The organism is Stappia sediminis, assembly GCF_009826895.1.
GTDB lineage: Bacteria > Pseudomonadota > Alphaproteobacteria > Rhizobiales > Stappiaceae > Hongsoonwoonella > Hongsoonwoonella sediminis.
In genome coordinates this window covers 169,398-496,369 of sequence record NZ_WUMV01000007.1, presented here as the reverse complement: position 1 = coordinate 496,369, position 326,972 = coordinate 169,398, and the positions used below count along the sequence as shown (strand labels likewise).

Below are 326,972 nucleotides of genomic sequence, written 5' to 3'. Positions count from 1 at the left end.
AAGACCTTCTCCGGTCTCGCGCTGGATGATGCCTTGGCCGCGCGCAAGGTGGAACCGCGCTGCGCGATCTACGTGGTGGACCTGAAGACGGGCGATGTGGCGCATTGGGCGCGCCTTCATGGCGTCGTCACCGAGCTTTACGACGTGGTGGCGCTTCCCGGCGTTAAGAAGCCGATGATGATCGGTTTCAAGTCGGACGAGGTGCGCCGGGTGGTCTCCGTCGCCGACATGGCGCCCCTGCCCAAGCCCGCGACAGTGCAGTAGCAAGAAGGAGCGGCAGGCGGCATGGATGAGGCCCCTCCCGTCTGTCCGGCTGCAGAAGGGTTCCTGCACGGCGCTGATTATCATAGAAAGCTGCAGCAGACAGGCAGGGATCGTCGAATACGACACCGCCTGTTGCGGCACGATCCTCGCCCGTTGGCATGCCGTCACTGGCAAGCAGGCCGTGCCGGAGGCAACGGGAACCGATTTCGACGAAGTTGCCGAAGAAAGGCGGGTTGGCATTTTCATGCGTGAAGGGATGCTTTGCCTCTCCGGATCAGGCCCACCGCGCGATGATGTTTGTTCTGCTCCCCGTCGGGACTTCCGTGGTTTCGCGTCTTACCTCAGGCCTTTGTGACCGGTTCTGTATTTCGTGCTGTTGACGCGCCTCATGCGTGAGGTTGAGGCTTCATGCGGGGTGAAGCGCATCGTCCCTTCCTACCTCGTCAAACCGCTGCTCGACCAGGTCGCGCATGCTTTCCGCGAGGAGTGAGAGGACTGTTTACGTATCCCACAGGTTCCGAGGCGAAGACGCGGCGCGCGACAATGGGGCAAGCACGCGGCTTATTACTTGCCGGGAACGCTTGAGCTTGTCGCCGGTGTTCCGGGCGCTGTCTGATTGATTCCAGATATCGGGCAAAAGATCCGAGACGCTGCGAGAAAGGTCTGGACTTCATCGCGGCGCCAAGCATGCATGCTGTTGTGACAGCTGAAATTGCCCTCGGACCGCCCCGACCGGCCGGATGTTCGGGGCTTCGGGCAGTGGGAGGGCCGCGATTGCAGTGGCTCCGATACGCCCGGAGGCAATCATGTCCAGACTTACCGATACCCAACTTGTCATTTTGTCGGCGGCCACTCAGCGGGAGGAAGGAACCCTGCTGCCTCTGCCGGCATCGCTGTCCTTGAACAAAGGTGCGGCCCGGGTCGTCTTTGAAAGTCTCTTGAAACGCGGCTTTGTGGTCGAACGTCCGGCGCAGCGCGGGGAGGAGGCATGGCGCGAGGTGGTGGGCGTCCGTCAGGCGCTCGTCATCACGGATGCCGGTCTGGAGGCGATCGGTGTAGAAGCGGGCAACGCCGATACCGCCACCGAGGAGTTAGAGTGCGCAGCCAATGCCTCTGCGATGCCAGAAGCAGGAAACGCGGCCGCCCGTGATCCCCGAGGCGAGCTTGCAGCGGCGGACAATGTGGAATCCAACATCACGCCCACCGTGCGCCCTGGAACGAAGCTCGCTCGCCTGATCGATCTGCTGGAGCGCGAAGAGGGGATAACGATCGCCGAGGCCGTGGAGGCGATCGGCTGGCAGGCCCACTCGGTGCGCGGCGCGATCAGCGGCAGTCTCAAGAAGAAGCTGGGCCTTACTGTCACGTCCAGGCTGGTCGAGGGACGCGGGCGTGTCTACCGGAGCGCCGGGAAGGCTTGAACCATGCGCCGGCGCAAATCCATCAGCAAACAGCAGGTGCGCGAGGAATTGGCGCACCTGCCAGAATTTCCGCCCGAAGATCTCAAAACCCGCTGGCAGGAGCTTTACGGGGCACCGCCGCCCAAGCGACTGGGGCGGCTCATCATGATCCGTGCCATCGCCCATCGTCTGCAAGAGATGGCCTTCGGCGGAGTGTCCCCTGCCACCCGTCGGCGGCTTAAGCGCCTCGGCGCGGATCTTGCCGCCGGGCGGGTGCCCAAACCTGCATCCATCAAGATAAAGCCCGGAACCCGGCTGTTGCGGGAATGGCAGGGCGAGATGCACGAGGCGATCGTTCTGGAACGCGAAGTCGTCTATCGCGGACAATCGTTCCGTTCCTTGTCGGCGGTCGCCCGCGAGATCACCGGCACGCCCTGGTCGGGCCCGGTGTTCTTCGGCTTGAAGGAGCGCGTCCGTGGCAGCCGGTAAGACGGGAGCTCGGCGCTGCGCTATCTACACCCGCAAGTCATCGGAGGAGGGGCTCGACCAGGCCTTCAACTCGCTGCATGCCCAGCGGGAAGCTTGCGAAGCCTTTGTGGCAAGCCAGGCCGGCGAAGGCTGGCGGGTCCTGCCGGAAGTCTACGACGACGGCGGCTTCTCAGGCGGCTCGATGAACCGACCGGCGTTGACACGGCTGCTGGCCGACATCGAAGCGGGGCGCATCGATATTATCGTCGTCTACAAGGTCGACCGCCTGACGCGCTCGCTTCCCGACTTCGCCAGGATCGTCGACATCTTCGATACCAATGGCGTGTCGTTCGTCTCGGTTACCCAGCAGTTCAATACCACCACGTCGATGGGGCGGCTGACGCTCAACATGCTTTTGAGCTTTGCCCAGTTCGAGCGCGAGGTAACGGGCGAACGCATCCGCGACAAGATCGCCGCCTCCAAGCGAAAAGGCATGTGGATGGGCGGGCCGACGCCGCTTGGCTACGAGGTCGATGGCCGCACGCTAACCATCAACGAAGCCGAGGCCGCGACGATCCGGACGATCTATCGTCTTTATCTGGAATTCGGCTCCGTGCCACGGGTCAAGGAAGAGGCCGATCGCCGCGGCCTTGTCTCGAAGGTCTTCACCAGCGCCAGGGGGCGAACGAGTGGCGGGCGTTCCCTGAGCCGCGGGCATATCTACCGTATCCTGAGCAATCCGCTTTACATCGGCTGCATCACGCACAAAGGCGAGGTGTTCGAGGGTCGGCATCCGGCGATCGTCGACCCGGAAACCTGGCAGGCGGTGCAGGCGCAGCTGAAGGAGAACGGCAGCGCGCGCCTGAAAGTCCCGCGCAAAACGGCGCCAAGTCCGCTGGCTGGCAGGCTCTTCGACGAGGCGGGCGAGCCGCTGACGCCTTCACACGCCGTGAAGTCGGGCCGCCGCTACCGTTACTATGTCTCCCGACATTTGATCTCCGGTTCGGTACGCGGCAACGGCCCGTCGAACCGGGAAGACTGGCGCTTGCCGGCGCGCGAGCTTGAACGCATCGTCGAGGGTGCTGTTCGGAACCTGTTGGATGATCCCTCCGGTCCTACTGGTGCGGCTCGGTGCGCGGGCGTGTCTCTCGAAGCTCTTCCAAGGCTGATGGAGGCGGCAGGCCAATGGCGCGATAATGTCCTGCGACTGGTCGAGCACGTGACGCTTTTGTCAAACGGCATCACGCTCGCCTTGACCTTGGCGCCGCTCACCGGAGAGGAAACGGCAACCATCGAGCACTTCGTCCCGCTGCGTCTAAAACGCCGCGGCGTCGAGAAACGCCTTGTAATCCAAGCACCGGGCATCAACGCGCCCCAACAAGCCGATCCGGCGCTCGTGAAGGCACTCGCCCGCGCGCACAAATGGTTCGACGATCTCGTAACTGGCCGGGCCGCTTCGCTTGCCCAGATCGCAAAGGCGGAGGGTGTGACCGACCGCTACATCAGCCATCTTCTCCCGCTCGCCTTCCTCGCCCCCGACATCGTCGAGGCGATTCTTGCCGGCACGCACCCGCCCGACCTCACCGTCGACGGCCTCGTCAAGCGCATCGATATGCCACTCGATTGGCAAGAGCAGCGGGAAGCGGTGGGGATCGACGCCTAAATCTGGGGCTTCGATCGTGGCCTGGAGCGCTCTGGTAACCTCGGTAACGGCAAATGTATCGCTGCGACAATAGCGGAGAGGGACGCCCCGTTGCCCATTCTGCCGGGGCCTATTGACAAGTAGCCCAAATCGGGACGGAAACCTAATCCAGCCCGAAGAAGTTCACTTGGAGCGAATTGCTTATTGACGTGCACCGCCCCGAAGCGCCCTCCCTTGGTGGTAAGTCTGCTGTTGGAGGGAGGAAACTGACATGAAGCCCTTCGCGTTTTTCCGATGAGCAGATCATCGGCGCTCGGTCGCGAGATTATCCGGGATTTGGGATTCCATTGTCTGAGATCGAAAATCCCGCTTGGCTCACAATAGATGAGACCGGTTCCAGTGGTGCAGGACTGAAGAAGCGTATCGTCACTTTCTACCCTAAGCCGATGTTGGCTAGCCCTTCAATCAACTTCTGCTTCGCGCCCGCATTTCAGTCGTTTGAGGGGTCAGGGAAGGGCCCCAAAAGCGGACAGTCCCCATGTAAGCCAATGGAACTTGAAAACGATGTAGGATTAGCTTAACTCGGCGTCCACGAAACCGACAGCAGGCCAAACCTTGCGTTCTACATCGACTACGAACGGCTTAGTCGCGACGTGGTGCTAGGTGGCGACATCACCGAACTTGAGCACGATTTAATCCTGATTGGAGGGTGACACGTTGCGTGTCACATTCCAATGATGCTGGCTGGACCGTCCATTGTTCAGCTCAAGGATTGGGGCTCGTTCCAAGTTTTTGTATACCGGGAAGGTCGAAGCGCATTGGCCCACATTCAGAAACGGAAGTAGAACGAGATGTCCGGGTTTGCTCTTCAGTCATCTGTTTGCCTTCAAGATAGCGCCCCACCATGTCGGGAAAGCCGTCCAGCTCCAAGACGTACTCCTCAATGCTGAAATCAATTCCTTGAAACATAGGCGCTTCAACCAAGCTCCCCATCAAATAGTACATTGCATCAAGACAGGCACTGATATCGGCATCGTCGACAATCTTTGCCCGTGCGATTGCTCCTTCTGCCTGGACAAGCGCAATGCGAATCTCCGGCGCGATGTCATCCCCCGGTTTGACAAGAAACCGACCTTCGGAATCGCGATTTCCGCTGTAGTGTTCGTTCACTTGGGCAAGAAAATTGTAAACGTCTTCATGAGCTTGAAGTGCGAGCCCTGATATCAGCGTGCGCTTTGTCAATGCAGCGCCTGAGCAGAAGAACATGGCGCTCAACAACAGCGAGAAAATCGCGGCAGCGCCTCCGACAATCGTCCAGGTCTTTGCCGACAACCAAAGCGGTCCATATTTTTTGAAGAGCTGTTTCATAGTCATCAGACTTCAGGTGAAAGAGTGAACAGCGGGATGCTAATGCGGCATCTCCACGACGGAAACACCCGGAATGCTCTTGCGAGCAAGCTCCACCAGGTGCGCATGGTGCGTGAAAATGATTGCCTGACCGCTCCGTCCGATCTCGGCACAGAGATTCAATGCGGCAGATGCGCGGGTATCGTCGAAGGTTTCCATAATATCGTCGAGAACCATGGGGAGGGGGCCCGGATCGCGCGCGAAGCTGCGGTAACCGGCCAGACGCAGGGCAAAATACAATTGGCCCATGGTTCCGGTGGACATATTTTCCACCTTCACGGGGTCGCCGCCGGGTTTGATGCCGACCAGCTTCTCGCCCTCGGTCTCACTCCATACCACGACTTTTTCCCATTCCTTGGATGTCATGGTGACAAAGGCTTCTTCCACGTCTTTCAGCATTGCGCTGCTTCGTTCAGCAGCCAGGCGCTTCAAGGCACCCCTCGCTGCCAGGATCCCGAGCCTTGCGACAGCCGCCTGCCGTGCACCGTTTCGCAACTCTTCGAGGATTGTGGCCTGATCCGTGATCAGATCGCTGTTGTCAGCGGCGTTGTAGGCTTCCTCATAGAGGCGTTCTTTTTCATTACATACCTTCAAAGCGGCATCTCGTGCCGTTTGCGCATCATCAAGTTCTTGCTGCAGTTCCGCTTCTCGCGTTACATCGGGTAATCGCGTCAGCTCTTCATCAAAGAGCGTACGATCCACGCCGTCGCGCGCCTGATTGCGGCTGTTGTCCGCATTGGCCCGGTCTTTGCGCAACTCGTCGCGTTCAGCCAGAAGCGCCACGCGCTCCGTCGGTGAAAGATCTTCACCGCCTTGTCCTTCAAACAGCTCGTCCAACCGGGTTTGCGCTTTGTCGCGGGCAGTTAGCGCACGCTTTCGGCCTGTGACCTCTTCGTCGAGAAGCTCCTCTTCTCGTTTTCTCACCCGATCCGCTTCAGCGGCTTTGGTTACTCGCGCACGAGCGCGATTGATGATGGGGAGGGGATCGTCTTTCAGATTGAAAGGCTCCCCGAGGATCTCTGCCAATCGTGCGGCGCTCTTTGCCAGGGTTGAAACGGCGCGTTCGAGGGCTTCAACACGTCCAGCCAGGCTTTTGTGATTGCTTTGAAGCTGTTGCAGCGTGCGCAGCTGCGGCAGCGCTGTCTTTACGCCGGCGGCCGAGCGATCAGGAAGAGGCAACGCCGAGGTCAGCGTTTCCAGTCGGTTCAGGGCCGCCTTATGATCAGTCTCGGCTTGAGTTTCGGCTTTTTCGTAGTCGGCAATGTTACGTTCCCCGCGACGCCAGTTCTCCCATGTCTGACGGACATTTTCCTGAAGTGTGAGAGCCTTGCCAACCCGCTCAGGAAGGTCACTTTCTTCACCCTCGATGTCGACAAGGCGGGCTGCGGCGAACAGATCGTCAAAGGCTGCCTTGCGGCGCTTGGTTCGGTCTTCCAGGGCATTCTCCGCAATCGTGACCTCAGTTGCGATCTCAGCCGATGCCGTCAGGTCTGTAAGTCTTGCGGCAAACGCAGCCGGTTCCGTATCGTCGGGAAAGCCAAGGGCCCTCGCAAGTGAGACCACACGCTTCGCCAAGGCGTCGCGTTTCCCGATCAGTACTTCGAGCTTGTCTTTTGCTGTGTCACGTGCGGCTTTTGCGGCGCTTTCCTGTGTGCGCGAGTTCGCAAGCTGTTTTCGCGCCTCCGTGCCCATCAGATAATTCGTTCGGGCGCCATCATCAGCATACATGGCCTCCTCAAAACGCTCCGCGGTTTCGTCGGAGAGACTGCTACGATGTGACTGCCAGGCTGTGTCACGCTGACGACGCGTTTCTTCCGTTGCTGCCGCGTCAATCGAATCCGGTGCGCTTTCGTCGGCTTCGCGTTTCGCGCGCGCAGCTTTGTAGTCCGTTTCGCGTCCTTCCAGGTCTTCTGTGGCAGAAGCGATGTTGGCAGTCAGGGTGTTCCATTCCCTGAGGACCTCATCGAGACTTTCACGGGCAGGAAGACCGTTCTCGATAAGTGTCTGCCAGGAGGCAGGCAGTCCGGACACCGCTTTTGCAAGCCGGGCGCGTTCCGATCCGAGGTTATGTTCAAGGCCTGACACGTCTGACACTTTCTGACATGCGTCATACGCCATCTGCAGGTGAGACAGGTCCTTCGGTTCGGTTGGAGCATCGCCCAACTGATCGCGTGCGGTCTTCAACACGTTTGATGCCGCTCGCAGCTCTCCTTCAGTGGTCTGACACGCCTGTACCGCCTCTGCGAGTGTCTCCAGTTCTTCGGTCGTCAGGACCAAGGCCTCTGCAGGTTCGTCAGGTACCGCCAACACCGTCAGAATCTGTTTTATCTGGCGTGCCGCGTCATCGCGTTCACCGGTGCGCTTTTCCAGATCCGATCTGGCTGTATCCGCCCGCGAGGTGAGGGAAGCCCCGTCGATCCTGATTTGATCTAGCTCTGCGAGTTCCGCAACGAGATGACCGGCGGCCGGGTCCGCCTCGTTTTCTGAAATGACCGTTTCATGGCGCGCAATTCTGTCATCGGCGCTTGCGATACTCTCTGCCTTCTCCGACAGGGTTGTCACGAGTGTGGCGACCTGTCCATCTGTGCCCTTCTTCAAACTCGAACCTTCCGGAAAACCGGCAAGAGACTCGTTGATTTTCCGATTTTCTTCCGATTTGTCGTACCAGGTCTGCGCCGCCGCTCCCGCTGCCTGTCGTTTTCTGGCCCGCGTAAGATCGGCGTCCGCCTGTTCGAACGCCTTTTGAGCTGTCTCCTTGTCTTTCCGAAGGGCGCGCTCCCTATCCGGTGTGAAACGTTCCGTTCGCAGTGTCTGATGGATCTCTTTCAGGCGGTCTTTACCGGTCTTGAGCGCTGTACCTCGGCCGCTCTTTTTATGGAACTTATCGGCGCGGGTCTTCATGTCCTCCAATGTCGCCGCCATGCTGGTCAGGCCCGACACACCTGCATGCAGAAGCTGGCCCAGGTCGCCTTTTGCCTCAGCAATCCGATCACCGCCTTTGCGGAGTCCTTCATCGTTGAGTGAGAACCTTTCGACATAACCCTCCATGGAAAGGCCATGGAGCGCACTCGAGAGGATGGCTTGGTCGACCGGGCGGTCCTGATGATCAAGCAGGGACTGGGTACGTTTGCCGTTGCGGCGCAGAACCGTTACACCGCGCCCGGGAATGTTTAGTTCGGCCCCGACCAGAAGGTCATTGCGGTCGAACTTGAACGCATAAGGGTGATTGACTGACTTCAAACCGAAGAGAAGTTCCAGAAACCCATTAAAGGCCGTGGATTTTCCCGATTCATTCGGTCCGTAGATTATGGTGACGTCCGGGGTGCCGTCGGCAGGACGGGGGAGCACTATTTCGGCACCGTCAAAGCGGCCATAGCGAATGAAATCAAGCCGGTTCAGTCTCATTCCGCGGCTCCGGAGTGCAAAGACAGCATGACTTCAGCGATGGCCTCTTCCAAAAGGTCATCCAAGGCGTCTTCCGCCAAATCGTCGGCGATTTCGCGGGGCAATGCGTTTCTGAGCTCTTCGAGGATCTCTTTGGTGGCCAGCTGGAAGCCCGGTTCGGAGAGCTCGGCCCGCATCAGCCGCACCAGGTCATCCGCCTTCGCGTCGACCTGCTGTTTAGGGGCGGCCACTTTGATTTTGTCGATAAATACGCGCTCGATGTTTTCGAGCAATTCGCTCGCAAGGGCTGTCAGCGTCTCAGCGGTATGATGGCCTGTGGTCACCTGCAGGCGGACTGCTGTGTGGTGTTCGGGATGCTGCGCCCCTTGGAGTGCAGACCGAAGCGCGCTCAACACCTCCTGAACATCTGAAGATTGACTGAGATCCAGAGCGCATACGGTGAATCTCAGATGTCCAACGTGATGCCGTTCGATATTCGGAGTGTCGTCATCAAGCTCGACAATCGCGACGGTGCCGCCGGTAAGTTCCCCGAAGTGGCGTGGTTGCGGAATGCCCGGCATGACAGCGAGAACTGGGCCTGATGTGCGCTCAAAGGGGGCATGGATGTGGCCGAGGCACCAAAGGTCATAGCCATGCGCCAGCAGATCCTGCTCGGAGCAGGGAGCATAGGGATCGTGACCTGGCGAGCCATCGAGCGACGTATGCATCAGTCCGACGTTTTTCCGGCCAGTCACCGGCGCCGGGTAGTCGGGCAGGAAGCTTTTTGAGACATGCGCCGTATCGAAAGACAGTCCGTGGAACCACACGCCACCGATTTCCACGCTGGGCTCGTTCTTGTGCAGCAGATGAATATTCGGGCCCAGGTTACCGTGGGCTCGGTGATCGAGAAGGGCATCGTGGTTGCCACGGATCAGTACTGTGGGAACACCCGCGTCAGCGGCGCGTGCCAATTGCGAGATCAGAAATGCCCGGGACTTCAGGTCTGGTTGGTCATTATCAAAGATGTCGCCAGCGAGAACCAGTGCATCGACACTTTCCGAGATTGCCAGGTCAACAATGCGAATGAACGTGTCCCGACTTGCCTGTTTCAGATGGTCACCCAGATCCGGATTGCGCATCGCGGCCGAGCGGATCGGCGACCCGAGATGAATGTCGGCTGAAATGAGGACACGCATAGATTTCAAATCTTCCTGAAAATGATCGATGTGAAAAAGTGAATCTGCATAAGGATCTGTCCGGTACCTACAAAATTGAAACCTGGCCGTCCTGGAACAGACCGCGCTCGACCAGTTCTTTTTTGGCCGCTTCCGCGTCTCTCGAAAACATCAAGATCCTAAGGTTCACTTCCGCCCGTGAAAAACAGACATAAGCCAGTTTTTGAGTGAGTTCTCGCTGCCGGTCGGTTGGATCGCCCGCGACACCAGGGGTCAAAACTTTCGAAAAGCTGTAGGTATTCCAGGCTGCCTCGATATCGTCGATCATGACCAGCACGTTCTCATACTCTTCGCCTTTCGAGCCGTGCTGCGTACTGAAAGGAGAATTTTCATCCAAAAAATCGATGTATTTTTCGAGTTCGTCAGCCTTCAGCTTGAGGAATTCATCAGCCAGCCAATCGCCTTTTTCCCTTTGGTGATCCTCATTGCCGGAGTCATAAGGTTCGCGGGGAGCGCGAGCCAACTGACCTGCAAGGCGGTCCGAAATTGGATAAAGCGCGTTCGCGCTACAGTATTCCAGAATGTCTTTGACCGTATTACCTTCCCATTTTTCCGCCAAAGCAGCGGCGTGTTTTGAGGCTTCTTCGAGCATCTGTTTGAGGGTTTTGCTCTTGTTCGCTCCAGTGTCTTCAAAAGCAGGGCTTATTCTTCGGAGTGTTTCAATCAGCTTCTTAGGATCGTTGTTGCGGGATGTATCGACCAATGGAAAAATGCCGTCCAAAAAAGGTTTGAGAAGATAGTGCGCACCGTCTTCATAATCAGACTGGGATCTGGACGATGAATAAGTGCCTGTAAACAACTTGTGTATTGTGACAAACCCGAGCCTGCGCGCAATCATTTGCCGAGCCAGAAATAAATTCTTCACAGTTGCATTATCTGTCCATCCCCACTTCTTTACAGTTTCTTCGAATTTTGCCGTCACTTCATCGAGTTGTTCGACGGTGTAGGTATTTCTCGGACCAGCAGGTTCAGGGGCCTGCGCGACCGTGATCAAAACGCTTCCTTCAACGTCGACGTTCTTCCCACCCGGAACTTGCTTCAGATCGGTTCTGAAGTTGTTGAGAAGACTGATCACGGAGGTCGAGCTTCGAAAATTCTCTTCCTTCGGAATCGTCTCAGAACCTTCAGGACCGGCAAAATCTCCGGCGCGCTTATCGTAAATCTGCTGCATCGGATCGCCCCAATACCCGACGATGGGTAACCCTTCACCCGCGCACATGGCATTGAGGGCCTCTACGACCTGCGGAAAGGTGTCTTGAGCTTCATCGACAAAAATGTAGGGGTATTTGAAACCGAGGCCTTTGCGTAGGAGCGGTTTGTTCGTGATCAGATAGGCCGCGACGTCAATAACATCATCGTGGTTCAGGACACATATCGAATAGTCGCTGATAACGGTTTCTTCGTAAGAGACCGATGGTTTCTGATCGTTTAGCGCAGCAAGTTCGGCGGATAGGCGTTCCAGATCTTTCCTGGCTTTTTGCGCTGCCTGCGACATACCTCCATTATCTTTCTGGCGGGCCTTTTCCATATGCCGCGGAATGATCGCATCACGAAGGGCCTCCCGAATAGCGTCTTGAAAGCGCGCGATTTCTGCCCAAAGAAACCCGTGCAGAGTGGAAACGTAAAAAAGGTCATCGAAACCTAGTCGCGACGAAATCACTCCGACGGCACGGTTTGTGTATGTGATACACACGACGCGCTGACCGTTTTTCCGAAGCCCGTTTCCACGGGACTTCTGAATTCCTTTCAGAGCTTCAACGAGCGATGTGGTCTTGCCTGATCCGGCGCCTGCGATAACCGAAAAAGAAACGTTCTTCGCGATGCACTCAGCAATTTTCGTATCGGCTTCAGTTGACTTGAGCGTCGCTGTCATTCGCCGGCTCCCTGGTTTTGAGAGAGACGTGTCTCCAGCCATTTTAGGCCTTCGTCGATGTAGTGGGGGACATTCCAGTCCCTGTTCTGTCCCGCATTAGCTTCTTCGTCCTCGCCTGCCGGTATTTCGAAGGCAAGGACATCCATGGCAAATTCGGTTTTTTTGAAAGTATCGCTTTTAATGCGCCGCCAGACGGCCTCCTGCAATTCGGCTCGACCATCCGGCAAGTCAATGCCGATACTGAGTCCATCGGCATGGAAGTGGTCGAGGTTTTCGAAGACAAAGGCTTCTTCAAGGGTTCGTCCGTGGTAGGTTTGAGCATTGCCCTGACGGTTAACTTCTAACGGCTTTTGAAAGGCGACAAAACGCATCCCTTCAGCTTGCAGACAATTGTTGAAGGTTTTGGCGGAGAGTGCGGCTACTCCATTCTCTCCAAAGAAATATCCCAGAGTCGCATTCGACGAAACGGCTCCCGGATGGGTAGCGACGCAACTCGCCCGGTTTCTCGCGGGATCGACAGAGTCGATGTCGGTGATGACCAAATAGGGAATTTCGAGGAATTCCAACAATCCGGCGAAGCGCATCCCATAAGCTCCACCTACCTCAAGAATTGTCAAATACTTCTTGTTCAGTTCCTGCGCCGATATGTCGATCATGCGCGGCAAAAGCAGTTTTTCAGCAGACCCCTCAACGAGTATGGCAGCATCGGAGAAGAACAGGTCGCAATGCGTAAGTCTCAGATATTTTTTGAGAAAAGAAAGTGCTTCCTCTGGCTCGATCACATCGCCGCCCAATGCGAGTGGCTCCGGTTGAAATTGCCGAAGGCTGTGCACGGTTGTTCCCTGATAGGTCACTCCCTCCTCTTCACCGCGGATCTGGCACCGGCGGAAGTAGCGGATTTTTGAGAAATCGACTGTGTCTAGGATGTGCGACGAATGGGTCGTGATTGTGAGCTGGGGCTTGCTTTCACCTTTGGGCGCGTCGGCTGTGAGAACGTCCCACATCTGGCGAATGAATGTTTGTTGAACCTGAGCGTGCAAATGCACTTCCGGTTCTTCGATAAAGATCATCTGGCAAATCGGGCGGTTGTCCTCAGTCGCGAGCCATTGCCGATAAAAATGATCGACCTGAATGGCCATGAACACTAGGTTCTTGAAGCCCAATCCGTTATAGGCTTCAGGAAGCTCATGTTTGGTGCTGGCATCGACGTAGAAGAGTTCGGTGTTACCGCGTAGTGCAACCTCCGAACTGAGTGTCGAAACGACCTTCATCGCGCGGTCGTTGTCGGAGGGAAGGCCAAGACCTCCGATCATCGTCATCAGTTGTTTGAAGCGTTCGTCATAATGCTTGGTCAGATTCTCGTTGTTTTGTTCGATGACCGTGACGGCGTCTTCCGCGTATTTCGCTTGCTCCAGGTTTCTCCGGTAATATGTCGCAAAGGCGTCTGACAGCCTATTGCTTCTAGCGGCATTCTCGTCGTCAATATTCCGCTGGGCATCAACGAAATCGACGCGCAGCAGAGAATTGAGAATCTTCTTGCCTTCTTGCGCGGAAAGTGGCGTTGCCACGAGTTCCTGTTCGAGCTTCTCCAGCGAAGACACCTTGATGCCGAAATACTTTTTCAAGTTGCCTTCCATTCCAAGGAAGAAGCTCAAGGGACGCTTGCGGGTGCCATCTACCTTTGGCGGGAAAGCTGCATCGTAATGCTTCCAGAGTTCTGCTGCGTCATCCACGGCGAACGCGCTGCGCATCCCGATTTCCGAGAAATCAGCGGAAAGGCTCGTTGCCAGGGCAAAGACCCGACCGAACGCAATTGAGTCCGGATCGATGTGAAACCAGAGATCAAGTTCTATTTGGGGTAGGTTGGTTTCGTTCCCGGGAACGTAGGCGTCGATAGAGGCAATTGCGAGAATGGAGAAGTCATGGATTTTGAATTCCCGATTCCCGAGAAAGCTGCGAATGGCAGCCGTCGCAGAGGTCTTGCCACTGTTGTTCGGGCCAACAAAAACAGTTTCCTTGCTTTCGAAATCAACGGACACATCATTCAGACGCCGAAAGTTTCGAATGGATATACTACCTAGACGCATCCAATCCCCTATAAGTTGCCAACACAATAGCCATCATTAGTTGTGTTCGGGATGGTGAATTCGTCGCAGGTAGATACAAAACTGATGCTCGCAAAGGCGTGAATGTCACCAAGCTGACAAAAGCAAGACAACGGCGTCACCCATCCAAACCCACCTCATGAGGCGGGGCTTGGCTACCGGGAAAGGGGCAGTCCAATGCACCGCTCCCTAGGTGTAGAATTTCGGGAGGACCGAACCATGGCAAAGAGGGATGTCTCCTTATTTGCATTCATCGCCATGAAGCTGCCGGTCCGCAGTCGGCCCCATTCCGGCCATTCGTTCGGCTCGCAGCTAATGACCGCTTCACGGCCAGATTCGATTTCCAAAATCATGCAAGGAGTAGCAGCAGTTTGGCCCAACGCCGACCTGTAGATGAGGCTGATATTCTGGGATCGATTTGAATCTCGCAATAGTTCAACCTGATCCTGGAAGCCTCGAGAATTAAGCTTGCTCGATCAAGTGCGTCGTATTCAACGAAATCTGGAGCACCCATGGCGCCAAGGCTACTATCCGTTTCGAGCGCTGACGGAAACCGAACCGCCGTTTGAGCCTGCAGAGAAATCTAGCCGATAATCGGAGATGACCCGCCCTGGCTTGCGCTCTCTGGTTCGGTTTTCGCGCGACGTGAACGCGAAACTCCCCGAAATGTCGGAGGAATTCGGAAGGCTGGTCCGAGAAGGGATTAAGTCTCTGGAATTAAAGACTTAATGGCGGTGGGTGTAGTCCACCGCGAACCCGTCTTTGGGTTTGGCCGCTGAAGTCTCCGAAATATCAGGGAATCGGGTGATTCTGTCGCGGGTTTGTCGCGCAGAGGTCGGTGTTCGTTCGTGTTTTCAATGGGTTGCAGAGACGTTATGCGTCACGGGAGAGGCGTCACGATGCCGTCTTTTTCGCAATCCGCCTCGATATTAGGGAATTTTTGCCGCGGGCTAGTGTCGTTTTCCGGGATGCCGTTGCCGTTAAGCGGGATTGCATTGCCGCAAAGCGGGATACGAATTCCTTCTGACGGAGGCAGCAGGCTGCAATGCGGGAAGGCAATGCCATTCACGCGGGAATGCAGTGTCGTTTGCCGGTTGGGACATCACGAATTCCGGGATTGCATTGCCCGATGATGCAGGCGAGACGATTTTTACTTGGATACCGCAGTGTCGGAAAGGCGGATGCGGTAAGATACGCACATCGGCTGATGAAACTGCGGCCTGGATCGGTTTCAGCTTCCCGCATCGATCGGCTCTTTGATGCCGAATCGTTCTTCGGCATCACCATCACGACTACCGCCATGCGCTCGAAGTTCAGCGGCTGCCAGCCTTCAACGTATTGTTGCTCACGGTGTATCACGCGTTTGTGATTGTCTGGATTCTGCTGCTGTTTTCGAAGACAGATCCTTCAAACGGGCTTCGAACACCCTTCCAACGCCTTTTAAATTTTGAGAAGGCTTCGAAAGTTCCATAACTCTGGAATCGTTCGCTTTTTGTCGTGATGCGCGAATCTTCGCCCACTTGATCCGCTCGCCTTTGTCCGCCCAACGTTTGTCGCACCCGCTCGGATGACGGACTGCGAAAGGAGCATGGCGATGACGGCGATTGCGTCCCGAATAGAGATGATGACCCTGTCGGCGCTGCGGCCATACCCCGGCAATGCGCGACGGCATTCGAAGAAGCAGATCCGCCAGATCGCGGACAGCATTGCCCGTTTCGGCTTCACCAATCCCGTGCTTGTGAGCGACGATGAGGAAATTATCGCCGGCCACGGCCGGGTGATGGCCGCCAAAGAATTGGGATTGGATGAGGTGCCGACGCTGAAGCTGTCGCATCTGAGTGCGGCTGAGCGGCGGGCCTATGTTCTGGCCGACAACAAGCTTGCGCTCAATGCCGGCTGGGACACAGAAGTGCTTGCGATCGAATTGCAGGCGCTGATCGATCTCGACTTCGACGTGGCGTTGACGGGATTTTCGCTCGCCGAGATCGATCTGACGCTCGACCACGCTCAAGAGGCCTCGACGACGGCTCCGGACATACCCGCCGATCGGATTCCCGAACCTCCGGAGGTGGCGGTATCGAAACGCGGAGACCTCTGGTGCCTCGGCCGTCATCGGTTGCTCTGTGGCGATGCCAGGTCGACCGACGACATCGCAGTGTTGATGGGCGAAGACCGTGCCGATCTCATCTTCACGGACCCGCCTTACAACGTTCCCATCGACGGGCATGTCGGAGGCCTGGGCAGGGTCAAGCATCGGGAGTTCGCCTTCGCTGCCGGCGAGATGAGCCGTGAGGACTTCACGGAGTTTCTGACGACGACGCTGAAGAATACCGCATCAATGGCGAGTGACGGCGCGATTGCTTTCGTCTGCATGGATTGGCGGCACATGCGAGAATTGCTCGATGCCGGAGAGGCGGCGTTCTCGGAGTTGAAGAACCTGTGCGTCTGGAACAAGACGAACGGCGGCATGGGTACGTTCTACCGGTCGAAACACGAACTCGTTTTTGTCTTCAAGGTGGGCGACGGCCCGCATGTGAACAGCTTCGGCCTTGGAGACACCGGGCGCTATCGAACGAACGTCTGGGACTATGCCGGTATCAGCAGCGTCGGAGCGAAACGCATGGAGGAGCTTGCCATGCATCCGACCGTCAAACCGGTCGCTCTCGTCGCCGATGCGATCCGCGACTGCTCGCTGCGTGGCGATATCGTGCTTGATGTCTTCGGTGGTTCCGGCACGACGTTGATCGCCGCTGAAAGCTGCGGCAGGCAGGCGCGGATCGTCGAATACGACCCGGCCTACTGCGACACGATCCTTGCCCGTTGGCAGGCCTATACCGGCAAACAAGCCTTGCTGGAGGCAACGGGAACCGTTTTCGAGGAGGTTGCGGAAGAAAGGCGTGCGCCGCTGGCCGTACCGGTAACGCGGGCCCGGAGAGTGAGAACCGGTAAATGAGCGCCTCTTCGAAGGACGAACCGTCGGATCGAGATGCGAAGCAGTCGACCGGGCTTCCCCGAGAGGCGGTGAGGCAAGCGAAAGATACGATCCTGTCCGGCACCGGCTACAAGCATCCGCCTGTTCACTCACAGTTCAAGAAAGGGCAATCCGGCAATCCAAAGGGCCGGCCGAAGTCTCAAGGTCTCGCCGACGGTCGAAGCCTGTCGACGGACGAACTGGTTTTGAAGCTTGCCGAACGCAAGGTGACGGTCCGCGAAGGCGGAGAGACGCAGGAAATCCCGGCGATCGAGGCCGTACTTCGTGCACAATACGTCTCGGCCACGAAGGGCAACTCACATGCGCAAAGGCATGTGATCGAGCGCTATGACCAAGCCAAACGACGGGAGCGGCAGGAAATCGCAGACAGCAACGACTTCTGGCGGGGTTATGTCGCGGCCGCGCACAAGGAGATCGCGGAAGCCGAAGCGCTCGGCGAAACTCCTCCGGAGCCGTTGCCGCATCCAGACGACGTCGTCATAGACGTGGTCAAAGGCGTGCGATTTACAGGACCGTTTGATGAGGAGGGTGCAGCGAAACTCCGGGAAACCTGCAAGTTGCGGGATATCCTGTTCCTGCAGGATGCGCTGGATCGCAGATTGATGGGAGAACCGGACGGTGGCGATCCGCTCGACGGGCCGGGAACGGCGCTTGCCTTCGCGCAGATGCTAAACGACAGCTTGCCCGAGCGACATCGGCTGTCGGACAACGAGATCGTTTTGCGCAGCATGCGCCATGACACCTTGCCGAAGCGCCAGTTGCTCAAGGAAGTCTACCAGGCGTGGCGGAGGTTCGGCCGGGCGCAGCCGCGCGGCAAGACTTTCCCGCCCCTGCGCTATGCAATGCAATTAGCCGACAACCTTGCTGAGGCGCTGGATCTGCTGCGTGAAGGCGAAGTGTGACCCGTCCATTGGTGTCGGCAGTTTCCCTCACTCGGCAGCTGATGTTTTTGCCTGCGATTTGTTTGGATGGCGAATATTCAATCGCATTCCCAACCGCTTCGCGTTGACTATATTGGGCTAACGGGGTCGGATAGCCGAAAGGAAATGGTGAGCTAGCCGTGGCGGGTGGCCAAGACCTTCCGTCAGAAGCGCATGCTCGTAGTATGAGAATGATCCTTGGGCACTCAATGGGTTGGTGACGCTGGCCATCAATACCGTTTGAGAACCCTGACCGGTCGGAATTGACCGTTACGGTGGATAGGAGCATTTGGTCGATTATTTTTTTGGTCCGATCAGATTGCATAACCTCATAAGTTCGTGCAAGGGTAGAGAGGAGTGTTTCTTCGATTTAGCTAAATCGTAAATATTTAGCCCAATCAGCGAGTCGATTTCATGAGCGATAATGAGTCCGAAAATCAGGACGAGAAGACTGCTAAAAAGTCTCGGTCTAGCACCACGGCTACCGGCGTAAACGATGGCGGACAAACGCCGCCCGGACGTGAGGGTCAACCGAACGAAAAGGCCGCGCTGGAAGCTGCCAGACAAAACGCGGTCAGAATGACTGCGGTCGGACATGCGGTCTGGTTGATGAGCCGGTCTCCCATACACAAGCACATGATGATGACTGACTTGGAGTGGCTCGTTCTCCCGCCGATTCTCTTAGGCCAGTTCCGGCTTTGGCAGAAATCCGGCATGCCGATCGGCTTTGCTTCATGGGCCTATCTCGGTGAGGAGCCGGCGGAACGCATCGTGAGTAAGGGTATTCGCCGCCTCATGCCGACCGACTGGAAATCCGGGAACGACCTCTGGTTGATCGATTTCCTTGCGCCGATGGGTGGGCAGGAAGAGATGATCAAGGAACTGAAGGAGAAGGTCTTTAAAGGAAGGCCTGTGAAGTCTCTGCAACCGAATTCCGGAGGTGGTGTTAGTGTGCGCGAATGGTAGGAATATTGGACGATAAAATCACAATTATGAGCATGGTGAGGTTTAAGTGTATATCAGATATATTTCGCTTATTGCTTTCTTGATAACAAATTCTGCCCATGCCGCAGAGCAAAACTGCTTGCCATATTACAAAGAAAATTATCATATAACTGATCAAAATAATCTAATTTTCTCGAAAAAAGATGGAATAATGAGAGTTTCGAAGCACGACGAGAAACAATCATATAAAAATAAACAAGGTGCAATTATAGAAACGAACTTTACATTAGCTAATCTAACAGATTTTCAGGTTCCTTGGGATTTAAATACAATTATTGCGCAAGTGCAATTTTCAAGGAATTTGCCTCTCACCAGAGAAAAAAAATATTCCTTAGTCGAAGGGTTGGATTACAGAAGAGCTGTTGATGAAAATGATATATTATTAGTATATAGTAGTATGCTTGCTGAATTCGAGAAGGAATTAAAATATATTTCAGATGGCAAGCAATTAATCTCTTTCGGTCGGGAAGACACGTGTAAAATTCTTAGAACGGAATTTAACCATGAAATTCAAAAAGGAATCATAGCAATTCCCAATGGCAGCAAGATTTCTAAGTATAAAAAGTGTCTTTATACAGGTTTATTAGTCTATTATGGTCTCGGGAATTTCAATGAATTGTACTCCGAAAAATATCACAAAATTGAGTCAGATAGTTATTCATTCCGGTGGCCCTTAGTCACAGAGCTTAGGGTTTTATATGACGAAAAAATTTACAAGGGAATGAGTTTAAGCCAAGTAGAGGCGCTAATAAAACAACTTCCGTGTAAGCAATAATCAGTGTGAAATTTATCTTTAAATGCAAGAAGGTGTGGGGCAATGAGCGAAGCGAAGTGGGATCAACTTCAATCAGAAATAGAAAATCTTTTCCTGCAGAGCCCTGAAATTGTTGCAAACCCATCCCTTTTTTATTCAAGGATTTCAATAATCGCTCAAAATAATGATTTGGTTTTGAGTACTTCAGCATTTGGTGGGGTAGGGCTCGGTTCAAGTTATGCTAGCGGTCGGTTCATTTGGGATACCGCTGAAGGTGCTGGCGTAAAGATTGATTTTCGAATTCCCGATACTTATGCTGGAGGGACTTTCATTATAGACTTTGATGGTCTTGAATATTTCACCCAAGCGAACATTGTGGGCGATTTTGGCCCTATTGGATTATCTGCGGGTTATTCGGATGATCAATTTGCGGTTTCTGCCTCGCTTTCAACCCTGTATGCCGAAGTTGGTATTAATTTTGCTTTTACGGATGTAAATAGTTTTCTTGCGGGCCAGTTTGCTGATGATCTTACAACTGGATTATCGGGTAGAGGTATACCAGTCGATGGGGAAATAATTTCGCGCGCGCAAGAGGGATATAAGCTCGCCCTTGCGTCAAACCGGGATTACGATGTTTTTAACTATTTGGCCATTGAGGAATTTCTAAGCGAAGGTTCAGATCAAAATTTATATATACATGCTAACGCAACGTTTGATAAAGTGCAGGTGGCACAGTTAAATAATAATGAATTTCTTATTACTAAAACGATCACTACAGGTGCCGGCGAAGTTAGAACCTCTTACGAGCGGGTAACGCGGGACGGTGTAATTCAGGAAGTGGCTGGATTTAGAGGGATAATAGACCAAAATGGCACTTTTATTGTACAAGAAACTTATGGCAATGTGCCTGGGGCTGGACAAGCTCAAGGAGGAGTGGAATCCGCTGAGCTAATTGATAAAATATATAAAGATGTAATTCAGGAAGATAGAGATTACTGTTTCTCACCTGATACTGATATTCTCTTGCAGGATGGGAGCACCAAGCGTATCGACATGATCGTTGTCGGCGATCGTGTGGCAGCATATTCATCTGGCAACAATGAAGAAAATTGGGGCGTTTACGGCGACATCGAGCTTGCGGACCACCTACGTTTGGAAGCACGCCAAGTAATTGATATTATTCGAAACGAGGCTCAGAAACTCATCGAAGTGAATGGTGTCAAGGTAACGCCAGGTCACAAATTTTATCAACCGGATGGTACATTTGTAGAGATTGGGTCACTCCAAATCGGCGATTATCTGGTGGCGGCAGATGGTTCACCGACTAAAATTACATCGATTAAAGATGTACCGGGTTTGCATGATACCTACAATCTGACGGTGGAAGGGCTCCATACATACATCGCCGGCGGATATCGCGTACACAACGACAGCCTGTTCTATCCTCAATCGGATGAAGCTATCCTGGTCGACAGTATTATCGATCAGGTCTCGGCGATCGTTTTTCAGGACAATCCCTTTGCGGATATTGTTGTTGGTTCTGCTCTAAGATCGCTTGGCAGTGTTGTAGCTGACAGCATATTCGCGAATGAGCCGCTTTATGGCGAAATATTCCTCGGCCGTTTTGCGATCAACGTGGTTGGCGGGATTGGCGGCTATGCTGGCCGACTTCTGGTCGAGGAGCTGGGTGATGAACTTGGGCTACCTGCCGAGGCGACCGGTGCGCTTGCCATATTCGCCAATATTGCGGGATCCGAATTGGCCGAATATGCGGCGCTGAATTTCATTTCCGAAACGGCGCCTACAGGAAGCACACTGCAGACCGAAGCAAGTGAAGCACTCGCCGGTTCCGATCCGCAGATATTCTTGAGTGGAGCTGCTTTTGCGGCGATCGGCTCTTATGCTGCGCAGCAACTCGCGGAACTTTTGGGAGTCGAAGGCGAATACGGTGCATTCTTGACGGCGCCAACCAGAGCCACGATTACTCAGATTAGCCAGAATATTATATATAATAATAATCATCCAGATAACATAATTCCGTGGCATACGAATGTCAGTGCTGCAGCACTGAATTCGCTTGGCAGCGTGACCGGCGCATTCCTGGCCAATGAGATCGGTCAATTCGACACCTACACCGAACAACTTGGCTCTGCGATCGGGTCTTCGATCGGCAGTGCGATTGGAAGTTTTTTGCCCATACCGATTCCTTTCATCGGGTCATTTCTCGGTTCGTTGGTTGGCGGCCTCATCGGCGGAGCGATCGGTGGACTGTTCGGTAACGACCCGGTCGGCTATGCGGATCTGTCCTTTGACACGGAGACGGACGAATTCTTTATTTCGGCGGTTTACGGCGAAGACAAAAACGCCGAGAAGATCGCGAAGGAAATTGCGAATAGCGCAGAAGATGCGCTGACCTCGGTGCTCGCCACAATTAACGGCGATGTTCTGAACGAGGAAGTTTCGGATGCGATCTACGGCTTTGAGGATGGGGACTTCACTTTCCAGCGTTACGGAGAAAAAACCAATTATGGTTCCAACGCCGAAAAGCTGATCAACACAAGCGTTGCCGAACTTCTGGCTGAACTGGAAATCGCGGGTGGTGACGTTTACGCGAAGCGTGCATTGTCGCTTTCGCTGGAGAGGATCGATCGCGGTGGAACGCCGGACGAGAATCCGGCAACGGTCAAATCGTTTTACGAGTCGATCGATACGGTCCTTCCGTCTTCGGTTCTGACCGAACTGGGCCCGGGTGACATCATCAGCATCGACGATGCTTTGGACTTCTTGCTCAATAGTCTTATCGTTGCGAAGGAGTACGAAAAATACCTCCTTAACAAAGATGCCATCAACGCTCAGATTGCGGCCGATCCGGAAAGCGAGTTCGCTATCGGTTGGCAGATCACCTTGGCGCAAGCGTTCAGCCTCGGGCTTCAACGGCGACATGAGGCCGATTGGAACGGCGGCTGGTCATGGTGGCTGGAAGATAAAGGCGTGGATGCGTCGGACGTCGCATTTGGCTACCTGGAAGGCGAAAGGCTTATCGTCACCGGCAGCGGTGAGGATGCCGAGTTTTATGGCGATACGATTGCCATTGGTGAAAAGGACACACTCTCGGGTACGGACGGGGGCGATATAATCGTCGTGGACCACGACCGATATGGTTTGTCGTCGATATCGGGCCAGGATGGCGAGTTTGTTTCTTTTGACGGGATTGTGCCTGATACAGAAATACTTATTGGATATTCCGCTCGTCTGTTGGGAGGGGCAGGGCACGACCTGATTAGTGGCGGTAATCTGGGCACTGAATTGTTCGGCGGTGCGGGCAATGACAAGCTTGTCGGCGGTGCGCTCGATGACTGGCTCTTCGGTGGTGCCGGTGACGACATACTGCTGTCGGGCGGTGGGAACGGAAACCTGCTGGACGGTGGCGATGACAATGATTTCATCCTCGGCGGAACGGGCGCCGATTGGCTGATCGGCGGAGCCGGTGACGATCTGCTGAAGGGGTCAGCGGGCGACGACATTCTCGAAGGTGGAGTGGGTCGAGACCGCATTCTCGGCGGTGAGGGTAACGACACGTATATCTATCGGCTAGGTGGCGGATACGACCAACTTTCGGATGCCGGTGATGATAGCGCGGATACGCTGAGCTTTGGTGAAGGTATCGATGCCGCCGATGTTTTGGTGACCGCTTCGGACAACGGAAATGATGTCATCGTCTCGTTTGCCGGGAGTACGACTGACCGGATCCTGCTTAAAGGGGTTCTCTCAAACGGAAACAACGGGATAGACAGATTTACCTTCGATGACGGGACGGTATGGAACCGCTCGGAAATTCTGTCCCACGTCGACTATTCACCTGTCGGCGGACAAACGTACTCCGGGACATCGGGAGATGAAGAACTCATCGGTACAGTGGGTGCCGATATTCTGACTGGCGCTGGCGGCACCGATACCCTGGACGGTGGTTCCGGCTCCGATACTTATCAGTTCAATCGTGGCGACGGCGCCGACCAAATCATCGACCGGGGCGGTTTGTCCGATATAGATCGTGTGGAATTCGGGCCGGATATTGCGCTGACTGATCTGAATTTTACGCGAGATCAAGCTGATCCGAGCATTTTGGTCATTTCAATTGCCGGGACGAGCGATGCGCTTACCGTGGCTACGCGCTCCAACGGATGGGGCGACGGTATCGAGATATTCGCATTTGCGGATGGCTCGACGATATCATTGACGGACATAAACCAGATCTACTTGGGCCGTAACTCTTCCGCTGCGGACGATACAATAATCGGTTTTGACACGTCCGAGGAAATTTCCTCAGGCGATGGCAATGACACATTGCTTGGCGGAAAAGGGAACGATCTTCTCGATGGTGGGAGTGGCAATGACAACTACATATTTAATCTCGGAGATGGGAAGGATGTAATTGTTGAAGATGCCGGGATTGATATCCTCAATTTCGGCGAAGGAATTACGCCTTCCGATGTCCATGTATCCATCGCGCCGCATAATAGTAATACGTTCGTTCTCAGCATACCGGGTACTGGTGACAGGGTAGAAATACGAAATCAGTTTATTGGCGGTGCGTTGTTTGCGATCGACGAAGTACGATTTGCGGATGGAACCGTCTGGTCTGCCGATGACCTGAGGGTGCGGCTTCTTAACAACGCTGCGACGCTTGGTAAAGATAACGTAGCTGCGACGGGAGGAAATGACGAAATCTCCTCCGAGGCCGGCGATGACCGCCTGACTGGTTACGGCGGGGATGATACGTTAAACGGCGGAGCCGGTGACGACGTTCTGATCGGTGGCGACGGAAACGATACTTACCTTTACAGCTTGGGTGACGGGCGTGATGTCCTGTTCGATGACTATTACTCGTCGAATTCCTATGACGACAGGCTCGTCTTTGGCGCGGGAATTACGGCTCAGAATATCGCGGTTTCCCGTTCGACCCGGGATTTCGACCTTCGGATCGGCTTCTCGGATGGCAACTGGTTGACGATATCGGACGGTGCTTCCGCATATTTCAGCGAAGGCATTGAAACCTTCGTTTTCGACGACGGAACCGAACTCAGCCAGGAAGAGCTGTTCGATCTCTTACGGGCCGACTGGACAAGCGAGGCGAAGGACGATGTACTCGGTTTCGGCACGGTCGATGTCATTTCCGCAGGAGGCGGCGATGACCGCCTGACTGGTTATGGTGGAGACGATACGCTAAACGGCGGTTCCGGCGACGACGTTTTGATCGGTGGCGACGGAAGCGATACTTATCACTACGGCTTGGGTGATGGGCGTGATGTCCTGTTCGACAGCTATTTGTCGTCGAATTCCTATGACGACAGGCTCGTCTTTGGCGCGGGAATTACGGCTCAGAATATCGCGGTTTCCCGTTCGACCCGGGATTTCGACCTTCGGATCGGCTTCTCGGATGGCAACTGGTTGACGATATCGGACGGTGCTTCCGCATATTTCAGCGAAGGCATTGAAACCTTCGTTTTCGACGACGGAACCGAACTCAGCCAGGAAGAGCTGTTCGATCTCTTACGGGCCGACTGGACAAGCGAGGCGAAGGACGATGTACTCGGTTTCGGCACGGTCGATGTCATTTCCGCAGGAGGCGGCGATGACCGCCTGACTGGTTATGGTGGAGACGATACGCTAAACGGCGGTTCCGGCGACGACGTTTTGATCGGTGGCGACGGAAGCGATACTTATCACTACGGCTTGGGTGATGGGCGTGATGTCCTGATCGACAGCTATTTGTCGTCGAATTCCTATGACGACAGGCTCGTCTTTGGCGCGGGAATTACGGCCCAGAATATCGCAGTTTCCCGTTCGACCCGGGATTTCGATCTCAGGATCGGCTTCTCGGATGGCAACTGGTTGACGATATCAGACGGTGCTTCCGCATATTTCAGCGAAGGCATTGAAACCTTCGTTTTCGACGACGGAACCGAACTCAGTCAGGAAGCGCTGTTCGATTTCCTTCGTTCTTCTTGGACGAGCGAGGCGAAGGACGATGTACTCGGCTTCGGCACGGCCGATGTCATTTCCGCAGGAGGCGGCGATGACCGCCTTTCCGGTTTCGGGGGAAGCGATACATTAACTGGTGGTGCAGGCGACGATGTTTTGATTGGTGGGGAAGGAGCAGATACTTACCTGTATTCTCTCGGAGATGGTAACGACACCATACTAGACTACTATTACCAGTCAGGCAGCGATGTATTGATTATTCAGCCGGGCATTCAACCCGCCGATGTTACGATTACCCGTCACCCGTTGGATCAAAATAGTGTATATCTGACTTTTGCTACCGGGGCGTGGATTCTTTTGAAAGATCAACTGCGGTTGAATGGCGGTGTGGAGCGAATTGAGTTTGATGACGGCACTATATGGCTGCCTAATGACATATTAGCGCTGGCTGACGGTGGCCAGCCATCGTCTGCTTCGAACCAGTACTTTGAAGGCGACGCCAGCGACAACACGCATACATTCGGGCTAAGTCACGGGCATGATGCGTTCTACGGTTCCAGTGGGACAGATACCCTTAAAATCAGCAATATCGACCCTTCAGATATTGAAGTGGGGGTGGATGAGGCAGACCCGAACTTCGTAGTACTTCGCGTTGCCGGCACCGCTGATCAGATTAGCATAAGGGATGTTGAGTATGTGATGTTTGATGACGGTACAGTTTGGACCGCCGCCGAAGTTCATCAACGTTATATCAATCAGAACGTATCGGGTGGCGACGACTACATCGACAGCTACGCTTCAAGCGAAACCATAGATACCGGCGCTGGCGATGATCGTATCTATGCCGACAACGGCGACGATATCATTCGTGGCGGCGTTGGCGATGACTATGCCGAGGGCGGTGAAGGCTCGGATACTTACATTTTCCACCTCGGCGATGGGATCGACACCTTTGATGGTGGAATTAATGACGCTGATACCGTCGCATTTGGGCCGGGAATAGATCCGTCGGACATCGAAGTGAGGCTTGACGAGACGAACACGAGCTTTGTCGTGCTCAGGATCGCCGGCACCACCGATCAGGTCAGCATTCGCGATGTTGAATATGTATCCTTCGACAATGGCACTGTTTGGACGATCGCGGAAGTTCACCAACGCTACGTGGATCAGGCTTCAACGAGTGGTGACGACTACATCGACAGCTACGCTTCAAGCGAAACCATAGATGCCGGCGCTGGCGATGATCGTATCTATGCTGACAACGGTGACGATATCATTCGTGGTGGCGTTGGTGATGACTATGCCGAGGGCGGTGGAGGCTCGGATACCTATATCTTCCATCTTGGCGACGGGAACGATGCCTTTGATGGCGGGATTAATGGCGCTGATACCCTCGCATTCGGGCCGGGAATAGATCCGTCGGTCATCGAAGTGAGGCTTGACGAGACGAACACGAGCTTTGTCGTGCTCAGGATCGCCGGCACCACCGATCAGGTCAGCATTCGCGATGTTGAATATGTATCCTTCGACAATGGCACTGTTTGGACGATCGCGGAAGTTCACCAACGCTACGTGGATCAGGCTTCAACGAGTGGTGACGACTACATCGACAGCTACGCTTCAAGCGAAACCATAGATGCCGGCGCTGGCGATGACCGTATCTATGCTGACAACGGTGACGATATCATTCGTGGTGGCGTTGGCGATGACTATGCCGAGGGCGGTGGAGGCTCGGATACCTACATTTTCCATCTTGGCGACGGGAACGACGCCTTTGATGGCGGGATTGTCGGAGCCGATACCCTCGCATTCGGGCCGGGAATAGATCCGTCGGACATCGAAGTGAGGCTTGACGAGACGAACACGAACTTTGTCGTGCTCAGGATCGCCGGCACCACCGATCAGGTCAGCATTCGCGATGTTGAATATGTGTCCTTCGACAATGGCACTGTTTGGACGATCGCGGAAGTTCATCAGCGTTATGTGGATCAGGCCTCAACGAGTGGTGACGACTACATCGACAGCTACGCTTCAAGCGAAACCATAGATGCCGGCGCTGGCGATGACCGTATCTATGCCGACAACGGTGACGATATCATTCGTGGTGGCGTTGGCGATGACTATGCTGAGGGCGGTAGGGGCTCGGATATCTATATCTTCCATCTTGGCGACGGGAACGATTACTTTGATGGTGGGATCGTCGAGGCGGATACCCTCGCATTCGGGCCGGGAATAGATCCGTCGGACATAATAGTTCGGCAAGATCAGGCGAATTCTTCTTACTTGGTTCTGGAAATTGCCGGTACCGGAGATAGGGTGAGCATCAGAGACGTAGAGTGGGTTCAATTTTCCGATGGCACGCTCGTATCGGTGTCGGATTTAGTCGAATCCGAATTGTTGAGTGCGGATGGACAATCAACAATCTTTGGAAACGCAGACGACAATCAGTTGGTCGGCACTATTGGAGACGATCATCTCAATGGGCGTGGAGGCAGCGACACGTTAGTCGGTGGAGAAGGTGCCGACATATACGAATATGACCAAGACTCCGGTAACGATATAATTGTTGATCGAGGGAGTTCTTCGGATTTCGACGCGCTAAAGTTTGGAGCCGGGATTTTAAGCACAGACATTCGGGTTGTATTGTCTGAGGTTGACGCATCGGACCTAAGGCTGGTTATCGCAAGCACTGGTGAAACCATCACATTGGTGGGGCAACTGGATCAAACCGGAGCGGGCATCGAGCAAGTCACTTTCGAAGACGGCACGATATGGGGCCGGAACGATTTGGTTCCCCAAGATATCGCATCTCAAACAACTTCGGGTGATGACTTGATCATCGGGTCGGTATTCAGCGATGTCTTCGCTGGTTCCGCAGGCGACGATATCCTGCGAGGGGGAGCAGGGGCGGATAGCTACCTCCTCAACATAGGCGATGGACATGACCTCATTGAGGATACTGGTGGTCTCCTGTCGATCGACAAAATAATATTTGGACAAGGGATAACCACTGGCAGCGTCAGCTTTATCCGACCCGTAGGTAACTCGTCTGATTTGCTCATAAAATACTCTGATGAGGATGAGGTTCTGGTCAAAGGGCAGTTCCTATCAGACCAGCCAGCCATCGGTCAGATTGAGTTCGAAGACGGAACTGTATTGAGTGCGTCGGATGTGCGTGCGCTGGTCCTGTCGGTTGCCAGCACGAACGGTGATGATGAAATCATCGGATTTGACACCGATGACAATCTTGCGGGGGGAGCAGGCGATGACAGCCTTGATGGTGGGACCGGTAGCGACACGTATTCGTTTGACGAGCTGAGTGGGCACGACGTCATCTCAGACAATGGGTCGAGTAGCGATCTCGACACGCTTGCCTTTGGCGGCGGGATAACGCCTGACTCCGTGATCGTAGACCGTTCCCTGAACGGTTCGTTTACGCTCAAATCTTCCGATGGGCAGTGGTCGATTTTACTCGCCGTCGTGCCTGGAGCGAATGCGGGTGGGTTGGAGCAGATTTCCTTCGCCGACGGTACGATTTGGACGTTCGCTGACGTTGAGCAACGGTACTATGAGAATGCATCTACCGAAAATAACGGATTAATCTATGGAAGTGACGCGAATAATAACATTCAAGGTAGTTTGAATGATGACACGATCTTCGGAGAGGCCGGTGATGACAACCTTTTAGGTCGAGACGGCAACGATATCTTGGTCGGAGGGGACGGAGATGACGTTCTTGACGGCGGAGCCGGAGATGATGTTCTGGAAGGCGGTTTAGGCCTTGACACATATGATGGTGGAGCGGGCGTAGACACGATCACCTTTGCCTATTCGATTGCAGCTTGGATAGTTAGTCTTGAATCCGGTACTGCTTCAACGATCGGGCATCCGGAAAATTCTGAAACAATATTCAACGTAGAAAACATTCAAGGTAGCATAGGGAATGATGTTTTAACCGGAAATGACGTAAGTAATATTTTGTCGGGAGGAGCAGGCGATGACATTTTGTATGGCTTGTTCGGAGATGACACGCTCGTTGGAAGCGAAGGTGCGGATACGCTCGATGGCGGGGGCGGCTCGGATTGGGTGGACTATCAACAATCCGATGCGGCGGTTCTAATAAATCTCGCAATGGGTTTAGCCTCAGGCGGGCATGCGGATGGTGATACATTTGTAGGAATAGAAAACGTCAAGGGCAGTATCTTCGACGACCAATTGACTGGAGACGCCTTTGATAATGAAATTATTGGAAATGCAGGTGCGGACACGCTTGTAGGCGGCTTGGGTGACGATGTTCTCGAAGGTGGCGCGGGCGCAGACAACTTGAATGGCGGTGACGGCCAAGATTGGTTGGCATATGGGTCATCGAGTGCCGCTGTAAATATCAACCTAGAAACAGCGTATGCATCCGGTGGAGACGCCCAAGGTGACAGTTATTCGAACATCGAAAATGTTGAGGGCAGCCAATTCGCCGACGCGCTGACTGGAAATAGCGGCAACAATTGGATCAGGGGAGAAGGTGGCAATGATACTCTCCAAGGCGGGGCTGGTGATGACCAATTGGAAGGCGGCGTTGGCGACGATCTTTACATTTTCGATTTGGGCGATGGGCAGGACCTGATCAACGACGGCGGTGAAGATACATCTGCTGAAATTGATACCCTAGAACTTGGTCCGGGGATCGTCCCAGGGGATGTGGTTCTTACGGCAACCGGTCCGGATGGAGACGTAATTCTCACAATTACGAATACAAACGACCAAATCACTTTGAAAAACCAATTGACCGGCTTTGCGGGCGGCGTCGATCGGATCGAGTTTGCAGATGGAACGGTTTGGGACCGAAGTGCGATCGATATACTTGCGAATGGTGGAAGTCTAAACAACGTGCCTTTGGCCGTCGACGATGGTGTTTTGACGGCAGTTCAGGATACGGCACTAATTATCTCGCCGTCGACGCTTTCTGCGAATGACTCAGATCCAGACGGCGATGTATTGACAGTATATTCAGTCCAAAATGCCGTAAATGGGGCCGTTTCAATCAATCAGGACGGAAATGTTATATTTACGCCAGCGGCAGGTTACACTGGTGGTGCATCCTTCGAATATACGATTACCGATGGTGAAGCGTTCGCCAGTGCAACGGTCAATATATCAGTGACGTCCCTCCAAGAAATAGCTGATTATGTTGGAACTGCCGGCAACGACACCTATAACGGTACCTCCGCCGATGAGATCATCATCGGCCTTTCCGGAGACGACAGCCTCAACGGGAAAGGCGGATCGGATACTTATATTTACGATTTCGGCGACGGTGATGACACGATTACGGAGGATTATAACAGCGGATCGGCCGACCGCCTGGAACTGGGCGCGGGCATTCTGATCGGTGAGGTCACTTTCGTCCGTGGCACGAGCGATTTCGACGATTTAACCCTCCAGTTCATCGATGGCGGTTCGGTGACACTGAACGAGCAATTCTACTACAATATCGACTACGGGATTGAAGAGATCGCTTTCGCGGATGGAACCATCTGGGACGACGCGATGATCCGCTCCGTGACTCTTGCCCAGTCGATCACGGCCGGCGATGACACCGTTACCGGCTATGAAGATACCGACGATACGCTGGAAGCCGGGCTGGGTGATGACACCTTGAATGGCCTCGACGGTTCCGATACCTACATCTACAACCTCGGTGACGGCAATGACACGATCACCGATGGCTATAGAGACGGTATTGCAGATCGTCTTGAACTTGGTGCCGGCATTTTGACCAGCGAAGTCACTGTCGTGCGCAGTACGAGCGACCTTGACGATGTTACGCTGCAATTCATCGATGGCGGATCGGTCAGGCTCGACGAACAGTTCTACGGTGATCTGGAACGTGGCGTTGAGGAGGTCGCATTCGCGGATGGAACCGTCTGGGATGTAACCGTGCTTCGCTCCCTGGCGCTTGCCCAGTCGATCACGTCCGGCGATGACGCCATCTATGGCTACGAAACGACCGCTGATACGCTTGAAGGCGGGACCGGAAACGATGTCCTGAATGGCCTCGACGGTTCCGATACCTACATCTACAACATTGGTGACGGCAATGACACGATCACCGATGGCTATAGAGACGGTATTGCAGATCGTCTTGAAGTTGGTGCCGGCATTTTGACCAGCGAAGTCACTGTCGTGCGTAGTACGAGCGACCTTGACGATGTTACGCTGCAATTCATCGATGGCGGATCGGTCAGGCTCGACGAACAGTTCTACGGTGATCTGGAACGTGGCGTTGAGGAGGTCGCATTCGCGGATGGAACCGTCTGGGATGTAACCGTGCTTCGCTCCCTGGCGCTTGCCCAGTCGATCACGTCCGGCGATGACGCCATCTATGGCTACGAAACGACCGCTGATACGCTTGAAGGCGGGACCGGAAACGATGTCCTGAATGGCCTCGACGGTTCCGATACCTACGTCTACAGCTTTGGTGACGGCAACGATACGATCATTGACACCTACTATGATGGCGCGGCTGATCGTGTATCTCTCGGAAGCAACATCCTCCTTGAAGAGGTGACCCTGTCGCAGATCACGAGCGATGATGATGATGTTGTGCTGCACTTCGCAGATGGCGGCTCGATCACGCTCGACGAGCAATTCGGCGGTTATTTGGAGCAAGGCGTCGAAGAGATCGAATTCGCGGATGGAACCATCTGGGATATTGCAACCCTCTCGTCCCTGGCTCAGCAATCCGCAACGACATCCGGAGACGATGTAGTGGATGCCGGTGCCGGCAACGACTGGATCCTTGGTGGCGCGGGCGACGACACTTTCATCTTCAAGAGCGGCGACGGCAACGACACGATTGCCGACTTCACGGCCGGTGCTGCATCGGATGATGTGATCGAGTTCCAGGGTTTGGCCGGTTTCTCCGACTACAATGACGTTCTGGCCGCGGCCACGCAGGACGTCGATGATGTGGTGATCACAATCGATCCCACGAATTCGGTGACGTTGAAGGATATACAACTGTCCGCACTGCACGCGGATGATTTCCGCTTCGTCGCGTAAGACCTCGACATGGAGCGGAATGAAGACGCCGAAAGGCGGTCCCGGGAGGTCGGGACCGCGAGCAAGCCGGATGCGCTGACGACAGGCCGTGAGGCTGGCAGCGCCGCAAACGAACAGCGAGCTCAGAACAAGGCTGCAGAGCGTTCTTCTCACCAGCCTCCGGCTGCTAACCCGCCCCCGCCGCCAAAACCCTCTCGCCCATCCGCACAAGGGCCGGTCGCGGATGCTCTTTCCACCTGCCGGTCGGCGTTCGGGGTGGTTGGGGTGTTCAGCCTCGTCATCAACCTTTTGATGCTGACGGGGCCCTTGTTCATGCTGCAGGTCTACGACCGGGTGCTGACGAGCGGCAGCGTGCCGACGCTGGTGGTGCTCGGGCTTCTGGTCGCGGCACTATACCTGTTCCAGGGGATGCTGGACGGGGTGCGCTCGCGCATGCTCACAAGGGTCGGACAGCGGCTCGACGCGGACCTTTCCGGCATCAGTTTCGAGGCGGCGGTGGGGCGTTCGCTTGCGGCAAAGCCGGCGCTCCAAAAGGCCGAGCCGGTGCGCGATCTGGAGCTTTTGCGACAGTTCCTTTCAAGCCCCGGTCCGGTCGCGATCTTCGACCTGCCGTGGATGCCGATCTATCTGGGGCTGGTGTTCCTGCTGCACCCGTATCTGGGTCTTCTGGCCGTGGCGGGCGCTATCGTCATCAGCGCTTTCGTGGGCTTGAGCGAATGGACCTCGCGCAAGCCGACGGCGGAGCTGAGCGTGGCCTCGGCCAGACGCGGGGCGCAGGTGCAGGCCGGGCGCTCCAGCATCGAGGCGATCGCTGCCATGGGCATGCTGAAGGCCTTGCGCGACCGCTTCGAGGCGGATGGCGCGGAGTGGCTTGCGCTCCAGCGCAGGGCGGCGGACCGGGCGGCGACCTACGGTACGATCATCAAGACGCTGCGTTTTATTCTGCAGTCGACGGTGCTGGGTTTGGGCGCCTGGCTGGTGCTTCAGAACGAGGCGTCTTCCGGCGTGATGATCGCGGCCTCCATCATCACCTCGCGGGCGCTTTCGCCGGTGGAACAGGCGGTCGCCCACTGGCGCCCCTTCCTTGCCGCGCGCCAGGCGCTGGCGCGGCTGAAGGTGACGCTTTCCGGCCACGGTGCACGGGTGCCCGAGACGGAGCTTCCAGTGCCCGTCGCCAGTTTGGACGTGGCACAGGCCGCCGTGCGCCCGCCGTCAGCCCAGATGCCGACGGCGCAGGGGATCGCCTTCTCATTATCGGCAGGCGAAGGGCTCGGCATCATCGGCCCGTCAGGATCCGGCAAGTCGAGCCTCGTTCGCGCGCTTGTCGGTGTGTGGCCGCTTGCGGGCGGCAAGATCCGCCTCGACGGATCGGAGATGCACCACTGGGACCGCACGGTGCTCGGCCGTTCCATCGGCTATCTGCCGCAGGACGTGGAGCTGCTTGAGGGAACGATCGCCGAAAACATCGCCCGCTTCGATCCGGACCGGTCGTCGGAGGCGGTGCTTGCCGCAGCCAGGCTTGCCGACGTGCATGAGCTGATCGCGCGTTTTCCGCAAGGCTACGACACGCCGGTCGGCGAGAACGGGGCGCGGCTTTCCGCTGGTCAGCGCCAGCGGGTCGCACTGGCCCGCGCGCTCTACGGCAACCCGTTCCTGATCGTGCTCGATGAGCCGAACTCCAATCTGGATGCCGAGGGCGATGCGGCGCTCACTCAGGCGATTAGGTCAGCGCGCGAAGCGGGCAGCATCGTCATCATCGTCGCGCACCGCCCGAGTGCCGTTGCCGCCGTCGACAAGCTCCTCTTCATGAAGGATGGACGCCAGGGCGCCTTCGGGCCGAAGGAGGAGGTGCTGGCGGAAGTGACGGCGCAGGCCACCGCCGCGCGGCAGGCAGGCGCGGGTAGCGCGGGCGGCGTGCCGTTGAAGGTGGTGTGAGATGGGAGAGGCGAAGGACCAGGGCCGGGTTATCACGGGAAGCCTGCGCCGCCATGCGCTGGCGGGGGCTATCATGATCGCGGTTCTCTTCGGCGGGCTCGGCGGCTGGGCGGCGATCGCGAAGATCGGCGGCGCGGTGATCGCCAGCGGCACCATCGTGGTGGAGACCAACACCAAGCGGGTGCAGCATCAGGAAGGCGGCATCGTCGGGGAGATCGCCGTGCGCGAGGGCGATGCGGTCGATGCCGGCGATCTTCTGGTGCGGCTCGACGATACGGTGGTGGAAGCCAATCTTGTCGTGGTGCGCAAGCAGCTCACCGAGCTTCGCGCGCAGGATGCCCGGCTTGCCGGCGAGCGGGACGGACAGGAGGCCATCGCCTTTCCGAATGACCTCGTGTCGCGTGAGGCCGAACCTGATGTCGCCCTCGTGCTTTCCGGCCAAAGGGCGCTGGCGGAAGCCCGCAAGGCCTCGCTCGATGGCCGTATCGACCAGCTTGAAGACCAGATCGCCCAGTTCGACAAGCAGATCGATGGGCTGGATGCGCAGCGCCTCGCCAAGCAGGAAGAAATCGCGCTGATCGACGAGGAACTCAAGGGCCTGATGCAATTGCGGGAAAAAGGCCTTGTGCCGGAAACGCGGGTGACGGCGCTACGCCGCGACCGGGCGCGGCTTGAGGGCGAGCGCGGCGGGCTGATCGCGGAAATCGCGCGCGCGGGCGAGGCGATCGGCGAGCGGCGGCTGCAGATCATCGGCCTTGGCGACACCTTCCGCCAGTCGGTGCTGGAGGAGCTGCAGGAGGTGCGTTCGGAACTCGCACGGCTCGAGGAGCAGAAGATCGCCGCCGAAGACCGCATGCGCCGGGTCGACATCCGCGCACCGCGTTCCGGCTATGTGCACCAGCTCGCCGTGCATACCGTCGGCGGCGTCGTCGGGCCGGGCGAAGTGCTGATGCAGATCGTGCCGAAGGAGGATCTTCTCGTCATCGAGGCGCAGGTCGCACCAACGGATATCGATCTTCTCTACCCCGGACAGGCGGCGAGCGTGCGCCTGCCGAGCTTCGACCAGCGCACGACGCCGGAGCTGACGGCGAGGATCGTCACGCTTTCCGCCGACCACGCGGTCGACGAGGCGACAAGGCTTTCCTTCTACACCGCGCGGCTTGCAATCGATCCTGCAGAACTCGCCAAGCTCGGCGACAACAGGCTCGTGCCCGGCATGCCGGTCGAAACCTTCATCGCCACGAAGGAACGCACCGTGCTTTCCTATCTTGTCAAGCCGCTGCTTGACCAGGTCGCACATGCGTTCAGGGAAGAGTGAGGGGACTGTTTACGTATCCCACTGGTTCCGAGGCCAAGACGCGGCGCGAGACAATGAGGCAAGCACGCGGCTTATTACTTGCCGGGAACGCTTGAGCTTGTCGCCGGTGTTCCGGGCGCTGTCTGATTGATTCCAGATATCGGGCAAAAGATCCGAGACGCTGCGAGAAAGGTCTGGACTTCATCGCGGCGCCAAGCATGCATGCTGCTGAGGCGCTGAAGTTGCCTCCAAGCCTGCCCTGACCGGTCGGATGTTCGGGGCTTCGGGCAGTGGGAGGGTCGCGATCGCCGCGGCTCCGACACGCCCGGAGGCAATCATGTCCAGACTTACCGATACCCAACTCGTAATTTTGTCGGCGGCCGCGCAGCGGGAGGAGGGAACCCTGCTGCCCCTGCCGGCATCATTGTCCTTGAACAAAGGTGCGGCCCGGGTCGTCTTTGAAAGTCTCTTGAAACGCGGCTTTGTGGTCGAACGGCCGACGCATTACGGGGAGGAGGCCTGGCGCGAGGTGGAGAGCGTCCGCCAGACGCTCGTCATCACGGATGCCGGACTGGAGGCGATCGGTGTTGAAGCGGGCAACGCCGATACCGCCACCGAGGAGTTAGAGTGCGCAGCCAATGCCTCTGCGATGCCAGAAGCAGGAAACGCGGTCGCCCGTGATCCCCGAGGCGAGCTTGCAGCGGCGGACAATGTGGAAACCAACATCACGCCCACCGTGCGCCCTGGAACGAAGCTCGCTTGCCTGATCGATCTGATGGAGCGCGAAGAGGGGGTAACGATCGCCGAGGCCGTGGAAGCGATCGGCTGGCAGGCCCACTCGGTGCGCGGCGCGATCAGTGGCAATCTCAAGAAGAAACTTGGCTTCGCGATTACCTCCGAAACGGTTGAAGGCCGCGGCCGCGTTTACCGGATCGCCGGGAAGGCTTGACCAATGCGCCGGCGTAAATCCATCAGCAAACAGCAGGTGCGCGAGGAATTGGCGTACTTGCCAGAACTCCCGCTCGACGGCTTGAAAGCCCGCTGGCAGGAGCTTTATGGGTCTCCCCCTCCCAGGCGACTGGGGCGGCTCATCATGAGCCGCGCCATTGCCCATCGCCTGCAAGAAGAGGCCTTCGGCGGAGTGTCCGCTGCCACACGTCGGCGGCTTAAGCGCCTCGGTGCGGATCTTGCCGCCGGGCGGGCGCCCAAATCTGCATCCATCAAGATAAAGCCGGGAACCCGGCTGTTGCGGGAGTGGCAGGGCGAGATGCACGAGGTCATCGTTCTGGAACGCGAAGTCGTCTATCGCGGACAATCGTTCCGCTCCTTGTCGGCGGTCGCCCGCGAGATCACCGGTACGCCCTGGTCGGGCCCGGTGTTCTTCGGCTTGAAGGAGCGCGTCCGTGGCAGCCGGTAAGACGGGAGCTCGGCGCTGCGCGATCTACACCCGCAAGTCCTCAGAGGAGGGGCTCGACCAGGCCTTCAACTCGCTGCATGCACAGCGGGAGGCGTGCGAAGCCTATATCAGGAGCCAAGCCGGCGAGGGCTGGCGCATCCTGCCCGAGGTTTACGACGACGGCGGTTTCTCAGGCGGCTCGATGAACCGACCGGCGTTGACACGGCTGCTGGCCGACATAGAAGCGGGGCGCATCGATATCATCGTGGTCTACAAGGTCGACCGCCTGACGCGCTCGCTTCCCGACTTCGCCAGGATCGTCGATATCTTCGATACCAATGGGGTGTCGTTCGTCTCGGTTACCCAGCAGTTCAACACCACCACGTCGATGGGGCGGCTGACGCTCAACATGCTTTTGAGCTTTGCCCAGTTCGAGCGCGAGGTGACGGGCGAGCGCATCCGCGACAAGATTGCCGCCTCCAAGCGAAAAGGCATGTGGATGGGTGGCCCGACGCCGCTCGGCTACGAGGTCGATGGCCGCACGCTGAAGATCGACGAGGCGGAGGCCGAGACGGTCCGGACGATCTATCGTCTTTATCTGGAATTCGGCTCCGTGCCGCGGGTCAAGGAAGAGAGCGATCGCCACGGCCTCGTCTCGAAGGCCTTCACCAGCGCCAGGGGGCGAAGGAGCGGCGGGCGTTCCCTGAGCCGCGGGCATATCTACCGTATCCTGTGCAATCCGCTTTATATCGGCTGCATCACGCACAAGGGCGAGGTGTTCGAGGGTCGGCATCCGGCGATCGTCGACCAGGAAACCTGGCAGGCGGTGCAGGCGCAGCTCGAGGAAAACGGCAGCACGCGTCTGAAAGCTCCGCGCAAGACGGCGCCCAGTCCCTTGGCCGGCAGGCTCTTCGACGAAGCTGGCGAGCCGCTGACGCCTTCCCAAGCAGTGAAGTCGGGCCGCCGCTACCGTTACTATGTCTCCCGACATTTGATCTCCGGTTCGGCACGCGGCAATGGCCCGTCGAACCGGGAAGGTTGGCGCTTGCCGGCGCGCGAGCTTGAACGCATCGTCGAGAGCGCGGTCCGGAACCTGTTGGACGATCCCTCCGGCCTTACTGGTGCGGCTCGGTGCGCGGGCATGTCTCTCGAGATTCTCCCAAGGCTGATGGAGGCAGCCGGACAATGGTGTGAAGATGTCCTTCAGCTGGTCGAGCATGTGACACTTCAGCCGGGCGGTATCACGCTCGCCTTGACCTTGGCGCCGCTCACCGGGGAAGAAACGGCAACCATCGAGCACTTCGTCCCGCTGCGTCTAAAACGCCGCGGCGTCGAGAAACGCCTTGTAATCCAAGCACCGGGCATCAACGCGCCCCATCAAGCCGATCCGGCGCTCGTGAAGGCACTCGCCCGCGCGCACAAATGGTTCGGCGATCTCGTAACTGGCAGGGCCGCTTCGCTTGCTGAGATCGCCAAGGCGGAGGGTGTGACCGACCGCTACATCAGCCATCTTCTGCCGCTCGCCTTCCTCGCCCCCGACATCGTCGAGGCGATCCTTGCCGGAACGCAACCGCCCGATCTGACCGTCGACGCCCTCGTCAAACGCATTGACTTGCCGCTCGATTGGCAAGAGCAGAGGGAAGCGGTGGGGATGGATGCTGAATGACTGGTGCTGCGACGGCTGGCACGAGACAGTAGGTGCGAACGCGCGCGTCGTGCTTCTTTCCAGCGACATATGGCGGCACGTCGCGGGGAAGCGGTAAAAAAGCCGGTCCGCAGCCTTCGTCACCTCCTACAGTTTCACTGACGAGGAGGAATTCGACAGGGTCTTGCACCGGTCGAAGGTCAGGGTGCTTGTCGATCGGCAAAGGCGTTGAGGGGAGAAATGCGCGGTGGGGCCTCCCGTCCCGCCGTGCCGCCGATGGCGACCGGGGGCAACCCCACATGACGATCCGCTCGAACGAGCGTCCTACGGCCGGGAGATTTTCACCGTGTCACGCGCGGTTGATATTATCCGAGACGTGCGGGGCAAGCGCAAGAGAAGTGAACACGGTTGCCAAAGCCCGACGCCTGGCCATTCTGGAGGGCGCGGAGAACGGCGACTACGAAAAGCCCAGCGGTGGAGAACTGGAGAAGGTTTGCAAGCGCCTTCCCATCAGATCGCTTGACGGGAGTGCTTTGCCGCCCGATTCTCCGATACGGAAGAGGTTCCGGTGAACGTTTCAGTTTCTGCCAGTTAATTTTTCACGAGGATAATATTTCTATGAATTTTCAAAACAAAAAGCAGGATTTCGAGGGAATTAATCTCAAAGAACTTGCTGATTATCCCGCCCTATTGCAGCTGTCGGAGTCACTCTGGAATTTAGGAAAGGTTCGCGGTGCTGCTATCATGGTCGGCGCGGGGTTCAGCAGGAATGCCGTACGGCCAAGCCCTCTGTCGCCAGAACCCCCTTTATGGAGCGATTTTGAATCAAGGCTGAAACAAAAGCTTTATCCGAACCGGAAGGCGACGCCGAATGCTCTCCAGCTTGCCGAAGAGTTCAAGGCGGAGTTCGGGACAATCGAACTGGAAAGTCTCATTCGCGGCATGATCCGCGACGATCTTTGGACGCCAGGTCCGCTGCATTCGCAGCTTGTGTCGCTTCCGTGGAACGACATCCTGACCACCAACTGGGATACTTTGCTTGAACGCGCCGCCACACAGGATCACAGGCGGCGATACGAGACGGTCTACACCATCAACGATATCGCCAGCACAAGGCCGCCACGGATCGTCAAACTCCATGGAAGCCTGCCCTCCTATACCCCTTTCATCTTCTCCGAAGAAGACTACCGAACCTATCCGCGCCGATACGCGCCCTTCGTCAATCTCGTTCGTCAAGTGCTTCTCGAGAATGACCTCTGCCTCGTGGGGTTCTCGGCTACCGATCCCAATTTCGCGGAGTGGATCGGCTGGATTCGTGATGAACTTGGCGACCATGCCCGGCGTGTCTTTCTGGTCGGCGCACTTGACCTGACGGCCAGCCGGCGGCGCTATCTGGAATCGCTTAACGTGACGCCCGTCGACTTCTCGCCGCTCGTTGGAGAGGTGGAGGGAGCTGATCCCCATGCCGAGGCGGTCAGGCATTTTCTGTCGTTTCTTCATGCGACGAAGCCGAAACCGGCCCACCGTTGGCCATGGGATGAGGATCTTTCGGAACTGAAAGCCCATAGTCGCAAAAGCGGGAAAGAAGACGGCACAGAGGAGAAAAACACCGATCTCCAGCACGCTCTCAAGAAAACAATTGAAAAGCTTCAGCGCTTGCACAGGCAATATCCCGGTTGGCTAGTTTGCCCCATCGGTAAGCGCGAGCAGGTTAGATGGTGGGCAGACGAAATTTTCGGGGAGGTCCAAAAAGCTTCGAAAGTCCTGTCCGGTGAAGATTTCGCCGTGCTCATTTGTGAGGTTGCTTGGCTCCTGGACATCTCATTGTCGCCGGTGCTCCAGCCCTTTCCCGAACTCGCGGCCCGTTGCGTGGAGGGTGACTTGTCCGCCTTTCTCCCTCTGGAGGAGCGGAGCCGTATTGCTCTCATCCTGCTTCGTGCCGCGCGCGAGGCGGATGACGATGAGCGATTTGAGCATTGGTACGAATGGCTGAACGTGCATGCGTCGAACCTTCCGGAGGATAAGACGCGCGCGACATATCAGAGGGCATTGCGGGCGAGAGATCGGCTGGAGTTCGCGGAGCTGGAAGTGCTGATCCCGCAAATCTCGGGAGACGATCCGGCCTGGAAGTTGCGGTGCGCCGCTTTGCATACCGAATTTGATGAGACGGATAAGGCCGCTGACCTGATCGCGGATGTGACCGGAGAGCTGGAAGAGCGCTTCGCGCGGGACCGGACCTCCATCTGGATCATGTCACGTCTTGCTGTGGCGGGCTGGTTATGGTCTGCAATGGATCACCATCCCGTCAGACGTGATCAAACGGCAATCCATTCCGGTTTCAATTGGAGCGATGATTGGCCGACGATCTTCCACACGCACAAATGCGATCCATGGGATGAACTGCATGATCTGGATCGGGACATCGCCAAGACCCGGTTTAAGGCCGCGACAGCGACCGACATTCGCCCGAAGTTCGACACAGGCCGCTACACTGACAGTTCCAACTCCACACGCTGGACCAGTTGGACCCAGGTGCCGGCAGCCGACCTGCTGTATCGCTATGCCGATGAGGCCGGAATTCCCGCCAAGCTGGATTTCATGATCCTGTTAAGCGAGCGTATGGAACAGTCCATTGAGGATATTTCCCGCGACGGGCTATGGAAGCATCTGATCCGAATGCGCGTACACCTCCATGCGACGAACAAGACGCTTGATACGATTTACGACCGGCCTTCCGTTGCTTCTCTGGCGGAGGACATTTGCGGCGAACTGACGGGCAGGCTGAGAACCGCTGTATCTTATGGTGTTGACCGGCTTGAGCCCCCAAACGCAGGCAGAAGATCACTTCGCTGGGTTCAGCGAACGCGTAATTTGATGGAATTTCTGTCCCGCATCGTGATTCGTGCTCCATCGGATATCGGTGCGCAATTCTTCGATGAAGCGCTGCCGCTGGTTCAGGATCGGCGTTTCCACGACCCAATGTTGATTGGCGGTCTCAAGAACTTCTTGGCTCGCGCCTTCGAAGCCATGCCACCGGCGGACCGGGGCAGCAGAGTTCTAGATCTCCTGAATGTGCCGCTCCCCGGCGAAGTGGGGTGGTCGCCTCCGTTCAATGACTGGCCGGAATTGATCGGCGACCTGGCGCTGGAGGGTGTTCGCCGTCCGAAGAGCAATCAGGAATGGAAATCTCGCATCGGTAAATTACTCACGATCGCCCGGACGGACAAAGAGAAGTCAAGGCCTCTGGCCATATGGCGACTCTGTTGGCTTCACGATAAGGGGCATTTGCATGCGCGGGAGATCAGGGAATTCGGGGAAGCGCTTTGGTCGCAGTGCGAGGGCGATGAAGTGCTTCCGGAAAATACCGGCCTGTACGACTGTGCGCTTCTGTCATTGCCGGAACCCGTCGCCGGGCGTGCCGAACATCTCTTCCGAAGGAAATATTTCGCCCCTCCTGGCGAGCAACTGAAGCTCAGTGAGTATGTGATCGAGGAAATTCGTGGCAGCGGTCGGGGGCGTAACGCCACCACGGGCTGCTTTCCAACCAAAGAGGAAGCTGAGCGCCTGCTGGACACCCTGATCGCGTGGCGACCGCGTGAGGCTTCTACACCTTCAATCTTCTCTGATCACGGCGATGATCGGGTGGCTCGAAGGCTTGGCGTAGCCGTTCGCCACACCCTGCTGCCTGTGTTCGATCGAACGAACTGGCCGGCTGAGAAAACAGCCGCCGTGACGTCCTGGCTGGATGAAACGGAAAAGGTCCCGTCGGCGATCGCTATTCTCCCGGAATTGGTACGCTTGCGTATTCTTCCGGTCGACCAAGCGGAAGAGAAATTGCGCAGAGGTCTGCAAAGCCGGGACCGCCAGATGGGTATCATCGCCAGTCATGTCGTATCTGATTGGATGCACAACAAATCTAGCAGTCTACCGCCTTTACCAACCAGTGTCGTGAGGGCCGTCTGCGCAGCCACTGCGAACAGGAGATATCCGAATCTCCATCTCATGGTTCATTTATCCTCGGAGTTTGTTCAACGGGGCCTCCTGAATGACTCTGAAACTCAAATGCTTGTCGAAGCACTCGATGATTTGCGGTTGGAAACAGACTACGGGGAAAACCCGACCGACAAGATCACGCTGCCCTTCGTCAGGAGGAATTGCATAGATCTGGCCAGGAACCTGCATGCGAAGGGAAGAAACGGGCCGGTGATCGACCACTGGCTAATGGTCGCCTCCACCGATCCTCTGCCGGAAGTCCGGCATTAATTCGGCTGGTTTCGGCGGCACATAGCCGACTGATGTCCGGCACAACCCTGCCACAGGATTAAAAGGTCTATTCAGAAAATGGAGCACACCCGTAGACGCGATATCGACGGATTTCGCCATTGGGCGTATCGCGCTATTGCGGCCTCCCCGTGCGAATGTCGGCATACCCAATTTTTGGCCCAACGCCGACCTTGAGATGAGGCTGATCTTCCGGGATCGGTTTTAATCTCGCAATCGATCAACCTGATCCTGGAAGCCTCAGGAATAAGGCTTGCTCGATCAAGCGCGTCGTAATCAACGAAATCCGAAGCACCCATGGTGTCAAGGCCACTATCCGTTTCGAGCGCTGGCGGAAACCGAACCGCCGTTTGAGCCTGCAGAGAAATCTGGCCGACACAATCGGGGATGACCCGCCCCGGTTTGAGCTCTCTGGTTCGGTTTGCGCGTAGCGTGAACGCGTAACTCCGCAGAATGCCGGGGGAATTCGGGTGGCTGGTCCGAGAAGAGATTAAGTCTCTGCGGTTAAAGACTTAATGGCGGAGAGAGAGGGATTCGAACCCTCGATACGGTTTCCCGTATACACGCGTTCCAGGCGTGCGCCTTAAACCACTCGGCCACCTCTCCGCAGAGCGGATCAATGGTCCGCTCATGAGAAGCGCAATATACCCACCAAACCCCGGACTTCAAGGCGTGATTGTCGTTTTCACGAAGCTTTTCAACATGGCGAGAAGGATTGCCATGGCTGGTGGCGACCGCTACTTAAGAAACGGAAATTCAACGGCTCTTTCGCCCGCCGCTTAATGGCGGCGCCAGGTGCCGGAGCGACAGGCAGTCGGGTATGCTGAAGTTTATCGCAAGAATTCTCGGCCTGTGGCTGATAGCGGTGGCGCTTGTCGCGATCGTGCTCGACGGGACACGCACGATCGCCGCCGCGCAATGGACGATCAAGCCGCTCGGCCAATATTGGTACGAATGGTCGCCGGCGACGCTCAACCTTTCGCAGGCCGCCGTGCAGCGCTATGTCGATCCGAGCCTCTGGGATCCGGTCATCCTCTGGATCCTGCAGCAGCCGGTCTGGATCAGCTTCGGCGCACTCGGCTTTCTGCTGGTCTGGCTGGGCGATCGCCGCCGGCGCAGGGGCGAACTTGCTTGAGCATCGACAGGCGCGGCATCAAGTTGTCGCGAACGTGAAGGCAGGACCCGCTTTCCAGCAACTTGCAGTCTGATAAAATAGCCCCAATTCGACGACATGACACACCGCTCTTTAGCCGGCCCTGTGCGCCAGGCGAAAGAGAGTGTGGCATGGCCGTCCGTTTTCGTATTTCGCGCAGAACCTGAGGAAAACATCATGTCATTCATGTCCATGTTGACGAAAAAGGTGAGCATGCCGAGCGTGTCGGAAGCGCTGCCGGGCCGCGACCAGCCGATCATGACGCCGGGGCTGCACACGGTGAACCGCCGGCCGATCGATGCTGCCGTACCGGAGGGGCATGAAGAGGTGCAGTTCGGCCTCGGCTGCTTCTGGGGTGCGGAACGGCTGTTCTGGCAGACGCCGGGCGTCTATGTGACGGCGGTCGGTTATTCCGGCGGTTACACCAAAAACCCGACTTACGGGGAAGTGTGCAGCGGACGCACCGGCCACACGGAGACGGTGCGCGTCGTCTTCGACCTCTCGCAGATTTCGCGCGAGGAGATCCTGCAGCGCTTCTGGGAAGGGCATGACCCAACGCAAGGGATGCGTCAGGGCAATGATATCGGCACGCAGTACCGCTCCGCGATCTACTACGCCAGCGACGAAATGCGCGAAGCCGCGCAGAAGACGAAGGCTTCCTACCAGCAGGCGCTGAAAGATGCCGGCGTCAACCGCGAGATCACGACGGAAATCAAGGAGTGGCAGCCGTTCTACTTCGCCGAAGTGGACCATCAGCAGTATCTCCACAAGCATCCGGGCGGCTATTGCGGGCTCGGCGGCACGGGCGTCTCCTGCCCGGTAGGGCTTGGTGTGAGCCCGCAGGCTTGATATGAAGCCGGCGGTTCCGTCGGCGGCCAAACCGCGCATGCCCGGCGGTATCGGGAGAACTTGATGACGCCGGGTTCGCCACGAGTGATCGAAGAAACTTCGGATGCGCGAGAACCGGGCCGGTGCATCGGCGCCGGCCTGCGGCAAATACTGGTTATGCGGCTGTTCACCGCCAGGCAGTGCATGGCCGATGAAAGTCTGCCCCTGCCGCTTCGGGCGATGAAGGCGCGCGCCGACGTGCAGCGCGCCTCGGCACTTCTCAAGTTGTGGAAAAAGAAGCTTGGCCCCGCCCATGCGGCCGCGGTGGCGCGCTTCAAGGCGGCGTCCAGGCATCTGGCGCTTCTGGAAGCTCCCGAAAAGGCGTTTCGCCGCAGCACCACTTCGGATTTCTCGCCGGAAATCGAAGACGAACTGGCGGAAATCGCCTCGCTTTTGCGCCGTTGCGAGGTCGATGGCGTGGTGCTGGTCGCATCGCTCGTGGAGCCTGAAGATCTCGAAAAGGCGTTGAAAAAGGCAAGGCAGAAAGCCAAGAAGCGCTTTGCGGATGTCGAAGATCATCCGGACCACGCAAATCTTGAACGCCTTCGCCGCACCGTCCGTGCCGAGAGCGCCCTTGTCGAAGCGGCCGAAACCCATTTCAACGGCATCGACACTCAAGAAAGAAAGAGACTGGAGACGCTGGAACTTCTGCTCGACCGCAGCCTCGGGACAGGCCCGGCGGGGACGAATTCCTCACCATCTTCGCGAAAGGCTGCCGTGCGCGACGTGCTGGAACTTGGGTGCCGGATCTACGGCCTCAAGAAAGCTGCCGCAAAGCGCCCCTCCGCCGGCGGCGGCTGAACGGGCGCCGAAGATTTGTGATGTTTTCAACGGCCTTGCCGATTGGGTGATGCCGGACACGTGCCTATATTCGATAGTCATGAACACGGTGACGCGCCTGAACCCGGAAGTACATGCGGAATACCGCTGGCGGAACCGCCTGCACACCGCGGTGCTTGCGGGGGGCAGCCTGTGCCTGCTCGCGCTTTGCGCGTTCACCATTGCCGGACCGGAAGGGGTTTTGTGGGCGGCGATCGGGGGCGGCATTTCTCTTTATGCCGCCGTGCGCCTGTCGCCCAGAATGGTGCTGGGGCTTTACAACGCCCGTCCGCTGACTGTCGGCGTTTTTCCGGATGGTCACCGCATCCTTGAAGCGCTCAGCGCGCGCGCCGGCCTCGGCAGGCCGCCCAAGCTTTACATCGTCCACAGCCGGATGATGAACGCCTTCTCGATCGGCCGGCGTGACGATTCGGTCGTTTGCGTGACGGACGGTCTCATCCGCGGACTTTCCATGCGCGAGTTCACTGGGGTCGTCGCTCACGAGATGGCTCATATCGTGCATGAGGATATCCGCGTCATGGCGCTCAGCGATGTCGTCAGCCGCATGACGAGCGTCATGTCCTTCTTCGGGCTGTTTCTGGCGTTGTTCAACCTGCCGCAGCTTGCGCAAGGCGGGCATGGGGTTCCGTGGATCGGGATCATGGTGCTGATCCTGGCCCCCACGCTCGGCACGCTCCTGCAGCTTGCCCTGTCGCGCACGCGCGAATTCGATGCGGATCTTACCGCCGTGGAGCTGACCGGCGATCCGGAAGGCCTGTCGCTTGCGCTGGTGAAGCTGGAAAAGGCACAAGGGCGCATGTGGGAGGCGATGATGCCGGGGGCGCGCATTCCAGATCCGTCCATCCTGCGCTCCCACCCGAAGACGGATGAGCGGGTGAAACGGATCATGTCCTTGAAGAAAAAGCCGGAACCCTGGATCGATGTCGATGGATGGCCGCATATCGCCGGCAAATCTCTGGTGCCGGCGACAGGCAAACCCAGGCGCCGGCTCGGCGGCATGGGGGTCTGGTACTGATCCTTTCCATCGGTCGCGGAGTCTGCCGATGTCGCCTTGCTTGTCTTGCCATGTCGCCCGCAAGGCGTTAGCCCGAGCGTCATGAAGGCTGGCGAAACGACTTCGGCAAATCCATGTGTGCTGCTGCTGGATGCAATGCGCGGCGGCGGGGGTGCGCTGCTGTTCGAAAATCCTTGCGCCATCATCGAGACGGCGTCGCTTGACGGGGTAGGCGACTGCCTGCGCCGCGTTGAAGCGGCAAGGGCCGAAGGGGCCTATTGCGCGGGCTATCTTGCCTATGAAGCGGGCTATGCCTTCGAGCCGAAGCTTGCCGGCGCGGATGTCTCCGCCTTTTCCGTGCCGCTTCTCTGGTTCGGCGTCTTCGAGACGGCGAGCATGCTTTCGCCTGCCGAGGCGCTGCGGCGGCTTGGTGCGCGAGGCGGATCGTCAGAACCACCGGAAATCCGCGATCTTGCCTTCGACATGGGGCGGAAAGCATATGACGAGGCCTTCGCAAGGGTTCAGGAGCATCTGGCCAGGGGCGACATCTATCAGGCGAACCTCACGATGCGCGCCCGCTTTCGTCTCGACGGCGATCCGGCGGCGCTGTTTGCCGACCTTCTCCGCCGTCAACCGGTCGGCCACGCGGCCTATGTCGATACAGGCAAGAGCCGTATTCTTTCGCTGTCGCCGGAGCTTTTTCTCGAGCGGAAGGGGAGCACGCTGCGCACGCGTCCGATGAAAGGCACGGCAAGGCGCGGGCGGACGATGCGCGAGGACAGGCGGATTGCGCGTGAACTTGCGGCGGATGCGAAGTCGCGGGCTGAAAACGTCATGATCGTCGACCTGATGCGCAACGACATCTCGCGCGTCACGGAAGCCGGCAGCGTGAAGGTGCCGGAGCTGTTTTCCGTCGAAACCTATCGCACGCTCTTCCAGATGACATCGACGGTGGAAGGGCGCATCCGGACCGGCGTCAACTTTCCCGAAATTGCCGAAAACCTCTTTCCCTGCGGTTCGATCACGGGTGCGCCGAAGCTGAGCGCCATGTCGATCCTGCGCGACCTGGAAACGAGCCCGCGCGGTATCTACACCGGCTCCATCGGCTATCTGTCGCCGGACGGAGATTTCCGCTTCAATGTGGCGATCCGCACGCTGGTGATCGACAAGGGCGGTGCGGGCGAGGTCGGGACCGGTTCCGGCGTCGTCTTCGATTCCGGTGCAGCACCCGAATATGACGAATGCATCCTGAAGCTCAGGTTCATGACGGAAAAGCAGGAACCCTTCGGCCTGATCGAGACCCTTCGCTGGACGCCGCAGGACGGCTATTTTCTGCTTTCGCGCCACCTGGACCGCTTGGGCGAGAGTGCGGCCTATTTCGGTTTTGCCTGCGATCTCGGGACGGTCGAGAAGGTGCTGGAGGAGCGCGCGCGAGCATTTGCCGGCGAGCGCAGAGTGCGCCTCGAAATGGCGGCGGACGGGACCTTCGACCTGACGGATACGGCACTCGCCGCCTCGGCAATGACGCCATGGCGCGTCGCAATTTGCGATACGTCGGTTTCAGCGGAGGACGCCTTCCTCTATCACAAGACGACGCGGCGGGTGTTTTTCGATGAAACCCGCAAGGCGCTTGCCGGGGAATTGGGGATCGACGAAGTCCTTTTCGTCAATGAAGACGGCTTCCTGACCGAGGGCAGCTACACCTCGCTCTTCATCGAGCGGGACGGGCGGCTGCTGACGCCGGCGCTCCGCCATGGGCTTTTGCCCGGCACGTTCCGCGCGGCGTTGCTTGAGACCGGGCGGGCGATAGAGGCGGACCTGACGCCGGCCGATCTTGCGAACGGCGCTGTGTTCCTGGGGAATTCCGTACGCGGGCTCATAAAGGCGGAGGTGCTGCGCCGGCCGTTAGCCGCGGAGGCGGCGGAGTAAAGTCGACTATCTTCCCGCTTTCACAACGTCTCCATCACTTCCACTTCCGGCCAAAGCCGTTTTGCTGCGTCCGCCTTTTCGCGAAACGATGTCGGGTTGGAATGCAGCGGATTGGGCGTAATCCGCATGGCGAAGAGGTCTGCAAGCCCGAAGGGGGCCGCGATGTCGATCCGCCCGTCGGCTTCGAGCCGGACGCCGACTGCCTGTGCCTTGGCGAGATACTTCGTCAGCCCCTCGTCCGTGCAGGAAAGGGGCGAATAGTCGATGCCATGCTTTTGTGGATACCAGAGGTGAATGCGCGCCTGATTGCGGCACTCCACGGGGAAGGGAAAGCGGCTAAAGGCAAGTTCGGCCTTGCGGATTACCCGGTCTTCGGCCTCGAAGGACAAGTCACTCCCGTCGAAATAGACCAGATCGAAATCCTTGATGCCGTGATCTTGGCAGCGGCCCGTCAGCGCGTTCCAGACGGTCTGATAGATCGCGCCGGACACAAGCCGCCAGTCGGGCAGGTCAAGATTGCGCGCATGCTCCAGAAACGACATGAGATTGCCGTTTGAGCGCAGGAAATAATCCAGTGCCTTTCTTCGGGCTTGCTCGTTCGTGACCGCAGGATTGCCCAGTTCGTCACGTGCAAGCGGCAAAGGAAAATCGTTGGTCATCAAACCGGTGTCTCCTGAAGCAATGGAGAATCGAAAAGGGCGGTCAGGATAACACCTCACCGCCCTTGCCAATTCCAGGAGACTGGTTTTAACCGCGCAAGCTACCGCCGGTCGCCTTTTCAACCGAGGCGACGATCTTCGCGGCGACCGCGTCGATTTCCTCGTCCGTCAGAGTTTTCTGCCTGGGCTGCAGGGTCACGTCGATGGCAAGCGATTTCTTGCCGTCCGGCACGCCCTTGCCCTGATAGACATCGAACAGCGAAACGTCGGCAATAAGCTGCTTCTCCGCGCCGCGCGCGGCCTTGATGAGCTTTTCGGCGGCAAGATCCTCATCGACGATGAAGGCGAAGTCGCGCCGGACAGGCATCAACTCGGAAATCGTGAGTGCGCCCTTGGAGCGGGTTCCCTTGGATTTCGGCTCCGGAATCCGGTCGATGAAGACCTCGAAGGCCGCAATCGGCCCATCGATGTCGAGTTTCGCCAGAAGGCCAGGGTGCAGCTCGCCGAAGCGCGCAAGGACGGTCTTCGGCCCGAGCCTCAGTTCGCCGGAGCGGCCGGGGTGGAAGTAGGAGGGGGCATCGGCGAAGACCATCAGCTTGTCGACCGGCGCGCCGGCCGCTGCAAGTGCCGCCTCGGCATCCGCACGCGCATCGAAGACCGAAACCTGCGGCGCATTGCCGGACCAGTGCCGGTCAGCCCCCGTCATCACCGCCGTGTTGCGGCGAACGCCGGTTGCGACCATGGCCTGGTGCTCCGGCTGATCGCCGGCGAATATCTGGCCCACCTCGAAAAGTGCGACATCCGTATAACCGCGGTCGGCATTGCGCTGGGCCGCCGCGGCAAGCCCCGGAATGAGGCTCGGGCGCATGTCCGACATGTCGCTTGAAATCGGATTGGCGAGCTTGAGATCCTCCGCGCCGCCGCCGAATGCGTCTGCCTGTTCCCTGGAGATGAACGACCAGGTAACGGCTTCCTTCATGCCGCGCACGGCCAGCGCACGGCGCGCCTGGTTGCGGCGGACCTGGCCTGTCGTCAGCACCTTTTGCGAAACCGTGCCCTGGCGCGGTAGCGGCGTCGACTTCACCTGGTCGATGCCGGCGATCCTGACGACCTCTTCCACGAGATCGGCCTTGCCTTCCACATCCGGACGCCAGCTCGGCACGGCGACTTTCACCGTTTCGCCGTTGCCCGTCACCCAGAAGCCGAGGCGCGTGAGAATGCCCTTGATTTCGGCGGCCGTGAGCCTGATGCCCGAAAGCCGCTCCACCTCGGCGAGCGGGAAGTCGAGTACACGCTCCTCGTTCGGGATCTTGCCGACGAAAATGTGTTCGCTCGGTGTGCCGCCGCATAGATCGACGATCATCTGCGTGCCCTGATCGAGGCCCGGAAGGCAGTAGTTCGGGTCCACGCCGCGCTCGAAGCGGTAGCGCGCGTCCGACGTCACGCCAAGCTTCCGGCCCGTCTGGGCAATGTTGTAGGCATCCCAAAGGGCCGACTCCACAAGCACATCCGTCGTCGTTTCGTCGCAGCCCGAATGCTCGCCGCCCATGATGCCGCCGATGGATTCCACGCCGTTATCGTCCGAGATGACGCACATGGTATCGTCGAAGGAATAGGTCTTGCCGTTGAGCGCAAGCAGTTCCTCGCCCTCGCGCCCGCGCCGGACCACGAGATCGCCCTTCACCTTCGCGGCGTCGAAGACGTGCAGCGGGCGGCCCCGGTCGAAGGTGATGTAGTTCGTGATGTCCACCAGCGCGTTGATGGGACGCAGGCCAATGGCGATCAGGCGCTTTTGCAGCCACTTAGGCGAAGGCCCGTTCTTCACGCCCTTCACGAGACGAAGCGAAAACGCCGGGCAGAGCGAGGGCGTGTCGCCGAAGTCAAGGCGCACGTCGACCGGGCAGGGACCGTCGCCCCTGATCTGCGGCGGACGGTTTTCCTTCAGCTTTCCAAGGCCGGCGGCGGCAAGATCGCGGGCGATACCATGCACGCCCGCACAGTCCGGCCGGTTGGGCGTCAGGCCGATCTCGATGACGGGATCGTCGAGGCCCGCCCAGTCCACGTAATTCACGCCGACCGGAGCATCTTCAGGCAGGTCGATGATGCCGGTGTGCTCGTCGGAAAGCTCAAGCTCGCGTTCCGAACACATCATGCCGAAGCTTTCGACATCGCGGATCTTGCCGACCGAAAGCGTCACATCGATGCCGGGCACATAGTCGCCGGGGCGGGCGAGAACGCCGACGAGGCCGGCGCGTGCATTCGGCGCTCCGCAGACGATTTGCAGTTCCTCGCCTTTGCCGGTGTCGACGGTCAGCACCTTCAGCCGGTCTGCATTGGGGTGCTGGCGGGCATCGACCACCCTGGCGATGGTGAAGGGCTTCAGCGCCTCGGCCGGATTGTGGACCTCCTCCACCTCGAGCCCGATCAGCGTCAGCTTCTCGACGATCTCGTCGAGGTTCGCGTCCGTTTCGAGATGGTCCTTGAGCCAGGAAAGCGTGAATTTCATCGTCTCGTTCTCTTCGTCAGATCGGTTCGTCTGGCGTTTCTCGACCGCGACTTACGCAGCGGGAGAAGCGTTCGGTGTGTCATTCGTTGGTAAATCGCCGGAAACGAGGAAACGCCGCGGTACCGCTGTAGCTTTGCGCGAAGCGTTCGCCGATGGCGTTCAGCCGTCCTGTCCACTTGTTGACCTCGGCCATGGTGACCGTCTCTCCATTGGCGATCCGCTGGGAGGTTTCCACCTCGATCTGGTCGCGCAACAGGCCAAGCTCCACCTGTGCCGCATGCTCGGCGCGATAGGTGCCAAGCCAACCCGCCGCCCATGCTCCCACCATCACCAGCAAGGCAGCGGACGCGGTGCCGATCGCCCATCGCGATATGCCCTCGATCCTGCGCTCCGACAGGACGAGCACGATCGTCGCGATGGAGAGAAAGGCAGTGATGTAGATCGCCGTCAAAAAGCTCGCGTAGCTCTCCGTCGCCTTCGCCTCGTGCTGGGCGCGCAAAACGGTGATCCGGTCCCGAAGGTAAAGCACAGGGTCCGCCGAAGTGCCGAGCGCATGCGTGAAGTAATCGTCGCAAAAGCGCAGCCGCCCGCGCTCCTCGGATTTATCCGCGCAGACTTCGGTGAAGGATTGCGGCGCGGCCTCCTTCTTCGGCGTGATCGCCTGCGCGAATGCCGTTGGCGCCAGAAGCACGGCGATCAGGCAGGCGAGAATGAGCGAACGCATGCGAGCCATGGAAACCCCGGAAAGGTTGGCGGCGATCAGCGGGTGAGCCCCCCGAAGAGGGTCGGCAGATCCAGCGGACGGAAGCCGTAATGGTCGATCCAGCGCACATCCGCGTCGAAGAAGGCGCGCAGGTCCGGCATGCCGTATTTCAGCATGGCGATACGGTCGATGCCGAGGCCCCAGGCAAAGCCCTGGTAGACGTCCGGATCGAGCCCGCAATTGCGGATCACATTCGGATGCACCATGCCGCAGCCGAGTATTTCCAGCCAGTCGTTGCCCTCGCCGATGCGGATCTCGTCGCCCGAACGGTCGCAACCGATGTCGACCTCCATCGACGGTTCCGTGAAGGGGAAGAACGACGGGCGGAAGCGCATCTTCACGTCGTCCACCTCGAAGAAGGCCTTGCAGAACTCCTCGAGGATCCACTTCAGATGGCCGATGTGGCTTTCCTTGTCGATCACGAGGCCTTCCACCTGATGGAACATCGGCGTGTGCGTCTGGTCGCTGTCGCAGCGATAGGTTCGGCCGGGAATGATCACGCGGATCGGCGGTTCGCCGTCGATCATCGTGCGGATCTGCACGGGCGAGGTGTGCGTGCGCAGCAGCATGCGTTCACCGTCTTCCTTCGGATCGAAGAAGAAGGTGTCGTGCATGTCGCGCGCCGGATGGCCTTCGGGAAAGTTGAGCGCGGTGAAGTTGAAATAGTCAGTCTCGATGTCCGGACCTTCGGCGATGGAAAAGCCCATGTCGGCGAAGATCGCCGTCAGCTCGTCGATCACCTGGCTGACGGGGTGGATGCGGCCTTCCTCGGCAGGCGCGGCGCGCAGAGGCAGCGTGACATCCACGCGCTCGGCAAGCAGGCGGGCTTCGAGCGCCTTTGCGCCAAGCTCTTCCTTGCGTTCTGCGATCTTGTCGCCGACGCGCGTCTTCAGCCCGTTGATCGCCGGGCCCATGACCTGGCGTTCTTCCGGCGTCATCTTGCCGAGCGTCTTCAGTTTTTCCGAAACGCTGCCCTTCTTGCCGAGCGCAGAAACGCGCACGTCTTCCAGTTGGGCTTCCGTCTCGGCCGCGGCGATCGCCGCCATGATTTCGGATTCGAGGCTTTCCAGTTCGGACATGACCACTCGTTCGGATAGCGGCCCGGATGATGCGCGCGGGCCAAAGGAGAAATCGACGGGTCTTTTAGCAGAATTGGCCGCAAGTGCCAGCCTTTGCCGGCATCGGGGTCTCGCCCGTCGCGGATGCTGGGAAAGGGATTGCAATCAGCAGCTAAATCGGCCGCATGCCGGCCCGCAGTGCGTGAGCGTGCGAGGTGCGCAAGCGCAGCCATGCCCGCGGAGACAGGCTTTCATCGTATCGCTCGCGTGGACCGTCGTCATGTCGCGCCTGGCCGGTTCGTTGAAGGCAGCGGAATCTTGCAGATCAACGGCGGAATGGCAAGTCAGCTCATCCAGCGAAGCGTGCGTTCCTTGACCGGATTGCGGAACTCGCGCGCCTCCGAGCCCGAGCGGTTCCACTCCTCCTTGAGCTGCATCCACCAGCGGCCTTGCGTGTCGGCATCGTTGATCAGCATGAGCTTGGGGTTGTATTCAAGCCCCTCGCGCTGCTGGATGACGACGCGGCGGTCCTGATCGAGGAAGACCTTCATCAGGTGCCTCAAAAGCGGCTTGAACGGGCCGACCCAGCCCATGGAGGCCCAGAACATCTGGCGCACTTCCGTCTTGTCCTCATCAATCGGCGTGATCGTCGTCAACCCCACGACGGAGTGCTTGTCGCCCTGGATATGCTCGATGCGCAAGCCCGGAAGCCGGTAGCGGATTTCCGTCGTTACCTCATCGCCCAGCAGCTTGTAGGCGATATTCTGCGGCGGCAGCTTGTGGCGCACCATCGCCCAGCCGAGGTCGGACGGCGCAAAGTGCTTTTCCTTCGGGCGAAGCTTCGTCGCGTTCTTCTTGAACCACCAGGAGGTGTGCACGAAGGCGGCGTGCGTCGGGTCCATCAGGCCAAGGGCGGCGTGATCGACCGAGCAGACGAAGGGCAGCATGATGGCAAGCTTCGGCTCATCCTCATCCGCAAAATCGGGTAGTCGCGGCGGCTCCGGCTGGCGGCCGTCCTCAGGCGCTTCGCCGGATTCGGAGAAATAGACCCAGATCAGCCCCTGACGCTCGATCACCGGATAGGCGCCGCAGGAAATCTTCGAATAGTCGATCGTCTGGTATTCGTGGGTGGAGGGAATATCGACACAGGTGCCTGAAGTGTCGAACCGCCAGCCGTGATAGCAGCATTGCACCGTCTCGCCGTCGAACTGCCCATAGCGCAGCGGAATGCCGCGATGCGGGCAGATATCCTTGATGGCAAAGGCCTTGCCCTTGCTGTCGCGGCCCAGAAGCACCGGCTCGTTCATCAGCGTCTTGGCCAGCGTCTTGCCGGGCTTCACCTCGGCGCTCGGGCAGGCGACGTACCAGAGACCGCGCAGGAGTTCGGCTTTCAGGTTGTTCATCGCACGGGTATCTCCGGGAGGGCGGAACGGTTCCTTCTTCGGCCCCGGATGTAAAGCCTCATCGGGAAATGCTCAAGATAGGTAGACTGCCGAAGGTGGATGCTCTTCGCGTGAAAACCACCGCCGTTATATGTCGAGGTGCGTGTTCGAGGCATTCGAAAAGGTTCGCTGACAGGAGATGGAGCCCATATACAAAATTTTATCAAAAGGACGATAGAAGGATTCGGCGGAATATTTATATTCGTCAGCTTATGAAAAATAAAATTCATTTTAGATTGAGTGATCTAAAGTGCTTCTCCGAAGAGTGAAATAATGTTTTTGGTTGCCGGTCTATTATTTTTTAGCAATATTATTGTGGCTTTTATATTGTTTTTCTGGTTCGTGAATTCTGTCGGACCCAAGGTTGCAGGTACGGGTATCGGCATTGGAATCCTGATGATTACTGTTCCGTTCCTGATGAAGCGTCTTGGAGTCCCTGGGGCGGGATATGTTTTCGTGCTTTTGCCAGCTCTTAACGTGGGTATGGCGCTGCTCGCGATCCGCCGGAATCAGGGCCGCTTGATGCGGCAGATCATTCCGGCAATATCCATCCTGATCTATCTGATCGTCGGCACTGTTTTCGTTCTGCCGGAAATCAAGAACACGGATCTTGGTTATATTGGCGTGGCACTTGGCGGGGTTCTGTTTATTGGCGGCAATTCCCTCCTGGCATTCATCCTCTACTGCCATTGCCATGAACCCCTGAAGGTGTGGGGAGGGCGGGAAGGGCAAAGCCAATGATTGTGCCGGAAAGAGAGCCTACTCCGGCAGGCCGGCTTCGCGCAGACCTCCGCAATAATGCTCCAGATCCTCAGGCCTCCTGTAGGCGAAGGCGCGTGCGACCCTGGCGATGGAAAACGCCGGATCGAGCTTCAGGATAATCTGCTTCTCGCGCTCCGCTTCCGCCTCGAGTCCTAGACGCGCATATGCAGCCGCGAGGTGGCGATGCGGCGCGACGAAATCGGGATAAGCCTGCACCGCTTTCTTCGCTGACAGGATTGCCAGTTCGTAATCGTGGTTCATGTAGTGAGCGAGGCTGACGAGCCAGAAATACCAGGTCGGATGGAACGGGTTGTACCGTGTTGCGCGTTCGATTTTTCTCAGTCCGTCGGTCGGTTTGCCGTCATAAATCAGGTAAAGGCCCTCATAGGTCATCGTATCGGGGTCGTTCGGATTCAGGAGAGCTGCGCGCTGGATGTGGGCGTCCGCCTTTTCATGCTCGCCCCGGAACAGGTAGTAGACGCCGAGCCGGCGCTGGGCTTCGCTGTCCTGATCGTCGAGGGCCGCCGCCCGCCTGCAAAGCTCGATCGCCTTGTCCAGGCTGTCGGCAAAGTTATCCGACCAGCCGCTTGTCCATTCGAATGAATAGGTTGCGGAAAGGCCTGCGAAGGCATGGGCGCAAGTCGGGTCCAGCTCTATGGCTTTCTCGTAGAGTGCCCGGGATTTCAGCATGTTTTCGCGGCTGTCGTGGATAATGGCACGTGCCTTGAGCACATAATCGTAGGCGGCGAGGCTCTGTGCCGGCTTGTGATCCGTATCCCTGGCGCTTGCGGTTCTCAACCGGCCCACGAGCGTTTGAACGATGGCCTCGGTAATCTCGTCCTGCAGGGCGAAAAGGTCACCTAACTCGCGGTCATAGCGTTCGGCCCAGATATGACCGCCCGATCGGGTGTCCACGAGTTGCACGGTCACGCGCAGGCGCTGTCCCGCCCGCCGCAAACTTCCAATCAGCAGATATTGCACGCCGAGGGCGGTAGCGATCTGGTGAAAGGTGTCCTCTGTTTTCTTGTAACGGAACGATGAACTCTGACCGATGACGACGAGTTCCCTGAATTTGGACAGGTTCGTGATTATGTCCTCGGTGACGCCATCGGCGAAATAGTCCTGCTCGGGATCGCTCGACAGGTTGTCCAGCGGCAGCACTGCGATGGAAGGCCGGTCGAACTTTTGCCTTTGCGACGGCGCTGCCGGCTGCTCGCCATGTTTTGGATGAAGCGCATAGATCTGGAGGGGGTCGACGATGTTCTTGACCGTGTGTTCGCCGAGATCGTCGAATGTGGCGTCGATCTTTCCCCTGATCTGGCGATAGACATCGCCCGAAAGGCAGATTCCGCCCGGCTCAGCAAGTTTCTCCATGCGTGCGGCGATATTCACGCCGTCGCCATATATATCGCCGTCCTCGAACACGATATCGCCGAGATTTATGCCGATCCGGAAAGCGAGATCATTTGGATCGCCCCGCTCGACTCCAAAGCTTTCCACAGCCTCGTGCCATTCGATGGCGCATTGAACGGCCTCGACGGCGCTCGGGAATTCGAGCAGGAAGCCGTCGCCCATCAATTTGACGATCCGCCCGCCGTGCCGGGCGATCAGAGGCTCCAGAAAGTCTTGCCTAAGCTTCTTGAGGCGGCGAAGCGTACCTTCCTCGTCCTTTGCCATCAGGCGACTGTATCCGACAAGGTCGGCACTCAGGATCGCTGCGAGGCGACGCTCCATCCGGCCAATCCTTCCCTTGAGGACCGTGCGTAACAGGTGACAGGATAAACTGGAATTCGCCTTCGCCCAATCGAGCTTGTGGCAATAACGAAAAAGGCGCGCCCGGTGGCCGGACGCGCCTTTTGGAATTTTCGGTGATGGGCTGACGCTTAAGCGCTCAGCGCGCCGCTCGCCTTGTCGACCAGCGCCTTGAAGGCTTCCGGCTGATTGATGGCGATGTCGGAAAGAACCTTGCGATCCACCTCGACGCCGGCCTTGTTCAGGCCGTCGATGAAGCGGCCGTAGGTCAGGCCGTGCTCGCGGACCGCGGCGTTGATGCGCTGGATCCAGAGCGAGCGGAAATTACGCTTGCGGGCCTTGCGGTCGCGATAGGCGTATTGACCCGCCTTCTCGACGGCCTGCTTGGCAACGCGGATTGTGTTCTTGCGCCGGCCATAGTAGCCCTTGGCGGCCTTCAGAACCTTCTTGTGGCGGGCGTGAGCGGTCACACCCCTTTTGACACGCGACATATCGAATTCTCCTTGAGGTCTTCAGCTGCCGTAATCAGGCGTAGGGCATGAACTTCCTGACGATGCGAGCGTCCTGTTCGCTCAGAACCGTCGTGCCGCGCGCGTCGCGAATGAACTTCGTCGTGCGCTTGATCATGCCGTGGCGCTTGCCCGCCTGGGCAACCTTGACCTTGCCGGTCGCGGTCATCTTGAAGCGCTTCTTGGCTCCGGATTTCGTCTTCAGCTTGGGCATTTTGCATCCTTTCTTGTCGGCCGGGATATCGGCCGTTTGTCTTGGAGCGTCTCGTGAGTCGCCTCGGCATGCCCGTTTTCGCGAACGCGGTTTGCCAAAGCAAAGCACGCCCGCACAGCCGGACGACTCGGGACCGGGGGCTTATACTGAGCGAGCGAGGCGAATGCAAGCGCCAAAGGCGGACGATCGGACGGCACGAAGCCCGAAATCGAAAAGGGCGCCCCTACCGGAGCGCCCTTGGTTCTTTTGGAAGAGGCTTGTGGCTCAGCGACCGAGCGGCGCGAGCACCATGATCATCTGCCGGCCTTCCAGCTTCGGATAGGATTCGACCTTTGCGATTTCCGCCGTTTCCTCGCGCACCTTGTTCAGAAGTGCCATGCCAAGATCCTGGTGAGCCATCTCGCGGCCGCGGAACCGCAAGGTCACCTTCACCTTGTCGCCGTCGTCGAAGAAACGCTTCATGTTCCGCATCTTCACCTCATAATCATGGGTGTCGATGTTCGGACGCATCTTGATTTCCTTGATCTCGACGGTCTTCTGCTTCTTGCGCGCTTCCGCAGCCTTCTTCTGGGCCTGATACTTGTATCGGCCGTAATCCAGAATCTTGCAGACAGGCGGAACGGAATTGGGTGCGATTTCGACGAGGTCCAGGCCGGCCTCAGAGGCCATGCCGAGGGCTTCTTCCGTTGGCACGATGCCTCGGTTTTCGCCTTCATGGTCGATCAACTGGACTTCGCGAACGCGGATCTCTTCGTTGGTGCGCGGGCCTTCCTTGGTCGGAGGCGGAGCACGAAATGGACGGCGAATGGTCGCTATCTCCTCTAACGTTGAATTTTCATAGTCCGGTTGCCGGCATCCCGCCCGTTCCACTTTCCGTGGCAACGCACGGTTGGACGCGGTTCGAGCCAGGTAACCGGACCAAAATGCGGGGCTAACACAAATAGCGCCCCGCATGGTCCGGACGCCGACCTCCTGAAAATCCAGTGATTGCGCCGTAAAGTCAACCTGATTCGCCAGGAAGCGCGCTTTAAAATGTTCAAAGCGCCTTTTCCAGAAGCCGGTCGTAAAGCGCCAATGTTGTCCGGCACATCGCCTGCATTGAAAAATTCGCCGCCGCATGATCCGCCGCACGCCGGACAAGCGCCTCCCGTTCCCCGGCGCCGAGGGAAAGCACCTTCCGAAGCGCATTGGCGAGCGCAGCGGCATCGCCCGGCGGCACTCGGTATCCGGTCCGCTCTTCTTCCGCGACTTGCGGAGGTGCAAGAACGGTCTCGGGCGCCGCGCCAAGATCCGTCGCGATCACCGGCACGCCGGATGCCTGCGCTTCCACCGCTGCCCGCCCGAAGGCTTCCGGCTCTATGGACGCGATCACCGCGATATCGGCAGCCGCGTGGGCGGCGGGAATATCGGCGCAATGCCCGACGAGCTTCACTCGCTTTTCCAGTCCGGCGCTGAGGATCCGCTCCTCGAGTTCGCGGCGATAATCCTCGCGCCCCTGGTCGCTGCCGGCGAGAACGGCCACCCAATCCGCCTTCCCGTCGCGGGCGAGATCCGCAAGTGCGTCGATCAGAACGCGCTGCCCTTTCCACCAGGTCAGCCGGGCGACGTTCAGGATTACCCGGGAATTCTCATCCACCCCCCAGGCGGCGAGAAGCTTCTTCCCTCGCGCTTCGTTTTCCGCGCTGCCGGCGAACGCCTCAAGGTCGGAACCGCGGTGGACAACCTCGATCCGCCCGGCAGCGAAGGCGTGCCGTTTCGCGATGATATCCGCGGTATAGTGCGAATTGGCGATGACGACGTCGCCACGCGCCATGACCGAGTTGTAAAGGCCCTTGAGGCGGGATTTCTGGCCGTAGAGCCCGTGGTACGTGGTCACGAACGGTATGCCCGTCATCCTCGCCGCCATCAGTGCGGACCAGGCCGGTGCGCGCGAACGGGCGTGGATAAGTTCAATATTTTCGCGCCTGATCATCGACGCCAGACGAAAGGCATTGTTGACCAGCGCGAGCGGGTTCTTCGTCTTCGCCGGAAAAGCGATATGTTCGCCGCCCGCCGCTTCGAGCTCCTCGACAAGGCCTCCTCCTTGCGAGAGAACGATCGCCCGGTCGCCGCGCGCGGCCAAGGCGACGGCGATATCGACAGCCGTGCGTTCCGCGCCGCCTGTCTCGAGCTCCGGGATAATCTGCGCGATGGTGCGTTTCGCCAAGGCAACGTCCTTTTGAAGGTGACTGCGTGTTTGGCCTTCTCATCGCCCGTTTGCTATGCCACATCAAGGCAATAACGAGACGGGAGCGAAACGATGGACGCGCAGGAACCGCAATACATCACCGTTGGCGAGGGGAAGGGTGAGCGCGAGATCGCGGTTCTGCGCGACGACGGCAAGGGAAATATGCCCGGCATCTTCTGGCTGTCCGGCTTCAAGTCCGACATGGCTGGCACGAAGGCCGAGCGCCTCGACGAATGGGCGAAATCGCAGGGAAGGCCCTCCACCCGCTTCGATTATTCCGGCCACGGGATATCGAAAGGCGCGTTCACGGACGGCACGATCTCGCGCTGGACGGAAGAAGCGCTCGCCGTATTCGAGCGCTACTGCAAGGAGCCGACGATCGTCATCGGCTCGTCCATGGGCGGCTGGATCGCGCTGCTTCTCGCGATCGCGCACTTGAAGGCCGTCGGCAGGGAGAATAGCCGTATCGCCGGCATGGTGCTGATCGCGCCCGCGCCCGACTTCACCGAAGAGCTTATGTGGAAGCACGAGTTCAGCGAGGACGTGAAGCGCAAGATCATGGAGGAGGGGCGGTTCGAACGCCCGTCCGACTATTCCGACGATCCCTATATCATCACGCGCGACCTGATCGAGGACGGGCGTAACAACCTGATCCTGAACACGGATATCGAGACGGGATGTCCGGTCACCATCCTGCAGGGCCAGCGGGACGAAGACGTGCCGTGGCGCCATGCCCTTCGCCTCGCTGAAGCGCTGGCGCGCGACGATGTGGTTCTTACCCTCGTCAAGGACGGCGACCACAGGCTTTCCCGCGAAGAGGACATTCTTCGCCTCATCCGGGCAGTGGAAAACCTGACCGCTACGGAAGGTTGATTGCGTTTCCTGCGCGAAATTGGCAATGCTTGATTGAGTGGCGTCGCGTCCGTTCGCATTGAACTCATTGACGAAACGACAAAAACGGTAGCCTCATGTCCGCAAGAAAGCGTTTTATTTTGACGATTGACGGGGGCGGGATCAGGGGGCTCATCCCCTTGCGTATCCTGGAAAGCCTCGAAAGCCGGCTTGCCGCGCGCGGCAAATCGGCACCTCTTCACCGCTATTTCGACCTGGTCGCGGCGACCTCCACCGGAGGCATCATCGCGGCCGGATTGACGGCGCCCAAGCCGGATGATCTTTCCGGCGCGCCGGCGGCGACGATCGCCGAGTTGCGACGGTTCTATGAGGTCGAGGCGCGCGAAGTCTTCAAGCCGCGGGGGATCCTTGAAAAGCTGCTCGCCAACCCCTGGGGGCTTTTCGACGAGAAATACGACGAACGGCCGCTGGAGCGCGTGTTGAAGGAGCGGCTCGGCTGGACGTCGCTTGCTTCCGCGCTAACCCACATTGTGCTGACCGCATACGACATTTCCGCCCGCGAAGCCGTGTTCATGACGAACGGGCGCACGCGCCGGGGCGAGACGGATGACGATTATTATTTCTGGCAAGCGGTGCGCGCGACGACCGCCGCGCCAACCTATTTCGAGCCGGCAAGGGTGGAAAACCTCACCACGAACGAAGAACAGGTGATGGTCGACGGCGGCGTTTTCATGAACAATCCCGTAATCGCCGCCTATATAGAGGCGCGCAAGCTCGGCTGGGCGGCGGAAGATATCGTCATCCTGTCGCTGGGGACGGGCCGCAAGATCGAGCGCAGCTATTCCTTCCGCGAGGCGTCGGGCTGGGGCGCGCTCGGCTGGCTGTCGCCGAAGAACGACCTGCCGCTGCTTTCCATCCTCACCCACGGCCAGGCGACGACCGCCGATTATCAGGCCAACTGGCTTTTCTCCGAGATGGAGGCGGCGGAATATATGCGCCTCGACGGCGTGGTGCCGAAGGAAGCGGGGGGCATGGACAATGCCCGGCCCGGCAACATCATCGAATTGAACGGCGTCGCTGACCGCGTCATTCGCGACAACACGCTGTTGCTCGACGAGATCGCAGACCGCCTGCAGGAGCGCGAGGACTGAGGGCTGGCGCATTGCGTCCTTGACGCTTCGTAAATGAGAAGCGCGGTACGATTTTCAGGGATATCCGCGAGCAAGATCAGGAGGCGGGCCATGCTAAGGATTGTCGGAAGAGGATCGATGCTTCTGGCTCTTTGCCTTGCCCCTCTTTTCGCCGCTGCCGCTCCCTTGCCGGAAGCCAAGCCGCGCGTTGACGTCTCACCCGACGCCGCAGCCGTCACGCCCGCGGCCGTTCCAAGGCCGGCTCCCGAACCGCCGAAGGGCTGGAGCGCGAAAAAGGCATCCGTTCCGCTGAAGGTCAGCCGGAACGCCGTCGCCAGGGACCTTTTCGGCAAGATGGATGCGCCCGCGCCAATGCGGCCTTTGCCCATCGGGTCCTATGCCAAGGGGTGTCTTGCCGGCGGCAAGGCGCTTGCTCCCGACGGGCCGGGCTGGCAAGTGATCCGCCTTTCGCGCAATCGCAATTGGGGACATCCCGAACTTATCGACTACCTGGAGGATCTGGCCGCCGATGCGCCGAAGCTCGGCTGGAACGGCCTGATGGTGGGCGACATGGCGCAGCCGCGCGGCGGGCCCATGACGTCTGGCCACTCAAGCCACCAGATCGGGCTCGATGCCGATATCTGGCTGAAGGAGATGCCGCGCCGGCGCCTCACGGTCGAGGAGCGGGAAAACGTCAGCGCGGTCTCCATGCTGAAGATGAATTCGGAGCTTAAGGGAGCGGATCGCGGCGTCGACTACGGCAAGTGGACGGACGATCACGCCCGCCTGATCCGCCGTGCCGCGCAGGATAAGCGCGTTGCCCGCATCTTCGTTCACCCCGGCATCAAGCAGGCGCTTTGCAAGTTCGAGAAGGGTAACCGTGCGTGGCTGCGCAAGATCAGGCCGTGGTGGGGGCACCACTACCACTTCCACGTCCGCCTTTCCTGCCCGCCGGGAAGTGCAGGCTGCAAGAACCAGAATGCCCCTCCGCCGGGCGACGGCTGCGGTTCTGCCCTTGCCTGGTGGCTTTCCGACGAGCCGTGGGTGCCGAAAAAGGACGCCCCGCCACCGAAGAAGAAACCGCCGATGCGAATGGCCTCGCTGCCGAACGCCTGCACGCAGGTGCTCTTGGCGAATTAGGGCTCAGCCCGCCGCCAATTCGTAATGATGCAGGGACCGGTCGCGCACCAAGGCGGCCTCATCTGGGTGGATGTGGGGTTCGCGCCAGTCCTCGCCGGCGAAGGCCTTCAACGAATCGACATCTTCCCAGACCATGACCATGCAGAATTCGTTGGGCGATTCCGCGCGCGGGACTCCTGCAGTCACGGAGACGATGCCGGGCTGGCTTTTGACGAGCGGAATGGCGGTATTGCGGAAAAAGTCCTCGAATTCGGCGCGTTTTCCCTCATGCACGGTGACGCGGAATATCCTCACTATCATCGCTCGATCCTCCGCTTCGCAAGATTGCCGGTCATCAGAATAAGCCGGATTGCCGCGCCTGCCCAAACCGTGCGCCGTTAACATCCGTGGGACCTGGGTGAAGCAATTGCGCGATCTGCCGGAATCCCGGTCTCATCTTTCCGCGGCAAGACGCGCGATACCTCTTTGCGTCCCGCGCCGCCGATGGTAAACGGGCGCCCATGACCACCGAGACGATTTCCAACATCCGCAATTTCTCCATCGTGGCGCACATCGACCACGGCAAGTCGACGCTCGCCGACCGGCTGATCCAGAACACCGGTACGCTGACCGAGCGCGAAATGAAGGAGCAGGTGCTCGATTCCATGGATATCGAGCGCGAACGCGGCATCACCATCAAGGCGCAGACCGTGCGCCTGATCTACAACGCGCGCGACGGCAAGCAATACAAGCTGAACCTGATCGACACGCCGGGCCACGTCGACTTCGCCTATGAAGTCTCGCGTTCGCTCGCGGCATGCGAAGGCTCGCTTCTCGTCGTCGACGCCTCGCAAGGGGTGGAGGCGCAGACGCTCGCCAACGTCTACCAGGCGATCGAAAACGACCACGAGATCGTGCCCGTCCTCAACAAGATCGACCTGCCGGCAGCCGAGCCTGAGCGCATCAAGGAGCAGATCGAGGACGTGATCGGGCTCGACGCTTCCGACGCGGTGATGATTTCGGCCAAGACCGGGCTCGGCATCGAGGATGTGCTGGAAGCCATCGTCCATCGCCTGCCCGCGCCCAAGGGCGATACGCAGGCGCCGCTGAAGGCGCTTCTGGTCGACAGCTGGTACGACCCCTATCTCGGCGTCATGGTGCTCATCCGCGTGATCGACGGGCACCTGAAGAAGGGCCAGAAGATCAAGATGCTCGGCACGGGTGCCGCCTACGAGATCGACCGGGTCGGCGTCATGACGCCGAAGTTCCTGGCGGTCGACGACCTCGGCCCCGGCGAGATCGGCGTCTTCACCGCGTCGATCAAGGAAGTGGCCGATACCCGCGTTGGCGATACGATCACCGACGACAAGAAGCCTTGCACGCAAGCCCTTCCAGGCTTCAAGCCCGCGCAACCGGTCGTCTTCTGCGGTCTCTTCCCCGTCGATGCCGCCGACTTCGAGGATCTTCGCTCGGCCATGGGCAAGCTCAGGCTGAACGATGCCTCCTTCTCCTTCGAAATGGAGACATCCGCAGCACTCGGCTTTGGCTTTCGCTGCGGCTTCCTGGGTCTGCTGCATCTGGAAATCATCCAGGAGCGGCTTGAACGCGAATTCGACCTGGACCTCATCGCTACGGCACCTTCGGTCGTCTACCGGATGAACATGACGGACGGGACGACGAAGGAGCTGCACAATCCCGCCGACATGCCGGATGTGGTGAAGATCGCCTCCATCGAGGAGCCGTGGATCCGCGCAACGATCCTGACGCCGGACGAATATCTCGGTGCGATCCTGACGCTCTGTCAGGAGCGGCGCGGCATTCAGGCCGACCTGAACTACGTCGGCTCGCGCGCCATGGTCACCTATGACCTTCCGCTCAACGAGGTTGTCTTCGATTTCTACGACCGGCTGAAATCGATCTCCAAGGGCTATGCCTCCTTCGATTATCATCTGTCCGACTATCGCGAGGGCGATCTCGTTAAGATGTCGATCCTCGTCAACGGCGAGCCGGTGGACGCGCTTTCCGTTCTCGTTCACCGCACGCAGGCGGATCGGCGCGGGCGGGCGATGTGCGAGAAGCTGAAGGACCTTATCCCGCGGCACATGTTCAAGATCCCGATCCAGGCGGCGATCGGCGCGAAGGTGATTGCGCGTGAGACGATCGCGGCGCTGAGGAAGGACGTGACGGCCAAGTGCTACGGCGGCGACGCGACGCGCAAGCGCAAGCTTCTGGAAAAGCAGAAGGAAGGCAAGAAGCGCATGCGCCAGTTCGGCAAGGTGGAGATCCCGCAGGAAGCCTTCATCAAGGCCCTGAAGATGGATGAGTGAGCACCGGTCGCGCGAAGCGCGATCGCTCGATCCAGTGAATCGAGCGAAGGTGCGAACGCCCGCGAGCGTAAGGCGCTTTAGCGCCGTCGAGCGGGCAGAGGCGGCTCCTCCTAGCTTTGGCTTACCGCAAGCCGGACGCATCGATCCAGCGAATCGATGCGAGGGGCGAACGCCCGCGAGCGTAAGGCGCTTTAGCGCCGTCGAGCGGGCAGAGGAGGTTCCTCACGGATTTGTTGGCTTGCCGCGAAGCGCGATCGCTCGATCCAGTGAAACGAGCGAAGGTGCGAACGCCCCTAGGGCAGCCTGCGTTCCGAAGAACGCAGATAAGCTGCTCGGCACTTTAAAAGCGATCAACTTTTCTGCATTCAGGCGATTTCTCCTGAATGCAGGTTGATCTGGCGTAAGGCGCTTGCGCGGTCGAGCGGGCATAGGTATCGCCCCCGGCGAAGAACTGACCGTCAGGGGGACGGATCGATCCAGCGAATTGATCCCTGCAAGTCGTGAAAAAAGGGCGGCACGAAGCCGCCCTCGAAGATTTGCGTATACGTCGCCTACTTCGGCTGCGGTACGATCCTGAGGTAGGGCTTCAGCGTTTTCCATCCGTCGGGGAACATCTTTTCCGCTTCATCATTCGAGACCGCCGGTACAATGATCACGTCGTTACCCTGCTGCCAGTTGACCGGGGTCGCGACCTTATGTTTCGCGGTCAACTGCATGGAATCGATTACACGCAGCACCTCGTCGAAGTTGCGGCCCGTCGACATCGGATAGATCAGCATCAGCTTGATCGTCTTGTCAGGCGCGATCACAAAGACGGTGCGCACCGTCTGATTGTCGGCGGCCGTGCGGCCTTCGGAGGTGTCGCCGGCACCAGCCGGCAGCATGCCGTAGAGCTTGGCGACTTTCAGCTCCGGATCGCCGATCATCGGATAGTTCGGCGCAGTGCCTTGCGTCTCCTCGATGTCCTTCGCCCATCCGGCATGGCTGTCTACCGGATCGACGGAAAGGCCGATGATCTTGGTGTTACGCTTGTCGAACTCGTTCTTGATGCTTGCCATATAGCCGAGTTCGGTCGTGCAGACGGGCGTATAGTCTTTCGGATGCGAGAACAATACGCCCCAGGAATCTCCGAGCCAATCGTGGAAGCGGATATTGCCTTCCGTCGTCCTGGCCTCGAAGTCGGGTGCGATATCTCCAATTCTAAGAGATGTCATGGCAGGTCTCCCTCGTCTTTTGTGGTTGACGTACCCGCGCCGGAGGTTTCGCTTGCTTTCTGCGCGGCAAAATCGGGGAAATCGGAAAAACTGCGCACACGCGGCACCCGCCTCTTTGAGCAGGCACCCTGCTAAATATAATAGCGCAAGTATCGGACCGCGAATAACGTTACGAAAAGACGTTTCATTTTCTTTTCGTCGCGGATGTCGGAAAATATGTCTGCGGGCGATCTGCGACCCGCAAACTATTCCCTCAAGCCCGCTCAGGCACTTTTAGTGCGCCGCACGGCGTCGTGCCAGCCTTCGATCAGCCTGCCTCGCGCCGTCGCGTCAAGCTTGGGTTCGAAACGCCGGTCGAGGCGCCATTCCCTCGCGAATTCGTCCATATCCGGCCAGACACCGGCCTTTCTGGCGGCAAGCCAGGCGGCGCCGAGCGCCGTCGTCTCAAGCACCTGGGGCCTGTCGACGGGCGAGCCCAGGATGTCGGCCAGGAATTGCATGGTCCAGTTCGACGCGGTCATCCCGCCGTCCACACGAAGCACGGTTTCGCTTGCCTTGTCGCCTTGCCAGTCCGCGCGCATGGCATCCACCAGGTCGTGCGTCTGATAGCCCACGCTTTCAAGTGCCGCCCTTGCGAAATCCGCCGGGCCGCTTGCGCGCGTCAGCCCGAAGATCGCGCCGCGCGCATCCGGGTCCCAATGCGGCGCGCCGAGGCCGACGAAGGCCGGTACGAGGTAGAGCCTGCCTTCTTCGGAGGATGTTTCGGCAAGCGCCTGGGATTGGGACGCCTGCGATATGATGCCGAGGCCGTCGCGCAGCCACTGAACCGCGCTGCCGGCAACGAAAATGGAGCCTTCAAGGGCATATGTCGTCTTTCCGTCCAGCCGATAGGCGATCGTCGAAAGCAGTCGGTTCCTGGAGGCGACGGGGGCATCGCCCGTATTGATAAGCGCAAAGCAGCCCGTGCCGTAGGTCGATTTCACCATGCCGGGCTTGAAGCACGCCTGGCCCACGGTCGCTGCCTGCTGGTCGCCTGCGACGCCGAGGATCGGAAGCGGACGGCCGAAAATATCCGCCTCAGTGATGCCGAAATCGTCCGAGCTGTCGCGCACTTCGGGCAGCATGGACTTGGGCACGCCCAGGAGGTTGCAGAGATCCTCGTCCCAGCGGTTTTCCGCGATGTTGTAGAGAAGCGTGCGGGCGGCATTCGTCGCATCGGTTACGTGAACCTTGCCGCCGGTAAGCCGCCAGATGATCCAGCTGTCTACCGTGCCGAAGACGAGGTCGCCGGCTTGCGCCTTTGCCTGCGCGCCCTCCACGTTATTCAGGATCCAGGAAAGCTTGGTGCCGGAGAAATAAGGATCGAGCAGGAGGCCGGTTTTCGCCGTCACCATCGCCTCGTGGCCTTCCGCCTTCAGGCGGGCGCAAGTGTCGGCGGTGCGCCGGTCCTGCCAAACGATGGCGTTATAGACGGGCTTGCCCGTCTTGCGGTCCCAGACGAGCGTCGTCTCGCGCTGGTTGGTGATGCCGATCGCGGCGACGTCGGAAAGGGGGAGGCCGGATTTTTCCAGCGCTTCGCGGCAGACGGACAAAGTTGACGTCCAGAGGTCTTCCGGATCGTGCTCCACCCAGCCCGATCGCGGGAAATGTTGCGGAAACTCGGCCTGCGCGATCGCGCCGGGACGAAACGTCCCGTCAAAAAGGATCGCGCGGCTGGAAGTCGTGCCCTGGTCGATTGCGAGAATGTTTCCGCTCATGTCGATCGTTCGGCGGGCGGGCGGGGCGGTCGTACGCCACCTGCAGCCAACGCCGAAATCCTCCCTGCTTTCGTAATTTTTGCGTTTCAGGTCACGGCGACTTTCATATGAAGAAAATTGAGCGTCAACCGAAAAGAACCTGCTCAGGCGGCCCCGCTGTCGGCAGGCGAGGTTTCGACCAGATGGACATCGTTTTCAACGGCGATCCGGCGGATCGTTTCGCTCAGGCACCGGTCGGTCACAAATGTGTCGACCTGCGAAATATGGGCGATCCTTACGGGCGCCTTGCGGTCGAATTTCGTTGAATCGGCCACGAGGATGACATTGCGGGCGTTCTCGATGATCGCCTGCGCCACCTTCACTTCGCGAAAGTCGAAGTCGAGCAGGGCGCCGTCGTCATCGATCGCCGACGTTCCAATCACCGCGAAGTCGACGCGGAACTGCTTGATGAAATCGACCGCCGCCTCGCCGACGATGCCACCGTCCGCCGGGCGCACGAGGCCGCCGGCGATCACGACCTCGATCGTGTGGCACGGGCGCAATGTATTGGCGACGTTGATGTTGTTGGTCACAACCATGAGGTTGGAATGATGCACCAGTGCTTGCGCCACAGCTTCCGTCGTTGTGCCGATGTTGATGAAGAGCGACGAGGCGTTGGGGATGAGGAGCGCCGCCGCCTGGCCGATCGCCGATTTTTCATCGCGGGCGATCGCGCGGCGCGCCTCGTAGCCGACGTTCTTGACGGCGGTTGAAAGCACAGCGCCGCCGTGCACGCGCGACAGGAGGTTCCTGTCGCAAAGCTCGTTGAGATCCTTGCGGATCGTCTGCGGGGTTACGTCGAGGCGCGCGGAAAGATCGTCAACCATGACGCGCCCTGTGTGGCGGGCGATGTCGAGGATTATGCTCTGACGGGCTGAAGCCATTCTCGGCGCTGGGCTGTATAGGTCTTCGAGACTTCAGGATAGCGCCGCGAATTGCGAAGAACAGCAGAAAATACTATCGATTGCAGGTTTCGAAACACGAAAGGGCGGGAAACCCGCCCTTCTGGTCGTTCGATTCGCCGAACTGAGGGATTACAGAACGCGAAGGTTGTCCGCCACCTGGCGGCCGCTGGCATAGGCAAGGTCGTATGCCACGAGCTGGCCTTCCTTCAGCGTGCTGCGCCCGGCCTTGCGGACGGCGTCCATCGCGACGAAGACATCGGCGCCTTCATCGGGTTCGATAAGTCCGATGCCCTTAAGGGCGTCGAACCACTTAACGTTACCATGCTGCATTTTTTTCTTCTTTCGAGTTTCTTGTATCAAATGCCGATTGAATACGGAGTCCGAAACAATTTCATGACAGCGGGTCACGAACCTGCTGCATGAGATTTCCGGCTGCTGTTTGAAAGTGATTTGAACACTTCAGGGAGACTGCGCCGCGCTTTCGGGCGGAAAGGCCGATGTGGCCCGTCCCTTTCAGCAACCTACGATATGGGGTGTGAAGTTCGATCTTCAACCCCTTGTTAATCTTATGGTCTCGCAAGCACGTGCGGATGCCGTATCAGGTGGCCCATTCGTAGAGCCAGCCTGCGGCCATCGACCCGCAAGCCGCGATACTTGAGCAAAGTATGGACGATTATGGTTTACGAATTGATAACATTATTTGCGGCGCCTTACCGCCAGCCGCCGCGATAAAGCGCATCGAGGGCCACCCGGTAGTTCGGGAAGCGGAAACGATAACCGAGTTCCCGTTTGATGCGTTCGTTCGAAACGCGCTTGTTTTCGCCGTAGAAGGATCGCGCCATCGGCGAAATATCCGCCGTCTCGAAGTCGATCTCCGGCGGCGGCTCAATGCCCATCAGCTTCGCGGCGTATTCGACGACATCCTGCGGCGGGCAGGGCTCGTCGTCGCTCACGTTGTAAATGCGCGTATCGGGCTCGGCGAGCGAGGCGGCAAGCGCACCGGCGATGTCCGCGACATGGATACGGTTGAAGACCTGCCCCGGCTTGATCAGGCGTTTGGCCTTGCCCTTCTCCAGGTTGACGAAGGCGTTCCGCCCCGGACCGTAGATGCCGGACAGGCGGAAGATCTGAAGGTTGAGGGTTTCGCTCGCCGCGAAATCGAGCCAGTCCGTTTCCGCCGCGACCCGCAATACGGACCTGCGCGAAACGGGTTTGCAATGCGTTTCCTCATCCACCCAGTCGCCTCCGTGGTCGCCATAGACGCCGACGGTGGAGAGATAGCCGATCCATTCCGGCCTGGCTTTTGCGATATCGTGTCCGTGAAGCTTGAGCGCCGGATCGCCTTCATCTCCCGGCGCGATGGAAAGGAGGACATGGCTCGCGTTCGCGAGCGCATTCGCAATCTCCGGCGAGGCGGAAAAGCCGTCGAACAGGAACGGCTCGACGCCTGCAGCCCGCAGCGCTTCCGCCTTTTCGGCGGAGCGGGTCGTGCCGCCGATCCAGTCGAACCGCTCGCGCACTTCCTCCACGAAGGCGCGGGACGAATAGCCGAGGCCGAAAACGAACAGACGCATCAGGGGGCCTCCTTCAAAGTTTCAGCCTCGGGCGCTGGATCTCGAACAGCATCACGGCCGTGGCGACGGCAAGGTTCAGGCTGTCGGCCTGGCCCAGTTGCGGGATACGCAAAAGCTCGTTGCAGGTTTCGGCCATATCGTCGGGAAGGCCGGCCTGTTCGTTGCCCATGAGAAGCAGCGTCGGCGACAGGTATTCGACTTCGCGGTAGTCCTCTTCGCCCTTCAGGTGCGTGCCGGCGACGGTGCCCGGCCATTTGCCGGCAAAGGATTTGAAGTCTTCGCGGCTCATCTTCACGAGGGGCACGTGAAACAGCGAACCCATTGTCGCACGTACCGCTTCAACGGCGAAGGGATCGGTCGTCTCGCCCACGAGGATTACGCCGCTTGCGCCGACCGCATCGGCGGTGCGGATGATCGTGCCGAGGTTGCCCGGGTCACGCACATGGTCGAGCGCGATCCACACATGCGTTCCTTCCGGGCGGATGTCCTGCGGCGCCAGCAGCTTTTGCTCATAGACGCCGACGACCATCTGCGGGTTGTCGCGCCGGGTAATGGCGGAGAGGATCTGCGTCGGCATTTCAAGGATGAGCGCGCCTTTGGCGCGTGCCCTTGCCGCCGCCTGCTGGGCGCGGTCGTTGTCGCGAACGTCGGGTCCGAGCGCGAGATAGCGCACGCTCCAGCCGGCATCGAGCGCATCCGTCGCGAGCTTCAGCCCTTCGGCGACGAAAAGGCCGGATTGCGTGCGGTGCTTGCGCATGCCCACCAGCCCCTTGATCTCCTTGACCAGCGGGTTCGAGTGCGAAGTGATCTGCTTGACCGCGCCCGCGCGCGGGCGGTCCGGATTTTGGCCCGTCATGGTGCGCTCCAGCGGCTGAAGAGGGAGGTCGAAAGGGCGCGCGCCGGCTTACCTTCGCGCCCGCGTTCCTCGCGAATGACGAGTTCGCCGGATTCGATCAGCCCGCCGCGGCGGTGGAGCGCCTCGTTCATCAGCTCGTGGATGGCGACGAAGCTCGAGCGGATCGCGTAGGCCGTCAGGATCATGAAGCGCGCTTCCGGCGAAAGCAGCTTTTCAAGGTCGTAGAGCATGCCGGGAAGGCTGGTGAAGAGATCCCAGACCTCGCCCTTGGGTCCGCGCCCGTATTTCGGGGGATCGAGAATGATGCCGTCATAGGTGTTGCCGCGCCGGATCTCGCGGGAAACGAACTTGGATGCATCCTCGCAGATCCAGCGGATCGGAAGATTATCGAGACCCGACAGCGCCTGGTTTTCGCGCGCCCAGCCGATCGCCTTCTTCGATGCGTCGATGTGGGTGACTTCCGCGCCGGCGGCGGCCGGCAAAAGAGAGGCAAGCCCGGTATAGCCGAAGAGGTTCAGCACCTTGAGCGGGCGCTTCGCCGCCTTCACCTGATCGACGATCCACTCCCAGTGGGCCGCCTGCTCGGGAAAGACGCCGACATGACGAAACGACATGAAGCGGCCATGGAAACGGGCAGGGCCGAACGCCATCTCCCAGGTTTCGGGCAGGTCGCGGTTGAAGCGCCAGCGGCCCGGGCCTTCTTCATCCACGTCACCGGTAAATACCGCGTCGGCGCCCTCCCACGCGGCTTCCTTCAGGCGCGGAATGCCCATCGCCTGCGGTTCGGGCCGCACGACCGTCACCGGGCCATAACGTTCCATCTTGCGCCCGTGCCCCATGTCGATGAGCGCGTAATCCTCCCAGCCGCGCGTTTCCAGAACGACTGGCCAGTGCTCGGCGGGCGTTTTCCCGCGCGGTGCGGGTTCCGGCATGGCGGAAGATCGGGAAAGGGCAGACAAGTCGGGCTCGCTTAATGTTGGAATGGACGATCCGCAACGCATTAGGACCGGGCGAGGCATTGGTCAACAAGTCAGGTGGCGTTCGTGGCCTTCGCGAGGGGCGCCTTGCATCATCATGCAGGCGCTTTCCCGAAATATTTTGACAATTCCCGCCGGGTTTGGTCGTTTTTGAAAACAAAAGCTTCAAGGCACGCATTTATCGGGAGGAATGGATGGTGCTTTCTGCCCTCATCGGCATTGCGGGCAGCGTCGCCGCGGCGACGGATCGCGGGCCATTGGGTATTTCTTTTCTCACACGCTTGTCATGCGACGAGCGCTCCTCCAATGTATTGTAATGTAACGAGAGAATTGCGAGAGCGGCAGCCGGAACCGGCGGACGGCAAGCGTCCCGAACGGCGCTCTATAAAAAACGGGAGGTCGACAACCCCATGGATATGACGGGTGAGTATCGGATCGCCGCGCCGCGCGACCGCGTGTGGGAAGCGCTCAACGATCCGGAGGTGCTCAAGGCTTCCATTCCCGGCTGCGAGTCCCTGGAAAAACAATCCGATACGGAAATGAACGCGCTGGTCACCGCCAAGGTCGGGCCGGTGAAGGCGAAGTTCAAGGGCGACGTCACGCTTGAGGATATCAAGCCGCCCGAGAGCTATCGCATCGTCGGCGAGGGCAAGGGCGGCGTCGCCGGTTTCGCCAAGGGCTCCGCCGATGTGAGCCTCGCCGAAGACGGTGGGGAAACGCTGCTCTCCTACGTCGTGAAGGCGCAAGTCGGCGGAAAGCTTGCCCAGCTCGGCTCCCGGCTTATCGATTCGACGGCGCGCAAGATGGCGGATGAATTTTTCGCCAACTTCCGTTCGCAGGTCGAAGGTGGCGGAACGGCGTCCGAGGAGCCGGACCCCGGCGTCATCGAGGAGGCACGGTCGATCGCCGATGAGCATATGGCCGAGGAGGTCAGCGGGCTCGCCAGCAAGGTCGAGCACAGCGTCGAGGACGCGGTGCACCGCGCGGAAGAAACGGTCGAGACGGCGGCGGCCAAGAACGCCTATGGCGGACCGATGGTCTGGGGCCTGATCGCGCTCGGCGCGATCATCGTCGTACTTGCTCTCATGAGCTGAATTTTCGGGATCGCCCGACAAAGGTTCGGGCGCCTCTTTCTCCAGTTTGTCCAAAATGCCGGATTCCGGGCCGATTGACGCCCGGTACAAATCGAAAGGGAGGACTACCATGGCGACAGTCACCATTACGGTGAACGGCAAGAAACGCTCGGCGACGGTCGAGGACCGCACGCTGCTCGTGAGTTTCCTGCGTGAAAACGCCGGGCTTACGGGCACGCATGTGGGTTGCGACACCTCGCAGTGCGGTGCCTGCGTCGTGCATGTCGACGGCAAGGCCGTGAAGGCGTGCACCATGCTCGCCGCCCAGGCGGACGGTTCCGAAGTGGTCACGATCGAAGGCCTCGCCCAAAGCGGCGAACTGCACCCGGTGCAGGCGGCGTTCCACGAGCATCACGGCCTGCAGTGCGGTTTCTGCACGCCGGGCATGATCATGGCCGCCACCGACATGATCAACCGTTACGGCGCCAAGCTTGACGAAGCGACGATCCGCAGGGAACTCGACGGCAACATCTGCCGCTGCACCGGCTACCACAACATCGTCAAGGCGATCAAAGCCGCCGCCGATGCCATGGCCGGCACCGCGCAAGCCGCCGAATAACCGCGAATAAACAAGAAGACCCTGATCCAGACGAGGAACAATCCCGCTTAAGGGCGGACCCAAGGAGAGAATACCATGGGAGTTGACGGTATCGGTGCGCGTGTGAAGCGCAAGGAAGACCGCCGGTTCATCACCGGCAAGGGCAAATACACCGACGATATGACCGTACCCGGAATGGGCTATGCGGCATTCGTGCGTTCGCCGCACGCCCACGCGAAGGTGAAGTCGATCGACGCTTCGGCAGCGCTCGACATGCCGGGCGTGGAAGCGGTCCTCACCGGCGATCAGCTCGTCGGCGACGGTGTGGGTAACCTCATCTGCGGCTGGATGATCCACTCCAAGGACGGCACGCCGATGAAGATGGGCGCGTGGCGCGCGCTCGAACCGGAAATCGTGAGGTTCGTCGGCCAGGCGGTCGCGGTCGTCGTTGCGGATACGCTCGCCCAGGCGCGCGACGCGGCGGAGGCCGTCGTCGTCGATTACGAGGAACTGCCGGCAGTTGTCGACGCGGTCGCGGCAATGGAGCCGGGTGCTCCGCAGCTTCACCCGGAAGCCGAAAACAACCTGATCTACGATTGGGAAATCGGCGACGAGGCGGCGGTGAACGCGGCCTTCGACAGCGCCAGGCATGTCACCAGCATGGAGATTTCCAACAATCGCCTTGTGCCGAACGCGATGGAGCCGCGCGCGGCCCTGGCGGATTACGACGAGGCGGAAGAGCACTACACGCTGTGGACGACCTCGCAGAACCCGCATGTGGCGCGTCTCGTGCTTTCCGCGTTCTACAACATCGCGCCGGAGCACAAACTGCGGGTGATTGCGCCCGACGTCGGTGGCGGCTTCGGTTCAAAGATCTACATCTATCCGGAAGAGATGGTGTGTCTTTGGGCCTCCAAGCGCACCGGGCGCCCGGTCAAATGGGTCGCCGACCGTACGGAGGCGTTCCTGACGGATGCCCATGGCCGCGATCATAAATCTCACGCGGAAATCGCGCTGGATGAAAACAACAAGATCACGGCCCTTCGGGTGAAGACGGTCGCCAATCTCGGCGCCTATATGTCGCTCTTCTCGTCGTCTGTACCGACGTATCTTTACGCCACGCTCCTGTCGGGCCAGTACGACATCCCGGCCATCCACTGCAACGTGAAGACGGTCTACACCAACACCACGCCGGTGGATGCCTATCGCGGAGCGGGCCGTCCGGAAGCGACCTTCCTCGTCGAGCGTATCATGGAGACGACGGCGCGCGAGATCGGCATGGATCCGGCGGAATTCCGGCGCAAGAACTTCATCACGGAGTTCCCGCACCAGACGCCGGTCATCATGTGTTACGATTCCGGCGACTATAACGCCTCGCTCGATGCGGCGATGAAGGCCGCCGATTATGCGAACTTCGGCGCGCGCAAGGCGGAAGCGGCCTCGCGCGGCAAGCTGCGCGGCATCGGCATGTCCTGCTATATCGAGGCTTGCGGTATTGCTCCGTCTCAAGCCGTAGGCTCGCTCGGCGCGGGCGTCGGCTTGTGGGAATCGGCGGAAGTTCGCGTAAACCCGGTCGGCACGATCGAGGTTCTCACCGGCTCGCACAGCCATGGCCAAGGCCATGAGACGACCTTCGCCCAGCTTGTCGCGGACCGCTTCGGCGTCGGCACGGACACGGTGCAGATCGTCCACGGCGATACCGACAAGGTGCAGTTCGGCATGGGCACCTACGGCTCTCGTTCGGGCGCCGTCGGCATGTCGGCGATCGTCAAGGCGCTCGACAAGGTCGAGGCGAAGGCGAAGAAGCTCGCCGCCCACCTGATGGAGGCCTCCGAAGGGGACATCGTCGTCGAGGGCGGCGAGTTCAAGGTCGCCGGCACGGACAAGTCGACGCCGTTCTTCCAGCTCGCGCTCGCCGCCTATACGGCGCACAACATGCCGGAAGGCATGGAGCCGGGCCTGAAGGAAGGCGCCTTCTACGATCCGACGAACTTCACGTTCCCGGCCGGCACCTACATCTGCGAAGTGGAGATCGATCCGGACACGGGCAAGACGGAGGTCGTGAACTTCGTCGCCGCCGACGACTTCGGCAAGATCATCAACCCGATGATCGTCGAGGGGCAGGTGCACGGCGGGCTGACGCAGGGCATCGGGCAGGCGCTTCTCGAAAACGCCGCCTATGACGAAAGCGGCCAGCTCGTCACGGCGTCCTATATGGACTATTGCATGCCGCGCGCGGACGATGTGCCCTCCTTCAACCTGATGACCACCGAGACGCTCTGCCCGGGCAATCCGCTCGGCATGAAGGGTTGCGGCGAGGCGGGCGCCATAGGTTCGCCGCCAGCGGTCATCAACGCCATCACGGATGCGATCGGCAACAACGACCTGGAAATGCCGGCAACGCCCGAAAGGGTGTGGCGCGCGCTCGCCGCCGCCCGGCCGGCACAGGCCGCCGAATAAGAGATGAGAGGCGCCGGCTTCAGGGCCGGCGCCGCCTTTCAACTTCAACGGATGGAATTTGTCCATGTACGAGACCAACTACCATCGACCCAAAACGGTCGCCGATGCCGCGGCCCTTCTTGCCAAGTCGGACGAGGCCAAGCTTCTCGCCGGCGGCCAGACGCTGATCCCGACCATGAAGCAGCGTCTCGCAGCACCCTCGGATGTGATCGACCTTCGCCATATCGACGATCTCAAGGGCATCACGGAGACGGGCGGCGGCGGCGTGCGCATAGGTGCTGCCGTCACCCATGCCGAAGTCGCGGGTTCCGAGACCGTCCGCCGGTTAATCCCCGCGCTCGCATCGCTCGCTGGTGAGATCGGTGACCCGCACGTGCGCCATATGGGAACGATCGGCGGCTCGATCGCCAACAACGATCCTGCGGCGGATTATCCCGGCGCGCTCGTCGGGCTGAATGCAACGGTGACGACGAACAAGCGCGAATTGAGCGCCGACGATTTCTTCACCGGCCTTTTCGAGACCGCACTGGAGCCGGATGAGATCGTTACCGCCGTTACCTTCCCGGCACCCGAAAAAGCGGCCTACGCGAAATACCCCAACCCCGCCTCGCGCTACTCCATGACGGGAGTTTTCGCCGCGAAGCTGGCCGACGGTTCGGTTCGCGTCGCGGTGACGGGCGCCGGCGAGGACGGCGTCTTCCGGGTCGCGGAAATGGAGCAGGCGCTATCGTCGAACTGGTCGCCAGATGCCGTTGCGGGCGTGAAGGTGTCCTCTGGCGATATGCTTTCCGACATTCACGGCTCGGCGGATTATCGTGCGAACCTCGTGACGGTCATGGCCAAGCGCGCGGTTGCCGCAGCGGGCTGAAACCCGGCGCCCGATGAATGCAACAACGGGCGGTGCCGATGCACCGCCCGTTTTTTATTGTCCGCTTTTTGCTGATCGTCAGGCGGCTGCGACCTCGCGCAGGAAACGCTCGATCTCTTCGCTCAGGATCTGCGTCTTCTCGCCAACGGTCGTGGAGGCGGCGAGCACCTGGTCGGCGGATTCGTTGGTATGCGCGACGGCGCGCGTCAGTTCCGCCATGTTGCCGCTGACCGAGGTCGTTCCCTGCGCCGCCTTCTGGACGTTGCCGGAAATCTCGTTGGTCGCCGCACCTTGCTGCTCCACGGCAGAGGCGATGGCGGAGGTATAGGTGTCCACCTCCGACATAGTGCCGGTGATCGCGGCGATGGCGTCCACCGCTTCCTGGGTGGACTCCTGGATCGCGGAGATCTGCGCGGAGATTTCTTCCGTCGCCTTTGACGTCTGGTTGGCGAGTTCCTTGACCTCGGCCGCCACCACGGCGAAGCCCTTGCCGGCGTCGCCGGCGCGCGCGGCCTCGATGGTGGCGTTGAGCGCCAGCAGGTTGGTCTGTTCGGCGATCGCCTGGATCAGCGTTACGACCTCGCCGATCTTGCCGGCGGCGGCGGCCAGTCCTTCCACCTTCTGGTTCGTCGCCCGGGTGCCTTCGCTCGCCTGGTTGACGACTTCGGTAGTCTGGCCCACCTGGCGTGCGATTTCAGAGATTGAGGCCGCAAGTTCTTCGGCGGCGCTCGCGACGCTTTCCACGTTGGAGGTGGCCTCGTCGCTGGCGTTCGCCGTTTCCGTTGCACGGTCGGAGCTTTCGCTCGCAATTCCCGTCAGCGCGCGTGCGGTCGCCTCAAGGCCTTCGGCCGTTTCGCCGACGGAGGAGGTGAGTTCGCCCACCGTGCCGCGGAAATCGGAGATCAGCGTCTCGATGCGGCTCTGGCGCGCGTTCTGGGCTTCCTGCTCACGCGCCTGCTCGCCGCGAAGGCGCTCGCGCTCGATGGCGTTGTCGCGGAAGACCTGGACGGCGCGGCTCATGTCGCCGATCTCGTCGCGTCGCTCGCTGTCGGCAAGGTCGACGCTCGTGTCGCCCTCGGCCAGACGCCCCATCACGTCCGTCAGCCGGCGCGTGGGCTTGCTGATTGCGATCGACAGGAAGAAAGCGAGCGCGATGCCGATGGCCATTGCGGCGGCGAGAGTAATTCCGATCGTCGTCAGAGCGAAGGTGCCGCTCGTCATTGCCGCCACAGACTGGGCTTCGGCCAGCGCGCCGATGCGGCTGCGCACGTCCATCGACAGTTCGTCGAGAAGCGACTGCTTCTGCGAAAGCGCCTGCCGTCCGGAAATCACGGCGTTGAACGCCTTTTCATAGGCTGCGATCTGCTCCTCGATATTGGCCACGGTGTCGGCGATCGAGGCGAAGGCCGTGGCGTCGGCTTTCAGCAGCTGCGCGGCCTGCTGAAGTTCTGCAAGGCGCGTCTGCACATTGAACGCCGAAGTGCGGCCGACGCCCGCAAGCAGTTCCATGGTGGTCGCGCGGACGTTGAGCGCGGCCTGGCTGAGTTTCACCGTATTGGCCGATACCATGTCGACGGCGGCAAGCTCGGTGTTTGCCTTGCCGTCGATGTATTGCGCCTTGTCGATCGCCGTATAGGCGGCCTGGCGGAGGATCGTCATCGCGTTGTTGATGTTTTCGATGGTGGCCTTGATCTGCTGGCGCAGCGCATAGACCTTCGTGAAGTCGGTCGTGCCGAGCAGTTCATCGAACTCCGCGTTGAGCTTCATCGACTGATTGGCCAGTTCCTTCAGGGCGGCCTGGTCGATGCCGGAAACCTTCTGATCGGCGACTTCCACAAGCGTCTCGCTCATTTCGATCGCGCGTCCCGCGGCGGTATCGAAGCTGTCCGCTGCCGTCGAGGTCGTCGCCTGAAGGAAGAGATACTGGATCGTCAGCGCGTTTTCCTGGGCATCGGCGATCGACCGGCCGAGCGCGTCCGCCTGCTCCCTTGTCCTGGAGGCATTGAGCGCATCGCGGCTTGCCGCGCGGCGAATATTCTGAACCTGGCTGTCGATGGTCGTGGCGAAAGCGCCAAGGCGGCTTACGGCGACCGAAAGGTCCTTGAGAAGCGCGTCCTGCTCGCCAAGCACTTCCGTAACTTCGCCGAAGGTTGCGCCCATGCCGTTGACCGCGTCGACCGCCCCGTCAAGCTCGCCCGATCCTTCCGGTCTGGACGCAAGGTCGTTCCTGAGAACGTTGAGCTTGCCGAGCAGAGTATCCACCGATTGCTGATGGGCCGAGGCATCCTCTTCCTTGCGCGAGGCAAGATAGGTCTCGCGCGTGGCCGAAACTTCCTGCAGCTGGGAAATAACCTGGCTGGCGTGGTCGGATGTTTCCATCTGCGTCGTCAGGCCGCGAATGGCGAATGTCCCGACCGCGCCGACGACGGCCGTCAGCAAAAGGACGGCAGCGAAGCCGCCGCCGATCTTCGCTGAAAAGCGCAGGTTGTTGATGATATTGAGGACACGCAACGTACTTCTCCCCCAGAAACAGTGATCTTATTCTTCGAAAGGCTAATACGCGGGGAATGAAGGAGAGGTAAATCCAACGTCGGGTAAGTTTAATTTACGCAGGGAAAACAAATAGATAGAAAGTCTAACGTGGTAAACGGAATAATAATGGCCCAGACGCAAGAAACGGGGCCGAGGCCCCGTTTCCATGACAGGCGGTTGCTTTGCAAGCCTGGTTCAGGCCGCCGAAACTTCGTTCAGGAAGCGTTCGATTTCGCTGTTGAGGGCAGTGGTTTTCGACGCCATGTCGCTTGAGGCGCGAAGCACCTCGTCGGCGGCGGCCGACGTCTGGTCGACGGTGGTCGAAAGACCGGTCATGTTCTGTGTGACCGAAGACGTTCCGCGCGCGGCCTGCAGCACGCTTTGCGAAATGTCGTTGGTCGCCGCTCCCTGCTGTTCGACTGCAGTGGCGATGGATGACGTGTAGCCGTTGACCTCGTCCATGGTTTCGGTGATCTCGCCGATCGCCGTCACCGCCTCGCGGGTGGAAGCCTGGATGGCGGAGATCTGGCCGGAGATTTCTTCCGTCGCCTTGGAGGTCTGGGTCGCAAGCTCCTTCACCTCGGCCGCCACGACGGCGAAGCCCTTGCCCGCCTCGCCGGCGCGCGCAGCTTCGATGGTGGCGTTCAGCGCAAGCAGGTTCGTCTGTTCGGCAATCGCCTGGATAAGGGTAACGACCTCGCCGATCTTGCCGGCGGCGGACGCAAGGCTCGCGACTTTCTCATTGGTCGATTTCGCCCCTTCCGTCGCCTGGTTGACCACCTTCATGGTCTGTCCGATCTGGCGCGAGATTTCCGAAATCGAGGCGGTCAGTTCCTCGGAAGCCGAGGCGACCGTCTCCACGTTCTGGCTGGCTTCGTCGCTTGAGGTTGCCGTCTCGCTTGCCTTGGCAGCGCTTTCGCGGGCGAGGCCGGTCAGCGTACGCGAGGTCTCTTCAAGGCCGGTGACAGTATCGCCGACCGAAGAGGTGAGGGATTGAACCTGCGAGCGGAAGCCGGAGATCATCTGCTCGATGCGCTTCTGGCGCTCGCGGCGGGATTCCTCGTCGGTTTCCTGCGAGGCGGCGAGGTCGCGGCGTTCCTCCGCTCGCGTCTTCAAGGTCGCTATGGCGGTGGCGAGCTGGCCGATCTCGTTCTTTCGGTCGGCGAACGGCACATCGACGTCGAGATCGTCCTCGGCAAGGCGGTGCGTGACATTCGCCAGCATCGGGATCGGGCGCAGCAGGGTGCGCACCAGGAACGTCATGCTGGCGCCAGCGACCAGCAGGATCGCCGCGAATGCGATCATGAGCTTGCTGGTGATGTTGTTCATCAGCGCGTTGATCACCGACTTGCGGACGCCGGCATAAAGGATGCCGATGATGTCGCCGCGCTTGGAGTAGATCGGCTCGTAGATGGTGTAGTAGGGAGTTCCGAGGATGATGGCCTCGCCACGGAAGGTGTCGCCCTTCGTCACCACCGGATAGACGGCCCCGTTCTGTCCAAGCTGGGTGCCGACGGCGCGGTTGCCGTCCGGCTTCACGATGTTGGTCGTCTTGCGCCAGAAGTCGCGCGTCTTGTCGTCCCACTTGAAGACCGTCGCCGTTTCATGCGTCATGCGCCCGACGGTGTCGATCATCTCGTGGCTGGCGAATTCTTCCGGTATTTCTTCCATCACGACGCGTTCGACATTGCCGTCCTTGCCCCAGGCGATTTCGGTGCCGGGCAGGTCGCGTTCCACGATTTCGGCCGCGACGCGCAGACTTGCGTTCTGTCGCGCGATGGCGTCCTGCGTGATCTGGTCGGAGATCAGGAAGTAGATCACGGCGCTTACAGTCCCGAGTGCCAGGACGATCATTACGACCGAGGCCGCGGCCATGATGGTTTGAAGGTTCAGTTTCGCCAGAAATCGCATTTGTAACTCCGCGTCGTGTCACGGGTGTTCCGCAAGGTCGGGAGGCGAAGTTAGCGGAGCAATCTCTAAAATTTTCGTTTAAGTCATTTTGTTTACGTTACGAAATTAGAAGCATTTACGAAGTTAATATTGCATATGCGAAATGATTTTGCTGTGACGCAAAAAAATAATGATAACAAGGTGCTGCAGGTGCAGCAAAGCATGCGATTCATGTTTTCGCCAATCGCGAAAAAAAATTTATACGTGCTGGCCGCCGTTGATATGGATCTCCGATCCGGTGACATACGAGGATGGGCTGGAGCACAGGAAGAATATCGTCTCGGCGACTTCGTCCGGGCGCCCGAGACGGCGTAGCGGAAGCCCGTCCACCAGTTTTTCCGTACCGGGAGAAAGGATCGACGTTTCTATCTCTCCCGGTGCGATGGCGTTGACGCGAATGCCGTGCGGGCCGAAATCGGCGGCCATTTCGCGGGTCAGCGCTGCAAGGGCCGCCTTTGACGTGGCATAGGCCGTGCCGGCGAAGGGGTGGACGCGCATTCCTGCGATCGAAGTAACGTTGACGACGGAGCCGCCGGCGGCGTTCAGCTCGTTGAAGAGGCCGCGCGCGAGCATGATGGGAGCGAAGAAATTCACCTGGAAGACGTGCCGCCAGGCGTGCATCGGCGTTGTCAGCGAGTTGAAACGCTCTCCATTTTCGCCCTTGGGGCTGATGCCCGCATTGTTGACCAGGGCGTGAAGCCTGGAACCTTCCGTTTCCAGGCGCTTTCGCATCTCCGCCACGGCGACCCCCAGGTTTTCCGGATCGGAAAGGTCGACCTGGATATGGTCCTCCGGGCCGGACGGCCACGGACACTTGTCGGAAAACGCGTGTCGCGAGCAGGTGATCACCCGCCACCCGGCGGCGGAAAAGCGCTTTACCGTCGCATGTCCAATTCCGCGGCTCGCGCCGGTCAGGACGATCGTCTTGCGGCCATTGTCCGGCGTCTCGCCTGTGGCTGTCATCAAGGTTCCTCGTGTCGGGGCGATCATTTATCCCAGTGACTGTCTATCCCATCCATCCCGTCATATCTATGGTGCTGATCGTTGCCCGACGAGTGCGGTGGACGCTTGCCGGTCCTGCCGCTCCCTGTAATTCGGCCTTGAAACCGGCTGCTGGAAGGTTCAACTGTCGCAGGGAACGGTTTTTCAGCGTCATTGACGTTGCTGTACGTTGAGCGCCGGGCATGCAATCTTGGAGAAGACGGTGATCGTCTGTTCCTGCAATGTGTTGAGCGACAAGGAGTTGCGGGAGGCGGCGGCGCGTCTCAGGCAAGCGCCGGACGGCGGGGTGGTGACGCCTGGGGCCGTGTTTCGCGCGCTCGGGCACCGGCCGCGCTGCGGCGGCTGCTTCAAGGCGGTGATCCCGATCATTCACGAGGCGGAGCCTCGACAAGGCGATAGTTCCGAAAAAGCGAAAGAAAAGGAGACTGCGAAATGAAGGGTGACGACAAGGTACTCGACTATCTCAATCGCGCGCTTCGCCACGAAATGACGGCGGTCAACCAGTATTGGCTGCACTATCGCCTGCTCGAGGACTGGGGTTACACGAAACTCGCGCAAAAGGAGCGCGAGGAGTCCATCGAGGAGATGCAGCACGCGGACAAGCTCGTCGAGCGCATCATCTTCCTCGAGGGTCACCCGAACATGCAAAGCCTCGACCCGCTCAGGATCGGCGAATCGCTGAAAGAGTGCGTGGAAGCCGATCTCGCCGGCGAATATTCCGCGCGCGCGCTCTACAAGGAAGCGCGCGACGTCTGCAATAAGGCTGGCGACTACGTCACCATGAAGCTGTTCGAGGAACTCATGGCCGACGAGGAAGGCCATATCGATTATCTGGAAACGCAGCTTGAGCTTATCGAGCAGATCGGGATCGAGCGTTACGGCCAGCTTCAGGCCGCACCCGCCAACGAGGCCGAAGACTGAGTCAAGCGTCTCAGGCAGGATCGCCGATTTTGACAAGGACGCCGCCTGCGCTTTCAGCGTCGGCGGCGTCATGCGTTACGAGAAGTGTCGGCAGCCCGCGTTCGCGCGCCTTGCCGAAGACGAGGCGGCGCACCTGGGCGCGCAAGTCCGGGTCAAGCCTGGAAAACGGCTCGTCAAGCAAAAGCGCGCGCGGTTCGGCCAATAGCACGCGCATGAGCGCCACGCGCGCTTTCTGCCCGCCGGACAGCGTTGCCGGATCGCGCGGGCCGAAGCCATCAAGCTCCACCTCCGCCAGCGCGGCCGCGACGCGTTCGCGGCGGGCCTTTCGCCCGCGCACATGTTGCGGCACGGCGAAAAGCAGGTTTCCCTCCACCGAAATATGCGGGAAGAGCAGCGGATCCTGAAACAGAAGGCCCAAGTGGCGTTCATGCGCGGGAAGGCGGGTTATCTCCTCGCCGCCGATCGTCACCCTTCCCTTGGCTGAAAATGCGGGCGGCAGGAAGCCGGCGGCGAAATTGAGCAAGGTGGACTTCCCGGAGCCGGAAGGGCCCATGACGGTCAGCACATCGCCGGGCTCGATACGGGCGTCGAGCGCGATCAGCGGCTTGCCGCCTCGAGTTATGACGACGTTCTCGAAGCATAGCGCGCCATTTTCTTCCGGCATCGTTTTCCTTTTCATGAGGCGGTTCTCAACGCATGCCTGTTCCTGAAGGCGAAGCCGGTAATCGCGCCCGCCAGCAGGAAGCCTGCGAAGGGCAGTAGCATCTGCAGGCAGGCGTAGATCGCGATCAGGCGGCGGTCCCCGCCGGATGCGAGCGCGACGGCCTCGGTGGTTACCGTTTCCACCCGTCCCGCGCCTATCAGCACCGTTGGCAGATATTGCGCCACGGATACCGCGAAGCCGAGGGCGCCCGCGGTCGCGACCGCCCTCAGCGCCAGGGGAAAGCGCACGCGCCAGAAGACGCGGGCCGGCCGCGCGCCGATCGCGGTCGCAATTCGCCCGTAGCGTGGGTCGAGCGCCCGCCAGGGGTCGCTCAACGCCAGGAACACATAAGGCAGCACGAAGACGAGATGCGCGCCCGCGACGCCGTAGACCGACGCGTCGAGGCCGACCAGCAGGAACAGGATCTGCAGACCGAACAGGAAGGCGATCTGGGGAACGAGGAGCGGCAGATAGAGCAGGGCGAGCCTGCGGTGCTCGATTGCGAGATTTCGCCGGGTTTCGTTTTCAAGGCAGGCCAGCGCAAGCGCAACCGCAACGAAAGCTGCCGCAAGCCCGAGCCCGGCCGTGATGGCGATGGTGTCTGCCGCGCGCGGCAGGTTTGCCGTCCAGTTCGCGGCGGAAAGCGTTTGCGGCAACGCGTCGGGAAACGGCCAGAAGCCGGCGAAGGACCACAGGCCGATCGCCACTCCGCCAAGTATCATTCCCGTCACGATCAGCGCCATGGCGCTTGCCCCGATCGTCGCAATCAGCCCGTCGCCGATGCTTCGCGTGCCTGCCTCGATCCATCTGCGGCCCAAAAGTGCGGCGAAGCGCTCGCCCGCGATCCACAAGGCGATTGCGGCGACGGCGAGGCCAAGCTGCAGGAGCGCGCCCGCGGACGCCTGGAACCGGAGCGTAAGGTCGGGGTCGCTCATCCATTGGGTCAGGCGTACGGCAAGCGGAGCCGGCGTCGTCGGGCCGAGGATCATCGCGACGTCGACCACCGAGATGGAATAGGCGATCACCGCGAAAACCGGCAGGCGGATTTGCGGGTAGACCCTTGGAAGGACCGTGAGCAGCCACCCTGTCGCCCGGCGGTAGCCGAGCGTTGTGGCAAGCTGCCGGCTTTCGCGGCTTTGCGATTGCGGCAGGGCGGCTAGCATCATGAGAAACAGAAAGGGCGCTTCCTTGGCGATCAGCCCCGCCGTCATGGCGATCCCGCCCGGATCGTTCAGGATCAGGACGTCCGGCGGGCGGTCCAGCCCCGTCGCCCAGGGCGAGAGGAGCCGCAGGACAAAGCCGCTTGGAGCGATCAGGAAGGCAAGGCCGAAGGCGGCCGCCGCGTGGGGCACGGAAAGAAGCGGCGACAACAGCCGGTGTATCTGGGTGAACGTCCGCGTTCCCTCGAAGGCGGCCGTAAAGGCTATGACGATCAGGAAGGCGCCGGCGGCCGCGCCAAGGCCGTTGACGATACTGAGCCTGATCGAAGTTGCGATGCCGGGCGTCGAGAACAACGCATGGAAAGGTTCCAGCCCGAAGTCGTCTCCGCCGAGCGCCGGCAGATAGCCGAAGGCCGGCAGCAGTGTGCCGATGATGCCGGCGGCCACCGGCCCGATCAGGATGGCGATGGTGAGCGCGGGCGCGAATCTGAGCATGCGCTCACCTTACAGGACCGGAAGGAGAATTCATTGCGCGGCGTAGCGCGCGATCCATTCCTCTTCGATCCGCGTCATCCAGGAGGCATGCGGTTCGGGAATGACGGGGCCTAGGTCTTCCGGCGGCAAGGTTGCGACGCCGAGATCTATTTCATCGAAAATCGCGCGCTCGTCATCCGAAAGCTTATTCACGTCGAGCACCGTCGGGTCGCCCCAGTTGTGCGGATCCTGCTTTTTCGCCTGGGCTTCCGGCGACAGCAGGAAGTTCGCGGCAACGAGCGCGCCCGCCTTGGCGTTGGCGTTATAGGGAATGGCGAGGAAATGCGCGTTGCCGATGGTGCCGCCATCGAGCACGAAGGTGCGCACGGTGTCGGGCAGTTCGCCGGCTTCTATCGCCGCGGACGTTCCGCTGGGGTTGAAGGTGAAGGAGATGTCGATTTCGCCGTCGGCGAGCAGGCGCCTCAGGTCCGCTGCACTTTGCGGAAAGGCCCGGCCTTCGCGCCAGAGTTTCGGGTGCAGTTTGTCGAGATAGGCGAAAAGCGGTGCCACATCCTGCCCGAAGGTCGCCTCGTCGACCGGGCGCTGAAGTTTCGCGGGATCGACGATGACGCTTGCCAGAACCTGCTTCAGAAAGGTCGAGCCGTGGAAGTTGGGTGGCTGGGGATAGGCGAAGCGGCCCGGATGCTCCAGAAGATAATCGTAAAGTCCATCGAGTGTTTTCGGCGGGTGTGCAAGCCTCGCGCTGTCGTGAACGAAGACGAGCTTCGCCATGCCCCACGGGCTTTCAAGGCCCTCCGTCGGCACCGTGAAATCGGTCACGACGGCGGGCTTGCCCTCGACGTCGACATATTTCCAGTTCGGCAGCTTTTCCGCCCAACCGGGCGAATAGAGCAGGTCCGCGTTCTTCAGAGCCGCGAAATTCTCGCCGTTTATCCAGACGAGATCGACCCTGCCGCCATGGTCCTTGCCGGCGGCCTTTTCCGCGACGATGCGGCTTACCGCGTGGGCAGTATCGTCCAGCTTCACGTGCTCCAGACGCACGCCGTATTTCGCCGCGATCATGTCGCTCGCCCATTCGATATAGGCGTTGATGCGCGGCTCCCCGCCCCAGGCGTGGAAATAGACCGTCTCGCCCTTCGCGTCCTCGAGCACGGCCCGCCAATCGGCAGCGTCCGGGCCTTCCGCCCTCGCGGGCAGAACCAGGAGAGCGATGGCGGCCAGTGCGACAGCGATTTTTTTGTGCATTCCCGACAAGACTCCACTCTTGTTCTTTCTACTTACGTGCCGAAGCGTAAGCCATTTGGCAACACAAGAGCTTTTGACAATTTCGTGTGCGCGGCCGCGGTTATTTACCGTGCGATCGGCAGCACGTGGGTGTCCTTGATGTCTTCCATCACCGCGTATGTGTGGGTTTCGCGCACGCCGGGCAGCGCAAGCACTGTGTCGGACAGGAAGGCACGATAGGCCGCCATGTCGCGAACCCGCGCCTTGATCAGGTAGTCGAAACCACCGGCCACCATATGGCATTCAAGGACTTCGCTCGCCCGTGCAACGGCTCGGCCGAAAGCGTCGAAGATATCGGGCGTCGTGCGATCGAGCTTCACCTCGACGAAGACGAGGAGGCCGAGACCGAGCTTGCCGGGATGCAGCTCGGCGGAAAAGCGCAGGATGTAGCCCTCCCGCATCAGGCGCTTGAAACGCTCGGCGGTGGCAGTCGGCGAAAGGTTCACGCGCGCGGCAAGATCGGTGTTGGTGATCCGCCCGTCTTCTTGCAGAACCGCAAGGATTTTGCGGTCGATGCGATCTATGGCTGTGGATTCCACGGTATCGACTGTCATTTTTGCATATTTCCCTAATGGGCGGCTATTCTTTGGAGAAAAGTACACTCGAATTGCGATTATACTAGCGAAAAGCTCAGGAGCAAGCGTTCCGCTTGTCCGGGATCGGTTGGTTTGCGCCCGCAAGGTGGGCCCGCAAGATGGGATGGCGTCAGGAGGGTGGAATGAGCGTGGCACTTGAGGCGGTCGAGCCGGGTATCAAGGGGATAGCCCCGTTTCGCGCGAAGTTCGCGCCGTCGGACGAGGAGGCGGTGCGCGCCCTCATCCCGCAAGCGAGTTTCGATGCCGAGAGCGAAAAGCTCATAGATCAGCACGCAAGCGACTATATCCACGCGATCCGTTCCTCGCAGGGCGGTCTCGGCGGGGTTGAGGATTTCCTGCGCGAATACGGGCTTTCGACTCGTGAGGGCCTTGCCCTCATGGTGTTGGCGGAAGCGCTCCTGCGCGTGCCGGATGCGGCGACCGCCGACAAGCTGATCGAGGACAAGCTTGCCGCCGCGCGTTTTGGCGATGGCGACGGCACACAGCCCGATACATGGCTTGTTTCCGCATCTTCCTGGGCGCTTGGCATCACCTCTCGGCTCATCCATCCGGGCGAAGCGCCGGATACGATCCTCTCGTCGCTGGTTAAGCGCATGGGCATGCCGGCGGTACGCACCGCGACGCGGCAGGCCATGCGCATCCTCGGCCATCAGTTCGTTCTCGGCGAGACGATCAAGGCGGCGCTCAACCGCGCGAAGACGCAGGAAGCCAAGGGCTACCGCTATTCCTACGATATGCTGGGCGAAGGCGCACGCACCGCGGAGGATGCGGAGCGCTACACGAAGTCCTACGCCGACGCGATTGAAGCGATCGGCAAGGCGGCGGGCAAGAAGCCGCTGCCCGACCGGCCGGGCATTTCGGTGAAGCTCTCCGCGCTTCATCCTCGATATGAGGCGGTCAACGGCGAGCGCGTACGCGACGAGCTGGTGCCGCGCCTGTTGAAGCTTGCCCAGGCCGCGAAGGCGCACGACCTTAACTTCACCGTGGATGCCGAAGAGGCGGACCGGCTCGAAATCTCGCTCGATGTGATCGCGGCAGTTGCCGCCGATCCGTCGCTTGCCGGATGGGACGGCTTCGGCCTCGCAGTTCAGGCTTACCAGAAGCGCGGCGTTGCCGTTGTCGAGTGGATGATCGGCCTTGCCCGCGCGCTCGATCGCAAGTTCATGATCCGCCTCGTGAAGGGTGCTTACTGGGATACGGAGGTCAAGCGTGCGCAGGAACATGGCGCGCAGGACTATCCGGTCTTCACGCGCAAGGCGGCAACGGACCTTTCCTATCTTGCCTGTGCGCGCAAGCTCATGGCTGCGCGCGACTGCATCTACCCGCAGTTCGCCACGCATAACGCGCTGACTGTCGCGCAGATCCTCGCACTTGCGGGCGGAGAAGGCGGCTTCGAATTCCAGCGCCTGCATGGCATGGGCGAAAGCCTGTTCCGCGCGGTGGCGGAGCGCGACGGCAATCCCTGCCGCATTTACGCGCCCGTTGGCGGTCACCGTGACCTGCTGGCCTATCTCGTCCGCCGGCTTCTTGAAAACGGCGCCAATTCCTCCTTCGTCTCGGCGGTGGGCGATACCAGCGTCCCCATCGGCGAACTGATCACGCGTCCGCAGGACGTGCTTGCCGGCGGCACAAAGGCGCGCAACCTCAAGATCCCTCTTCCCGCCGATCTTTACGGCGAGGCCCGAAAGAACTCCGAAGGCATGGAATTCGGCTATTCGGCCGAGCGTCTGGCGCTTGTCGATGGCATGGCGAAAACCGAATTTCCGGCCGTCAGGGCCCGCCCGCTCGGCAAGGGGCTTCAGGCGAAAGGGGCTGAGCGTCCGGTCCTTTCTCCCGCCGATGGCAAGAGCATCGCCGGCTCCGTTCAGGAAGCGACCGTGGATCAGGTCGGCGCCATTTTCGATACGGCGTCCAAAGGGTTTGAGCGCTGGTCGCGCACCCCGGTGGAGGATCGTGCGGCGGCGATCGCGAAGCTTGGAGACCTTCTGGAGGAAAATCGCGACCGGCTTATGGCGATCCTGGCGAAGGAAGGCGGCAAATGCCTCGTCGATGGCATCGCCGAAATCCGCGAGGCGGTCGATTTCTGCCGTTACTACGCCGCCCAGGCGCGCGTCCTCTTCGGCGAGGGAACGTTGATGCCGGGCCCCACGGGGGAGGAGGATCGCTATCGTCATCGCGGGCGCGGGGTCTTCGTCTGCATTTCGCCCTGGAACTTCCCGCTCGCGATTTTCCTCGGCCAGGTCACGGCGGCGCTCGTCAGCGGCAACGCAGTGATCGCCAAGCCCGCCGAGCAGACGCCGCTCATCGCCTATGAGGCGTTCAGGCTGCTTCACAAGGCGGGAGTGCCGGAGGATGCCGCGCTCTTCGTGCCGGGCGACGGCGCGGTTGGGGCTGCCCTCGTCAAGGAGCCGCGCATAGCGGGCGTCGCTTTCACCGGCTCGACGGAAACCGCATGGGCGATCAACCGGACTTTGGCCGAAAAGCGCGGTCCGATCGTGCCGCTCATCGCGGAAACCGGCGGCATCAACGCCATGCTGGTAGATGCCACCGCCTTGCCGGAGCAGGTGACGGACGATGTCATCATGTCGGCCTTCCGCTCCGCCGGTCAGCGCTGTTCCGCGCTCAGGATCCTCTATCTGCAGGACGATGTCGCCGACAAGCTCGTCGCCATGGTGAAGGGCGCGGCGGCGGAGCTTAAGCTCGGCGATCCCGCCGATCCGGCCACCGACATCGGCCCGGTCATCGATATGGAAGCGCGTGACAATCTCATGGCCCATGTCGAGGAGATGAAGAAGAGCCAGAAAATCGCCTATGCCGGGCAGGTGCCGGACGGCGCTTACGTGGATGGTTCGTGGGTTGCGCCGCATATCATCGAGCTCGACAAGCCGGAGGCGCTCACGCGCGAGGTCTTCGGCCCGATCCTGCATGTCGTGCGCTACAAGGCCGCCGACCTGCCGAAGGTCCTCGACCGGATTGACGCCACCGGCTACGGCCTGACGCTCGGTGTCCACAGCCGCATCGACGCAACGGTGAAAACGGTGGTCGACAGGCTTTCGGTCGGCAATGTCTATGTGAACCGGAACATAATCGGCGCGGTCGTCGGCACGCAGCCCTTCGGCGGTTCCGGCCTTTCCGGCACGGGGCCGAAGGCGGGCGGCCCGGCCTACCTCACGCGTTTTGCGCTTGAGCAGGTCGTCTCCATCAACACGGCGGCGGCGGGCGGCAACGCCAGTCTCATGTCCATGTCGGATGCGTGATCACTTCCGAGGCTTCGCCCGGCTGGTGGCCCGCTCGCTCAGCGGGTCGTCCGGCCACGAATGTTTGGGGTAGCGCCCGCGCATGTCGGCTTTCACGTCGGCCCATGATCCGCGCCAGAAACCGGGCAGGTCGCGCGTGATCTGGATCGGGCGGTGGGCGGGCGAAAGCAACTCAAGGATCAGCGGCACCTTTCCATCGGCGATGGCAGGGTGCCGGTCGAGGCCGAAAAGCTCCTGCACCCTGATGCGCAATGTCGGTCCTTCCGCCGCATCGTAGTCGATGGGAATGCTGGAGCCTGACGGCGCTTCGAAGTGGCTCGGCAAGAGCTGGTCCACTTCGGCCATTCTCGCCCATGGAAGAAGACCCGACAGCGCATTGCCAAGGCACTCCGCATCGATCTGATCGAGCTTCGTCTTGCCTGCCACTTGCGGTTTCAGCCAATCTTCCAGCGTGGCATCGAGGGCCTTGTCGGAAAGGTCCGGCCATTCCGGGCCTAGTGTGTTGTGCAGATAAGTAATGCGCGCTCGCGTCGCCTTCTGCGCCTTCGTCCAGGGCAGGCGGGCAATGCCTTTCTTGCCGACGAGCGACAAAAGTGCGTCGGCGATAGCCTCCGGGTCGGGATCCGGCTCGTTGCGTTCGTCAAGCACCACCGAGCCATAGCGGCGCAGACGCTTTGCGCGGATCGCACCGTTCGCGTCGATGACAACTTCTGTCTTTTCCTCGATATGCGAGGGGAAGAGCCGCTCGATAGCCTCCTTGTCGATGGGTGCCGTAAGCGCGATCCGCCCTCTTGCGGCGGTTCCTTGAATGTCTGCGACGACGAGGAATGCCTCCCCGGCAAGCGGGTCGGACTGCTCGAGCAGCGCGCCGCGCCCGTTCGCAAGCCGGAAACCGCCCTTGCCGTCGCGCCTCTGCGCAACCCGTTCGGGGTAGGCGAGCGCCAGCACTTCGCCCGCCGATTCCGGGTCCGCATCCCCTTCGCCAATCCCGGCAAGCTTTCGCCAGCGCCGGGCAAGCGCCTTCGCCTCGTCGATGCGCCGTCCCTTGCCGCGCCTGAGAACCAACAGGCGTTCGCGAAGATCCGTGGAACGCCCTGCGACCCCCTGTTCGGTCAGGATCACGGCGATTTCAGAGGCAAGCCCGCCGGCATCTTGCGCGCCCGCTTCCACCAGCATATGGGCAAGACGCGGCGGCAGCGGCAAGGCGGCGAGGCGTCTGCCGGCCGCCGTCATCCGCCCTTCGTCGTCCAGCGCGTCGAGCGCTTTCAACAGCTCCACGGACTCGGTCCACGCACCCTTCGGCGGTGGGTCGAGGAAGGAAAGCTTTCCCGAATCGCTTTCGCCCCAAAGCGCCAGATCGAGGACAAGGCGCGTCAGGTCCGCTTCCAGGATTGCCGGCCGGTCCTGAACGGGCAGCGCCGCCGTTTGCGGTTCGTCCCAGAGGCGGTAGCACACGCCTTCCTGCGTGCGGCCTGCGCGCCCGCGCCGCTGGTCCGCGCTCGCCCTGGAAACGCGCACCGTCTCAAGGCGCGTCAATCCGGTGGAAGGTTCGAACTTCGGTACGCGCGACAGGCCGCTGTCTATGACGACGCGTATGCCCTCGATCGTCAACGATGTCTGCGCGATGTCGGTTGAAAGCACCACCTTTCGCCGGCCATTCGCGGCGGGCCGGATAGCGGCGTCCTGCGCCTTGCCGTCGAGCGCGCCATATAGCGGCGCGACGTCTACATTTGCCGGCACACGGTCTTCAAGCAGCGAGGCGGTTTTGAGAATTTCCTTCTGGCCCGGCAGGAAGGCGAGGATGGAGCCTTGCTCTTCGCCAAGCGCCTTCTTGACGGCGGCTGCCATCTGGTCCTCGATCCCGCGCACGCCGGCCTTGCCGACGTAGTGCGTCTCGACGGGAAAGGACCGGCCCTCGGAAACCACCACCGGACAGCCGCCCATGAGGCTCGCGACAGCCTTCGCATCGATTGTCGCGGACATGGGCAGGAGGCGCAGGTCCTCTCGCAGCGCGCCCTGCACGTCGAGCGCGAGCGCCAGCCCCAGATCCCCGTCGAGCGAGCGCTCGTGGAATTCGTCGAAGAGAACGGCCGAGACGCCGGAAAGCTCCGGATCGTCGAGGATCATGCGCGTGAAGACGCCCTCGGTCACGACCTCGATGCGCGTTCTGGCGCTCACCCGCGTTTCCAGCCGCACACGGTAGCCGACCGTTTCGCTCACCGCTTCGCCAAGCGTTTGCGCCATGCGCCGGGCGGCGGCGCGTGCGGCGAGGCGGCGCGGTTCCAGCACGATGATGCGCCCGTCACCGCGCCACGGCGCGTCGAGCAGGGCGAGCGGCACGCGCGTCGTCTTGCCCGCGCCCGGATCGGCGACGAGCACGGCGTTCGGCCCTGCTTCAAGTGCCGCCAGCAGATCCGGCAGCACCGCGTCGATAGGCAGTGGCGAAGAGAAATCCGGCCGGGCCATTCGGTTGGTCTTCGGGGGGTTACCCCGCCGCGCGGTCCTGCGCTGGCCTTTCCCATTTGCGGCCCGAAAGCTCGACGGCGAAAAGCGACGGGGTGCGCGCGAAAGAAGCGAGCCCTTCGAGCGCGGGGTTTTCGTGGCGCACGAGGTAGGTCGGGATGGTCTTCATTAGCGCGCTGTGCGGCGCCTTCGCCTCGAAGGCCTCGCGGAAGGGGCCGTCCTTGAGGTGGCGGTCGATCTTCGGCGGGATGCCGCCGGCAAGGAAGACGCCGCCACGGGCAAGGAAGGTGAGCGCGAAGTCGCCGGACACCCGGCCCAGAGCACGCGCGAACACATCCATCGTGTGGCGCGCGACTTCGTCGCCGCCGTCGGCCGCCTTGGTCACATCCTCGGGCGAGGAGAAGTCGCGCTCCGCGCCGTCGGCCTTTGCGACGGCGCGCGCCAGGCGCAAAAGCCCCGCGCCGCAAATGATGCGCTCCGCGCCGATCCGCCCTTCCTGGCGTTCGATGAAAGGCCAAATCTTCGCATCGTCCTCGCTGACGGGGCCAAGCTCCACATGGCCCCCTTCGCCGGGGATCGGCACCCATGTGTCCTGCGCGTGCACCATTGCGGCCGCGCCGAGACCGGTTCCCGGGCCGACGACCACCTTCGCGCCGAAATCGAGCGCTGTGCCGCCGCCGATCGCCTCGAGGTCGTCGCCCTCAAGACCCGGCAGCGCCAGCGCCTGGGCCTCGAAATCGTTGAGCACGATCACCGTTTCAAGTCCCAGTTCTTCAAGCAGGCGATTCGGCTCAATCACCCAGTCGGCGTTGGTCAGCGGGATCTTGTCGCCGGTCACGGGGCCGGCGACGGCGAGCACCGCGGTGCGCGGCAGGAGCGACGTCTTGTCGAGCGCCATCTGGTTCGCGGCCTCGGTAAAACCCGCAAAGGCGCTTGTGTCGGTTCGTCCGAACACCTGCGTGGCGGCGTGGGCGTCGCTGACGAGGGCGAAGCGCGCGTTGGTGCCGCCGATATCGGCGATAAGCACGGGAAAGCGCAGGGCGCGAATCGATGTCGATTGGAAACTCATTGGCGAAACTTGGTGATCTCGGGTGTCTGGGAGGTGGTCGCAAGGCCCTGGAGCCTTGCGGAGCGAAGCAGGATCTCCGCGGTGGCCTGATTAAGGGCCATCGGAATATCGTAGACAAGGGCAAGGCGCATCAACGCTTTGACATCGACGTCGTGCGGCATGGGCGAAAGGGGGTCGGCGAAGAAGATGAGGCCGTGAAGCCTGCCTTCCGCGATCATCGCCCCGATCTGCTGGTCGCCGCCGAGCGGCCCGCTCTTCAGCGGCGTAACATCGAGGTCGGGGCAGGCTTCGAGAATGCGCCCGCCCGTGGTTCCCGTCGCCACGAGCCGATAGTCCGAAAGCTTGGAGCGGTTCCGCCGCGCGAATTCCACCATGTCGCCTTTCTTGGCGTCATGGGCGACAAGCGCCAGGGCGGCCCTTTCGGTACTGGGTGCGTTCATTCGGGTTTCCACGTTGTCGATGTCCGGCCCGGCCGGCCCGCGGGAGGTGCGTGGCGGCTGAGCGGTCGATCACAGGGTTATCGCCGATACGCGGGCAAATGGCCAGCCCCGCCGCCAAAACGCAGTTCCGTAGCGTAATTCAATCTGCGGTCGCCGCCATGCCTATTGGCGGTTTTACCGGTCGCCGTCGAGCATCCGGCGCCGCCACAGCGTTTCGCCGATGGTGCAAAGCGGCTCGAACTTGTTCTGAACGCTGATCGCCTCTTGCGGATCCCGGGCGGCGTTTACCTCGCCGATCCAGCCTTCGTCGCCCGGCGGGTGCCGGGTATGGGCGATCTCGAGAACGAGCTTGCGCCGGATGGCTTCGGGAAAGGCTTCGACGTCGCGCACGGGGATGGTGAAGGCCGCCGGCCCGCCGATGACGCATTTTTCGTAGTAGACGTCGAGGTTGTCGATATCGAACCAGCCGTAGATCGGACGCTTCAGCATCAGCGGAAGGCCATTGATGGTAATGCCTTTTTCCACCGTGGAATCGCGCGCGGCGGGGGCAAGCCTTCCCTGGTTGTTGGGCCCGTCGCCGGAAATGTCGATCACCCGGCGCAGCGCGGAATGCGGAGCTTCCTCGATCACGGATGCGGCGTGATAAAGCGCCTCGCCGATCGATGTCCGGTAGGCGCGGGATATCGGCGCTTCGGCAAGGGCGGCGGCGAAACGTTCGGCGTCGTCGCGCCCGGCGATGACATGCCAGTCGACGAGGATGTGCTGGGATGCCGTGCCGGCCCATTCGGTATAGGCAACCGCGATCTTGCCGATCAGCCCGTTCCTGATCGCATTGACGACCGGATCCGAGGTGATCGCCTCTATGTAGCCTCGCCGTTGCAGGCGTTGTTCGTCGTCGTCCATGGAATAGGAAATGTCGACGGCAAGCACGAGCAGCAGGTCCACCTCTTCCGCTTTTGCCGTCTTGTTCGCCAGCCCGCAAATGGCGATGACGAAACAGGCCGCCAAAAGGAGATTGCGGATCCTTGCTTTCAAGGCGCACGCGGGTGGAGAGGTCATGTTACGCATGGCACGGCTCCGTCCTTCCAGAACGTCGGCCCGCCGGTGGTTCGCCATTCGGCTCAATGGCCTGTTTCCAGAGCGCTTTCCACGAAAGCGGGATCGCTTTCGTGACAAGAAATCGCTCCAGAATCAATGTCTTGAACATATCCTGCGAAATCCGATCCGGATTTCGCAGGATATGCTCGAGGCGCAGGCGGGCGCCTTCACGGGTAAAGCGCGCCGATGTCCTCATCGTTTTCCTAAAATCGGACCTTTTCGTGCGGCCTGCCCGCGAAAGACAAAGTTTCGCACACGCTCGCGTGTGATGGCCAGTAAAATGGGCAATGCATGCATTCGTTGCGGGCGGTCATGGCGGTTCCGTCGTTGCCGCCTCGCTCCTGTCATTCCGGGCGCGGCGCAGCGTAATGTGGTGCTGCGCGGAACAGGCGCTCTCTCTGTCTTCATCGCCGGGCTTGACCCGGGCAACCATTCTGGATCCGGGAAAAGCGAATGGTTGCCCGGGTCAAGCCCGGGCATGAAGAAGGAAAGGTCAGCCCAGCGAAGGCAGGTTTTGCTCCTCAGTCGTAGAGCGAGCAGGTCACCTTCTTGCGCGCGGCGGCCTTCTGCACGAGGGCGTTTGCGTTCGGCGAAATCCCGGCGATTTCCAGCACCAGCTTCATGCGGATAGCGTCGGCGAAGGCTTCGGTCGAGCGCACGGGGATTGCAAAAGCGCCCGGCCCGCCGATGACGCAGTCCTCGTAGTAGTGGTCGAGGTTCATCATCGCCTGCCAGGTGTTCTTTTCCGCCTTCATCATCAGCGGCAGGCCGTTGATGACGACGCCGCTCGTCAGCGCCTGGTCGCGGGCATCCGTCACCCGGCCGCCCTGGTTGTTCGGGCCGTCGCCTGAAATGTCGATCACCTTGCGCATTCCGTTGAAGCGGTTGATCTGTATCAGGTTCACCGCCTGTTTCAGGGCAGACGCGATGGAGGTTCGCTGCTTGTGGCGGATCGGGGCTTCGGCGAGCTTGGCGGCGAAGGCGCGGGCGGTGACGGCATCGTTGATCATGGCCCATTCGGCGACCACGAACTGCTCTTCGGCCCCGCCCCATTCCATGTATGTGACGGCGATGCGCCCCGTCGGGCCGATGCGGATCGCCTCCAGCACCTCTTCGGAGGTAAGCGCGGAAACATAACCCGCACGCTGGATTTCCTGCTCGTCCCGGTCCATCGACTGGGATATGTCGACGGCAAGCACGAGTTCGACGTCGACCTCGGAATCCGGGTCGTAATTCAGGCTGAGAGGGGCCGCCGCTGCGGGGAGAGCGTACGGGGCAAGCATCGCCGCGCTCAGCGCGGCGATTGCGGCATATTTCGTCGCGGAGTAGCCGCCTTGACGACGAGTATATGCTTCAACATATTGATCTTGTTGCGACTTCCTGTCACGAAAGCGCTTAAGGGTATTCCGGCAAGTGGTCCACAAGGAACGCATAGGCTGATCCTCCTTCCTGGAAGCGAAGGCCCCTCCTGATGTCGTCTCCCCGTATCCTTTTCTCTCTCCCCGAAAAAATTACCCTCTTGTCCGGCGCGCAGTTTTCTCTGCCCGTCGAAGTAATGCGGCGGTTTGTTGTAAGCTTGGCAATTCGCGTGCCATTTGCCCTTTTCCGGCATCCTTGCCGGAATCGGCTGCACGTTCCGAACATTGTATGACGCTCTGTCGGTCGCGTGCAGTGGTTATCGACACGTTAATGTGGAAGATTAGAGCTTATTTGGTTAACTGGTGATTAATATTTAATCACGTTGCGCTGATGTGACAGTGATCGCCTCAGGGAATACGGCGAAAAATACGCGCTTCACGCTTGACCTTGCCGTTCACGCACGGCACTCTGCTTGAAAGAATTCGCAGGCTGTGAAGATATTTTCGCCCACCCCGCGCGGGCGGCGAATGTGCGGCCGCCTGAAAGCGGACATGAAAAGCCGATATGACAAGGCGAGGGGAGGCGGCGTGGCCATTCGCAAGAGCGAGAGCGACTGGACGACGGACATGGCGATCCGTGCGGCGTGGATGTCGTTCGTCGGTGGCGCCACGCAAGGCGAGATCGCCGACCGTCTCGGCGTTTCCTCCGCCAAGGTTCACCGTCTCATCGCCCATGCCCAGCGGGAGGGGCTGGTTCGCTTCCGGGTCGAGGGGCGGCCGACGGATTGCCTGGAGCTTGAGGACGAAATCTCCGCTGCCTTCGGCCTTTCCTCCTGCCTGATCGCGCCGGCTCTCGGTCCTTGCGACGAGCAGTCGGCGATCGGCGCCGTCGCCGAAGTGGCAAGCCAGCATCTGGCGAACTTGCTGTCCAATGCCTCCGTTACCCGCATTGGCGTGGGCATGGGCCGCACGCTGAAGGCGACGGTGGAGGCCATGCCCAGGATCCAGCGTCCGGACCTGAGCGTGATTTCCATCTCCGGTTCGCTGACGCGCAAGCTTTCGGCCAATCCGTTCGATGTCGTCCAGCAGATGGTCGAGCGCACGGGCGGCGAGGGGTATTACCTTCCCGTGCCCTATCTTGCCGAGAGCATCGCCGAAAAGGATATGTTCCTGAAGCAGAAGAGCGTTCAGTCGATGCTGGAGCTTGCCCGCAAGTCGGACGTCTTCGTCATCGGCATCGGCTCGATCGAGGATGAAGGCCATCTCGTGCGCCGCGGCCTCATTTCGGCGGAGGAGCAGGACAAGCTTCGCCGCGACCGCGCCTGTGGAGACCTCATGGGCCGCTTCGTGGATATCGGCGGAAATCTCGTGCCCAATGCCCTTGGCGAACAGGCGGTCGGGCTTCATTTCGACGAAGTGCGCGGCCGGCGCGTCATTGCGCTTGTCGGCGGTGACGGCAAGCGCAACGCGACGCTTGCCGCCCTTCGCACCGGCGTCATCACCGATCTCGTCCTCGACGAGCAACTTGCCCGCGGCCTTTCGGGGGAGCTTTCCGGGCGAAAACTCAAGACGGCCTGAAGGGCCTCGATACTCAGGTGGAGGTAATAAAGTGAAACTGATCAGGACACTCGGCGCGCTTGCGCTCGGCGCGGCCATGACCGTGGCCGCACATGCCGAAGACATCAAGCCGGCGGTCGTCTACGACCTTGGCGGCAAGTTCGACAAGTCGTTCAACGAGGCGGCCTACACCGGCGCGGAGAAGTTCAAGGCGGATACCGGCGTCGAATACCGCGACTTCGAGATCCAGAACGATTCCCAGCGTGAGCAGGCGCTGCGCAATTTCGCGCGCCGCGGTCTCTCGCCCATCGTCGCCATCGGTTTCTCGCACGCCAATGCGGTCGAAAAGGTCGCCAAGGAATTCCCGGACACGAAATTCGCCATCGTCGACAGCGTCGTCGATCTGCCGAACGTGCGCTCCATCGTCTTCAAGGAGCATGAGGGCTCCTATCTCGTGGGTGTGCTGGCGTCCATGGCTTCCGAAACCGGCAAGGTCGGCTTCGTCGGCGGCATGGATATCGCGCTCATCCGCAAGTTCGCCTGCGGCTTCAAGCAGGGCGCGCTCGCCCAGAACCCGGATGCCGAGGTCTATCAGAACATGACGGGCACCACCGGTGCCGCGTGGAACGACCCGGTCAAGGGCGGCGAGCTTGCCAAGTCTCAGTTCGACCGTGGCGCGGACGTCGTCTATCACGCGGCCGGCGGCACGGGTCTCGGCGTTCTCCAGGCGGCGGCTGACGCCGGCAAGCTCGGCATCGGCGTCGACAGCAACCAGAACGGCCTGCATCCGGGCTCGGTGCTCACCTCCATGCTGAAGCGCGTCGACGTCGCTGTCGACACCACCTTCACGGACGCGATGAACGGCAACTGGTCTTCGGGCGTGGAAGTTCTCGGCCTCAAGGAGGGCGGTGTCGACTGGGCGCTCGACGACAACAACGCCAGCCTCGTCACGGACGAGATGAAGGCCGCCGTCGACCAGGCCAAGCAGGACATCATCTCCGGCAAGGTCCAGGTGCACGACTACATGTCCGACCAGGATTGCCCGGTCTGATTTCAGGAATGGCTGCCGCCCGCCGGGATCATCGTTCCGGCGGGCGCTTTGCGTTGCGGTGAGGCGGCCTGCCCGCTGCGCGCCTGCGGAGGGCTTTTTGATGGTGCCCGCCATCGAACTCAGGAAAATCGATAAGAGCTTCGGCCCGGTCCACGCCAACAAGGCGATCGACCTTGCCGTGGCCAAGGGCTCGATCCACGGTATCGTCGGTGAAAACGGTGCCGGCAAATCGACCTTGATGTCGATCCTTTACGGTTTCTACCGGGCCGACGGCGGCGACATCATCGTCGACGGCAACAAGGTGGAGATAGAAGATTCCAAGACCGCCATTTCCCATGGCATCGGCATGGTCCATCAGCATTTCATGCTGGTCGACAACTTCACGGTGCTTGAAAACGTCATTCTGGGCGCCGAAGGCGGCAGCCTGCTTGGCGAGGGCGTGGCGAAGGCGCGTGCGGAACTGAAGCGCCTGGAAGAGGAATACGAGCTGAAGGTCGATCCGGACGCCGTCGTGGGTGAGCTTCCGGTCGGCCTGCAGCAGCGCGTGGAAATCCTCAAGGCGCTCTTTCGCGGGGCGGACATTCTCATTCTGGATGAACCGACGGGCGTGCTCACGCCTGCCGAGGCCGACCATCTGTTCCGCATCCTCCGCGTGCTGCGCGACGAGGGCAAGACCGTGCTTCTCATCACGCACAAGCTGCGCGAGATCATGGCGGTGACCGACACCGTTTCCGTCATGCGCCAGGGCGCGATGGTCGCGACCCGCAAGACGGACGAGACGTCCATGCCGGAGTTGGCCGAGCTCATGGTCGGCCGCCGGGTTCTCCTCAGGGTCGACAAGAAACCGGCGACACCGGGGCGCACGGCGCTTTCGGTGCGAGGTCTCACCGTGCGCGACAGCCGTGGCATCGATGTCGTCAAGAACGTCGGCTTCGACCTTCGCGAGGGCGAGATCGTCGGTATCGCCGGCGTTTCCGGCAACGGTCAGTCGCAGCTTCTGGAAACGCTTGCCGGCATCCGCCGCGCGGTTTCCGGCACCATCGAGATCGACGGCCACAAGGTCGATCCGACGACAGGCACCGTCGATCCGGCCGAAATGCGCCGCCTCGGCATGGGCCATGTGCCAGAGGACAGGCACCGCATGGGCCTCGTCACGAAGTTTTACGAATATGAGAACGCCATTCTCGGTTATCACCGCGACCCCGCCTACGGGAAGGGCGCCATGCTCGACCTTGGCGCGATCCGCGAGACCGCGAACGGCGAGATCGGCAAATACGATATCCGCCCGCCGAACTGCCAGCTTCGCACGGCGAATTTCTCCGGCGGCAACCAGCAGAAGATCGTGCTGGCCCGCGAGATCGAGCGCGACCCGAAGGTGCTTCTCGTTGGTCAGCCGACGCGGGGCGTCGATATCGGCGCGATCGAGTTCATCCACCGCCGCATCGTGGAAATGCGCGATGCCGGCAAGGCGATCCTGCTCGTCTCCGTCGAGCTTGACGAGATCCGCGGCCTTGCAGACCGGGTGCTCGTCATGTTCGACGGCGCGCTTGTGGGCGAACGTCCGCCGGAAACGGATGAAAGCGAGCTTGGCCTGATGATGGCGGGCGTCAACCGGGAGGCGGCGGAATGAGTGCCGGACAATTGCCGCGCTGGGTCGATTACGGCCTGATGCCGCTGCTGAACCTCGCCGCCGCCTTTCTGGTGTCCGGTCTCGTGGTGCTCCTGATCGGCGAGAACCCGCTGGAGGCGGTCGAAATTCTCATCTGGGGCTCGCTCGGCTGGAACGAGGGCATCGGCTTCACGCTCTTCTACGCCACGAATTTCATCTTCACCGGCCTTGCGGTCGCGGTCGCTTTCCACGCCAGCCTCTTCAACATCGGCGGCGAGGGGCAGGCCTATGTCGGCGGGCTTGGCGTGGCCATCGCCTGCCTTGCGCTCGATCGTTTCGTGCCCTGGTGGGTGACGCTGCCTTTCGCCGTCCTCGGCGCTGCCGCCGCAGGGGCCGCATGGGCGTTCGTTCCGGCGGTTCTTCAGGCCAAACGCGGCAGCCATGTCGTTATTACCACCATCATGTTCAACTTCATCGCCGCCTCGCTGATGGTCTATCTGCTGGTCAACGTGATGGGCAAGGAAGGCTCCATGCAGCCCGAAACCCGCACGTTCGAGGCGGGTGGGCGCCTGCCGCTCCTGCAGGATGTCATCCCCGGTCTCGATTTCGGCACGGCGCCCTTGAACCTCTCGCTGATCATCGCGCTTCTCGCCTCGCTTGCCGTGTGGGTGCTGATCTGGCGCACGAAGCTCGGCTATGAGATCAGGACCTTCGGGGCGAGCCCGACAGCCGCCGTCTACGCCGGTATCTCGCCGGTCAGGATTACCATCATCACCATGATGATCTCCGGCGGCCTTGCCGGCATGATGGCGATCAACGAGATCATGGGTTCGCAGCACCGGCTGCTGATCGAATTCGTCTCCGGTTACGGTTTCGTCGGCATCGCGGTCGCCCTCATGGGCCGGGCGCATCCGGTCGGCATCCTCTTCGCCTCCATCCTCTTCGGCATGCTCTATCAGGGCGGGGCGGAGCTTGCCTTCGAGAAGCCGTCGATCACGCGCGACATGATCGTCGTCATCCAGGGGCTGGTGATCCTCTTCGCCGGCGCGCTTGAGCATATGTTCAGGCCGGCGCTCATTCGGATTTTCAGCTTCGCGCGGACACCCGCCACGGAAGCGGCGTGAGGAGCGGCCAATGTTCGAGATGATCATCCTCATTCTGGATTCCACGGTCAGGCTTTCGACGCCGCTGCTGCTTGCCTGCCTTGCCGGGCTTTATTCGGAGCGTGCCGGCATTTTCGACATCGGCCTTGAGGGCAAGATGCTGGGTGCGGCCTTTGCCGCCGGCGCGGGTGCGGCGGTCACAGGCTCCGCCTGGCTCGGGCTTCTTTGCGGCATCGCGGTATCCATCGCTCTGGCGCTTGTTCACGGCTTCGCCTCCATCACCAACCGGGGCAACCAGATCGTCTCGGGCGTTGCGATCAACTTCCTCGCCATGGGGCTGACGGCGCTTCTCGGGCAGGACTGGTTCCGCCAGGGCGGCCAGACGCCGCCCTTGCCGACGGAGGCGCGCTTTACCTCGCTCAACTGGCCGTTCGCCGAAACGCTTCGCGACGTACCCATTATCGGCGGGCTCTATTCGGAGCTTCTGTCGGGCCACAACCTGCTCGTTTACGTGGCCTTCCTCATGGTGCCCTTCACGTGGTGGGTGCTTTTCCGCACGCGTTTTGGCCTGCGCTTGCGCGCGGTGGGTGAAAACCCCGCCGCCGTCGACACCGCCGGCATTTCAGTCACCTGGCTCAGGTATCGCGCGGTCATCTGCACCGGTATTTTGTGCGGCGTGGCGGGGGCCTATCTTTCCACCGCCCAGTCGGCAAGCTTCATCAAGGACATGACGGCGGGACGCGGCTTCATCGCCCTTGCCGCCCTTATCTTCGCCAAGTGGCGTCCGGTTCCGGCCATGTTCGCCTGTTTGCTCTTCGGCTTTCTCGATGCGGTGGCGATCCGCCTTCAGGGGCAGGAGCTTCCGGGCATCGGCGAGGTGCCGGTTCAGTTCTTCCAGGCGCTGCCCTACATCCTGACGGTGGTGCTGCTTGCCGGCTTCATCGGCCGCGCCATCCCGCCCAAGGCCGGCGGCACGGCTTACGTGAAGGAGCGCACATGAGCCGCTTTGACGATCTGTTTAGGGCCGCGAAGACGGCGCGAGAAAACGCGCATGCGCCATATTCGCGCTTCAAGGTGGGCGCTGCCGTGCTGACGGACGATGGCCGCGTCTATTCCGGCTGCAACGTCGAAAACGCCAGTTTTCCGGAAGGCTGGTGCGCGGAAACGACGGCGCTTGGCGCCATGGTCGCGGGCGGCGCGAAAAAGATCGCCGAGGTGGTGGTCACGGCGGACGCCGCCCTTTGCACGCCCTGCGGCGGCTGCCGGCAAAGGCTTGCGGAATTCGGCGACGGCGAGACGCTCGTGCACATCTGCGACCTTTCCGGCGTGAAACAGACGTTCCGTCTGGCAGACCTTCTGCCGGCGGGTTTCATCTTGAAGGAAGAGGACAGAAAATCGTGACGGACGGATACGGCCGGGAATGCGCGAACATTGTGCGCGCGGCGCGCTCGGGCAGTTACCGCGTTGGCATGATCCTTGGCTCCGGCCTCGGCGCGCTGGGCGAGGAGGTGGAGGATGCCACGCGCATCGCCTATTCGCATCTTTCGGGCTTTCCGGTCTCCAGCGTTTCCTCCCACGGCAGCGAGCTGATCGCCGGCATGCTCGAGGGCGTCCCGGTCGTCGTCCTGTCGGGCCGCGCGCATTATTATGAAAGCGGCCAGGCAGATGTCATGCGCACGCCGATAGAGACGCTGAAGGAGCTTGGCTGCGACACGCTTCTTCTCACCAATGCCGCCGGTTCGCTCAGAGAAGAGCTCAAGCCCGGCTCGCCCATGCTGATCACCGATCACATCAACTGGTCGGGGCGCAACCCTTTGATCGGCGAGGAGGACGAGCGCCGCTTTCTCGACATGAGCAAGGCTTATGACGAAGGCTTGCGCGAGCGTATCCTGAAGGTGGCGGAAGACCGGCAGCTTGAAATCGGACAAGGCGTCTACATGTGGTTTTCCGGGCCGTCTTTCGAAACGCCGGCCGAGATCAGAATGGCGCGGACGCTCGGTGCCGATGCCGTCGGCATGTCCACCGTGCCGGAAGTGATCCTCGCCCGTTATCTCGGGCTGAAGGTTGCGGCCATTTCGACGATCACCAATTACGGCGCGGGCCTTCAGGCCCATGCGCTGTCGCATGACGAAACCAAATCGACGGCGCTGACGGCGGTGGACCGCCTCAAAAAGCTTATCCGTGGATTCGTGAAAGACCTTGGCAATGACTGAATTCGACGCGAAAGCGGTGGCGGAACGCGCCCTCCCGCTTGTGGACCTGACCAATCTCAACGACGACTGCACGGCGGAGGATGTCACCGCGCTTTGCAAACGCACCGTCACCGACCATGGATCGGTCGCCGCCGTCTGCATCTGGCCGCGCTTCGTTTCCCATGCGAAGCCGCTTCTCGATGGCTCGGGCGTTCAGATCGCGACCGTCGTCAATTTCCCTGGCGGCGGGGAGGATACGGTCGCCGTCGTACAGGAAACCCGGCAGGCGGTTGCCGATGGTGCCGGCGAGATCGACCTCGTCATGCCTTATCGTACGTTCCTTTCGGGGCGCCCCGGATTCGCCGAAACCCAGATCGCGCGGGTGAAGGATGCCTGCGGCGATGCGAAGCTGAAGGTCATTCTGGAATCGGGCGAGATCGAGGATCCGCTTTTGATTCACGCCGCCTCGAAGCTCGCGATCGATGCGGGTGCGGATTTCATCAAGACCTCGACCGGCAAGGTGAAGATCAACGCCACGTTGAAGGCGGCCGAGATCATGCTGACGGTCATCGAGGAGCATTGGCGCGAATGCCATGAGGAGGTCGGCTTCAAGGCGGCGGGCGGTATCCGCACCGTGGGTGAGGCGGCTGCCTATCTGAATTTTGCGGACCGCATCATGGGGCCGCAGTGGGCCTGCGCGAACACGTTCCGCTTCGGCGCGAGCGGGCTTCTCGATGCCCTTCTCGCCGCGATCGACGGCGGCGAGGCGGCAACGGGCGAAGGCTACTGACATGCTCGCCCAGGAACTCATCCGGAAAAAACGTGACGGCGGCACTTTGACGGGCGAGGAGATCGCCTTCTTCGTCAAGGGCCTTTCGGACGGTTCGGTCAGCGAAGGGCAGGTTTCAGCCCTTGCCATGGCCGTCTTCTTCAAGGGGCTTTCGCTGGACGAGCGCGTGGCGCTGACACTTGCCATGCGCGATTCCGGTTCGGTGCTCGACTGGTCGGACCTCGGCAAGCCCGTCGTCGACAAGCATTCGACGGGCGGTGTCGGCGACAATGTCTCGCTCATGCTCGCACCTGCCCTTGCCGCCTGCGGCGTCGCCGTGCCGATGATCTCGGGCCGTGGCCTCGGCCATACGGGCGGCACGCTCGACAAGTTCGATTCCATCCCCGGCTACAAGACCCAGCCGGACAACGCGCTTTTTCGTGACGTGGTGAAGGATGTCGGCTGCGCCATCATTGGGCAGACGAGCGACCTTGCCCCCGCCGACAAGCGGTTTTACGCGATCCGCGATGTCACCGGCACCGTCGAAAGCCTCGACCTCATCACGGCTTCGATCCTGTCGAAAAAGCTTGCCGCCGGTCTTCAGGCGCTCGTGCTTGATGTGAAATGGGGCACGGGCGCCTTCATGGGCACCTTCGAGGAAGCGAAAGGCCTTGCCGAAAGCCTCGTGACGGTCGCCAATGGCGCCGGTTGCCCGACGACGGCACTCCTTACCGACATGAACGAGCCGCTTGCGTCCGCCGCCGGCAATGCGGTCGAGGTCAAGAACGCTGTCGATTTTCTGACCGGCAAGGAGATCGACAACCGCCTTTTCGATGTCACGGTCGCGCTCGGTGGAGAGGTGCTGGCAACCTGCGGTCTTGCCGCTTCTGCGGACGAAGGCAATGCGTTGATGCGTTCTGCCTTCGAAAGCGGGCGTGCGGCGGAAGTTTTCGCGAAAATGGTCGCCGGTCTGGGTGGCCCTTCGGATTTCATGGAGAAGCCGGCTCACTATCTTCCCAGGTCTGTGGTGGAGCGCGCCGTCTATCCGAAAGAGCCGGGCACGGTGACGGCGGTCGATACGCGCGCCGTCGGCGTGGCGGTGATCGAGCTTGGCGGCGGGCGCAGGCGCGCGGAAGATGTCATAGATCCGTCGGTCGGCTTCACGCATCTGGCCGGCGTCGGTCATTTCGTCGACAGCGACTCGCCGCTCGCCATCGTTCATGCGGCGGATGAAGGCGCTGCCATGCGCGCGGGTGAAGCGCTTCTTGCCGCCTATGAGGTAGGTGAAGCGCGCGACGTGCCGGACAGGCCGGTAATTGCGGGACGGATCGCGCCTTGAACAAGGCGTCTAAGAGAGCGCTGCCGACGATAAAGACGAATTGAGAGGAACGATTAGCATGCCTCGTGCCATACTTTGCGTGCTGGACAGTTTCGGGATCGGCGGTGCCGAGGATGCCGCGCGTTTCGGCGATGCCGGGGCCGATACGCTCGGGCATATCGCGCGCGCTTGCGCCGCCGGCGAGGCGGACCGCGAAGGTCTTCGTTCCGGCCCGTTGCGGCTTCCCGTCCTGGATAGGCTCGGCCTTGGCCGCGCGGCGGAACTCTCCACCGGCACGCGGCCTGAAGGGCTGGATTTCGAAGAAGAGCCCGGCGGCCTATGGGGCTACGGCATCGAGACCTCGCGCGGCAAGGATACGCCGTCGGGACACTGGGAAATCGCGGGCGTTCCGGTCGATTTCGACTGGGGCTATTTCCCGAACGAAGTGCCCAGCTTCCCGGAAGACCTTACCAGGGCGATCATCGAGCGCGGCGACCTGCCCGGCATTCTCGGCAATAAACATGCCTCGGGCACGGTCATCATCCAGGAACTGGGCGAGGAGCACATCAAGACAGGCAAGCCCATCTGCTATACCTCGGCTGACAGCGTGTTCCAGATCGCCGCCCATGAGGAGCATTTCGGGCTGGAACGGCTCTACAAGCTTTGCGAGATCGTGCGCGAACTGGTCGATCCGCTCAACATCGGTCGGGTCATCGCGCGCCCCTTCGTCGGCGAAACGGCGGAGGATTTCGAGCGCACGGCCAACCGGCGCGACTATTCGGTCCTGCCGCCGGAGCCGACGGTTCTCGACAGGCTCGCCGCAGACGGGCGGCGCGTCTTCGGCATCGGCAAGATCTCGGATATCTTCGCCCATCAGGGTGTCACCGACGTTTTGAAGGGGGCGGGCAACGACGAACTGTTCGACCGCACGCTGGAGGCTATCGAAAAGGCGGAGGATGGCAATCTCGTCTTCGCCAATTTCATCGACTTCGATTCCCTGTACGGTCATAGGCGGGATGTCGCAGGTTACGCCGCCGCGCTCGAAGCCTTCGACGCGCGATTGCCGGAGATGATGGAACGGTTGCGCGAGGGCGACCTTCTCATCCTCACCGCCGATCACGGCTGCGATCCCACATGGCCGGGCACGGATCATACGCGCGAGCATGTGCCGATCCTGTGCTGGGGCCCCGAAGTCGCGCCTCGGCCCATCGGCGGGCGGCCGACATTCGCCGATATTGGCGAGACGATCGCCATACACCTCGGTATCGCGCCGGGGCCGAACGGTGCATCCTTCAGGTAGGACGTCTGATGTCCGTAAACCAGATCGAAGTCGTCGACATGCACACGGGCGGAGAGCCCTTGCGCATCATCAAGAGCGGTTATCCGCCGGTCGAAGGCGATACGATCCTGGAAAAGCGACGCTTTGTTCGCGACCGTCTGGACCATCTTCGCCAGTTCCTCATGTTCGAGCCGCGCGGGCATACGGATATGTACGGCGCTCTTCTGGTCGAGCCGTCGGACCCGCAAGCCGATCTCGCCGTGCTTTTCATGCACAACGAGGGCTATTCCACGATGTGCGGCCATGCCGTCATCGCGCTCGGGCGCTATGCGGTCGAAACGGGCCTCGTCCCCGCGGTCGAGGGGGAGACGATCGTCAGGATCGAATGTCCCTGCGGCCTCGTCACCGCACATGTTTCGGTCGAAAAGGGCCGTGCCGGCGATGTCTGGTTCTCCTCCGTTCCCGCTTTCCTGATCGAGCGGGACATCCTAGTCGACGTTCCAGGGTGCGGGGATATCTTGTGCGACATCGCCTATGGAGGTGCGGTCTACGCTCTCGTTCCGGCTGACGCAGCGGGACTTGAAATTGGAAAATCTCCCGTAGCGGAATTCATTTCGACGGCAAACCGGCTGGTCGAGCGTGTGAACGCCACGACGGATTTCTCAGGAACCTTGGGTGGCGACCTTGGATTTCTTTACGGCGCGATTTTCACCGACCTCATCGCCCCCTCGAAAGATGCCTTGACGCGCAATATTTGCGTCTTCGCCGAGGGCCAGGTCGACCGCTCTCCGACCGGCTCCGGCGTGACCGCGCGCCTTGCCGCCGCTCATGCGCGGGGTCTTGTTGCCATCGGCGAGCGTTGCACCTTCGAGAGTGTCACAGGCTCGCGCTTCTGGGGAGAAGTCGAAGGCGAAACCGCCTTCAATGGCCGCAGTGCGGTCACCGTGCGCGTCGGCGGGCGGGCATATTTCTCAGGCGAATCGCGCTTTTGGCTTGAACCGGAGGATGATCTCGGGCGAGGTTTCCTCGTTCGCTGAAAGGTTCGCAACCCGAAAACGCGAAGGCGCCCAGCATGCAGGCAAGATCGTTCGAAGCGACTGTGGATGGCCGGCTTACCGGCGAGATGAAACAGGCCTATGCCGAGGATGGTTTTTTGGTCCTGAAGGGCTACAAATCTCCGCGAGACTGCGATCGTCTCCGCCAGCGCATGGTGGAACTCATTGACGGTTTTGATGTTTCCGACCATGCGTCGATCTTCGAGACGGGCAGCCAGAGCCACGCGAAGGACGATTATTTCCGCGAAAGCGGGGACAAGATCCGCTTCTTCTTCGAGGAAGGCGCGTTCGATTCGCAGGGCAACCTGGTCAGGGAAAAGCATCAGTCGCTCAACAAGGTCGGTCACGCTCTTCACGATCTCGATCCTGTATTCGAAGCGTTCTCGCGCGACGAGAAACTTGAAAATACCGCCAGGGACCTCGGTCTTTCCAATCCCGTACTCGCCCAGTCGATGTATATCTTCAAGCCGCCGCATATTGGCGGCGAGGTCAACTGCCATCAGGATTCGACGTTTCTTCATACCGAGCCCATAACGTGCATCGGCTTCTGGTTTGCACTTGAGGATGCGGACGAGACGAACGGCGGTCTCTACGGCATTGCGGGCGGTCATCTCGGCCCGCTGCGCCAGCGTTTCCGCGATGCCGGCGGTTCGCTCACCATGCAAACCCTTGATGAAACTGCGTTTTCCGGCGAAGATGCGGCACTTGTCGCGCCGAAGGGCACGCTCGTCGTCCTGCATGGCCTCGTTCCGCACAAGTCCGCGCCCAATCGCTCGGCCCGCTCGCGTCACGCCTATGCGCTTCATATTGTCGACGCTGCGGCAAAATGGTCCGAAGACAACTGGCTGAAGCGCGCGCCGGACATGCCCATGCGCGGATTTTCCAGGCCAGTGCGATGACCCGGCACGTCGTTCCCAAGGCCGAGCTTCACGTCCACATTGAAGGGGCTGCGCCGCCCGACCTCGTGCGCAGGCTCGCCACCCGGCATGATATTGATCTGTCTGGTGTTTTCGACCGAACGGGGCACTATTCCTGGGACGATTTCTCGTCTTTTCTGAATGCCTACGACCGTGCGTCGCAGGTGTTTCGCACGCCGGAAGATTACGCGGCGCTTTCGGAAAGTTACTACCGCATGCTCGCGGCGGAGGGTGTGATCTACGCGGAAATCACCATCTCGCCGGATCATGCCGCCGCCAACGGTCTTTCCTACGCCGATTATGTTTCGGGCCTGGCCGAAGGAATGGAGCGGGCGAAGGCCGAAACCGGCATCGAGGGACGGATGATCGCCGTTGGCGTGCGCCATTTCGGGGCGCGGGCGGTCGAGCAGGTCGTAACCCAGGTGCTCGCTCATTCTCATCCTCTGGTGACCGGCTTCGGCCTTGCAGGCGATGAGCGTGAGGGCCATCCGGCCAATTTCGCAAGCGCCTTTCGCCAGGCAGCGGAAGGCGGTCTCGGCCTGACCGCGCATGCCGGCGAAATCGGCGGGCCGGAGAGCGTTACGGCTGCGCTCGACTTTCTGCGTGTCAAACGGATCGGCCATGGTGTGAAGGCTATCGAAGATAAGGCGCTTGTCGAGCGGATTGCGGAAGAAGGCGTTGTTCTGGAGGTGTGCCCGGGATCGAATATCGCGCTTGGGCTATATTCGAACCTGCGTTTTCATCCGGTCAATCTCCTTCGCCGCGCGGGCTGCCGGATCACGCTGAATTCCGACGATCCGCCGTTCTTCAGGACGACCGTCGGCCACGAATATCGCTCTTGCGCCCAGACGTTCGGCTGGAGCGAGGCCGATCAGCTTGCGATCACGAAAACCGCGATCGAGGCCGCCTTCTGCGACAAGGCCACGAAGGAGCGTCTCTTGAAGCGGCTTGCCGATCCTGGAGCCGTGGATTACTCGCTCTGACGGTTTGGCCGTTCCTTAGGTGGAAATCGCCAGGTTTGAGCAGTCGCGCGCTTGACGAAGCCGGCGTTTCGGGGCTGTTGATGTCCTGAACAATCGACAGCGGCAAAAACACCACGCGAGGCAGACCATGGCAGGCGCAACCGTCATCAATCATCCGCTCGTGCAGCACAAGCTCACCCACATGCGGATGAAGGAAACCTCGACGCAAGGTTTCCGCAGGCTTCTGCGGGAAATCTCCGTTCTTCTGACCTATGAGGTGACGCGCGACCTGCCGATAACCTCGATCGGGATCGAAACCCCGCTGCAGCCGATGGATGCGCCGATCATCGAGGGCAAGAAGCTGGTTTTCGCCTCCGTCCTTCGCGCCGGCAACGGTCTGCTTGAGGGCATGCTGGAGCTTGTGCCGGCCGCTCGTGTCGCCCACATCGGCCTTTACCGCGATCCGGAAACGCTGAAACCGGTCGAATATTACTTCAAGGCGCCGGAAGATCTTTCGGAGCGGCTTGTCGTCGTGGTGGACCCGATGCTGGCAACCGCCAATTCGGCGATTGCCGCCGTCCAGCGCCTGAAGGACAGGGGCGCGACGAACCTGCGCTTCCTGTGCCTTCTTGCCGCGCCCGAGGGCGTTGCGAAATTCGAGTCCGCCCATCCGGACGTGCCGATCTTCACGGCGGCGATCGACGAAAAGCTCAACGATCACGGTTACATCATGCCGGGTCTCGGCGATGCGGGCGATCGCATGTACGGCACGAAATAAACTCCGTTCCCGGGATCTGGCGAATGAGCGGCGTTGCCAGGGTCTTGGCGGCGCCGCTTTTATGATATAATTCGGTATCGAAAATAAATACGCCGGAGATTGGGGAACGCCATGGCAGCAGGAGCAATCTATCCGAGTCTGAAAGGCCGCGCGGTGCTTGTCACGGGCGGGGGAAGCGGCATTGGCGCCTCGATCGTTCGCCATTTCGCGGAGCAGGGCTCGAAGGTCGGCTTCATCGACATCGCCGAAGAACCTTCGAATGCGCTCGCCGCGGAACTGCGCGAAGCAGGGCACGGCGTTCATTTCGAAAAGGCCGACCTCACCGACATTTCGGCGACGGAAGCAGCGGTTTCCCGGCTCAGGAAGGATATCGGCCCCATCACGGTCCTCGTCAACAACGCCGCCCATGACGAGCGCCACACGCTTGAGGAAGTAACGCCCGAATATTGGGACGAGCGCGTCAACATCAACCTCAAGCACCAGTTCTTCGTGTCGAAGGCCGTGGTGCCGGACATGAAGGCTGAAGGGCATGGCTCGATCATCAACATGGGATCGATCTCCTGGATGATCGGCCAGGGCGGTATGGCGGGCTACACGGCCTCGAAATCGGCCGTCGTGGGGCTCACGCGTTCGCTTGCCCGCGACCTCGGCCCCTTCAACATCCGCGTCAATTCCATTGCTCCGGGCTGGATCATGACGGAGCGCCAGAAGGAGCTCTGGCTCGATGAAAAAGGCGAGCAGGAGATCATGGCGCGCCAATGCCTGAAGAGAAAGCTGGAACCAGCGGATATCGCGCGTGTCGTCCTGTTCTTCTCGTCCGACGAAGCCTCCGCCTGCACCAACCAGACATATATCGTCGACGGCGGCTGGATTTGAACGTTTAACGACAATTTTCCTTGCCGTTCGCCGGTGTGTGAAACACCTTCTCCTTCAAGGGAAACGGGAAGGGGAAGGCAAGTGATCGTCGTATTCGGTTCGATCAATCTCGATCTGGTGGTTTCGGTTCCACGTCTGCCTCGGGCCGGCGAGACGGTGGTCGGCCCGGATCATCAGGTGTTTCCGGGCGGAAAAGGGGCAAACCAGGCGCTGGCGGCCCGCCTTGCGGGCGGCGAGGTCCGGATGATCGGGGCGGTCGGTACGGATGATTTCGCCAAGGCCGCCCTTTCGAATCTCGAGAAAGCGGGCGTCGAACTTGAGCATGTTCGAAGGCTCACCGGCTCCACCGGTCTTGCGATGATCGGTGTGGATGAAGGCGGCGAGAACCTCATCATGTGCGCAAGCGGGGTGAATTCCCGCGTGGCTGCAGAATGGCTGGACGGCGTGCTTGAAAAGGACGACCTGCTCGTCCTGCAGCGCGAGCTTGCCGTGGAACCGATAGCCCGGGCGGTCGAAAAGGCGCGTGCCGTCGGCGCGCTTGTGCTTTTGAATGCGGCTCCCTCCGGCGGCGAGGGGCTGTCGCGGCTGATCGACCGGGTGGACGTTCTCGTCGCCAACGAGGCGGAAGCGGGTGAAATCGCCGCAGATCTCGGCGTTGCCGACACGGAATCGCCGCACGCCGCCTTGATGGCGCTTTCCGCGCCGGAGAGGCTGACGGTCATCACGCTTGGATCGCGCGGGCTTATCGCCCGCCATCAGAATACGATCTGGCGGGTTTCGGCGCCGATGATTTCCGTCGTCGATACGACAGGTGCGGGAGATGCCTTCGTCGGCGGGCTTGCCGCAGCTCTCGCTCGCGGAACGGATATTGCGCGCGCGCTCAAGGAAGGCGCGGCGGCCGGTGCCCTTGCCTGTACCGCCACGGGCGCCCAGTCGAGCTCGCCGGAAGAAAGCATGATCCAGGCACTGGCCAGCCGGCTGTCCGCGGTCGGTGAAAAGATCTGACGCTGCCAGTAGCGGATCCTTAACGATAGATTGAATTACGCGCGCGCCCTTCACGACTTTGAAGGGCCGACTGCCTAATATTGTCGCTGCGTTACTTTCAGGTCGTCATCAGGTCGTAGGGCGGAAGGCAGTTTATGTGGCGGTATCTCGTCGTTCTTGTGGGGGTGCTGGGCTTCGCGGTTGTGGGGCCGGACATCGCGCGCAAGATCATCGCTTCGCCGCAGGTTTCCGATGCCGTGTCCGCTCGTCAGGAACGGGCGGAAAGTCCGCGAAAGCCGGCCGGGGGAATACGCACGCTTGTACTCGATGCAAGCTCCAACGGGCATTACTTCACGACTGTCTGGATCAACGGACGCGCGGTCGACGCCGTTATCGACACGGGCGCGACCACGATCGCCATCCCTGAAAAGATCGCCGCTGCATCGGGCGTGATCCCGCGCGCGTCGGACTATACGGCGCGCACGCGAACGGCGAATGGCATCGTGCGGGCCGCACCTGTCGATCTTCGGGAAGTGCGCCTGGGCAGCATCCGGCTGAGGAACGTCAGGGCGATGGTGCTGCCGGATGGCGCCCTGGGTATCACGCTGATCGGCATGACGGCCCTGTCCAAGCTTTCGACGATCGATATCCGCGATGGCAGGATGCGCCTTGTGCAATAAGCCTTCGTATTGGCCTGGTTTGCCAAGTTCGCCTTGACCTTGACTGGATAGCGGGGCACGTCTTCACGAACCGTGAAAGCCCGACGTCAAAAGACAAGCCGATGAAAACCGTATTTTCGCCCGTCCAGCTCGCCCACGACCCCAAGCATGAAATCTCCGACGGCATGCTCAAGCCCGCGGTCGAGATCCCCTCGCGTGCGGAAATCGTGCGTGCGCGCATCCTGGAGACCGGCTTCGGCGACGTCCTGCCGCCGGACGAATTCGGCCTGGAGCCGATCGCGCGCGTACATGCGGGAGATTACATCGCATTCCTGGAAGGTTTCTGGACGCGCTGGACCAACGCCGGGCGCTCCGGAGAGGCTTTCCCTTTCGTGTGGCCTGTGCGCGAGCTTCGCACAAAACCCGTGCCGGATCATATCGACGGGCTTCTGGGCCGCTATTCCTTCGATGCCGGCACGCCACTTGGCGAGGAAACGTGGGTCGCGGCGCGTGCCAGCGCAGACACGGCCTTGACGGCGGCGCGCCTCGTCGCCGGAGGGGACAGGGCGGCATTCGCGCTGTGCCGCCCGCCCGGACACCACGCGCATGCGGATTTCTACGGCGGCTATTGTTTTTTGAACAACGCCGCGATCGCCGCCCAATACCTGCGTGATGCGGGTGCGGACCGCGTGGCGGTGCTGGACGTCGACTATCACCATGGCAACGGCACCCAGGCGATTTTCTATGATCGCGCGGATGTGCTGTTCCTTTCCCTCCATGCCGACCCGATAGAGGAGTTTCCCTATTTCCTCGGTCATGCGGACGAGACGGGCGAAGGCGCGGGTGAAGGGTTCAACGCGAATTTCCCCCTGGCGCTCGGCACCGATTGGCCGGCCTTCTCGCGTGCGCTCGATGCGGCGCTCGAGCGGGTCGCGGAATTTTCGCCGGACACGCTCGTCGTCTCGCTTGGCCTCGATACATACGAGCGCGATCCGATCTCGAAATTCCGTTTGAAGAGCGAGGAATTTCTGGCGCTCGGCGCAAGGCTTGAAAAAGCGGGATTGCCGACCGTCTTCGTGATGGAAGGCGGCTACGCGGTGGATGCGCTTGGCGTCAATTGCGTCAACGTGCTTTCCGGCTTCGAGGGCGCTTGAGGAATTCTCACTTCGCGGCAACCGGGAAGCCGAGCGAGACAAGGTCACGGCGCAGCGTATCCGCGTCGCGGAAGTGGTGCGCGTGCATTCCCGCTGCCCGTGCCCCTTCCACGTTTTTCAGGCTGTCGTCGATGAAGATCGTCCGGGCGGGGTCGAGCGAATTGCGCTCGAACAGGATTTCGAAGATCCGCGGCTCCGGCTTCAGGCAGCCTTCGTGGGCCGATACCACGGTGTCGATGAAGGAAGTATCGAGGAAGGGGAATCGCTTGCGCGCCTCGATGAATTTCTCCCTAGAGAAATTGGTGATCGCGTAAAGCGGGACGCCGGCTTCCTTCAGCTCGCCGAGCAGGGCGGGCGTTCCGTGCACTTCGCCGGGCACCATGTCGTGCCAGCCGGTGTCATAGGCGCGGATTTCCGCTTCGAATTCGGGAAAGAGCGCCACACGCTCCGCTATCGCCTCGGCGAAGCTGCGCCCGCGGTCCTGCTCCAGGTTCCATGCGTCGGTACAGACTTCGGAGAGGAAGTTTTCCATCGCCGCCTCATTGTCGAAGACCTTCCTGTACAGATTGCGCGGGTCCCATTCGATCAGAACGTTGCCGACGTCAAAGACGACGATATCCGGCATGATTTCGGGGCTTTTTCCGTGCGATACTGTCATGGACGGTCTCCGAATTGATTCGATGCGATCTTTATGCTGCGAATAGCACGATTGTTGAGACATTTATCGTGGCATCACGGCGTGGTGGCCGTATTCGGGTCACTTTGCCTTACGCTCTGTTTCAGCTTGGCTTTTATCTCCGCGGCCGCGGCCCAGGCAAGCGACGACGAACTGCCATTGCGGCCGGACGAATTCGATGCCGAAACCGGGCCGGAATTTTATGAAGAAGATTATCCGCAAGAGTATTTCGTTCCGCTGCCCGATGACTATGACGCCCCATGGCCCGACGCCTCGCAGGGAGCGCTTGACGGGCGGTTCGATGGCGAAATGCTCAAGCTCCTGCCGTCATTGCGCTACGGCATCGTCATAAGGAACGCGAACGATCCCGACCGCGCGGCCTTTCGCCTGCTTGAGCCTTACCGCGCAAGCCTTGAAACGGCTCTCGGCATTCCCGTCAATCTCGTCGCCTACGCCGATTTGTCGTCCCTTCAGGACGCGCTCGTGACAGGCAAAGTGGATTATGCGGAACTTTCCGCTTCCGCCTTCGCGCAGGCCTGGAAGCGCTGCGGCTGCGTGGAACCTCTGGCGGTGCCGGCCGCTCGTGGAGGAGAGAGCGCTTACCGGGCGGCGCTGATCGTTGCCAACGGAAGCGCGTATGTAACGCTTGAAGATCTCAAGGGCGCGAAACTCGGCATCGGCGCGGAAGGGTCGACCACCACCCGGCGCCTGCCGTTCTTCGCCTTTCGCCAGATCGGCATGGACCCGCAAAAGCATTTCGGCGAACTGGTCGAGGTCGACGGCCCGCTCGACGGGGCGAAGCGCGTCATGATCGGCATACTCGACGCGACGCTCGGCTGGACCGGAGAGGGCGATGAGGTAAGCGATGGCGGTCGCGGCACGGTCGCGGAGATGGAGGCGGGACGGCTCATGGAGCCCGGCTCCTTGCGTATCATCTGGCGTTCGGAACCGATACCGAATGCGCCGCACGTGGTCAGGCGTTCGCTCGCCGACAAGATCAAGCACAGGCTGAAGGTGCATCTTCTGGCGCTCGACGTCGAGGATCCTTCCGCGTTTTTCGCGATCGCCCCAAGGCAGAGCCCAGGCTTCGTTCCCATCGGCGTGGAGGCGTTCGAACCGCTTGCGAACACATTCGACAACCGGTTCTCCGCGCTCGGCGGCAAGGCGGGAAACATGAAGCCTCTGTCCGGTGCGGAAAAGTGAAGTTCGGTTCGCCTCTCACGCAGTTAATAGCTTCGCCGTATGCCCTGCGATCATCCGCTCTTCATCGGTCGGCACGGCAAGCACCTTGACCCTGGAGCCTTGGGCGGAAATCCGCATGCGGTTTTCGCCGTTCGCCTGATTGTCCAACTCGACGCCGAGCCAGCCCATATCCCGGCAGACAAGCTCACGGATACGGACGGAATTCTCGCCGATACCGCCGGTAAAGACGAGACCGTCCAGCCCTGCGAGCACCGCGGCCATCGCGCCGATCTCGCGGCGGATACGGAAGACGAAATAGTCGATCGCCTCGGCTGCATGCGGATCCGGGGAGCTTTCAAGCTCACGCATGTCGCTTGAGACGCCGGAGAGGCCCTTCAGCCCCGATTGTTTGTAGAGAAGATCGGAGATTTCCCCGGCCGTCATCTTCCGTGCCTGCATGAGATAAAGCACGACGCCGGGATCGAGCTGGCCGCAGCGGGTGCCCATCGGCAGGCCGTCGAGCGCGGAAAAGCCCATCGTCGAGCCCACGCTTTTGCCCGCCTCGATCGCGCAGAGCGATGCACCGTTGCCCAGATGAGCGACGACGATACGCTTGTCGGCAATATCGGGCGCCACTTCGCAGAGCTTCTTGACGATGAATTCATAGGAAAGCCCGTGAAACCCGTAGCGGCGCACGCCCTCCTCGAAATAGCTGCGGGGAAGGGCGAAGGTGTCGTTCACCCAGGGGTGCTTGCGGTGGAAGGCGGTATCGAAGCAGGCGACCTGGGGAACATCCGGCAAGGCGAATTCCGCCGCGCGAATTCCCGCCAGGTTATGGGGCTGGTGCAGAGGTGCGAGCGGGCACAGACGCTCCAGTTCGCCAAGCACGCCATCGTCGATCAGGACGGGTTCGCTATAGGCCGTGCCGCCGTGGACGACCCGGTGGCCGACACCGTCTACCCGAATGTCCGGATATCGCCCGAAAAGATAGGAGAACGCCGCATCCAGTGCCGTGCCGTGGTCGGCGTCGTCGGCAAGCTTGCGCTCTACCCTGCCGTCCCCGCTCAAGGCTTCGGCGATCATGCGCGGTGAGGTGCCGATGCCTTCGATCAGGCCCGAAAGAAACGGTTCGTCTGCGCGAAAAATCTTGAACTTGATGGAGGACGATCCCGAATTCAGGACCAGGATCGTCCGGCCGGCCGCGCTCACGGCTTGTCCTCCTCATTCTGGTGGACCAGCGGTTCGCCGGTCTTCTGCCAGTGGTCGTAAAGAAGCGCCAGAACGCAGGAGCAGAGCCTTGCGCGGTCGTTGTCGGCCCTGCTTGTAAGCATTACCGGTACTTTCGCGCCGGCGACAAGGCCCGCCGCCTCCGCGTGGGCTATGAACGTCAGCTCCTTGGCGAGCATGTTGCCGGCTTCCAGGTTCGGCACGACGAGCGCATCCGCGTGGCCCGCGACGAGGGACGTGATGCCCTTGCTTTTCGCCGCTTGCACGTCGATCGCGTTGTCCATGGCGAGCGGCCCGTCGACGATGCCGCCCTTGATCTGGCCGCGCTCGGCCATCTTCGAAAGCACCGCGGCATCGAGGGTGGAAGGAATGGCGGGGTTGACGGTCTCGATCGCCGACAGGATGCCGACCTTGGGCGTGGCGATGCCCAGCGAGCGCGCGACATCGATGGCGTTCTGGACGATATCGACCTTGGCTTGAAGATCCGGCGAAATGTTGATGGCCGCATCCGAAATGATGACGGGGGAGGCACGGCCTGGAACATCCATGACGAAGCAATGGCTGAGCCGTCGTTTCGTCCTCAAGCCTCCGTCCCGCTTGACGATGTGGCGCAGGAGGTCGTCGGTGTGGAGGTGACCCTTCATGACCGCGCGCACGCGCCCCTCATGCACGAGGGCGACCGCGCGCGCGGCGGCGGCGTCTTCCGGGTCGACGTCGATCAGCTCGAAGGGCGAAAGATCGAGGCCGATCCGGGCGGCGGTGGCCTCTATACGCGAGCGCGAGCCGACGAGCACGGGTTCTATGAGCCCGTCACGGGCCGCCAGCGCCGTTCCGCCGAGCGAATTGGGGTCATCGGGCGCGACGACCGCTGTCGGCAGGGGCGGAAGCGTTTCGGCCGCTTCCAGAAGCCGGTCGAAATGCTGATGGCTCTCGATCAGTATTCCTGGAAGGCTGCTCGCATCGAAAGTGATCGTGCGCTCCGGCGCGGTAACGACCGCATCTCCCTCGGCGATGACGGTGTCGTCTTCGCGTTTGACCCGCGTCGTCAATTCGACGATGCCGTCGCTTTTCTTTGCGGTAACCTTGGCGGAGACCTCAAGCCGGTCGCCGATCCGCGCACGGTCGCGAAAGCTCAATGTCTGCGAGCGGTAAACAGTTCCAGGGCCGGGAAGGACATTGCCGAGGACGGCGGAAATGAGCGCTCCCGCCCACATTGAAGGCGCAATCGGTTCGTCGACCTTGCCGTCGCCCGTCCAGTCCACGTTCGGCAGATGCATCGGATTGACGTTGCCGGAGGCATGGGCGAACACGAAAAGATCGTTGGCTGTAAGCGTGCGGGTAAGCGTCGCGCTGTCGCCTACGGAAATTTCGTCATAAGTCTTGTTTCTGGCCATATTCTTCTCCGGCAGCCGTAAATGGAGCATTCAGATGTTCCATCCGGCATTGCGATAGTGAAGAACGGATACACCATTGTGAAGATTATCCGGTTTTTGACACGAGGAAAGGGATCGGCCCTTGATCTGCATCAGCCGCATGCATGCGAAATATCCTGAGGTGTTCCGGGAAACTCAGGGTCTGTGGAGATCCAGGTTCCGGGCATGGTGCGGGCCGGTAGATTTCCGAACCGATGTATAAAAGAAGAAACCCCCGCCTTAATCCCAAGGCGGGGGTTTCGACTTGTCGATTGCGAACCGGATTCTCAGTTGCAGCAGCGAACTTCGGCGCTCAGGCGGGGCCTGAGGTAGTAGGAATCTTCCAGCGCAATTTCGTTGGTGCCGAAAATGTCCTTGAACAGGTTCGTGAACACCGGCTGATATGTATATGTGCCGTGCGTTACGACAAGAAAGGCGCCTTTTGTCTTTATAAGTTCTGCGGGAAGCTCGATCGGGGGCGGCGCGCCCGTGGCCCAGGAAGAGATGTTCAAGCCTTCGCTCCATGTGACTTCAGGCTGGTTTTCCTCTTCCATGCGCACGCCGGCGACGACGAGCTGAACGCCCTGCTCGGGGTAAGGGTCGAGAATGGCTTCCGCGATATCCATGATCGCCAGCAATTCGGTCCGCGTTACTTCATCTTCCTGGGCTACCAGGTCGGCAACCGAGCTAGAAGTCTGGCTAAGCTTGCGATCGAGCGTCATGGCCGAGTAAAGCTCCGTCATGCCGACCAGAAGCAACAGCATGATGGGCAGTACAAGTGCGAATTCGACCGCAGCCATCCCGCGCCGGTCGGCAGCCAGTTTGCTGCGCAACGCCCTCGCGGCGGAGGCTGGTAGTGAAAACAAAGCACGCATCGTCCCGCCTCCTACTTGCTTGTCCATGGGAAGGGCTCGTTACGGAATATAGACGTCGATACGAGCAGGCGATCTCCGTTGTTCAGGTCGGAGTAGTCCAGTCGCATGAACGCGGTGATGAGGGGCCAGCGGTAGATCACCCGCACGATGATGATGTCGCCCGCCTCTCCGTGGTCGTAGGTGAAATTGTCCTGCAGCTCACCGTTTTGGACCAGGGGGTCGCCGCGGAACTGCGTGAAATCGTCGAGCCTTTCGACATCGACCGACAAACGTTCGGCGGAGAAAGGAATGCCGTAGAGGCGGTCGAGAACCTGCTGCTTGAAGGCGCCGGCGTCGAAGCCGCTTTGCTGTGCCTGTCCGGTGCGTATGAGACGAGAAGCATCGATCGTCGCGTTTTCGAGAAGCTGTCCTGCGAAAAGGGACATGCCCATTTCGAGGATAAAAAGCAGAAGTGTGAAAAAAGGCAGGGCAATGAGGCCGAACTCGACCATCGTGACGCCCCGCCTGTCCGAAGAAATCCGTCCCGCCGCGCGGGCGGCCTTGCGCCAGCGCGATCTAGAGAACCCGTTCCGGATGGATTTCAACATTTCTCCAACCCCCAGCTCCCCGGCGCGGATCAGTTGCCTGCGCCGGCTAGTGCTTCAGCCATTTCATTACGTTTGGACGCCTGTTGCTCCGTCAGGTCGAAAGTATCCTTGTTGTCGCCGACCCTCAGGGTCGGTTCGCAAATCGGGCTGCACGACATGCTGAAGCGCGCGCCATTGCGATGCACGGTGACGAGATCGGTCTCGTTCGGCATGACGGTAATCACCTCGTCGATGATCGGTTCGGCGTCCTTGTCCAGAATGACGAGATTCGTCGTTCCGAAAAGCTTTCCGGTCACCACGACGGTGAAGCGATCGTGCATCGTGACGTCTGCAATCGACGGGTTGCCGACGATGACCGTATCGGCGGGCTTGTCGATCCGGAAAACCTTTGCCCGGTCGGTCATGACCGAAACTCCGCCTTCTTTCGCGATGGCGGGGGTTCCGGTGATGGCGAGCATGGCCACCAGGGCAACAAACGTTGCGGCAGGTCGCGTGACGTTCAGGTTCAAGAACATTTCAGCCTCCAGGCTATGCGAACTGACCGATCTTGCGCAGAACTTGGTGAACGAACCGCTAACGAATGGGTTTGCTTCAATCATTCTGCCGCTCGCCGTGTATATCTCCCGTAAAGAGAGTTGCCGCACTTTTGTTAGTGTTTAATAATCGCCCTCTCGTCACTTATAGAATATATAACAAAAAAATTTCAGCACTACTTCTTATATGCAATCGTAAATGAATAATTTACATGTAAAATTTGAATCATCGAATTATGATACTGTTAACTCTGTTTGAAAAACTGGCAAAACAACTGAAGTTCGACGGTTGAATTAACTTTTTAGCAATTGGCGGTGCGTAACGTTGTCAAAGCTTCGATCGGTCAAAAGAAAACAAGGCCGGCGAGCTAGTGCTGTCAAAACACGTGGAGCTAGGAGCAAACCCATGAAGAATCTTTTCGCACGTTTCGCCAAGGACGAGTCCGGTGCTACCGCCATTGAATATGGCCTGATCGCCGCTCTGATCTCGGTTGCCATCGTCGGTATCCTTGCCACCGTCGGTACGAACCTGACCACCACCTTCACGACGGTGTCCGACGGTCTGCAGTAATAATCGGATGTTTCGCGGTCCGGTTCCTGCTGCGACCGCGGAAATACACGATTTGCGACGGACGGCATCTGCCGTCCGTCTGCATGTCCGGGGGAAGGATACGCTACAGGGGTAAAATCATGATTGAAGCATCGCTCTTGATAGTCTTTCCCTGTCTGGTCGCCTATGCGGCCACTTCCGACCTCTTCACCATGACGATTCCCAATCGGGTCTCGCTGTTGTTGGTTGCCGGTTTCGCGGCTTTGGCGCCCTTCGTTCCTCTCTCGCTGCCGGATGCGGGCTATCACCTGCTTGCCGGGGTGTGCGTTTTCGCGGTCGGGTTCACCCTGTTCGCCTGTGGCTGGATGGGTGGAGGTGACGTAAAGGTCGCTGCGGCCATTGCTTTATGGTTCGGCTTTTCGGAGCCTTTATTCGGCTTTCTGTTTCTTTCGGCGGTCTACGGTGCCGTTTTGACACTGGCCCTGCTTTTATTCCGCAACAAGATTCCGGTGCTTCCGGGCATCGCAAGCGGGCAGTCCTGGCTGGTGCGGCTTCACGACCGCAACACCGGAATACCTTACGGCATAGCCCTTTCTCTGGCGGCTTTGCAGGTTTATCCGGAAACGGTCTGGTTCCAGGCTCTGGTCGCGGCCAGCTGAGCCTGCGTTTTTCTCGGATCGGCCCGTGCCGTCAGGATTCGCGCCCGTTGGCCGGCGGCTTCAGGGCGAACGAAGCACCTCCTGCAAATGCTCTCAGTTGACGTAATAAAGGCGTTGAATTCGGGCGATTATGACCCATTGGTTGTGAGATAAAATGCTTACACCTCTAATCGAGCAATTAATCTTGCATTAATTTTGCTGTTTAGTTTCGGCATTTTGCGCATGAATTAATGGTCATTAAGTATATTCGATCACCGCTTGTTAACCATGTCTTGACCATTTTCCACTCACTGTAATGTCAACAGGTGACCATAGGTGAGCCACATTCGGCTTTCCGGTCCCCGGAACGAGTGGATGAGAGACATGAAGATTGCTCGATTTGCCATCCTCGGTGTTGCGTTGGGTGCTGGCCTTCTGGCGGCGCGGCTCGTGATCAGCAACTCAAGCGCTCCACCCGAAGCGGTGGTCGCCGAAGCGCCGGTGACGGGCGTGGAGCAGGTTCTCGTCGCTTCCCGGGACGTGAAGCTCGGCAGCCAGCTGGCGGCATCCGATCTCACCTGGGCGGAATGGCCGAAGGGCTCGACGCCGGCCGGTTCGATCCTGCGCTCCCAGCAGCCGGACGCCGCGGTCAGCCTTTCCGGGAGGATCGCCCGCGCGCCGCTTTATTCCGGCGAGCCGCTGCGCGAGGAGCGCCTCATTTCCACCGATCGCGGTTTCATGGCGGCAATCCTTCCCAAGGGGCGGCGCGCGATCGCGGTTCCGGTGGAGGCGGTGACGACGGCGGGCGGTTTCATTCTTCCCGGCGACAAGGTCGACCTCATCCTGACACGTGCCCGGAACGGACGCAGCGGCGATGGCTTCACGAGCGAAACCATTCTGGCGAACGTCCGCGTGCTTGCGATCGACACGACCACGGCCGGAGAGCAGGACGAAAAGGCATTGCCGCCGGGACGCACCGCCACTTTGGAACTGTCGCCGGAACAGACGGAAGTCGTCGCCCAGGCGCAGCAGGTCGGCACGATCTCGCTTTCCTTGCGCAGTGCGGCGGATTCCGCGGACGACGCGGATGACAATTTCGTCGGCGGCGGCGTCAACTTCGTCAAGTACGGCCTGACAAGCCAGGCATCGACCCTGAAGTGAATTGAGGCAGGGCGACAGATCACGCCCGGTCAAGGAGACGGACGATGAATTGCAAGCGATGGATTGGCGTCGGATTGATGGCTTTCAGCCTCGCTCTGTCGTTTGCCGGCACCGGACCGGCCGCCGCCGACAGCTCTTATCCCAAGACGGTGAACATTGCCGCGGGCGACCGCATAGCCGAGCGCATATTGCGCGTAGGGGTGGGCCGGTCGGTGGTGATCAACCTTGGCGAAGAGGTTCGTGACGTTCTCGTCTCCGATCCGGAAATCGCCGATGCGGTGGTCAGAACGTCGCGTCGCGTCTTCGTACTCGGCAACAAGGCAGGCCAGGCCAGTCTCTTCCTCTTCGGCGACGGCGGCGTGCAGCTTGCAAACTTCGACCTCTACGTCGACCAGGACACCACCGAACTCAACGCGCTCATACGCCGCGCGATTCCGACGGCGAACATCAGGGCGGATGCGGTCAACGGCAACATCGTTCTTTCGGGCACGGCGAAAAGCACGGGCGACGCGCAGCGCGCGACGGATCTCGCCAGACGCTACGCCAAGCCGGATGAAGGAGGTCAGTCGTCCGTTCTCAACACGGTTTCGGTCGAGGGCAAGGACCAGGTTCACCTGAAGGTCACGGTCGCGGAGGTCGAACGCTCGATCATCAAGCAGTTGGGCGTCAATCTCGCCGGCAGCATCGGCATTGGAAACTATACCGTCGGCTTCAACAACCAGCCCGGCTACACGGTCAACTCGAATGTCGTCAATCGCGGCTCGCTCGGAACGGACTTCCTTGCCGGCGACACGCGGATCGTCGCTGAAATCGAGGCATTGCAGCGTGACGGCGTGATCCGCACTCTCGCGGAGCCGACGCTGACCGCCATATCCGGCGAAAACGCCAGCTTCCTCGCGGGTGGCGAATTCCCGATCCCCGTCTCGCAGGATCAAAGGGAAGTCACGGTTGAATTCAAGAAATTCGGTGTCGGCCTGGATTTCACGCCCGTCGTCCTGAACGAAGGCAACATCAGCCTGCGCGTCAAGACGGAAGTCAGCGAGATCACCCAGGAAGGGGCGGTCAACCTCGGCCTCATCACGATCCCGGCGCTTAAGGTCCGGCGCGCGGAATCGACGGTCGAGCTGCCCTCCGGCGGCACGCTCGTCATGGCGGGCCTTCTGAAGGAAACCTACAAGCAGGACCTGAACGGAGTGCCCGGCCTCATGCAGGTTCCGGTCCTCGGGGCGCTGTTCAAGAGCCGCGACTTCCTGCGCAAGCAGACCGAGCTCGTGGTCTTCGTCACTCCCTATCTGGCAAAGCCGGTCAACCGCAGCAAGCTCGCCCGTCCCGACAAGAATTTCGCTCCGGCCACCGACGCGGCGACGATCTTCCTGAACCGCCTCAACCGCATCTACAGCGTGTCGGGTGCGCCGGCGCCTGAGGGCACCTATCACGGCCAGGTCGGCTACATCTACAAATATTGAGGAATGCGACGATGCCTTCGAACGCGAGATACATTCGCTCAGGTCGCCTCGCCGGCCTCGGTCTCATCCTCCTGGCGGGCTCGTTCCTGGCAGGGTGCCAGCAGACCACTCCGTATACGACCGAGGCTCTGGCGGCCAACGACTACCAGCTGCGCCATCCGATCATCGTGGACGAGGGCACGGAAACCCTCGACCTGCCGGTCGGCGCGGGCATGCGCAGGCTGCCCCCGCAGATGGCCGCCGCGGTTGCCAGTTTCGCCGCCGACGGACGGCGCAGGGGCGCAAGCGTGATGGAAATCATCGTTCCGTCCGGCTCCGCCAATGAATCCGCAGTCCATGCGATCACGCCGGGGCTCAGGTCCGCCATCAAGCGCGGCGGCATTTCCGGCAAGAGGATCGTGACCCGTTCCTATCCGGTGGCCGATCCAAGTATTTCCGCCCCGGTTCGCCTCGCCTATCCGACCATCAAGGCGGAGGTGGGCCCGTGCGGTACCTGGCCCGACGACGTGACCGGGGACTTCGCCAACACCGACTACTACGATTTCGGCTGCGCCACTCAGAAGAATCTCGCCGCGTTAGTCGATGATCCGGCGGATTTCATCTACCCGCGCGCTCAAGGTCCGGCGGACCAGCAGCGTCGCTCCACGGTCTTCGAAAAGTATCGCAGGGGTGAAAGAACCGGGTCGGATTACAAGGAAGGCGACGGCGCCAAGATATCCGATGCGGCTAACTGATCCGAGAGAGGTTGCGACATGAGCAGTCTGGCGTATGACCCGAATCCGGCCGCGGAGGCCGGAGAGTCCCGAAAGGCGGAGGAGCCAGCGCGCGACGAGGTGCCGGCTGGAGGTGCACCGGCGGACCTAAGGCCCGTGCCGCGCATCTCCGTTCAGGCTTTTTGCGAGACGCCCGAAACGGCGAAGATGATGGAATCGGCCAGCATCGACCGGAGAATGTCGAAGGCCCACGTGAAGGTTCACATGGGCGGCATCGCGGCCGCGGTCGATTTTTACGGGTCGGCGCCGACGCCGAACCTCATCGTGATCGAGTGCAGTTTGCCGGCTAACGAACTGATCGAACACCTCGACGGTCTTGCCGAGGTTTGCGATCCGGGCTCCAAGGTGGTGATTATCGGCCACGTGAATGACGTGACCCTTTATCGCGACCTTATCCATCGCGGTGTCAGCGAATATCTGGTCGCCCCTGTCAGCCTGTTTCAGCTTGTCGCCACCATAGGCGATCTCTACACGGATCCGACGGCCGAGCCTTTGGGGCGCACGATCGCATTCGTTGGAGCGAAAGGCGGGTGCGGGGCCTCCACGGTCGCCCACAACGTGGCCTGGTCCATCGCCAGGTTGTTCGAAAACGACGTCGTGCTCGCGGACCTCGACCTCGCTTTCGGGACTGCCGGGCTCGATTTCAATCAGGACCCTCTGCAGGGCATCATGGAGGCGATCTCCGCGCCTGAGCGCCTGGATGAGACGTTCCTCGATCGCCTCTTGTCGAAATGCACGGACCAGCTCAGCCTGCTGGCGGCGCCGGCCTCGCTCGAAAAGACCTATGACCATGACGAGAAGACCTTCGACAGTCTGATCGAGGTCATGCGCAAGACGACGCCTTCGGTGGTCATGGATATGCCCCACTCGTGGACGAACTGGACACGGCATCTGATCGGCACGGCGGACGAAATCGTCATCGTGGCCGAACCGGACCTCGCCAATCTGCGCAATGCCAAGAACCTGCTCGACACGCTCAGGCAGATGCGCCCGAACGACAGCCGTCCGCACCTCGTGCTCAACAGGGTGAATGTTCCCAAACGTCCCGAAATCAAGCCGGAAGAGTTCACGGCCGCCCTCGATCTGGAGCCGGCGGCTGCGATCCCCTTCGACCCTCAGCTTTTCGGAACGGCGGCGAACAACGGCCAGATGATCGGCGAGCTTGATCCGAAGCATCAGTCGAAGGCGCAGTTCGATCTGGTGTCGCAGATCGTCACGGGGCGCAGCGAAGTAAGGAAACCTAAGGGAGCGGGCCTCAATATGCTGATGGCGCGTTTCCTGAAGAAGCGCAAGGGTGCGGCGAAAGGGGCATAGCGTCCCGCTTCGCCGCGAAGTGTCAGGCGCAGGGCCGCTCCGGCGGCCAGCGGTCAGGATCAACGGAAGCTGGTGATCATGTTCGGCAGACGAGGAAATCCCGGTTCGGTTCCAGTGAAGCCGCCAGTCGCAAAGCCGGCGGAAGAAAAAGTCACTGCGCCGCCGCCCGAAACCAAAGCGGCATCCCAACCGCAGGCGGAACCCGCGCCCGCGCCCAAGCCCGAGCAGAAAGCGGCCGCACCTGCCACGCAGCCGCCTCTGGAGCCGGAGCCGCAGCCCGCGCGCTCCTCGAAGCGTTCGAAGGATTATTACGAGACCAAGGCCTCGATCTTCAACGCGTTGGTCGAGGCGATCGACCTTTCGCAGCTTTCCCGCCTCGGGCCGGAGGATGCGCGCGAGGAAATCCGCGATGTCGTGAACGACATCATCGCGCTCAAGAATGTCGTCATGTCGATCTCGGAGCAGGAAGACCTGCTTGAAGACATCTGTAACGACGTTCTGGGTTACGGGCCGCTCGAACCCTTGCTGATGCGAGACGACATCGCCGATATCATGGTGAACGGTGCCGATACGGTCTACATCGAGACCGAGGGCAAGGTTCATCAGACCGGCGTTCAGTTCCGTGACAACAAGCAGCTTATGAACATCTGCCAGCGGATCGTGAGCCAGGTCGGCCGCCGCGTCGACGAATCGAGCCCGATCTGCGACGCGCGCCTTCCCGACGGTTCGCGCGTCAACGTCATCGCGCCGCCGCTTTCCATCGACGGTCCCGCACTCACCATTCGTAAGTTCAAGAAGGACAAGCTCACTCTCGACCAGCTGGTCCAGTTCGGCTCGGTGTCGCCGGAAGGTGCGACCATCCTCCAGATCATCGGGCGCGTGCGCTGTAACGTGCTGATTTCCGGCGGTACGGGTTCCGGCAAGACGACGCTGCTGAACTGCCTTACCCGTTACATCGACCACGACGAACGCATCATCACTTGCGAGGATGCGGCGGAACTGCAATTGCAGCAGCCGCATGTGGTGCGCCTGGAAACCCGTCCTCCCAACCTGGAGGGCGAAGGCGAAATCACCATGCGCGATCTCGTCAAGAACTGCCTGCGTATGCGTCCTGAACGCATAATCGTGGGCGAAGTGCGCGGACCCGAGGCCTTCGACCTTCTTCAGGCGATGAACACCGGCCACGACGGGTCGATGGGCACGCTGCACGCCAACAGCCCGCGCGAGGCCCTGTCCCGCCTTGAATCGATGATCACGATGGGTGGTTTCACCCTGCCGTCGCGAACCCTTAGGGAAATGATCGTTTCCTCGATCGACGTCATCGTGCAGGCGCAGCGCCTTCGTGACGGTTCACGCCGCATTACCCACGTTACCGAAGTGGTCGGCATGGAAGGGGATGTGATCATCACGCAGGATGTCTACGTCTACGATATCCTGGGCGAGGACGCGCATGGACGCCTGCTCGGGCGCCACCGCTCCACCGGCATCGGCCGGCCCGTTTTCTGGGAGCGCGCGCGCTACTTCAACGAGGAGAACAGGCTTGCCCATGCCCTCGATGCCGCGGAGGTGAACGAAAGTGTCAATGGCTGACCTGCAGGCTTACCTCACGCCCGAAATCACGGTGGTGGCGATTGCGCTTCTGGTCGCCTTTTCGATCGGCGGCGTTCTTTACGCCCTTTTTCAGCCTCGGCTGAATGGCGAGCTGAATCGCGAAAAGCGCATCCATGAAATTTCCGCGCGCCACGAGATCCACGCCGATCGTCTCAAGGCCCGTGACGCCGACCGGCGGCGCAAGAACGTGCAGGATCAGCTCAAGGAATTCGAGGAGCGGCAGCGGTCCAGGCAGAAAAAGGAAAGCCTGGATCTGGAATTGCGCATCAAACAGGCCGGCCTGTCATGGTCGAAGCGCATGTTCTGGCTCGTCTCGTTGTTGATAGGGCTGGCGGCTGCTTTTGCCGGTTTTCTCGTCAAGCCCTCGCCGTGGGTTGTCGGCGCGTTCGGCTTCGTCGGATTCCTGGGTCTTCCCCGCTGGTTCGTGGCCTGGCGGCGCAAGAAGCGTTTCAATGCCTTTCTCGACGAGTTGCCGAATGCCGTGGACGTGATCGTGCGTGGCGCGAAGGCGGGCCTGCCGGTCAACGAGTGCATCCAGATTGTCGCGGCCGAGGCGCGGGAGCCTGTCGCCAGCGAGTTTCGCCGCATCGTCGAAACGCAGACAATGGGCGTGTCGCTGGCGGAAGCCGTTGCACGCATGCCGAAAAGGGTCCCCGTGGCGGAAGCGAATTTTTTTGCCATCGTCATCGCGATCCAGCAGCAGGCCGGCGGTTCGCTGTCGGAAGCGCTCGGCAATCTTTCGAAGGTTCTGCGCGGACGCAAGACCCTGCAGGGCAAGATCAAGGCGATGAGTTCCGAGGCGAAGGCCTCGGCCGGCATCATCGGTTCCCTTCCGTTCATCGTCATAGCGCTGCTTTCGCTCACCAGCCCTGACTATATCGGCATCCTTTTCGAGGATCCGACGGGCAATCTGATCCTGGCCGGCGGTCTTTGCTGGATGACGATGGGAATTCTGGTGATGCGTAAAATGATCAACTTCGATCACTGATCAATTGGCGAAGCCGGTTTCGCTGAAGGTGAAGAACGGGTTTCGCAGGGGGTTTGAATGAATATCGACGTTGCAAGCCTGGCCAGCCGGGAAACCCTGATCGCGGTGCTTACGACTGTCGCCGTGGCGGGCACGATCCTGACCCTGGCCTTGCCGATATTGGAAGGTGACAGGCTGAAAAGCCGGATGAAATCCGTAGCGCTCGAACGCGAGAAGATGCGCGCGCGCGAGCGGGCGCGCATGGCGACGGAAAAGGGCGAAGCGCGGGCTTCGCTGCGCAATCAGCCGAAACACCAGATCAAGCAGTTCGTCGACAGGTTCAATCTCGCGAGCGGCCTTGCAAACGAGGAGACGCGCCAGCAACTGCGTCAGGCAGGGTATCGCGGCACGGCGCCGCTCTACACGTATCTGATTGCCCGGATCGTCGCGCCGATCGTGCTTTTCCTGGCGGCGATCGTATATACGTTTTCCGTCCTCCCCGACGATCAGCCGGCGATCCTCAAGCTCGGCATCTCGTTCGGCGTGGGCGTGGTCGGCTTCTACGGGCCGAATATCTACCTGAAGAACAGGATTCAAAACCGGCAGGTTTCCATCAACAGGGCGTGGCCCGACGCACTCGACCTCATGTTGATCTGCGTGGAATCCGGCATGTCCATCGAAGCCGCATTTCGCAAGGTCGCCGATGAAATCGGCATTCAGTCCATCGCGCTGGCGGAGGAACTGACGCTTACGAATGCGGAACTTTCCTATCTTGGCGAGCGCCGCAAGGCTTACGAGAACCTGGCAAGTCGTACCGGCGTGGATGGCGTGAAGAACGTCGTGACGGCGCTGATCCAGGCTGAGCGCTACGGTACGCCGATCGGCCAGGCGATCCGCGTCATGGCGGAGGAAAACCGCGAGCAGCGCACCCAGGCGGCGGAAAAGAAAGCTGCCTCACTGCCGCCGAAGCTGACGGTGCCCATGATCCTGTTCTTCCTGCCGGTGCTCTTCGCCGTCATCATCGGCCCGGCGATCATCCAGGTCCTGGAGAACTTCTGATCGCGCCGAATTCGCCGGAGCCATTTTCTCATCGGATGGAATAGTCCGATCAATAAGAAAGCGATCCGGATTCTATCCCTTGAGCATAATCTTGTCGTTCGCATCGTTTCGTCGCGAACGGAGTGTGCTCTGGCATCTTTTTTGCCGTTTGTAGCGCCGCTCCATGCTTGTTTACGGGGCCATGACCTGCGTCTCGATTTGATTGTCGGCGGAAGACCCGTTTTCAAGAGAACGGCACGCGCTCCCGAATTGCGTTCCGAGATTTCCGGATGCAAGAAAAACCGCCCGGTCCGTAACGGCCCGGGCGGATTTTCGATTGTTGTTGTAAGGCGCTTGGAAGGCTTCGCCTCAGCCGTCCTTGTTGTCGTCGACCGATTTGATCTCCGCCCAGCTGTTTCGCTGTGCGAGCATTCCCTTCAGATAGGCGATGTTGGCATTCGCCTGGGCCGGGTCGATCTCGGCGCTCGCGACCTGTTCGGCCTCCTCGAATTTGCCCTGAAGGCCAAGGGCAAGGGCAAGGTTCTGGCGAATGCGGCTGTCGGCATTCGGGTTTGCGGCGGCCTTGCGCAAGGATTCCTCGGCTTGCGGAAGTTCGCCTGCGAGAAGGTAGGAAAGACCGAGATTGTTCAGGAGCGTCGGTTCTCCCGGCGCGATCTTGAGCGCCTGGCGATAAAGATCGCGCGCCTCGTTCTGGTCTCCCATCTGGTCGAGGATCGCCGCTTCGGCCGAGAGCAGGCGCCAGTCCGGATTGGTCGGCGTCTGGGCATTGCGCACCACGTTGAGCGCTTCGGAAAGCTTGCCGGCTTCGGCCAGAACCTTGCCGTAGGCAGCCGAAAGGTCGCGGTCCTTGTGATCGGCGATCACGGCCTTGCGCAGCACGGCCTCCGCCTGTTCAATCTGGCCGTTGCGGCGCAGAGATGCGGCGTAGTTCAGGATATTGTCGCGATCCTTGGCGTCTTTTTCGTAAGCGCTCGCCCAGTAATTCACGGACTGGCGCGCCGCGTCGGAGCCGGGCGCCACGTAACTCTGTGTGGAGGGGGCATGGGAGCCCACGGCCCTTTTCGACGACGCGCAGCCGGAAAGGGCTACGGCGGCCGTGACGGCCAGCACGATCGGAAGTCCGCGAGCGTTACGCTTCGCTTTCGGCTTTTCCACGAAACGCGGGCGGATCTGCGGATGGACGGTCATTTGAGGCCCCCGGAGGAAAGATGCAAATTGCATGACCTAGCAATAGCTCGTTAACCCTAACGGATCGTTAAGATGTACTCCGGCGGCATTGCGGAATGGCGATTGAACGCAAGCGATCGCCTTTTTACTCTATGGGCGAAACCCAATTCGTCTTCTCGCAGAAAAAGGAACGCGCGTGCGCAACGTTCTTATCCCCCACGACCCGTCGAAAGAGACCATTCCCGTTTACGGGGTGACGCCCGAAACCCTGGAAGAGCGGCTCCTGCAACTGCCGAAACATGCGCGCGCATGGGCGCAGGCGGCGGGCTACAAGGCGGGGGCTGCCAAGGTCCTGACCCTGCCGGGAGAGGACGGGCGCATCGCCTTCGCGCTTCTGGGGCTCGATCGGGAGGGATCGCATCCCGATTTCGCGGCCGGTGCCCTTGCCGGAAGCCTGCCTGCGGGCGATTACCGGATTGCGGAAGGTTTCGCCGATACCGATACCGCGGCTCTCGCCTTCGCCCTTTCGGCCTATCGTTTCGGGCGGTACCGCCGCACCTCGTCTGCCGAACTGCCCCGGCTGATGGTGCCTTCGGGCACGGATGTCGGCGCGCTCGGCATCATCCTCGATGGGGTCGGGCTTGCCCGCGACCTCATCAATACGCCGGCTAACGACCTTGGACCTGCCGAACTTGCCGACGAGGCGGCCCGCCTGTTCGCCGCACACGGCGGGACCACTGAAGTGGTGGTTGGCGATGATCTTCTGGACAAGGGTTTTCCCATGGTCCACGCGGTGGGGGCGGGCAGCGACCGCGCACCCAGGCTGGTGGACTGCACGTGGGGGCCGCAAGACGCGCCCAAGGTCACGCTCGTCGGCAAGGGTGTCGTGTTCGACACCGGCGGGCTCGATATCAAGCCGTCGAACGCCATGCTCCTGATGAAGAAGGACATGGGCGGCGCAGCGAACGTGCTCGGCCTTGCCTCCATGATCATGGCGGCGAAGCTTCCCGTCAGGTTGCGCGTCATCATCCCCGCGGTGGAAAATGCCATCAGCGGGCGCGCCTTTCGTCCGGGCGATATCCTGCAAAGCCGCAAGGGCATCACCGTGGAGATCGGCAATACGGATGCCGAAGGCCGTCTCATTCTGGGCGATGCGCTTGCCCTTGCCGATGAGGAGGCGCCCGAAATCCTGATCGACATGGCGACGCTGACGGGGGCGGCGCGCGTCGCGCTTGGGCCGGATCTTCCGCCTTTCTATACCGATGACGACACCCTCGCGGATCGGCTGGCGGCTGCCGCCCATGCGGTCAACGACCCGCTCTGGCGCATGCCTTTGTGGAAGCCGTATGCGAAATATCTCGAGTCGCGCGTGGCCGACACCAACCACATAAATACGACCGGCGGCGGCTTCGCCGGCTCGGTCACGGCGGCGCTCTTCCTCGCGAAATTCGTCGAAAAGGCGGAAAGCTGGGTGCATTTCGACATTTACGGCTGGTCGCCGTCCGAGCGTCCGGGCCGGCCGAAGGGAGGCGAGGCGCAGGCGATCCGCGCGCTCTTTTCCCTTTTTCGGGAGCGGTTCCCGGTTGATGCTTGATAACGGAACCGAAACGATTAAGGGTTTAACACTGGAAAGGTGAATTAACGCAATGTGAGCTTGATCGACACGCGGCGGACGGATGGCAATCGACTTGCGCCCCTCGCAGGCGCTTCGCCTGTGGCATGATGTGACGCTTGCGCTGGTGCGCGACGGCGAGCAGGACCTGACGGCCCGCCAGGTGGCGATCCTCCTGACGGTCTATCTCGAGCAGCCGCCGCATACCGTGCGCGGCCTCGCCGCCAAGCTCGGCGTCACCAAGCCGGCGATTACCCGCGCGCTCGACACTTTGGGCAACAAGAAGCTTCTGTCGCGCCGGCGTGACGAAGCGGACCGAAGAAACGTTATCGTGACCCGCACCGTCGACGGCGCGCTTTATGTCGAGCGTATCGGCGATATGGTGGTGGAAATGGCGAAAGTCCTACCGCGTTAAATTCATTTCGATCCGGACAGGCTGGAATGTCGGAAACTCTCGATAAAAGACTGCACCCCGTGCGGCCCGATCTCGCCGCGCGAAGCTATCAGGGCCGCGTGGACGCCGCCCGTTTCGTCGATGGCACGAAAAAGCGCGTTACGCGTTCCATCGCGCCGATCCGGCCGGAACCGCGCACCGACCGGTCGATCGACACGCAAGCGCTCTTCGGCGAGACCTTCACCGTCTACGAGGAAACGGCGGAAGGCTGGGCCTGGGGTCAGCTGGAAACCGACGGCTATGTCGGCTTTATGCCGAGCGACGCGCTTGTCGCCGATTCACCCGCGCCGACCCATCGCGTAGCTGCCCTCAGGAGCTACCGCTATCCATACGCGGAGTTGAAGAGCCCGCCGCTCGACCTCCTGTCCATGGGGTCGCTGGTCGCGGTTGCGGGTTACGAGACGACGCGCGGTCTTGATTACGCGCTGCTGGCCGACGGCTCGGCCATTGTCGCCAAGCATCTCGTGCCGCTCGATCACAGGGTCGGGGATTGGGTAAGTGTCGCGGAAAGCTTCGCCGGCACGCCATATTTATGGGGCGGGCGCTCCTCGCTCGGGCTCGACTGTTCGGCGATCCTCCAGCTTGCCGCGCAGGCCGGGGGCGTAAAGATCATGCGCGACAGCTACATGCAGGAGGAAACGGCGGGGGAAGCGCTTGATATTTCAGCCGGCCTGCCGGATCTGAAGCGCGGCGATCTCGTCTTCTGGAAGGGCCACATCGGCATCATGCGCGATGCCGAAACGCTGCTTCACGCCAACGGCTTCACCATGATGGTGTCGAGCGAGCCGCTCGCAGGTGCGATCGCCCGCATCCGGGAAAAGGACGGCACGCCCGTCACCGCAGTGCGGCGTATCCGGCACTCCTGATTTTCAGTATCCCGCTTTCAGGTCGACGAGGTTTTCAAGCGGCTTTCCCGCCTCGAACGCCCTGATCTGCCCCGCCACATAGGTGGAAAGCGCTGCCGGATCGCTGTCGGCGGCGATATGCGGCGTGATGATCGCGTTCGGCAGGTTCCAGAGCGGGCTGTCGGAGGCAAGCGGTTCGGTTTCGAATACGTCGAGGCTTGCGGCCTTCAGCGTACCGTCGGTGAGCGCGCGCACGATGTCGCCCTCAACCTGCGTCGCGCCACGGCCCGCGTTGATGAAGATGGGGCCGCCGTGCACGCCGTCTCGTGCGAGTTTGGAAAGGAACGCGTGGTCGATCAGATGCGTCGTATCCGGCGTCAGCGGAAGCAGGTTCACCAGAATGTCCGTGCGGGCAAGAAACGCGTCCAGCTCGGCTGCGCCCGCGAAACACTCCACACCTTCGATTGCCTTTTTCGACCTTGCCCACCCGGCGACATTGAAGCCGAAGCGGACGAGCATTTCCGCCGCATCCTTGCCCAACACGCCGAGACCGAGAATGCCGACGCGCACTTCCGCAGTGCCCGGCTGCGTATGTTCCTTCCAGAGGCGTTTCGTTTGCTGCTCGGCATAGGTCGGCAGCTTGCGGTGGTGGAGGAGCACCTGCAGCGTGATCCATTCGGTCATGCGCGCGGTCAGATCCGGATCGACGACACGCACGACCGGAACGTCCGGCAGGCTCTGGCCCTTGAGGATATGGTCGACGCCCGCCCCAAGCGAGAAGATCACCTTGAGGCCGGGAAGCGAATTCAAAAGCTCGCCCGGCGCCTTCCACGTCAGCACATATTCAATGTCTCGCGGATCGCCCATCGCATCCGGCCACGTCCTGATCTCGTGTTCCGGCAGGCGCTCTTTCATGCGCTCCGCCCAAGGGGCGGGGTCCCAGCCTTTGACGGCGATCAGAAGGGCCATTGAGGTCTCCTCGGCGGTATACGGAAGGTATGACGGTTTGCGGATGTTAGTTCGCGCGGAGTCTTATCACCCGTGGCGGTTATTGCGAACCACCTGACGACACCTGAAATACGGTGGGGTCACTCGCCCGCAGGCACGCTCTTCAACGCGGGGTTCAGGAGCGTCGGCTGGTTGTTGCCGCGTTCGCTGGAGGGAAGCTCCTCCAGAGAGCCGAGGTCCAGTTCCTCGATGTTGCGTCCGCGCTTGGTGATCTTGTCGGTGGAAATCAGGATCTGGTCGATGTCCTTGGACGTCTGGCCGAAGTGCGTCTGAAGCTTGCGCACGCGCTCGTCCAGCCGGTTGACGTCGTCCATCAGCTTGCCGACCTCCGCCTGGATCAGATGCGCCTGCTCGCGCATGCGCGCGTCCTTCAGGAGCGACTGTACAACCTGTATCGAAAGCAGCAGCAGGGATGGCGAGACGAAGACGACGCGCGCGCGATGCGCCTTCTGGATAATGTCTTCGAAGTTCTCGTGGATTTCGGCAAAGACGCTTTCCGAAGGCACGAACAGGAAGGCGGTGTCCTGCGTCTCGCCGGGGATCAGGTATCGCTCGCGGATGTCCTGCACGTGCTTGCCGACATCCCGGCGGAACTGCGCCTGCGCCTGTTTCGCTTCTTCCGGGCGTTCGGCGTTACGGATCAGGTTGTAGCCTTCGAGCGGAAACTTCGCGTCGATGACGAGCGGCGGCGCGCCGTTCGGCAGGTGCACCACGCAGTCGGGCCTCACCCCGGTCGAAAGTGTTTGCTGGAAAGAGAAGGCGGTCGCGGGAAGCGCGTCCTGGATGATCGCCTCCATCCGGCCCTGGCCGAAGGCGCCGCGCGTCTGCTTGTTGGCGAGGATCGTCTGAAGCTCCACGACCTGGCCGGAAAGGTCGGTGATCGTGCGCTGGGCACGGTCGATCACGGCAAGGCGTTCATGAAGCTGGCGCAACCCGTCGTTCGTGTGCTTGGTGGTGTCGGTCATCGTCTGGCCGAGCTTCTGGCCCATGCCGTCGAGCCGTTCGTTGACGGCGCGCATCATGTCCGACTGCCGGCTGCCGAAAACCTCGGCCATCGTCTGCATGCGCCCGGTCATTTCCGATTGGGTGCGCAGCAGTTCCGAAATCCGCTCCTCAAGCTCGTGGGTATGTTCGCTCGCGCGGATTTCAGCGTCCGCGCGGCTGCGGGACTGGCGCAAGACCACGATCAGAAGCACGCTGATCGCAACAACGACGAAGAGCCCGAGCGCAAGCCCGGCCTCAAGCACGGTGACGGGAAAATTGCCGAATCGAAAGAGAATCACATCCATGGAAACAAATATAGAACAAATGAGCGACGGCAGAAAAGGAGCGCGCTCAGCGATCCCCGAGAATCTGCCGCATTGACCTTCCCCCTTCGATTTTCTATCTGAAGCGCATGACGAAGCGCGACATCATCATTCTGCCCGACCCGAAGCTCAGGCTCGTGAGCGAACCCGTGGCGACGATAGACGACGGGATCCGCCAGCTTGCCGACGACATGCTGGAGACCATGTACGAGGCGCCGGGCATCGGCCTTGCGGCGATCCAGATCGGTATCGCGAAGCGCATGCTCGTGCTCGATGTCGCCAAGGAAGACGAGCCGAAGAGCCCGATGGTCGTCATCAATCCGGAAATCGTCTTCGAATCCGAGGAACGCAGCATCTACCAGGAAGGCTGCCTGTCGATCCCGGAGTATTACGAAGATGTCGAGCGTCCGGTGCGCATCGGCGTGAAATTCCAGGACCGTGAGGGCAACAGTCACGAGATCGAAGCCGACGGGCTGCTTGCCACCTGCCTGCAGCATGAGATCGATCACCTTAACGGCGTGCTCTTCATCGATTACCTTTCGAAGCTGAAGCGCGACCGGATCGAGAAGAAGTTCATCAAGCAGGCGCGCCAATCGAAGAGCGGCGCGGCCTGATCGGGCTTTCGAACCGGCGATGTTGAAGAAGGAGCCTGGAACTCATGGAATTCAGCTTCTTCCTCAAGGTCTTTGCGGCCCTTTTCGCCATCATGAACCCTTTCGCGAACCTGCCCGTCTTTCTCTCGCTGACGGACGACAGGGATGAAGCGGGCAAGCGTGCCGTCGCCGTCACCACCTTCATCGGCATTGCCGTCGGCTCCGTCATCGTTTTTTTCGCGGGCGAAGCGGTGCTCAAGGTCTTCGGCATCGGGTTGGATGACTTTCGCCTTGCAGGCGGCTTTCTCATCCTGCTGATCGCCATTTCCATGCTGCATGGGTCGCAAAGCTCGAGCCATGCGGGCACGGCGAAGGAGCAGGACCACCAGGCCGCGCAGGACAATCCGGCGATCTATCCGCTCACCGTCCCGATCCTGCTTGGCCCCGGCACGATTTCGACGATCATCATCTTCCGCCATCAGGCGCACAGCCCCGCCATGGACATCGCGGTCGCGGCCGCGCTTGCGGCGATTGTGGTGCTACTCGGCGTTTTCTTTCTGGCCGGCCCCGCGCTCGGGCGGCTTCTGGGGCAAACGGCGACAAGCGTCATGAGCCGGCTGATGGGCATGATCCTCGCAGCGATCGCCATGGAAATGATGGTCTCAAGCCTGAAGACCCTCTGGCCCGGGCTTGCCTGAGCGCACCGGAAGCCGGCCTTGCCCGGCGGCGCGTAATTCGTTAGCTACGCCTCGAGCCGAATTTTTTCCTTCATCTGATCGGAGCCGCTTTTTATGACCCTGCGCGTCGTCTTCATGGGAACGCCGGAATTTTCCGTGCCGACCCTCATGGAAATCGTGGGCCAGGGCTATGACGTCGTCGCCTGTTATTCGCAACCGCCAAGAAAGGCCGGGCGAGGCATGGAACTCACGCATTCTCCGGTTCATCAGGCGGCGGAAACACTCGGTATTCCGGTCTTCACCCCGGCCTCGCTGAAGTCGGAGGAAGAGCAGGAGAAGTTCCGCGCTCTTGAGGCCGATGTCGCCGTCGTCGTCGCCTACGGGCTGATCCTGCCGAAGGCTATCCTGGAGGCGCCGGAGCACGGCTGCCTCAATCTCCATGCCTCGCTCCTGCCGCGCTGGCGGGGTGCCGCGCCCATCAACCGGGCGATCATGGCGGGAGATGAAGAGACAGGCATAGAGGTCATGCGCATGGAGGAGGGCCTAGACACCGGCCCCGTCTGCATGGCCGAAAGGGTCGGGATCGGGCAGGACATGACGGCGGGCGAATTGCACGACCGCCTGTCGGCGCTCGGCGGAGATCTGATGGTGCGCGCGCTTGCCGCCCTTTCGCGCGGCGCGCTTGGCGGCGTGCCTCAGGCGGAGGAAGGCGTTACCTATGCCGCCAAGCTCGACAAGCGCGAAACGCGGATCGACTGGGCGAAGCCCGCGCGGGAGGTTCATAATCACATTCGCGGCCTGTCTCCCTTTCCTGGCGCCTGGTGCGAGGTCGAGGTCGGCGGCAAGGCGGAACGGGTAAAGATTCTGCGCTCCACGCTTGTGGAGGGTAACGGAGAGCCGAGTACAATCCTGGACGGCAATCTCGCCGTTGCCTGCGGGGAGGGGGCGGTTCGCCTTCTCCAGCTTCAGCGCGCGGGCAGGAAGCCCATGGGCGCGGAAGAGTTCCTGCGCGGGCTTGCGCTGAAGACGGGTGATTGTTTCCTTTGATCGTATCGCCCGTGCGGTGTTCAATAGGGCGCGTTGAAAAAGTTCAGGAAAGATCGACCCGTGGCGAATGGCGTTGAGGCTCCCCAATACCGCGTAAGACCGGCTGAAAGTGCGGACGCGCACGGCATACATTCCGTCGTCAATGCCGCCTTCGGTCAGTCGGCGGAGGCCGATCTGGTGGATGAGCTGCGTGGCTGCGGCGCGCTCGTCGTGGAACTCGTCGCGGAGGACGACCAGAAGAACATCGTCGGCCATGTCGCGATCAGCCGCGTGACGGCGGGCAGCGGGCCGGGTCATCGCCTCGCCATTACCTGTCTCGCGCCGCTTTCCGTTCTTCCCGTTTGCCAGAAGCGCGGCATAGGCACCGCACTTACCCATGCTGCTGTCGAGCGGCTGAAGGAGATGGGCGAAGACCTCATCCTCGTGGTGGGCGATCCTGCCTATTACACGCGCCTCGGGTTCGATCCGGGCCTTGCGCGTGAAGTCAAGGGGCCTTATGCAGGCGACGCTTTCATGGCGCTTGCGCTGAGCAGCGCCGGTGGCCGCGATCTTCCGGTGGAGGTCGGCTTCGCCACTCCGTTCGAGGCTTTCGAGTAGTTTATCGCCCATGCCCCGCTACAAGCTGACGGTGGAATATGATGGCCGGCCTTTCGTCGGCTGGCAGCGGCAGGCCAACGGGCCGTCCGTGCAGGGCGTGATCGAGCGCGCGATCCTTGCCTTCTCCGGCGAAACGGTGACGATCGGCGGCGCGGGGCGCACCGATTCCGGCGTTCATGCGCTGGGCCAGGTGGCGCACGCCGATCTTGAGCAGGACTGGCCGGCGGAAACGGTCATGAACGCGCTCAATTTCCATTGCCAGCCGGACCCGGTGGCCATTCTCGCCTGCGAGAAGATGCATGAGGGATTCGACGCGCGTTTTTCCGCGATCCGCCGCCATTACCGCTACCGCATCGTCAATCGCTTCCCCCCGCTCACGCACGAAAAAGGCCTTGCCTGGCATGTGAAGAAGGAACGCCTCAATGCCGCGGCGATGCACGAGGCGGCGCAGGTCTTCGTCGGCCATATCGACTTCACGACCTTTCGCCATTCCCGATGTCAGGCGAAAAGCCCCTGGAAGACGCTGGAGCGTTTCGAGGTCTGGCGCGAGGGCGACGTCATCCTTGCGGAATGCTCGGCCCGTTCCTTCCTGCACAATCAGGTGCGTTCCATGGTCGGCACGCTGAAGCTCGTGGGTGAGGGGCGCTGGACTTCATCGGACGTGCAAAAGGCGCTCGACGCGCTCGATCGAAAGGCGTGCGGACCGGTCGCTCCTGCTGATGGTCTTTACCTGACGCAGGTCGACTACCGTTCGGCGGAGGCCGACCGCAAGTCGCTTGAAGGCTATCTCGCTTCGCTAGAATCGAGTCAGGCAGCGGTTTCGGAGGAAGAGGACGAAGCTTCCGGCTGATCCTCCGCTTCCGGCACGACCTTCCGGTAAAGATGCCAAGTCGTGTGACCCAGTATCGGCAGCGTCAGGACGAGCCCCAGGAACAGCGGCAGCATCGAAAGAAGCAGCGTCACGGTCACGATCAGCGCCCAGCCGACCATCGGCACGGGGCTGGTGACGACCGAGCGCACGCTCGTGATCATCGCGGTGATGAAGTCGACATCCCGGTCAAGCAGCATCGGAAAGGAGACGACGGTCAGCGAGAACAGGATGATCGAGATGCCCGCGCCGACGATATTGCCGATGAGCAGGAACATCAGCCCCTCGGGCGTCGTCACCACCACCTCCAGGAATTCGGTGAAGCTCGCGAATGACTGGAAGCCGAGGAAGAGCGCCAGCAGCAGCCTGACCTGGTACATCCACATGATCTGGACGAAGAGCACGACGAACGCCATCCAGGTGATTTCCCTGCGCCGCTGCTCCCAGATAACGCCGAGCACGCCCGGCCAGCTGAGCGGCGTTCCCGCCTCCAGCCTGCGGCTCACCTCGTAAAGGCCGACGGCGATGAACGGCCCGATCATCCAGAAGGCGACGGCGAGCGGATAGGAGAGATAGCTCATGCCGAGCCACGCCGCCGTGCCGACCACGAGGATGCCGCCGGCGGCATAGACCGCGCCGAAGAAGAGGCCATAAAGGGGGGCGGCGCGGAAATCGCGCATGCCGGATGCCAACGCATCCACGATCTCGTTGAAGGTGATCGGGTTGACCCGCGTCGGGTCCGGCCTTCGGGCGATCGTGTCGCCCGCAGGCTTTACCGGCGCGCCGCTTTCGGTGCTCGACATGGAGTTCCTCCGGAGTCTGTATTCCTTGATTATTCGCAGCGTTAAGAATGCAGGGGAGGGAGTGAGGATCAAGTCGTAATCAAACGTATGGAGAAGGAGAAAGTGAAATCCGCGCACGGGAAGCGAAACAGTGTCACTCCCGTCAGTATTCCGGGCGGGTATCCGCGACGGAAAACCCGAAATCTGATACGCTTTAGCTGATTGCTGACCAACGATCCTTTGGCGATGGCAATATTGGGTGTTCCCATGATCGAAGTTCGCGGGATGACCGGTGGAATGGCTCGATTGGAGCCAGGCAGTCTGGATGCGCTTCGAGGCCGGTTTCAGGGGCAGGTTCTACTGCCGGCGGACGATGGATACGATGAAGCGCGCACCGTCTGGAACGCGGCGGTCGACAAGCGGCCCGCACTGATCCTGCGTTGCGCCGATGCGGATGATGTCGCGGAGGCGGTGAAGTTTGCCCGTTCTCGCGGCCTTCTGGTTTCCGTGCGATGCGGCGGGCACAACGCCGCGGGCAAGGCGGTCGCCGACAAGGGCATCATGATCGACCTGACCTTGATGAACCGCGTCGAGGTCGATCCCGCGATCAAAATCGCCGTCGTGGGCGGAGGCGCGCGCCTTGGAGATTTCGACCGCGCGGCGCAGGAGCATGGTCTTGCGACGACGGCAGGCGTCGTCACGCATACGGGCGTCGGCGGTTTGACGCTCGGCGGCGGCGTGGGAATTCTCGCGCGTAAATACGGGCTTGCCTGCGACAATCTCCTGTCGATCGACCTCGTCACCGCCGAGGGTGAGCGGCTTGTGGCGAGCGAGGATGAGAACCCGGACCTCTTCTGGGCGCTGCGCGGGGGCGGGGGCAATTTCGGCATCGCGACCGCCTTCAGGTTCCGTCTGCATGAGATCGGGAGGAAGGCCTGGTTCGCCGCCGCGACGCACCCGCTGGAGAAATCCTTCGGAGTCCTGAAATTTCTGATGGACTATGCTCCATCCGCGCCGCGTGAAGTGGCGTCGAAGGCGGTGTTCGCCACGGCGGAAGACGGCGCGCGCGTGGTCACGATAGGCGCCACGCATGTAGCACCTGTGGAAAATGTGCCCACGGTCCTGCGGCCTGTGGTCGAGCATGGTTCGCCGCTTGTGACCAGGCTGGAGGAGCGACCCTATCTGGACATCCAGTCGGACGCTGACCTGCGTTTTCCCTACGGCCAGCACTACTATTGGAAGACGCATCTGATCAGGGCCTTGCCGGATGAGGTGCTGGATGTGCTGATCGGCTGTTTCGCGCGGGTGCCCAACCATCGCTCGATGATCATCCTCCAGCAGTTCGGCGGCGCGGTGGCCGATGTCGCGACCGATGCGACGGCCTTCGCCAACCGTGACGCGGAGTTCGACTTCATCCCCACCGCCGTCTGGCACGAGGGAGAGGATTCAGGGCCGCTGATCGAATGGGTCCGGCAGACGTGGGCGGCCATGAAGCCCTTCGCGACAGGCGGGGTCTATCTCAACAGCCTCGGCAGCGACGAGGAAGACGAACGCCGGGTGGGCGAGGCTACCGGCGCCAACATGGCAAGGCTGCGGGATATCAAGGCCAGATACGATCCGGACAATTTCTTCCGGCTGAACGCCAACATCGAGCCCTCGGCGCGCTGAACCAACAGCGCATGTCTTTGCGTAAGATAAGCTTCGAAGCGTCGAAAAAATCCTATAATCTGTCGAAATACGCGGGGCCTATGCGAGGGGCGCTGGTTGAAGACGTTCATATTCATCATCGCTCTCATGCTCATGGCAGGGGCAGCGTTCGTCCCCGCTCCCGCGCGCGCGGATGTGTGCGAATTGCCCGACGACTACCGCACGGAAGTCCTGCCCGGCCCCGAAGATGGCCCGACAGTCGTCGAGATGGGCATTCTTGTCGCCGACATCACCGGGATCGACGATGTCGGACAGTCGATCGAAGGCGATTTCATCATCCGCAAGCAGTGGCAGGATCCCCGCCTCGAAGGGGTTGCCGGTTGCAGGCTGCATCGCTCGCAAGTCTGGTTTCCGGTCACCGATGTTCTGAACTCCAACCTTTTGCGCCGGTCCCGGGGAGAATTCGCGGCAGATCAGGTGCGCATCGGCGAGGGCGGCGTCGTCGTCTATCTGCAGCGCTTTTTCGGCACGGTCGCCACGTATCACCAGCTCCAGCAGTTCCCGTTCGACATGCACGACATGACGCTGCGCCTTGCTGCATTCGGCTATCCGAAGGACAAGGTGCAGCTCACGCTGGACATGCGCTTCACCTCGCTCGCGAAGCTGCTCAACATCCCGGACTGGGAGATAACGGGCATCGATGCGGAGGTGGTGGAAGAGCCCATTCCCGAGCTTCTGGCCGAATATTCCATGGTGAAGCTCTATATTCATGCAAAGCGCAACACCAGCTACTACATCTGGAAGGTGCTGTTTCCGCTGGCGTTGATCGTCATCATGTCCTTCCTGGTCTTCTGGATAAATCCCGAAAGGTTCGGGCCGCAGATCGGGCTTTCGGCCACGTCGATGCTGACGCTCATCGCCTTCCAGTTCGCGCTGACGACGACGCTGCCCAAGGTCGGCTACCTCACCTTGATGGACAAGCTCATCCTCGGTTCCACGGTGCTCGTCTTCGGTTCGCTCATCATGGCGACGATCACGGCCGCGCTGGTCGTAAAGGGCCAGTCGGAAAAGGCGCTGAAGATCGATCAGGCCTGCCGCTGGCTTTTTCCGCTTGCCCTCGTCGGCATCTGGGCGGCCGTCCTCAGCCGGCTTTGAGCCCGCTCACCGGAAGGCGACGGCCTCGCGGATAAGCGCCGTCAGCTCGCCGACCTGCGGGTCGGCCTTGCCTCCCGCCCCGTGCATCGCAAGTTCAATCCTGCCAAGTTCCGGCAGCCCCGCTTCGCGCGCATCGATGACGGAGAGCTGCGGCGGCTTTCCCTCCAGCGTCCTTACTGTCACCCCGAGCCCGGCCGAGACCGCCGCCCACAGGCCGGAAAGGCTGGGGCTTGCGAAGACGTGCCGCCAGGCGATCTTTTCGCGCTCGAGTGCCGCGATCGCCGCCCGCCGGAACATGCATGGCTCGTCGAAGGCGACCAGCGGAAAGGGTTCGGCCTTGTCGTAAGCATAGCTTTCCGGCCCGATCCAGACGACCTGCCGTTCCTGCAGCACTTCTGCCCGCTCGTTGCCGAGCCTGCCCCACGTCAGCGCAAGGTCGAGCGTGCCGGCATGGACGGCTTCCACGAGATGCGCCCCCCGGTCCACCCTTGCCTCCACGCGGGTTTTCGGGTGCGCGCGCTGAAACCTCGCCAGAAGGTCGGGCAGCCATGTCTCGGCGAAATCCTGCGGAATGCCGATCCTCACCCATCCTTCCAGCGCCGATAGCCCGCGCAGCGCGGTGCGCGCCTCGTCGTTCAGGTCGAGGATCCGCCTCGCATAGCCGATCAGGATTTCGCCTGCCTCGGTCAGCGCAAGGCCGCGGCCTTTCTTCGTGAACAGCGTCTGCCCCACCTGGTCCTCAAGCTTGCGAAGCTGCAGGCTGACGGCGGAGGGCGAACGGCCGACCCGCTCCGCCGCCCTGGCGAAGCTGCCAAGCTCGACCCCGGAGACGAAGGTCCGCAGCACATCCATGTCGAGATTCACGGGCGGCCCAACCATTCGGTTTTTCCAAACTATTGATTTTAAATTACGCGATTTTCAAAACGATCATGCGAAAGCAATATGCCTCTCGTCAAGCGACAAATCTCAAGCAGCAAACCGGGAGATCGCCCCATGCCCTTCGTTCACATCCGCGTCGCCGGCCCCAGGCTCGCGCCCGAGCAGGTCGAAAAGCTCCAGCGGGAAGCGACCGCGCTTATGGCCGGCATCATGCGCAAGAAGGAGGAGCTGACCTCCGTTCTGGTCGAGCAGGCGGAAATCTCCGGCTGGGCCATAGGCGGTGCCGCCGTCCCCGTCGCCGCGCATCTGGACGTGAAGGTCACGGAAGGCACGAACACGGAGGAAGAGATGGCCCGCTTTGTCAGGGCGGCGAACGACCTTCTGAAAAGCGTGCTCGGCTCACAGCTTCCCGTCGCGACCTATGTGGTCGTCCACGAAATCCCCTCCACCGCATGGGGGTATGATGGTCTTACACAAGAAGCGCGGAAGGTAGCGGCCGCCGGAGGTTAGGCGAAAAAGAGACCAATCTGGGGGTTATTGACTCACATCAGCGCCGCTACTGATTTCTCCCTGCGCGCCATTTCCTAGCCTATCGACGCCAGTAGGGATGCTATTGATCCGAAACAGCGTACTTAAATGCGGAGACTTCTTTGCTTTGGGGAAATGGCCATTGAATAGACGGTCGACTGTTCCATCTTGGAACATACTGTAAAGCGCAATAGTAAAACGTTCGGGAAAATCAGGTTTAGATTTTGAGGAGAGGACGAAGGCATAGGGCTCATAGGTGCCTTCAGCCGTGGGTGTAAGGTCGACTTTGCAGTCTACATCAATTCGCTCGTCTTGCGTGGCAATGGCGGCTTTGACGATTTCCACATCGCCAAAGTAGCGTGCGAATTCGCCATCACAAAATCTCTTAGCCGCTTCCTCATGGGTTTTTGAGGCCTTTGTGCAAATTTTCGTATCTTCTTGTGCTTTTGTACTCGCGAACGCGGTGATTGCTTCTCCAATGGTTGTTCCGTCGACATAACCCCAAATCTGAAAGTGTTTGACTTTCCTTCGCGTTTCTTTTGTTGGGCGTCGGAGCACGAATGCGAAGCGGTCTTCAAGCCATTCGAGAAGGCTTCGCTGTTCGTTGTCAGTTTCCTTCGGTGAGAGGGTCTTATTGTTTTGCGTTGCCTCGGACGGCAATTTCCATTCTTTCAGGTCAGTATCGTTTTTCGCAGCCTTTAACCAATTAAAAATACTATCACAATCTGGTGGATCGGGAGCATCTTCAGGAAGATCGCCCGATGCCTTCGAGAATTTGGCGCTGCGATCGTGTTGGACGTAGGAACCGTTTGCGACGAAGACAATCGGTGAGAACTCAAAATATGGCGCATTGCCTCCTTTGGAGAAGTTTTTCATACGTTGGAGGGTAATTGTCGTTGGGTCGCAGAATAAGTCGAATCCTTCTGTTCCATTGTTAAGTAAGTTCGAGCGGTTTTCGGTTTTTACTTCTTGTATACGAAACTGAAAATCAGCGCGCTGCACCGCCTCGGTACAGATGTCCCAGAAAAATCCGAGAAATTCGCCGGTTTCGCCGTCTTTCCAAATGAAAGGCTTCGCATCGACGCGTGCTGCTACTTTGACCTCGGCAGCGTGCGCAGTACTGGAGTATGCGAATGAATGCATTAACGCTGTAATGAACACAGATATGTGTAGTAGCTTGTGCATAAATTAAGTCCTAGCAATCGAATTGCTTTCCACTCCCTTCGCGGAGCGCTGGTTAAACAACACCTCGGCGATGCAAAAAATGACAATGAAACCGATGATGCCTGAGTAGAGTGCGGCGTAGATGATTAAACCGCGGTCAATTTCGTCAAGGCTCTGGCGGGGGGTCAGAGCGTTTAGCGCTGAAGACCAAGCTGTTACGTATCTGGTGATTGCACCGCAGAGCGCTAAAGTCGCTGCTGCGCTGACTGCCCAGGCCAGGCTTCTGAGATAGGTCGGCCGGGCCGATCGGTTTCGTGGAAGGGCTGACTGGGTATCGAGCAATATTACTACAATTAGAGCAAGAATTGCGCCCCGGAGTGAGGACGGAGCATTATATTCGAATACTGGTCGCAGAGCTGACCAAATGCTTTGTTGTTTATCTACCCATCTCGCCTTGTCAACTACCTCTGGCCAGAATGCCAGTCCGACGATGAACAGGGTGGCAATGGCCCAAGAGATGAAGACGACAAACAAGGCCTGTGGCAGGCGAACCGTCCAATGTGCTGCCCACATATTGCGCCAATGGTGTGACTGTATGCCGCCGTCGCGTATAGCGAGCGCCACGATCATCGGTACGCAATACGCGTTGAACGCCGTAAAAACGTAGCGCAGCGCCCGAGAGTAAGGATCTCCCGGGTTATTACGCTGTAGTGCGGTTTCAAATTGCCCAGGAAACACGCTCCAAAGCAGTGTGACAAGGAGGATCACACCGAGTGCCCAAAACCAAGTGATCATTGCGCGGGGCCGTAGATGCGTGTGGTCCGTAGGGCTGTCGAGAAGGTTTTCCAAGAATTTTTCCAATATCTCTTTTGCTCGAGCTTGTTGACGTACCGAGCTATCGCGCAGGTCCTTGGGTGTCTTCACCGAGTGTTGGTCCGTTGTCTCATTTTTTGTGATTATCTCGTGATCAACGTAGATTGCTAGGAGTATACAAAGGTCATCTGTAAGATTTTCTACATCGTTTGCGAGGCGATCCCAATTTGCGTTCTTAAATTCATTTGATTTAGATTTACCTGAGATTTGTGATTGATTTGAATTTTTCTTTTTTCTTGTGCGCGTTAGGTCTATATGAAAGCCTGATAGTTCGTCCAATTCTAATATCAGCACGTCCTTACGCCTGCGTAACTCGGCTTCAAGTCTCTCAAATTGCTCGCGTTCGCGCTCATGCAGGTCGCCAAGTTTAAGTTTGCGATCCAGAATCCAGGTTGAGACTGCGAAGATCAACTCCAAGTCGTCGCGAAATTCGTCCGATGCAGCAACTTGGTCTTTTGCAGATGACAAATAGTGTGCCATCCGCTCCCAATCGCCGCGTGGTATCAGAAGAGTGTCTTCGGGAATGGGATTCTCCGCAGCGGCGGTAATTGAAAGAGTATTGAGACGTAGATCCTCTCCCGCGCGGATTACCCAAGTTGGAATTCCTGCCAGACGGTGCGCTGCACTTCGCATCCAGTCTTCAAATCGTTGCAGGATTGGGAAGGTTGGTGCCAATCCAACCATAATCAGAGCAATGGTGAGCGAAACGGATGCGTCGATGCCAATATCAATGATATTGTTAGTGTTTGCCTGCTCCACGGTGTTCGAAAGCGGTTGCATCCATGGCATGGCGCTACCATTCCTGCTTGGTACGAACCCAGTGGTGGCGTTCGCTGGGGGGGCGGTCGGGACGGCTGGAAGCTGATCTGCTCCAAGTGTATCCGATGTAAGATTTGGCCCGCCAAGCAACGGAAGGAGTTCTGCATAGACGCAGAGAAATGAATAGATAAGCAAGAGCGCTATTGCATAAAATCCATAAGCATTCAGGACGACCCGCCGGGCACGTAATTGGTCGGGAGATAGCAGATCGACCAGCCGCCGAAGTTGCCGGCCTCCCTCGTAGGTGGCTCGATTGAAGCGTTCATATGAGAAAAACACGATTATGACTGCTCCGAAGAGCAGGGCGACAAGGTCGTGCATTATTATTGGTTAAATCGTTGGACGGTGCCTTATCGGCAATCCGTGCTCGCTGGATTGCAGGCCGTCTGTCCCGGAGCTGTCGCCGGAATTGCGCTCAGGATGGCCAATGCAAGAAGTAACGTTTTCATAGTAGCACCTCGCCACTTTAAACAATCTGAAATTGTTACAATAAAATTGGATGAAATGCAACCCATGACGGTTTATTGAAAATAGTACTCGTGATTGTCGTCAAAGAAAAAGCAATGATTTCAACAAAAACGAACTTTAGGGCATAATAGGGCGCGATAATTCGCATCAGCCCCTCAAAACCCCGTCAATCTCGTTATCGCCGTTCCGATCACCAAGCTGATCAGGAAATCCAGCATGACGATACCGATGGCGAGGCCGACTGTCGCATCAAGCGCGATGCGCGCCACCATGTAGCGGTAGCGGATGACGATGAGCATGGCGACGAAGCTCAAAAGCAGCATCGCGGACGCCGAGATGATGCCTACCGCATATAAAAGGGCCGGAACCGTATAGGGGATGACGGCGATCAGCGTCGTCCAGTTGCGCGCGACGATGAAGGGCACATAGGCCTGCCCCAGGTTCAGCGGCCTTGCCAGAAAGGCCAGCAGCACGGGCAGGATCACCCAGTCGAGGCCGAAGCCGATGGATTGCGAGACGAGGTAGATCGCGTCGTTGAACTCGGCATGCGGAAATTCCGGATTGGCGAGGATCAGCTTGCGCTCCGCGACAATGGCGATGAGAAACGGCGGCACCAGCAGCACGATGACAAGGAACGAGCGCCAGAAGCCCGACAGGCTGAGGTCGAAGCCCTGCATGCTTTCCGCCCGGCCCATGAACAGGCCCCAGGAAGCGGAAAGCGACCGCCTTATTTCATCGCCCTGCAGCATCCGCGCGTCGCTTCCCTTTCCCTTGTATCGGTCTCACTTCACCGGAAAATAGCTGTCGAGGAACCTTCGGTAGATTTTCGCAAGCCGGTCGAGATCTGCAACCGCAACCCGCTCGTCCACCTGGTGCATGGTCTTGCCCACAAGGCCGAATTCCACCACCGGACAGTAGGTCTTGATGAAACGCGCGTCCGACGTTCCGCCGCCGGTCGAAAGTTCCGGCTTCCTGCCGGTTTCCTCATGGATTGCCGATGAAAGCGTCGAAATCAACGCGTCGTCGCGGGTCAGGAAGCTGTCGCTGCCGTCGCGCGTGAAAGCGATCTTCCAGTCGAGCCCGTCGGGTGCCGCGTCCCGCAAGGCCTCATCCACCCGCGCTTTCAGCGTTTCGAGCGACCATTGGTCGTTGAAGCGGATGTTGAAGCGCGCGAATGCGCTTGCAGGGATTACGTTGCTCGCCGGATTGCCCACATCGACGGTGGTGACCTCAAGGTTCGAGGGCTGGAACCGCTCGTTCCCGTCATCCAGATGCAGCGCGTTGAGCGCGGAAAGCAGCGTAACGAGGCCCGGTATCGGATTTTTCGCAAGATGCGGATAGGCAACGTGGCCTTGCGTGCCCGTGACCGTGATTTCGCCGGTCAGCGAGCCGCGCCGGCCGACCTTGATCGCGTCTCCGAGCTTGTCCGGGTTCGTCGGCTCGCCGACGATACAGGCATCGAACGTGTGCCCCTCAGCCTTCGCCCATTCCAGCAGCTTCACGGTGCCGTTCACCGCCGGGCCTTCCTCGTCGCCGCTGATGAGAAACGAGATCGTGCCGCCGAAGTCCGCCCCTCTTTGGCTCACGAACTCCAGCGCCGCTGCCGCGAAAGCCGCGACGCCGCCCTTCATGTCCGCAGCCCCCCGGCCGATCATCTCGCCATCCCGGATTTCGCCGGAAAATGGCGGGGCGGACCATTTCGCCTCGTCTCCCGGCGGCACGACATCCGTATGGCCTGCGAAAACGAAATGGGGGCTGCCTGAACCGATGGTCGCGAAAAGGTTTTCGACGTCCGGCGTGCCTTCATCCGAAAAGACGGGACGGGAGACGGAAAAGCCCGCCGCTCCCAGCGTCTTTTCCAGGAAATCCAGCGCGCCGCCTTCCGCCGGCGTTACGGAAGGGCAACGGATCAACTCGCGGCAAAGCCGTGCGGCGTTGGAAAGCGTTTCGGACATCGGCGGGTGAAAGCCTCGGCTTGCTGCGGGTCGGTTACGTCTTGCCGGGCCTTTGCCAGCGCGAATTCGGGTAGGGGCCGTAGCGGTTCGGCCCATCCTGGCTGGGCATGAGCCCGAGCGCGATTACGAACAGCAGTTCGATGACAGGGATAAAGATGAGGATTGCGAGCAATCCGGTCAGGCCGCGATCCTGCAGTCGCTTGATGACGAGCGCCAGCATCACCCATTGCGCCACGAAAAGCAGAATGGGAATCAGAGGGTTGGAGTCCATGAAGTCGGCGAGCCGGATTTCTTCGAGCCCGCCCGAAAAGTCGATCGAGCGCATCCAGATGCTTAATGGAATGCCCATCAGCGTCCAGATCAGGGCGAGGCCCAGCCAGTAGGGCTCGCGCGAGACGCGGCCGATCGGATTGAACAAAAGCCAGAGCACGCTCAGGCGGCCGGTATACGGTTGTGGTTGCGACATGGCCGGTCTTTATCACTCGCAGCGGTCGGGGGTAAAGCGCTCTCAGCCGAAGTAGGTGCGCCGCGAACGCCGATCAAGCGCCTTTGCGGGCGGGCTTTTCGGATGCGGCCAGTTTTCGCGGGATAACGCGGGCGAGCCAGTCCAGCACGATTCTCACCGTCGCGCGGGCCTTCAGGTCTTCATGCACGACAAGCCAGAGCGGGCGCGTCGCCGAAACCGCCCGGTCGGCCGCGGCAAGTTCGGGGTGGGCGTCGAGCGCCGCCAGGGGCAGCATGGCCGCGCCCAGTCCCGCGCTTGCGGCCTCCGCTATGCCGCCCAGCGAACTTATCCTCGCGATGGGCTCGCCGGTATAGACTTCTCGGATTTTCCGGATTTCGGGAAGGTCGTCGAGATCCCGCTCATAGGCGATGAAGTGTTCGGGTCTCGTCCCGCGCCGGCTCGCGAGCGTGAATTCGATCTCGCCGATTTGGCGCGCGGTGAGTTTTCCCCTTTCGGGGCGGGCGAGGCGGATCGCGATGTCCGCTTCCCTCAAGGCAAGGCTCGCCGTCTCGTTGGAGGGGACAAGCTCCAGCGTGATGTCCGGATGACGGGCCGCGAACTCCGGCAGGAGAGGGGCGATCAGCGTGTCGATCACGAAAGAGACGCTGCCGACGCGCACCAATCCACGAAGGCTTCCTGTCTCACCTTTTCCGCCCATCAGGGAATTTTCCATCGCCGTCGCGGAATTGACCACGACGCTCCCTTGCGGGGTGGGTATCAGGCGGCGGTTGCGGCGCGTGAACAGCGTCGCGCTGGCGCGCTCCTCCGCTGCCGCGAGGCGCCGCGAAACGGTGGTTTCATTGACGTTCAGCGCCTTTGCGGCTCCGGAAAGGGTGCCTTTCCGCGCGATCAGCAGCACCAGATTATAGTCGTCCCAAGTCAACATGCCTGCATAATTGCAGGGTTGTTCCGCAATATCGAGAGTTCCATTGGCAATTTCGCAGGTTTAATATCGGGACAGGATCTGGAAATTCGCAGAATCGGAAGGTTAACATCATGATATCAAATGAGAATTTGCAGCCGCACACTCTTCTTGAAATGGCGGGCAAGGGTACCTGGCTTCGCCCTGATACCGGCGTGGCGGTTCTCATCATCGATGCGCAGGGTGAATATCTCGACGGTGGGCTTCCGCTCCCCGGCATCGAGAATTCACTAAAGGAAATCAAATCGTTACGGGATTTCGCAGCTTCTCAAAACTGGCCGGTGATCCACATTCGTCATATCGGCCAGCCGGGCGGTCTCTTCGATGTCGCGGGCAGGGGCGGCGCCTTTCTGGACGTTGCGAAACCTCGCGAGGGCGAGGCGGTGATAGACAAGCGCCTGCCGAATTCCTTCGCCGGCACGGAACTGGATAAGGTATTGAAAGAAAAGGAGATTACAACGTTGATCGTCGCCGGCTTCATGACGCATATGTGCGTTTCGGCGACCGCCCGCTCCGCTCTCGATCACGGATATTCCTCAGCCGTAATCGCCAGTGCCTGCGCGACACGGCCGCTGCCGGTTCATGACGGCGGCGCCATTTCGGCAGAAGATCTTCACCGTGCTGCACTTGCTGGCCTGGGAGACCGCTTCGCCCACATCCTCCCGAGTGTCTCAAGTCTCTGATTTAAAACAAAAAAGGCCGCACCGATTGGCGCGGCCCTTGAATTCGAAATCGGGATATCAATCCCGCAGCAGGTCGTTGATCGATGTCTTGCTGCGGGTCTTTTCGTCCACCCGCTTGACTATCACGGCGCAATAGAGGTTCGGCCCCGGCGTGCCGTCCGGCAGCGGCTTGCCCGGCAGCGAGCCTGACACGACGACGGAATAGGGCGGTACTTCGCCCATGAAGACCTCGCCCGTCGTCCGGTCGACGATCTTCGTCGAGGCGCCGATGAAAACGCCCATGGATATGACCGAACCTTCGCCGACCTTCACGCCTTCCACGATTTCCGAACGCGCGCCGATGAAGCAATTGTCCTCGATGATAACCGGGCCCGCCTGAAGCGGCTCCAGAACGCCGCCGATGCCGACGCCGCCGGAAAGATGCACGTTCTTGCCGATTTGCGCGCAGGAACCGACCGTCACCCATGTGTCGACCATCGTTCCCTCATCGACATAGGCGCCGAGGTTCACGAAGGAGGGCATCAGGATGGCGTTCTTGCCGATGAAGGCCGAGCGGCGGACGATGCTGCCCGGAACGGCGCGAAAGCCCGCGTTCTCGAATTCCGAAGCGCTCCAGCTGTCGAACTTCGAGGGCACCTTGTCCCACCAGACCGCTTGCCCCGGTCCGCCCTTGATGACTTCCATCGCATTCAGCCGGAAGGACAGCAGAACGGCCTTCTTGGCCCATTGGTTCACGACCCATTCGCCGTCCTTCTTTTCCGCCACGCGCACGCGACCGCGGTCGAGAAGATCGAGCGTCGTCTCGACGGACTTGCGGATATCGCCGGTCGTCTTCGTGTTGACGGCATCACGGTTCTCGAAAGCGTCGTCGATTACGGCCTCGAGCTTGGCAAGGTCGACTTGGTTGGTCATGAGCAGGCGTTCCCGTCAATGTGGCGGTTGAAATTGTGCGGACCTAAGCCGGACCGGCGAAATGTGTCAACCGGACAATACGGGATTGCGCGGCGGCGGGCATAAATTCATGGCAATTGGCCAAAAACCGCTCTCCGGTAGTTGCAGAAGCGTGGACGGAGCGGCTATCGAGAAGTTCTTTCCCGCCGCCTCGAACAACTCATTTCCAAAGCAGGCCCGCCACATGGATCTCTGGATCCCGATAACGATCGCCGCAGCCTTCTGCCAGAATCTCAGGTCCGCGCTGCAAAAGCACCTCAAGGGCAAGCTCGGCACCACCGGGGCGACCTTCATCCGCTTCGGTTACGGCTTTCCCTTCGCGCTGATCTACCTGGCTGGCCTCAATCTTGTCGCTGGATATGGGCTTCCCTCGCCGAATGTTGAGTTTTTCGTTGCCGGCGCGGTCGGAGGCATTTGCCAGATCATTGCGACGTTTCTTCTCGTTTATCTCTTTTCCTTTCGCAATTTCGCGGTGGGAACGGCTTATTCGAAGACCGAGCCGGTGCAGGCGGCGATCTTCGGGCTGTTGATCCTGGGTGAAACCGTAACGCCCGCCGGCGTGCTGGCGATCCTCATCGGGGTTGCGGGCGTTATCCTGATTTCCGTTGCGCAATCGCCATTGACCGCAAGAAACGTGATTTCATCGATGGCGGGAAAGCCGGCGCTCATCGGCCTGGCTTCGGCGGCATTCTTTGGTATTTCCGCAGTAAGCTACAGGGGTGCGTCGCTCTCGCTCGGCGGGCCGAATTTCCTGATGCAGGCCGCCTTTACGCTTGCCTACGTCACGGTTTTCCAGACGATCGTCATGGCGGCCTGGATGCGCTGGCGCGAGCCGGAGCAACTGGTGGCAAGCGGCGTGAACTGGCGGGCTGCCGTGTTCGTCGGGCTCGTCGGCGTGCTCGGTTCCGCCGGCTGGGTCACGGCGATGACCTTGCAGAAAGTTGCTTACGTGCGTTCGCTCGGCCAGATCGAGCTTGTCTTCACCTTCCTGTCGTCCTGGCTCGTTTTCCGCGAGCGGATCGTTTTTCAGGAAATTGTCGGCTGCGTGCTGATCGTGCTCGCAATCCTGATCATCATGCTTGTGGCCTGAACGGCTTGGAGGCTAGCCGCGCTTGCCGGGTGTGGGTGCTATTGCGCCCAGTATCGCCTGCAGAAAGCCCGTCAAGTGGTCGGTGACGAAATCGACATGCGGGGCGTCGTCACCTTCCATCTCCCATGCCTCGCGGAAAACCTCGCGCGTGCCCTGCGGCACGACAAGCACGGTACGCATACCCAGCCGGTGCGGCACCGCCAGATTGCGCGAAAGGTCTTCGAACATGGCGGAGCGTGCCGCTGAAACGCCGGTCTTCTTCAGGAAAAGGTCGTAGGTTTCCTTGTTCGGCTTGGGCAGCAGGCCGGCCGCGACGATGTCGAAAATGTCTTCGAAGTGCTCGGTGACACCGAGGCTCGCCGCAGTGCGCTCCGCATGCGGGCGGTCGCCGTTCGTGAATATGAACTTCCGCCCAGGCAGTGCGGCAATCGCCCTGCCGAGGTCCGGATTCGGGATGACCGGAGAATAGTCGATATCGTGGACGTAGTTCAGGAACTCGTCCGCGTCGATGTCGTGCTCCTCCATCAGGCCGCGCAGCGTCGTGCCGTAGTCCCGGTAAAGCTCTTTTTGCTTGTTGCGTGCGTCTTCCTTGGCGATGCCGAGCAGCCTGGAGACATATGTCGAAATGCGCTCGTCGATCTGTGAAAAAAGGTCGACATGCGCCGGATAAAGCGTGTTGTCCAGGTCGAAGATCCAGGCTTCGACGCCCATGAACGTGCGCAGATCGGAAAGATGCGCGTGCCGGCCTTCGGCGGCGATGGGGGCGGTGTCGTCGTTCACGGGCGGATCAGCGTTCCCGCGCCATGTTCGGTGAAAAGTTCGAGAAGCACCGCATGGGCAACCTTGCCGTTCAGGATCACGACGCCTTCCACGCCGAGCGACAGCGCCTCGATACAGGTTTCCACCTTGGGGATCATTCCGCCGGAGATCGTGCCGTCCTCGATAAGGGCTTCGGCCTGCGAAATCGTCAGTTCCTTGATCAGCTTGCCGTTCTTGTCCAGCACACCCGGCACATCGGTCAGGAAGAGCAGGCGCTTGGCGTTGAGCGCGCCGGCGATGGCGCCGGCAAAGGTATCGGCGTTGATATTGTAGGTCTCGCCATCCCGCCCCGGCGCCACGGGCGCGACGACCGGGATAAGCTCCTCTTTCATGACAAGCTTCAGCACCGTCGGATTGATCTCCGCCGGTTCGCCCACGAAGCCGAGGTCGAGGATCTGCTCGATCGCGGAGTTGGGATCGCGTACGCGCCGGTGCAGCTTTTCTGCGGTCACCAGGTTGCCGTCCTTGCCGCAAAGGCCGACGGCACGTCCGCCTTCGGTATTGATCAGATTGACGATTTCCTTGTTGATAGAGCCTGCGAGGACCATCTCGACGACTTCGACGGTGGCCTTGTCGGTCACGCGCAAACCGCCTTTGAACTCGCTCTCGATGCCGAGGCGCTTGAGCATGGAGCCGATCTGCGGGCCGCCGCCGTGCACGACGACGGGCATGACGCCCGACTGGCGCAGCAGCGTGATGTCGCGCGCGAAAGCCTGGCCCAGTTCCGGGTCGCCCATGGCGTGCCCGCCGTATTTCACGACGACGACCTGATCGTCATAACGCAGCATGTAGGGCAGCGCCTGCGAAATCACGTGAGCGGAATTGTGCGGATCGTTCGTGGGCATGGCTACTCTGGTTACAGGCCCGTGGCCGAAATTGAGAATAACAGGATCAGATGCTTTGCCGGAAGACGCAAGCGTGGGAGACACCAGACTTTCGCTCTATAGCCGGTTTGGGCGGCGCGCTCAATCAGCCGCCGAGAATCGCGACGAGGCGGGAGACCTCCGCCTTGAGTTCGGCAATGCCCCAGCCTTTTTCCGACGAGGTTGCCAGAATGACCGGATGGGCCGCGGGCCTGCGGGCGATTTTCTTCGCGGTTTCTTCCTTGAGCTTCGCAACCGCGGGCGGCTTGATCTTGTCTGCCTTGGTCAGCACGATCTGGTAGTTCACCGCCGCCTTGTCGAGCGTGGTCATCGCTTCCTCGTCATTCTTCTTGATGCCGTGGCGGGCATCGATGAGAAGAAATACGCGGGCCAGGCTTGGCCGCCCCTTGAGGTAGGCGAAGACGAGATCCGTCCACGCATCGACCATGCCTTTCGGCGCTTCGGCATAGCCGTAGCCCGGCATATCGGTAATGGCGATCGTGGCTTCCGGCGGGGCGAAGAAGTTGAGCATCTGCGTGCGCCCGGGCGTGTTGGACGTGCGCGCAAGCCCCTTTCGCCCGGTGAGAGCGTTGATCAGGCTCGATTTGCCGACGTTCGAGCGCCCCGCGAAGGCAATCTCGATCGGCCCGGTCGGCGGCAATTGGCCGATCTCGGCGGTGCTGGTGACGAAGTCCCATGGCTTGGCGAAGAGCAGCCGGCCCGCTTCGATATCGGCATCTGAGTATTCTAGTTCGTCGTCCATGGTTCGCCTTTTATCGGCCTATGGCGTATGCGTCGAGCGCCATCCGGTGTTTGCCTTCACTCATGTGCCGCGTGCTTAAGCCTATCGAGATCGGCACCGCGAATGGCGTCGAGATGTTTCGTGATTCTTTCGGCCGGCCAGTTCCACCAGGCGATTTCGACCAGCTTTTCGGTAATCTCAGGCGGATAACGGAAACGGACGACGCGCGCCGGATTTCCCGCGACCACGGCATAGGCCGGCACATCGCCCGCGACGACGCTGCAGGCGCCGACGATCGCGCCATCGCCAATCGAAACACCCGGCAGGATCGTTGCGTCGCGACCGATCCAGACGTCGTTGCCCACATGCGTGTCGCCGCGATAACCATCCGCATATGTCGCCGGATCGAAACCTTCGGCCCAATCTTCGCTGAAGATGTTGAACGGATAGGTCGAAAAACCGGAAGTCACGTGATTGGCGCCATTCATGATGAACCGGCAGCCTGTCGCGAGCGCGCAGAAACGTCCGATGACGAGGCGGTCTCCGACGAAGTCGAAATGGTAGAGGACGTTGCGGTTCTCGAAATCCGCCGCATGGTCCGGGTCGTGATAGTAGGTGTAGTCGCCGACAACGATCGTCGGCTTCGTTATGACGGTTTTCAGAAAGACGGTATGGGATTCGCCTTTGAGCGGGTGGCGATTATCCGGATCGGGACCGGGCATGGGACCTCACGCGAGCCTTTGATTGTGAAACGCTGGTTGCGGCGCTTAAATCCAGCTGCTGTTCACGAGGGAATTGTCCCTCAGGCTCAGTGGATCATCGTCCCGTTTCTCCCGTTTTGTTATCCGGAGGCGACCGCATGAGCCGCCTCCGGATTATTCGATGCGGTCAGCTCTTGTCTTCCACCGGAGCCTTCTTCTTGAAGGTCGATCTCAGATTGTCCCAAAGCTCCACCTTCACGCCCTGCCTGCGCATGATCACGTACTGCTGGGCGATAGAGAGCGAGTTGTTCCACGCCCAGTAGATCACGAGCCCCGCCGGGAAGGACGCCAGCATGAAGGTGAAGATCACCGGCATCCAGGTGAAGATCATCTGCTGGGTGGGGTCGGTCGGCGCCGGGTTCATCTTCATCTGGACGAACATCGTGACGCCCATGATGAGCGGCCAGACGCCGAGCATAAGGAACTGCGGCGGATCCCAGGGGATTGCGCCAAAAAGGTTGAACACGGTTGTCGGATCGGGTGCCGACAGATCCTGAATCCAGCCGAAGAACGGTGCATGGCGCATTTCGATCGTGACGAAGAGCACCTTGTAGAGCGAGAAGAAGACCGGGATCTGGATCACGATCGGCAGGCAGCCGGCCAGCGGGTTGATCTTCTCTTTCTTGTAAAGCTCCATCAGCGCTTGCTGCTGTTTCTGCTTGTCGTCCTTGAACTTGTCCCGGATCTCGTTCATCTGCGGCTGCACGAGCTTCATCTTGCTCATGGAGACGTAGGACTTGTTGGCAAGCGGGAAGAAGATGAGCTTCACCAGAACCGTGACGAGCAGGATGGCGACGCCGAAGTTCCCGACCAGCTTGAAGAGCCAGTCGATGACGAAGAACATCGGCTTCGTCAGGAAATAGAACCAGCCCCAGTCGATCAGCAGGTTGAACTGCTTGACGCCGACGCTTTCCTCATAGGCGTCGAGGAGGGTCTTCTCCTTGGCGCCGGCAAACAGGCTCGACGATGTTTCACCGCTGGTACCGGGAGCGATTTCGACCGCGTCGCCCAGGTAGTCCGTCTGGAAGTTGTCCGCTCCCTGGACATAGGAAAAGCGCGGCTGGAACGATGAACCCGGTGTCGGGATGAGCGTCACCGCCCAATATTTGTCGGTGATGCCGAGCCAGCCCTGATCGACCCTGTCGGGGCGGATGTCGCCATCTTCCTGCAGGTCCTTGTAATCGACCTCGCGCAGGCCTTCCTCGCCAAAAACGCCGATGAGGCCTTCGTGAAGGATATAAAATCCGGTGGTGTGCGGGGTGCCATGACGGGAGATAAGGCCGTAAGGGTAAAGCGTTACCGGGTTCTGCGTGCCGTTTTCGACCGACTGGGCGACGGAAAACATATAGTTCTCGTCAATCGCGATCGTGCGCTTGAAGACGAGGCCTTCACCGTTGTCCCAGGTAAGCGTGACTGGCGAAGAGGGCGAAAGCTCCGCACCGTCAGGCGCGCTCCAGACCGTGTCGGGCCCGGGCAGCGTTACTTCCGTGCCCTGATCGGCGACCCAGCCGTAGTCGGCGTAATAGGGACGGGGCGACCCTTTGGGCGAAAAGAGAACGATCGTCGGGCTCTCCGGATCCACCGTCTCGTGATAATCCTTGAGGCGGAGATCGTCGATTCGCCCGCCCGTCAAGTTGATGGAGCCGGAAACGCGCGGGGTATCGATGGTCACGCGGGAATTCGCCGCAAGCGCGGTGTCGCGATTGGCGGCCGGTACGGCTTCACCGCCCGCGCTGGGCGCCGTGGCCTGGCCGTCGCTCGTGGCGGGAGCCGGGGCCTGGGCGCCGGCCGGGGTCTGCGCGGCCTGCTCTTCCGTCTGCTGCTGGGCGACCTGACGCTCGCGCTCGATGCGCGGCTGAGCGACGAAATATTGCCATCCCAAAAGGACGATCAACGACAACACGATTGCGAGGATGGTGTTCCGGTTTTCAGCCATCGGTCTCGTTCATCCTTTCGAACGGCGCTGAATCTAATGAATGGAATTTTGCTTGCCGGCGGACTTCGGCCTTCTGCGGCCTCCGGAGCGTTGCGGGTCGGCGCGTGTGCGCGGATTTTTCAGGGCCGCGGACAGCTCCTCGACGATACTCCTGAAATCCGCATCGAGAGCGCCGTGACGCCCGATAAGCACATAGTCGATACCCGGGCGCGCGCAATGGGCCGCTTCGCGAACGGCTGCCCTGAGGCGCCGCTTGACCCGGTTGCGCACCACCGCGTTGCCCACCTTTTTCGTAACGGTGTAGCCAACGCGCGCGACCCCGGCCTCCAGGCCCTGTGGGGCATCCCGCTCGATCGCCTGTAGCACAAAAGCGCGCCGAGCAAGCCTGCCGCCCTTGGCAACGGCAAGAAACTCGGAGCGCTTTTTCAAGACCGGCAGCGCGGCGTTCGCGGGTTCGCCGTTCACGAGCTACCCCTCCGCGCGATGTAGTTGAACGCGACCGCGTCAGGCCGAGAGCTTCTTGCGGCCCTTGGCGCGGCGGCGTGCCAGCACCTGACGGCCATTCTTGGTCGCCATGCGCGCGCGAAAACCGTGGCGGCGCTTCCGCACGAGACGGCTCGGCTGATATGTACGCTTCATTGTTCTTACCTCACGCCCAAGGCGCGGCCCTTATTGCGAAATTGTTCTGCTTGGAAAGCGTCCGTGCACCGGTGGCGCCTGGCTCCGATTGAAAGCCCGCCGGACGGCATGTCCCGATCGTGCGCGCTTATACGGGTGGCGGAACGCGAAGTCAATGCGCTGCGGGCGGAGGAAGGCTCTCAAGGAATTTTCACGGACACTTGAGCGCTGCGCAATCCTCAATCAATTCAGGGTGAAGCGCCGGATTTTCGTTCCGTCATTTCCTAAATTGCCCGCATATCAAGGCCTCTTTTCCAAAGGGGCCAGACCCTAGGCATCCGGAGCCGAAACATGAACGGACCGCCCGCAAGCTACAAGTTTCGCGCGGAAAAGGTGGAACTATCGCGGCGCGGCTTCGTCGCGGGCGTTGCGGCGGCAGGACTTGCCTTCGCGGCGCCCGCACGCGTCCTTGCGGATAGCGGGGATCGCGTTTGGACCTCGCTTTTGCGGCAATATGTCGTCTCTTCGCGCGACGGGATCAACCGCGTGCGCTACGCCGCCTTCAAACGCGAGAGCTACGGCGAACTGGCCGCATACCTGATGGAGTTGCAGCGGGTAAAGGTTTCCTCGCTCGGACGCGCGGATCAATTCGCCTTCTGGGTCAATCTCTACAATGCGGAAACCGTGCGTGTGGTGCTCGAGCATTATCCGGTCCGCACGATCCGCGACATAGATCTCGGTGGCGGATTGTTCGCCAACGGACCGTGGAAAAAGAAACTCCTTACCGTTGAAGGGCGGGAACTTTCGCTCGACGACATCGAGCATGAAATCCTGCGCAAGGACTTCGGCGACAAGCGTGTGCACTATGCGGTGAATTGCGCATCGCTCGGCTGTCCCAACCTGCAGCTCGAAGCGTTCACCGGCGCAAGGCTCGATGCGATGCTGGATGCCGGCGCCGCCGACTATATCAATCACCCACGCGGCGTAAACGTGGTGGACGGGCGGGTCACGGCCTCAAAGATCTACAATTGGTTTTCGGAGGATTTTGGCGGCAATTCCGACCTGATCGGCCATTGGCGCGACTATGCCCGCCCCGAATTGGCCGGCAAGCTCGATGAGGCGCGGCGTATTTCCGACTATGTTTACGATTGGGGCCTTAATGATGCAGCTTGAACGCGGCCGCGCATCCGGGCCCCGTGCGGAGGACCAAATGAACGATCCGTCCGGCCCGTCATCGCGGGAGGGCATCTGGCCGAAGTTCAGGCGATGGGCGCCGATCTGCGTGATCGCCCTGCTGATGGCCGTGGGTTTCCAACAAGGTTGGCACGAGCATCTGACACTTTCCAGCCTCATACGCGAACGCGCACGGCTGCTTGGAATGGTGGAAGGCAACCTGGTGGCCGCGATGCTCACATATATTGCCGTCTATATCGCCTCGGTCGCGCTATCTTTTCCCGGTGCGTCGTTCCTGACGATCCTTGGCGGCTTCCTGTTCGGGTGGCTTGCCGCCGGCACGCTTACGGCGATCGCGGCAACCGTCGGCGCGTGCCTCATCTTCGTCGCGGCGCGCAGTTCGCTGGGGCATGCGCTCAAGGACAAGGCGGGCCCTTTCGTCAACCGCCTTGCCGACGGATTTCGCGAGGATGCATTCCATTATCTCCTGTTCCTGCGCCTTACGCCGATATTTCCATTCTGGCTCGTGAATATCGCGCCGGCGCTTTTTCGCGTCCCATTGTCGACCTATATCGTCGCGACGTTCTTCGGCATCCTGCCGGGTACATATGCCTATTCCTTCGTGGGCGCCGGGCTCGATAGCGTGATCGAAGCGCAGGAAGCCGCAAATCCAGGATGTGCCGAAGCGGGAACCTGCCGGATCGATTTGTCCGCGCTCGTTACGAAGGAACTCGTATTGGCGTTTGCCGCGCTGGGCGTCGTCTCGCTCATCCCGGTTATCCTCAAGAAATGGCGAGCCGCCAAACGGGCCCACAAAGATTAGAACCAGGAGGTTCGACGCCCCGGGCGGCGTGCGATTCCTGGCGAGTTCATACCGAAGGGAGACTGAATGGCACGGGTTCTGACACCCGATATCTGCGTGATCGGAGCAGGATCGGGCGGGCTGACCGTTGCAGCCGCGGCCGCGGCCTTCGGCGTGGATGTCGTTCTCATCGAAAAGGGAAAGATGGGAGGCGACTGCCTGAACTACGGCTGCGTTCCCTCAAAGGCTTTGATTTCTGCCGCTCGGCGGGCACAGATCGCCCGAACGGGCTCGGAACTCGGGATAAATGCGGATGGCGTGAACGTTGATTTCGCCCAGGTCCACGATCACGTCCAATCCGTTATTGCGGCGATCGCTCCGCATGATTCTGTCGAACGGTTCGAGGGGCTGGGCGTTACCGTCATCCAGGAAGCCGGAAAGTTCGTTTCAAAAGACGAAGTGCAAGCCGGAGAGACGACCATCAGGGCTCGCCGCTTCGTGATCGCGGCAGGATCCCGCCCCGCCATCCCGCCGATATCCGGGCTTGACGAAGTTCCCTATCTCACGAACGAAACGATCTTTGATCTGACGGTTTGCCCGGAACATCTGATCGTGATCGGCGCGGGCCCGATCGGCCTGGAACTTGCGCAAGCGCATCGCCGCCTTGGTGCGAAAGTCACCGTGGTGGAGGCGGAACGCGCGCTTCCTCGCGAAGATCCCGAGGCCACGGCCCTGGTTATCGAAAGCCTGCGCGGTGAGGGCGTTGAGCTTCTTGAGAAAACCGCCGTCAGACAGCTTTCGGGAACGGACGGCGAAGTCCGCGTCGTTGTCGAGGCAGGTGACGGCGAGCGTGAAATAGCAGGCTCGCATGTGCTGGTGGCTACCGGCCGCAAGCCGAACACCGATACGCTCGACCTTGAAAAAGCAGGCATCGCTTACGAGCATAGCGGAATCACGGTCGACAAAGGGCTGCGGACCACGAATCGCAAGGTGTTCGCGATTGGCGACATCGCAGGTGGCCTTCAGTTCACCCATGTTGCCGGATACCAGGCCGGCCTCGTCATTCGCTCGATCCTGTTTCGTCTGCCCGTCACCTATGATCGTGACATCATTCCATGGGTTACCTATACCGATCCCGAGATCGCGCATATCGGCCTCGGGGAAGCGGAAGCGCGCAGCCGTTTCGGCAACAAGGTGAAGGTGCTCGAGGCGAAATACGCCCAGAACGACCGTGCACAGGCCGCCGGCGCGACGGAAGGATTCGTGAAACTGGTTGTCGGAGCGCGAGGCAGGCTTCTGGGCGCGGATGTCGTCGGCGCCTCGGCCGGAGAGATCATGAACCTCATGTCGCTTGCCGTGGGGCGCAAGCTGAGCGTCGGCCAGCTCGCGGGCATGATTTCGCCTTACCCGTCACTCAGCGAGGTCGTGAAGCGGGCCGCGATATCCTATTATTCGCAAGCGCCTAGCAACCCCTGGATTCGGCGCGTCATAGGCTTTCTTGCCAAGTTCGGTTAGACTGGCCCTGCCTGGGACGGGCATTTGAACACCTTGGAGACGGCAGAACGTGAACGAAGGCGAGGCCAACGCTAGGTCGACAAAAAACGGGGCTCAACCGGCAAAGGACACTCCCGAAGACACGATGCGCCCGGCGCCGGAAGAAACGCGCCGGAACTGGGCAGGGCTTTCGGGAAAGCTCCTCATCCTGACGATCGTGTTCGTGATGCTGAGCGAGGTCATGATCTATGTCCCGTCCATTGCCAATTTCCGCAATAACTGGCTCAACGAACGCCTGACGACGGCAGGCGTCGCCGCTTCCGTTCTGACCGAGACGAACACGCTTGCCCCCCGCCTGCAGGAAGAACTCCTGCGGGCGACGGGCGCGGTTGCAATTTCGCTCGACGAGGGCGATCGCCGACGCCTGATCGCGCGAAGCGATGCCCCGCTGGAGATCGGCAGCACGGCGGATATGAGCGCGATGTCGCCGCCGCGCGCAATCCGGGAGAGCTTTGAAATCCTGCTTGGAGACGGCGGCGGGCTTATGCGCGTTATCGGCCGAAGCCAGATGGGCTCCGGTGCGCGAGTGGACATGGTTTTGCCGGAAAAACTGCTTCGCGACGACATGCTTGCGTTTTCCGTGCGAATTCTGGGGCTCTCGCTGTTCATTTCCGCGATTACGGCGACGCTCGTCTATCTTTCGCTTCGGTGGCTTTTCCTGAGGCCGATGCAGCGCCTCACAAGTTCGATGGCCCGCTTTGCCGAGGCGCCGGACGACGCTTCGCGGATTATAGTGCCCTCCGGCCGAAAGGACGAACTGGGCGATGCCGAAACCCGCCTGGAGGCGATGCAGCGCGCGCTAAAGGATACGCTCAACCAGCAGCAACATCTCGCGGACCTTGGCCTTGCGGTTTCCAAAATCAATCATGACCTGAGAAACCTGCTCGCGTCGGCGCAACTCTTTTCCGAAAGGCTCGAGGCAAGCCCTGACCCGACCGCGAAGCGAATCGCTCCGAAGATCATCGCGGCGCTCGACCGGGCAATCGGCTACACGCAGTCGGTCCTTGCCTATGGCAGTACGCGCGAAGCGCCGCCACAACGCAGGCTGGTGCGCTTGAGGCGCGTGGTGGACGATGTCGGAGACGTTCTGGGCCTGACAACGCACGAAACCATTCGCTTCGAAAATCTGGTCGGCGACGAAGTCGAGATCGATGCCGATCCGGATCAGATGTTCAGGGTTTTGATGAACCTGTCGCGCAACGCAATGCAGGCTTTGGAAGCGAAGAGCGATCCGGCGCTTGTCTGCCGCATCGCAATCGAGGCGGAGCGCGAGGGAGGCGTTGTCTCCATCAACGTCAGCGACACCGGGCCGGGCATACCGGAGAGGGTCAAGGCATCTCTTTTCCGTCCGTTCCAGGCTTCGACGAAACGCGGCGGGACGGGCCTTGGATTGGCGATCGCGGCGGAACTCGTGCGCTCTCATGGCGGCGCTATCCGGCTGGTGGATGCGAATGGGCCGGGCACGGCATTCGAGATCGTCGTGCCCGATCGTGCCGTGGACCTGGAGCAATGGCGCGCGAGAGCGAAGCGGCAGCGAGCTTCGTGATCGTTTCCGCCTCTCGCGCAAACCGCTCAGGGCGCTTTTTCAACAGGCTTGCTTGTCAGCGAAAAATTCCGGACGACGCCCTTGCATTCGCTGAAATAGCAGAGTAGAGGTAGCGCCCTGTTCGGGAGCGTTTCAAACGCGAAACGCGGCACGAATAAGCTTATGATTTCAAAATAGGCTTATCGCTGCAAGCCCGATCCATATAAGCACCGGTAGCTCAGCTGGATAGAGCACCAGACTACGAATCTGGGGGTCGGGAGTTCGAATCTTCCCCGGTGCGCCATACCTCCCTGAATTTTAAAAGATTTACGAAGAGCCTCAAAACGGGGCTTGGCACTTTGTCTCAAGGTTTGACACTCGACGTTCTGGAGACGTTCGGCGGCGCACCGATGCCTTCGCGCGCAAGTTTCTCCTGATCGGCGCCGCGTGTGTAGTGTTCCACCACCGCAAGCCGCCGGTGGCCGGTGGTCGCGGCGATGACCTTCGAGCCCTTGCCGGCTTCGGCGACGAGCGTTGCGTGTATCGTGCGCAGGCCGTGCAGTGTGCAGCCCTTGAGCTTCATCCGCGCACAAGCCGTTTCCTTTTTCTTCGAGATCGTCGATCGGGCGTAAGGCGCCACGAGGCTTTGTGTGTCCTGGCGATTCATTTTGATGCCGAAGAGGAAGAGCAGCCAATTTCAGGAAGGCAAGTCGTCAAACCGGTGATGGCCGGAGTGACCGCGTCGTTTCTCGCCAAATATCATCCGGATGTTCTCATATCGGATGACAGTTCCTTCGGTTGGCAGGTTCGTAAGGCTCCTCCCTGAAACAGCAATAATTCGATTGTAGACAATATGTATATTTTAAGACTACAAATCATGGACAGGCATTTCCCCGAAGCTGGAAACTTCGAGCTATTCTCTGGCGCCCATTTTTTCGGCGGGGCCGTCAGCCAGGAGGGCGCAGGTGAGCGACGACACCAGGAGCAAAAAGGCGATCTGCCTGGAGGATCTGCGGAAGCGGATCCTCACGCAGGAGTTGGAGCCTGGCAGCTATCTCGACGAGACCCGGCTTGCGGAAGCCTATCGGATCTCCCGCCCGCCGCTGCGCGAGGTGCTGCGGCAACTCGCGGGCGACGGCTTTGTCGTGCTCTACGAAAATCGCGGCGCGCAGGTCGCGCCGATGACGCACAAGACGCTCAGGAATTTTTTCGTCGCGGCGCCGATGATCTATGCCGCGGTGACGCGGTTGGCCGCCGAACACGCGAAACCGAGCCAGATCATGCGGCTAAAGGATACGCAGCTGCTGTTTCGCGCCGCGATCCGCGATGGCGATACGGCCGAACGCGCGCTGATGAACGAGCGTTTTCACGCGATCATCGGAGAGATGGCGGACAACGAGTATCTGGCGCCGAGCCTGCGCCGGCTGCTGATCGACCACACCCGGATCGGCATGACGTTCTATAGCCCGCGAAACCGGGCGCTTGCCGAACAGCGCGCTGTCGCCGCCGACCAGCACGATCGGCTCATCGAACTGATTGAGGCGGGCGACGCGGATACCGCTGCAGAGCTGGCCGTCGCGCATTGGGAACTTTCGCGCGCAGAGATCGAAAGCTTCGTCACCCCTGCAGGCTTACGCATTCCGCTAGGCAGCGTGCCGGGTATCCAGGACAAGAGGGAAGCGCAATGAAATTCGAAGGCATATACACGCCCGTCATCACGCCGCATCGTGAGGACGGCGCCATCGACCGCGACGCATTCGCCGCGATGATCGAGTTTCTGATCGCCTCGGGCGTTAACGGCATCATCAACGGTGGTTCGACCGGAGAATATTACGCCCAGTCCATGGAAGAGCGAGTCGAAATGGCGGCGCTCTCCAAAGAGATAATCGGGGGCAGGGTGCCGTTGATCATCGGCACCATTGCAATCCGGTTGCCGGATTCGATCAAGATGGCCGAGACGGCGGCCAAAATCGGCGCAGATGCCATCCTTGTCGGGTCTCCGCCCTATTCCGTGCCGACGGAGCGCGAAAATGCGCTGAATGCGCTCGCCATCGACCAGGCCGCGGACCTGCCGATCATGCTCTACAACTATCCGGGTCGGATGGGCGTCAACATGGGCGAAGAGTTTCTCGACCGCGTCGGCCCCAGCCGCAACTTCCGCGCCATCAAGGAAAGTTCGGGCGACATCAACCGCGTGCATCTTCTGGCGTGCGACTATCCGCATATCCAGATGTCCTGCGGCATGGACGATCAGGCGCTGGAGTTCTTTGCCTGGGGTGCCCGCAGTTGGGTGTGCGGTGGATCGAACTTCCTGCCGGCCGAGCATATGGCCCTATGGAGGGCTTGTGCCGTTGAAGGCAATTTCGACAAGGGACGCCGGATCATGTCTGCGATGATGCCGCTGATGCGGGTCCTCGAACAGGGCGGAAAGTTCATCCAATGCATCAAGCATGGCTGCGAGCTGAACGGCCATCGCGCCGGCCCGCCGCGCCCGCCGCTCAAGCCCCTCGACGAGGACGAAAAGCGTTCGCTTGAACAGGTCGTGCGCGTTCTACAGCAAACCGTTGCCGCCATCGATGCCGAATCCACGTCCGACACGAGGGCTGCCGAATGACCGATCTACCGGCTGCGGGAGAGCGCAAGCGGGCACCGACCCGCCTGGCCAAACCGATGAAGCGTGAGTGCCGCGAGCTTGCGGCCATGGAAAGCCTCGGCAGCGGCAAGACGATCTGGCTCGATCTCAGCGACGGTAGTGACGAGGCCGTGGATTGAGCCGCTATTGCGCCCGACGCCTGCCGGTCCAGCAAGGGCCGGCAGCCTGGAACGCGATACTTGCGCCGCAAGCGCAGGCGCGGCAGCTTGAAAGTGACCGGACCGCCGATTTCGTGATTGTCGGCGGCGGCTTTGCCGGGCTTTCCGCGGCACGCAGGCTGACACAGTTGCAGCCCGGCGCGCGCATAACGGTACTCGAGGCCGGACGCCTGGCCGAAGGGGCGGCCGGGCGAAATTCCGGCTTTATGATCGACCTGCCGCATAATCTGAACTCGCACGATTATGCCGGCGCGGGCGAAGACCGGACGATGATCGATCTCAACCGTCAGGCGATCGGTTTCGCCCGTGAGGCTGTCGAGGAATACGGAATCGATACCCGCTATTTCGATCCGGCCGGAAAGGTGAACGGTGCCGCGAGCGCGATGGCGCAGGCCCATAACGAAAGCTATGCCCGCCATCTCGCCTCACTAGGAGAGGCCAGCGAAATGCTGGATCCCGGGCAGATGTATGAGCTGACGGGATCGCGTCACTATATCTCGGGCCTGTTCACGCCGGGAACGGTGATGCTGCAGCCGGCAGGCTATATTCGGGGAGTGGGGACCGGGCTTGCGGCGCGCGGGGTCGAAATCTTCGAGAACAGCCCCGTCGTCGGCTTTGAACGGCAGGGCGGCGCATGGCGGGTTGCAACCCGAAAAGGGAGCATCAGCACCTCGCGGGTGATCCTGACGGTGAACGGACATCTGGAGAGCTTCGGCATCGAGCGGGGGCGACTGGTGCAACTCTTCCTCTATGCGGTGATGACGGCCGAACTGGACGATGCTGCGCTGGCAAGGATCGGCGGGAAGCCGCGCTGGGGGATCACCCCTTCGGATCCGATGGGAACGACCGTGCGCAAGATCGACAAGGGGCAGGGCGGCAGCCGCATCTTGACGCGCACTTGCGCCACCGTGCGGCCGAACGCCCTGCCGTCGAAGGCGGAGATGGCGCGAGCCGCCAAAGTCATGCAACGCAAGTTCGACCGGCGCTTTCCGCAGCTGGCGGGAATGCGCATGGAATATGCCTGGGCGGGGCACCTTTGCCTAAGCCTTAACGGCGTAGCGGTCATGCGCAAGATTGAAGAGGGCGTATATTCCGGCTGTGTTCAAAACGGCCTCGGCACCACCCGTGGTACGTTGACCGGCATCGGCGCGGCAGAGCTTGCCTGCGGGCAAACCAGCGCCATCACCGAGCACTTCACGAATGAGGCGGGTCCCAGGCGCCTGCCGCCACAGCCGTTTCAGCAGATCGGCGCCAATGCGCTACTGCGCTGGAAAGAGTGGCGCGCCGGGGAAGAGTGACACGGCGAAATCTGGCGTCAAAAAATGGAGAGAATGCGCCTGATCTCATTTTGGAATGCTTCGGGGCGGGTATTGCTGGCGCTTCGTCATAACTCCAATGCGGCCTTCCTTCCCTTGAAGAAGGCGTAGGGCACCTGGCGCGGGGCGACGCAATACCCCACGCATCGTTCGGTCGGAATGCCGCCTTCGGCCATATTGGCTGTGTGTGCGCCGAAGACGATCCTGTTCCTGAGTTTTCGCCGGCCCGGATCAAGAGGCGGAAAGAGCTTCGACGTCGGAACTTCCCTGAAAACGCGGCGGGTGAGGGGAGTGCACGCCAGTCCTCAAGATATCGCGCGAGTTGGCATCCCGCCGCCGCTACGCGGAATAGCCGTGGCGCGCGAAGAAGCGGTCGAGTTCTCTTTGCTCCGGCGCTTGACCGGTGAAAATTTCCACGTATTCAGGGATGCGTTTCATGCGCACGGAAATGTCTTCCTCCGTTTGCATCGAGATGTATCCGATCTGAACAAGGTAGATCGTGCGTGCACGGACATCGGCGCGGCTTTCGTCTTGCCCGAATTTCACGAACATTTGGGTGAGGGCGTCCAAGCGTTTCCGATCGGCCTTTTGAACCTCGGCCAGTAATTCGGAGGATTGGAGAGCCCAGCTCCTGACCGCGAATTCGAATCTTGAATCGAACAGCTCGCCGTCCAGCCAGCAATCGAAGACGTTCAGCATCGCCTCCGCGATCGTTTCGGCGTAGGCGCCGGCCCGGTTGACCAGGTTGCCCGTGTTTTTTTCTCGCCACCGCGCGAGCAGGGCTTCAAGCAGTTCCTCCCTGTCCTTGAAGAACCAGTAGAAGCTTGTGCGGGACAGGCCGAGCTTTTTCGCCAGTGGCAGGATCTTGACGGCATCGACACCGCCGAGCAACAGCGCCTCGTATGCCGCGCTCAGCCAGACATCCGCAGATCCACGCCAGCCGCTATCGTTCGAAGACTGCTCCATGACATTGTTTCATATTTTAAATGTACACATACGTCAATTAGAAGTGCCATTATGATCATTAAATTGACATAAGTGTACATTTTCCCTTATTCTTCGCTCACTCATCCGGATTGGAGCGCGATGGATGTCGAAAGATCCTCTTCTTCAGCCTTTTCAGCTCAAGCACCTTACGCTGCGCAATCGCATCATCGTGACGGCGCATGAGCCTGCGTACCCGGAAGACGGGATGCCGAAGGAGCGGTACCGCGCCTATCATGCCGAGCGGGCAAGGGGGGGCGTGGCCATGACGATGACCGCCGGCTCCGCAGCTGTTTCGAAGGACAGTCCGCCGGTCTTCAACAACCTTCTCGTCTACAAGGACGAGGTGGTGCCGTGGATAAAGGAATTGACGGACGCGGTGCACGAAGAGGGCGCTGCGATCATGATCCAGCTTACCCATCTCGGCCGCCGCACGCGCTGGGACAAGGGGTTCTGGCTGCCGGTCTTATCCCCCTCCCATCACCGGGAAGCGGCTCACCGCGCATTTCCCAAGAAGATGGAAGACTGGGACATCGAGCGGATCATCAAGGATTACGCAGATGCCGCCGAACGCATGAAGGCCGGCGGCATGGACGGTATCGAACTGCAGGCCTACGGCCACCTCATGGACCAGTTCTGGTCTCCCCTGACGAACGAACTCGAAGGTCCTTACGGCGGCTCGCTCGACAACAGGCTGCGCTTCGCCTTCGACGTGCTGAAGGAAATCCGCAAGCGTGTCGGTCCCGATTTCATCGTCGGCATCCGCTACACGGGCGACGAAATGCTCGAAGGCGGCCTGACCCGGGAGGACGGGCTGGAAATCTCCAGGCGCCTCAAGGACAGCGGCATGGTGGATTTCCTGAACGTCGTCAGGGGGCATATCGATACCGACGCCGGCCTCACCGACGTGATCCCGATTCAGGGCATGGCCAACTCCCCGCATCTGGATTTCGCGGGCGAAGTTCGCGCAGCCACAAACTTCCCGACCTTTCATGCCGCGAAGATCCCGGACGTGGCGACCGCGCGCCATGCGATCGCAAGCGGAAAGCTCGATATGGTCGGCATGACCCGCGCGCACATGACGGACCCGCATATCGTTCGCAAGATCATGGAGAGGCGGGAGGACGAGATCCGCCCTTGCGTCGGAGCGAACTACTGTCTGGACCGCATCTACCAGGGTGGCGCCGCCTACTGTATCCACAACGCGGCGACCGGGCGCGAGCTTTCCATGCCGCACACCGTTTCTAGGGCGGAAAAGCGCAAGAAGGTCGTCATCGTCGGTGCGGGACCGGCCGGAATGGAGGCGGCACGGGTTGCAGGGGAGCGCGGACACGACGTCGTCGTCTTCGAAGCCGCAGGCGATCCCGGCGGGCAAATCCGCCTGACCGCGCAAAGTCCGCGCCGCAAGGAGATGATCAGCATCATCGACTGGCGCATGGCGCAGTGTGAGAAGCACGGGGTGGCCTTCCGCTTCAGCACCTGGGCCGAGGCCGGCGCCGTCAGGGAGGAAAAGCCCGACGTCGTCATCATCGCCACGGGCGGAATGCCGCATACCGAGGTGCTGTCAAAGGGCAATGAACTCGTCGTTTCATCCTGGGATATCATCTCCGCAGACGTGAAGCCGGGGACCGACGTTCTCGTCTACGACGACGCCGGCGATCATGCGGGGCTGCAGGCCGCTGAAATCCTTGCGAACGCCGGAGCCAGGGTCGAGATCATGACGCCCGACCGCGCGTTCGCGCCCGAGGTCATGGCCATGAATCTTGTGCCGTACATGCGCTCGCTTCAAAAACTGGATGTCACCTTCACGGTTACTTACCGCCTTGATGGGGTAGAGAAGGACGGCAATCACCTGATTGCCCATGTCGGCAGCGACTATGGCGGTATTGCCAGGAAAAGAACGTTCGACCAGGTGGTTATCAACCACGGGACCATCCCGCTGGATGAACTCTACTTCGAACTCAAGCCGGCCTCCTCGAACCTCGGTGAGATATCGCATGAAGACCTGATCGCCGGTATGCCGCAGTCGGTCGTCCGTAACCCGGACGGTGAATTCCAGCTTTTCCGGATCGGAGACGCCGTCTCCGCGCGCAACACGCATGCGGCGATCTACGATGCGCTGCGCCTTCTCAAGGATATTTAATCTTCAGGCGAGTTGCGCCCTTATCATGAGTGGAAGTCGGTTCTTGGAGTTTCCGTCGATGAGAATGTGCCCTGCCGCCGTAAACGTCATATCCGGAGAAGTATCATTCCCCTTTATGCTTATCGAAATGTCTGTTTTGATGTATCGCCTTTATTGCTGACAAAATTTCGGTAACGTTCTTCGACGTCGACAAGTATTTTCCGTCCAAAGAGCAAATCAGTTCTTTGTTGAAGGCGGTAGGTTTTCCATCTTCCGTAATTTCGATAAGGGAAGGCTTTTCAGGCAGGCGAAATATTGCGGCTGCCAAGTAGGGCGAAGTAGGGCCAATTACGCAGGTGGCGTTTGCCACGGATTCGACGATATCGCCAAGCTTCGCTTGATCGGGGTCGATAAATCGAACCTCGTGCGCGTCGAAGAGTTTCTCCTTCCGAAGTTCTTCGACGAATTCGGATTCTGGAAATGACTCATGTCTGGAAAGCATGAAAACAACTGAATTTTCAGTGGCGGCACTAATATCGAACGTATTTCTCATCCGCTGGGAAGTTTTCAGGATTACCGCCTTGGACGGTATCTGAAAATCCAGCTCATATATCTTGTCTGCTTTCACAAACTCCCGCTGCCAAGTCATCAAAGTTGCTCCCGGCAAGAAATAACCGGCTTCGAGCGCATCCTGCATATGGGGCAATGCGCCGATCTTCAGGCTTACGAAAAGTGGTGTTCCTTCCGGTATTCCGGAAAGTTCAAACAAGGTTCTATTAGCAAAAACGACCAGGCACAATGTCCGGAAATCGGCGGGCAACGCATGATTGACTGCTACGATGGAGTCAAAAGCGCGCCCTTTCTTTTTAAGTATTGCCGGGATGCTCGGAATTTGAGGTCGGAAAAACTCTTTCCTCATTCGCGGTCGGTTTTTCAGGATTCTAAACTTTTGTAGTATTTCTCCGGAATTGCATTCCACTCCAAGCTCCCCTTCATAGGTATATAAAATAAATTCCGAAATATACTCTAGGTTTCCGGCGTTGGCGGATAATTCGAATTTCCGCTTATTCTTTCGAATATCGCCTTCCAGTGCGTTTGAAAATAGTCCATTGGCAAAACGGAATATTTTATCCATTAGATCAGACATATATATTCGCCAGGCCGTTTGAATTTCTATCGGATTACAGAAAGCGCCATTCCAGCTTTATTTATAAGTCCATGACCTGGCGCGCGGCAGATGGGCGGAGCTGATAATCGGTACGTTACGGAAACAACGTAAAGCCGCCAAGACGTTTTCGGCAAGTCGGCGCTTATTGTCGAACGCGATAATGAAGTGCAGGCATCCGTGACCTTACCCTCGCGGAGGGACGCGGCGAGGACAATTCCGCAAACGGCATTTTCGACGCGATCGAGGTCGAAAAAGGTTCTTCAGAATTCTCCTAAGCCGATATTCCGGGGCGGTGCGAGCAGGCGGGCGACGGAGTGGCGATCACTCCCGATGAGGGCACTCGATAACGCCGCGTGACGTCGATCCGGCGCACTGACCGCCGACGGCTTCCGCTTCCAAGCCTGACCGGTCGATCATGGAAGGGACGCGGGAGACGGAACGGCGCTCCAGCACGGGCTGGCCTGCCGATCATACGCCAATGCGGGCGGGCGGGGATAAGCTGCCAGCGTCGCTTTTTCCCGCGACTGTTTTTCAAACGAGCCGCCGGGAGCTCTGGGTCACTTCCCGCCGGCCGCCTCCGAGCGGCATTCGAAATCGGGAAACGGATGCAGGCAACGCGCCTTGCGCCGGGCGCCGGAAACCGATGCAAGATCCGGCGCTCTCGTGGCGCAATCCTCGTGGGCCCAGGGGCAGCGCGGGTGAAACTCGCACCCCTTGGGCCGGGCGAGCAACGACGGCACTTCCCCCTTCAAGGCGATGCGGGTGAGCCTCGCGTCCGGATCGGGTTCCGGATTGGCGGCGAGCAGCGCGCGCGTATAGGGGTGGGCGGGGTTTGCGAACACTTCCTCCACGGGACCAGTCTCGATCAGCCGGCCGAGATACATCACGCCGATCCGGTCCGCCACGTGACGGATAATATTGAGATTATGGGTGATGATGAGGATGGCGAGCCCAAGTTCGCCGCGTAGCTTGTTCAAAAGCGTCAGTATTTCGCCCTGAACGGAAACATCGAGGCCCGCGGTCGGCTCGTCCGCGAGAAGGAGCGCGGGGTCAAGGGCGAGCGCCCGGGCGACACCGACGCGCCGGGCCTGTCCGCCCGAAAGCTGGTGCGGATAGCGGTCGAGAAACTCCTGCGACAGCCCGGCGGCGGCGAGCAGTTTCCGCGCCTTTCGTTCCGGCTCTCCAATGGCGATCCCGTGGATGCGGAAAGGCTCGAGGATGAGGTTGCGCACCGTCATTCGCGGACTGAGCGAGCCGACCGGATCCTGAAACATCATCGCCGTTTGCCTGCGCACGGCAGTCCAGTCCGGCTTGTCATGCAAAGGTTCGCCGGAAATCCATGCCTTGCCTTCGGCGATCGGCGTCAGGCCGTTGATCGCGCGCGCAAGCGTCGTCTTGCCGGAACCGCTTTCGCCAACGATGGCGAGGCACTCTCCCGGTTCGATCTCCAGCGACACGCCCGCCACCGCGTCGAAGGTCTGTTTCTCGCGACCGGCGAGGAGGCTCCTGATCCCCCTTGCAGCGGAGAAACGGACATGGAGGCCTTCGAGCTTCAGCAGCGGTCCGCTCATCGCATGGCCTCCGCGAAGTGGCACGTTGCCCAATGCCCGGGCGCGGTATCGATGCGAGGCGGCTGCGTCGCGCCGCATCCGGCATCGGCTTTCGTACATCGATCGGCGAATATGCAGCCCGGCGGCGGCGCGGTCAGATCCGGCAGGCTGCCCGGTATGGAGGGAAGCGTTTGCCTGCGTTCCCTGATCCGGCCCGGATCGCAGTCGAGCAGGGCCTTCGTGTATGGGTGGGCGGGTGCGTGGAAGATGTCGCGAACCCCGCCTTCCTCGACAGCGCTGCCGGCATACATGACGACGACGCGCTGACACAGTTCGGCGATCACGCCAAGGTGGTGGGAGATGAAAAGGATCGCGCAGCCGATCTCGCCTTGAAGCTCCTGCAGAAGCTCGATGATCTGCACCTCGAGCGTCGCATCCAGCGCCGTCGTCGGTTCATCGGCGATCAAAAGCTTCGGATTCATCATCAGCGCCATGGCGATCGCCACGCGCTGGCGCATCCCGCCGGACAACTCGTGCGGGTAGGAATCCATGCGGCTTGCCGGATCGGGGATGCGCACGCGCGCGAGCATGTCGACCGCCCGCTCGCGCCTGGCCGCGCGCGACAGCGCTTCGCGATGCTGAATATCGATCATCTGCCGGCCGATGGTGAGTACCGGATTGAGCCCCGTCATCGGATCCTGGAAGACGACCGAAACGTCACGACCGCGGCGCAGGCGCATTTCCGCATCGCTCAAGGAAAGCAGGTCCGTTCCGTCCAGAACGATCTCGCCCCCGGGCACTTCCGCGTTTTCGGCGAGCAGCCGCAACACGGCCGAGATCAACGTCGACTTTCCGCAGCCGGATTCGCCGACGAGCCCGACGACCTCGCCGTCGGGCACGAGAAGATCGACATTGCGAAGCGCATGAAGCCTGCCGGCACGGGTATGATAGTCGACCGACAGGTCACGGATATCGAGAGCTGCCTTCACCGCTCTTTCCTCAGCTTCGGATCGAGAACGTCACGCAGGGATTCGCCCAGAAACGTAAAGCCGAGCGTGACCAGAACGAGAGGGATGCCACCGGAAACGATGAGCCAGGGCGTGTTGCGGATGTAGTCGAAACCGTCCTTCAGCGTCGCTCCCCAACTCGGCGTACCCGGCGCCACGCCGACGCCGAGAAAGCTCATGCCGGCCTCTATCGTGATGACGACGGGCAGGTTGATCGCGGCGAGAATGAAGAAGGGGCCGAGCACGTTCGGCAGGATGTGCATGAAAAGGATCCGCGCCGGCGAAGCGCCCATGGCGCGTTCGGCGTCGATGAACTCCTGCGCACTGAGAGCCTGTGTCTGCGTTCGCGCGACGCGGCCGTATTCGCTGAATGTGGTGAGGACGACCACGAGGATCACCGTGCCGAGACCCGGCGGCAGCAACGCGCCGAGCGCGAGTGCCAGAATGATGGTCGGATAGGCGCGCAGCGTGTCGAAAAGAAAGAGGATCGCGTTGTCCAGCCAGCGCGGCCCGAAGCCTGCGACCATGCCGAGCATCAGCCCGATCAACGCGGCGAGACCGACGGAGGTGAGCCCGACGAAGAGCGCGATGCGCGCGCCGAAGAGAAGGCGGGAGAACGTATCGCGGCCGAGATTGTCGGTGCCCAACAGGTGAACGAACGAGGGCGGTGCGAACCGTTCGCGTACGTTGAGCGCCTTGTAGTCATAAGGGGCGATGGCATCGGCGAAGACAGCGCACAGCACGAGCAGCGCGATGATCGTGACGGCGGCCACGGCGAGGGGATCGGACATGAGCCGGCCGACAGCCGTGTATTTGAAGGAGCTGCGTTCTGCGATGCTCATGATTTCTTCGACGTCCTGAGGCGTGGATCGAGCATGGCGTTCACCAGATCGGCCGCCAGCGTGCACATCACGAAAAAGGCGATCGCGACCAGCATGGAGCCCATGACGACCGGATAATTGCGGCTGATGACGGATTCGTAGATCAGCCGGCCGATGCCGGGCCGCGCGAAGACGATCTCGGCGAAAACGGCGCTCGACAGCAGGCCGCCGACACCCACGCCCAGCACGGAAACCGCCGGCAGGACGGCAATGCGCAGGGCGTATCGGTAGATGATCTTGTGGGGGGGAAGCCCGAAGGCGCGCGCCGTGCGGATATGGTTTTCGCCCATAACCTCAAGCATGGAAGCGCGCACGATGCGCGCGATATAGCCGACCCATGCCAGGCCGATGGCGAATGACGGCAGGACGAGATGGTGGATCCGGTCCGCGAGATCGCCGTGCTCGCCCGCCCCGATCGCCGGAAACCAGTTCAGGACGACCGCGAAGATCAGGAGGCTCCAGAGCGCGACGACGAAGGAGGGAGCGGCAAGCATTGCGACCGACAAAACGCCGGTCACGCGGTCGACCAGCGAGTTGCGGCAGGCGGCGGAAAAAGCGCCGAGCAGGATGCCGAGTGCCGCCGACCAGCCGATGGAGGCGAGCACCAGTATCAAGGTGTTGGGAAGCGCGGCGAAAACCGGCGTCGCGACCGGACGGTTGCGCAAGACGTCCTCGCCGAGGTCCCCACTGAAGATGCGGCCCCAGAACTGGAGGATCTGGACGGGAACGGGGTTGTTCAGGCCCAGGCGTTCGGAAAATACGGCGCGCATTTCATCCGTAGCGCGCGGACCCAGAAAGACCGTCGTCGGGTCTCCGGGCAAGGTGATCATCAACGCGTAAAGAACGGAGATGGCAACCAGGAGGATCGCGAGCCCAAGCGCCACGCGTTGAATAATGTATCGACCCATCGCCGCTTTCCGCTTGAACCTTTCGTCCGGTTGAACAGCCCGGGCGGCATGAACCGTCCGGGCTGCCTCATCATGCCTTGGCGAAGAACTGGATCAGCGGCTGCGAATCCGGGCGCAGCGCCGGCTTGATGGCCGTGCTGTAGAGATTGGGCGCCGCTTCGTGGGTGATGAAGCGATAGGCCCCGGACTCTTCCATGATGTCCTGCATGCGCTTGTACATGCGGTCCCGTTCGGCAACGTCGGTTTCCGCCTTAGCTTCCTCGTGCAGGCGGTCGAACTCCTCGTTGGAGAAGCGCTCCCAGTTCCACTTTCCGATCTGCTCCGTGGTGAACCATGCGGTCGCGTAATAGGGATCGGGCGTCATCGAGAAACGGTTGAGCACAAGTTCCAGCGATTTCCAGCGGTCGCCGTCACCTTCGTTGCCAAGGGTCCAGAAGGAGCCGGATTCATGCACGCCGATCGACAGGTTGATGCCGACCTCCGCAAGCGTGGCCTGGATCACCTGGGCTGCCGTCGTCCATGTGGACTTGTTCAGCACGTCGAGCTTCAGGTCGAGCGTATCGACGCCGGCTTCGTCCAGAAGCGCCCGGGCCTTGGCGAAATCGGCGCTCGGGGCGACGAGGCTTTCCTCCCGGTGGCCGATGAGGCCCGGCGCGATGATGCCGGTGGAGGCATCCGCGACGTCGAAATAGGCCGCTTCCAGGATCGACGGAACGTCGATGGCATGCTGGATCGCCTGGCGCACGCGAATGTCCTTCAGCTTGGGGCTCTCCATGTTCATGCCCACCCAAACGTAATAGAGGGAGGGGTGTTCGGAGAGCTTCGCGTTTTCAGGTGGATTTTCGCGCAGCCTTTCAATCGAGCCGAGGCCGACGCGCGTGAAATCCAGGTCTCCCGCCTCGAAAGCGATTTCGGCGGTCGCCTCGTCGTCGATCAGGAAGATCTGAACCTTCTCGAAATCGGGCTTCGGCCCCGAAAACTCGGGATTGCGTTCCAGGACCCAGCGGTCTCCCGGACGATGTTCGGCGACGCGGTACGGCCCGGCGACCGTCGGCGGCACGGCATCGGTGATGCGCTTGCCATGGCCGATGGCCTTCTTGCAGACGATGGTGCCGGCGAGATACGGCAGGGCGATCGACCAGATCGGAGCGAACGGAGTGCCGAGCCTGATCACGCCGGAATGGGTGCCGGTCACATCGACCCCGGTCAGCGAACCGAGGTCCGGCTTGATGGCGGACTCCATTTCAGGGTCGATGATCCGCTCAAGCGAGAATTTTACGTCTTCGGCGGTGATTTCGCCGAAGCCGTCCGACCACATCTGGCCTTTCTTGAGCACGAAGGCGATTTCGGTCGGGGAGGTTTGCTCGATGGATTCGACCAGGTCCGGCTGCCAGCCCCATTCGTTGCCCGGCGTGTACTGGATCAGCTTGCGGTAGATCGCACCGTAGAGCATTTCCTCGCCGAAACCGGAAGCATCGACAGGATCGAAATTATCGGCCTCGGTATAGGTGCGGATGTTGAGCGTATTGCCCGCTGCCCAGACCTTGATCGGCATGGCCGCCAGAGCGCCAAGGCCCGCGGCGCCCGCAAGGAAACGGCGCCGCGTCGTGCTTGCGGCGGTGAAGGGATCGAATTTCGCCGTCATTGATATTGTCTCCCGGGAATCTGCAAAGTGCCGGCGAACGCTTGTCGGTTCGCCTGAGCGGCATTTTCGAGTGAAGGCGTGAGGGGAAGTATCAGGAAGCGCATTGCCGCCGACAATGGCGCGGCGGGCGGGTCCGTTTCGCGGTTTGGCGCGACATTGGCGTCAGTATGCGTCAGGGAAGCAGCTCATATGCCTTCAGGATGTCGGAGTGTTCCAGCTCACGCGCGGAAATGACACGCCGGACATAAGGAGGCAGGCCGGGGTCGTCGGCGGTGAACACGCCGGTCTGCTCAAGCATCTCGCGCCGCTTCGGCGCCTCGCCGAGATATTCCAGAAAAAGGCGTGCGGTAAAGGGCGCGCGTGCCGAACGCCCCTGCACGCCGAGGGTCAGCCCGGAAAGAAACTTCAGTTCCCGCCCCTGCGCCGGATAAAGCAGGGTTTGCGACAGCGAGGTCTGATTGCTGGCGTTATAATCGACGATCGTGATGCGGTCGCCCAGAAACAGGGCGATGCCGAGATAGTGCGAATAATGCGAGCGCCCCATGGGGCTTGCCTCGGACTGGATTCTCTCGGTCAGGCGCGAGTACCAGATGCCGTTGCGTTCGTGCAGGCGAAGCAGCGAGCGGCGGATGCAGCCCGGCCGCGATGGCGTGTAATAATAGTAGAAATAGTAGCCGCGATAACGCTCCAGCGCGCGTTCGGAGGATTCGATCATCGCATTGAGGGCGGGCGCCGCGGGACCGAGCGCGCGAACCATGTTCTGCGTTTTCGGCGTGACGGCGACGATCGACGCGAACTGGCCGTGCGGCATCATGATCTCGTCGATCGCGACGCCGAAATAGTCGCAAATCCTTCTCAGGTTGCGGTCGGACGGGCGGGCCGAGGCGTTCAGGTATTTCGTGAACTGCTGCCGGTTGATGCCAAGATCGCGACAGACCTGGGAGATGGACGGCGTATAGCTGCAAAGAAGGCGCAGGTTGCGCGCAAGATCGGTTGCCATGGCCGCATACTACCTTGCGCGCACCGATGCTCAAGCCACCATTGCGTGCAACGGCACTCAAACGCCGTCGCGCGGTATCGCGATATCCCAGGTCTTGTCGAAAATGAGCTTTTCTCCCTCGAAAGCCTCAAGGCTGGCGCGAATGTAGAAGTTGTCGACGTCGCAGGTCATGACCGTCGACGTTTCGGTGCGCGTGTGCCAGTCGCCACGGCCGACTTCGTAGCTCCAACTCGCCTCCATGCGGGCTGACAGGGGATCGTCGGGGTGCAGGCTCCAGACCTCGCGGGTGGTGCGCCCGGACTCGATGCCGCTTGCCGCAAGGCGCTGCTTGCCGCCGTCGGTTACGAGCGTCAGCACTTCGGTGCCGTCTTCCAGAGTTTCCTCGCGCCGTGCGGAGCTTTCGGGCCTCAGCTCGACGTCGTCGAGCGGCGGTGCGGCCTCCGGCCGGCCGAATTCGGTCGGTGCAGGACCCTCGCCATGACGGACGGGAATATCGAGCTCCGACCCGGCCGGATCGATCTCCAGCGAAAGGGGCTCTGCCGACGGCCAGACCATGGGCCAGTAGCTTGTCGACAGCGCGAGGCGGAGGCGATGGCCCGCCGGCAGGCGGTAGGCGATGTCGTTGAAGACAAGTGTCCTCTCAACCGGCTGGCCGGGTTCAAGCGGCGCGACCTCGGCATGATCGGGCGAATGGGTCAGATTGAGCGTGCCCGCCGTGATGAAGGCGACGGACCCGTCCGGCCTGACGTCGCAAAGGCGCGCCGCCAGGAAGCCCGTGGCGGCATCCGGCACGGCGCGGACCTTCAGCTTCGCGGCCCCGACGATGTCGAGCGGCCGTTCCAGGACATCCGCGTCGAGGACGAGCGATCCCGCATCGTCCGGCCGCTGATCCGCCGCCAGTTCATTGCGGTCGCGCATGCCGGGGCAGAAGCGCTGGGCGGCAGCGCCGACGCGCTGGTTCGCCTTCAGGTGCAACACATGATTGCCGATGGTGTCGCCAAGTCCGCTGTCGCTCAAAGACATGCGCTCGCGCCGGACCAGCGGAGACGGCCATGCGGCTTCCGCCGCCCACGTGCCGGGGCGCGCGTCGATCCGCCGGCTCGGAGCGATGCCGTCCATGATGTAATAGTCGAGGATCGGTTCGTCATCGACGCCGTTCTCCTCGCCCTTGAGCCAGCGGTCCCACCAGCGCTTGCATTCCTGCAGGAAGCCGATCGCCGGTTCCGGATAGGCCTGATGCGGATATTTGTGCACCCATGGGCCGATGAGCCCCTTCCTCGGCCCTTTCAGGTTTTCCAGAAGACGGGGGATCGTATTGGTATAGGCGTCCGCCCAGCCGCCGACCGCATAGACGGCGGCGGTTATCGCGCCGTAATCCTCGCAAACGGATGCCCGCTTCCAATAAGCGTCCCGGCGCTGGTGCTTCAGCCATGGCTCAAGCAAGAGGGGCTGGCGCTCCAGCCGCTCAAGCCACATCTCGCGCCAGCGTTCGCCAACGACCTGCGGATCGGGCGCGCGAGACGAGTAAGCCAGCATCTGCGAGGACCAGCCGAGATTTTCCGTCAGCAGGCAGCCGCCCATGTAGTGGATGTCGTCTGCGTAACGGTCGTCGCTTGAGCAAATCGTGACGATGGCCTTCAGCGCCTTGGGGCGCATGGCTGCGATCTGCAGGCCGTTGAAGCCGCCCCAGGAAATGCCGATCATGCCGACATTGCCGTCGCACCACGGTTGGCGGGCAAGCCAGTTTATGACCTCGACACCGTCCTCAAGCTCCTCCTCGGTGTATTCGTCGTCCATGAAGCCGTCGGAATCGCCATTGCCGCGGATGTCCACCCGGATGCAGGCGTAACCGTTCGCCGCGAACCACGGATGATTGGCGTCGTCGCGTTGAGCCGTGCCGTCGCGGCGGCGATACGGCAGATATTCCAGGATTGCGGGAACAGGATTTTCCCTTGCGCCCTTGGGAAGCCAGGCCCGCGCGGCCAGCCGGACACCATCCGGCATCGGGATCCAGAGCGGATCCAATATCTCTACGTCGCTCAAGGCTGGCGCTTGCGGCATTTGCGGCTCCTGACGTTAAATCCTCTCAAGCTTATGCGCCGGATTCGCGGCGTCTCAATTGCGCAGAGACGGCGAACAAGACGCGAATTGACGCTCGTTCGTTACTCAAGGAAATCATGGCCGGGCGACCGGGCGGGAAAAGCATCCGGCACATCGCGTTCGGCTTGCGGCCCCTTTCGTGTCCGAAAAGGTTCAAGCGCGATGCAATGCCGGCTGCGCAGCTTGACACGAGTGCCCGGCCCGATATTCTGCCTGAAATATTCTTTTCGGCATCCGGGCCTCGCGGAGAGAAAACCTCTTTCTCCACGGGGCTTTTTGCGTTTTGGGGGCTGGCGTTTCCATGGACGAAGTGTCCTTTCCGGTCGGCGTACTGTTTTCCGTCAGCGGCGCCTATGAGCAACCCGCCCGCCAGGGTTATTTCGGCGCGATGGCGGCGATCGACGACGTCAACGCTTCAAGCAAATACCCCTTCACGCTGGAGGCAATGCACGCCGATCCCGCCGGGGAGACGGACCGCTACGCCGAGCTTTGCCGGCATTTGATCCGGAAGGGGAAAACGCGCCACGTGGTCGGCTGTACCACGTCGTGGAGCCGCAAGGAGGTTATCCCCGTCGTCGAAAAACTGGACGCGCTGCTGTGGTATCCGTGCGTCTACGAGGGCTTCGAGGTCAGCGAAAATCTCGTTTACGTGGCCGCATGCGCCAATCAGCACCTTGTGCCGCTGCTCGACTACATCGTCCCGAAATTCGGCAGCCGCGTGATGCTTGTCGGCTCGAACTACATCTGGGGCTGGGAAACGAACCGGATCGCGCGCGACATCCTGCATTGCTCCGGGGGCGAAATCCTGGGCGAGAGATATGTGGCGATCGGCGACGAGGATATCGCGCATCTTGTCAGCGAAATCCGGGAAAAGCGGCCGGATTTCATCCTCAACAATCTAATCGGCCAGTCGTCCTACGCCTTCCTGAGGGCATATGGCGCGCTGGGCGCGGAGGATGACGCCTTCAACCCCGCATGCCGCCCGGTGGTGAGCTGCAATCTCTGCGAAAACGAAGTTACGCTTCTGGGCGACGTGGCCGCCGGAAACTACACGGTTTCAAGCTATTTTCGAGCGCTCGCGAGCATGAACGACGGCCCTGCGGCCGGACTTGCGCGAAACGGCGGGCCGGCGCGTATCGCCGATGCCTTCTTCGTTCAGGCCTATGCGGCGGTCGTCATGATCGCGGAAGCGATCCGCCGTTGCGGAAGCGACCGGGCCGATGCCGTGCTGCATGCCGTGCGATCCCATTTCACGCAGACGCCGCTCGGGCCGATCCGCGTCGACCCGGCAACCAACCATGTCAGCCTCAACGCCCATATCGGCCGGGCGCGCGCGGACGGCGACTTCGACGTGGTGCATGAAAGCCGGGGCGCCATCGCACCCGATCCGTTCCTGACGTCGACGCCGCTCAAGCGCCCTTACGCGCGAACGGTCGAAACGAAGAGAACCTTGAGGGTGGTTCAATGAGCCCGGCGCGCCACACTCCCAATTTCGTCGGTTGGCGGGCGCTCATCCTGCACAGGCCCCACGACAATGTGGAAGCGCTCCTGGCGCAATGCGCGCGGATCGGCATTGCCGGCGAGGCGGCCTGGCCCGCCATCGAACGCGAAGCCGGGATGCGGGACTACGACGTGCTGCTGATCGATGCCGACAGGGGCCACGACGAGCAATTTCCATGGCCGGCGGGCAGCGCCCCGATGCCCATCATCGCGCTCATCGGCTCGGAGGCGCCGGGCCGCATCGCCTGGAGCATGGGCCAGGGCGCCGACGCGCAACTCCTCAAGCCGATCGGCAGCGCCGGCCTCTACAGCGCTCTCGTCGCGGCCAGGGAAAGCTTTACGCGCCGGCGAAGCCAGGAGCAGGAAATCGCTTCTTTGAAAGAACGCCTGCTGAAGCGCCAGGCGCTGGCGGAGGCCACCGCAATGCTGATGCACAAGCACGACTGCGATGCCGGCTACGCCTTCAACCTGTTGCGAAAGAAGGCCATGGCCGAAAGACAATCGATCGAGGATACGGCGGAGCGGATCGTTGCCGGCGCCGAAACGGACGGCAGGAAGAATGTCACGAACGGTCGCTGAAACGCGTGCATCGGCGGCGAACCCGTCCGTCATCGCGCGGCTGCTGCGCCGGCCGCTGGCGCTGGCGGGCCTGATCGTCATTTGCGTGACGGTCCTGGCGGCGGTCTTCGCGCCATGGCTGGTGCCATTCGACCCATATGAGCAGTTCTTCGAGGGACTGACGATCGAGGGTGCGCCGCTGCCGCCCAACGCGCAATTCTGGTTCGGCACCGACCTCGTCGGCCGCGATCTGTTCAGCCGTCTCGTCTACGGCGCGCGGACTTCCCTCGTAATCGGTGTGGTCGCCAACGGCATTGCCGTGATCATCGGTTCGCTGATCGGTATCACCGCCGGTTATTTCCGCGGATGGACAGACACGGTCCTGATGCGCTTCACCGACCTGATGATGGCCTTCCCGGCGCTGCTTCTCGCAATCGTGCTGGCCGCCATCTTCACGCCAAGCCTGTGGATCGTGGCGATGGTGATCGCGATGGTGAACTGGGTGCAGATCGCGCGGGTGGTCTACACCGAGGCGCGGTCCCTTTCCGAACGCGATTTCGTCATGGCCGAACGCGCCATGGGCGCGGGCGCGGGCCGCATCCTGTTCCGCCACATCCTGCCGCACCTGCTGTCGACCATCATCGTCTGGGCGACGCTCGGCATCGCGACCACGGTGCTGCTCGAGGCGACGCTCTCCTTCCTCGGCATCGGCGTGCAGCCGCCGACACCTTCCTGGGGCAACATCATCTTCGAGAACCAGACGTATTTCACGTCGGCGCCATGGCTGGTCTTCATTCCAGGCGCGGCGATCCTGGCGCTGGCCCTGGCGTTCAACCTCGTGGGCGATGCATTGCGCGACATTCTCGACCCGACCCAGCAGGGGAGGCACTGAATGGCGGCCTACATCATCCGGCGGTTGATCCAGACGGCGCTCATCCTGCTCGGAATCAGCTTCGTCACCTTCATCCTGCTGTACCTCGTGCCGGCCGATCCGGCGCGGCAGATCGCCGGCCGCAGCGCCACCGCCGAAACGGTGGAGAACATCCGCGAGCAACTGGGCCTCAACCTTCCCTTCTACGAACAGTACCTGCGGTACCTGGCTAGCCTGCTTCAGGGCGACTTCGGCCGCTCCTACCTGCAGAAGACCGAGGTTTCGACGCTGATTGCGGCGCGGCTTCCGGCAAGCCTTCTGCTGATGGCCGGGGCGATCGCCTGCGAGCTCGCCTTCGGCCTCGCCATGGGCATCGTCGCCGCCCTGCGGCGCGGCTCGCATACCGACAATGCGCTGATGATCACGTCCTTCATCGGCGTATCGGCGCCGCAGTTCGTGATCGGCATCCTGCTCCTCTACGTGTTCGCGGTGAAGCTCGGCTGGTTCCCCATCGGCGGCTACGGCACGTTCGTCCATCTGGTGCTGCCGTCGGTCACGCTCGGCTTTCTCGGCGCCGGCTGGTATTCGCGGATGATGCGCTCGTCGCTCATCGACGTGCTGAGGCAGGACTATGTACGCACCGCGCGCGCCACCGGCCTCAGCCGCGCCAAGGTGCTGTTTCGCCATGCCATGCCCAACGCCATTCTGCCGATCGTCGCCATGATCGGCATCGACATCGGCCTGTTCATGTCCGGCATCGTCGTGGTGGAGAGCGTCTTCGGCTGGCCGGGCATCGGTCAGCTTGCCTGGCAGGCGATTCAGCGCGTCGACATCCCCATCATCATGGGCGTCACCCTCGTTTCCGCATGCGCCATCGTGCTCGGCAATCTTCTGGCCGATCTCGTAACGCCCCTGATCGACCCGCGCATCAAGCTGCGCTGATGTGCGCTGGAGAACCAATGCCAAGAAAGCGCAGAAACCAGAGAAAGGAACAGCCAAGATGAGAAACCTGCTGCTGGCTGGCGTTGCCGCCGCCGCCTTGACCGTCTTTTCCGGCCTGTCGCCAAGTTCGGCGGAGGAAATCAAGCAGGGCGGTTCGATGACCGTCACCTACAAGGACGACGTATCGACGCTCGATCCGGCGATCGGCTACGACTGGCAGAACTGGTCGATGATCAAGTCGTTGTTCGACGGGCTGATGGACTATCAGCCCGGCACCACGGAGTTGCGCCCCGAAATCGCCGAATCCTATGAAATCTCCGAGGACGGTACGGTCTTCACCTTCAAGCTGCGCGACGGCGTGAAGTTCCACAACGGCCGCGCGCTGACGGCCGAGGACGTCAAATATTCCATCGAACGGACGGTCAACCCCGAAACGCAAAGTCCGGGCGCCGGTTTCTTCGGTTCGATCAAGGGTTTCGAAGAGGCTTCATCCGGCGATGCCGACGGGCTCTCGGGCATTACCGTCGTCGATCCGCACACGATCAGGTTCGAGCTGTCGAGGCCCGACGCCACGTTCCTTCATGTGCTGGCGTTGAACTTCGCGCATGTGGTCCCCAAGGAGGAAGTCGAGAAATACGGTGCCGACTTCGGCAAGCACCCGGTCGGCTCCGGCGCCTTCAAGCTGTCGGAATGGACACTCGGACAGCGGCTCGTGTTCGAGCGTTTCGAGGATTATTGGAACGCGGGCGTGCCGAAGCTCGACCAGATCGTCTTCGAAGTCGGGCAGGAGCCGGTGGTGGCGCTGCTGCGCCTGCAGAACGGCGAAGTCGACGTGCCCGGCGACGGCATTCCCCCGGCCAAGTTCATCGAGGTCAAGAACGATCCCGAGTTCAAGGACCTGATCATTCAGGGCGGCCAGTTGCATACGGGCTATGTGACGATGAATGTGACGATCGCGCCGTTCGACAAGGTCGAGGTGCGCCAGGCCGTCAACATGGCGATCAACAAGGACCGGATCCTGCGTATCATCAACGGCCGGGCGGTTGCCGCCAATCAGCCGCTGCCGCCGTCGATGCCGGGCTATGCGGCGGACTACAAAGGCTATGGCCATGACCCGGAAGCGGCCAGAAAGCTGCTTGCGGACGCTGGCCTCGCGGACGGGTTCGACACCGAACTCTATGTCGCGAACACCGATCCGCAGCCGCGCATCGCCCAGGCGATCCAGCAGGACCTGAAGGCCATCGGCATCAATGCCGCGATCAAGTCTCTCGCCCAGGCCAATGTCATCGCCGCCGGCGGCGAGAAAGACCAGGCGCCGATGATCTGGTCCGGCGGCATGGCATGGATAGCCGATTTCCCCGACCCCTCCAATTTCTACGGCCCGATCCTTGGGTGCGCCGGAGCGGTTCCCGGTGGCTGGAACTGGGCCTGGTACTGCAATGCGGACCTCGACGCGAAGGCGGCGGAAGCCGATTCCATGGTCGATCCGGACAAGGCGGGCGAGCGTGAAGCCATGTGGCGCGACATCTATCTCAAGGTGATGGAAGATGCACCCTGGGCGCCGGTCTTCAACGAGGAGCGGTTCACCATCCGCTCCGGGCGTATCGGCGGCGACGACAGGCTGTTCGTCGATCCGGTGCACATTCCCGTCCACTATGACGAGGTCTATGCCAAAGATGTGCAGTAAGTGCGATTACACGATCCACGGACGCCACAGTCACTTCGGGTGGGATCGTTCGATCCCGCCCGTCGAGACGGTGTCGCCCGGCACGAGCCTTGAATTCGAGTGTCTCGATTCCGGATCCGGCCATTTCACGCCGGACAGCACCGCCGAGGACATCGCCACGCTCGACTTTTCCAAGGTCAATCCGGTAACCGGCCCCATCTTTGTGGATGGGGCGAAACCGGGAGACGCACTGAAGGTAGAGATCCTCTCCTTCAAGCCTTCCGGTTTCGGCTGGACGGCCAATATTCCCGGCTTCGGGCTATTGGCCGACCAGTTCAAGGATCCTGCGCTGAACCTGTGGAGCTATGACGCAGACGGCCTTGCTCCGGCTGCTTTCGGCAGCCATGGGCGGGTGCCGCTGAAACCCTTCGCGGGGACCATAGGTCTCGCTCCGGCCGAGCCGGGCTTGCATTCCGTTGTTCCGCCGCGGCGCGTGGGCGGCAATCTCGACATCCGCGATCTTTCCGCCGGCAGCACGCTCTATCTGCCTGTCGAAGTCGAAGGAGGGCTTTTTTCCATCGGCGACACTCATGCCGCCCAGGGCGACGGGGAAGTGTGCGGAACCGCCATTGAAAGCCCGATGAATGTCGCGCTCAAACTGGATCTGGTGAAGGATGCCAACCTCGCCATGCCGCGCTTCACCACGCCCGGTCCCGTGACCCGTCACCTCGACGGCGAGGGCTACGAGGTGACGACAGGCATCGGGTCCGACCTGATGGAAGGCGCGAGGGCGGCTGTTTCGGGGATGATCGATTTTCTATGCGCCACGCGTGGCCTCACGCCGGAGGATGCCTACATGCTGTGCTCGGTGTGCGGGGATCTGCGCATCAGCGAGATCGTCGACCAGCCGAACTGGGTCGTGTCCTTCTATTTTCCGCGGATCGTATTTTCCTGACGATGAATCAATCCCATCAAAAGGAACCGTGGAAGCGGGAAACGAACGGCGGTGCGGACGCGACGGCGACGACTTCGCTTGCCGTCAACGACTTGAGCGTACAGGTCGCGACACCGGATGGGCCGAAGCTCGTCGTCGACCGGCTGTCCTTCGACCTGCCGGAGGGACGCACGCTTTGCATCGCCGGCGAAAGCGGCTCCGGCAAGTCGATGACGGCGCTTGCCCTGATGCAACTCCTGCCAAGGCCCATGGCGCGAATCGCCGGCGGGAGCGCGATGCTCGACGGCGAGGATCTGTTGACCCTGCCGGAAAGCCGGATGAGGCAGGTGCGCGGCCGCAAGATCGGCATGATCTTCCAGGAGCCGATGACCTCGCTCAATCCGGTGCTCTCCATCGGCACGCAGCTCAAGGGGGCGATCACGGCGCACGGCGAGCTTGCCGGGCGTGCCGCCGGCGCGCGTGCGCTCGAGCTTCTCGATCAGGTGCAGATCCCCGAGCCGCGACGGCGGCTGGAGCAGTATCCGCACGAACTTTCCGGCGGCATGCGACAGCGCATCGTCATCGCCATGGCGCTCGCGCAGCATTCGAAGATCCTGATCGCCGATGAGCCGACCACCGCGCTCGACGTGACGGTTCAGGCGCAGATCCTGGCGCTGATCCGCAAGCTGCAGGTGGATCACGGCATCGCCGTGATGATGATCACCCACGACATGGGTGTGGTGGCCGAAATGGCCGATCAGGTTCTGGTGATGAAACATGGCAGGCGCGTGGAGCACGGCAGCTCGGCCGAGGTTTTCGATAATCCGCGAGAGGATTACACGCGCAAGCTTCTCGCCGCGGTTCCAAGGCTCGGCGAGATGACCGGGACCGACGCGCCCAAACGCGCCAAGGGGGCGGAAGCCGCGCAAGCGAAGGCCGCCGATGAGGCGCCGATGGTGGAAGTGCGGGACCTTACCGTGCGCTTCGACATCAGGGGCGGCATACTGCAAAGGCCCGTCAGCCGCGTGCATGCGGTGGAGGGGATTTCCTTCACCGTCGGCAGAGGCGAGACGCTGTCTCTGGTGGGCGAATCCGGGTGCGGCAAGTCCACCACCGGCAAGGCGCTCCTGAACCTCATTCCCTGGCAGGGGGATGTGAAGGTCAACGGCCGCTCGACGCGGGGCCTCGGTGCGAAGGCGATGCGCCCGGTGCTGCGCGACGTGCAGATGATCTTTCAAGACCCCTATGCATCGCTCGACGCGCGCATGCGGGTGGGCGATATCGTCGCCGAGCCGCTGGTCATTCATGGCCTCGCGCAAGGCAGCGAACTGAACGAGCGCGTCGCCTACCTGCTGGAGCGCGTCGGCCTGTCGCCGGACCAGATGCGGCGCTATCCGCACGAGTTTTCGGGCGGCCAGCGCCAGCGCATCTGCATTGCCCGGGCGCTGTCGCTCTCGCCGAAGCTGATCGTCGCCGACGAATCCGTCGCCGCCCTCGATGTCTCCATCCAGGCGCAGGTGCTTGATCTTCTGCAGGACATCCAGGACGAGACCGGTATTTCCTATCTGTTCATCTCTCACGACATGGCGGTGGTCGAGCAGATCAGCCACCGGGTCGCGGTGATGTACATGGGGCGTTTCGTCGAGATGGGCTCGCGGCGCCATATCTTCGAGAATCCGCAGCATTCCTATACGAAAAAGCTGATCGAGGCCGTTCCCGTGGCCGACCCGCACAGGCCGCGCCGCGACTTCGTTGCCAAGGCGGAAGATCTGCCGAGCCCCGTGCATCCGCTCGACTACGTGCCGCCGCAAACGAGGGTCCGCGATCTGGGCGGCCGTCACCTTGTCTGGGAGGTCGAAGGCTAGATCGAAGCACCAGGCGAGAGAACCAGATCCGGCCGGCATGTTGGTTTCAAGCAGGATTGAATTGCGGTTGAAGAGCGATACCGGTCAGTCCGCGTGAAGCGTGGCTTCAGATTTTGCGCGAGCGATGCTTTCACACGGATGCAAGGACGACCACATCGTGTCAAAAGGCTATACGCTGTCACTGCTGACGGCAGTGTTTGCGATCAATCAGCTCGATCGGCAAATCCTCGGTATCACGCTCGAAGCGATCGGACAGGAGTTCGACCTGTCGGACACGAAACTCGGCATCCTGTCGGGCCTCGCGTTCGCCGTCGTCTTCGGGGCGTTCGGCCTGCCCATAGCCAGACTTGCGGCACGGGGGAACCGGCGAAACATAATTTCGCTTTCTCTCATTGCGTGGAGCGGCCTGACGGCCGCCACAGCCGGCGCACAGAATTTCACTCATCTGGCGCTTGCGCGGATCGGCGTCGGGATCGGCGAGGCGGGTGGCGTTGCCCCGGCTCATTCCATGATCACGGATCTCTATCCGCCGGAGAAGAGGACGTCGGCGATGGCGACTTTCGTTTCCGGCGGCAATATCGGCATTCTGCTGGCATTCCTGATCGGGGGTATAGTCGGCCAGGAATTCGGCTGGCGTTGGGCCTTTGTCGTCGCCGGCGTACCGGGCATCCTGCTGGCGTTCTTGCTGCGGTTCACCGTGCGGGAACCGGAAAGGGACATATCCGTCAAGGCGGGCGAGCAGAACCGATCGCTATTCATCGCGACGTCCAGGGCGATCTTCGACGATCCCGGCCTTCGATGCGCGTTATTCGCCATTTCGCTGACCGGCGTGGTGACCTTCGGCGCGCTTGCATGGACGCCGACATTCGCCATCCGCGCTCTTGGCCTGAGCCAGGCTCAGGCCGGAATTTTCCTGGCGCTTTCGGTCGGCATCGGCGGGGGACTCGGCACGTGGTTCAGCGGGCGGGTGGCGGACCGGCTGGGAACATCCGACCCGCGATGGCGGCTCGGCATCGCCGTGGCGGGCTTGCTGGCGGCCAAACCGTTTATCCTCGGCTTTCTCCTTCTGGAAAGCCGGCCGCCGGCGCTTGGCTGCCTCGTCGTTGCGACGCTGTTCGCCGGCATTTTCTGGGCGCCGACCTTCGTCTTCCTGCATTCGCGCATCCCGTCGCACATGCGGCCGATGGCGACGGCGATCTTCATTTTCGCGTTCAACCTTGTCGGTGTGGGTATGGGACCGACGGTGGTCGGCCTTGCCAGCGACACGATATTTTCAGGTTTCGGCAGCCGTTCGCTCGGCGTGTCGCTGGCCGTCATCCAGGCCGTGGGAGTGGCGGGAGCATGGTTTTACTGGAAGGCGATGCGGACGATCAGCTGACAAGGCTTTCATAAGCTTCGGCGACGGCCGTGCCTGCTAGTTCGCGCAGCCAGACGTGACCCTTGTCGGTGTCGAACCGCTTGTGCCAGATCATATGATATTGCTGGTTGCTGCCCTGTATCGGCAGCGGGATAACCTGCAGCCCGTAGGCTTGCGCGACCTGCGCGGCATAGATGCGCGGGACCACGCCGATCAGGTCGGTTTCCGCCACGAGCTGCGCGATCGAACTGATCTTGTAGACTTCGCAGACCTTGTGCTTCCAGGCATGGCGCCAGTCGGTCACCTTCTCGGAATTCGACACCTTGCCCGGCGTCAGGTTCATGGCGATGCGCCGCTCGTCCATGAAAACCTCTCGCGTGATCGAACCGTCGATTCTGGGATGGCCGTTACGCGCCAGAACGACAAGATCGACCGGACAGAGCGGCTGGTCATGAAGCTCGGAATAGTGGCCTGGCATCAGGAACACGGCCATGTCGGCCTTGCCGCCAAGAAGGGCCTCTTCCACGTTCATGCAGGGCACGGGAAGCAATTCAAAGGTGATTTGGGCTTGCGGGCCCACGGACCACAGGAGCCGCGACATCACGATACGCTCCAGCGGGTCGGCCACGATGAGACGGAAGTGGCGCCTGGAGGCCTGCGGATCGAATGCCGCATCCGCGCCGATTCCCTCTCGGATCGTGGCAAGGGCCTTGCGGATCGGCTGGATGATCTCTTCCCCGCGCGAGGTCGGGATGACGCCGTTTCCGCTTCTGACGAACAATTGATCGTCGAGCTGCTTTCGCAGCCGCGCCAGAGCGTTGGACATCGCAGGCTGGCTCAGGTCCAGCTGTTCCGCCGCCCGCGAGATGTTGCCGGTGGAATAGATCGCCTCGAAGACGAGCAGCAGGTTCAGGTCCAGCCCGCGTATATTCATAATCTAAATGACCCCGATTTGCGTCATTGGCTATCCGCTATGACATAGCTTTCCTAACGTCCCGGCGAAATTCACATAAACGCAATCGGGGCGTTGGATGTTCGCAAAGTTTTGGAGGGGAATCGCGGGTCGGCGGGGGCTGGGCGCGATTGTTTTGGCCGTGTTGCTCTCGCCGGCGCTTTTGCCGGCTTCCGCTTACGCATTGCCAATTACCGTAACAGGCAACGGTTTTGGGATCGTCACTGGCGCATCCCCTCTACTTTTCAATGGCACCAACTACGGGATCGTCATTGTTGGCGACACTGCCGGGCAGTTTTTTGATATTACCAATACCGGCAGTTCCGATCTCACTATTAACGACATCAGTATTTCATTGGGTAATGGTACGAACCCGGGCGAATTCACGGTCGAAGCGTTTACAGGTCCCATTGCCCAAAATGCCACAAGGTCTTTTCGTGTTCTATTTAGCCCCCAGGTTGATGGGATCAGGACTGCTCAAGTAATGATTTCCGCCAGCCGGCCGGGCTCCAGCACCACGTTCATCTTACCGGTCATGGGTACGGGCGAGATCGCGGGCGGGCCTGAGATCTCGGTGAGTGGCAACGGGCAGCATATCCTGTCTGCCGGTTTGAGCGCGAATGCGAGCGACGGTACCTTTTTCGGCACGGTCGATGTAGCGACTGGCCAGGTAAGCCGTACCTTCACGATCCGGAACCCTGGAACTGCCGATCTGGTATTCGGGCCCAATGCGGTTTCGGCTGTAGACAGTAACGGCGTTTCGCCGGATTTCACGATTACAACTCAGCCGGCGCAGACGGTGATTCCAGGCGAATCGACGAGCCTAACCGTGGCGTTCGATCCATCAAATGACGGGTTGAAGGAAGCGCAGATTCGCATCAACAGCAATGCCGGCTCCTTCGCCTTTCAGATCGCGGGTGCTGGCGTTGTTTCCGGGCCGGTGCTCAGGTTAACCGGCAGCGGGTTAGTTATTAATAATAACGATGCAGTGCCGGACACGGCCGATGGCACGGATTTCGGACAAGCCATTTTCGATGACTCCGGCAACGGCGAACAGGTTACCCGTACGTTTACCGTCCACAACGACGGAACCGCCGCCTTCACCGTTTTGCAGGTGAGGATCACCATGATCGGTGGCGTTACTGGAGAATTCACCGTAAGCCCGGCAACGTCTTTTACTGTCCCGGCTAATCAAAGTAGAGATTTTGATATTGTTTTTTCCCCGCAGCGAGAAGGGTTTCGATTTGCCCAAATCTTTGTGAGTTCGGACGCAGCAGGCTCGGTTCTTTTTGATATAAAGGGCGAAGGAATTGCAGCGCCGATCACGGTGACCGGCAACGGGCAGACGATTTCTCTGGGCGATACAACGCCGGATGTCAATGACGGTACCGATTTCGGGCTGGTCAACATCGCGAACGGTACCGCAAGCCGGACCTTTACGATTTCGAACCCGGGAACCGGCGTTCTGAATTTGGGCCCCAATGCCGCTTCGCTCGTCGGCTTCTATGCCGCGGATTTCAGGATTACCGCTCAGCCGGCGGAAACGGTAACTCCAGGAGGCTCCACGACCGTGACCGTGGAATTCGATCCGGATTTTCCCCAAGTACCCGGCGCTGTTCCCGACCGCAGGGCGCAACTCCGCATCGCCAACAACGTGACCAATTTCTTCTCGTTCGACATCGAGGGCCATGCAGGCGATCTGGATGCTCCGACCGTGGCGATCTCCGGCATACCGACGATAGCGAACGGGCCCTTCACCGCGATCTTCACCTTCTCCGAAGGAGTGCTGGGTTTCGATATCGGCGATATCGCGGTGGGAAATGGTGCGGCGAGCAACTTTGCGGCGGTCAACGCCGCTGTCTATACCGCGCTGATCACGCCGGCTGCGGCGGGTGTGGTGACGATCGACGTCGCCGCAGGAGTGGCGCAGGATTTCTCGAACAACGACAATGTGGCGGCGGCCCAGGCGTCGGCCACCTATGACGACTCGGCACCGAGCGTCTTCATCCTCGGAGCGCCGGCGTCCATCGCCAATCTCAATCCCTTTCCGATCACCATCCGGTTTTCGGAGCCGGTGACCGGCTTTACGGCGGGCGACATCTCGGTCGGCAACGGCTCCGCAAGCGGGCTGACCGGCAGCGGCGATACATACCAGGCGAATATCTCGCCGTCCGGCAGGGGAGATCTCACGCTCGACATCGCGGCCGGTGTCGTGCGGGACGCGGACCTCAACGGTAATGTCGCCGCGGCGCAGGTCGTCGTGGGCCTTGATCTCGTCGGTGAAACTCGCGCGCGCATCGCCGAGTTCCTGCTGAACCGGGGCAACCACATCCTGCAGAACCAGCCGAACCTGATCGGCTTCGTGAACGGGACGCACGGCGGCGGCGGCGGGCCGTGGGGCAGCCTGAAGTCGAGCTTCAACGAGGAACGGGTGAGCCTTGCCTTCGCAACGAGCCTGAGCAAGCTGCTTGGCGGGAACGGAGGGAGCACGTCAGTTGCGACCGGCGACGTGGGGTCGGATAAACCGGACGCCCGGCCCGGCAGCCGGTTCGACGGCGTATCGCCGCGCAAGTTCGACGTCTGGACCGAGCTTTACGGATCGGCCAGCAGTTCGGGCGATGCCGACAGCAGTTTCTGGGTCGGATACCTGGGCGCGCATTACTTCCTCTCCCCCGACCTGCTGATCGGCGGCCTCGTCCAGGCGGACTGGGCGGAGGAAGACAACGATACCGCAGGCAGCGACGCTTCCGGTTTCGGCTGGCTGGCGGGGCCCTATGTGGCGGGGCGCGTGCCGGGGGAAAACCTTTACTACGAGGCCCGCGCGGCCTGGGGACGGTCCTACAACGACATCGATCCGTTCGGCGCCTACAGCGACGATTTTCAGACGAGCCGCTGGCTTGTCCGCGCGAAGGTCGCCGGCGTGTTCGAGGTCGAGCGCTGGAGCATCATTCCCGAGGCGAGCTTCGCCTGGTTCCAGGAAACCCAGGAAGCCTATACCGACAGCCTCGGCAATAGGATCGAGGATCAGACGGTGTCGCTTGGCGAGGTCAAGTTCGGGCCGAAGGTCGGCTATGATTTCGCGCTCGACAACGGCGGCACCGTCAGCCCGACCGCAGGTCTGTCCGGCGTGTGGAATTTCGGCATCCGCGAAAATGCGGCATCCTCCGGGTTCCCCCTAAGCGATCACGATCTGCGCGCCAGGCTCGACGCCGGGCTCGACGTCCGCCTGCCGAACGGCTGGATGCTGGCGAGCGAGGGTTACATCGACGGCCTTGGCGCCAATGACTACGAAGCCTATGGCGGCAAGGTGAGGATGACCATCCCGATCCAGTAATCGTAAAGCGCCGCGGGGACGACCCCGTGGCCGTTCTCCCGCGCGCCGCAGGTATCCGGCGGTTCATGCTCAAGCATCGACCCCCTGAAAGGAATTGGACGCGGATTAGCGCCGGTGCGGCGTGAACGGACGGTTCGATAGCGGTTTCCTGTTTGCCTGGAAGATGATTGGCGTTATTCCGCGCGAGGCCAACAAGACAGAAGCGAGTCCGTCATGAAACTGATCGGCCGATCATCATCGATCAATGTCCGCAAGGTATTGTGGACCTGCGCCGAACTGGCTCTTGCTCCTCTGCGCGAGGAAGGGAGCGAAACATCGCCCTCGGGGCCCACCCCGGATTTTCTCGCGCTCAATGCGAAGGGGCTCGTTCCGGTGCTGATCGACGGTAATCTCGTGTTGAGCGAGTCCAACACGATCTGCCGGTATCTGGCAGCCCGGGAAAAACGGTTCGACCTTCTGCCTGAACCGCCCGCCGCCCGCGCCCTTGTTGAAAGCTGGATGGACTGGCAGGCGAGCGACCTGAACGCTGCCTGGCGTGGGATCTTCATGGGACGCGTGCGAAAGCATCCGGATTTCGCCGATCCTGCGTTGCAGGAAAGAAGCATAGGCGACTGGACGGTTCAAATGCGTGTTCTCGATGCGCAGCTGGCGTCCACCGGCGCCTATGTCGCCGGTGCAAGTTTCACGTTGGCCGATATCGTCCTCGCTCTTTCCACCAACCGATGGGAGCAGACGCCGATGGAGCGTCCGGAGCTTCCCGCCGTTGCGGCGTGGATGAACCGCCTGTCTTTCCGCCCCGGTTTTGCGGAATATTGCCGCAACGGGATCGCGTGAGGATTGTATGACAGTCCGTCGCAGGCCCGGCTTTTCCGGATCTGCCCGGCATGCCGAAGGTGGGTAGATCGGACGCTTTTTGAAGCAATGCGAAATGCTCAGGCCGTGAGGCCGGCCTCGCTTTCGGCCTGTTTCTGCAACTGCAGCCATTGCACCTTGCCGCTGGGCGAGCGGGGAAGGGTTTCGACGAACCTGACGCGGCTTGGACACTTGTAGGCGGCCATTTGCTCGCGGCACCAGCCGATCAGCGCATCTTCACCGATGGGGCCGCGCGGCACCACATAGGCCATCACGCCTTCGCCCCGGCGCGGATCCGGATAGCCGACGATGCAGACCTCGGCGATATCGGGATGGTCGTGGATCATCGCCTCGACCTCGGTCGGCCAGACCTTGAAGCCCGAGACATTCACCATCCGCTTCACGCGATCGACGATGTAGAAATAGCCGTCCTCGTCATAGCGCCCGATATCGCCGGTGCGGATGAAGCGCTTGCCGTCGATCTCGATCATGGCCGCGCGCGTGGCGTCCGGGTCGTTCCAGTAACCCAGAAAGACCTGGGGACCGTGGATCACGATTTCGCCGGGCTCGTTCGGGGCGAGCTCTTCAAGCGTCACGGGATCGACGACGCGGGAATCGACGCCGAAGACCGGAACGCCGAGACATTGGCGATGCGGCCGATGGACCGGGTTGATATGCGTCGCAGCCATGGTTTCCGACATCCCATAGCCTTCGACATAATCGAGCCCGGTGATCTCCCTGAGCCGCCGCGCCACAGGTTCCGGCATCGACGAACCGCCACCGCCGATCGCCTTCAGGCTCGACAGATCGTAGCTGTCGAGATCGGGATCGTTCACGAGGTCGATCGCCATGGTGGAGATCGACCGCCAGCGGGCGATGCGGTAACGGCGAATGAGCTCCGCCGCGACGGCGCGATCCCAGCGCGTCATGATGACGATGGTTTCGCCGCAGTAGACCGGAATGTTCATGGAGTTGGTCATGCCGGTGACGTGGAACATCGGCAGCACCGTCAGCGAAACATCGCCCAGGCCGACGGGGTTCCATTCCGCCCCGCCCACGCAAGTGACCATGACGGTGAAATGCGTGTGCATGCACCCTTTCTGGTTGCCTGTCGTGCCGGACGTATAGGGGATTACCGCCAGATCGTCCGGACCGGCCAGTATCGGCCCCGGTTCATACCCGGCGGCCAGAGCATCGGCAAAGCGCGTGACGCCGGCAATGCCGTAGCTTTCGGGCGCGGGATCGCGCAGACCTTGAGGCAGCGGAATGTCGAAATCCGGATCTGACATATCGGCGTAGGCCGCCACGACAATTCGGCCGAGCCGCCCGTCCGCCAGGGCGGGGGCGATATGGTCAAGCAGTTCCTGCCCGGCAAAGGCAACGCGCGCGCCGGTGTCCGCGATCAGATGGGACAGCTCCTTGACGCGGTTCATGGGATTTACCGGCACGACCACAGCGTTGGCGCGCAGGATCGCGTAATAGGCGATCACATATTGCGGGCTGTTTTGCATATAAAGGAGAACCCGGTCGCCCTTGCGCACGCCGTTGTTCTGCAACCAGCCCGCCATTGCGGCGACCTTCGCGAAGAGCTCCGCGAAGGTGATCCTTGCGCCGTGATAGACGACCGCCGTCTTTTCCGGCACGCGCTCGGCGGTCAGCCGCAGGTTCTCCGACAGATTGCGCCGGGGAAAGTCGATTTCATGCGGCACGCCCTTTGGCCAGACCTTGAAATGGCGGTCAAACATCCGCGTCCCCCGTCTGCCGGCGTGCACGCAGATCCCGCTTGAGTACCTTGCCGATGGCGTTGCGCGGAAGCGCATCAAGGATCGCGACCGCGCTCAGGCGCTGCGTGCGCCCCAGCCGCTCGTTCGCCCATTCCCGGATGTCATTCGCGTCAGCGGCGCTTTTGAGCGTGACGTAGCCGACCGGCGTTTCACCCCAACGCGGATCGTCCACGCCGACGACCGCCGCTTCATGCACGGCGGGGTGAGAGCAAAGCACCGCCTCGAGATCGGAAGCGTAAATGTTGAACCCGCCGGAGATGATCACGTCCTTCTTGCGGTCCATCAGGACGACGAAACCGTCCGCGTCCAGCCGGCCCATGTCGCCCGAACGGATGAAGGCCCAGCCTTCGGGGCTGATCCAGGTCGTGGCGCGGGTCGCCTCGGGTGCCGCGCGGTAGCCGCGCATGATGGTCGCCGAACGGCCGACGATCTCGCCCACTTCTCCCGGCGGAAGGGCCTGTCCGTCCTCGCCGATGACGCGGATTTCAGCCCCCCGCACCGGGTGGCCGACGGTGTGCAGCTTGTCTGGATGGGCGCCGCAATCGAGGAGGGTGCTCACCCCGCCCTCGGTCATGCCGTAGATATTGATCATCCTGCCCGGCCAGCGTTCCAGCACTTCGCGCAGGAGTGCGGGCGGCAGGGGGGCGGATGTCGAAAGCTTGACCTTGAAGGCCGATAGGTCGAAACGGCCGAACGCGGGATGCTCGATCAGCCGGCGGATCTGAACCGGAACCAGCATCGCATGCGTGACGCGGTGTCGTTCGGCCAGTTCCAGAAAGGCGAGTTCGTCGAATTTTCGCTGCAGGACGATGCGGGCTCCCTGGCCGAGTGCGGGCAGGAGGGCGGCAAGCGTGGTGTTGGAATAAATCGGCGTGGAGACGAGGCAAACGGCCTCAGGCCCGAAGCCGAGCCCGCCCAGCCGGGCGATCTGACGATCCCGAAATCGGGTGTCATGTTCGATGCCCTTGGGATGGCCCGTCGTCCCGGAACTGTAGATGATGTCGAACAACCCATCCGGCGACAGCGCATGGGGTGCCCGCGGGGACGAGCTTCGGGCTTCCGCGACCAGCCCGGACAGGGATGCGGCCTCCGGGATATGCGGCGCCCGCTCGTCAACTAGCGTCAGGACGGCGGCGCTGTTGTCGAGCATCCTCCGCAGCGCATCGGTGTGGGCCGAAACCGGCAGGGGCGCGACCGCAGCACCCAGCGCGACGGTGCCGAGATAGGCCAGGAGATGGTCCGCGGTGACACCGGCAAGCGTCGCGACCACATCGCCCGGACCGACGCCGCGTACCGAGAGGGCGGAAGCGGTGCGGTCCATCATGTCGGCCAGTTCGGCAGCGCTCAGGCGCGTCTTGTCATCGATAAGCGCCACGGCGTGCGGCCGCTTGCGCGCGTGATCGCGGATGCGGGCCGGCAAATCGCGGTATTCCTCTCCAGGGAGAGGCGCAGGTTCCAGCGGAAGCGCGACCTCTTCTGCGATTGCGCCTGTTGTCATCCCTTGCGAACTCCAGCCGATTGCGCGCGGCGCGTCCGCTCGTGCAGCGCCGAGATGGTGGTATAGGCGGAAATCGCCTCCGCGCTGGAAGCGACGGAGAGCAGGGCAGGACCTTCGTGGCCGAGGAATTCGCCGACAATGCCGGCAATGTCACCACCCTTGGAAAGATGCCAGCTCTTCACGCCGAATGCGGCCGCCCAGGCGGCAAAATCCGGGTTCACAAGGTCGGTGCCGGAGACGCGGTCCGGATAATCCCGTTCCTGATGGAGGCGGATCGTGCCATAGGTGCGGTTGTCGGAGACGATGATTTTGGGCCTTGCGCCCTTCGACATGGCGGTGGCCAGCTCGTTGCCCGTCATCAGTGCGCCGCCGTCGCCCACGAAACCGAGCACGGTCTTTTCGGGATGGCGAAGCGAAGCCGCCACCGCGCCCGGTACGCCCAGGCCCATGGCGCCACCGACGGCACCGATGGCCTTTTGCGTACCGTCCCAGGGCCAGGCCAGATGCACCCAGCCTGAGAAATTTCCCGAATCCGTCACAACGATGCTGTCTCGCGGGGCCTGCCGCGCCAGTTCCTGAACGACCGCACCGAAATCGAGCCCGTCGGCAAAGTCCTGCGGCGTGTAATCGGCGATTTGGCGCATCGCGCCATGCGCCCGCGCGCGCCATTCGGCCCGTGCGGCGGGAACGGCGGGCCCCGCCCCGGCCAATGCCCTGCAAAAGGCCGCCGGATCGCAAGGCAACCCGAGGTCGGTGCGGAACACCTTGCCGATCATGGCAGGATCCGGCCAGACATGGATCAGCGGCTGGTCCGGCCCGGGTGCTCGGGGAAGGCGGTATCCTTGCGTCGGCACATCGCCGAGCCTCGTGCCGAGCGCCAGAATCAGGTCGGCCTCGGAAAGCGTCTTGACCAGCGAGCCGGGGATCTTGAAGCCCAGATGCCCGGCATAGAGCGATGAACCGTTGTCGAAGATTTCCTGATGCTTGAAAGTAAGCGCCACAGGGATGCCCTGGGCTTCAGCCAGCGCCTTCAATGCCGCGCGCCCCTCCGCGCCCTCAAGCCCTCCGCCCGCGATGATCAGGGGGCGTTCGGCCGATGCCAGCATTTCGGCAGCGCTTTCGATTTCCCGCGCACCCGGTCCGCATAGCGGAATGGCGGGTGGCAGGACGGGGTCCGCTTGAACGGGATCGCCCAGCATATCCTCAGGCAGCGCGATCACCACGGGACCGGGCGTTCCGGACAATGCCAGTTTCCATGCCCGGCTCAGCGTTTCGGTCATCTGGGCAGCGTGCTGCACCTCCCACACGCCTTTCGTCATCTCGCGGAAAGCTTGCGAATAGTCAACTTCCTGGAAGGCGCCGCGACCGCGCTCATGACGCGCGACCTGACCCACAAGCACCATCAGCGGCACGGCATCCTGCTGAGCGAGGTGGATCGCGATGGAGGCATTTGTCGCCCCTGGCCCCCGGCTGACCGCGAGCAGACCGGGCCTGCCGGTCAGCTTCGCGTCCGCCACGGCCATCATGCCGGCGCCGCCTTCGTGCCGGCAGACGACCAGATCGATCCGTTTGCGCCCGTAAAGCGCATCCAGCAGCGCAAGATAGGATTCGCCCGGTACGCAGAACATGCGGTCGGCCCCAAGAGCCGCCAGACAATCGGCCAGATGATCGGCCGCGCGACGCATGTTTTCCGCCAAAAGCTCCTCCCTTGACTTTTGATTGTAGTCTTAGATTATCGCTATGCGAAACACAATTCCGCAAATGGGAGGTGCGGGCCGCAGGCTCCGCGCATTGCGACATCAGGGAGGATTACCATGAGACCGTTCTTCCAAATAGTGACGGCTGCCGGCCTGGCGCTTTGCGCGGGAAACGCGCTCGCGCAGGAAACGACAGCAGAACTGCCGCGCCAACTCAGCTGGACAGCCTATGATACCGGTTCTGCAGGCTACAACCAGTCCGTCGCGATCGGCGCGGCGCTGCAGGATGCATTGGGCGTGAACCTGCGCGTGCTGCCGGGCAAGAACGATGTCTCGCGGACCGAGCCGCTGCGCCAGGGGCGCGTTCAATTTTCCGCGACAGGTGTCGGCGGCAGCTTCATGGCGCAGGAAGGCGTTTTCGACTTCGGCGCGGAAAACTGGGGGCCGCAGCCGGTCCGTGTCCTGATGGCCAACAACGGCGGGGCGATCAATCTCGCCGTCGGCGTGGCGGGCGACCTCGGCATCAAGGAATTCTCCGACCTCAAGGGCAAGCGCGTCGCCTATATCGTGGGCGCGCCGGCGCTCAACGTGAACACCGAGGCCTATCTCGCCTATGGCGGCCTGAGCTGGGACGATGTGGAGCGCGTCGACTTCGGCGGGTTCGGCGCCTCCTGGAAGGGGCTTATGGAGGGGCAGGTGGATGCGGCATTCGCCTCCACCAACTCCGGCATGGCCTATGAGGCGGCCTCAAGCCCGCGCGGTCTCTTCTGGCCGCCGATCGACCCCGCGAATGAAGAGGGGCTGGCGCGCATGCAGGCGATCGCGCCCTTCTTCTCGCCCAACAAGGCGCGCGTCGGCGCAACCATCGACGATACCGACGGCTATCAGGGTGCGGGCTACGCCTACCCGGTGCTGATCGGCACCAGCGAAACGGATGCCGATCTCGCCTACAACATGACCAAGGCGATGGTGGAACTTTACGACGTCTATAACGGCAAGGCGCCGGGCATCGGCGGCTGGGCGCTCGAAAAGCAGGACATGACCTGGGTCGCGCCGTATCACGAGGGCGCCATCCGCTTCTATAAGGAGGCGGGCGTTTGGACGGACGAGGCGCAGGCGCATAACGACAATCTCATCGCCCGGCAGGAAGCGCTTGCCGCCGCATGGAAGGAACTGAAGGCGGAAAACCCGGAAAACTGGGAAGAAGCCTGGGCGGCGAAGCGCCGGGCAGCGCTTGAGGCCGGCGGATTCCGGCTGGTCTTCTGATCAAGGCACCGCTATGGGCCCCGTGCGGCAGGCGCGGGGCCTGATCCTTCCGCAGGAATAGGCTCCCACGTGGCACAGTCACCTTCTTCCGCTCCGCCCGTTCCCGAAGCGGCGGAGCATGGTTCCGGCCCGGGCCGGGCGGCCTTCATTGCCGTGATCCTCGGCACGATCGCCGGCATCCTTCTGGTGATACACCAGCTCTTCAATCTGCGGATCGGCGGGGTCGTGCTGATCCAGGGGCGGTATCTGTATCTGCTTGGCGGCATATTCCTGGCAATCGCCTTCCTGGTCTTTCGCGCAAGCGGCGGAAAAGGAAAAAAGGCAGGGATACTCGACTGGCTGCTCGCCGCAGGCGCGCTTGCCACATCCGGCTATCTTGCATTCACGGCGCAGCTCAACCTGAGCCAGGGCTGGGAGTACGCCGCCCCGACCACGGCGCAATATGTAGCGATGCTCTTCTTCGCTCTTGTGCTGGATGCGACACGCAGGGCAGGCGGCCTCGTACTTTTCTTCATCGTGCTTTTCTTCGCCTTCTATCCGACCTTCGCGGGCCATGTGCCCGATCCGTTTTCGGGCTTCCAGAGCACATTCAGCGAAGCCGTCAGCTACCACGTCTATTCCGCCGAAAGCTCCTTCGGCATTCCCATGAAGGCATTCGGCGGCGTGGTCATCGGCTTTATCCTGTTCGGCGCGGTGCTGCAGCACACCGGGGGCGGACGTTTCTTCAACGATCTCGCGCTCGCGCTGGTCGGCCGCTATCGCGGGGGAGCGGCGAAAGTTTCGATCTTCGCAAGCGGCTTCATGGGCTCCATGTCCGGCAGCGTGATCTCCAACGTGCTGACGACGGGCGCGGTATCGATCCCGGCGATGAAGCGCACCGGTTTTTCGGCGCGAACCGCGGCGGCAACGGAGGCCTGCGCCTCCACCGGCGGCGTGCTGATGCCGCCGATCATGGGAGCGACCGCCTTTGTCATGGCGTCCTTCCTGTCGCGTCCCTATGTCGAGATCGCGATTGCCGCGATCATTCCCTCGTTGCTGTTCTACTTCGGCCTCTTCGCACAGGTCGACGGATATGCCGCGCGGCGCGGCCTGAGAGGGATGACCAAGGCTGAGCTGCCCAGCCTCAAAAGGACGGTGCGGGAGGGCTGGCTCTATGTCGGCGTCTTCGCGGTCCTGATCTTCATGCTGGTGGCGATGCGCCGGGAGACGTCGGCCCCATTTTTCGCGACAGCACTGCTGATCGCGGTCAATCAGGCGCTGCCTGCTCACCGGCTTTCCTGGAAACAGGCCGCCCACACGATCTATTCGGTTGGAGAGGGGCTGGCGGAACTGACGGCCATCCTGCTCGGCGTCGGGCTGATCGTCGGGTCTTTCTCCGCGACCGGGCTTGCCGGTACGCTGGTCAACGAGCTGGTGTTCCTTGCCGGTGATAACACCTTCGTCCTTCTATTGATGGGTGCGCTGACGGCGTTCATCTTCGGCATGGGGATGACGGTGACGGCCTGCTATATCTTCCTTGCAGTGGTGCTGGCGCCCGCGCTGGAGCAGGGCGGGCTCAACCAGCTCGCCGTCCATCTCTTCATCCTCTACTGGGGCATGGTCAGCTACATCACGCCTCCGGTCGCGCTGGGCGCCTTCGCCGCGGCGACCATGGCAGGCGACAACGCGATCAAGACGGGCTTCGAGGCGATGCGGCTCGGCGGGGTGATCTATTTCGCTCCCTTCTTCTTCGTGCTCAACCCGGCGCTGATCGGGCAGGCGCCGGCCGGCGAGGTCGCGGTTGCGCTGGTCTCGGCTCTCATCGGTGTCGCTTTCGTCAGCATGGCATTGCAGGGCTACATCAGCCTGATCGGCCGGATCCGGGGCGGTATCGCCGGGCTTGGTCTGCGTGTGCTGCTTTTTGCCGGAGGCATTTTCTTCGCGTTGCCTGCAACAGAGGCGCTCGGGCTCGGTTACGGGAAAAGTGCGCTGATCGGGTTGGCGCTGGCCGCGCTTCCACTGGTGCTGGCAACGCTCGACGAGCGGCGCGGGCGCAACGAACATCCGACGACGGAGACGGCATGATGAATATCCGGAGTGCTCCCGCAGTCCGTTACGAAATGGTGGATGGCACCGCTCTGATCGCGATCGATAACCCGCCGGTCAATGCCTCCTCGCATGACGTGCGAACGGCACTGTTGGAGGCCGTGCGGCAAGCGGAAGCCGATGAAGCGGTGGATGCGATCGCGATCTTCGGCGCGGGCAGGACTTTCATCGCCGGCGCGGATATTCGCGAATTCGGCAAGCCGCCCAAAGACCCGATCTTGCCGGACGTGAACAATGCAATCGAAGCATGCGCGAAGCCGGTGATAGCCATCCTTCACGGAACCGCGCTCGGCGGCGGCTTCGAGGTGGCGCTGGCCGCGCATGCGCGCATCGCGCTACCGGGCACGCAGGTCGGCCTGCCGGAAGTGACCCTTGGCGTTCTGCCCGGAGCGGGCGGCACGCAGCGGGCGCCCCGGCTGATCGGAATCGCCAAGGCGCTTGAGATCATCACCGAAGGCCGCCGCATCGGCGCGGAAGAAGCGCTGGAGATGGGGCTGATCGACCGTATCGCGGAAGGCGAGCCCCGCGACGTCGCCTTGGAGATGGCCGAGGAAGTGCGGCAGGGCAACCTGGGCACCCGGCGGACCGGGGAATTGCAGGTTTCGCCCGACGATGCGGCGATTGCCGACGTGTCCGAGCGGCTGAAGGCGAAGCAGGCGCATTTGTTTTCGCCGCACAAGGCGGTGGAGGCGGTTGCCGGTTGTACCGGCCCTTTGGCGGAGGGACTTGCGCAGGAACGCGCGCTTTTCCGCCAGTGCATCGAAAGCCCGCAACGTGCCGGGTTGATCCATGCCTTCTTCGCCGAGCGCGCGGTGGCGAAAATTCCGGAAGCGGGAGCAACGCCTCGTCCCGTTGCCGGTGCCGGCGTGATCGGCGGCGGCACGATGGGATCCGGCATCGCCACGGCGATGCTTCTTGCCGGCCTGAATGTGACGCTGGTGGAGCGCGACGAAGAAGCACTCGCCCGTGGCAGGGCAAGCGTTGAGGGAAATCTCGCCCAGGCCGTAAAACGGGGAAAGCTGGACGAAGCCAAACGTGCCGCGATCCTGGCCGAACGCCTGAAGGCGACCACCGATCTCGGCGCTCTGGCCGAAGCCGACCTGATCGTCGAGGCGGTGTTCGAGGATCTGGAGGTCAAGACGGAGCTGTTCGCCCGCCTCGATGCCATCGCAAGGGAAGGGGCGGTGCTGGCCACCAACACGTCCTACCTCGATGTCGACCGTATCGCCGCCGCCACATCCAGACCGCAGGATGTGGTGGGCCTGCACTTCTTCTCGCCCGCCCATGTGATGAAGCTGATCGAGGTCGTGGTCGGCGACAAAACGGCGGCCGAGGTGGTCGCAACCGGCTTTGCACTGGCAAAACGCCTGCGCAAGATCGCGGTGCGCGCCGGCGTCTGCGACGGCTTCATCGGCAATCGGATTCTCGCTCATTACCGAAAGAGCGTGGATTACCTGATGATGGACGGCGCAACGCCACAGCAGATCGACCCCGCTCTCACCGGGTTCGGCTTCGCCATGGGGCCGTTCGCCGTGTCGGACCTTGCCGGGCTCGACATCGGCTGGGCGACACGCAAGCGCCACGCGGCAATGCGGCCTGCGGAGGAACGCTACATCCCGATCGCGGACCGGATTTGCGAGGAGGGCTGGTTCGGGCGCAAGACAGGGAAAGGCTTTTACGTCTATCCGCAAGGCGGCAAGCCGGAGCCGAACCCGGAGGTCGCGCGGATTATCGATGAGGAACGTGCCAAGGCCGGGATATTGCCCCGCAACTTCGAGGATGATGAGATCGTCGACCGATACATGACGGCGATGATCGCCGAAGCCGCACGAGTGCTGGAAGACGGGATCGCGCAAAGGCCGATCGATATCGACGCGGTTTTCCTGTTCGGCTACGGCTTCCCTCGGTTTCGGGGCGGCCCACTGCACTATGCCGATACGTTGGGCGCGAAGGAACTGGTCGCGCGCATCGAGCGCTACGCGGAAGAGGACGCCCACTACTGGCAGGTGCCCCCTCTTCTCGCCCGTATGGCGCGTGAGGGCACGCGCTTTGCGGATATGAACGAGGGGTGATGGCATGGACCTGAACTTCACGCCCGAGGAAGCAACCTTCCGCGATGAGGTGCGCGCCTTTCTGAAGGCGGAACTTCCCGGAGAACTTTCGGACAAGGTTTTGTCGGGTCACACACTTTCAAAAGAGGATATGGAGCGCTGGCACGCGATCCTGAACGGGCGCGGCTGGCTTGCCTCGACCTGGCCGACGGAATTCGGCGGGACGGGATGGAGCCCCGTCGAGAAGCACATTTTCGAGGAGGAATGCTGCCTTGCAGGGGCGCCGCGCATCGTGCCCTTCGGCCTGCACATGCTGGGGCCGGTGCTGATCCGCTTCGGCTCAAAAGCGCAGAAGGCGCATTACCTGCCCCGCATTCTCGACGGCAGTGACTGGTGGTGCCAGGGATATTCCGAGCCCGGCGCCGGGTCCGACCTCGCGAGCCTGAGGACCTCCGCCGTGCGCGATGGGGATCACTATGTGATAAACGGCCAGAAGACCTGGACGACGCTCGGCCAGCACGCGAACAGGATTTTCTGCCTTGTCCGCACCTCGAAGGAGGGCAAGCCGCAGGAAGGGATAAGTTTCCTGCTCGTCGATTTGGACACGCCCGGCATCGAAATGCGCCCGATCCGTCTGCTCGAAGGCGGTTACGAGGTGAACGAGGTCTTCTTCACCGATGTCCGCGTTCCGGTTGAAAACCTCGTCGGGGAGGAGAATCTGGGCTGGACCATCGCCAAGTTCCTCCTGACCCATGAGCGCACGAATATCGCGGGCGTAGGCTTTTCCGTACAGGCGTTCGAGCAGTTGAAGGCGCTGGCCACGCAGCAGCGCCGCAATGGAAAAAGGCTGATCGACAACCCGCTGTTCGCAGCAAGGCTCAGCGAAGTCGAGATCGATCTCGAAGCGATGAAGATCACCAACTTGCGCATGCTGGCCGATGCGCAGAAGAACGGGCGGCCCGGGCCGGAAAGCTCCATGCTGAAGATCAAGGGTACGACGATCCGCCAGGCGCTGAACGACCTCGCCCGTCGCGCGCTGGGTCCGGCGGCGGCACCTTTTCCCTCCGAAGCGCTGGAGGGCAATCTCGCCATCGCGCCCGCCGGCCATACGCGCAACGCGGCGCGTTACTTCAACAATCGGAAGCTGTCGATCTTCGGCGGATCGAACGAGATCCAGCGCAACATCCTGAGCAAGACCATGCTGGAGCTTTGAGATGCAGTTCGAGATGAGCGAGGAGCGGCGGCTTCTGGCCGACACGCTGAACCGTTATCTTTCGGAAAATTACGGCTGGGAGACGCGAGCGGCAACCGCATACGACCCGCCTTATCACAGCCCCAAAAAATGGGCGGATCTGGCGGAACTCGGTATCTTTCACGCGCTCGCGCCCGAGGCGGAAGGCGGATTTGGCGGTGCGGGGTTCGACGTCACCACGGTGTTCGAAGCGCTTGGCCGCGCGCTCTGCCCCGAGCCGATGCTGCCAGCCTTGATGGCGGCGCGGCTGCTTCTTGCGGCGGACGCTTCGATTGACGGGCTCTTGTCGGGAGAAATGCGCTACGCAGTGGCGGTGGGCGAGGCCGATGCGCCCTACGGAATTGAAGGCCTTGCCACCGAGGCGCGGCAGGAGGGCGGGACCTGGCTGCTGCGCGGGCGTAAAAGCGTCGTCTACGGGGCCCAGGCGGCGGAACGTATTCTGGTTGCCGCACAGGCCGGCGCGGGGCTTGGTGTTTTCGAGGTCAAGGCTGTGGATGTCGAGGTCGCCGGTTACGGACTAATCGACGGTGGGGGCGCCGGCGAGGTCCTGCTCGACGATACGCCCGCCACGCTTTTGATCGGCGATGCCGATGCCGCCTTGCAGGATGCGCTTGATTTCGGGGCGCTTGCGCTATGCGCCGAAGCGGTGGGCGTGCTGGACCATATGTTCGAAACCACACTCGACTATCTGAAGACGCGCAAACAGTTCGGCCGGTCCATCGGCAGTTTCCAGGCGCTTCAGCACCGCATGGTGGATTTGAAGACCGAGATAGAGCAGGCACGCTCGATCACCATTCTCGCCGCAAGCCGCATGGGAACGGATCAGCAGTCGCGTAGCGTTTCCATGGCCAAGAACCTGATCGGGCGCACCGTGAAACTGACCGCCGAAGAGGCGGTCCAGATGCATGGCGGCATCGCCATGACCTGGGAATATCCGCTTTCGCATTACGCCAAGCGGGCCGTGATGATCGACCATCAGCTTGGCGACACCGACTATCACCTCGAACAGGTGATGGCGGCTTATCGCGCCGCCTGAGGAGCCGCTTCGCGGGTCAGAACGCCTTGCGATAGCGGAAAACGCCGGTTGCGGTGGTCAAGAGCGTGCCGGTTTCATCATGGATCGTGCCTTCGGCGAAGAAGGAGGAGCGCCCGCCTCCGGTGCGCCGTCCTTCGCCGATCAGGAGCTTGCCGTCGGGGCGCGAAAGGAAATTCGTCGTCATCGACAAAGTCATGGCCAGCACCTTGCGCTCGGGATCGCCCGTGTAGCAGCCGGAAAACCCCATGACCGTATCGAGGAGTGCCGCGTAAATACCGCCATGTGGAATTCCGTAGCGGTTCATCAGATCGCCGGTCAGCGGCATCTCGAAGCGGGCATAATCGGTGCTCCAGCCGGTCATCTCGAAACCGAGAAGCTTCTGGAACGGGTAATGCGTCTCCTTCAGCGCAGGGTCCAGATCTCCCATCACACGATCCCCGGCCGCGCCTGCTGGCTCAAGGCCCGCCCGGCCTCGACCAGCCTGGAGCCATATTCCTTCTGCAGCATCTCAGGCGAACACAGAAACGATGGTCCGCCGATGTTCATGGCGTAAAGGCGATCGCCATTGAGGGACCAGATCGGCACGGCGATACCGTTCACCTCCGAGCGCCAGTCGCCGAAGGACGTGGCATAGCCGAAACGCTTGTAATCCTCGACCGCGCGCTCCACGCTCTTGCGGATGCGCACCTCTTCCTCCGGCTTTTCCATGATGGCGAGATGGACCATATGCGAACGCTCCTCGTGCGACATGCCGGCAAGGGCGGCGCGACCCATCGATGAATGAAACAGCGGAAGCCTGGCGCCGACGTTCATGGTCAGCGAAACGGCCTGGTTCGACCGCCTTACCGCCATGTAGACCATCTGCAGGCGATGGCGCTCGCCAAGTGCCGCCGTCACGTGAGGGTTCGGCCCCTCGCAAAGCTTGCGCATCTCTTCCTTGGCGAGTTCGCCGATCTCCATGCCGGCCAGCACGCCATAGCCCAACGCCAGAACGCCGGCGCCCAGCCGGTAAGTTCCCGTGCGCTCGGAGTGAATGAGGTAGCCGAGCTTACGCAGCGTATAGGTCAGCCGGCTTATCGTTGCCTTTGGCAGGCCGGTGCGCGCGGCGATTTCCTGGTTGGTGAGTGTCGTCTCGTCCGGCCGGAAGCAGCGCAGCACGTCAAGTCCGCGTGCTAGCGCGGTGACGAAATTGCGATCGTCTTCCAAATCGAACTGTTCGTCGCCGTTGTCCATTCAATCCGTCCCGATCCCGCCCGGTCCATCACGCCCGGAAATTTTCCCGGTCTTCTCACCAAATCTCGTCGGCGGCCGCAAGCCCCTGTTCGGCGAAACCGGGGATATGCCCGCCAATCTCAAGTGCCCGTTCGGGGTTGGAGGCATTGCCGTCAAGCGCCCGTTTCTTCACCCCTTGGAGGATGGCCGCCATCCGGAAGAATGCGAAGGCGAGGCTAAAGCCGAGGTTTTCGACGCCCGGCAGGCCCATGCGAGCGCAATAAAGATCGATGAAGGCGCGGTCCTCCGGCAACCCCAGTGCCTTGCGGTCCACGCCTGCCAAACCCCGACCGAGGGGCCCCTGGGGCCGGCGCCAGCGCATGAGAACCGATGCCAGATCCGAGAAGGGATGGCCCAGGGTCGACAATTCCCAGTCCAGCACCGCGGCGCAGGCCGGACCATCGGGCGCAAAGAGCAGGTTGTCGATACGAAAATCGCCATGGACAAGGGTGCGGAGCCCATCGTCTACGGGCGTGTTTTCGTCAAGCCAGGCGATCAGGTCGTCCATCGCCGGGATCGTTTCCGTCTCGCTTGCCCGATACTGCGCGGTCCAGCGGTCGATCTGACGGCGGTAGTAGTTGCCCTCCGGTCCAAAGTCGCAAAGCATTGCCGCCTCAAGATCCAGCTTGTGAATCGCGACGAGAACCCGGTTCATCTCGTCCATGAGCGCTCGCCTTTCGTCCGGCGAAAGTCCCGGCAGGCGCGGGTCGTCGAAATGGCGGCCGTTGACGAAATCCATCACATAGAAGGACGAGCCGATGACGCCGTCATCCTCGCAAAGCATATGCATGTGCGCCACCGGGACCCCCGTGCCGGAGAGCGCGCGCTGCACGTGGAACTCACGTCCCACCGCGTGGGCGGATTTCAAAAGGCGCCCTGACGGTTTGCGCCGCAGGACATAATCCCCCGAGGCCGCATGCAGGCGGTAGGTCGGGTTCGACTGTCCGGTGGCGAATTTCTCAAGCCTCACCGGCCCCCGAAACCCCGGAACATTGTCCGTACACCATGATGCGACGGCTTCGGTATCGGGGAGGTTCGGGTCGCTCGCCATGGCTCGCCTTCACACCGCCTCGTTACGGTATTTGCGCAGTTCCGCCCGCGCCACCTGCCGGCGATGCACCGCGTCCGGGCCGTCGGCGAAACGGAGCGTGCGCAGCTTCGTCCACATATGCCAGAGCGGCGTGTCCTGGCTGATGCCTTCGCCGCCGTGCAGCTGCATCGCCTCGTCCACGACCCTGGCGGCCATCATCGGCGCTATCGCCTTGATCTTGGATATCCAGGGCTGTGCGGCGCGGGTGCCTTGCGTATCCATCATCCAGGCGGCCTTGAGGCAGAGAAGGCGTGCCTGCTCGATCTCGATGCGCATATTGGCGATGATGTCGTAATTCGACCCCAACTCGGCTATTTTCTTGCCGAAAGCCTCACGCGCGAGCCCGCGGCGGCACATCATCTCAAGCGCCTTTTCCGCCATGCCGATGGCGCGCATGCAATGGTGGATGCGTCCCGGGCCGAGCCGCCCCTGCGCGACTTCGAATCCGCGCCCCTCGCCAAGGATCACGTTCTTCGCCGGAACCCGAACATCTGTGAAGCGCAGATGCATGTGCCCGTGCGGGGCGTGATCCTGACCGAAGACCTGCATGGGGCGGAGCTTTTCGATGCCCGGCAAATCGCTGTCGAGCGCGAACATGGTGTGCCGGGCGTGCTTCGGCGCATCCGGATCTGTGCAGCCAAGCAGGATGTACAACTTGCAGCGTGGGTTGCCAGCACCGCTGATCCACCATTTCTCTCCGTTGAGAATGTAATGTTCCCCTTCGTGCCGCGCCGAGAACCCAAGCTGCGCGGCATCGGAGGAAGCCCTGTCCGGCTCCGTCATCACATAGGCCGAGCGGATTTCTCCCTCCAGAAGCGGCTTCAGCCACCGGTCCTTCATCCAGTCCGCGCCGTAGCGTTCCAGCACCTCCATGTTGCCGGTGTCGGGCGCGCTGCAATTGAACACCTCTGCGGCGAGGGAGACCTTGCCCATCTCTTCCGCGAGATAGGCATATTCAACGGTGGAAAGGCCGTACCCTTGCGCGCTGTCCGTCAGCCAGAAGTTCCAAAGCCCGCGTGCGCGCGCTGTTGCCTTCAGCCCGTCGAGGATCTCGATCTGCCGGTCCGTCAGCGCGAAACGGTCGCCCGACGGATGCCGACCGACCTCGTCGTGATACTCCGCATCCAGCGGCGCGATCTCCTCCTCGATCATGCGCCGAACCTGCTCGACCAGCGGCTTCACCCGCTCCGACATGCCAAGATCCATCAAACGCCTCCCTGTGCCAGGCTCGCCAGTGCCGCGCGATACTCCCCGGCGATCCGGTCGATCAACTCCGCTGCGGGAACCACCGCCTTCACCGCGCCGATGCCTTGCCCCGACCCCCAGATGTCCTTCCAGGTTTTGGGCTTCGACGAGCCGTCACGGAAATCCATTTCCGTGCGTTCCGCCGGAAGGGTGTCAGGATCCAGTCCCGCGCGCGCGATCGAGGGTTTCAGATAGTTGCCCGACACGCCGGTGAAGAGGGCGGAGGTCACGATATCCTCCGCACCGCCTTCAACGATCATCCGCTTGTATTCGGGCTGCGCCTGAGCTTCCCGTGTTGCGATAAACGGTGAGCCGACATAGCCGAGATCCGCGCCCATGACCCGCGCTGCGAGCAGCGCCCGGCCCGTCGCGATGGCGCCCGAAAGCGCGAGCGGACCGTCGAACCACTCCCTGATTTCCTGGACCAGCGCGAAAGGCGATTGGGCCCCCGCATGCCCGCCGGCACCCGCGGCAACGGCGATCAGCCCGTCGGCGCCCTTGTCGATCGCCTTGCGGGCGAAGGTGTTGTTGATCACGTCGTGCAGGACGATGCCGCCCGCATCATGGGCGGCCGCGTTTACTTCGGGCCGCGCGCCGAGCGAGGTGATCCATATCGGAACATTCCAGCGCGCGCAGATATCGACGTCGCGCATCAGCCGCGCGTTCGAACGATGGACGATCTGGTTCACCGCGAAGGGGGCCGCGGGCGTGTCGGGGTGCGCCTGGTTGTGACGGTCGAGTTCTTCGGTAATCCGTTGCAGCCAGATCTCAAGCATCGGGTGATCGCCTTCCGCTTCGCGGGCGTTCAGCGCCGGAAAGCTGCCGACGATACCGGCCTTGCACTGGGCGATCACCAGATCGGGACCGGACACCAGGAACAAAGGTGCGCCCACCATGGGCAGGCGCAGGCCTTGAAGGATCGCGGGCAGTGCCATCAAAGCACCTCGAACAGGCCGGCCGCGCCCATGCCGCCACCGACGCACATGGTAACCACCACCCAGCGCACGCCGCGCCGCTTGCCTTCGATCAGCGCATGGCCGGCCATGCGCGCGCCGGACATGCCATAAGGATGGCCGATGGAGATCGAGCCGCCGTTGACGTTGAGCCGCTCGTCGGGAATGCCGAGTTCGTCGCGGCAATGGATCACCTGCACGGCAAAGGCTTCGTTCAGCTCCCACAAGCCGACGTCGTCCACGGCGAGGCCATGCTGCTTCAGCAGCTTCGGCACGGCGAAAACCGGCCCGATGCCCATCTCGTCCGGTGAGCAACCGGTAACGGCCATCCCGGCATAGCGGCCGAGCGGGCGAAGGCCCCTGCGAGCCGCTTCGCCTGCTTCCATCAGGACCGATGCCGAAGCACCGTCGGAAAGCTGGCTGGCATTCCCTGCCGTGACGAAGCGCCCTTCGGCGATCCTGATGCCGTCCTTCTGTACCGGCTTGAGCTTTTCCAGATCCTCGGCACTTGTGCCGGGCCGGTTGCCTTCGTCCCGCGAGAGCGTGATTTCGCGGGGCGATACCTCTCCGGTTTCGCGGTCCGTCACCTGCATGACCGTCGTGAGCGGCACGATCTCGTCATCGAAGGCGCCTGCCTGCTGGGCTGCCGCCGTGCGGGCCTGGGAGCGGACGGCATATTCGTCCTGCGCCTCACGTGAGATGCCGTATCTATCGGCAACCACCTCCGCCGTCTCCAGCATGGACATGTAGATGGCCGGAACCGTTTCCACGAGCCCTGGATCCTTCGCGCGGTAGGTGTTGCGATGGGAGTTCTGGACGAGCGAGATCGACTCCACGCCGCCGCCCACCGCCACCTGCATGCCGTCATGCACGATCTGTTTCGCCGCCGTCGCGAGTGCCATCAGGCCGGAAGCGCATTGCCGGTCGAGGGACATGCCGGCCACCGTCACGGGCAGCCCTGCCGCCAAGGCGGCCTGCCGGGCGATGTTTCCGCCCTGCGCGCCTTGCTGAACCGCCGAGCCCAGCACCACGTCTTCCACTTCTTCGGGGGCAACGCCCGCGCGTTCCACGGCGTTGGCGATGGCATGGCCGGCCAGTCGCTGCGGCTGCGTGTCGTTGAACGCGCCGCGATAGGCCTTGCCGATCGGTGTGCGCGCGGTTGAGACGATGACCGCCTCTCTCATTCCGTTTCTCCACTTTCCAGATAGCGCCGTCCAAGCCACGTCGCGACCAGCGCAGGACGCTCCTGTCCCTCGATCTCGACGGTAACTTCCACGTCGAATTGCAGATCTCCCGGCGCTTTCCATTTCGCGTGGCGCAGCAGGAAGTGCCCGCGAACGCGCCGCCCAACAGGAACAGGCGCCACGAAACGGATCCGGTCAAAGCCGTAGTTCACGGCGAAGCGCAGACCTTCGATCCGGGGCAGGGCAGTGGCCGCCATGGCCGGCAGGAGCGAGAGCGTCAGGAACCCATGCGCAACCGGCCCGCCGTAGGGTCCTTCGCGCGCGGCACGCTCCGGGTCCACGTGGATGAATTGCCGGTCGTCGGTCACTTCGGCGAAGCGGTCGACCATCGCCTGATCCACGACGATCCACTCCGACACGCCGATCTCTTCTCCTTGCCGTGCCAGCAGCGCTTGCACTGTCGTGCTCTTCATTCGTATCGTCTCCTGCTGCTCGCGAGTTTTGCATAGCAGAACGAAATTCCGCAAGCGGCCATCGGCTCGTTTATTCCGCATTGCAGAACGCTGTTTCGAATTTTATAAATTACCGGTCGCAAGCTTAGAGGTTCGCCATGCCCTCCGCCCTGTTCGATCTTTCCGGCAAAGTCGCCCTCGTCACCGGCTCGACGCGGGGTATCGGCCGTGCGATCGCCGAGGAGATGGCGGCAGCCGGCGCGCATGTCGTTATTTCCAGCCGGACGGTACAAGCCTGCGAGGACGTCGCGGCGTCAATCCGTGCAAGTGGCGGCAAGGCGCTGCCGGTCGCCGCGAATATCTCGCGCGATGGCGATATAGAACGGTTGGTGAGCGAGACGGAAAAGGAATGGAGCGCGCCGGACATCCTCGTCTGCAACGCCGCCGTCAACCCCTATTACGGCCCCTTCCTGGAGACGCCCGACGACGTCTTCGACAAGACGATCGCTGTGAATATCCGTGCCAATATGAAGCTTGCCGCCCGCACGTTCCCCGGCATGGCGGCCAAGGGCGGGGGGGCGGCGGTCGTGATCTCGTCGATTGCAGCATTCAAGGGGTCGAACATGCTGGGTCTTTACGCGCTCACGAAGGCCGCCGATGCGCAACTTGTCCGCAATCTCGCCGTGGCATACGGACGGGACAACATCCGCGTCAACGGGATCGCACCGGCGGTGGTGCGTACCGATTTCGCCCGCACACTGTGGGAAGATCCCGAACGCGAAGCGCGGCTCGTCAAAAGCTATCCGCTGGGCCGCATCGGAGAGCCGGAGGACGTTGCGGGTGCGGCGGTGTTCCTGGCATCCCGCGCAGGGGGATGGATGACCGGGCAGACGCTGATCATCGACGGAGGCTGGCAGATAGCGGACGGTTCCACCTGATATTTCGCGCAAGGATGCGATATCCGAAAGAGCCGTCGGCGCTTTGCTTGCGTGAAGCTCCGGCCTTTCCGGAAGTGCGGGGCTTCAATGCGACAGGGCTGCCATGATGCCGCGCAGTTCGGCCAGACCCTTGAGGCGGCCGATCGAAGGATAGCCCGGCTGGGCCTTGCGGTTCAGATCATCGAGAATGTCCTGGCCGTGGTCCGGCCGCATCGGGATCAGCCAGTCGGCGCGGCCGTTCGCCTTGCGCTTTTTCTCCTCGGCAAGAGCGGCCGCGACCACAGCCACCATATCGGTGTCGCCGCCCAGATGCTCGGCCTCGTAAAACGAACCGCTGATATCGGAGCTTTCGCGTTTCACATTTCTCAGGTGCAGGAAATGCACACGGTCGCCAAGTCGCTCAATCATTCCCGGCAGATCGTTGTCCGGCCTTGCGCCGAGCGAACCCGTGCACAGCGTAATGCCGTTGGCGGGGCTGTCGACGGCATCCATGATCGCCTTGTAGTCGGATTCCGTCGACATGATGCGCGGCAGTCCGAGCAGGTTGAACGGCGGGTCGTCTGGATGGCAGCACATCCGGATACCCAGCTCTTCGGCGACCGGCACGACTTCGGTCAGGAAATCGATGAAATTGGCGCGCAGCCGCTCGGCGGAGATCGCCTTGTATTCGGAGAGGTGCCGGCGCACATCATCGAGCGAAAAGCTCTCGGCCGCACCTGGAAGGCCAAAGACGACATTTCGCGCCAGCGCCTCGCGCCCTGCATCCTCCATTGCCGAGTGACGCGCCTTCGCCTCCTCGGCGACCGTCTTCGGATAGTCCTCCTCGGCGCCGGGGCGCGCCAGGATAAAAATGTCGAAGGCGGCGAAATCCGCATAGTCGAACCGCATGCAGGTTGCCCCGGTCGAAACCCGCCAATTGAGATCGGTTCGCGTCCAGTCGAGCACCGGCATGAAATTGTAGCAAATCACTTCGAGGCCGGCATCGGCGAGGTTGCGCATGCTGACCTTGTAGTTGGCGATATGCTCGCGCCATTCGCCATTCTGCTTCTTGATATCCTCGGAGACCGGCAGGCTTTCGACGACCTCCCAATTCAGGCCGGATGGCGCGCCGTCCTTCATGGCCGAAAGCTCGGCCTTCCGCTTTTCGATTTCCCGTGCGGACCAGACCGCGCCGGTCGGCACATGATGCAGGGCCGTGACCACGCCTTCGACGCCAGCCTGGAGCATGTCGTCAACCGTGACCAGATCCCGCGGTCCGAACCACCGCCATGTTTGTCTCATGATCGCCTCCCGATGCGCGCAATCCCGTATCAACGGCTGCGCGGACAGACAAGCTTTCATAGCAGCAATTTTGGTTGTTGACTAGAATGGAAGTATGGTTTAGCCAAACGCGAAGGGAGGATGCGTGTGCCATGACGCTTCAATGCAGATCGCAGGCGATACCGGACGTGGGCGGGGCTTCCGCTCCCCGGATCCATCGCTTGCTTAGCGCACGTGCTGTCGCCAATGAACTTCGGCCGGGCGCGCGTATTTCCGGATCCGAAATCGCGGCCGGATGTGGCGCCAGCCGCCGGCCAGTGCGCGAAGCCTGCATCAAGCTTGCCGAAGAAGGCCTTCTGGAAGCTCGCCCGCAGCGCGGCACCTTCGTGCGAGAGATCGCCGTTTCCGTTGTCAAGGACGCGCGGTTTTTGGAACTCGATGATCGTTTGCACGCGTTTCTTGACCGCCTGTCCATGCTACGGTCTTCAATAATTAAACCGGTGGAACGGCATGCCCCCAACGCCGATTGCAGGCCGGAACTATTTGAAAACGCAGGCAGTTAAACCACAAGCCTGCAAACGGAAGGAGGAGACGATGCATACACTTTCGAAAATAGGAAATACCGTCATTGCGACGCTCGCCGCGGGCCTGATTACCACTTCGGCGCTCGCCGCCGACATGACGCTGAAGCTTGGCCATCTCGCCAATGAACAGAATCCGTGGCACCTGGCTTCGGTGAAATTCGGCGAGGAGTTGAGCCGCCTGACCGATGGCCGGATCGAGGTTGAAGTCTATCCCAACGAGTCGCTGGGCAAGGAGATCGATCTCATCAACGGCATGCAGCTCGGTACGGTCGACATGACGATCACCGGTGAGAGCCTGCAGAACTGGGCGCCGATGGCCGCGCTTCTGGCCGTGCCCTATGCCTACAAGTCCATCGAGCATATGGACGAGGTCGCCACCGGTGAAATCGGCGACAAGATCAAGCAGCAAATCATCGAGAAGGTACAAATCCGGCCGATTGCGTATTTTGCCCGCGGGCCGCGAGACCTGACCTCCAACAGGCCGATCGCATCGCCCGACGATCTGAAAGGGCTGAAGATGCGCGTCCCGAACGTGCCGCTGTTTGTCGATGTCTGGAAGGCGCTCGGCGCCAATCCCGGACCGATGGCGTTCTCGGAGGTGTTCACCTCTCTCCAGAACGGGACGATCGAGGCTCAGGAAAACCCGCTCGCGCTTATCCGCTCGGCCAATTTCAACGAGGTGCAGAGCCACGTGAACATGACCGAACACGTTCGCTCCTGGATCTATCTGACGATTGCCGAGTCCACCTGGAACAAATTGTCCGAGGATGACCAGGCGGCCGTGATGGAAGCCGCGGCGACCGCGCAGGCCTATGAGCGCGAACTTTTCAACGCCTCGCTCGAGGACGACCGCAAATACCTGGAGGAACACGGCATGACCTTCGTCGAGGTCGATGGCCCGGCCTTCCAGGCAAAAGCCAAGGACGCCGTGCTTGCCAATGTGAACGACGAGATCAAGCCGATCGTCGAAGAGCTTTTCTCCAACTGATCGCGATTGCTGAGCAGGGCGCCGGTCGAACCGGCGCCCTGATGAACCAGGGCCGCTCACAATCATGAACCATTTGCTCGAAATCATCGTCCGGATTAGCCGCGCCGCCATCGGTCTGGCGTTTTGCGTGCTGATCGGCGCGGTTCTGATCCAGGTTCTCGGACGGTCCGTCTTTTCGAATTCGCCGGTGTGGACCGAGGAACTGACGCGGTTTGCGCTTCTTTTTCTGGCCGCCTTCGGGGCGGGCCTTTCGTTTCGCAGCGGCGATCTTGTCAATGTCGATATCGTCAGCGAATCCGCTCCTGGCCGATGGCCATGGCGCATGCGCCTCATCGGTGCGGTCGTGACCGCGGCGATGTGCGCGCTGTTGATCGGTCCCGCCTGGAAATACACGTCGATTGGTGCCTTGCAGACATCGCCTGCACTGGGCTGGCGCATGGATTACATCCATGTCAGCGTTCTTGTGCTGATCCTGTCGCTGATGATTTTCTCTGCGGCGCGTGCCGTTTTGATGATGCTTGGCCAGTCCGACGGGCTTCCCGAAAATCGTTTGGATGAGCCGCCACTATGAATCTTGCCATCCTGATCGCCGTCTTCGTCGGCGGCTTGACGCTCGGTATCCCGGTCGCGGTGACGCTCGGACTGGCTTCGATGGCCTATCTCTTTGCCGCCGACATTCCGTTCGTCGTCCTTCCGCAGAAAATGTATGCCGGCATGGACGTATTCGTGCTGCTTTGCATTCCGGGCTTCATTCTCGCCGGCAACCTGATGAACAACGGCGGAATTACCGAGCGCATCATACGGTTCGCGAATGCAATGGTCGGCTGGGCGCGCGGCGGACTCGGCTTGACGAATGTGGCCGGTTCGATGTTGTTCGGCGGCATTTCCGGCACGGCGGTCGCCGATGCCGCATCAATCGGCGGCATGATGATCCCGGGCATGAGGCGGGCGGGATACCCGGCCGATTTCTCGGCGGCGGTCACCGCGGCGTCCTCGACGGTCGGGCCGATCATCCCGCCATCGGTACCGATGATCATTGTCGGTGCGCTGTCCGGAATTTCCGTGGGCAAGATGTTTTTGGCGGGTGCGGCACCCGGCATTTTGATGGGCCTGGCGATGATGGTCACCACCTACATCATTGCCGTGCGCAAGGGCTTTCCGCGACAGGCCTGGCAGGGTCTGGGCGAGTTGGCCCGCTCCTTCCTTGGCGCATTCTGGGCGATCGCCATGACCGCGCTCATCATCGGCGGCCTGCTGAGCGGTCTTGCCACGCCGACCGAAACCGCCGTGGTCGCCAGCGTTTACGCCTTTGTCGTCGGCAGTTTCGTTTATCGGGAGCTGCCGCTCAGGGCCGTGCCGAAGATCGTCATCGACAGCGCGATCTCATCCGCGGCGATCCTGGCGCTCGTCGGCTTCGCGAACGTGTTCGGCTGGATCCTCGTCTCCGAGCGAATTCCGCAGGCGATCGCGGCGGGCGTGCTGTCCGTTACCGAAAACAAGTATGTCGTCATCCTGCTGATCAACGTCCTGCTTCTGTTCATCGGCATGTTCATGGAGACGATCGCCGCCTTGATCATCCTTTTCGTGCCCCTTCTGACGCTGGCGCAAGGGGTCGGGGTGGATCCGCTGCATTTTGCGACCTTCGCGGTGTTGAACCTCATGATCGGGCTGACCACGCCGCCGGTCGGCGTCTGCCTGTTCGTCTGCGCGAATATCGCCAAATTGCCGCTTACGCCGGTCGTCAGGGCAATCGCACCGTTCCTTTTGACCAATATCCTCGTCTTGCTGCTGGTATCCTACGTGCCGGCAATCGCAACCTGGCTCCCCTCGGTGCTCCTCGATTAGGAACAAGGTCATGCAGACACGGGTATGCCGCCTCTACGGCGAACACGACATCCGCATAGAGACCGATACTGTCGGTACGCCGGGAGAAGGCGAGGTACTGGTCGCCATCGGGGCAGGCGGAATTTGCGGGTCCGATCTGCACTATTATCACGAGGGCGGCTTCGGGCCGATCAGGGTGAAGGAACCTATCATCCTTGGCCACGAGATCGCCGGCACGGTCGAAGCCGTTGGGCCCGGCGTGACGGCCGTCAAGGCCGGCGACCGGGTGGCGCTCAACCCGAGCCGACCATGCGGGCATTGCAAATATTGTCGGGAGGGCATGTTCAACCATTGCCTGGAGATGAGGTTTTACGGATCAGCGCTTCGTTTCCCGCACGAGCAGGGAGCGTTTCGCGACCGCATTGTGGCGCAGGCGTTCCAGTGCGAGCCGATAGGCGAGGGAACGTCGATCGCCGAGGCTGCCTGTTCGGAGCCGCTTAGCGTCTGTGTCCATGCGGCGAACCGCGCAGGCGAATTGCAGGGCAAGCGCGTTCTGGTGACCGGTGCAGGGCCGATCGGGGCTCTTTGCGCTGCGGTCGCACGCCAGCGCGGTGCCACGGAAATCGTCGTCACCGATTTGCAGGGCGCGGCATTGGCGGTCGCTACCGAAATGGGCGCGACGCGGACCGTCAACGTATCGACCAGCGCGGATGTCATGGAAGCCTATGCCGCCGACAAGGGCTATTTCGATGTGGTGTTCGAATGTTCGGCAGCACCTGCGGCGCTGCGCACGGCCATCGCTTCTGTGCGCCCGCAAGGGATCATCGTCCAGGTCGGCGTGACCGGCGACCTCCCGGTTCCGATCAACGTTCTGGTCGGCAAGGAGATCGAATTCAAGGGCACGCACCGCTTCCACTCCGAATTTGGCGAAGCGGTGCAGCTGATCGATACCGGGGCTATCGACGTCAAGCCGATCATCACCGCAACTTATCCGCTTGAACGAGCGCTCGAAGCCTTTGACGCAGCGGGCGACCGCACGCGATCCGTCAAGGTTCATCTGGCCTTTGCCTGACGTTGCGTCAACGTCCGCCGCACTTTGAAGGAATTGTATTTTCAGTCAGTAACGGATGCGCGAAAGGCGCCGGAGTTCTTCGGGCGTCGTCGAGGGCAGGCCGAAGAATTCGAGATAGGCAGGTATCTGCTCAAAGAGCATATCCGTTCCCACCTGCGTCTTGCAGCCCTTCGCGCGGGCGGCGGCGAGAAACGGGGTTTCTTCCTGTTTCATCACCACTTCGCCGACGAAGGCTTCAGGCGCGATCCGGCCGACATCCATCGGCAGCGGATCGGCCGGGTTCATGCCGATCGGCGTTGCGTTGACCACGATATCGAAGCCCGCGGGATCGTCGCTTCCGGTTTCGATCTCGATCGCCGGATAGTGCGCCTTGAGGCTGGCCGCCAGTTTTTCCGCTGAATCAGGGCGGGTATCGAACAGCGCGAGCCGCGCAGCACCCGCATTCGCGAGCGAGGCGGCTATCGCGGAACCGACTCCACCGGAGCCGAAGACGATCGCCGATGCGCCATCGATTATGCGTCCCTTGCGCTGGAGGCCGCGCACGAAACCCTCACCGTCGAACATGTCGCCGATCAACCGGCCTTCTTCGTCCCGCCTGACCGCATTGCACGCGCCACAGACCTTGACCGCGGTGCTTGCTTCATCGAGCAGTGCCACGGTCGATACCTTGTGAGGCATGGTGACGAGGGCGCCCGCTACGTTGCGCAAACGGAAGAGGAGGCGCAGAAATTGCGGAAAGTCTTCCGCTTCGCAGCCCATTGGCATCACGACGACGTCGATGCCCTTTTCCTCGAAATAGGGGTTGTAGATCATCGGGGCCTTGAAGCTCTCGGTCGGAACGCCGAGATGGGCGATGAGCCTGGTGTGCCCGGAAATCGATTGCGTCATTCGAAGCTTGCCCCGATCGAGTTCAATGCGCTTTGGCGCGGTTCGCGAAGACCGCTTTCCATAAAAACAGAGTTGTTTTCATGATCGCAAATCGCTTCAGAATCAATATGGCCCAACAAGGCTTCCCGATCATGCCATCAGATGGCGGTCGGTGAAGCGTAGTGGTTTCGATGTGAACTTGCCGCTTTATGATAACCTTACGGAAAGATGCTATCTGATCGGGAGTGAGTTTATGAGCCGGATATCGATTTTCCTTCTGTCGACGGCAGTTTTCGGACTCTTTTCCAGCTTCGGTGGGCTGGTCGCAAACGCGCAGACGAGCGATGTGGAAGACGTGAAGAACCTGCTTGCGGCTCAGGTTCGCGACCAGGGGCACACCTGCGACGAACCTCAAAGCGCCACGAAGGAGGAAAATCTTTCAAAGCCCGATGAAGAGGTTTGGGATCTGGAGTGCGAGGATGCAACGTATCGGGTCAAGCTTGTTCCTGATATGGCGGCTGAAATCGAAAAGATTGAATGAGCCCTCAGTTCCTGTCTTCTGCGAAAATGTGGGCGGCGCGGGCTATTTGGTGGTGAATTCGACCACGCCGTTCCAGTCCGGCGGCGGTGGATTGGCGATGAAGGCCCGGCAGCGCGAGATATATGCCTCCACCAGAGCAGGTGTCGAGGCCTGGCCAAGATGGGCTTCGAACGCCGCGAGCGCCTCCTGCCATCTACGCTCCAGATAAAGCGTGTGACAGGCCTTCCATTCCGCCAACTCCCGATACTGGTCCTCGCTCACGGGAAATGCGGTTCCTCCACGGCCTTCGCCGATCAACTCGAAGACCTTGATCGGATGCGTCGTTCCGGCCGGCGACACAGTATCGACTTCGCGGAAAACGAAGACTTCGCCGACGCGCTCGACCACCGGTTGGGTTACCAGTGCGTCGGTTCCGTAGCGCTTGTTCAACCCTTCGATCCTCGAGGCAAGGTTCACCGTCGCGCCAAGCGCGGTATATTGCATGCGGCTGAGCGAACCGACGTTTCCAATGACGACAGGGCCTGAATGCAGCCCGAACCGGGTTCGAACCGGCACCAGATGAGAGTGGGCCCCGTCGCCGTTGAGTTTTCGTTCGGCGGCCTTGCAGGCAAGCATTGCGCGGCATCCGTTGACCGCATGTTCAGGGTCTTCGTGCGGAGCGTTCCAGAGCGCCATGATGGCGTCGCCCATGTATTTGTCGACCGTGCCGTGATGCGCGGAAATCTCCTTTTCCATCATTGCGAAATAGGCGGAAAGCTCGCCCATCAGGATTTCCGGGTCGAGGCTTTCGGTCTTTGCCGTGAACCCCTCTATGTCCGAAAAGAGTAGCGTCAGGTCCCGGGCGGTACCGCCGACCGACACGCCCTTGCCGCTTGAGACGATCGCGCGAACGAGGTCGGTCGGCACATAGGCGCCGAAACCGCGCAGGCCCGTCTTCATGTTTGTGACCGCCGTACTCAGCTCGTTGACTTCCTGAATGTGCGATTTGAGGGTGAAGTCGTCCTCCAGCTCGAAATTGCTGATGCGGCCGGCTTCCTCGGCAACGCGCCGCAGTTGCTTGCTCAGGAGCCGGGCGACGAAAACCGTGAGCGCTATCGCGATTACCAGAATGAGCGCGCTCATCTGCAGCACCCTTTGCGTTGATTGCTTGATCGCACCAACGAATTCGTCTTCCGGAACGACGAGCCCGAGCGTTGGATAAACGCCGAAGACTTTCGGGATCGGCCCCGCCGATCCGATAAAGACGCGCCCGTCTTCGCCATGGGAGAAGTCGAAGAACTCCCTCCGGTTTTCAAGCCAGTCGGAGATCGCTTCGGCTACGAGCGGGTCTTCGACCGCGATTTCCTGCCGGGTTTCGATGCCGGCGAACTTCAGCCCTTCGCCTTCCCGGCGTGTTCCGGTGTGGGCAATCAGGCGGTCGTCGCGATCAAGCAGGAACACCTGCCCTTCCTCGCCGATGCGCATGTCGTTTAAGATTCGCACCAGGCCGTTCAGCGTCAGGTCGGCACCCACGACCCCTATCAGCCTGCCGTCCTTGCCAAGGATGCGATGGGCGAAAGTAACGCCGGGACGGCCCGTACTTTCGAAGAGATAGAAATTCGTGGCGTGGATGCCGTCACGCTTCTGTGCTGCCTTGTACCATGGCCGCGTCCGCGGGTCGTAGGCGGCTTTGCCCTGCACGGTGCCGGTTATCCGGCCCCATTCGGACTGGAAGATGTAGTTTTCAACCATCTCCCCCGCCGGTCCGTCGATGCGGCGAAGGACGATACGGCTTCCCTCCGGTATGGGGAAATCGTCCGGGCCAAATGTTTTTGCTTCGGGAGGCAGTTTGACGACCTGATAGAACGCTCCGTTTTCTTCAAAGCCGATGTGCAGGCCGTAAAAGTGTTCGATATTTCTGATCTCGCTATAGAGGATGCCCATACCGTCCAAGGTGCGGACCCCTTCCGGGAATGTCGCTACCAGCTTCGCGGTTGTGGCAACCGTCTCGCCCGTGGGGACGATGATGCTCATGAGATCTGCAATGGCGCCCGATCGTGCGGCGACCATGTCCTCGCGGGCGGTCTCCAGCGCGAGATTGCGATGATTGAAATAAAGATAGGCGACCGTCGCACCGATCATGATGACGGTAAGAAGCGTAAATGCCGCCGCTACCCCTATGTGAAGGCGTATCCTCAAGGTTTCATCCCGCACATTCCGGCCGGCCCGGATTATTGCTGAAACGTTTGGGAAGCGCCACTTTCCGTGCGTGCGTGCCTATTGCGACGCGCCTGTCATGTGGTGCGGTCGCCGTCAGTCCGTGGCGCCCGTCGGCCGCGATGCAATATCATTCGCGAAATGGCGCATTCGTATTTCCAGAAAAGGAAAGAATGGGTTCCAGTGCAGCCGGGTCATTGCTGAATTAGGCAATGCGAGTGTGCGGTTTTCGCCGCGAAGAACAAGGCTGCCCAGGCTGAAGCGGCGCTTGTTGGAACTCTGCCCGTTTCCATACGCTGGATCGTCGGCGGAAAAGGGCAAAGCAATATGGGAGAGCGAATAAACGGCTTCTGGCCATTCAAGCGCAAGATCCGTTTGGCTCGTGTCCGTTTCGCCGGGAAGGAGGGTCTTCAGCACGACTTCGCGGCTCTCGGCGTTACGGTTGGTGACGAGCGAGACCGCATATCCGGGGCGGCTGTTCCGGTCGAACAGGAATGCCGTATCGAAAGGCTCGCGAAGCAAGCTCGCGGTCTCGAAAACGCGATTTACGTCGAATGCGACTAGCTCATGATTGCCGTCGGGTATCCGGTCGAAGAAGTTCGTGACGAGGGCGGGAGCCGAGATCGTCGCGTCCGCGACCGATTGAAAAGCCAGCGTGGGGGGAAATGAGGCAAATCCTCCGCTTGCCTGAAGATCGTCGATCTGTGCCTGGATCGCCGCCGTCAGGCGATAGGCTTGGTCGCCTGCATTGACGGCGAATGAGCCGTATTTGAAAGGATCGTATTCCAGTTCCACGGAGTTCCAGGCGAGCTTGTCCAGGCCCATCCAATGGCCTATGCGCGCCTGCCATTTCGCATAGGCCGCGATCGGAGACAGGCCGATTTCCGGAGACAGAAGCACAAGGCCCGAGGGCTGGGGCAGCGCCTCGTTCGCAAGCGATTCCAGCGTGTAATGCACCGCAAGCGCGCCGCCGTTGGAATACCCCGCAATGATGATCGGCAGACCGGGGTTCGCGTCATGGAGATGGCGCACGGCAAGACGGACGGCGGCCGCCATATCTTCATAGGTGGTTTCGACAAGGCCGCTCGGCGCGGTTCCGTGCCCGGGAATGCGCAGGCCGAGGACATGCCCGCCTTCTTCGTGCAGCATCGTGCCCAGGCTGCGCAGGCTGTAGGGGCTGTCCGACAGCCCGTGCAGCAAGAGCACGCTGAACCGTGGATTTCCCGCCTCAAGCTCGAATGTCCTGTTCCAGTTCCGCGGCCATTGGCGCGGGTTGGCGGGATCGGACATGCTTCCCGCGTTGAAGCGGTTTACCGGCGTTCGGTCCGCTTCGTCGATCCGGTTGTAGATGCGATCGCGAAGTTCGGCGAAGAGGCGCTCCTCCAGCGCAAGGTATGCTTCAAGATCCGAAATGCCGGAACCGGCCTTGAATTCATCCGCAAGGATTTGCGTATGCCAGACCTTCAGGTCCGGCTTGTTGTTCAAAACGATAACCGCGACGGCTGCCAGTGCGGCAATGCCGCCGAGCATTGCGAAAGCAAGGGCGAGTGCGAGGAACCGCAATCGGCGCCAGCGGGCGCGGGGGGGATTTGTCGGCATAAAAACTCCGATTGCTCGTCACCCGCCAACAAGCTGGTGCAAATGAAGACGCGGTATCGTTTCACTTCGGAAGGCGGGGTTTCAATGCCGCATTCGTCCGGACGCGAACCGAAGGTAATTCTGGCGAATAAATAGGCATATTTCTCTATTGCTTTCTATTTGTGCAGGTTGTTCGAGTTTTGCCTTAATGCATTGCACTAGGGTGACAAAGATGTCGATCTTATTTCCTTTTCGAGAAGATCGCAGATTTTACTAATTGTTTGTTACCAATCAGCTTTTCTTAAATCGGATGAGGCAATATCCGCTCTGGCCCGCTCCTTGCTCTGTCTTGTGACGCAAACAATTCAGCCGGAGGGTCAAATGACTGGTCATCATAGAAAAACAAGCGTCGCGGCGCTGTCGGCAGCGCTTGCGATGTCGTTCGCGGTCGGTACGGCGAAAGCCGAGGATACCATCAAGGTCGGCATTCTTCATTCGCTGTCCGGAACCATGGCGATCTCCGAGACGACGCTCAAGGATGCCATGCTGATGCTCATCGAAGAGCAGAACAAGAAGGGCGGCGTTCTCGGCAAGAAGCTGGAGGCCGTCGTGGTCGACCCTGCTTCCGACTGGCCCCTTTTTGCCGAAAAGGCGCGCGAGCTTATCGAAAAGGACAAGGTTGCCGCGGTTTTCGGCTGCTGGACGTCCGTTTCGCGCAAGTCCGTGCTCCCGGTCTTCGAGGAATTGAACGGCCTTCTGTTCTATCCCGTCCAGTATGAGGGCGAGGAAAGCCAGCGAAACGTCTTCTACACGGGTGCCGCGCCAAACCAGCAGGCGGTCCCGGCGGTCGACTACCTGATGGATGTCGAGGGCGTGGAGCGCTGGGTGCTTGCCGGCACCGACTATGTCTATCCGCGCACGACGAACAAGATCCTCGAGGCTTATCTCCAGTCCAAGGGTGTCGCGCCCGAGGACATCATGATCAACTACACGCCATTCGGGCATTCCGACTGGCAGACGATCGTAGCCGACATCAAGACCTTCGGCTCGGCGGGCAAGAAGACCGCCGTGGTGTCCACCATCAACGGCGACGCCAACGTTCCCTTCTACAAGGAACTGGCCAACCAGGGCATCAAGGCCGAGGATATTCCGGTCGTCGCGTTTTCCGTCGGCGAGGAAGAGCTTGCCGGCCTCGACACGGCGCCGCTCGTCGGTCACCTCGCCGCCTGGAATTATTTCCAGTCCGTCGACACGGACGCGAACGCCGAATTTATCGACGCCTGGCATGCTTTCATTGGTGACGAGAGCCGCGTGACGAACGATCCGATGGAGGCCCACTTCATCGGCTTCAACATGTGGGTGGAGGCGGTTGAGAAGGCTGGCACGACCGATCCCGACGCTGTGATCGACAGCATCGTCGGCGTTTCCGTGCCGAACCTCACCGGCGGCTATTCGGCGATGATGCCGAACCATCACATCACCAAGCCGGTGTTGATCGGCGAGATCCAGGAAGACGGTCAGTTCGAGGTGGTTTGGGAAACCTCCGGCCTCGTCGTCGGCGACGAATGGTCCGACTACCTGCCGGATTCAAGGCCGCTTATCGCCGATTGGCGCGCGCCGATGTCCTGCGGCAACTTCAATACCGAAACGGGCAAATGCGGGGGCAAGGGCGTCGATTGACGCTTACGCCTTTTCGGTAGCGGTGCGGACGGGCGCTTGATGCGCCCGTCCGCAAGCCAGTCATCCTAGAAAAACTGCGATCAGATCATGCGCCTTGCGGGACCGCTCACATTCGCCGTTGCCATTATCCTGTCGCTTGCCGGTGTGGCTCATTCCCAGGAAAAGCCGCTTCGGGAAATCGTCAACTCGTTCGCCGAAGCGCGGAATTTCAACCAGACCGAGGAAATAGTCGCAGAACTCGGTGCGACGGGCGATCCTGCCGTGGTGCCCGTGCTGCGCGCGCTTTCGGAAGGCGATCTTCACGTCAGGAAATCCGACAATCAGGTCTTCATCGTCTCGGGACGCGGCAAAACGCTGACGATCATCGATCCCCTCACGGGGGAAATGGTCGGCGAGGAGGGAAAGCGCGCTCTTTCGAAAATCCGCGTGAATAACGGCCTGCGCAGGCTGATCCGCGATACGATCGGCGGTCTTGCGCTTGGCTCTCCCGATCCAGCGGCAAGGCTGAGGGCAGCGCGCACGCTCATTTCAAATCCCGATGCGTCGTCCTTGCCGGCGATCGAGGCCGCGCTCGAGAAGGAAACCGATCCCGAAGTCGCCGCCGGCATGATGCGCGCGCGTGCCGCCGCGATCCTTGTTTCCGAGCGGCCGGATGCGGAAAAATCGGAAGCGATTACCGCCGTTGCCGCGATCAGCACTCAGGATGCCCTCAGCCTGCTGTTGGGCTTCAGGGGACAGGCGACAGGCGAACTCAGGGAACAGGTCGACCGGGCGATCGCCCGGGTGGAGCGTGTGCAATCCTATTGGGCGATGGCGCAAAACGTCTGGTACGGCCTTTCGCTCGGCTCCGTCCTTCTTCTTGCAGCCATCGGACTTGCGATCACCTTCGGCGTGATGGGCGTCATCAACATGGCGCATGGCGAGATGGTGATGATCGGCGCCTATGTCACCTTCGTCGTGCAGGAGATTATCCGCACAAGCGCGCCCTGGCTTTTCGACTGGTCGCTGGCGATAGCGCTGCCGCTTGCTTTTCTGACCGCAGGCGCGATCGGCTATGCGCTAGAACGCGGCATCATCCGCTTTCTCTACGGGCGTCCGCTCGAAACGCTTCTCGCCACATGGGGAGTGTCGCTGATCCTTCAGCAGGCGGTGCGCACGATTTTCGGGCCGACCAACAGGGAGGTCGGGTCGCCGTCCTGGATGTCGGGCGCGTTCGAGATCGGACAACTCACGATCACCTGGAACAGGCTCTATATCGTTCTCTTCGCGCTTGCCGTTTTCGCGGTGCTGCTGTTCGTGCTCAACCGCACGTCCTTCGGCCTGCAGATGCGCGCCGTTACCCAAAACCGGCGCATGGCGGCGGCCATGGGCATCCGCACGCCGCGCGTTGACGCGATGACATTCGCGCTCGGCTCCGGCGTTGCCGGGCTTGCCGGCGTCGCGCTCAGCCAGATCGACAACGTCTCGCCGAACCTGGGACAAGGCTACATCATCGATTCCTTCATGGTCGTCGTCTTCGGCGGGGTAGGCAATCTCTGGGGTACCTTCGTCGGCGCGCTGACGCTCGGCATCGCCAACAAGTTCCTCGAACCCTACGCGGGCGCGGTGCTCGGCAAGATCCTCGTTCTCGTCTTCATCATCCTCTTCATCCAGAAGCGGCCGCGCGGGCTCTTCGCACTCAAGGGAAGGGCGGTGGAAGCATGATTTCAGGATATCTGGCCCGAAACGGCCTGGAAGGCCGGATCATCGCGACGATCGTTCTCATTCTCGCCGCCGGGGTCGCCGTGCCGGTGTCCAACCTTGTGCTCGATCCCTCGCATCCGCTGCATGTGCCGACCTATATCGTGGCGCTTCTCGGCAAATACCTGACCTATGCGCTTCTGGCGCTGGCGCTCGATCTCGTCTGGGGGTTCTGCGGCATTCTCTCGCTCGGCCACGGAGCCTTTTTCGCGCTCGGCGGATATGCGATGGGCATGTACCTCATGCGCCAGATCGGCACGCGCGGTGTCTACGGCAATCCGGTCATGCCCGATTTCATGGTGTTCCTGAACTGGAAGGAACTGCCCTGGTACTGGCATGGCTTCGACCAGTTCTGGTTCGCAATGGTCATGGTCGCGCTCGTGCCGGGCATGCTTGCTTTCGTTTTCGGCTGGTTCGCCTTCAGAAGCCGCGTAACGGGCGTGTATCTCTCCATCATCACGCAGGCGATGACCTATGCGCTCATGCTCGCCTTCTTCCGCAACGATATGGGCTTCGGCGGCAACAACGGTCTGACCGACTTCAAGGATATTCTTGGCTTCGACGTGCAGGCGGACACGACGCGCGCGGCCCTTTTCGCGGCAAGTGCCGTTGCGCTCGCAATCGGCGTTATCATAACCGCGCGGATCACCGGTTCGCACTTCGGCAAGCTGATGATCGCCTCGCGCGATGCCGAAAGCCGCACCCGCTTCCTCGGCTACAGGCCTGAGATGGTGAAGCTTTTCGCGTTCACGGTGTCCGCCGTCATGGCCGGCGTGGCGGGTGCGCTCTACGTGCCGCAGGTCGGCATCATCAATCCTGGCGAATTCGCGCCGGCCAATTCCATCGAGGTGGTCGTCTGGACGGCGGTCGGGGGGCGAGGAACCATAATCGGGCCGATCATCGGCGCGCTTCTCGTCAATGGCGGCAAGAGCTGGTTCACCGGTGTCCTGCCTGAATTCTGGCTGTTCGCCCTAGGCGGCCTTTTCGTCTTCGTAACGCTTTTCCTTCCCAAGGGCATTGTGGGGACGCTTCAGGACCACATCGGCAGGCGCCGCGAGAAGCGGCAGGCGGAAAAGGCTGAAGAGGCCGAGGCTGCTTCTGCTGCGGAACCCACCCCGGTGGGAGCGGAGTAGCATCATGGTGGAGAGAGCCGGCACCATTCTTTACCTCGACGGCGTCAGCGTCGCATTCGACGGGTTCAAGGCGATCCAGAACCTTTCCTTCGTCCTCAAGCGCGGGGAGATGCGGGCGATCATCGGCCCGAACGGAGCCGGAAAGACGACGATGATGGACATCGTTACCGGCAAGACGAGGCCGGACGAGGGCGATGTCTACTTCAACGGGACGATCGACCTTACCAGGCACGACGAGGCGGATATCGCGACACTCGGCATCGGGCGGAAATTCCAGAAGCCCACTGTGTTCGAAAGCCTTACGGTGGCGGATAACCTGAGCCTTGCGCTGGCGGCACCGCGCGACGTTTTCAGCGTGCTGTTTGCCAGGGAAAGTTCCGGGCGTGCCAGGCGGATCGACGAGATCCTGGAGATTGTCCGCCTTGGCCATCGCAGGGAGCATGTGGCCGCAAATCTCAGCCACGGCCAGAAGCAGTGGCTGGAGATCGGGATGCTGCTCGCGCAGGACCCGAAGCTTCTGCTCGTCGACGAACCGGTCGCGGGCATGACGGACGCGGAAACGGAAGAAACCGCACGGCTCCTTCGCGAGATTGCGGCAACGCACTCCGTCGTCGTCGTCGAACACGACATGCATTTCGTCCGCGAGCTGGACGTGAAGGTGACCTGCCTGCACGAAGGTTCCGTCCTTTCGGAAGGAAGCCTCGACCACGTCTCGTCCGACAAGCGGGTGATCGAAGTCTATCTGGGGCGTTAGAAAATGCTGGCCGTTGAAAATGCCACCCTTCAGTACGGAGCGGCGAAAGCGCTGCGCGGCGTATCGCTCGAAGCGGACGATGGCAGGATCACCTGTGTGCTCGGTCGCAATGGCGTGGGCAAGACGAGCCTGCTTCGCGCGATTGTCGGCCATCATCCGCTATCCGGCGGGTACATCACGTTCGAGGGTGCGGAACTCGGCCCGAAACGCAGCTACGACAGGGCGCGGCTCGGTATCGGCTTCGTGCCGCAGGGGCGCGAAATATTCCCGCTTCTGACAGTCGAAGAGAATCTGATGACAGGTTATGCGGGCCTCCCGTCTCGCGCTCGCAGCGTACCGCCTTACGTCTTCGAGCTCTTCCCCGTCTTGAAGGATATGCTGCGCCGGCGAGGGGGAGACCTTTCCGGCGGCCAGCAGCAGCAGCTGGCCATCGGCCGCGCGCTGGTTTCACGCCCAAAGCTGCTTGTTCTGGATGAGCCGACGGAAGGAATCCAGCCGTCGATTATCAAGGATATCGGACGGGCCATACGGTTTCTTCGCGACGAGCAGGGCATGTCGATCCTGCTCGTCGAGCAGTATCTCGAGTTCTGTCGGGAACTGGCCGATGAAGTCTACATCATGGACCGGGGGCTAATCGTACATTCGGGTGAAGCCGACACGCTGGACGATCCCGAGATCAGGGCGCATCTCACCGTCTGAAACATCGGGTTCGGACCATCGCCCCATCCATGAGTGCGGTTATCATGTCGTTGACGGACCCGTTCACGGCCTTCATCAATTCCGCAAATCCGCTTTCGTCGGCATGATCCGCTGGCAGACGCATGTTGTCTGGCGTGCTACCTCGTAAATTTCCGCGATGGATGGCCCATTCAGCTGTCACGTTCAAGAAGTGGCGGGCCGGAATAATGTTGACTAGTATACAAGTATGTTGCTAAACATATTGTCGGGAGGAATGAGAGAATGGCATCAATCGCCGCCGCCCGGACGATCGTGCAGAGCGCACCCGTCGGACCGCAAATCTACGCGATCCTGCGCGAGCGGATCATTCACAACGAATTGCCACCGGGAACGCGCGTCTCGGAGTCCGAAATAGCCGCGAACTATTCGGTCAGCCGGCAACCCGTGCGCGAGGCTTTCATCAAACTTTCCGAAGAAGGATTGATGGATGTGCGCCCTCAGCGGGGTTCCTACATCCGCAAGATCTCGACATCGGCGGTTATGGACGCGCGTTTCGTGCGCGAGGCGATCGAGGCGGATATTGTCAGGCTCGTCACGGAAAAGCATGACGAATCTCTCGATGCGAAACTCAAGGGGCAGCTTGCCCTGCAGCGCGAGGCGGCATCGAAAGATGCCAACCGTTTCATTCAACTTGACGAGCTGTTCCACCGCACACTCGCGGAAGCCGCGAACAAATCCGGCGTCTGGGCGATGGTGGAGGGGCTGAAGGCGCAGATGGACCGCGTGCGCTATCTCAGTCTTTTCAAGTTTCCAATGCATCAGCTGCTTGAACAGCACGAGGCGATCGCGAAGGCGATCGCCCGGCGCGATCCGGTTGCGGCGGAAACCGCAATGCGGATGCACCTCCGGGAGATCCTCAAGGATCTGCCGGCTATCGCAGAGGAAAAGCCGGAGCTTTTCGACACTTCGGGCGTGTGAGCGCGCCCGTCTGCGAACACCTGGGAGGAAATGTGATGTCGATTGCAAAGTTCAGCAATGCGCTGCTGGCGGGCTTGGCCGCCAGTTTCATCGCCACCGGGGCATGGGCCGCCGATTATACGCTGAGTGTCAACACGGCGCTTGCCACCACGGACCCGCTGTACAAGGGCCTTGAAGCGTTCCAGGCCAATGTGGCCGATGCCTCGGGCGGGCGGATGGAAATCAAGATATTCCCCAATTCCCAGCTCGGTCCCGACGAGGACGTTCTCGAGCAGGCGCGCGCCGGCGCGCCGGTCGCGGTCGTGGTCGACGGCGGCCGCCTCGCGGTTTTCCAGAAGGAATTCGGCGTCCTCGGCGCCCCGTTCCTCGCGTCCGGTTATGATGGCATCCGCAAGGTCGTCACCTCCGACATGTTCGAGGAATGGGTGCAGGCGCTGCATGACGGCTCCAGCCTGCAGGTCCTGAGTTTCAACTGGTGGCAGGGCGAGCGGCATCTGCTCACCAACAAGGAGATCAACGTCCCGGCCGATCTGAATGGCATCCGCATGCGCACGCCGGGAGCGCCCGTCTGGACCGGAACGATCGGCGCGATGGGCGCAACGCCGACACCCATGCCCTGGGGCGAGGTATATTCCGCCCTTTCCTCAAACGTCATCGACGGGGCGGAAGCCCAGTTCCCGGCAATCGTCGGCGCGAAGCTCGACGAGGTGATCACGCATATCACCAAGACCGGGCATATCAACCTGATCACGGGTATCGTCACGTCCGGCGCCTGGTTCGACAGCCTGCCGGAGGATCTGCAGAAGATCTTGCGCGACGAAGCCCTGAAAGCTGGCGACATTGCCTCCTATGGCACCAGGGACTCGCTTGCCGGCATCGAAAGCGCGCTCGTCGAAAAGGGTATTTCGGTTCGCGAGGTCGATGTGACGCCCTTCAAGGAGGCGACGGCCACTGTCTACGACGACCTGGGATATGGCGATCTTCGAGACAAGCTTCGGGCGCTCGCCGCTGAATGAATCGCGCTGGCGCAATGCCGGGGCGGATAATAGCCGCTCCGGCCATTTCGGATATTTCGGAGAGGGACAGATGCCAGGCGTTCTGGGGAAGGTCGAATTCGTCGTCGGCGGCATATTGCTTGCGGTCATCACCGGGCTCGTCTTCATCGCGGCCGTGATGCGCTTTTTCGGCAACCCGCTGATCTGGTCGGTGGACCTCGCCCAGCTCCTGTTCATCTGGCTCTGTTTCATCGGCGCGACCCGGGCCATGCGCCAGCGCGCGCACCTCGGCGTGGATTATCTCGTCCGTCTGCTTGGCCACCGTCACCGTCTGCTTCTGGAGACGGCGCTGGCGGTGGTTTTCGTGGCGTTCCTTTCCGTTCTGGCGGTTGAAGGCTACAAGCTCACCATACTGAACTGGGAGCGGCAGTTCGGCGACAGCGGCCTGTCCTATGCCTGGGTCACGATCGCGGTGCCGGCCGGCAGCATCATGCTTTCGGCCTCGATCATCTCCAACGTGGTTTCCTCCTGGCGTCAGGCACGTCTCGACGGGCAGTTGGTCTTCACCCGCACCAGCGCCGAAACCGACGAAGCCCCGGCGGAGATCTGAGCCATGGGACTGATCGCGCTCGTTTTCTTCGTTCTGATGGTCCTGGGAGCGCCGGTCGCCTTCGCCATCGGTATCGCGGGCTTTGTCTTTTTCCTCACCTCCGACATCATGCCGCTTTCGATCGGCGTGCAGAAGATCGCGACCGTATCCCAGAGCTTTCCCCTTCTTGCCGTTCCGTTCTTCGTCCTTGCCGGGCACCTGATGAACGAAAGCGACATTACCGACCGTCTGTTCCGGTTTTCGCGGGTTTCCGTCGGCTGGCTCACCGGCGGGCTGGCGCAGGTTTCCATCATCCTTTCCACGCTGATGGGCGGGGTATCCGGATCGGCCGTGGCGGATGCCGCCATGCAGGCGCGTGTCCTCGGCCCGCAGATGATCAATCACAAGTATTCCAAGGGCTACACGTCGGCGGTGATCGCGCTGAGTTCGCTGATTACCGCAACGATCCCGCCCAGTATCGGCCTGATCCTTTATGGCTATGTCGGTCAGGTTTCCATCGGGCGGCTTTTTCTGGCGGGCATCGTGCCGGGCCTGTTGATGATGCTGTTCCTGATGGTCGCAGCCTATTTGGTCGCCAAAAAGCGCAACTACGTGATCGAGGACAGCGAGAAGCCGACGCTGGGGGCGCTGGGCAAGGTCGCATGGAACGCGAAATGGGCGCTGCTCTTTCCCGTGCTCCTTATCGCCTCGATCCGGGGAGGGCTGTTCACTCCATCGGAGGTGGGGGCTTTTGCCGTCGTCTACGCCATCTGTGTCGGCCGGTTCGCCCACAAGGTCTTGACGTTCGAGGCGATCAAGCGTGCGTTCGGCCACGCTCTTTCGGATATCGGACTGATCATGCTGATCATCCTGATGTCGGGCATGATCGGCTTTGCCATCATCTTCCTGCAGGTTCCGCAGGAGGTTGCAGGCTACATGCTCTCCAACCTCACCAATCCGCATGTCATCGTAGCGGTCATTCTCATCTCGCTCTTCGTGGCGGGCCTGTTTTTCGAGAGCACGATACTGGTTCTCTTGCTGACGCCGATCTTCGTGCCGGTCATCCAGAAGGCCGGTGTCGATCCGGTTCACTTCGGTATACTGATGATGACCATCGTCACCCTCGGGTCGATGACGCCGCCGGTCGGCGTTGCCATGTACACGGTCTGCAGCCTGCTCGACACGCCGCTTGAGCAATACATCAAGGAAAGCGCGCCCTTCCTCGTTGCGATCCTTGCGCTTGTCGCTCTCCTGCTCTTCGTGCCCGGGCTCGTGCTCTTCCTGCCCAATTGGGCGTTCGGCTAAAATGGGCGGCGCTTATTCGGCGGCGATTGGAAGCTGCGCCTGCAGAATGCTTCGTATTTCGGCCCGGCAGGAGCCGCAATTCGTACCTGCTTTCAATGACTTGCCGATTGTCTCGACGTTGTGGCAGCCGGAACCGGCAGCACGCACGATCTGGCTGGCGCCGACGCCGAAGCAGGAGCAGACGATCGGGCCTTTGTCCGGCTGGTCCGCGCCCGCTCTTCCGGCGATGACGGCGAAACGTTGGCGCGTGTCTTCGTGGGGTGTTTCAAGCTGTTCGACCGCCCAGCTCCTTGAAACCGCGACGGGATTTCGGGCCACGAAAATCGCGCCGAGAAGCTTTGCTCCGGCAAAGAGCGCGAAACGTTCCTCACCCGAATGGCTGTCGCGGTAGGAGAGCATCTCGGCATCCGGGTTCTTGCACCAATCTTGCAGCAGGGATGACCAGTCCGGAGCATCGCCTGACGTTGCGATTTCGACCCTGAAACCGCCATTGCAGCGGGCAAGGGCCCAATAATCCGCCGGGATCGTGTTTGGTTTTTCTGCAAGGATTGCAAAGGCATAGGCACTTGCGGCAAAACGTTCGGCGCGAACGCGCGCGTTCTTCGAGGCTGGCTGGCCGGAATACGGATCGGTGCGGGCTTTCACCAAAGCGTCGATGCGGCCTTTGGAGGCGAACTGGTCGGTCCAGTGCATAGGAACGAAGATCGATCCGGGTTGCTGGCGGTCGGTGACAAGTGCACGGACAATGACCTCGCCCCTCGAACTTATCAGACGGACAAGTTCCGCCGGCGCAATGCCGAGAACGGAGGCATCGTCAGGGTGAAGCTCGGCGAACGGTTCCGCCATATGCGAGGACAGGCGCGCGGCTTTCCCCGTCCGCGTCATCGTGTGCCAGTGGTCGCGAACGCGGCCCGTGTTGAGCGTGAAGGGATAGTCCGGGTCGTGGCGGTCCGGAACCTTGCCCGATACCGGAACGAAGCGGGCGCGCCCGTCGGCGGTGTAGAAGGCCCCATCGGCAAAAAAGCGTTTCGTTTCAGAGACTTCTCCAGCGCGTTGAGGCCACTGGAACGGTTGCAGGCCATCATAGGCTTGCCGGTCGATTTCGGCGTAAGCGCCTATGTCGAAGTCGCGATCGCCGTTGTTACGATAGGCGGAAAGCCTTGAATGTTCTGCGAAAATTTCCGCCGGGCCGTCGTAATCGAAGGCGGAGGCGAAGCCCATGCGCCGGGCGACTTCCGTAACGATCCACCAATCAGGGTGGGCGCTGCCGGGAAGGGGGAGGAAGGGGCGCTGGCGGGAAATCCGGCGCTCGGAATTGGTGACCGTACCGTCTTTCTCGCCCCAGGCAGCGGCAGGCAGCTTGACGTGGGCTAACTCTAAAGTGTCAGTTTTTTCAAGGACATCAGAGACGACGACGAAGGGGCATGCGACGATGGCTGCCTTGACGTCATCAGCTTCCGGCATGCTGTCGACCGGGTTGGTCGCCATGATCCAGAGCGCCTTGATTTTTCCGGACTTCACCGCCTTGAAAAGGTCTACCGCCTTGAGGCCGGGCGTTGAGGAAATCGTTGGCGAGTTCCAGAAACCTTGAACGATTTCAAGATGTTCAGGGTTCTCGATTGCCATATGAGCAGCTAACATATTGGCAAGGCCGCCGACCTCGCGGCCGCCCATGGCGTTTGGTTGTCCCGTGACGGAAAACGGCCCCATGCCGGGTTTGCCGATGCGGCCCGTCGCGAGATGGCAGTTGATGATGGAATTGACCTTGTCCGTGCCGATTTCCGACTGATTGACGCCCTGGCTGTAGACCGTGACCGTCTTTTCGTTCTTCAGGAAAAGGCTGTAGAAATCAGATAGTTCTCGAACGTTCAGGCCTGTCGCATGAGCGATCTCGTCAAGGTCCGGACAGCCCGCCGCCGCTAGCGCCTCCTCAAACCCGCAAGTGTGATTTTCGATGAAATCGCGGTCGAGATGAGGAGAATTCCCAACGGGCGAATTTGGATGCTCTTCGAGGCAATCAGGGTGATTCAGGATGCCCAGAAGGCCGTTGAAGAGTGCCGCGTCGGAATCCGGCCTGATCGCCAGGTGAAGGTCGGCGAGGTCGGCAGTCATCGTCCGGCGCGGATCGACCAGGACGATTTTCATCTCCGGTCGAGCTTCCTTTGCGGCAGCCAAACGCTGCGCCAGAACAGGATGACACCATACCAGATTCGAGCCGACGAGGATAACTACGTCGGCCAGCTCCAGATCCTCATAGGTGCCCGGAACGGTATCGGAGCCGAAGGCGCGGCGATGTCCCGCAACGGAAGAGGCCATGCACAGCCGCGAGTTGGTGTCGATGTTGGCGGAGCCGATGAAGCCCTTCATCAGCTTGTTGGCGACATAGTAATCCTCGGTCAGCAGCTGTCCGCTAAGATAGAAGGCGACAGAGTCCGGCCCGTGCCCGGCAATCGTTTCGGAGAACCGCCTTGCGACCAGATCCAATGCCCGATCCCAACCGACCTTCTTGCCGTTCACTTCCGGCTCGAGCAGACGCCCGTCGAGATCGATGGTCTCGGCCAATGCCGAGCCCTTGGAGCAGAGCCTGCCGAAATTGGCCGGATGATCGGGATCGCCGCGAACGCTGACCGCGCCGTCATCGGCAACGCTTGCGATCACGCCGCAGCCGACACCGCAATAGGGGCAGGTGGTCTTGACCTCTTTCGCCACGATGCTCCTCCTCAGGCACCAAGCGCGCGCAGCGCGTCGACATGAAGGAGCAGGCGCTCGCCCTCTATCCTCACGGGGTAGGTGCGCACTTGCCCCTCGTCGGCACCCTCCGCCTCTCCGGTCTTCAACGAAAAGACCATGTTGTGCAGCGGGCAGGTGACGGAGGAACCGTGGACGATACCCTGACTCAAGGGGCCGCCGCGATGCGGGCAGCGGTCCTCGAGCGCGTAGACCTCGTCATCGGCGGTGCGGAAGACGGCGATGCGGCCTTCCGGCGTCCTGACGCACCGCGCGCCAAGGCGGGGAATGTCGGCAAGCAGGCCGATCTCAATGAAGGATTGTACGGCCATATTCATTCCGCCGCCTCCAAGGTGAGAGTGGCAAGGGGGTTGAACTCGTGCTTGTCCTTGCCGGAAACGCGCTCCGACCAGGGGTCGACCTGTGCGAACTTCTGGGAGAAGACGAAGCGGTCGAACCAGGCCTTGCGGCGCTCGGGATCGTTCAGGATCTGCTCCCTGATCTCATCGATGCCGACGCGCTTCGCCCACTTGTAGATGCGCTCAAGGTAGTGGCCCTGCTCGCGGTACATCTGGACGAGCGCCACGATATGCTCGAGCGCCGCGTCCTCCGTCTTCACGAGGCCGAGGACTTCCGTGCCCTTGATATCGAGACCGGCGGCACCCGCGAAATGGATCTCGAACCCGGAATCGACGCAGATGATGCCGACGTCCTTGCAGGTCGCTTCCGCGCAGTTTCGCGGGCAGCCGGAAACGGCCATCTTGACCTTCGCAGGCGTCCAGGAACCCCACATGAACTTCTCTATGCGGATGCCCAGCCCCGTTGAATCCTGCGTTCCGAAGCGGCACCACTCGGAGCCGACGCAGGTCTTCACCGTGCGCAAGCCCTTGGCGTAGGCATGGCCGGAAACGAAACCGGCCTTGCCAAGATCGGCCCAGACGGCGGGAAGGTCTTCCTTCCTGACGCCGAGCATGTCGATGCGCTGGCCGCCGGTGACCTTGACCGTCGGGATGTCGAACTTGTCGACCACATCGGCGATGGCGCGCAGTTCCGTGGCCGAAGTGACGCCGCCCCACATGCGCGGAACGACGGAATAGGTGCCGTCCTTCTGGATGTTGGCATGCACACGCTCGTTGATGAAGCGCGACTGGTAATCGTCGGCATAGTCCTGTGGCCAGTCGGCGACGAGGTAGTAGTTGAGCGCCGGGCGGCACTTGGCGCAGCCGTGCGAGGATTTCCACTCCAGTTCCTGCATGACGGCAGGAATGGACTTCAACTCCTTCGCCTTGATGAGACGACGTACATCGCCATGGCCGAGGTCGGTGCAGCCGCACATGGGCTTGACCGCCTGCGGGTTGTAGGCGTCCCCCAGCGTGACCGACAGAAGCTGCTCGACAAGGCCGGAGCATGTGCCGCAGGAGGCGGATGCCTTCGTGTGGGCGCGGACGTCGTCGAGCGAGGTCAGGCCCTTCTCGCCGATCGCGCCGACGATCTTTCCCTTGCAAACGCCGTTGCAGCCGCAGATTTCCGCATCATCCGGCAAGGCTGCAACGGCCGCCGTAGGGTCCAGTGGGGCCCCTCCCTGATAGGCCTGGCCGAAGATCAGCGTTTCGCGCATATCCGAGATGTCGGTGCGGTTTCGGATATGGTCGAAGAACCACGGTCCATCGGCGGCCTCGCCGTAGAGCACGGCGCCGATAATCCGGTTTTCCTTGAGAACGAGGCGCTTGTAGACGCCGGCGGAAGCATCGCGGAGCACGATCTCTTCGCGGTCCTCTCCTTCAGCGAAATCGCCGGCGGAATAAAGATCGACGCCGGTGACCTTGAGCCGCGTCGCCGTCGACTGGTCGGCGAAGACCGGACCGATATCGCCGGCAAGGTGGCGGGCGGCGACATTGGCCATCTGGTAAAGGGGTGCGACCAGACCATAGGTCGCGCCGCCCACCTCCGCACATTCGCCAAGCGCCAGAATGTCGGGATCGGACGTTTGCATGCGGGCGTCGACGACGATGCCGCGATTGACCTCAAGGCCGGCTTCCCCGGCAAGCTGCGCGTTGGGACGGATGCCGACCGCCATGACGACGAGATCGGCGGGTATCACTGTTCCGTCTTCCAGTTCCACGGATTGCACGCGGGTTTCGCCATGGATCGCCCTGGTGCTTGCCTTGGTGAGAACGCTGATACCCCGGCTTTCAAGCTCGCGCTGAAGGAGATAGCCGGCGGCGGGGTCGAGCTGACGCTCCATGAGCGTCGGCATCAGGTGGATGACGGTAACATCCATTCCTTGCGCCTGAAGGCCGGCGGCGGCTTCAAGGCCGAGCAGGCCGCCGCCGATGACGACCGCCCGCCCGCGCGATTTCGCCGCCAGCATCATGGCCTCGACGTCATCCAGATCGCGGTAGGTGAGGACGCCGGCAAGGTCCTTGCCGGGAACCGGAATGATGAAGGGCGCGGAACCGGTGGCGATCACCAGCTTGTCGTAGGAAGCGACTTCGCCGTGTTCCGAACGCACGGTCTTCGCCGCCCGGTCGATCTCGACGATCTTGTGACCCTTGTAGAGGGTGATGTCGTGGTCGATGTACCAGCCATCGCCGTGAATGACGATTTCCTCGAAGCTCTTTTCGCCGGAAAGGACGGGCGAGAGCAGGATGCGATCGTAATTGACGCGCGGTTCGGCGTTGAAGATGGTGACCCGATAGGCATCCGGCGCGCATTCGAAAAGATGCTCAAGCATCCGCCCGGGCGCCATGCCGTTGCCGATGATGACGAGTTTCTCGGTCATGGTTTCACTCCGCTGCGGCAAGACGCGTTTCGTTCTGGCGGGCGATCCGCGCCGCCCGCTTCTTGCCGATCGATTCAAGCTGTTCGGCGCTCGGGTTCGCGCCGCCCTCATAGGCCTCCAGGAAATCGAGGAGTTCCTCGCGGTAGGCGTAATAGTCCGGGTGGGAGAGCAGCTCTTTTCGCGAGCGCGGGCGCGGCAGGCTGACATCCATGACGTTGCCGATCTTCGCGTTCGGGCCGTTCGACATCATCACCACCCGGTCGGCGAGGAGGATCGCCTCGTCGACGTCATGGGTGACGCAGATCGCCGTGACGTTGGTTCGTGCCCAGACATCCATGAGGACGTCCTGCAGCTCCCAGCGGGTGAGGCTGTCGAGCATTCCGAAGGGTTCGTCCAGAAGCAGGAGCTTCGGCGAAAGCGCGAAGGCGCGGGCGATGCCGACACGCTGCTTCATGCCGTTCGACAGATCGGACGCCATCCGGTCCATGGCGTCGCCCAGTCCGACGCGCTGGAGATAATATTCGACAACGTCCTTGCGCTCGGCGGGTTGCGCATTCGGGTAGACGCGGTCGACGCCAAGGGCGACATTCTCCTTCGCCGTCAGCCACGGCATGAGGGAAGGTGACTGAAAGACGACGGCGCGATCCGGCCCGGCCTTTGCAACCTCGCGCCCGTCAAGAATGACGGCGCCCGAGGTGATATCGTTCAGCCCCGCCACCATGGAAAGGACGGTCGACTTTCCGCAGCCCGAATGTCCGATCAGCGTGACGAATTCGCCCTTCTTCATCTTCAGGTCGAAACCGTCGACGACGGTCAGCGGCCCCTTCGGCGTCGGGTAGACCTTCCTGACCTGGCTGAATTCGACGAAACGCTCCTCGATGGGTGAGGTTGCCGCCTTCTCATAAGCGGCGGGCAGTCTTTCCCGGGAGCCCTTCAGGGTGATCGGAACGACGTTCGGCAGGACGATCTCCCGCTCGTTCGCCGTCTCGCGCTCGGCACCGGCGGAGATGAGGTAGTTCGTCACCTCGCTCCTCAGCCGGATGAACTCCGGATCGGAATTCATGGCCGAACGGTCGCGCGGGCGGGGAAGCGTGACCTTGAAGGACGGACCGAGGGTCGCCTTCGGGCCGGGATCGAGCGGCAGGATACGGTCGGCCAGGATGATCGCCTCGTCCACATCGTTGGTGATGAGGATGATGGTCTTCTTCTCCTGCTCCGAGATCGCGGCGAACTCGTCCTGAAGCTTGGAGCGGGTGAGGGCGTCGAGTGCCGAAAGCGGCTCGTCGAGCAGAAGCACCTCAGGCTGCATGGCGAGGGCACGGGCGACCGCGACGCGCTGGCGCATGCCGCCCGAAAGCTCCGAAGGCTTGCGGTCAACGGCGTGGGAGAGGCCTACCATGTCGATATAACGGCGGCAGATTTTCTCCCGCTCAGCTCTCGGCTTCTCCGAAAACACACTGTCGACGGCGAGCGCCACGTTGCCCTGTACCGTGAGCCACGGCATCAGCGAGTAGGACTGGAAGACGACGCCGCGTTCCGGACCCGGACCGCCGATTTCCTTTCCGTGCATGATGACGCCGCCTTCATCCGGCGTAACGAGGCCTGCAAGCGCGGAGATCAGCGTCGTCTTGCCGGAGCCGGAAAAGCCGACGATGGCGATGAATTCGCCTTCCTCGACCTTCAGGTTGATGTTGGAAAGCACTTGCGTGCGGGCCGCCCCTTCGCCGTAGCTTTTCGACAGCCCCGAGATTTCAAGAAAGCTCATGGGGAGACCTCAGCGGTTGGCGGAGAAGGTGAAGGCGGACTGGAGCGCATACATGATCCGGTCCAGCAGGAAGCCGATGATGCCGATGGTGAGCACCGCGACCATGATCCTGGCGAGCGACTGGGAAGAGCCGTTCTGGAATTCGTCCCAGACGAACTTTCCAAGGCCCGGGTTCTGAGCGAGCATTTCGGCCGCGATCAGCACCATCCAGCCCACGCCAAGCGATAGGCGAAGGCCGGTGAAGATGAGCGGCAGAGCCGACGGCAGCACCAGCTTGCGGATCGTCGTGGGCGTGGATAGCTGAAGCACGCGCCCGACATTGACGAGATCCTTGTCGATGGAGGCGACGCCAAGGGCTGTGTTGATGAGCGTCGGCCAGAGCGAGCAGAGCGTGACCGTGACGGCGGAAATCACCAGCGACTTCGGCAGCGCCTCGCTCGTGTCGACGTAAAGGGCGGAGACGATCATCGTGACGATCGGCAGCCAGGCGAGCGGCGAGACCGGCTTGAAGATCTGGATGAGCGGGTTCACCGCGCCGTTGACCGTCTGCGACAGGCCGCAGGCGATGCCGAGCGGGACGGCGACGAGGGTTGCGATCAGGAAGCCGAGGCCGACGGTGAGAAGCGAGGTCGCGATCTGGTCTATGAAGGTGGGCTTGCCGGTGTAGTCGCGCCACTTCACGCGCTCCGGGTGGCCTTCGGTCGTAAACTTCGCGTTGCGCTTTTCCTGGCGCTCGTAGAAATCCGCCGCCTTGGCGCGTTCGTCCTTGTGATCCTTCCAGAGATTGACCGCCTGGTCCCAGACCTGAGCGGGCCCCGGAATGGCGCCGAGCGAGGTTTGCACCTGCGGGGCGAGAATGCCCCATGCGGCGAGAAACAGGCCGATGCCGACGAGCGGGATGACGAGGACGCGCTTCAACTCGCCAAGCTGTTCCTTGGGATTGTCGCCGGCGGCGATCTTCAGGATCGGCGTGATCCAGGCAAGGCCGAGGGCATCGAGCCAGCGGGCGGCCTTGTTGATACGGGCGAAGAGGCGTTCCTTGCGCGCAAGCCGCGCGGCATCCGCTTCGCCGGTCATGAGGTCGGTGGCGTTGGTCATGGGCGTATGTCCGTAAACTCTTGGGGATGTGCGCGTCCGGGAGAGGCCCGCACGCGCCGTGATCGCTGCGGGTTCAGCCGCCGACGACCTCGTTGCCGTCGACCGTCTGACCGGACTTCAGGCCGATGGGGAGCGCATCGATGTATTCGTTCGGCTTGCGGCCATCGAAGGGCACGCCGTCGATGAACGCGTCCGTCGGCTCGCGGTAGCCGTCCGTCTCGAAGGGGAAGTCTTCTTCCGCAACGTGGCCTTCCTCGACCAGCATCTTCGCCGCTTCCAGGTAGATGTCAGGCCGGTAGACGGATCTGGCGACTTCGTCGTACCAGGCATCGTCCTTGTGATCTGCGATCTGGCCCCAGCGGCGCATCTGCGTCAGGTACCAGACGGCGTCGGAGTAGTAGGGATAGGTGGCGAAGTAGCGGTAGAAGACGTTGAAATCCGGCACGTCGCGCTTGTCGCCCTTTTCGTATTCGAAGGTGCCGGTCATCGAGTTGGCGATGACCTCCGCATCCGCGCCGACGTATTCGGGCCGCGAGAGGATCTCCACCGCTTCGGCGCGGTTGGCGTTGTCGTTCTCGTCAAGCCATTTGGCGGCGCGGATCAACGCCTTGGTGATGGCGAGCGTCGTCTTCGGGTTTTCCTCCGTGAACTTCTTGGTCAGGCCGAAGACCTTTTCCGGATTGTTCTTCCAGATCTCGTAGTCGGTGATAACGGGCACGCCGATGCCCTTGAAGACCGCCTGCTGGTTCCACGGCTCGCCGACGCAGTAGCCATGGATGGTGCCGGCCTCCAGCGTCGCAGGCATCTGCGGCGGAGGCGTTACCGACAGAAGCGCCTCCGCCTGGATCTGGCCGGAAATGTCCGACTTAGAATAAAAGCCCGGATGGATGCCGCCCGACGCCAGCCAGTAGCGAAGCTCGTAGTTATGCGTGGAGACGGGGAAGACCATGCCCATGTTGAAGGGCTTGCCTTCGGATTTGAACTTGTTGACGACGGGCTTCAGCGCATCCGCCTTGATCGGGTGAACGGGCTTGCCGTCATCGCCTGTGGGGATATGCGGCTTCATCATTTCCCAGACCTCGTTGGAGACGGTGATGCCGTTGCCGTTCAGGTCCATGGAGAAGGGCGTGACGATATGCGCTTGCGTCCCGAAGCCGATCGTCGCGGCAAGGGGCTGGCCGGCGAGCATATGCGCGCCGTCAAGCTCGCCGGTGATGACACGGTCGAGCAGCACCTTCCAGTTGGCCTGCGCCTCCAGCGTGACGTAAAGGCCCTCGTCCTCGAAGAAGCCCTTCTCGTAGGCGATCGCGAGCGGGGCCATGTCGGTAAGCTTGATGAAGCCGAAGGTCAGTTCGTCCTTCTCGACATCGAGCCATTCCGCATGCGTCGCTCCGGGAGCGAATGCGCCGATGGCGATGGCGCTCACAGCCGCGAGCACGGCGCGCCGGGTGAAGGATGCCTTCCTGAACGTGTTCATTTTCCCCTCCTGATGTGTCGGCGGTGGGAGGCCGCCGGGGAAACCTGCCAAACAAAAAAGCCGCCAGACGTGGATCAACCGGCGCGGATTTCGCGCGGTGTCCGTCTGGCGGCTTCGCCTGAACGCCCCTCGTTGGACGTAATCTCGTGACCTGTCGAAGGTCCGCAAAACTTAATGCAGCAAGCGTGCCAAATTTGGTTCAGGGAGATTTTTTCAATGATTTCAAAGGCGCGTGGAATTCGAGGAACAGTCGTTGATTGCCGCAGCGTTATTTTTTGATGCCGACGCGGGCAGGGGTGCGGAAATTTTGTGCAATGCAGCAGAATTGGTCACGGGCGGGCGAGATAATCCTCGATGGCGCCCGGATCGAAGGTCTCGCCGTCGAAGAAGCCGTCGGCCAGGACTTGCAGTTTGCCGGCGTCGGTCTCGATGGCACCGGCATGGATGCGCGCGCCTTCGACCTTGCTGTCGGCTGCCGGAATGGCCGCGCCGATGGGGCCAAGCGCTGCCCGGTAGATGTCCGGCCGGAAGCTCGATTCCACAGTTTCGAGATGGTCTTTCGAAAAGGAACATTGGCCCCAGCGCACCATCTGGCTGTAGAACCAGAGCGCGTGGCTTTTCCAGGGGAAGGTCGCGGCGGAGGCAAACGGCACGAAGAAATCGCGCACCTCCGCAATTTCGCCGCCGCCCAGACCGAGCTGGCCACCGAGCGCCGGCATGATAGCTTGCGGAGAAACGCCCAGATAATCCTCGCGCGCCAGGATTTCCGCCAGTTCCTGATGGTTCCAGCTTGCGCCGCACCACGCGGCGGCACGGTAGAGCGCGCGCAGAAGCGCGTGCGTTGCGGCCTCGTTTTCCCCCATCCAGTCGGCGTGGAGGGCAAGCACCTTTTCAGGGCTTGAGCGCCAGATCCTGGCCTTTACCGTTGCGATGCGGCCGGAGCCCGCACGCACGGCGACGGTGTTCCACGGCTCGCCCACGCAAAAGCCGTCGATCCGCCCGTTCGACATGGCGTCGGGCAGAAGAGGGGGCGGGGCAATGAGGATCTCGACGTCCTCATCCGGATCGATGCCGCATGCAGCAAGCCAGTAGCGAAGCTCGTAATTATGCCCGGAATGGGGGTGGACGACGGCGAAGCGAAGCCGCGCTTCGCCGGTCGACGCACGCTCGGCGATGATGGATTTCAACGCCTTGCCGGTGGAGGCGGGATCGAGATCGGGCGTCGCACCGGCTTCCGCCATGCGCGCCCAGAGCGCGTTGGAAACGGTGATCGCGTTGCCTCCAAGCCCAAGCACCATGGGAGCCGCAAGCGGAACGGCAAGCGGGGTGAGGCCGAGGTTGGAGGCAATCGGCATGGGCGCCAGCATCTGGGCCGCGTGAAAATGCCCGACCGCCATGCGGTCGCGGATATTGGCCCACGAGGTCTCGCGCACAAGAGAAAGGTCGACGCCTTCACCTTCCGCGAAACCTTTCTCGCGGGCGGCGACCAATATCGCGCTGTCCAGAAGCGGCAGGAAGCCTGCAATGATCTGGTGATCGGGCATTATGAGGCATCTCCCAGAAGATCGGCCGCGGTGACGAGGCTTCGGGCGATTTCGCCGATCTTCTTGTTCTGGTTCATCGCGGTCTTGCGCAGGAGGGCATAGGCCTCATCCTCGCCGAGCCCACGCGTCTTCATGAGAATTCCCTTGGCACGCTCGACGACCTTTCGCTCCTGCAACTCGTTGCGGGCGTCCTGAAGGTCCCGCTCCAGACGCGAAAAGGCGTTGAAGCGCATCACCGCCATGTCGAGGATCGGCTTCACGCGCTCCTGCTTCAGCCCGTCGATGACGTAAGCCGAAACTCCGGCGTCTATCGCCGCTTCTATGGCCGACTTGTCCGACTGGTCGACGAACATGGCAATCGGCCGCCGCACGCTGCGCGAAAGCTGGAACATATCCTCCAGCATGTCGCGGCCCGGATTTTCGAGATCGATGACGATGACGTCCGGCGCAATCTCGGAAATTCTGCGCGCGATGCCCTGCAACTCGCTCAAGACGAAAACCTGATCGTGTCCGGCCTCCCGAAGGCCCGTCTCGATGATCGAGGCGCGGATGCGGTTTTCGTCGATGACGAGGATCTTGAGGGAGGCGTCAACCATGCGCCTATTCCTTGCTTATGCCTCAAAGATTGGCAAAGCTAAATTTTAGGCAGAAAAATTTCTGGACGATCAATCTTCGAGGCGAGGCCCGACGGTGGCAGCTTGATTTCTATATTTTGATTTTAAGGGATTGCCACCGGATTTACGAGGTCAGGGTGCGGTGAGAAGCCGTGAGGGGCGGGTGAAAGCGCACTGCCATCCGGTTCAGGCGGTGCCATGGGGCGTGCAGAGCGCCGAACCATTCTCCGTCGTCGTGCCCGCCTTGAGCGGGCGTTCAATCTCGGTTCAACATGCAAGGGCAATAGTGATTTGAGTGGGGCAATGCTGCGAACTGACTGATATTTCGTAATGTTTGGCGAAGAGATTAGATCCCGGCTCTTCGAAGAGCCACTTCGTGATGCATCGAGTCCGGGATGATTTGGTTTTACCCCTCACAGATATAACCAATCGTCCTGATCCGTCCTTCAGCCAGATTGCGAACCTGGTTCCGCACCATTTCCGGATAATCATTCCCAAGGAACATATTGAAAGAGACCGGGGGTGGTCCTGATTCAGAGAGTTGCCTCATTCTTTCTTCGAACCATGTCAGGCTTTTTTCACTCGAGTCATGGATATCGAGGATTCGAAACCCGGCTCCAGTGAGCAGCGATTGCATCTGTTTGTCAGTGGCCAGATGGCTGATCGAGGGCTGACGCGCCCAGGGCACCGGAAAATGGACATCTCCGCCATCGCCCTGGATTACGTCATATGCCGCGAAGCGCCCACCGGGTTTCAGTGTCCTGCGGGCTTCTGAATAGAGCTTGTCCTTGTCCGGGATATTCATTGCGACATGGATGGTCATCGTGGCGTCGAATTCATCCTCGGGAAACGGGAGGTCGGTCGCATCGCCTTGCTGACAATGCACCTTGCCCGCCAATCCCAGCCATGACGAGATGATGTTCGCCGCGTTGCAAAACTCCTCGGTAAGGTCGATTCCCTTGACGTAGCAGCTATAGGTTTCCGCCAGTGTTCGGGCCGGACCGCCGAGGCCGCTGCCGAGGTCGAGAAGCCTCGCCCCGGCACCGAGGTTCAACTGCTCCCCGAGTTCGAGCGTCGCCTTGCGCCCGCGGATGTGAAACTCGTCAATGGCGGCGAGGTCGGTCGTCCTCAGATTATCGAGACGTCTTCCCGCTTTCTCGAGACCTGCGGCAATCTTGTCGGCCAGGTTGCCCTCGCCCTTGTAGTGTACCTCGACCTTCGGGTTCATTTGTCTCCCCCGTTTCGCGCACTCTCGTGCAGCTTGCCACCAGCCGGTCTTGTCCGGGTGCGAAAGTCCTGGAGTTCCGAGCTGGTGGAGCGGAACGTTTCCTCGATAAAGTCAGGGTAGTCACGGGCGCGTGAATCACCAAATCACGCCTGAAAATCCGCTCCGCTTTGGGCTCGTCGCGGTGCTCCACGGCATCAAAGATCAATTGCCGGTGAGGGCCGACTTTCGCTGCGCCATGCCTGAACGTCGACAATGCGCAGGTTTCAGATCTCCGCCGCGGCCGCGGCAAGGGTAGCTTTTTGGCTAGCCGGCTACAGACTGTGCCCGAGCAAGGCCAATGCTGAAACGGTCGCCAGTCCAAGGGCCCATGGCCGAATTGCACCACGCTCAAAACGAACGGCCAATGGGCGCGAGCTTCTTAGGGCAACTGGCACCAATGGCGCGAGCGAGGCCGCAAACGCGAGCTGTGAAAGCGTGAGAACACCGGCGATCGAAAGCGCTATGATCGCAACCAGGGTGCCAAAACCATAGAACGCGTTTTGTGTCGCAGCCGACCTTCGCGGCTCGACACTGGAATAGAGTATGGCCATTGGCGGCGCACCGACGCCTGTCAGCGTTCCCATGACGCCGCTAACGCCACCGGCAACAAAAAGAGATCTGCTGGAAATCGGGAATGAGAGCCCGAGTACCGTCAATCCAACTGCAAACAGCACAATAAGACCCACGATGATTGCCAATGCGCTGGTGCCGACGACGGCCGTCGCGATGTAGGCGGCAATGCTGGCACCCAGAATGCGACCGGCAAAGCCGGGCAGCAGGTCTCTACTGTGGACGGACTCTCGTGCACTCAGAAAAGCGCCTGACCCGATAATGAACCCGACGAGAAGAACCGTTCCGGGTAGCCATTCCGGCGCGACAAGCGCCATCACGGGCGCCGCGAACATCCCGAAGCCCGCTCCCGACAACCGTTGAACAAGGGTGCCGATGAAAACCGTGACGGCACAGATTGCCCAAGGCCCCAAATCGGGTAACAAGGTAGCTGACATTCATTTAGACCTGTTTCGATTTCAGTTGTTTTTGGCTTCGGCCGATCACGCGACGAAAAATGCGACCGTCATCGCACCTCCAATGACGACGATGACGAGCCGGAGAATGTCGATCCTTTCAATGCGCCGCACGAACCTCGACGTGATGTATGCACCGCAAATATTGGCCAAAGCCATGGGGATAGCGGATTCCCACGCGATCAGATCGGCAGTCATGAACGTGACGACAGACAGTGTGGAAAGAATGGAGGCAAGCAGGCTCTTTAGCCCGTTCATTCCATGAAGGTTTCGATATCCTTGAAGTGAGAGGGCGGCGAGCATGATGATGCCCAGCCCGCCGTTGAAATAACCTCCATAAGTCGCCACCAGCAGAAGGACGATTGCCGCCACCCCCGCTGAACGAATGCCAATTCCGCTGGCCTCGGAGAGCCGTTGCAACCGGGGTGCAGAGGCGAAAAGAAGTGTTGCCGTCAGCAGGAGCCACGGAACGAGCGCCAGAAACGCATCCGGCGATGTAACAACAAGAAGCGCGGCACCCAGAACGCCACCTATAGCCGCGACAACGAAAATCGATCCGAGAGGCAGCGTACCTTCAGCCCGAATGTCGTGGCGATAGGCCCAGACGCTGGCAAAATAGCCCGGCACCGCCATGGTTGTTGCGGTCGCATTTGCAACGACCGGCGGTATGCCGAGCCACACCAGGACCGGCAAGGTAACGAACGTCCCTCCGCCGGCGATTGCGTTTAAAGCTCCACAGAGGAGCCCCGCACAAACGATCATGGATACCTCGAACACACCAAATCCTCCAGAAGACCTGGCGCACAACTAGCGGCATGTTATATTGGTCTACAAATTGGTCTGATTTGGTTATGCGAAACACGAAGACATCAACCGTTCTCACATTGCTTCGGGAGCTTTTGCATTCCGGCGGGATGGCTGTAGGCGACAGGTTGCCGCCTGAGCGGGAATTGGCGCGGCAGTTTTCTTGCAGCCGCGAAACCCTGCGGCGTGCTCTGCTTGTGCTTGAAGAAGAGAACGAGGTTTGGCGTCACGTCGGCCAAGGGACGTTTTGCGGTCCAAGGCCCGGCGCGGCCCTGCGCAGGGAAAGCCTTTTGGTTCAGGCGACGTCCGTTCAGGAACTGGTGCAGGCTAGATACCTGATCGAGCCAGCCGTGGCGGCAGAAGCGGCACGCAAAGCGACGGCGGCGGATATTGCCAAGCTGAATGAATGTGTCGCGGTCGGGCGTGCCGGTCATGACAGGTTCGAATGTCAGCAGGCGGATGACATCTTTCACCGAACGATCGCAGAGGTGGCGAAAAACCCGATCCTGTATTCGATCCTGACCTTCCTCTCGGAAGCAAGGCGTCGGTCTACCTGGCAAACGCAATGGGATCGAACGTATCGACACATTGGCATCAGAGAGTTCAAGGGGCAGCACAGCGACCAGCATCAGCGCATCGTGGTTGCGATCAAAAACAGGGACACCAAGGCGGCGGAAGGTGAAATGCGCGCACATTTGGAAGCAATAATCGAAGCTCTCCAGCTTGCGCCGGGATCGCCGAGGTTCTCAGATCTTGATTAGTCAAATGCGGTCGTTCGCCGACTATGTTGCGGCGGTGCCGCCCAGTCTGAAGACCTCCAGCGGCTCCCTGATACCCTTGAGGCTTATCTCACCCCGGGATTCAAGCCGATAGGCATCCTCCACCGCGATGCCGGCGCGCGGGCTTAGGAGAATTTCGCCGTCTTCGGCTTCGTCGCAAAGGCGGGCGGCAAGGTTGATCGCCGTTCCTGACGCCGTGTAGTCGAACCTGCCTTCGAAGCCGACCATTCCGACCGTGGCATATCCCAGCGAGATACCGACGCCGAATCCAAGCCGGTAACCCAGGCGTTTCCATTGCGCGCTCAACTCGGCCATCCGCTCGCGCATGGCGATTGCCAGTCGAACAGCGTCGCTTGCCGGGTCGTCACAGGGCAGCGGATCGTTGAAGAGCACCATGATGCCATCGCCCATGCGGTGATCGACCCCTGCGCCGTACGCATTGATAAGTTTGCCCATCTCCTCGTGATAGGTCTGGAGAACTTCTATGGTCTCCTCCGGTTCCGCAGTTTCACAAAACGCCGTAAACCCGCGGATGTCGCAGAACAAAACCCCAAGCAGCGCCCGGTGGCTGGACAGCACCTTGTCCGAGCCCTGGCTGACGATGGTATCGGCAACCGCGGCAGGCAGGAAACGCTTCAACCGGCTCATGCGTTCGATCTGGCTGACCTGTTGCTCGACCCGGTCGCTCAGCTCTTCGTTGAGGCGTTCAAGCGCCTTGAATTGCCGCACGTTTTCTATCGCGATCACGGCTTGCGCGGCGAAAGACTGGAGAAGGGTGATTTCATTTTGCGTGAAAGATCGCTTCTTTCGCCGCTGCAAGACAAAAGAGCCGATGGCCCGCTCGCCGCTCATGAGCGGGATCACCAATTGGGAGCGCATGCCCTCTTTCTCGACAAGCGCAACCCGCGTCGGATTGCCCTGGCGATAAACGTCATCGTCGCGCAGATCCTCGGTCACTATGTTTCGGCGCTCGCGAACCGCACGGGCAACAGTCAGGTTGCTGTCGACCGGCCACCTGTCTTCTCCTGGCTTCAATGCCACGAACTGCGCCCCCGCGCTCGCCGTCAGCTCGAGGTGCGTGCCCTCCTCGTTGAGCATCGCCAGGACCGACATATCGACCTCGCATAAACGCAGAGCGCTTCGCAGGATCGTGTCGAAGACGGGTTTTTCATCGTCGCGGGAGCGGCTGATAACCTCAAGTATTTCGCGGGTCGCGTCTTCGCGCTCCCGAAAGTTTTTCAGCGCCCGGCCGTCGCCGGCATATGGATCTGTACTTGCGACCACCGATCGGATCTCGCGAATACCCCACAAACGTCAAGTCTAGCCGACCCAACAGCTATTTCCTAGCGAACTTGGGAAATGCGGACATGCGGCGGCACGGACCGGCCGGCCCTGTCTCCACCGCGAGATGGCCTGAAAGTTTCGAACGGGGGCAGAGCGGTCGTTTGCGGCGCGGCGAGGAATGCGGCGAGTTGTCCGGCCCGGATCGCTCCGGGCCGGCGGAGTTTTATCTGCCGTCTACTGTCTCGGGCTGTTGATGAATTGCTCGACGACATTCGACATGTCGAAGGAGGCACCGCCCTGCACCGGCGGGTAATCCGCCAGCGTCTGGAGATGCTGCTGCATGAGCACGCCCATGGGCTGCATCAGCCATGACACCTTCTGCATGAGATGACCGTAGGCGTCGGTCGTGTCGTAGCTTTCGTAAGGGTCCATGCGGATGTTGAACACCAGCGGCGCCGTGCGGGCCTCGATCGTGTCGTAATAGTCTTCCTTGGTCGAGAAATGCATTTTCCACGGCCCCATCCTGACGGCCATGAGCTTGCTCTCGTAGTAGTGGAAGATGTGATCGCGGTTGGAATTGCCCTGTTCGCCCTTCCAGTAGGCCAGGTTGTTTACACCGTCGATATACTGGTTCTTGCTTGCCAGCACATCGGCGTTGACGTCCTCGATACCGGCTGCGGCGGCGAGCGTCGTAAACATGTCCTGATGCGCCTGGATGCCGTTGAGCACCCTGCCGGCTTCCAGTTCGCCGGGCCAGCGGACCATCGAAGGAACGCGGACACCGCCCTCATAGGTCGTCATCTTCTCGCCGCGGAACGGGGTCGTGCCGCCATGCGGCCAGGAATTGTGCTCAGGCCCGTTGTCGGTGGAGTACCAGACGATGGTGTTTTCCGTCAGGCCGTTTTCATCCAGCCAGTCGAGCACCAGCCCGATATCATGGTCGTGCTGCAAAAGGCCCGAGCCGTACAGATCGGACTCGGAGGTGAATTCCTCCGCGGCATAGCGCCACTCGTCGTTGAGCCTGGTGTAGAGATGCATGCGGCTTGGATTGAGCCAAACGAAGAAAGGCTCGCCCGCCGCATTTGCCGAACCCATGAAATCGAGCGCCTTGGGTATCACCTCGCCGGCGTCGAAATTCTTCATGCGTTCCTGGGTCAGCGGGCCGGTGTCGGTGATGGTCTGCTTGCCGACGCGCCCGAAGCGCGGATCCTCGGTCGGGTCGTCCTCTTCCGTCGCGAAGCTGTGCAGCACCCCGCGCGTGCCGAAGCGGCTTTCGTATTCCTCCAGACTGCCGGAGAAAGCCGCTCCGAAGCGCTGATAGTCGCGCTGTTCGGCTTCTTCCTGCGTGTTGAGGTGATAGAGGTTCCCGAAGAACTCATCGAAGCCGTGGACGGTCGGCAGGTGCTCGTTGCGGTCGCCAAGATGGTTCTTGCCGAACTGGGCGGTGCGATAACCGATCTTCTTAAGTTCTTCCGCGAGAGAAGGCGAAGCCGCCTGCAGCCCGAGCGCCGAACCGGGCTGGCCCACCGTCGTCATGCCGGAGCGGATCGGATATTGCCCCGTGATGAAAGCCGCGCGGCCCGCGGTGCACGAGGGCTGGGCGTAATGATCGACGAACTTGATCCCTTCAGTGGCGATCCTGTCGATGTTGGGCGTCCTGTAGCCCATGACGGTATTGCCATAGGAGGACAAATTGGACCAGCCGACATCGTCACCCCAGATGACCAGAATATTCGGCCGTTGCCGGTCCTGAGCGAAGGCGGAGCCGGCACAGATCACCATGGCCAAAGCACTGACAAGCGCGAAAATACGCATGGCATATCCTTTCTGCGTCTTGGTAACGGTCAGAGCGTTTGTCGCCGAACGAATTACATACGGACTGGTTGACACTCCCGGCGATACATAAATTGCTCTCGGTCACGGACACAGTGCCCGGACACATACGCCAAGAGCGTCCAGTATTCGCGCCCGATAAGTTCCGTTACGTAAGTATGATGATATCGGATCACGAAAAAAGCTCGAATTGGCCTGTTCGAACGCGGCATCTTCCTTGCTCTCGCGGTGTCGACGAGGCATCCAGTGTCGGGTAGCGGGCATGCCCGATCACGCCGTTGAAGAGGCTGTTTCCTGCGTGCGAACCGCAGGCTGCGCGCGGGTGACGAGCCAGATGCCGATGCCGATGGGAATGACGCCGGCGAGGTCTTGCGCAAGCACGGGCTCGCCAAGCAGCGCCCAGCCGAACAGGAGGCCGAGCGGCGGCATGAGGAAATGCAGGGCGCTGGCGGAGACGGCACTGCCGAGGCGAAGCAGAAGGAACCAGAGCAGGAAGGCGCCTATTGAGACCACGAAAACGTTATAGGCGAGCGCGACCCACAGATTGGGGCCGACGACGATCTGCGACGGGTTTTCGATGATCAGGCCTGTCGCGAGCAACGCGGCACCGGCCGCAAGCGACTGCCCGCCGACGAGGGCCGGCAGGCTGACGCGGGGCGTCCACCGTTTGAAGAGGACCGTGCCCGAAACGAGGGAGACGAGCCCGAGCGTGACGAGAATAATGCCGCCGACGTCTTCTCCTTCCCCGCTCATGCGTCCGCGAACCACGATGACCACGCCGATGAGACCCAGCAGCAGGCCTGCGAAACGGCGTAGCGTCAGCGCCTCGCCCAGCACGAGGGATGCGGCGAAGGCAATCAGGATCGGGTTCATGCTTATGATGATCGTCGCAAGGCCGGAAGACACCTCGCCCATGCCGAGCCACGTCATGCCGTTGTATCCGGCCTGATTGAGGAGCCCGAGGACAAACAACCACCCCCAGCAGCCGCGACCAAGGCCCGCGAGGTCCCCTCGCCACCACGCCCAGGCAAGCAACAGAACGGCGGCCAGCAGAAACCGCAGCCCTAGAAACAGGACCGGCGGCGAGACCGCGAGCGAGAATTTGACAATCGGGAAAGCGGAACTCCAGGTCAGGCAGAACAGCAGGACCAGCCCGAGATAGGCGGAGCTTCCAGGCGATATGCGGGGCACGGACGACACCTTCGATCATTGGCAGCGGGGCGCCATTTAGGCATTGCGTCGAGAAATTGAGAAATTAAATTAATACGTCACATCTATTGGAAATATGGATTAATCGCATGGAACTCGACCTGTTGCGCGCCTTTGTCGCTGTGGCGGAAGCCAGCAGCTTCACGCATGCCGCTGCACGCATCCACAAGACGCAGTCGACCATCAGCCAGCAGGTGGGCCGGCTGGAACGCTATCTGGAGACGGTGCTCTTCGACAGGGATACGCGCCGGGTGAGGCTGACCGAGGAAGGCGAACGTTATCTCCTCTATGCAAGGCGCATGCTTGCAATCGACGAGGAGGGACGGGCAGCCCTTCGCGACAAGGACAGGGAGTTTCTTCATGTCGGGATCCCGGAAGATTTCGCCGTCCAAAGGCTGCCGGAGGTGCTTGCGCGCTTTGCCGCGAAGCACCGCGCCGTGCGGTTGAACGTGGTCGCGGCGCCCAGTGTCGAGTTGCAACGGCGTCTTGAAGACGGGCATCTCGATATCGCGGTCGTCAAGGAAACGGCTCCACCTCGCGATGCTTTGGCGTGCTGGCTTGAACCTTTGTCGTGGGTCGCCGGAAAGGAGGCGGGCGGGATTGACGAGCGTCCCGTGCCGCTGATCGCGTTTCCAGATGGGTGTTCCTACCGCGCGCGGGCAACGCAAGCCCTTGAGGCAGCGGGCGTGGGCTGGCGCATTGCCTATGAAAGCCCCAATTGGTCAGGGGTGCGGGCCGCGGTGAAAAGCGGGCTCGGCGTGGCGCTGCTGGCGGAAACCGACCGGATATCCGGTATTCGCAAGCTCAGCGAACATGACGGCTTTCCTGCGGTGGAGCCCACGTTCCTTACCGTCAAGGCCCGCCGGCGCGAACTGTCGCAGGCGGCAAAAGATCTGGTCGATACGTTTTCCGGGTTGGTGACGCAGGAGCGGAAAGAGGCGGATCAATATCCATTCGCCGTGGCCATCGGGTGTTCATAAGGAGAAACGATCCGGATATCCTCGGACCATCTTATCCGGGAGGTTTGCGCGATGGTGCCGTGCGTTCGGCAATCTGGGTGCCTGTTGATCGCCTGCATGGCGCTTCTGATTCCGTTCGCCGAAGTGGCCATGGCGCAGGAGACAAAGCCGCCCGCGCAGTTCGTTCCCGCTCTCAACGCCCTGTGCGGCAGCGGCCGTGAGCTAGCTGCCGGCTGCGACGAGGTGAAGGCACGCGCAATCGTCGATGCCGGCGTCTACCCCTGGAGCGCGATCGGGCGGCTCAACTTTTCCGCATACCGCGTCAGGCGGTACTGCACGGCGACGCTTATCGGCGAACGGTTTGTTCTGACGTCCGCGCACTGCCTTTACGTCGGTCCTTATATCGGCTGGGTCGACCCTGAAGACCTGCACTTTCTTGCCGGCTATCAGCGCGGCGGCTATTCCGCCCATTCGACCGGAGCAAAGATCTACCTACCCGATGAGGACGGGGAAACGAGGCCGTTTGACTACGACCCCGGCGACGACTGGGCGATCGTCGAGCTGAGCGACGCCATCGGCGCCGAAGTCGGCTATCTGGGCTTGTCCGCGCTCGATGAGAGCGAACTCGAAAATGCGCTTGCCCGGGGTGGGCGCATCGTAGTGGCCGGATATCCGCACGTCCGCGAACATGTGCTTTCGGTCGACGAGGATTGCGGCATGACGGGCTTTCTCAACGACAACCGGTTGTTTGCCCATGAATGCGCCGTCATGGCGGGAGATTCCGGCGCGCCCGTCCTATTGATGGAGGGTGGCAAAGTCTCCATCATCGCGGTTCACAGCGGCGCGGGCGTGGGCGAGGATGGTTTCATTCGGCTGGCGACGCCCGTCGGCGAAATGCTGGATGCCGCACGCCGGCTTCGGGCAGGAGATCAACAGAGCGCGGATGAAAGTGGCAGGGCCGGCTTGCCGGGCCGCGCGCCCGAAAAAGCAAAGTGAGCGGATGAGGCCATGACGGAAGAAGCGACGATCGCCCGCGAAATCCTCGCGGCTCTCGACGAGAAGCGGCAGATCCCCTGCATTACCGGGCGGCACAGCGGTTTCGACCACAAGGCGGCCTATCGGGTCTCGGGGGAAATCACCCGCTTGCGGCAGGAACGCGGCGAGATACCTGTCGGGCGAAAAATCGGCTTCACCAACCGCACGATCTGGGACGAATACAAGGTCTATGCGCCGATCTGGGGTCCCGTTTATTCCACAACCGTGAAACCCGGCGCTGAGAGCCTTTCGCTCGACGCGCTGGTGGAGCCGAGGATCGAACCGGAAATCCTCCTGAAGCTCGGGAAAGCGCCTTCGCCAGCCATGAGCGAGGCCGAATTGATGGGCTGCATCTCTCATGTGGCGCACAGCTTCGAGATCGTACAGTCGCTCTTCGCCGGCTGGCGCTTCCAGGCCGCCGACACGGTGGCTGCCTTCGCGCTGCATGGCGCGCTGGTTCACGGCCCTTTTTCCGAAATCACCCCGGAGATCCGTGACGACTGGCGCAGGCGGCTGGCGAATTTCCGAATAACGCTCTTCTGCAATGGCGAGGCCGTTGACGAAGGCGTTTCGTCAAACGTTCTCGATGGCGGCCCGCTTGCTGCCCTTCGTCATTTGGCAGCGGTTCTGGCCGACGACCCGGCCGCACCGCCACTTCTGCCCGGCGAGATCATCTCCACGGGCACACTGACGCGCGCAATGCCCGTCGTGCCTGGCGAAACATGGTCGACACAATTCGACGGGCTGCCACTTGAGGGACTTACGCTGCGCTTCGAGTGAGCCGTATAGCCTTACCGCACCGAGATGCAGGTGACGGGCGACATGTGCGACAGCTTGTGCGACACGCTGCCGACCATCATCGACTTCACGTTCGAAAGCCCGCGCGTGCCGGTAACCAGCAGATCGGCCCCTTCCGAGTTGACCGCATCGAGAATACGGTCGACGGGCTTGCCGTCCTCGATGCGTCTTGAGACTTTCGTCGCGCCGTGTTCCTTCGCGATCCTTTCCGCCTGGTCGAGCACCTGCTCGCCGACGGCCTCAAGGACCCGGTAGGGAACGTTCGGGTTTTCCGGGGTGAAGGTGATATCGGCGGGAAAGCGCCCGACAGGAACGGAAGCAAAAGCCTCCGACAGGGGCTTGCCGCCTTCGCCCATCAGTTGCTCCACCTCCGCCATGTGCATCAGGTCTTCCGACACCTCGCCGCGCAAGAGGACATGAACGAGCACGACGTCGGCACCGTACTTCGAGGCGATGTCCGATCCGAATGCGACTGCCTTCTTGGCATGGTCGGATCCATCCGTTGCAATGAGAACCTTCTTGATCACGGCAGACCTCCCTTTGAATATTCTCCTAAGGTAAGGTTTTGGAGTTCAAACGCGCATTGACGAATCTCAATTCCTATTCCTGAGCGATGGGCCACTTTCGAAAGAAGCGTTTGCCGCTCCCGCAATCGTGTTCCGTTGGTGTAAATTCCCACTTGCGCGGGTGCCATGCGCTTACTATCTCGGTCCAATACATTCAAATATTCGCATCTAAGCCAAAATGCGGATATACAACGCGACAAAGGGCGCCGATTATCCGGCCGCGCCGCGCGTCCGGGCGAATTGCAGGAGGTATTACGATGAGTGCATATCCCGTCGATCTTTCGGTCAAGCCGGAGGTCAAGGCATTCTTCGATCCGACCACCAATACGATCAGCTATGTCGTGAAGGACCCGAAGTCGAAGTCTTGCGCGGTGGTCGATTCCGTCATGGACATCGACTATGCGGCAGGCCGGATCTCCTTCCAGCATGCCGACGAGATCATCTCCTACATCAAGGACCACGGCCTGAAGCTGGAATGGCTGATCGAGACGCACGTCCATGCCGACCACCTTTCGGCGGCCCCCTACATCCAGAAGGAACTGGGCGGCAAGATCGGCATCGGCAAGAACATCACCATCGTCCAGGACACTTTCGGCAAGGTCTTCAACGAAGGCACCGAATTCCAGCGGGACGGAAGCCAGTTCGACCGGTTGTTCGACGATGGCGACACCTATGAAATCGGCACGATGAAGGCCTTCGCCATGCATACGCCCGGCCATACGCCGGCCTGCATGACGCATGTGGTGGGCGATGCCGCGTTTGTCGGCGATACGCTGTTCATGCCCGACGGCGGCAGCGCGCGGGCCGACTTTCCAGGCGGCGATGCGGGCGAGCTTTACGATTCCATCCAGAAGGTGCTCGCCCTTCCAGGCGAGACGCGCCTCTTCATGTGCCACGACTACGGGCCGAACGGCCGCGACATCCAGTGGGAGACCACGGTTGCCGAAGAAAAGGCGCACAACATCCACGTCGGCGGCGGCAAGACCCGCGAGGAATTCGTGGCCATGCGAGAGGCGCGCGACGCCACCCTCGACATGCCGAAGCTCATCATCCCCTCGCTGCAGGTGAACATGCGCGCAGGCAAGCTGCCGCCCGCCGACGAGCAGGGGCAAAGCTTCCTGAAAGTGCCCGTCAACAAGCTCTGAGACAGCGGAGCAAATCGGGGTCCGGAGACCGGACCCTGCTACGGAGGAAATGGTCATGGAGATCAAGCGCGTCACGGGCACCTTGTCGGTCAGCCCGCAGATCTCGGTCGCGGACGTTACCGAAATCGCTGCGGCGGGGTTCCGATCGATCGTCTGCAACCGGCCGGACGGCGAGGGCGCCGACCAGCCGACCTTCGATGAAATCCAGGGGAAGGCGAGGAGCCTCGGCCTCGAGGCGCGCTATCTGCCCGTCGTGTCCGGAAAGGTGCGCGACGAGGACGCCGCCGAATTCAACGTGGCGATGGCCGAACTGCCGAAACCGGTGTTCGCCTACTGCCGCACGGGGACGCGCTCCGTCACGCTCTGGGCGCTTTCGCAAGGCGCAACGACGCCGGTGCCGGACATCCTGGCGGCGGCGAAAGAGGCCGGGTACGACATGGGCGGCGTCGCGCGGAGGATAGCGAACGGCGGCAAGACGCCGGTCGACGTCGCGGACGCCGAGCATGACATCGTCATCATCGGCGGCGGGGCCGCCGGCATCTCCGTCGCCTCCAGCCTGATCGCGCGCGATGGCGAACTGGATATCGCCATCATCGACCCGGCCGACACGCACTATTACCAGCCGGGCTGGACGATGGTCGGCAGCGGGATCTTCGACGCCCATACCACGGCGCGGACCATGGGTTCGCTCATTCCGCGCGGCGTTCACTGGATCAAGTCGGCGGTGGCGGCTTTCGAACCGGACAACGACGCCGTGATCCTCGACGGATGCCGGGTCGTCAAATACAAGCGCCTGATCGTTTGCCCCGGCCTCAAGCTCGACTGGCACAAGGTCGAGGGCCTGGACGAGACGCTGGGCAAGAACGGCGTGACATCGAACTACCGCTACGATCTCGCCCCCTACACATGGCGGCTCGTGCAGGGCACGAAGAGCGGACGGGCGATCTTCACCCAGCCACCCATGCCGATCAAATGCGCGGGCGCGCCGCAAAAGGCGATGTATCTTTCCGCCGATCACTGGTACCGCAACGGCCGCCTGGACGACATCGATGTCCAGTTCTACAACGCAGGCGGCGTTCTGTTCGGGGTGCAGGACTATGTTCCTGCACTCATGAGCTACGTCGAGCGCTATCACGCGGGGCTGAATTTCCACCACAACCTCACCGCCGTCGACGGCTATGCGAGGAAAGCCTGGTTCTCCGTGACGAAACCCGGAGAAGAGCCAGAAACCATCGAGACCGAATTCGAGATGATCCATGTGGTGCCGCCGCAAACGGCGCCCGACTTTATCCGCGTTTCGCCCCTTGCGGATGCCGCGGGGTGGGTCGACGTCGACCAGGCGACGCTGCGCCACAAGCGCTACCAGAACATCTGGAGCCTCGGCGACGTGATGAATGCGCCGAACGCCAAGACGGCGGCGGCCGCACGCAAGCAGGCGCCGGTGGTGGCCGAAAACGTCGTCGCCGACATCAAGGGCACAGGCTCGCAAGCGCAATATGACGGCTACGGCTCCTGCCCGCTTACCGTGGAGCGCGGCAAGATCGTGCTCGCGGAATTCGGCTACGGCGGAAAACTGCTGCCGAGCTTCCCCACATGGCTGATCGACGGCAAAAAGCCGAGCCGGCTTGCGTGGCTTTTGAAGGAGCGGGTGCTGCCGCCGATCTACTGGAAGGCCATGCTGCGCGGCAAGGAATGGATGGCGGTGCCGGAAAAGGTCACCGTTTCCGGCAAGACCGCCGCCTGAGCCTCAAGGCTTATTCCGAATTGCGACCGGCAGCCGGTTCAGGCTGCCGGACATTGCGACGAAAACCAAGGATGCGGGGATGGACAAACCCCTGAAAGACGGCCGGGACGGACCGGCCAAGGCGAACGGCGCCCGATTTCCTGCCCGCTATCTGCCGATCCTCGACTGGGGAAGGAGCTACGGGCGGGAAACGCTGACGAACGACCTGACGGCTGCCGTGATCGTGACGATCATGCTGATCCCGCAGTCGCTCGCCTATGCGCTGCTTGCGGGCCTTCCCCCGGAAGCCGGCCTTTACGCCTCCATCGCCCCGCTTGTCGCCTATGCCGTCTTCGGCACGAGCCGGGCATTGGCCGTGGGGCCGGTCGCCGTCGTATCGCTGATGACGGCTGCAGCCGTCGGCGGGCTCGACCTCGCAAGTCCCGTGGAATACGCCGCCGCAGCCGCCGTGCTCGCGCTCCTGAGCGGGCTCTTCCTGATCGCGATGGGCGCTCTCAGGCTCGGCTTCGTCGCCAATTTCCTGAGCCATCCGGTAATTTCCGGTTTCATCACGGCTTCCGGCCTGATCATCGCGGCAAGCCAGCTGAAGCATATCCTCGGCATTCCGGCGTCCGGTCACAATCTCTATGAAATCCTGATATCGCTTTTCGAGAACATCGGCGCGGTCAACTGGATCACGCTGGCGATCGGCGCCTCGGCGACGGCCTTCCTGTTCTGGGTCCGGCGCGGGCTGAAACCCGCTCTTTCGAAGTTCGGCGTGAAGCCGCGCATGGCCGATTTCCTTGCCAAGGCCGGCCCCGTTGCGGCTGTCGCCATCACCACGTTGATCGCCTGGGGCTTCGACCTGCCGAGCGCGGGCGTTGCCGTCGTCGGGGAAGTGCCGCAGGGCCTGCCGCCGCTCGCCTTTCCCGCTTTCGACATCGGCCTTTGGAGCGAACTGGCGGGCGCTGCAGTGCTGATCTCCATCATCGGTTTCGTGGAATCCGTCTCCGTCGCGCAGACGCTTGCCGCAAAGCGCCGCCAGCGGATCGTTCCCGATCAGGAACTGATCGGCCTGGGGGCGGCGAATGTCGCCTCATCCGTGACCGGCGGCTATCCGGTGACGGGCGGGTTCGCCCGCTCGGTCGTCAACTTCGACGCGGGCGCGGAAACCCCGGCGGCAGGCGCCTATACCGCGGTCGGCATCGCGGTTGCGACCTTTGCGCTGACGCCGCTTCTCTTCTTCCTGCCGAAGGCGACGCTTGCGGCGACGATCATCGTCGCGGTGCTCTCGCTCGTCGATTTTTCGGTGCTGAAACGCAGCTACGGCTATTCCAAGGCGGATTTCGCCGCCGTTGCCGCAACGGTTCTGATCACGCTCGGCTTCGGCGTCGAAATCGGCGTTTCAAGCGGCGTGGCGCTGTCGATCGCGCTCTTCCTGCTCAAGACCTCGCGGCCCCATATCGCCGAGGTCGGCCTCGTGCCGGGCACGGAGCATTTCCGCAACATCCGCCGCCATGAAGTGGAAACAAATCCCAGGATCGTGACGCTTCGCGTCGACGAAAGCCTCTATTTCGCCAATGCCCGCTTTCTCGAAGACTACATCTACGACCGGGTGGCAAGGGACAAGGGCGTGGAACATGTGATCCTGATGTGCTCGGCGGTCAACGAGATCGACGGCAGCGCGCTTGAATCCCTGGAGGCCATCAACGAACGGCTGAACCGCATGGGCGTGACCTTGCACCTGTCGGAAGTGAAAGGCCCCGTCATGGACCGGCTGAAACGCTCGCACTTCCTGGACGACCTGACTGGAAGCGTTTTCCTGTCGCAATACAGGGCGGTGAAGACACTGAGTGAAGTGAGCGCCGACAGGATCGCCTGACGGCTCGCTCACGTGCCGCAGAAGGTCCGGTGGACGACCTCCTCCGGTTTCGGCGGGCTGGCGTATTCCGCGTTTTCCGGCTGATCCGAGTATGGGTCGGAGAGAACCGCCAGAAGACGCTCGAAGGGGCCGTAGTCATCGGACATCGCGGCGGCGATCGCCTCTTCCACGCGGTGATTGCGGGGAATGAAAGCCGGATTGACGGAACGCATCAGCGCTTTGCGCTCATCTTCGCCCGCGCTTTCGTGCCCAAGCCTTGCGCGCCAGCGGGCGATCCACTCATCCAGCGCGCTTTTCTGACCAGGCAGATCACGAAGGGCATCGTCGGCGGTGCCATCCCCGGCACCCAGCGAGGAGAGCGCGCGGAAGGTGAGCGTGAAATCCGTTTCGGCGTTCGCCATCGCCTCGAAAAGGTCATAGGCGAGCTGGCGGTCTTCCTCGCGCGCCGTCGAAAGGCCGAGCTTGGCGCGCATGCCCTCAAGCCATGCCGTCTCGTAAATGTCCGGAAAGGCGTCTATGGCTTCCTGCGCTGTCGCGACAGCCTCTTCCTCGTTCTTGCCCAGGATCGGAAGCATCGCCTGTGCAAGCCGCGAAAGGTTCCAATAGGCGATGCGCGGCTGATTGGCATAGGCATAGCGGCCCATCTGGTCGATGGAACTGAAGACCTTGCCGGGATGATAGGTATCCATGAAGGCGCAGGGGCCGTAGTCGATCGTTTCGCCGGAGATCGACGTATTGTCGGTGTTCATCACTCCGTGGATGAAGCCGACATGCATCCAGCGCGCGACAAGGCGGGCCTGGGCTTCGACCACCGCGTCCAGAAACGCGCGATAGGGGTTGGCGGCGTCTTTCGCGTGGGGGTAATGGCGCGCGATGGCGTAATCGGCAAGCGCCCTGAGCGCCTCCTCGTCGCGCCTCGCCGCGAAATATTCGAACGTGCCGACGCGGATATGGCTTTTTGCGACACGAGTGAGAATCGCGCCCGGCAAAAGCGTCTCGCGCATGATCCGGTCGCCGGTCTTTACGGCACTGAGCGCCCGCGTCGTAGGCAGGCCAAGCGCATGCATGGCTTCCGACACGATATATTCGCGCAGGACCGGGCCGATCCAGGCCCGTCCGTCACCGCCCCTGGAAAAGGGGGTGCGACCCGAACCCTTGAGCTGAATGTCGTAGCGCGCACCATCGGCAGCGACGATCTCGCCAAGCAGGATCGCCCGCCCGTCGCCCAACTGCGGGACGAAGGTTCCGAACTGATGGCCCGCATAAGCCATGGCGATCGGCGTGGACCCCTCGGCCACACGATTACCGGCAAGCATCTCAACCCCTGCAGGGGATTTGAGCACGGCGGGATCGAGCCCCAGTTCGCGCGCAAGCGAATCATTCAGCCGGATCAATTGCGGTTCCGTGACCGCCGTAGGGGACAACCGGGCATAAAAGCGCTCGGGCAGGCCCGCATAGCTGTGGTCGAATGGAAATATGGTTTCCGCCTGTGGATGCGGTGCGTTCATCTGAAAGATTTCAATCCCTTCGCTAGCGTTATCTACAGCTTCTACCGATGAAGAATTAGGACGTTTTTCCACCTGCACAAGCGCTAAGCACTATTACCGCTAGGTCGTTTCCTGTGCCGCTGGTATCCTTCGGATGATTCTAATGTCTGAATGACGCAGTCGAAAGAAAGCCTCATTCTAACGACAGGAATCACAAGGCGCGGCACGTTCACGCGGACCTCCGCCGGACATCAGAGCAAGGAATGTCCGGATGCTCGACCGCAGGAAACGCCGGCGCGAGTGACAGTTTATCGGCGGTTGCCGGATCGGCGCAACGCGGTCGGTGGAGATGGCTTTCGTTAAAGCGCTCCGCCCGGGCGACTGGCTTAATCACAAAATGTACGGGCAATGCGTGCATCGGCGCGGATATTTGGTTCCAGCGCACGATTTACGTTAGGGACGGAGTAACGGCTCGCGTATTTTTGAGCCTGCCGGCATGATGACGGCGGAGACCGGCGTGATGTGGCCAAATTAAAGTAAGTATTTGATCTTTCTAATATTTTTAATAATTTTACGAAGCATTTTGGTTTGATTTCGAGTATACTGAGTCGAGATGAACTTTTGTTAATGCGGGCGTGACTTGCCTATGCACAAAGCCGCGCCAACTAGAAAACAAGGCCCCTTGGACTGTCCACCTCCATAACGTCCAGGGGACCCAGAGGTCCAAGGAAGGTCGCTCAGTTCGGATCACGCAACGCAGAGGGGTCAAACAATGGACGTGTACAGCCGGTTCGCGGAAGTCTACGAAAGGTCGAAGATCGACGAAATGTCGGTGCAGGACTACCTGCTCGCATGCCGCGACGACCCGACGATGCGCGCAACCGCCGCTGAACGCATGATGCGGGCTATCGGCGAACCGGAGTTCGTCGACACAAGCCAGGATCAGCGGCTCGGCCGCATTTTCCTCAACAGGACGATCAAGCGCTACGAGGCCTTCAAGGATCTCTTCGGAATGGAAGAGACCGTGGAGAGGATCGTCGGATTCTTCCGCCATGCCAGCCAGGGTCTGGAAGAACGCAAGCAGATACTCTACCTGCTCGGCCCAGTGGGTGGCGGCAAGTCGACGATCGCGGAAATCCTGAAGCAACTCATGGAAAAGGAGCCGATCTACGTCCTCAAGGCGGGAGAGGAGATCAGCCCCGTTTTTGAATCCCCACTCGGCCTCTTCGACCGCGATCGTATCGGCGACCTTCTGGAAGACAAGTACAACATTCCAAAGCGCCTGTTGCATGGGCTGATTTCGCCCTGGGCGGTGAAACGCCTCGACGAATTCGACGGTGACATCTCGAAATTCTCCATCGTCAAGCTGCATCCGTCGAAATTGCGCCAGATCGGCGTCACGAAGACGGAGCCCGGCGACGAAAACAACCAGGACGTGTCGTCGCTGGTGGGCAAGCTCGACATCCGCAAGCTGGAGCACCTGAGCCAGAACGATCCGGACGCCTACAGCTACTCCGGCGCGCTCAACCGGACGACCCAGGGGCTGATGGAATTCGTGGAGATGTTCAAGGCGCCGATCAAGGTGCTGCATCCCCTGCTGACCGCGACCCAGGAAGGATCCTACGTCGGAACGGAAAATATCGGGTCGTTCCCCTACCAGGGGATCATCGTCGCCCACTCCAACGAGGCGGAATGGCAGCAGTTCAAGACCAACAAGAACAACGAGGCGTTCCTGGATCGCATCTCCGTGGTCAAGGTGCCCTACTGCCTGAGGGTGACGGAAGAGACGCAGATCTACGAGAAGCTCTTGAAGGAAAGCACGCTTTCGGAAGCCTCCTGCGCACCCGAAACGCTGCCGATCCTGTCTCGCTTCAGCGTGCTGACACGGCTCAAGGAGCATGAAAACTCCACGCCCTATTCCAAGCTTCGCGTCTATGACGGCGAAACGCTGAAGGACACCGACCCCAAGGCGAAGTCCATCCAGGAATACCGCGATGCGGCAGGCGTCGACGAGGGCATGAACGGCATTTCGACGCGATTTGCATTCAAGGTGCTGTCGGAAACCTTCAACCACGACACCGAAGAGGTGGCAGCCGATCCCGTGCACCTGATGTATGTGCTCGAACAGGCGGTGAAGCGCGAGCAGTACGACGAGGAGACGCAGGCGAGATACCTCGATTTCCTGAAGACCGAGCTTGCCCCGCGTTATGCCGAGTTCATCGGCAACGAGATCCAGAAGGCCTATCTGGAATCATACGCCGACTATGGGCAGAACCTTTTCGACCGGTATATCGCCTATGCCGATGCCTGGATCGAGGACCAGGACTTCAAGGACCCGGATACGGGCCAGATGTTCGATCGCGAGATCCTGGAATCTGAGCTTGAGAAGATCGAAAAGCCGGCGGGAATCGCCAATCCGAAGGACTTCCGCAACGAGGTCGTCAAGTTCGTGCTGCGCGCGCGAGCCGAGCACGGCGGCAAGAACCCGGACTGGCGGCAATACGAGAAACTGAAGAGGGTGATCGAAAAGCGGATGTTCGGCCAGGTGGAAGACCTCTTGCCCGTCATCAGCTTCGGAGCGAAGCGCGACAAGGAAACCGACGCCAAGCACAACGAGTTCGTCGATCGCATGGTCGCCAGAGGCTATACGCGCCGCCAGGTGCGGCGTCTGGTAGAATGGTACATGCGGGTGAACAAGGCGGGGTGAACGGAAAAAGGCGCAAATCGATATGGCCCACTTCGTCGATCGCCGTCTCAACCCGAAGGACAAGAGCCTCGGTAACCGGCGCCGATTTCTCAAGCGGGTACGCGCTCAGGTGAAAAAGGCCGTCAACGAGACGGTCAACAAGCGCCGCGTCGCCGACGTGGATCGTGGAGAAAGCGTTTCGATCCCCACCGACGGGATTTCGGAACCCAATTTCCACTATGCACGCGAAGGCGGGCGGCGCGAGCGCGTGTTTACCGGCAACAAGGACTATCGCGCCGGCGACAGGATCGACAAGCCGCGTTCGGGCGGCGGCGGGCGCGGCAGGCAAGGGGCCGCGGAAGGCGAGGGCGAGGACGACTTCCTGTTCGCGCTTTCGCGCGACGAATTCCTCGACATCTTCTTCGAGGACCTGGAGCTGCCGGATCTCGTCAAGCGCAGCCTGAAGGAAATCAAAACAACCAAGGCGCATCGCGCAGGCTTCACGGTGTCGGGTTCGCCCGCGAACATCAGCGTGAAGCGGACGATGAGCAACGCGCTCGGGCGGCGGCTTGCGCTAAACCGGCCGAGCGAACGGGAGGTCAAGGACCTGCGCGAGCAGATTTTCGCGCTGGAGAAGATCTCAAGGCCGACGAAGAAGCAGCGCGAGGAGCTGAAGCGGCTGCACGACGAGCTGGAAACCATGATCCGCCGGCAGAAGGTGATCGGCTACATCGACCCGCTCGACGTGCGCTACAACTACTTCGTCCAGAAGCCGGAACCCAACGCCAAGGCGGTGATGTTCTGCCTGATGGACGTTTCCGCCTCCATGGGCGAGCGGGAAAAGGAGCTGGCGAAGCGTTTCTTCGTGCTCCTGCATCTCTTCCTCAGCCGCCGGTACGACAAGATCGAGCTTGTCTTCGTTCGCCATACGCACGATGCGAGCGAGGTGGACGAAGATACATTCTTCTATTCCCGCGAAACGGGCGGGACGGTGGTCAGCACCGCGCTGGTGGAAATGAAGAAGATCATCGACCAGCGCTATCCGGCGTCGGAATGGAACATCTACGCGGCCCAGGCCTCCGACGGCGAGAACTTCAGCGGCGATTCCGCCCGTTGCGCGGAAATGCTTCTCACCCAGATCATGCCGCTATGCCAATACTTCGCCTATATCGAAATCGTCGACGAGGAAGAGGCGAGGCTCATCAACAGCGAGGCCAACGGCATGGAACTGTGGCGGGCCTACAGGGGCGTGGCGGCGGAACTCGGCAATTTCGCCATGAAGCGCATCGCGCGACCAGCGGATATCTATCCCGTTTTCCGCGAATTGTTCGCGCGCAGGAGCGAGGGGGCCGAGAATGGCTAAGCGGTCGCGCAAACCCGACCTCCTGTTCGAAGGGTCCGACTGGGACTTCGACAAGCTGCAGCGCACGACCGAGGCAATAGAGGAGGTGGCCCTTCAGGACCTCGGGCTGAGCGTCTATACCAACCAGATAGAGATCATCTCCTCGGAGCAGATGCTCGACGCCTATTCCTCCATCGGCATGCCGCTGATGTACCGGCACTGGTCGTTCGGCAAGCACTTCCTGCATCACGAGCGGCTCTACCGGAAGGGGATGCGGGGCCTCGCCTACGAGATCGTCATCAACTCCAACCCGTGCATCAGCTACTGCATGGAAGAAAACACCATGGCGCTTCAGGCGCTCGTGATCGCCCATGCCGCCTTCGGGCACAATCATTTCTTCAAGAACAACCACCTCTTCCTGCAGTGGACGGACGCCGACGGCGTTCTGGATTACCTGAGCTACGCACGGGGCTTCATTTCGCAATGCGAGGAAAGGCACGGCGTGGACGAAGTGGAGGCGGTGCTCGATTCCGCCCATGCGCTGATGCCGAACGGCGTATTCCGCCGCCGCCGTCCGCCGCGCCTTTCCCTTCGCGAGGAGGAGGAACGGCGGCTCGGGCGGCTTCGGGCGGAGGAAGAGGCCGTCCACTACCTGTGGGACACGCTGCCCAGGCGCGGCGCCGGTAGTGCCGCGGCCGACCGGGAGCGCATGGAACGCAAGCGCGAAATGCACCTTCCGGAGGAAAACATCCTCTACTTCCTGGAGCACTACAGCCCGACATTGCGGCCATGGCAGCGCGAGATCATTCGCATCGTGCGCAATATCGGCCAGTATTTCTATCCGCAGAAGCAAACGAAGCTCATGAACGAAGGCTGCGCCTGCTTCGTGCACTATTACATCATGAACGAGTTGCACCGTGCCGGGCGCATCAACGATGGCGCGATGCTGGAAGTCCTGCACAATCACAGCAACGTCCTGACGCAGCCCGATTTCGACGATCCGCGCTATAGCGGGATCAACCCCTATGCGCTCGGCTTCGCGATGATGCAGGACATCCGCCGCATCTGCGAGGAGCCGAACGACGAGGACCGGGAATGGTTCCCCGATATCGCCGGCTGCGGCGATTGGCGCAGGGTGCTGAAGGACGCCTGGGCGAACTATCGCGACGAAAGCTTCATCCAGCAGTTCCTGAGCCCCACCGTCATGCGCCACTTCAAGATGTTCGCGCTCGTCGACGATGCCTCGAAGCCCTATTACGCCGTCTCGCACATCCACAACGAGCGAGGTTTCCTCGAACTCAGGGATTCGCTTGCGCGCGAGTACGACGTCGCGGTGGCCGATACCGACATTCAGGTGGTGGATGTCGACCTTCTGGGCGATCGCTGGCTGAAGCTGCGCTCCGTCAAACGCAACGGCGTGCCGCTGGAGCCGGCCGACAGGGACGCGACCTTGATCCACCTGCGCCGGCTTTGGGGCTACAAGGTGGAGATCGAGGAAGTCAGCGAAGGCGCGAGCATGGCCTCGTAGATCACATTTATCGCGATGTGACTTCCTGTCACGAAAGCGCTTTCGAGAGCGGAATGGAAAGCAGTCTGCCGTTGCGGAAATATTTGCCGTCGACATTCGGCGAATTTAGCGTGGCGCAAAATCGCAATCATCGATTGTCGCTGCGTAACTCGATTACTCTCCGTTAAACGATCCTGGCCTATCCTCGTGCCAATTCCGGATTGGTCAGCGCGATGCACATTGTCCTCGTCGAGCCGAGTTCGATCGGCCGCAGAATAATCACACGTATGCTCGAAGGCCGCGGGCACCGCGTCGAAGCCTTCGAAAACGGTGCGCGTGCGCTTCGCTTCATCCAGGATACGCCTTCGGTCGACGTCGTTCTCACCAGTTTCGAAACCGACGGAATTTCCGGTACGGAGCTTTGCTGGGAATGCAGGCTGATCGCCCAGGAAGGGCGGCTTCTTTATATCATCGCCATGTCGTCGGGCATCGAAGCCTCCAAGGTGATAGAGGCGCTCGACTGCGGCGCGGACGACTTCATCATAAAGCCGCCCGTGCCGGAGGAACTGTTCGCGCGGCTAAGGGCCGCGGAACGGCTTTCCAACATGCACAGGGAACTGGTCAGGCTTGCCACATGCGACGAGCTGACAGGGCTTTTGAACCGGCGAGCCTTCTTCGATGCGGCCGAACGGTCGATCGGCGATGCGCTGACTGAAACGCCGGTGAGCGCCATCATGCTGGACATCGACCACTTCAAGCGCATCAACGATACCTACGGCCATATGGCGGGTGACGCCGTGATCAAGGCGGTGGGCGAGTATATTTCCAGGAAGTCGCAAATCGTTGGGCGGCTGGGCGGCGAGGAATTCGCCATACTTCTTCCCGGATACCGGGAGGCCGACGCGCTCAGGATCGCCGAATGCCTGCGTTTCGAGATCTCGGGCGCGACGGTCTCGGTTGACGGCGATACGATCCGCTTCACCGCAAGCCTCGGGGTGGCGGAAATTTCCGCAAGCTCCGAGGCTTCGCTCACCGACCTCCTGAAACGAGCGGATGCGGCCCTTTACCAGGCGAAGAAAGCCGGCCGCAACCGCGTCTACCGCCCGGAAGCCGATGTCGTCTTCGCCGTCGGTTGATTGCGCGGGTGGTATTCCTGCGTCGAGATGATATGACGCGTTGCCCTGATCCCGGCTGTTGAGCGACAATCCGTCAACCGCAACGCCGGAGCGCCTTGAGCCGATATGTCCGACACAAAAACCGCCGAAGACGACGATATCCGCCCGGGAGAAATCACCACCGAGCTGCCCGCGGATTTCGATGCCGGGATCTATTTCATTGGCCGTATAAGCACGCCCTGGGCGAGCAGGAAAGACTGTCCGCATCGGGGTGAAATCGACGGTCCGCTCTGCACCATAGAAGTCGACCCGCGCTGGCAGGAGGCGCTTGAAGGCGTCGAAGGCCGCGAGCGCCTGCTGGTGCTCTACTGGATGGGCCTTGCGCGCCGCGATCTCGTGCTCCAGCGCCCGCGCCGCAAGGACAGGTTCGTGGGCACGTTCGGATTGCGCTCACCGGTGCGGCCGAACCCGATCGCCGCCGCGATCGTCAAGCTTGAGGCCGTCGAGGGGCGCTTCCTGAAGGTGCGCGGTCTCGACTGCGTCGACGGAACAGCGCTTGTCGACATCAAGCCGGAGTTTTCGCCGGCCGAGAAAAAGTGTCACGAAGCGGACGGCTCATAAGGCGGCCTCAGGCGGCCAGGGAGGAGAGCACTCCCGGCAGCGCGAAACCATCCCCTGTATCGAGCGTATCGACCGTTTCAAGAAGCGTCGCGGTCGCCGGGCGCCCGATCAGGGCCTGCGCCTTCTCCACCAGCCGCGCACGCGTGACCGCAGCATCGATCGGCTCGGCCAGATCGCAGTGATGCTCGATCCGGCTGCCATCCGGCATCTCGACAATGGCGACGGCCTCAATGCTGCCAAGCCGGTCATCCGTTTCGACCTTCACCCGCTCGCGCAGGCCCGCAAGTTCGGGATCCGTGCAGATGGCGTCGGAAAATGTGTCCAGCGCCGCCGTGTCGCGGCCGGCAAGCGCCATGGCGCCCGTCAGGCGGAAACTGAATTTCGCCTCAAGGCCTGTGGCGGGAGAGAGGATGTTGCAGACCCTGAGCCATTGCGGATGAACGCGCAGGGTGACGGAACGCGCATTTGAGACGTGCGGACCGATCTCCGCGCGCAAGGCTTTTAACGCATCGATCGGCGCGTGGGTGCCATGGCAGCAGGCATGATGCTTGAACTGCACGCGATCGAAACGGAATGCCTCGCCCAGCCCTTCGAACGCTGCCTGCGCGTCGCCTTCGCCGGCGTGGGTTTCGGCAAAGCCCTGCAGGCATTCCAACCCTTGCGGATTGGAGGCGAAGCCGAGCGCGGCGAGCTTTGCCGCCTCGACGCCGTTCGACGCGGCAAGGCCGGCGTGAAAGGGCTTTCCCATGGTGCCGAACTGCGATTTCAGGCCCGACGCACGGGTCGAGACAAGTCCGATCGCATGACAGCAGCGCTCGTCATCGAGGCGAAGCAGGCGCGCGCTGGCCGCCGCCGCGCCGAAGGCGCCGGCGGTCGCCGTCTGGTGAAAGCCAGTGCGATAATGCGCATTGCCCAGATACCTGCCGACCCGGCAAGCGACCTCCAGCCCGATCACGAAGGCGTCGAGCACGGCCTTCCCGTCGCATCCAAGCGCCTCGCCGAGGGCCAGCGCTGCGGGAAAGACGCCCACAGTCGAATGGCCGATGTGATCGAAATGGGTATCGTCATAGTCGAGCGCATGGGAGGTCGTGCCGTTGGAGAGCGCGGCGGCGCGGGCAGGCAGCCGGCCTGCAAGGCCGATGACCGTGGCCTCGGCGGTGCCGCCTTCCGAAGACGTCATTTCACGCAAAATCCGGCTGACCGGCTCGTCACGCCCGGCAAGCGCGACCGCGCTCCAGTCGAGAATGCAGGATTTGGCCGTCACGATCTGGTCCGGCGAAAGCCGTCCGCCATCGAAGGAGCAAATGAAGGCCGCCAGTTGCGCGGTGATGCCGTCCGCCATGCAATTCATCCGAGACCCTTTTGGATTCATAAAGTTCATTGGCAGGTGTCGCGGAAGTTGGCAAGCGCCGCCAGGCCCCGACCGAAGATCGAAGGGACGAACGGACGCGGACGGGGATGGTCCGGCATGCGTAATTTATTCAAAAATCTCGGAAATTGAATCAAATCGGAAAATTCATGCCGACATTCCGCCGTCGGCTGCGCTTTGCGGGCAATTGCCGCGAAGATGCATGCTTAAAGCTGCAAGCCGATGGCGGTTATATTCCGTAGGGTTTTGCCATTGCCAGTCTTTTCGAAAATCTCATTTCGTTGCGTAACTTGCGTCTTGGCCCTAAGCTGAAGCCTGTTTGCAACGATAAAAGGGAGGTCGGTGATGAACACACTGACGCGTATTCTTGCCGGAGCCGTGGTCGCCCTTGGCACACAGTCGGCCATGGCACAGGAAACTTTCATCACGATCGGCACTGGCGGCCAGACGGGCGTCTACTACGTCGTCGGCCAGTCGATCTGCAAGCTCGTGAACCGCGGCTCGGCGGAGCACAACATCAAGTGCACCGCGCCTTCGACCGGGGGCTCGATCGACAACATCAACGCAATCAAGAATGGCGACCGCCAGATGGGCGTCGCCCAGTCCGACTGGCAATATCACGCCTATAACGGCACTTCGAAATTCGAAGGCGACAAGTTCGACAAGCTGCGCGCGGTGTTTTCCGTTCATGGCGAGCCGTTCACCGTCGTCGCGCGCGCCGATTCCGGCATCGAGACCTTCGACGACCTGAAGGGCAAGCGGGTCAACATCGGCAACCCGGGTTCCGGCCAGCGCGGCACCATGGAAGTGCTGATGAACGCAAAAGGCTGGACTCTCGACGACTTCGCCCTCGCTTCGGAGCTGAAGGCCGCCGAACAGGCAAGCGCCCTTGCCGACAACAAGATCGACGCGATGATCTACACCGTCGGCCATCCGGCGGGCTCGATCCAGGAAGCCACAACGACGACGGATGCCAAACTTATCCCGGTGACGGGTCCGGAAGTCGACAAGCTCGTCTCGGAGAACCCCTATTACGCCAAGGCGACAATTCCGGGCGGCATGTACAAGGGTACGGACGAGGATGTCGAAACCTTCGGCGTGAAGGCGACCTTCGTCTCCTCCGAAGATGTCCCCGAAGAGGTGATCTACCAGGTCGTGAAGGCGGTTTTCGACAATTTCGACCGCTTCAAGAAGCTGCATCCGGCCTTCGAGAACCTGACAGAGGAAGAGATGATTACGGGCGGGCTTCCCCCCCCGCTTCACCCGGGGGGGGAGCGCTACAAAAAGGAAGGCGGCTGGCCCTCACCTTCCCCTCCACCCCCGCCCCGGCCATCGTGGCCGGGGCGTCGTGAACCCTTGAATTCTCTTAAAGATTGCCAGGCCCGGCCAAACGGGCGACGCAGGAGGGGGCAGGTCGATGAGCGAAAGGGAACAAGCGCAAGACCGGATTTCACCTGACCGGGATACAAGCGGCTTGAGCCAGGCCGAAATCGACGAGATGGTCGCGGCCAGCGACACCGGTTCTCGTTCCGCCGGCGGGTTCGTCGGCAGGCTTATCGCCGGCATCGCCCTTTTATGGTCGCTGTTCCAGCTCTGGTTCGCTTCGCCAATTCCGTTCACGGTCGGCTTCGGCATTTTCAACGACACCGAGGCGCGCTCCATCCATCTCGCTTTCGCCGTGGTGCTCGCCTTCCTGGCGTTTCCGGCCGCACGTACGAAATTCCAGCTCGGCCTCGGCGTGTTCGTGCCGGTGTTCATCGGCATTCTCTTTGCGATCTCGGCTGACGAAATCGCCTTTCCAACCTGGGTAATCTTGCTGATCGCGGGGCTGATCGCCATTGCCGTGCTGTTGCCCGCGCAAAACGACAAGGTTTCGATCCAGGAATGGCTGCTGGCCGTCGCCGGAGGCTATTGTTCGGCCTATCTCTTCATCTACTACACGGAGCTTGCCGACCGTGTCGGGCAGCCGATCTTCCAGGATTACGTCGCGGGTATCGCGGGCCTTCTCCTGCTTCTGGAGGCGACGCGCCGCACGCTCGGCCCCGCGCTCGTGCTGGTCGCAGGCTTCTTCCTAGTCTACACGGTGCTCGGCCCCTACATGCCGGAAATTATCGCGCACAAGGGCAACAACCTGCGCGAGATCATCAACCACCATTGGCTGACGACCGAAGGCGTCTTCGGCATCGCGCTCGGCGTGTCCACGTCCTTCGTCTTCCTGTTCGTGCTTTTCGGGGCGCTGCTCGACAAGGCGGGGGCAGGCAACTATTTCATCCAGGTTGCCTTCTCGCTGATGGGGCACCTGCGCGGCGGACCGGCGAAAGCGGCTGTCGTATCCTCGGCCATGACGGGCCTGATCTCCGGCTCTTCGATCGCCAACGTGGTGACGACGGGCACCTTCACCATTCCGCTCATGAAGAAAGTAGGCTTCAGCGCCGAAAAGGCGGGTGCGGTGGAAGTCGCGTCATCGGTCAACGGCCAAATCATGCCGCCGGTGATGGGCGCCGCCGCCTTCCTCATGGTCGAATACGTGGGCATTCCCTATTTCGACGTGGTGAAACACGCCTTCCTGCCGGCGGTGATCTCCTACATCGCGCTCGTCTATATCGTCCATCTGGAAGCCTGCAAGGCGGGCATGGAGGGGCTGCCGCGCTCCTACGAGCCCGGCCCTTGGATGCGCCGCATCGTAGGCTTCGTCTTCGGCGTTCTCGTCGTTTGCGTGCTTTCCATGATCGTCTATTACGGGATGGGCTGGATCCGGCCCGCTTTCGGCGGTTCCGCACCCTATATCGTATTCGCCCTGCTGACGGCGGTTTACGTAGGGCTCGTGGCCTTCGGCTCGCGCTATCCCGAACCGAAGATGGACGATCCGAACGAGCCGGTGACGCATCTTCCCCTGCCCGGACCGACCATCAAATCCGGCCTGCACTTCATCCTGCCGGTGATCGTGCTGATCTGGGCGCTGATGGTCGACCGACTGTCGCCGGGGCTTTCTGCCTTCTGGGCGACGGCTTTCATGATGTTCATTCTCGTCACGCAGCGCCCGCTTTTCGCGATCTTCCGCAAAGAGGGCGAAATGGGCGCCGAATTCACGCGCGGGATCCGCGAACTTATCGACGGCTTGATCGCAGGTGCGCGCAACATGATCGGCATCGGCATCGCGACGGCGACCGCCGGCATCATCGTCGGCGCGGTTTCCCAGACGGGTGTCGGTTCGGCGCTTGCCGATGTCGTCGAGGTGCTTTCGGGCGGCAATCTGCTGGCGATCCTGTTCCTGACCGCGATCCTGTCGCTCATCCTCGGCATGGGCCTGCCGACGACGGCGAACTACATCGTCGTCTCGGCGCTGCTTGCTCCGGTGATCGTGACGCTTGGCCAGGAGAACGGATTGATCGTGCCGCTGATCGCAGTGCATCTCTTCGTCTTCTACTTCGGCATCATGGCGGATGTGACGCCTCCGGTCGGGCTTGCATCCTTCGCTGCGGCCGCCGTTTCGGGAGGAGATCCGATCCGCACCGGCGTCGTGGCCTTCTTCTATTCGCTGAGGACGGCCGCGCTGCCGTTCCTGTTCATCTTCAACACCGACCTTCTCCTGATGGACGTCGATTGGATCCACGGCATTTTCATCTTCATCGTGGCGACGGTGGCGATGCTGCTCTTCTCGGCGGCGACGCAAGGCTGGTTCCTGACGAAAAACAGGATCTGGGAATCGCTGGTGCTCCTCATCCTCGCCTTCACGTTCTTCAGGCCGGGCTTCTGGATGGACATGGTCTATCCGCCCTATGCCGAAACGCCGCCGGCCCAGATCGCCGACGCGGCAGGGAGCGTGCCTGCCGGCGAGCCGCTCAGGCTTCGCATTTCCGGCACCGATGCCGTGGGCGAAAAGCGCGAATGGGTGGTTCTCCTCGATCTTCCGGAAGCGGCGACGGGCGCCGAACGCCTGGAGGCAGCGGGACTGACGCTTGTCGATCGCGACGGCAAGACGATCATCGACGACGTTGCATTCGATTCTCCTGCCGCCGAGGTCGGCCTCGACTGGGATCAGGAGATCATCCGCGTTCTTTCGCCGGTCGAAACGCCGTCGAAATACTGGATGTACCTGCCGGCGCTCCTGCTGCTCGGCGCGGTCGCCTGGCTGCAGAGGCGGCGGGCGGAAGATGGTACCGAGCCCGCAAAGTCCGAACAACAGGCCGCATGAGGGGGAAGGCGAAATGTACAAGGCCGTACTCTTGCCGGTCGATCTCGACCACGAAAGTTCCTGGAAGAAGGCTCTGCCGGTTGCATTGAAGATCACGGAAACATTCGGAGCCGAATTGCACGTCATTACCGTGGTTCAGGACATACGATCGTCGATGGTTTCCCAGTACTTCCCGAGCGATTTCGAGGAAAAGGCCGTGCGCAAGGCGGCCGACACGCTGAACGATTTCGTCAAGGACAAGATCTCCGGCATCACGGTGCATGAGCATGTCGCCGTGGGGCGGGTTTTCCGGGCGATCATGGAATGCGCGGACGAAAACGGTTGCGATCTCATCGTCATGGCATCGCACAGGCCGGAGATGACCGATTATCTGATAGGTCCGACTGCCGAACATGTGACGCGCCATACCGATAAATCCGTGCTTATAGTGCGTGACTGAAAAGGGCATTCGCACCTGGGCCAAGGGGAAGAATACGTGAACCTGTCGTCCATGCTTGCCGCGCGGGCCGAGGCGGACAGGCCGATATGCGTCGTGCTGATCGGCGCTGGCAAATTCGGTTCCATGTACCTTGCCCGGGCGCGGCTGACGAAGGGCGTCCAGATCGCCGCCGTCGTGGACCTCGATGTTTCAAAGGCGCGAGCGTCCCTGGAGGCTACGGGCTGGCCGCAGGCGCAATATGGCGCGGTCTCGCTCGAAGAGGCGGTAAAGAACGGCACCACGCTCGTTACCGACGACGCGCAAATGGCGATTTCCGCCGGTCCGGTCGATGTGGTGATCGAAGCGACGGGGCACCCTACCGTCGGCATCCGCCATTGCCTTGCGGCAATCGAGGCGGGCAAGCATATCGTCATGGTCAACGTGGAGGCGGACGTGCTTGCCGGCCCGCTTTTGAAGCGCAGGGCCGACAGGGCGGGCGTCGTCTATTCGCTGGCCTGGGGCGACCAGCCGGCGCTTATCTGCGAGCATGTCGACTGGGCGCGGGCCTGCGGCTTCAAGGTGGTTTGCGCAGGCAAAGGCACGCGCTACCTGCCTCAGTTTCATGGCCTCACGCCGGACACCGTGTGGGACGAGCTTTGCAAGTATCTGACCTTCAAGGACAAGTCCGGCCTCAACCTGCAGATGTTCAACTCGTTTCTGGACGGTACCAAATCCGGCATCGAGATGAGCGCGGTCTGCAATGCGACGGGGCTGAAGCCGCAGCCTGACGGCCTTGCGTTCCCGCCTGCGAGCCGGTTCGAACTTTCGACCGTATGCAAGCCGAAGGAGAACGGTGGAACGCTTGCCTTTTCAGGCACGACCGAAGTGGTCTCCTCGCTCACCCGAGATGGCGGGGACGTACCGCATCACCTGGCCATGGGCACCTATGTGGTGATCGAGGGCGAGACGGAATACACCCGCCGCTGCTTTACCGAATATCACATGCTGGAGGACGACAGCGGGCGGTTCGCCGCACTTTATCGCCCGACGCATATGATCGGTCTGGAACTCGGTATTTCGGTGGCCTCCGCAGCCCTGCGCGGCGAGCCGACGGGAGCGCCCAAAGGCTTCGTTTCCGATGTCGTTGCCACCGCCAAGCGGCCCCTCAAGGCGGGCGAAGTGCTCGACGGCGAGGGCGGCTTCTGCGTGTGGGGCAAGCAGCAGCCGGCGGAAACCTCGCTTGCCATGGCGGCCCTTCCCCTGGGACTTGCGAGCGGTGTAAGGCTCAAAGCGGATATCGCGGAAGGTGAGATCTTGAAATGGTCGGACGTCGAGTTCGACGGCGACGATCATGCGGTAAAGGTCCGCCGCGAGATGGAAGCCGAATTCTCCGGCTGAAGCAGCTAATCCCGGTCGAATTCTCAGGAAACCGAAGGTCTCAGGTCGCGCGAACAACTATCGTTCCGGCTGGCGTTTCAACACTCCACAACATTGACGGCAAGGCCGCCTTGCGAGGTTTCCTTGTATTTATCCGTCATGTCGATGCCGGTCTGGCGCATGGTCTCGATGCAGCTGTCGAGCGGCACGAAATGGGTGCCGTCGCCCCTCAGAGCAAGGGAGGCGGCGGTTACGGCCTTCACGGCGCCAAGCGCGTTTCGCTCGATACAGGGCACCTGGACGAGGCCGCCGACGGGATCGCAGGTCATGCCGAGATGGTGTTCAAGAGCGATCTCGGCGGCGTTTTCCACCTGCTCATTTGTGCCGCCAAGGGCCGCGCAAAGCCCGGCCGCGGCCATGGCGGACGCCGAGCCGACCTCACCCTGGCAACCGACTTCGGCGCCGGAGATCGAGGCATTCGTCTTGATGAGGCCGCCGATCGCGGCGGCGACGAGAAGGAAGGTGCGGATGCCCGCCCGGCTGCAATCCGGGCAATGGTCGATATAGTAACGAACGACCGAGGGGATGACGCCCGCCGCCCCGTTCGTGGGGGCCGTGACGATCCGCCCGCCGGCGGCGTTCTCCTCGTTGACGGCCATGGCGTAGACGGCGAGCCAGTCCATCACCTTATGATCGAACGGACGGTTCTTGCCTTGCTCGGAGATAAGCTTCTCGTGAATCTGGCGCGCCCGGCGCTTAACCTTCAGCCCGCCCGGCAACTGGCCTTCCTGCGACAGCCCGCGCTGGATGCAGGAATTCATGGCATTCCAGATCCCGTCGACCGCCTCGTCAAGGTCGATATCGGGATGACGCAGAAGCTCGTTTTCCCGCTTCATCTGCGCAACTGTCAGGCCGTGTTCCTTTCCCATCGAAAGCATCTGCTTCGCCGTCTTGAAGGGGTAGGGAACGGGTATCTCCTCGCGTACCGGCTCGCCTTCGGCAAGCGCGGCAAGCTCTCCGGCGGTCAGGACGAAGCCGCCGCCGACGGAGAAATAGGTTTCTTCGAGGATCGGCCGGTTCTCTCCGTCATAGGCGCGGCAGACCATTCCGTTGGAATGGCCCTCCAGCGGAGGGCCGTAATCGAACTGAAGATCGGATTCCGGATCAAAGGAAAGCGTTGCAAGGCCCGGGATCGCGAGACGCTTCGTCTCCTTCAGCGTCTCATAGTCGCGTTCGGCCCGGTCAGGATCGATGGTGGCGGGCTCGTGCCCAAGAAGCCCGAGGAGAACGGCGCGATCCGTCGCATGACCCTTGCCGGTGAATGCGAGCGAGCCGTGCAGAGAGACGGTGATCCGCTCCGGCTCGGCATGCATCTCCTTCAGGCTGGCCAGGAAACGTGCGGCAGCCACCATCGGCCCCATTGTGTGGGACGACGACGGCCCGATGCCGATCTTGAAAATGTCGAACACGCTTATGAACAAGGCGTCCTCCCGGCCTCCCGAATTCAAGGCCTCCGCCAGAAACCTGGCATCATGATGCGGTGACATATCACCGGACGCGCGGACTATGCCTTGAGTTTACGCCTTCGTCATCCGTTCGTCCCGCCGATGACGGAAATCTGAAAATCCATGTCGCGTTCGCTCGCCGAAAGGCCTCAATCCGTATGATCAATCGCGTCGTTTTCCGGCCAGAGCGTCTCGTAGACGGCAAGCGAGAAACCGATGTGCTCCTTCAACAGCGCAAGTGACAGCCGAACGTTGCGAGAGAGCACGGCCTCCATCAGCATCGTGTGGTGGTCAAGCCCCAGCGTTTTCTGAAGCACTTCCTCGAAGGCATTCCGGTCGACGGTATCGAGGATGCCGCGCGAATTGGGGCCGTGCACCATGAAGCGATGATGACGGTGAAGCTGATCCGCAGTCTGGCGCTGGAAGCGCATCAGCCAGTCCGAGCCGCCGGCACCGAGAAGCGCATCGTGAAAGGCGTCATGCCGTTCTTCCCAGTGTCTCACACCTTCCTCCTTCATGCCCGGAGCGGGCGAGGGCGCCTTGGCGAGAAGATGATGGGCGGCGACGATCCTGCCCTCCCAGTCGCCGTCCCCCTTTTCGATGGAGGATTGAAGAAGCGCGCTTTCCACCGCAAGGCGCGCGGCCTGGAGATCGCGCAGCGACTTCGCGGATACGGGCGCAACGCGATAGCCCCTGTTTTGCTGGAAGACGACGAGATTTTCCGCCTCCAGACGCGGAAGCGCTTCGCGCAACGGCGTCCAGCCATATCCGTAACGTTCTCTCAGGCTTGCGATGACAAGCGGTTCGTCCGGCGGAAGGACCGCGTCGAGGATATCGCTTCGCAAGGCGGTAAAGGCATCTTCCGATTTGGACATGGCGGCTCACGTTGGAATATATATGACAAGATAGATTATATATAATTCTTGTCCAGCCCTTCGATCGCTGTTAGGTTCACGTCGCGTTGAGCGTGAGCGGGAGGATATTTGCGATGGCGCGACTGACGCGGACGGAGATCGAGCGGCTCGACCGCAACGATCCGCTGGCGCATAAGCGCGACGAGTTCGACATCCCCGGTGGCGTGATCTATCTCGACGGCAATTCGCTGGGCGTGCTTCCGCGCGCCGTTCCCGCCCGCATGGCGGACGTGGTCTCGCGCGAATGGGGCGAAAGCCTGATCCGTGGCTGGAACGACCACGACTGGATCGATCTGCCGGCGCGCGTCGGCGACAAGATCGCCCGGCTGATCGGCGCGGCCCCAGGTACGGTGGTGGCAACCGATTCCACCTGCATCAACCTCTTCAAGGTGCTGGCGAGCGCGCTTAAACTAAGGCCGGGCCGAAAGGTCATCCTCTCCGACAGCGGAAACTTCCCGACCGACCTTTACATGGCGCAGGGGCTCTCGGCTTTGCTGGAAGCCGGCCATAAACTGAAGATCGTGGCGCCGGAAGACGTCGAAGGCGCGATAGACGAAACCATCGCGGTGACCATGATCACCCAGGTGGACTACAAGACCGGCCGCCGGCATGACATGCGGGCGATCACCAAGCGCGCGCATGAGGCAGGGGCGCTCGCCCTCTGGGATCTCGCGCATTCGGCGGGCGCGTTTTCCGTCGACCTCGCGGGCGCGAATGCGGATTTCGCGGTCGGTTGCGGCTACAAATACCTGAACGGCGGTCCGGGCGCGCCGGCGTTCCTCTACGTGGCGCCGAAACACCAGGAAACGATTACACCTCCACTAACCGGTTGGATGGGGCACGAGGCACCTTTCGCCTTCGATCTCGACTACCGCCCGGCGAAGGGCGTCGACCGCATGAGGGTCGGCACGCCGCCGGTGCTTTCGCTTTCCGCCCTCGATACGGCGCTTGATGTCTTTGCGGACGTCAATATGAACACGCTTCGGGAAAAGTCCGTCAGCCTTTGCGAACTATTCATCGCCGAGGTCGAGGCGCGCTGCCCCGATCTTGTGCTTGCATCCCCGCGGGATGCGCAAGCGCGTGGGTCGCAAGTCTCGTTCCGCTGCGACTACGGCTACCCGCTGATGCAGGCGCTGATCGCCCGTGGCGTGATCGGCGATTTCCGCGCGCCCGATATCGTGCGCTTCGGGTTCACGCCGCTCTATCTATCCCATATGGACGTCCTCAAGGCGGCGGAAACCCTCGAGGAAATCGTGGCAACGCGCGCCTGGGACCGGGAGGAGTTCAAGAAGAAGGCGAAAGTGACATGACGATGCCCGGCACGCCTTACGATCCGGCGGACGACGGCGCCCAGATGGAATTCGACGGGCGGATGTCCTATGGCGACTACCTTGCCCTCGACAAGGTGTTGAGCGCCCAGTCGCCGATCTCGTCCGCCCATGACGAAATGCTGTTCATCATCCAGCATCAGACGTCGGAGCTCTGGATGAAGCTTGCCATCCACGAGCTTGTCGCGGCCAAGGGCAAGATTGCGGCAGGTGATCTTTCGCCCGCCTTCAAGATGCTGACGCGCGTTGCGCGAATCTTCGAGCAGCTCAATTCCGCATGGCAGGTGCTGCGCACCATGACGCCCTCGGAATACGAAGAGTTTCGCGACCAGCTTGGCCAGTCCTCCGGCTTCCAGTCCTACCAGTATCGCGCGATCGAATATCTGGCTGGCAACAAGAACGCCGCCATGCTGCGCCCGCATGCGCATATCCCCGAAGTGCATGCGTGGCTCGACGGGCTGCTGCATGAGACCAGCCTCTATGACGAGGCGATCCGGCTGCTCGCGCGCGAGGGATTTGCCATCGACAAGGCCATGCTTGAGCGCGGCCCGTCGACTCCGCACGAGGAGAACGAAAGCGTTCGCGAAGCGTGGCTCGAGGTCTATCGAGACCCGCGCAAACACTGGCCGCTTTACGAGCTTGCCGAAAAGCTTGTCGATTTCGAGGATTACTTCCGCCGCTGGCGGTTCAACCACGTAACCACCGTCGAGCGGGTGATCGGCTTCAAACGCGGCACGGGCGGGACGTCGGGAGTGGCCTATCTGCGGCGGATGCTGGAGGTCGTGCTTTTTCCCGAACTCTGGTCGATCCGCGCCGATCTTTGAGGAGACCGCCGCCTTGGCACGCATCATCGATATTACGCCGTCCGTTCGGGCCGGCATGGCCATTTTCCCGGGCGATGCGGAATACCGCACGAAGAATACCTTCGGAATAGGGCCCGAATGTCCGGTCAATGTCGCAGAATTTTCCATGTCCGCACATTGCGGCGCACATGCGGACGCCCCGCTGCATTACGATGCCGGAGGCGCTTCGATCGATGCGCTTGCGCTTGAGGATTTCATCGGCCCGGCCCGTGTCATCGATGCGCGGGGCCAAGGCCCGCTCTGCCGGCCGGAAGACGTCGAAAAATTCCTTGCGGATGTTCCGCAACGCGTCCTGCTTCGGCTTGAGACGCAAGTCGACTACATGGAGTGGCGCGACGATTTTCGTGCGCTCGCACCTGAAACGGTTGATCTTCTTCATGGAAAAGGTGTGAAGCTCGTCGGTGTCGATGTACCTTCCGTCGATCCGGCGACTTCGAAAGACCTTCCGGCGCATATGGCATTTTTGCGCCACGACATGCGTATTCTGGAAAATCTCAGGCTAAACCTTACGGAAACAGGGGATTTTGAGTTGATCGCGCTGCCTTTGAAGTTACAAGGGCTGGACGCGGCACCGGTCAGGGCCGTGCTGCGAAGATTTGACTGACCCTGAGACACATATTTCAAGAACAAGAGCGGCAAGAATGCCGTTTGAGGCGAGGGGCTGGAGGCGAACGTCCATATGCTGGAAGTTGAAAATCTCGTCATGGAGTACGGTGGCTTTCGCGCCGTCGACCGGTGTACGCTGACCGCGGAAGAAGGACACATCACCGGCCTGATAGGTCCGAATGGCGCCGGCAAGACGACACTCTTCAACCTGATCGCCGGCGCGATCGAGCCCACGTCCGGGCGCATTCGCTATATGGGCGAGGACATCACCCATCTCTCCGCCGACAAGCGCTTTCACAAGGGGCTGGTGCGCACCTTCCAGATCCCGCACGAATTTCACCGCCTGACGGTGCTTGAAAACCTGATGATGGTGCCAGGCCATCAGGCGGGCGAGAGCCTGTTCGCCAACTGGTTCGCCTGGGGCAAGGTCGCGGGCGACGAACGCGAAACGGAAAGGCGCGCCTGGGAAACGCTGGAGTTCCTGGAACTTACCCATGTCGCCGACGAGAGGGCGGGCAACCTTTCCGGCGGTCAGAAGAAGCTGCTGGAACTGGGCCGCACCATGATGACGGACGCCAGGCTCGTGCTTCTGGACGAGCCGGCGGCGGGCGTGAACCGCACGCTCCTGCGCAAACTTGAGGAGAAGATCGCGATCCTCAACAAGGAGCGCGGCTATACCTTCATCCTCATCGAACACGACATGGAAATGATCGAGAAGCTCTGCCACCCCGTGATCTGCATGGCGGAAGGTACGGTACTCATCGAAGGCGATTTCCAGACCGTGCGCTCCGACCCGCGCGTTCTCGAGGCCTACCTCGGCGAAACCGTCGGAGACGCCGCATGAGCCCGCTTCTCGATATGCGCGAAGTGCGCGGCGGCTATGGCGATGCCGATATTCTCCAGGGCGTGTCGCTCAACGTCGCGCCTGGCGAAATCGTCGCCATCGTCGGACCGAACGGCGCGGGCAAGTCGACGGCGATGAAGGCGATCTTCGGCCTCCTGCATGTTCGCGGCGGCAAGATCACCATCGACGGTAAGGACATCACCGGGCTGAAGCCGAACCTGATCGTGCAGGCAGGCGTGTGCTACGTGCCGCAGGTCGACAACATCTTCCGCGAGATGACGGTTCACGAGAACCTGGAGATGGGCGCGTTCCTTCGCTCCGGCGACCAGACCAGGGCTTATGACCGGGTCTACGGCCTGTTTCCGGATCTGAAGGAGCGGCGAAAGACGCTTGCGGGAAACCTTTCCGGCGGCCAGCGGCAGATGGTGGCTATGGGCCGGGCGCTGATGCTCGATCCCAAGGTGCTGCTGCTCGACGAGCCGACGGCAGGCCTTTCGCCCCGCTACATGGAGCAGATTTTCCAGATCTGCCGTGATGTGCGCGATGACGGGGTGGCGCTTCTTCTGGTCGAACAGCACGCCAAGCAGGCGCTTGCCTTTTCCGACCGCGGCTATGTGCTGGCCTCGGGCGCCAACCGCCACGAGGGAACGGGGGCGGAACTGCTGGCCGACCGCGAGGTCGCTGAAATGTTCCTTGGCGGATAAGGGCTAGGGTCAATGGAATTTCTGGAACTCCTGAATTTCTACATTATTCCGGGCCTCGTGCTCGGCTCGATCTATGCGCTCGGCGCTGTCGGCATCACGCTGGTCTTCGCGATCCTGCGCTATGCGCATCTTGCCCACGGCGATATTGCGACGCTTGGCGCATTCGTCGCCTTCGCCGCCGTGACGCTCCTCGGTCTGCCGGTCTATGCGGCCCTTCCGGTCGCCATGGTGGTGACGGCCTTTGCAGCCGTCGGGATAGACAAGCTTTTCTACGATTATCTGCGTGAGCGCCCGCGCATCGTTACGGTGATGGCCTCTCTGGGTGTGGCGCTGATGGTGCGTTCCCTTGTGCAGGTGATCTGGGGTGTCGATGCCGAATCCTATATTCGCGGTATCGCACGGCCTGAAAACTGGTGGGGCATCCGCCTGAAGGACCGCGAGATCGTGACGATCCTCACCATGATCGGGCTTGTGCTCGCGCTGCAGCTCTTCCTCATGAAGACGAAATGGGGCAAGGCGATGCGCGCCATGTCAGACAACCCGAACCTTGCGCTTCTTTCCGGTGTCGACAACGGCAAGGTCGTGTTCCTGACATGGCTGATCGTCGGTGGACTTTGCGCCGCTTCGGGCTTCTTCCTCGGCCTCAACACCGAGCTGAAATCCATGATGGGCTGGCAGATGCTTCTGCCGATGTTCGCCGCAGCCATTCTCGGCGGTGTCGGGCGGATCGAGGGGGCGGTGCTTGGCGGGCTGATAGTCGGCGTCGCGGAAGAGGTCTCCGTCATATTCATTCCAAGCGAATACAAGGCCGCGATGGCATTCGTCATTCTATTGCTCATGCTGCTTCTGCGCCCGACAGGGCTGCTGCGCGGCAAGGTACTATAAGGGGGCGGTGATGGAGTGGATCGGACTTCTCAACTACGCCGTCTTCATGGCGATCTTCATCTGCATCTACGGATTGCTTGCGCTTGGCCTCAACATCCAGTGGGGCTTCACCGGCCTTTTCAATGCAGGCATCGCGGGTTTCTTCGCCGTCGGCGCCTATGCCTCGGCGATCCTGACGACGCCCGAGGCGGCGGGGCGCATCGGCGGGTTCGACCTGCCGGTGCCGGTTGGTTGGGCCGGCGCCATGGTGCTTGCGGCCGCAATTGCATGGCCGATCGGCAAGATCTGTCTCAGGTTCCGCTCCGACTATCTTGCGATCGCCACCATCGGCGTGGCGGAGATCATCCGCCTTGTCGTGAAATCCGAGGACTGGCTGACGAACTCCGCACGTGGCGTTACCAACATCCCGCGCCCGTTCGGCGACCTTCCATACGTGCAGTCGCAGCTTGCCTATCTCGCGCTCGTGGGCGGCATTCTTCTCGTCGTCTACCTGCTGGTGGAACGCCAGATTGCCGCGCCCTGGGGGCGAATGATGCGCGCGATCCGCGACAATGAGCTTGCCGCGCGCGCCATGGGCAAGGACGTTCCCTTCCGCCGGCTGGAGGCCTTCATCTTCGGTGCCGCGCTCATGGGGTTGGGCGGCGCGCTTTTCGCGCATCTCAACCGCGCGATCACGCCGGAAGCGATCGACCCGATGGTGGCGACGTTCCTGGTCTGGATCATGCTGATCCTCGGCGGCTCGGGGAATAACCGCGGCGCGATCCTTGGGGTCGCGGTCGTCTGGGTGATCTGGTCCTTCTCCGAGATCCTGACCGACCAGTTTCCGCCGGAAATCGCGATCAAGGCGAAGTATATCCGCATCTTTCTCATTGGCCTGATGCTGCAGCTCGTGCTGCGGTTCCGGCCGGAAGGCATTTTGCCGGAACCGCAGCGCGGCGTTTCCGGAAAAAAGGATTTATGAGTGCAGGCCACGGACTCATAAATAAGGTTGAAATGGTATGCGCGGATTTGTTCGGATACGCGGCGCAAGCCTGCAGGAAACCGTCCGGTTTTCAAAGGCTTGCAACAATGTTGCCGGGCAAATCCGCCATATCCTGAAAGGACGCGTAAACGGCTTTGACCTGCTTTGTCGAAGCGCTTGACCGGGTGGCCGACCCGCCCGGCGCGCTTCTCCTCGCATCTCTTTGCCGTTTTGAGCGCCATTCCAGCCTTATTTATGAGACCGTGACCTTAAGTAAGGGGTTGAGAAACCGGCGTTTCCGGTAAAGACTGCGCGTCACGAAGAGCCATGATCCGCTTTCAGGGGGAAGGTGGACGAAACGCTCTGTCACGGCCGGAGCATCCGGCTGGAGAAAAGACGGCGGAAAACTGCCGTTACGAATGGTGGAGGTTACCTATGAAAAATATTCGTCTTGCGCTCGCCGGCGCCCTGCTTGGAGCAACCGCAATGGCCGCTCCGGCCCATGCCGATGTGAAGATCGGCCTGCTCGGCGGCGTGTCCGGTCCGATCGCGGCTATGGCGCCAGCGATGATCGACGCCGCACAGCTTGCCGTGCAGCAGGTGAACGACCAGGGCGGCATCCTGAAGGGTGAAAAGCTGATTCCGGTCGTCGGCGACAGCGCCTGCAACCCGCAAAACGCGACCGACGCGGCCACGAAGGCGGTGAACATCGAAGGCGTTGTAGCGATCGTGGGCCCGCATTGCTCGGGTGCCGTGCTTGCAGCGGCCAATTCGGTCGCCGTTCCTGCTGGCGTCGTGATCATCACGCCGTCCGGGACCTCGCCCGAAATCAGCAAGCTCGACGACAAGGACCTCGTCTTCCGCACCGTGCCGTCGGACGATTTTCAGGGTCGCGCGCTCGCCCGCACGCTGCTTGAGCGTGGAACCAACAAGGTCGCCGTCGCCTACCTCAACAACGACTACGGCAAGGGCCTCGCCGAAGCCTTCAAGGCCGAATTCGAGGACAAGGGCGGCGATATCGCAGGCTTCGCCGCACATGAGGAAGGCAAGGCCTCCTATCGCTCCGACCTTGCCGAACTCGCCAACGGCGGTGCCGACACGCTCGTCATCTTCGATTATGGCGACGGCGCCGGCCTCACCATGCTGCGCCAGGCGCTCGAGAACGGTTTCTTTGAAAACTTCGTGGGCGGCGACGGCATGAAGTCCGATGCCCCGATCGCCGAACTTGGCGCGGAAAACCTGACCACGTTCACCGCTTCCTCGCCGGTCGGTGCGAAGTCCGATGCGCTTGACGTCTTCAACGAGGCCTTCAAGGAGGTGGGTGGCGATCCGGACGCGATCTTCGTGACCACGTCTTATGACGCCGCATTCCTGGCCGCGCTCGCCATCGAAAAGGCCGGTGGCGACAAGGCGAAGGTGGCCGAAGCGCTGCGTTCCGTCTCCGACGGCAAGGGCGAAGTGATCCTGCCCGGCGAATGGAAGAAAGCGAAGGAGCTGATCGCGGCCGGCACCGACATCGACTACAAGGGTGCCGCCGGCGACCATGACTTCGACGAATTGGGCGATGTTCCGGGCGTATATGCGCTCTTCAAGGTGCAGGACGGGGCTTTCGTCGTCGATACCGAGATGAAGTAAGCAATCATGGAAGGGCGGGAGTTATGCTTCCGCTCCATACCGAACGTAGAACGGCGGTCCTTATGGCCGCCGTTTTTCTTTTTAACCCGTTTTGCTTGCGCTATTTTGCAAACGAAAATGCACTTTATGCGAGAGAGTTTTTAATCTTCCCGTAAAATGGATATTAAACTTTAGATTGTATATCCATCCCTTACGTTAGGAGGTGGTGAAAATGATTGCGCGCACTCGAGTTTACATGTTCGGCTTTTTCGCGTTGCTGCTGGCGGGTTTCTACGTCTACGACCGCTTCGACAAGGCAACGAACTATCTTCCCGTCGAAGCGCGGGTCGTCTCGGTGGAGACGCTTTGCCATGGAACGCGGACCAAGAGAGGGATATTGACCAAAACCAAGGAGACGACGCGAGAAGGAGACTGCGACGTCCTGCGGGCCCTTGTTGCGACACATCCTGAATTCAAGGGATTTCATGTGGTCGAAACCGCCTACATCTCCTTCAGCTATAAATCTCCGGTGGATGGGCAAACTCACAGCGGCCAGCACAAGAAAACGGTGAGGCCGAATTCCATTCTCGCGCGGAAGGGCGAGATGATCGAAATCCTCGCATCGAAGCAGGATCCGGAAAAAACCGCCAAACTGTAATTTATCGCTCTCGATGTAAAGCGGAGCCCATACGCTCGTATCACCCGCGTGTGGGTCTTGCCAGTCGCTGAAAACAATTGAGGTTATGCGGTAGCGGCGACCTGATCGTCCATTTTCAGCAGAACGCGGATGTTGGACTGGTCGGCGGCAAGCTCGGCGATCGTATGGCTGTCGAGCACCATCATGAAGGCTTCGAGCGCCTCGTGCAGCAGGCCGTTGAAGCCGCAAGAGGGGATCAACGGACAGTCCCTGCGCCCCGAATTGAAGCATTCTGCAAGCTGGAAATTCTCTTCCGCCGCGCGCACCACTTCGCCGACGGTGATGCGCTCCGCGGGCTTCGAAAGCACGATACCGCCGTTGCGCCCGCGAATTGTGGTCACGAGATCCGCATCGACCAGCACTTTCATGATCTTGAACAGATGCGTTTCGGACATGCCGAAACTGGCGGCGATTTCGGGAACCTTGCTCGGTTTTCCCGGGTTCGCCGCGCAGTACATGAGCGTTCGCACCGCGTAATTGGTCTGCTGGGTAAGTCGCATGGGATAGATATGCGGCGCATGGCGCGCTACGTCAACGCGGATGAGATCCAAATCATTGAGGAAATTGCGGCCCGGCCTTTCGAGAAAGCGGGATCACCCCGAAAATCCGAACGGCAGGTTTTCTCGGATATAGATTTCGATGCGAATGCGTTCCTGTCCCTTGACGAGCGGTGCATTGTCGACAAGCGCCTTCAAAACGCGCGCAGCACTGCGGATCTCGTGGCCTGGGTCCTGACAGATGAGAGCATCCAGCGTACCGGCCTCCAGCGCCTGGGCCGAATGAGGGGTCAACTCGTGGGCAATCGTGACGGGTTTGCCTGGTGCGGCGTTGGCCTCAAGGCTCGCGATGAGGCCGCGCGTGCCCGATCCGACGTTATAGAGACCGACCAGTTCCGGTTCGTTCTTCAGGAGGTCCGTCGCCGTTTCGCGAGTCAGAATGTCATCGTCCCGGCCTTCGCGAACCGGCAGCACCTCCAGATGCGGGTAGTCCGCCTCCAGCACGGCGCGGCAACCTTCGACGCGCTGGGCATGGTCGCTCAGCGCCAGCGTGCCGCATATCAGCGCGATCTTGCCCGGTGCTTGCGGCAGGAAACGGCCTATCAGCCTGCCAGCGACCCGGCCGGCGGCGACATTGTCGACGCCCACGAAGTGGTCGCGCCCGGCGGCGGCTACATCCGAAATGAGCGTGACGACGTGAACGCCACGTTCGCGCAAGGTGTCTATCGCCCGGCGGATAACCGGCGCATCCTGCGCGACGACGGCCACACCTTCGTATTCGCCCGGGTCTATCTGCGACAGCGCGGAGGCGAGAGCCGCCTTGTCGAAGGTATCGACATGGCGCACGGACAGCGTCACCCGGTCCATCAACACCCGTTCGGCGGTTGCGAGCGCCTCGCGCGCAAGTTGCTGCATGAACGGGTTTCGGCCTTCGGGCAAAAGGAACAGGAACCGGTCGCTGCGCTTCTTGGCAAGGTTCGCCGCGTAGGGGTCGGGCCGGTAGTTCAGCTCCTGTGCCGCAGCCTCCACCTTGGCGATCGTCTGGGGGCGAACGCCGGGGCGCCGGTTCAGCACACGATCTACCGTGGCAAGGCTTACGCCGGCCCGGGCGGCGACGTCATGTATCGTTGTTTTCGTCATGGATCGCCCGTGACCGATCCTTTCGCGCCAACTGAAGATTGATGTCCACGGCTTCTTCGGCTTCTCATCCGCAAAAACCGGAACGAGATCCGATCATAGCCGCCTTGGGTGAAGATATCACCACCACTTTGGCATCAATCGATACCGGAAATGACTTTCGCATTAATCACATAACAAAACGCCGCCGGAAGCCGGCGGCGTTCTTCAACGTTTGTCGATCAGGCAATGCCCGATGTCAGGCGAGCTCGATCTGCGCTGCCTGAAGGCCACGGCCGCGGCGATCTTCCTCGGCGATGTAGGAAAGCGATGCGCCTTCCGCCGGAACGGCTACGCCGGAACGCTCGAAAGCGGTGATGTGAACGAAAATGTCCTTGCCGCCGTCAGCCGGCGTGATGAAGCCGAAGCCGCGATCATGGTTGAAGAACTTGAGGGTGCCAGTCTGGCGCATGGGGAAACTCCTGTCCCGCGGTAGTTTAAGTCGTCGCCCGAAAGCGAAAGTGGAGACGGTCAGTTCATTCAGTTGCGGGAAAGGCAGCTCAATCCGGCGGGTCAGCCTCCACGGCCTTGCGCCCAACGTCACAGTCTTAACCGGGGAATGAATTCTCAAACCCGTCGTAATCCGGCTCGCGCCGAACGCGCGCACTTTAAACCTGTCCCGGCCAGCCCGCAACAGCGCAATGACGCTACGCCCCTTTTACAGACGCGATTCGTTTCCATTCCGAAATCCGCAAGGGCGTGATGGCTGTCACATCACGATTTTGCTTCCGCGCCTACCTTCCTTCAATCGAGGGACGGATCAATCGCATCCCGATCGACAACGAATACGGAACAGACCGCAGGGAAATCCAGACAGAGGGTAAACGCCATGATGAAGAAATTCGCAGCAACCGGCCTCGCAGTAGCCATCACCACTGTCGCCGCCCTTTCCACGGGCGCAAGCGAAGCGCAGGCCAAGAAATGGTACTGGAGCCCGGGCGCGGCGGCCGCCGGCGGCTTTGTCGCCGGTGCCGTCATCGGTTCGGCTCTCGCCGCACCGCGCTATGCGCCGCCTCCAGCCTATGTCGAGCCTGGCCCCGTCTACTACGGCCCGCCCGAACCGTGGACGCCGGCCTGGTACGAGTATTGTTCGTCGAAGTACCGCACGTTCAACCCGGAAACCGGATATTACTTCTACAGGCCGGGCAGGGCGCGCTTCTGCCAGTAACGGGCGATCTCAATCGCATCGAAAAACCTCCAGCGGCGTCCGCTGGGGGTTTTCGTCATTTCTCGGCAAGCCAGCGCTCGATGCCACGGGCGGCGGCGATGCCGGTGGCGAATGTCGCCTGCAGCAAATAACCGCCGGTCGGCGCTTCCCAGTCGAGCATTTCTCCCGCGGCAAAGACACCCGGCAGGGATTTCAGCATAAGGTTCTCGTCCAGCGCGTCGAGCGAAATCCCGCCGGCACTGGAGATCGCCCGGTCGATGGGCTCCGTTCCTTGGAATGTCAGGGGAAGGGCCTTGATCAGGCGCGCAAGCTCCTGCGGATCGGAAGGCAGCGGGCCCGCCTCGCGCAAAAGCGCGATGACGACGGCAGGCAGCCTTGCGGTTTTTTTCAAGAACGTGCTTGCCGACTGCTTGCCGCGTGGTCGGGAAAGCCGCACAGCCAGCGCGTCATCCGTCATGTCGGGCCGAAGATCAAGGGCCACCTTCGCCGGACCGCCGGAGTTGATCGCTTCCCGCAATTCGGCTGAAAGCGCATAGACCGCGCCGCCCTCGATGCCGCTTGCGGTGATCGTCGCTTCGCCCATCACCGCTTTTTCGCCGATTGTGATGCGGATGCGCTTGAGCGGCGAACCGGCAAAACGCTCCGCGAAATGCGGGCTCCAGGCGATCCTGAAGCCGCAGTTCGAGGGCTGAAACGGTTTGACGGACACACCCATGCCGCCAAGCGTGCCCGTCCAGCCGCCGGTGGAGCCCAGGCGCGACCAGCTCGCGCCGCCGAGCGCAAGCAGCACCGCATCGGCCGGCTGCACGCTTGTTCCACCGTCGCGTTCCTTGATCAGAAGGTTGCCCGCCGGGTCGAATCCTTTCCACTCGCAGCGGGTTCTGATTTCCACGCCTTGTGCGACAAGTCTTCGTGCAAGTGCGCGTACAAGGGGCGAAGCCTTGAGCGAGGCGGGAAAGACGCGCCCGCTCGATCCGACGAAAGTGCTCTGGCCAAGCCCTTCGCACCAGTCTCGCAATGCATGAGGGTCAAAGTCGCCGATCAGCGGTGCCAGGAAGCCGCGGGCCTCACGATATTTCGACAAGAAGCCCGGCAGATCCTCGCTGTGGGTGAGGTTGAGCCCGCCGCGCCCGGCCATCAGGAACTTGCGCGCGATAGAGGGCATGCGCTCATATACCGTCACGGGATGGCCGCCGGACGACAGGTGGTCCGCCGCTATCATCCCTGCGGGCCCCGCGCCGACTATTGCTATTTTCCTTTGGCTTCTTGCCATACGGGTGGTCCGATGCTGCCAGGTACATGTCTTGGGCGCGCTATAGCCGCGCCGTCCCGGTTTGTCATCCTTGCGGATCGGCGTCCCGTCTTAACAGAGCGCTAATCATGGCGGGACTATTCTTGCACCGTTAAGCCCCTTTAAGCCGGCATACGACTACTGGTTGCGGTGGATAACCAGGTGCTGCCGAAGGGCCAAGCGGGGAAGGACGAGGTCGCCATGCGCCCGACAATCATGTTCATAGATGACGAGATACGCATTCTGAACGCGCTTCAGCGGCAATTGTCGTCGGCCGGAAAACGCTGGAGCCTGTGTTTCGAGACGGATCCGCAAGATGCCGTCGATACCGCGGTCGAACTCGAGCCCGACGTCGTCGTTTGCGACATGCGCATGCCGGGAATGGACGGGATCCAGCTTCTGAGCGCGCTGCGCGCGCGCGGGCTCGATGCCTCCGCCATCATGCTGACAGGCAGCAGCGATCTTGAGGTCGCGACCGCGGCGATCAACGTGGCGGGTGTGTTCCGCTTTTTCACCAAGCCCTGTACGCCGGAAGAGCTGATGGGCGGCATCGAAGCCGCCCTTGCCGACCGGGAAAGGCGGCGCAGGGCAATGGACACCTTTGCGGAGTTCAAGGCATTCGACCTCGTTTCCGCAGCCATGTTCGTGTTTGCGGATAGCGATGAGCCGCTTTACACGAATGCGACGGCGCAACGTATGCTGCAATCGGGGCAGAACTTCCGTACCGCACCCAACGGCAGCCTGAAGCTTCTCGACGACGGCCGTCCGCTCGACCTCGATCTTCTGGTGGAAAAGGTGCGTACGACCGGCGAGGCAGTGCAAATGGGCCTGGCGCGGAAGGAGGCCATGTTTCCTCTTTCGGCCACGTTGCGGCGGCAGGAAGAAAGCGGCTACGTCGTTCTCATCGCGACAGATCCGGACGAAGTGGACCCGCCTTGCGCGACGGTCATCGGCGACGTCCTGAAGCTTACGCGCAGCGAAGCCTCGCTCGTCTACAATCTGGCCCTGGGTCTCAGCGTCGCGGAAGCGGCCGAAGCATGCGAATTGTCGGTGCAATCCGCGCGCACCTATCTAAAACGCATCTACCAGAAAACGCGCACGAATAGGCAGTCGGATCTCATGCGCCTTGTTTACAGCGTCTTTCCAAACCATCTGTTGAGGGATCGCCGGGCAGTCGCCGACGCCTGATTTTCGCCTAACGCGCGAAACCAGGAAGACTCCCGGCTCAACGCCCAGACGAACAAGGCGCGCTGCCGGTTTGCAACGCGCCTTCTCGTCAGTTGTGCTGTCAGGCGCGGCCGGAGCAAGGCCGGGCCCGGAGAAGGAAGAGGCGGTGTCGAGGCTGGCTGGGAGCTACAGTCGCCTTTGTTGTCCCCGTTTCCTTTAAACGATAGATGCCACTTGCGAGACGTTGTCCAAATCCCCGTTTTGGGACATGGATCATGTTTCCGCACAAAAGCCCAGGTTAAACTTAACGAATTGCATCCGCGCCTTGTTCGATTTTCGGAAAACATCGTCCTTTCAACCGTCAATGCCGATAATGCGGCTTTTCCTGCGATAGTTCGACTTTTAGCGAATGGGCAAACGCTTACGAAAAAGCCTTTGCTTAGGGTTCCGGTGAAGCAGCAGTTCGAGGGGCCGGGGCGTGGCGCGAAGATCATCAAAAGGCGTTATCGAATTCCGCCCCGCCAGCGCGTTGAACGATGGCAGCATCCGGCCCTTGTGGACGTCGGGGCGGGACACCTCCAGAACTCTTGCGAATCTCCTTCGCCTTTTCACCGAAGAGACCGATGCCGAAGCCTTCGCTCAAGGGGCGGCGCGCGAGTTCGCGGCGGCGTTTGCGCCGGCTTCCGTTCTTTTCATTCGCCGGAAGACGCCCGGATATCAGGTCGAGGCGGCACGTCTTGCCAGCGAAAACGTCCTCAAGGAGGACTTGTCCGGGCTCGTGTCAGCGGCCGGATCAAAGGAATTCAACCGGATCGACGACCTTACCGAGCGTGCGTTCTGGAATGCCGCCGGCCAAGAAGTCCGCGAACTCGGGCGTTCGGCACTCGTCTCGACGAAAATGCTCGATGACGGCGCGAGCCTGGTTATGTGCCTCAAGAGTGCGCCTCGCGCATTCGACCGTGGCGATGAAGAATTGTTCGAAACCATCGCGCATGCAGGCCACGAGGCGGTTCGACGCCAGGCGGCGGCGCGCGCCGCACGTCAGCAAGCCGTTAGAACACGGCAGAACCAGAAGCTCGAGGCGCTTGGCACGCTCGCAAGCGGCATTGCGCATGAAATCAACACCCCCGTGCAGTTCGTCGGAGACAACCTTCGTTTCCTTGAAAGCAGCCTGCCCGGGCTTTTGGACAGCGAGACAGCCGGCGGGGTTGGCGATCCGGATTATCTGCGCAAGGAAATTCCGGCCGCGATATCCGAGGCGATCGGAGGAATCGAGCAGATCGGCAGGATCGTAGCGTCCATGCGCGGACTGAGCCACCCGGGAAGCGGCGTCGCCGCCCCCTGCAACGTCAACGAGGCGGTAGAGGGCACTACGATAATTTGTCGAAACGACATCAAGCATGTCGCCGATGTCATCCTGGATCTCGACCCGGCGTTGCCGGAAATCGAAGCCTATTCAAACGAATTGGGCCAGGTCTGGCTAAACCTCGTCGTGAACGCCGTTCAGGCGTTGAAGGTCTCCAGGCAGGTGCGCGATGGTGGGCGCGGGTTCCTTGCAATCCGCACACGCCACGAACAACCGCATGAGATCATGATAGAAATCGAGGACAGCGGCGTCGGGATCACGGCCGAAAATCTCGAGCGCATCTTCGATCCCTTCTTCACCACCAAGGATGTGGGGGAAGGTACCGGACAAGGCCTGGCGATCGTGCATGATATCGTGGTCAACAAGCACGGCGGGCGCATCGACGTGATCTCACGCCCCGGCGAAGGTACCTGCTTCACGATCTTCCTGCCGACGAAGGCGGGAACCGGAGAAAACGGACTTCAGCGGCTTTCGCCGATCTCCAATTCATAGCCTTTGGCCACGCGCAGGAAACGCGAATAGGCGTAGTTCATCGAGATGATGACGCCCCACCAGCCGTAAAGCGCATAGCGCCTGCCGAAATAGGCCTTGAGGAACGAGATGGGGAATTCCGTCAGAATTCTCCACCGCGGCAGCTTGCGCCCGCGTTCGGCAAGGTCTGCCACCTGCATGGCGGAGTATCGGTTCATCTTGTCGACCTGAAACCCGATCGAGCGGAGGGAGCGGTGCTCCATCACTTGCCTGAGGCGGCCGAGCCGTGCGCCGGCAACGGGACGGACGGTGTCATGCACGGGAGATTCGGAAAAACGACCCTTCTCGCGATCGTAGAGCCTGATCTGGATGTAACCATAAGCCCAGGGCGCGGGGCCGGTTTCATGGGCGTACACATCGTCTATCGAAACCTGCCAGCAATCGGCATCGGCAATGCGTCCGGTCTCGAAAAGTGCATGAATCTCCTTCGCAAGGACAGGCGTTACAGCCTCGTCGGCATCGAGGTTGAAGAGCCAGCGGTTGCGGCACTGGTCTTCGGCGAAACGTTTCTGCGGTCCATATCCCTGCCAATCGTTGTATATGACACGCGCGCCGTGCGCTTCGGCCACCGCGGGCGTGCCGTCGCTCGACCCGCTGTCGACGACGATGACCTCGTCGAACAGGCCGATGACACTGTCGATCGCCCGCCCGATCCGGTCGGCTTCGTCCCTGGCGATGATGAAGGCCGATACTGGAAGGGCATCTGACATGGAATTTTCCTGTACGGGTAGTCGTTCAGAAATAACCACCCGTTGCACCTTGGTTCAAGAATCCTGCTGGGTTACCCTGAGAATCCACATATTTGGGGAGGGGTGGCGTGATCCAGCTTGCGGCCAATATTGCATTTCTTTTCTCCAATCGCCCGTTTCTTGAGCGTTTCGAGGCGGCAAAGGCAGTCGGATTCGATTGCGTGGAATGCCACTGGCCATACGACCATTCGATCGAGGAAATCGCCGGTGCGCTGGAACGCAGCATGGTCAGGCTTACCGGGATCAACACGCCGCCCGGAGATATGGGCGCCGGGGAATTGGGTCTTGCCGCCGTTCCGGGACGAGAGGAAGATTTCGAACGCGGCTTCGATCTGGCTCTTTCCTATGCCAAGGCGCTCGGTGTGCGAATGATCCACGTCATGGCCGGAAACGTGCCGGACGATGCGCGCACCGCCGCTTTCGAGACTTTCGTTTCCAACCTCAAGAAGGCGGTCGAAAAGGTGGGGTCGTCGGGGATCACACTTCTGATCGAGCCACTCAATACGATCGACAGGCCGGGTTATTTCCTGACAAGTGTCGAACAGGCGGTCGAGGTGCTCGATGCCGTAGGCTCCGATCGGGTGAAGATCCTCTTCGATGTCTATCATGTGCAACTCCAGCAAGGGAACATCATCAATCGGCTGGAGTGGAACTGGGCTCGCATTGGCCACATCCAGATCGCGGCGGTGCCGGATCGCGGCGAACCGGATACCGGCGAAATCAACTACCCCTTTGTGATCCAGCATCTGGTCATGAAGGGTTACTCAGGGCTGATCGGTGCGGAATATCAACCGCGCGAAACCACGGAAACAGGCATGGCATGGGCATGGCAATATGGCCTTGGGCGAACGGGAAATCCGGAGTAACAAATTGATATATATAAAATAATACTCTTGTATTGACGTGCCCGTAAATAAAATTCTTGCCTTGCCGGACCGAAGGTGAAACGATCCGGCCCGAATTCGTATATAGTCCTGTCCTTTCACGGGAGAACGACCAATGACCGCCGCCATCGTAGGTTGGGCGCATACGCCATTCGGGAAGCATTCCGAGGAAACCGTCGAAAGCCTGATCGTGCGGGTCGCGCGCGACGCGATCGCCGATGCGGGCCTTGAGCCGAAGGATATCGACGAGATCGTTCTCGGCCATTTCAATGCAGGCTTTTCGGCGCAGGATTTCACTGCTTCGCTCGTCCTGCAGGCCGACCCGGCCCTTCGCTTCAAGAGGGCGACGCGGGTGGAAAACGCCTGCGCGACCGGGTCCGCGGCCGTGCATCAAGGCGTACGTGCGATCAGGTCGGGCGACGCCCGCCGCGTGCTCGTCGTCGGCGTCGAGCAGATGACGACGACCCCGGGGCCGGAAATCGGCAGGAACCTTTTGAAGGCTTCCTATCTGCCCGAAGACGGCGATACGCCCGCGGGCTTTGCGGGCGTATTCGGAAAGATCGCCCAGGGTTATTTCCAGAAATACGGCGACAAGTCTGACGCGCTTGCGAAGATCGCCGCAAAGAACCACAGGAACGGCGTCAACAATCCTTACGCCCAGATGCGCAAGGACCTGGGCTTCGATTTCTGCCGTGCCGAAAGCGAGAAGAACCCGTATGTCGCAGGCCCGCTGAAGCGGACGGACTGTTCGCTTGTGTCCGATGGTGCGGCAGCGCTTGTGCTGACCGATATTTCCTCCGCACTTTCACACGACAAGGCGGTCGCCTTTCGCTCGCAGGCGCATGTGCAGGATTTCCTGCCGATGTCGAAGCGCGACATCCTGAGGTTCGAGGGTTGCGGCGAGGCATGGCGCAAGGCGCTCGATCGCGCGGGCATCACGCTCGATGATCTCTCCTTCGTGGAGACGCACGACTGTTTCACCATTGCCGAGCTTATCGAATACGAGGCGATGGGTCTGGCACCGGAGGGCGAAGGTGAGCGCGCCATTCTGGAAGGCTGGACGGAGATGGATGGCAAGCTGCCGGTCAATCCTTCGGGCGGGCTCAAGGCGAAGGGTCACCCGATCGGCGCGACGGGCGTTTCCATGCATGTGCTGACGTCCATGCAGCTTACGGGGAATGCCGGCGGCATTCAGGTCAAGGGAGCGGAACTCGGCGGTGTCTTCAATATGGGCGGCGCCGCTGTCGCCAACTACGTATCGATCCTCCAGCCGATCCGCTGAACGCTCGAAATTCCGTTCGAAAAAACAAGGCCGCCGAAGCACCCGGCGGCCTTTTCATATTGTTGTTCTGCTGGCGCCGGTCAGGCGATTTCCACTAATTCCACGTCGAACACGAGATCCTTGCCGGCAAGCGGGTGGTTCGCGTCCAGCGTAACGTTCGCATCGTCAGTTGCGGTAACCGTGAAGACGAGCAGGTTTCCGTCACCGGTGGTTGCCTGCAGGCGCGCGCCGACCGTCGGGTCGATTTCCGGCGGGATCATGTCACGCGGCACCTGTTGCACGCGGTCGGCGTGATGCGGGCCATAGGCGTCATCCGACGGAATGGTAACGCTCTTCTTCTCGCCGACTTCCATGCCGTCGACCTCGCGATCCAGACCATTGATGATCTCGCCGGCGCCGACGGTAAATTCCAGGGGATCGCGACCTTCGGAAGAATCGAATTCCGTCCCGTCGGTCAGCTTTCCGGTGTAGTGGATGCGAACCTTGTCGCCCTGTTTCGCCGTCGTCATGAGCTGTTCCTTCGTTGCTGCGCATTGAGGCAAGACTGGCTCCAACAGGTCGCCGGCAGAATTGCGCACAATCGGTCTTTTCGATCGTGAGGCATAGCATGCCTGTCTGCGCCTTGTCCAAAACGGGCAGGCCTCAGCTTGGCACGTTAAGTGGCGTTATTGGAAAATCGTACTCAGGAAGTAGGAACATTGATGGGTTTAAATCGTTCTTGTTGTTCATTTGTGGAGATTTTTGGAAATTCCTTTTAATCGGTCCTTTCGTATTCGGATTCAACCGGTTGTCTTGCCGGTAACTCCGCAACTGGAATTCTTTTCTCCTTTCGGTTCGAGCATTGAAATTCCATGCCCGGCAATCCGCAGGCGGGATCGCTATCTCTTGTGGCGTCTTTGGATAAACCGCCCGGAGTGCGCCATGAGGCCCGATACGGTGAGCGACAGCAAGCTTTCGGTGTTCCCGACCTTCCAGAAGGTCGCGGGCCGGCGCGTCGTTGTCGTGGGCGGCGGAGAAGAGGCTGCCGCCAAGGTCAGGCTTCTGTCCGAAACCCAGGCGAAGATCGAGATTGTGTCCAGGGCGCCCGCACCAGTACTTGAACGTGCCGCAGAAAAGGCCGGCGCCTTTATCATTCGTGAGCGCTTCCGCGCGGAGCATGTGGAGCGTGCCGCTCTAGTTTTCGCCGCGAGCGGCGAGGAGGAACAGGACCGAGCCGTCGTTGAGGCCGGGCGTGCCGCCGGCATTCCGTCGAACGCCGTCGATCGGCCCGAGCTTTGCGATTTTTACGTCGGGGCGCTCGTCAATCGTGCGCCTGTTGCTGTCGCCATTACGTCGACCGGCGTCGGCCCGGTGCTGGCGCGCCATATCCGCGCGCGGATCGAGGCGATGCTGCCGCGCGAGACGGGTGAGCTCGCCCGCCTTGCCGAAAGCTTTCGCGAGACCGTGTCGCGCGTCCTGAAGGATGGTGTCGCCCGCCGCCGGTTCTGGGCGAAATTCTTTTCCGGCCCCGTGTCCGACAATGTCCAGTCCGGCCGTGTAGATGTCGCGCGTGCGGAAGCGCAGCGCCTGTTGAATGGCGAGCAGGACGAGCGCGGATTCGTCTGGCTCGTCGGTGCCGGCCCCGGCGCGGAGGACCTTCTGACGCTGCGGGCGCAGCGCGTCCTGCAGGAAGCCGACGTCATCGTCCATGACGCTCTCGTGCCCGAAGCTGTCGTCTCGATGGGCCGGCGCGATGCCGAGCGTATATCGGTCGGCAAGCGCAAGGGCGCTCATTCCGCCTCGCAAGATAAAATCAACGCGCTTCTCGTTCGCGAGGCTTCGCTCGGGCGCCGTGTGGTGCGTCTGAAGGCCGGCGATCCGCTGGTGTTCGGCCGGTCGGGCGAGGAGCTTGCCGCACTTCGCGAGGCCGGCATCGGCTGCGATGTCGTGCCGGGCGTGAGCGCCGCCTTCGCGGCGGCCGCTTCCGCGCAAGTCCCGCTTACGCTACGCGGCGTCTCTTCCCAGCTTGTTTTCGCGACCGGGCACGACCGAGACGGGGAAACGCTGCCCGCATGGATCGACCTTGCGCTGAAGGGATCGACGGTGGCCGTTTATATGGGCCGCAGCGTCGCTGCGCGTGTCTCGGCACGTCTGATCGATGCCGGGCTTGCCGCCACCACTCCGGTCGCCGTTGTTGAAAACGCCAGCCGGACGGATGAGACGATTTTCGCCGGCACGCTTGCCGAGCTTTGTCACCTTGAAACCCATGAGGATGTCGACGGCCCGGTGCTGATCCTGGTTGGTGATGCCGTCGGCCACGGTGCGCTCCAGGGCGCGCTGACGCTTTCGCCCCGCACATCCTCCAATTCCGCATACGCCGCATGAGGACAGACATGATGAAAGTCGTTACCGCCAACCGCCTTTTCGATGGCGAAGTCGTCTGGCTTGGAGCCGGTGGACGGTGGGTTGAGGATCTTGGCGAAGCCCATGTCCTGGAAACGAAGGAAGCGGAAGCCGAGGCGCTGGAAGAAGGTGCCGCCTCAGCCGACCGCCAGGAAGTGGTCGACGTCTATTCCATCGATGTGACGGTTGAGGAAGGCGTGCTGATCCCCGTGCGCTTCCGTGAACAGATCCGTGCGGCGGGGCCTACCATGCGACTCGATCTCGGCAAGCAGGCCCGTCGCCGCGTGAATGCCGCGTAACGCGGCCGAAGGAGTTCAGTAATGTATCGCTACGATGAGTTCGACCGCGAATTCGTTCTGGCACGTGTCGCGCAGTTCAGCGACCAGGTCCGCCGCCGTCTTTCCGGTGATCTGACGGAAGAGCAGTTCAAGCCGCTGCGGCTGATGAACGGTCTCTACCTGCAGCTTCACGCCTATATGCTGCGTGTTGCCGTGCCCTACGGAACGATGAATTCGGTTCAGATGCGCAGGCTTGCGCATATCGCGCGCAAGTACGATCACGGCTACGGCCATTTCACGACGCGCCAGAACATCCAGTTCAACTGGCCGCGCCTCGACGAGACGCCGGAAATCCTGTCCGAACTTGCCGAAGTGGAAATGCACGCCATTCAGACGTCGGGCAACTGCATCCGCAACGTGACGGCGGATCATTTCGCCGGTGCGGCCGCCGATGAGATAGCGGACCCGCGCGTCTACGCGGAAATTCTGCGCCAGTGGTCGTCGCTCCACCCGGAGTTCTCTTTCCTGCCGCGTAAATTCAAGATCGCGATTACCGGGGCGCCGAATGACCGGGCCGCCGTTCAGGTGCACGACATCGGCTTGCAGCTTGCGCGCAACGAAGAGGGTGAGACCGGCTTCACCGTTTATGTCGGCGGTGGTCTTGGCCGCACGCCGATGATCGGGCGCAAGGTGCGCGACTTCCTGCCCGAGGCTGATCTTCTCGCCTATACGGAGGCGATCCTGCGCGTCTACAACCTCTACGGACGGCGCGACAACAAGTACAAGGCCCGTATCAAGATACTCGTTCACGAGACCGGTCTGGAGGAACTGAAGGCCGATATCGAGCGCGAATTCGAGGCGATCCGTGGCGGTATCCTCACCCTGCCGAAGGACGAGGTCGACCGGATCGAGGCATATTTCGCCCCGCCCGTTTTCAAGGCGCCGGGCGATGAGAGCCATTTTGCCGCCGCTATCGAGACGATGCCGGGCTTTGCCGATTTCGCGCAGAGGAATCTGAACGAGCATCATCAGCCGGGTTACACATCCGTCACGATCTCGCTGAAGCCGATCGGCGGAGCGCCGGGCGACGCGAGCGCGGAACAGATGGACGTCGTCGCGGATCTTGCCGAGAAATACGGCCATGACGAAATTCGCGTCAGCCACGAGCAGAACCTCGTCCTGCCGCACGTGCTGAAGGCCGATGTCCCGGCGATCTACCAAGTGCTGAAGGAACACGGGCTGGCGGAAGCCAATGCCGGCCTCGTGACGGACATCATCGCATGTCCGGGCATGGACTATTGCGCGCTTGCCACCGCTCGCTCCATCCCGGTCGCGCAGCGGCTTTCGGAGCGTTTCGGCACGCCAGAGCGCCAGAAGGAGATCGGCGATCTGAAGATCAAGATCTCCGGCTGCATCAATGCCTGCGGCCATCACCACGTCGGCCATATCGGAATTCTCGGCGTGGAGAAGAAGGGCAAGGAGTTCTATCAGATCACGCTCGGCGGTTCCGCCGACGAGAAGAGCTCGATCGGCGAGATCGTCGGTCGCGGGTTCTCCTACGAAGAGGTTGTGGACGCGGTCGAAACCGTTGTCGACACCTACCTCAACATCCGGAGCGGGGAGGAGGAAGACTTCCTCCAGGCCTATCGCCGTGTCGGCGAGACCCCGTTCAAGGAGGCGCTTTATGGGACGCAATGAAGCCAGCCTGCTGGCCCTCGACCCTGCGGAGGCGGTTGCCGCCGAAGCGCGGGCGCTTGAGGCGCAGCATGGCAATGCGTCGACGGAAGAGATCTTGCGCGTCGCGCTCGATCTTTACGGAGATCGCATCGGCCTTGTCTCCTCCTTCGGGGCGGATTCCGCCGTGCTCTTGCATATCGTCGCGAAGATCGATCCGCATGTTCCGGTGATCTTCGTCGATACGCGCAAGCATTTCGCGGAGACGCTGAGTTATCGCGATGAGCTTGCCGGGCGGCTGGGGCTGACCGACGTTCGCTCGGTAACGCCCGAGCCGGAAGACATTGCCGCCGCGGATGCTGATGGCGCGCTATGGCTGCGCGACAATGACCGTTGCTGCCATATCCGCAAGGTGATGCCGCTTGCGCGTGCGCTCAAAGGCTTTGATGCCTGGATTTCCGGGCGCAAGCGCTTCCAGAGTGCGGGGCGTTCCATCTTGCCGGCTTTCGAGCCGGAGGAAGGGCGCATCAAGATCAATCCGCTCGCCGCGTGGTCGGCTGCGGACATCATCGCGCATATGAAGGAGCACGACCTGCCGCGCCATCCGTTGGTCGCAAAAGGATACCCGTCGATCGGCTGCATGCCCTGCACCGACAAGGTGGCCGAGGGCGAAGACCCGCGCGCCGGCCGCTGGCGGGGGCAGGACAAGACCGAGTGCGGGATACACTTCGCCCTTCCCGGCGAGAACGAGGATGGAGCTGGGATCTGACGATGAGCAATACGATCTACAAGAACGGTATTTTCGGTCCCAACGAATGGGCCGTGCTCGAAGATGAGGCCGATCTGCCGGAAAGCGGCAAGGTGCTGGTTTCGCCGGACCGGTTTCTCGCCCTTGAAGGGTCAGCACCGGAAGGCGTCGAACTCGGTGTGGTGATCCGTGCGGGTGAAAAGGCGGAGCGGCTCGTTGCCCATCTCGCCAAATTGCCGATGGTCGCCATTGATTTTCCGAAGTTCTCCGATGGGCGGGGTTACTCGTCCGCCCGCCTCCTGCGCGAGAAATTCGGCTACAAGGGCGAACTCAGGGCGATCGGTGATGTGCTGATCGACCAGATCCCCTTCATGATCCGCTGCGGGATCGGCAGTTTCGAGATCAGCCACGCGCCCACGCGCCGGGCACTGGAAGAAGATCGCCTCAACGAGGTGCCGATCTACCTGCAGCCGGTGGGACGCGACGGCGAAGTGCCGCTCGGAACGCGCCCATGGGCGCGTCGACGTGTCGCCTAGTGGAGCGAATTTGACATTTGAGTCTCGGCTGCGGCCAGGCTCATGCTCAAATGTCAAATTTAAAAGCACCACTAGAATCATAAAGTTGCTAGTGATCCTTATGATTTCGGCAATTGCTCGGGCGAATGCTGCAATGGGAGGCAAATGTCGAAATCGGATCACTTGCGGTTGTCCGAAGAGACCCGTAATTGAAGAATTGATGGCGAAACATTATTCTTGCCGCTTCCGACGGGCAGGAAGAAACGTGTTTCGCCCGAACATGGGATGTGCCTCATGAATGTTCTGAGCAAGCCGGATCAGCTGGTCGCCGTTGCGCCTGCCGGCACATTCGTCGAGACGGTCAAGTCGGTCCAGCATTATACGGACCGCCTTTTCAAGTTTCGCGTGACGCGGCCGGCGAGCTTCAGGTTCCGCTCCGGCGAGTTCGTGATGATCGGCCTGATGGTCGATGGAAAACCGATCTTTCGTGCCTATTCGATCGCCAGCCCCTCGTGGGACGAGGAACTGGAGTTCTTTTCCATCAAGGTGCCGGACGGGCCTTTGACTTCGCATCTGCAGAAGATTCAGCCGGGCGATGCGATCCTGATGAAGAAGAAGCCGACCGGCACGCTCGTCAACGATGCACTGATTCCGGGCAAGCGGCTTTACATGTTCTCGACCGGCACCGGAGTCGCGCCCTTCGCGAGCATCATTCGCGACCCCGAGACATATGAGAAATTCGAGGAAGTCATCCTCACGCAAACCTGCCGCGAGGTTGCGGAGCTGAAATACGCGCAGGACCTTGTAGAGGCAACGCAAAACGACCCGCTGATCGGCGAGCTTGCACAGGACAAGCTCAAACTTTTCACCTCGACCACGCGCGAAGACTACCCGGTAATGGGCCGCATCACCAAGCTGATCGAAAATGGCGAACTGTTTTCGCGCCTTGGCGTGCCGCCGCTCGACCCTGCCACCGACCGTGGCATGATCTGCGGCTCCATGGAGATGCTGAAGGACACCAAGGCGCTTCTCGAGGAACGCGGCTTTACGGAAGGCGCCAACAACAAGCCGGCGGGGCGCGGGGGGGAGGGACCATTCGCGGGCGGACGGGTAATTTTTTCCCCTTTCCAGAAGCCCCGCGCCGCAGGGGCGGTGGCTTTTTTGTGGGTGCGAACAAGGAAAATCTCGTGATTTTAGTCCAGCTCTCATATCAGGAGAGCCCAAATTGTGCCGTTCCTTATCCCATGAAGATTCAGTCCACTTGATCTCTTTGGCCGTTCGCGAAATCTTTCGTAACGTCATGTCATTTGGGAGAAGGCTTATGGCGCGATTGTTGGCCGTATTGTTCGCCGGGCTGTTGCTGACATCCGGCCCGGCATCCGGTCAAAGCGGTTATGAAGCTGCATTCAGGCAATTCCTTCGGTCTGAGATCGTACCCGAGGCCCGCCGGGCCGGAGTTTCCGAGAAAGCTCTTTCTCGAGAGCTTTCGGGGCTGACACTCGACACGTCCCTGCCGGGCCTTGCAAAGCCGGGGCAAGGCAACGTGCCGCCGCAGATCAATTATCAGTCCGAGTTTCGCGCGCCGTCCCGTTATTTCAGCGACAAGCAGTTCAATTCGCTTGTTTCTTCCGGGCGTACGCTCGCGCAGAAATACGCAAGCCAGATCGCGGCGATCGAAAAGCGGTATGGCGTCCCGGGCCGCATCATCCTTGCCATATGGGCGCGGGAGTCGGGCTATGGGCGGGCAAAGATCCCGCATGACGCGCTCAGGGTGATGGCAACGCGCGCATTCATGGGCCAGCGGCAGGACTTCTATCGCGGCGAGTTGATCGCGGCGCTCAAGATCCTCGATAATGGCGATATCTCGCGATCCGGCTTCCGCTCGTCCTGGGGCGGCGCGCTTGGCCAACCGCAGTTCCTGCCGTCGAGCTTCCTGAAATATGCTGTCGACTTCGATGGCGATGGACATCGCGACATATGGCGCTCCGATGTCGACACCATGGCCTCTATCGGCCATTACCTCCAGGAACACGGTTGGGTAACGGGGCGCGACTGGGGCTATGAGGTTGAGGTGCCTGCTTCGGTTTCCTGCACACGCGAGGGGCCGGACCGGGGTCAGCCTATCTCCGAGTGGATGCGCGAGGGGGTGAAACGCGTTGCGGGCCGGGAATTCCCGGGCGCGGAGCAGCGGCGCAAGGGCTATCTGCTGATGCCCGCCGGCCGTTATGGTCCGGGATTTCTCGCCACCGAAAACTTCTACGTCTTGAAGGAATACAACGAGTCGGATGTCTATGCGCTTTTTGTCGGCCATCTTGCCGACCGATACGGGCGGAATGCCGGCTTCGTGCAGTCCTGGTCGCGCATACCCACGGCGACGCGCGGCGCGGTACGCAAGCTTCAATTGCAGCTCGAAGCGCAGGGCCATGATGTTGGAGGCGCCGACGGCTTGATCGGCTTCAAGACGCGCCGCTCACTTGGTGCCTGGCAGGAAGCGAGCGGAAGAGCACCGCGCTGCTGGATCGATTGATCGGGCCACCGGCCCTTACCCGTGTTCGGCTGGCCAGAAGCCGGTTGCAGGGTCGCGGACAAGGGCCTGAAGCTCGACTTCGCCCGAGCCGCAGCGATGGCATTTGAGCCTCGCGGCAATCTCTTCCAGGACTTCGTCGTCTGAAAAGCTGTTGCGGATATAGCGCCGCCTTCCGCACGCATGGCATAGCATTGCTAGCCGCGCTCCTTGCGCTTTCACGCCGGCTATTGTCTCAAGAGGCAAGAAGTTGATCCCCGGACGTTATTCGTTGATTTGTATGACGTAACCGATAGTGCCCATTGCCGTGGCATGCGCCATCAACTACCGTTTTGGAAAACAAGGGTCAGGATCTATTAAATTGACGGAAATGGCACCTGAAACGGCAAAGAGATGCCAGGAGAAGGGCGCGGAGCGGGTTGACTACCCGGCCAAGCGCTTCGACAAGGCAGGTCGAAGCCGTTTCGGTGTCTGAACAGATATGGCCGATCTGGCTGGCTACTTTGTCGAACAACCTTGAAAACCGGACGGTTTCCTGCGGTTTTTCTCCTCGTATCCAACAAAATTGGCTCATACCATTCCCCTCAATTTATTAGGTCCTGACCCTAGCAACACAGGCCATCGGCGAGGACAGGATGGACCATTTGAGCGGTACGGAAAATGGTCGCGTCGATTTTGGAGCGGTCATCGAAGGAATTTCATGCCCCTCAGCCACCGGTGCCACGATCGAAATGCTGGCCCCGTCGGATGGAACGTCGTTCGCGCGCATACCGCGTTGTGACGCCGCGGACGTCGGACGTGCAGTGGTTTGCGCGCGAAACGCGCTTGAAGAAGCACCGTGGGCCGCCATGCCGGCGGTCGAGCGCGGGCGCATCCTGTCGCGGTTGTCCGCACTCATCCTTGAAAACTTTGAAGAACTGGCAGCGCTTGAATCCCGCGACACGGGCAAGCCGCTGCGCCAGGGACGGGCGGATATCACTGCCGCCGCGCGCTATTTCGAGTTTTATGGCGGTGCGGCGGATAAGGTTCATGGCGACACGATCCCAGTTCAGGAAGGCTTCCTCGCACTTACCCTCAGAGAGCCGCATGGCGTCGTCGGCTCCATCGTGCCGTGGAACTATCCCGCTCAGATCATGGCGCGCGTGGCCGGCGCCTCGCTCGCCATGGGCAACACGCTCGTCATGAAACCTGCCGAGCAGGCCTGCCTTTCCGTCATTCGCATTGCCGAACTTGCGCTCGACGCGGGCCTTCCTCCAGGTGTGTGGAATATTGTGACCGGTTTCGGCGAAGAGGCGGGCGCGGCACTTGCCAACCATCCCGGCCTCGATTTTTTGACCTTCACCGGTTCGCCCGAGGTTGGAACGTTGGTCCAGGAGGCGGCGGCGCGCAATCGCATCGGCTGCACGCTGGAGCTCGGCGGAAAGTCCCCGCAGATCCTCTTTGCGGATGCGGATCTCAAGGCCGCCCTTCCCGTCATCGTCAACGCGATCATCCAGAACTGCGGCCAGACATGCTCTGCGGGCAGCCGGCTCCTCGTCGAGGAGGCGATATTCACAAAAGTCAGGGATTGTTTGCGAGACCGGTTCCGTGCGCTTGTCGCTGGGCCGCACGACCGTGACCTCGACCTTGGCGCGCTTGTCTCTGCCGAACAGGCGGCGCGCGTCGAGAAATACGTGAGAGAAGCCCGGGAAGCCGGGATTGCGCTGATCGGCGAGGGATCGGTCGCGCCGGATACGCCTGAAGGTGGTTTCTACTCGAAGGCGAGGGTTTTCGGTCCCGTGCCCGCGGATGCCCCGCTTGCGCAAGAGGAAGTCTTCGGCCCGGTGCTGGCGCTCATCCCCTTCGTCGACGAAGCGGAAGCCATCCGCATTGCCAATGAAACGGATTACGGCCTCGTTGCCGGCGTTTGGACCACCGACGGGCAAAAGGCTATGCGCGTTGCAAGGCATGTGCGCTCCGGCCAGGTTTTCGTAAACGCCTATGGGGCGGGCGGCGGCGTGGAACTTCCATTCGGCGGCATGAAGAAATCCGGCCACGGACGCGAGAAAGGCTTCGAGGCGCTCAACGAGTTTTCCACGCTCAAGACGGTGGTCTTCAATCACGGTTGAGCGTTCGGCATGACGGAAAAGTATGGTAGGGAGACGAGGATGAGCGGGCGTCTTGCGGGTAAGGTCGCGGTCGTGACGGGCGCGGGTTCGGGCTTCGGCGAGGGGATTGCGAAGCGGTTCGCCGAGGAAGGAGCAAAGGTCGTCGTTGTGGATCTGAACGGCGTGGAAGCCTCGCGTGTCGCTTCGCAGATCGGAGGCGCTGCCGCCGCAGTGAGGGCGGATGTCACGGTCGCAGCCGATGTCGAAGCGATGGTCGCGGCCGCCACCAGCGGTTTCGGCCGGCTCGATATCCTCGTCAACAATGCCGGTTATACCCATCGAAACGGGTCGATGCTCGATGTCGACGAGGAAACATTCGGCCGCATCCTGGACGTGAACGCAAAGGCGATCTATCTCGCCGCGCTCAAGGCCGTGCCGATCATGGAAGCGGCGGGGGGCGGCGTGATCCTCAATACGGCCTCAACGGCAGGCCTTCGCCCGCGCCCGGGTCTGACCTGGTACAACGCATCGAAGGGCTGGGCGATCACGGCGACGAAATCCATGGCCGTGGAGCTTGCGCCAATGGGCATTCGCGTCAACGCGCTCTGCCCGGTGGCTGGCGAAACCGGCATGCTGCATCTTTTCATGGGTGAGGATACGCCGGAAAAGCGGGCTCAGTTCCGTGCGACGATCCCGCTCGGCCGCCTGTCAACGCCGCAGGATATTGCCAGTGCCGCGCTCTGGCTTGCCTCGGACGAGGCCGAGTTCATCACCGGCGTCGCACTGGAAGTGGATGGCGGGCGCTGTATCTGAGTTGAGTTCGTCCATCAAAGCCTGTCGCGCAGGGCGAACCAGCTCATCGCCAGGACCAGGATCGGCCAGCGCAGCAGGCGGCCGCCGGGAAACCTGGGTGTCTTGAGCTCCGACATCACGTCAAAACGTTCGCTGTCGCCGAGCATGGCCTGCGCCACTACATGGCCGGAAAAGCCGGCAATGGACACCCCTTGCCCGGAAAAACCGGCAGCAGCATAAAGGCCCGGCTTCAGCCTGCGCACACGCGGCAGCCGCGTCTGCGTCACCGCCAGCGTGCCGCCCCAGGCATGGTCGATTTTCGTTTTTTCAAGTTGCGGATAAATCTTGAGCATGTGCTCGCGCACGAAACCCGCAATGTCCTTGGGAAAGGAGGGCGTGTAGTTTTCGCCTCCGCCGAAGAGCATTCGTCGGTCCTTCGTCAGCCTCCAGTAGTGAACGACAAAGCGGGTGTCGGCAATGGCCTCGCGTCCCGGAATCAGTTTGTTGGCCTCGGCTTCCGATAACGGCGCTGTCGTCAGGATGAAGTTGTTGATCGGCATGACGCGGGCATCGAGATCGCTGTCGAGGCCCGCCATATAGCCGTTTCCGGCGAGAAGCACATCGGCCGCCTCGACCGCGCCATGCGGCGTTTCCACGGCAAAGCCTATCGAGCGCTGGGTAAGCTTGATCGCCGGCGTCGCCTCATGGATCGTAACGCCTGCCGATTCACATGCTTTCGCAAGCCCAAGCGCTAAATTTAGCGGATGGAGATGCCCGGCGCCCTTGTCGCGAATGCCGCCGAAATATGCGTCCGTGCCGATCGTGTCGGCAAGCTCCTGCCTGTCGAGCGTCTCGATCTCGTCGTAGCCATAGTCGCGGGAGAGCTTCTCGGCGTAAGCTGCTTCCTCTGCCACGAACTGCGGCTTGTGAGCCGCGTGGATGAGGCCGGGTTGCCAGTCACAATCGATAGCATGTCGCTTGATCCGGCCGAGCACCAGGGCCTTGGCTTCCTCGGAAAAATTCCAAAGGCGTCTGGCGGTCTCCTTGCCGTAAGCCGTTTCGAGATAGCCCTGATCGCGCCGCTGGCCGGAATGGAGCTGGCCGCCGTTCCGCCCCGAGGCGCCCCAGCCAACCATGTTCTGCTCCAGAAGCACCACCCGGCGCCCCGCCTCCGCCAGGGTGAGCGCTGCATTGAGGCCCGTATAGCCACCGCCGATCACGCATACCTCGGCGCTTGCTTTGCCGTTCAGCGGCGGACGTTCGGGTGCGCTGTGCGCAGTCGCCGCATAGTACGAATGCGGATGAGCGCTCACGATCTCGGTCATCGCTTTACCTTATGCCGCAAGCCGCCCGTCGCGCTTGAGCCGGTCGAACGTCTGGTCGAGCGTTTTGGTCGCGCGCTCCACCAGCATGTCCGCTTCCTCATGTGAAATCACCAGAGGTGGAGAAATGATCATGCTGTCGCGCACGGCGCGCATGACGAGGCCGTTGTTGAAGGAGATATCGCGGCACAGCGTGCCGACGTCGCCAACAGGCGTGAATGCCTTGCTCCTGTCGCCCTTCACAGGTACCAGCTCCAGCGCCCCGACGAGACCGACCATGCGCGCTTCGCCGACGAGCGGATGATCGCCAAGTTCCTTCCAGCTTTTTTGGAGATAGGGGCCGATATCCTCCGCCACCCGTTCGACCAGTTTTTCCTCTTCCATGATCTTCAGGTTGGCGAGTGCCGCCGCGCAGCATGCGGGGTGACCGGAATAGGTGTAGCCGTGGAAAAACTCTCCGCCTTTTTCGATGAAGGCATTGGCCACCTTGTCGGCCACCATCACGCCGCCGATCGGCAGATAGCCTGAGGAAAGCCCCTTGGCGATAGGCATGAGATCGGGCTCGATGCCGTAATAATCCGAGCCGAACCAGGTGCCGAGCCGTCCGAACCCGCAGATCACCTCGTCCACGACGAGCAAGATGCCGAATTTTTTCACGATCCGCGAGATTTCCGGCCAATAGGTCTCGGGCGGAATGATAACGCCGCCCGCACCCTGTATCGGCTCCGCGATGAAGGCCGCGACGTTTTCCGGGCCGATTTCCTCGATCGCGCGTTCCAGTTCACGCGCGGTAAGGAGGCCGAATTCCTCCTGGCTCATATCGCCGCCCTCGCCGAACCAATAGGGCTGGGCAATGTGGTGGACGCCGGGGATGGGAAGGTCCCCTTGAGCGTGCATGGCGGTCATGCCGCCAAGGCTCGTTCCGGCAAGCGTGGAGCCGTGATAGCCGTTCCAGCGGCCGATGATGTGCTTGCGCTTCGGCTCGCCCATCAAATCCCAGTAGGTGCGCACCATTCTGAAGACGGTGTCGTTCGCCTCCGATCCTGAGCCGGTGTAAAACACGCGGTTGAACTGCGGCGGGGTCAGTTGGGCGAGCTTGTCGGCAAGCTCCACCGCCGGCGGATGGGATGTCTTGAAGAAGGTATTGTAATAGTCGAGCTGGCGCATCTGATCGTAGACGGCATCCGCGATCTCCTTGCGGCCGTGGCCGACCTGCGTGCACCAAAGGCCCGCCATTCCGTCCAGATAGCGGTTGCCGTCGGAATCCGTCAGCCAAACGCCTTCGGCACCCGTAATGATCCGCGAACCTTCCCGGTTGAGCGCGCCCGTGTCGGTGAAGGGGTGAATATGGTGGGCGGCGTCGCGCTCCTGCAATTGTTTCGTCGGGTAAATGTTAGATGTGGCGGGCATGACGACCTCCATCTGGATCATGCATTTATGGAGGGCCGAATATCGGTCCAGGTTCGGGAAGCGGCCTGAAATCGCCACTTCAGACATTCAGGAGCAGGTATTCGCGCTCCCAGGGGCTGATCACGCTCATGAAGGTTTCGAACTCCTCATGTTTGACCGCCCGGTAGGTGTTGACGAATTTTTCGCCGAAGACTTCGCCGAGTTCCTCGCATTCGCTGAAAAGGTCCAGCGCTTCCAAAAGGCCGCGAGGCAGCGCGTCCATCACGTGGCTGGAATATCCCGTCTTCGGCTCGTCCGGGTGCAGCTTCTGCGTCAGGCCCAGGTAGCCACAGGCAAGCGAGGCTGCGATCGCGAGGTAGGGATTGCAGTCGGAGGACGGTACGCGGTTCTCGAGCCGGCGCCCGGCGGGCTTGGAGTTCGGCACGCGCAGGCCGACGGTGCGGTTGTCGTGCCCCCAGAACAGATTCACGGGCGCCGTCGTGTTGCGCGTGAAGCGTCTGTAGGAGTTGACGTAGGGCGCCATGATGCAGGCGACCGCCGGCAGGTATTTCTGGTGTCCGCCGATGAAGTTCAGGAAGGCGGGCGAAGCTTCCCCGTCCTTCGTGGAGAAAATGTTCTGGCCCGTCTCCCGGTCGAGGACCGACTGGTGGATGTGCATGGAGGAGCCGGGCTGGTTCGACATCGGCTTGGCCATGAAGGTGGCGTACATGCTGTGCCTGAGCGCGGCTTCGCGGATCGTGCGCTTGAACATGAACACCTGGTCGGCAAGCTCCAGCGGCTGGCCGTGGCGCAGGTTGATCTCCATCTGCGCCGCGCCGTCCTCATGGATCAGCGTGTCGATTTCAAGGCCTTGCGCCTCCGACAGGTCGTAGATGTCGTCGATCAGGTCGTCGAACTCGTTCAGAGCCGTAATCGAATAGGACTGACGCCCGGCTTCCGGACGTCCCGAACGTCCGGTCGGCGGCTCCAGCGGGTAATCCGGATCGGTGTTCGGCTTGACGAGGTAGAACTCGATCTCCGGGGCGATCACCGCCTCCCAGCCTTGATCCTCATAAAGCTGCAATACACGCTTGAGAACATTTCGAGGCGCCGTCTCCACCGGAATGCCGTCTTTCGTGTAGGCGTCGTGGATGAGCTGCGCGGTCGGGTCGCTTTCCCACGGCACGACGGTCAAAGTCGAATAGTCGGCGCGGAAGAAGATATCGCCGTCGGTCGGATTGTGCTGGAACTTGTCGTCGTCCGGCGGATAGTCACCCGAAATCGTCTGCGCGAAGATCGACGACGGCATCGTCATGATCGGGCCGGAGAAGAATTTCTCTGTTGGCATCATCTTGCCGCGCACGACACCGGCCATGTCCGGGGCAATGCATTCGATATCCTCAATGCCTCTTTCGGCAAGCCACGTGTGGGCCTCTTCCAGCGAGGTCACGCCACGGCGGCTTGCGATCGATGGTTCCTGGGATTTCTTCTTCTTGCTCATGCGGACCTTTGCGGGGTCGAGGGTTCGTTCGGGCCGGACACCTTGAGCATATTGGCAAATTCAGGGTCCGGAATTGTGGCGTCTATTTGTGATCACAAAACTTCATGTGTCAATCTTTGGTCGAATATGTATCGGGAATTGCTTCATAGCCGGCATCCTGAAGCAGCTTCATGCCGCCAAGTATGTCCGCCGCGATGGCCGCCCGCAGCGCTTCTGCGTTACCTTCGGCCACAGCGGCGATCGCCTCCTTGTGGTGATCTTCCAGCACCGCCGTGCCGACGCGCCCGTAGACGATGCGCATGAAGGGAGCGAACTGCAGCCAGAGGCTTTCCACGAGCGGCAGCAGCACTTCGGACCTTGCCGCGCGATAAACGTGGAAATGGAAGGCGTGATTGAGCCGCATATAGGTTTCCGCGTCGCCGCCATCGATGCTCAGGTCGATTGCGTCGTCGAGCTCTTTCAGCGCCCTGGCGTCCGCCAATTCAAGGCTGCCTGCGGCCCTTGTGGCCAGCTCGGGCTCCAGCATGAGCCGCGCCTTCAGGATCTCGGCAAGCCGCTCCGGCGTCATCGTCGGCACCTGCACGCGCCCGTTCGGCTTGATGTCGAGCGCCTTTTCGGCGGCGAGCGAACGAAGCGCCTCGCGCACGGGCATGGGGCTCACGCCAAGGTCCTGTGCCAGCCCGCGCAACGTCACCGGGCGGCCGGGCACGAAACGCCCCGTCAGGAGCGCATAGCGCAGGCTGCGTTCCACACGTTCGCGCGTGGAACCCCGTCCGGACGGCACGGTTTCACGTTTGTCGCCGTGCGCTGCTTCTGCAATTGGCATATTCATGGATCTTGGTTTGCCGTCGGGCTTCGCTTGACAGTTTCTACGCTACGTGATCACATTTTTCAGCGCCGGGCAATATGGGCGCCGTTTTCGCGGCATCTGCTCTCGGCGATCTGGAGGATCTTATGTTGCAAGCTGCGCGCTCCGGCATGGAGCGCCCCTCGGGAAGCGAGGGCTGGCGGGAGGCGGTTCACGCCTTTCTTGCGGAAAATACCGATCTCGATACTTTGGAGGTCATACTGCCGGATACGAATGGCGTGCTGCGCGGCAAGTGGCTGCCGGCAAGCGCGCTCAAAAAGGTTTTCGAGGATGGCGTCGCGCTTCCCTTTTCCCTGTTCGGCCTTGATGTGTGGGGCCGCGAGGTGGAGGAGACGGGCCTTCACATCGAGACCGGCGACAAGGACGGCGTCTGCTGGCCGAACGCGGACACGCTGAAACTCGTGCCCTGGGCGGAGCGTTCGACGGCGCAGGTCCTGCTTTCCATGTACCACCGCGACGGCACGCCTTTCATGATAGACCCGCGCCATGTGCTTTCGCGCATCGTCGATCGGCTTGCCGAGAAGGGCCTTTCGGCGACCTGCGCCTTCGAACTCGAGTTCTATCTTTTCGAGGATCAGGACGACAGCGACTGGTCGGGTCCGCCGAAGCCGTTGTTTGCGACCCATCTGGGGCCCGCCCGGCAGAACATGTATGCGCTGTCGGATCTTGAAATGCTGATGCCGTTGGTGGACGAGATCCGCCGCAGTGCCGAGGCGCAGGGCATTCCCGCCGATGCGGCGGTTTCGGAAGCCGCGCCCGGTCAGTTCGAGCTCAATCTCCATCACCGCAACAACCCGGTCGCCGCTGCTGATGATGCGGTGATGTTGCGCCGTCTCGTCGCCGGGGTCGCGCGAAAGCATGACCTGAAGGCTTCCTTCATGGCCAAGCCCTTCGTGGAGTGGCCCGGCAACGGCATGCACGTTCACGTGAGCATGGAGGACGATGGGGGTAACATTTTCGCCGTAGAAGATGAGGGCGCGATGCGCCAGGGACATGCGATCAAGGGACTTCTCGACACGATGACGGAGGCGCATCTTCTCTTCGTGTCGACCTTCAACGGCTTTCGCCGCATGCAGCCCGGCTCCTACGCCCCGACATCGATCTGCTGGGGTTTCGACAATCGTTCGGTTGCCCTTCGTGTTCCCGCCGCAAAGCCGGAAGCCGCGCGTATCGAACACCGCATCGCCGGCGCGGACGCCAATCCCTATCTCGTGTTGGCGGGCGTGCTTGCCGGCATGATGGAAGGGCTTGAGCAGAAGATCGATCCGCCGCCGCCGGTGGAAGGCAATGCCTATGAGAAGCGCGCGCCCCGTCTTACGCCCTGGATGGACGAGGCGATCGACGCTTTCGAAGCGTCGGAGCGCATGAAGCAGGCGGTGGGGCCCGAGCTTCACAAGGTGCTGGTGGACATCAAGCGGGAGGAACTCAACGCTTTCGGCCGAGAGATTTCGCCACTTGAGCGGCAGACTTATCTTTGAGAAATTCCAGCTTATGGAGGGGCATCAAAAAAGGGGGATAAGCCTCTGAAATCAAGCGTGTCACTCGCTTGCGGAAAATCCGTAGAAAATGACGTCCGGGGCTTTCGAGCGGCTTGAGAGTGAGGCGGATCGCTTTTACGCTGAAGTTGGATAAGGGCTGGGCAGCCGCCGGACGCGGCATCCGTAACAAAGACAAGGCAGGCGACCGCCTCGAAGAACGGTCGCGACACAAGGGGAAGAGCGGAAGGTACGCATCATGAAGAAACTGCTGTTTGCAAGCGTTGCCCTTCTGGGGCTTGCGGCCGCGGGCGCGGCCGGGGCGCAGGAGCGCGTCGTCAATGTCTATAACTGGTCGGATTATATCGACGAATCGATTCTTGAGGACTTTACCAAGGAGACCGGCATCAAGGTCGTCTACGACGTCTTCGATAGCAACGAGATCCTGGAGACCAAGCTTCTTTCCGGCGGCACGGGCTATGATGTCGTCGTTCCGACCGGCACTTTCCTCGGCCGCCAGATTCAGGCGGGCGTCTTCCAGAAGCTCGACAAATCGAAGCTGACGAACTGGGACAACCTCTGGCCGCAGATCATGACCCGTATCGAAAAGTTCGATCCGGGCAACGAGCACGCGATCAACTACATGTGGGGCACGACCGGCATCGGCTACAATGTCGAAAAGGTCAAGGAAGTGCTCGGCGAAGATGCCCCGGTCGACAGCTGGTCGCTTATCTTCGATCCGGCGAACGCCGAGAAGCTTTCGTCCTGCGGCATTCACGTGCTCGATACGGCGGATGAACTGTTCCCGGCGGCGCTCAACTACCTCGGCCTCGATCCGGACAGTTCGGACCCGGCGGATTTCGAGAAGGCGGCCGAGCTTTGGATGAAGGTTCGTCCTTACATCCAGAAGTTCCATTCCTCCGAATACATCAATGCGCTTGCCAACGGCGATATCTGCGTTGCCGTCGGTTGGTCGGGCGATGTGCTTCAGGCGCGCGACCGGGCGGCGGAAGCCGATGCGGGTGTGACGGTCGAATATTCGATCCCGCAGGAAGGTGCGCTGATGTGGTTCGACAATATGGCGATCCCGGCGGACGCGCCGCATGTGGAAGAGGCTCATGAGTTCATCAACTACATCCTGCGCCCGGATGTGATCGCCAAGGCGACCGACTATGTCTTTTACGCCAACGGCAACAAGGCGAGCCAGAAGCTGATCGACGAGGAGGTCCTGAGCGATCCGGCGATCTACCCGCCTCAGGAGACGATAGACAAGCTCTACACGACGACTACCAAGTCGCCGAAAGCGCTTAGAGCCCGCACCCGCCTCTTCACCAAAATCAAGAGCGGTCAGTAATCGCTTCGAGGCCCGGGCGGCAGTCGCCCGGGCCTTTCATTTTCTGGAGGGGGCCTTGGCGAAGAAACCCATCGGTCCGGTCCGGCGTGATTTCACGCCGTGGGAGAGCGGCAACGCGAAGCCGTTCATCGAGTTTCGCAACGTAACGAAGCGCTTCGGCGATTTCACCGCCGTCGACAACCTGTCGCTGACGATCTACGAGCGCGAGTTTTTCGCGCTTCTGGGCGGGTCCGGTTGCGGCAAGACGACGATGATGCGCATGCTCGGCGGCTTCGAGGAGCCGAGCGCCGGCGAAATCTTCCTCGACGGGCAGAACCTTGCGGGCGTGCCGCCCTATCGCCGACCCGCCAACATGATGTTTCAGTCCTACGCGCTTTTTCCGCATATGAGCGTGGAAAGGAACATTGCCTTCGGCCTCCAGCAGGACAAATTGCCGAAAGGCGAGATCGAAGCGCGGGTTCAGCAGATGTTGAAACTCGTGAAGCTTGAGGATTTCGCCAAGCGAAAACCGCATCAGCTTTCCGGCGGACAAAGGCAGCGCGTGGCGCTGGCGCGCTCCATTGCCAAGAAACCGAAAGTGCTGCTGCTTGACGAGCCGCTTGGCGCGCTCGACCGCAAGCTTCGCGAGGAAACCCAGTTCGAGCTGATGGACCTTCAGACCGAACTTGGCATGACCTTCCTGATCGTCACGCACGACCAGGAAGAGGCGATGACCGTGGCGGACAGGATCGCGGTCATGGACAGGGGCCGCATCATCCAGGTTGCTACGCCCGCCGAAATTTACGAAACGCCCAACTCCCGTTTCGTCGCCGATTTTATCGGCTCCATCAACCTGATCGAGGCCAGGGTCGCTTCCAGGAACGGGACCGTGACACGACTCAAGGCGCCGAATCTCGAACGCGAAATCGCCGTCTCCCAGCCAACGGATGCGAACGTGGGGGACACTGTCTGGTTCGCGATTCGGCCGGAAAAGATACGCCTGGGGTTCGATGCGCCGCAAAATGGTACAGCCAATGCGGCTGAAGCCGAAATCTGGGACATAGGGTATCTGGGCGATGTCTCGATTTTCCATGCGAAGGCGGCTGAGGATCTCATCCTGAAATCGACCGTCGCCAACATCACGCGCACGGTCGAGCGTCCAATCTCGTGGGAAGACAACGTCTGGCTTTCCTGGGACGAGGATGCCGGCGTCATCCTGACGCGATGAGCGGGT

Annotated in this window: 268 protein-coding genes, 2 tRNA genes and 2 pseudogenes; 156 read left to right on the top strand and 116 right to left on the bottom strand. The window is 61.0% G+C overall.

Translation table 11 applies throughout. The features are described from left to right. The 4 genes from GR183_RS16475 to GR183_RS16460 form a co-directional block, all read left to right on the top strand. Window positions 1-264: DUF4915 domain-containing protein (locus GR183_RS16475; RefSeq protein WP_160776728.1), on the top strand; the 264-nt coding region annotated here is incomplete at its 5' end. An 806-nt stretch (window positions 265-1,070) separates the two neighbouring features. Further along, window positions 1,071-1,682, top strand: coding sequence for a DUF3489 domain-containing protein (locus GR183_RS22005; RefSeq protein ID WP_160776727.1), 612 nt, complete (start codon window positions 1,071-1,073; stop codon window positions 1,680-1,682). 3 nt (window positions 1,683-1,685) lie between these two features. Further along, window positions 1,686-2,150, top strand: a complete 465-nt coding sequence (locus GR183_RS16465) for a DUF2924 domain-containing protein (protein ID WP_160776726.1) — start codon at window positions 1,686-1,688, stop codon at window positions 2,148-2,150. Further along, window positions 2,137-3,792 carry a recombinase family protein gene (locus GR183_RS16460; protein WP_160776725.1) on the top strand — a complete coding sequence of 552 codons (1,656 nt, stop codon included), beginning with the start codon at window positions 2,137-2,139 and terminating at the stop codon, window positions 3,790-3,792. The genes GR183_RS16465 and GR183_RS16460 overlap by 14 nt, the downstream gene beginning before the upstream one ends. A gap of 744 nt (window positions 3,793-4,536) precedes the next feature. Here the strand turns inward: GR183_RS16460 and GR183_RS16455 are convergent. From GR183_RS16455 to GR183_RS16435, 5 genes are all read right to left on the bottom strand, one after another. Beyond that, window positions 4,537-5,139, bottom strand: a complete 603-nt coding sequence (locus GR183_RS16455; RefSeq protein WP_208999884.1) for a hypothetical protein — start codon at window positions 5,137-5,139, stop codon at window positions 4,537-4,539. A 39-nt stretch (window positions 5,140-5,178) separates the two neighbouring features. Next, the gene (locus GR183_RS16450) at window positions 5,179-8,583 is read right to left on the bottom strand and encodes an AAA family ATPase (protein WP_160776723.1); all 3,405 of its coding nucleotides are present in this window, start codon (window positions 8,581-8,583) and stop codon (window positions 5,179-5,181) included. Then, a complete protein-coding gene (locus GR183_RS16445; protein WP_160776722.1) occupies window positions 8,580-9,758 on the bottom strand; it encodes a metallophosphoesterase family protein in 1,179 nt (392 codons plus the stop codon). The genes GR183_RS16450 and GR183_RS16445 overlap by 4 nt, the downstream gene beginning before the upstream one ends. A gap of 67 nt (window positions 9,759-9,825) precedes the next feature. Next, window positions 9,826-11,670 carry a UvrD-helicase domain-containing protein gene (locus GR183_RS16440; RefSeq protein ID WP_160776721.1) on the bottom strand — a complete coding sequence of 615 codons (1,845 nt, stop codon included), beginning with the start codon at window positions 11,668-11,670 and terminating at the stop codon, window positions 9,826-9,828. Beyond that, complete coding sequence (locus tag GR183_RS16435) at window positions 11,667-13,757, bottom strand: ATP-dependent nuclease (protein WP_160776720.1); 2,091 nt, start codon at window positions 13,755-13,757, stop codon at window positions 11,667-11,669. Before GR183_RS16435 ends, GR183_RS16440 begins: the two co-directional genes overlap by 4 nt. 1,612 nt (window positions 13,758-15,369) lie before the next feature. On the opposite strand from GR183_RS16435, the gene GR183_RS16430 reads away from it, so the two are divergent. The 11 genes from GR183_RS16430 (at window position 15,370) to GR183_RS16380 (ending at window position 43,023) form a co-directional block, all read left to right on the top strand. Continuing rightward, window positions 15,370-16,728 carry a site-specific DNA-methyltransferase gene (locus GR183_RS16430; RefSeq protein ID WP_208999883.1) on the top strand — a complete coding sequence of 453 codons (1,359 nt, stop codon included), beginning with the start codon at window positions 15,370-15,372 and terminating at the stop codon, window positions 16,726-16,728. Further along, window positions 16,725-17,669, top strand: coding sequence for a DUF5681 domain-containing protein (locus tag GR183_RS16425; protein ID WP_160776718.1), 945 nt, complete (start codon window positions 16,725-16,727; stop codon window positions 17,667-17,669). The genes GR183_RS16430 and GR183_RS16425 overlap by 4 nt, the downstream gene beginning before the upstream one ends. A 432-nt stretch (window positions 17,670-18,101) precedes the next feature. After that, on the top strand, window positions 18,102-18,653 hold the full coding sequence (locus GR183_RS16420) for a toxin-activating lysine-acyltransferase (RefSeq protein WP_160776717.1): 552 nt from the start codon (window positions 18,102-18,104) through the stop codon (window positions 18,651-18,653). A 46-nt stretch (window positions 18,654-18,699) separates the two neighbouring features. After that, the gene (locus GR183_RS16415; RefSeq protein ID WP_160776716.1) at window positions 18,700-19,467 is read left to right on the top strand and encodes a hypothetical protein; all 768 of its coding nucleotides are present in this window, start codon (window positions 18,700-18,702) and stop codon (window positions 19,465-19,467) included. Between the two features lie 42 nt (window positions 19,468-19,509). Further along, window positions 19,510-32,487 carry a calcium-binding protein gene (locus GR183_RS16410; protein ID WP_160776715.1) on the top strand — a complete coding sequence of 4,326 codons (12,978 nt, stop codon included), beginning with the start codon at window positions 19,510-19,512 and terminating at the stop codon, window positions 32,485-32,487. Window positions 32,488-32,751: 264 nt separating this feature from the next. Continuing rightward, window positions 32,752-34,422 carry a type I secretion system permease/ATPase gene (locus GR183_RS16405; RefSeq protein WP_376765778.1) on the top strand — a complete coding sequence of 557 codons (1,671 nt, stop codon included), beginning with the start codon at window positions 32,752-32,754 and terminating at the stop codon, window positions 34,420-34,422. A gap of 1 nt (window position 34,423) precedes the next feature. Continuing rightward, window positions 34,424-35,740, top strand: coding sequence for an HlyD family type I secretion periplasmic adaptor subunit (locus tag GR183_RS16400; protein ID WP_160776713.1), 1,317 nt, complete (start codon window positions 34,424-34,426; stop codon window positions 35,738-35,740). A gap of 316 nt (window positions 35,741-36,056) precedes the next feature. Next, window positions 36,057-36,668 (top strand): DUF3489 domain-containing protein, encoded by a 612-nt coding sequence (locus GR183_RS16395; protein WP_160776712.1) that lies wholly within the window; start codon window positions 36,057-36,059, stop codon window positions 36,666-36,668. A gap of 3 nt (window positions 36,669-36,671) precedes the next feature. Continuing rightward, the gene (locus GR183_RS16390) at window positions 36,672-37,136 is read left to right on the top strand and encodes a DUF2924 domain-containing protein (protein WP_160776711.1); all 465 of its coding nucleotides are present in this window, start codon (window positions 36,672-36,674) and stop codon (window positions 37,134-37,136) included. Then, the gene (locus GR183_RS16385; RefSeq protein ID WP_160776710.1) at window positions 37,123-38,781 is read left to right on the top strand and encodes a recombinase family protein; all 1,659 of its coding nucleotides are present in this window, start codon (window positions 37,123-37,125) and stop codon (window positions 38,779-38,781) included. The genes GR183_RS16390 and GR183_RS16385 overlap by 14 nt, the downstream gene beginning before the upstream one ends. A 453-nt stretch (window positions 38,782-39,234) precedes the next feature. Beyond that, a complete protein-coding gene (locus GR183_RS16380; RefSeq protein WP_160776709.1) occupies window positions 39,235-43,023 on the top strand; it encodes an SIR2 family NAD-dependent protein deacylase in 3,789 nt (1,262 codons plus the stop codon). A 534-nt stretch (window positions 43,024-43,557) separates the two neighbouring features. On the opposite strand, the gene GR183_RS16375 is transcribed toward GR183_RS16380, so the two are convergent. Beyond that, window positions 43,558-43,647 (bottom strand) — tRNA-Ser (locus tag GR183_RS16375). 214 nt (window positions 43,648-43,861) lie between these two features. Between GR183_RS16375 and GR183_RS16370 the strand changes: the two genes are divergently transcribed. The 5 genes from GR183_RS16370 to GR183_RS16350 all read left to right on the top strand — a co-directional run bounded on the left by GR183_RS16370 (window position 43,862) and on the right by GR183_RS16350 (window position 48,845). After that, complete coding sequence (locus GR183_RS16370; protein WP_202396138.1) at window positions 43,862-44,176, top strand: hypothetical protein; 315 nt, start codon at window positions 43,862-43,864, stop codon at window positions 44,174-44,176. 204 nt (window positions 44,177-44,380) lie between these two features. Next, window positions 44,381-45,043 carry a peptide-methionine (S)-S-oxide reductase MsrA gene (msrA, locus tag GR183_RS16365; RefSeq protein WP_160776772.1) on the top strand — a complete coding sequence of 221 codons (663 nt, stop codon included), beginning with the start codon at window positions 44,381-44,383 and terminating at the stop codon, window positions 45,041-45,043. 63 nt (window positions 45,044-45,106) lie between these two features. After that, window positions 45,107-45,883: a hypothetical protein gene (locus GR183_RS16360; protein ID WP_160776708.1), complete on the top strand. Its 777-nt coding sequence runs from the start codon at window positions 45,107-45,109 to the stop codon at window positions 45,881-45,883. A 49-nt stretch (window positions 45,884-45,932) separates the two neighbouring features. After that, window positions 45,933-46,937: a zinc metalloprotease HtpX gene (locus GR183_RS16355; RefSeq protein WP_244313767.1), complete on the top strand. Its 1,005-nt coding sequence runs from the start codon at window positions 45,933-45,935 to the stop codon at window positions 46,935-46,937. 81 nt (window positions 46,938-47,018) lie between these two features. Then, window positions 47,019-48,845 carry an aminodeoxychorismate synthase component I gene (locus GR183_RS16350; RefSeq protein WP_160776707.1) on the top strand — a complete coding sequence of 609 codons (1,827 nt, stop codon included), beginning with the start codon at window positions 47,019-47,021 and terminating at the stop codon, window positions 48,843-48,845. Window positions 48,846-48,865: 20 nt separating this feature from the next. On the opposite strand, the gene GR183_RS16345 is transcribed toward GR183_RS16350, so the two are convergent. The 5 genes from GR183_RS16345 to GR183_RS16325 form a co-directional block, all read right to left on the bottom strand. Further along, window positions 48,866-49,504 carry a nucleotidyltransferase family protein gene (locus tag GR183_RS16345; RefSeq protein WP_160776706.1) on the bottom strand — a complete coding sequence of 213 codons (639 nt, stop codon included), beginning with the start codon at window positions 49,502-49,504 and terminating at the stop codon, window positions 48,866-48,868. Between the two features lie 88 nt (window positions 49,505-49,592). Next, a complete protein-coding gene (gene pheT / locus GR183_RS16340; RefSeq protein ID WP_160776705.1) occupies window positions 49,593-52,010 on the bottom strand; it encodes a phenylalanine--tRNA ligase subunit beta in 2,418 nt (805 codons plus the stop codon). Window positions 52,011-52,089: 79 nt separating this feature from the next. Beyond that, window positions 52,090-52,743, bottom strand: a complete 654-nt coding sequence (locus tag GR183_RS16335) for a phenylalanyl-tRNA synthetase subunit alpha (protein WP_160776704.1) — start codon at window positions 52,741-52,743, stop codon at window positions 52,090-52,092. Between the two features lie 26 nt (window positions 52,744-52,769). After that, the gene (pheS, locus tag GR183_RS16330; RefSeq protein WP_160776703.1) at window positions 52,770-53,852 is read right to left on the bottom strand and encodes a phenylalanine--tRNA ligase subunit alpha; all 1,083 of its coding nucleotides are present in this window, start codon (window positions 53,850-53,852) and stop codon (window positions 52,770-52,772) included. Between the two features lie 323 nt (window positions 53,853-54,175). Continuing rightward, window positions 54,176-55,234, bottom strand: coding sequence for a Rieske 2Fe-2S domain-containing protein (locus tag GR183_RS16325; protein WP_160776702.1), 1,059 nt, complete (start codon window positions 55,232-55,234; stop codon window positions 54,176-54,178). Between the two features lie 312 nt (window positions 55,235-55,546). Here GR183_RS16325 and GR183_RS16320 point away from each other — a divergent pair, with 312 nt between their 5' ends. Next, window positions 55,547-56,014 (top strand): hypothetical protein, encoded by a 468-nt coding sequence (locus GR183_RS16320; protein WP_160776701.1) that lies wholly within the window; start codon window positions 55,547-55,549, stop codon window positions 56,012-56,014. 18 nt (window positions 56,015-56,032) lie between these two features. Here GR183_RS16320 and GR183_RS16315 read toward each other — a convergent pair whose 3' ends face one another. The 5 genes from GR183_RS16315 to GR183_RS16295 form a co-directional block, all read right to left on the bottom strand. Then, the gene (locus GR183_RS16315) at window positions 56,033-57,769 is read right to left on the bottom strand and encodes an adenylate/guanylate cyclase domain-containing protein (RefSeq protein WP_160776700.1); all 1,737 of its coding nucleotides are present in this window, start codon (window positions 57,767-57,769) and stop codon (window positions 56,033-56,035) included. Between the two features lie 149 nt (window positions 57,770-57,918). Then, the gene (rplT, locus tag GR183_RS16310; RefSeq protein WP_160776699.1) at window positions 57,919-58,278 is read right to left on the bottom strand and encodes a 50S ribosomal protein L20; all 360 of its coding nucleotides are present in this window, start codon (window positions 58,276-58,278) and stop codon (window positions 57,919-57,921) included. A gap of 34 nt (window positions 58,279-58,312) precedes the next feature. Beyond that, a complete protein-coding gene (rpmI, locus tag GR183_RS16305) occupies window positions 58,313-58,510 on the bottom strand; it encodes a 50S ribosomal protein L35 (RefSeq protein WP_160776698.1) in 198 nt (65 codons plus the stop codon). Between the two features lie 264 nt (window positions 58,511-58,774). Next, window positions 58,775-59,317 carry a translation initiation factor IF-3 gene (gene infC, locus GR183_RS16300; RefSeq protein ID WP_312846845.1) on the bottom strand — a complete coding sequence of 181 codons (543 nt, stop codon included), beginning with the start codon at window positions 59,315-59,317 and terminating at the stop codon, window positions 58,775-58,777. 229 nt (window positions 59,318-59,546) lie between these two features. Further along, a complete protein-coding gene (locus GR183_RS16295) occupies window positions 59,547-60,716 on the bottom strand; it encodes a glycosyltransferase family 4 protein (RefSeq protein WP_202396137.1) in 1,170 nt (389 codons plus the stop codon). A gap of 93 nt (window positions 60,717-60,809) precedes the next feature. Here GR183_RS16295 and GR183_RS16290 point away from each other — a divergent pair, with 93 nt between their 5' ends. The 3 genes from GR183_RS16290 to mepA all read left to right on the top strand — a co-directional run bounded on the left by GR183_RS16290 (window position 60,810) and on the right by mepA (window position 63,859). Further along, entirely contained in the window at window positions 60,810-61,610 is an 801-nt protein-coding gene (locus tag GR183_RS16290; protein WP_160776697.1) for an alpha/beta hydrolase, read from the top strand. Window positions 61,611-61,729: 119 nt separating this feature from the next. Beyond that, on the top strand, window positions 61,730-62,740 hold the full coding sequence (locus GR183_RS16285; protein ID WP_208999882.1) for a patatin-like phospholipase family protein: 1,011 nt from the start codon (window positions 61,730-61,732) through the stop codon (window positions 62,738-62,740). Window positions 62,741-62,857: 117 nt separating this feature from the next. Then, window positions 62,858-63,859 (top strand): penicillin-insensitive murein endopeptidase, encoded by a 1,002-nt coding sequence (gene mepA / locus GR183_RS16280; RefSeq protein ID WP_208999881.1) that lies wholly within the window; start codon window positions 62,858-62,860, stop codon window positions 63,857-63,859. A gap of 3 nt (window positions 63,860-63,862) precedes the next feature. Here the strand turns inward: mepA and GR183_RS16275 are convergent, their stop codons facing one another. Continuing rightward, a complete protein-coding gene (locus tag GR183_RS16275) occupies window positions 63,863-64,159 on the bottom strand; it encodes an antibiotic biosynthesis monooxygenase family protein (protein ID WP_160776694.1) in 297 nt (98 codons plus the stop codon). A gap of 200 nt (window positions 64,160-64,359) precedes the next feature. Here GR183_RS16275 and lepA point away from each other — a divergent pair, with 200 nt between their 5' ends. After that, window positions 64,360-66,165, top strand: a complete 1,806-nt coding sequence (gene lepA / locus GR183_RS16270; protein WP_160776693.1) for a translation elongation factor 4 — start codon at window positions 64,360-64,362, stop codon at window positions 66,163-66,165. 551 nt (window positions 66,166-66,716) lie between these two features. Here lepA and GR183_RS16265 read toward each other — a convergent pair. The 7 genes from GR183_RS16265 to GR183_RS16235 all read right to left on the bottom strand — a co-directional run bounded on the left by GR183_RS16265 (window position 66,717) and on the right by GR183_RS16235 (window position 73,442). Next, window positions 66,717-67,379: a peroxiredoxin gene (locus tag GR183_RS16265; protein ID WP_160776692.1), complete on the bottom strand. Its 663-nt coding sequence runs from the start codon at window positions 67,377-67,379 to the stop codon at window positions 66,717-66,719. A 263-nt stretch (window positions 67,380-67,642) separates the two neighbouring features. Beyond that, window positions 67,643-69,136, bottom strand: a complete 1,494-nt coding sequence (glpK, locus tag GR183_RS16260; RefSeq protein ID WP_160776691.1) for a glycerol kinase GlpK — start codon at window positions 69,134-69,136, stop codon at window positions 67,643-67,645. A 143-nt stretch (window positions 69,137-69,279) separates the two neighbouring features. Next, window positions 69,280-70,059, bottom strand: a complete 780-nt coding sequence (locus tag GR183_RS16255; RefSeq protein ID WP_160776690.1) for a DeoR/GlpR family DNA-binding transcription regulator — start codon at window positions 70,057-70,059, stop codon at window positions 69,280-69,282. Between the two features lie 150 nt (window positions 70,060-70,209). Beyond that, window positions 70,210-70,410, bottom strand: coding sequence for a cold-shock protein (locus tag GR183_RS16250; RefSeq protein WP_160776689.1), 201 nt, complete (start codon window positions 70,408-70,410; stop codon window positions 70,210-70,212). A gap of 380 nt (window positions 70,411-70,790) precedes the next feature. Next, on the bottom strand, window positions 70,791-71,654 hold the full coding sequence (locus GR183_RS16245; RefSeq protein WP_160776688.1) for an SDR family oxidoreductase: 864 nt from the start codon (window positions 71,652-71,654) through the stop codon (window positions 70,791-70,793). Window positions 71,655-71,667: 13 nt separating this feature from the next. Beyond that, entirely contained in the window at window positions 71,668-72,510 is an 843-nt protein-coding gene (locus GR183_RS16240; protein WP_160776687.1) for a TrmH family RNA methyltransferase, read from the bottom strand. Continuing rightward, a complete protein-coding gene (locus GR183_RS16235) occupies window positions 72,507-73,442 on the bottom strand; it encodes a class I SAM-dependent methyltransferase (RefSeq protein WP_202396136.1) in 936 nt (311 codons plus the stop codon). Before GR183_RS16235 ends, GR183_RS16240 begins: the two co-directional genes overlap by 4 nt. A gap of 455 nt (window positions 73,443-73,897) precedes the next feature. Here GR183_RS16235 and GR183_RS16230 point away from each other — a divergent pair, with 455 nt between their 5' ends. The 4 genes from GR183_RS16230 to GR183_RS16215 all read left to right on the top strand — a co-directional run bounded on the left by GR183_RS16230 (window position 73,898) and on the right by GR183_RS16215 (window position 78,486). Further along, on the top strand, window positions 73,898-74,581 hold the full coding sequence (locus tag GR183_RS16230) for an SRPBCC family protein (RefSeq protein ID WP_160776685.1): 684 nt from the start codon (window positions 73,898-73,900) through the stop codon (window positions 74,579-74,581). A gap of 109 nt (window positions 74,582-74,690) precedes the next feature. After that, a complete protein-coding gene (locus GR183_RS16225; protein WP_160776684.1) occupies window positions 74,691-75,179 on the top strand; it encodes a (2Fe-2S)-binding protein in 489 nt (162 codons plus the stop codon). Between the two features lie 75 nt (window positions 75,180-75,254). Then, entirely contained in the window at window positions 75,255-77,618 is a 2,364-nt protein-coding gene (locus GR183_RS16220) for a xanthine dehydrogenase family protein molybdopterin-binding subunit (RefSeq protein WP_160776683.1), read from the top strand. Window positions 77,619-77,682: 64 nt separating this feature from the next. Continuing rightward, window positions 77,683-78,486: an FAD binding domain-containing protein gene (locus GR183_RS16215; protein ID WP_160776682.1), complete on the top strand. Its 804-nt coding sequence runs from the start codon at window positions 77,683-77,685 to the stop codon at window positions 78,484-78,486. A 78-nt stretch (window positions 78,487-78,564) separates the two neighbouring features. On the opposite strand, the gene GR183_RS16210 is transcribed toward GR183_RS16215, so the two are convergent. The 3 genes from GR183_RS16210 to GR183_RS16200 all read right to left on the bottom strand — a co-directional run bounded on the left by GR183_RS16210 (window position 78,565) and on the right by GR183_RS16200 (window position 83,931). Next, complete coding sequence (locus GR183_RS16210; RefSeq protein ID WP_208999880.1) at window positions 78,565-80,997, bottom strand: methyl-accepting chemotaxis protein; 2,433 nt, start codon at window positions 80,995-80,997, stop codon at window positions 78,565-78,567. A 216-nt stretch (window positions 80,998-81,213) separates the two neighbouring features. Beyond that, window positions 81,214-82,929 carry a methyl-accepting chemotaxis protein gene (locus GR183_RS16205; RefSeq protein ID WP_160776681.1) on the bottom strand — a complete coding sequence of 572 codons (1,716 nt, stop codon included), beginning with the start codon at window positions 82,927-82,929 and terminating at the stop codon, window positions 81,214-81,216. A 237-nt stretch (window positions 82,930-83,166) separates the two neighbouring features. Then, complete coding sequence (locus tag GR183_RS16200) at window positions 83,167-83,931, bottom strand: SDR family NAD(P)-dependent oxidoreductase (protein WP_160776680.1); 765 nt, start codon at window positions 83,929-83,931, stop codon at window positions 83,167-83,169. A gap of 241 nt (window positions 83,932-84,172) precedes the next feature. Here GR183_RS16200 and GR183_RS16195 point away from each other — a divergent pair, with 241 nt between their 5' ends. Together GR183_RS16195 and bfr are read left to right on the top strand one after the other, a co-directional pair. Then, window positions 84,173-84,406, top strand: coding sequence for a (2Fe-2S)-binding protein (locus tag GR183_RS16195; RefSeq protein WP_160776679.1), 234 nt, complete (start codon window positions 84,173-84,175; stop codon window positions 84,404-84,406). Then, window positions 84,403-84,891, top strand: coding sequence for a bacterioferritin (gene bfr / locus GR183_RS16190; RefSeq protein ID WP_160776678.1), 489 nt, complete (start codon window positions 84,403-84,405; stop codon window positions 84,889-84,891). The genes GR183_RS16195 and bfr overlap by 4 nt, the downstream gene beginning before the upstream one ends. Window positions 84,892-84,901: 10 nt before the next feature. Here bfr and GR183_RS16185 read toward each other — a convergent pair whose 3' ends face one another. The 4 genes from GR183_RS16185 to GR183_RS16170 form a co-directional block, all read right to left on the bottom strand. After that, window positions 84,902-85,570: an ATP-binding cassette domain-containing protein gene (locus GR183_RS16185; RefSeq protein WP_160776677.1), complete on the bottom strand. Its 669-nt coding sequence runs from the start codon at window positions 85,568-85,570 to the stop codon at window positions 84,902-84,904. After that, the gene (locus tag GR183_RS16180) at window positions 85,567-87,249 is read right to left on the bottom strand and encodes an ABC transporter permease (RefSeq protein ID WP_160776676.1); all 1,683 of its coding nucleotides are present in this window, start codon (window positions 87,247-87,249) and stop codon (window positions 85,567-85,569) included. Before GR183_RS16180 ends, GR183_RS16185 begins: the two co-directional genes overlap by 4 nt. 30 nt (window positions 87,250-87,279) lie before the next feature. Next, on the bottom strand, window positions 87,280-88,494 hold the full coding sequence (locus GR183_RS16175) for an ABC transporter substrate-binding protein (RefSeq protein ID WP_160776675.1): 1,215 nt from the start codon (window positions 88,492-88,494) through the stop codon (window positions 87,280-87,282). A gap of 104 nt (window positions 88,495-88,598) precedes the next feature. Continuing rightward, a complete protein-coding gene (locus tag GR183_RS16170; RefSeq protein WP_160776674.1) occupies window positions 88,599-89,087 on the bottom strand; it encodes an Lrp/AsnC ligand binding domain-containing protein in 489 nt (162 codons plus the stop codon). A gap of 164 nt (window positions 89,088-89,251) precedes the next feature. Here GR183_RS16170 and putA point away from each other — a divergent pair, with 164 nt between their 5' ends. Next, window positions 89,252-92,386, top strand: a complete 3,135-nt coding sequence (putA, locus tag GR183_RS16165) for a bifunctional proline dehydrogenase/L-glutamate gamma-semialdehyde dehydrogenase PutA (protein ID WP_160776673.1) — start codon at window positions 89,252-89,254, stop codon at window positions 92,384-92,386. Here the strand turns inward: putA and hrpB are convergent, their stop codons facing one another. The 5 genes from hrpB to GR183_RS16140 form a co-directional block, all read right to left on the bottom strand. Further along, a complete protein-coding gene (hrpB, locus tag GR183_RS16160) occupies window positions 92,387-94,852 on the bottom strand; it encodes an ATP-dependent helicase HrpB (protein WP_160776672.1) in 2,466 nt (821 codons plus the stop codon). A gap of 19 nt (window positions 94,853-94,871) precedes the next feature. Continuing rightward, the gene (gene glk, locus GR183_RS16155) at window positions 94,872-95,918 is read right to left on the bottom strand and encodes a glucokinase (RefSeq protein WP_160776671.1); all 1,047 of its coding nucleotides are present in this window, start codon (window positions 95,916-95,918) and stop codon (window positions 94,872-94,874) included. After that, entirely contained in the window at window positions 95,915-96,358 is a 444-nt protein-coding gene (locus GR183_RS16150; protein ID WP_160776670.1) for a methylglyoxal synthase, read from the bottom strand. The genes glk and GR183_RS16150 overlap by 4 nt, the downstream gene beginning before the upstream one ends. A 174-nt stretch (window positions 96,359-96,532) precedes the next feature. Continuing rightward, complete coding sequence (locus GR183_RS16145; RefSeq protein ID WP_244313766.1) at window positions 96,533-97,426, bottom strand: DUF1194 domain-containing protein; 894 nt, start codon at window positions 97,424-97,426, stop codon at window positions 96,533-96,535. A 551-nt stretch (window positions 97,427-97,977) separates the two neighbouring features. After that, window positions 97,978-98,739: a DUF1194 domain-containing protein gene (locus tag GR183_RS16140; RefSeq protein WP_160776669.1), complete on the bottom strand. Its 762-nt coding sequence runs from the start codon at window positions 98,737-98,739 to the stop codon at window positions 97,978-97,980. Window positions 98,740-99,366: 627 nt separating this feature from the next. Between GR183_RS16140 and GR183_RS16135 the strand changes: the two genes are divergently transcribed. The 18 genes from GR183_RS16135 (at window position 99,367) to GR183_RS16050 (ending at window position 117,077) form a co-directional block, all read left to right on the top strand. Then, a complete protein-coding gene (locus GR183_RS16135) occupies window positions 99,367-100,392 on the top strand; it encodes a sugar-binding transcriptional regulator (protein WP_208999878.1) in 1,026 nt (341 codons plus the stop codon). 76 nt (window positions 100,393-100,468) lie between these two features. Then, complete coding sequence (locus GR183_RS16130) at window positions 100,469-101,422, top strand: BMP family lipoprotein (protein WP_160776765.1); 954 nt, start codon at window positions 100,469-100,471, stop codon at window positions 101,420-101,422. Window positions 101,423-101,522: 100 nt separating this feature from the next. After that, window positions 101,523-103,052 carry an ABC transporter ATP-binding protein gene (locus GR183_RS16125; RefSeq protein ID WP_160776668.1) on the top strand — a complete coding sequence of 510 codons (1,530 nt, stop codon included), beginning with the start codon at window positions 101,523-101,525 and terminating at the stop codon, window positions 103,050-103,052. Then, the gene (locus tag GR183_RS16120) at window positions 103,049-104,155 is read left to right on the top strand and encodes an ABC transporter permease (RefSeq protein WP_160776667.1); all 1,107 of its coding nucleotides are present in this window, start codon (window positions 103,049-103,051) and stop codon (window positions 104,153-104,155) included. Before GR183_RS16125 ends, GR183_RS16120 begins: the two co-directional genes overlap by 4 nt. A gap of 10 nt (window positions 104,156-104,165) precedes the next feature. Then, a complete protein-coding gene (locus GR183_RS16115) occupies window positions 104,166-105,134 on the top strand; it encodes an ABC transporter permease (protein WP_160776666.1) in 969 nt (322 codons plus the stop codon). Next, window positions 105,131-105,535, top strand: a complete 405-nt coding sequence (locus tag GR183_RS16110; RefSeq protein ID WP_160776665.1) for a cytidine deaminase — start codon at window positions 105,131-105,133, stop codon at window positions 105,533-105,535. The genes GR183_RS16115 and GR183_RS16110 overlap by 4 nt, the downstream gene beginning before the upstream one ends. A 68-nt stretch (window positions 105,536-105,603) precedes the next feature. Then, a complete protein-coding gene (locus GR183_RS16105; protein ID WP_244313784.1) occupies window positions 105,604-106,347 on the top strand; it encodes a purine-nucleoside phosphorylase in 744 nt (247 codons plus the stop codon). After that, window positions 106,340-107,116 (top strand): deoxyribose-phosphate aldolase, encoded by a 777-nt coding sequence (gene deoC, locus GR183_RS16100; protein ID WP_160776663.1) that lies wholly within the window; start codon window positions 106,340-106,342, stop codon window positions 107,114-107,116. Before GR183_RS16105 ends, deoC begins: the two co-directional genes overlap by 8 nt. A 1-nt stretch (window position 107,117) precedes the next feature. Further along, on the top strand, window positions 107,118-108,434 hold the full coding sequence (gene deoA / locus GR183_RS16095; RefSeq protein ID WP_160776662.1) for a thymidine phosphorylase: 1,317 nt from the start codon (window positions 107,118-107,120) through the stop codon (window positions 108,432-108,434). A gap of 58 nt (window positions 108,435-108,492) precedes the next feature. Beyond that, on the top strand, window positions 108,493-109,713 hold the full coding sequence (locus tag GR183_RS16090; RefSeq protein WP_160776661.1) for a phosphopentomutase: 1,221 nt from the start codon (window positions 108,493-108,495) through the stop codon (window positions 109,711-109,713). Window positions 109,714-109,721: 8 nt separating this feature from the next. Beyond that, window positions 109,722-110,729, top strand: coding sequence for a proline racemase family protein (locus GR183_RS16085; protein WP_208999877.1), 1,008 nt, complete (start codon window positions 109,722-109,724; stop codon window positions 110,727-110,729). 35 nt (window positions 110,730-110,764) lie between these two features. Beyond that, a complete protein-coding gene (locus GR183_RS16080; protein WP_160776660.1) occupies window positions 110,765-111,646 on the top strand; it encodes a phytanoyl-CoA dioxygenase family protein in 882 nt (293 codons plus the stop codon). Further along, complete coding sequence (locus GR183_RS16075) at window positions 111,643-112,647, top strand: adenosine deaminase (protein WP_160776659.1); 1,005 nt, start codon at window positions 111,643-111,645, stop codon at window positions 112,645-112,647. The genes GR183_RS16080 and GR183_RS16075 overlap by 4 nt, the downstream gene beginning before the upstream one ends. Window positions 112,648-112,774: 127 nt before the next feature. Beyond that, window positions 112,775-113,404: a uracil phosphoribosyltransferase gene (gene upp / locus GR183_RS16070; RefSeq protein WP_160776658.1), complete on the top strand. Its 630-nt coding sequence runs from the start codon at window positions 112,775-112,777 to the stop codon at window positions 113,402-113,404. A gap of 111 nt (window positions 113,405-113,515) precedes the next feature. Beyond that, complete coding sequence (locus tag GR183_RS16065) at window positions 113,516-114,280, top strand: SDR family NAD(P)-dependent oxidoreductase (protein WP_160776657.1); 765 nt, start codon at window positions 113,516-113,518, stop codon at window positions 114,278-114,280. An 81-nt stretch (window positions 114,281-114,361) separates the two neighbouring features. Beyond that, window positions 114,362-115,285 carry a ribokinase gene (locus tag GR183_RS16060; RefSeq protein WP_160776656.1) on the top strand — a complete coding sequence of 308 codons (924 nt, stop codon included), beginning with the start codon at window positions 114,362-114,364 and terminating at the stop codon, window positions 115,283-115,285. A 134-nt stretch (window positions 115,286-115,419) separates the two neighbouring features. Continuing rightward, window positions 115,420-115,944, top strand: coding sequence for a retropepsin-like aspartic protease family protein (locus GR183_RS16055; protein ID WP_160776655.1), 525 nt, complete (start codon window positions 115,420-115,422; stop codon window positions 115,942-115,944). 101 nt (window positions 115,945-116,045) lie between these two features. Further along, the gene (locus tag GR183_RS16050; protein WP_160776654.1) at window positions 116,046-117,077 is read left to right on the top strand and encodes a histone deacetylase family protein; all 1,032 of its coding nucleotides are present in this window, start codon (window positions 116,046-116,048) and stop codon (window positions 117,075-117,077) included. 7 nt (window positions 117,078-117,084) lie between these two features. Here GR183_RS16050 and GR183_RS16045 read toward each other — a convergent pair whose 3' ends face one another. Next, a complete protein-coding gene (locus GR183_RS16045; protein WP_160776653.1) occupies window positions 117,085-117,735 on the bottom strand; it encodes an HAD family hydrolase in 651 nt (216 codons plus the stop codon). A gap of 126 nt (window positions 117,736-117,861) precedes the next feature. Here GR183_RS16045 and GR183_RS16040 point away from each other — a divergent pair, with 126 nt between their 5' ends. Further along, window positions 117,862-118,956, top strand: coding sequence for a phosphate/phosphite/phosphonate ABC transporter substrate-binding protein (locus GR183_RS16040; protein WP_160776652.1), 1,095 nt, complete (start codon window positions 117,862-117,864; stop codon window positions 118,954-118,956). A 15-nt stretch (window positions 118,957-118,971) separates the two neighbouring features. On the opposite strand, the gene GR183_RS16035 is transcribed toward GR183_RS16040, so the two are convergent. The 5 genes from GR183_RS16035 to GR183_RS16015 form a co-directional block, all read right to left on the bottom strand. Then, entirely contained in the window at window positions 118,972-120,144 is a 1,173-nt protein-coding gene (locus tag GR183_RS16035) for an acetate/propionate family kinase (protein ID WP_160776651.1), read from the bottom strand. Further along, the gene (locus GR183_RS16030) at window positions 120,141-121,556 is read right to left on the bottom strand and encodes a bifunctional enoyl-CoA hydratase/phosphate acetyltransferase (RefSeq protein WP_160776650.1); all 1,416 of its coding nucleotides are present in this window, start codon (window positions 121,554-121,556) and stop codon (window positions 120,141-120,143) included. Before GR183_RS16030 ends, GR183_RS16035 begins: the two co-directional genes overlap by 4 nt. Window positions 121,557-121,861: 305 nt before the next feature. Continuing rightward, window positions 121,862-122,449: a TadE/TadG family type IV pilus assembly protein gene (locus GR183_RS16025; RefSeq protein WP_160776649.1), complete on the bottom strand. Its 588-nt coding sequence runs from the start codon at window positions 122,447-122,449 to the stop codon at window positions 121,862-121,864. An 11-nt stretch (window positions 122,450-122,460) separates the two neighbouring features. Next, on the bottom strand, window positions 122,461-123,036 hold the full coding sequence (locus tag GR183_RS16020) for a TadE/TadG family type IV pilus assembly protein (protein ID WP_160776648.1): 576 nt from the start codon (window positions 123,034-123,036) through the stop codon (window positions 122,461-122,463). 29 nt (window positions 123,037-123,065) lie between these two features. Then, window positions 123,066-123,551 carry a pilus assembly protein N-terminal domain-containing protein gene (locus GR183_RS16015; protein ID WP_202396134.1) on the bottom strand — a complete coding sequence of 162 codons (486 nt, stop codon included), beginning with the start codon at window positions 123,549-123,551 and terminating at the stop codon, window positions 123,066-123,068. Window positions 123,552-123,975: 424 nt separating this feature from the next. On the opposite strand from GR183_RS16015, the gene GR183_RS16010 reads away from it, so the two are divergent. From GR183_RS16010 to GR183_RS15970, 9 genes are all read left to right on the top strand, one after another. Continuing rightward, complete coding sequence (locus tag GR183_RS16010) at window positions 123,976-124,140, top strand: Flp family type IVb pilin (protein WP_160776647.1); 165 nt, start codon at window positions 123,976-123,978, stop codon at window positions 124,138-124,140. A 116-nt stretch (window positions 124,141-124,256) separates the two neighbouring features. Further along, a complete protein-coding gene (locus tag GR183_RS16005; protein WP_160776762.1) occupies window positions 124,257-124,778 on the top strand; it encodes an A24 family peptidase in 522 nt (173 codons plus the stop codon). Window positions 124,779-125,141: 363 nt separating this feature from the next. Beyond that, a complete protein-coding gene (cpaB, locus tag GR183_RS16000) occupies window positions 125,142-125,918 on the top strand; it encodes a Flp pilus assembly protein CpaB (RefSeq protein ID WP_160776646.1) in 777 nt (258 codons plus the stop codon). Between the two features lie 77 nt (window positions 125,919-125,995). Beyond that, complete coding sequence (locus GR183_RS15995) at window positions 125,996-127,384, top strand: type II and III secretion system protein family protein (protein ID WP_202396132.1); 1,389 nt, start codon at window positions 125,996-125,998, stop codon at window positions 127,382-127,384. A gap of 11 nt (window positions 127,385-127,395) precedes the next feature. After that, window positions 127,396-128,118, top strand: a complete 723-nt coding sequence (locus tag GR183_RS15990; RefSeq protein ID WP_160776644.1) for a CpaD family pilus assembly protein — start codon at window positions 127,396-127,398, stop codon at window positions 128,116-128,118. 18 nt (window positions 128,119-128,136) lie between these two features. Further along, a complete protein-coding gene (locus GR183_RS15985; RefSeq protein ID WP_160776643.1) occupies window positions 128,137-129,471 on the top strand; it encodes a CpaE/TadZ family protein in 1,335 nt (444 codons plus the stop codon). A 78-nt stretch (window positions 129,472-129,549) separates the two neighbouring features. Then, a complete protein-coding gene (locus GR183_RS15980; RefSeq protein ID WP_208999875.1) occupies window positions 129,550-131,061 on the top strand; it encodes an ATPase, T2SS/T4P/T4SS family in 1,512 nt (503 codons plus the stop codon). Next, window positions 131,054-132,070, top strand: a complete 1,017-nt coding sequence (locus tag GR183_RS15975; protein WP_160776642.1) for a type II secretion system F family protein — start codon at window positions 131,054-131,056, stop codon at window positions 132,068-132,070. The genes GR183_RS15980 and GR183_RS15975 overlap by 8 nt, the downstream gene beginning before the upstream one ends. A gap of 57 nt (window positions 132,071-132,127) precedes the next feature. Continuing rightward, entirely contained in the window at window positions 132,128-133,108 is a 981-nt protein-coding gene (locus GR183_RS15970) for a type II secretion system F family protein (RefSeq protein ID WP_160776641.1), read from the top strand. A 348-nt stretch (window positions 133,109-133,456) separates the two neighbouring features. On the opposite strand, the gene GR183_RS15965 is transcribed toward GR183_RS15970, so the two are convergent. Beyond that, complete coding sequence (locus GR183_RS15965; RefSeq protein WP_160776640.1) at window positions 133,457-134,296, bottom strand: tetratricopeptide repeat protein; 840 nt, start codon at window positions 134,294-134,296, stop codon at window positions 133,457-133,459. A 217-nt stretch (window positions 134,297-134,513) separates the two neighbouring features. Between GR183_RS15965 and GR183_RS15960 the strand changes: the two genes are divergently transcribed. The 3 genes from GR183_RS15960 to GR183_RS15950 all read left to right on the top strand — a co-directional run bounded on the left by GR183_RS15960 (window position 134,514) and on the right by GR183_RS15950 (window position 137,207). Further along, the gene (locus GR183_RS15960; RefSeq protein WP_312846844.1) at window positions 134,514-135,869 is read left to right on the top strand and encodes a leucyl aminopeptidase family protein; all 1,356 of its coding nucleotides are present in this window, start codon (window positions 134,514-134,516) and stop codon (window positions 135,867-135,869) included. Window positions 135,870-135,951: 82 nt separating this feature from the next. After that, entirely contained in the window at window positions 135,952-136,302 is a 351-nt protein-coding gene (locus GR183_RS15955; protein WP_160776639.1) for a MarR family transcriptional regulator, read from the top strand. Between the two features lie 26 nt (window positions 136,303-136,328). Beyond that, a complete protein-coding gene (locus GR183_RS15950; RefSeq protein ID WP_160776638.1) occupies window positions 136,329-137,207 on the top strand; it encodes a C40 family peptidase in 879 nt (292 codons plus the stop codon). Window positions 137,208-137,210: 3 nt separating this feature from the next. Here GR183_RS15950 and GR183_RS15945 read toward each other — a convergent pair whose 3' ends face one another. Continuing rightward, window positions 137,211-138,155 carry a 2-hydroxyacid dehydrogenase gene (locus GR183_RS15945; RefSeq protein WP_160776637.1) on the bottom strand — a complete coding sequence of 315 codons (945 nt, stop codon included), beginning with the start codon at window positions 138,153-138,155 and terminating at the stop codon, window positions 137,211-137,213. A gap of 119 nt (window positions 138,156-138,274) precedes the next feature. Beyond that, on the bottom strand, window positions 138,275-139,483 hold the full coding sequence (locus GR183_RS15940) for a DNA recombination protein RmuC (RefSeq protein ID WP_160776636.1): 1,209 nt from the start codon (window positions 139,481-139,483) through the stop codon (window positions 138,275-138,277). 107 nt (window positions 139,484-139,590) lie between these two features. On the opposite strand from GR183_RS15940, the gene def reads away from it, so the two are divergent. The 5 genes from def to truA all read left to right on the top strand — a co-directional run bounded on the left by def (window position 139,591) and on the right by truA (window position 143,265). After that, window positions 139,591-140,115: a peptide deformylase gene (gene def / locus GR183_RS15935; RefSeq protein WP_160776635.1), complete on the top strand. Its 525-nt coding sequence runs from the start codon at window positions 139,591-139,593 to the stop codon at window positions 140,113-140,115. 44 nt (window positions 140,116-140,159) lie between these two features. Continuing rightward, complete coding sequence (locus GR183_RS15930) at window positions 140,160-140,792, top strand: MarC family protein (RefSeq protein ID WP_160776634.1); 633 nt, start codon at window positions 140,160-140,162, stop codon at window positions 140,790-140,792. Window positions 140,793-140,891: 99 nt separating this feature from the next. Further along, window positions 140,892-141,818, top strand: coding sequence for a methionyl-tRNA formyltransferase (fmt, locus tag GR183_RS15925; protein WP_160776759.1), 927 nt, complete (start codon window positions 140,892-140,894; stop codon window positions 141,816-141,818). A gap of 60 nt (window positions 141,819-141,878) precedes the next feature. Then, on the top strand, window positions 141,879-142,415 hold the full coding sequence (locus tag GR183_RS15920; RefSeq protein ID WP_160776633.1) for a GNAT family N-acetyltransferase: 537 nt from the start codon (window positions 141,879-141,881) through the stop codon (window positions 142,413-142,415). 10 nt (window positions 142,416-142,425) lie between these two features. After that, a complete protein-coding gene (truA, locus tag GR183_RS15915; protein ID WP_160776632.1) occupies window positions 142,426-143,265 on the top strand; it encodes a tRNA pseudouridine(38-40) synthase TruA in 840 nt (279 codons plus the stop codon). On the opposite strand, the gene GR183_RS15910 is transcribed toward truA, so the two are convergent. Next, complete coding sequence (locus tag GR183_RS15910; protein ID WP_160776631.1) at window positions 143,223-144,086, bottom strand: DUF2189 domain-containing protein; 864 nt, start codon at window positions 144,084-144,086, stop codon at window positions 143,223-143,225. The genes truA and GR183_RS15910 overlap by 43 nt on opposite strands. 276 nt (window positions 144,087-144,362) lie before the next feature. On the opposite strand from GR183_RS15910, the gene GR183_RS15905 reads away from it, so the two are divergent. Continuing rightward, entirely contained in the window at window positions 144,363-145,733 is a 1,371-nt protein-coding gene (locus tag GR183_RS15905; protein ID WP_202396129.1) for an FAD-binding oxidoreductase, read from the top strand. A gap of 96 nt (window positions 145,734-145,829) precedes the next feature. Next, the gene (locus GR183_RS15900) at window positions 145,830-146,867 is read left to right on the top strand and encodes a ligand-gated ion channel (protein WP_160776629.1); all 1,038 of its coding nucleotides are present in this window, start codon (window positions 145,830-145,832) and stop codon (window positions 146,865-146,867) included. Between the two features lie 6 nt (window positions 146,868-146,873). On the opposite strand, the gene GR183_RS15895 is transcribed toward GR183_RS15900, so the two are convergent. Continuing rightward, window positions 146,874-147,746, bottom strand: coding sequence for a LysR substrate-binding domain-containing protein (locus GR183_RS15895; RefSeq protein WP_202396128.1), 873 nt, complete (start codon window positions 147,744-147,746; stop codon window positions 146,874-146,876). Window positions 147,747-147,860: 114 nt separating this feature from the next. Between GR183_RS15895 and GR183_RS15890 the strand changes: the two genes are divergently transcribed. Further along, window positions 147,861-148,256: a tautomerase family protein gene (locus GR183_RS15890; protein WP_160776628.1), complete on the top strand. Its 396-nt coding sequence runs from the start codon at window positions 147,861-147,863 to the stop codon at window positions 148,254-148,256. Between the two features lie 24 nt (window positions 148,257-148,280). Here GR183_RS15890 and GR183_RS15885 read toward each other — a convergent pair whose 3' ends face one another. The 6 genes from GR183_RS15885 to GR183_RS15865 form a co-directional block, all read right to left on the bottom strand. Then, window positions 148,281-149,459: a substrate-binding periplasmic protein gene (locus GR183_RS15885; RefSeq protein WP_160776627.1), complete on the bottom strand. Its 1,179-nt coding sequence runs from the start codon at window positions 149,457-149,459 to the stop codon at window positions 148,281-148,283. A 3-nt stretch (window positions 149,460-149,462) separates the two neighbouring features. Continuing rightward, the gene (locus tag GR183_RS21695; RefSeq protein WP_202396127.1) at window positions 149,463-151,451 is read right to left on the bottom strand and encodes a hypothetical protein; all 1,989 of its coding nucleotides are present in this window, start codon (window positions 151,449-151,451) and stop codon (window positions 149,463-149,465) included. Between the two features lie 302 nt (window positions 151,452-151,753). Beyond that, the gene (locus GR183_RS15880) at window positions 151,754-152,347 is read right to left on the bottom strand and encodes a hypothetical protein (RefSeq protein WP_208999874.1); all 594 of its coding nucleotides are present in this window, start codon (window positions 152,345-152,347) and stop codon (window positions 151,754-151,756) included. A 33-nt stretch (window positions 152,348-152,380) separates the two neighbouring features. Then, window positions 152,381-153,553: a succinyl-diaminopimelate desuccinylase gene (gene dapE, locus GR183_RS15875; protein WP_160776626.1), complete on the bottom strand. Its 1,173-nt coding sequence runs from the start codon at window positions 153,551-153,553 to the stop codon at window positions 152,381-152,383. Window positions 153,554-153,587: 34 nt separating this feature from the next. Beyond that, window positions 153,588-154,019: a DUF805 domain-containing protein gene (locus GR183_RS15870; protein ID WP_160776625.1), complete on the bottom strand. Its 432-nt coding sequence runs from the start codon at window positions 154,017-154,019 to the stop codon at window positions 153,588-153,590. A gap of 73 nt (window positions 154,020-154,092) precedes the next feature. Further along, window positions 154,093-154,944: a LysR family transcriptional regulator gene (locus GR183_RS15865; RefSeq protein WP_160776624.1), complete on the bottom strand. Its 852-nt coding sequence runs from the start codon at window positions 154,942-154,944 to the stop codon at window positions 154,093-154,095. Between the two features lie 110 nt (window positions 154,945-155,054). Here GR183_RS15865 and GR183_RS15860 point away from each other — a divergent pair, with 110 nt between their 5' ends. After that, complete coding sequence (locus GR183_RS15860) at window positions 155,055-155,663, top strand: cysteine hydrolase family protein (RefSeq protein WP_160776623.1); 609 nt, start codon at window positions 155,055-155,057, stop codon at window positions 155,661-155,663. 57 nt (window positions 155,664-155,720) lie between these two features. Here GR183_RS15860 and dapD read toward each other — a convergent pair whose 3' ends face one another. Next, window positions 155,721-156,575, bottom strand: a complete 855-nt coding sequence (gene dapD / locus GR183_RS15855) for a 2,3,4,5-tetrahydropyridine-2,6-dicarboxylate N-succinyltransferase (protein ID WP_160776622.1) — start codon at window positions 156,573-156,575, stop codon at window positions 155,721-155,723. Window positions 156,576-156,798: 223 nt separating this feature from the next. On the opposite strand from dapD, the gene GR183_RS15850 reads away from it, so the two are divergent. Next, a complete protein-coding gene (locus GR183_RS15850; protein ID WP_160776621.1) occupies window positions 156,799-157,704 on the top strand; it encodes a DMT family transporter in 906 nt (301 codons plus the stop codon). A gap of 12 nt (window positions 157,705-157,716) precedes the next feature. Here the strand turns inward: GR183_RS15850 and GR183_RS15845 are convergent, their stop codons facing one another. The 7 genes from GR183_RS15845 to rpmH form a co-directional block, all read right to left on the bottom strand. Next, window positions 157,717-158,415: a pyrimidine 5'-nucleotidase gene (locus tag GR183_RS15845; RefSeq protein ID WP_160776756.1), complete on the bottom strand. Its 699-nt coding sequence runs from the start codon at window positions 158,413-158,415 to the stop codon at window positions 157,717-157,719. 65 nt (window positions 158,416-158,480) lie between these two features. After that, a complete protein-coding gene (argB, locus tag GR183_RS15840; protein WP_208999873.1) occupies window positions 158,481-159,368 on the bottom strand; it encodes an acetylglutamate kinase in 888 nt (295 codons plus the stop codon). Between the two features lie 124 nt (window positions 159,369-159,492). Further along, a complete protein-coding gene (gene yihA / locus GR183_RS15835) occupies window positions 159,493-160,149 on the bottom strand; it encodes a ribosome biogenesis GTP-binding protein YihA/YsxC (RefSeq protein ID WP_160776620.1) in 657 nt (218 codons plus the stop codon). Between the two features lie 56 nt (window positions 160,150-160,205). Continuing rightward, entirely contained in the window at window positions 160,206-160,850 is a 645-nt protein-coding gene (locus GR183_RS15830) for a CatB-related O-acetyltransferase (protein ID WP_160776619.1), read from the bottom strand. A 166-nt stretch (window positions 160,851-161,016) separates the two neighbouring features. Further along, entirely contained in the window at window positions 161,017-162,825 is a 1,809-nt protein-coding gene (gene yidC, locus GR183_RS15825) for a membrane protein insertase YidC (protein WP_160776618.1), read from the bottom strand. Window positions 162,826-162,858: 33 nt separating this feature from the next. After that, complete coding sequence (gene rnpA, locus GR183_RS15820; protein WP_312846841.1) at window positions 162,859-163,290, bottom strand: ribonuclease P protein component; 432 nt, start codon at window positions 163,288-163,290, stop codon at window positions 162,859-162,861. Between the two features lie 39 nt (window positions 163,291-163,329). Next, a complete protein-coding gene (rpmH, locus tag GR183_RS15815) occupies window positions 163,330-163,464 on the bottom strand; it encodes a 50S ribosomal protein L34 (protein ID WP_160776617.1) in 135 nt (44 codons plus the stop codon). A gap of 330 nt (window positions 163,465-163,794) precedes the next feature. Between rpmH and GR183_RS15810 the strand changes: the two genes are divergently transcribed. From GR183_RS15810 to GR183_RS15790, 5 genes are all read left to right on the top strand, one after another. Beyond that, the gene (locus GR183_RS15810; RefSeq protein WP_160776616.1) at window positions 163,795-164,616 is read left to right on the top strand and encodes a DUF547 domain-containing protein; all 822 of its coding nucleotides are present in this window, start codon (window positions 163,795-163,797) and stop codon (window positions 164,614-164,616) included. A 37-nt stretch (window positions 164,617-164,653) separates the two neighbouring features. Next, window positions 164,654-165,439 carry a TVP38/TMEM64 family protein gene (locus tag GR183_RS15805; RefSeq protein ID WP_160776615.1) on the top strand — a complete coding sequence of 262 codons (786 nt, stop codon included), beginning with the start codon at window positions 164,654-164,656 and terminating at the stop codon, window positions 165,437-165,439. A gap of 66 nt (window positions 165,440-165,505) precedes the next feature. Then, complete coding sequence (locus GR183_RS15800; protein WP_160776614.1) at window positions 165,506-166,933, top strand: dihydrolipoyl dehydrogenase family protein; 1,428 nt, start codon at window positions 165,506-165,508, stop codon at window positions 166,931-166,933. A 49-nt stretch (window positions 166,934-166,982) separates the two neighbouring features. Next, entirely contained in the window at window positions 166,983-168,518 is a 1,536-nt protein-coding gene (locus GR183_RS15795) for a sensor histidine kinase (RefSeq protein ID WP_312846840.1), read from the top strand. Window positions 168,519-168,724: 206 nt separating this feature from the next. After that, window positions 168,725-168,801: transfer RNA gene (locus GR183_RS15790), tRNA-Arg, on the top strand. 60 nt (window positions 168,802-168,861) lie between these two features. Here GR183_RS15790 and GR183_RS15785 read toward each other — a convergent pair. Further along, complete coding sequence (locus GR183_RS15785; protein ID WP_160776613.1) at window positions 168,862-169,164, bottom strand: tyrosine-type recombinase/integrase; 303 nt, start codon at window positions 169,162-169,164, stop codon at window positions 168,862-168,864. 298 nt (window positions 169,165-169,462) lie between these two features. Here GR183_RS15785 and GR183_RS15780 point away from each other — a divergent pair, with 298 nt between their 5' ends. From GR183_RS15780 to GR183_RS15765, 4 genes are read left to right on the top strand one after another with little or no spacing between them, the layout of a single operon-like run. Then, a complete protein-coding gene (locus tag GR183_RS15780) occupies window positions 169,463-170,185 on the top strand; it encodes a GntR family transcriptional regulator (RefSeq protein ID WP_160776612.1) in 723 nt (240 codons plus the stop codon). Continuing rightward, on the top strand, window positions 170,182-171,111 hold the full coding sequence (locus GR183_RS15775) for a dihydrodipicolinate synthase family protein (RefSeq protein WP_160776611.1): 930 nt from the start codon (window positions 170,182-170,184) through the stop codon (window positions 171,109-171,111). The genes GR183_RS15780 and GR183_RS15775 overlap by 4 nt, the downstream gene beginning before the upstream one ends. Continuing rightward, the gene (locus tag GR183_RS15770) at window positions 171,108-171,269 is read left to right on the top strand and encodes a hypothetical protein (RefSeq protein WP_160776610.1); all 162 of its coding nucleotides are present in this window, start codon (window positions 171,108-171,110) and stop codon (window positions 171,267-171,269) included. Before GR183_RS15775 ends, GR183_RS15770 begins: the two co-directional genes overlap by 4 nt. Then, complete coding sequence (locus GR183_RS15765; RefSeq protein ID WP_160776609.1) at window positions 171,266-172,606, top strand: NAD(P)/FAD-dependent oxidoreductase; 1,341 nt, start codon at window positions 171,266-171,268, stop codon at window positions 172,604-172,606. The genes GR183_RS15770 and GR183_RS15765 overlap by 4 nt, the downstream gene beginning before the upstream one ends. A gap of 357 nt (window positions 172,607-172,963) precedes the next feature. Here GR183_RS15765 and GR183_RS15760 read toward each other — a convergent pair whose 3' ends face one another. Beyond that, window positions 172,964-173,590, bottom strand: coding sequence for a TetR/AcrR family transcriptional regulator (locus tag GR183_RS15760; RefSeq protein ID WP_160776608.1), 627 nt, complete (start codon window positions 173,588-173,590; stop codon window positions 172,964-172,966). Window positions 173,591-173,714: 124 nt separating this feature from the next. Between GR183_RS15760 and GR183_RS15755 the strand changes: the two genes are divergently transcribed. Next, window positions 173,715-175,751 (top strand): NADH:flavin oxidoreductase, encoded by a 2,037-nt coding sequence (locus tag GR183_RS15755; RefSeq protein WP_160776607.1) that lies wholly within the window; start codon window positions 173,715-173,717, stop codon window positions 175,749-175,751. A gap of 103 nt (window positions 175,752-175,854) precedes the next feature. On the opposite strand, the gene GR183_RS15750 is transcribed toward GR183_RS15755, so the two are convergent. The 8 genes from GR183_RS15750 to GR183_RS15715 form a co-directional block, all read right to left on the bottom strand. After that, window positions 175,855-176,877, bottom strand: a complete 1,023-nt coding sequence (locus tag GR183_RS15750; RefSeq protein ID WP_160776606.1) for a glycosyltransferase 61 family protein — start codon at window positions 176,875-176,877, stop codon at window positions 175,855-175,857. Between the two features lie 578 nt (window positions 176,878-177,455). After that, a complete protein-coding gene (locus GR183_RS15745) occupies window positions 177,456-178,469 on the bottom strand; it encodes an oligopeptide/dipeptide ABC transporter ATP-binding protein (protein WP_160776605.1) in 1,014 nt (337 codons plus the stop codon). Next, window positions 178,466-179,437, bottom strand: coding sequence for an ABC transporter ATP-binding protein (locus tag GR183_RS15740; protein ID WP_160776604.1), 972 nt, complete (start codon window positions 179,435-179,437; stop codon window positions 178,466-178,468). Before GR183_RS15740 ends, GR183_RS15745 begins: the two co-directional genes overlap by 4 nt. Then, entirely contained in the window at window positions 179,434-180,297 is an 864-nt protein-coding gene (locus GR183_RS15735) for an ABC transporter permease (RefSeq protein ID WP_202396126.1), read from the bottom strand. Before GR183_RS15735 ends, GR183_RS15740 begins: the two co-directional genes overlap by 4 nt. Next, window positions 180,294-181,244 (bottom strand): ABC transporter permease, encoded by a 951-nt coding sequence (locus tag GR183_RS15730; protein ID WP_160776603.1) that lies wholly within the window; start codon window positions 181,242-181,244, stop codon window positions 180,294-180,296. Before GR183_RS15730 ends, GR183_RS15735 begins: the two co-directional genes overlap by 4 nt. 70 nt (window positions 181,245-181,314) lie before the next feature. Then, window positions 181,315-182,889, bottom strand: a complete 1,575-nt coding sequence (locus GR183_RS15725) for an ABC transporter substrate-binding protein (protein WP_160776602.1) — start codon at window positions 182,887-182,889, stop codon at window positions 181,315-181,317. Window positions 182,890-183,061: 172 nt separating this feature from the next. Continuing rightward, window positions 183,062-183,889: a helix-turn-helix domain-containing protein gene (locus tag GR183_RS15720; RefSeq protein ID WP_160776601.1), complete on the bottom strand. Its 828-nt coding sequence runs from the start codon at window positions 183,887-183,889 to the stop codon at window positions 183,062-183,064. 57 nt (window positions 183,890-183,946) lie between these two features. Next, the gene (locus tag GR183_RS15715; protein ID WP_160776600.1) at window positions 183,947-185,950 is read right to left on the bottom strand and encodes a CocE/NonD family hydrolase; all 2,004 of its coding nucleotides are present in this window, start codon (window positions 185,948-185,950) and stop codon (window positions 183,947-183,949) included. Between the two features lie 340 nt (window positions 185,951-186,290). Here GR183_RS15715 and GR183_RS15710 point away from each other — a divergent pair, with 340 nt between their 5' ends. The 8 genes from GR183_RS15710 to GR183_RS15675 all read left to right on the top strand — a co-directional run bounded on the left by GR183_RS15710 (window position 186,291) and on the right by GR183_RS15675 (window position 195,703). After that, the gene (locus GR183_RS15710; RefSeq protein ID WP_160776599.1) at window positions 186,291-187,457 is read left to right on the top strand and encodes a transporter substrate-binding domain-containing protein; all 1,167 of its coding nucleotides are present in this window, start codon (window positions 186,291-186,293) and stop codon (window positions 187,455-187,457) included. After that, window positions 187,454-188,068 carry an ANTAR domain-containing response regulator gene (locus tag GR183_RS15705; protein WP_160776598.1) on the top strand — a complete coding sequence of 205 codons (615 nt, stop codon included), beginning with the start codon at window positions 187,454-187,456 and terminating at the stop codon, window positions 188,066-188,068. Before GR183_RS15710 ends, GR183_RS15705 begins: the two co-directional genes overlap by 4 nt. Next, window positions 188,049-188,939, top strand: a complete 891-nt coding sequence (locus GR183_RS15700; RefSeq protein ID WP_160776597.1) for an ABC transporter permease — start codon at window positions 188,049-188,051, stop codon at window positions 188,937-188,939. Before GR183_RS15705 ends, GR183_RS15700 begins: the two co-directional genes overlap by 20 nt. Next, on the top strand, window positions 188,940-189,860 hold the full coding sequence (locus GR183_RS15695; RefSeq protein WP_160776596.1) for an ABC transporter permease: 921 nt from the start codon (window positions 188,940-188,942) through the stop codon (window positions 189,858-189,860). 58 nt (window positions 189,861-189,918) lie between these two features. Then, complete coding sequence (locus GR183_RS15690) at window positions 189,919-191,547, top strand: ABC transporter substrate-binding protein (protein WP_160776595.1); 1,629 nt, start codon at window positions 189,919-189,921, stop codon at window positions 191,545-191,547. Next, window positions 191,537-192,481, top strand: a complete 945-nt coding sequence (locus GR183_RS15685; protein ID WP_160776594.1) for an acetamidase/formamidase family protein — start codon at window positions 191,537-191,539, stop codon at window positions 192,479-192,481. Before GR183_RS15690 ends, GR183_RS15685 begins: the two co-directional genes overlap by 11 nt. A 2-nt stretch (window positions 192,482-192,483) precedes the next feature. Next, entirely contained in the window at window positions 192,484-194,325 is a 1,842-nt protein-coding gene (locus GR183_RS15680; RefSeq protein WP_160776593.1) for an ABC transporter ATP-binding protein, read from the top strand. A gap of 157 nt (window positions 194,326-194,482) precedes the next feature. After that, on the top strand, window positions 194,483-195,703 hold the full coding sequence (locus GR183_RS15675) for a spinster family MFS transporter (protein ID WP_202396125.1): 1,221 nt from the start codon (window positions 194,483-194,485) through the stop codon (window positions 195,701-195,703). Here GR183_RS15675 and GR183_RS15670 read toward each other — a convergent pair. Further along, on the bottom strand, window positions 195,696-196,616 hold the full coding sequence (locus GR183_RS15670; RefSeq protein WP_160776591.1) for a LysR family transcriptional regulator: 921 nt from the start codon (window positions 196,614-196,616) through the stop codon (window positions 195,696-195,698). The two genes, GR183_RS15675 and GR183_RS15670, sit on opposite strands and share 8 nt — an antisense overlap. Window positions 196,617-196,713: 97 nt before the next feature. Here GR183_RS15670 and GR183_RS15665 point away from each other — a divergent pair, with 97 nt between their 5' ends. Next, complete coding sequence (locus GR183_RS15665) at window positions 196,714-199,968, top strand: choice-of-anchor D domain-containing protein (protein WP_260513836.1); 3,255 nt, start codon at window positions 196,714-196,716, stop codon at window positions 199,966-199,968. Between the two features lie 213 nt (window positions 199,969-200,181). Further along, window positions 200,182-200,802 carry a glutathione S-transferase family protein gene (locus GR183_RS15660; RefSeq protein ID WP_160776589.1) on the top strand — a complete coding sequence of 207 codons (621 nt, stop codon included), beginning with the start codon at window positions 200,182-200,184 and terminating at the stop codon, window positions 200,800-200,802. Between the two features lie 98 nt (window positions 200,803-200,900). Here GR183_RS15660 and GR183_RS15655 read toward each other — a convergent pair whose 3' ends face one another. Genes GR183_RS15655 through GR183_RS15645 form a run of 3 tightly spaced genes read right to left on the bottom strand, consistent with a single transcriptional unit; the run spans window position 200,901 to window position 205,787 of the window. Beyond that, the gene (locus tag GR183_RS15655; protein WP_160776588.1) at window positions 200,901-202,565 is read right to left on the bottom strand and encodes a long-chain-fatty-acid--CoA ligase; all 1,665 of its coding nucleotides are present in this window, start codon (window positions 202,563-202,565) and stop codon (window positions 200,901-200,903) included. Continuing rightward, window positions 202,558-204,102 (bottom strand): class I adenylate-forming enzyme family protein, encoded by a 1,545-nt coding sequence (locus tag GR183_RS15650; protein WP_160776587.1) that lies wholly within the window; start codon window positions 204,100-204,102, stop codon window positions 202,558-202,560. The genes GR183_RS15655 and GR183_RS15650 overlap by 8 nt, the downstream gene beginning before the upstream one ends. Next, a complete protein-coding gene (locus tag GR183_RS15645) occupies window positions 204,099-205,787 on the bottom strand; it encodes a thiamine pyrophosphate-binding protein (RefSeq protein ID WP_160776586.1) in 1,689 nt (562 codons plus the stop codon). Before GR183_RS15645 ends, GR183_RS15650 begins: the two co-directional genes overlap by 4 nt. A gap of 129 nt (window positions 205,788-205,916) precedes the next feature. On the opposite strand from GR183_RS15645, the gene GR183_RS15640 reads away from it, so the two are divergent. From GR183_RS15640 to GR183_RS15620, 5 genes are all read left to right on the top strand, one after another. Next, window positions 205,917-207,065: a TAXI family TRAP transporter solute-binding subunit gene (locus GR183_RS15640; protein WP_160776585.1), complete on the top strand. Its 1,149-nt coding sequence runs from the start codon at window positions 205,917-205,919 to the stop codon at window positions 207,063-207,065. A gap of 69 nt (window positions 207,066-207,134) precedes the next feature. Then, window positions 207,135-209,129: a TRAP transporter permease gene (locus GR183_RS15635; protein ID WP_312846839.1), complete on the top strand. Its 1,995-nt coding sequence runs from the start codon at window positions 207,135-207,137 to the stop codon at window positions 209,127-209,129. Then, entirely contained in the window at window positions 209,129-211,222 is a 2,094-nt protein-coding gene (locus GR183_RS15630; RefSeq protein ID WP_208999872.1) for a 3-hydroxyacyl-CoA dehydrogenase NAD-binding domain-containing protein, read from the top strand. The genes GR183_RS15635 and GR183_RS15630 overlap by 1 nt, the downstream gene beginning before the upstream one ends. 4 nt (window positions 211,223-211,226) lie before the next feature. Next, on the top strand, window positions 211,227-212,414 hold the full coding sequence (locus GR183_RS15625; RefSeq protein ID WP_160776583.1) for an acyl-CoA dehydrogenase family protein: 1,188 nt from the start codon (window positions 211,227-211,229) through the stop codon (window positions 212,412-212,414). Window position 212,415: 1 nt separating this feature from the next. Beyond that, window positions 212,416-213,489 carry an acyl-CoA dehydrogenase family protein gene (locus tag GR183_RS15620; RefSeq protein ID WP_160776582.1) on the top strand — a complete coding sequence of 358 codons (1,074 nt, stop codon included), beginning with the start codon at window positions 212,416-212,418 and terminating at the stop codon, window positions 213,487-213,489. 16 nt (window positions 213,490-213,505) lie between these two features. Here GR183_RS15620 and GR183_RS15615 read toward each other — a convergent pair whose 3' ends face one another. From GR183_RS15615 to GR183_RS15585, 7 genes are read right to left on the bottom strand one after another with little or no spacing between them, the layout of a single operon-like run. After that, window positions 213,506-213,916 (bottom strand): PaaI family thioesterase, encoded by a 411-nt coding sequence (locus GR183_RS15615; RefSeq protein ID WP_160776581.1) that lies wholly within the window; start codon window positions 213,914-213,916, stop codon window positions 213,506-213,508. Continuing rightward, window positions 213,916-214,722 (bottom strand): IclR family transcriptional regulator, encoded by an 807-nt coding sequence (locus GR183_RS15610; RefSeq protein WP_160776580.1) that lies wholly within the window; start codon window positions 214,720-214,722, stop codon window positions 213,916-213,918. The genes GR183_RS15615 and GR183_RS15610 overlap by 1 nt, the downstream gene beginning before the upstream one ends. Window positions 214,723-214,777: 55 nt before the next feature. Continuing rightward, window positions 214,778-215,812 carry a phosphotransferase family protein gene (locus GR183_RS15605; RefSeq protein ID WP_160776579.1) on the bottom strand — a complete coding sequence of 345 codons (1,035 nt, stop codon included), beginning with the start codon at window positions 215,810-215,812 and terminating at the stop codon, window positions 214,778-214,780. Window positions 215,813-215,821: 9 nt separating this feature from the next. Further along, window positions 215,822-217,057, bottom strand: a complete 1,236-nt coding sequence (locus GR183_RS15600) for an acyl-CoA dehydrogenase family protein (protein ID WP_160776578.1) — start codon at window positions 217,055-217,057, stop codon at window positions 215,822-215,824. Continuing rightward, window positions 217,057-218,031, bottom strand: a complete 975-nt coding sequence (locus GR183_RS15595; RefSeq protein ID WP_160776577.1) for an NAD(P)H-dependent flavin oxidoreductase — start codon at window positions 218,029-218,031, stop codon at window positions 217,057-217,059. The genes GR183_RS15600 and GR183_RS15595 overlap by 1 nt, the downstream gene beginning before the upstream one ends. After that, a complete protein-coding gene (locus tag GR183_RS15590) occupies window positions 218,031-219,233 on the bottom strand; it encodes an acetyl-CoA C-acyltransferase (RefSeq protein ID WP_160776576.1) in 1,203 nt (400 codons plus the stop codon). Before GR183_RS15590 ends, GR183_RS15595 begins: the two co-directional genes overlap by 1 nt. Further along, complete coding sequence (locus GR183_RS15585; RefSeq protein WP_160776575.1) at window positions 219,230-219,706, bottom strand: MaoC family dehydratase; 477 nt, start codon at window positions 219,704-219,706, stop codon at window positions 219,230-219,232. The genes GR183_RS15590 and GR183_RS15585 overlap by 4 nt, the downstream gene beginning before the upstream one ends. 137 nt (window positions 219,707-219,843) lie before the next feature. Between GR183_RS15585 and GR183_RS15580 the strand changes: the two genes are divergently transcribed. After that, on the top strand, window positions 219,844-220,623 hold the full coding sequence (locus GR183_RS15580; RefSeq protein ID WP_160776574.1) for an SDR family NAD(P)-dependent oxidoreductase: 780 nt from the start codon (window positions 219,844-219,846) through the stop codon (window positions 220,621-220,623). A gap of 84 nt (window positions 220,624-220,707) precedes the next feature. Here GR183_RS15580 and uxuA read toward each other — a convergent pair whose 3' ends face one another. After that, window positions 220,708-221,904, bottom strand: a complete 1,197-nt coding sequence (uxuA, locus tag GR183_RS15575) for a mannonate dehydratase (protein WP_160776573.1) — start codon at window positions 221,902-221,904, stop codon at window positions 220,708-220,710. A 167-nt stretch (window positions 221,905-222,071) separates the two neighbouring features. On the opposite strand from uxuA, the gene GR183_RS15570 reads away from it, so the two are divergent. The 5 genes from GR183_RS15570 (at window position 222,072) to GR183_RS15550 (ending at window position 226,351) form a co-directional block, all read left to right on the top strand. Continuing rightward, a complete protein-coding gene (locus GR183_RS15570; protein ID WP_312846838.1) occupies window positions 222,072-222,446 on the top strand; it encodes a GntR family transcriptional regulator in 375 nt (124 codons plus the stop codon). Between the two features lie 31 nt (window positions 222,447-222,477). Beyond that, the gene (locus GR183_RS15565; protein WP_160776571.1) at window positions 222,478-223,455 is read left to right on the top strand and encodes a TRAP transporter substrate-binding protein; all 978 of its coding nucleotides are present in this window, start codon (window positions 222,478-222,480) and stop codon (window positions 223,453-223,455) included. A 64-nt stretch (window positions 223,456-223,519) separates the two neighbouring features. Continuing rightward, a complete protein-coding gene (locus tag GR183_RS15560) occupies window positions 223,520-224,026 on the top strand; it encodes a TRAP transporter small permease (protein WP_160776570.1) in 507 nt (168 codons plus the stop codon). Next, window positions 224,023-225,300, top strand: a complete 1,278-nt coding sequence (locus GR183_RS15555) for a TRAP transporter large permease (protein WP_160776569.1) — start codon at window positions 224,023-224,025, stop codon at window positions 225,298-225,300. The genes GR183_RS15560 and GR183_RS15555 overlap by 4 nt, the downstream gene beginning before the upstream one ends. 10 nt (window positions 225,301-225,310) lie before the next feature. Next, window positions 225,311-226,351: an L-idonate 5-dehydrogenase gene (locus GR183_RS15550; RefSeq protein WP_160776568.1), complete on the top strand. Its 1,041-nt coding sequence runs from the start codon at window positions 225,311-225,313 to the stop codon at window positions 226,349-226,351. Between the two features lie 45 nt (window positions 226,352-226,396). Here the strand turns inward: GR183_RS15550 and GR183_RS15545 are convergent, their stop codons facing one another. Continuing rightward, window positions 226,397-227,239, bottom strand: coding sequence for a shikimate dehydrogenase family protein (locus tag GR183_RS15545; protein WP_160776567.1), 843 nt, complete (start codon window positions 227,237-227,239; stop codon window positions 226,397-226,399). A gap of 232 nt (window positions 227,240-227,471) precedes the next feature. Between GR183_RS15545 and GR183_RS15540 the strand changes: the two genes are divergently transcribed. Further along, window positions 227,472-227,759: a hypothetical protein gene (locus GR183_RS15540; protein WP_202396124.1), complete on the top strand. Its 288-nt coding sequence runs from the start codon at window positions 227,472-227,474 to the stop codon at window positions 227,757-227,759. A 42-nt stretch (window positions 227,760-227,801) separates the two neighbouring features. Here the strand turns inward: GR183_RS15540 and GR183_RS15535 are convergent, their stop codons facing one another. Both GR183_RS15535 and GR183_RS15530 read right to left on the bottom strand, forming a co-directional pair. Beyond that, window positions 227,802-229,937: an adenylate/guanylate cyclase domain-containing protein gene (locus tag GR183_RS15535; RefSeq protein WP_160776566.1), complete on the bottom strand. Its 2,136-nt coding sequence runs from the start codon at window positions 229,935-229,937 to the stop codon at window positions 227,802-227,804. A 114-nt stretch (window positions 229,938-230,051) separates the two neighbouring features. Then, window positions 230,052-231,554: an alpha/beta hydrolase gene (locus GR183_RS15530; RefSeq protein ID WP_160776565.1), complete on the bottom strand. Its 1,503-nt coding sequence runs from the start codon at window positions 231,552-231,554 to the stop codon at window positions 230,052-230,054. A 360-nt stretch (window positions 231,555-231,914) separates the two neighbouring features. On the opposite strand from GR183_RS15530, the gene urtA reads away from it, so the two are divergent. From urtA to GR183_RS15485, 9 genes are all read left to right on the top strand, one after another. After that, a complete protein-coding gene (urtA, locus tag GR183_RS15525; RefSeq protein ID WP_376765776.1) occupies window positions 231,915-233,213 on the top strand; it encodes an urea ABC transporter substrate-binding protein in 1,299 nt (432 codons plus the stop codon). Window positions 233,214-233,300: 87 nt separating this feature from the next. Continuing rightward, entirely contained in the window at window positions 233,301-234,917 is a 1,617-nt protein-coding gene (gene urtB / locus GR183_RS15520; protein ID WP_160776564.1) for an urea ABC transporter permease subunit UrtB, read from the top strand. After that, a complete protein-coding gene (gene urtC / locus GR183_RS15515) occupies window positions 234,914-236,086 on the top strand; it encodes an urea ABC transporter permease subunit UrtC (protein ID WP_160776563.1) in 1,173 nt (390 codons plus the stop codon). The genes urtB and urtC overlap by 4 nt, the downstream gene beginning before the upstream one ends. 4 nt (window positions 236,087-236,090) lie before the next feature. Further along, window positions 236,091-236,840, top strand: a complete 750-nt coding sequence (gene urtD, locus GR183_RS15510) for an urea ABC transporter ATP-binding protein UrtD (RefSeq protein ID WP_160776562.1) — start codon at window positions 236,091-236,093, stop codon at window positions 236,838-236,840. Window positions 236,841-236,843: 3 nt separating this feature from the next. Continuing rightward, complete coding sequence (gene urtE / locus GR183_RS15505; RefSeq protein WP_160776561.1) at window positions 236,844-237,539, top strand: urea ABC transporter ATP-binding subunit UrtE; 696 nt, start codon at window positions 236,844-236,846, stop codon at window positions 237,537-237,539. A gap of 261 nt (window positions 237,540-237,800) precedes the next feature. Next, the gene (locus GR183_RS15500) at window positions 237,801-238,496 is read left to right on the top strand and encodes a GntR family transcriptional regulator (RefSeq protein ID WP_160776560.1); all 696 of its coding nucleotides are present in this window, start codon (window positions 237,801-237,803) and stop codon (window positions 238,494-238,496) included. Window positions 238,497-238,531: 35 nt separating this feature from the next. Beyond that, window positions 238,532-239,512 (top strand): C4-dicarboxylate TRAP transporter substrate-binding protein, encoded by a 981-nt coding sequence (locus GR183_RS15495; protein ID WP_160776559.1) that lies wholly within the window; start codon window positions 238,532-238,534, stop codon window positions 239,510-239,512. Continuing rightward, window positions 239,469-240,101, top strand: a complete 633-nt coding sequence (locus GR183_RS15490; RefSeq protein ID WP_202396123.1) for a TRAP transporter small permease — start codon at window positions 239,469-239,471, stop codon at window positions 240,099-240,101. Before GR183_RS15495 ends, GR183_RS15490 begins: the two co-directional genes overlap by 44 nt. Window positions 240,102-240,104: 3 nt before the next feature. After that, complete coding sequence (locus tag GR183_RS15485; protein WP_160776558.1) at window positions 240,105-241,385, top strand: TRAP transporter large permease; 1,281 nt, start codon at window positions 240,105-240,107, stop codon at window positions 241,383-241,385. Window positions 241,386-241,397: 12 nt separating this feature from the next. Here GR183_RS15485 and GR183_RS15480 read toward each other — a convergent pair whose 3' ends face one another. The 11 genes from GR183_RS15480 to GR183_RS15430 all read right to left on the bottom strand — a co-directional run bounded on the left by GR183_RS15480 (window position 241,398) and on the right by GR183_RS15430 (window position 256,446). Beyond that, window positions 241,398-244,094 carry a nitrate reductase gene (locus GR183_RS15480; protein ID WP_160776557.1) on the bottom strand — a complete coding sequence of 899 codons (2,697 nt, stop codon included), beginning with the start codon at window positions 244,092-244,094 and terminating at the stop codon, window positions 241,398-241,400. Between the two features lie 11 nt (window positions 244,095-244,105). Then, window positions 244,106-244,450, bottom strand: a complete 345-nt coding sequence (gene nirD, locus GR183_RS15475) for a nitrite reductase small subunit NirD (protein WP_160776556.1) — start codon at window positions 244,448-244,450, stop codon at window positions 244,106-244,108. Further along, entirely contained in the window at window positions 244,447-246,894 is a 2,448-nt protein-coding gene (nirB, locus tag GR183_RS15470) for a nitrite reductase large subunit NirB (protein WP_160776555.1), read from the bottom strand. Before nirB ends, nirD begins: the two co-directional genes overlap by 4 nt. A 4-nt stretch (window positions 246,895-246,898) precedes the next feature. Beyond that, window positions 246,899-248,659 carry an ABC transporter ATP-binding protein gene (locus tag GR183_RS15465; protein WP_160776554.1) on the bottom strand — a complete coding sequence of 587 codons (1,761 nt, stop codon included), beginning with the start codon at window positions 248,657-248,659 and terminating at the stop codon, window positions 246,899-246,901. Window positions 248,660-248,668: 9 nt separating this feature from the next. Next, window positions 248,669-249,757 carry an ABC transporter permease gene (locus GR183_RS15460; protein WP_208999871.1) on the bottom strand — a complete coding sequence of 363 codons (1,089 nt, stop codon included), beginning with the start codon at window positions 249,755-249,757 and terminating at the stop codon, window positions 248,669-248,671. Window positions 249,758-249,830: 73 nt separating this feature from the next. Next, entirely contained in the window at window positions 249,831-251,234 is a 1,404-nt protein-coding gene (locus tag GR183_RS15455) for a CmpA/NrtA family ABC transporter substrate-binding protein (RefSeq protein ID WP_160776553.1), read from the bottom strand. Window positions 251,235-251,563: 329 nt separating this feature from the next. Next, on the bottom strand, window positions 251,564-252,778 hold the full coding sequence (locus GR183_RS15450) for a CmpA/NrtA family ABC transporter substrate-binding protein (protein WP_202396122.1): 1,215 nt from the start codon (window positions 252,776-252,778) through the stop codon (window positions 251,564-251,566). Next, window positions 252,778-253,374 (bottom strand): ANTAR domain-containing response regulator, encoded by a 597-nt coding sequence (locus GR183_RS15445; RefSeq protein ID WP_160776552.1) that lies wholly within the window; start codon window positions 253,372-253,374, stop codon window positions 252,778-252,780. Before GR183_RS15445 ends, GR183_RS15450 begins: the two co-directional genes overlap by 1 nt. A 424-nt stretch (window positions 253,375-253,798) precedes the next feature. Further along, window positions 253,799-254,620, bottom strand: coding sequence for a class I SAM-dependent methyltransferase (locus GR183_RS15440; RefSeq protein WP_160776551.1), 822 nt, complete (start codon window positions 254,618-254,620; stop codon window positions 253,799-253,801). 311 nt (window positions 254,621-254,931) lie between these two features. Then, the gene (locus tag GR183_RS15435; protein WP_160776550.1) at window positions 254,932-255,666 is read right to left on the bottom strand and encodes a TSUP family transporter; all 735 of its coding nucleotides are present in this window, start codon (window positions 255,664-255,666) and stop codon (window positions 254,932-254,934) included. Window positions 255,667-255,711: 45 nt separating this feature from the next. Beyond that, window positions 255,712-256,446 carry a sulfite exporter TauE/SafE family protein gene (locus GR183_RS15430; RefSeq protein WP_160776745.1) on the bottom strand — a complete coding sequence of 245 codons (735 nt, stop codon included), beginning with the start codon at window positions 256,444-256,446 and terminating at the stop codon, window positions 255,712-255,714. Between the two features lie 53 nt (window positions 256,447-256,499). On the opposite strand from GR183_RS15430, the gene GR183_RS15425 reads away from it, so the two are divergent. Then, window positions 256,500-257,249 carry a FadR/GntR family transcriptional regulator gene (locus tag GR183_RS15425; protein ID WP_208999869.1) on the top strand — a complete coding sequence of 250 codons (750 nt, stop codon included), beginning with the start codon at window positions 256,500-256,502 and terminating at the stop codon, window positions 257,247-257,249. 21 nt (window positions 257,250-257,270) lie between these two features. On the opposite strand, the gene GR183_RS15420 is transcribed toward GR183_RS15425, so the two are convergent. The 3 genes from GR183_RS15420 to GR183_RS15410 form a co-directional block, all read right to left on the bottom strand. Then, window positions 257,271-258,551: an adenylate/guanylate cyclase domain-containing protein gene (locus GR183_RS15420; protein WP_160776549.1), complete on the bottom strand. Its 1,281-nt coding sequence runs from the start codon at window positions 258,549-258,551 to the stop codon at window positions 257,271-257,273. A 234-nt stretch (window positions 258,552-258,785) separates the two neighbouring features. Further along, window positions 258,786-260,366: an arylsulfatase gene (locus tag GR183_RS15415; RefSeq protein WP_160776548.1), complete on the bottom strand. Its 1,581-nt coding sequence runs from the start codon at window positions 260,364-260,366 to the stop codon at window positions 258,786-258,788. Window positions 260,367-260,654: 288 nt separating this feature from the next. Then, window positions 260,655-261,575, bottom strand: coding sequence for a DMT family transporter (locus GR183_RS15410; protein ID WP_160776547.1), 921 nt, complete (start codon window positions 261,573-261,575; stop codon window positions 260,655-260,657). Between the two features lie 107 nt (window positions 261,576-261,682). Between GR183_RS15410 and GR183_RS15405 the strand changes: the two genes are divergently transcribed. From GR183_RS15405 to GR183_RS15395, 3 genes are all read left to right on the top strand, one after another. Beyond that, window positions 261,683-262,573, top strand: a complete 891-nt coding sequence (locus tag GR183_RS15405) for a LysR substrate-binding domain-containing protein (RefSeq protein WP_160776546.1) — start codon at window positions 261,683-261,685, stop codon at window positions 262,571-262,573. A 96-nt stretch (window positions 262,574-262,669) separates the two neighbouring features. After that, the gene (locus GR183_RS15400) at window positions 262,670-263,548 is read left to right on the top strand and encodes a trypsin-like serine peptidase (RefSeq protein WP_160776545.1); all 879 of its coding nucleotides are present in this window, start codon (window positions 262,670-262,672) and stop codon (window positions 263,546-263,548) included. Between the two features lie 12 nt (window positions 263,549-263,560). Continuing rightward, entirely contained in the window at window positions 263,561-264,367 is an 807-nt protein-coding gene (locus GR183_RS15395) for a 2-keto-4-pentenoate hydratase (RefSeq protein ID WP_160776544.1), read from the top strand. An 11-nt stretch (window positions 264,368-264,378) separates the two neighbouring features. Here GR183_RS15395 and GR183_RS15390 read toward each other — a convergent pair whose 3' ends face one another. After that, window positions 264,379-264,912 (bottom strand): universal stress protein, encoded by a 534-nt coding sequence (locus GR183_RS15390; RefSeq protein WP_160776543.1) that lies wholly within the window; start codon window positions 264,910-264,912, stop codon window positions 264,379-264,381. A 296-nt stretch (window positions 264,913-265,208) separates the two neighbouring features. Here GR183_RS15390 and GR183_RS15385 point away from each other — a divergent pair, with 296 nt between their 5' ends. The 3 genes from GR183_RS15385 to GR183_RS15375 all read left to right on the top strand — a co-directional run bounded on the left by GR183_RS15385 (window position 265,209) and on the right by GR183_RS15375 (window position 269,701). Further along, window positions 265,209-266,096, top strand: coding sequence for an MBL fold metallo-hydrolase (locus GR183_RS15385; protein ID WP_160776542.1), 888 nt, complete (start codon window positions 265,209-265,211; stop codon window positions 266,094-266,096). A 55-nt stretch (window positions 266,097-266,151) separates the two neighbouring features. Then, window positions 266,152-267,840 carry a bifunctional protein tyrosine phosphatase family protein/NAD(P)/FAD-dependent oxidoreductase gene (locus GR183_RS15380; RefSeq protein WP_160776541.1) on the top strand — a complete coding sequence of 563 codons (1,689 nt, stop codon included), beginning with the start codon at window positions 266,152-266,154 and terminating at the stop codon, window positions 267,838-267,840. A 79-nt stretch (window positions 267,841-267,919) separates the two neighbouring features. Then, entirely contained in the window at window positions 267,920-269,701 is a 1,782-nt protein-coding gene (locus GR183_RS15375; RefSeq protein ID WP_160776540.1) for a SulP family inorganic anion transporter, read from the top strand. Window positions 269,702-269,709: 8 nt separating this feature from the next. On the opposite strand, the gene GR183_RS15370 is transcribed toward GR183_RS15375, so the two are convergent. Then, window positions 269,710-271,209: a protein adenylyltransferase SelO gene (locus tag GR183_RS15370; protein ID WP_160776539.1), complete on the bottom strand. Its 1,500-nt coding sequence runs from the start codon at window positions 271,207-271,209 to the stop codon at window positions 269,710-269,712. A gap of 751 nt (window positions 271,210-271,960) precedes the next feature. Between GR183_RS15370 and GR183_RS15365 the strand changes: the two genes are divergently transcribed. The 5 genes from GR183_RS15365 (at window position 271,961) to GR183_RS15345 (ending at window position 278,459) form a co-directional block, all read left to right on the top strand. Beyond that, entirely contained in the window at window positions 271,961-273,895 is a 1,935-nt protein-coding gene (locus GR183_RS15365) for a PrkA family serine protein kinase (protein ID WP_160776538.1), read from the top strand. 22 nt (window positions 273,896-273,917) lie between these two features. Then, a complete protein-coding gene (locus tag GR183_RS15360; RefSeq protein ID WP_160776537.1) occupies window positions 273,918-275,237 on the top strand; it encodes a YeaH/YhbH family protein in 1,320 nt (439 codons plus the stop codon). Further along, the gene (locus GR183_RS15355; RefSeq protein ID WP_160776536.1) at window positions 275,230-276,744 is read left to right on the top strand and encodes a SpoVR family protein; all 1,515 of its coding nucleotides are present in this window, start codon (window positions 275,230-275,232) and stop codon (window positions 276,742-276,744) included. Before GR183_RS15360 ends, GR183_RS15355 begins: the two co-directional genes overlap by 8 nt. Before the next feature lie 212 nt (window positions 276,745-276,956). After that, window positions 276,957-277,859, top strand: coding sequence for a GGDEF domain-containing response regulator (locus GR183_RS15350; RefSeq protein ID WP_160776535.1), 903 nt, complete (start codon window positions 276,957-276,959; stop codon window positions 277,857-277,859). Window positions 277,860-277,964: 105 nt separating this feature from the next. Further along, window positions 277,965-278,459 (top strand): SAM-dependent methyltransferase, encoded by a 495-nt coding sequence (locus GR183_RS15345; RefSeq protein WP_202396121.1) that lies wholly within the window; start codon window positions 277,965-277,967, stop codon window positions 278,457-278,459. Between the two features lie 7 nt (window positions 278,460-278,466). On the opposite strand, the gene GR183_RS15340 is transcribed toward GR183_RS15345, so the two are convergent. Beyond that, a complete protein-coding gene (locus tag GR183_RS15340; RefSeq protein WP_160776534.1) occupies window positions 278,467-279,801 on the bottom strand; it encodes an MmgE/PrpD family protein in 1,335 nt (444 codons plus the stop codon). 372 nt (window positions 279,802-280,173) lie between these two features. Between GR183_RS15340 and GR183_RS15335 the strand changes: the two are divergent. The 4 genes and pseudogenes from GR183_RS15335 to GR183_RS15320 form a co-directional block, all read left to right on the top strand. Further along, a pseudogene (locus GR183_RS15335) lies at window positions 280,174-281,127 on the top strand (TAXI family TRAP transporter solute-binding subunit); the annotation flags it as partial. Between the two features lie 118 nt (window positions 281,128-281,245). Next, complete coding sequence (locus GR183_RS15330) at window positions 281,246-284,023, top strand: TRAP transporter permease (RefSeq protein ID WP_160776532.1); 2,778 nt, start codon at window positions 281,246-281,248, stop codon at window positions 284,021-284,023. Between the two features lie 13 nt (window positions 284,024-284,036). Beyond that, window positions 284,037-284,462 carry a universal stress protein gene (locus GR183_RS15325; protein WP_160776531.1) on the top strand — a complete coding sequence of 142 codons (426 nt, stop codon included), beginning with the start codon at window positions 284,037-284,039 and terminating at the stop codon, window positions 284,460-284,462. A gap of 36 nt (window positions 284,463-284,498) precedes the next feature. After that, a complete protein-coding gene (locus GR183_RS15320) occupies window positions 284,499-285,839 on the top strand; it encodes an NAD(P)H-dependent oxidoreductase (RefSeq protein WP_160776530.1) in 1,341 nt (446 codons plus the stop codon). A gap of 77 nt (window positions 285,840-285,916) precedes the next feature. Here GR183_RS15320 and GR183_RS15315 read toward each other — a convergent pair whose 3' ends face one another. Then, on the bottom strand, window positions 285,917-287,299 hold the full coding sequence (locus GR183_RS15315; protein WP_160776529.1) for an L-serine ammonia-lyase: 1,383 nt from the start codon (window positions 287,297-287,299) through the stop codon (window positions 285,917-285,919). 173 nt (window positions 287,300-287,472) lie between these two features. Beyond that, window positions 287,473-288,198, bottom strand: a complete 726-nt coding sequence (locus tag GR183_RS15310) for a GntR family transcriptional regulator (RefSeq protein ID WP_160776528.1) — start codon at window positions 288,196-288,198, stop codon at window positions 287,473-287,475. A 113-nt stretch (window positions 288,199-288,311) separates the two neighbouring features. Between GR183_RS15310 and kynU the strand changes: the two genes are divergently transcribed. The 9 genes from kynU to GR183_RS15265 all read left to right on the top strand — a co-directional run bounded on the left by kynU (window position 288,312) and on the right by GR183_RS15265 (window position 296,700). Continuing rightward, a complete protein-coding gene (kynU, locus tag GR183_RS15305) occupies window positions 288,312-289,547 on the top strand; it encodes a kynureninase (protein ID WP_160776527.1) in 1,236 nt (411 codons plus the stop codon). A 2-nt stretch (window positions 289,548-289,549) separates the two neighbouring features. After that, a complete protein-coding gene (gene kynA, locus GR183_RS15300; RefSeq protein ID WP_160776743.1) occupies window positions 289,550-290,389 on the top strand; it encodes a tryptophan 2,3-dioxygenase in 840 nt (279 codons plus the stop codon). 13 nt (window positions 290,390-290,402) lie between these two features. Continuing rightward, on the top strand, window positions 290,403-291,032 hold the full coding sequence (kynB, locus tag GR183_RS15295) for an arylformamidase (protein ID WP_160776526.1): 630 nt from the start codon (window positions 290,403-290,405) through the stop codon (window positions 291,030-291,032). A 75-nt stretch (window positions 291,033-291,107) separates the two neighbouring features. Continuing rightward, window positions 291,108-291,878 carry an ABC transporter ATP-binding protein gene (locus tag GR183_RS15290; protein WP_160776525.1) on the top strand — a complete coding sequence of 257 codons (771 nt, stop codon included), beginning with the start codon at window positions 291,108-291,110 and terminating at the stop codon, window positions 291,876-291,878. Beyond that, window positions 291,875-292,582, top strand: a complete 708-nt coding sequence (locus tag GR183_RS15285; RefSeq protein ID WP_160776524.1) for an ABC transporter ATP-binding protein — start codon at window positions 291,875-291,877, stop codon at window positions 292,580-292,582. The genes GR183_RS15290 and GR183_RS15285 overlap by 4 nt, the downstream gene beginning before the upstream one ends. Window positions 292,583-292,594: 12 nt before the next feature. Then, entirely contained in the window at window positions 292,595-293,467 is an 873-nt protein-coding gene (locus GR183_RS15280; RefSeq protein WP_160776523.1) for a branched-chain amino acid ABC transporter permease, read from the top strand. Between the two features lie 10 nt (window positions 293,468-293,477). After that, complete coding sequence (locus GR183_RS15275) at window positions 293,478-294,428, top strand: branched-chain amino acid ABC transporter permease (RefSeq protein WP_160776522.1); 951 nt, start codon at window positions 293,478-293,480, stop codon at window positions 294,426-294,428. A gap of 435 nt (window positions 294,429-294,863) precedes the next feature. Then, window positions 294,864-296,063 carry an ABC transporter substrate-binding protein gene (locus tag GR183_RS15270; protein ID WP_160776521.1) on the top strand — a complete coding sequence of 400 codons (1,200 nt, stop codon included), beginning with the start codon at window positions 294,864-294,866 and terminating at the stop codon, window positions 296,061-296,063. A 211-nt stretch (window positions 296,064-296,274) separates the two neighbouring features. Next, window positions 296,275-296,700, top strand: coding sequence for a hypothetical protein (locus tag GR183_RS15265; RefSeq protein WP_160776520.1), 426 nt, complete (start codon window positions 296,275-296,277; stop codon window positions 296,698-296,700). 83 nt (window positions 296,701-296,783) lie between these two features. On the opposite strand, the gene GR183_RS15260 is transcribed toward GR183_RS15265, so the two are convergent. From GR183_RS15260 to GR183_RS15250, 3 genes are all read right to left on the bottom strand, one after another. Further along, the gene (locus GR183_RS15260) at window positions 296,784-297,239 is read right to left on the bottom strand and encodes an Rrf2 family transcriptional regulator (RefSeq protein WP_160776519.1); all 456 of its coding nucleotides are present in this window, start codon (window positions 297,237-297,239) and stop codon (window positions 296,784-296,786) included. A 93-nt stretch (window positions 297,240-297,332) separates the two neighbouring features. Further along, window positions 297,333-298,376, bottom strand: a complete 1,044-nt coding sequence (locus tag GR183_RS15255) for a LacI family DNA-binding transcriptional regulator (RefSeq protein WP_160776518.1) — start codon at window positions 298,374-298,376, stop codon at window positions 297,333-297,335. A gap of 235 nt (window positions 298,377-298,611) precedes the next feature. Continuing rightward, window positions 298,612-298,824 carry a cold-shock protein gene (locus GR183_RS15250; protein ID WP_160776517.1) on the bottom strand — a complete coding sequence of 71 codons (213 nt, stop codon included), beginning with the start codon at window positions 298,822-298,824 and terminating at the stop codon, window positions 298,612-298,614. 420 nt (window positions 298,825-299,244) lie between these two features. Here GR183_RS15250 and GR183_RS15245 point away from each other — a divergent pair, with 420 nt between their 5' ends. Next, window positions 299,245-299,580, top strand: a complete 336-nt coding sequence (locus GR183_RS15245) for a BA14K family protein (protein WP_208999868.1) — start codon at window positions 299,245-299,247, stop codon at window positions 299,578-299,580. A gap of 55 nt (window positions 299,581-299,635) precedes the next feature. On the opposite strand, the gene GR183_RS15240 is transcribed toward GR183_RS15245, so the two are convergent. Next, window positions 299,636-300,853: a TIGR03862 family flavoprotein gene (locus GR183_RS15240; protein WP_160776515.1), complete on the bottom strand. Its 1,218-nt coding sequence runs from the start codon at window positions 300,851-300,853 to the stop codon at window positions 299,636-299,638. A 180-nt stretch (window positions 300,854-301,033) separates the two neighbouring features. Here GR183_RS15240 and GR183_RS15235 point away from each other — a divergent pair, with 180 nt between their 5' ends. After that, complete coding sequence (locus GR183_RS15235; protein ID WP_160776514.1) at window positions 301,034-302,059, top strand: DNA-binding response regulator; 1,026 nt, start codon at window positions 301,034-301,036, stop codon at window positions 302,057-302,059. Window positions 302,060-302,516: 457 nt separating this feature from the next. Beyond that, the gene (locus GR183_RS22280) at window positions 302,517-303,896 is read left to right on the top strand and encodes a sensor histidine kinase (RefSeq protein WP_160776513.1); all 1,380 of its coding nucleotides are present in this window, start codon (window positions 302,517-302,519) and stop codon (window positions 303,894-303,896) included. Here GR183_RS22280 and GR183_RS15225 read toward each other — a convergent pair. Next, on the bottom strand, window positions 303,866-304,645 hold the full coding sequence (locus GR183_RS15225; protein ID WP_160776512.1) for a glycosyltransferase family 2 protein: 780 nt from the start codon (window positions 304,643-304,645) through the stop codon (window positions 303,866-303,868). The two genes, GR183_RS22280 and GR183_RS15225, sit on opposite strands and share 31 nt — an antisense overlap. Window positions 304,646-304,752: 107 nt before the next feature. Between GR183_RS15225 and GR183_RS15220 the strand changes: the two genes are divergently transcribed. Together GR183_RS15220 and GR183_RS15215 are read left to right on the top strand one after the other, a co-directional pair. Beyond that, window positions 304,753-305,550 (top strand): hydroxypyruvate isomerase family protein, encoded by a 798-nt coding sequence (locus GR183_RS15220; protein ID WP_160776511.1) that lies wholly within the window; start codon window positions 304,753-304,755, stop codon window positions 305,548-305,550. 133 nt (window positions 305,551-305,683) lie between these two features. Further along, window positions 305,684-306,850 (top strand): acetyl-CoA acetyltransferase, encoded by a 1,167-nt coding sequence (locus GR183_RS15215; protein WP_160776510.1) that lies wholly within the window; start codon window positions 305,684-305,686, stop codon window positions 306,848-306,850. 80 nt (window positions 306,851-306,930) lie between these two features. Here the strand turns inward: GR183_RS15215 and GR183_RS15210 are convergent, their stop codons facing one another. Beyond that, on the bottom strand, window positions 306,931-307,359 hold the full coding sequence (locus tag GR183_RS15210) for an FKBP-type peptidyl-prolyl cis-trans isomerase (RefSeq protein ID WP_160776509.1): 429 nt from the start codon (window positions 307,357-307,359) through the stop codon (window positions 306,931-306,933). A 412-nt stretch (window positions 307,360-307,771) separates the two neighbouring features. Here GR183_RS15210 and cysG point away from each other — a divergent pair, with 412 nt between their 5' ends. From cysG to GR183_RS15175, 7 genes and pseudogenes are all read left to right on the top strand, one after another. Continuing rightward, window positions 307,772-309,214 (top strand): siroheme synthase CysG, encoded by a 1,443-nt coding sequence (cysG, locus tag GR183_RS15205; protein ID WP_160776508.1) that lies wholly within the window; start codon window positions 307,772-307,774, stop codon window positions 309,212-309,214. An 11-nt stretch (window positions 309,215-309,225) separates the two neighbouring features. Beyond that, window positions 309,226-309,531: a DUF2849 domain-containing protein gene (locus tag GR183_RS15200; RefSeq protein ID WP_160776507.1), complete on the top strand. Its 306-nt coding sequence runs from the start codon at window positions 309,226-309,228 to the stop codon at window positions 309,529-309,531. Window positions 309,532-309,552: 21 nt separating this feature from the next. Further along, on the top strand, window positions 309,553-311,208 hold the full coding sequence (locus tag GR183_RS15195) for a nitrite/sulfite reductase (protein ID WP_160776506.1): 1,656 nt from the start codon (window positions 309,553-309,555) through the stop codon (window positions 311,206-311,208). Further along, the gene (locus GR183_RS15190) at window positions 311,195-311,953 is read left to right on the top strand and encodes a phosphoadenylyl-sulfate reductase (RefSeq protein ID WP_160776505.1); all 759 of its coding nucleotides are present in this window, start codon (window positions 311,195-311,197) and stop codon (window positions 311,951-311,953) included. The genes GR183_RS15195 and GR183_RS15190 overlap by 14 nt, the downstream gene beginning before the upstream one ends. Window positions 311,954-311,955: 2 nt before the next feature. Continuing rightward, entirely contained in the window at window positions 311,956-312,468 is a 513-nt protein-coding gene (locus GR183_RS15185) for a DUF934 domain-containing protein (RefSeq protein WP_160776504.1), read from the top strand. Window positions 312,469-312,741: 273 nt separating this feature from the next. Continuing rightward, window positions 312,742-313,551, top strand: a pseudogene (locus tag GR183_RS15180) (ferredoxin--NADP reductase); the annotation flags it as partial. Window positions 313,552-313,768: 217 nt separating this feature from the next. Beyond that, complete coding sequence (locus GR183_RS15175) at window positions 313,769-314,974, top strand: lytic murein transglycosylase (protein ID WP_160776502.1); 1,206 nt, start codon at window positions 313,769-313,771, stop codon at window positions 314,972-314,974. A 15-nt stretch (window positions 314,975-314,989) separates the two neighbouring features. On the opposite strand, the gene GR183_RS15170 is transcribed toward GR183_RS15175, so the two are convergent. Continuing rightward, window positions 314,990-315,217: a hypothetical protein gene (locus tag GR183_RS15170; protein WP_160776501.1), complete on the bottom strand. Its 228-nt coding sequence runs from the start codon at window positions 315,215-315,217 to the stop codon at window positions 314,990-314,992. A gap of 389 nt (window positions 315,218-315,606) precedes the next feature. On the opposite strand from GR183_RS15170, the gene GR183_RS15165 reads away from it, so the two are divergent. Further along, on the top strand, window positions 315,607-317,079 hold the full coding sequence (locus GR183_RS15165) for an aldehyde dehydrogenase family protein (RefSeq protein WP_160776500.1): 1,473 nt from the start codon (window positions 315,607-315,609) through the stop codon (window positions 317,077-317,079). 39 nt (window positions 317,080-317,118) lie between these two features. Beyond that, window positions 317,119-317,871: an SDR family oxidoreductase gene (locus GR183_RS15160; protein ID WP_160776499.1), complete on the top strand. Its 753-nt coding sequence runs from the start codon at window positions 317,119-317,121 to the stop codon at window positions 317,869-317,871. Window positions 317,872-317,885: 14 nt separating this feature from the next. On the opposite strand, the gene GR183_RS15155 is transcribed toward GR183_RS15160, so the two are convergent. The 4 genes from GR183_RS15155 to GR183_RS15140 all read right to left on the bottom strand — a co-directional run bounded on the left by GR183_RS15155 (window position 317,886) and on the right by GR183_RS15140 (window position 322,888). After that, the gene (locus GR183_RS15155; RefSeq protein WP_160776498.1) at window positions 317,886-319,175 is read right to left on the bottom strand and encodes an NAD(P)/FAD-dependent oxidoreductase; all 1,290 of its coding nucleotides are present in this window, start codon (window positions 319,173-319,175) and stop codon (window positions 317,886-317,888) included. Window positions 319,176-319,184: 9 nt separating this feature from the next. Then, entirely contained in the window at window positions 319,185-320,582 is a 1,398-nt protein-coding gene (locus tag GR183_RS15150; RefSeq protein ID WP_160776497.1) for an aspartate aminotransferase family protein, read from the bottom strand. Window positions 320,583-320,661: 79 nt separating this feature from the next. Then, window positions 320,662-322,062 (bottom strand): glutamine synthetase family protein, encoded by a 1,401-nt coding sequence (locus tag GR183_RS15145; RefSeq protein WP_160776496.1) that lies wholly within the window; start codon window positions 322,060-322,062, stop codon window positions 320,662-320,664. Window positions 322,063-322,171: 109 nt separating this feature from the next. Further along, a complete protein-coding gene (locus GR183_RS15140; RefSeq protein WP_160776495.1) occupies window positions 322,172-322,888 on the bottom strand; it encodes a GntR family transcriptional regulator in 717 nt (238 codons plus the stop codon). Window positions 322,889-323,016: 128 nt separating this feature from the next. Here GR183_RS15140 and GR183_RS15135 point away from each other — a divergent pair, with 128 nt between their 5' ends. The 3 genes from GR183_RS15135 (at window position 323,017) to GR183_RS15125 (ending at window position 326,966) form a co-directional block, all read left to right on the top strand. Then, complete coding sequence (locus GR183_RS15135; protein ID WP_160776494.1) at window positions 323,017-324,408, top strand: glutamine synthetase family protein; 1,392 nt, start codon at window positions 323,017-323,019, stop codon at window positions 324,406-324,408. 256 nt (window positions 324,409-324,664) lie between these two features. After that, a complete protein-coding gene (locus GR183_RS15130; RefSeq protein ID WP_160776493.1) occupies window positions 324,665-325,759 on the top strand; it encodes a polyamine ABC transporter substrate-binding protein in 1,095 nt (364 codons plus the stop codon). A 55-nt stretch (window positions 325,760-325,814) separates the two neighbouring features. After that, window positions 325,815-326,966, top strand: coding sequence for an ABC transporter ATP-binding protein (locus GR183_RS15125; RefSeq protein WP_208999867.1), 1,152 nt, complete (start codon window positions 325,815-325,817; stop codon window positions 326,964-326,966). The last annotated feature ends 6 nt before the right edge of the window (window positions 326,967-326,972 follow it).

What these genes read in the sequence shown, in the direction of transcription:
- GR183_RS16180 (WP_160776676.1), bottom strand. Translation starts at nt 87,249, where the DNA reads ATGCTCAGATTCGCGCCCGCGCTCACCATCGCCATCCTGATCGGGCCG.
- GR183_RS16215 (WP_160776682.1), top strand. Translation starts at nt 77,683, where the DNA reads ATGTACGAGACCAACTACCATCGACCCAAAACGGTCGCCGATGCCGCG.
- GR183_RS15540 (WP_202396124.1), top strand. Translation starts at nt 227,472, where the DNA reads ATGAGCCGGATATCGATTTTCCTTCTGTCGACGGCAGTTTTCGGACTC.
- GR183_RS15615 (WP_160776581.1), bottom strand. Translation starts at nt 213,916, where the DNA reads ATGGGAGATCTGGACCCTGCGCTGAAGGAGACGCATTACCCGTTCCAG.
- GR183_RS15715 (WP_160776600.1), bottom strand. Translation starts at nt 185,950, where the DNA reads ATGCCGCAAGCGCCAGCCTTGAGCGACGTAGAGATATTGGATCCGCTC.
- GR183_RS15145 (WP_160776496.1), bottom strand. Translation starts at nt 322,062, where the DNA reads ATGAGCAAGAAGAAGAAATCCCAGGAACCATCGATCGCAAGCCGCCGT.
- GR183_RS16015 (WP_202396134.1), bottom strand. Translation starts at nt 123,551, where the DNA reads ATGTTCTTGAACCTGAACGTCACGCGACCTGCCGCAACGTTTGTTGCC.
- GR183_RS16370 (WP_202396138.1), top strand. Translation starts at nt 43,862, where the DNA reads ATGCTGAAGTTTATCGCAAGAATTCTCGGCCTGTGGCTGATAGCGGTG.
- GR183_RS16135 (WP_208999878.1), top strand. Translation starts at nt 99,367, where the DNA reads ATGAAAAGCCGATATGACAAGGCGAGGGGAGGCGGCGTGGCCATTCGC.
- GR183_RS16435 (WP_160776720.1), bottom strand. Translation starts at nt 13,757, where the DNA reads ATGCGTCTAGGTAGTATATCCATTCGAAACTTTCGGCGTCTGAATGAT.
- GR183_RS15695 (WP_160776596.1), top strand. Translation starts at nt 188,940, where the DNA reads ATGGCGGCCTACATCATCCGGCGGTTGATCCAGACGGCGCTCATCCTG.
- dapD (WP_160776622.1), bottom strand. Translation starts at nt 156,575, where the DNA reads ATGACCAACCAAGTCGACCTTGCCAAGCTCGAGGCCGTAATCGACGAC.
- kynU (WP_160776527.1), top strand. Translation starts at nt 288,312, where the DNA reads ATGGCGCGACTGACGCGGACGGAGATCGAGCGGCTCGACCGCAACGAT.
- GR183_RS15770 (WP_160776610.1), top strand. Translation starts at nt 171,108, where the DNA reads ATGACCGATCTACCGGCTGCGGGAGAGCGCAAGCGGGCACCGACCCGC.
- def (WP_160776635.1), top strand. Translation starts at nt 139,591, where the DNA reads ATGACGAAGCGCGACATCATCATTCTGCCCGACCCGAAGCTCAGGCTC.
- GR183_RS15620 (WP_160776582.1), top strand. Translation starts at nt 212,416, where the DNA reads ATGCAGTTCGAGATGAGCGAGGAGCGGCGGCTTCTGGCCGACACGCTG.
- GR183_RS16065 (WP_160776657.1), top strand. Translation starts at nt 113,516, where the DNA reads ATGGCAGCAGGAGCAATCTATCCGAGTCTGAAAGGCCGCGCGGTGCTT.
- upp (WP_160776658.1), top strand. Translation starts at nt 112,775, where the DNA reads ATGGCAGGCGCAACCGTCATCAATCATCCGCTCGTGCAGCACAAGCTC.
- GR183_RS15185 (WP_160776504.1), top strand. Translation starts at nt 311,956, where the DNA reads ATGAGCAATACGATCTACAAGAACGGTATTTTCGGTCCCAACGAATGG.
- GR183_RS15195 (WP_160776506.1), top strand. Translation starts at nt 309,553, where the DNA reads ATGTATCGCTACGATGAGTTCGACCGCGAATTCGTTCTGGCACGTGTC.
- GR183_RS15325 (WP_160776531.1), top strand. Translation starts at nt 284,037, where the DNA reads ATGTACAAGGCCGTACTCTTGCCGGTCGATCTCGACCACGAAAGTTCC.
- GR183_RS15250 (WP_160776517.1), bottom strand. Translation starts at nt 298,824, where the DNA reads ATGCGCCAGACTGGCACCCTCAAGTTCTTCAACCATGATCGCGGCTTC.
- argB (WP_208999873.1), bottom strand. Translation starts at nt 159,368, where the DNA reads ATGCCCACGAACGATCCGCACAATTCCGCTCACGTGATTTCGCAGGCG.
- GR183_RS15425 (WP_208999869.1), top strand. Translation starts at nt 256,500, where the DNA reads ATGTTATATTGGTCTACAAATTGGTCTGATTTGGTTATGCGAAACACG.
- GR183_RS16275 (WP_160776694.1), bottom strand. Translation starts at nt 64,159, where the DNA reads ATGATAGTGAGGATATTCCGCGTCACCGTGCATGAGGGAAAACGCGCC.
- GR183_RS15750 (WP_160776606.1), bottom strand. Translation starts at nt 176,877, where the DNA reads ATGTCTGATCTAATGGATAAAATATTCCGTTTTGCCAATGGACTATTT.
- GR183_RS15415 (WP_160776548.1), bottom strand. Translation starts at nt 260,366, where the DNA reads ATGCGTATTTTCGCGCTTGTCAGTGCTTTGGCCATGGTGATCTGTGCC.
- GR183_RS15430 (WP_160776745.1), bottom strand. Translation starts at nt 256,446, where the DNA reads ATGATCGTTTGTGCGGGGCTCCTCTGTGGAGCTTTAAACGCAATCGCC.
- GR183_RS15270 (WP_160776521.1), top strand. Translation starts at nt 294,864, where the DNA reads ATGAAAAATATTCGTCTTGCGCTCGCCGGCGCCCTGCTTGGAGCAACC.
- GR183_RS15150 (WP_160776497.1), bottom strand. Translation starts at nt 320,582, where the DNA reads ATGCCCGCCACATCTAACATTTACCCGACGAAACAATTGCAGGAGCGC.
- GR183_RS15705 (WP_160776598.1), top strand. Translation starts at nt 187,454, where the DNA reads ATGAGCCCGGCGCGCCACACTCCCAATTTCGTCGGTTGGCGGGCGCTC.
- GR183_RS16175 (WP_160776675.1), bottom strand. Translation starts at nt 88,494, where the DNA reads ATGCACAAAAAAATCGCTGTCGCACTGGCCGCCATCGCTCTCCTGGTT.
- GR183_RS15640 (WP_160776585.1), top strand. Translation starts at nt 205,917, where the DNA reads ATGAGACCGTTCTTCCAAATAGTGACGGCTGCCGGCCTGGCGCTTTGC.
- GR183_RS15165 (WP_160776500.1), top strand. Translation starts at nt 315,607, where the DNA reads ATGGACCATTTGAGCGGTACGGAAAATGGTCGCGTCGATTTTGGAGCG.
- GR183_RS15580 (WP_160776574.1), top strand. Translation starts at nt 219,844, where the DNA reads ATGCCCTCCGCCCTGTTCGATCTTTCCGGCAAAGTCGCCCTCGTCACC.
- GR183_RS16080 (WP_160776660.1), top strand. Translation starts at nt 110,765, where the DNA reads ATGCAGGCAAGATCGTTCGAAGCGACTGTGGATGGCCGGCTTACCGGC.
- GR183_RS15990 (WP_160776644.1), top strand. Translation starts at nt 127,396, where the DNA reads ATGCCTTCGAACGCGAGATACATTCGCTCAGGTCGCCTCGCCGGCCTC.
- GR183_RS16355 (WP_244313767.1), top strand. Translation starts at nt 45,933, where the DNA reads ATGCCGGACACGTGCCTATATTCGATAGTCATGAACACGGTGACGCGC.
- GR183_RS16250 (WP_160776689.1), bottom strand. Translation starts at nt 70,410, where the DNA reads ATGCAGCATGGTAACGTTAAGTGGTTCGACGCCCTTAAGGGCATCGGA.
- GR183_RS15210 (WP_160776509.1), bottom strand. Translation starts at nt 307,359, where the DNA reads ATGACGACGGCGAAACAGGGCGACAAGGTTCGCATCCACTACACCGGA.
- GR183_RS15950 (WP_160776638.1), top strand. Translation starts at nt 136,329, where the DNA reads ATGTCGGAAACTCTCGATAAAAGACTGCACCCCGTGCGGCCCGATCTC.
- GR183_RS15850 (WP_160776621.1), top strand. Translation starts at nt 156,799, where the DNA reads ATGGATCTCTGGATCCCGATAACGATCGCCGCAGCCTTCTGCCAGAAT.
- GR183_RS15555 (WP_160776569.1), top strand. Translation starts at nt 224,023, where the DNA reads ATGAATCTTGCCATCCTGATCGCCGTCTTCGTCGGCGGCTTGACGCTC.
- GR183_RS16090 (WP_160776661.1), top strand. Translation starts at nt 108,493, where the DNA reads ATGCCTCGTGCCATACTTTGCGTGCTGGACAGTTTCGGGATCGGCGGT.
- GR183_RS15880 (WP_208999874.1), bottom strand. Translation starts at nt 152,347, where the DNA reads ATGCTGCAGGGCGATGAAATAAGGCGGTCGCTTTCCGCTTCCTGGGGC.
- GR183_RS16265 (WP_160776692.1), bottom strand. Translation starts at nt 67,379, where the DNA reads ATGACATCTCTTAGAATTGGAGATATCGCACCCGACTTCGAGGCCAGG.
- putA (WP_160776673.1), top strand. Translation starts at nt 89,252, where the DNA reads ATGAGCGTGGCACTTGAGGCGGTCGAGCCGGGTATCAAGGGGATAGCC.
- GR183_RS15265 (WP_160776520.1), top strand. Translation starts at nt 296,275, where the DNA reads ATGATTGCGCGCACTCGAGTTTACATGTTCGGCTTTTTCGCGTTGCTG.
- rplT (WP_160776699.1), bottom strand. Translation starts at nt 58,278, where the DNA reads ATGTCGCGTGTCAAAAGGGGTGTGACCGCTCACGCCCGCCACAAGAAG.
- GR183_RS15225 (WP_160776512.1), bottom strand. Translation starts at nt 304,645, where the DNA reads ATGTCAGATGCCCTTCCAGTATCGGCCTTCATCATCGCCAGGGACGAA.
- GR183_RS15290 (WP_160776525.1), top strand. Translation starts at nt 291,108, where the DNA reads ATGCTGGAAGTTGAAAATCTCGTCATGGAGTACGGTGGCTTTCGCGCC.
- GR183_RS15655 (WP_160776588.1), bottom strand. Translation starts at nt 202,565, where the DNA reads ATGTTTGACCGCCATTTCAAGGTCTGGCCAAAGGGCGTGCCGCATGAA.
- GR183_RS15730 (WP_160776603.1), bottom strand. Translation starts at nt 181,244, where the DNA reads ATGGGTCGATACATTATTCAACGCGTGGCGCTTGGGCTCGCGATCCTC.
- GR183_RS15685 (WP_160776594.1), top strand. Translation starts at nt 191,537, where the DNA reads ATGTGCAGTAAGTGCGATTACACGATCCACGGACGCCACAGTCACTTC.
- GR183_RS16465 (WP_160776726.1), top strand. Translation starts at nt 1,686, where the DNA reads ATGCGCCGGCGCAAATCCATCAGCAAACAGCAGGTGCGCGAGGAATTG.
- GR183_RS16420 (WP_160776717.1), top strand. Translation starts at nt 18,102, where the DNA reads ATGAGCGATAATGAGTCCGAAAATCAGGACGAGAAGACTGCTAAAAAG.
- GR183_RS16170 (WP_160776674.1), bottom strand. Translation starts at nt 89,087, where the DNA reads ATGACAGTCGATACCGTGGAATCCACAGCCATAGATCGCATCGACCGC.
- GR183_RS16315 (WP_160776700.1), bottom strand. Translation starts at nt 57,769, where the DNA reads ATGGAGCGTCGCCTCGCAGCGATCCTGAGTGCCGACCTTGTCGGATAC.
- GR183_RS15405 (WP_160776546.1), top strand. Translation starts at nt 261,683, where the DNA reads ATGGAACTCGACCTGTTGCGCGCCTTTGTCGCTGTGGCGGAAGCCAGC.
- GR183_RS15140 (WP_160776495.1), bottom strand. Translation starts at nt 322,888, where the DNA reads ATGCCAATTGCAGAAGCAGCGCACGGCGACAAACGTGAAACCGTGCCG.
- urtC (WP_160776563.1), top strand. Translation starts at nt 234,914, where the DNA reads ATGATTTCAGGATATCTGGCCCGAAACGGCCTGGAAGGCCGGATCATC.
- GR183_RS15745 (WP_160776605.1), bottom strand. Translation starts at nt 178,469, where the DNA reads ATGAGCGGACCGCTGCTGAAGCTCGAAGGCCTCCATGTCCGTTTCTCC.
- GR183_RS15600 (WP_160776578.1), bottom strand. Translation starts at nt 217,057, where the DNA reads ATGGATCTTGGCATGTCGGAGCGGGTGAAGCCGCTGGTCGAGCAGGTT.
- GR183_RS15455 (WP_160776553.1), bottom strand. Translation starts at nt 251,234, where the DNA reads ATGAACACGTTCAGGAAGGCATCCTTCACCCGGCGCGCCGTGCTCGCG.
- GR183_RS15760 (WP_160776608.1), bottom strand. Translation starts at nt 173,590, where the DNA reads ATGGAGCAGTCTTCGAACGATAGCGGCTGGCGTGGATCTGCGGATGTC.
- GR183_RS15890 (WP_160776628.1), top strand. Translation starts at nt 147,861, where the DNA reads ATGCCCTTCGTTCACATCCGCGTCGCCGGCCCCAGGCTCGCGCCCGAG.
- GR183_RS15360 (WP_160776537.1), top strand. Translation starts at nt 273,918, where the DNA reads ATGGCCCACTTCGTCGATCGCCGTCTCAACCCGAAGGACAAGAGCCTC.
- GR183_RS16125 (WP_160776668.1), top strand. Translation starts at nt 101,523, where the DNA reads ATGGTGCCCGCCATCGAACTCAGGAAAATCGATAAGAGCTTCGGCCCG.
- GR183_RS15495 (WP_160776559.1), top strand. Translation starts at nt 238,532, where the DNA reads ATGTCGATTGCAAAGTTCAGCAATGCGCTGCTGGCGGGCTTGGCCGCC.
- urtD (WP_160776562.1), top strand. Translation starts at nt 236,091, where the DNA reads ATGGTGGAGAGAGCCGGCACCATTCTTTACCTCGACGGCGTCAGCGTC.
- GR183_RS15355 (WP_160776536.1), top strand. Translation starts at nt 275,230, where the DNA reads ATGGCTAAGCGGTCGCGCAAACCCGACCTCCTGTTCGAAGGGTCCGAC.
- GR183_RS16085 (WP_208999877.1), top strand. Translation starts at nt 109,722, where the DNA reads ATGTCCGTAAACCAGATCGAAGTCGTCGACATGCACACGGGCGGAGAG.
- urtB (WP_160776564.1), top strand. Translation starts at nt 233,301, where the DNA reads ATGCGCCTTGCGGGACCGCTCACATTCGCCGTTGCCATTATCCTGTCG.
- GR183_RS15965 (WP_160776640.1), bottom strand. Translation starts at nt 134,296, where the DNA reads ATGACCGTCCATCCGCAGATCCGCCCGCGTTTCGTGGAAAAGCCGAAA.
- GR183_RS16325 (WP_160776702.1), bottom strand. Translation starts at nt 55,234, where the DNA reads ATGAACAACCTGAAAGCCGAACTCCTGCGCGGTCTCTGGTACGTCGCC.
- GR183_RS16115 (WP_160776666.1), top strand. Translation starts at nt 104,166, where the DNA reads ATGTTCGAGATGATCATCCTCATTCTGGATTCCACGGTCAGGCTTTCG.
- GR183_RS15135 (WP_160776494.1), top strand. Translation starts at nt 323,017, where the DNA reads ATGTTGCAAGCTGCGCGCTCCGGCATGGAGCGCCCCTCGGGAAGCGAG.
- mepA (WP_208999881.1), top strand. Translation starts at nt 62,858, where the DNA reads ATGCTTCTGGCTCTTTGCCTTGCCCCTCTTTTCGCCGCTGCCGCTCCC.
- rpmI (WP_160776698.1), bottom strand. Translation starts at nt 58,510, where the DNA reads ATGCCCAAGCTGAAGACGAAATCCGGAGCCAAGAAGCGCTTCAAGATG.
- cysG (WP_160776508.1), top strand. Translation starts at nt 307,772, where the DNA reads ATGAGGCCCGATACGGTGAGCGACAGCAAGCTTTCGGTGTTCCCGACC.
- hrpB (WP_160776672.1), bottom strand. Translation starts at nt 94,852, where the DNA reads ATGGCCCGGCCGGATTTCTCTTCGCCACTGCCTATCGACGCGGTGCTG.
- GR183_RS15280 (WP_160776523.1), top strand. Translation starts at nt 292,595, where the DNA reads ATGGAATTTCTGGAACTCCTGAATTTCTACATTATTCCGGGCCTCGTG.
- GR183_RS16110 (WP_160776665.1), top strand. Translation starts at nt 105,131, where the DNA reads ATGAGCCGCTTTGACGATCTGTTTAGGGCCGCGAAGACGGCGCGAGAA.
- GR183_RS16425 (WP_160776718.1), top strand. Translation starts at nt 16,725, where the DNA reads ATGAGCGCCTCTTCGAAGGACGAACCGTCGGATCGAGATGCGAAGCAG.
- urtE (WP_160776561.1), top strand. Translation starts at nt 236,844, where the DNA reads ATGCTGGCCGTTGAAAATGCCACCCTTCAGTACGGAGCGGCGAAAGCG.
- GR183_RS16290 (WP_160776697.1), top strand. Translation starts at nt 60,810, where the DNA reads ATGGACGCGCAGGAACCGCAATACATCACCGTTGGCGAGGGGAAGGGT.
- GR183_RS15175 (WP_160776502.1), top strand. Translation starts at nt 313,769, where the DNA reads ATGGCGCGATTGTTGGCCGTATTGTTCGCCGGGCTGTTGCTGACATCC.
- GR183_RS15240 (WP_160776515.1), bottom strand. Translation starts at nt 300,853, where the DNA reads ATGGCAAGAAGCCAAAGGAAAATAGCAATAGTCGGCGCGGGGCCCGCA.
- GR183_RS16130 (WP_160776765.1), top strand. Translation starts at nt 100,469, where the DNA reads ATGACCGTGGCCGCACATGCCGAAGACATCAAGCCGGCGGTCGTCTAC.
- GR183_RS15285 (WP_160776524.1), top strand. Translation starts at nt 291,875, where the DNA reads ATGAGCCCGCTTCTCGATATGCGCGAAGTGCGCGGCGGCTATGGCGAT.
- GR183_RS15645 (WP_160776586.1), bottom strand. Translation starts at nt 205,787, where the DNA reads ATGCGTCGCGCGGCCGATCATCTGGCCGATTGTCTGGCGGCTCTTGGG.
- yidC (WP_160776618.1), bottom strand. Translation starts at nt 162,825, where the DNA reads ATGGCTGAAAACCGGAACACCATCCTCGCAATCGTGTTGTCGTTGATC.
- GR183_RS16140 (WP_160776669.1), bottom strand. Translation starts at nt 98,739, where the DNA reads ATGCTTGCCCCGTACGCTCTCCCCGCAGCGGCGGCCCCTCTCAGCCTG.
- GR183_RS15910 (WP_160776631.1), bottom strand. Translation starts at nt 144,086, where the DNA reads ATGTCGAGCACCGAAAGCGGCGCGCCGGTAAAGCCTGCGGGCGACACG.
- GR183_RS16395 (WP_160776712.1), top strand. Translation starts at nt 36,057, where the DNA reads ATGTCCAGACTTACCGATACCCAACTCGTAATTTTGTCGGCGGCCGCG.
- GR183_RS15810 (WP_160776616.1), top strand. Translation starts at nt 163,795, where the DNA reads ATGAACGGACCGCCCGCAAGCTACAAGTTTCGCGCGGAAAAGGTGGAA.
- GR183_RS16230 (WP_160776685.1), top strand. Translation starts at nt 73,898, where the DNA reads ATGGATATGACGGGTGAGTATCGGATCGCCGCGCCGCGCGACCGCGTG.
- GR183_RS16030 (WP_160776650.1), bottom strand. Translation starts at nt 121,556, where the DNA reads ATGGCCAGAAACAAGACTTATGACGAAATTTCCGTAGGCGACAGCGCG.
- GR183_RS16145 (WP_244313766.1), bottom strand. Translation starts at nt 97,426, where the DNA reads ATGCGTAACATGACCTCTCCACCCGCGTGCGCCTTGAAAGCAAGGATC.
- GR183_RS15215 (WP_160776510.1), top strand. Translation starts at nt 305,684, where the DNA reads ATGACCGCCGCCATCGTAGGTTGGGCGCATACGCCATTCGGGAAGCAT.
- deoA (WP_160776662.1), top strand. Translation starts at nt 107,118, where the DNA reads ATGCTCGCCCAGGAACTCATCCGGAAAAAACGTGACGGCGGCACTTTG.
- GR183_RS15775 (WP_160776611.1), top strand. Translation starts at nt 170,182, where the DNA reads ATGAAATTCGAAGGCATATACACGCCCGTCATCACGCCGCATCGTGAG.
- dapE (WP_160776626.1), bottom strand. Translation starts at nt 153,553, where the DNA reads ATGTCCGAAACGCTTTCCAACGCCGCACGGCTTTGCCGCGAGTTGATC.
- GR183_RS15255 (WP_160776518.1), bottom strand. Translation starts at nt 298,376, where the DNA reads ATGACGAAAACAACGATACATGACGTCGCCGCCCGGGCCGGCGTAAGC.
- GR183_RS16350 (WP_160776707.1), top strand. Translation starts at nt 47,019, where the DNA reads ATGAAGGCTGGCGAAACGACTTCGGCAAATCCATGTGTGCTGCTGCTG.
- GR183_RS15400 (WP_160776545.1), top strand. Translation starts at nt 262,670, where the DNA reads ATGGCGCTTCTGATTCCGTTCGCCGAAGTGGCCATGGCGCAGGAGACA.
- glpK (WP_160776691.1), bottom strand. Translation starts at nt 69,136, where the DNA reads ATGAGCGGAAACATTCTCGCAATCGACCAGGGCACGACTTCCAGCCGC.
- GR183_RS15955 (WP_160776639.1), top strand. Translation starts at nt 135,952, where the DNA reads ATGGCAATCGACTTGCGCCCCTCGCAGGCGCTTCGCCTGTGGCATGAT.
- GR183_RS16430 (WP_208999883.1), top strand. Translation starts at nt 15,370, where the DNA reads ATGACGGCGATTGCGTCCCGAATAGAGATGATGACCCTGTCGGCGCTG.
- GR183_RS16200 (WP_160776680.1), bottom strand. Translation starts at nt 83,931, where the DNA reads ATGACAGCCACAGGCGAGACGCCGGACAATGGCCGCAAGACGATCGTC.
- GR183_RS16150 (WP_160776670.1), bottom strand. Translation starts at nt 96,358, where the DNA reads ATGAACGCACCCAGTACCGAAAGGGCCGCCCTGGCGCTTGTCGCCCAT.
- GR183_RS15785 (WP_160776613.1), bottom strand. Translation starts at nt 169,164, where the DNA reads ATGAATCGCCAGGACACACAAAGCCTCGTGGCGCCTTACGCCCGATCG.
- GR183_RS16245 (WP_160776688.1), bottom strand. Translation starts at nt 71,654, where the DNA reads ATGCGTCTGTTCGTTTTCGGCCTCGGCTATTCGTCCCGCGCCTTCGTG.
- GR183_RS15440 (WP_160776551.1), bottom strand. Translation starts at nt 254,620, where the DNA reads ATGAACCCGAAGGTCGAGGTACACTACAAGGGCGAGGGCAACCTGGCC.
- bfr (WP_160776678.1), top strand. Translation starts at nt 84,403, where the DNA reads ATGAAGGGTGACGACAAGGTACTCGACTATCTCAATCGCGCGCTTCGC.
- GR183_RS16050 (WP_160776654.1), top strand. Translation starts at nt 116,046, where the DNA reads ATGAAAACCGTATTTTCGCCCGTCCAGCTCGCCCACGACCCCAAGCAT.
- GR183_RS15590 (WP_160776576.1), bottom strand. Translation starts at nt 219,233, where the DNA reads ATGAGAGAGGCGGTCATCGTCTCAACCGCGCGCACACCGATCGGCAAG.
- lepA (WP_160776693.1), top strand. Translation starts at nt 64,360, where the DNA reads ATGACCACCGAGACGATTTCCAACATCCGCAATTTCTCCATCGTGGCG.
- GR183_RS15700 (WP_160776597.1), top strand. Translation starts at nt 188,049, where the DNA reads ATGTCACGAACGGTCGCTGAAACGCGTGCATCGGCGGCGAACCCGTCC.
- GR183_RS15945 (WP_160776637.1), bottom strand. Translation starts at nt 138,155, where the DNA reads ATGGCCCTTCTGATCGCCGTCAAAGGCTGGGACCCCGCCCCTTGGGCG.
- GR183_RS15940 (WP_160776636.1), bottom strand. Translation starts at nt 139,483, where the DNA reads ATGGATGTGATTCTCTTTCGATTCGGCAATTTTCCCGTCACCGTGCTT.
- GR183_RS15385 (WP_160776542.1), top strand. Translation starts at nt 265,209, where the DNA reads ATGAGTGCATATCCCGTCGATCTTTCGGTCAAGCCGGAGGTCAAGGCA.
- GR183_RS16345 (WP_160776706.1), bottom strand. Translation starts at nt 49,504, where the DNA reads ATGACCAACGATTTTCCTTTGCCGCTTGCACGTGACGAACTGGGCAAT.
- GR183_RS16440 (WP_160776721.1), bottom strand. Translation starts at nt 11,670, where the DNA reads ATGACAGCGACGCTCAAGTCAACTGAAGCCGATACGAAAATTGCTGAG.
- GR183_RS15605 (WP_160776579.1), bottom strand. Translation starts at nt 215,812, where the DNA reads ATGGCGAGCGACCCGAACCTCCCCGATACCGAAGCCGTCGCATCATGG.
- cpaB (WP_160776646.1), top strand. Translation starts at nt 125,142, where the DNA reads ATGAAGATTGCTCGATTTGCCATCCTCGGTGTTGCGTTGGGTGCTGGC.
- GR183_RS16445 (WP_160776722.1), bottom strand. Translation starts at nt 9,758, where the DNA reads ATGCGTGTCCTCATTTCAGCCGACATTCATCTCGGGTCGCCGATCCGC.
- GR183_RS15485 (WP_160776558.1), top strand. Translation starts at nt 240,105, where the DNA reads ATGGGACTGATCGCGCTCGTTTTCTTCGTTCTGATGGTCCTGGGAGCG.
- GR183_RS15930 (WP_160776634.1), top strand. Translation starts at nt 140,160, where the DNA reads ATGGAATTCAGCTTCTTCCTCAAGGTCTTTGCGGCCCTTTTCGCCATC.
- GR183_RS16360 (WP_160776708.1), top strand. Translation starts at nt 45,107, where the DNA reads ATGACGCCGGGTTCGCCACGAGTGATCGAAGAAACTTCGGATGCGCGA.
- GR183_RS15345 (WP_202396121.1), top strand. Translation starts at nt 277,965, where the DNA reads ATGTCCGACACAAAAACCGCCGAAGACGACGATATCCGCCCGGGAGAA.
- glk (WP_160776671.1), bottom strand. Translation starts at nt 95,918, where the DNA reads ATGAGTTTCCAATCGACATCGATTCGCGCCCTGCGCTTTCCCGTGCTT.
- GR183_RS16075 (WP_160776659.1), top strand. Translation starts at nt 111,643, where the DNA reads ATGACCCGGCACGTCGTTCCCAAGGCCGAGCTTCACGTCCACATTGAA.
- GR183_RS16410 (WP_160776715.1), top strand. Translation starts at nt 19,510, where the DNA reads ATGAGCGAAGCGAAGTGGGATCAACTTCAATCAGAAATAGAAAATCTT.
- GR183_RS15885 (WP_160776627.1), bottom strand. Translation starts at nt 149,459, where the DNA reads ATGCACAAGCTACTACACATATCTGTGTTCATTACAGCGTTAATGCAT.
- GR183_RS15630 (WP_208999872.1), top strand. Translation starts at nt 209,129, where the DNA reads ATGAATATCCGGAGTGCTCCCGCAGTCCGTTACGAAATGGTGGATGGC.
- GR183_RS15370 (WP_160776539.1), bottom strand. Translation starts at nt 271,209, where the DNA reads ATGAACGCACCGCATCCACAGGCGGAAACCATATTTCCATTCGACCAC.
- GR183_RS16020 (WP_160776648.1), bottom strand. Translation starts at nt 123,036, where the DNA reads ATGTTGAAATCCATCCGGAACGGGTTCTCTAGATCGCGCTGGCGCAAG.
- GR183_RS16390 (WP_160776711.1), top strand. Translation starts at nt 36,672, where the DNA reads ATGCGCCGGCGTAAATCCATCAGCAAACAGCAGGTGCGCGAGGAATTG.
- pheS (WP_160776703.1), bottom strand. Translation starts at nt 53,852, where the DNA reads ATGTCCGAACTGGAAAGCCTCGAATCCGAAATCATGGCGGCGATCGCC.
- GR183_RS15560 (WP_160776570.1), top strand. Translation starts at nt 223,520, where the DNA reads ATGAACCATTTGCTCGAAATCATCGTCCGGATTAGCCGCGCCGCCATC.
- GR183_RS16120 (WP_160776667.1), top strand. Translation starts at nt 103,049, where the DNA reads ATGAGTGCCGGACAATTGCCGCGCTGGGTCGATTACGGCCTGATGCCG.
- GR183_RS15530 (WP_160776565.1), bottom strand. Translation starts at nt 231,554, where the DNA reads ATGCCGACAAATCCCCCCCGCGCCCGCTGGCGCCGATTGCGGTTCCTC.
- GR183_RS15500 (WP_160776560.1), top strand. Translation starts at nt 237,801, where the DNA reads ATGGCATCAATCGCCGCCGCCCGGACGATCGTGCAGAGCGCACCCGTC.
- GR183_RS15585 (WP_160776575.1), bottom strand. Translation starts at nt 219,706, where the DNA reads ATGAAGAGCACGACAGTGCAAGCGCTGCTGGCACGGCAAGGAGAAGAG.
- GR183_RS15565 (WP_160776571.1), top strand. Translation starts at nt 222,478, where the DNA reads ATGCATACACTTTCGAAAATAGGAAATACCGTCATTGCGACGCTCGCC.
- yihA (WP_160776620.1), bottom strand. Translation starts at nt 160,149, where the DNA reads ATGGACGACGAACTAGAATACTCAGATGCCGATATCGAAGCGGGCCGG.
- GR183_RS16335 (WP_160776704.1), bottom strand. Translation starts at nt 52,743, where the DNA reads ATGGCTCGCATGCGTTCGCTCATTCTCGCCTGCCTGATCGCCGTGCTT.
- GR183_RS16235 (WP_202396136.1), bottom strand. Translation starts at nt 73,442, where the DNA reads ATGCCGGAACCCGCACCGCGCGGGAAAACGCCCGCCGAGCACTGGCCA.
- GR183_RS15690 (WP_160776595.1), top strand. Translation starts at nt 189,919, where the DNA reads ATGAGAAACCTGCTGCTGGCTGGCGTTGCCGCCGCCGCCTTGACCGTC.
- GR183_RS15845 (WP_160776756.1), bottom strand. Translation starts at nt 158,415, where the DNA reads ATGGGCGTCGAAGCCTGGATCTTCGACCTGGACAACACGCTTTATCCG.
- GR183_RS15725 (WP_160776602.1), bottom strand. Translation starts at nt 182,889, where the DNA reads ATGACGGCGAAATTCGATCCCTTCACCGCCGCAAGCACGACGCGGCGC.
- nirB (WP_160776555.1), bottom strand. Translation starts at nt 246,894, where the DNA reads ATGACCGAGAAACTCGTCATCATCGGCAACGGCATGGCGCCCGGGCGG.
- GR183_RS15365 (WP_160776538.1), top strand. Translation starts at nt 271,961, where the DNA reads ATGGACGTGTACAGCCGGTTCGCGGAAGTCTACGAAAGGTCGAAGATC.
- msrA (WP_160776772.1), top strand. Translation starts at nt 44,381, where the DNA reads ATGTCCATGTTGACGAAAAAGGTGAGCATGCCGAGCGTGTCGGAAGCG.
- GR183_RS16105 (WP_244313784.1), top strand. Translation starts at nt 105,604, where the DNA reads ATGATCCTTGGCTCCGGCCTCGGCGCGCTGGGCGAGGAGGTGGAGGAT.
- GR183_RS15610 (WP_160776580.1), bottom strand. Translation starts at nt 214,722, where the DNA reads ATGGACAACGGCGACGAACAGTTCGATTTGGAAGACGATCGCAATTTC.
- GR183_RS16240 (WP_160776687.1), bottom strand. Translation starts at nt 72,510, where the DNA reads ATGACGGGCCAAAATCCGGACCGCCCGCGCGCGGGCGCGGTCAAGCAG.
- GR183_RS16055 (WP_160776655.1), top strand. Translation starts at nt 115,420, where the DNA reads ATGTGGCGGTATCTCGTCGTTCTTGTGGGGGTGCTGGGCTTCGCGGTT.
- GR183_RS15595 (WP_160776577.1), bottom strand. Translation starts at nt 218,031, where the DNA reads ATGGCACTGCCCGCGATCCTTCAAGGCCTGCGCCTGCCCATGGTGGGC.
- GR183_RS15860 (WP_160776623.1), top strand. Translation starts at nt 155,055, where the DNA reads ATGATATCAAATGAGAATTTGCAGCCGCACACTCTTCTTGAAATGGCG.
- GR183_RS15310 (WP_160776528.1), bottom strand. Translation starts at nt 288,198, where the DNA reads ATGTCCAAATCGGAAGATGCCTTTACCGCCTTGCGAAGCGATATCCTC.
- GR183_RS16320 (WP_160776701.1), top strand. Translation starts at nt 55,547, where the DNA reads ATGTTTTTGGTTGCCGGTCTATTATTTTTTAGCAATATTATTGTGGCT.
- GR183_RS15980 (WP_208999875.1), top strand. Translation starts at nt 129,550, where the DNA reads ATGTTCGGCAGACGAGGAAATCCCGGTTCGGTTCCAGTGAAGCCGCCA.
- GR183_RS15130 (WP_160776493.1), top strand. Translation starts at nt 324,665, where the DNA reads ATGAAGAAACTGCTGTTTGCAAGCGTTGCCCTTCTGGGGCTTGCGGCC.
- nirD (WP_160776556.1), bottom strand. Translation starts at nt 244,450, where the DNA reads ATGAATATGGCCGTACAATCCTTCATTGAGATCGGCCTGCTTGCCGAC.
- GR183_RS15650 (WP_160776587.1), bottom strand. Translation starts at nt 204,102, where the DNA reads ATGACAACAGGCGCAATCGCAGAAGAGGTCGCGCTTCCGCTGGAACCT.
- GR183_RS15985 (WP_160776643.1), top strand. Translation starts at nt 128,137, where the DNA reads ATGAGCAGTCTGGCGTATGACCCGAATCCGGCCGCGGAGGCCGGAGAG.
- GR183_RS15660 (WP_160776589.1), top strand. Translation starts at nt 200,182, where the DNA reads ATGAAACTGATCGGCCGATCATCATCGATCAATGTCCGCAAGGTATTG.
- GR183_RS15995 (WP_202396132.1), top strand. Translation starts at nt 125,996, where the DNA reads ATGGCTTTCAGCCTCGCTCTGTCGTTTGCCGGCACCGGACCGGCCGCC.
- GR183_RS16220 (WP_160776683.1), top strand. Translation starts at nt 75,255, where the DNA reads ATGGGAGTTGACGGTATCGGTGCGCGTGTGAAGCGCAAGGAAGACCGC.
- GR183_RS16025 (WP_160776649.1), bottom strand. Translation starts at nt 122,449, where the DNA reads ATGCGTGCTTTGTTTTCACTACCAGCCTCCGCCGCGAGGGCGTTGCGC.
- GR183_RS16450 (WP_160776723.1), bottom strand. Translation starts at nt 8,583, where the DNA reads ATGAGACTGAACCGGCTTGATTTCATTCGCTATGGCCGCTTTGACGGT.
- GR183_RS15625 (WP_160776583.1), top strand. Translation starts at nt 211,227, where the DNA reads ATGGACCTGAACTTCACGCCCGAGGAAGCAACCTTCCGCGATGAGGTG.
- GR183_RS16455 (WP_208999884.1), bottom strand. Translation starts at nt 5,139, where the DNA reads ATGAAACAGCTCTTCAAAAAATATGGACCGCTTTGGTTGTCGGCAAAG.
- GR183_RS15720 (WP_160776601.1), bottom strand. Translation starts at nt 183,889, where the DNA reads ATGGCAACCGATCTTGCGCGCAACCTGCGCCTTCTTTGCAGCTATACG.
- deoC (WP_160776663.1), top strand. Translation starts at nt 106,340, where the DNA reads ATGACTGAATTCGACGCGAAAGCGGTGGCGGAACGCGCCCTCCCGCTT.
- GR183_RS15680 (WP_160776593.1), top strand. Translation starts at nt 192,484, where the DNA reads ATGAATCAATCCCATCAAAAGGAACCGTGGAAGCGGGAAACGAACGGC.
- GR183_RS15395 (WP_160776544.1), top strand. Translation starts at nt 263,561, where the DNA reads ATGACGGAAGAAGCGACGATCGCCCGCGAAATCCTCGCGGCTCTCGAC.
- GR183_RS15550 (WP_160776568.1), top strand. Translation starts at nt 225,311, where the DNA reads ATGCAGACACGGGTATGCCGCCTCTACGGCGAACACGACATCCGCATA.
- uxuA (WP_160776573.1), bottom strand. Translation starts at nt 221,904, where the DNA reads ATGAGACAAACATGGCGGTGGTTCGGACCGCGGGATCTGGTCACGGTT.
- GR183_RS15460 (WP_208999871.1), bottom strand. Translation starts at nt 249,757, where the DNA reads ATGACCAACGCCACCGACCTCATGACCGGCGAAGCGGATGCCGCGCGG.
- GR183_RS15865 (WP_160776624.1), bottom strand. Translation starts at nt 154,944, where the DNA reads ATGTTGACTTGGGACGACTATAATCTGGTGCTGCTGATCGCGCGGAAA.
- GR183_RS15435 (WP_160776550.1), bottom strand. Translation starts at nt 255,666, where the DNA reads ATGTCAGCTACCTTGTTACCCGATTTGGGGCCTTGGGCAATCTGTGCC.
- GR183_RS15800 (WP_160776614.1), top strand. Translation starts at nt 165,506, where the DNA reads ATGGCACGGGTTCTGACACCCGATATCTGCGTGATCGGAGCAGGATCG.
- GR183_RS15200 (WP_160776507.1), top strand. Translation starts at nt 309,226, where the DNA reads ATGAAAGTCGTTACCGCCAACCGCCTTTTCGATGGCGAAGTCGTCTGG.
- GR183_RS15755 (WP_160776607.1), top strand. Translation starts at nt 173,715, where the DNA reads ATGTCGAAAGATCCTCTTCTTCAGCCTTTTCAGCTCAAGCACCTTACG.
- GR183_RS15340 (WP_160776534.1), bottom strand. Translation starts at nt 279,801, where the DNA reads ATGGCGGACGGCATCACCGCGCAACTGGCGGCCTTCATTTGCTCCTTC.
- GR183_RS16225 (WP_160776684.1), top strand. Translation starts at nt 74,691, where the DNA reads ATGGCGACAGTCACCATTACGGTGAACGGCAAGAAACGCTCGGCGACG.
- GR183_RS16045 (WP_160776653.1), bottom strand. Translation starts at nt 117,735, where the DNA reads ATGACAGTATCGCACGGAAAAAGCCCCGAAATCATGCCGGATATCGTC.
- GR183_RS15830 (WP_160776619.1), bottom strand. Translation starts at nt 160,850, where the DNA reads ATGCCCGGTCCCGATCCGGATAATCGCCACCCGCTCAAAGGCGAATCC.
- GR183_RS15670 (WP_160776591.1), bottom strand. Translation starts at nt 196,616, where the DNA reads ATGAATATACGCGGGCTGGACCTGAACCTGCTGCTCGTCTTCGAGGCG.
- truA (WP_160776632.1), top strand. Translation starts at nt 142,426, where the DNA reads ATGCCCCGCTACAAGCTGACGGTGGAATATGATGGCCGGCCTTTCGTC.
- GR183_RS15380 (WP_160776541.1), top strand. Translation starts at nt 266,152, where the DNA reads ATGGAGATCAAGCGCGTCACGGGCACCTTGTCGGTCAGCCCGCAGATC.
- GR183_RS16205 (WP_160776681.1), bottom strand. Translation starts at nt 82,929, where the DNA reads ATGCGATTTCTGGCGAAACTGAACCTTCAAACCATCATGGCCGCGGCC.
- GR183_RS16400 (WP_160776713.1), top strand. Translation starts at nt 34,424, where the DNA reads ATGGGAGAGGCGAAGGACCAGGGCCGGGTTATCACGGGAAGCCTGCGC.
- GR183_RS15870 (WP_160776625.1), bottom strand. Translation starts at nt 154,019, where the DNA reads ATGTCGCAACCACAACCGTATACCGGCCGCCTGAGCGTGCTCTGGCTT.
- GR183_RS15330 (WP_160776532.1), top strand. Translation starts at nt 281,246, where the DNA reads ATGAGCGAAAGGGAACAAGCGCAAGACCGGATTTCACCTGACCGGGAT.
- GR183_RS15160 (WP_160776499.1), top strand. Translation starts at nt 317,119, where the DNA reads ATGAGCGGGCGTCTTGCGGGTAAGGTCGCGGTCGTGACGGGCGCGGGT.
- kynA (WP_160776743.1), top strand. Translation starts at nt 289,550, where the DNA reads ATGCCCGGCACGCCTTACGATCCGGCGGACGACGGCGCCCAGATGGAA.
- GR183_RS15545 (WP_160776567.1), bottom strand. Translation starts at nt 227,239, where the DNA reads ATGACGCAATCGATTTCCGGGCACACCAGGCTCATCGCCCATCTCGGC.
- GR183_RS21695 (WP_202396127.1), bottom strand. Translation starts at nt 151,451, where the DNA reads ATGCACGACCTTGTCGCCCTGCTCTTCGGAGCAGTCATAATCGTGTTT.
- urtA (WP_376765776.1), top strand. Translation starts at nt 231,915, where the DNA reads ATGACTGGTCATCATAGAAAAACAAGCGTCGCGGCGCTGTCGGCAGCG.
- GR183_RS15450 (WP_202396122.1), bottom strand. Translation starts at nt 252,778, where the DNA reads ATGCCCGATCACCAGATCATTGCAGGCTTCCTGCCGCTTCTGGACAGC.
- GR183_RS15445 (WP_160776552.1), bottom strand. Translation starts at nt 253,374, where the DNA reads ATGGTTGACGCCTCCCTCAAGATCCTCGTCATCGACGAAAACCGCATC.
- rpmH (WP_160776617.1), bottom strand. Translation starts at nt 163,464, where the DNA reads ATGAAGCGTACATATCAGCCGAGCCGTCTCGTGCGGAAGCGCCGCCAC.
- GR183_RS15805 (WP_160776615.1), top strand. Translation starts at nt 164,654, where the DNA reads ATGAACGATCCGTCCGGCCCGTCATCGCGGGAGGGCATCTGGCCGAAG.
- GR183_RS15735 (WP_202396126.1), bottom strand. Translation starts at nt 180,297, where the DNA reads ATGAGCATCGCAGAACGCAGCTCCTTCAAATACACGGCTGTCGGCCGG.
- GR183_RS16255 (WP_160776690.1), bottom strand. Translation starts at nt 70,059, where the DNA reads ATGGCTTCAGCCCGTCAGAGCATAATCCTCGACATCGCCCGCCACACA.
- GR183_RS15665 (WP_260513836.1), top strand. Translation starts at nt 196,714, where the DNA reads ATGTTCGCAAAGTTTTGGAGGGGAATCGCGGGTCGGCGGGGGCTGGGC.
- GR183_RS15970 (WP_160776641.1), top strand. Translation starts at nt 132,128, where the DNA reads ATGAATATCGACGTTGCAAGCCTGGCCAGCCGGGAAACCCTGATCGCG.
- GR183_RS15895 (WP_202396128.1), bottom strand. Translation starts at nt 147,746, where the DNA reads ATGGTTGGGCCGCCCGTGAATCTCGACATGGATGTGCTGCGGACCTTC.
- GR183_RS15275 (WP_160776522.1), top strand. Translation starts at nt 293,478, where the DNA reads ATGGAGTGGATCGGACTTCTCAACTACGCCGTCTTCATGGCGATCTTC.
- GR183_RS16185 (WP_160776677.1), bottom strand. Translation starts at nt 85,570, where the DNA reads ATGAAAAGGAAAACGATGCCGGAAGAAAATGGCGCGCTATGCTTCGAG.
- GR183_RS15710 (WP_160776599.1), top strand. Translation starts at nt 186,291, where the DNA reads ATGGACGAAGTGTCCTTTCCGGTCGGCGTACTGTTTTCCGTCAGCGGC.
- GR183_RS15905 (WP_202396129.1), top strand. Translation starts at nt 144,363, where the DNA reads ATGGCTCGATTGGAGCCAGGCAGTCTGGATGCGCTTCGAGGCCGGTTT.
- GR183_RS15465 (WP_160776554.1), bottom strand. Translation starts at nt 248,659, where the DNA reads ATGAGCTTTCTTGAAATCTCGGGGCTGTCGAAAAGCTACGGCGAAGGG.
- GR183_RS22005 (WP_160776727.1), top strand. Translation starts at nt 1,071, where the DNA reads ATGTCCAGACTTACCGATACCCAACTTGTCATTTTGTCGGCGGCCACT.
- GR183_RS15375 (WP_160776540.1), top strand. Translation starts at nt 267,920, where the DNA reads ATGGACAAACCCCTGAAAGACGGCCGGGACGGACCGGCCAAGGCGAAC.
- GR183_RS15490 (WP_202396123.1), top strand. Translation starts at nt 239,469, where the DNA reads ATGGCGATCTTCGAGACAAGCTTCGGGCGCTCGCCGCTGAATGAATCG.
- GR183_RS15350 (WP_160776535.1), top strand. Translation starts at nt 276,957, where the DNA reads ATGCACATTGTCCTCGTCGAGCCGAGTTCGATCGGCCGCAGAATAATC.
- pheT (WP_160776705.1), bottom strand. Translation starts at nt 52,010, where the DNA reads ATGAAATTCACGCTTTCCTGGCTCAAGGACCATCTCGAAACGGACGCG.
- GR183_RS15260 (WP_160776519.1), bottom strand. Translation starts at nt 297,239, where the DNA reads ATGCGACTTACCCAGCAGACCAATTACGCGGTGCGAACGCTCATGTAC.
- GR183_RS15975 (WP_160776642.1), top strand. Translation starts at nt 131,054, where the DNA reads ATGGCTGACCTGCAGGCTTACCTCACGCCCGAAATCACGGTGGTGGCG.
- GR183_RS15245 (WP_208999868.1), top strand. Translation starts at nt 299,245, where the DNA reads ATGAAGAAATTCGCAGCAACCGGCCTCGCAGTAGCCATCACCACTGTC.
- GR183_RS16010 (WP_160776647.1), top strand. Translation starts at nt 123,976, where the DNA reads ATGAAGAATCTTTTCGCACGTTTCGCCAAGGACGAGTCCGGTGCTACC.
- GR183_RS15190 (WP_160776505.1), top strand. Translation starts at nt 311,195, where the DNA reads ATGGGACGCAATGAAGCCAGCCTGCTGGCCCTCGACCCTGCGGAGGCG.
- GR183_RS15155 (WP_160776498.1), bottom strand. Translation starts at nt 319,175, where the DNA reads ATGACCGAGATCGTGAGCGCTCATCCGCATTCGTACTATGCGGCGACT.